The sequence below is a fragment of the Sorangium sp. So ce119 genome (genome assembly GCF_051524405.1).
GTDB lineage: Bacteria > Myxococcota_A > Polyangia > Polyangiales > Polyangiaceae > Sorangium > Sorangium cellulosum_G.
In genome coordinates this window covers 1-461373 of the sequence record NZ_CP150310.1, presented here as the reverse complement: position 1 = coordinate 461373, position 461373 = coordinate 1, and the positions used below count along the sequence as shown (strand labels likewise).

Sequence of the window (461373 nt, the reverse complement as noted above, 5' to 3'; positions counted from 1 at the left end):
CATCTGCCGCACGAGCACGGCGTACTCGTCCGCGGTGCGCGAGCGCGCGCTCTCGCAGCGGAGGTGGTGCCGGAGCGCCTCGCCCTCCAGGACCCCGAAGCTGATGTTGGTGTTCCCGACGTCGATGGCGAGCAGCATGCTGGCGGGACTCTAGCGCCGCGCGCGGAGACGCCGTCAGGATTTGTGGGCGCCGCGCGGAACGGTGCGTGAACGATGCGTGGACCGATGCGTGGACCGATGCGTGGACCGATGCGCGGAACGGCACGCGGAACGATGCGCGGACCGCGCGCGCCCCTCAGCGCTTGCGCGCGAGCGTCACCCCGTCGCGGACCGGGAGCAGGACCTTCTCGACCCGCTGGTCCCGGGCCAGGAGCTCGTTGAAGGCGGCGAGGGCGCGGCCGTCCTCGGTCTCGGGGGCGAGGACCTCGCCGCTCCAGAGGGTGTTGTCGGCGACGATCAGCCCGCCGCGGCGGAGGCGCGGCAGCGCTTCCTCGTAGTAGGTCGCGTACCGCGCCTTGTCGGCGTCGATGAACACGAGATCGAGCGGCGGGCTCGCCGGCAGGCCGCGGATCGTGTCGAGCGCGTCGCCGAGGGCGATCCGGATCTTCGGGCCGTGCTCGCTGCGGTCGAAGAACGACCGGGCGAGGCGGGCGACGTCGGGGTCGCGCTCGCACGTGACGAGCTCGCCGTCCGGCGGGAGCGCCTGGGCCATGCTGAGCGCCGAGTACCCCGTGAACGTGCCGATCTCGAGCACGCGCCGCGCCTGCATGAGCGCGACAAGCATCCCGAGCAGGGTGCCCTCGACCCGCCCGACCTGCATGCCGGCGCTCGGCACATGGGCATGGGTGTACTCGCGCAGCTCGTCGAGCAGCGCGGGCGGCGGCTCCGTGTGGTCGTGGGCGTAGCGGTCTATCTCTGGCGTGACGATGGCGGCCATGGTCGGGGTACCTCGATGAGCGCCACGATAGCGCGCGCCGGGCGCCGCACCCCAGCTTGAGCTGCCGCCGGCCTTCGATGTAGCGTCCACCATGCCCTACTCTTCCTGGATGACGTGCGTCGCGGCGGCGGCGCTGCTCGCGGCCGCCTGCAGCTCGGCGCCGAGCAGCCCCGGGACCGGCGGCACGGGGGGAGCCGGGGGGTCGGGCGGCGCGGCGGGGACGGGCGGCGCCGGGACAGGCGGCGGCAGCGGCGGGGCGGGCGGCGCCGGAGCCGGCGGAGGGGCGAGCGCCACGACGAGCGGCAGCGGCGGCGCCGGGGGCGAGGAGGCCTACGCGTGCGCCTCGCTCGGCGACCCGTGCACGACGTGCCTGTCGCTGCGGTGCCAGGAGAGCTACTGCGCTTGCCAGCAGAGCCCGGAGTGCGCCGCGCTGGCCAACTGCTTTCTCATGTGCGCCGCGGGCGACGAGGTCTGCGAGCAGACGTGCTTGACCGCGCACGAGGCGGGCATCTCGGACAGCTTCCTCGAGGGCGTCTGCGCGTCCGAGCTCTGCAGGGTGCAATGCCCGTCGCGAGCCCCCGTGTCCGCGTGCGACGCGTGCCTGTTCTCGCGGTGCGCCGCCGACATGAACGCGTGTATCGCCGACCCGTCGTGCAGGGCGCTCCGCGCGTGCGCCGACGGGTGCAAGGTGGGTGACGCCGTGTGCGAGGAGCGGTGCGCGGCGCAGTACGAGGCCGGCGGGCAGGCCGCCGGCAGGGTCGCCGCGTGCGAGGGCGACGTGTGCCGCGCGGCGTGCGAGGGCGGGTGACGCGCCGCGCGCCGCAGGGGTCGACGCGCCAGTCGACGCACCAGTCGACGCACCGGCCGAACGGGCCTAGCATCGCCCCCGTGCCTCACCACGGCTTGCGCCAGATAGAGCGGAACCCGTACACGGCCGTCTACCACGACTCCCTCCAGCAGCTCGTGGCGCTCAAGCGATCTTCGCTGCATTACCCCAGCATCGAGGTGCTCGAGCAGAACTTCGATCGCCTCGAGCAGGCGCTCGGGGTCGTCTCGCGGCATCGCTCTGTCCTGCTCGTGGACGCCCGGGACGCGCCGTTCCGCAACGACGACAAGTTCGACGAGCCGTTCGCGCGGCGCCATGCGCGCCTGGTGCAGGGCTTCAAGAAGATGGCGGTCATCCTGAGGAGCGCGGTCGGGGTGCTCCAGGTCGGGCGCATCACGAAGGGCTCTCTCCAGCCCGTGAGCACCTTCACGAAGCCCGAGGACGCGCTCCTCCACCTCGGCGTGCAGCTCGATCTCAACCAGCTCTAGGAGAGAGGTTTACCTCCGGTGACGCCGAGCACCTCGCCGTTGATGTAGCTCGCCTCGTTCGAGGCGAGGAACACGAACGCGGGGGCGAGCTCGGCCGGCTGCGCGGGGCGCTGCATCGGGGAGTCCTTGCCGAAGGTGGCCACCTTCTCGGCCGGGAACGACTGCTCGATGAGCGGCGTCCAGACGGGGCCGGGCGCCACGACGTTGACCCGGATGCCGCGCTTGATGAGGTCCTGCGCCAGGCCCTTGCTGAAGGTGACGATCGCGCCCTTGGTCGACGCGTAATCGAGGATGTTCGGGCTCGGCTGGTACGCCTGGATCGAGGCGACGTTGATGATCGCGCTGCCTTCCTTCATGTGGGGCAGCGCGTGCCGGACGAGGTGGAACATCGCCACGATGTTGACGCGGAACGTCCGCTCGACGCGCGCGGCGTCGATGTCCTCGAAGCGCTCCGCGGACTTGCCCTGCTCTGCGGCGTTGTTCACGAGGATGTCGATCCGCCCGAACTTGCGGGCCGTCTCCTCGATGACCTTGCGGCAATGGGCCTCGTCGGCCAGGTCGCCGGGGATCGTGATCGCCTCGCGCCCCGCCTCCTTGACGGCCTGGGCGGTCTCCTTCGCGTCCTCGTGCTCGCTCAGGTAGGCGATGGCCACGTGGGCCCCTTCCCGGGCGAAAGCGAGCGCGACGGCGCGGCCGATCCCGCTGTCGCCGCCGGTGATCAGCGCGACGCGGTCCTTCAGCCGGCCGAGCCCCTTGTACGACGACTCGCCGTAATCGGGCCTCGGATTCATCTTGGCCTCGATGCCGGGCCGGTCCTGGCTCTTGGCCTCGAAAGGCGGCTTCGGCCCTGCGTCCTTCGGATCCTGGGTCGGTCCAGTGTTCTGCATGCCTCCTCCTGATGCGGTTCGGTGGTGGGAGGCCGATCGCGCTCCCAGCGGTACGTGGCCATGGTGATGGCCTCGATGGCCTGCCATCGGTCCCAGCCTGCACTGCGGATCGGAGCGCTCCTGACGCTGGCGCTGACCCGGCACGCGCATCAGGGCTTGACAGCGGGCAGTTGCTCCGGTGTCGTCGCCCCTGCGTTGTTCGCGGCATACCGCCGTCGCTGAGAGGAAAAGGAGCAACGGTTACCATGAAACACATCGACGAGAAGCTTCTGGAGTCGAACCTCGAATATCGGTTCGGGTACCTCATCGAGTTCATCGGCTTCGGAGAGGCGGACATCGCCGCCATTCATGGGGCCGCGCTGCACCTCGCGCCGCGCGTCGAGGCGCTCGTCGACGCGGTGTACGAGAAGCTGTTCCTCTACGACGCCACGAAGCGCCACTTCGTGCCGAAGCAGCACGGCTACGAGGGGCAGGCCCCGACGGATCTCCTGTCGCTCACGCTGAACCACGAGCAGATCAAGTTCCGCAAGAAGCACCTCGGGGACTACCTTGTCCGGCTCGTGACCCACCCGTATGACGCGAAGCTGGTCGCCTACCTCGACATGGTGGGGAAGATCCACACGGCCAAGGCGGGCAACGCCGAGCTCGTCGTGCCGCTCGTCCAGATGAACGCGCTCATGGGCTTCGTGTCGGACGCCCTCCTCCAGACGATCGTGTCCCTGGGCCTGGATCGCGAGGCCGAGGTGCGCACGCTCCGCGCCTTCAACAAGCTGCTCTGGATCCAGAACGACCTCCTCGCGCGCCACCACCTGCCGACGGCCTGATCCGAGGGCGGCGCGGCTCCCCCGCGTCGCGGCCGCGGCGTGGCACGACAGCCCAGCTCGCGGGGTGGGCCACTGTTCACGCGGCCAGAGAAGGGGCGTGGTGAACATCACCGGAGAGGCGGATATTCTCGCCGTCATCCGCGGATCTCGTGGAAGAGGTCGCCGCTTCTCGCCACGATCGTGACACATCGCCCCTGCGTCTCGACGGGTCGCCGATCGCGGGTGCGGATCTGAGGCGCTGTAGGAGCTTGCGGCACGCGTGTTGCCGCGCGCTCCACCATGAGAAGGACGACAGAAACCTGGTGGATCCTCGTGCTCCGCGGGGTCGCGGCGCTCGGGATGGGCCTTCTGACCCTGCTCCTGCCTGGACATAGCCTCGGGGCGCTTGTCGTCGTCTTCGGCGTGTACCTCGTCGTCGAGTCGCTCATCGCGCTCGCCGGGGCGGCGCGGTGCGCGCGGCTGGGCCAGCGCTGGCGAGCGAACGCGGCGCACGGGCTCATCAGCCTCGCGGGCGGCATCGTGACGCTGGCCTGGCCGGGGCTCTCGGTGCTGATCCTGCTCTACCTGGTCGCGGCGTGGGCCATCGTCGGCGGCATCAAGGACATCGTGGTGGCGGTCCGGTTCCGTCACCGCATCGCCGGCGAGTGGCTGCTCGCGTTCGCGGGCGTGATCGCGGTGGCCCTCGGGGTGCTCGTGATGGCGCTCCCGAGCGCGGGGGCGCTGGCGCTCGTGCTGTGGGTCGGCGCTTATGCGATGGTCCTCGGGGTGAGCCTCCTCATCTCGGGGTTTGCCATCCGGGCGTACCAGAGGCGGCCGCGGAGGGAGGCGTCGATCGACGGGTTCGGGCAGGCGCGGGCTTGACCGGCCCCCGGAGAGGGTGTTCGTCGCGCGGGGTGGGGGCCCCGCCGAACTCGCCTGAAACAGGAGCCATCCGGCAAGCCGGATGACTCCTGTTTCAGGCTCAGACATCGGCCCATCCCCCACCCCGCGCGACGAACACCCTCTCCGGGGGCCTACCGTCATCATGGAATGGGGATGAACCGGTCGGGGACGCCAGGAAGAGAATTGGAAATGGGGATGAACCGGTCGGAGACGCCAGAAAGAGAATTGGAACGGCCTGGCGAGTTTCGACGCTCTTACTCGGCTGGACACGACGCCTGAAATGCAACGCTCCCGCCCCCGGGCCTGTGGCCTGGAAGCGGGAGCTGTTCACGGGCGGCGCGACGTGCGCTGGCCGCTACACGGCGCGCTCAGACGCAGATGGAGTCGCAGTCATAGTCCTCGTCACACGCCGAGACGCAATCGCCGTCATCGTCACACGCCGAGACGCAGTCGTCGTGGTCGGTCGTGCACGCGGTGATGCAGTCATCGCCGCCCTCACCCGGGGCCTCGTCCTCGGCGTCGACGAAACAGCCCGCCGCCAGGGGAATCGTGGAAACAAGAAGCATGGCCAGGATCTTACGCATCATGGGGTTGTCCTCCTTCGTGGTGTTCTGTCCGCATGCGATGCAGGGGACACGAGCACTCAAGCAGGGGACGTACCAATCGCGCGCTGAAGCGACTCGCCTGTTGTCGAGCAAACCCCGGAGACGCGCGGCGCCGGGGCAAAGCGAGCTCGACGCCGCGAAAATCGAGCTCGGCGCGGGTCGGCGCGCCGACGTGGCCGGCCGACGAGCGACGTCGGGCTGAAGGCAAATCGCCACACGGGCTCGGGACATGGCTGGGCCCGGACGCGCGGCGGCCCTGATTTCGCGGCTGCCGGCAGAGAGGCGGCCTCTTCGAAGACCGGGCGCCAAACTGCCACAGCCGCCTCGACCGTGAGCGCCCGACATCGCTCCAGGCGCGCTCCCGATCTCCCACCGTCGGTCTGGGAGGGGCGGCGGCCGCGCCGGACCGCCGCCCCGCCCGATCAGGCCTCGTCCTCGGCCTTCTTCGACTTCGGCGGGGGGCGGTCCGCGGCGTAGCGGCGCAGATCCAGCGTGTACGGCGCGTCCTCGTGGGGGTACGCGGGCTTGCCGGTGACCGGCCAGGGCGTCTGGCCCTCGAGCGTGAACCGCTGGGCGCGCCGCGCCGCCGCCTCGAAGCGCGTGAGCGGCGCCGCGTCGAAGGCGCGACCCTCGGGGTGCCACACGTGATAGGCGCACGCGCCGATCGAGCGCTTGCCCCACGTGTCCAGGATGTCGAGGTGGATCGGGTGGTGGATCCCGAGGTGCGCGTGCAGGCTGTGCGGCGGCGCCCAGGCGCGGAACCGCACGCCGCCCACGTACTCGGCCGCCGTCCCGGTCGGGCGGAGCGGCAGGACGTGGCCGTTCACGAGCACCCGGTGGCGCTCCGGCGTCAGCCCCTGCACGCGCACCTCGATGCGCTCCATCGACGAGTCCACGTAACGCGACGTGCCCGTCGTCGTCAGCTCCTCGCCGAGCACGTTCCACGGCTCGATCGCGTTGCGCACCTCCAGCACCACGTCGCCCGCGTGCAGCGTGCCCACCACCGGGCAGCGCAGCTCGATGAACGGGCGGTACGCGTCCGCCGGCAGGGCGAGGCCGCGCTGCTTCAGGTGATCCAGCACGTCCTCGAAGTCGCGCCACAGGTAGTACGGCAGGAGGAAGCGGTCGTGCAGCGCCTGGCCCCAGCGCACGAGCTTGCCCGAGTAAGGCTCGGCGGCGAACGCGGCGAGGAGCGTGCGGATCAGCAGCGTCTGCGCGACCGCCATCCGGAAATGCGGCGGCATCTCGAAGGCGCGCAGCTCGATGAGCCCCTGGCGGCCGTGCGCGGTCTGCGGATCGAACAGCTTGTCGATGCTCACCTCGGCGCGGTGCGTGTTGCCCGTCATGTCGACGAGCAGGTGGCGGAACAGCATGTCCGCGAGCCACGGCGGCTCGCCCTCGCGCCGCTCGAAGGCGCGCGAGAGCGCGATCTCCAGCTCGTAGAGGTTCTCGTGGCGCGCCTCGTCCACGCGCGGCGCCTGCGACGTCGGGCCGACGAACAGGCCGGCGAACATGTACGAGAGCGACGGGTGGTGCTGGTTGAAGGTCAAGAGGCTCGCCAGGAGATCCGGCCGGCGCAGGAAGGGGCTCGAGAGCGGCGTCGGGCCGCCGAACGTGAGGTGGTGGCCGCCCCCGCTCCCCGCCATGCGCCCGTCGACCAGGTACTTCTCGCAGTGCAGGCCGCTGTGGAGCGACGCGTCGAACACCGTCTCCAGCAGCGACGCGTACGCGCGCACCCCGTCGGTCGGCGGCAGGTTCACCTCGAGCACGCCCGGGTCCGGCGTCACCGAGAAGCGGAGCAGCTCCGCGCCGGACGGCGGCGGATACCCCTCGAGCAGCACGTCGATGCCCGTCTCCTGCCGGGTCGCGTCGATCGCGGCGATGAGCTCGAAGAAGTCCGCCGGCGAGAGGAGCGGCGGCAAGAAGACGTGGACGATGCCGTCGCGCGTCTCGACGCAGAGCGCCGTGCGCACGCCGTAGCCCGACCGCCCCGCCGCCGGCGCGGCGCGCTGGGCCGCGGCCGCGTGCTCTTCCGGCGCGGCGCGCCGGCGCGCGGCGAGCGCGCGCGCCGCCTCGGGGTGCTCGGCGTCGCCGTCGCCGGCCAGCGCCTCGACGCGGCGCTGCTTCTGTTCTTCTCCGGCCTCCTCGTCGTCGAGCTCGCCGCGCCGCGGGTCCGGCGGCGACACGAGCTCCTCGAGCGGCGGGGGCGGCGCCGCGGCGATGAGCGAGCGGAGCGGCAGGCGCAGGCCGAGGGCGCTGTCGCCGGGCAGCAGGAAGAGGTGCCCGCGCCGGAAGCCCCAGCGCTCGCTGATCCACGACCCCCACTGGCGCGTGAGGGGCAGGACGAAGCCGACCTCGGAGCCGAGCCCCCGGTCGAGCACCCGCGCGAGGCGCCGCCGCTCCTCCGGGTCGTCGAGGTTCGCCTTGAGCGGGTCGACGTCGACGGGCAGGCTCGCCTCGTCCTGGAGGTGGCGCCAGGGGTCCTCGTAGGCCGGCAGCAGGAACTCGGAGAGCCCGAGGCGCGCCGCGAGCGCCTGGGCGAACTGCCGCGACTGGATGAGGCCGCGCCCGCGCGACGAGCTCCGCGCCGAGATCGCGGGATCCGCGTGGCGCGCCTGGGACATCTCGGTCCAGAGGGCGACGCCGTCGCGGCGGCCGATGATCTCGAGCGCCCAGCGGGGCAGGCTCTCGCCGGGGTAGTGCTTGCCGGCGCGCAGCAGCAGGACGCCGCCCGGCGTGATCCGGCGCCGGAGCTCGTGCGCGAGCCTGAGGCCCTGCGACCACTTGGTCGGGCCGAGCGCGCCCTCGCGCCACTCCGGGGCGTCCGGGTACTCGCGCGAGTTGAAGGTCGGCTCGCCGCCCATGGTCAGCGTGAGGCCCGCGGCGGCGAGCCGCTCGTCCGCGCGGTCGGCGACGGACAGGAGCTCCTGCCACACGGGCTCCTCGTAGGGCGTCGTGGGCCGCGGCTCGTGGCCGAGCCGCCCGACCTTCATCTCGAAGGACACGTCGCTCGCGCGCACGTCGCTCGTGCCCTCGACCGGCGCCGCGAGCGCGGGCGACGCGGTGCAGGCGAGCGGGATGTGGCCCTCGCCGCAGAGCAGGCCGCTGGTCGCGTCGAGGCCGATCCAGCCGGCGCCGGGCAGGAAGACCTCGGCCCACGCGTGCAGGTCGACGACGTCGCGGCTCACGCCGCGCGGCTGGTCCGGGATCATCCCCTCGTCGGTGAGCTGCACGAGGTAGCCGCTGACGAAGCGCGCGGCGAGCCCGCGCGACCTGAGCGCCGCGATGAGCAGCACGGCCGAGTCGCGGCAGCTCCCGCGCCCGTGGCCGAGCGTCTCCTCGGGCGTCCAGATGCCGGCCTCCTCGCGGATGACGTACTTGATGCGCCGGTTGACCGCGGCGTTGAGGGCGACGAGGAGCGAGACGGTGTCGCCGTCCCTGGGCAGCCCGGCGAGGAACTCGTCGAGCAGCGGGCCGCGGGAGATCGTGGGATCGGCGCTGTCGAGGAAGGGGGCCAGGTCCTGCTTGAGCTCGACCGGGTAGGCGAACGGGACCTTCTCGGCGCGCTCGTCGAGGTAGAAGTCGAACGGGTTGACGGGGCGCACGCTGACCGCGAGCTCGACGAGGATGTCGAGGTGCGGGACGCGCTCCCCTGCGGGCAAGAGCACCCGGGCGACGTGGTTGCCGTACGGGTCCTGCTGCCAGCGGGCATCGATGGCGGGGTCGATCTTCAGGCTGTACGACTCGATCTTCGCCTTCGCGTGCGTCGCGGGCCGCAGGCGGATGAGGTGCGGGCCGAGCGAGGCGGGGGTTGGATAGCTGTAGCGGGTCCGGTGCTGGATGAGCAGGCGCACGGTGGTTGTCTCCGGGAGTGGCCCTATCCAACCAGAAGTGACCGCGTTCGTCTCGCTCTGCGCGAGGCGGCGCGCGATCGTTTCCGCGACGATTCAGCCAGGGAACGGCGGTGTGGCGGCGCGTGTCACCTCTCGTCGCTCGAGCTCGCCATCGGGTTGCTCGCGCGGAGAACACCCTCTCCGTGGGCCTACCGCGGTGACGAGGCGGGGGATGAAGGGGGGCGATGCGGGCGAGCGCGGCGAGATCGTGCGACGGCGTCGCTGCACCTTTCGCCCTGTTCTGCTCGGCGTGGGACGCCGGGGCCGCCGCGCCGGCGCCGCGCGCTTGCCGTCCGAGGGCGAAGCGGTGATCATCGGCCGCTGTGTCGGATTCCGAGACGAAACGGCCCTCGATGGCCCCGGTCGAGCCGGGGACCGTGCTCGCCGGCAAGTACCGCGTGGAGCGGATCATCGGCCAGGGCGGGATGGGGGTGGTCGTCGAGGCGCGGCACGTCGTGCTCGACGAGCGGGTCGCGCTGAAGTTCCTGCTCCCCGAGTTCACCCGGCACCCGGAGGGGTCGGCCCGCTTCCTGCGCGAGGCGAAGGCCGGCATGCGGATCAGGAGCGAGCATGTCGCCCGTGTTTCGGACGTCGGCACGCTCGAGAGCGGCGCCCCGTACATGGTCATGGAGCTCCTCGACGGGAGCGACCTCGCGCGCCTGCTCCGGGACCACGGCGTGCTCGGCATGGAAGACGCTGTCGACTACGTCGTCCAGGGCAGCGAGGCGATCGCCGAGGCCCACGGGCTCGGCATCGTGCACCGCGATCTCAAGCCGGCGAACCTGTTCCTGACGACGCGCGCGGACGGCTCGCCGCTCGTGAAGGTGCTCGACTTCGGCATCTCCAAGATGGCGACCAACGCGGTCGACATCCTGACGGGCACGGACGCGGCGCTCGGGTCGGCGCTGTACATGTCCCCGGAACAAATGCGGCAGACGCGCTCGGTCGATCACCGCACCGACATCTACGCGCTCGGCGTCTCGCTCTACGAGCTGCTCGCCGGCCGGCAGCCGTACTACGCCGAGACGCTGCCGCAGCTCTGCGCCGAGGTGCTGACGGGCAGGCCGACGCCGCTCCGGGACATCCGCCACGACGTGCCCGCCGCGCTCGCGGCCGTGCTCGAGAAGGCCTACGCCCGCGAGCGCGAGCACCGGCACGCGTCGGTCGCCGAGCTCGTCGTGGCGCTCGCCCCGTTCGCGCCCGCGCGCACGTACCCGACCATCGACCGGATCGCGCGCATGGGCGGCCTGTCGCTGCGCGCCGCCGCCCTCGGCGGGCACCGCGCGTCGCAGCCCTCGTTCTCCGCCGCGGACGCGCGGGGCTCGGCGCCCGCGATCCGCGAGCCGTCGTGGCCGGGGATCTCGTCGTCCCCGCCGGCCGGGCACGCCGACGCCGCGCCGCTGCCGCGCCCGGCGACGCCGTACCCGCACCCGCAGCCGCCGTTCTCGCAGCAGGCGCCGGCGGTCGCCCACGCGGCGACGCCGTACCCGCACCCGCAGTCGCCGTTCTCGCAGCAGGCGCCCGCAGGGGCCGCCCACGCGGGGGCGCCGTACGCGCCGTCGCCGTTCTCGCAGCCGCCTTCGAGCGCCGGCGGCGCGCCGGGGCCCTACGGCGCGGAGGGCGGCAGGCCGAGCCCGGTGCCGCCGGAAGGCCTGCCGGCGCCCACGCCGCAGCAGCAGATCGTGCCCGGCCCGTACAACGCGCCGATGAGCTCCCGCGCCGCCGCGACCTTCGCCTCGTCGACCACGCTCGGGATCTCGTCGGACGGGCGCCGGATCCCGGGCTTGCAGGCCTCCCCTGCCGCGGTGGTCGCGATCGCGCTCCTCTCGGCGACGCTCCTCCTCGGGGCGATCGCCGTCGGCGTCTTCATGATCCGCGGGAGCGGCCAGGACGACGCGAGGACCACGCCGGCCACGCAGGCGGAGACCGCGAGCGCGGCGCCGCCCGCCGCGCCAGCGCCGACGGCCGAGACGCCCGGGCCGAGCGCGGGGGCGGCGACGCCGGGCGAGCCGACGGTCAGGCCGACGGGCGCGGCGAACGACGGCGCGACGACCGACGCTGCGACGACCGGCGCTGCGGCCGCGAGCGCCTCGACGGCCGCGAGCACCTCGACGACCGCGAGCCCCTCGGCGGCGGCGCCTGCCTCTGCGCCGGTGAGGGCTGCGCCTCCCGCGGGCCGCAACAGGCCGGGCGCCCGTCCCGCCCCGCCTCCGGCGACCCAGCGACCTCCTCAAGGCATCGACCTGAACGACCCGCACTGAGCTCACCGCCCATGATCCCCACCAGATTGCACGCTCCCCGCGCGCTCCGTCGCGCCCGCCTCGCCCTCGCCTCCGTCGTCCTCGCCTCGGCCGCCCTGCTCGCGCCCGCGGGCGCCGCTGCGCAGGCCGCGGGCGATCCGACCCTGGCCCAGACGCTGTTCGAGGAGGGGCGCCGCCTGATGGAGGCGAAGTCGTACGCCGAGGCGTGCCCCAAGCTGGCGGAGAGCCAGCGCCTGCGGCCCGGCACGGGCACGCTGCTCAACCTGGCGCTGTGCAACGAGGCGCTCGGCAGGACGGCGACGGCGTGGGGGCAGTTCAAGGAGGCGCTCTTCGCCTCGAAGAAGGAGGGCAACGCGGCGCGCGAGGCGTTCGCGCAGGAGCACATCAGCGCCCTGGAGCCGCGGCTCTCGAGGATCCAGCTCAACGCGGAGGGCACGCCCGGCCTGCTGATCCGCGTCGACGGCCACGACATCCCCGCGGCGGCGCTCGGCACGCCGATCCCGATCGATCCGGGCGCGCACGAGGTCGAGGCGACCGCGCAGGGCTACTCGGTCTGGTCGACGACCGTGCAGGTCGGCGACAGCGCCGACCTGAAGACGATCGCCATCCCGAAGCTCCAGCCGGCGCCCCCTGAGAAGGTCGCCGCGCCGCAGGGCCCCGCGCCGGGCGGCACGTCCGGCGGGACCGGCGGCGAGGGCCTGCGCACCGCGGGCTTCGTGATCGGGGGCGCCGGCGCGGCGGTGCTCGGCGTCGGCGCCGTGTTCGGGATCCTCGCCGCGGGCCAGGCGAGCGACGCGGAGAAGGACCAGGCGCTCTGCCCGAACAAGCAGTGCACGCCGCTGGGCCGCAAGGAGATCGACGCGGCGGAGACCAAGGCGCTCGTGTCCACGATCGGCATCGGCGTGGGCGTGGCGGCGCTCGGCGCGGGCGCGATCCTGGTGCTGACGTCGGGCCCGTCGAGGGCGGAGGACGCCCGCGCCGCCGGGGCGCGACACGGCCGGGTGCAGGCGCGCGTCGTGCCGCTCATCGGCCCTGACGGCGGCGGCGTCGGGGTGCTCGGCAGGTTCTGATTCCTCGGGTCAGAAATCCCGCCAGGGCGCTGCCTCGCGAACAGAGCGGGAGATTTCAACGCAAAGGCGCAAAGATGCAAAGACGCAAAGATACAGATTCATTATTCTGCTCTTTTTTGCGCCTTCGCGACTTTGCGCCTTTGCGTTGAAATCTCACCTCGCGCAGCGCGAGAGCGCCGCTCGATAGAAGACGGTCACTTACGCGTCAATCAGGGGGTGTCCTCACGTGACATCCGCGCCGGCGCGCGCTCGCTTATGTCTCGATGGATGACGACGGTCCGTTCGTGGAGACGTCTATCACGGCCAGGCTCAGGAGCCGCAAGGGCGATGTCATGGATCGCTGGGCGCGCCGGGTGCTCGAGGATCCAAGGGCGCCGAGGGCGCAGCGGCCCGCGGGGCCCTTGCTCGCCCGCGAGGTCCCGGAGCTCTTCGATGATCTCGTCGAGGTGCTCTCGGCGAGCCGGCGCGCCGAGCAGCGCGGCGGCGAGGACGCGGAGCTCCGCTGCGCCCACGCGCGGGTCGAGGAGCACGCGCGCCGCTGCGCCGCGCAGGGGCGCTGCATCGCGGCGGCGCTGCGGGAGCTGTCGCACCTCCGGGCGGCGCTGATCGAGGTCTGCGTCGAACAGGGCATCTCGCTCGGGGCGAGCGAGGCGAAGGTGCTCCACGCGGTCGTGGACGCGAGCATGTGGACGAGCGCCCTCGAGATCGAGGCGGCGACGCGCGCCGCGCTCGAGGACAGCGGCGCGCTGCTGCGGCTCGCCACGCGCGCCGGCGGCGTGGGCGTGTGGGACTACGACACCGTGACCGGCAAGCTGCGCTGGGACGAGCGCTCCCGGGAGGTGGCCGGGCTCGATCCGGCGTCGGAGGTCCGGTACGACGTGTTCCTCGCGGCGGTCCACCCCGACGACCGCGAGCGCGTAGAGGAGGCCGTGCGGCGCTCGCAGACCCCGGAGAGCGGCGGCGAGTACAACATCGAGTACCGCCTCGTGGGGCTCTGCAACGGGGTGGAGCGCTGGGTCGCCGTGCAGGGGCGCACGTTCTTCGACGCCGCGGGGCGCAGCGTCCGGATGATCGGCACGGTGATCGACGTCACCGAGCGCAAGCGGGCGGAGGCGGCGCGGCGCGAGGAGCTCGTCCGTCGCGGCCGGTTCATGGCGGCGTTCAGCCATTACCTGCGCACGCCGCTGACCTCGATCACGCTGGCGAGCCGCATGCTGACCCACCACGGCAACCTGACGCCGCGCCAGGCGAGGAACGCCGAGCGGATCGCGGCGAGCGCGCGCCGCATGGCGCGGACGATCGACGACCTGCTCGATCTGACGCGGAGCCGCTGCGGCGCGAACGGCATCCCGATCGCGCCGAGGCCGGAGGACCTCCATGCCCTCTGCAAGAGCGCGATCGACGAGCTCAGGGCGGCGCACCCGGGCGTGCCGATCCGGCTCGATCTGGAGGGGAGCGGCGCCGGGCGATGGGACGCCGAGCGCGTCGCGCAGATGGTGACGAACCTCGCGCAGAACGCGGTCGATCACGCCGACCCGGGGAGCGCCGTCGGGGTGACCGTGCGCCCGCGCGGGAGCGATCTTCTGATCGAGGTGCACAACGACGGGCCGGCGATCGCGCCCGAGCTGCTGGAGACGCTGTTCGACCCGTTCCACGAGGCGCCCGCGGGAGGGAGGACGAGCACGGGGCGCGGGCTGGGGCTCGGGCTGTTCATCGCGCAGCAGATCGCGAGGGCGCACGGCGGGGAGATCGCGGTGGAGAGCACGGCGGCGCGGGGGACGACGTTCACGGCGAGGCTGCCGCGGACGGGGGAGGCGGCGGGGAGCTGAGGGTCGCGAGGGCGCGAGACACGCCCTGCTCGCGCGTGCGAGGTGGGTCGAACGCGCCGGGCCCATTTCGAAAACCAACAATCAATAATTAATACAAATATTTGCGCGAGACACGGCGCGCGCGCCGGCCGCCCGGCGCCGTGATCCGCGCCCCTCGGATCTCCTTCATCCCCTCCCCCCCCGGCCGTATCCTCCTCGCTGGAGGCGCTCCATGCCGACCGCGACGAGACCCCAGAACGCCACGCTCACGGGCACGCTCCCCCTCGACCGCCCCACGGCGGAGCGGCCGCACCGGCTCTACGTGGCCACCTCGAACCACTGCAACCGCGCGTGCCCGTGGTGCTGCACCTGCTCGTCGCCTCGCGGGCAGACCTTCCTCGCGCTCGACCGCTACCGCGCGAGCTTCCCGGCCGAGGGCCCGTTCGAGGTGCAGCTCGAGGGCGGCGAGCCCACGATCCACCCGCACTTCGACGAGATGGTGCGGCTCGCCCGCGCCGAGCCCCGGTGCGCGCGCGTCGTCGTGGTGACCAACGGCGTCGAGCTCCCGCGCGACCCGGCCGGGCTCGACGCCTGGCTGGAGAAGCTCGGCGAGCCCACCACGATCAAGCTCTCGGTCAACCACCACCTCCTCGAGCACGACAGCGGCCTGCTCGAGCTCGCGCGCGCCCTGCGCGAGCGGCTCGCGGCGCTCGGCGGCGACCGCCAGCTCGTCCTCAACGTCCGGCTGCGCAAGAGCGAGCCGGACGGCGACGCGTGGGTCGCGCAGGCGGTGCGCGACGCGGGGCTCATCGAGCTCGCCAACGTCTTCCACCTGCAGCGCTACGGCTTCGCGCAGAAGCACGAGGACTGGGAAGAGCCCTTCCTCGTCGGCACCCACTTCACGATGCTCAACCCGGACGGCCGCGCCTTCGGCCCCGACCTCGTGGCGCGCTCCGACGCCATGCGGAGGCTGCCGTGAGCGCGCGCCCGTTCCGCGACGAATGGCGCCGGATGAAGAGCCGCGCCTTCGACCTGACCGGCAACAGCACCGCCGGCGACACGGTGCGCTTCGACCTGTGGGGCCGGCCGGTCGAGGTCTACCGCAACGCGAACTTCTCCATCTACAGCCGGCAACCCTGCAATGCGAGATGCCACTTCTGCGTCGAGGAGCTCAGGCCCGCGTCGCGTGGGCGGAGCCTCGCCGTGCAGAAGAGCGTCGAGGACGACGACGGGCGCTATTTCGACGCGATGGCCGAGTCGCTGGAAGCGCTCCGCCCGCTGGATCCGACGGTATCGATCACCGGCGGCGAGCCGAGCCACGATCCGCGGTTGCCCCGCATCCTCGCGCTCGGGCAGGCCCGCCGCGGCCGCAAGCGGACGCTCACCACGAACGGCTCGGGGCTGCTCCAGGAGCGCGAGGGGAAGCGGGTGATCGACTGGATCGTCGAGACAGGCGTCCAGCACCTCAACATCAGCCGCGCCCACCCCGACCACGACCGGAACGCCAGGCTCATGGTGATGAAAGACGGCCTGAGCGTCGACGAGCTCCGCCGCGTCGTGGCGGCGGCAGCGGCCGGCGGCACCCGGGTGCGCCTCTCCTGCGTGCTCCTGGAGGGGCAGATCGACACCGTGGAGCACATCGTGGCCTATCTGCGGTTCGCGCGGTCGCTCGGCGTGGACAACGTGATCTTCCGGCAACTGATGAAGACCGACCCTACCGCCGTGGTCGAGAACCACGTGGTCAAATACAGCGATCGCGCCCGCGTCCAGCTCGAGCCGCTCCTCGACGCGCTGAGCGCCGACGCGCGGTTCTCGTTCGAGCGGCAGATCGTCGGCTATTACTACTATGTCGAGGTGTTCCGCTTCGAGGACATCGATGTGGTCTTCGAGGAGGCCGATCTCGCCCAGCTCGAGGAGACGAAGCGCTCCGGCCCGGGCATCGTCCACGAGCTCATCTTCCACCCGAATGCCAGGCTCGCCTCCACCTGGCAACCCTGGGACGGGATCCTGGGCCCGCCGCCGGCGGCGCGCGCCGCGCTCGACGTCTCATGACACCGCCCGTCATCCCCCTGCCCTACATCGGCCGGAACCTGCTCTTCCTCGAGGAGGTGCTGGACGAGCTCGAGGCGCGCGGCATCACGGGCCCTCTCCTGTTCCGCGCGAGCGAGGCGGACAAGCTGGCTCGCCTCCTCGAGCACGGCACCGACCGCGCCGGATACCCCGGAGAGCGGCCGTGGACCGACGGCCCGGATCAGGGGCGCCCGATCCGGCACGAGGACGTGATCTTCGCGACGACCGCCGACGAGATCCGGAGGGGAGAGCGAGATCCGGAGCGGTCCACGTCGCTCAAGAAGTTCGCCGTCATCGAGCGGCCGCTGTTCGTCGCGCACGACGCCCGCTGCTTCGTGAAGCTGTGCGACCGTCAGTACGAAGTCCGCGATCCAGCGCGGAAGCCGGCGGCGCTCCTCGCGCTGTTCCCTGTGACCCGGCTCGACCCGATCCAGGGCTGGTTCTCCGAGGAAGCCGGCCTCGCGTACCGGGCGCTCGTGCGCTCGCTCCGGGGCGGCGCGATGGTCGAGGTGGGCTCCTGGAAGGGGCTCTCCACGGCGTACGTCGGGCGGCTCGCGGCGAGGAACGGCGTCGCGCTCCATTGCGTCGACGCCTGGGGGGGCTCCAGCGACGAGTACGCCGCTCGGTATCGCGCCATGCTGGCCGCGGAGGACGTGCCCGGCGTGTTCCGGGCGAACCTGGAGGCGCTCGGGATCCGGCCGAGCGTCCACCGGCTCGCCTCCACGGACGCGGCGGCGCGCTTCGCCGACGCGAGCCTGGATCTCGTTTTCCTCGACGGATCGCACGACCGGGCGGCGGTGATCGCGGACATCGAGGCGTGGTGGCCCAAGCTGAAGCCGGGCGGGGTCCTGGCCGGACACGACCACAACGAGAAGCACGCGGGTGTCATGGAGGCTGTCGCGCGCTTCACGGCGCTCGCTGGAAGCGCCGTCGAGGTCGGCGGGGGCTCGGTGTGGTGGACCCGGCGGTGAGCTGGAGATGAGCAAGCATCTCTTCGTGGCGACGGGCGCGTATGCGTGCGGCAAGACCACGACGCTCCGTCACCTCGCGTCCACGCGGGGCCACCGCGTGCACGGCGAGGCGCACCGGCGCGTGCTCGACGAGCTCGGGGCGCGCACCCACGGGCATCCGCCGGACGAGCCGTTCCGCCCGATCGACGCGCCGGAGCACGTCTGTCCCCTGTGCCGCAAGCGGGAGTTCGCCGCCCGGGTGCTGGAGACCCAGAGGGCGATCGAGGCGGAGGCGCGCAGCGGGGACTGGCTGGAGCGCGGGTACCTCGATCCGGTCGAGTACTACCTGCGCACGAGCGGAGAGGTGGAGTATCCCTGGCCACCCGGCGAGCCCGCGTTCGAGCGCTATGCGCTGGTGTTCCTGTTCGCCGTGATGCCGGAGATCCAGGCCCCGCGCTGGGGCAGGAGCCGAGAAGAGCGCGCCGCCGAGGCGGAGCGGATCAACCAGCGGCTCGGCGCGATGTACCGCGCGGCCGGCTTCGAGGTGGTCGACGTGGGCCCGGGGCCCGTGGAAGAACGGGCGGCGTTCCTGGCGAGCCGCGCGCTGAGCAGCGGTACGGCGGCGCAGCGCGCTTGAGGTGCCCGGGGCAGTGGCCGGCGGCTGGCGCTTCGCGGCGTCGCGCTCGGTCGGATCGCGGGCGTCCTCGGCAAGGCCCTCCACGGCATGTGCCGGCGGCAGCGCTCGGGACGAGCGTGCTATCTTCCGGGGTAGCCATGGTAGCCGCTGTACATGTGCCTCTTCCGACGTCGCCCGCGCCTGCGGGCGAGCAGCGCTTCGTGCTCCAGGGCGTCCCCTGGGACACGTACGTCAGGCTGCGGGATGAGCTGGACACCCCCGGCCTGCGGATGACCTTCTGCGAGGGAACGCTGGAGCTGATGAGTCCGTCCATCGAGCATGAAATCGACAAGAAGAGCATCGCTCGCCTGATCGAGTTCTTCGCGCTGGAGCGGGATGTGCCGCTCTACGGCTACGGCTCGACCACGTTCCGTCGAGAAGCCAAGGCGCGCGGCCTCGAGCCCGACGAGTGCTATTGCATCGGCGGCACGCTCAAGGAGTTCCCCGATATCGCGATCGAGGTGGTGCTGACGAGCGGTGGGCTCGACAAGCTGCCCGTCTACAGCGGGCTCGGCGTCCGCGAAGTCTGGTTCTGGGAGCGCGACGCCTTCCACATCCATGCGTTGCGCGGCGAGGAGTACGAGGCCATCGCGGCCAGCGAGCTCATTCCTGATCTGGATCTCGTCGCGCTCGCGCGATTCGTGCGCTGGCCGGACCAGCACGAGGCGGTCAAGGCGTTCCGCTCCTGGCTGCGGAACGGAAGCTGACTCTGTAGCTCTCCCGGCGGCGGCGTTGCTTCACGTCGGAGGATCACCGCGCCTCCGGCGTGCATCCTCCAGGGCACCGGACCTCACGAACACATCGAAGAAAAGAGAATTGAACCACAGAGGCACAGAGGCCACAGAGGATGAGAAGAAATCAATCTCTCTTCTCTCCCCTCTGTGCTCTCTGTGCCTCTGTGGTTGATTCTCTCTTCTTCCAGACCGTCGCGCAGTGGCACGTCGCGCGGCAGCACACGGCGCTCACCCCTCCGCGAAGTCCGGAGCGAGCCGCACGTCCTTGAGCTCCGCGCCGAGCAGCTCGATCGCGGCCGCGACGAGCGGGTGGTCGGCCACGGCGCGCCGGGCGGCCTCGACGCGCGCCTTGCGCTCGGCGGTCTCGACCTGCGCGAGCGACGGGCCGGCGCTGCCGCGGGTGATCGTCTCGAAGACGAGCTCGGCGGGGCCGCCGAAATGGGCTTGCAGGACGCGGGCGAGCAGGTCGCGGGCCGGGGGCTCGGTGGCCTGGCCGGAGAGGAACGAGTTCGCCTCGTAGCCGAGGACGACGCGGGTCGGCTTCAGCTCCAGCAGGGCCGCGTGCTCGAGCACGGAGGCGAGCGCCGGCCGCTGCCCCCGGACCGCGGTGATCACCGCGCGCCAGGTGGCGAGGTCGTCGGCGCTCATCGACGGCGGCGGCGCGCTCGCCGGCGGCGGCGCGCTCGTCCTTGACACGGGGCTCGGCGCCGCGGGGGCTGCCGGAGGAGCGCTCTGCGGGACGGAGTAGAGCGCGCCGCGCGGCGAAGGAGGCGGCGCGCTGTCGGGGCGGAACGCCGGCGCGGCCGCGCCGTTCGCGTACGGCGCCTTCGCGAGGGCCGGCGCGGCGCCGCCCGCGAACGCCGGCGCGGCGCTGCCAGCGAAGGTCGCCGCCGCGCCGCTCACGCCCGGCGCGCCGTTCACGAGGGAGACGACGTTCGCCGCTGCGCCGTTCGCCGCCACGCCGCCGCTCGCCCTCGCCACCCCGCTCGTGGCCGGCGCGCTGAACGCAGCCGGCGCGCTGAACGCGGCCGGCGCGCTGAACGCAGCCGGCGCGCTGAACGCAGCCGCGCCGTTCGCCCTCGCCGCCCCGTTCGCCGCGGTCACGCCGCTCGCCGGGGCTGCCGCCAGGCCGTGCGCTGCCGCGGGGCCGTACGCCGCCGCGCCGTTCGTCCTCGCCGCCCCGTTCGCGCCCGCCGCCCCGTTCGCGCCCGCCGCCCCGCTCGCGAACGCGACGCCGTTCGCCGCCGCGCCGTTCGCCCTCGGCACGCCGCTGGCCGCCGCGCCGTACGCAGGCGCCGCGCCCGCGCCGCGCGCATCCGCCCGCGCGTCCTCCGGCGCAGCCTCGGCCGGCGCCGCGCCGCGCCTCGGCGCAGCCGCTCCGCCGGGCGGCGCGCCGGGCCGCTGCGGACCGCGCTCCGGCGCTCCGCCACCGCCGCCGCCACCACCGCCGCCGCCGTTCAGCCGCCGCTCCAGGTCGCCGAGGCGGCGCAGCAGCTCGTCGATCGGCAGCAGCGGCGGCCGCCTCGCGAGCCGCACCAGCGCCATCTCCAGCGAGGCGCGCGGCTGGCCGCTCCGGACGATGTCGTCGAACGCCCGCGAGAAGCCCTGGTGCAGCCGCGTGAGGTCGTCCGCGTCCGCCCGCGCCGCGAGCGCGCGCGCGTCGGCGACCTCCTCGTCGGCGAGATCGAGCAGCGGCGCCGGATCGTCGCAGACCTTGGCCACCACGAGGTCGCGCAGGTGCGCGAGGAAGTCGCGGGCCACGTGCGGCAGGTCGTACCCCTGCTGCGCGAGCTCGCCGACGATGCGCACGCACGCCGCAGGATCGCCGTCCACGAGCGCCTCCGCGAGCCGGTGCAGCACCACGCGGTCGGCCACGCCGAGCACCTTCGCCACGCCCTCGGCCGTGATGCGATCGCCGCTCGTGCCCACCCACGCGATCACCTGGTCGAGCAGGCTCATCGCGTCGCGCATGCTCCCCGCGGCCTCGCGCGCGAGCGCGCTGAGCGCCGGGTCGTCGGCGGGGATCTTCTCCTGCTCGAGCACCCAGCGGAGCCGCGCCGCGATCGCCTGCGCGCCGATGAGCTTGAAGTCGTAGCGCTGACACCGGCTCAGGATCGTGACCGGGACCTTGTGCACCTCCGTCGTCGCGAAGATGAACTTCACGTGCGGCGGCGGCTCCTCCAGCGTCTTCAGGAACGCGTTCCACGCCGCGTTCGAGAGCATGTGGACCTCGTCCACGATGAAGATCTTGAACCGATCGCGCGCCGGCCGGTACGGCAGGCTCTCCTGGAGCTTGCGCACCTCGTCGACGCCGTTGTAGCTCGCGCCGTCGATCTCCTGGACGTCGACGTCCGCGCCGACCGTGATCTCCGAGCACTGAGCGCACGTCTGGCACGGCTTCGCCGTGGGGCCGTGGACGCAGTTCAGCGCCTTCGCGAGGATGCGGGCGCTCGTCGTCTTGCCGACCCCGCGGACCCCCGTGAAGAGGAAGGCGTGCGCGACGCGATCGCGCGCGATGGCGTTGGCGATCGTCGTGGAGACGTGCTCCTGGCCGACGAGATCCTCGAAGGACTGCGGGCGCCATTTCCGCGCGAGGACGACGTAGCTCATACGCTGCTCGACTAGCACCTTCTCGCGGGCGCGTCGCCGCGGCTGTGGCCGGCACGGAGGTCGCCCCGCATTCCGGAGAGTTTGCCAGAGTTGCCGCGCCGAACGCACCCCGCTCCGTCACGTCCAGGCGCGGATACCGCGCAGCAGGGGGAGTGCCTGGAGAGCCGGAACGGTCCGGCCCCTGGAACCCCCTCCGCTCCCCGGAGCGCGGCGGCGCCGCGCCCATCCGCGCACCGCGTCGGAGGCCCGCGCTGGCCCCTTCCCCTTCCTCCCCTTCCCGGTTGCGGCCCGGCGCCGTTCACGGCATAGACCGCCGTCTGACCATGCAATTTCGCGGCGGAATGAATGAGCTGGTTCGCCAGGCGGCGCGCATGCAGCGCAAGATCGACCAGGTGAAGGGCGAGCTGAAGGACCGCGAGGTGAGCGCGACCGCCGCCGGCGACAAGGTCTCGGTCGTGGTCTCCTGCGAGGGCAAGCTGCGCCGGATCGACGTCGACCCCGCGTTCCTCGCGAGCGAGGGCCTGGAGATGGCGCTCGACGCGATCGTCGCGGCGACGAACTCGGCGCTCGACACGGCCGACAAGCTCGTCGAGAGCGAGATCGCCAAGGTGACCGGCGGCGTCAAGCTCCCCGGCATGCACACTTGATCGCGTTGCGTCCCCCGGCGTCGCCCCCCGGCTCCTCGAAGGTCCCGAACGGCGGCCGCGCCGCGCCCGCGCCCGGCTTCCGCGGCGCGCCCGGCGGCATGCCCGCCCGGCTGTCGCGCGTCGCCCAGCTCCTCGCGCGCCTGCCCGGGGTCGGCGAGAAGACGGCCCAGCGCTTCGCCCTCTTCCTCGTGACCGCCGGCGAGGACACCGCGCGCGACCTGGGCGGCGAGCTCGTCGAGCTCTGCGACCACATCCGGCCGTGCGCCCGCTGCGGCAACATCGCCGAGATCGGCGAGGACGGCCAGCCGCTCTGCGCCGTGTGCCTCGACACGCGGCGCGACGGCGCGCTCCTCTGCGTCGTCGCGCGCGTGCAGGACCTGCTCGCGATCGAGCGGAGCGGGGCCATGCGCGGGCGCTACTTCGTGCTCGGCCGGCTCCTCTCGCCGCTCGAGGGGGTCGGCGCCGAGGAGCTGCCGCTCGAGGCGCTCCGGGCGCGCGTGCGCGACCCCGAGCAGCCGGTGCGCGAGGTGCTGGTCGCCACGCCGCCGTCGGTCGACGGAGAGGCGACCGCGCTGCTCATCGCGCGCGAGCTCGGCGCCATGGGGATCCAGGTCACGCGCATCGCCAGCGGCGTGCCGCACGGGGGAGATCTGGAGTTCGCCGACCAGGTGACGCTGGGGCGAGCCATCGAAGGCCGGAAGAGCTTCGGCTAGAGGGAACCGCGCCGACCGGCCCCCGGCGCGCCGTGCGGGCCGGGCGGGCGGGCCTTCCGCCTCGCCGGAGCGCTCCACGATTCAGAGGTCGACATGTCCAAAACCGCAATCACATCCGATCGGGCCCCGCGCGCCATCGGCCCCTACTCGCAGGCCGTCAGGGCCGGCGATCTCGTGTTCTGCAGCGGCCAGATCCCGATCGATCCCGCGACGGGCGAGCTCGTCGCCGGCGGGATCGAGGCGCAGACCGCCCAGGTGATCAAGAACCTCACCGAGGTGCTGTCCGCGGCCGGCGCGAGCTGGAACGACGTGGTGAAGACAACGATCTTCCTCACGGACCTCGCGGATTTCGCCGTCGTCAACCAGGTGTACGGGGCGGCCGTCGGCGGCGTGCTGCCCGCACGGGCGACGGTGCAGGTGGCGGCGCTGCCCAAGGGCTCCGCCGTCGAGATCGAAGCTGTTGCCCATCTTTCGCGATAATCGGGGAGCCGCGGCCGCGGTCCCCATCTCCAAAATGTCCCCGGGAGCCTCGACATGAGCACAAAGAACGAGAGCGAGAGCACGGAGCGGACCGCCAGCGCAGTTCCCGAAGCTGCGCGCGAGGGCGCCCCCGATGCAGAGAGCGCAGACAAGCCGCGCGCGCGGAGGGTCGTCCGCTCGGCGAGCACGGCCGTCGCGAGCAAGGCCGACGAGCCGTCGGAGGGCGCCTCGGCGCAGCCCGCGGGCGAGGCGCCGCGTCCCCCCTCGGCCAAGGCCGCGGCAAAGGAGCCGCAGGGCTCGCTGCTGGACGTGATCGCGCCCCGCAAGCGGCCCGCGCTCGCCGACGCGCCGGCGCCGACCACGAGCGAGGATGCCGCGCCGCCGCCCACCGTCGCGCCGCGCGTGGTGCGCGACTACCGCGCGCCCAGGCCCGAGCGGCCCGCCGCCGCGTCCGGCGGCCCGAGGCCCGACCGCGGGCCCAGGCCCGATCGCGGCCCGCGGCCCGATCGCGGCCCCAGGCCCGACCGCGGGCCCAGGCCCGACCGCGGGCCCAGGCTGGAGCGTGGACCCAGGGCAGAGCAGGGACCTGGGGCGGCGCAGGGAGCCGGCGGGGAGCAGGGCCCGAGGCCCGACCGCGGGCCCAGACCCGACCGTGGACCCAGGCCTGACCGCGGCCCGAGGCCCGATCGCGGCCCCAGGCCCGACCGCGGCCTCTCGGCGCGGCCTGTCGGGGAGGGCGGGCGCCCGCAGGGCGCTCGGGCCGGGGCGCAGGGCCCCGGGGGCGCCGAGGGACGAGGGCCCGCGCCGAAGCAGCAGAGCCAGCGGATGGTGACCGTGACCGGCCAGGGCGCGACCGCGACGGTGGTGACGGCCAAGGAGTCCCGGCCGCAGCAGCCGCAGGGCCCGGCCAGGCCGGCGCACCTCCTGCTCTCGCTGCCGGCGGCGAAGGCGAAGCAGGTCGCGGCCTCGGACAAGCCGGCGCTCACGGCGCGCGAGGCGCTCAGCGCGCGCACCGCGAAGGCCAAGCAGTCCGCGGCGGCCGCGAAGAGCAAGGCCGAGGGCGGCGCGCGCCAGGACGGCGGCGCGGGGGCGGCGAAGGTCGACTTCGACGCCGAGGTGCTCGCGGCGGGCTGGGATCGGGCGCTCGAGGCGCTGCGGGCCGCGGGCGACGCCGCGCCGGCGCTCGTCGACGCGTGGCTCGGCGCCTCGAACGCCGAGGCGATCGCGGCGGCCGCCGAGGCGGAGGACGCGTCCGGCGCGGCGCGCAAGGCGGCGCGGCGCGCGCTCAACGTGCTGAAGTCGCGCGGGGCGGCGATCCCGACGCGCCCGCGCGTGGCGCGGCTCGCGGACGACCGCGCCGAGGTGGTCGAGGCGACGCTGATCCCGCCCGACTCGAGCGGGACCGAGGCGATCGCGATCACGAGCCGTGACACGAGCGGCCGCTACCGGATCGCGGAGGTGATCGTGCGCGAGTCGGTCGGCGTGCTCCACGCCGGCGCGGGGTGGCTCAGCGGCTCGCAGCTCAAGGAGGGCCGCGCGCGCGCGTACGACAACCTCGGCACGGCGCCCGTGCCCGTCTCGCTGGAGTGGGCGCGCCACCGGATCGCGCTCGCCAAGCGGCAGAACGCGGCGTCGGGGCAGGTCGTGCCGCTCGGGCTGGAGGGGTGCCGCGATCTCATCGAGCCCGCGCCGGAGGCCGAGCCGCGGCACCCGGTGGCCGACCTCGAGGAGGGCCTGACGGACGAGCAGGTGACGGCGCACATCGCCGGCTCCGCCGCCCTGCACGAGGAGCCGGAGTTCCGGCACTGGCTGCCCGCGCGGCCGGCGCTCGACGAGCTCCTGCAGAAGGTCGGCCAGCGGCTCGGGGCCGCCGGGGCGCGCGATCCCGAGCAGGTGAACGTGGCGCTGCGCGAGGAGCTCGAGCTCGCGACCGACAGGTTCTTCTCGCCCGAGGTGCGCGCGCAGCTCGCGTCCCGGATGCGCAGCAGCGCCGTCTCGCTTCGCGCGCGCAAGGGCGACGCGACGGCCACCGCCGCCCTCGCCGTCGCGCGCGCGGTCAAGGACGCCGGGCTGATCACCTCGCCGCCGCGCGAGATCCCGTTCCTGGCGGCGTTCTTCCAGAAGGCGCTCGGCGTGCTCGCGCAGCAGGGCGGCGGGCAGCTCCGGGTGCCGGTCCCGGCCGGCGCCGGACCGCGCCCCGGGGCAGCCCCGGCGGCGGGCGGCGCGGGCGACGAGGCCCAGGGCGCCGAGGCCGCTGGCGCCGAGGCGCAGGGCGCCGAGGCCCAGCAGCCGGCCGGCGGGTGACCGGGAGCGCCGGCCCGGGCGGCCGGTGATCCGGGGCGCTGGCTCGACGGGCCGGTGATCCGGAGCGCCGGCCCGGCCGGCGCCGGGCAGACAAAAGCAGAGAGGCGAGCCCGGGGGAAACCCGGCGCTCGCCTCTCGCTTTTGTGCTGGCGGCGCTACTTCACGAGGATCGCGATGTCACCGAGCTCGGTGAAGAGCGTGAGATGGCCGCCGTCGCCGTCGCCCATCGTGTACGACGTGCCGGCGTCGTTCGCGGCGGTCGCCCACGTCGAGGGCAGCCCCTGCTCGACGATGTCGCCAAGGAGCGTCTGCGCGGTCATCGTCCCGTCCACCCCGGCCGGCACCGAGAGCTCGAGCGCGCCGTTGCCGCTCGAGATCGAGCCGTCCGAGTCGCTCCACCCGTCGACGTCGACGAAGACGCTGCCGTTGTCGGTGGACACGTCGATCGCGCCGCGCGCGCCGACCACATCGACGCTGCCGTTGCCGCTCAGCACCGTGGTGCCGCGGGACAGGGCGCCGTCGAGATCGACGTCGACGCTGCCGTTGTCCTGCTCCACGCGGAGCACGCCGTCGAAGTCGGCGGGCAGGACGACCCGGATGTCGGCGCCGAGGTACCCCGAGGCGCCCGACGTGGTCTGGGTCGAGATGACCACGTCGCCGTCGGTGATCGCGGAGAGCCGGAGATCGTTCTCCATCTCCGCGACCGCGAGCTTGTTCTCGTCCTTCTTGCGCATCGTGAACGGCGAGAAGGTGACCACGACGTCGTCCACGTTCCCGATGCTGACCTCGACGTCGCCGTTGTCGCTCACGATGCGGACGCTCTGGCCCCGGTTCGGGATGTAGTCGACGCGCGCGCTCTCGTCGCTGCCCTCGTAGCGGACGAGGGTCTCGGCGGTGATCGAGTTCTCATCGGTGGTCACGGCGCACCCGGCCGTCGCCGCGGAGGTCGCGGCGCAGATCAGGAAGCAGGCGATTCGAAGCGGGCGATTCATCATGGATTCCTCTCGGACTGAGTGTACGGCAGGCCAGGGCCGAGCCCCATCCGGCCGCGCAGGGAGCGTGCCAGGTTGCTACTTGGACGCGCGCGCCGCGCTGGCCATCCAAGGATCCGGCGCGGTCGGGTCGGCCGCGCGGCTCAAGGTACGTCCCAGGGGAGAGGTGCCGCACCGAGGCCCACCTTCTTGCGGAAAGCGGCGTGCAGCGCGCGGGTCTGCGGGCCGGGAACGCCCGCGCCGATGGGGTGCGCGTCCACGCGGACGACCGGGACGATCTCGCGGAGGCTCGAGGTGATGAACACCTCCTCGGCGGCGAGGAGCCGGGACATGGTGACGGGCTCGCAGCACGCGGGCATACCGAGCTCGTCCGCGACCTCGATCACGTTGGCCCGGGTGATGCCGACCAGGATCCCCGCCTCCTTGGGCGGGGTGATCAGCACCGGTCCGGGGCATTCCTCGCCCTCGTGCGCCGGGGGCCGCCGCTCCACGAGGAAGACGTTGGACGTCGTCCCCTCGACGACGTGGCCTGACGGGTCGAGGATGAGCGCCTCGTGCGCCCCCGCGGCCCGCGCCTCGCGCAGGGCGAGCAGGCTCTCGAGGTAGTTCGAGACCTTCGCCCCGGGCGCCGCGTCGCCGGCCCGCTGGGTGCGGGTCGTGACGACCGCGATCCCGTCGCGGTAGAGCGCGCCCGGCAGCGGCTTCAGCGGCTCGACGAGGACGACGCGGAGGGGCGCGCCCGCGAGCGCGGGATCGAGCCCGAGCGGACCGCTGCCGCGGGTCAGCATCACGCGGACGTAGCTCTCGGCCGGCACGGCGGCCGCGGCCGCAGCGCCGGACGAGCCCGCCGCCGCGCCGGCGCTCCCGGCCGCGTGGGCGGCCCGGATCAGCGCGCGCACCTCGCGCTCGAGCTCGTCGCGCGGGATCGGCAGGGCGATCGCGATCCGCTCGGCCGAGCGCTCGAGGCGGGCGAGGTGCTCCTCCAGGGCGAACGGCTCGCCGCCGTAGGTGCGGATGGTCTCGAAGACGCTATCGCCGTAGAGGAAGCCGCGGTCGTAGACAGAGACCCTGGCTTCCTCCGGCGGGAAGACGACACCGTCGATGCTGACAAGCCGCGTCACACGGCGAGATTACGTCACTTCTTGAGCTGCGCCAGGAGCTCCTTCGCGGGGGCGAAGTCCCTGTCGTTGTCGAGCGCGCGCTCCAGCATCTGGATCGCCTTCTTGTCGTCGCTCTGACGGTGGCTGATGACGCCGAGGTAATAGAAGACCTCGCCCTTGCTGATCGGCGCGCCCTCGTCGAGCTTCTGCAGGAGCAGGGCGCGGAAGGTCTTCTGCGCGCGATCGATGTGCGCCGCCTTCGCCGCCGCGTCCTCGCTCGACTCCGACAGCTCCAGCGCCAGCACCCCGAGGTCGCGGAGGATGGCGATCGAGCCCGGGTCGATCTTGAACGCGACGTCGAGCTCGGCGAGCGCCCGGTCCCGCTGCCCCTCGGCCAGGTAGGCCTTGGCGAGGCGGTGGTGGATCGCGGCGAGGTCCTTCGAGCGGCGGCCGCCGTAGGACTCGACGATCTGCTGGAGCGCCTCGGCCGCCTTCTGGCCGCGGCCCGAGGCGCTGTAGGCGTCGCACAGCGCGAGCAGGAGCTCGCGATCGCCCGGGACGAGCTCGGTGGCCTTGACCAGGAGGTCGGCGGCGCGGCCGGGATCGTTCCGCTTCGTCAGGTGGATGCCGGCCGCCTTGCGGTAGAGCGCCACCTTCTCGGCCGGCTGCGTCGCCGTCTCCGCGTCGCCGGTGATGAGGTCGGCGAGCTCGGTGAAGGCCTGCTGCTTCTCGTAGAGGGCGAGGAGCTGCTTCCGGATGTCCTGCGCCGACCCGTCCGCCGCGAGGCCCCGCTCGAGCACCCGCCGGACCGCGCCCTCGTCGCCGAGGGAGCGGTGCAGGTCGGCGAGCCGGAGCGCCGTGCTCACCGCCTCCGGGCCGGCCGCGTCCTCGAGGATCACCTCGAGCCGCTGCGCCGCCTCGGCCTTCTCGCCGCGCTGCTCGTGCAGCCGGGCCAGCGCGAGGAGCGCGCCGGGGTGGCGCGGCTCGCGCTCGAGCACGGCGCGGTAGGTCTCGATCGCCCGCGCCGTGTCGTTCAGCCGGGTCTCGTAGACCTCGCCGAGGCGTACGCTGTACGACAGCTCCGCCGCGACGTCGCCGCGGTCCTTCGCGCGCTCGATCTGCGTCACGAACAGGTCCGACAGCTCCTGATCGCGGCCGGTCTTCTCGAGGAGCTGCGCGAGCAGGACCGTCGCCTTCTCGTTGTCGGGCTGCTCGTCGAGGACCGCGCGCAGGTGCTCGGTCGCCTCGCTCACGGCGTCGAGCCGCGAGAGGCAGATCTCGGCGCTCTCCAGGCGCAGCGCCGACCGGGCCTCGGGGGACTCGGCGAGGTCGGTGAGGCGCTCGAGCAGCGCGAGCAGCTCCTTGTGCTTGCCGGCCTTCGCGTAGAGCTCGCGCAGCGCCGTCGCCGCGCGCGCGTCGCCCGGATCCGCCTCGAAGAGCGTCTCGTAGAGCTCGATCGCCGCCGCCTCGTCGCCGAGCCGCTCGCGCGCGACCGCCGCGGCGGCGTGCCGCGCGTCGCGGATGCGCTCGGCCTCGGCGTAGAGCTCGGACTGCCGCACGAGCAGCCGGAAGACCTCCTTGTGGTCGCCCGCCTCCTCCCGCACCTTCGTGAGCTCGGCGAGCGCCCAGGTGTCGCCCTCGTCCGCCGCGATCATCTCGCGCAGGATCGCCTCGACGAGCTCCCGGTCGCCCAGCGCGCGCTCCGCGAGCTCCTTGGCCTCGCGCCGGAGCTCGCCCGCGGTCCCCTCCATGCCGTCGAGGGCCGCGATCCGCCGGAGCGTGCCGATGAGGTCGCGCTCGCGCCCCGGCGCCCGCTGGATCTCCTCGATCGAGCGCAGGATGTGCTCGCTCGTGGGATCGTGCGTGAGCGCCGCCTCGTACGCCGCCTCGGCGGCCTTCGCGTCGCCGACCTTGTTCTTCTGCCACTCGGCGATGCGCATCCAGAGGTCGCGCGCCGTGTCGCCGTCGAGGTCGGCCCCGGCCCGCACCGCCCGCTCCAGGGCTGCCGCGGCGCTCGCCCAGCCGCCCGTCAGCGGGGCGAGGCGCTCGATCTCGCCGAGCACGTCCGGGTCCGACGGGTCGTCGGCGAGCGCCTTCTCGAGGGTCTCCAGCGCCGCGCGCGGGTCGTTCGAGCGCACCTCGAGCACCTTGGCCAGGTCGAGGCGCATCCGGATCCGCTCCACGCCGGTCGGCGCGAAGCGGATGCGCTTCTCGTAGAGGCGCGCCAGCGCGGCGTTGTCGCCCCGCGTGCGGTAGACGCCCTCGAGCGCCTCGGCCGCCTCGTCGAAGAGCGCCGGATCCTCGGTGAGCGCCTCGAGCGCGGCGCTCGCCCGCTCGTGATCGACCGCGCGATCGAGCGCCTGCCGCAGGGTGTTCAGGCCCTGCGACTTGTCGCCGAACGACTCGATCTGGATCACCGCGAGCCGGTAGAAGAGGTCCGCCTGGTCGCGATCGGCGGGCGTGACCGCGACGCGCCGCTCGAGCACGTCCGCGAGCGCCTTCTCGTCGCCGAGCCGGCCGTACAGCCGGTCGAGCGCCTCGAGGAGCTCCGGCGTGTCGCCGGCGTGCTCGACGGCCTTGGCGTAGGCCTGGGCGCTGCGCCGGTCGTCCCTGAGCTTCTCCTCGGCGATGCGGCCGATCCGGAGGAACAGGTCCTTGGCGATCGTCGCGTCGAACGTGGACGCGGCCCGCTGCGCGAGCGCGTCGCAGTAGCGCCCGAAGCCGTCCGTGCGCTCCGCCAGCCGCTCGATCTCGCCGTGCAGCGACGCGTCGTCCGGCGCGTCCTCGAGGGCGCGGAGCAGCGCCTGCTCCGCCTCGATCGGCCGGCCGAGCTGCACGTCCTGCACCGCCGCGATCGCCCGGAGCGTCTCGGCGCGGTCGGCCGGCTCGGTCTGCGCGCGGAGGCGCAGCTCGAGCGCGGCCGCGAGCTCCTCGTGGCGGCCGGCCGCGCGCAGGACGGGCTCGAGCACCTGGGCGGCGTCGAGGCGCAGCTCCTCGCGGCCCTCGCCGATCGACCGGACCGCCCGGATGGCGTGGTCGTTCACCGGATCCTCGTCGAGGACGAGCCGGTACTGCTCGATCGCGTCGCTCGGGCTCTCGAGCTCCCCCGCGTAGAGGTCGCCGATCGCCGTCCGCAGCTTGATGCGCGCGTCCCTGTCCGCGGCGGCGCTCGCCTGGAGCGTGAGGTTCGAGAGGAGCTCGTCCCACATCCGCTCGGCGCGGTAGAGCCGCTCCAGCGCGGAGAGCACCGCCGGGTCGCCGGGCTTCGCGTCGAGCGCCGCGTTCAGCGCGGTGATCGCGTCGCGCGGGCTCGAGAGGTCCCTCTCGTAGCGCTCGGCGGCGCGCACGTTGAGGTCGTAGCGCAGCTCCTCCTCGTCGGGGCCCGCGAGCTCGACGCGGCGGCCGTAGAGCTCCACCAGCCGGCTCGCCGCGCCGCGCGGCTCGTGCAGCTCGATGAGCGCGTCGATGGTCATCGCGCTCTCGGGATCGAGCTCGAGCGCCCGCTCATACGCCTGGATCGCGCCCTCGGTGTCCTCGAGCATCTCGAGCTTGGTCTCGGCGATGCGCCGGCAGATCGAGGCGTTCTCCTCGTCCGACGCCATCTCGCTCTTCTTCTCGAGGACGGCGATGAGCGTGTCCCAGTCGCTGAGGAGCACGGCGAGCGTGTCCATCTGCTCGAGCGGCTCGGGGTCGCTCGGGTCGAGCGCGGACAGCCGCGAGTAGGCGCGGAGCGCCCGGCGCGGGTCGTCCACGCGCGTGTCGTAGACCTTGGCCAGCGACGAGAGCAGCTCGCGCTTCGTGAGCTCGTCGGACGTGATCGTCACGCCCTCCTCGAGGCTCCCCGCGAGCTCCTCCCAGGCGCCGAGCTGCTCGGCGAGCCGCTCGAGCTCGCCGCGCGTCTCGCCGTCGTCCGGATCGAGGCCGAACGCCGACCGGGTCGCGTCGAAGGCGCGCAGCTCGTCGTCGCCCCGCGTCTCCCAGAGCTTCGCCGTCTCGCGGAGCACCGCGACCTTCTCGCGCGCGTCCGTCGCGAGGCCGAACCGCTCCTCGTTGAGCCGGATGAGCTGCCGCCAGTCGTCCGCCCCCTCGTAGAGCGGCCGCAGGATCTCGACGACCCGCGCCTTGTGCTGCGGATCCTGGATGAGCGCCTCGAGCGCCCGGATCGCCTCGGCGTGCGTCGGCACCTCGCCGACGATCGCCTCGAGCTGATCGATCGCGCCCGCTGTGTCGTCCAAGCGCGTGCGCAGGAGCTCCGCCAGCGCGAGCCGGTAGGGCGCCGCGCGCTCGCCGTTCGGGGCCGCCTCGGCGCGGCGCAGGTAGAGATCGGCGAGGTCGCGCGGCCGGTCGAGCTCGCGGTAGAGCTCGGTCAGCGCGTCGAGCGCCCTGGCGTCGTCCTCGTCGACGTCCAGCGCCGCCCGGTACGTCTCGATCGCGCGCGCGGGCTCGCGGAGCTCCGTCCGCTCCAGGCGCGCGATCGTGTGCAGGGCGTCGAGCCGGTCCTCGTCCTTCCGGTAGTCGAGCGCCGCGCGGTAGAGCTCGATGCGCTCGGCGTGGCGGCCCTCCTTGATGAGCAGCCGGTCGATCGCGTCGAACAGCTCGCGCGAGTCCGGCTCGAACTCGTGCGCGCGCCGGTACCACTTCAGCGCGTCGGTCACGTCGCCGAGCTCGGCGTAGAGCTCGCCGGTGCGCCGGCTGAGCTTCGCGCTCGACGCGTCGTCCGAGGTGAGCTCGCCGAGCTCCGCCGCGTAGATCTCCGCAAGCCGCCGCTCGGCGCTCGCGACCTTCGCGAGCCGCTCGAGCTCCGCCCAGACCCCCTCGTCCGTGAGGTCCTCGTGGAGGAGCTTCGCCACGGTCTCCAGGGCGGCGCGGTAGTCCTCGAGCTGCTCCTCGTGCAGCGTCGCGAGGCGCTGCAGGAGGTCGCGGCGCTCGACCGGGTCCTGGCTCGCGGCGAGGCGCGCCTCGAGCGCGATCTTCACCCGGTTCCAGTCCGCCCGGCGCAGGTACACCGGCTCGAGCATCTCGCCCGCGCGCGCCCGGTGCTCGGCCTCGGCCGAGCCCTCGAGGATCGCCTCGAGCAGCGAGACGGCGCCCTCGTGCGCCGGATCGATGAGCAGCGCCTCGGAGAGCTCGTCGAACGCCCTCTGCAGGTCGCCCGTGTGCCGGTGCGCGACCAGCGCGATCTTGACGTGCAGCTCGGCGAGGTCGCCGGCGCGCACGTCGAGCTGCCGCTCGTAGAGCCGGATGAGGTCCTCGAAGCGCCCGGCCTCGCGGTAGAGGCTGTCCAGCGCCGCGATGGCGTCCGGGTGGAGCGTGATGTCGAGGATCGTCTCGTACGTCGCGATCGCCGCGGCCGGGTCCGCGAGCGGGCCCCGCTCGAGCTCGGCGATCCGGAACAGGAGCCCCGTCTTCTCCTCGTCGCCCTCGGCGTTCTCGACCCGGAGCTTCAGGATCTCGAGCAGCCGGCCCGCGTCGTTCGCCTCGCCGTAGAGCTCCTCGAGGGCGATCATCGCCCGCCGGTCGTCGCCGCGGGCCTCGAGCGCCTTCTTGTACTGCTCGACCGCGAGCTCGCGGTCGCCGAGCTTGTGCCGCGCGAGCTCGCCGACCCGGAGCCGGACGTTCTGCTGCACGTCGCCGTCGAGGATGTCCGGCGCGATGCGCTGGAACAGCTCGCACACCTCGGACCACCGCCCGGTGGCCTCGCCGAGCCGCTCGACCGTCGAGATCCAGGTGGTCACGTCGGGCTCGCCGGCCGCCTCGCGCACGCCGCGGAGCGCGTAGCCGAACGCCCGCGACGTGTCGCCGAGCGGCCCCTCCGCGGTGCGGAGCGCCTTCTGCAGCGTGTCGAGCCGCTCGCTCGGGAGGTCCGACGTCTCGACCTTGATCTCGAGCACCCGGAGGAGGCGCTCGGCGTCGCCGTCCGCCTCGTAGAGCGGCTCGAGCGTCTCGGCCGCGTCGCGCCGCGCGTCCTCGCGCTCGAGCATCGCCTCGAGGGCCGCGCGGCAGCGCGCGTTCGACGGGTCGAGCGAGAGCGCCTGGCGGTACGCCTCCAGCGCCCCCGCCGCGTCGGCCTGGTGCAGCCGCCGCACGTCGCCGAGCCGCGCCAGGAGGTCGAGCCGGGCGGGCGTCTCCACCGCGAGGGAGAGGTCCGTCTCCAGCGTGTCGGCGAGGTCGACCCAGCGCTCGTCGAGCTCGTAGAGCTCCTCGAGGGCCGCGAGGGTCGGGCGCTCCGGGCCGAACTCGTCGAGCACCGCGCGCCAGGCGTTGATCGCCTCGGGCACGTCCGCGAGCTTCTGCGCGAGCGTCTCGGCCGCCTTCGTCATGGCGCGCCGCCGCTCCTCCCCGTCCGCGGTCGACTGCTCCCGCGCCCGGAGCACGCCGACGAGCTCGCGCCACTGCGACGTCCGCTCGTAGAGCCGCTCGAGCGCCGCGAGCGCCGCCACGTCGGCGCTGTCGTCGCCGAGCCGCGCCTGCCACGCCTCGATCGCCTTGGCCGGGTCGTCGAGCACCGTCTCGTACAGGGTGCCGATGCGCTCGTAGAGCGACCGCCGCGTCTCGGCGTCCTCCTCGAGGCGCACCTCGATCGCGAGCACGCCCGCGAGCGCCTGGTGCTGCTCCTTCGCAGCGTAGATCCGGCCGAGCGCCTGCGCCGCCGGGATGACCAGCGCCGGGTCGGTCGGATCGATGGCGAGCACGCGCCGGTAGACCTTCTCGGCCCGGTCGGCGTCGCCGAGCAGGTCCTCGCAGATCCTCGCGACTTCCATCAGGATTTCGCCGCGGATCGAGGGCGTCCCGCAGGCGTCCGCGGCCGCCGTGAGCACCTCGGCGACCTGCTCGTGCTCGCCGAGGCGGCGGCCGATCTCGATGAGCCGCTCGCGCGCCGCGAGGTCCTCCGGCTCGAGCGGCAGGAGCTCCGACAGGCTGGCGAACGCGCCGGCGTCGTCCTTGAGCCGCTCGTCCTGGAGCACGCTGACCCGGCGGAGCAGCTCGCGCCGCTCCGCCTCCGTCTCCGCGCCCTCGCGGCGGATCTCGAGGACCCGCACGAGCTGCCGGATCTCGTCGCGCGCCTCGTACACCGCCTCGAGCACGCGCGCCGCCCGGAGCCGGAGCGCCCCGATGTCGAGCAGCCGCTCGACCAGCTCGCGCGCCTTCGGGTCGTTCTGCCGGATCCGGAGCACGTCCTCGAGGTGGCCGAGCGCCCCCTCGGGCTCGTGCAGCCGGTCGAGGTAGATGCTGCCGAGCGACAGCTTCATCTCCACGCTCTCCGACTCGGTCGCCGTCTTCAGGCGCTGCTCGAGGAGCGCCGCGAGGTCGCGGAAGCGACCCTCGCGCTCGTAGAGCTTCTCGAGCGAGTCGAGCGCCGCCGTGTAGAACGGGTCGAGCTCGAGGATGCGCTCGTAGTAGCCGATGGCCTTGGCCGCGTCGCCGATGATCTCCTCGGCGATCAGCGCCACCTCGTTGAGCAGCTCGATGCGCTCGGCCTGGTCGGTCGTGCCCTTCGCGGCGCGATCGTAGAGCTCCTCGAGCTCGCCCCAGCGCTCGGCCGCCGTCAGGATCTGCTTCAGCCGCTCGAAGGCGCGGTGGTTGTTCGGGTCGAGGTTCAGCACCCGCTCGAGGTACGGCCGCGCGCCCTCGGGGTCGCCGAGCTGCTCGTCGTGCAGGCTCGCCGCGCGCTCGCAGAGCTCGACCTCCACGGCGCTCCCGAGCACCTTGTCGCCCTCGGTGCGCCCCGCGACGAGGTGCACCCGGTAGGCCTCCGCCAGATCGGTCGGCCGGCCCGCGCGCCGCGACAGCTCCGCGGCGCGGTCCCAGAGCTCCAGGTCGTCCGAGAACTCGTGCAGCGCCCGGAGCAGCGCGTCGAACGCCGTCCCGGCCGCGTGCAGCTTCGTCTCCTCGACGTTCGCGAGCGTGACGTAGAGCTCGCGCCGCCGCGCTGGATCGCGCTCCGCCTCGAGGATCACCCGCAGGGCCATGGCCTCGCGCCGGTGGTTGCCGGTCTCGGCGTACTCGATCGCGAGCACCCGGGCCGCGCGCACGCGGGTCTCCGGGCGCTCGACGAGGCGCGAGAGGACGGCGATCGCGTCCGGGTCGTGCGCGGACAGGTCGAGCGCGCGCACCGCGGCCTCGAAGGCGTCCGCCGGCCGGTCCAGCCGGTCCAGGTAGAGCCCCGCGAGCTCGATCTCGCGCCGCGCCCGCTCGTCGCCGTCGCTGACGTCGCGGTGCGTGGCCACGATCTCGGCCGCTGCCTCGTACTCGCCCGCGGCGATGAGCAGGCGCGAGAGCACCCGCAGCGCGTCGACGCGCGCGGGCGTGAGCGCGATGACCTTGCGCAGCAGCTCGATCGCCTTCGCCGGGTCGCCGAAGACCTCCTCCTCGAGCGTCGCCCACTCCTCGAGGATCTCGGCGCGCTCCTCGCCCTCGACCTGGCTCGCCCGGAGGTCGAAGAGCCACCGCAGGTCCTCCTGCCGCTCGTTCGCGCGGAGGAGCGCGTCGAGCGCCCGCACCGTGCTGTCGTCGGACGGGTCGTCCTGGACGAGGCCGCGGTAGACGGTCACCGCCTCGTCGAGCTTGCCCATCTCGCGCGCGTACACCTCGGCGAGCTTCAGCCGCAGCGTGCGCTGCACGTCGGTCGGGAGGAACGTCGCCGTCCGGAGCCGGCCCTCGACCGCCTCGACGAACGGGGCCCAGGAGCCCGCCGCCCGCGACCAGGCCTCGAGCAGGTCGAGCCCCTCCTCGTCCGGCCTGAGCTCGTAGGCGCGGCGCGCGTAGCCGAGCGCGCTCGGCTTGTCCGAGAGCGGGCCGCCCGTCACCGCCGCGAGCTTGCGCAGCATGCCGACCTGCGCCTCGGCGTCGTCCGTCGCGTCGAGGAGGATCTCGTAGAGCGCCGGCAGCCGGGCCCACTTCTCCTCCTCCTCGTAGATCGGCACGAGCGCCGCGGCGGCGCGCGCGTCCTTCGGCGAGACGCTGAGCACGCGCTCGTACGAGCGCGCCGCGCGCTCGGGCGCCTTGAGCTGCTCCTCGAAGATCCGCGCCGCGCGGAACGAGATGTCGAGCTTCGTGGCCGGATCGGTCGCCTTGTCCGCCGCGCCCGAGAGGAAGTCCACGAGGCCCTCCCAGTCGTTCTGCGAGGCGTAGAGCTCCTCGAGCCCGTCCCAGTCGCCCGCGGCGAAGTACGCGTCGCGCAGGACGCGGAGCGCGCGCGCGTGCCCCGGCGAGAGCGTGAGCACGCGCCGCCACGTCCGCGCCGCCGCGGCCTGATCCTTGAGGCGCTCGGCGTACACGGCCCCGAGCTTCTGCAGCGAGACGAGCCGCGCCGCGTCGTCGGGCGCGAGGTCGACGCGCCGCTCCAGCACCTCGGCGACCGTGGCGAAGTCCTTCTCGCGCTCGGCCTGCTTCTCCAGCGCGTCGAGCACGCCGGGGGCGCTCGGATCGAGCTCGAGGATCTGCTTCTGCAGCGCGATCGCGTCCGCGCCGCGGTCGAGCCGCTCGGCGGCGAGCTTGGCCATCTCGCCGAGCAGCTCGATCTTCGCGGCGCCCTCGGCGCTCTCGAGCTTGCGCTCGTAGAGCGAGTAGAGCTGCGGCCAGGCGCGCCGCTTGAGGTAGAGCTCGCGGAGCTTCTGCTGCGCCTCCTCGTCGATCGGCTCGACCGTGAGCAGCGCCTCGTACGCGGCGATGGCGTTCTGCACGTTCGAGAACTGGTCGAACCAGCGCCGCGCGACCGCGCGGTAGAGCCCCGCCTTCTCGGCGCGGCTCTCGGTCAGCTCGGCGAGGCGCTGCTGGTACGAGAGCAGGTCGCGCCAGCGCCCGAGCGCCTCGTAGATGCGGGTGAGCTCCCGCACGGCGTCGACGTCCTTGTCGTCGAGCTGGACGATCTGGGTGAGCACCGTGACGAGCGCCGCGTCGTTCTTGGCGCGGTCGCGGTAGATCCCGGCGATCTCGCGGAGCACCGCGACCCGGCCGGCGACGTCGTCGGCCGGCGTGCGCTCGAGGTCCTGCCGGTGGAGCTCGACGAGGGCGTTGTACCCCTCGGTCTGGAGGTAGAGGCGCTTCAGGGCGTCGCGCGCCTGGCGGTTCTCCGGGTCGGTCCGGAGCACCGACTTGTACTGCTCGATCGCCTTGGCGGCGTTCTCCTGCGACTCGGCGAGGCGCGCGAGCTCGGTGGCGATGGCGCGCTTCTCGGCGCCGTCGGGCAGGGCGCGCTGCGCGTCGGTCAGGATCGTCGTGAGCCGCGGCTTGTCGCCGCGCTGCTCCAGGACCTCGCGGTAGAAGTTGAGCATGCCGGCGTGCGCGGGCTCGGCGCGGCGCACGCGGTCGAAGTAGGGCTCCGCCGCCTGGGGCTGGCCGCGCATGCGCCAGTGGACCATGGCGATCTGCACGAGCATGCCGAGCTCCTCGCCGGGCTTGACGCCGCCGCTGCGGAGCTGGTCCTCGTAGAGGGCGACGAGGCGATCCCAGTCGCCCGCGGCGGAGTACGCCTCGGCGAGGAACGAGAGCGCCTCGGGCTGGCCGGGCGAGAGGTCGAGCACCTCCTCGTAGGCCGCGATCGAGCGCGCCGGGTCGCTCAGGTGGGTCCGGATGGTGCGCGCCGCGCGGAGGCCCGCGGCGATGCGGTCCTCCTTGAGCTGGGCCTCGGCCTTGACGAGCGTCTGGACGCGGACGACCGCCTCGTAGTCGCCCGCGGTGGAGAAGGCGATCTCCGCGAGGCTCGCGGCGCGGCGGTTCCTGGGGTCGAGCTCGAGGGCGAGCTGGAGGAGCTCGGCGATCCGCTCGCCGAGCTCGGCGCGGCCGTAGCGGTAGCCGATGTCGGCGGCGCTCGTGTAGAGCGCGCTCTTGAAGGCGCCGTCGGTCGCGCCCTCGGCCTCGGCCACGTAACGGTCGACGAGGTCGCGCCACCGCTCGCGCTTCGAGGCGTCGGTCTCGAGCGCCTCGGCGGCGGCGTCGTCGTCGGGGCGCAGCTCGAGCAGCCGCTTGTAGGCGGCCGCGGCGCGGTCCACGTCGATGAGCTCCTCGTGGTAGACGCGGGCGAGCTCCGCCTGCATCGCGCCCTCGACGGCGCTCCCGGCGGCGAGCGCGATCTCCAGCTCGAGGAGCCGGGCGACGGCCTGCCACTCGTGCCGCTGCTCGTGCCGCGCGCGCGCCGAGCCGAGCAGGCGCTCGACGTCCCCGGCGCCCGCGCTGCTGGTCGGAGCGGTCACGCCCTCCGCGAGCTCGTTCCAGGCCGCCTCGTTTTCAGGCTCATCCTGCAGGCGCCCAAGGGCCATCCGAATCGTCTCAACGCTCATCGTCTCTCCGCGGACCTCGCGAATTCGGTCCGGTCCGTTCACGGGCCGGCCGAAGATAGCCGGGCGGACGACACGGTTTCAAGGATCCTCGCCCCCGCGGGTCGGGAAGCGCGGGCGGAGCTTTCGCGCGCTTCTGCGCCGGGGACGTCCGCCGGCCGCGGGGCGCGGGATCGGCGGGATCGGCGGTTCACCGCGCGCGCGGCTTCGGCTATCAACCGCGGCCATGGAAGCTACGACGATCAAGCGCTTCGGGGTGATCGGCGCGGGCCAGATGGGGCGAGGCATCGCCCAGGTCGCCGCGGCCGCGGGCCTCGAGGTGGTCCTGTGCGACGTCTCTAGGTCGCTGGCCGAGTCGGGCAAGGCCCAGATCGCCGCGATCCTCGCGAAGCAGGTGGAGAAGGGCAAGATGGCCGCCGAGGCGCGGGAGGCGCTCCTCGGCCGGGTCGCGGTGGCCGACGGCATCGCCGGGCTGTCGGAGATCGACCTGGCGGTCGAGGCGGTGACCGAGAGCTTCGACGTCAAGAGCGGCATTTTCAAGCTCGCCGACGCGGCGATGCCGAAGGGGGCGATCCTGGCGTCGAACACGTCGTCGATCTCGATCACGCGGCTCGCGGCGGTGACCAGCCGGCCTGAGCTGGTCATCGGCATGCACTTCATGAACCCGGTGCCCCTGATGAAGCTGGTCGAGCTCGTCCGCGGGGTGCAGACGTCGGACGCGACGTACGAGGCCGTCCGGGCGCTCGCGGTGGGGCTCGGCAAGACGGTGATCACGTCGAAGGACCAGCCGGGGTTCATCGTGAACCGGATGCTGATCCCGTTCCTCAACGAGGCGTGCTTCGCGCTCCAGGAGGGGCTGTCGACGCCGGAGGACATCGACGCGGGGGCGCGGCTCGGGCTGAACCATCCGATGGGGCCGCTCGAGCTGGCGGACCTGATCGGGCTCGACACGGTGCTGTCGATCGCGGAGGTGCTGCACCGGGAGTTCGGGGACTCGAAGTACCGGGCGCCCACGCTGCTGCGGAACCTGGTGGCGGCGGGGTGGTACGGGAAGAAGAGCGGGCGGGGGTTCTACGTGTACGACGACAAGGGGCAGAAGACGGGGCGGGCGGTGTAGGATCCTGCAGCGGAGCCAGCGGTGTAGGATCCTGCAGCGGAGCCAGCGGGGGAGGGGGCGCCGCGCGGGGGGCCGGCGGGGGCCCCTCCCACAAACTCGCGCCTTTTGGGGGGCTATTGCCGTGGGAGAGGGTGGGTCGGTCCGGGAGGGCATCTCGAGGAGCGGGCCGGCGCTCGGGTTTGTGGGGCCCTACCCCGCCGGCCCCCCGCGCGGCGCCCCCTCCCCCGCTGGCTCTCTCTGAGGGGCGGTGGGGGGGTGGGGGTTGGCAATGACTGCGTCGGCCACCCCAGATCAGCGGATGACGCGGTCGGGGAAGATCTGTGGCCGAGATTCGAGCGGTCCCAGCAGAGATGGCAGTACCGCAGAATGGTTGACGGGCCCCCTCCTGCCCAAAAACAAGGGCCTTCCGCGCGCCAGGACTCGTGCCCTCGGAGCGATGAGCAGCGGTACCAGGCTCGCCGGCTCGCTCGCTCGTCGCGTCAGCCACGGTCCTCAGCATAGCAGCCCCGGGCGGGCACATCACGGCGCCTCCCGCGGCGCTCGGCCGCGCTTCCCCCCGGCGCGGCGCGCTGCTAACCACCGGTCATGACCGCTCAAGAACAGCAGCCGGGGGTCCCTGCTCGCGGTGCCCTCCAGTTCGTCGCCGTCGAGCGCGCGGGGCACGTCGCCACCGTGACCATCCAGCGACCCGACAAGCTCAACGCCCTGAACCCCGCCGTGCTCGGCGACCTCACCGCCGCCTTCCAGGAGCTCCTCGCGCCCGCCGAGGGCGACGAGGTCCGCGCGGCCGTGCTCACCGGGGCCGGCAAGGCGTTCGTCGCGGGCGCCGATATCGCCGAGATGGCGGCCATGAACAGCATCGCCGCGAAGCGGTTCGCGGACGCGGGACACCGGCTCGCCGACCTCATCGAAACGGCGCCGTTCCCGGTGATCGCCGCCGTGAACGGCTTCGCGCTGGGCGGCGGGTGCGAGCTCGCCCTCGCGTGCGACTTCATCTACGCGGCGGAAGGCGCCAGGCTCGGGCAACCCGAGGTGAACCTGGGCGTCATCCCGGGGTTCGGCGGGACCCAGCGATTGCTGCGCCGGGTCGGCGTCGGCCGGGCCCGCGAGCTCGTCTATTCAGGAGACATGATCACCGCCGAACAGGCGCTCGCCATCGGGCTCGTCAACGCCGTCTTCCCGGCCGCCGAGCTCCTCGCGCGCGCCCGCGAGACCGCCCTCAAGATCGCCTCGCGCGGGCCGCTCGCCGTCGCCGCCGCCAAGCGCGTCCTCCTGCGCGGCGAGAGCCTCGACCTCGCCGCCGCCAACGAGCTGGAAGCCCAGGCGTTCGCCGCCCTCTTCGGCAGCGAGGACCAGAAAATCGGAATGAAAGCGTTCCTGTCGAAATCGCAGGCCGCATTCACCGGGAAGTGACGAACAGCGCATAAAAAAAGACCGCGCATCATGCCGGAGGGGGGACCCAACATGAGCGCGGCGGGGGAACCGCGCCGGAACACCAACCGTCCGCCGCGGCGTACAAGAAAGACCGCATGCGCTCCGGGCTGGGGGGCTGCGCCGGCGCGCATGCGGTGACCAGAGTGTGGCACCCGAGAGCCCGCTGTCGATAACAAAGTGCAAGGCGTGCGCGCCGGTGCGCGAATCGCTCACGCCACGAAGGCAGCCGGGCGACCACGCGCGCACGCCCGAATTCATGGAATGCACGTCCGAGCCGGGCATACCCATCCATACGAGACAGCATTCGACGCGACGAGCTCTTCGGGTCCCGAGAAGAGAGAGCACCAAAGCCCGCTCGCCTCGTCAATCCGCGCTCGGCACGACGCAGCACGGCAGGCGCTGGACGTCGGCTCATGTAAGTAAAGAGCCAGGACGAACCAAGCGCCCTGCGACGAGAAACGTAGCGGCGCTCACGACCGAACCCGCAAGAAACCCCCTGTGAACGCATTCCCAGGCGGGCGCCGGGCGAGCAGCGTCCAGGCGCGTGGAAAGTAAAGTGTGTTTACCACGGAAGCACGAAGGCCAGAAAGTGACCAATCGGCCCCGGTCGTGCGTCTCGGTCAATTTCTCGGCCTCCAGCAATGCGTTGATGGATAAGGAGAAGCTCGCTCCCTGACGCCGCCTGGCTGCTCGGCGGGCGGAACATCGCGCGCGCGGCGCACCACGGCGGCACCGGACCGTCCGCTCGCGGGCACGTGAGGCGCGACGCGGGAGGCGAGCACGGCGAGCCACGGCGAAGAGCGCCGGCCCCTCGGACGAGGGCCAGGACGGCACAGGGCGGGCTGGACGGCGAGGGCGCGGCGCGACCTCCTTGACGCCGGGCGCGAAACGGGACTACCGAGCATCCATCTGACAATCTGTTTCCTCGGGTGCCCTCAGGGGCATAACAGGGAAGCCGGTGCGAATCCGGCGCGGTCCCGCCACCGTGAATGGGGAGCTGCATCCGAAGACCACTGGGCCTCCTGAAGAGACCCGGGAAGGTGGACGCAGCGCCGGGAGCTCGAACAGCTCCCCGAACCCATGAGCCGGGAGACCTACCCGAGTCCCACGAGGTGCAGCTTGCGCACGTCTTCGTGGCGTTCGGGTGCGGACTTCACCCGGAGCGCCAACATCGGTCTTCCCGGCCGCCCCGTCGTCCTCTTTACCGCGTTCCTGGCCGCATCGCTCGCCGTGAGGCCCGCGGCCGCGATGCACCTCGCGGAGGGCGTCCTGCCGCTCGGGTGGTGCGCGGTCTGGAACGCGCTCGCCCTGCCCTTCGTCGCGATCGCCCTCCACCTGCTCCGGCAGCGCACCCAGCAGGACGCCTTCTACAAGCCGTTCGTCGGCCTCGTCGCCGCCGCCGTCTTCGCGATCTCGTGCATGCCCGTGCCGGTGCCGACCGCGGGGACGTGCTCCCACCCGTGCGGCACCGGGCTCGCCGCGGTGCTCATCGGGCCCTGGATGACCGTCCTCGTCACCGTGGTGGCGCTCCTCATCCAGGCCCTCTTCCTCGCGCACGGCGGGCTCACCACGCTCGGCGCCGACGTCGCGTCGATGGGCATCGCGGGCGCCTTCACCGGGTACCTCGCCTTCCGGCTCGCGCGGCGCTGCGGCGCGAACCTGTGGGTCGCGGGGTTCCTCGCCGGCGTGACGTCGGACTGGGCGACGTACGCGACGACGGCGCTCGAGCTCGCCCTCGGGCTCGCCGGCGAGGGGTCGGTGACGTCCATGTTCACGGCCGTCGCGCTCGCCTTCGTCCCCACCCAGCTCCCGCTCGGCCTCCTCGAGGGCGCCATGACCGCCGGGGCCCTCGTCTTCCTGCGCTCCCGGCGGCCCGACATCCTGGAGCGGCTCCGGGTCGTCCCGCTCGCCGCGGGGGCGTCGTGACCCGTCCGCCGAGGCTGCACCGGCCGGCCGCGGCGCTCTGGCGCGCCGCGCTGCCGCTCGCCGCGGCGCTCCGGCTCACCGCCGCGCTGCCGCTCGCCGCGCTGCCGCTCGCCGCGGCGCTCTGGCTCGCCGGGTGCGGCGACGCGTCCTGGGACGGCGTCGACGAGGCCGTTGTCCGCCGCGTCGCCGAGGACGCGGGGCGCCACGACACGGGGCCGCTCTTCGCTGGCCTGGAGGGCGACCTCCTCCTCTTCGCGTTCCTCTGGGCAGGGCTCCTCGCCGGCTTCGCCGTCGGCTACTTCTCGCGCGTGCTCTTCGTGGAGCGCGCCGATCAGCCCGCCGCGAAGGCCGGCGGCGACGAGCTCCGTGCGGAGTGACCCGCCCGCGCCGCCCCGCGGCCGGCTCCGCGACGTGGACGCCCGGCTCCGCCTCGGGGCCGCCGTGGCGGCGTGCTGCGTCGCCGCGGGCGCGCGCTCGCCCTGGACGCCGGCCGCGCTGCTCGTCCTCGCCTGCACGGCCCTCCGGCTCCAGGGCCTGACCGCGGGCGCCATCCTCCGCGCCTTCGCGCCCGCCGCGTGGATCGGCGGCGTCGCGGCGGCGCTCGCGCTCGCGCTCACCCCGGGCGAGCCGCTGCTCGCCGGCGCGGCGTTCCCGCTCGACGCGCTCACGCGCGAGGGCGCCCGCCGCGCCGCGGCGATCGGCGCGCGCGTCCTCGCGGCGGCCGCGGTGCTCAAGTGGCTCTCCCGCGCGGCCGCCCCCGCCGAGATCGAGGCGGCCCTGGCCGGGCTCGGCGCGCCCGCGGCGCTCGTCGAGCTGCTCGCGCTGGCGCGGCGCTTCGCCGGCGTGCTGCAGCGCGCGGCCGACAGCGCGTGGAGCGCCGCCGCCCTCCGCGGCGGGTTCACGCGGCCGGCCGCCGCCGCGCGCTCGGCCGGCGCGGTCGCCGGCGTCGTGGCGCTCCGGACGCTGGAGCGCTCCGAGCACGCCGCCGTCGCGATGCAGCTCCGCGGCTACCGGGGGAAGCTCCCGGTCGCCGACCGCCGCGCGAGCGCGCCCGCAGCGAACCTCGCGTTCGCCGCCGCCGCCGCCCTGGCGCTGACGCTCTGCGTGGCCGCGGGAGGCGCGGGGTGAGCGCGATCGCGCTGCGCCCCCCGGCGATCGCGCTGCGCGCCCCGGCGATCGGCTACCGCGGCGGCGCGGCCGTGCTGCGCGACGTGCGCCTCGACGTCGCCGAGGGCGAGTCCGTGGCGGTGCTCGGCGGCAACGGCGCCGGCAAGACCGCGCTGCTCCGCGCGCTCGTCGGGCTCCTCCCCGCGCCCGGCGGCGGCGTCGAGATCGCGGGCCGCCGCGTGGGCTCGCCGTCGGACGCTGTCGCCGCGGGCGCCGCGCTCGTGCTCCAGGACCCGGACGACCAGCTCCTCGGCGCGACCCTCCTCGACGACGTCCTGTTCGGCCCGCGGAACCTCGGCCTGCCCGCCCCCGAGGCGCGGCGCCGCGCGGAGGCGGCGCTCTCCGCCGTGCAGATCGCGCACCTCGCCGATCGCGCGATCGAGGCGCTGAGCTTCGGCGAGCGCAAGCGCGCGTGCATCGCCGGGATGCTCGCGATGCAGCCGCGCGTCCTGCTGCTCGACGAGCCGACCGCGGGGCTCGACCCCGAAGGCGAGCTCGCCCTGTGCCGGACGCTGCGCGCGCTCTCGGAGCAGCAGGGGACCACGCTCGTGACCGCGACGCACGCGGTCGATCTCGTGCCGCTCTTCGCCACGCGCGCGGTCCTGCTCGGCGACGGGCAGGTGCTCGCGGACGGGCCGCCGCGGGAGGTGTTCGCGCGGGGGGAGCTCCTCGCGCGGGCGCGGCTCAGGCGGCCGTGGGTCGCGGAGCTCTGGACCCGGATGACGTCGGCCGAGCCGCGCGGCCGCGCAGGACTTCCGCTCACCCTGGAGGAGGCGCTCGCATGCATGACGAAGGGCTCCTGCTGATCGGCCACGGCAGCCGCGACGCCGCGTCGAACGCCGAGTTCGAGGCGCTCGTGGCCGAGCACCGCGCGGCGCGGCCCGGGATCGTCGTGCAGCACGGGTACATCGAGCTCGCGACGCCGCACCTCGCCGACGCGCTCGCGGCGCTCGCGGCGCAGGTGTCCCGGGTGGCCGTCGTGCCGCTCTTCCTGTTCGCGGCGGGGCACGTGAAGAACGACATCCCGCTCGCGCTCGAGCAGGCGCGGACCGCCTTCCCGGGCGTGCGCTTCTCCGCGGCGCGGCCCCTCGGCGTGCACCCGGCGCTCGCGGAGATCGCCTTCGAGCGGGCGGCGTCCGTGCTGCCGGAGGATCCGGCGGCGCGCGCCCGCACGGCGCTCGTCGTGGTGGGGCGCGGGGCCAGCGACCCGGACGCGAACGGCGACTTCTGCAAGATGGCGCGGCTCATCGGCGAGGGCCGGGGGCTCCAGCTCGTCGAGCCGACGTTCATCGGCATCACCCGGCCCTCGGTCGAGGAGACGCTGGAGCGCGTCGCGCGCCAGCGGCCCGAGCGCGTCGTGGTCGTCCCCTACTTCCTCTTCGCCGGGCGGCTCATGACCAAGCTCGCCGAGCAGGTCGATCGCTTCTCGGCGACGTACCCGTGGATCCGCGCGTCGCTCGCGCCGCACCTCGGCCGATCGAGCGCGCTGTCCGGCCTCATCGACGAGCGCGCGCGCCAGGCGCTCGCCGGCGAGGCGCCGCTGCCCTGCGACACCTGCATGTACCGCACCGCCCTGCCAGGGCTCGCGCGGGAGGTCGGCGGGCTGAAGGCGATGCTCTACAGCGTGCGCCACACGCTGACGCACACGCAGGCGTCGAACCACCCGCACGCGCACCGCTCGCTGCGCAAGCACGTGCTCGTCTGCGGCAACGCCGACTGCGTGGACCGCGGCAGCCTGGCGCTGCTCGAGGCGCTGCGCCGGCGCCTGAAGCAGGCGGGCCAGCAGCAGCAGATCCGCGTGACGAGGACGTCATGCATGGGGCGCTGCGGCGAGGGGCCGACGGTGGCCGTCTACCCGGATGGCGTCTGGTACCGGGGCGTCCGCGAGGAGGACGCGAAGGACCTCGTGGAAGAACACCTGCTCGGCGACCGCCTCGTGGCGCGGCTCGTCGACGACATCATGCAATGATGGATCGCGCCTCGCTACGGCTCGGCCAGGACGATGATCCGATCGCCTTTCGCGAGCGTCCGCCGCGGGCGCCTCACGGGTGTCGATCGCGCGACGCGGGGGCCCGCCTGGCATGGACGCGGCGCCCGTCGAACCGCGTCGTCCGCGCCTTCCCGCCCTCCTCCCTAGCTGGTAGGAGGCCGCACAGGAGAACCGATATGGCCTGTCACGAGATCGCCGCGCTCCGCCTTGGGCTCATGAACATCCTCGGCATCGACGACCCGGGCGAGCGCGCGCACGAGCTCGCCGAGCTCGGCCCCGCGGCGGCCGAGCCGGGTCCGGTCTCGGCGATGCTGCGCGCCGGAGATCTGAGGAACCTCGCGCGCCTGTTCGAGGGGTCGCTCGCCGAGCTCCAGGAGAAGGTCGCGAAGACCCCGGCGGGGGACGCGAAGCTGCCTTACCTGCGCTCGCTGCTCATCCTCACGAAGCAGGTCGAGCTCGACCTGCGCGCCCAGGTCGACGGGCTCGGCCGGCTCTACCGGGAGCTCGAGGAGATGCACGACTTCGTGCACGAGATCTACCCGGCAGAGCAATCCGAGGAATCAGACCAAGCAGCGCAGGCCGAGTGAGCCGAGGAGACGGAGTCGACCCATGGCCCAGGGCAGCGCGAAGATCAGGATCGCCCACGCAGCGCCGATCGGGCAGGGCGCCCGGCTGCTGCGCGTCGAGCGCGTCGACGGCGCGGAGCTCGGCTTCGCCGGCGGGCAGTACGTGATCATCAACAGCGGGGTCACCCTGCCCGGCGGCAAGCTCGCGAAGCGCGCCTACTCGATGCTCTCGAGCGACGCCGAGCAGCGCACCGTCGAGATCGCGGTCAAGCGCATCGGCGCCGGGCCGGCGTCGAACGTGCTCAACGACATCGCCGTCGGCGCGGAGCTCGAGTGGAGCGGCCCCTGGGGCAAGCTGCGGCTCCCGCCCGGCTTCTCCGGCCGCGCGCTCGTGATCGCCACCGACACCGGGATCACCGCGGCGCTCGGGATCGCGCGGAGCGCGGCCGCCGCCGGCGCCGCGCAGCTCGACCTGCTCTGGCTCGTCGAGGACGACGGCTATTTCGTCTCCGAGGCGTTCGTCCGCGAGCGCCTCCCCGCCGCCGCCCGCCTGACGGTCGCCGGCGGCTTCCTCCCTGTCGGCCACCCCGAGCGGCCGGCGCGCGCGTGCGCGCTCGTCGGCGACCACGTCGCCGGCGGCCCCCGCGACGCCGTGCTCTGCGCGGGCGACGGCGCCGTCATCTACCCGATCCGCGACCGGCTCGCCTCGCTCGGCGCGCCGGAGGGCAGCGTGCTCCTCGAGAGCTTCTTCAACAACCCGCTGAAGAAGTCGTTGTAATCGTTCAGGATTCTGGATGGCAGAGCTCCGGCCGAGGGACCCGAAAGGGCAGCGCGAGGGGTTCACGACGGGCGCGTGCGCGGCCGCCGCGGCCAAGGCGGCGGCGCGCGTGCTCGCGCGCGGCGCGGCGGTCGACGCGATCGAGACGACGCTGCCGAACGGGCAGCGGGTGACCTTCCCGCTGAAGCGCTGCGACCGCGACGGGCCGCGCGCCACGTGCAGCGTCATCAAGGACGCCGGCGACGACCCGGACTGCACCCACGGCGCCGAGCTCGTCGCCGAGGTCGAGCTCCGCCGCGAGCCGGGCGTCGAGATCCGCGGCGGCGACGGGGTCGCCGTGGTCACCAAGCCGGGGCTCGGGCTGCCGGTCGGCGCGCCGGCCGTGAACCCCGTGCCGCGCCGGAACATCACCGAGATGGTCCTCGAGGAGCTCGAGGGCTCGGGCTTCGCCGGGGCCACGGTCACGATCAGCGTCCCCCAGGGCGAGGAGATGGCGAAGCAGACCATCAACGCGCGCCTCGGGCTGATCGGCGGGATCTCGATCCTCGGGACGAGCGGGATCGTGAAGCCGTACTCGACCGCCGCCTTCCGCGCGAGCGTGGTGCAGGCGATCGACGTCGCCGCCGAGCGCGGCATCGCGACCTTGGCGCTGACCACCGGCGGCAAGTCCGAGGCGTACGCGATGAAGCTCTACCCGGAGCTGCCGGAGGAGGCGTTCATCCAGGTGGGCGACTTCATCGGCACCGGGGTGCGCCACGCCGCGCGGCGGCGGATCGCCCGCGCGATCATCGTCGGCATGATCGGCAAGCTCTCGAAGATGGCCGACGGCAAGATGATGACGCACGCCGCCGGCTCGGAGGTGAGCATGGAGCTGCTCGCGCAGATCGCCGAGGAGCTCGGCGCGCGGCCCGAGATCGCGGCGGAGATCCGGCAGGCGAACACCGCGCGGCACGTGCTCGAGCTGTGCCAGCGCGAGGGGCTCACCGGCGTGCCCGGCGGGATCTGCCGGCGCGTCGTCGAGCACACCTCGCGGCACGCGGGCGGCGCCCTCGAGGTGCACGCCTGCCTCGTCGATTTCAACGGGGCGCTGCTCGGCCGGTACCCGGCCGGCGGCGCCAGCGCAGACAGAGCGGAGGATCCATGAGCGGTGCCACGATCGGTGATGACGGGCGCGCGGCGAACGACATGCGGCAGATGACCGCGCTCGGCCGGCGCATCGAGGACAGGAGCTTCGCGATCATCGACGAGGAGGTCGGCGACCACGGGTTCCCGGACGCGGAGTGGCAGGTCGTCCGCCGCGTGATCCACGCGACAGCGGACTTCGAGTTCTCGTCGCTCATGCGGCTCCACCCCGAGGCGATCGCGCGGGGCATCGCGGCGCTCAAGGGCGGCGCGCCGGTCCTCGTCGACGTGAAGATGATCGGCGTCGGCCTGAACGAGCAGCGGCTCGCCTCCTACGGCTGCAAGATCCACTGCTTCATCTCGGACGACGACGTCATCCAGGCCGCGTCGGCGGCCGGCTCGACCCGCGCGATCGAGTCGATGCGCAAGGCGCACCGGCTCGGGCTGCTCGACGGGGCGATCGTGGCGATCGGCAACGCGCCGACGGCGCTGCTCGAGGTCGTGCGCCTCGCCCGCGAGGAGGGCGCGCGGCCGGCGCTCGTGATCGGCGTGCCGGTCGGGTTCGTGTCGGCGGCGGAGTCGAAGGAGGCGCTGATCGAGTCGGGGCTCCCCTCCATCGTGGCGCGCGGGCGCAAGGGCGGGAGCCCGATCGCCGTCGCGATCGTCCACGCGCTGCTGCTCCTCTCGGCGGAATCGACGCGACCGGCGCAGGCGGCGCAGGCGACAAGCGCCCCGGGGCCGGCGCAGGTGGCGCGATGAGCGCGCGCCGCGCCGTGACCGTCGTCGGCATCGGCGACGACGGGTGCGCGAGCCTGTCGAGCCGCGCCGCGAACGCCGTCGCGCGGGCCGAGGTGCTCGTGGGGGGCGAGCGGCACCTCGAGTTCTTCCCCCAGTTCCGCGGCGAGAAGATCGCCCTCAAGGGCGGGCTGTCCGCGGCGCTCGAGCGCGTCGAGGCGCTGTCGGCCGAGCAGAACGTGTGCATCCTCGCCTCGGGCGACCCGCTGTTCTTCGGGATCGGCGCGCTCGTCGTCCGGAAGCTCGGCGGCGAGCACGTCGAGATCATCCCGAGCCTGAGCTCGGTCCAGTGGGCGTTCGCGCGCACCGGCATCGCCTGGGACGACGCGGCGTTCGTCTCGGTCCACGGGCGCTCGCCCGAGGGGTTCGCGACGCGCCTGCGCCGGCTCTCGAAGGTCGCGGTGCTGACCGACGGCGAGAGCTCCCCGGCCCGCCTCGCCGCGCGGCTCATCGAGCACGGCGACACCGGCTGGAAGGCGTGGGTCTGCGAGAGCCTCGCGGGCGCGGGCGAGCGCGTGCGCGCGTTCGAGCTCGCCGCGCTCGCGTCGTGCGAGGACATCGGGCCGCTCAACGTGCTCCTGCTCCTCCGGAGCGATCCGGCGTGGCGGCCGCCGCCGGCCGTCCCCTACCTGCACGAGGACGCGTTCGCGAAGCGCATGCCGAAGAACGGCCTGATCACGAAGCGCGAGGTGCGCCTGCTCTCGATCGCGTCGATGGCGATCCGCCCCGACGCGGTGGTCTGGGACATCGGCGCCGGCTCGGGGTCGGTCTCGATCGAGGCGGCGATGCTCTGCCCCCTCGGCCGCGTCTACGCGATCGAGGTCGACCCGGAGGGCGTGGAGATCTGCCGGGACAACGTCCGCACGCACGGGGTCGACAACGTGCGCGTCGTCGCGGGCCGCGCGCCCGAGGCGCTCGGGGCGCTCGAGGACCCGGACGCGGTGTTCGTCGGCGGGAGCAAGGGGAGCATGGAGGAGATCATCACGGCGGCGCTCGATCGGCTCCGGCCCGGTGGCCGGCTCGTGGTCAACGCGATCACGATGGAGAACGTGGCCGAGGCGTACCGCGCGCTGCGGGCGCGGGGGCTCGACCCCGAGGTCACGCTGCTCTCGGTCTCGCGCGGCGTCCCGCTCGCGCGCTACATGCGCTACGAGGCGCTGAACCCGATCCACGTCTTCGCCGCGACGAAGCCGGCGAAGGCGCAGGGAGCGGCGCCGCCCGCGCCGTCCCCCGCGGAGGCGTCATGAGCGGCCTCGGCAAGCTCCACGGCGTGGGCGTCGGCCCGGGCGCGCCGGATCTGCTCACGCTGCGCGCCGTGCGCGTGCTGGAGGGCGCGGACGTGCTCGCGCTCCCCCGCAGCTCGGATTTCGGCGCCTCGATGGCCTACCGGATCCTCTCGCCGGTCGTCGGCAAGCGGCAGGACCAGGAGCGGCTGCTCCTCACCTTCCCGATGAGCAAGGACCCGGATCGCGTCCGCCCGTACGTCGACGCGGCGGTCGAGAAGATCTGCGACCGGCTCTCGCGCGGCCTCTCCGTCGCGTTCGCGACCGAGGGGGATCCGTCGCTCTTCAGCACGTTCGTCTATGTCCGCCGCGAGGCGCTCCGCCGCCTCCCCGGGCTCGAGGTCGAGGTCGTCCCCGGCGTCACCTCGGTCACCGCGGTCCCGGCCGTGAGCGGGCTCTCGCTCGCCGACGGGCAGGAGCGGATCGCCATCCTCCCCGCCACGTACGGCGTCGACGACCTCACCGACGTCCTCCAGCGCTTCGACACCGTGGTCCTCATGAAGATCGGCTCGGAGATGCCGAAGGTGACCGAGGCGCTCACGCGGGCGGGCCTGCTCGATCGGGCCGTGTTCGTGTCCAAGGCGACGATGCCCGAGCAGCGCATCGTCCGCGACCTCCGCGCCGCGGAGGGCGAGCGGGGCGACTGCTTCGCCATGATCGTTGTCACGCGCGGCGAGCGCAGCGGGCTGCTCGTCGGGGAGGCCGAGGCGTCGCTTCCGGGCAGCTTCGACAAGGCTGTTAACGAACCGGAGGCGTCATGATCGCCGCGCGCAAGCCGTACGCCGTCTACGCGATCACCCGCCACGGGATCGAGATCGCGAAGAAGCTCGCCCCGGGGCTCCCGGGCGCGGATCTCTACGTGTCGCAGAAGCTCTTCGACGGGGCGCCGGAGGGCGCGAAGCCGCTCCCGCTGCCGATGGGGCCGCTGCTCAACGAGGCGTTCACCGCCTACGACTGCCACGTGTTCGTGATCAGCGTGGGCGCGGTGGTGCGGATGATCGCGCCGCTGCTCAAGAACAAGAAGGTCGATCCGGCGGTCGTGTGCGTCGACGACACGGCGCGGTTCTCGATCTGCGTGCTCTCCGGGCACGTCGGGCGGGGCAACGCGTTCACCGAGAAGGTGGCGGCGCTGCTCGGCGCGCAGCCGGTGGTGACCACGGCGTCCGACGCGCTCGGGACGCTGACGGTCGACATCCTCGGCCGGGAGCTCGGCTGGACGCTCGACGACCCCGACCGCAACGTGACGCGCGGCTGTGCCGCCGTCGTGAACGCAGCGCCCGTGCTGTTCGTCCAGGAGGCGGGCGAGCCCTCGTTCTGGCCCGAGGACAGGCCGCTCCCGCCCGGCGTGCGCTACGCGACGTCGCTCGACGGCGTGGACCCCGACGCGTGGGAGATCCTCCTCGTCGCGACCGACCGCGACCTCGCCCGCTCGCACCCCGCGATCGTCGAGCGCGCGGTGATCTACCGCCCGAAGAGCCTCGTGCTCGGCGTCGGCTGCGACCGCGGCGCGCCGCTCGACATGGTGGAGCGCGGGGTCGACCGGCTGCTCGAGGAGCACGGGCTCTCGGCGGGGTCGGTGAAGGCGCTGGCGACGATCGACAAGAAGGCCGACGAGGAGGCGCTGCTCGCGCTGTCCGCGCGGCGGGGGTGGCCGCTCGTCACGTTCACTCCCGAGGAGCTCGACGCGACCGAGGGCATCGAGAACCCGTCGGAGACCGTGAAGAAGCACGTCGGCGCCCGGGGCGTCGCCGAGCCGGCCGCCCTGCGCGCGGCCGGGGCGGCGCGGCTGCTCGTGCCGAAGCGCGCCTACACCGAGCCCGGCGTCGGCCGGTCCATGACGCTCGCCGTGGCGCGCGTCCCCTTCCCCAAGCGGAACGTCGAGGAGAGCCATGGGTGACAGAGGAGTCCTGTCGATCGTCGGGATCGGCCCCGGCGCCGAGGAGCACGCGTCGCGCGCCGCCCTCGAGGCGATCGCCGCGTCGGACCTCATCGTGGGGTACACGACCTACATCCGGCTCGTGAAGCACCTCATCGAGGGCAAGGAGATCATCAAGACCGGCATGACCGAGGAGATCGGCCGGGCGCGCGCCGCCGTGGAGCGGGCGCGGGACGGCGCGCGGGTCGCGATCATCTCGTCGGGCGACGCGGGCGTGTACGGCATGGCCGGGCTCGTCTTCCAGGTGCTGGAGGAGATCGGCTGGAAGCGGGGCGAGTCGCCGGAGCTCCGCATCGTCCCCGGCATGACGGCGCTCAACGCGTGCGCGTCGCTCGTCGGCGCGCCGCTCGGACACGACTTCTGCGCCATCTCCCTGTCCGATCTCCTGACGCCGTGGCCGGTCATCGAGCGGCGGCTCGAGGCCGCCGCCGCCGCGGACTTCGTCATCGGCCTTTACAATCCGGCGAGCGGGCGGCGCACGCGCCAGATCGTGCGGGCGCAGGAGATCATCCGCCAGCACCGCGCGGGCACGACGCCGGTGGCGCTGGTCAAGAGCGCTTACCGCAAGCTGGAGAGCGCGGTGCTCACCGACGTCGACCACTTCCTCGACTACGAGATCGGGATGCTGACCACGGTGCTCGTCGGCTCGACCAACACCTTCATGTTCGAGGGGTACATGGTCACGCCGCGCGGATATACGAACAAGTACACATGGGATGGGGAAGCGCTCCCGGGCCAGACGCCGGGGCGCACGCTCGTGCTCTCGGACGAGAGCGTCACCGCGGAGGAGGTCTAGATGGCACGCGTAGGAAGGCTGGGCGGCGCGATCCTCGCCGAGACCCAGGGAGAGTATTACCTCGTCGGCAACACAAAGGCCCCGGTCGACTTCCGCGAGGCGGGCTTCGAGCCGCCGGACGAGGTCGACCTCGTGAAGGGGGCCTATCTCCGGCTCAAGCCGCTGCGCGCGGTCAAGGTGGCGGCGCCGGTGCTGCTCCTCGACGTCGAGGGCGAGGAGCTCGCGAAGAAGCTGGTCCAGCGCTTCGTGATCGACAGGAACGGCTCGGTGAGCGAGCGCCTCTGGCGGCTCGTCTACAGCCCCGACGACCCGCTCGACGACGCCGAGACGCCCGTGGAGCGCGATGCGCGCTGGCTGGGGGACATCCCGGAGACGATCTGGCAACTCGTGCGCGACAACGTGCTGCGCTGCCTGTAGGTGCACGCACCAAGAGGCCGGCCAGCGATCCGCGGAGAGATTTCAACGCAAAGGCGCAAAGGCGCAAAGGCGCAAAAGAGAGCGGATCAGTGCCTTTGTGCCTTTGTGCCTTTTTTGCCTTTTTGCGTCTTCGCGTCTTTGCGACTTTGCGTTGAATTCTCTCTCCGCGCGCGAGCCAGAGCCCTGGCAGGATTTCTGACCCGAGTAGACCCCGGGGCCGCCTCATCGTTGTGCGACGACGTACCGGCCAGAGAGCTCAGACGTTCTCGCGATCGGGCGCTCGTGCGACCGGCTCCGCTGCGCTGAAGGCCGCGGCCGCCTGGAGGCTCGGCGCCGGCTCGGCGGCTCCCGCGGAGGCGCGCCGGGTGCGCCGCTTCTCCTGCACCATGTGCACGATCTGGTCGAGGATGACGGCGACGAGGATCACGGCGCCGATGATGATGAACGTCCAGTTCGGGTCCAGGCGCCAGATGCGTTGTATGCGGTCAGCGTCCTCGTACGGCAGCTGGAACATGTTGATGCCGTTGTCGATGACGCGCATCACCGCCGAGCCGATGATGATGCCGAGCACCGTGCCCTCACCGCCGCGAAGCGAGCAGCCGCCGAGCACGGCCGCGGCGATCGCGTACATCTCGTACGCGATGCCGACCTGCTGCGACATCTGCCCGATGTACGACGCGTAACAGACGCCGGCCACGCCGCCGAGGCCCGCCGAGATCACGTAGGTGGACGCCTCCACCCGCTTCACGCTGATGCCGGAGTACTCCGCGGCGTCGCGATTGCCGCCGATCGCATAGACGTAACGCCCGAACACCGTGAAGTGCAGCGCGTACGTCGAAAGGCCGATCACCGCGAGGAAGATCAGGAACGGATACGGGATGAGCGCGTCGCCGCCGACGTCGAGCAGCCCGCCGTTGGCGAGGCGGAGCAGCGGCGAGCCCCCGAGGCTCAGGGTGCCGCCCTCGGCGATGGTCTGCGAGACCCCGCGCAAGAACAACATGCCGCCGAGCGTGACGATGAACGGCTGCAGCTTGAGCCGCGTGATCAAGAGCCCCTGGGCAAGCCCGATCAGCAGCGCCACGCCGAGCGCCACCGGAATGCCGATCCACAACGAGTAGCCCAGGCCGCCGACCTGGGTCGACGAGAGCTTCGCGATCAGGACGCCCGTCAGGCCGATCACCGAGCCGATCGACAGGTCGATGCCGCCGGTGATGATGACGAAGCCGATGCCGATCGCGAAGATCCCGAGCATCGAGATCTGCCGCAGGGTGTTGATCGAGTTCGACTGCCCGAGGAAATCCGGGTTCGAGAGGTAGAGACCCAGACACATCACGAAGAGCGCGATGGTCATGCCAAGCTCGCGCCTCACGACAGAGCCTCCTCGTCGGCGCGGCCCGTCATCATCGTCGCGATCCGCTCCTGGCTGAGCCGCTCCCGCGGCAATACCCCCTTGATGCGCCTCTCGTGCATGACGGCAACGCGATCGCTCATTCCGATGATCTCTCCCATGTCCGAGCTGACCATCAAGATCGTGATGCCTCCCTCCGCGAGGGAGGCCATGTGGCGGTAGATCTCGGCCTTGGCGCCGACGTCGATCCCGCGCGTCGGCTCGTCCACGATGAGCACGCGCGGGTTCATGGCCAGCCACTTTCCGAGCACCACCTTCTGCTGGTTTCCGCCGGAGAGGTTCACGACGCGCTGGAGAACGCCAGGCGTCTTCGTCCGCAAGCGCTTCACCTCCGACTCGGCGACGCGGCGCTCCCTCTTCCTGTCCAGGAAGCCCCAGCGGTTGTAGTTGCCAATGTCGGGCAGGGAGGTGTTCTCCGCGACGCTGAGCGGCAGCACGAGGCCGTGCCGCTTGCGATCCTCCGGCGCCAGGTAGACGCCGCGGTCGATGGCGTCCCTGGGCCTCCGGGGAGCGAACGCCTTGCCCTCTAACGTCATGCGTCCGCCGAGCGCAGGAGTGACCCCGAAGATCGTCTGCATGAGCTCCGTGCGGCCCGAGCCGACCAGGCCGGCGAAGCCGAGGATCTCCCCGCGCTCGGCGGAAAAGGAGACAGGCGCGGGCGCGCCGGGCACGACGAGGCCCTCGACCACCAGCACGGGCTCGGCCGACCTCCGCGGCCGTTTCTCCGGGAAGTAATGCGCGCTGAGCTCGCGACCCACCATCATGGAGACGATCTTCTCGTGCGTCGCCTCGGCGCGCGTGAGATCCCCGACGTAGCGGCCGTCGCGCAGGACCGTCACCCGGTCCGCCAGCGCCATGACCTCTTCCATCCGGTGCGAGATATAGACGATGCCGATGCCGTCCGACCGGAGCTTGCGGATGATCTGGAAGAGGTGCTCGGACTCACCGCTCGTGAGCGAGGAGGTCGGCTCGTCCATGATGAGGATACGCGCGTCGAGAGAGAGCGCCTTGGCGATCTCGACCATCTGCATCTGACCGGCCGTCAAGGAGGACACCGGGGTCGAGGGCGAGAGCGTCAAGCCCACGCGCAGGAGCAGCTCCCTGGCGCGGGCGTACAGGTCGCCCTTCGGCAGCGGGCGGAGGAGCGCCCCGGTCCCGCCGCCTTCGTTGCCGAGGAAGATGTTGGCCGCGATGTCCAGGTTCGGCGCCAGCATCAGCTCCTGGTGGATGAGCGCGATGCCGAGGCGCTTGGCCGCGCGCACGCTCTCGAGGGTGACCTTCTTCCCGTCGATCCGGATCTCGCCCTCGTCGGGCTGCTGGGCGCCCCCGAGGATCTTCATCAGCGTGCTCTTACCGGCGCCGTTCTCGCCCATCAGGGCGAGCACCTCCCCCGGCTTCAGCGAGAGAGAGACGCCCTGCAGCGCGACAACACCGGGAAACCGCTTGTTGATCGCGCTCATCGCGAGCAGGCTCGGCAGAGACGCTGTCACGCTCACTTCTTCATCTCGGCGAGCTTCTGCTTGAACTCGGCCACGTTGGCCTTCTCGATCACCTCGATACCGGTGTCGATGCCCTTGCTCGCCGGGATCTGCGCCATCGCCGCGTCGGGCTTCGTCGCGAGCTCGTGCGCCCACTTGCTCGACAGGTAGCCGAACTGGAACGGCTTCTGGACGACCGTGGCCGAGATCGTGCCGTTCTCGATCGCCGTGAGCGTCCCCTCCTCCTCGTCGAACACGGCCGCGAGGACCTTGCCCTTCTTCCCGAGCGCCTCGATGGCCGCCGCGATGGCGGGACCGTTGTAGGACCACAGGCCCGCGACGAGCTTCAGGTCCGGGTGCGCGTTGATGATGTCCTCCACGTTGGAGCGCGCCTTCGCGCGGTCCGTGTTGTCCTCGCGCTTGTCGACGATCTCGATGTTCTTGCCGGCGATCGCGTCCTCGATGCCCTGGAGGCGCTGCTTCGCGTTGTCCGCGGACAGCATGCCGACGAACACGGCCATCTTGCCGCCGCTCGGGAGGAGCTTGACGATGTGGCCGCCGAGCGCCTTGCCGGCCTCGTAGTTGTTGGTGCCGATGTAGAGCAGTCGGTTCGACTTCGGCGCGTCCGAGTCGAACGTGATGAGCTTGCTCTTCTCGGCCGTCTTGTTGAGCACCGGGACCTGATCGCCCGGCGCGATGGCGCTCACGGCGATGGCGTCGTAGCCCTGGCTCGCGAGGTTCTCGAGGATCTGGTTCTGCTCCTCCGTGGTGCCGTTGGGCGGCATCTTCACGTCGACCTGGACCTTGCTCTCTTGCTCGTATTTCCGGACGCCCGCCTGGGCGATCTTCCAGAACTCGCTCGCGTTGTTGGTGACGAAGGCGAGCTTCACCATCTTGGGCTTCGGGTCGGTCCCCGCGGCGGGCGCGGCGCCCGTCCCCTCGCTCTTCTTGTCGCACCCCGTGATCGCGAGCAGCGCCAGCAGGAAAAGCGCTGCGACCCCGCGACCGTTGCCCCAGGACTTCGTCTCTTTCACGGCAGATCTCCTTGCTGATTCATGTTTGAGCGCGTCGACGCCATGCGCGGCGTCCACGACCCGACAACGCTGACTGCCCTGGAGCGCGCGCGTGACGTCACGCGCGACCCCGCCCGTACCGATGACAGCGAAGCAGTGCATGGCCGCCGCCCTCACTCCGCCGTGAACCGGTGAACCATCGTGTGTTTGTAGACCTGTCCCGGCTTGAGGATCGGCTGCTCTCGCCAGGCCGGCACGTTGATCGCGTTCGGAAACTTCTGGGTCTCCAGGCAAAGCGCCGCGTGCTGCACGTACGTGGCGCCCTTCCCCTGCTTCGAGCCGTTCATGAAATTCCCGGTGTAGAACTGCACGCCGGGCTGATCCCCCTCCAGCGTCATCACGCGGCCGGACTTCGGATCCTTGAGCCGCGCCACCGGCCGCAGGGCGGCCGGGTCCCCGTTGACGACGAGGTTGTGATCGTACCCGACAGGGTCTCCGCCCGTGGCCTTCAAATCCCTGCCGATCGGCTTGGGCGTCGTGAAGTCGAACGGCGTACCTTTGACGGGCTTCACGGCGCCGGTCGGGACGCCCGGATCTCCGGGCGTGTAGCTGTCCGCGTGGAGCGTGAGCTCGTGATCGAGGATCGTGCCGGAGCCGTGGCCGCCGAGGTTCCAGTACGAGTGGTGCGCCATGCTGACGAGCGTCGCCTTGTCCGTGACCGCCTCCATCTCGACGCGGAGCTCGTTCCGGTTCGTGAGCGTATAGACGGTCTTCGCAGACACGGTGCCGGGATACCCCTCTTCTCCATCCTTCGACACGTACGTGAGGCGGATGCTCGGGCCGTCAGGGGTCTCGGCGGCGGAGGCGCTCCACACCACCTTGTCCCAGCCCTTGACGCCGCCGTGCAGGTGGTGCGGCTTGGCGTTCGGGGCCAGGGTGTACTCCTTGCCCTCGAGCTTGAACTTCGCGTTGCGGATGCGGTTGGCGACGCGGCCGACCGTCGCGCCGAAGAACTGGTTGCCGGTGAGATAGCCGTCCAGGTTCTCGAAACCGACGACGACGTCGGCGAGCTTCCCGGCCCTGTCGGGCACGTGCAGCTCGGTGATGATCGCGCCGTACGTCATCACCTTGAGCACGAGGCCGTTCGCGTTCGTGAGAGTGTAAATGTCCACGGGTTGAGCGTCGATCTCGCCGTGACGAGCCTTCGTTATGGCGAGCGGTTTGGCGGGCGCGGGCGCCACCTCGGGCACGGGCGGCGGCACGCTCGGGGTCGTCGCCGGGGCGGCGGCAGGCGTCGAGGGCTCCGCGACGGGAGGAGGAGGCTGCGTCCCCGAGCAGCCGAGCGTGAGCAGCAACGCCAGGGCGGTGCTCGCCCGGCGTTGACTGACCCAGGTCCGGATGGCTCGTCCCGATCTGCTGCACCGATCTCGCCGTTCGAGAAAACTCGCATTCCGCATGGAACATCTCCTCCGTTCCGGTGCTCTCCTGCATGCCAGCGGCGCGCTCGTAACGCGTTGCGCCTCCGCGGCGGCGTCGCAAACCCACAGCCGTGACGACCGAACGAGCGGAATCGGCGCCGAGATCCCTCGGCACGACGAAGGTCTCGGTGCGCAGGACGCCCCCCCAGGGGGAAGCACAAGGATGCCCGCCCGAGAACACTGTGAACGTTCACAATTTCTGTGTCAACTCCCATCTCGACGCCGGAGGCGGCCGGCGCCGAGATACCGCCTCTCCTGCGCGGCGACTCGAGCCATGCGATCCGATCCCCCTGGAAACCGACGCTGCACCAGCAATTTACGGGTATCGACGGGCCGCCCTCGACCTGCCCGCGGCGGAGGTGGAGGCAGGCCCGTCGATCGAGTTGACACCGGGTCATGTGACCGTTCACAATCCGCGACCCGCAGACCTGCACCGGGCCGCTCACCCACCTTGACGTGGGCAGCTCGGAGGCGGGATACCGGCTGGCGAACAGCACGAGGCGGCGAGCTAGGGGCGACGAGATGAGTGATGCAAAGCGTGTTCTGGTCACCGGGGCGGCGGGGAAAGTCGGCCAGGCCTTCATCCGCAGGTTCCTGTCGGACCCCAGGTTCGAGGGGTGGAAGGTCCGTGCGCTGTGCCACAACCGCATGCTGGCGCCGACGGCGCGCCTGGAGGTGGTGCGCGGGTCGATCGAGCACAGCACCGTGGCCCGCGAAGCGGTGGAGGGCGTGAGCCACGTGCTGCACCTCGCGACCAGCAAAGAGACGCCCGAGAGCATCATGGACGTGGCCATCAAGGGCATGTTCTGGCTGCTCGAGGCCTGCCGCGTCAGCCCTGCGTTCGAGCAGTTCATCCTCGTCGGGGGCGACGCCGGGATGGGCCACTTCTTCTATCCTCACCCCGTCCCCGTCACGGAGGCGCAGAAGCACAGCGCCTACCCGGGTTGTTATGCGCTGTCCAAGGTGCTCGAGGAGGTCATGCTCGAGCAGTACTACATCCAGTATGATCTGAACGGCTGCTGCCTGCGCGCGCCGTGGATCATGGAGAAGGACGACTTCAAGGCCCAGCTGTCGTTCGGCGACGACGTGTTCGGAGGGCCGAGGTGGCGCGATCTGGTCGGAGCCGAGGCGGCAGAGAAGTACGTCCGCTCGGGCGCCGTCCCTGTGATGCTCGACCCTGACGGCAAGCCGGTGAAGCGGAACTTCGTGCATGTGGAGGATCTCGTCAGCTCGATCCTCCTGGCGATCGACCATGAGAAAGCCCGCCAGCAGACCTTCAACGTCTGCATGGATGAGCCGGTGGACTACGGCGAGCTGGCGTCTTACCTGGAGGCGACCCGTGGCCTGCCGAGCGTGAGGGTGAAGACGCCCTACCGCTCGACGTGGCTGGACAACACGAAGGCCAAGTTCCTGCTCGGCTGGCGGCCGCAGTACAACCTGGCGCGACTCGCGGACGCCGCCTTCGACCACGTGCGCGCGCCCGAAGATCCGCGCATCACGTGGTACCCCGGTTGACGAGCGTCCCCCTCGACAGAGGCTGAGTCCCGTGAGACGGCCGGCGGCGCCGCCCGCGAGCGCGACGCCGCCGCCGCGACAGCGACCGTCAGCGCGCGGCTGCCGGGCGCGCGGGGACCTCCGCTCGCCCGAGGGGCGCCGCGCCACCCGGAGAGGCCGGGCCGCGCCGGCGCGACCCGAGGCTCCACGATGCACCCTGGCGTTCGCCTCGCGTTCGCTCTAGCTTCGCGCGCCCGTCGCCCCCGGCATGGGATCGCCGGCGCACGAAACGAGGAGAGAACCCCCATGCGCGTCTACATCATCGGCGCGGGCCCAGGCGACCCCGGGCTCATCACGGTCCGCGGCGCCGAGCTCGTCGCCCGCTGCCCCGTCGTCATGTACACGGGCTCCCTCGTCCCGCGGGAGATCGTGGCCTCCGCGCGGCCGGACGCCCGCGTCATCGACTCGTCCGGCATGACCCTCGATCAGATCGTGGAGGTCTTCGTCGAGGCCAGGGAGGCGGGGCACGACGTGGCGCGCGTGCACACGGGCGATCCCGTCCTGTTCGGGTCGACCGCCGAGCAGATGCGCCGGATGGCTGAGCTCGGGATCCCCTACGAGATCATCCCCGGCGTCTCGTCGTTCACCGCGGCGGCGGCGGCGCTCGGGCGCGAGCTCACGCTGCCCGAGCTCTCGCAGACCGTGATCCTGACGCGCGCCGAGGGGCGCACGCCGGTGCCGCCGGCCGAGCGGCTCGAGGAGCTCGCGCGCCACCAGGCGACGCTCTGCCTGTTCCTGAGCATCACCCTGCTCAAGGACGTCACCGCGGCGCTCATCCCGGCCTACGGCGCCGACTGCCCCGTCGCGGTGGTGCACAAGGCGAGCTGCCCGGATCAGAAGATCGTGACTGGCACGCTCGCCGACATCCGGGAGAAGGTGCGGGCCGAGGGGATCAAGAGCCAGTCGATGATCCTCGTCGGCCGGGTGCTCACGTCCACGGACTTCGCCGACTCGCGGCTCTATGATCCGGAGTTCAGCCACCGCTTCCGCAAGGCCGAGAAGAAGCCTCGCGATCCGCGCCCGGCGGAGGAGGGCTCGTGAGCGCGGAGGGCGGCGCCGGCGCGGCGACGGCAGGTCGAAAAGGGCTCGTCATCGTCTATACCGGCCACGGCAAGGGCAAGACGACGGCCGCGCTCGGAATGGTGTTCCGGGCGCTCGGCCGGGGCATGCGCGTCGCCGTGGTGCAGTTCATCAAGGGGAAGTGGAAGACGGGAGAGCGCCTGTTCGCCGAGACGCTCCCCGGCCTCACGTTCCTCGTGATGGGGCGCGGCTTCACCTGGGAGAGCGACGACCTCTCGCGCGACAAGGCGGCGGCGCGCGCCGCCTTCCAGGAGGCCGCGGCGCTCATCGGGAGCGGCGAGCAGGACATCGTGGTGCTCGACGAGATCACGTATGCGCTGCACTACGGCTTCGTCGCGGAGGAAGAGCTCCTCGACGCGCTGCGCGCGAGGCCCGCGCACGTTCATGTGGTGATCACCGGCAGGAACGCCCCGGACGCGCTCGTCGCGCTCGCCGATCTGGTGACGGAGATGAAGTCGGTGAAGCACCCGTTCGAGCAGGGCGCGAAGGCGCAGATCGGGGTCGATTTCTGATGGGCCCCGCCATCCCCCGGCTCGTCGTCGCCGGCACGGCGAGCGGCGTCGGGAAGACGACCACCACGGTGGCGATCGCGCGCGCGCTCCGCGCCCGCGGGCTGCGGGTCGCGCTGTTCAAGTGCGGGCCCGATTACCTGGATCCGACGTACCACGCGCGCGCCGTCGCCGGGACGTCGCACAACCTCGACGGCTGGATGATGGGCCGGGACGCGGTGCTGTCGACGTTCGCGGCGGAGGCCGCGGGCGCCGACGTGGCGCTGATCGAGGGGGTGATGGGGCTGTTCGACGGCGCGAGCCCCACCGGAGAAGAAGGCTCGACGGCCGAGATCGCGAAGTGGCTCGAGGCGCCGGTCGCGCTCGTCGTCGACGCGTCCGGGATGGCCCGCAGCGTCGCGGCGCTGGTGCAGGGGTTCGCGGGCTTCGATCCGGGGGTGCGCGTGGCCGCGGTGGTGTGCAACCAGGTCGGCAGCCGCGGGCACCTCGACATCCTCCGCCAGGCGCAGGCGCAGGCGAACCGGTCGACGCCGGTGATCGGCGGGCTGCCGCGCGACGAGGCGCAGAGCTTCCCCGAGCGCCACCTCGGCCTGCGCACGGCCGACGAGGCCGCGCTCCCGGAGGAGCGCTTCGACCACTGGGGCGCGCAGGCCGAGGCGTGGATCGGGCTCGACGCGCTGCTCGAGATCGCGCGCAGCGCGCCGGCGCTGCCGCAGGCGGCGGAGGCGACGGCGCCGGCCGCGCCGGCCGCGCCGGGCACGGCGGCGGGCGGCGCCGTGACAGCGGCGAGCGGCGGGGCGCAGCAGCGCCGGGCGCGCCTCGGGGTGGCGTTCGACGAGGCCTTCCACTTCTACTACGCGGACAACCTGCGCCGCCTCGAGGCCGCGGGGGCCGAGCTCGTGCGGTTCTCGCCGATCCGCGACGCGCGCCTGCCCGAGGTCGACGCGCTCTACCTCGGCGGCGGCTACCCCGAGGCGCACGCGGAGCGCCTGGCCGACAACGCCGGCCTGCGCGCGGAGATCCGCGCGTTCGCCGGCCGCGGGGGGCCGATCTACGCCGAGTGCGGCGGGCTCATGTACCTGACCGAGGCGATCCGCACGCTCGACGGGCGCGCGCACCCCATGGTCGGGCTCGTGCCGGCCGAGGCCGTCATGTGCGAGAAGCTGCAGGCGCTCGGCTACGTGGAGGTCGAGACGCAGACGCGCACGATCCTGGGCGGCGCCGGGCTCCGCTTCCGCGGGCACCAGTTCCGCTACTCCGAGCTCCGCCCCGCGCAGCCCGCGCCGGCGCCGCTGGAGCCGCCGGCGGCGCAGGCGTCGCCGCCCCCGCCGGCCGCGCAGGCGCCCCTGCCGATCGAGCACGCCTACTCGGTGCGCCGCCGGCGCGGCGGCCAGGTCGCGCGCGAGGGGTACTGGGCGCAGCGCGTCCTCGCCTCCTACGTGCACGCGCACTGGGCCTCGAACCCGCTCGTCCCCGAGGGGCTCGTGGCGAGCGCCGCCGCGCACCGGAAAGAGCTGGGGAGATGAGCGGCGAGCGCGCGGCGCCGCGGCGGATCGCCCTCGTGGGCGGCGGGGTGCGCTCCGGCAAGAGCGCCTTCGCGCTCGCGCTCGGGCGCTCGCTCGGGGCGCGCCGCGCGTTCATCGCGACCGCCGAGCCGTTCGACGACGAGATGCGGGCGCGCATCGCCGCGCACGCCCGCGAGCGGGGCGACGAGTTCGCCACCGTCGAGGAGCCGCTCGCGCTCCCCGAGCGCATCGCCGCGCTCTCCGGCGTCGACGTCGTCGTCGTCGACTGCCTCACCCTCTGGCTGTCGAACCTGCTGCTCCGCGACGAGACCGAGGGCCGCGAGCTCGATCGCATCGAGGCGCGCATCGAGGATCTCGCCGCCGCCGTGGAGTCCGCGGCGCCCCACGTCGTCCTCGTGTCGAACGAGGTGGGCATGGGCGTCGTGCCCGAGAGCCGGCTCGGCCGGGCCTTCCGCGACCTCGCCGGACGCGCGCACCAGCGGCTCAACCGGTCGGCCAGCGAGCTCTACGTCGCCGTGATGGGCGCCGTCCTGCGCCTGCGCCCCGGCCCTGTCGCGCTCGTCGGTGACGAGGACGCGCGATGACCGCCGCCGCCGCGCTGCTCGTCGCTGTCGCGCTCGACCTCGCCTGCGGCGAGCCCCCGGCCGCCGTCCACCCGGTCGTGTGGATGGGCACCGCGATCCAGGCGCTGAAGCGCCGCGCGCCGCGGTCCGGCCGCGTGGCCGAGCTCCTCTTCGGCGCGCTCATGGCCCTCGCCGTCCCCTGCCTGTTCGCGGCGCTGGGCGCGGGGCTCGCCGCGCTGATCGCCCCGCACCCGGTGGTCTGCTTCGCTTTGTCAGCTCTCTTTCTGAAGCCGACCTTCGCGCTGCGCGCGCTCCGCGACGCGGCCTCCGGCGTGCGCGACGCGCTCGCGGCCGGGGACGTCCCCGCGGCGCGCGGCGCCCTGCGGAGCCTCTGCAGCCGCGACCCGTCGGAGCTCGACGAGCCCGCGCTCGTGGCCGCGTCGATCGAGTCGGTCGCGGAGAACGCGTCGGACAGCTTCGTCGCGCCGCTCTTCTACTTCGCCCTGTTCGGGCTGCCGGGCGCGCTCTTCTACCGCGCGGTGAACACCCTCGACGCCATGGTGGGCTACCACGGCCGCTACGAGTACCTCGGCAAGGCGTCGGCGCGGCTCGACGACGCGCTGAACTTCGTGCCGGCGCGGCTCACGGCGCTGCTGCTGATCGCCGCCGGGTGGCTGCGCGGCGCCGACGCGCGCCGCGGCCTCGCCGTGCTCCTGCGCGACGGCGGGCGCACCGAGAGCCCGAACGCTGGGCGGCCGATGGCGGCGATGGCCGGGCTGCTCCGCGTCGAGCTCGAGAAGCGCGGCCACTACCGCCTCGGCGACCCGATCGAGCCGCTCCGGCGGGGGCTCATCGACGAGGCGTGCCGGATCGTGGTGCTCGCGGCGCTGATCTTCGCCGCGCTCGCGGCGGCGGCGCTCGCGGCGTGTTCCCTGGGAGAGGGCCTCGTTCGATGACAGCGCTCACGGTGATGGTGCAGGGCACCGCGTCCTCGGTCGGCAAGAGCCTGCTCTGCACGGCGCTCTGCCGGATGTTCCAGCGGCGGGGCCTCCGGGTCGCGCCGTTCAAGTCGCAGAACATGGCGCTGAACTCGTTCGCGACCCCGGACGGCGGCGAGATCGGCCGGGCGCAGGCGGTGCAGGCCGAGGCGGCGCGGGTCGCGCCGACCGTCGACATGAACCCGATCCTGCTCAAGCCGGAGGGCGACTCGCGCTCTCAGGTGGTCGTCCTCGGCAAGCCGATCGGGAGCCTCCACGCGCGCGACTACTTCGCCTACCGCGGCGAGCTGAAGGACATCATCGCCCGCTCGCTCGGGCGGCTCCGCGAGGCGCACGACGTCGTGGTGATCGAGGGGGCGGGCAGCCCCGCGGAGATCAACCTGAAGGACCGCGACATCGTGAACATGCACGTCGCGCGCGTCGCCGACGCGCCGGTGCTCCTCGCCGGCGACATCGACCGCGGCGGGGTGTTCGCGGCGCTGGTCGGGACGATGACGCTGCTCGATCCCGACGAGCGGGCGCGCGTGGCCGCGTTCGTGATCAACAAGTTCCGCGGCGACATCAAGCTGCTCGAGCCGGGGCTCGAGATGCTGACGGCGCGGACCGGCGTGCCGGTGCTCGGCGTGGTGCCGTACGTGAAGCAGCTCCGGATCGCGGACGAGGACTCGGTGGCCCTCGAGAACCGGCGGCGGCGGGGGCCGGCGGGGCCCGGGGAGCTCGACATCGCGGTGGTGAGGCTGCCGCGGATATCCAACTACGACGACGTGGAGCCGCTGGAGCACGAGCGGGGCGTGGCGGTGCGGTTCATCGAGCGGTCGGACGAGATCGGCGGGGCGGACCTCGTGGTGCTCCCCGGGACGAAGAGCACGATGGCCGATCTCGCGTGGCTGCGCGCGAGCGGCCTCGCCGAGGCGGTGGCGGCGCGCGCCCGGCAGGGCGGGTGGACGCTCGGGATCTGCGGCGGCTGCCAGATGCTCGGCGGGGCGATCGAGGATCCGGAGGGCGTCGAGTCGGCCGAGCCGTCGGCGCGGGGGCTCGGGCTGCTCGACGTGTGGACGCGGTTCGAGCGGACCAAGACGACGGCGCAGGTCCGGGCGCGGATCGCCGGCGACTCGTTCCTGGGGGCGGCGGGCGCGGGGGAAGCAGAGCTGACCGGCTACGAGATCCACATGGGCCAGGTCGAGCGGGCGAACGGCGCGCGCGCGGCGTTCGCGATCGCGTCGAGGAGCGGACGGGCCGAGGCGGCGCTCGACGGGGCGGTGTCGGCGGACGGCGTCGTGGTGGGGACGATGATCCACGGGATCTTCGAGAACGACGGGCTCCGGCGCGCGCTGCTCGCGGCCCTGCGCGCGCGGCGAGGGCTCGCCGCGCCCGCGGGCGAGCCGGCGATCCCGAGCCGGCACGACGAGTACGACCGGCTCGCCACCGCGGTGGAGGCGAGCCTCGATCGGGCGCTGCTCGACCGCATCGTGGGGCTGGACGCGCGGGTCCAGGGCGCCGCCGAGGCGCGATGAGCCGCGCGGCGGGCTGACCGCAGGCCCGCTCGCGCTCCCGGCGCGCGCAGGAGGCTCGTCTGGAGCGCGCGGCGAGCGTGGCGCGCACTCCGCACCTCCGGCGCGGGCCCTTCACCCGAGGACGAACTCCGCACCTCGCGCGCGCCCTTCACCCGACGAGACAGGCGACGTGATGTCAAGCCCGGCCTCTCGCCGGGATCGACGTCAACCGGGCGTCTTCCGCGATGGCCCAGCGCTGCGGGATTCGTGCTCATCGCCGCGGAGGTGCTTCACGTCACATGCGGCCCGTGCATACTACATGTGCGGGGGTTGGAGAGCGCATCAACGGCTTGCGCGTCCCCCTGCCGGGAGGAAGAGGACACATGAAAGCACTGAAGTGCGGCGCGCTGGTTCTTGGGCTGCTTGCGGGGGCGTGCAACGGATCACCTGCGCCCGAGTCCGGTGAAGAGGCCGAGGTCGGACGGATCCGCGTGGCGCTCTCCACGCCAGGGCCCACGCACGACGTCTCCGCGATCAACATCAGGGTCGTGAACGCCTACGATAGCTGTTATTACGGGGAGGCTGTCGCCGAGGCGACGGTGCCCCTGGAAGAGGAAGCGCTCCCGGCGGATCTGAGCCCGTCCGGCGGCGAGAATCACCCCTTCGCGGATGCGCTGTTCGTGCTCCCGCCTGGAGACTACTGGGTCTGCGCCGCGCCCGAGGCCGAGCCCGGCGTCCCCTCGTCGTACTGCACCACGGCCGAGGGCTATGTCTCGGTGTTCGGCGGCGCGACCGTCGAGACGACGCTCGTGTCGCACTGCACCGGCCAGCCCAACGGCGGTCTGGACGTGATCGCGGCGCTCAACTCTCCGCCGCAGATCACCGATCTCGACATCGCAGAGAGCAAGTTCATCACCACGTGCGAGGAGGCGACCATCACGGTCAGCGCCAGCGATCCGGACGGGGACGAGGTGAGCTACTTCTGGTACCAGGTCTCCGGGCCGGCCTATGCGGCGCTCTCGCCGAGCGGCGCGACGGCGACGTTCAGCACGGCCGTGGCCGGCAACTACGAGCTGGGCGTCATCGCCTACGATCCGTGGGGCTACGGCACCTCGCTCAACTTCCCGATCCACGTCTCGCAGGAGGAGGATTGTGACGGCGGCGGCGGCGGCGGCGGCGGCGGCGGGGAGGTCTGTCGGACCGGGGAAGATGTCGGGACGGGCTCGCCGTGGGTGGTGTGCGCCGCGGACGAGGACACCGCGTGGGTCTCGGCCAACGCCGAGGGGTATTTCCACCTCGATCTCATCTGCCAGGAGCTCGGCTACGCGGCCGCCGGGGCCATCGGCGGTACCTGCGGCAACGTGTGCGGCTACTGCGAAGATCCCACCTCGTGCGATAGCCCGGGACAGCGGTTCTTCGACGGCGGCGGGGAGTGCGGCACCGACGAGCTCGGGCGACTGATCTGCTTCACGGTCCAGTGGGAGTGCGTGAACTGACAAGCGCCCGACGCGCGGCCGCCTCCTCCGGCACTCACGTACCTGTCGCACACGCGGAACGCGGTCGGGCCGCGCCCGCTTCCGTGTTTCTCACTACACGATCGTGCGGGTGTCTGTTCTGATCCTCGCTGTCCATCACCATGCCTCGTTGACACGTTCGTCCTGGATGTGATGTCGTCTCCAGGGTTGAGCATGCGCCCTGGAATCCTCGCCACGCCGCGTCGCCTTCATCGAACCGGCATGGGGTCCGGCCCTCGCGGACGACGCACGCGGCGCCTGCGGACCGGGGCGCTCCTCGGACTTGCGTCCGTGCTCTCGGCTTCCTGCGCGTCGACGGCGCCCGGTCCGCCGGAGGACGCGATCGTCGTCGGGGGCATCCTCCCCTTCTCCGGCAACGAGTCGGCCATCGGGCGCAACCTCGAGCAAGCGATGCTGCTCGCGGTCGAGGATCTGAACGCGGCGGGCGGGCTCGACGGGAGGCAGTTCGACATCCTGACCCGAGACAGCCACTCGGACCCGGAGCGTGGGTTCGACGCGCTGCTCGAGCTGCTCTACGTGGATCAGGTCGATTACCTGGTCGGTCCCGAGGAGAACGATCTCGGCCGTGATATCGCGCCGGACGTGAAGGCGCGCGATGCGCTCCACATGTTGCCGGGGTATGCGGCGCCCTCCATCGCGCGCAGCGAGGCGAAGGGAGGCTGGCTGCGGCTCGCGCCTTCCTCGTTCGCCGTCGGGTGCGCGCTGGCGAAATATGCCCTTGGCGAGGGCATCAAGACGGTGAACACCCTCGCCGGACGGGACGACTACAACACCAACGTCGGCAGCCAGTTCACGAGCAACTTCGCGGCGCTCGGGGGCAGGATCCTCCCCTCGGTGACGTTCACGTCGGGCGAGCAGACGTACACGAACAAGATCAAGTCTGCCTTCGCATCGAACGCCGGCCGCACGCTCCTGGCCGCCTACCCCGCCACCGCCTCGACCATCGTCACCGAGTGGACCCTCTCCGGGCGCCCCGGCACCTGGCTCCTCGGCCCGGCGCTGCGCACCGACGTGTTCCTCGCCAACATCCCGACAGGATCTCTCGACGGGTACATCGGGGTATCGCCGTCGCTCAGCCTGCGGAGCGAGTGCCATGTCATGGACGACGCCGAGGGGTCGGTCGACTGCACGACCGGGAACGCCGCCGCCTTCGCCGAGCGCTTCTCCCGCCGGTGGAACGGCGAAGCGCCGTTCCCCGCAGCCCATTTCTACTACGATGGCATCGTCCTCATCGCGATGGGCCTCGCGTACGCCCAGGCGACGACCGGGGCGATCCCGGAATCCGGGCGCGCGCTGCAGGGGATCATCCGCCAGCTCAACCGCCCGGAGAACGAGGCGGCCTCGTGGCGGGATCTGAGGGCGGCGATGACCGGGGTTCGTGCGGGGATCCCTCTCCGGTACGTCGGGGCAGCCGCCGAGTACGAGTTCGACGGCTACGGGGAGAACAAGCACCATGTCATGCAGCGGTGGACCGTCGAGGGAGACGCCTTCGTCGATCTCGCCCCCGTCTCCGTCACGTGCGAGGTCGCGAACTGAAACCGCGGTGAGCGCGATGAGACGAGGGATGCGGGGGCGCGCCGCGCCCTACCAGCGGGCGCTGTAGCAGGCGCCGCTCGCGGCCGCCGCGTCGCTGGCGCCGTCGCCGTCGACGCCCGTGGCGCTGCTGTCCTCTGCGGCCGCGCCGACGACGAGCGTGGTGGCCGAGAGGGCGAGCCGCGCCCCGAACGCGTCCGACGCGCCCGTGTTCGACGCCTTGATGTACGAGGCCTGCACCCAGGCGCCGCCGGAGCGCTCGAACAGGTACGCTGCACCGCTCTCGGGAGCGCCGTTGTCGGACTCGACGCCGCCCCACCCCGCGGCGCTGCTGTCCTCGCCGGACGCGCCCACGGCGAGGAAATCCTCGTCGATCGAGACAGCGGCCCCGAACACGTCGCCGGTCTCGGCGTTCGACGCCTTGAGGTAGGCCTGCTGCGTCCACGCGGCCCCGCTGCGCGTGAACACGTACGCGGCGCCGCTCCCGGGAGCCGTGTTGTCGTCCTGCGCGCCGTTCACGCCCGTGGCGCTGCTCGCCTCGCCCGTCGCGCCAACGACCAGGGTGTCTCGATCGATCGCGACGCTCGCGCCGAACACGTCGTTCGCGCCGGTGTTCGACGCCTTGAGGTACGCCTGCTGGGTCCACGCGGCCCCGCTGCGCGTGAACACGTACACGGCGCCGCTCCCGGCAGCGCCGTTGTCCGCCTGCGCGCCGTTCACGCCCGTGGCGCTGCTCGCCTCGCCCGTCGCGCCCACGGCGAGGGTGTCCCGGTACAGCGCGACGCTCGCGCCGAACCGGTCGCCCGAGCCGGTGTTCGACGCCTTGACGTACGCCTGCTGGGTCCACGCCGCGCCGCTGCGCGTGAACACGTAGGCGGCGCCCGCCTGCGACGCCCCGTTGCCCTGCGCGCCGTTCACGCCGGTGGCGGAGCTGTCCTCGTTGGGCGCGCCCACGACGAGCGTGTCGCCGTCGAGCGTCACCGCGTGGCCGAACTGGTCCTGCTCTTCCGAGTTGGAGGCCTTGAGGTAAGCCTGCTGGGACCATGTCGCGCCGCTGCGCGTGAAGACGTAGACCGCGCCGGCGTTCGCCGCGCCGTTGCTCGCCTGGTCGCCGTTCACGCCGCGGGCGTTGCTGTCCTCCCCCGGCGCGGCGACCGCCAGGGTGTCGCCCGAGAGCGCGAGGCTGTGGCCGAAGTTGTCGCTCCGATCCGAGGTGGAGGGCTTCAGGTACGCCTGCTGGACCCAGGCGACGCCCTGGCGCGCGAACACGTACACGGCGCCGCACATCTTCGAGTTGTCGGTCTGGTCTCCATCGACCCCGGTCGCGGCGCTGGCCTCGAGGAGCGCGGACACGGCGAGCGTGTCGCCTTCGAGCGCGACCGCGTAGCCGAACTGGTCGCCCGCGTCCGTGTTGGAGGCCTTGAGGTACGCCGAGGCGATCCCGCCGCGGAGGACCACCACGCCATAGGTCGTCGCGTCCCCGCTCGGCGCGGTGACCTCGACGGTGATCGCCGTGGCGCCGCCCTCGGTGAGCGTGATCGGCGGCGAGGCGCTCCCCGAGGCGACAGCGGCCCCGTTGACCGTGATGGTGGCGCCCGGGGCCGACGCGGTCGGCGTGACGGTGATCGACGCGATGTGATCCTCGACGGACACGACATACAGCGCCGCGGCAGGGTCGAAGTCCGGGCTCAGGGTCCCGCTCGAGACCGAGAGGCCGGAGAGGCTCGCGTCCGCGCTCGCGCAGGCGCCGGCCACGCACGCCTCGCCCGCGCTGCAGGTCGCGCCGGCGCTGGCCCCGGCGCAGTCGCCGGTCGCGCCGCAGTAGGTCTCGTCGGTCAAGGGGTCGACGCAGGCGCCGCCGCAGGCGACGAGGGGCAGCGCGCACGAGGCCTCGCACGCGCCCTCGCTGCAGATCTCGCCCGCGCCGCAGGCCGCGCCCGCGTCGCTGCCGCGGCAGTCGCCGGTCGCGCCGCAATGGTCGCGGTCGGTGTCGGGGTCGACGCACGTGCCGCCGCACGCCACGAGCCCGCTCTGGCAAGACAGCTCGCACTCGCCGGCGCCGTTGCAGATCTCTCCAGCCGGGCACGCGACACCTGCGTTGTCGCCGCGGCAATCGCCGGTCGCGCCGCAATGGTCGCGGTCGGTGTCGGGGTCGATGCAGGTGCCGCCGCACGCCACGAGCCCGCGCTGGCACGACAGCTCGCACGCCCCGGCGCCATTGCAGATCTCCCCGGCCGCGCACGCGACGCCAGCGATGTCTCCGCGGCAGTCGCCGCTCGCGCCGCAATGATCGCGGTCGGTGTCCGGGTCGATGCAGGTGCCGTCGCACGCCACGAGCCCGCTCTGGCAAGACAGCTCGCACTCGCCGGTGCCATTGCAGATCTCTCCAGCCGGGCACGCGACGCCAGCGCTGTCTCCGCGGCAGTCGCCGCTCGCGCCGCAGTGATCGCGGTCGGTGTCCGGGTCGATGCAGGTGCCGTCGCACGCCACCAGCCCGCTCTGGCACGACAGCTCGCACGCCCCGGCGCCATTGCAGATCTCTCCAGCCGGGCACGCGACGCCAGCGCTGTCCCCACGGCAATCGCCGGTCGCGCCGCAATGGTCGCGATCGGTGTCCGGGTCGATGCAGGCGCCGCCGCACGCCACGAGCCCGCTCTGGCACGACAGCTCGCACTCCCCTGCGCCGTTGCAGATCTGCCCGGCCGCGCACGCAACCCCCGCGTCGTCTCCCCGGCAATCGCCGGTCGCGCCGCAATGGTCGCGGTCGGTGTCCGGGTCGATGCAGGTGCCGTCGCACGCCACGAGCCCGCTCTGGCACGACAGCTCGCACTGCCCTGCCCCATTGCAGATCTGCCCGGCCGCGCACGCAACCCCCGCGTCGTCTCCCCGGCAATCGCCGGTCGCGCCGCAATGGTCGCGGTCGGTGTCGGGGTCGATGCACGTGCCGTCGCACGCCACGAGCCCGCTCTGGCACGACAGCTCGCACTCCCCTGCCCCGTTGCAGATCGCCCCGGCCGGGCAGGCGACACCCGCGTTGTCTCCGCGGCAATCGTCCGTCGCGCCGCAGTGGTGGCGGTCGGTGTCGGGGTCGATGCACGTGCCGTCGCACGCGACCAGCCCGCTCTGGCACGACAGCGCGCACTCTCCGGAGCCATCGCAGATCTCTCCGGCCGGACACGCGACGCCGGCGCTGTCCCCGCGGCAATCGCCCGTCGCGCCGCAATGGTCGCGATCCGTCCCCGGATCGACGCACGTGCCGTCGCAGGCGAGCCGCCCCGCCGTGCACGTCACCGCGCACTCGCCCGCCCCGTTGCAGAGCTCACCCGCCGCGCAGGCGACGTCGCAGGACCCGCAATGCGCCGCATCGGTGGCGAGATCCGCGCACACATCGCCGCACAGGGACTGGCCTGTCCCGCACTGGGGTGCCCCGCCGCTCGTCGATCCGGGGGAATCGCTCGAGCAGGCCGCGACGAGCAAGGCGAAGCCGAGGAGGAAGAAGAAGCGCAGGTGGGGCATGGTCAACCTCGATGTAGGGCCATGGGGCGGACGACGACGGGTGACTGCAGGGGGATGGCTGGCGATGCGCTCCGGGTGCCGAGCGAACATCGGGCGAGGCGCGGCCGCGTCGCGCAGCGCGCGCCACGGGAGATCGGCTGTCGAGCGTAAACGATCCGCGCGCCGCGGGGTCAACAGGAACGACACCGGGCCGCCCGGAACACCTACCGGGCCTGGCCGGCGGCCTTGTCAGCCGTGGGCCGGATCCGCGGGCGCGGCCCGCGCAACCTGGGACCGCGCCCGGAGCTGCGTGGCTCGCCGGCGGTCCGGGTGAAGCACGATGTCAGGCGCGCCCGCGTCGCCGGGTCGCTCCTGCGGAGCGGCGCGGCCGCGGCGCGCGCAGGTCCCGGCGAGGGCATGAGCGCTTCGCGAACGGCGTGCCGGAGCACGGCGATCACCACCGAGGGCGCAAAGCAGGTGATGAGCCCTCGCATGAGGTGCAGGACGAGCAGCCACCTCCCGTAAACCGCCGTGTCGTACGCGGATACCTCCGCGAGCTTTCTGTTGTACCACCGCATCGCCCCGAACCAGAGCGGCCGCTCTCCCTCCGCCTCCGGGAACAGCAGGTCCTCCGTCGTGGCCAGCCGCCACGGCAGATCCGTCGACGAGGAGAGCGCGCGCTGGAAACGCCTGGCGAGCCCGCGCACATCTCCGCCCGGCTGGTCGCGGAGGCAGCGCGCCAGCACGCCCGCTCCGAGGCACGCCACGGTCATTCCCTGCCCGAAGATCGGGTCGAACGCGCAGGCAGCGTCGCCGAGGACCACGAAGCCGTCCGGCTGGCGTTGCATGCGCTCGAAATGGCACCTGCGATCCGCAGGGAACCGGTAGAGCGTCGGGGAGGTCAACGGCTCGGCGTCCTTGATGAGCTCGTGAATCTCGGGCCGCGCGATGGTCCGCGAGAACTCGACGAACCCCGCGTCGTCGAGCGGCGGATGCTCGCCGAAATAGCCGCAGAGGGACACGTACCACCGGTCCCCTTCGACGCTGCACAGGAAGCCCGCTCGCTTCCCCGCCGGCGGACGCGGGGCGATGAGGAGGAGCACCGGCCTGTGCCGGTAGCGCTCGGGGGGCCTGTAGACCCTCGATACATAGGCGATGTCAATCTCGACCTTGCTCTCCGGCGGCCTCGCGTAGCCGGCGGCCTCCAGCCACTGCGGCGCCCGCGACCCGCGCCCGCTGGCGTCCGCGACGAGCTCCGCGGTGAGCTCGTCGGGCCCGCCCCCCGGCCGCTCGATGGTCACGCCGGTGACCCGGGCGCGGTCCGCGCTCAGGCGCAGGCCGGACACGGTCGTCTCGTCCAGGATCTCGACGTTCGGGAGCGAGCGCACGCGCTGGCGGACGTGGTGCTCGAGGAACGCGCGGCTGCACTGGAGGAGCGGGATGCCGCTCGCGAACTGCACCTTCCAGACGCCGCCATGGTACCAGGCGATCCGCTCGCCGAAGTCGCCCATGAGGGCGCCGTCGGCGGTCAGCTCCTCCAGGATGCCCGGGAACATGCCGCCGAGGGCGTCGAGGCCGGCGCCGAGCAGGACGTGAACGTGGCGCCCCTGCGGCACGCACCTGCGGACGTCCGGCGAGCCGGGGAGACGGTCGCGGTCCACGAGGGTGACCCGCGCGAAATGCTCCGACAGGACGCGGGCCGTGACGAGCCCGGCCATGCTGGCCCCGATCACGACGGCATGCGCGCCCCTGGAGCCGCCCGCGCCGCGCTGGCGGCCCGCGCTCGGTACCTCGATCATGACTGGCCCCCTTCCAGCCATCATGGCTGGCTCCGCGCAACCGCTCCGCCGGCGCCCGGTGGGGGAGCGCCAGGCTGGCGCTCTCCTGTCCGAGCCAAGGAGGATCATGGGGTACGCCGCGCGCCGCGTCAGGTCGGCGATCGGGATCCTCACCGCGTTCGGCGCGAGCGACCTGGGCATCATGGAATAAAATCGCTTCAGGCCCGATGCCGGCGGGTCGAGGGCGACACACCCTGTCGACATGATTCGACTCGGCCATGTCTGTCAGTCGCTCGGGATGCCGGAGCCGTCGCTGAAGACCGCCCAGCTCGGTCGCTACCTCAAGGGCCTGGTCGATCTCACGCCGATCTACAGGTACAACGCCGAGTACGTCCGGCGATCGCTCGTGTACTCGACCGGCCTCGGCCTGACGGCGCACCGCATCTCCAGCGATCTCTTCCCGCTGCTCGATATCGCGCCGGGCGCGCGCATGCTGGTGCCGGACCTGCGATCCGTCCGCCGCGCAGCGGAGCGGGGCGATGTGCACCTGTCGAATCATCCGAGCCAGTTCGTTGTGCTCTCCTCGCCGCGCGAGGAGGTGCTGATCAACTCGCTCGCGGTCATGAACGATCAGGGCTGGGTGATGGATCTCATCGGCGCGCGGGGCTCGATCACCCTGCACGGCGGCGGTGTCTACGGCGACCGCGAGAGCACCGCCTCGCGGCTCCGCGAGGGGATCGCGCGGCTCGCGCCGCCGGCGCGGGATCGGCTCGCGCTGGAGAACGACGAGCGCTGCTGGACTGTGCCGGAGCTGCTCGAGGCCACCGGGGGTGAGGTGCCCATCGTGTTCGACAACCTGCACTGGTCGGCGAACCCGCGGAGCGCGCCGTACGAGGTGGAGCTCGAGGCCGCGCTCCGCTCCTGGCCGGCGGATCGGCTGCCCGAGCTCCATTACAGCGAGCAGTGGAAGGGCAAGCCTGCGGGGGCGCACGCCGAGCACATCACCGGCCGCGGGCTTCTCCGTTACTGCGAGGAGGTCGAGGAGGCCTCGGGCGGGCGCGAGGTGGTGGTGATCGTGGAGGCGAAGCAGAAGGATCTCGCGATCGTCCGCGCGCTCGGCGAGCTGACCAGCCGGCAGCGCGCGCGCATCGAGGCGCTCGTCCCGGGCCTCGCCGCGGCCTCGCCCCGTGGCCGCGCGATGAGCGCCCCGCGCCTCGGCTCCCCCGCGTGAAGGCCGCCGGCGCACGGAGACCCGGAGCGCACAGACCGGCAGTCCTCGTCCCCCGAGGGCTTCGCCATGGCCCCGGCGGTCGACGTACCCGGCATTCCGTTCGTGATCACCGCCCTGACGGGAGGGCAAGCAGCCGGCCGACCCTTTCCTTCTTCTCCCCACCGCCTTTTGGCTCCATCGTGCTCTGCGAGGATGAACAGCACCCGAGCGAGCCACGGCCGCCCCGCGCGGCGTCTCCCCTCCGCGATCGCGGCGCTCCCGGCGCTGCTCGCCGCCCTCGCGGGCTGCGGGGACCGGCAGCGCCCGCCGGACGGCCTCGCGGGCAGCGCCACCGCCGCGCAGCCGCCGCTCGACGCGACGCCGCCGACGCCGCCCGCGCCCCCGGCCGCGACCGCCGCGGCCTCTGCGACCGCCTCCTCGTTCGCCGCCGCCTCCGCGCACCCGGCCGTGCCCACCGCCGCGCCGAGCGCGTCGAGCGACGTCGTCGCGGGCGCGTCGCAGCGGTACGACGCCGGCCCCTCGGTGATCGCGTCCGACAGCATCGACGGCGCCGCCCTCCGGAAGCGGCACGTCGCGCGGATCAAGGCCGACGACTCGCCGGTCACCGTGCTGCGCGGCCAGGGCCCCCTGGAGCTCGGCAAGCGCCTCTGCGAGGCGGTGGTGCCGCGGCGGCCCGCGGCGACTCCCGTGCTCCTCAAGCCGAATATCTGCGGGTTCGACAGCGTGAAGGACCCGGCGAAGCACAAGGGCGACGACGGCGTGACCGGCCGGATCACCCAGCCTGAGTTCGTGCGCGGCGTCGTGCAGTGCCTCAAGGCGCGCGGGCACACGACGATCACGATCGCCGAGGGGTGCGGCCACTCGCACAAGTTCTGGAAGGACCTCGCGCAGCGGACCGGCTACGAGGCGATGGCCGCGGAGGAGGGCGTCGCGCTCGTCGCCATGGACGACGACGGGGTCTACGACGTCGCCGGGGACAGGCCCGGACAGCCGCTCGCCATCCGCGGGATCCAGGCGAGCCACGTGCCGACGCTGCTCATGCCCAGGGTGCTCGCCGAGCACCTCGATCGCGGGCTGTTCCTGTCGCTCCCCCGGATCAAGATGCACAGGTATTCGGTCATCTCGGCCGGCATCAAGGGCATGCAGGGGACGGTGATGCTGTCGGACAGCGCGCCCGCCTACAAGCAGAAGTGGCGGATGCACCGGGAGCTCAAGCCCTACCTCGACACGAAGTCGGCCGGGCAGGAGGACCGCGCGCTGTACCTCTCGTCGCTCCGCGCCTTCGCCGAGCGCATGGTCGACGTGCTCGAGATCTCGACGCCGGACGCGGTGCTCGGCGACGGCGCCCCGGGGATGGGCGGAGACGGCTTCCAGGTCCTGCGCCCCACCGCGGAGATGGTGGCGATCGGCGGCACGAACCCGGTGCGCGTCGACCGCGTGGTGGCGGAGTTCATGGGGGTCTGGAACAGCCCCGCGCTCGCGCGCGAGCTCGGCGGCCACCGGACATCGCCGCTCATCGAGGCCGCGGCGAAGCGCTTCGGGCTGGACCTCAAGGCGACGGCGATCACGGGAGACGGCGCAGACCTGCTGAAGAGCCCGAGGCCGGTGCACTACAAGGCGATGGCGCCCTTCCGGCTCGACTGGGATCCCGGCCAGGCGCCCCCGCCCGGCGGCCCCGCGAAGGGGCCCGATCCCGCGCCGCCGCCCGCGCCGGAGACGCCCGCCGGCCAAGAGGACGCCGGGGCGGGCACGGCGCCCGTGAAGCCAGAGGCGCGCGCGTCGCGGCTCTTGCCGGGCGAGGAGATCGCGATCGACGGCAAGGCCGACGACGCGGCCTGGAGCCGCGCGAAGGCCGTGCAATGGGACACCGATTATGCCGGCAAGAGCACCGGGATCCTGACGCGGGCGCGGTTCCTCTGGTCGAAGGACGGGCTCTATGCCCTCTTCGAGCTCTCGGGAGCCGGGCTCAACACCGATCGATCGAAGCCGGTCGGCGCGGAGCGGAAGGGGCTTTACACCGAGGACTGCGTCGAGCTCTTCCTGACGCCGGCGCCCGCCTCGCCGGAGCGGTACTTCGAGGTGGAGATCGGGCCTTTCGGGCATTTCTTCGACATCGCGGTCGATCGCGGCGCGCGCCAGGAAGACACGGCGTGGTCGAGCGGCGCCACGATCGCGACCAGCCGGCGCGCCTCGGCGCGCACGGCCGTGATCGAGGTGCTGCTCACGGCGCCGGGCATCGTGCAGGCGCTCGCCCCGAAGGAGCGGCTGCCCATGAACCTGTACCGCATGGAGGGGAAGGCCCCGCGCAACTACCTCGCGTGGAGCCCACCGAGGACGAAGAAGCCGAACTTCCACGTGCCCGAGGCGTTCGGCGCGCTCGTCATCGAGCCCTGAGCCGGGCAGGCAGCACACGCGGTCTCGCCACGTCCTTCAACGTCCTCGCACGTCCTCGCCCGGACGCCGCGCGACCGGAAGCGCGCGTTGGCGTAGGATGGCGCGCGTTGGCCCGCCCGAGACGCACGCAGTCAAGCCCGCTCCCGCTCGAGCTACCGGGCGACGTCATGCGCGAGATGGTCGAGCTCGCGATGGACCGCATCGTGCAGCACATCGAGAGCCTGCCGGAGCAGCCGATGCACGCGACGCGGGGAGGCAAGCGGCTCGCGCGCTCGCTCCGCGAGCCGCTGCCCGAGCGCGGCATGCCTTACGAGAAGCTCCTCCGGAGGCTCTTCGGCAAGGTCATCCCGATGAGCCTGAACACCGCTTCCCCCGGTTACATGGGGTATATCCCGGGCGGCGGGCTCTTTCACGCCGCGGTGGCCGATCTGATCGCCGACGCGGTGAACCGGTATGTGGGCGTCTTCCAGGCCGCCCCCCTGCTCGTGCAGATCGAGGTGAACGTGATCGCCTGGTTCTGCGCCATGCTCGGCCTGCCCGAGGGCTCCGGGGGGATCCTCACGACGGGCGGCTCGCTCGCGAACCTCGTCGCCGTGATCACCGCGCGCCGCGAGCGCCTCCCGCCGGACTTCCTGCGGGGGACCCTCTATGCCTCGGAGGAAGCGCACCACTCGGTGAAGAAGGCCGCGCTCCTCGCCGGCTTTCCGCCGGAGGCCGTGCGCGAGATCCCGGTGGACGGGCGCTTTCGCATGCGGCCCGACGCGGCGGCGGAGGCGGTGGCGCGCGACAGGGCGCGCGGCCTCTCGCCCTTCCTGCTCGTCGCCTCTGCGGGCACCACGAGCACCGGCGCCGTGGACGATCTGCCCGCCCTCGCCGACCTCGCCGAGGCCGAGCGCCTCTGGCTGCACGTCGACGCGGCGTACGGCGGCTTCTTCGCGCTCACCGAGAGAGGGCGCGCCGCGATGCGGGGGATCGAGCGCGCCGATTCGGTGACGCTGGACCCGCACAAGAGCCTCTTCTTGCCGTACGGGACGGGCTGCCTCGCGGTGCGCGATCGCGAGGCGCTGCGGCGCGCGCACGCGCTCTCCGCGTCGTACATGCCGCCGATGCAGGCAGAGGACGATCTCGTGGATTTCTGCGAGATCAGCCCCGAGCTGTCGCGCGACGCGCGCGGGCTGCGGGTGTGGCTGCCGCTGAAGATGCACGGGGCCTCCGTCTTCCGGGCCGAGCTCGACGAGAAGCTCACGCTCGCGCGCGGCGCGGCCGACGCGCTCCGGCAGATGGCGCAGTTCGAGGTCGTGGCCGAGCCGGAGCTGTCGCTCCTCGCGTTCAGGGCGCGCCCGCCCGGCGTCGACGACGGGCCGGCGCTCGACGCGCTGAATCGGCGCCTCCTCGCGCGGGTGAACGCGAAGCAGCGGGTGCTGCTCACGGGGGTCGTGGCCGGGGGGCGGTTCCTGCTGCGGATGTGTATCCTGAGCTTCCGGACGCACGCGGACCGGGTGAACGCGGCGCTCGCCGACGTCGCGTCGAGCCTCGCGGAGGTGCTGGAAGAGCTCCGCGACGGCTAGACGAGCGCGGCGCCGAGGCTCTCCTGCTCTCGTTCCCCTGCCCTGGCGCCCGACCGCGGCTGGCTCTTCCGCTCGTTCCCGCCGCCCGGTGCTTGCGGCGCGCGCGGTCCGCGCCATCGTGCCCTCCGCATGCCGATCATCACGGGGATCGTCCCCTCGCCCGACAGGCCCGGTCACGTCGTCATCCTGGTCGACGGGGTGCCCTTCGCCACGGTCCCCGAGGAGCGCGCCGCGGGCCTCGCGCCCGGGCAGAGCAGCCCGGGGACCCCGGCGGAGCCGCTCCGGCCGCCCGGCGAGGGCGCGCAGAAGACGTACGAGCGGGCGCTGCGGCTGCTGTCGTTCCGGGCGCGATCGGCCAGAGAGCTCGAGAAGCGCCTGATCGAGAAGGGCGAGCCCCGCGAGCACGTGACGACCGTGATCGAGCGGCTCCGCGCGAACGGGCTCCTCGACGACGCGCGCTTCGCCGAGGCGAAGGCGCGATCCGGCATCGTGGGCAGGCCGCGCTCGCGCCGCCGGATCGAGCAGGATCTCGCCCGCAAGGGCGTCGCCCGCGACGTGGCCGACGCGGCGATCCGGCAGGTGATGGCCGACGAGGGGACCGACGAGCTCGCCGTGGCCGAGCGGGCGGCGCGCAAGAAGCTCCGCTCCCTGGCGCGCCTCGAGCCCATGGAGCGACGGCAGAAGCTCTATGCCTTCCTCGCGCGACAGGGCTACGCGCCCGACGTGGTGCGCCGGGCGATGCGCGCGGTGAGCGACGCGCTCGACGCGACCGACGCGACCGACGCAACCGACGCAACCGACATCATCGAGGCGACGGACACCCCGCCGCCCGACGACGACGGGGCATAACGCCACACCCCGTTTGCGCCCCGCCGGAGCCGCCGGTTCACCCGAGGCGCACAGGCGTTGGGCGCTTCTCCGGCCCTCTTCACCACGCTACAAGGAGCCATGTCGTTCACGTCGGAGGGTACGCCGCTGGACCGCGCGGACGCTCGAGCCGTCCTCGCCGGAGGGGGCGAGATGGGCGAGCGCATGCGGGCGATCGACTGGTCGAGAACGCCGCTCGGCCCTGTCTCGTCATGGCCGCAGAGCCTCAAGACGTGCGTGCGCATCATCCTGACCTCGCGCCAGCCGATGTTCGTCTGGTGGGGCGACGCGCTCATCAACCTCTACAACGACGCCTACAAGTCGATCGTCGGCGGCAAGCACCCCGAGGCGCTCGGGCAGCCCGCGTCCGTCGTCTGGCGCGAGATCTGGGACCAGGTCGGGCCGCGCGCCGCGTCGGCGATGCGCCGCGACGAGGGCACCTACGACGAGGCGCTCCTCCTCATCATGGAGCGGCACGGCTACGAGGAGGAGACGTATTACACGTTCTCCTACAGCCCCGTGCCGAACGATCAGGGCGGGACCGGCGGGATCATCTGCGCCAACACCGACGACACGCGGCGCATCGTCGGAGAGCGGCAGCTCGCGCTGCTCCGCGAGCTCGCCGCGCGGACCGCGAACGCGCGCACGTGGGAGGAGGTCTGCGCCCACGGCGCGCGCTCGCTCGAGACCGACGCGAAGGATCTCCCGTTCGCGCTCCTCTACGTCCTCGACGCGGACAGGCGGCGCATGCAGCTCGCCGGGACCACGGGCATCGCGCGCGGGCACGCCGCGGCCCCGGAGACGTTCGATCTCACGGACGAGTCTCCCTGGCCGGTGGCCGAGGTCGCGCGCGGGCACGAGGCCTGCCGCGTGATCGAGCTGCCACCCGACCTGCGCGACCTCCCGACCGGCGCGTGGCAGAGGCCGCCTTCGCGGGCCGCCGCGCTCTCGATCGCCCCGACGGGCGAGACGGGGCGCGCGGGGGTCCTGATCGTCGGGCTGAATCCATTCCGCCTCTTCGACGACGACTACCGCGGCTTCCTCCACCTCGCCGCCGGCCAGATCGCGGCGAGCATCGCCAACGCGCAGGCCTACGAGGAGGAGAAGCGGCGCGCGGAGGCGCTCGCCGAGCTCGATCGCGCGAAGACCCACTTCTTCAGCAACGTGAGCCACGAGTTCCGCACGCCGCTCACGCTGATGCTCGGGCCGCTCGAGGACGCGCTCGCGTCGCAGAATCGGAGCCTTTCCGGCGCCGATCTCGACACCGCCTACCGCAACGCGATCCGCCTCCTCAAGCTGGTCAATGCCCTGCTCGATTTCTCGCGCATCGAGGCGGGCCGGATCCAGGCGTCCTACGAGCCGACCGATCTCTCCGCGCTCACCGCCGACCTCGCGAGCGCCTTCCGCTCCGCGATGGAGCGCGCCGGGCTCACGTTCGAGGTCGACTGCCCGCCGCTGCCCGATCCCATCTACGTCGATCACGACATGTGGGAGAAGATCGTGCTCAACCTCCTCTCGAACGCGCTCAAGTTCACGTTCGAGGGGACGATCGCGATCGCGCTCCGCCCGCACGGCGATCGCGTCGAGCTCACCGTGCGGGACACCGGGACGGGCATCCCGGATCACGAGCTCTCGCACCTGTTCCGGCGGTTCCACCGCGTCCAGGGCGCGCGGTCCCGCACCCACGAGGGGTCCGGGATCGGGCTCGCGCTCGTCCACGAGCTCGTCCGCCTCCACGGCGGGACCATCCACGCCGCGAGCAAGGTCGCCGAGGGCACGACGTTCACGATCTCCCTCCCTCGCGGGACGGCGCACCTCCCCCAGGACCGCGTGAACGCCGGGCGGGCGCTCGTGTCGACCGCGACGGGCGCGGCGCCCTATGTCCAGGAGGTGCTCCGCTGGCTGCCCGGGGCAGAGCCGGGCGAGGACGCCGGCCAGCTCGCGCGGGGGCTGACGTCGCCGGCCGACCCGGCGATCGAGGCCGGCCCGGCGGCGCGCATCCTCCTCGCGGACGACAACGCCGACATGCGCGAGTACGTCGGCCGCGTGCTCCGCGAGCGCTGGACGGTCGAGGCGGTCGCCGACGGCGCCGCCGCGCTCGACGCCGCGCGCGCGCGCCCGCCGGATCTCGTGCTCACCGACGTGATGATGCCGAACCTCGACGGCTTCGGCCTGCTCCGCGCGCTGCGCGACGACGAGCGCACGAGGAGCGTCCCGATCATCATGCTCTCCGCGCGGGCGGGCGACGAGTCGCGCGTCGAGGGGCTCGAGGCGGGCGCGGACGATTACCTCGCGAAGCCGTTCTCCGCGCGCGAGCTCGTCGCCCGGGTCGCCACGCACCTCCAGATCGCGCGCCTGCGCGCGGCGGCCGAGCGCGAGCGCGAGAAGCTGTACGACCTCTTCATGCAGGCGCCGGTCCCGATCGCGGTGTTCGCCGGCCCCGAGCACCGCTACGAGGTCGCGAACCCGCCGTACTGCGAGATGGTCGGCCGGCCGGAGCTCGTCGGGAAGAACGTGCGCGAGGCGTTCCCGGAGCTCGGCGAGCACGAGGTGATCGCGACCCTCGACCGGGCGCTGAAGAGCGGCCGGCCGCTGCACGTGACCGAGCTGAACGTCCCGATCGAGCGCGGCGGCGTCGCGAGCGACGCCTTCTTCAACTACGTCGCGCAGCCGATCCGCGACCCGTCCGGTGCCGTCACGGGCGTCATGGTGATCGCCTTCGAGGTCACCGCGCAGGTGCTCGCGCGGCGCCGCATCGAGCAGCTCAGCCAGCACCGCGAGGAGCTCATCGCGGCGCTCGCGAAGACGAACCAGGAGCTCGACCAGTTCGCCTACGTGGCCTCGCACGACCTCAAGGCGCCCCTCCGGGGGATCGCGAACCTGTCGGAGTGGATCGAGGAGTCGCTCACGGGGAAGATGGAGAGCGAGACGCAGGAGCACCTCCACCTCCTGCGCGGGCGCGTGCGCCGCCTCGAGACGCTCATCGACGGCATCCTCCACTACTCGCGGGCGGGGCGCCTGCGCGGCGACGTGGTCAGCGTCGACGCCGGCCAGCTGCTCGCCGAGGTCGTCGAGCTGCTCTCGCCGTCCCCCGAGGCCCGGGTCGAGATCGCGCCCGGGATGCCGACGATCGTCACGGAGCGCGTCCCGCTCCAGCAGGTGTTCCAGAACCTCATCAGCAACGCGCTGAAGCACGCGCGCCGCAGCGACCCGCGCGTCGAGGTGACCTGCACGGACGCCGGCGAGTTCCACGAGTTCGCCGTCAAGGACAACGGGCCTGGCATCGCGCCCGAGTACCACGACCGCATCTGGGGGCTCTTCCAGACCCTCGAGTCGCGCGACAAGGTGGAGGGCACCGGGATCGGGCTGTCCGTCGTGAAGAAGATCGTGCAGAGCCGCGGCGGCAGCGTGTGGGTCACGTCGCACCCCGGCGCAGGCGCGACGTTCTTCGTGCGCTGGCCGAAGCGTGCGAAAGAGGAGGCGTGAGTGCGCGAGAGCTCCCGTGAGGACGCACACGCCCGGACACCTTCTCCTCGAAAGTTGGCGAGTTCATTTTTCTCCTTGGCGTGAAGCCACGCTGTCCGCATACTCGCGATCTATCTCTTAGGGTGGCAGCACACTCGCTCACTCCATGACGAGCGTGCTCCGCCCGACACAGCGGCATCTCGGCAGCAGCGCTCATCGCGCGGGCCGCGGACGCGCCGGAGCCAGGGGGACACCGCGCCTCGCGGGGATCGAGAGGCGACCTACCCCGGCTCGGGGGCGCGGCGCGCTCATCGGCTGCGTCCCACGCCGGCGTTGCGGCGAGGGCCGGCGCGCGTGACGCGCCTCGGCGCGACGGCGCGGCTCGCCGGCGGGATTCACCACATCAGGAGGGAACATGCTCAAACGGCTCGCTCGGATCTCTCGTCTTCTGGCGCTCCCCCTCACCGCGGCCTCGCTGGCCGCAGTCGGCCTCGCGGGCTGTAGCACCGCCGGCCCCGCCGACGCGGCGATCGAGGAGGCGGACGCCTCGAACGTGCTCATCGACGCCCGGAGCGTCGCGCGCCTCGCCCCCGGCGAGCGGCTGTCGGTCGACCTGCGCGCGCGCGACGTGGTGGCGCACGTCGCGTTCGATGGACTCGACTTCAGCCGGGTCGATCTCGCCTTTGGCGACGAGGGCAAGGCGCCGCTGGCAGAGGTGATGGCGCCCCTGTTCTCCCACCCGTACAGCCCCCTCGAGGCCGCGGACGGGCGCTTCGTGATCACCGCGGATCCCGCGAACATCCCCGAGCTCACCGCGGACGACATCGCGGCCCTCGAGGCGGAGCGGATGATCGCGCGCGAGCACGGGAGCCGCGCGCCCACGGCGCAGCCTCAGTCGATCGACGACTGCGTCGAGCAGACGATCTACTTCTATGTGGACATCGTGATCAACGACACGGTGCAATCGGTCCTGTGCGCGCACACCATCGTCGTCTGCGGCTCGACGACGTGCGACATGCAGACCCACAACGGGCACAACTACCTGTTCTGTGACGGACAGGAGTCGTGGACCGACGCCAAGGCGACCTGCGCGAGCCAGGGCATGAGCCTTGTCACGCTCAACGACGCGGAGGAGGAGGCCTGGGTCACCGGCCTCGCCTCGGCGTACTCGACGCAGAAGTGGTGGACCGGCCTGAACGACAGGGCCTCCGAGGGCACGTTCGCCTGGGACAGCGGCGACGCCGTGTCCTACACGAACTGGTATCCCGGCGAGCCGAACAACGTCGGCAACGAGGACTGCGGCCAGCTCAACCGGTTCTACCCCGAGCCCGGCTGGAATGACGAGCCCTGCTCTCTTCACCTGCGCTTCATCTGCGAGTCCGACTGACGACCCCGCCGGGGCCTCTCGGTTGACGCGGGCGCCGCGCCGGTCGAGGGTGCGAGCCCATGAACGCGCGCCGAGAGTCGCTGGAGCCGTGGCTGCGGAGCTTCGTCGCTGACAACGGGGGCATCGCCGGCACCGTGCACCTCGTCGAGGGGGACGCGCTCGCGCTGGCCGCGGCCGTGAACATCCCCGAGAAGGTGCAGGAGATCACGCGCCGCGTCCCGCGCGGCAAGGGCATGGCCGGGCTCGCCTGGGAGCGCGGCCAGCCCGTCCAGACATGCAACCTGCAGACGGACACGTCCGGCGACGTCCGCCCGGGGGCCAGGGCGGTCGCGGCGCAGGCCGCCGTCGCCCTGCCGGTGCGCGACGCCTCGGCCGGCGTGCGCGCTGTCGTGGGGATCGCCTTCGCCGACGAGCGGGAGCTCGACCAGGAAGAGCTCGCCAGGCTCGCCGAGGGCGCGGGCGCGCTGCCGGCCTGACACCGTCGCTCGGGCGCCGGCCCTTGTCTTTCGCGGCGCCGATGCGACGATGGGCGCCTTCCATGGAGACGAACGGCGGCAGCGCGCCGCAAGCATCCCTCGACGATCCGCTGGAGCCGGGCGCCCGGCCGCACGTCCGCCTCGAGGACCTCGTGCGGGCGGGCGAGCCGCTCACGGCGAAGCTCGCCCGCCGCACCGTGCCCGGCGCGCTCTACGAGCGAGGGCCGGAGGAGGGGTATCTCCGGTGCACCGCGTGCGCGCACCGCTGCGTCCTCTCGCCCGGGCGCGCGGGCGCGTGCGGGATCCGCTTCGAGCAGGACGGCGAGCTCCGCGTCCCGTTCGGGTACGTGGCGCGCCATTACGTGCGATCGGTCGAGACGAATACGATCTTCCACGTGCGCCCCGGCGCTCGGTCGCTCACGTTCGGGATGTTCGGCTGCGATCTGCGCTGTCCTTATTGCCAGAACTGGAAGGTCTCGCAGGCCCTGCGCGAGCCCGGGAGCGACGGTGAGCCGATCGACATCAGCGCCGCGGACCTGGTCGAGGTGGCCGTCCAGGCGGGCTGCGAGGTGCTCGCGAGCGCCTACAACGAGCCGATGATCACGGCCGAGTGGGCGCGCGCGGTCTTCACCGAGGCGCGGCGGAGGGGGCTCGTCACGGCGCTGATCTCGGACGGCAACACCACGCCCGAGGCGCTCGAGTACATGCGCCCGGTCGCGGACGTGTTCCGCGTCGACCTGAAGGGGTGGAGCGCCGACCAGTACCGGACCCTCGGCGGCCGCGTGGAGCCCGTCCTCGCCGCGATCGGCGAGGCCCGGCGCCTCGGCTACTGGGTCGAGGTCGTGACGCTGGTCGTCCCCGGCTTCAACGACAAGCCGGACGGCCTCCGCGCCCTCGGCGCCGAGATCGCCCGGGTCGACCCGGACATCCCCTGGCACCTCAACGCCTTCTACCCGCGTTACAAGATGCGCGACCTCGCGACGACCGACCCGGCGTTCCTCGTGGACGTCGCCGGCGTCGCCTATGCCCGCGGCATGAAATACGTCTACGTCAGCAACGTGGCCGACCGGGTGCGCGAGCTCTCGCATACCCGCTGCCCGGCTTGCTACGAGGTCGTGGTGCGGCGGTTCAACTACGAGACGCAGGAGGTCCTCCTCTCCAGCGGTGCGTGCCCCTCGTGCGGGACGCGCGTACCCGGCCTGTGGGGACCATCCGCCGCATAGCGTTATCCGGCCGAGCGGCCCTCACCTGTTGAGTGCGCGCGCCCCGCGCCGCCCAGGACGTGTTTCCGCGAAGCATCTGCCTCGTTTCCACGAGACGTGCGCGGGCCACTCCGGCGGGCGGACTGGCCGGCTGGACGGATGCCCGACTGGCAGCTCGCCGACAACGTCAACTGGCCTGCTGGCCGGCCACTGCAACTGGCTTGCTGGCCGGCCAGGCCGGCCACTTCAACCTGCCATTGGCGCGGCGAAAATTCGAACATGGATGCTCGCCCCGGAGCCGCATGTGGTAATTTGGGGGGCATGTCGCCGTCGGAACGTCTTGCTCAGGTTCTCACGGAAGGCCGGTTCGTCGCGATTCGCGAGCTCGGCGAAGAGAGCGCGGCCGAGCTCCACACGCACGCCAAGGAGAGGTATCTCGCGCTCGAGGAGACGATACCCCGGTTCCGGAGCAGCATGAATCGCAAGCTCTTCGAGCTCGGCCCGCCCGCGCTGGCGATCTACCTGGCGCTCCACCACGACCTCGGCGTGGACCGGGGGCCGGCGCTGCGCATGACCGAGGACATGCTGCTCGCGTTTCACCGCAAGCAGCGGAGCCGGAACCCGCTCCTCGGCGCCGCCAGGGACATCATGCTCCGGTTGAGTCCCGCGCGGAGCCTGCTCCTGAAGAGCATGCTCACGCGCGAGCCGGGCGGCCTCCGCTTCGACAGGGCCAGCGACGCCGGCGCCCTCCTCGACGTCGACGTGCGCGCGTGCCCGCTCGTGGCGTTCGCGCGGCGACACGGCGCGCCGGAGGTCGTCCCGATGATCTGCCGGCTCGACGACCTCCAGGCGCAGGAGCTCCGCGGCGTCGAGCTCCAGCGCGCGGGCGCCCTCGGCATGGGCGCCGAGCGGCGCGACTTCCGCTACGTGACGGCGAAGAAGTAAGCCTCGCGCCGGAAGGCCGGCGGCGCGTCCGCGGGACGGCGCGGCGACGTGGTCGGCTCCTCGACATGGGCGCTGATTCGACGATCGAAGAGAGCGTGATCGTGTTAATTGGTCGATCATCGGCCGATCCCCGGCGCGCTCCCTGACATCGCACCTCGACGAGGCCCCATGAAATCACCGTTCGCGCAGCGGAGGGTTGCCGCAGGACTCCTGTTCGCCGCGGCGTCCGCTGCTGTCCTCGCGGCCAGCGCCCCGGCGCTGGCCGACCCTTCTTACACGCTCTTCGAGAGCGGGCAGGTGCGCCCGCTCGCGCTCTCTCCCAGCGGGAACCTGCTGTTCGCGCTCAACACGCCGGATGGCCGCCTCGAGGTCTTCCGCGTCCGCGACGGCGCGCTCGTCCACCGGGGCTCGATCCCGGTCGGGCTCGAGCCGGTCGCCGTGGCGGCGCGGAGCGAGACCGAGGTGTGGGTCGTCAACCACCTGTCCGACAGCGTGAGCGTCGTCCGCGTCTCGGCGGGCGGATCCGGCGGCCACGTGGAGCGCACGCTGCTCGTCGGCGACGAGCCGCGAGACATCGTGTTCGCGGGCCCCGGGCGGCGCCGCGCCTTCATCACGGCCGCGCACCGCGGCCAGAACAACCCGAACGATCCGCAGCTCACCACGCCGGGCGTGGGCCGGGCCGACGTCTGGGTGTTCGACGCGAACCACCTGGGCGCGACGCTCGGCGGCGCCCCGCCCACGATCCTCACCCTCTTCACGGACACGCCGCGCGCGCTCGCCGCCACGCCCGACGGCACCCGCGTTTACGCCGCCGGCTTCCACTCCGGCAACCAGACCACCGTCGTGACCGAGCTGCTCGTGCCCGACGGCGGCGAGGCGAACGGCGGCTCGCCGGGCCCGACCACCAACGCGAGCGGCGATCCGGCGCCCGAGGTCAGCCTCATCGTCAAGTTCGACGGCGCGCACTGGGTCGACGAGCTCGGCCGGTGGTGGGACAGCCAGGTGAAGCTCTCGCTGCCCGACAGGGACGTGTTCGCCATCGACGCGATGGCCAGCCCGCCCAGGCCCGTCGCCGGGCCGTCAGGCCACTTCACCGGCGTCGGGACGATCCTCTTCAACATGGTCGTCAACCCGGTGAACGGGAAGGTCTACGTCTCCAACACCGACGCGCGGAACGAGCGGCGTTTCGAGGGCCCCGGCCTCTTCGCCGGGCAGAGCCTGCGGGGCCACCTGCACGAGAGCCGCGTGACGGTGCTCGGCGCGGGCAACGCGGCGCCGCGCGTCGCCCCGCGGCACCTCAACAAGCACATCGATTACGCGACCTGCTGCGCCCCGACGCCGAACGCGGAGAGCGAGGCCAGCCTGGCCCAGCCGGTCGACATGGCGGTGACGAGCGACGGCGCGACGCTCTATGTCGCCGCGCTCGGCTCGAGCAAGGTCGGCGTGTTCAGCACGGCCGCGCTCGAGGACGACACGTTCGTCCCCGACGCGGCCGACCACATCGAGGTGAGCGGCGGCGGCCCGTCGGGGCTCGCGCTCGACGAGGCGCGAGGCCAGCTCTTCGTGCTGACCCGCTTCGACAACGCGATCTCGATCATCGACACAGCGACCGGGGTCGAGGCGGCGCATATCCCGATGTACAACCCCGAACCGCCGAGCGTCACGGCCGGGCGGCGCTTCCTCTACGACGCGCGGTCGAGCTCGGCGCACGGCGACTCGTCGTGCGCGAGCTGCCATATCTTCGGCGACTTCGACAGCCTCGGGTGGGACCTCGGCAATCCGGACGCGGAGGTCCTGAACAACCCGGGCCCGTTCGTCGGCCCGCTGCTCAACCTGTTCACGCAGCAGCCGATGGCGCAGGAGTTCCACCCGATGAAGGGGCCGACCACGACCCAGAGCCTGCGGGGCATGGCGAACCACGGCCCCATGCACTGGCGCGGCGACCGCACCGGCGGCAATGACGCGCCGACCGCGCAGCCGGACAGCGGCTCGCTCGATGAGCGCGCCGGCTTCATGAAGTTCCAGGACGGCTTCACCGACCTCCTCGGCCGGAGCAGCCATATTCCCCCCGCCGACATGGAGGCGTTCGCGAACTTCATCCTCCAGGTGACCTATCCGCCCAACCCGATCCGCAGCCTGGACAGCTCGCTCACGCCGGATCAGCAGGCCGGGCGCGACACCTTCTTCAACAGCAACCTGGACGGGACGGCCATCTGCAACGGGTGCCACGTCCTCGACCCGGACAGCAACCCTGGCACCGACAGGCCCGGCTTCTTCGGCACGGACGGCAACATGACGTTCGACTTCCAGCCGCAGCTCATCAAGACGCCGCACCTGCGCAACATGTACCAGAAGGTCGGGATGTTCGGGATGGCCGCCCCGATGTTCGGCATCCTGCCGGGCGACAACGATCACAAGGGAGATCAGGTGCGCGGGTTCGGCTTCCTGCACGACGGGAGCTTCGACACGCTGTTCCGGTTCTTCCGCGGGATGGGCTTCTCGCCGTTCACCGGCTTCACCAACCAGTTCGGCACGTTCCCCGACAACCCGGACGGCCTCCCGGACTCGCCGGCGGGCGACCTTGTCCGCCGCCAGCTCGAGGCGTTCGTCCTCGCCTTCGACTCGAACGTCGCGCCGATCGTCGGCCAGCAGGTGACGCTGCGCTCGGGGAGCCAGGCCGTCGCGGGCCCGCGCGTCGATCTGCTGATCGCCCGGGCCGAGGCGGGCGAGTGCGACCTGGTCGCCAAGAGCCACCTGGGCACTCGGGAGCTCGGCTTCCTCTACACCGGAGGAGGGCACTTCGCCGTCGACCGGACGGCGATCCCGCCCGTCTCCGACGCGCTCCTCCGCCAGGCCGCCGTCACGAGGGGGCGCGCGCTGACCTACACGTGCGCGCCGCCCGGCTCGGGCTACCGCGTCGGCGTCGATCGCGACGAGGACGGCTTCCTCGACGGCGACGAGCGGGCCGCCGGCAGCGACCCGGCGGACCCCTCCGACACGCCCTGATCTCCGTGGCGCGAGCAGCCCCGCTGGGCCGCGCCCGCGGGCCGTCTCCGCGCCGTCATCACCTCTCCTTCGCCCTTCCACCCGCCCTTCACCCTCACCCCTCCTTCACCACCCCGACCACCACTCCGGCGCGTCGTCGAGCGCGCAGTCCGGGTCGGCCGGCTGCACGCAGGCCAGCGCGCACACGCCGTCTGCGGCGCAGTGGTGCTCGGCGCAATCGGGGTCGACGACGTCGGGGCCGGCATCGCACGACGCCTCGCAGAGGCCATCCGCGCGGCACGGGTTGTCCGCCTCGAACTCGTCGATGGTGGGCTGGATGAACCGGGCGAGCTGGTAGTGATCCGTGCGCGCCTGCACCCCGTCGAGCGTGCAGGGGTCGTCGCCGAACGAGGTCACGCCGGCGTGGCGCTCGACGCCCCACCGCACGAGGAACGCCGGACCTCCGGAGTCGCCGGCGCACGTGTTCATGGCCGGGACCTGGTAATAGAACTGGGTCTCGGTGATCGTCCCCGGCGTGCCGCCCACCTGGGCGGGCCCGACCGCCAGGATGGGAAACGTCGCGACGCGGCGCGTGCCGAACCCCGTCCCAGCGACGCCGTCGGAGACACCGTAACCGACGAAGGTGTAGTCCGGCCCGACGTACCAGCCGTTGTTCTCCATCGACTCGCGCAGGAGCGGCGCGGGCTGCACGGGCGCGTCGCTCTCCAGCTTGAGGAGGGTGATGTCGTTCTCGAGGGTGCCCGGGTCAAACCCGGGGTGCCGCCTCGACTCCTCGACCCGCACGCTCGCCGAGCGCCGCCCGAGGCTCGTGCCGAAGAAAACCCGCGTGGCCGCGCCGTGGCAGTGCCCCGCCGTGATCACGGTGCGCCGCGAGATGACCGTCCCGGTGCAGTACGCCCGGACCCGGTTGCCCACGCCCACGACATAGGCGTGCGCTGTATCCACGGCGCCGCCGACGATGCGCTGTCGGGACGTGAGCACGGGCTGCTCGCCGTCGTCCCCGGCCACCGTATCCGCGCAGCCGGGCGCGCCGAGGCAGAGGAGTGCGATCAGGAGAGCATTCTTCATACTGCCACCTTTCCGTCTAGAAATGATGTCTAGAGCGGCCATTGCGTGAGGGTGCGCACACCATTGCGCCACTCGGGTCCTCCGCAGGGCGGAGGGCATATCAAGCGTGGTGCCAGCGCCCTGCTCGGCGAGACCGCGAGTCGGCTCCGGCGCGCAGCGGGGGTCCTGGAAGGGCGCGCGAGCGGGAGTCCTGGAATCGGGCGCGAGCGGGGTGGATCTCGCCGGTTCGCAGGGAAGCCCGCCGGGACGGCGGGGACGTTCACGAGGAGCGCGGGCGCGGCGCTCGCGGGGGTGTCAGGACGTCGGCGTCGCTCGCTCGACCAGGGCGCTGCGCTCGGCCATGGTCGCGATGTAGACGCGGTTGAGCTCGCGGCACGCGAGCTCGCGGACGCCGATCGCGACCTCGATCCCGGCGCTCTGGAGCAGGGCGACGCCCCTGCCGGAGACGAGGGGGTTCGGGTCGATCATCCCGATCACGACGCGACGGACGCCGGAGCGGAGGAGCGCGTCGGTGCAGGGCGGCGTGCGGCCGTGGTGGCAGCACGGCTCGAGGTTGACGTAGAGCGTGGCCCCCTCGGCGCGGCCGGCGAGCTTTCGGAGCGCGTCGACCTCGGCGTGGGCCAGCCCGGCTCGCTCGTGGAACCCCTCGGCGAGGAGCTCGTCGCCGCGCACGATGACCGAGCCGACCATCGGGTTCGGCGCGGTGCGCCCGGCGGCGAGCGCCGCGAGCTCCAGGCAGCGCTCCATCCAGCGAAGGTCGACGTCGGTCATGCCGGCCTCGGGCCGCGGCGGTCCAGGTAGGGGCGGCTGGCCTGTCTCGCCGCAACGTCGCACAGCATGCCGCGCCAGTATAGCGGAGGACGGTCGGGAGGCAGCGACCGAGCGGCGCAGCACCCGCTCGCCAGCGAGGCGCCTCGCCGCTCCGCGCCGCGGCGGGTTTCCTCCACCTCCGTTCTGCTTCACACTTCGCCGACCTGTACCGCCGTGCAGCGGTCCGCGCGGCCGTTGCCGCATCCTCCCCGGCCCTGCGCCGCGATCCCCAGCGACCTCGTGTCCCACGCCCTCATCACCTCCCCCAGCGCCGCCGCCCGCCTCGATCGGGCCGTGGGCTGGCTGCGCCGCCGGCGCCCCGCCGATCGCGTGCTCCTCGTCGGCGCCTCGGTCGAGGCCGTGAGCGAGCTCGCCCGCTCGTCGATCCGCGGCTACCGCGCCACCTTCGGCTGGCACCGGCTCACCCTGGGGCGCCTCGCGGCCGCGCTCGCGATGCCGGCGCTCGCCGCGCGCGGCCTCGTCCCGGCCAGCGCGCTCGCGATCGAGGCCCTGTGCGCGCGCGCGATCGACGGGCTCGCCCAGGACGGGCTGCTCGGGCGCTTCGCCCGCGTCGCGGATCGGCCCGGGCTGCCGCGCGCCGTGGCGCGGACGCTCGACGAGGCGCGGCTCGCCGGCGTCGCGCCGGACGCGCTCGCGCCGGCCGACCTCGACCGCATCGCCCGCGCCTTCGACGCCGCCCTGGACGAGGCGGGCCTCGCCGATCGCGCGCTCGTCCTGCGCCTCGCGGCCGAGCGCGCCCGCGCCGACGACGGCGGGGACCCGCGCGCGAGGCACCCGCTGCTCGGGCTGCCGATGCTCCTGCTCGACGTGCCGGTGCGGTTCGCGCTGGAGCGCGAGCTCCTCGAGGCCGTGGCCGCGCGCTCGCCCGACGCGCTCGCCACGGTGCCCGCGGGCGACGCCGCGTCGCTGCGCCACCTCGAGGCGGCGCTCCGGTCGCCGCCGCGCCGCGTCTCGCTGACCGCGGTCTCGGCCGCGCACGACGGCGCCGGCGCGGGCGACGGCGGCGACGACGGCGACGGCGCGGACGGCGCGGGCCACGAGCCGCCGGGCGCGCCCAGCACCTCGCTGGCGCGCCTGCAGGAGCACCTGTTCGACCCGCTCACCGACGACGCCCCCGGGCTCGGCGACGAGGTCGAGATCCTCTCCGCGCCCGGAGAGAGCCGCGAGTGCGTGGAGATCGCGCGCATCGCGCTGCGCGAGGCCGGCGCCGGCGTGCCGTTCGAGCGGATGGCGATCCTCCTGCGCGCGCCCGATCAGTACCGCGCGCACCTCGTCGAGGCGCTGCGCCGGGCCGGGATCCCCGCGTATTTCGCGCAGGGCTCGGTCCAGCCCGATCCTGCGGGGCGCGCGCTCCTCGCGCTGCTCGCGTGCGCGGCCGAGCACCTCTCGGCGTCGCGCTTCGCCGAGTACCTCTCGCTCGGGCAGGTGCCCGACCCGACCCCCGCGGGCGAGCCGCCGCCGGCCGCGTCCGAGGCCGACCGATGGGTGCCGCCGGACGACGAGCTCTTCCCCGAGCTGCTGCGCGGCGGGCTCGACGACGGGGCGCCGGCGGACGACGACGAGGCGCCGGCGGACGGCGGCGCGCCCTCCTCGGCGGGCGCGCTGTCCACCCCTGCGGGCGCGCTGTCCACCCCTGCGGGCGCGCTGTCCACCCCTGCGGGGGCGCTGTCCACCCCTGCGGGGGCGCTGTCCACCCCTGCGGGGGCGCCGGCTTCGCCGGGCGCAGACCCCGACGCGCCGGTGCAGGACGGCACCCTGCGCGCCCCGCGGCGCTGGGAGCGGATCCTCGTCGACGCGGCGGTGATCGGCGGGCTCGATCGGTGGAAGGCGCGGCTCTCGGGGTTCGAGCGGGAGCTCCGGCTCGAGCTCGCGCGCGTGTCCGAGGAGCGCGACACCGCGCGCGTCTCGCGGACGCTCGCGGACCTCGCGGCGCTCCGCGACTTCGCGCTGCCGCTGCTCGCCGCGCTGCCGAGCCCGGGCGAGCGCATGACCTGGGGCGCGTGGCGCGACCGGCTCTCCGCGCTCGCGACGCGCGCGCTCCGGCGGCCCGAGCGGGTGCTCGCCGTGCTCGCGGAGCTCGCGCCGATGGCCGACGTCGGCCCGGTGGACCTCGGCGAGGTGCGCCTCTGCCTCGCGCACCGCCTCACCGATCTCGTGCTGCCCCCGGCCGCCCGCCGCGACGGGCGCCTGTTCGTGGCGCCCATCGAGGCCGCCCGCGGGCGCTCGTTCGACGTGGTCTTCGTGCCCGGCCTCGCCGAGCGGATCTTCCCGCAGAAGGTCACCGAGGATCCGATCCTCCGCGACGCGCTCCGCCGGGCGATCGCCGGGGGCGCCTCGGGCCTCGACACGAGCGACGACCGCGTGGCGCGCGAGCGCCTCGCGCTCCGGCTCGCGGTCGGCGCGGCCCGGCGCAAGCTCGTCGTGTCGTACCCGCGCGTCGACATGGACCAGTCGCGGCCGCGGGTGCCGTCGTTCTACGGGCTCGAGCTCCTGCGCGCCGCCGAGGGCCGGCTGCCCGGCTTCGGCGAGCTCGAGCGCCGCGCCGAGCAGGGCGGCGCCGCGCGCATCGGCTGGCCCGCGCCCGCGCGGCCCGAGGACGCCATCGACGCGGCCGAGCACGACCTCGCGCTCCTGGAGACGCTCTTCAGCCTGCCGGAGGAGCAGACCATCGGCACAGCGCGCTACCTGCTCGGCGCGAACCCGCACCTGGCGCGGGCGCTCCGCTTCCGGGCGCGGCGCTGGATCCCGGCCTGGACGAGCGCCGACGGGCTGTACAAGCCGGTCGCGGAGGCGCGCGAGGCGCTCGCGAAGCACGCCTTCGGGCGCCGCTCGTTCTCGCCGACGGCGCTCCAGCACTTCGCCGCGTGCCCCTACCGGTTCTTCCTCTACGCCGTGCACAAGCTCGCGCCGCGCCCGGCCCCGGAGGCGATCGAGGAGCTCGACCCGCTCCAGCGCGGCCGGCTCGTGCACGACGTGCTCTACGAGGTGCTCGTCGCCCTGCGCGACGCGGGCAAGCTGCCGGTGAGCGCGCCTTCGCTCGACGAGGCGCGGGCCGAGCTCGACCGTACGCTCGACCGCGTGGCCGCGCGCTACGCGGACGAGCTCGCGCCGGCGATCCAGCGCGTGTGGGACGACGGCATCGCGTCGGTGCGGGCCGATCTCCGGGAGTGGCTGCGGCGCTCCGCGGAGGACCGCGACTGGGAGCCGATCCACTTCGAGATGTCGTTCGGGCTGCCGCGCCGCCTCGCGGCCCGCGACCCGGGGAGCTCGGACGAGCCGGTGGAGCTCGACTGCGGCGTGCGGCTCCGCGGGTCGATCGACCTGGTCGAGCGGAGCGTGTGGGGCGCGATGCGCGCGACCGACTACAAGACGGGCAAGGCCCGGGCGCCGCGCGACGCGGTCGTGAGCGGCGGCGGGACGCTCCAGCCGGTGCTCTACGCGCTCGCGCTGGAGAAGCTGATGCCCCCCGGGACGCAGGTCGAGTCGGGGCGGCTCTATTACTGCACCTCCGCCGGCGGGTTCACGGAGGTGCCGATCTACCTGGACGCGCGGGCGCGCGAGGCGGCCGCGCAGGTGTCGGGGATCATCGGCGACGCGATCGACAGGGCGGCGCTCCTGCCGATGCCCGCCGAGGGGGCGTGCGGGCAGTGCGATTACCGGCCGGTGTGCGGGCCCTACGAGGAGCTCAGGACCGGCAAGATCAAGCGGCGCGACATCGATCAACGGCGGCGGCTGGAGCAGCTCCGCAGGCTGGCGTGAGCGCGGGCGGCGCGCGCGCGGCGCGTCCAGGGGGACAGCCGGGCGCGGGCGCGGCGCGCGGCGAGGGTGCAAGTCACCCGGGATCGACCGGATTCGCTGGCGCCTTCGAGCCGGCGGTCACCCACGGCGGGTCTTCCACGTGCTGCGCCGTGCCCGCGAGGGCGGGCAGCCAGCGCTCGCGGCGCTTGATCCAGAGCTCGTAGGTCGGCGAGAGATCCGCGGGCGCCTCGTCCAGACACCCCAGCTTGATCTCGGCCTCACCCTCCTCTTCCCGCAGCGAGAACAGCCGTGATCCGCACGTCGGGCAGAAGCTGCGTCCTTCCCAGCACCTCGTCTCGCCCGTGAACTCGAAGCTCGCCCAGGGCCATATGGCGAACGCCAGGAAGACGCTGCCCGTCACCTTCCTGCAGTCCGTGCAGTGGCACAGCCCCACGCGGATCGGCTCACCACGAAGACGAAAGCGCACCGCGCCGCAGGAGCAGCCGCCGCTCCGGACGCGCTCGGATCCAGCTTCCATATCGCCTCCACGAAAAGGTCCGGGGCGCATCGTAGCCGGCGCTGCGCGCCCGTTCTATACACTCCCTCATGTACAGCAAGTTCGCTTTGCCCTGCGCCCTGATCGCGCTCGCGACGGCGGGCACCGGATGCAATCTCCTCTTCGGCATCGAGCCTGGCACCGAGGCGGCCACCTCCTCGTCCTCGACGACGGCGAGCACGGCGTCGGGCGGCGGAGGCTCGACCACGACGACGTCGGGCTCCGGCGGCCACGGCGGTGAGGGCGGCGCGGGCGGCGCGGGCGGCGGCCCCCCCTCGTGTGCCCCGTCGAGCTGCACCGCGGGACAGTGTCCGGTGACGCAGATGGCAGCAGGGCTCGGGTCCAACCCGAAGGGAATGGTCGTCACCCAGGACGCCGTGCTCATGGCGAACAACGAGGCCATCGTCTCCATCCCGAAGGATGGCGGGGCCGCGCGTACGCTCCCGGGCACCCTCGGATTCGGCAACACCGCCTGGGTCACCTACTCGGGCGGGCAGCTCTCGTGGATCAACTGGAGCAACGGAGACGTGCTGGGGATCTCCATCGATCCGCCGAGCTCGAGCCCCATCCAGATCGCGGAGGTCCCCCGGCAGGAGGACGAAGAGATCGTCCCGGCCTTCGGCCGGATCGCCTCGTACGGCGACAGCGTCTACTGGGTGACCCAGACGCCCGCGGCCGTCTGGCGGGCCAGGGCCGATGGCAGCCAGCCGCTCGCCGAGCAGGTCGCCTCCGGCGGCAACCCCGTCGGCATCGCCGTCGACGCGACGCACGTCTACTGGGCGGAGTACTCCGAGCGCCAGATCCTGCGCAAGACGAAGGATCCGCTCGGCGAGACCGCCGAGGTCTTCGCGGAGACGAACGGACACCCGAGCGAGATCGTCCTCGCCAACGGCGTCTTGCACTGGGTGACCGACAACACTGGCGCGGTCCAGTCCAAGGCCACGGACGCGGCGCTCGATGCCCCGCCCTTCACCACCACGGTCGACGCTCAGGCCGTCTCGAAGTCGCTCGCGGTGGACGACGAGTTCATCTACTGGACCGTCTACGTGAACGGCGCCGGCCAGGGCGAGGTGCGGAGGGCGCGCATCGGCGAGGGAGACGCGACCACCCTCGCGACCGGGCAGCCGTACTTCTTCGAGATCGCCGTCGATTGCGGCTCCATCTACTGGAACGTCAACGACCTCGAGGCCGACGAGGAAGCGATGGTGCTCACGATGCCGAAGCCCTCGAACTGAGCGCAGCGACGGCGCGCCGCCGCGATCCGCGGTCCTGATAGGAGGACCGGAGCCCCGCGACGCTCCAACCGCGCTCGCCGCGCGACCCCCCGCGCGGACAAGCAACGCGCGCCGCGGCGCCTGCACGGCGCCACGCGTTTCCCGGGCAACCTACAGCTCTGACGGAAATGTACAGACTCTCGCGGAGGATCCCGCCGGAGCCCGCACGACTACATTTGTCGTTGACAGCCCGGCGCCCTTGAACGACATTTGTAGTCGTGGGAACGGGAACTCTGACGGATCTGCAGCTCGCGGTGATGAAGGCGCTCTGGGAGGGCGGTGAAGGCACCGTCAGCGACGTCCTCTCGGCGATGGCGAAGGACGGGAGGGCGCTCGCGCCCACGACGGTGGCGACCTTGCTGCAGCGGCTCAGCAAGCAGGGCTGGGTCGAGCATCGCCGGCGCGGCAGGCAGCTCGTGTACCGCGCGCTGGTGAGCCAGAAGGAGGCCGCCAGGGGGGTGCTCCATCGCGTGGTGTCTTCCTTCTTTGGCGGCAAGGTCTCCGCCGTCGCGGCGCAGCTCCTGGAGTCGGAGCAGCTCAGCCCTGAAGAGCTCGAGGAGATGCGGCGGCTGCTCGAGGAGAAAGGGGCCTGATCGTGGCGCTCCACCTGCTGATAGGGCCGGGCAGCGAGCCCGGCATGGCGTCCTCCTTTCTCGCGCTGCTGCTCACCTGCTCGCTCCACGCCGTTGTGTGGGCCGGGGCGGCGGCGCTGCTGGCTCGCCGGAAATCCCTCTCGTCCTCGACGCGCCATCTGCTCTGGAAGATGGCGCTGTTCGGCCCGCTCGCGACCACGTTGCTCGGCGCAACGGCGCCATGGGAGTCCGAGCACGCGCCCGGGGAGCCGTCGTACTTCCAGGCGATCTCCGTTCTGTCGTTCGGTGACGCTCCCGAGCCCACGGCTCCTGTCGCGGCGCCGCAAGGCGGGGCGTCGACCCGTGAGAGCGCTGGCGCCGAGGCACCGGCGTCCGGCACGCGGGCGAGCCTGTGGTGGACCTTGCTCACCGCGTGTGGAGCCGGGGCAGCAGCGCTGGGACCGCTGCGGTTCGCCGGCTCGGCGCTGCTGCTGTGGCGCAGCCTTCGCGGTCGCACAGAGGTGCACGACGCGCGGTTGCTCCAGCGCCTGGACCGGGTGCGCAGCCGGATCGGGCTGCGTCGGGTCGCGCTGACGGAGAGCGCCAGCGTGGGCAGCCCCCTGGTCATCGGAGCCTCCGAGGTGTGCATCCCGCTGGCGAAGCTCACCGCCCTCACCGACGCAGAGGTCGACGCCGTGTTCGCTCACGAGCTCGCCCATATCGAGCGCCGCGATGGGCTCTGGTTTCCTGTCGTCGGCCTCGTGCAGTCGCTCCTGTGGGTGCAGCCGGTCACCCGCTGGGTCTCGTCTCGCTTTCGTCAGACCGCCGAGCTGGCCTGCGACGATCGGGCCGTCGAGCTCACGGGCGATCCTCGGGGCCTGGCGCGCGCGCTGGTCCAGGTGGCCGCCGGCGCGCTGCTCACCCACCGGCGCGCGATGGTCCCGGCGATGGCACGCTCGACGAGCGCGCTCCTCCCGCGCGTGAAGCGCCTTGTGGACGCGGGGAGTCGAGCGGAGCTCCGGGCGAGCCCGCGGGGACGGCGGTGGGCGATCGCGGGCCTCGCGGCGTCCGGGATCGCGGCGGCTGGCCTGAGCGTCGAGGTGGCGCGAGCACGGCCGCCGCAGCCCGCAGCAGACGCGGGCGCGGCGATCGCGCGGAGCCCTGCGGCTGCGCCCGACGCGGCGGAGGCATCGCCCCCCGACGCAGCGGCGATGAGCGAGCAGGTGGCCGAGCTCGCGCGCCGTGAGCAAGAGCTCGAGAACCGGATCGAAGGGGCGCTGAGCCTGCCCGGCGCGCACCAGGAGGGCACACCGGCCTCGGTGCTGGTGCTCGAGCTGCGCCAGGAGCTGAGGCACGCGCGCGCCGCGAAGGCATGGACCGAGGAGCGCTTCGTCGACGCATGGGCAGCGTGGGAGAGGCGTCGGGACGCCTCCAGCAGCGCGCCTCGATAGCGCGCGTCGCCCGCAGGGCGACTCCACCCAGAACAGGAGCAGAGATGTCGTTCATGAACAGGGCAACGAGCGCGCGACACACCAGAGCGAACGGGGCGCCGGCCAGAGCGACCGCCCTGGCGGGCATCGGCGCGCTGTGCGCAGCCGCGATGCTCGGGCCGACGTCCGTGGGCTGCGCGCGCGCGGAGGTCGTCACGCTCGAGCGCCAGGGCGAGCCCCTGACGGTTCACAGGCCGGCGCTGTATCCAGAGACCATCGAGTACGACAGCACGCGCCACAGATTCCTGGTGGGCTCGTTCAGGGAGGGCGCGATCTACGCGGTGGACCGGGAGGGCGGCGTCTCGCTCGTCGTCGACGACAGGCGTCTCTGCTCGGTGCTCGGCATCGCCGTGGACATCGAGCGGGGCCGGCTCTGGGCGGTGAACTCCGACCTCGGCGCGAGCGTCAAGCCGTCCGCCGAGGGACCCAGGCACCTGGCCGCCGTTGGCCTCTACGACCTCGCGACGGGCGCGGCCCTCCACTACGTGGACCTCGCCCCCCTGTCCCCGGGCGATCACCTGCTGAACGGCATCGCCCTGGACTCGGCCGGCAACGCTTACGTCACCGACAGCTTTTCTCCCACCATCTACAAGGTCGATCCGCAGGGAAACGCGGCCGTGTTCCTGCAAGACGATCGATTCGCCGGTGAAGGGATCAACCTGAACGGGGTGGCCGTTCACCCCGATGGCTACTTGCTGGTCGTCAAGAAGAGCGATGGCAGCTTGTTCAAGGTGCCCCTCGCGAGCCCTTCTCGGCTCTCGCGGGTCGACATCGCCAGGACGTTTGTGGGCGGCGACGGGTTGATCCTGGTGGGGAAGAAGGACCTGGTGCTCATCGCGAACCAGGCAGCCGGCGTCGCGTCGAACGCCGCGTTCTCGTTGTCGAGCGAGGACGGCTGGGTCACCGCGGAGCTGCGCGCGGTTCAGCAGCTCGGCGACGTCTATCCGACGACCGGCGTGCTCCGGGACGGGAAGATCTACGTCATCTCGAGCAAGCTGAACGAGCTGCTCCAGTCCGCGCCAGAGGAGAAAGACCGGCTGCGGGAGCAGGCGACCATCCAGCAGATCGGAAGAGCTGCGCTCTGACACGGAAACCGGCGTCATGAGCGCTGGCGAGCCAGGCGCTCGCGGCGGCTCCCCGCGCCCCCCGGACGCCTCAAGCCGCCCCCTGCCCCCCTTCCCTCTTCGGCCACGTGAACCGGAACGTCGCGCCGCTCTTGCCGTCCGACTCCACCCACGCCCGCCCGCCGCGGCTCTCCACGATCTTGCGCACGATGGCGAGCCCGATCCCGGTGCTCTCCACCTTGTCCCGCGCCTGCAGCGTCTGGAACATCCCCCACACCTTCTCGTGGAACGCGGGCGCGATGCCAGGACCGTTGTCCGACACGGAGAACTCGACCCTGTCGCCCTCCTCTCGGGCGACGACGGACACCCGCGCGTCCTCGCGGCCCGCGTGCTTCAGCGCGTTCGTGATCAGGTTCATCAGCACCTGCTGGAGCGGCACCTTGTACGTCCGCAGGATGGCGGGCGGCACGTCGAGCGTGACCTGCGCAGGCGGCTTCGGCGCGAGGAGCTCGACAGCCTCCTTCGCGAGCCTCTCGATGTTCACGCTCTCCGGCTTCTCGCGGAACCTCGTCGCGCGCGAGTAGGCCAGGATCCCCTCGATCAGCCCCTCCATGCGCTGCACGCGCCCGCGCAGCAGCTCCATCTGGTGGCGCGTGTCGGCGGTGAGCTTGTCCGACAGGTCCTCCTCGATCCACTGGGCCAGGCTCGCGATGCCGCGGAGCGGCGCCTTCAGGTCGTGGCTCGTCACGTACGCGAACTGGTCGAGCTCGGCGTTGGTCCGCTCCAGCGCCCGGATGAGCACCTGCGCCTCCCGGAACAGCCGGGCGTTGTCCATCGCCACCGCGGCCTGCGCGGCGAGGCCTACCGCGATGCGCTCGGAGCGCTCGGTGAACACCCCCGGCTCCGGGTGGCCGAAGAACATGCCGCCGATGACCTTGCCGCTCCGGGAGACCACCGGAACGGCCATGTAGCTCGCGACCGGGAGGTGGCCTTCCGGCGTACCCTGGTACGGGGTGTTCTTGCCATAGCGCGGATCCCTGGTCACATCGTCGAGGCGAATCACGCCCTCGCCGCTGAACGTCGGCGCGAACACGGCCGTGTTCCGCGGCATCGGGAAGCGCGAGAACTCCTCTCTCGGCACCCCCGAGAGCGAATAGAGCATGTAACTGCCGCCCTGCGGGTCGTTCACGTTGTAGAAGAACGCGCCGAACGCCGCGCCGGAGAGCTTCGTCCCGGCGTCGGTGACCGACTGGACGAGCGCGTCGAGCTCGAGCTCCGCCGACAGCGCCTGCCCGACCTCGTGGAGCGTCTCGAGCACCTCGGCGTGCTCCCGCGTGAGCCGCTCGGCCTCGCGCTGCTGGCTGATATCGATGTTGCAGCCCACGTACTCGCGGACGCCGCCGTCCGTCGCGCGGACGGGCACCGCGCGCGCCGCGGTGACGGCGTACGTGCCGTTCCTGCGGCGGAGCCTGTACTCGGCCTCGTACATGGCCCCGCGCGCCACGGCGTCCGCCCAGGCCCGCATCACCGCCCCCCGGTCGTCGGGGTGGATCGCCTCCAGGAAGCCGCCGTTCAGGTACTCGGCCTCGGTCTGGCCGGTGAACTCGAGCCAGCTCGGCGAGCTCTCGACCACCTCTCCCCTGTCCGTGGCCGTCCACACGATGGCCGTGGTCGCCTGCACCAGCGTGCGCAGGCGCGCCTCGCTCGTGGCGAGCTCGATCGCGAGCTGCTCGACGTGGCGGCGCGCCTGCACCTGATCGGTCACCTCGAAGGCAAACGCCATCACGCCCTCGGTGCTGCCGTCGGGCGCGCGCATCGCCTGGTACACGAAGTTGAAGAACCGCTCCTCCTCCGGGCCGGCGGCGCCGCGCCGGAGGCGGAGGGGCACGGACGTGCCGACGTAGGGCTGCCCGCTCCGGTAGACCGCATCCAGGAGCTCGAAGATGCCCTGGCCCTGCAGCTCGGGCAGCGCCTCGCGGATGGGCCTGCCCATCACCTCGCGACCGCCGAGGATGTCCGCGTACGCCGGGTTCACCAGCTCGAAGACGTGCCCGGGGCCGCGCATGATGCAGATGCCGGCGGGCGCCTGGTTGAACAGGCCCGCGAGGCGCTCGCGCGACGCGTCGACCTGCTGGAACAGCCGCGCGTTGTCGATCAGCAGCGCCACGCGGTTCGCGAGCTCCTCGGCGAGCGCGACGTCCGCCTCGCTGAAGCGGCGGCCCGACTCCGCGTGGACGAGCGTCAGCGCGCCGATGGTCCGCTCGCGCCCCCGGAGCGGGACGACGACGTAGGACCTCAGCCCGAGCGACCGGATCAGGCGCAGGTGCTCGGGGTCCAGCGCGGCGGCCTCGAGGACCGCGTCCGGGATGTCCAGCACCCACTCGGGGCGGCCGGTGCGGATGACCGCGGGCACGCCCGTCGGGGCGTCGAGCCGGGGCGGCGACATCGCCCGCAGGCGCTCGGACAGCTCGAGCTTCGCCGGATCCATGTGGTGAACGGCCACGCGCTCGATGGTGTCGCCGTTCACCATGTCGACCGCGCACCAGTCCGCCAGCGTGGGGACCGCCAGGTGCGTCAGGTGCGCGAGCCGCGACGCGTAGTCGAGCGAGTTGGAGAGCACGGCGCCCGCCTCGCTCAGGAGGCGCAGCGTCGCCTGCTGCCGCGCGAGCTCGGCCGCGAGCGTCTCCGCGCGCGCCCGGGCGCTGCGCTCCTGCTCGAGCAGGCGCGCCCTGTCCAGCGCCGACGCGCACTGCGCCGCCACGCTGAGCAAGAACTCGCGATCTTCGGCGCTCCACGACCGCTCGCGCGCGAACGAGAACGAGATCCCGCCGAGCAGCGCGCCGTGGGCGACGATCGGCAGGACGGCGAGCGCCTGGATGTCGTCGCGCGCCGGCCTGAGCGCCGCGAGCTCCGGATACGCATCGTACAAGTCCCGCTTCGTCGCCACCCAGCACGGGCGGCGCTCCCGGAGCGCCTCGGAGAGCGGCAGTCGGGCGTCGAGGCGCACGGCCGCGTAACGGCTCGTGCGCTGCTCCTCCAGCCCGCTGTGGCCGACGAGCGTCGCGACCCCGGCCGCCTCGTCCGCCGTGTACATCATCGTCGTCGACGCCCCGATCACGCGGTGGATGTCGCGGACGACGGCGGTGGCCATCTCGTCGAGCGTCACCGCGCCGCTCAGCGCCGCGCTGACCGCGAGCAGCGCCTGCGTGAGCTGCGCGCTGCGATGGAGCTCCTCGACGCGCTTCTCGAGCTGCGCCGCGAGCTCCACGCGCTCCGCCTCGACCTGCTTGAGGTGCGAGATGTCGGCGAACACCGAGATCCCGCCCTCGATCTCGCCGTCGGGCCCGAGGATGGGCGCGGCGCTCCCGAGGACCATGGCGCGCGTCCCGTCGAAGCGCTGGATCGGGGTCTCCTCGCTCTCGATGACCTGCCGCTGGGCCATCGCGCGCGCCATCGCCCAGTCCGCGGCCTCGTACGGGCGGCCGTCGTCGTGGAAGGCGCGATAGAGCGTCCAGTCGCGCATCGACTCGGTCGAAGCGCTGCCGGCCCAGATGCGCTCCGCCGCCCGGTTGTGCAGGATGAGCTTCCCGGACGCGTCGCAGAGGATGACGCCGTGGGGGCTGTGCTCGAGCACGGCGTCGAGCCACCCGCGATCGCGGGAGGCGACGACGCGGAGCCGCTCGATCTCGCGCTTCAGGGCCTCGATATCCATCGCGTCAGCGCGGACCGGGGCCCGGCGCCGCGAGGCGGGCGATCGGGCGCGGGAGCTCCCATGAAGTGGTCTCGGCCAGAAGGTCGGAGCAGGGCCGAAGCGTCGCTCGTCCGGACATCGCGCGGAGCTTACGCTCATCGGCGGCGCAGCGAAAGGCGGCGCGGTGCGCCGCGCCGCGGCCTCGTCACGACGATCGCCGCGGTCGCGGCGGCCGCGACGGCGACGCTCAGGCAGCGCCCGCGGCGGTCGTGACAGCGGCGGCCGGCTCCCACGCCCGCATGCGCCGCGCCGCGATCGCGGCGGCCGCGACCGCGGCGATCGTCGTGACGAGGAGCGGCGCGGCGCCGTCGCCGGACAGGTGCGCGCGGGAGACGTTGTCGAGGTGGATGCCGAGGTGCGCCGCGATCGCCACCAGCAGGCTGCCGCCAGACCGGATGTGCAGCGCCGTCATCAGCACGCTGAGCGACGTGATGAACAGCGGGCCGAGCACCCACGACCACCACGGGACGCCCGGCAGGCACATCGTGGGGAGATGCCAGAGGGTCCACCCGGCGCCGACGAGGAGGCTGGCGAGGACGGGCCCGCGCGCCGGAAGGAGGCGCCGGAGCGCGTATCCGCGAAAGCCGAGCTCCTCGCCGAGCGGCGCGAGAAAGGCGATGCCGCGCTGCTCCGGGGTGACGGGGGCGTAGAGGAGCGTCGCGGGCGTGCTCCCGCCCGCGAGCGCCAGCAGCGCCAGGCCGGCGAGGTGCAGCATCGCCGGCATGCACAGCGCGAGCGGCGCCCAGGCCCAGCCGGCGGGGGCGCGGCGCGGCGAGAGAAGCCCCGAGAGCCCGCCGCGGCCGCCTTCCTTCCAGGCGCACACCGCCGCGGCCACCGAGGGTCCGATGGCGCCGAGCACGAGCGGCGCCGTCGCGACGTCGACCGGGATGGGCGCGCCCCACTGCTGCAGCACGAACGGGAGCTGACAGGGCCAGGTGATGGCGCAGGCGAGGACGAAGAACCGGGCGACGGAAGGGGGCATGGTCGATTGCGACAGCCGCGCTCGCGGGATGGTTCCCGCCGGCGTGACGCGGGCGCGACGAGCAGGTTCTCGGCGCCAGGACGGCTGTCCGGCTGTCCGAGCTCACGCGTGCCCGACCGATGGCGCCGCTCCCCGGGCAGGCGGGTGCGCGAGCAGGTCAATTGCGAGGGGGCGTCGCCGCGCCGGCCCCCGCGCGACGGCCAGGGTCGACGCTGCGCGCGACATCGATTCTCGCGCCGATCCCGGCCCGGCCGCGGGGCGCTCGGGGAAATGACGATGCAGGCTTCGGGCTCTACCTCGCTCACCATCCCCGAAGCGGGAACCCAGATGTTGGGGGCCCGATAACCGGCAGGTGAGCGCGACAGCGCGCCGATATCGAGCAAGGAGCAAGCAAGATGTTGCGCAATCGTTCAGGTCGCCTCGTGGCGATCATGTTCGCGGGGAGCCTTGTACTCGCGGGGGTTGGCGGGTGCATCGCCGGTGCGGATGAGGCCGAGACGGACCGCGAGGCGACGGCCGGCGGCGAGAGCGGCGGCCGTGACAACACGGGCGCCGACGGCCAGAGCGGCGGACGGAGAGGCGAAGATCGCCAGAGCCGCGCCGGCGGCAGGCAGAGCGGCGGCGAACAGGCCGGCAGGCAGGGCGGCCGGCAGGGCGGCGGGCAGGCCGGCTACCAGGGCGGCCGGCAGGGCGGCGGCGGACAGCGAGCGGGCGCGGAGCAAGCGTGCGGCGAGCAGGCCGGCTACCAGGGAGGCCACCAGGGCGGCCGTGGGCAGTCCGGCGGTCACAGCGCGATGCGGCAGGTGTCGGATCGGGAGCTCGCGACGCTGGTCTCGCTCATCAACCGGCAGGAGGTGAAGCTGTCGGAGATCGCGCTGGAGAAGGCCGAGTCCCCGGAGGTGCAGCGCTACGCCGAGGAGATGATCGACGAGCACTCTCGGGCCGAGCAGCACGGGGTCCGGCTGTCGAGGGGCGCCACCGCCAGCATCGAGGCCTGCCCGCAGTGCCAGCAGATCCAGGCCGACGCGATCGTGACCAGCGAGTCGCTGCAAGAGCAGGAAGGCGCAGAGTTCGACGTCGCGTTCATCTGGGCCCAGGTCTCCCTGCACCGCCGCGCCCTCGAGATCCTCGACCAGCCGATCACCGAGCAGACGAAGAGCGCGAGCCTCCGGTCCCACGTCATGAAGATGCGCTCGGACATCGAGCAGCACCTCAGAAAGGCGGAGCAGCTCTTCTGCACGCTGCTGCAGGCGCGACAGCAGCAATCCGGCCAGCAGCAGGGCGCCCAGCAGAAGAGCCCGCAACAGCAAGGCCCGCAGTCCGCCCAGCAGCAAGGCCCGCAGTCCGCCCAGCAGCAAGGCCCGCAGTCCGCCCAGCAGCAGCGCGGTCAGCAGCGAGGCGACCGGTTCCAGGGCCAGCAGCAGCGCGGTCAGCAGCAGGGCGCCCAGTTCCAGGGCCAGCAGCAGCGCGGCCAGCAGCAGGGCGCCCAGTTCGGCCCGCAGTCCGCCCAGCAGCAAGGCCCGCAGTCCGCCCAGCAGCAAGGCCCGCAGTCCGCCCAGCAGCAAGGCCCGCAGTCCGCCCAGCAGCAGCGCGGCCAGTCGCAAGGCTAGCAGTCCGCCCAGCAGGGCCCGCAGCGCCGAGCGCAGCGGCAAGGGCCACCGCAGAAGCCGCGGCAAGCGGCGCCGCGCCCTCGCCTACCGACGAGCGGATCATCGATCCGCGGCCGCCCTCCTCGCCCGCCACGCGCATGCGCCTCGACGTGGCGCTCGCGCGCGCTCGAGCTGTATCCTCGCCCGCATGCCGCTGACGCCTCCGTACGACCCCTCCCCGTCCTTCCCCGGCCGCGGCGGGGGTCGAGCGCGAGGAGCCCGCATGATCCCCCGCCGCCGCCTGCACCGCGCCGTCTTCGCCCTCGCCGCCCTCTACAACGCCTGCTGGGGCCTCTACGCGGCGCTCGACCCGCAATGGCTCTTTCGCTTCGCGGGCATGCCGCCCCTCAACCACCCTGCGATCTTCGCCTGTCTCGGGATGGTGGTCGGCGTCTACGCCATTCTTTATGCGGAGGTCGCGCGCGCCCCCGAGCGCGGCTTTCTCCTCGCGGCGGTCGGCCTGCTCGGCAAGGTCCTCGGGCCGATCGGCCTCGCGGCGCTGCTCCTGACCGGGGAGTGGCCGCCGCGCGCCGCCGTGCTCTGCTTGACGAACGATCTCGTCTGGTGGATCCCCTTCGGCCTGTATCTCCGCGACGCGTGGCCCTTCCATGTGCGTGCGTGGAGGGCTGCAGCGGGAGATGAGCGCTCGCCTGAGGTGCTGGTGAAGGCCGCGGGCCCCGGAGGAGGGTAACCTGCCGACGCTCGCCGGGCGCGAGGCCCGGCAGGAGGAGATCGATTCATGAGCTCGAACAGGGTAGCGGTCGTCGTCGGCGTCGGTCCCGGCCTCGGCGCCGCGGTGTCCAGGCGCTTCGCGCGCGAGGGGTTCTCCGTCGGGCTCGTCGCCCGCACGGCCGCCACGTGCGAGGCCGTGCAGCGGGAGATCGAGCAAGACGGGGGACGCGCCCTGAGCGCCCCCGCGGACGCCACCGACCCGGACTCGGTCGCGGCCGCCTTCGCGCAGGTCAAGGGATCGCTCGGCCCGGCGGAGGTGCTGATCTACAACGCCGGCGCCTTTCGCATGGCCGGCGCCCTGGAGCTCACGCCGCGGGAGCTCGAGGACGCCTGGAAGATCAACTGCCTCGGCGGCTTCGTCGCCGCGCAGGCCGCGCTGCCCGACATGCTCGAGCGCGGCCGGGGCACGCTCCTCTTCAGCGGCGCCACGGCCTCACTCCGCGGCGGCGCGCGCTTCGCGGCCCTGGCCGTGGGCAAGTTCGGCCTCCGCGCCCTCGCCCAGTCGCTCGCGCGCGAGCTCGGCCCGCGCGGCATCCACGTGGCCCACGTGATCATCGACGGGCTGATCGACACCCCGCGCGTGCGCGCCATGGATCCCGGGAGGGACGCCGCCACGATGCTCGCGCCGGACGCGCTCGCGGAGACCTACTACCAGCTCCACGCCCAGCCTCCGAGCGCCTGGACCCACGAGATCGACGTGCGCCCGTCGGTGGAGAGGTTCTGAGACGGCGCGCAGCGCCCTGATCGCCGCTGGCGCGCAGGAGCAAAACATTGGCTTCCAGGGGAAAGCGCGCCAGCGCCGGGCGCCGCATCTTCTCCCTCGTCTTCGGGGCCGAGCGCCCCGCAACGAAACCGAGAGAGGAGATCCCCATGTCGAAGCTCATCCACGCCGCCGCCGTCGCCTCGCTCGCGGCCCTCGCCGCCGCCTGCACCCCGGAAGAGACCGCAGAGCACCCCGCCGAGGCGCCGGCGAGGCTCGGCACCTTCACGTCGGACACCGCCGGGTTCGACACCCACTCGTTCTATTACGACACCGGGCGCGAGGTCGTCGTGTTCGACGCCCAGTTCACCGGGGCGCACGCGCGGAGCGCCATCGCGCAGATCCGCGGCGAGACGCAGAGCCCGATAACGTACGTGGTGATCACGCACCCGAACCCGGACAAGTTCAACGGCGCCTCCGAGTTCCAGAAGATCGGCGCGAAGGTCGTCGCGAGCCGCGCCACCGCGAGCGCGATCGGCGCGGTGCACGCCTACAAGAAGCCGTATTTCATCGGCGTGGGCATGTTCACCGAGGAGACCTATCCGCCGCAGGCCACCGTCGACGTGACGTTCGAGGGCGCGTACGACCTCCCGCTCGAGGCCGGCGCGGTCGAGCTGCGCGAGCTCGATCACGCCGGCGTGACGACCACGCAGACCGTCGCGATCGTCCCCTCGGCCGGGGCGCTCGTCGTCGGCGATCTCGTGCACCACAGGGCGCACGCGTGGCTCGAGGGCGGCCTCCGCGACGGCCAGCCCTCGCCGGACCTCGCCTCGTGGCGCGCGGCGCTCGACGAGCTCCTCGAGTTCGACGGGCTCACCGTTCACGGCGGCCGGGGCGCGGCTGCCCCGGTGCGCGCCGCCGTCGAGGAGCAGAAGGCCTATCTCACCGGGATGGAGGCCCTCGTCGAGCGCTACGTCGCGTCGCTCGGCGAGCGGAAGAGCGAGCTCGCGGGGCCCGAGGCCGCGAGCCACCACAAGAAGCTCGCGGAGCTCGCGAGCGCCGAGTTCCCCGACCACGAGCTCGCGTACCTCATCGAGTACGGCGTCTACGGCCTCGCGAACGCGGTCGCGAACAGGTAGCGGCCCCGGCGCTCAGGCGCGCCGCGCGTCACGAATCGATCCAGTTCCAGGGAAAGTCGACCTCGACGAGCGTGTCCGCATCGCCGTACACGTCGACGGACTCGACGCGCACGACGTCGCTCTTCTGGAAGCCGTCGAAATCCACGAGCCAGGTCTCGACGTCGTAATAGCCCCCGGGGAGATCGAAGATGGTGAGGCCGAGCTCATCGCAATCCGCGGACGCCTCGGTCACGAAGCCCGCCTCGTCCTCGACGCTGACGACGAACCCATCCACGTCGTGGTCGAAGCACTCGAATGAGTCAGCGCGACCATCGATCGTCAGCGCCACCGTGAGCGAGCCGTACCCGGCGTGGGAATGGCCGTCGTTGTCGACGATGATGCACCCCGCGAGCGAGGCCGAGGCGAGAATGCAGGGTGCGAGACCGGAGAGCACCTTCGAGAGTTTCATGGGTCGTCTTCCTTGATTGGAGTCTGGCGCTGTGGCGCCGATGACCGACGATTCAGCAAGCGCCATACCACCAGCAGGCGCGCTGCCTCGCGCCGGCGGCGGCGCACCGGCGCTACCGGCTGGCATCGAGGTTGCTCTGCTGAGGTCCCCATGAACATCAACTCGCCTGATCTCCAGAGCTCATCCCCCAGAACCACGGCGGTTTCCCCGCAGCGCAGCAGGCTCGCCGCGCTCGCGGTCCTCGGCGCGCTCGCGGTCCTCGGCGCGACCGGGTGCGCCGCCGAGGTCCACACCAGGACCGTCGCCCCCGCGCCCGTGGTCGTCACGCACCGGGAGTTCGCGGTGGTCGAGGAGCCGGTCGTTCACATCGCGGCCGCGCCGGCCTACGTCGAGACCTACCCGCGCGTCTACTACCGGGGGAGCTACGTCTATTACGTGGACGGCCGCTGGTACACTCCGACGCGCCACGGCTGGGTCTACTACCGCGAGGAGCCGCGCGCCCTGGTCAGCTACCGCGTCGAGTTCGACAGGACCCGCGTCCACCACCACCATGAGCCTCACCACCACCACGGCTACAGCACGACGACGCGCAGGCCGGCGGCGGAGCCGCGCGTGGAGCACCGCCGGCACCGCGTCGAGCACGCGCGGCCCAGGCGAGCCCCCTGACCGAGCGATCACGGCGGGCGTGACGTCCCGGGGACGCTCCCGCCCGCCCGCGCCCGCGCCCGGTAGTCCTTCGGCCGCTCGCCCGTGAACGCGGCGAACGCGCGGGTGAACGCGCCGAGGCTGTCGAAGCCGACGGCGACCGCGACGTCGGTTACGCGGGCGCCCCCTCCAGCGAGCAGCTCCATCGCGCGCAGCATCCGGGCGGTGCTCAGGTACTCGCTCCACGTCGTCCGGGCCTCCTCGGCGAACCGCCGCGAGAGCGTGCGCGCCGAGGTGCGCGCCGCGCGCGCGGCGTCGTCGAGCCCGGGGCGCTCGCCGAGGTGTTCGTGCGCGAACTGCATTGCGCGCTCGAGCTCGACGGAGCGCGCGACCGGCAGCCTGAACGGCAGCGGCTCGGCGGCCCACTCCCGGCACAGCGCGCCGAGCGTCCTGAAGAAGATCGACGCCACGGCGTCGCGGCCGCCGTGGTCCGGCCCCCACCGCATGGCGTGGAGGATCATCTCGCGCGCGAGCGGCGTCACCGCGAATACGCGGCAGTCGACCCGCCCCTCGCCCGGCGCGTCGCCGCCGGGCAGCGGGGCGCGGGTGAGCCGCGGCGACAGGTACACGGTGCGCAGCGCGACCGGCCCCGTGGCGTACGCGCGGTGCGCGGCGCGGGCCGCGATGAACGCGGCGCGCTGCGGCGGCAACACCCAGTGCGCGCCGCCGACCTCGAGGTGCAGCACGCCCGCGTCCGCGTAGAGGATCTGGTGCTTGCGGTGCGCGTGGACGTCGCCGCGGAACGGCGTCACGTCGTCGGCGAGGCCGAACGCGGGCACGTCGAGGGCGTCGACGTCGACCCGCGCGCGAGGCGGGGGGCGCGGGACCATGGGCGCGCCGATGCTACCGCGCTGGCCGTCGCGCCGCCCGGCCTACAGCGCGCCGCGGAGCTGGAGCAGCGCGCCGCGGGCGACCGGCGCGACGTCGACCGACGCCGCGGCGGGCGGGCCTGGCGCGGCGTGGACCGACGCCGCGGGGCGGAGCCAGAAGAGGATCCCCGCGGAGACCGCGGCCCCGACGCCGGCCGCGAGGGCGAGGTCGGCGACGAGGAGCCGGGTCCGCACGGGCTGCACCTGCGCCTCGCCGCAGAACGGCGCGCAGCTCGCCTGGAGCGACGCGCGCTCGGCCAGGCCGGCCGCGCCGAACCCGGCGAACAGCCCGGTGGCCACGAGCGCCGATCCGCCGAGCACGTAGACCGCGAGCGGCACGGGGCGCGGCCCCTCCGGCGGCGGCGGCGCGGGGAGCGCGGGCGGCGCAGGGCTCGCCGCGCGCTCGCCGAAGAACACGGACACCGGCCTGCCCCGCTCGCGCTCGCGGATGAGCAGCGTCCTCTCGATCGGCGCGTGCGGCGGCAGCTCGAACCGGAACACGCGCTTGCCGGGGTCGACCTCGATCTCCTTGCCGTCGAGCGCCTCCGCCGCGAGCTGGCCGTCGATCAGCACGCGGGCGTCCGGCTCGTCGCCGCGCTGCGACTCCGCGGAGAGCACGACCGACGGGATCTCCTGGATCAGCGCGGACAGCCAGCTCGCGCAGTCCGAGCGGAGGAGCGACGGGCAGGTCGATCGCGCGCACGCGAGCAGCGCGCCGCGCGCGTCCCGGAGCCTGCCCTGCTGCCGCGCGACCTGCGCCTCCTCGTGCTTCGCGAGGCACGCGGCCTTCTCGTCGGCCTGCTGGCCCAGCGCGGGCGAGCCGGCGAGGAGCGCGGCGGCTATCAAGAACGCTCCCGCCCCGAGGGGCGCCCTGCTCAGGCCGGGCGCGCGGCGCTCACAGGCACGCCGGCTTGAACTTCTTGATCCCATGCTCGTTGAAATCATAGGGCGGGTTGCAGTCCGCCTCGGGCGGCGGCGCCGCGGGCGCCGCCGTGGGGGCGCGCTTCACGACGCGCGCCGGCGCCGGCGGCGCGTCCCGCTTCTCCTGCTCGAGGACGAGATCGAGGTCCACGTTCCTGTCGAGGACGATCTCCGCGCGCGCGCTCGCGTAGCCCGGCGCCTCGGCGCGGACCTCGTGGGCCGCGCCGCTCTTCTCCATCCGCGCCTTGAAGGGGTTCGTCGCGAGCGGCTCGCCGTCGAGGAACAGCGCCGCGTGCCGGGGCGACGCCGCGATGCGGACGCGGACGGTCGCCGGGCGGGCAGGCTGCTCCATCGCGGGGCCGGGCGCGGCCTGCGCGGCGCTCGCCCCGGAGGCGGCGGGCGCCGGCGGGGCCGGGTCGTCGCGCGGGCCCGGCGCGAGCCTCCACGCGAGGAGCGGGACCGCCACGGCGACGCACGCGACGCCGACGAGCGCGGCGCGCCGCCTCCGGCCCGGGGCCGGCACCTCGGTGACGCTGTTGCGGACCGTACGGATCCCCGTCTCGGAGCGCGCCTCTCGGTCCGTCCCCTCGGCCTCGGCCCACGACAGCGACGCCACCTTCACGAGCTGCGCCTCGACCGACTTCTTCATCGCGGCGCGCTCGTTCTCGAACAGCGTCGAGACGAACTTGCCGATCGCGCCGTTGGTCACGCGCGTGCCGAGCGCATCGATGACGGCCTCGAGGTCGGCCGCGAGCTGCGCCGCTGTCGCGTACCGGTCGTCGCGCTCCGGGGCCAGCGCCTTCATGATCACGCGCTCGAGGTCGACCGGGACGCTCGGATTGACGCTCCGCGGGGCGGCGACATCTCCGTTGAGCACGAGGTTCATGAGCAGCGGATCGGGCGTCTCCTTCCACATCCGCTCGCCCGTGGCCGCTTCCCACAGCATGACCCCGACGGCGTAAAGATCCGCGCGGCGGTCGATCTTCTCGCCCATCATCTGCTCCGGCGACATGTACCGGATCTTGCCCTTGATGACGCCGGTCTCGGTCTGGTAGTCGGACCCTCGATCGAGCTTCGCGATGCCGAAGTCGAGGATCTTCACCTGCCCGTCGTAGGTGACGAAGATGTTGTGCGGCGTCATGTCGCGGTGCACGACGTTGAGCTTCTGGCCGTCGAAATCCTCCAGCTCGTGGGCGTGATGGAGGCCGCACAGGGCGTGGACGATGATCTGGAGGTGCATGGCGAGCGGCAAGGACCCGCGGCCGATCGTGAGCACGCTCGAGAGGGGCTGCCCGTCGAGGAACTCCATCACGAGGACGGGGCTCCCGTCCTCCTCGATCACCTCGTTGGTCTGGACGATGTTGGCGTGGTTGAGCCGCGCGGAGAGGCGCGCCTCGTTCAGGAACATCCGCCGGAACTCGGGATCGAGCGCGTGCGCCTTCTTCGGCGTCTTGAGCACGACGAGCTTGCTGAAGCCGCTCGGGCCGTGGGCGACGGCGAGCAGCGCGCGGGCGGTCCCCCCCTGCCCGAGCTCGAGCAGGACACGGTACCTTCCGTGCGTCTCGCTCGCGCTGTCCACGATCCGCTCGACCAGCCCCGCCACGGGATCCGAGAGTACACGGCGCCCTCGTGAAGAGAAAGCGCACGCGAGGGAGAGGCGGTGCGCGCCTGGCACGATGGAGGTCGACGTGGCGCGCTGTGGGCGTTGACCGGTCGTATGGCGACACGCATCCTGGGCCGCTCGAACAGCGGTCCTGCGTGGGGCCGCCCACGAACGAGAGCGAGAACGAGAGCGAGAACGAGAACGAGAGCGGCCCACGCCGCCGCCATGATACGGCGCATCAAAGCGCGTCATGGAAGCACGGGACTCGACGGAAGCGTGCTGATTCCTGCGGCCCGCAAGGCCGCGCGACCGTGGGTCTCGTCGAGATCGATCTTGGCACCAGAGGAGTCCTCCGTTACACTTGAGGATGTTCGATTCCGGGCGCCCAGCGGACAGGTGAGGCGACACGCTCAGTGGACATTCAGCGTACATCCTGAGGTTCAGATGTCGGCTACCAGACGCGATTCACTCTACCCGGAAATGCTCGACGGTCCGAGGAGCGCGCCTTCTACCCCCTCGGGGCACACGATCCCACCGGAGAGCGAGCAGCGTGTATCCCACCGGTGCGTCGATTGCAGTACGCCGGCGCCGAAGACGGAGACGAACTACACGCTGATCAGCTCGCGGTACGGGTGGAGGCTGACGCGGACCGTCGACGCGAACGGGCGCCGGATGATGGAGTGGCGCTGCCCGAGCTGCTACACGCGGCACCGTGCGAAGCGGCCACTCTGAGCGTGATCTGAGGGGCCCGGCCCCGGCGAGGGTGTTCTCCGCGCGAAGTGGTGGCCAAGGCAGGAGCATCGCTCTTTGTTGCGATTCTTTGTTGCGATATCGATGAGGGGACACCACGCCGGCCGCCGTCACGAGGAGCATCGGCACGAGCCGCGGATGCACGTGGCGAAGCCGACCTCGCAGGTGCACCGGGTGTTGCAGAAGCCGCAGTGATCAAGGCTGGTGTTCGTGTTGGTCTCGCACCCGTTCCTCAGTTCGCCATCACAGCTCTCGTACTCGGTGCCCGGGATGCACCTGCTCAGGATACACTGGCCTTCCGCGCTCGAGGGGTCGCAGACCGCGTCCGCCTGCATCAGGGTGCACGGCGCGCACCGGTCCGGCGTACACCCGTAGTCGGGATCCATGATCGACACGCAGCTTCCGTAACAGGATTTCTGTCCGCTCGGGCACGAGACGCCGTCCTGGAGCGGATCGAGGTCGACCGTCACGCTGCACGACGCCGCGGCGGCGAAGGACATGATCGCCACGATCGACGCGGCGAGATCGCGCCGGCGAGCGCCCCGCGGCGCGCGCCACAGCCGAGAGACGAAGGGACCTCGCGCACCCCCCCTCTGCCCGACATCGAGTAAGGAATCGCTCATTTCACACCGTACTTTCCGCATGTTCCCGGCGCGCGGATCGTACACGGAGCGGCGCCTGACCGGAAGTTCGACAAGCGGCCGTGACTCGACCCATGAGCTCCTGCGCGGCGGTTCCTGAGGGGCTCGCTCGGGGCGCTCGAGCTTGACGCCGCGCGCGGATCGAGAGAATGTAATATCACGCCGCGCTCTGGTCCTCGACGGACATGGGCTCACAGCACGCTGGTGGCGAGCGGCGGGGCGACAGGAGAGGACGGGAGGCTGACATGAAGGGTACCTTCGTGACGGTGCTGCGTTGTGCCGGGGTCCTGACGCTCGCCGCGCTCGGCGCGACGGGGTGCGGGGGAGGCGACCCGGAGGGCGGCGACGCGACGGTCGAGGTCTTCAGCTGGTGGGCGAGCCCGAGCGAGACCCGGGCGCTCCAGGCGCTCATCGACGTCCACAAGCGCGCTCACCCGGAGGTGGAGGTCATCAACAACAGCGCCGGGGTCGAGCGCGCCGTCCTGGAGCGGCGCCTGGACGAGCGCATGGCCGAGGGGCTGCCCCCGGACGTGTTCCAGGTCCACGGCGGCGTCCGGCTGATGGACTGGGTCAAGTACAACGGCCTGGAGGGGGAGAACAAGCTGGAGCCGCTCGACGACATCGCAGCGTCGAGCCGGTGGCGCTCCACCGTGCCTGCGTCCGTCGTCGAGACGGTGACGCACAGGGGCCACGTGTACGCCGTGCCGGTGAACGTCCACCGCGTGAACTGCCTGTTCTACAACAAGCGGCTCTTCGCCGAGAACGAGCTCACGCCGCCGACGACGCTCGACGAGCTCTACGCCGTCAACGAGGCGCTCGCCGCGAAGGGCATCACGCCGCTGGCCCTGGCCGCGAAGGACCCGGGGACGCCGGCCGGCCTCCTGTGGGAGCACATCTTCGTCATGTCCGCCGGGGCGCAGTACTACGACGACCTGTTCAAGGGTCGACTGAAGAGCCCCGATACGCCCGAGGTGAGGGCCGCCCTGGAAGCGGCGCTGGAGGCCCTGAAGTACGTCGACGCGGACGCCGCCGAGGAGCTCCTCTGGGTGGATGGCGTCGAGCTCGTCGGGCAAGGCAAGACCGCGATGGTCATGGACGGGGACTGGGTCAAGGCCGAGTTCCAGGCGCGCGGGTACGCGCTCGACGAGGATTTCGGCATGGTCACCGTGGGCGAGGACGCCTTCGTCTACGTGGTCGACACCTTCGTCCTCCCGAGAGGGGCGCTCCACCGAAGCGCCGCCCTCGACCTGCTCGCGACCATGGGATCCGTGGAGGGGCAGGACGCGCTCAACCCCCTCAAGGGGTCGATCCCGTCGAGGACCGACACCGACCTCGGCATCTACGACCCCCTGTCGCGGAAGGCGATGGAGGACGCGAGGAGCCCGGAGACCCGCTTCGTCCCGGCGCGCAACCTCAGCGTCCCCCGCCCCTTCTTCGACCCCATCGACAGGGCCTTCTGGGAGTTCGTGAAGGACAGGAACACCGACAAGATGATCCTGGCGATGGAGGCGCATTACTACATCATCCAGGACCACCACGATCAGCGATGAGATTCGCTCGTCCGGCGGCGTTCTTCGTGAAGGTGCTGCGCCTCGTCGGCGCCGTGACGCTGGCGACGTCCGGCGCGGCGGGGTGCGGGAGCGTCGGAGAGATCGGCCCGAGCGGCGGAGACGCGAGGATCGAGCTCTTCAGCTGGTGGAGCAGCCCGAGCGAGAGCAGGGCGCTTCAGGCGCTCATCGACGTCCACCGGCGCGATCACCCGGACGTGAAGGTCATGAACGCCGCCGCGGCTGCGGCGAACGCCTCGGAGAGGCGCCTGGAAGAGCGCATGGTCGAGGGCCTCCCGCCGGACATGTTCCAGTCCTACAGCGGCGCCCGGATGATGAGCTGGGTCAAGCACAACGGCCAGGAGGGGGCGAACAAGCTGGAGGCGATCGACGACGTCGTGGCGTCGAGCGGGTGGCTCTCCAGCGCGCCGGCGTCGATCGTCGAGTCCGTGTCGTACGACGGTCATGTCTACGCCGTGCCGGTGAACATCCACCGCACGAACTGCCTCTTCTACAACAAGAAGATCTTCGCGGAGAACGACCTGCTTCCCCCGACGACGCTCGACGAGCTCCTCGCCGTCAACGAGGCGCTCGCCGCGAAGAACGTCGTGCCGCTGGCGGTGGCGGCGAGGGATCCGTCGGTGCCGGCAAGCCTCATGTGGGAGCACATCTTCATCATGTCGGCCGGCGCGACGTACTACGACGACCTCTTCAAGGGTCGCCTCGACAGCCCCGACACGCGCAAGGTGAGGGCCGCGCTGACGGCGGGCCTCAAGGCCATGAAGTACATGAACGCGAACGCCGAGGAGCTGCGCTGGTACGATGCCGTCGAGCTCGTCGGGCGAGGCGAGGCCGCGATGGTCATGGACGGGGACTGGGCCAAGGCCGAGTTCCAGGCGCGCGGGTACGCGCTCGACGAGGATTTCGGCATGGTGACGGTGGGCGAGGACGCCTTCGTCTACGTGGTCGACAGCTTCGTCATCCCGAGAGGGGCAGCGCACCGGGACGCCGCGCTCGACCTGCTCGCGACCATGGGCTCGGTGGAGGGGCAGGACGCCCTGAACCCGCTCAAGGGGTCGATCCCGTCGAGGAGCGACATCGACATCAGCCTCTACGATTCGCTGTCGCAGAGGGCGATGGAGGACGCGAACGACCCGGAGACGCTCTTCGTCCCCTCGCGGCACCTCAGCGCCCCCGGCGCGTTCTTCGACCCCATCGACAAGGCCTTCTGGGAGCTCGTGAAGGACAGGAACGTCGACAGGATGATCTCGGCGATGGAGGCGCATTACTACATCCTCCAGGACTACCACGCTGCGACACGCTGACCGAGCGCTGACGTGCCCCCGCCGGGGCGCCTCGCGCGCGCTCGATGACGCGAGGGGCGCGAGGGGGGCGCGGACGCGCCGGCGTGCTGGACGCTCGCGGGCTCACCACCGCACGAGGAAGGTGCACGACTCCCCACCCCGCCTGCGGGTGGGCTGAGTCTCATCGAGAGTGACCTCGGCGGCCGGCTTGAACCGGCGGGCCATGCCGGTGATGAGCCCGCGATCGAGCTCGGAGGAATAGGGCGTGGCGCAGACGACGGCGATGCTCCGGTCGCCGCTGGCGCGACAGCGGTAGTGGCCGATCCCGTCCTTCATCGCGCCGGTCCGCAGATCGAACATCGGCTCGCCGTCCATGCGGTGATTGAGGTGATAGGCGACGTCGATCGACGCGAGCGCCGCCTCGATGGTGTCGATGCCCGTCGGCCAGGCGACCACCTCGGGAGCCTTCTTGCCCAGCGCGAAGAGCGTGTGCTCTCCGATCGTGTCCGCGATCTCCCGCTGGGCGTCGAGCCAGAGCTGCATGGGGAGCCAGTCGATGGCCATGAGCTGGTGGAGGCCGTGCTTGATCATGATCTTCATGATCATCGGGGCATAGGCGCGCCCCGGCGCCTCGAAGAAGCTCTGGAGGTTGGCCGCGCGCACCTCGATGCCAGCCCGGAACGCGACGTACTGTGCCACCCTCGCCCCTCTCTGTTCTCGAGCGCGCATGTACGGCGCTGGTTCGAGCCCGACCCGCTCGGCTCCCTCGATCGCCTTTACTTCCCCTTCGCGGCGTCGGCGAACGATTTCCACGTCGCCTCGGCCGCGCCCACGCAGGCGCGCTGGCCGTCGCGCACGATGGGCGTGCGGAGCAGGAGCGGATCCTCCGCGAGGAGCTCGGCGATGCGCGCGTCGCTCGGGCCGAGGTGCTGCAGACCGCGCTCCTTCACCCGCGCGCCCTCGGCGTCGTAGAGCGCGCGCACGCCGCCCACCGCGCGCGCCACGCTCGCGAGCTCCCCCTTCGAGAGGCCCTTCTCGCGCACCTCGACGAACTGGACCTTGATGCCGCGGTCCGCGAAGAACCGCTGCGCCGCCCGCGTCGCCTTGCACCTGGCCGTGCCGAAGATCTGGATCATGCGCGTCGTCGCTCCTCGGTGGAGTGGCTCACGGCGCCCCCCGTGGGGCGCGCGGGCGTGAAGCATAGGTGCATACGCGGCGGTCTACCAGGCCGGCGGCAGGCCGAGCGCCGCGCGCACGGGTGGCCGGCGCGCCGGAGGAGGAGGACACCGCGGCCCGCGGAGCGAGCGGGCGCAGGTGTGGTGGACCATCAGCCGCCAGGCGCGGTCTCGACCGCCGCGCCGCAGCGCTGAACCGTGTAATCGCCGCTCGCCTGATCCTTCATGCCGGCGCCGCGCAGCTTCACGAAGAGGGAGGTCTCGTCGCTGGTGACGATCTCGAGCGTGCCCCGGGTGCCGGTTCCCCTCCCGCTGCCGAAAGCGCAGCTCGGGGTGGCCTCGGACAGCGACTCGCTGAACAAAATCCTCTGATCCGAGAGCTCGATGAGCCCCGTCACGGCGAGATCGGGCGGTATGGTGAGGATGAGCTGCCATAGGGGCGCGTTCTCGCACGTCGCCTCGATCACCGTCGGGGGACACTCCTGGACATCGCTGTTGAAGAACAGGATGAGCGAGTCGGGATCCTCCCACATCTGGAACTCGAACTCGGGCGGCAGATCGCCGGCACGCATGGCGAGGGCGCTCGGTACCGGAGGGTCGTCGTCGACAGGCGGAGGGGAGTCCGGATCGGACGGGTGCTCCCCGTCCAGACCGGATGTGAACACGATCTCGTCGCAGCCGGTGCTCGCGATCGCGATCACGCCGAGGACCATGAGGAATCGCTTCATTGAATCGACCTCCAGGACAGGTTCTCGGGTGAAGTCCCCCGAGGGCGCGAGGACGGCTCATCAGAACCAGCCGAGATCGATGCCGGCAGAAGCGAGCAGGATCGGTCGACCCCAGGTCGCGATCTCGCGCCCGGCGATCTGGATCGAGACCCCCTCGACGACCGCGCTGGCGAGGACGTCGGCGCGGAGGCGGAACGTGGGTGTCACGGCGAAGGCGAGGCCGAGGCGCGCGAAGGGGGCGACGGTCATCGTGGAGGGCTCGCCGTTGCTGAAGCCCGAGCCGACGACCATGCCCGAGCTCTGGAGCGAGACCACCGCCAGGCCGACGTCCGCCGAGGGAGCCCACCGGCCCGCGCGGGTGGTGAAGCGGGCGCCGCCGCCGGTGAGCTGGACGGAGAGGTCGACGTCGAGGTTCGCTCGCTCGAGCCGCGCGCCGGTCAACGGGATCGCCGCGAACGCGACGGCGCCGACGTGCTCGCTCGGCATTCAGACGACGCCGAGGTCGAGGCTGGCCGCCGCGCCGAGGCCGCCGGGGCTCAGCAGCGCGCCGGGAGCGAGCGCGACGCGGAGCGCGGGGGACGGCGGCGGCGGGGGCGCGTCGGCGAGCGCGGCCGGCGCGGGGACGCGCAGCTTCTCGCGGATCTCGGGGGTCGCGGGCAGCTCTCCGGGCGGCGGCGCGGGCAGGGCGGCCTCGAGGAGGCTGGCGCGCAGGAGCTCGACGACGCGGAGCGCGAGCGCGGCGTCGCGGTCGGGCGCGCCGGCGTCGCCCGCCATCTCGCGGAGGACGGTCTTGCCGGTGACCCGATCGGCGATCCAGACCTCGACGCCGCGCCCGGAGGGGACGGCGCGGATCGCGGCGATCGCGCCGGCGTCGCGCGCGGAAGCCTCGAGGGACACGCGCGACGCCGGCGCGTCGGCCGCGGGGTCGAGGATCGCCGCCCGGAAGCCGAGCGACTCGAGCTCGGCGACGACCCGGAGGCCGAAGCGATCGCCGGGGGGGCACACGACGGCGATGATCGAGGGGGCCTCCTCGCGGGCGTCGTCGGCGCGCGCGTGCAGGGCGAGCGGGGGCCCCGCCGCGAGCGCGGCGAGGGCGAGGAGGAGGGGCGCCGGGGAGCGGCGTGTCACGGCGCGGGGGGGTCGGCGGGGGCGGCGTCCGGCGTGGCGGAAGGGGGCGCGGGGGTCGGGCTCGGCGCGCGCGCGAGCAGGCGCCGCGCGTAGGCGGCGTGCGAGCCGTTCGGGTGCGCGGCGAGGTAGCGCTCCGCCGCGCGACGGGCGCTCGCCTCGGCGCCGCGCCTGTCCTCGGCCTCGACGAGGCGCCCCGCGGCGTCGGCGGCGAAGGCGCCCCCCGGGTGCTCGCTCAGGTACAGGGTGAACCAGCGCGCGGCGCCCGCGGGGTCGTCGCTCTGGTCCTGCGCGATCCGTCCGAGGAGGAACGCCGCGGACGCGGCCTCGGGCGAGCCGGGGAACCGCCGGCGGAGGGCGGAGAAGGCCTGGACGGCGCGGGCCGTGCTGCCGCCGAGCCGGGCGGCGTCGCCGAGGGCGTGGAGGTCGCCGGGGGACGCGGCCGCGCAGATCGCGTCGAAGCCCTCGCGCTCGGCGGCGGCGAGGGCGTCCTTGTACCGCGCGTCGAGCGCGAGGGCCCGCCAGGTTGACCTGACCGGTGAGCCCGACCCCAACGTGGTTGAGGTTGGCCCGACCGAGGTTGACCCGACCGAGGTTGACCCGACCGAGGTTGAGCCCGACCCCAACGTGGTTGCGGCCGAGGTTGACCCGACCGGGGTTGAGCCCGAGGCCGAGGTTGACCCGACCGAGGTTGAGCCTGGCCCGGCCGAGGTTGACCCGACCGAGGTTGAGCCTGACCCCAACGTGGTTGCGGCCGAGGTTGACCCGACCGGGGTTGAGCCCGACCCCAACGTGGTTGCGGCCGAGGTTGACCCGACCGGGGTTGAGCCCGGTTCCAATCCGACCGGGGTTGACCCTGACCCCAACGTGGTTGCGCCGATCGGCGCCACCTCGATCGTGTTCGTCCCGGGCGTAACCGTCACCCGCTCCCCGGCGCGCACCGCCCGCGCCTCCCCCACGACCGGCCCCGACACGGTGATCGCCCCCTCCCGCAGGGCCACCTCGAACCGCTCGGTCACCGGGTCCCACCGGGTCTCGAAGCGCGTCCCGATCACGTGCACCTGGAACGGCCCCACCCGCACCCGCCAGCGCGCCCCCCCTCGGTGGACCACCGCGACCTCCAGCGCGCCCCGCTCCAGCGCGATCTCCGCGCCGTTCGCGTCCACCGAGGCGACGCGCGCGCGCCCGCCCGGCGCCAGGCGGAGCACCGACCCGTCGGAGAACCGGATCGGCAGCTCCGCCCCCGCCGGCGCGGCGATCCACGCACCCACAACCCCCGGCTCGGTCGTCCCGAGCTCGAACCGCATCGGCGCGCCCGGTCGCGCCACGATCGCCACCGCGACCGCCGACAGCACCAGCGCCGCCGCCGCCATCCAGGCGGCGACCCGCCCCCCGCCCCACCTCCCCGGCGCCCGCAGCCGCGCCCCGCTCGCGGTCCCCTCGCCGCCCCGCGCCGGCCGCGGCGCGCCGGCCTCGCCGCCCCCCCTGCCGCCCCCCCGCCGACCCGGCAGCTCCGCCGCCATCAGCCGCGCGCGCCCCCGCTCCAGGTCGAGCCGCGCCCCCGGCGCCCGGTCCTGCAGCGCGGCCACGCGCCGCCCGAGGGCGGTCAGCGATCGCTCGGATTGCCCCACCGGGTACCTCCCTCGAGCCACGCCTCGAGCACGGGTTGCTTGCGCGCCTCGGCCCCGAAGCGGGCCGAGGCGCGCGCGAGCCGCCGCTTGATGGTCGCGAGCGACGTCTCGCACGCCGCGGCCACCTCGGTCAGCTCCATCCCATCGATGAACCGCAGGGCGAAGGCGATGCGCTCGTCCACCGGGAGCGCGTCGAGCACCGCGTAGGTCGCCCGCAGCGCGTCCAGCACCTCGCCCGACGCCGCGCTGGACTCGACCTCGGGCAGCTCCTCGCTCGGCAGGAACCAGAGCCAGCGCCGCCGCCGCGCGCGGGTGATCGACGAGCGCGCCACGTGCACCGCGATCATCGTGAGCCACCCCTTGAGCGCGCTCGGGTCCTCGAGGTTCGGCAGCGATCCGAGCGCGCGCACGAAGACGTCGTGGTGCAGGTCCGCGAGGTCGGGGTGGAAGCCGAGCAGCCGGTAGAGCACCCGGTGGACGTGCTCGGCGTACCTGTCGTACAGGGCGGCGCGCGCCCTGCGGTCGCCCCGCCGGAACCCGGCCACGAGCGCCGCGTCATCCCCGGAAAAAGCGTCCTTCGCGAGCGGCGGCAGCGGTCGGACGAGCGTCAGGGGGCGGGACAAACGAGGCTCCTCGCCCTCAAGTCCCCGGAGGCCCGCCCCGCGGCTCACGGGATCGCCGCTTCCATCTGGCGGTGCGCCCTGTGGCGCCCGAGGCTGCCTCGCGGGAGGCGGCGTTCAGCAGGGCTGCAATGAACCAGGGGATCCTCGCTCCGAGGACGGTGTTCCAGGATCGCTACGAGATCCTGTCCCTGCTCCGGGAGAGCAGGCTCGCGGTCGTCTACGAGGGGCGGCTGCTCGCGAGCGGGCAGCCGATCGTCCTCAAGCTCCTGCGCCTCTCCAGGGACGGCACCCCCGAGGCCCTGGCCCGACGGCGCCGCGCCCGGTTCCTGCAGGAGATGCGCCGCTGCGCGCGGCTCGACCATCCCGGCATCGTCCGGCCCATCGACGCGGGGCAGGCCGACGAGGGTCAGCTCTACGCTGTCTTCGAGCGCGTGCCCGGGCAGAGCCTGGCCGAGCTGCTGTCGGCCCGCGGCGCGCTCGAGCCCCCGGAGGCGCGGCTCCTCCTGCGGCAGGTCCTCGACGCCCTCGGCTTCGCGCACCGGCACGGCGTCGTCCACGGCGATCTCAGGCCGGCCCAGGTGCTGGTCACGCCCTCGGGAGCACAGCGGAGCGCCCTGGTGCTCGGCTTTGGCTTCAGCGCGGTCGCCGCCGTCGCGCGAGCGGACCAGGAGGAAGCGCCCGTGTCCGGCCGCGAGCTCGTGGGCTCGCAGGCTTACCTGGCGCCCGAGCAGCGCCGGGGGTTCCCGCCGACGGCGCGCTCGGACCTGTACGCCTGGGGTCTCGTGTTTCTCGAGTGCCTCACGGGCAGGCGTGCAGGCCGCGGCGGGCCGCCGGAGGGAGCGGCTCTCCAGCGAGATGGCCGTGAGCCAGTGAGGATGCCTCGAGTGCTCCTCGAGCACCCGCTCGGCACCCTCTTGCGACGGGCGACGGTCGAGGGGATCGCGGCGCGGGACGTCACGGCCGACGGCCTGGTGGGCGAGGTCGACGCCTGCGATGTGGGCGGGCTCCGCCGGGAAGACCTGGTGAAGCCGGACGAGCTGGCGATCGGAGCAGCGAGAAGGACAGAGGGGCGAGCGGGCGGAGCCGCGCTTCCACCGGGACTGGCAGCGGCGCGGATGCCGGAGGAGCGAACAGGCAACGCTGAGCCCTCCCAGGAGGAAGCGCCTGCGCCACCGTACGATGGGCCCGCAAGGGGCGTCATGCCTCTGGAGGCCGGCGACCGCATCAAGCATTACGAGATCATCCGCAAGCTGGGCCAGGGCGGCATGAGCGTCGTGTACCTGGCCCGCGACACGAAGCTCGGCCGACTGGTCGCGCTCAAGGTCCTGCTCAGATACAGCGGGCACAGGATCGAGCGCTTCCTGGCCGAGGCGCGGGCCACGGCGCGCTGCAGGCACGACAACATCGTGGTCATCCACGAGGTCGATGAGATTCGTGAATATCCCTACCTCGTGCTCGAATACATCAAGGGTCCCACGCTGCGCGAGTGGATGGCCCAGCGCGAGCACCCCGGCGCGTCCGGGTCGCCCGGCGCCCACACGCCGCCCGGCCCGAGGGCGCCAAACGTCGTGCTCGAGCTCATGACTCCGGTGGTTCGCGCGCTGGTGTGCGCGCACGAGCGCGGGATCGTCCACCGCGATCTCAAGCCGGAGAACATCCTCCTGGACGACGCCGGATGCATCAAGGTGGTTGATTTCGGTATCGCCAAGCAGATCGACGTCAAGGCGGTCTCGACGATGACGAGCGCCCGGGCGGCGCTCGCCGGAGACGCTGGCCAGCGCCGGAGAAGCGCGGCTGTCGGCACGCCACGGTACATGTCCCCCGAGCAACTGCTGGGCGGGGACGTCGATCATCGCGCTGACCTGTGGGCCGTGGGCATCATGCTGTACGAGCTGCTCACGGGGAAGCACCCGCTGGAGCCGTTTTCGCGCGCGCGGCTCTCGGACATCGCGAGCTTCGATGTTCCGATGCCCCGCCTCAGCGAGAAGCGCCCGGATGTGGGCGCGCTTGGCGCCCTGGTCGACCGTTGCCTGAAGAAGAGCAAGGCCGAGCGCATCGGTTCGGCCATGGAGCTCCTTGCCGAGCTCGAGGCGCTCTTGCCCGGTCGAAAGGCGCTCGATCTCGGCGAGGAGGAGAGCCCATTTGCCGGCCTGTGCGCCTTCCAGGAGGCGGACGCGGCGCGGTTCTTCGGCCGCGATCGTGAGATCGCCGCCACGACGGCGCGGCTGCGCAACCAGCCGCTCCTGACCGTCGCCGGGCCCTCCGGGGCAGGCAAGTCGTCGTTCGTGCGCGCGGGGGTGATCCCGGCCTTGAAGGGATCCGAGGGCCGCTGTGACGCGTTTGTTCTGCGCCCAGGGCGCCGTCCCCTGTCCGCGCTCATCGATGTGCTCGTGCAGGTCGCCGGGGCGGAGTCCACGAGCAGCGCAGCGACGGGTCCGCCCGAGCTCCCCGATCACGACGAGCTGCTCGCCACCCTTCGCTCCCAGCCGGGCTATCTGGGTGTTCGGCTGCGCGCGCGCTGTCGCTGTGCGGGACCCGGGCACCGTATCCTGGTCTTCGTCGATCAGTTTGAAGAACTCTACACGCTCGGCGCCGCGCCCGAGGAGCGGGCGGCGTTCGTCGCCTGCCTGGAAGCTGCGGCTGACGACGCCTCGTCGCCCCTGCGCGTCCTGCTCGCCGTCCGCTCGGACTTCCTCGATCGGATGGCCGAGGATCATCATTTCATGAACGACGTGACCCGCGGGCTCTGGTTCCTTCCGCCGATGGGGCGAGGCGACCTGCGCGAAGCCTTGACGAGGCCGATCGAGGCGGCCGCTCATCGCTTCGAGACGGCGGAGATGGTCGAGCACATGCTGAGCACGCTCGAGAGCACGCGGAGCCCCTTGCCGCTCTTGCAGTTCACGGCCGCTCAGCTCTGGGAGGCGCGGGATCGCGCGCGCCGGGTCTTGACGCGGGACAGCTATGACCAGCTCGGCGGCGTCGCCGGCGCCCTGTCCGCCCACGCGGACGCGGTTCTCTCGGCGCTCCCATCTCGCGAGCAGCGCCTGGCCCGGGCGGTGCTCTTGCGCCTGGTCACGCCCGAGCGCACGCGCGCGGTGGTGAGCCTGGACGAGCTCCGCGAGCTGGCCCAGGACGGCGAAGGCGATGCCGCCGACGCGGTCGTGCAGGTGGTCCAGCGCCTGGCCGGCGCGCGGCTCCTGCTCATCGAAACTGGCGAGGAGACCGGCGGTGCGCGCGATCGCGCGACGGTGGAGCTGGTCCACGAGTCCTTGATCGAGAGGTGGCCGAAGCTCGGGCAGTGGCTCGCCGAGAGCGAGCAAGATGCGCAGTTCCTGGCGCGGCTGCGCTCCGCCGCTCAGCAGTGGGAGGCGAGCGGTCAGGCCGAGGGGCTGCTCTGGCGCGATCGCACGGCGCAGGACGCCAGGGCGTGGCACGAGCGCCGCCGCGCGGCCCACGGAGTGGATGGGCGCGTAGGGCTCAGCAGGCGCGAAGAGCGCTATCTCCTGGCCGTCGTGGACCACGCCGAGCGCGCGCGCCGCTTGCGCCGGCGGCTCACCACGAGCGTGACTGTCATGCTGGGCGCGGTTGCGCTCATCGTGTCGTACCTGGCGATCCGCGCTGACCAGCAAGCGGCTCGTGCACAGGCCGAAGCCCTGCAGGCGCGCAACGCCACCCGCATGGCCGCGGCTCGCGAGCTGCAAGCCGATCCCACGACCGTGGTCGCGATCCTGCGCGAGATCGAGCCACCCGACGTGCCGCGAGGGTGGTCCGTTCTCGCGCGCTGGACGCTCCAGAACTGGGTTGCCCGCGCGGTGCTCGATCATCCGCATTGGGTCAGGCATGCGGCCTACAGCCCGGACGGCAAGCGCATCGTCACTGCATCGTATGACAAGACAGCGCGAGTGTGGAATGCCGATGGCACGGGAGGGCCCCTGGTCCTTCGCGGTCATGAGGATGGAGTCGAATCGGCGGTGTTCAGCCCCGACGGTGAGCGCATTGTCACCGCGTCTTTGGACAAGACCGCGCGGGTGTGGAATGCCGATGGCACGGGAGAGCCCCTGGTCCTCCGCGGTCATGAGGATACGGTCCATGCCGCAGCGTTCAGCCCCGATGGTAAGCGCGTCGCTACTGCGTCTTTCGATAAGACCGCACGGGTGTGGAACGCCGATGGTACGGGAGTGCCCGTGGTCCTTCGCGGTCATGAGGATCGGGTCCTGGACGCGGCGTTCAGCCCCGACGGCAAGCGCATTGTCACCGCGTCTGTGGACAAGACCGCACGGGTTTGGAACGCCGATGGCACCGGGCATCCACTGGTCCTCCGCGGTCACGAGGCGGGGCTCACTTCAGCTGTGTTCAGCCCCGACGGCGAGCGCATCATATCCGCGTCTGTGGACAAGACCGCGCGGGTGTGGAACGCCGATGGCACGGGTGAGCCCCTGATCCTCCGCGGTCACGAGAATCGCGTCCTGGGGGCGGCGTTCAGCCCCGACGGCAAGCGCATCGTCACCGCGTCACAGGACAGGACCGCGCTGGTATGGAACGCCGAGGGCAAGGGGGAGCCCCTGGTCCTGCGCGGTCATGAGGATGGGGTCGAATCGGCGGTGTTCAGCCCCGACGGCGAAAGCATTGTCACTGCGTCGTACGACATGACCGCGCGAATATGGAGTTCCCCCGGTGCGAGAGAGCCCCTGGTCCTGCGCGGTCACGAGGAAGGGGTCACTTCAGCTGCGTTCAGCCCCGACGGCGAGCGCATCGTCACCGCGTCGTCGGACAAGACCGCGCGGGTGTGGAACACCGACGGCTCGGGAGAGCCCCTGGTCCTGCGCGGTCACGGCGATGGCGTCTACGCGGCTGGGTTCAGCCCCGACGGCAAGCGCATCGTCACCGCGTCCTTGGACAGGACCGCGCGGGTGTGGAATGCCGATGGCACGGGAGAGCCCCTGATCCTGCGCGGTCACGGCGATGGCGTCCTGGGGGCAGCGTTCAGCCCCGACGGCGAGCGCATCGTCACCGCATCATGGGACAAGAGCGCGCGCGTGTGGAATGCCGATGGAACCGGCGAGCCCCTGGTCCTTCGCGGTCACGAGGATCGGGTATTGACAGCAGCGTTCAGCCCCGACGGCAAGCACATTGTCACCGCATCATGGGACAAGACGGCGCGCGTGTGGAACGCCGATGGAACCGGCGAGCCCCTGGTCCTTCGCGGTCACGACCACCGCGTGATGAGCGCGGCGTTCAGCCCCGACGGTAAGCGCATTGTGACCACATCGTTGGACAAGACCGCGCGCGTGTGGAACGCCGACGGCACGGGCGAGCTCCTGGTCCTTCGGGGTCACGAGCATTGGGTCTTGTGGGCGGTATTCAGTCCGGACGGCAAACGCATCGTCACGGCGTCGTCGGACAAGACGATGGGATTGTGGAATGCCGATGGCACGGGCGAGCCCCTGTTCCTTCGTGGCTCCGATGCCCCGCTCACCAGCGCGGCGTCCAGCCCCGATGGCAAGAGCATCGTTACCGTGTCCGACGACAAGGCCGTGCGGGTCTGGACCGACCTCGAGCCGCTCCGCGGCGTCGACGATCCCAAGCTGTGGACCGCAACCACCTACTGCATGCCCATCGAGCGGAGGATAGATCTCCTTCGTGTGCCGGAACCCATGGCCCAAGCCGACCGGGAAGCCTGTGTACGCCGCGTCGAGGAGGCCCGCGCGGCTGCCCCGGTGCCCAAGCCAGGCTCGGCCGTCCTGCCGAGCGGCCCCGCCGGCCGATGATGGCGCGTATGCAGCGCTGCGGCGGGTCCTGCCGAGCATGCCTGGTCCTGCCGCGCTGACGACGTAAGGCCAGACACGAGTCATGCTCCGCATTGCTCGCTCGGTTCGATCCAGCGCGCCCGCTGCGTGCACGAGATCGTCAGGCCGTCCCGGCCGCCATGCTCGTTTCAAACATGCCTCCCTCCTACGCGGCGCGCTGAAGGGCTCCGGAGCCGGACGAACGATGAGGTGAGGTGCTCCCTAGAAACGCGCAAGGGGGAGCGAGGCGCGCTGTCCGAGCCTCCGCCGGCGCGAGCGCAAGGCGATCTCAGCAGCAGCGAAGATCGCCGCTCCCATCTGGCGGTGCGCGGCCTCGCGCCCGAGGCTGCCGCGCGGGAGGCAGCGTTCGGAAGGGCCGCGATGAACCAGGGGATCCTCGCTCCGAGGACGGTGTTCCAGGGTCGTTACGAAATCCTGTCCTTGCTCCGGGAGAGCAGGCGCGCTGTCGTCTACGAGGGGCGGCTGCTCGCGAGCGGGCAGCCGATCGTCCTCAAGCTCCTGCGCCTCTCCAGGGACGAGGCCCCCGCGGACCCGACGCGACGGCGCCGGGCGCGGTCCCTGCAGCGGTTCCTGCAGGAGATGCGCCGCTGCGCGCGGCTCGACCACCCCTGCATCGTCCGGCCCATCGAGGCCGGGCAGGCCGACGAGGGGCAGGTCTTCGCCGTCTTCGCGCGCGTGCCCGGCCAGAGCCTGGCCGAGCTGCTGTCGGCCCGCGGCGCGCTCGAGCCCCCGGCGGCGCGGCTCCTCCTCCGGCAGGTCCTCGACGCCCTCGGCTTCGCGCACCGGCACGGCATCGTCCACGGCGACCTCAGGCCGGCCCAGGTGCTGGTCACGCCCTCGGGCGCCCTGGTGCTCGGCTTCGGCTTCGGCGCCGACGCCGCGGCCGCGCGGGCCGAGCAGGAGGAAGCGCCCCTCTCCGGCCGCGAGATCGTGGGCTCGCAAGCCTACGCGGCGCCCGAGCTGCGCCGGGGGTTCTCGCCGACCGCGCGCTCGGACCTGTACGCCTGGGGCCTCGTCTTCCTCGAGTGCCTCACCGGCCGCCGCGCAGGCCGCGGCGAGCCGACCGGCGCGTCCGCTCTCCCGGGCGCCGGCCTCGAGCCGGCGCGGCTCCCTCCCGCGCTCGTCGCCCACCCGCTCGGCGCCCTCCTGCGACAGGCCACGCTCGAGGACGTCGCGGCGCGGACCGCCACGGCCGACGACCTCCTCCGCGAGCTCGACGCCTGCGCGCTCGACGGGCTCCGCCGGGAAGACCTCATGATGCCGGACCCGCCCGCGGCCGGGCCAGCGGCGACGCCGGGGGAGCACACCGAGCGCGCCGCGCCCCCCGGGGACGAGGCGGACGCGGCGCCCGCGAGGGACGTCACGCTCCTCGAATTCGGCGATTTCGTCAACGATTACGAGATCATCCGCAAGCTGGGCCAGGGCGGCATGGGCATCGTGTACCTGGCGCGCGACACGAAGCTCGGCCGCCTCGTCGCGATCAAGTTCCTCCTCAGCTACACCGGCCGCAGGATCGAGCGCTTCCTCGACGAGGCGCGGGCCACGGCGCGCTGCAGGCACGAGAACATCGTCGTCATCCACGAGGTCGACGAGATCCATGGATGTCCCTACCTCGTGCTCGAGTACATCAAGGGTCGCTCGCTGCGCGAGTGGATGACCCAGCGCGAGCGCCCCGGCGCGTCCGGGTGGCCGCCCCTCGCCGCGCCGCCCGGCTCGATGTCGCCCCGCCACGCCATCGAGCTCATGATCCCGGTGGTCCGCGCGCTGCTCTGCGCGCACGAGGCCGGGATCGTGCACCGCGATCTCAAGCCGGAGAACATCCGCCTGGACGACGCCGGACGCATCAAGGTGCTCGATTTCGGCCTCGCCAAGCGCATCGACGCGGGCCTGGCCTCGGCGATCACGGGCGCCGGGGCGGCGCTCGCCGGGGACGCCGACCAGCACCGCAAGAGCGCGATCGCCGGCACGCCTCACTACATGGCGCCCGAGCAATTGCTGGGCGGCGACATGGACGGCCGCACCGACCTCTGGGCCGTGGGCATCATCCTGCACGAGCTGCTCACGGGGGCGCACCCGCTCGATCCGTTCTCGCGCGCGCGCCTCTCGGAGGTCGCGGACCTCGACGTCCCGATGCCCAGCCTGTGCGCGCGGCGCCCGGAGCTGGGCGCGCTCGGCGCCCTCGTCGATCGCTGCCTCGAGAAGCGCAAGGCCGCGCGCGTCGGCTCGGCCAGCGAGCTCCTCGCCGAGCTCGAGGCGCTCCTGCCCGATCGGAGGTCGCTCGACCTGAGCGAGGGCGAGAGCCCCTTCGCCGGCCTGTTCTCGTTCCAGGAGGCGGACGCCGCGCGCTTCTTCGGCCGCGACCGCGACATCACCGCCATCGCGGTGAGGCTGCGCAGCCAGCAGCTCCTCGTCATCGCCGGCCCCTCCGGGGCGGGCAAGTCGTCGCTCGGGCGCGCGGGGATCATCCCGGCCTTGAAGCGCTCCAACGACCGCTGGGAGTCCTTCGTCCTGCGGCCCGGGCGCCGCCCGCTGTGCGCGCTCGCCGACGTGCTCGCGCAGGTCGCCGAGGCGCCGCCCGCGAGGGCGTCGGAGGGCGCGGCGGCGAGCTCGCCCGAGCCCGCCGGTCACGACGGGCTGGTCACCACCTTGCGCACCCAGCCGGGCTGCCTCGGGGCGCGGCTGCGCGCGCGCTGCCGCCGCGACGGGCCGAGGCGCCGCGCCCTGCTCTTCGTCGACCAGCTCGAGGAGCTGTACACGCTCGGCGCCGCCCCCGAGGAGCGCGCGGCGTTCATCGCCTGCCTGGAGGGCGTGGCCGACGACGCCTCGTCGCCCCTGCGCGTCCTGCTCGCCGTCCGCTCCGACTTCCTCGATCGCCTCGCCGAGCACCGCGACTTCATGATCGGCGTGACCCGCGGGCTCTGGTTCTTGCCGCCGATGGGCCGCGACGACCTGCGCGAGGCCCTGACGCGGCCGCTCGGGGCCGCCGGCTACCGCTTCGAGGCGGCGGAGATGGTCGAGCACATGCTGGGCACGCTCGAGAGCACGCGGAGCCCCCTGCCGCTCCTGCAATTCACGGCCGGCAAGCTCTGGGACGCGCGGGATCGCGCGCGCCGGCTGCTCACGCAGGCCAGCTACGAGCAGCTCGGCGGCGTCGCCGGCGCCCTGTCGGCCCACGCGGACGCGGTGCTCTCCGCGCTCCCGCCGCGCGAGCAGCGGCTGGTCCGGGCGGTGCTCCTGCGCCTCGTCACGCCCGAGCGCACGCGCGCGGTGGTGAGCCTGGACGAGCTCCAGGAGCTCGCGCCGGGCGGCGAGGGCGACGGCGCCGAGGCGATCGCGCAGGTGGTCCAGCACCTGGCCGGCGCGCGGCTCCTGCTCCTCGGCGCGGGCGGCGAGGCCGGCGGCGAGCGCGCCGGCGAGCGCGGCGGCCCGACCGTGGAGCTCGTCCACGAGTCCCTGATCGAGCGGTGGCCGAAGCTCGGGCAGTGGCTCGCCGAGAGCGAGCGCGACGCGCTGCTCGTGGCCCGGCTCCGCGTCGCCGCGCAGCAGTGGGCGGCGAGCGGCGAGGACGAGGGGCTGCTCTGGCGCGACCGCACCGCGGAGGAGGCGAGGGCGTGGTACGAGCGCCGCCGCGCCGAGCAGGGCGCCGCCTCGCGCGTCGAGCTGGGCAAGCGCGAGGAGCGCTATCTCCGGGCCGTCGCGGCGCTCGCCGAGCGCGCGCGGCGCCTGCGCCTGCGCCAGCGGTTCGGGACGGCCGTGCTCGTCGCGATCGGCGCGGTCGCGGCCGTCGTGCTGCTGCTCGCGATGAAGGCCCATCAGGAGAAGGCGCGCGCCAATCAGGAAGCGACACGCGCCAATCAGGAAGCAGCGCGCGCCAATCAGCAAGCGGCGCGCGCGAAGGACGAAGCCCGGCAGGCGCGCAACGCGACCCGCATGGTCGCGGCGCGCAAGCTGCAATCCGAGCCCACGACGGTGCTGGCGATCTTGCGCGAGCTCGAGCCGCCCGACGTACCGCGCGGGTGGGACGACCTCGCGCGGAAAGCGCTGCACAGCTTCGTTGCGCGCGCGGTTCTCAGCCATCCGGATCTCGTCCTGTATGCGAGCCATGACCGTGACGGGACGCGCATCGTCACTGCCTGCGCGGACAAGGTCGTGCGGGTGTGGAACGCCGACGGCTCCGGCGAGCCGGTGGAGCTTCGCGGTCACCAGGATTATGTCTCCTCGGCGGCGTTCAGCCCTGACGGCAAGCGCATCGTCACCGCGTCCAACGACCAGACCGTGCGCGTCTGGAACGCGGACGGCACGGGCCAGGCCGTGGAGCTCCGCCATCACAAGGGTGCCGTCACCTCGGCGGCCTTCGGCCCCGACGGCAAGCGCGTCGTCTCCGCGTCCCGTGACGGGACGGTGCGGGTCTGGAACGCCGATGGCACTGGCAAGCCCATGCTCCTCGAGAGGAATGAAGGCGTGATCTACTCGGCGGCGTTCAGCCGTGACGGGAGGCGCATCGTCACCGCGTCCAGCGACGGGATCGCGCGCGTCTGGAACGCCGATGGCTCGGGCAGGCCCCTGCTCCTTCGAGGCCACAAGGCCAGGCTCTATTCAGCGGCCTTCAGCCCCGATGGCCAGCGCATCGTCACCGCGTCCGAGGACAGGACCGCGCGGGTCTGGAACGCCAGCGGCACGGGCAAGCCCATCACACTTCGCGGTCACAGGGGAGAGCTCTACTCGGCGGCGTTCAGCCCGGATGGCCAGCGCATCGTCACGGCGTCCCAGGACAGGACCGCGCGGGTCTGGAACGCCGACGGAACGGGCAAGCCCATCGTCCTTCGCGGTCATGAGATCTGGGTCACCTCGGCGGCGTTCAGCCCCGATGGCAAGCACGTCGTCACCGGGTCCTACGACCGGACCGCGCGGGTCTGGAGCGTCGACAGCGCGAACGAGTTCAGGATCCTCCGCGGCCACGAGGATCGGGTCTGTTCGGCGGCGTTCAGCCCCGACGGCGAGCGCATCGTCACCGGGTCCCACGACCGGACTGCGCGGGTCTGGAACGCCGACGGCTCCGGCAAGCCCACCTTCCTTCGCGGCCACGGGAATTCGGTCTGTTCGGCGGCGTTCAGCCCCGACGGCAAGCGCATCGTCACCGCGTCCCATGACGGGACGGCGCGGGTCTGGAGCGCCACCGGGACGGGCAAGCCCATCACACTTCGCGGTCACAGGGATGCAGTGCATTCCGCGGCGTTCAGCCTGGATGGCAAGCGCATCGTCACCGCGTCCGGGGACGGGACTGCGCGGGTCTGGAACGCCGACGGCTCCGGCGAGCCCATCGTCCTTCTCGGTCACGAGGACGGGGTGTCTTCCGCGGCGTTCAGCCTGGATGGCAAGCGCATCGTCACCGCGTCAGGGGACAGGACCGCGCGGGTCTGGAACGCCGACGGCTCCGGCGAGCCCATCGTCCTTCGCGATCATGCGATCTGGGTCACGTCAGCGGCGTTCAGCCACGACGGCAAGCGCGTCGTCACCGCGTCCTGGGACAGGACCGCGCGCGTGTGGAACGCCGACGGCTCCGGCGAGCCCATCGTCCTTCGCGGTCACGAGGACGGGGTGTCTTCCGCGGCGTTCAGCCCGGATGGCGAGCGCGTCGTCACCGCGTCCCGGGACATGACGACGCGGGTCTGGAATGCGGATGGCACGGGCGAGCCCGTGGTCCTCCGGGCCTCCGACGCCGCGGTGAACTCGGCGGCGTTCAGCGCGGATGGCAGGCGCATCGTCACGGCGTCCGACGACAAGATCGTGCGGGTGTGGACCGATCTCGAGCCGCTCCGGGGCGTCGGCGACGCGAAGCTGTGGACCGCGACCACCTACTGCATGTCCGTCGAGCAGAGGAGGGAGCTGTTTGGCGTGTCCGAAGCCACCGCCTGGAACAACCTGGAGGCCTGCCGGCGCGGCGTCCAGGAGGCCCGCGCAGCGTCCCGGGAGCAGCGGTGAGCTGAAGGGTGGCGGCGCGCTCGACCCCGGCGAGGCGCGCGACGACGGCGACCTCGATTCCGCGACGCTCTGGCACGCCGATCCAGCGAGCCCGCGCGCGACCGGGGCATCCGGCGTCATCGGTCCAGCTCCGCAGCCGCCAGCGCCGCGACGTGCAGGTCGATGGCGGGTGAGTCGCCGTCCTCCAGGAACCAGGCCGCCGAGAGGCCAGTCCACGCGAGGATCCAGCGCAGCAGGCGCGTCCGGTCGAGGCCGGCCGCAGCGACCACGATCTCCAGCCGTCGGGAGAAGCGGCCGGGCTCCGTCGCGACAGGCCGGCTGGGATCGGCCAGGTCCGGGTTGGTGAAGAGGTTGGCAAAGTCGAAGCTGCGCTCGCCGATGAGCCCCTTGGGGTCGATCGCGAGCCAGCCGCGGTCGCCGAAGTCCAGCACATTGCCGTGGTGCAGATCGCCGTGAAGCACGACGACCTCGCGAGGCTCCGCGAGCAGGGCGCGGGCCGTCTCGAGGCAGCGGACCAGGATGCCGCCGTGAGCCGCCGCGGCGGGCTCGAGCGCCCGGAACCAGCGCGTGAGCGGGACCAGCTCCGGAAGCGGCAGGGCCCGTGGCGCATGCAGCCGAGCCGCCACGGCGCACAGGACATGGCACGCCTCGTCGTCCTCTCCGCTCCGGGACATGCCGGCCAGGGATCTCGCCCCCTCCGCGCGCTCCAGGAGGATGGCTTCGCCCTCGCGGGCCAGCACGCGGGCGGCGCCGTCGCCGCCCCACCATTCCATCAGCGCGCCGCCGAGGCGCTCCTCCTCGTGCAGGGCCAGCTTGAGCATGGCAGGCTCGCCCGCGCGCCGGACCGGCAGCAGGCGTCCGCTCCTGGTGACGATCGGCTCGCCGTCGGGGATGAGGTCCCATCGGCGCACGTGGGTGTCGAACATGCTCCTCCGCGAGCGTCGGGTCGGGCCGCCGCCTCGGCGATATCGGAACGACGTACGGCGTAGCGAAGGCCGAGGTCGTGAACGCCCTCGGAACGGCGGCGAGGTACATGGGGGCGCCCGGTGTTGACATCATCTGCGTTCTCAACCGGTACACGCTCGCGCGCCCAAACCTCGGTGCATCCCTGAAGTTGGCCAGTCCCGTGCTGTGGGGCGAGGGCACTGATGCACTCGGCGCCTTGGTTCACGTGACGGCGCGTGCATTGCAGAAGTTTCGCGCATCGCGGTCCTTCGTGCGGCTCAACACGGCGCGTTACTACCGTCCGCATCAAGCTCCCGCACCGTGATCTGGCACATACGACGTTCCTCGTGGAGCCGCAGCGGCCCAACGACCCGCTGCACCCGACGGTTCGTCCAGCCGCGCTTCGCGTGACTGGGCGAACCGCGGGCGAGCGGGTAGGCGTTGGGCCGCCGGCGTCATGCTGTGCGGGTGGACCTGCGTGACCGCGGTCTGCCAGGCCCGACAAACGACAGCCGTGGACACGTGAGCAGCGGGAGCGCAATCCACCGGCGCCTGCGCCGCTCTCGGGGGGACCCGCTTCCACGGCCAGGATGCGCGGGCCTTATGACGACGGTGCTCGGTACGACGGCGCTCCGTTCGCCAGGGATCGCGCGCGACCTCCCCGCGCCCCTCGCGAGGCCGCTCCGCCAGGTCGCGACCTCCCCGCGCCCCCTCGCGAGGCCGCTCCGCCAGGTCGCGACCTCCCCGCGCCCCCCTCCGAGGCCGCTCCGCCAGGTCGCGACCTCCCCGCGCCCCCCTCCGAGGCCGCTCCGCCAGGTCGCGACCTCCCCGCGCCCCCCTCCGAGGGTGGTGCCCTAATTAGGGCAGACGTCCTGTCGACCGCTTGACAGGTCAACACAACCGTCATCGGTCGGGTACATGATCACCCGTAGGTGCTGAACCTTGACCCACCTCCACCGCCGCCTGTCCATGCGGCATTCGCCGTTCTCGAAGAGGAAGCTCCAGTCGCCAAGTAGAGCCTTGACCATGTAGAGCCGTCGCTTCCGGGGCCGCTTCTTCGGGTACAGCACCATTGAACCTGGAACCGGGATCGGTCGCGGTTTCTTCTTCATGAGCCGACCCTAACCCAGGCCGCAGCACTTATTCACTTTGTAAGCGATCTCTCAGTGCAGCTCGACCGGACCGTCCTCGTCCTCGTCGTCCTGCTGGCTGATGCGGCGCGTGAGCCACGCGCGTAGCTCCTCCTCGTCCTCCACGTCCCACCCGTCGCGCTTCATGAGCTCGACGTGGGCAAGGTGCGCCTCTGGGAACACCTGCCTCATCAGGTCGTCGGCGTCCTCGCGCAGGTAGACGTCGACCTCGCTGCGTCCCGCGTCGGTCTTCAGGAGCACCACGCGCCGCTCGCGGTCAACCCGGATCGTCGAGCCGATGGCGGGCACCCGCGGGAGCTCCACGACCTTCGACATGGCGTGGCCGCCGTTCTCCAGGATGAGCCGCACGCGCATCCTGCGACGCTACCACGGGCTCCACGCGTCTCGACAGCTCTCGCAACCTACCGCGCAGAAACGCCGTCAAACAGGCTGTAAACGCGCACGTTGGCTATGACATGCACTGTCCCAACGGAGCCGAAAGGCCGGGAAACATAGGCTTTCGGTGCTACCTTGGTGGGACAGGCAAAGCGCCCCGCCTCGGCTGGTACCCGAAGCGGGGCTGCGGAACGCCGGATGGTGGCCCACCCGTCGCACGTCGCGCTGCGATCATGGGCACGCGTCCGGAGAGGTGCAAGCCCATGGCGAACGTGCTCCCGGCGGAGCGGCGGCTAGAGGTGCTCGCCGCGCTCGTGAACGGCACCAGCATCCGCGCCGCGTCGCGCATGACCGGCGTCCATCAGGACACCATCGGCCGCTTCGGGCAGGCCGTCGGCGAGGGCTGCGCGCGGCTCCATGACCGGCTGGTGCGTGATCTGACATCCCCGCTCGTAGACCTCGACGAGATGCACGGGTGGTGTCGGAAGCGCCAAAACAAGGTGGACGCCGCGAAGGATGACGCGGCGAGCGTGGGGGAGCAGTGGACCTGGGCCGCGATCTGCCGCACCAGCAAGCTCATCATCGCGTGGCACGTCGGGAAGCGCGACCAGGAGAGCGCCGATGCTCTCGTCGAAGACGTGCGCGCGCGGCTCACGGTCATGCCGCAGATCACCACCGACGGGCTCGGGCTGTACGCGCAGCCGATCGCCGCGAACTTCGGGCGCGCCGTGCCGTACATGCAGACCGTCAAGAACTTCAGCGCGCGCCCTGGGAAGCCCGGCACATCGGAGAAGTTCGCGGTCGAGCGCGGCGTGGACTTCATCCAGAAGCGCGCCGTGTTCGGGACGCCGGACCCTGCGAAGGCGACCAATTTCGCCATCGAACGGAGCAACCTCACGGCGCGCCAGTGGAACGCGCGGCTCCGGCGCCGCACGCTCGCGTTCAGCAAGAAGCTCACGCGGCACCGCGCCGCCGTCGCCTTGCACTACGTCAACGTGAACCTGTGCCACATCCCGAGGAACATGAGGGTCACCCCGGCGATGGCTGCTGGCGTCACGGACCACGTGTGGAGCCTGGAGGAGCTCATGGTCGCCGCGCTGGCCGAGCCCGCGGGCGAGAAGCCGGAGCCGCAGCCGCTCGCCATCCCGAAGCCGGAGGGCACCGCCCGAGCGTTGCCCGCGGGCCGCGGTTGGCTTCGGGCGCTCCCGGGCGGCTCCGCTCCGTCCGTGCCCTCCGCTCCGCAGCCGCCGCCTGTGGCGTCCGCAGCGGCTCCGGCGGAACCGGAGCCTCCGCCGCCGTCACAGCCACCGCCAGCGCCGGGGCCGCGCAGGATGGTGCAGTTGAGCTTGTTCGGCGAGCCCGAGTAACCGGCGAAACGCGCACGCCAGCCACTCTTCTTGATTTACTTAGTTATTTTAACTAAAATTCCACTATTGGTGGAATAATGGCCGCCGCGCTGCAGCTCGGGCGGATGGCGCGACCAAGCTTGTTCAGCGATCTACCTTACAAATATCGGTAGCGTCGCTCTCCAAGCTCGGAACATCCTGGCGAGCCGACGCACAGTCCTCGGGCGTTGACAGCGCCTACGTTCAAGGCGAACAACATCGACTGCGGCGGTTGAGCTGCTGAACTTGTTCAGTTGGTCGGTTCAGCTTTTCCGCTTGCGCTTCCCCCACGCGAGCGTACGGTTACGACAGTTTGTGCGCGCTTCATGGTGTGCACGCTCTCGCTGTCCCATCTTCAGTCGCAGCATCTCCGGAGGCTTGCGACTGTTAGCTTTTGCCCTAGGAAGCGCGCGAGGCCCGCATTGAAGCTTGACCCGCACCGTTGCCCAATCGTCCTGGCAGGGACGTGGAATCAGGCAATCTTTGTACCACAGTGGGTGGCGTCCCGCTTGTTTGTCGGCGAGAACCTGCAGACAGAAATCGTGCAAAGCGGGCTCCACGGCCTCACATATCTGTACACAACGGAAACGTGCATCTTCGCCGCAACTGCGACACACGTAAATGTCGTGCCTAACGTGGCGGAAGATGACGCCTTTGTTAGGGCAGAGAAAGTTGCAAAGGAAGTGCTGGATCGCCTGTCCGAGACCCCCGTTAAGGGTCTCGGTTTCAACTTCGGATTCGATGTTGATGAGCCATCTGACGAGCTAAACACGCTACTGAGCACAGACGATCGTCCGCTGCAACATCTCGGCTTGCGTACGGCGTCAAACTCGGTGACTCGCAGAGTCAACGACAGGGACCACTTGATTGTGTTGTCACTGTCGCTTGCACCAGGCGAACCGGTCCGTGTCGACGTCAATCATCACTGGGACGTCGCTGGGGCGAAGCGTGCGACCGACATTCTTGTTGGCAACACATTTCTTCAGTGCAGGGCAAAGTCGATCGAGATTGTGTCTGCACTTTACGGCGTATCGATGGAGTCGACATGAGCACCCACACGCGGGCTATCGATGGGATGGGCTCACACGCGCTGCGTTCGGATGGGCTCGATACGATTGTGTGTCGGTATGGTCACGGATCGGCAGGAAGCACCGCTGCCAGATTTTCGACTACCACAGCACATTCGCCTCATGCCGCTCCTTTGTGGAGCGTTGTCATGATCAACTCCGATGAACTTAGTGTCGACACCACAGCTGCGCTCAAAGCAAGCGAATGCGATACGGGTGTCCACGGTCCACAGAGAAAAATCGCCCGCGTAACGTGGTCAAAGCCGTGCGAGGCAATGTTTGTACACCTCGCCGAGCATAACCCTCAAGAGCTAATCGAGTACCTTCACTCTCGGACAATAAGCACCGGCATGAGGGCCAGAGCTGCGCGCGCTGCGGGTCGAATCAAAGACAGCGCGTTCGCGCTTCGTATCTTGCGCAGCCTGCTCGATGATACACAGCCGATGGTGCAAGAGGGGGCCGTGCAAGGCCTTGCGGCGAACGGCACTGATGAAGCCAAGCGCATACTTGCGCAAGTCGCGCATGACAGCAAGGTGCATCGTGGTGTGCGCGAAGCGGCGATGGATGCGCTCGACCTGGGTTGATAGCAAGTGCTGCTCTTCAGGGTGTTCTACCGCTTCAATACCGCGGACACGGCCCCGGACGCGCAGAGTCTATACGATGCCGAGTTTGAAGACAAGCACGGTCGTCCGGACCTTGAGCCGTCGTTGTACGAAGTGCACCACGAGGCTGTTGCGCAGACGCTTGCGGAGCACGCCGCCGCAGCCCCAATAAGTCCGCCCGGACGGAAGGCCGGGATTGATGTGCGTAGCACTGGAGAGCAGTACTACACAGATGAAACGAGCGCACCCTTTCATCATATAAGAACAGCGCATAGAGTGCTGCGGTTCTCTGATGCCGCAGCACTTCGCGCCTTTGTTGGAAGACTGTACGAATTGAAAGAATCCGGCGCGGCCGAGTGCGTCAGGGTCGCCGGGCAGGATATCCGCGATTATGTGAGACTCCACGCAAAAGACGACGAGTGGAGCCTATTCTTGGCGTCGGCATCTAAGGATTGGCGCAAGTACGCCGGCGTCTAATCGTGCCAGCGCACCCAGTCGTTTATACGGTCGGATGACCGCGCGAGTGGCGCATAATCTCTTGCCAAGAGCGTTCTGGGACGTCGCTTTCTCGGCTCCGTCGCTTACCGTCGCCACCTCCGGAGCTTCAGCGCCAGCGCTTCCCGAGCGATCCTGAGCCTGGACGCCGCGGTTGACGGGTTCATGCGGCGCCGCTTGGCGTACGCGACGAGCGACTCCGGGTCGTCGACGGAGAGCAGCGCCTCCAGTTGCCAGCCCGGCAGGCTGGCCATCGCGTCCAGCACCTCGCGCGCCTCGATCTGGGCGTGCATGTCGATACCGACGGGCTCACGGAGCAGGCCGAGCGGCGACGGATGGAGCACGGCGCGGCGCACGTACGCGCTGTGCACGTAGTGCGAGGCGAGGCGCCACGCGATCCCGTGGAGCCACTTCCGGAGCGCGTCGCGCGGCTTGTCCTTCGGGTCGGGCCGGTACATCCCGCGGCGGACGGCGTTCCACGCGTTGAGCAACACCTCGGCCTCCACGTCGCGGCGGTCGCGCTTCGGGATGCCGGCGAGCGTCGCCAAGACGATCCCGCGCTCCGCGAGGATCGCCTCCATCGTCGGCTTCTTCCTGGGATGTCGAGCGGCAGGCGGGCGTCCGGCCCCCTTCCGCCGGGGCTTCATCCGCTCCTCCCGCAGGTTGGGCAGCGGTCTGCGGCAGCGAGCCCGCCGAGCAGCTGCTCCACGGTGATGCCGGCTGCCTTGGCGGCGCGCTGCGCGGTCCCGGGCGAGCCGTGGTCGCGCCCGCGGGCGATGCCTTCGAGGCACGCGACGGAGACGCCCATGACCTCAGCGAGGCAGGACCACGAACCGTACGCGGTTCGCAGGTTCTTCAGCGCCGCCCGGAGGCGCTTGCGCTGGGTAGGTGTGAGTGAGTTACAGGAGGCGGGCCGGCGGCGGCGCTTGGGCGCACGTTCGCCTTCTTGCTCGCCCGAAGGCGAACGGACTACGGTCAGCATGTCGGACCTCGGTTCTGTCGGGGTTCGGCCACGCAGCCCGGTCGGTTGGCGCCGACGCGGGCTGCACTACTTCCGGCCGAACTTAGCCGCTCATCGAAGGTCCGGGGTCAAACTAGGGCAGCGGAAGCCAAACTAGGGCACCACCCCTCCGAGGCCGCTCCGCCAGGTCGCGACCTCCCCGCCCCCCCTCCGAGGCCGCCCGGCTCGGTTTCAGACCGACCTGCCCCCCCTCCGAAGCCGCCCGGCTCGGTTTCAGACCGACCTGCCCCCCTCGCGAGGCCGCTCCGCCATGTCGCGACCTCCCCGCCCAGGTACGCCACCCCGATCGACGGCCCCCCGAGCCCGCCGCCCCCGTGCCCTCCGTTCCCGCCCTTGCCGCCGTCCCCGCCCGAGCACCCGAACGGCGATCCCCCGCCCCCTCGCCCTCCGATCCACGCCGGCCCAGGCGCGCCGCCGATCTGGAAGAACCCCCCGATCCCGCCGTCCCCGCCCCGCCCCGTCGTGATCGCCGACGCGCGCACGCTCACCTCGGCGTTCACGCTGATCAGCCCGATGCTCGCGCCGCCGTGGCCGCCGGCCCTGCCGCCGCGTCCACCGCAGCCGCCCGAGCCTCCCGAGCCCCCGCCCGCGCCGCCGTCCTTGCTGCCCGGCCCGCAGAACATCAGACCCGCCAGGGAGCCGCCGCCCCCGCCGCCTCCCTGCCCCGGCCGCCCCGCCCCGCCATCGGCGCCGTCCACCCCGGCGTAGCCCGCCGGCATGAGGCGCCCTCCGCGCCGCGCGCCGGCCCCGTTTGTCTCCGACGCTCCCGTTCATGCAGCCCCGCGCGACGGACGCCCCCCACCCGCCGAGCCCGAAGCCGTACGGATTGGGGGCCCGGCTGGCTGACCTCGATGTCGAGCTGGCCGACCTCGCGGCGCGCCTGCTCGAGGCCGTTCGTGTAGCGGCGGCGCTGCTGGGCCGTACCGGCGCGCGGGTCCTTCAGGCACGCATCGAGCTGCGTGGCCGCGTCGCGGTGCGCGGCCAGGGCGAGCTCGGCCAGGCCCCACTCGCAGCGGAACCTGGGATCCCGGCCGACCAGGTAGGCAGAGCGATACGCCTCCTTCGCCAGCGCCCGCCGGCCCGTGTCCCGAAAGCCATCCCCGAGGCGGATCAGCGTCGCGGCGTCGACCGTGGAAGGGCGCTCCGCGCCGGGCGGGCCGGCTTCCGGCGCATCGTCCCTCGGCACGTCGGCGAGGGCCGCGTGACCGACGAGCAAGCCGGCGACGACATGGCAGGCGGACGCCGCTGCCCGCACCGCGCCGGCGCGATCGACCGAAGCTGCCGTGTGAGGCGGCGGCGACCTGAGGGCTGTGATGAACCAGGAGATCCTCGCTCCAGCGCCGCGTCGACGAGGCCCGCGCAGCTTCCGGGAGCAGCGGTGATCTGGAGGGCCTGTCAAGAGCGCGCCCTGATCACCAGCGCGGACATCCGTTCGACAGGGTCGGCGGCATCCACCCGGATTCGCCGACCAGGTTGCCACCGCTGTACTCGAGCACGTTGTAGTTCAGCTCCGTGTCGAACCCGGTGTAGGTCCACCTGAACACCGCGAGCGGCTCTGCGGAGCTGGCGGTGATACAGCCCTGGACCTCGCCGTTCACCACCTTCACCTGCGCGCCGAGCCCGGCGCAGACGTCGGCGCTCACGGACCACGCAGGCACGCGATCCATGGGCGCCTCCGAGTTCGCGCAGCCACCGAACTGCGACTTGCGCGTCGTGCGCACCACCGGCGTCGCCTCCGGGTTGACCGAGCCTGCGTACACGCTGCGGGACAGGCCTCCCCCGCCCGAGTACCATGTCTGCAAACGATCGCTCGTCGCGTCGATCGGCTCGACATCTCCCACGTCGGCCACGCAGCCGGCGAGGAGGAACGAGAGCGACGCACAAAGAACATGCTTGGACATTGGCCGTCTCCTTGCTGTGTTGGAAAAGCAACACGGAGGTTCGTCGCGCATGGTCGACGTCCCTCGCGGGCCCCGTGACGGCCGGGGCACAGAAACGGTAAGCAGCTCGCGTGCCCGTGCGCACCGAAGCCGGGCGTATCGTGCGCCAGTGGCATCCCAAGCGATCGCCCTCGACAACGTTTTGAGCGACGAATTGCACCTTGGTGTCCACGCCTCACCGAAGCCCTCGTCTGCTTCGGATCATGCGATCCGAGCCGCTCCGGAGCGGTCTCATGCACGTCCTGTCAGGTCCGTGATGCTCCCCGGCGCGGCCAGGGTGAGGCGAGCCGCCACAAGGTGGGGCGGGAACGGCTCGCGCGCAGGATCGTAGAAGAAGCCCATGACGCCAGACCCGGCTCACGCACGAGTTGCGCGTGAGCCAGGCGATCGCCGAGCTCTCGCCCCGCAGGCCCGTCGAGATGGGTGTGGCGCCGTCGACGCCGTCAGCGCCGGCCGCGGGCTCGCCGCCCCGCGCGCTCCGCCTCGTCCTCGCCGAGCGCCTCGGACTCGGCGTCGTCCGCGTCGGGCGGCGCGATCCGCTGCCTGCGCGCCTCGTCTTCTGCCGGCGCCGGCCCCGGCGGGACGCTGCCGCGGATCTCCTGCGCGATCCGCGAGAGCACCGTCGCCACGCCCTCCTCGACGGCGTGCCCGAAGTCCTCGGCGCTCCGCTCGAGGCGCTGCTTGCGCTCGATGCTCTCGGCCCTGCGCTGCTCCTTGAGCCGCCGGAGCTCCTCCCGACGCGCCCGCTCGGCGCTGCGCTCGATCTCCCGCCGGAGCCGCCGCGGGGGCACGTCGCTGGAGAGCGCGGCGTGTGCGTGGAAGGCGAGCCCCAGCCCCCACCCGAGCAGCGGCCAGAAGAACCACCACGGCCCGGGCGTGAGCGCGTTGATCGCGAAGAGGAACGCGTTCACCACGACGAACGAGAACAGGTGCGACCGGAAGCCCTTGCGCCGGCGCGCGACGATCGCCGCGCGCGCGTCCTCCTCGCCCCGGACCAGCTCGATGTCGCGCGACGCGCCCTCGATCGCGGCCCGCGAGATGCCGATCTCCTCGGCCGCCGCGACCAGCTCGTCGTGGCCGACCTCACGCGTCTGCGCGTCCCGGAGGGCGCGCTCCAGGATGGCCCGCACCTCGGCCTCGGTGTACTGGCGCCCGCTCTGCTTGTCCGGCTTCGCCATCGCTCTCTTGCTCCTCGCGTGCGCGCGAGCATACGCCCGACCGCGCGCGGGCGCCGCTTCCATGAGCGCGAGGCCCCGATGCGCCGCGACAGCGCCGCGCGCGCCGCAGCGCACACGGCCCGGGCGCCCCTCGCGTCCCGGCATGAAGAGCGGCCGCCTACGGTGGGAAGCTCGGCGTCGCGTCGAGGCGGGTCAGTACAGGAAGCAGATCCCCGGCTTCTCCTCGCATGTCCCGAGCACGCAGAAGCCGTCGCAATCGGCGTCGTTCGAGCACGCCGTGCGGGCGCACGCGCCGCCGACGGTATCGCACACGTGGTTCTTCGGGCAGTCGGCGTCGGCAGCGCACGACGTCGCTCGGCACCGATGATCCGGCGCGCACGCCAGCGTCGAGGGGCAGTCGGCGTCCGTCTCGCAGCCGCGGACGCAGGCGTGCGACACCTGGAGAGGCGGCGGGCAGGAGAAGTGCTGCAGCTCGCAGATGAACGGCGCGCCGGCGCCGCCGCCTCCCGCTCCCCCGCCGCCTCCGGCGCCGTCCATGCCGGCGCAGTCCTCGTCGGATCCGCAGTGGACCTCTCTCTGCAGCTCATAACACGCGGCGTCGCTGACCCGGTTGCACGTGTTGTTGTTGCAATCCTCACCGACGCGACACTCGTTCTGGCCGAGCGCTCCGCCGCCGCCGTCCCCTGCGGGTCCGCTGCCGTTCACTCCGCCGCATCCGAACGAAACGACGAGCGCGGCACCGAGCATCAACCGACGAAGCCAGATAAGCATGGATTGATGCCTATCAGGTGCGCGCTGGTCTGGAGAAGACAGCAGCACGTTCGCAGCGACCGGAGCGCCCCAGCGCGCGCCGTCCCTGAGGCGAACAGCGCGGCCAGCAAGCGCGACACGGCACCGGGCCGGGCGTGCCGAGCACGCCTGGTCGAGCCGTCACTGACGCCACGAGGCCTGACGGGCCCCACGCGCCGCCGCGCGCGACCGGGTTCGTTCGAGGCGCTCTCTGCTCACGTGCGCTCGTCGGGCTGGCCGTGCCGCCATGCTCGTCCGTCACACGGCGCGTAGCAGGCGCGCCGACACCGGACGAGGCGCGGAGATCGCTCTACAGATGAACCAATGAGGCAGCGAGGCTGGCTGCCCGAGCGCCGGGCCGGCCACCTCGTCGAGCCCTCCCGCAGGCGCGGGGCGGGCTCGACCGACGGGATCGCCGGGTGGACGGCGTCGAGCCGTGATGCGGGCGTTCCGGCGGAAGCTGCCGCGCGAGCCGGCTGCGACCGGAGGGGCCATGACGAAACAGGAGACCCTCGCTCCAAGGACGGTGTTCCAGGGCCGCTACGAGATCCTCTCTTCGCCCGAGGAGACCGCCCTCGCTGCGGTCTATCACGGGCGGCAGCTCGAGGGCGGGCAGCCGGTCGTCCTCGAGGTCGTGCGCCTCTTGTCGGAAGGGATCTCCGCGGACGTCGCGCGACGCCGCCGCGCCCACTTCCTGCGGGAGATGCGCCGCTACGCGCGGCTCGGCCACCCCTGCATCGCCCGGCTGATCGACGCGGGGCAGACGGACGAGGGGCAGCTCTATGCGATCTTCGAGCGCGTCCCCGGGCAGAGCCTGGCCGAGCTGCTGTCGGCGCAGGGCGCGCTCGATCCCCGGGAGGCGCGGCGCCTGATGAGGCAGGTCCTCGACGCGCTCGCCTGCGCGCATCGACAGGGCATGGTCCACGGGGACGTCAGGCCCGCCCACGTGATGGTCGTGCCCTCGGGGGCAGAGCGGAGCGCGATGCTGTTCGGCTTCGGCTTCGGCTTGGTCGCCGCCTCGGGAGCGCACGTCGGCGAGGGCGGCACGCACGTCTCCGGCACCGGGATCGTCGGCTCGCAGGCCTACGCGGCGCCCGAGCAGCGCCGGGGATTCCCGCCCACCGCGCGCTCGGACCTGTACGCCTGGGGCCTCGTGTTCCTCGAGTGCCTCACGGGAAGCCGGCTCGGCTGCGGGATGTCCCCGGACGGAGACGCTCTCCCTCCGGAGGGCGGTGAGCCCGTCCGGATCCCTCGCGCGCTCCTCGATCACCCGCTCGGCGCTGTCTTGCGGTCGGCGACGACCGAGGACTTCGCGGCGCGGGACGTCACGGCCGAGGGCCTGCTGTGCGAGCTCGACGCTTGCTCGGTCGAGGGGCTCCGCAGGGAGGACCTGATCCTGAAGGACGCCCCGATCGGCGCCGGAGGGACGAGAAGAGAGGAGGCCGCGGGCGGCGACCTGACCGCCCCGGGGCGAGGCGCGGCGACCCATCCTGACGAACCGGGCGCGCCCGAGATCTCCAGCGAGGAGGTCCCGCTCACGCTCACGCTGCCGGACGTCTCTGCCAGCCCGACCCCCGGCGGGCGAACGCACGGCGCGGCGCCTCCCCGGACCGGTGATGCGCAGAGGCCAGCGGAGCCCGTTGCAGCCCACGTGCGCCCGAGGGCAGGCGACGTCATCAAGCATTACGAGATCATCCGCAAGCTGGGCCAGGGCGGCATGGGGGTCGTGTACCTGGCGCGCGACATGACGCTCGGCCGCCTGGTCGCGATCAAGTTCCTCCCCGGCCACGCCGGGCAGAACGCCGAGCGCTCGCTGGACGAGGCGCAGGCCACGGCGCGCTGCAGGCACGAGAACATCGTGGTGATCCACGAGATCGACGAGATCGATGGATGTCCCTACCTCGTGCTCGAGTACATCAAGGGTCGCTCGCTGCGCGAATGGATGGCCCAGGGCGAGCGCCCCGGCGCGCCCGGGTCGCCGGCCGCCCCTGCGCCGCCTGGCCCGAGGCCGGCCGGCGTCGTGATCGAGATCATGATCCCTGTCGTTCGCGCGCTCGTGTGCGCGCACGATCTCGGGATCGTGCACCGCGATCTCAAGCCGGAGAACGTCCGCCTGGACGACGCCGGATGCATCAAGGTGCTCGATTTCGGCCTCGCCAAGCGGCTCGACCCGAGCATCGTCCCGTCGCGCGCGAGCGCGCGGGCGGCGCTCGCCGGAGGCGCCGGCCGGCGCCGGAGGAGCACGTTCACCGGCACGCCGGCCTACATGGCGCCCGAGCAACTGCTGGGCAGCGACGTCGATGGTCGCACCGACCTCTGGGCCGCGGGCATCCTCCTGCACGAGCTGCTCACGGGCGACCATCCGCTGTGCCCGTTCTCGCTCGCGCGGCTCTCGGAGATCGCGGACCTCGAGCTCCCCATGCCCAGCGTGAGCGAGCGGCATCCGGAGCTGGGTGCGCTCGGCGCCCTCGTCGATCGCTGCCTCAAGAAGCGCAAGGCAGAGCGCATCGGCTCGGCCAGGGAGCTCCTCGCCGAGCTCGAGGCGCTCGTGCCTGGCCGCGGGACACTCCGGCTGGGCGAGGACGAGAGCCCGTTCCCCGGCCTGTCCGCCTTCCAGGAGGCGGACGCTGCGCGCTTCTTCGGCCGCGATCGCGAGATCGCCGCCGTGGCGCCGCGGCTGCGCAGCGAGCAGCTCCTGGTCATCGCCGGGCCCTCGGGGGCGGGCAAGTCGTCGTTCGTGCGCGCGGGCGTGCTCCCCGCCTTGAAAGGGTCCGGGGACCGCTGGGAGGCGTTCGTCCTGCGGCCCGGGCGCCGGCCGCTGTCTGCCCTCGCCGATGTGCTCGCACAGGTCGCCGAGGCGGAGCGCGCGAGCGGGGCGACGGCGCGGAGCGACGCGACGGCGGGCTCGCCCGAGCTCCCCGATCACGACGTGCTGGTCGCCACCTTGCGCGCGCAGCCGGGATACCTGGGCGCACGGCTGCGCGCGCGCTGCCGGCGTGAGGGGGCGGATCGCCGTATCCTGCTCTTCGTCGACCAGTTCGAGGAGCTCTATACGCTCGGCGCCCCCGAGGAGCTGGCGGTGTTCATCTCCTGTCTGGAGGGCGCGGCCGACGACGCCTCGTCGCCCCTGCGCGTCCTGCTCGCCGTCCGCTCGGACTTCCTCGAGCGCATGGCCGAGGACCACGCGTTCATCAGCGACGTGACCCGCGGGCTCTGGTTCTTGCCGCCGATGGGGCGCGCTGGCCTGCGCGAAGCCTTGATGACGCCGCTCGAGGCGGCCGGGGTTCGCTTCGAGACCGCCGAGATGGTCGAGCACATGCTGGGCGCGCTCGAGGGCACGCGGAGCCCGCTGCCGCTCTTGCAATTCACGGCAGCGAAGCTGTGGGAGCGGCGCGATCGCGCGCGCCGGCTGCTGACGCGAGACAGCTACGAGCAGCTCGGCGGCGTCGCCGGTGCCCTCTCCGCCCATGCGGACGCGGTGCTCCTGGCGATGTCCTCGCGCGAGCAGCGGCTGGCCCGGGCCGTGCTCCTGCGCCTTGTCACGCCCGAGCGCACGCGCGCGGTGGTGAGCCTGGGCGAGCTCCGCGAAGCGGCGCAGGGCGGCGGAGGGAGCGCCGGCGACGCGGTCGCGCAGGTGATCCAGCGCCTGGCCGGCGCGCGGCTCCTGCTCATCGAAGCGGGCGACGACGAGACAGGCTGCGCGCGCGATCGCACGAAGGTGGAGCTGGTCCACGAGTCGTTGATCGACAGGTGGCCCAGGCTCGGGCAGTGGCTCGCCGAGAGCGAGCGAGATGCGCAGTTCCTGGCCCGGCTGCGGGCGGCGGCCCAGCAATGGGAGGCGAGCGGCGAGGCCGCGGGGCTGCTCTGGCGCGATCGCGCCGCGGAGGACGCCCGGCAATGGCGTGAGCGCCGGCGCGCCGAGCAGGGAGCCGCCTTTCGAGTCGGGCTCGGCGACCGCGAGGAGCGGTACATGCTGGCCGTCGTGGCCCTCCACGAGCGAGCGCGGCGCCTGCGGCGGCGGCTCACCGCGGGCGTCATCGCCGCGCTCTGCGCGGTCGCGCTCGTCGTGTCAGGCCTGGCGATCCGCGCCAGCCAGCAGGCCACGCGCGCCAATCAGCAAGCCACGCGCGCCGACGAGGAGGCGACGCGCGCGCAGGCCGAGGCCCGGGAGGCGCGCAACGCCACCCGCATGGCCACGGCCCGCGAGATGCAAGCCGATCCCACGACCGTGCTGGCGATCGTGCGCGAGGTCGAGCCGCCCAACCCGCCGCGAGGGTGGGCCACCCTGGCGCGGTCGGCGCTGACCAGCGGTGTTTCGCGCGCTGTGCTCAGCCATCCGGATCTCGTCATGCAGGCGGGCTATAGCCCCGACGGCAAGCGCATCGTCACTGCGTGCGCGGACACGACTGCGCGGGTCTGGAACGCCGATGGCACGGACGAGCCCGTGGTCCTTCGCGGCCACGGCGATCGGGTCAGTTCGGCGGCCTTCAGCCCCGACGGCAAGCGCGTCGTCACCGCATCGTCCGACAAGACCGCTCGGGTGTGGAACGCCGACGGCACGGGCGAGCCCGTGGTCCTCCGCGGCCACCGGAAGGCGGTCCGGTGGGCGGCGTTCAGCCCGGATGGCAAGCGCATCGTCACCACGTCCTTTGACAGGACCCTGCGCGTCTGGAGCGCCGACGGCAGCGGCGAGCCTGTGGTACTTCGCGGCCACGAGGAGGTGCCCTACTCGGCGGCGTTCAGCCCCGATGGAAAGCGCATTGTCACCGCGTCCTATGACCGGACCGCGAGGGTCTGGAACGCCGACGGCAGCGGCGAGCCCCTGATCCTTCGCGGTCACAAGGACGGGCTCTACTCGGCGGCGTTCAGCCCCGATGGCAAGCGCATTGTCACTGCGTCCTGGGACCGAACCGCGCGGGTCTGGAATGCCGACGGCAGCGGCGAGCCCCTGATCCTTCGCGGTCACAAGGACGGGCTCTACTCAGCGGCGTTCAGCCCCGATGGCAAGCGCATTGTCACTGCGTCCTGGGACCGAACCGCGCGGGTCTGGAATGCCGACGGCAGCGGCGAGCCCATGGTGCTTGGTGGTCACGAAGACGGCGTGTGTTCGGCGGCGTTCAGCCCCGATGGCAAGCGCATCGTCACCGCGTCCTACGACAGGACCGCCCGGACATGGGATGTCGATGGCACGGGCGAGCCCCTGATCCTTCGCGGTCACAAGGACATGGTTTTCTCGGCGGCGTTCAGCCCCGATGGCAAGCGCATCGTCACCGCGTCCTTCGACAGGACCGCGCGGGTTTGGAATGCGGATGGCAGGGGTGAGGCACTGGTCCTCCGCGGTCACGTGGATGAGGTCCATTCCGCGGCGTTCGGCCCCGATGGCGAGCGCATCGTCACCGCGTCCGACGACAGGACCGCGCGGGTGTGGAACGCCGATGGCAAGGGCAGGCCTCTGGTCCTCCGCGGCCACGAGGAGGCGCTCACTTCGGCGGCCTTCAGTCCAGATGGCAAGCGCATCGTCACCGCGTCCCGGGACAGGACCGTGCGGGTATGGAATGCCGACGGCTCGAGCAAGCCGCTGGTCCTTCTAGGGCACGAGGAGGCGGTCGAATCAGCGGCGTTCAGCCCCGACGGCAAGCGCATCGTCACCACGTCACGGGACCGTACAGCGCGGGTCTGGAATGCAGACGGCACCGGTGAGGCCCTGGTCCTCCGGGGTCACCAGAGCTGGGTCTCCTCGGCGGCGTTCAGCCCCGACGGCAAGCGCATCGTCACCACGTCACGGGACCGTACAGCGCGGGTCTGGAACGCAGACGGCACCGGCGAGCCTCTGATCCTAAGGGGTCACGAGCACTGGGTGCTCTCGGCCGCGTTCAGCCCCGATGGCAAGCGCATCGTCACCGCGTCCCAGGACAAGACGACGCGCGTGTGGAATGCCGATGGGACGGGGGAGCCCCTCGTCCTCCGCGGCTTCGACTCCCCGGTCAACGACGCGGCGTTCAGCCCCGATGGCAAGCGCATCGTCACCGCTTCCGACGACAAGGTCGTGCGGGTGTGGTCCGACCTCGAACCGCTCCGCGGCGCCGACGACCCGAAGCTGTGGACCGCGACCACCTACTGCATGCCCATCGCTCAAAGGATCGACCTGTTCCGCGTGCCCGAAGCCATGGCCCGCGCGAACCGGGAATCCTGCCTGCGCCATGTCGAGCTGGCTCGCGCCGCTGCCACGGAGACCCCGCCCGACCCGGCGGGTCCTTCAGGCGCCTCGGAGAACCGGTGACGAACACACCCCGCTGCCCGCCCCGCCCGCATCCATCCTGTTTCGTCCACGCCGCTCGACCGCCGGGACGGCAGCGGCGGACTCACGCACAGGAGCCATGTCGGCGCCGCCAGCGTCGCAATCCTGCGCCGCTGCATTCCGGGCGTGTCCTTGCGATCTGCTGCGCCCGGTCGACGCCGACGCGCGTGGTCGTCGAGGGCGGGGCCGCGCTCGCGTTCGGCCCCGAGTATCCAGCCTCCGTGACCATGACGCTCGATCCCGTGATCGATCCGCGCTGCTGCTGCGACCCGCTCGGAACCGCCGTCACCATCGATGAGATCAGCGCCGTCCAGGGGGCAATCACCGTGACGCAGACGGGGCCCACGACGCTCGTCGTCGACGTGCTCGAGGAGGGGACGTCGTCCTTCGAGGTGTCCGGCGTGCTCGCGGTGCCGGTCGGCGGCCTCGACCTCTGTTCCGCGTACGACGACACCCGTGAGCTCCCGGTCACCTGGTTCATGACCGTCCGGGCCGAGCGGCCGCGCTGGCGGCTCGAAGCTCCCGCGGAGTGCGGCGGGCGCACCGTCATCCAGTCGAACCGCCCTCTCCCGATCACCGCGGTGGCCCTCGACGCGCTGGGCGAGCCCTTCTATCCACAGAACGTCGAGCACCCGGCCGTCACCGCGGTCGGCTCGGGCGTGGGGCTCCGGGTGCCCGAGGGGGGCGCGCCTTCCGACATCGTCGCGACCGGGGACGGCAAGGTCGTGATCACCGCCACCGAGGACGGCGCATCTCATGAGATCTCGGTGATCCCCGCCGCCCGCATCGACGCGATGGACGTCGCGTTCGCGCTCCCCGGCGTCGCGGGAACCGGCGTGGTCCTGACGGACGGCGACACGCATGATGACTACGGGCGCACCGGGAACCGGGTGATGCCCGTGATCTCCGGGCTCTCATCCGCCGGTGACCTGCTGTGCAGCGAGGCGAGGACCGAGGACTTCGAGGTGACCTCGCTGACGCCGGAGACCTGCGCCGTCGATGGGCCCTTCTGCGAGAGCGGCCTCGTGCTCCCACGGGGAGACGTGCTGACGCGCTCCGCGGAGGTCATCGCCGACGGGGTCTGCGCGGTGCGCGTGGAGGCGCCGGCGTTCGCCGGCGGGGCGGGCCTCGGCGCGGAGATCTCCGTGACCCTCCTGAACATCGACGGAATGATCGACCTGACACCCTGGCTGGGCCGGACCGTCAGCCCGCCCGGAGCGCCTCGTCGAGGTCGGCCCAGAGGTCGTCGACCGACTCGAGGCCGATCGAGAGCCGCAGCAGGTTCGGCGGCGCCAGCGTCCCCGGGCCCTCGACGGTCGCCCGGTGCTCGATCAGGCTCTCGACGCCGCCGAGCGACGTCGCGCGGAGGAAGACCTTCACGCGGCCCGCGACGCGGAGCGCGTCCTCGGCGCCGCCCTGCACGAGCAGCGAGAGCATCGACCCGAAGCCGCCCATCATCTGCCGCGCCGCGATCGGGTGACCGGGGTGCGCCTCGAGCCCCGGATACAGCACCCGCTCGACGCGCGCGTGGCCCGCGAGGCGCCGGGCGAGCTCCAGCGCGGTGGCGCTCGCCCGCTCCACGCGCACGAAGAGCGTCCGCATGCCGCGCAGCAGGAGCCACGCCTCGAACGGGCCGGGGACGGCGCCCTGCATGCGGCGGACGTGGCGGATGCGCTGCCATGCCTCGTCGTCGCGCGCGGTCGCGAGCGCGCCGGCGAGCACGTCGCTGTGGCCGTTCAGCGCCTTGGTCGCCGCGTGCATCACCAGGTCGGCGCCGAGGGCGAGCGGCCGCGTGTGCACGGGCGTGGCGACGGTCGAGTCGACGGCGAGCCGCGCGCCGCCCGCGCGCGCGATCTCCGCCGCGGCCGCGATGTCGACCACGTCCCACGTGGGGTTCGCGGGCGTCTCGATCCAGACGAGGGACGTCGGGCCGCGCTGGACGGCCGCGCGGAGCGCGTCGAGGTCCGTCGCGTCGACGAGCTCGAGGTCGACATTCCACGTCGCGCACCACTCGGTCATCCAGAGGCGGAGGCCGCTGTACATCGCCCGCGAGGCGACGAGGCGCGCGCCCGGCCGCGCCAGCGCCTGCACCGCGGCGGTCGCGGCCGCCATGCCCGACGCGAACAGGCGCGCGTCGGCGCCGCCCTCGAGGGCCGCGAGGAGCTCCTCGGGCGCGCGGAACGTCGGGTTGTCGTCGCGCGTGTACTCGTGCGCTGCGGGCAGGCGGTACCCCTCGTCGCGCGCGTACGTCGTGCTCGCGTGGAGCGGCGGCACGACCGCGCCGGTCGCTTCGTCGATGGAGTGGCGTGCCTGCGCGGCGATCGTCTCGGGAGAGGTCATGGGCGCGATGCTAGCGCGGACGCCGGCGCGCGCGGTCGCCGGCGATGCGCGGCGTCATCCGCCGCGCCGCGCTCGTCCGGATGCGCTCGGGGCGCCCTCGTCGTCCCGGCCTTTCATTTGGCCAGCATGCGCACCGAGGGCGGCGACCCCTCGGCGCGGGCCGTCGTCCAGTAGATGGCGCGGCAGTCCTGCGCGACGCCCAGCGCGTACGTGCTGTCGGCGAGCAGCTCCGGCGCGCCGCCCGAGAGGCGCACGCGCCGGAGCTGCTCGCCGCCGGCGCCGAAGTAGTAAACGAAGGCCGAGTCGGCCAGGATCCTGCTGGGGTAACCCGCCGCCGCGAGCACCCCTGCGCCGGATCCGTCCTTGTTCGCGGCGTAGATATCGCCGGCGGCGACCCAGTAGATGCGATCGCCCACCGTGATGTCCCCCGGCCTCTCGTCGCTGCCGACGCGGATCGACGCGACGAGCTCGGGCGCGCTGGGCTCGCCGAGCGCCATCCGCTGCACCGAGATCTGCGTCGCGCCGAGCTCCATCTCGCTCCAGTAGAGATGGGTGGAGTCCAGCGCGAGGCCTCCCACGTAGGCGTCCTTGTCGAGCACCGGCAGGCCATTCTGGTCGGCCTGATCGGCCCGCGCCGCCCAGATACGGTGTGGGGCGTCCGGCGCGTCGGGCGCATCGTCCTCCTGGAACGTCTCGGTGACCCAGTAGAGCCAGCCGTTGCTTGCCACGGGCTGCCAGCCGCGCGACGCCCCCTCGGCGGTCGCGACCGTCGGGACCGTGATGTTCCCTTGAAGCGGCACCCGCCGCACGTCTGGCAAGTTCCAGTCGGTGATGAACAGCGAGCTCCCGTCGCGCGCGAGCATCGTCACGGTGGAGTCCAGGACCACCAGCGGCTCGGTCAAGCCGCCGACCGCCTTCTGGGTCGCGAAGACCGTGCCTCCGTAGCCGCTGCCCCAGAGCACGCGCGCGCCGTCCCCTTCCCCCTCGACGGCGATGCCGATCGTCTCGTGCTCCTCGGCGACCGTGGTCGTGAGGATGACTGGCGCGCACTTGCCCTGATCGCACTTGCCGCCGAGGCAGCTCCTGCCGGGGACACAGCAGTTCTCCTCATCGGAGAGGTAATCGTGGTCGCCGTCGGCGGCATGGCACCCTTCCGGCGCGCGCGCGGTGAACGGCTCCGCCGGGCACGCCCACGGGTCTCCCCCGGCCTCGCCGTTCCCGGCGGCGCCCCCGCTACCGCCGGCGGCCCCGCTCCCGCCGGCCCCTCCGGCGCCGGTCAGCGCGGGGTCCGCGGAGGGTTTTCCGTCGGGGATCCCCCAGATCGCATTGCAGCCCAGCGCGGTGCTCAAGGCAGCGCACACGGCGAGAGACATCGATTCGCTCGATCGCATCGCGGTACTCTACCGCCGCGCGCCGCCGGACAGACGAGCCGGCAGCACGCCGCTGGTTTTCATTGGCGCGAGAATCATCCACTGCGACGCGACCCATCACCCGACCCGGGTTGGCCTCGGCCCGCAACGGGTTCGTCTGCCGGTGTGGCGCTCTGGGTACGGCGCTCTGGTGGAGGCTTGCAAAAAGGACGTGCCAGCGACGTCTCGCCTGCCAAGAAACGTGGATGCTCCAGCCAGCCCTTGACGGACCTCGCTTGCCGGTCCGCCATTCCTCCTGGAGAGCAGCGTGAGCTCAAGAATCGGTCGGCGATCTGAAGAGCCCGCCCTCACACCTCGACCCTGCGGGAGCTCATCCGGACCGGGCGCGCGGATTGCTACCATCCTGGCGCTCGTGATGGCGATCTCGTGCAACAGCATGCGACCCCAGGAGGGCCGACGCAGCGAGCCCGCGGCGGCCTCGAGCAGCCAGCCTGCGCCGGCGGACCTGGCCGCCGGGCACGGCGCTCCGCCGGCGCCATCGGCACCTGCGGGGCCTCCGGGCCTCGCGTCTCCCCCGGGCGCCGCTGCGGGGCGCACCACGGCCGAGGCGATCGCGGCGTCCGCGGGCGCCTTCCTGGAGGGTCTCGATCAGGGGTCGCGCGGCCTCGCGCAGCTCGCGTTCGAGGGCAGCGAGCGCGAGGACTGGCACTACGTCCCGCGCCGTCGCGCCGGCCTGGCGCTCGGGGACATGGACGACCGCGAGCGCGGCGCCGCGCACGCGCTGCTCCGGGCGGGGCTGAGCCCGGAGGGGTATCGCAAGCTGGAGGGCGTCCTGTTGCTCGAGGGCATCCTCGGCGGCATCGAGGGCAGCCCGGCGTTCCGCGACCCGGGTCGCTATCACGTCGCCGTCTTCGGTCAGCCCGGGCGCCAGGACCCCTGGGGTCTTCGCTTCGAGGGTCACCACATCTCGCTCAACTTCACGTCGGCGGGACATGCCGTGGCCACGACACCGGCGTTCCTGGGCGCCAACCCGGCCGAGGTGCCCTCGGGCCCCCGGAAGGGCCTGCGTGTGCTCGCGGTCGAGGAGGATCTCGGCCGCGCCTTCCTGGCCTCCCTCACCCCCGCGCAGCGTCAGCGCGCGGTGATCGCCCCGACGGCGCCGCTCGACCTCGTCACCGCGGCCTCCCGCCGCGCCGCGCTGCCGGGCTTCGACGGCCTGCCCGCCGCCGAGATGACCCCGGCCCAGCGGGCCGCGCTGGTACGCCTCCTGGAGGTCTACGCCCGCAACTTCCCGGACGACGTCGCCCACGGGCACCTCCACCGCATCGAGCGCGCCGGCGTGGAGCGGCTGCACTTCGCCTGGGCGGGCAGCGCCGCGCCGAAGCAGTCGCATTACTACCGGATCCACGGCCCCACGCACCTGATCGAGTACGACAACCGCGGCGGCGATCACATCCACACGGTGTTCCGCGATCTGCAGGACGACTTCGGCGACAGCCTCCTCGCGCGTCACCTCCAGGAGGGCCACGGCGCTCCCGCCGGCCGGCGGCCCTGACGCGGCGTCCTCGCGGTGCGTCGCTGGTTCTGAGATGGGGGAGAGATTGAACCACAGAGGCACAGAGGGCACAGAGGAGAGAGGGAGAGATAGAGAGGGAGATGAGAAATCTCACTCTCTTTCTCTCCTCTGTGCCCTCTGTGCCTCTGTGGTTCAAATTCTCATGAACCAGGAACGAGCTTGAGCAACCCGGAGCCAGGCCGCGCGAGCGCCAGCAGATCAGCTTACAGGCGGCGATCAGCCGCAGCACCTCCGGCGGCAGGTCGATCACCTCCTGGAACGTGACCGCTCCCCTGCGCGCCTCCGCACCGCCGCCGCCGTCCGACAGCGGTCTCCGCCTGCGGCTCAGTCCACGCGGACGACGGCGACCTGCGAGATCCTGCCGGGAGGCTCGACGTCGACGGTGACGAAATGGCGCCCGATGCCGTCGAGCCGCTCGGGGATGGCGCCGCCGCCGCCCGAGATGTACGCGGGGATCCCCGCGTTCTCGAACGCGTAGAACGAGTGGATGTGGCCGTAGAACGTGAGATCCACGCGCCCGTCGGCGAGCATCGTGAGCAGCTTGTTCGCCTCGGCCCGGCTCGCGAAGGCGCCGTTGCGGGAGCCCACCGGATCGAGCGGCGCGAGGTGCATCGTGACCACGTGCAACAGATCCCGCCCCTCGGTGAGCCAGCCGGAGAGCCACCCGTAGGCGAGCGGATCGATCGTCGCGCTCGCCGAGTCCAGCATCGTGAAATGCACGCCCCGGAACACGAAGCGGAAGTTCCCGCGGCCAAACCACTCGTGGTACAGATCGTCCCGCGTGCCGAGCTCGTGGTTGCCGAGCGTCGCATAGCAGGGGAACGCGAGGGTCTTCATCTCGCGCTGGAACCGCTCGAGCTGCTCGGGCGAGCCCCGCGAGGTGAGATCGCCGCTGATGAGCGCGAAGCGCACGCCCTCGGTCTCGTTCATCTTCGCGTAGATGTCCTGCACGCGGTCGATGTCCTCCTGGACATCGGCGAAGACCGCGAACCGCCACGGCTCGATCCGCGCCGCGTCCGGCGGGCGCAGCGAGAGCGTGGCCTCGGCGCCCGGCGGCAGGGCGAACCGGAACGTGCGCTGGGTCGGAAAGGGCGCCTCGACGAGCTCCACGGGCACGCGCTCGCCGCCGACGTCGGCCGAGAGCTCCGCGTCGGCGAGCAGGTTCTCGATCGTGACCGTCCACGGCCCGCCCGCAGCGTCGGTGAGGCGGACCGAGAGCACAGGCGCGCTCGCCCAGAGCGAGAGCTCGCCCGGCGCGAGGCGGCGGATCGCCGCGAGCCCCTCGTCCACGACGACGCGCGCCTCGCCAAGAGAGGCCTTCCCCACCTCCAGATCGCGCCGCGCGCGGCCCTCGGCCACGTCGAGGCAGGAGAGCGCGAGCGGCGCGGTGAGGGCGAGGAGCACGAGGAGCGGGCCTCTCATGATCATGGCGATCCTCCGGGGCGCAGGAGCAACGACAGGCGCCCGACGTACGCGGAGCCCGCCTGCACCTCGGCGAGCACGCCCCAGCCGGGCGAGGCATAGACCCGGCCCTGAAGGCCGAGGTGACCTGGCACGCCGCTGCCGAGGCCGGTGATCTTGGCGCCGGCCGCATACCCGTCGTGCCGGTGCTCGTAAACCACCTTGGCCTCGCCGCGAGGATACCCCTCGTGCCCAAGGTACATCCCGAAGGCGAAATGCGGGGTCAAGAGCTCGTTCCCCTCGAGCGGCCGGCGGCCGTTGCGATAGGCCTCCACCCCGATCCCCCAGCCCATCTCCGCGAACGAGCCCCGCAGCGTCGGACCGATGTGGGCGAGATCGAGCCGGCCCTGGAGCGTGACCTCGCCGGTGGTGATCGAGAAGCCGTCGGAGGTGTAGCGGTGGTGTGTGAGCGCGGCCTCGAGCTCGAGGAACGAGCCGTCCGCCGCGCGCGGGCCGTCCGGCGTGCCGGGGCCGAGGAAGCGATAGGCGGTCTCGACGCGCAGGCGCGCGTTGTCGTCGTTCAGGGCAAACCAGCCAGCGCCGGAGAGCCGGAGTGAGCGCAGGCGCAGATCCATGCCCGGCACCACGAAGGTTCGGTAAGCGAACGTGGGGTCGTGGACGTAGGCCAGGCCGAGCTGCGTCTCGACCCAGGGCAGCGCGGAAGGAGGGCTGCCCGTGCCGCCCTCCGGGGCGAGCACGCCATAGAGGTCCGCGAGGAGCGTGATCCCGAACAGGCCCGCGCCCGTCACCGTGGTGAGCACGATCGGAGCGATGACGCGCCGCGAAGCCCCGGTGACCGCCGCGCCCGCGAGCCCACCGATCATGAGCCCGGTCCCCGCGCCGCCGAGCGCCAGGAGGGACACGCCCGTGCGCCCCTCGCCCAGGAGAAAGTGCCCGGTGCCGTGCACGAGGAGCCCGGGAATCACCGCGCCGGTCGCGGCGAGGGCGCGCCGCCGGGGTGAGATCGCTGGCCCCTTTGTCGCCGCGCTCGCGGCCGTCGCGCTCGCCGGCGCCGCGCTCGACGCGGCAGCGGGCACGGCCATGGCTGGCGAGACCGGTGCGTCGTTGGCTTCGTCGGCCTGGGCCGGCGCGGCCGAGAGGAGCGCGAGCAGGGCGATAAGGTGGCCTGTCGTACGCGGGGGCCTCAGCATCGAGCTCTTCGTGGAAGGCGCCTACCGTGGCACGGCCGCGCGGACTTTGCACGCCTCGCGTGGGCCTCTCGCGCGACGCGACCAGCGCATGCCGGGCCGATCCCGCGCTCTTCGGGCCGATCCAGCGCTCTTGTGGGACAGACACCTTGCGACGGGAGGCGCCGCTCAGGCGCTGGTCCCGATCACTGCTCCGAGGGCGACGGGGCCTTCACCGGCTCCGGCGGGTCGACCGGAGGCTTCTTGATGCTCTGGCTCATCCCGGGCCGCTGGTCCCGCTGGAAGGGGGGAATCGCCTCGGCCCTCCCGCTCGCGGCCGAGTCCTGGATCGCGAGCATCACCCGCACGTCCGCGAACCCTTCGAGCCCCGAGGGCTCCGGCTCCCTGTCCTCGAGGATGCACCGCGAGAAATAGACGAGCTCCGGGGCGAACTGGTCGCGACCCTTGAAGGTCTTCTCCTCGGTCTTCCCGCCGACCGTCAGGTAGTGCTTGATATCGGACGAGTAATCGAAGGCCGGCTCCACGCGGAGCTCGCCCTCGGTGCCCGCGATGCGGAACGACGACACGCTCGCGAGCCCCTGGCTCACGGTGAACTGGGCGACGGCGCCGCTCGGGAAGCGCAGGATGGCCGAGGTGGTCTCGTCGACGTCCTCGGCGCGCCGCGCGTCGAGCTGCAGGCTGACGGCGAGCGCCTCGCTCGGCTCCTCGCGGAAGAGGTAGCGCGCGGCGTTGACGCAGTAGACACCCAGGTCGAACAGCGCGCCGCCTCCCTGCTCGCTCCGGGTGCGGATGTCGCCGGGGCGCACCACGTGCGTGAACAGGGAGGTGAAGGCGCGCACCTCGCCGAGCTTGCCCGAGCGGGCGATCTCGACGGCCTGCAGGTTCCCCTCCTCGAAGTGCAGGCGGTAGGCGATCATCAGCTTCACGCCGCGGTCCTTCGTGGCGCGGATCATCGCCTCGCAGTCCTCCTCGGTCATGGCCATGGGCTTCTCGCAGAGCACGTGGACCCCCACCGCCGCGGCGCGCTCGGTGTACTCGCGGTGCATCGTGTTCGGCAGGGCGATGTACACCGCGTCGACCCGCGCGCGCTTCAGGACGTCCTCGAGCTCGTCGTAGCCGCCGAGCTCCGCGACGCCGTAGCGCTCGCCGAGCGCCGCGCGCTTCTCGGCGTCGCCCGAGACGATCGCGACGAGCTCGGAGTTCTCGGCGGCGTTCTTGAAGGCCGGCAGCACGGCGACCTGCGCGATGTTGCCCGCCCCCACGACGGCATAGCGGATCTTCCTGGTCTCGTTCGACGCGGTCCTGGCCATGGCTCCTCCGTACGCGGGCAAACCGCGTTCCCGGGAAGCATGGAGAGATGCCCCCTCGCGTCAACCGGCGCGGCCTCCGTGCCACCCTGCGCCCCCGCGCGCCGGTCACCGCGTCCCCTCACGCTCCGCCAGCGCCAGTACGCGCTCGCCGTGCGACCAGGAGCACGGCCGTCGGGTCGCCGAGGGGCTCGGCATCCGGGCCGGCCCGGGGGCAGCTGCGCGCTGGCCCCGGGCCGGCCTCCGGCACTGGACCTAGGCCCGCCGGCGCCGCCGCGCGAGCGCGAGGCCGGCGATCGCCGCGAACGCGGCGACTCCGCCGCCCGGGCCCGCCGAGCCGCCGGCGCTGCACCCGGCCGCGGCCGACGCGCCGTCGCCGGCGAGGTCGGTCGCCTCGTCGAGGCCCGACAGGTCCGGCAGCGCGTCGGGCTCGAGGCGATTCGGCCGCGCCGGGCGCTCGAGCTCCTCCCCGGCGATCGGCGCGATCACGACCTCCTGGAACTCGCCCAGGCTCGTCGGGCCGGCGCGCAGCGCCTCACCGGGAAGATCGATGACCTCGGCCGCCTCGCGCGCGACCCGGAACAGCGTGTCGCCGATCGTCACGTGCCAGCCCTCGTCGAACCAGCGCGCGTGCCCGAGATCGCTGCCGATCTCCGCGGGCGCTTCGCCCGGGACGCCGATGTAGCGCCTGCCGCCGTTGAGGAACACCACCTCGCCGCTGTCGCTGATGCCGTCGTGGCCGACCCGGAGCTTCTGCTGGTCGAACAGGCTCGACACCTCGAAGCTGCTGATCTGGTGCTGCTCGCCGTCCGAGGTCCGCAGCCACACCTGGTTGACCTCTCCGTCGCTCCTCAGGAACGCGGCGTGCCCCGCGTGCAGGAGCAGCCCGGCGGAGTTGCCCGAGATCGAGTCGCCGAGGAACACCTCCTCGCCGTTCGCCGTGTACAGGTAGCTGGAGCTCGTCGTCCCGTCCCACCAGCGCCCGGCGATGTTCGTCCCGTCGGCGATCGGCCGCTGGAGGTAACCGGGGTGATCCCCGATCCTGCTCACGAGCAGCCGGCGAATCCACGGCTGCTCGTACGTGGCGTAGTACACGTCGCCGGAGGCCGTGATGTCGGCCTGGAACGGCGTCGTGCCGCCCGGCCTGTTCCAGATGCTCTGGTTGAGCCCCGTCGACAGCGTGTGCAGGTACGCCCTGTCCTCGTTCTGCGCGGTCCACACGAGCAGATCGCCGTTCACCGCGTCGAGCCGCCCCCGCGCGATCCTGGTCACCACGCCGTCGACCGACGCGAAGATGTGGGTCGTCGCCGACTGGACCACGAAGCCCGAGGGCGTGAGCGCGCCGTAGCTCGGGCTGCTCCCGGCCGGATCCGGCGGGATGCGCAGGAGCAAGCTCACCTCCTCCGTGGCGCGATCGACGATGCCGACCCGATAAAAGCGATCGAGGAACAGGATCCGCGTGGCGTCGACATCGAGGATGACGCCCGGGGCGCGCTGGACCGCGGTCAGGCTCGGGCTCCGCTCGATGTAAATGGGCCCGTAGGTCGTCGTGAAATCGGAGCCGGCACCGCTGTTGCCGGTGAGCGTGACGGTGAGCTCCTCCCCCGACTCGAACGCCGGGAACGGGCGTGTCAGGAGCATCAACGTCCCCGGCGGCGAGCTCTCCGTGCGATGGCTGCAGGCGCTCGCCGTGTGCGTCCGGCCCCGGACCTCGACGCAGAGGCTCTGGCACTCGAGGGGCGGCGCCGCGAGGCACCTCGCGTCGAGCGGCACGTTCCCGGACACGACGCCGTGCGGCCCCGGGGTCGACAGCCAGAGGAGCGGCGTCACCGCGTCGCCGGACCGCTCCATGGTCCTCTCCACCGTCGAGCCGTCGCCGAACAGGTCGTACGCGCGGATCGTGAGCACGTGAGGGCCGTGGGCGAGGTCGCGGATGTCGAACCTCCCCTCGTAGTGGTCGTCGCCCACCGGCGATAACTTGACCGTCACCCCCTCGAGCTCCGCCTCGACCCGGTAGATGCCCTCGTACGAGGTCGCGCGGACACGCACGACCAGCGTGTCGCCCGCCACGATCAGATCGCCCCGGGGCGCGCTGGCGCCGTCCGACGCCTGGACATCTTCGATCGTCACCTCTGCCTGGGCGGCCGCGGCCGAGAGCGACACCAGCGATGCGAGCGCAATGCTGATCAACGTACGAGAATCACGCATGAGTCCTCCAGTGGTGGCAGCTTGGATGCGGCGACAGGCCGCCGTATTCACGTCGACCCCGGCCACGGCTCTGCGCGATGTCCTGGAGCAACGCGAGCACAACCGGAAGCCGGGCCCGCCGCACTGTCGCGAACCCCGCAATCACGTTATCCCGCTTACCACATATCCGAACCCGCCGGCTCCCCGTGCGCGCCGCGAACTCCGGGTTCAGCGACGCATAACGCGGCTCCTGCCGCGCTGCCGCAGCGCGAACCGTCGACGTGGATTAACGCTCTCACTGTAACGGCCGTATTTTTCCTTCTGCACGAATGTCGTGCAGTCGTGTGGCACCGGAGGGTCGGGAAGACCCTTCAAGGGTGGGGGAGCACGAATTCGACAGGGATCGCGCCGGGCCGGCGCCGGGCGCGGGCAGCCGAGCGAACCGACGTGCGGCGCGAAGGCCCGTGTTACGCTCGCCTCGCGCTCACCCGGACCGGGTCGAGCAGCGCGAGGGGCCGAGTGAACAGCGACGACAGACGGCGTGGAGCCGGACGGGGCGGACCGTCCATGCGCGGACGGCGCGGCGCGGCGCCGGGCGACGCGCTGGCCCGCGCCGTGGCCGACGCGTCGCTGGCCCTCTCGCGCGCCGCCGAGGACGCGGGCGCGCTGCGGAGGGCCATCGCGGCGGCGGCGGCGCGCGCCCTCCGCGTCGAGATCGCATGTCTCTTCGACGTCTTGCAGGAGCCGCGCGCGCTCGCGCTCGTCGCCGCCGAGGGCGACCAGGGGGCCGCGATGAGCGCGCTCCAGCGCCTGCCGCTGGACGCCGAGTGCCTCGCGGCGGCGGCCGCGCGCAGGGGGGCCGTGCAGGTCGCGCCCGAGGGCGACGGCGCCGCGGCGCTGCTCGACGTGGCTCACCTCCGCGCGCACCGCGGCTGCTCGCACGCGCTCGCGATCCCGCTCGCCTTCGCGGGCGACCTGCGCGCGGTGCTGCTCTGCGCCGCGGCGCGGCCGGCCCTGCCGCTGGCCGAGGCGCTCGAGATCGCCGGCGCCCTGTCGGTCCTCTTCGGCATGGCGCTCGCCGCCGCCGCGGCGCGCGCGCTGGGCGCGCGGGTCGGGGAGCTCGAGCGGGAGAGGATGGCGCTCGAGCGCTCGCGCGAGCAGCTCGACGCCACGATCGCGGAGGCCCGACGGACCGAGGAGGCGCTCCGGCTCAGGGGGGAGAGCTTCGCCCGCGCGCAGAAGATCGCCAGGCTGGCCAACTGGGACTGGCGCATCGTGAGGAACGAGCTGGTCTGGTCCGAAGAGAGCTATCGCATGCTGGGGCTAGCCGGCGACTCCGGCCCGATCACGTACGAGGCGTTCCTCGAGCGCGTCCACCCGGACGACCGCGCCGGGCTGATGCGCGCCGTCGATCTCGCGCTGCACGGGGCCGAGCCGTACCGCGTCGATTACCGGATCATCCGCCCGGACGGCGAGGAGCGCTTCATCCACACCGTGGCCGACGTGCAGCGCGCCGAGGACGGAACCCCGACCCGGATGATCGGCACGGCCCTCGACGTGACCGAGCAGCGGCGGGCGGAGGACGCCCTCCGGCTCAGCGAGGCGCGCCTGCGGCTCATCGCGGAGCACGCGAGCGACGTCATCTTCCGCATGCGGCTCGGCCCCGAGGGAGGCTACGAGTACATCAACCCCGCCGTCGTCGAGCACACCGGCTATCCGCCCGAGGCCTGGTACGAGAACCCCCGGCTCTTCCTCTCGCTGGTCCACCCCGAGGACACCGGGCTTTATCACGAGTTCGTCGAGCGCATGGCCGCCGCCGGCGGGCGGCTCACGTTCCGGATCATCGACCGGAGCGGCCGGGTCCGGTGGGTCGCGACCCACGTTACGATCGAGCGCGACGAGAGCGGAAAGCCGCTCACCGCGATCGGGATCTCGCGCGACGTCACCGCGGAGAAGCTCGCCGACGAGGAGCGAGAGCGCCTCGTCGAGCAGCTCGCGGCCGAGCGGACGTGGCTCAACACGGTCATCGAGCGCACGCCGGTCGGCATCGTCCTGCTCGACCCGACCGGCCAGCAGATCACCTGGAACCACCGCGCCCAGGAGCTCGCCCGGACGACCTCGCCGGACGAGCTGGGCGGCGCGTCGTGCCTGTGCCTCTCGGACGGGCAGCCGCTCTCCCCCGAGGAGTGCCCGGCGATGCGCGCGCTGCGGGGCGAGGTCACGACCGCGAGGGAGCTCTCGCTGCGGCGCGCCCACGGCAGCGCCCTGGCGGTGCTCATGAGCGCCGGGCCGATCGTCGACGCCAACGGGAGGCTGCTCGGCGCCGTCCTCGCGTTCGAGGACATCACGCGGCTGAAGGAGCTCGAGCGGCTCAAGGAGGAGTGGACGTCGGTCGTCGCGCACGATCTGAAGCAGCCCGTGACCACGATCATCGGCTATGCGGCGCAGATCGAGCGGAGGCCCCAGCTCGCCGACGCGGCGAAGGTCAGGGCAGGCCACATCCTGGCGAGCGCGAGGCGGCTCGGGCGGATGGTCTCCGATCTCACGGACATCTCCCGCATCGAGTCGCGGCGGCTCGCGATCGAGCGCGGCCCCGTCGACCTGCCGGCGCTCGTGCAGGCCGTCGTGGAGCGGACGGGGAGCGAGACCGAGGGGCACCCGGTCGACGTCGAGGTCCGGGGCGAGATCCCGGTCGTGGCCGCGGACGCGGGGCGCATGGAGCAGGTCCTCAGCAACCTCCTCTCGAACGCGGCGAAATACGGAGATCCGGAGACGCGGATCCAGGTGCGGCTGGAGCGGCGCGGCGACGCGGTGGTCACGTCGATCTGGAACAGGGGCCGCGGGATCCCGCCCGACGAGCTGCCGTTCCTGTTCGAGCGGTTCTTCCGGGGCAAGGCGCGGGAGGCGCGCGTCATCGGCCTCGGCCTCGGCCTGTACATCGCGAAGGGCCTCATCGAGGCGCACGGCGGCCAGATCTGGGCCGAGAGCCCGGGCGACGGCCACACCGCGTTCCATTTCACGCTGCCGCTCGTGCGGGGTGACGCGGCCAGCGCCTGATCGAGGGCTGCCCGGCCCCCGGAGAGCGGAGCGTCATGCGCGGGACGGGCTCTGAACGCCTCCTGGGACGGGGTAGGACGGCTCGGGTACGTTCTCCCGGTCGCCCGCGGGCACGGCGTGGCTCCGGCCGGTGAGGCGCTCGAACTCCACGACATCGTGGGAGCACACGAGGGTCACCTCGCGGCCGCTCTCCTGCCGCAGCGCGCGCAGCCGGCGCTGGTTCTCGAGCCGCGCGGCGCGGTCCTTCTCCATCATGACTTGATAGAAGCGCAGGCCCGGCGTGCAGCGCGGGCGCGCCGGGTCCATCTCGCGATGATAGAAGTAGGCGTCGCCGGCGAGGAGCAGCCAGCCGCCGTCGCTCCGGACGGCCACGCCGGCGTGCCCGAGGGTGTGACCGACGAGCGGGACGAACAGCACCTCTTCCTTCAGGCCGCCCACCGCCCGCGCGCCCTCGAAGCCGAACCATCGCTCACCGCCGTCCGAGGGATACGCGATCCAGCTCGCCTGCGTCGACCACTGGGCGGGCCGGTAACGCATGCGGTCGAGGAGCGTCCGCCGCGCGAACGCGGCGTCGCGCTCGTCCGCGAGCAGGTGGACCTCGGCGGAGGGGAAGTCGTCGAGGCCGCCGGCGTGGTCGAAATCGAGGTGGGTGAGCACGATGTGGCGGACGTCCTCGGGTCGGAAGCCGAGCCGCTGGATCTGGCGGTGCGCCGTCATCTCGGCCCGGAGCTCCGGCCGCACGAGGAACAGGAAGAACCGGCTCAACCGCTTTCTGGCCATCGAGACGTCCAGCAAGCCGAGCCCGGTGTCCACGAGGACGAGGCCGCTGTCCGTCTCGAGGAGCAGGCAGTGGCACGTCAGCCTTCCTCGGAGCCCGAGCGTCTGCCCATCCATCAGCGCGCCGCCGATCGGGCAGGTCGAGATGCAGTTGAGATGATGGATTCGCATGCGCTCCTCTCGTGGCCGCCCGGCCTGGGCAGCCGCTGGACGGACCCGCGCCGGAGCGGGCGCACCGCGTATCCTGCGCTCCCCGGCCTCGAGGATCGCAGGGAGTGCACAGCGCATGCCGGTTGTGGGCGCCACGCCCGCTGAGCAGGGGGTGGATGAGAGGCGCGAGGAGAGGACGACGCGTCTGCCACACCGAGGCGCTTCGCGACATGGCGAGGGAAGGCGAGCTGTTCTGTGCCTGGCGTCCTGGCTGTTTTCTACTGTCCTGTTCCGTCTCTAGGGGTGGAGCCCGGCCGCGGTCGGCCTGGCCGCGCGGGGCACGGAGTAGATCGGGGTCGCGGCGAACGTCACCGGTAGCCTCGTGAGCCCGCGCAGGATCGACGATGGCTTCCACGTCAGGGACGCACGCGGCACGGCGAGCCGAAGGCCGGGGAGGTCCCGGACGATCGCGGGGAACGCGACCTGCGCCTCGAGCCGCGCGAGCGGGGCGCCGAGGCAATAGTGCACGCCGCTGCCGAAGGCGAGGTGCCGGTTGGGCTCCCGATCGAGCGTCAGCCGCTCGGGGCTCTCGAAGACCTGCTCGTCGTGGTTGGCCGAGCCGAGCACCGGGAACACCCGCTGTCCCCGCGGGATCACGTGCTCGCCGAACGCGACATCCTCCGTCGTGTACCGCTCGGTCGCGAGGTCGACCGGGGTCGTGAAGCGCAGGAGCTCCTCGACCGCCGGCTTGATCAGCTCGGGCTCGCGCCGCAGGCGGTCGAGCGACCCCGGATCGTCGAGCAGGGCCAGCGTCCCGCTGGCGATCAGGTTCACCGTGGTCTCGTGCCCCGCCGCGACGAGGAGCAGGATCATCGCGAGCAGCTCCTCCTCGTTGAGCCGACTGCCCTCCTCCTCGGCCCGGACGAGCGCCGCGACGAGGTCGTCCCCGCCCGTGCGGCGGCGCTTCTCGACCAGCGCGCGCAGGTAGCGCATCATCATGTAAAGCGACGGTAGCGCGCGGACCATGTCGAGCGGCGTGCGGAGCTCGACAAGGCGGTTCGTCCAGGCGCGGAAGCGCGGCCAGTCGGCCTCCGGGATCCCGAGCAGCTCGCAGATCACCGTGATCGGCAACGGCAGCGCGAGCTCCTCGAGGAGGTCGATCGCGCCGCGCGCCCGGGCCCGCGCCACGAGGCGCTCGGTGAGCGTCACGATGCGCCCGCGCAGGTCCTCCACGCGCCGGGGCGTGAAGACCTGGTGTACCAGCGCGCGCAGCCGCGTGTGATCCGGAGGGTCCCTGTCGAGCATGCCGGTCGTGAGCGGACGGAGGAACGACGGCATCCACGGCGTCTGTTCGGCCCGCTCCTTCGCGCTCAGGACGCGGAACGGGTCCTTGCCGAGGCGCGGGTCCTTGAGCGCGGCGGCCACGTCGGCGTAGCGCGTCAAGAGCCACGCGGGCTTCCGGTCGCTGTACACGATGCGCACGACCGGCGCCTCGGCGCGCAGCCGCGCATACAGCGGATGGGGATTCGCCTTGTGCTGAGCGCTGGAGATGTCGGGAATGTTGTTCATGATCGACCGCCTTTCCTGGGAGCGCGCGGCCGCGCGGGCCCGCGCCCCGCGCCCGCTTCCGGCTGCGCCAGCGCGAGGAGCGCGTCGCGCAGCGCCTGCATCTGACCTTCCGTGAGCGCCGCCGTGCCGAGCGCCTCGGAGAGCCAGAAACCGTCGAGGGCGAACTGGATCGCGATGGCGCGCCCCTCGGAGATGTCCTCGGCCACGTCGCGCGCGAAGGCCTCGGCGTTCAGCTTGCCGATGTGGCGTGCCATCTCGGGCTGGGCGCCGACCGCCTCGATGAGCGCCAGGAGCAAGGCGCGCGGCGCGGCGGTCTCGCCCTTCTCGGCGTCGAAGGCGAGCGCGATCTGCGCCCGCAGCCGGGCGCCGCGCGGCTCCGGATCCCGCGCGGCGCGCTCTTCGGCGTCGTCGGTCATCCGCTTGCTCAGCCGGTCGACGATCGCGGTCAGGAGCGCGTCCTTCGTCGCGAAGTGGTGAAAGAAGCCCCCTTTGCTGATCTGCGCCTCGGTGATCACCGCCTCGATGGTCAGCGAGTTCACCCCGCGCGAGGCGATGAGCCGCTCGGCCGCGTCGAGGATGCGATCACGCGCGCTGGGATAGGTCCGCGCCGCCATGAGCAAACCATACCGACCGGTCGGTCTGTATGCAAGGCGTTCCGAGGTTCAGGGCAGGATCGCGTCTCCGGGGGTGGGCGCCTTGACTTTCGGATCGCGCCTGGACACTTCCTACGCCCTTCGAGCGCCCGCATGTCCCTCTCCGCCTCCGTCCGCGCCACCGCGCTCCACCCCGAGTTCCGCCGCGGCGCGCGCGACATGCTGCAGGTGTCGTTCGGCGTCGCCGCCTGGGGCCTCGTGACCGGCGTCGCGATGGTCAAGAGCGGGCTCGCGCCGCCGCTCGCTGCGCTGATGTCGCTCCTGGTCTTCGCCGGCAGCGCGCAGCTCGCGACGATGCCGCTCATCGCGTCGGGCGCGCCGATGTGGGTCATCTGGGCCACCGCCACGTGCGTGAACCTGCGCTTCGTGATCTTCAGCGCGATGTGGCGGCCCTATTTCGCGCGCCTGCCGCGCTGGCGCCGGTGCCTCATCGGCTACTTCAGCGGCGACCTGAACTACGTGATCTTCATGAAGCGCTTCCCCGACCCCACGCCGTCGCCCGCGCACGAGCCGTACTACTGGGGCGGCGTCGCGACGAACTGGTCCTCGTGGCACGGCTCGTCGCTCGGCGGCATCGCGCTGGCCAACGTGATCCCCGTCGAGTGGGGGCTCGGCTTCGCCGGCGTGCTCGCGCTGCTGGGCATCGCGTGCTCGCTGCTGCAGGACAGGGCCACCTGGCTTGCGGGCGGCACCGCCGCCTCGGCCGCGGTGGCGGCCTACGCGCTCCCGCTGAAGCTCAACATCCTTGTCGCGATCGCCGCCGCCGTCGCGGTCGGCCTCGGGATCGAGGCCGCCGAGGGGGCGCAGCGACGCGCCCGCGAGCGCGCCGAGGAGGCCCGGCGATGAGCGCCTGGGAGACCGTCGTCATCATCGTCGGGCTGGCGCTGATCACGCTGTTCACCCGCAGCTTCTTCCTGTTCCCCGAGGAGGACCTGCCGATGCCCGGCTGGCTCAGGCGCGGGCTGCGCTACGCGCCGCTGGCGGCGCTGGCCGCGGTGATCGTGCCCGAGGTGCTGATGACGCAGGGGCACATGATCGCGACCTTCCAGGACGCGCGGCTACCCGCGAGCGTCGCGGCCAGCGTCTACTACTTCTCGCGCCGCGATATCCTGGGCACCATCGTGACCGGAATGGCGGTGTTCCTGCCGCTGCGTATCGGGCTCGGCTGGTAGGCGCGCGCACCGCAGGTTCTCCTGGCGGACCGGGGCTGGTACTGTGACGCCATGTCGGATGAGGGTGCCCACCGACCGGCCGATCCCACGGTGTCATGCGCCGCCGGGAGCGGCCCGTCCGAGGCCGTGAGCCGCCTCGGCCCGGGGGATGTGGTCGGCGAGCGCTGGCGGATCGAGGAGCTCCTCCGGAAAGGCGGCATGGGCCGGGTCTTCCGGGCGACCGACCTTCGCCTCGGCGGGCCGGCGGCGCTCAAGCTGATCAACCCGGCGATCGTCGGGACCGAGCGCGCGCGCGCCCGCTTCCTCCTCGAGGCGCAGACCGCGGCGGCGCTGCGGGGCACGAACGTGGTGCAGGTCCTCGACTTCAACGTCGATGCGGCCACGCAGGTGCCCTACATCGCCATGGAGCTCCTCCGCGGCGAGGACCTGGCCGAGCGGCTGTCCCGAGGGCCCCTGTCGTACGACGAGACGGCGGCGATCCTCGCCGACGTCTGCAGCGCGATCGGCAAGGCGCACCGCATGGGCATCGTCCACCGCGACCTCAAGCCGGCCAACGTCTTCCTCGTCGAGGACGACGATCGCCCGCTCTGCAAGGTCCTCGACTTCGGCATCGTCAAGCTCGAGGACCTCGGGCTCGACCGCCGGGGGGCGCCGCAGACCGACGCGGGCTCCACGCTCGGCACGGTGAGCTACATGAGCCCGGAGCAGATCGCCAACGCCACCGGGGTCGATCACCGCGCGGACCTCTGGTCGATCGGCGTGATCGCCTACGAGTGCATGACCGGGCGCCGGCCCTTCCGCGGCGATTCGCTCTTCGAGCTGGTCCACAAGATCTGCTTCGACGTCCCGGTCGCGCCGTCGCGGCTCGCCGACGTTCCGGGCGGCTTCGACGGCTGGTTCGCGCGGGCGACGCACCGCGACCGCGACCGCCGGTTCGCCTCCGCCCGCGACCTCCTCGACGCGCTGCGCGCCCTGCCCGGTCGCCCTCCGGAGCCGGCGGCAAAGCGGCGCCCCGAGGGCGAGCGCGACGCCGGGCACCAGCAGAGCTGGGCCTCGGACGCCAACCAGATCGACATCGGCGCCCTCAAGGAGCTGACCTTCAAGAACGCCGTGGTCCGCGAGTTCCTCGACAGCGCCAACAAGCACTTCGTCTCGGGGAGCAAGGGGCTCGGCAAGACCCTCCTGCTCACCTACAAGCGGTCGGTCCTCAGCGAGATCTACCTGGCGACCGGCCGCGAGCGCCGTCAGTCGGCCGTACAGTTCATCCCGGAAGGGCGGCCCTACCTCGACCTGATGGGCGACCTGCCCAGCGTCGACCAGACCCGGATCGACCTCATGTCCGGGCTCCACGAGTGCAAGCGGCTCTGGAGCTTCAGCTTCCGCCTGTCGATCGTCTCGTGTCAGTCCGCCCTCGCCGGCGCCGGCGATCCCGAGGACCTGGACCCGCTCCCCCGGAGCCTGCGCGGCCTGCTCACGGGCCGGCCGGTCGAGCCGACGGTGGTGGTGAAGGAGCTCCTGTCGCTGACCGTCCGCCAGATCAACCAGGTGATCGACGCGATGGAGGGCCCGCTCGAGCGGCGGCTCCGCTCGCTCCACAGCGGCGTCTACCTCTTCATCGACAAGCTCGATCAGGCGCTCCGGCGGCTGCCCCGGGCGGCCTGGATCCACATGCAGGCGGGGATGATCGAGGCCGCGTGGGACCTGATGAACGCCAACCGGCACGTGAAGATCTTCGCCACGATCCGCGAGGAGGCGTTCTCCGCCTACGAGTCCGACATCAAGACCAACCTCTACGGCGCGACCTCGACGCTCCGCTACGCGAAGCACGAGCTCTTCGAGCTGCTCGAGAAGCTCACCTATTATTACGAGCGGCTGCCGCTCCGCGAGTTCATCCACCTCGACATGGTGAGCACGGGGCGCTCGGCCCGCGGCGAGGGGACGTTCGACTTCCTCTATCGCCACACGCTCGGGCGGCCGCGCGATCTCGTCATCCTCGCCTCGGAGATCTCGCGCAACCGCCGGGCCCTCGACGAGCGGACCTTCACGCAGATCGTGCAGGACAAGAGCGCCGGCCTCCTGGTCGCCAACATCTTCGACGAGATGCGGGTGTTCCTCGAGGTGCTCTGTCACCGCGACAAGCGGGCCGAGTTCCTCGGCCTGCTCCCGTGCGACGTCCTCACCCACGACGAGATGGTCGACGTCTGGTGCCGCTTTCACGGGGTCGATCGCGCGTATTTCGACGCCCACGGCCGGACCGCCGACGACGTCTATCACCCCTTCCGCGAGCTCTACGAGTGCGGCGTCCTCGGGGTCCTCGTCGCCGATCCCGCGTCCGAGCGCCAGGTACAGCGCTTCCGCCAGCCGCAGGACGCCGTGGTCGGCTCGCGCCACGAGCTGCCGCGCTCGCGGTATTACCTCCTCCACCCCTCGCTCCGCGGGCTGATCCAGTCGCTCCCCGGGGGCGGCCGGTTCCACGCGATCCGCAACGTCGTCATCGGCCACTGGGAGCCCTGGCCCCGCCACCTGGACCTCGTGGTCGACGTCCAGCGCGAGCTCTTCCGCCGCCCGGACGCCCCCGAGGAGATCGGCGAGGCGGTGTTCGCGCTGCTCGATCGCCTCACGGCCGACGTCGCCGGCGGCGAGACCGCCGACGCCGCGCGGCGGGCGATCGCCGCCTCCCCCACCTTCGCCCGCCTCAGCGCCCACCTCGATCGGATCCACTGGGACGATCTGCACCTCGCGCTCGTCGAGCTCTTCCCGGCCGAGCGGCGGGAGGAGGCGGAGCCGACCGACCGGGTCGAGGTGGCGATGCTCCTCATCGACATCGTCCGCTCGACCCACATGCTCCAGGACATCGGCGACACCCGCTTCGTCGACCACCTCAACCGGCTCCGCCGGGCGCTCCGCGGGTCGACGAGCCCCCGCCTCCTGAAGGGGACCGGCGACGGGTACCTGGCGGTCTATTCCACGATGACCGGCGCCCTCGAGGCGGCCAGCGTGCTCCGTCGCGCGGTCGACGATCCTGCCCAGCTCCGCCTCGTCGCGCACTGGGGCCCGGTGCGGATGAGCGATCATGACGTCATCGGCGCGGAGGTCCACCGGCTCTTCCGGATCGAGGCGATCACCGAGGAGGATCGCGCGGAGGAGCCGGGCGCCGATCTCGAGCGCGTCGCCCTGCCGCGCCCCGGCCGGGTGACCCTCTCGCGATCGGCGGTCGCCGCGCTCCCCGAGGCCGCGCGCGGGGGCTTCCGCCGGGCGGGCGCCTTCCGGCTCAAGGGGTTCGACGAGCCCGAGCCGATCTGGGTGGAGGCCGGCGCGGGCCCGTGAGCGCGCTCGCCCCCGGGAAGCGAGCGCTCGGCTGCGTGTGGTAGGCTGCCTGTGCCATGACCGAGCTGCTGGGCCTGATTTTCTCGCCGTGGACCGAGAAGGCGCGCTGGGCGCTCGACGTCCGGCGCGTCCCGTACACGTTCCGGCACTACCAGCCGCTGATCGGCGAGCCCGCGCTCCGCGCCAAGCTCCGGCGGTTCACGGGCCGGGTCAGCGTGCCTGTGCTGACGACCGACGACGGGCGCGTGATCGCCGACTCGACGGACATCGCGCGCTGGGCCGACGGGCGCGGCGACGGCCCGACGCTGTTCCCTGCCGAGCACCAGGCCGAGATCGCGCGGTTCATCGGTCTCTCGGAGCGCGCGCTCGACGCCGGGCGGGCCCTCTCGCTGGCGCGCATGCTGGCCGACGACGAGGCCCTCGCCGACATGACGCCCGGGCCGCTCCGCCGCGCGCTCGGTCCCCTCGCCTCGCGGCTCGGGGCGCTGGGCGTCCGCCGCACCCTCCGCAAGTACGACGGCCACACGGCCGACGGCGCGGCGCACCGGCGCGCGCTGGTCGACGCGCTCGACCAGATCCGCGCGACGCTCGCGCGGAAGACGCTGCCCGCGACGGCGCCGAAGACGCTGCTGGACCGCTTCACGTTCGCCGACATCGCGGTGAGCCAGGCGCTCGTGAGCGTGACGCCGCCGGCCGAGCTGAAGCTCAGCCCCGCCGGCCGGCGGTGCTTCGCCGACCCCGAGCTGCGCGACCGCTACGCCGACCTGATCGCGTGGCGCGACGAGCTGTACCGCGCCTTCCGGGCGAGCTGACCGACCGCGCCGTCGCGCCACCCTCACCAGCGCGCCTGGGCCTGCTCCGCTGCCCGCCTGGCCTCGGCGACGGCCGGCGCAGCCATGCCGCGCATCCGCTCGACGAGCGCCGCGGGCGCGGACTCGGGCGTGCCCGCCTGGAACGGCGGGTCGGGGGCGTATTCCATGATGAGCTGCGCCCTCTGCGCTACCTCGTCTCCCTGCATCCTGGCGGCGATCCGGAGGCCGAAGTCGATGCCTGACGTCACGCCGCCCCCCGTGATGCGGTTGCGGTCCTCGACATAGCGCGCGTCGAGGCGCTCGGCCCCGAGGAGCGGCAGCACCTCGCGGAAGGCCCAGTGCGTTGTCGCGCGGTAACCGCGGAGCAGCCCGGCCGCGCCGAGCACGAGCGCCCCCGTGCAGACGCTCGTCACGTAGCCGGCCTGCCCCGCCCTCGCCGAGAGGAAGTCGAGGACCTCGGCGTCTTTCATCACGGCGATCGTGCCTTCCACGCCGCCTGGAACGAAGAGGACCGCGACCTCTTCAGGGCACGTCGCGAAGCTCGCGGTCGGGAGGAGCGTGATGCCCATGTCCGTCGTCACGGGGTCGAGCGTCTTCCACACGAGGTGTATCTGCACGTCTTCGAGGAAGCCGAAGGCGGTCTGCGGGCCGATGAGGTCGAGCGCGGTGAAGCCAGGGTAAACGAGCATGGCGATGTGCTGCATCGGGGAGTCCTCTCCTCGAGGTGTCGTGGGGGATGGCCCGGGATCGCCGTCGTCCTGCGCGCACCCGCCGAGCGTTTGCAGGGCGGCAGCCGCGGCGCTCGCGGCGGCGAGATCCAGTATCTGTCGTCGTCTCATGACGCGGGATCTAGACGCTGCGACGCCGCGCGACGATGTGACACGTTGTCCTGCGTCGCGATGTCGCATCGGGCGCTCCGCCGCCCCGGAGGCCCCTTCGGGGATGCTCGGATGGGGGCGAGGTGAGCTATCGGCGCACGATCGCGATGCGCGGTCCCTTCACGCGCGGCGGCGCGGCCGCTTGTCTGGCGCGGCGGGCGGCGCGGCGGACGGCGCGGCGGCGAGCCATCGATCGAGCTCGCCGGCGACGTGGTGGAAGTCGAACCCTCCGGCGTGGACCCCGAGCTGGGTCATCGCGCCGATGACGAAGGACGTGACGACGCGGGCGGCGGCGCGCGGGTCCAGATCGGAGCGGAGCTGTCCGCTGCGGACGCCGTGCCGCACGATCTGCTCCACCGCGAGGTTCCACGCCTCGTGGACCTCGCGCAGCGCGGTCTGCGCCGCCGGATCGCGCTGCGCGCGCGCGGAGAGCTCTTGCAGCACGGCCGCGAGGTGCGGGTTGTCCTGGAAGGTGCGCCATGCGCTCTCGAGGTGCGCTCTCAGGGTCGCGCGCGCGTCCGTCGGGCCTGCGGCGCCCGGGCCTTCCGGCCGGCGCTGCGCCTCGACGAATTTGCCCGTCACGTGCGCGACGATGGCGGCGAGGAGCGCGTCCTTCGTCCCGAAGTAGTAGTGCAGCGTCGAGATGTTGACGCCCGCGCGCGCCGCGATGTCGCGCGTCCTCAGCCCCTCGAGCCCCTTCTCGGCGATGAGCGTATACGCCGCCTCGAGCAGGTCGCGCCGCCGCGCTGCACCGAGCTCCGTGGCCGAGGTCATGCCGGCCGCCGCGACGCCTCTCGTCTTCGCCAAGCCCGCGGAACGCTACTGATTTTCTCCGTTTCCAGCAAGCGCCCGCGGCGCCCGCCTTGACCGCCCGCCCGCCGTCGCGTACGTTCAATCAACTGATTGATTGAATCTCATTGCAGGGAGGAATCGCATGATGTCTCCGGAGCTCACCGCCGTTCCGTTCTCCGCCGTTCCGTTCTCCGCGCGTGTCCAGCGGAGGGCGATCGGCGCGGGAATGCGCCTGTTCTTCGCCTGGTCGCACCTCGTGTACCGCCTGAGCCCCCCGTGGGGCGGCAAGCTGCGCGCGGTCGATCACCTCACCGTGCCGTGCTCGGATCTCCAGGTGGCCGAGCGGTTCTACGTCGGGCTGCTCGGCGCGCGCGTGATGATGCGAGTCGACGCCGAGTTCCTCGCGCGGATGGGGCGCCCTGCGGACGAGATCGCGCGCGGCGTTCACCTGTCGATCGTGTTCGCTGGCGGGCCGCGACTCGACCTCTTCGAGTCGTCGATCGGCCAGCCGCCCCGCGCGGCGTCGCACCCGCACTGCGCGCTCGGGGTCGCGCCGGGCAAGCTCCTCGCCTGGAAGAAGCGCCTGAACGACGCCGGCGTGCCGACGTACGGCCCCACGCGGCTCGGACCGCCGGGCCACGCGTCGCTCTACTTCAACGATCCGTTCGGAAATCGCCTCGAGCTCGTCACGCTCGGGTTCACCGCGGAGATACCGGTCGGGGCGCCGGACGTCTCCGCGCTCGAGTACACCTGGTCGGGCGCGTGAGAGAGCGCGTCCCGGGCACGGGTCCGCTCGCCGGCGGCCTCGCGATCCGGACGCGTCACATCGACGTCACGTTATCGAGGGCGCGCGTCACGCCTGCGGCCTCTCCTCCCCGATTGCGGACGATGGACTTGGGCAGTATGGGTGCGTATCCGAACGGCTGCCCGGCCGGGCCCTGCCCAGCCTGGCTCTCTGCCACGAAAGGAGCTCTCCGATGCCTGTCGACGTGAAGTACACGACCCAAGCCACTGCCAATGGGGGCCGGGATGGCCGCGCCACCACCGCGGACGGCACCCTCGACGTGAAGCTCTCGACGCCGAAGGAGCTCGGCGGCGCCGGCGGTGACGGGAACAACCCCGAGCAGCTCTTCGCCGCGGGTTATGCGGCCTGCTTCCTGGGTGCCCTGAAGTTCGTGGCCGGGCAGGAGAAGGCCCGGATCCCCGCCGACAGCACCGTGACCGCGTCCGTCGGCATCGGCCCCCGCTCCGAGGGCGGTTTCGGCATCGACGTCGGCCTCCGGATCTCGCTTCCGGGCCTGGAGCGCGCGCAAGCCGAGCAGCTCGTCGAGAAGGCGCACCAGGTTTGCCCGTACTCGAACGCCACGCGCAACAACGTCCCGGTCCGCCTCGAGGTCGTCTGACCTCCTGATCCCCCCGCGCGCCGCCTCCGACCGCGGCGCGCTCTCCCCCCTCTCGCGATCGAGCGCAGGCCCCCGGCGGGGGCCGCTCCATCAAGCCTCCGCGAGGCTCTCCCCGTCCCCCGCGAGCTCCCGATGGAGCGCCGCGAACACCCCCCCGCGCGCGAGCAGCTCCGCGTGCGTCCCCTGCTCGACGACCCGCCCGTGGTCGAGCACGACGACCCGATCCGCGTGCCGGATCGTGCTCAGCCGGTGGGCCACCACGAAGCTCGTGCGCCCCTCCAGGAGCCTGCCGAGCGCCGCCTGCAGCCGGGCCTCGGTGAGCGCGTCCACCGAGCTCGTCGCCTCGTCGAGCAGCACGATCCGCGGCCGGGCGACCACGGCGCGCAGGAAGCATACGATCTGCCGCTGCCCCAGCGACAGCCCCGTCCCTCGCTCGCCGACCTCGGTGCGCAGGCCGTCCGGGAGCGCCTCGAGCACGTCGAGCACATCCAGGCTCCGCGCCGCGTCGCGGATCTCCGCGTCCGTCGCCGCCGGGTTCCCCAGGCGCACGTTGTCGAGCACCGTCCCGCTGAACAGGAAGTTGCTCTGCAGCACCAGCCCGAGCTGCGCGCGCAGCGACGCGGACGACGTCCCCGCGAGATCGTGCCCGTCGATCGTGATGACCCCCGCCGTCGGCCGGTAGAGCTTCGCGAGCAGGTTCAGGATCGACGTCTTGCCGCTGCCCGTGTGCCCGACGAGCGCGATCATCTGGCCCGGCTCGGCGACGAGATCCACCCCGTGGAGCACCGGCTTGCCCGGCTCGTACGCGAAGTGCACCCCCTCGAAGACCACCCGCCCGCGCGCCGGGGGCAGCGCCGGATAGCCGCGCTCGTCGGGCCAGTCGGGCTCCGTGTCGAGCACGCGAAACAGCCGCTCCGCGCCCGCCATGGCCGTGAGCGCCTGGTTGTACTGATTGCCGAGCACGGGGATCGGGTTGAACAGGAGGTTCGTCAGGAAGAAGAACTGCACGAGCACGCTCAGCTCGATCGCGCCGCCCAGCGCCTGATAGCCGCCGACCACGACGAGGACCGCCAGGAAGAGCTGCCCGTTGAACTCGAGCAGCGGCAGGAAGACCGCCGAGTGGCGCGCCGCATCCATGTTGTAGCGGGAATGGTCGAAGATCAGCGCGCGGAAGAGCCCTCCGTTGATGTCCTGCCGCACGAACCCCTGCGTCACGCGGACCCCGGTGACCGACTCGGCGAGCGTGGCCGTGACGCGGCTGAAGCTCTCCTGCGCGCGCTGGTGCGCGGCGCCGAGGCGCTTGTGGAAATAGACGATCAGCCCCCAGAAGACGGGGACCATCGCCAGGACCACGAGGAAGAGGGTGAAATGGAAGTACGCCATCAGCCCCATGGCGACAGCCATCGTGCCGAGCTGCACGGTGCTCACGAACACCACGTCCTGCACGGCCACCCGGATCGCGTCGATATCGGACGTCATCCGGCCGATGAGGCGCCCCACCTTCGTCTTCACGAAGAAGCTCATGGGCATGCGCAGCAGGTGCCGCTCCAGCCTGTCGCGCAGGTCGAACACCACCGCTTCCCCGAGCTCGAGGGCGAATCGCGCCCGGAAGTGGAAGACGAGCGCGGTGACCAGGGCGAACAGCGCGAAGCCGAGGACGGAGAGCAGCGTCGCGCGCGCGTCGCGGCGGGCGACCGGGCCGCTGATGATCGCGCCGACCGCCCACGTCAGGAGCGGGAGCTGGACCGACCGCACGACGACCAGCAGAAAGAGTAGATTACGCTTCCTCGCGTACGGGCGGGTGAAGCCGAACAGGCGCCGCACGAGCCCGAGGTCGAGCCGCCGGTGGTCGGGCTCCCGCTCGTCGTCGAGCGCGGCGCGCGCGAGTCCGAGCCGCACGTCGATGGCCGGCGCCTCGGGGGCGGGGCGCGCGTCCCCCGGCGCGTCCACCGCGCGGCGCGGCGCATCGGACGTATGGCGCGTCTGGCGCACCTCACGCGTCTCGCCCGCGCGGCTCACGCCGGGTCCTCCGCCGGGGCCGGCCGCGCCGGGCGGCCGCCCGGCCGGCTCGCGGGGGCGGCCTCGGCGCGCGCCGCGCCGACGTGGGCGTCGTGCAGCGCGAGCGCGCTCGCGTAGTGGCCGCGCCGGCCGAGGAGCTCCTCGTGGGTCCCCCGCTCGGCGATGCGGCCCCGGTCGAGCACGATCACCTGGTGCGCGCGGCGGAGCAGGTGGGCCCGGTGCGTGGCCATGATCGTCGTCCGCCCCCGGGTGGCGCTGAGGATGGCGTCGAGGATCTCGCGCTCGGTGCTCGCGTCCACCGCGGCGGTCGGGTCGTCGAGCAGGAGCAGCGGCGGGTCGAGCAGCACGGCGCGGGCGATGGCGAGCCGCTGCCGCTGCCCGCCCGAGAGGTTGACCGCCGACTCGCCGAGCTCGGTGTCGTAGCCCTCGGGCAGCTCCCGGATGAACTCGTGCGCGCACGCGATCACCGCGGCGCGCTCGATCTGCTCCCGCGTCGCGTGCGGCGCGCCGAACGCGATGTTCGCCGCCACCGTGTTGCTGAAGAGGAAGTTGTCCTGGAAGACGACCCCCATCCGCCGGCGGATGAAGTCGAGGTCGTGGCGCCGGAGGTCGACGCCGTCGAGCACGACGCGCCCGGCGGTCGGATCGTAGAAGCGCGGGATCAGGCTGAGCAGGGTGCTCTTGCCGGCGCCGGTGGGGCCGACCACGGCGACGAACTGCCCGGGCGCGATGTCGAGCTGGATGTCGTGCAGGACGGGCCTCGCCGCGTCGTAGCCGAACGTGACGCGGTCGAACACGAGGCGCCCCGCCACCTCGGCGGGCCGCGCGGGCGCCTCGGGGCTCGTGATCTCCACCGGGGTGTCGAGCACCTCGAACACGCGCCGCGCGCCGATGAAGCTCTGCTGCGCCGTGTTGACGATCGTGGCCATGCTCGCGATCTGCCCGGCGAACTGCTGCAGGATGCCGGCGAACACAACGAGCTGCCCGAGCGTCATCCGGTCGCGCGCCACGAGCAGCCCGCCCATGCCGAGCAGGACGACCTGGTTCACCTGCCCGAGCAGCTCGATGGTCGGGCTGAGCACGCTGACCTTCCGGAACGTGTCCTGCTGCTGCTCGCGCACCTCGCGGTTGCGCTCGTCGAAGCGGCGGTGGGCCTCGCGCTCCCGCCCGAGCCCCTTGATGACCTGGATCCCCTGCAGCCCCTCGGTGAAGCTCAGCACCATCCGGTCCACGAGCTCCCGGTTGCGCAGGTAGGCGGGCCGCGCCCACCGGGCGAACAGCGTGCTCGCGATCCAGATGAGCGGCGTCGGCGCGAGGCACGCGATCGTCAGGAGGGCGTGCGCGCGCAGCATGTACGCGACGTACACGCCGAGCGACAGGACCATGATGACGCTCTGGAGCAGCACGCCGTCGACGAACGAGCGCACGAGCTGCACGTCGCTGGTGACGCGGTTGATCAGCGAGCCGCTCTTGTTCGCGTCGAAGAACCGGAAGCTCAGCCGCTGGAGCTTGTCGTACACCCTCGCCCGGAGATCCGGGACGATCTCCATGTGGACGAGGTGGCCCACGGAGAGCGCGTACCCGTAGTTGAGCACCGCGCGCGCCGCGGCCATGGCGAGGATGGCGCCGCCGATCGAGCCGACCGCGAGCATCGGCTCCCGCTCGACGTCGACCAGCCGGCCGAGGCCGAGCGGCAGCGCGGGCGCGCGGACCGACGGATCGAGCCGGTGGCGGAGGATGTCGATGGCGAGCCCCGTCAGGCCGAGCCCCGCGAGCCCCAGCGAGAGCAGGACGATCTGGTAGCCGAGGACGCGGGCGACGCGCCCGCGGTACGCCCACGCCAGCTCGAGCAGCCGCGCGAGGAGCGAGCGCCCGGCGCGGGGGCGCGCGGTCGTGGGGGCCGAGGGGGAGCCGAGGCCGAGACGTGAACCGGACAACATCGAAGCGAGGAACCTGGCAGTCCGGCCACGCCGGGGGGCCGTAACCTACCGGTTCGCGCGGCGTTGGCCAGCGGCCGTGACGCGCGCGCTCCGCGTCAGCGCCGGCGCGCCCAGCGCGACAGCGCTCCCCGCTAGTACATCAGGTTACCCCTGCCGAGCCGGTACGTGATGTTCGCGCCGAACTGGTCGCGCGCGTTCTGGACGCGCGCGATCGCCGCCGAGAGGCGGGCCAGGCGCAGCGACCAGCGCGTCGCCTCGACGCCCGCCGCGATCTCGGCCTTCGCCAGCTGGAGGCGATCGAGCGCGACCGGGTGCAGCGGCGCGGTGGGGATGGACATGACCTTCACCGCGTCGTCGATCTCGACCTCGGCCAGCTCCATCAGGCGCCGCTGGACGTCGGCCTGCGTGTCGCGGAACCGGAGGGCGAGCACCTGGGCGGCGTCCAGGCGCTGCCTCGCGAGGTCGAGGTTGAACGCGGCGTTCAGGACGCGGAGGAAGCGCCCGATCTTGATGATGTCGGAATCGGGGAACGCGATCGGGCTGCCGAACCGCGCCTCCAGCTCCTTGCCGGCCGGCGAGTTCCTGAAGAAGCTCAGGGTGTAGTAATGGACAGCGCCCTCGATGTCGGGCCCGAACGCGTTCGAGTGGAAGAACGGCGGCGTGTCCACGGCCTCGATGATGGGCGGGACGTTGAACGTGCCGTCGCCGTACCCGTTCAGGAACTTGAGGTCGAGGACGTCGAAGTCGGGCTCGGCCTTCCCCTTGCCGCCGAACCCGCCGTCGAACACCCCGAAGGGGTCGTTGGTCCCCGGGGCCGTCCGGGTCCCCGTGTCCAGGTTGCGGTTGCGCCCCGAGTCCATGTGGTTCGCGCCGGCGTTGCTGTGGCACACGTTGCAGCGGCCGCGGTTCGGGTCGAGGAACGCGAGCCGCCCCTCGTCCGCCTCGGGGTCCTTCAGGTTGACCTTCGTCAGGTCGAGCTCGTTCGTCCGGCCGAGGCTCATCTGGTAGGCCAGCACGAGGTCGAGCTCCTGCTCGGTCGGGAGCCGGAACGCGACCCCGGGCTCGCGCCCGAGATCCTTCGGGAGGTGCTGCGTGATCCCGCCGGTGAGGAACTGGCGCAGCGAGCCGTCGCCCGGGGCGCCGTCGCCCGACCAGCCCGTGCGCTGCCGCGGCGCGTCCGCCGTCCCGTTCGCCGGGTCCGGCGCGATGGTGGTCGCCAGCGACAGCGTGTGCTGGACCCCGCGCATCACGTACTTGCGATCGAGGTCCTCGAAGCCGTCGACGTTCTCGCGGACAAGGGCGTTCGTCTTCAGCTCGAACGCCTCGAGATCGGTCAGCTCCGGTTCCTGCTCGAAGATGAAGAGCGGGTCGAGAGGGTTGCTGTCGAGGAGCGCGTCGATGAACGGGACGTCAAGCGTGAAGTTGTTTTCGACAGGATGGCAGGACCCGCAGGTCCGGCCGTTGCCCTCGAACGTCTCGCGAAAGAAGATATCAGCGCCTGCGCAAATTTCCCTCGTGACGAGCCCGGCGATCACCCTGGGGTCCTGTTCGCACGCCTTGAGCCGATCCCGGACGGTGAGCGCGCTCGACGCGGCGTTGTGGTGCTCGCCCTCCGGCGACGGCGCGCAGGACGCGAGGAGGGCGACAGCGGTGAGCGGAGCGAGGATCAACGAACTCAATGTGCGACTTGGCATGGCGCTCTCATTCCTGTGACCGTTGTTCTGTACAGTTGCCGAAGCGCGCCGCTCATGGACGCGGCGCGCGCGCTCCGCGGGCATCGCCCGGCGAAACGCGGTGGAAACGGGCCCGTCGGGGGGCGAACCAGCTCGAACCGACCTCTGCAATGGCCCCCTGGCGGCGAGATGGCGAGTTCAGGCCATCCGGCATCCAGGCGGCCTTCCAGGCGCGCCGAAGGCCCACGCTCCGCGCCCGTGCGAGCCTGTGCGAGCTCGTGTGAGCTGGGGCTCTGTGGCCGCTCCGCCCTGAAGCGGGCCGCGCGGGGGCTGGCTTTCAGGGCGATCTCAGGAGGCGGACTACTTAGCGGACCAGACCAGGAGCATCAATCTTCACCGGGCTCACAGCACATTTCCGACTGCTGCATGGTTCTTTACATCGAGACGACCACGTGACGACATGCACCGCCTGCACGCGCCACACCCTGGTGCGATCGCGGGCGGCGCGGCCGCCAGGAGGAGCCGGAAGCGAGGCTCCGCGGGCGTGCTCTGACGATCGAAGCGAGACATTGGCGCGGCGACCGGCGGCATCCCTCGCCTCCCCAGGCGGTCCATCCTGCCGGCTCAGTGAGGATCCTCTAGGGCGTCCCATGGCGCGCCTCCAACTCATTAGTAGCATGGGCCACATGCATCCCGTGCATCTTGCCTCGATCGACCTGAACCTGCTCGTCGTGTTCGACGCCCTGCTGGCGGAGGGGAGCGTCACGCGCGCGGCGGCCCGCGTCGGGCTGAGCCAGTCGGCGATGAGCCACGCGCTCGGGCGCCTCCGCGCCCTGATCGACGACCCCGTCCTGGTGCGCACGCCGAGGGGGATGATCCCGACCCCGCGCGCCCAGGAGCTCGCCGGCCCCATCCGCGAGGCCCTCGCCAAGATCGAGACGACGGTCGCGCGCAGCCCGCGCTTCGATCCCGCGACGGCGCGCCGCTCGTTCTCCGTCGCCACCGTGGATTACGTCGAGCTCATCCTGCTGCCGCGCCTCGTGCACAAGCTCTTCGCCGACGCGCCCTTCGTCGACCTGATCGCGCGGCCCTACGACAACGACATGTGGAGCTCCATGGAGACCGGCAAGGTCGATCTGGCGATCGGCCTGCTCCCGACCGTGCCCGCGGGGTTTTACCGGCAGAGGCTCATCGAGGAGCACTACATGTGCGTCGTGCGGAGGGACCACCCCGTTGTGCGCAGCAAGCTCACGCTCAAGATGTACGCGAGCCTGCCGCACGCGCTCATCAGCCCGCGCGGCGACGGCGGCGGCCGGGTGGACGAGGTCCTGGCCCAGCAGGGGCTCTCGCGCCGCGTGGCGCTGCAGATCCCGCACTTCCTCGTGGCGGCCCACATCGTCGCGCAGACCGACCTCGTGCTCACCGTGCCGGCGCGCATCGCGCGCGTGTTCGCGGACATGGAGGCGCTGCGCGTCATGAAGCCGCCCGTGGAGCTCGGCGGGTTCTCCCTGGACCAGGTGTGGCACGAGCGGCAGGCGAAGGACCCGGCGCACATGTGGCTGCGCGGGATCTTCGCGGAGATCGCCCGCGACTCCTGACCTGCCCCGCGGCGCCGCGTCGCTCGACGGCGCCCGCGGGACGGCGAGATGGTGAACCGGTCCGTATCGCCTCGCCGGCTCCGCGGCCCCTCCCCCTGGCACCCCGATCAGCCTGGAAGCCCGGAGATCAACGCAAAGGCGCAAAGGCGCAAAGACGCAAAGATGCAAAGAATAGATCTTCTCTCTTGCGCCTTTGCGCCTTTGCGCCTTTGCGTTAAATTCTCGCTCTTTCTTCGCGTTCTCGACCCGTTTGTCGCTCTAGCCCTGACCGCCGGCCGGCGCGATGATCTCGACGCCCTCGCTCTCGGCGAGACGCCGGTGCAGCGCGGTCAGGCGGGCGGTGACGGGGCCGCGCTCCCCGCCGCCGATCGTGCGCCCGTCGAGGCTCCGCATCGCGATCACGCCGGCGCCGGTGCCCGTCAGGAACGCCTCGTCGGCGGCGAAGAAGTCGAGCCGCCCGAGCGAGCGCTCGACGACGGTGAGCCCGATGCTGCGCGCGATGTCCATCACGGCCGCGCGGTTGATGCCCTCGAGGCACCCGTCGGTGGGCGGCGGCGTCGCGAGCACGTCGCCGCGGAGCGCGAACACGTTGGCCACCGAGGCCTCGGCGACGTGGCCGCGCGTGTTCAGCAGGAGCGCGTCGTCGGCGCCGCGCTGCCTGGCCTCGAGCTTCGCGAGCGCGGAGCCGAGGTAGTTCAGGCTCTTGACCCGCATGTCGAGCGCGTCCGCGTCCGGACGCCGGTGGCTCGACGTGATGAGATCGAGGCCGCGCCGCCGCTGCTCCTCGCTGAAGAGGCGGATCGACCCCACGATGCAGAACAGCCCGGGCCGCTCGCAGGTCGTGGGGTCGACGCCGAGCGGGCCGACGCCGCGCGTCACCACGAGGCGGACGTAGGCCTCGCGCTCGCCGTGCGCGCGCGCCGTCTCCTCGACGATCGCGCGGAGCTCGTCGGTCGAGCGCGGCAGCGCGACGCCGAGCGCCTTCGCGCCGACCGCGAGCCGCGCGAGGTGGCGGTCGATCCGGAAGACCCGGCCCGCCGCGACGCGCATGCCCTCGAACACGCCGTCGCCGTAGAGCAGCCCGTGGTCGGTCACGTTCACGGTCGCCTCTGCCACGTCGACGACCCGCCCATCGATCCATGTCTTCATGCCGTTCACCTCCTGCCTTCACCCTGGAGCGCGCGCGCGACGCGCTCCGCGACCTCGCGCGTGTGGCGCACCGCGGCGTCGTGCCGATCGCCGCGCAGGCTCTGGGCCGCGGCGGCGCAGGCGATGCAGCCGTGCAGGCTGCCGCGCGCGAGCACCGGGGCCGCGATGACCGTGAGCCCGTCGATCCACTCCCCCTCGTTCACGTCGTAGCCGCGCCGCGCGGCGCGCTGCGCGGCGGGGTCCGCGGCCGGGGCGCCCACGAGCTCGGGCGCGTGCGCGAGGTAGAGCCGGCCGCTCGCCGTCACGTCGACAGGGACCTCGGCCCCGACCGTGGGCGCCGCGCGCAGGAGCCCGGTGCCCTCCGCCTTGTCGAGCACGACGAGCCGCCCCGCGCGCGCCGCGACGAGGAAGAACGTCTCGCCGAACGCGCGCGCCGCCCGCTCCAGCTCCGGCCTGGCCACGCGCGCGACGGGGTCGAGCCCCTGCGCCCCGAGCCCGAGGCGGATGAGGCCGACGCCGAGCCGGTAGCGCCCCTCGCCGTCCTGCTCGACCAGCGCGTGCGCCGCGAGCGACGCGAGCAGCCGGTGCAGGGTCGCCTTCGGCATGCCGAGGCGCGCCGCGAGCTCCGCCAGCGACGCGCTGCCGCCGCTCTCCCGCAGCGCCTCGAGGGCGCGCACCGCCTTGTCGACCGTTCCCGAGCGTTCCATTATCCGGAATTACGTTCCGATATTTGATCTACCCCGGCGTCGGGCCGCCGTCCAGGGCCCGCCGGGATCGCGACGTCGTTCCCGCGCGTTTCGATGCGCGCGCCGCGGTCCGAGGTGCGCGGGGGCGGGCCCGGTGTGCCGGCGAAGCGCGCGCTGGTGCCGATCGAGGGGGTCGATTAGCGTCGCGGTCGTCCCATCGCGCGCCGCAGATCGCGCGCGCGCCGCGAAGGCGAGGAGCTCATGAGCGCAATCCCCTCGGTCGTACTCGTCCACGGCGCCTGGCACCGGCCGGCGTGCTGGTCCCAGGTCGCGTGCAGGCTGCTCGGCAGCGGGATCGACGTGCGCGTGCCGGAGCTGCCGAGCGCCGGGGCGGAGGCGGGCCAGCGCGGGGATCTCGCCGCGGACGCGGCCGCGGTCCGCGCGGCGCTCGCCGAGGTGCCCGGCGAGGCGATCGTTGTCGCGCACTCCTACGGCGGGCTGCCGGTGACCGAGGTGGCGGCCCGGACGGGCAAGGTCGCCCACATCGTCTACCTGTGCGCGTTCATGCTCGGCCCGGGGGACTCGCTGCTCTCGGCGATCGGCGGACAGCCCCCGCCGTGGTGGATCACCTCGGCCGACGGCGCGACGGTGACGCCCGCCGATCCGCGCAGCGTCTTCTACAACGACTGCGCCGAGGAGGTGGCGGCCGCCGCCGAGGCGGCGCTGGTGCCCCAGGCCAGGGCGGCGTTCACGCAGCCGCTGAGCGCCGCGGCCTGGCAGGAGCTGCCGTCGACGTACGTGATCTGCCAGCGCGACAACGCGATCCCGGTGTTCGCGCAGGAGGCGATGTCGCAGCGCGCGCGGAAGGTCCTGCGCCTCGACGCGAGCCACTCTCCGTTCCTGTCGCGACCGGACGAGGTGGCCGCGATCGTGCGCGGCGTCCTCGCGGCGCCCCTCGGCGACGCCGGCTGAGCCGTCGTGGCGCCGCCCGGCCCCGGCGCGAACGGGCGATGCCCTCGCCGGACCTCGCGACGACCTCCGGCGCGTCGACGCTCCTGACGACGAACCGCCGCGCCGGGCGCGCGCGCGCGGAGCTCGGGCGAGAAGACCGCCCGGCGTCCGCCGTGCGCCCCGGGCAGCGGCGTTGCTGAGCGGCTGCTCCCGGCGCAGCAGCGCCCCGCCCGCCGCCGCCCGGCGGCGCCTGCCGCGCGCCGCTTTCGCGCCTGGTACGTCCCATGCTCGCGTCGGTCGACGCTGCGCACCCGCGCCGCCGGCGCTCGCTCCTCACCCCGGACCTCGCAGCGGGGCGGCGCCGGCGGCGCGGGCTCGCGGCGCCGAGGCCTGTCTCATCCACCCGGAGGCCACCGATGTCCCTCGTCCTCACCGCAGAGCGCCCCCCGACCGTCCACGCCTTCGAGGTGCGCCGTCACACGCCCATCCTGGGCGCCACCGTGACCGGCCTCGACCTCGGCCGCGAGGTCGACGTGGCGACCGCCGCGCGCCTGCGCCAGGCGCTGCGGGAGCACGGCGTCCTGTTCTTCCGGGACCAGCACCTGACGCCGGGCCGCTTCCTCGACGTCGCGCGCGTCTTCGGCGAGCCGCTGCGGCACAACCCCTACATCCCGTCCGTGCACGAGCACTCGGGCGTCGAGATCATCGAGTCCGGCGCCGGCAAGCGGATCCTCGCCAACGAGGCGTGGCACGCCGACGTGACCTGGCGCCCGGACCCGCCGAAGGCCACGGCCCTCTACGCGGTCGAGCTGCCGCCGCTCGGCGGCGACACGGTGTGGACCAGCGCCACGGGCGCGTATGCCTCGCTCGACCCGCTGCTCGCCGCCTACCTGGAGACGCTCACCGCCGTGAACTTCGTGGACGCGAGCGGGCACGCGCGGGCGCCAGGGCGGGACGAGCGCCTCGACGAGTTGCGCGCGAAGTATCCGCCGATCGACGTGCCGGTGATCAAGACACACCCCGAGACAGGCCAGAAATACGTCTTCGTCACCGAGCTGCACACGACCTATATCAAGGGCGTCAGCCGCACGACCAGCGAGAGCCTGCTCCGCCTGCTCTTCGGCGTGCTCGCCGATCCGGTGCTGCACGCGCGGTTCAGCTGGAAGCCCGGCTCGCTCGCGGTCTGGGACAACCGGCTCGTGCAGCACCGCGCCATCCACGACTACGGCGATCAGCGGCGAGCGCTGTATCGCGCGACGCTGGCCTGAGGCCAGGAGAGGTGTCACCGCCATGTCAGAACGCAAGCTCTTCTACCCGGAACGATTCAAGACCGCCTCGCGGTTCTACACGACCGGCCGCCCTTCCTATCCCAGGCTCCTCGGCCGCCGCGTGGCCGAGCTGGTCGGGGTCAACCAGGACGCCAGCGTGCTCGATCTCGGGACCGGCCCGGGGTTCCTCGCGATCGACTTCGCGCCGCACGCCGGGTCGGTGACCGCGGTGGATCCGTCCCCCGAGATGCTCGCCGCGGCGCGCGAGAACGCCGCGCGGGCGGGCGCCTCGATCCGCTTCGTTCAGGGCAGCTCGTACGAGCTCGGCCCGCACCTCGGCCGCTTCAAGCTCGTGACCATCGGCCGCGCCTTCCACTGGATGGACCGCGTCGAGACCCTCAGGTCGCTCGACACGCTGCTCGAGCGCGGCGGCGCGGTGGCGCTGTTCGGGGAGAGCTACCCCGAGGTCCCCGCGAACGCGTGGCACAAGGACTTCCAGGCGCTCATCGACAAGTACTCGACCGAGGACCCGGCGCGGCCGCAGATCCGCCAGGCCGTGAAGAACGAGGCCGTGCTGCTCGACTCCGCCTTCGGCCACCTCGAGCGCGTCTCCGTGCTCGAGCCGCGAGAGACCCCCGTGGAGCGGTTCGTCGACCGCGCCCTGTCGTTCGCGGCCACCTGGCACGGCCGGCCGGGGTCACGCGAGGAGGACCTGGCCGTCGAGGTCCGCCAGACCCTCGCCAGGTACGCCGGCGCGAACGGCATCGTCCGCGAGGTCCTCGAGGGGCACGCGCTGATCGCCCGCCGCCCGCGCGAGGTGCTCGCCGACTGACCCGGCGGACCTCGCTGCGGGACAACGCCCGAGTGAACCCGCCATTCCAGCCCTTGTTCACCATTCCATATCCCTCTTGACAGCTCGAACCGGCGTGTGGTCCGTTTATCGTGGACGACGCGTGTGCTGCGTGGAAGCTGGACCAGCTGTGGGACTCGCGTACCTGCTCTAGGTATCGTGCTCACCTGCAGCGCCGGTCACCCCGACGATGCGATCGTCCTCGGGAGCCTCTTGCCCTTCGAGGAGCAGAGTCTTCCCCGGTGACGTTCACGTCGGGCGCACGGACGAGGAGGGGTCTCATGCTGACGATCGGACGATGGGGGATCACGGCGCTCGGGCTCACGCTGATGACGGCGGCATGCGGATCGAGCGATGCCCCCGGCGAGGGTGAGCGATCCGCGCCCATCCAGCGAGCGCCGACCCTCGCGAGCGAGTTCACGCCCGTGGAGATCGAGGAGACGGTCGACAACCTCGTCGCCGAGATCAACAAGAACGCGACCCGGCCGATGCAGATGGCGGTCCTGCTGAAGGAGGCCAGCGGCTTCTGGTCGACCGTCTTCAGGGCCGCGAACCGGGCCATGGGCGAGCTCGACGTCACGGGGAGCGTGCTCGGGCCCATCGCGCCGAAGGGCGATGACGAGGAAAAGGTCGAGTTCCAGAATCTACAGCTCGAGCAGGTGGTGGCGGACGGCGCGGAGGGGATCGGCATCGCTCCGTTTGGCAACGACCAGACCACCGCCGTCGACGAGGCGGTCGCGAAGGGCGTCGACGTGGTGACGCTCGACACCGACGTGCCGGCCACGAAGCGCTCGCTCCACGTCGGGACGCTCGACAGGGCTGCCGGCGCCACGGCCGCGAAGACCTTGCTCGCGATGCTCCCCCCGGGGCCGGGTACGGTGGTCATCCACGGCTACGAGGACACGGGCTGGGTCAACGGCGTCGAGCGGACGCAGGGCGCTGCGGACGTGTTCGAGGCCGCCGGTCACGAGGTCCTGGTGCGCGAGGCCAGCTGGGAGGAGGGGGGCGAGACCGAGGACGTCGACTGGATGAAGACCCAGATCGAGACCGCGGACCCGCCCGTCGTGGGGATGCTCGGCCTGTTCAACATCTCGTACCGGTGCGCCATGGCCGCGGAGGCCACGGGCGAGCACGACATCCCCATCGTCGCCTTCGACTTCGATCCGAAGACCGTCGACTACATGCGCGAGGGGCGCATCAAGGCCACGCACATCCAGCGGCAGTACTACCAGGGTTACCTCGTGCCCTACATCCTCTACGGCATCAAGAGCATCGGCCTCGACGCAACCAGGGAGATCCTCGCCCCGCAGATGGTCGACGACAGTCGGGTCAACACCGGCCTCGACGTGGTTCGAGCGGACAAGATCGACGCCTACAACGACTTCCTCGACCTGATCGGCTCGAACCAGTAGCGGCGTCGGGCGCGCCGGCGATGCGCCGGAGCGGCGAGGGCTATCCGTCGTCCGGCAGGTACAGCTTCACGTCGTCGAACTCGGCGGTGCCCTCGTAGTAGTTGATGTGCGGATCGCCGAAGAAGAAGTGGTCCGGATAGGCCGACCCCGCCGGCCAGGTCTCGAACGTCTCGCCGTGGTCGACCGTCTCGTTGTGGACGGGAGGCTCGTACTCCTCGGGGCGCTGGTTGTAATGCCACGTCACCGGCGGCTCGCGGAAGCCCCTCCGGGCCGCGTACGTCGTGACGCCGCCGTGATGGAACCTGCCCGCCGCGGACATCGCGTAGCCCTCGCCGTCGCGCTCGACGGTGAACACGTACGCCTCCCTGTCGAGGTACTTGTCCGCGAAGACCGGGCCGTCCTTCCACCCGCCGGGCGTGTACGACGTGAAGCCGTTGCCGTTCCAGGGGCTCCCGAACGCGTCGCCGCGGAGCCACAGCATGCTCACGTAGCGCGAGCCGTCCTGCTCGGCGCGCCCTGTCAACGGGCTCCAGACCGACGACCAGGGGCCGCCCTCGCCGAAGTTGTTGTCGGTGTCCATCACGACCTTCCGGTGATGATGGATGAAGACGTTGTTGTGCGGCGCCGGGCGCGCGTAATCGGTGATGCAGAGAAAGTAAACACCGTTACCGAAGGTCGCGGACAGCGGCGTCGTGCTCCTGTCGCTGAACCGCCAGGGGTCGGCCGCCTCGTCGCCGTCATAGCCGTTGACCTTGCCCCCGTGCGTCCAGCTCCCCTCGTTCATGCCGCCGAAGGCGATGTTCGAGACGGTCACCTCGACGCGGTACCGCGCCGGCAAGGGCGCGGTCGAGCGGAGGATCGCGCCGTCGTAATGGCGGGTCGAGACGAGCCGCGCCCGGCCGCCCACCGCGTCGAAGCGGCCGCCCGTCTCGGGGACACCGTCGCTGTCGCTGTCGCGGCCGTACAGCTCGACCGTGAGCCAGCCCCCTTCGCCGTACGTGAAGGACTTCCGGAACGAGCGGAACTTCCTCAGCCCCTCGCGGAACACCTCACCGCCGCGCGCGAGGAAGAACGCGCCGTCTTCATCGAAGGAATCGACGTGATAGGGGCTCCCGTCACCATAGGAGTCCTCGGTCCACGCCGCGGGCTCCCGGAACGGCGCGTCGAAGGTCTCGTGGTGCACGAGCCTCCACCGCGTGACCGCGTCCCGCGCGACATGCGCGTCCCGCGCCGCCGGCTGCGGCGCGCCGGCGGTCGTCCCGGGTGCCTCGCGCGCCGGCGCGCGGGAGCACGCCGGGAGCGACAGGGCGAGCAGGACGAGCAGCCGGGTCATGCGTCTCGCGCGGGTGTGTCTCACGCCATGAGCAGCGCGCGGGCGGCGCGGCCGCCCCTCAGCGGTTCGGCTGGGGGGTGAGGCGCAGGTACGGGCGGACGGCGTTGTAGCCCTTCGGGAACTTCTGCGCGAGGACCGCGGGGTCCTGGAGCGAAGGGACGATCACGACGTCGTCGCCGTCCTTCCAGTTGGCCGGCGTCGCCACGGAGTGGCTGTCCGTGAGCTGGAGCGAGTCGATGAGGCGCAGGAGCTCGTCGAAGTTGCGCCCCGTGCTCGCCGGGTACGTGAACGTCGCGCGGACCTTCTTGTTCGGGTCGATGACGAACACCGAGCGGACCGTGAGCGTGTCGTTCGCCTGCGGGTGGATCATCCCGTACAGGCTCGACACCTTCCGGTCGACGTCGGCGAGGATCGGGTAGTTCAGCTTCGTGCGCTGCGTCTCCTCGATATCCACGGTCCAGCGCTTGTGCGAGTCGACGTCGTCGACGCTGAGGGCGATCGGCTTGACGCCGCGCTTGTCGAACTCCGCCTTGAGGTTCGCGACCGCGCCGAGCTCGGTCGTGCAGACCGGGGTGAAATCCTTCGGGTGCGAGAACAGGATCACCCACGAATTCCCGGCCCACTCGTGGAACCGGATGGTCCCGTGCGTGGACTCTTGCTCGAAATCGGGCGCGATGCTTCCGAGTTGCAGGCTCATGACAGTCCCTCCTGGCCGCGGCCATATGTCCGCTATGGCGGAGGAATGTCTGCCAAGCTGCTCATGGTGTCAAGCCGGTCGCTGCGGTCTTTCTTCACCCGGCGCCGCGCCGGCCCGCCGGGCAACGCAGGACCGGGCGGCCCTCCGGGGCCCGCGGCGAGCCCACGATCGCCTCAGAGGGCGCCGATCTCGCGCCGGAGGCCGTCCCAGCGGATCTCGCGCGGCGGCGCCGGGCGCCGCTCGCCCGCCCCGACCGGCTGCGCTGGGCTCGAGCACTCCCCGCGCTCCAGGAGGTGCAGCGCCTCCGCGAGGCCCGTCTCGTCCGGGTCGCCGAGCTCCGCGTCGAGCGTGTCGTCGGCGGGGCAGTCCGGGGCGAAGCCATCGAAGTAATCGCCCTCTTCCTTGGCGTTGAGCACCCGGAACGAGATCGGGTTGAGGAGCTTGTCGCAGTAGTCCCAGCCGTGCATGCCGACGGGCTTGCCGTGCGTTGTCGAGCCGACGAGCTTGACGTCGATGTACGGACGGAGGCTGTTGATCAGCGTCTCGCTGGCGGAGGCCGTGCTGCTGGAGGTGATGACGACCACCCGGGACAGGGGCAGCGCCGGCTCGTCGAGCTCCTCGAACGAGGCGCGCTTGTCCCAGTCGCCGTGCCTGTCGTTGTGCGCGGTGATGTCGAGCAGCGCGCCGGCCGTCGCCGGCCGGTGGATCAGGCTCGCGAGGTGCCGCTCGACGGCGAGGCGCCCCCCGCCGTTGTAGCGCAGGTCGAGGACCAGCTCGTTCACCTGGCTCTCGCGGAACGTCGCGAACGCGCGATCGAGCTCTCCCGCCGAGGGCTCGATGAAGGTGGTGAGCATGAGGTAACCGACCGTCGACGAGCCGACCTGGAGGACGCGCGGGTTCAGCACCGTGGAGACGGCATACCAGGCCTTCCGGACGGCGACCGTGGCGACCTCCTCGCCCGGGCGCTCGACCGTCAGCGAGATCTCGTGTCCTTCCTCGTCGGGGCCCGTCACCTCGGCCCAGCGGTCGTCGCGGGTGATCTCCTCGACGTCGATGTCGTTGACGGCCAGCACCCTGTCGCCCCGGCGCAGGCCCGCGGCGCCCGCGGGCGAGGCGGGGTGGACCAGGGCGAACCGGAGGATGCCCTCCTGGTCGAAGCTCCACCGGAAGCCGAGCCCCAGGGTCTGTCCTTCACGGAAGTACGCCTCGTAGTCGCTCTTGAGCGTGACGTAGCTCCAGCGGTCACGGGTCTTGTCGACGAGGTCCTCGAGCAGCGCCTCGGGCGAGGGGTAGCTCCGGTAGTCCACGTCGGGTACGCCGTCGTACCAGAGATAGACATCCTTCATCAGCTCGAACAGAAACTCGTTCTGCCCGGCCGTGGAGCAGTCCGCCGCCTGCGCCACCGCCTCGTCGGACGGGGTGCAGCCCGTCGTGACGGCGACGGCCAGCGCGAGGGCACACGGGGAGAGGACCGCGACAAGCTTCGAAGCGACCATGGCCTCAGCTCACCACGAAAAGGAAACGGCGAGCAACGCCGATCTGGGGCGGGGTCGTGCCGGACGCCGCCCCGGGCGCCGGCGGGGGATGGAGGGAGCGGGGGGCACGGGGAGTGCTCGAGGCCGCGGGGGTCCCCACAGAAAGCCCCGCCAACCGGATCGAAACCCCCGCCCTGCCGAGGCTGCACGGAGGGTGATACGCCTCTGCTGAAGGCGGCCCGGGCGACCGTCCGCCAAGGAGAAGGCGTGATGAAGACGGACGAGCACGGGAAACACACAACGAACTTCGGGCGCGAGCGAGCATTGGGCTACGACGACCAGGTGCGCCGCTTCTGGCCGGGTTATGGCGTCATGCAGCAGGTCATCGCCGAGGTGATGGTCGCTGCGCTCCCCGACGAGGAGGCCGCGTCGCTGCTGATCGTCGGCGTCGGGACCGGGAGCGAGGTGACGCCGTTCGCGCGCTACGCGGGGGCCGGCGTTCGTTTCACGGGCGTCGACCCCTCGGCGGAGATGCTCGCCGTCGCGAGGGAGAGGCTCGCGGCGGAAGGCCTCCTCGAGCGGACGAGCCTGCACGCCTGCCAGCTGCGCGATCTCGCGCGCGGGCCCTTGTTCGACGGCGCCCAGATGATCGGCGTCCTGCACCACGTCCCGGGCGATGAGGCGCGCCTCGAGCTCTTGCGGGAGATCGCCGGGCGCCTGAAGCCGGGGGCGCCCTTCGTGATCGGCTGTAGGACCGGAGACGATCCGCTGCTGAGGGCCGTCGAGGACCGGCGGGCCGTCGCGGAGGGGATGCCGCCCGAGGCGGCGGAGCAACGACGGAAGGCCCTGGCGTCGTTGAAGATGCCGGCCTCGGACGCCGAGGTCCTGGCGCTCCTGGCCCAGGCAGGCTTCATTGCGCCTCGCCTGATCTTCTGCGAGCTGCAAATCAAGACCTGGGTGACGCGCTACGAGCCATCCACGCTCGGCGCGTGACGCGGCGACGCGCGGGGCCGCGGCTCCGCCCGCCGGTGGGCGCCGCCGGCGCGACGCGAGGGCGACGACCGAGCTCCGCGCGGCTTGCTTGCTCGGCTTTCTGGGGGGGTACGACCACGGCGTGGCAGCCGCCCCCGCGCAGGCGCTGCCGGCCGCGGGTCTCACGGATCGGGGTGGCCGATCACACCTCAGCAGTACTTGCCGACCCGAGCAGAACTTGCTTTCGCGCCGCAAACTGGCCGAGCAAAGCTTGCGTTGATCGATCCGTGACGCCCTGAGCGCGCGCCGTCGAGCGCAGCCGGCGCCATGGCGCGTCGCTTGCTATTGCTGTCATCGAGCGTCGCTCGTCACAGACGCTGTGACGGCCCGACGCTCGACGGCCGACCGTCGACGCCAGCGGGGGGGTGTCTTCATGAACCTCCCTGGATCAGGCGCGATCTGCGTGAGCGCTCACGCGGGTCGGGGCATTCACATCAACAACCTATCAGGAGGAACACATGGGTTCTCGCAGGACTGAGCTCCGCCGCGCGGAGGGCGCCCTCATGGGCATCGATCTCGACGCGGCCGGGGATATGGAGCTGGCGCAGCCGGACGCCACGTCCGACCGCATCAAGCAGTTCCTGAACACGTGCTCGGAGGCGGAGATCGCGCAGCTGCTCGATCTGAACGCCTAGCCGGGTGATCCGGCGGAGGAGGTCGACGCGCGCGCCGGCCTCCTCCGCCGCTCTCTCGTCGCTCGCCGCCGGCTCGCGCACATCGAGCAGACCGGATGGCGTCCTGCCGCCTGGAACCACAGGCGCGCTCAACGTCAGCTCTCTGCGAGGCATTCCCATGGACGTACTCACGCGCAGCGCCACACCTCGGACCGCCGTCTCCCCCGCGCCCGCGGACACGGCGCTGATCAGCATGCCGTTCGGTCCCATCTCGATGCCGTCGATCGGGCTCGGGCTCCTCTCGGCCGGGCTCGCGAGCAAGGAGATCAGGTCGAGGACGCTGTACTTCAACCTGAAGTTCGCCGGTCGCCTGGGCACCGAGCGCTACATCAGGATCTCCCGCTATCACCCGCCGTACGACCAGATCGGGGACTGGATCTTCAGCGCGGCGCTCTTCGGGGACGACGCCGAGGCGACGCAGCGTTACATCGACGAGATCCTCAAGGGGCGCACGACGGCGTTCCGCGAGGGGCACTACACGAACCGGCCTTACCCCGACGAGCACATCGAGATGCTCCTGGAGGCGCGGCGCCTGGCGCCGGAGTTCCTCGAGGAGTGCGCGGCCGAGGTGCTGGCCACGAGGCCCCGCATCGTCGGCTTCACGACCACGTTCGAGCAGAACGTCGCGTCGCTCAGCCTGGCCCGGCTCATCAAGGAGGCGGCGCCAGAGACCCTGATCGTCTTCGGCGGCGCGAACTGCGAAGGATCGATGGGCCAGGCGCTGGTCCGGCACTTCCCGTTCGTCGACGTCGCGGTGTCCGGCGAGGGCGACACGGCGTTTCCGCTCCTGGCCGAGCAGTACCTGCGCGACGGGACGATCCCCCTGCTCAAGAGCGTGTCGTGTCAGGAGGCCCGGCGGAGGCGCTCGCGCCAGCTCATGGCGCAGCCGGCGCCGCCGGTCGTGATGGACTCGCTGCCGTTCTGCGATTACGACGACTTCTTCGAGCAGGTCGAGCGGTACGGCGTCGACGCCGGGGAGGTGCACTGGATCCCCTTCGAGACGTCGCGCGGCTGCTGGTGGGGCGAGAAGCACCACTGCACCTTCTGCGGGCTCAACGGCGCTGTCATGACCTACCGCAGCAAGTCGGATCAGCGCGCGTTCGACGAGCTCCTCTATCTCACGGATCGCTACCCGAACCGGGCGGTCCAGGTGGTCGACAACATCCTCGACACCCGGTACTTCAAGACGCTGCTGCCCAGGCTCGCGGAGCTGGATCAGGAGTTCGAGCTCTTCTACGAGGTGAAGGCGAACCTCAAGAAGGAGCAGCTCCGGCTCATGAAGCGGGTGGGGATCACGTCGATCCAGCCTGGCATCGAGAGCCTGAGCACCGAGGTCCTGGCGCTCATGCGCAAGGGCATCTCGGGGATCCAGAACGTCCAGCTGCTCAAGTGGTCGAAGGAGCTCGGCATCGACGTGCAGTGGAACATCCTGTGGGGCTTCCCCGGCGAGACGGCCGAGGGGTACGCCGAGACGGCGAGGCTGATCCCCCTTCTGGTCCACCTGCAGCCGCCGGCCTCGGTCCCGCCGATCCGCCTGGATCGGTTCAGCCCCAACTTCGATCAGGCCGAGCAGATGGGGTTCCGCGACGTCGCGCCCTACCCGGCGGCGCTGCTGACCTATCACGCGCTGCCCCCCGAGGCGGTGTTCGACCTCTCCTACTACTTCATCTACGATCAGGCGCACTGGGACACGGCGCTCGGGTACACCCGCCCCGTCGCCGAGCAATGGATCCGCTGGCAGGCGCTCCACCCCGCTGCCGATCTGTTCTTCGTCGACAAGGGCTCGGCCCTGCTGCTCTGGGATCTGCGCGACGACGCGCCGGATCATCGGCCGGTGACGGTGCTCGACGGCGCGCGGCGCCTGGTCTACCTCGGGTGCGACGCGATCCGGACCGCGGCGAGCCTCTCGCGCGACCTCGGGCTCGACGAGGGGACCGTGCAGGCCGCGCTGGACGAGCTGACCCGCCGCGGGCTGATGATGCGCGAGGGGAGCTCGTACCTGAGCCTGGCCATCCCCACGGGCGTTTACCAGCCGAACGCGCGCGTGCTCCGCCGGGTGGAGCAGCACCTGCAGCGGGTCGGCGTGGCGGCGTGACGCGCGGCGAGCGACCCGGGAGGCGCCGTCGAGGAGGCAAGTCATGAATGGAACAAGGGAAGTCACGCGCGCCGCGCCGGCGCTCCTCGATGACTGGGACCGCTTCATCGAGACCACCTGGGAGCGCCGCCCTGCTGTGCTGCGCATGCCGGAGGGGAGGCCCTTGATCGAGCCGCCCGAGCTCCTCGAGGCGATGCGCGCCGCCGCGGACGAGTGGCGCGCGGGCGGCCGGCGCACGTTCAGCATGTGGGCGGATGGGACGCTGCTGCGCTCGTACGACGCGTACCTCCCGCTGGCGTCCGACGCGACGCTGCCCGGCTATCTCGAGCGGGTGATGGGCAGTCCGGAGGGGATGAAGGAGTTCGCGTTCTCGCAGAACAACCTGCATCTGCACCACCCCGCCATCTGGCGGAGGGCGCGCGCCTTCGTCCGCGGGCTGATCGAGCGCGTGGGCGTGCCCACCGATGGGGTGGACTGCGACACCTTCCTCGGCGCCTACCGCGCGACGCCGCTCGGGGTCCACTCCGACGGCGCGAGCACCTTCATGATGGTCCTGCACGGGCGAAAGACGATGGCCGTCTGGCCCGGCCATCACTTCAGCGACAAGCGGGTGCGGATCGTCGGCTCGGGCCTGCGGCGGACGATCGTCGAGCACGACCCCACGGACGCGCTGCGCGACGCGGTGATCCTCAGCGGCGAGCCGGGGGACGTGCTGTACTGGCCGTCGACCTACTGGCACACGGCGATCTCCGGCGACCCGCCGCCGGCGACGGCCGTGTTCAACATCGGGCTCTTCTTCGGCGCGCCGGAGTCGTCGCTCCTCAGCGAGGTCGTCGGGAAGGCGCTGAAGCGCGCGCTGGCGGGGTTCGAGGACCTCCACACGTACCCTCTCGACCTCGCCGGGGCGGACGCCCCGCCCGCGCCGCAGCGCGAGCTCGACGCGCTCCGGCTGTTCCGCGGCATCGTGCTCAGCGAGCACGTCGACGCGGCGCTGGAGGAGTGGTGGTGCAAGCGGGTGAGCGCCGTCGGCTTCCGCGAGGTGCCGCCGCCGCGCGCCGCGACGCTCGCCGCCGGGGCGGCGCGGCTCGACCCGGGCTGCGTGCTGCTCTGGCGGGCCGCGGGGCAGCACGTCAAGGTGTTCGCCAACGGCCACGCGCTCAGCGTGCCGCACACACCCGCGCTCCTGGAGCTCTTGCCGGCGCTCCGGGCGGGCGTGAGCGTCCCCCTCGGGGCGGGCGCCGCGGCCGGGTCGAGCCTCGCGCGCCTGGTCGGCGACGCGTCGGCGCGCGCCGCGCTGGAGCACCTCCACGCGCTGGACGCGCTGATCCTGGACGAGGAGCGCTGAGGCAAAGGTCACCGCCGCCCTGGCTGCCCGTCAGGTCGCGGCGCTCACTTCGGAGGAGGTCTTGAATCATGCCGTATCACACGCTCGAACGCAGCGCGACGACCGCCGAGGCGATAGACAGGGTGCAGCAGGAGATCTCCCGCCTCGGGCTCCGGCCGCGCGTCACCTGGTATGGCGACGGGCTGCGCACGTACGAATGCTCCCTGCGCGATGACGAGGGGCGCGAGGTCGCCGTCGGGAACGGCAAGGGGACAGGCGAGCAATCGCTCGCCAGCGCCCTGTTCGAGGCGGTCGAGCACTACTTCACCGATCCGCGCCGCATCGCCGGGCCGTGCGAGCCTGTCGCGGTCGCCGAGCTTTCGGCGTGCCCGCGGCTCGCGTCCGAGCCCGTCTTCGAGCAACTGGCGCGGACGCAGCCCGGGGCGCGGCTGCCATGCCGCGCCTACACGACGCGGCGCGGAGACGACGCGCTCCGCTACCCGCTGGTGCTCTCCATGCCCGATTACATCGACGCGCGCTTCGCGGGCGACACGTTCGACTACGCGCTCCTGATCAAGTACGCGACCAACAATGGAACGGCGATCGGCCTGACGCAGGAGGAGGCGCTGATCCACGGCGTGTGCGAGCTCCTGGAGCGCGACGCTGTCTCGACCTTCCTGCTGGAGACGTTCGTGGCGCCCGCGGGCGCGCCGCTCCGGATCATCGCGCGGCGGAGCCTGCCCGCCGGGCTGCGCGAGCTGCTCGCGGCCAGCGAGGCGCTGATCCGGCGCCCGATCACGCTCCTCGACATCCGCAACGACTTCGGCCTGCCGGCGTGCATGGCGCTCGCCGCCGGGAGCGGGCAGGACGTCCCGCTCGCCGGCTCGGGGGCGTCGCTCTCGTGGCCTTACGCGATCGAGCGGGCGGTGCTCGAGACCGTGCAGCTATGGCACCTGTGCGACGCGGCGACGGCGGCGGAGCACCGCGCGATCGTGCGGCGGTTCGCGGGGTTGCCGCGCTACCAGCGCTGCGTGGAGCTCGACATCGGCGCGCACCTCGCGGAGGGCAACGTCCGTGACGTGGCCGTGGCCGAGCCGCCGGACGAGCCGGTCGGGCAGGGCGACCTCGGCGGCTACCTCGACCGCCTGGAGGCGACGGTCGCGGCCCGCGGCCACCGGATCTACTTCGCGCAGAACCGTGTCACGGCGGGCGGCATCGCCTGCGTTCACTGCCTGATCCCGGGGCTGGAGCGCTTTCACCTCGTGCGCAGCGGCCAGGCCGTCTTGCCGTCGCCGCGGGGCCTCGGGCTCATCGGCCGCGCGCTGCTCGACGAGGGCGACGGAACGGGAGGAGCTGAATGACCATGATCGCACTCCATGACATCGGCCATGACTACGTCACCTACCGCAAGATGCAGGGGCTGCGCGGGTCGCTCCGGGACTTCTTCCGGCGCGAGGCCGAGCGCGCCGTCGCGCTCGCGGAGGTGACGCTCCGCGTGGGCGCGGGCGAGATCGTCGGCCTGCTGGGGCCGAACGGGGCCGGCAAGACGACGCTGATGAAGATCCTCTCCGGCCTGGTCCACCCGTCGCGCGGCCAGGTCGAGGTCCTCGGCGAGGCGCCGTACCGGAAGTCTGCGCGGTTCCTGCGCCAGATCGGCCTGGTGCTGGGCCAGAAGAGCCAGCTCACGTGGGATCTGCCGCCGACCGAGACGCTGGCGGTGCTGCAGGCCATCTACCGCATCGAGGACAGCGAGTACCGGCGCCGGCTCGGCGCGCTGGTGGAGATGCTCGACGTCGGGGCCCAGCTCCACACGCCGGTGCGCAAGCTCTCGCTCGGCGAGCGGATGAAGTTCGAGCTGATCGCGGCGCTGATCCACCAGCCGCGCCTGCTCTTGCTCGATGAGCCCACCATCGGCCTCGACATCGCGAGCCAGCGGGCGATCCGCGCGTTCCTGCGAGACGCGCGCGAGCGCTTCCGGACCACGATCGTGGTGACCAGCCACTACGCGCGCGACATCGAGGTGCTGGCGGATCGGCTCGTGATCCTGAAGCACGGCCGCGTCCACTACGACGGCTCGCTCGCCGATCTCCTGACGTCCCACCGCGCGACGAGGACCCTGCGGATCGAGGCCGACTCCGTGCCTGCCGGCTACCCGCTCGCGCTCTCGCCCGTGTCGAGGGGCGTGTGGGAGTGCGAGGTGGCCGAGGGCGAGCTCTGCCATGCGCTCGCGATGGTGGCGCGGGATCTCGCCGTCCGCCAGATCTCGACGCAGGACAGGCCGCTCGAGGACGTGCTTTACGCGCTGTTCGCCCAGCAATCGACCGAGGAGCAGAGGGAGGAGCCATGTGGCCGTACTATCGAGTCTTCGCCAACCGGGTTGCCGTCGGGCTCGCCTATCGCTGGAGCGTCGTGACGGGGGTCATCACCCGCCTCCTGCAGCTCGCCGTGACCCTCTTCGTCTGGCGCAGCATCTTCGCGACGACCCCGGAGATCCAGGGCTACACGGTCGATGAGATGTCGGCGTACCTGGTGCTGACGGCGCTGATGTCGATCCTGTTCTCGTCGTCGCACTTCTTCCGCCTCTCGGACCTGGTGCGCAAGGGCACCTTGAGCGCCTACCTCGTCCGCCCGTACAGCTTCCTCGGCGACAGCCTCGCTGTCTTCCTCGGCAGCAAGGTGATCGAGGTGATCGTGATCGCCGGCGCGCTCCTCTTGCTCCGCGCCTCCGGGGCGCCGGTCCTGGAGCGCGCCTCGCCGGCCGTGCTGGCGCTCCTCTGCAGCAACCTGCTGCTCAGCTTCCTCGTCGGCTCCGTCGTCGGCGCGCTCAGCTTCTGGCTCGTCGAGATGTGGCCGATCAAGCCGCTGTACGCCTCGCTCATGGCGCTCCTCGGCGGCACCACGTTCCCGCTGGACCTGCTGCCGCCGGCGATCGGCCACGTCGTGCAGGCCACCCCCTTCGCGCTGTTCGGCTTCGTCAACACGCGGGCGCTGCAGGGGGCGCTCTCGTCGCGCGAGATCGCCGCGTACCTCGCCGTGTCGGTCCTCTGGAACGCCGCGTGCGCGGCCCTGTATCAGCTTCTGTGGCGGCGCGGCCTGAAGCGCTACGAGGCCGTCAATGGATAACGCGATGTCGTCCTGGCCGCGGCTCTTCCGGCTGCTCGGGCAGCATAGCCTGGCGCAGACGCTGAGCTACCGCCTGTCGGCGGCGTTCGTGGTGGTGTTCGGGACGCTCTTCGCGGTCGGCGAGCTGGCGAGCCTCCTGATCTACTTCCAGTTCACCGACTCGATCGCCGGCTGGGGGCTGCACGCGTCCCTGGCGCTCATCGCCACGTTCGGCCTAATCCAGCACACGTACCAGTTCTTCTTCGTCGTCTCGCACGAGGCGTTGATGGACAAGATCGTCCACGGCGAGCTGGACTATGACCTCGTTCGCCCGGTGGACTCGCAGCTGCTCTGCAGCCTGAAGAGCCTGGATTTCCCCAGCCTGATCAACATGATCATCCCGGTGGGGATCCTGCTCTATGCGTGGCCCCACCTCGACGCGCCGGCGAGCGTGGCCACCCTCGGCGCCTATCTCCTGCTGGTCCTGTGCGGCGTGGTGTTCTATTACCTGCTGAACCAGCTGTTCGTCGGGCTGAGCTTCTGGATCGAGCGGCCGCAGCAGCTGGCCGGGGTGCCCGAGTACCTGCTGGAGTTCGCGACCCGCCCGCGGACGATCTACCCGCGCTGGATCCAGTTCGCGCTGGCTGTCGTGCTCCCCGTCCTGACGGCCACGAACACGCCGGTGGATCTGCTGCGCGGCGAGCTCGAGCTCTCCGCGGTCCTGCCGCTGCTCGCGGCGATCGCGCTCCTGGCCGTCGCCGCGCGCTGGCAGTGGCGGCGCGGCGTCCGGCGCTATGTCAGCGCCAGCTAGTCGCGCATCATCCAGCGGCGGCCACGGAGCAGGGGGCGCAGCGCGGCCTCGGGGGCACGGGTGGGCGTGACGCCCGTCCAGGCAGCGAGGGCGTCGAGGGCCAGCGCCTGATCGGCGGGGGCGAGCGCGAGGATGACGGCGCCGTGGGTGCCGCCGGGCGCGATGAAACGGTGGGAGTCCCGGGCAGCCCCGACGTCGAAGGCAGCGGCGGTGTACGGGTCGTTCTCGCCGTAGATGAACAGGAAACGCTCACCCTCGGTGGCGAGCCAGCCGGAGACGTCCTGCATTGCCCCGGGATCGAAGACAGGCGTCCTGTCAGGACCGAGCTCGACGAACGTGGTGGGTACGTTCGCGCCAGGATACAGGAGGAGATCGGCGAGGTGCGCCTCCGCGAAGCCGGGGTAGCCGAGCTCTGCCGCAGCCTGCCAGTGGTACGGCTCGACGTTCAGGAGCCAGGGGTCGGACCAGAGATGAGGAGCGTTCGCCTCGTCGAGGAAAGCCCAGACGGCGCCGTCGTCCGACGCCGCGGTCGGGACGCGCTGGCAAAAGCTCGAGTCCCGGTACTGCCAGAGGGAGAAGACGGACTCGATGACGGCGACGTCCAGCGCCCGGTCGACGCCGAGGTGGTCATAGGTGACGCCGCGCTCCTCCGCGTCGGCCTCCATCGCTTCCACCATGGCAGGGCGACGCAGCAGCACCTCGCGCTGGAAGCGCTGTAGCGCCTCGCGGCACGCGGGGTCGCCGCGCTCGGCCACGAAGTCGATGTAGCGCCGGTCGGAGACGCCAGCGCTGTGCGGCGCCACGTAAGCCACGGTGCCGTCCACGTCGGCCGGATAGAAGCGGCGATGGTAGACCGAGGTCATGCCGCCCTTGCTGGTGCCGGTGGAGATCCACCGGCCCTCGTAGAGCGGCCGGATCGCCGCGATCACGCGGTGAACGTCCGCGGCGGCCTGCTCGATGGTGAGCAGCGACCAGTCCCCGGGCTCCGGGCGGGAGGGGGTGAAGAAACGATGCTCGACCCGGATCTGGTTGGCGGCGAGCAGCTCGGTCGGCTCCTCGAGCCACTGAACCTCAGGGTAGATGTCGTACCCCTCGGTGACGAGCACCACGGGCGCCGCGCGATCCCGGTGGTGCAGCACCACGCGCTGCTGGAAGCGCACGCCGTCGGGATCGGCGTGATCCGCGGGCTGGTCGAGCTCCATGACGAAGTAGCGATATCCAGGAAAGCTCGACTCCTCCTCCGAGACCGTGAAGCCTTCGAGGTCCTCGAGCTGCTCGAGGACCTCGCGCGGGCCCGCGCCGCCGCCGCCCGCGTCGCCGCCCGCGCTTCCGCCTGCATCGCCGCCGCCACCGCCGTCGCTCGCGCCCGCGCCGCCGGCGCCGCCGGCCCCCGCGCCGCCGGCGCCGCCGGTGCCGCCGGTGCCCGCGGAGGGCGGGCCGCTGCCGGCGTCGTCGCCGCAGGCGACGGCCGCCAGGGCGAACAGGGTGAAGGCGAACCAGGAGACGGAAGGAGTGCGCATGTCGGACGCAAGTACATGAGCCGGAGCTCGCCTGATCCGGAATCGACCAGGAAAAACTCGCGGCTGTGCGCTGCCGAACGCGATCTTTCGTTGATGGCGAAAGGGGGGAATGTCCACCAACCGGTATGACATTGCTTCGCGCCAGGTCTGTCTTCAGGGCAACGCTCGTCGCGCTCTTGCTCGCGGCTTGCGGCGGACGCGGCGAGGATCCGGGCGGCTCCGTCGGCGAGCGCGACACGGGCGAATCCTACGACTTCCCCCCTGCCACGCTGTCCGCCGAGGCCGGGTTCATCGAGGTCCCGGGATCGAAGACGCTCGGCCCGGGCTGGCCATCACGGATGTTCTATTCCTTCCTGCCCGCCGAGGAGCGCCCGGACCGCGCGCCGCTCATCCTGTTCTTCAACGGCGGCCCCGGCGCCGCGACGACCAGCATCCTGCTGCCCTACGGGACCGGACCTCACACGCTGGATCCCACGGCGCCCCCGGACGCCCCGCCGATCGCGAACGAGGCGTCGTATACGCGCTTCGCGAACCTGCTGTACGTGGACGCGCGCAGCACGGGGTTCTCGTACGAGCGCGCGAGCCCCCGCCCGTCGGACTGCCACGGTCGAGAGCAGCTCTACATCGCGGACGCCGCCGACTTCATCCATGTGCTGCTCGAGTTCCTCGACGCGCACGAGGCGCTCCGCGACAACCCGGTCGTCGTCGCGGGAGAGAGCTATGGCGGCACGCGCGCGGCGGTGATGCTCTACATGATGCAGCACTACGCGCTCCGCGAGGACGGGCTCAATGTGATGGGGCTCGCGCCTCCCTGGCTGAAGGACAGGATGCAAGCGCACCTCGACGCGGCCTTCCCGGAGCGCGCCGGAGTCCGCCAGGCGCCGTCGCAGGTGGCCGAGCAGTTCGGGTGGCAGGTGCTGATCCAGCCCAACCTCTTCGGGCTGCAGCAGGCGATGTACGAGGAGCCGCTCGCGCGGACGGACCCGGACCTCGCCGGGCACTTCGCGGCGCCGGGGGCGCGGGACCGCTTCGACGTGCGCAGGACGGTCGAGGAAGGAGAGCGCGTCGCGGAGCGCGCCGCCAGGTCGATGCGCAACCCGGAGCACCTCGAGACGCTCCTCGGCGTGGACCTGGCCGGGATCGCCGGGCTCACGCCGCCGGAGCGGTGGCCCTCCTCGCGGTACTTCTGGAGCGGCAGCGAGGCGGCGAGGGCGGCGGTGAACGAGGGCGCGCTCCGCGCGGAGCTCGGCAGGCTCGGCGCGGACGACGCCTACTGGCTGCCCGAGGGGCTACCGTGCCAGGGCTACCTCGGCGACCACGGCTCGCTGCGCGCGTTCGGCGAGATCCTGCCGCACACGGCGACGTTCATCACCAACGCCCGGTACGACGCGGCCGTCTACACGGAGGCCTTGCCGGTCTTCTTCGCGGAGCGCTCGATCTACGAGGTCGAGATCGACATGTCGCTGCCCGCGGGCGCCGCCCGGCCCGGCGTCGTTCGCCTCACGAGCGACGACGCCGTCATCGCGCTCCGGTTCCCGACGTACGCGTCGGGGCACGCCGTCTCGGTGAGCGCCCCGCGCGAGCTCGCCGAGGACGTCGCGGCGTGGCTCGCCGAGACCGGCGCATCGGGTCGGCGGTGAGCCACGCCGGCAGCCGAGGGCTCGGCCGCCATTTGTGATTAAAATTACTGTTTCGCCTCGACCAGATCCCGACCGTGGTTGAGGTTCGACCAGATCCCGACCGTGGTTGAGGTTCGCCGCCCCAACCAGATCCCGACCGTGGTTGAGGTTCGCCGCCGTTATTTGTGACGCGAATTACTCTGCCGCCTCGACCAGATCCCGACCGTGGTTGAGGTTCGCCGGCCGCGGGAGGCCGTAGCGGTCGCGCAGCGTCCTGCCCTCGTACTGTGTACGGAACAGGCCACGCTTTTGCAGGATCGGCACCACGTGGTCGACGAACGCCGCGAGGCCTGACGGCAGCACCGGCGGCATCACGTTGAAGCCGTCGGCGGCGCCCTGCTCCCACCAGTGCTGGATCGCGTCCGCCACCTGCTCGGGCGTGCCCGCGAACGTCCGGTGCCCGCGGCCGCCGCCGAGGCGGCCGATGAGCTGGCGCACCGTCAGCCGCTCCCGCCGGGCCAGCGTCACGATCAGCGTGTAGCGGCTCTTCGCGCCCTCGATCTGGTCCTCGCTCGGCAGATCCTTCGGCAGCTCGGCGTCGAGGTCGAGGTCCTCCGGCTTCACGCGCAGCGTCTGCGCGAGCTGCCGCTTCGCGTACTCCGGCTTGATGAGCCGGTCGAGCTCCGCGTCGAGCGCCTGCGCCTCGGCCTCCGTCGCCCCGATGACGGGCACGATCCCCGGCAGGATCTTGATCCCCTCCGGATCGCGCCCCAGCGCGCGCACCCGCGCCTTCAGGTCGCCGTAGAACTGCTGCGCGTCCGCCAGCGTCTGCTGCGCCGTGAACACGGCCTCGGCGTAGCGCGCCGCCAGCTCCTTGCCGTCGTCCGACGAGCCGGCCTGCACGAGCAGCGGGTAGCCCTGCGGCGGGCGCGGCACGTTGAGCGCCCCCTCGACCTTGAAGTACCGGCCCACGTGCCGCGGCGGATGGATCTTGCGATCGTCGCCCCAGACGCCGCTCTCCTTGTCGCCGAGCGCGGCGTCGTCGTCCCAGCTATCCCAGAGCTTCAGCGACACGTCGATGAACTCGGCGGCCCGCGCGTATCTGTCGCTGTGCACCGGCAGCTCGTCGAGGTTGAAGTTGCGCGCGGCGTCCACGCCGGCCGTCGTGACGATGTTCCAGCCGGCCCGGCCCCCGCTGATGTGATCCAGCGACGCGAACCTCCGCGCCAGGTTGAACGGCTCGTTGTACGTGGTCGAGGCCGTGGCGATCAGCCCGATGTGCTCGGTCACCCCCGCCAGCGCCGCCAGCAGCACCGTCGGCTCGAGCGTCCCCGCCGGCCGGCGGCCCACGTTGTTCCAGAGCACCGGGCTGTCGGCCAGGAACAGCGAGTCGAGCTTCCCCCGCTCCGCGATGCGCGCCAGGTTCTTGAAGTGCTCGACGTTCGTGTTCGCGAACGGGTCGCTCTCGGGCAAGCGCCACGAGGCCTCGTGGTGGCCGACGCTCATGAGAAACGCGTTGAGATGCAGTTGTCCAGGCCGATGGGTCACAAGGCACTTCCTTCCACGTCAGATTCCACGTCAGTTTCCACGTGAGGTTCCACGTCAGTTTCCAGCTCAGGATTCCAGCTCAGGATTCCAGCTCAGGGCTCGACGCGACGTCCCCGGCGACGGCGGCGCCCGGCGCGACGCCCAGCGCGGCCAGCAGCGACTCGCGGTGCGCGAGGAAGCGGGGGTGGCGCAGCGGGCGCGGCGCCGGCAGATCGATCCGCCGCTCCTCGGCGATGCGGCCCTCGACGAGCACGAGCACCCGGTCGGCGAGCGTGATCGCCTCGTCCACGTCGTGGGTGACCAGCAGCACGGCGGGGCGGTGCCGCGCGCACAGCTCGCGCAAAAGGTCGTGCATGCGCATGCGGGTCAGGGCGTCGAGCGCGCCGAACGGCTCGTCGGCCAGCACGAGCTCCGGCTCGCGCACCAGCGATCGCGCCAGCGCGACCCGCTGCTGCTCGCCGCCGGACAGCTCCACAGGCCACGCGCGCTCGCGCCCGGCCAGCCCGACCTCCGCGAGCGCCGCCAGGCCGCGCGCCCGCGCCGAGGGCTCGTCGAGCCCCAGGATCACGTTGTCGAGCACCCGCGCCCACGGCAAAAGCCGCGTGTCCTGGAACACGACCGCGCGGTTCTCCGGCGCCTTCAGCTCGCCCGAGCCGGTCACGTCGTGATCGAGCTCGGCGATCGCCCGCAGCAGGGTGCTCTTGCCCGAGCCGCTGCGGCCGAGCAGCGCGACGAACTCTCCCTTCTGGATGTCGAGGTCGACGCTGTCGAGGATCGTGCGGGCGCCGAAGCGGCGGACGAGGCCGCGGATCCGCACCGTGGGCGGGGCCGCGGTCAGCCGGCCAGGATGCGTCGCCATGACAGGGTCTTTCTCTCGATGAGCCGGACGGCCGAGTCCGAGGCCAGGCCGAACAGCCCATACACGACGAGGCCGAGGAGGATGATCTCCGTCTGGCCGTACGAGCGCGCCAGCGACATCATGTGACCGATGCCGCTCGTGGCGTTGATCTGCTCGACCACGACGAGCGCCAGCCACGCGCCGGTGACCGCCAGCCGGACGCCCATCAGGAAGCCCGGCAGCGCCCCCGGCAAGGCCACCTTCCGGACGAACTGCCACCGCGACAGCCGCACCGTCTCGGCCAGCTCCACGTAGCGCGCGTCGATGGTGCGCAGCGCGGCGTGGGTGTGGACGTAGACCGGGATGACGACGCCGAGGGCGATCGTGAGCACCTTCATCTGCTCGCCGATGCCGAACCAGAGGATCAGCAGTGGGATGAGCGCGAGCGTCGGGATCGCGCGCTTGATCTGCACCGGCCCGTCGACGAGCGCCTCGCCGACGCGGGTGAGCCCGGAGAGCAGGGCGAGGACGGTGCCCAGCCCGACCCCGAGCGCGAGCCCGAGGAAGGCCCGCTGCGCCGACGTGAGCAGGTTCGACAGGAGCCGCCCGTCGGCGATCAGGTCGCGGGCCGTGGCGACCACCGTCCACGGCGCGGAGAGCACGCGCGCGTCGAGCGCGCCTGTCGCCGACGCCACCACCCAGCCGGCGAGCAGCAGCGCCGGGCCGATCACCATGCCGTACGGGAGGCGCCGGCCCGGGCCGAGGCGGCGCGGGCGGCGGCCGGACAGGGCGCGGGCGGGCGGGCCGCTCGACGATGCGCGCGCGGGCGCGAGCGGGCGCACGTCGTCGCGCGGCGCGGGGATGTCGGCCGTCGCGGAGAGGGCCGGGAGGCTGGCGAGCCGCGGCGAGGCGGCCCTCGTGGGCAGTGCGGTCGTCATGGCGTGCTCCTTTCGGCCGTCGCCGGCCGGTCCGTCGGCGCGGCGCCCTGCGCGGCGCCGGCCACCTCCGCTCCGATCGTCTGGAATCGAAGGTCGAAGATCGTCCTGGCCTCGAAGCGCTTCTGGCCGGAGGCCTCGGCGAGCAGGTCGACGGTCTCCTGGGTCAGCGCGATCGCCTCGGCCCAGTCGCCCGGGTACAGCGGCTTGCCGGCGCTCTCGATGAGGAAGCGCCCCTCCGTGGCCGTCAGGCCCTGGTCCTTCACGTAGTACGCCTCGACCCACGCGTCCGGGTGCGCGTGGGCCCAGAGCTGGGCCCGGGTCCGCCATGTCACGTACTCGCGCAGCGCCGCCGCCTTGTGGGCGTCCTCGAGCACCGACGCGCGCACGTGGAGGAAGCCGAGGTTGTCGCGGACCCCGTGCGCGAACGACGAGGCGCCCTCGGCGCCGTACTCGTTGAGGTAGCGCCGCAGGATGGTGCCGGACAGCGGCGCGACGTCGACCTGGCGGCTGGTGAGCGCCTCCTTGAACTCGGGGCTGGCGAGCTGGACGAGCGTGACGTCCTGCGGCGACAGCCGCGCCGCCCTGAGCGCGCGCTGGACGAGCGCGCCCTGCGCCTGCCCCGGCGAATAGGCGATCTTCTTGCCGCGGAGATCGTGGATCGACGACAGGCGCACTCCGGGCGCCGTGGCCAGCTCGTAGATCGGCTTTTCCCGGACGTACACCGTGACGATCTTCACGTCGAGCCCGGTGAAGGTAGCGTGGATGGGCGGCGTGTCGCCGACCGCGCCCGCGTCGAGGACGCCGGCGCGGAACGCCTCGATGGTCTGCGGTCCGCCGCTGATGTTCTGCCAGTCCACGACGAACGGCAGCCTGTCGATGTCGCCGGAGAGCTGGAGTTGCTTCTGCACGGTCGGATCACCGATGCTGAGCCGCGTCTCGCGCGGGAACGCGTCCGGGATCGGGGCGTCCGGGGCGAGCCGGGGGGCGGCGCTCGCCGCGTCCTCGCGCTTGCAGCCGGTCAGGGCGACGAGCGCCGCGAGCACCAGAAGAAAGCGTTTCCTGTCGATGAACGTGCGCAGATGGACCTCGGTGCGCGGCTGGAAGCGGGGCTGTTGCTCGGGCCCGAGGCGCCGCCCCGCCGCCGGGCCGGCGACGGAGGAGGGTCCTGGGAGACGCCGAGACGGCTCCGGCAAGTCGGCTCTCGGAACCGGCTTTGCCGGCGGCGCCGCGCCTTGATCCGCAGATTCAGCAACACCCATGCCGCCGCGCGATTCGCCTCCTGGCGGCGGCCGTCCATGGGCCCGCGCCCGCTGGCGCGCGGCGCCGTCGACGCCGGGCGCCGCGCGGATCTGCGGCCGCGCTGCTTCCCCAGAAGCAGCCGGTGGTGATCCGCTGCTCCGGCGCGAGCACGGCCGGCTCCGTCCGGAGGGCGAAGCGCCGGCCCGCGGCTACGCGCGGCGCCCGCGCACGCCGAAGCTGTCGAGCAGGTGGTCGCGGAAGGCGCGGATCTTCGGCGGCAGGAAGCGCGTCCCGGGGTGGACGAGGTAGAGGGGGGCGCCGCCGTCGATCGTGTGGTCCTTCAGCACGGGGACGAGCCGCTTCGCCTCGAGGTCGCCCCGCACGTTGACCTCGGGGACGAGCGCGATCCCGGCCCCGGCGAGGGCGACCTCGCGGCAGAACGAGTAATCCGAGGCCGAGATCGCCGCGCGCACGCGGAGCTCCGCGCGGTCGCCGCCGTCGCGCGGCAGGAGGGCGATCGTCGCGTGGCCGCGCGTGGTCTGGGCCAGGAGGAGCCGGTGCCCCTTCAGGTCCTCGGGCCTGCGCACGGGCCGGTGCTTGCGGAGGTAGGCCGGCGCGGCGAAGAGGCCGACCTCGAGGTGCAGCAGCTTGTGGGCGATGAGCGACGAGTCCGGCAGGCTCGAGGTCGCGCGCAGGGCGACGTCGATCTGGTGGGCGTCGAAGTCGAGGAGCGCCTCCGTGAGCAGCATCTCCAGCGAGATCTCGGGGAAGCGCTCCGCGAAGCCCGCCGAGAGCGGCGCGAGGATGCTCAGGCCGAGATCGAACGGCGCCGTCACGCGCAGGTGCCCGCTCGGCTTCGCGCGCGCCTGCTGCACCGCCACGTTCGCGTCCTCCAGCAGCTCGAGCGCCCGGCCGACCCGCATCCGGTAGGCGAGGCCGTCGTCGGTGGCCTGCACGCGCCGCGGGCTGCGCCGGAGCAGCTCCACCCCGAGCGCCTGCTCGAGCCGGGTGATGCGCCGGCTGACGCTGCCCTTGGTCTCGCCGAGCGTCTTCGCCGCCGCCGTGATCGATCCGAGATCGACGACCAGGCAGAAGGCCCGCAGATCGGCCAGATCGGCGTCGATGGTTTCCCGCTTCGCAACCTCACGTTTCATTTTGCGGAGATTGTATCATTCCTGGAAACATCCTAGGGTCGGAATCATGGATCGCCGCGCTGCTCTCAGGCTCCTGCTCGCCGCGGGCGGGGCCGTGCCCTTCGCGGGCGCATGCCGGCCTTCGACGTCCACCGAGAGAGGCACCATGTCCGATACCCAGCAACAGGCGCGCGAGGGGCGCATGCCGGCCATCTTCCTCGCGCACGGATCTCCCTTCCTGCTCGACGACCGCGCGTGGGTGGCCGAGCTCGGCGCGTGGGCGCAGGCGATGCCGCGCCCGCGATCCATCCTGATGCTCTCGGCCCACTGGGTCGACGCGCCGGTCACGATCGGCGCCACCGAGACCGTGCCGCTCGTCTACGACTTCTACAACTTCCCCGAGAAGTACTACCAGGTGACGTACCCCGCGCCGGGCGCCCCCGCGCTCGCGCGGCGCGTGCGGGAGCTGCTCGGGCCGCTCGGGCGGGTCGCGGAGGCCCCGGGCCGCGGCCTCGACCACGGCGCCTACGTGCCGCTGATCTGCATGTACCCGGGCGCGGACATTCCTGTGCTCCAGGTCTCGTTACCGACCCTCTCTCCAGGCCCGCTCCTCGAGATGGGGAGAGCGCTCGCGCCGCTGCGCGACGAGGGGGTGCTCGTCGTGGGCAGCGGTTTCTTGACCCATAACCTCCGCGCGGCAGACTGGCGCGGCGATGCGGTCACGCAGCCCTGGGCCACCGAGTTCGATGCCTGGTGCGCCGACGTCCTGGCGCGCCGGGACGTGGACGCGCTGCTCGATTACCGCGCGCGCGCGCCGGGGGTGCGGATGGCGCTCCCGACGCATGAGCATTTCGTGCCGGTCGTCGCCGCCGTCGGCGCGTCGGTGGACGTGGGCGAGCCCGTGGCGTTCCCCATCACGGGGCTCACCTACGGCTCGTTCACGAAGCGCTCTGTGCAGTTTGGCTGACCAAGAAGGAGAATGTCTCTCATGATCATGTCCCGTATCGCTCGCATCGCGCTCCCCGCGGCTCTCCTGCTCTCGCTCGCGGGCTGCGAGGATCCGACCAAGGACAAGCCCAAGGCGACCATCTCGTCCGCCGCGCCGGCGCAGCCGCAGGCGGCCGCGCCGTCGGCCCCCACCGAGGCGCTCCCCATCGACGCGACGGCCTCCACGATCGGCTTCGTCGGCTCCAAGGTCACGGGCAAGCACGAGGGGAAATTCGAGAAGATCTCGGGCTCCATCACGCTCGCCGGCGGCAAGGCCGACGGCGGCAAGCTCAGCATCGAGGCCGACACGTCGTCGGTGAAGACGGACGCGGAGAAGCTCGACGGTCACCTCAAGTCGAAGGACTTCTTCGACGTGGAGCAGTTCCCGAAGGCGACCTTCACCTCGACGCAGATCAAGGCCGGCGGCGAGAACGGCGCGACGCACACCGTCACCGGCGAGCTCGATCTGCACGGGGTGAAGAAGACCATCACCTTCCCCGCGACGATCACCGAGGGCGCCGACAGCGTGTCGGGCAACGCCGAGTTCGTGATCAACCGGAAGGATTTCGGGATCGTCTACCCGGGCAAGCAGGACGACCTGATCCGCGACGACGTGCTGCTCAAGCTGTCGCTCAAGGCGCCGCGCAAGCAGGGCTGAGCGCCCTGAGGAATCCCTCCTTGCGCAGGCCTTTTCAGTGAGAAATTGAACAGGGAGGCGGGGAGACAGGGAGTAGTTTCTGGATTTGCCTCCCCGTCTCCCCGCCTCCCTGTGAATTTTCCGAAGAACCTCCGCGCCCCGCCTCGATCGGCCATCGCCCCTGCGCCCTGGCCTCTCCTCCCCCTTCTCCGCCATCCCTGACGAGGCCCCCGGGTCCAACCCGGGATGGCAGCGCCGTTCAGCAGGCGCTGTACGTGCCACACGACGTGATCCCTGCCCGCATCCGGACCCCATGGATCGCGAGAGTCCAGGGCTCCCCATGCGCCGCGCGACGACCGGCGCGGTGTGGGGTTGATCGACGCGGAGCCCTGGCCGACGCCGCGCTGGCCTATCGCCTCGTCCTTGCATTAAACAGGCACACGATAACTATTCAGCACCAGCGACACGAGCGGTCGCCCATCCCACGACGAAGGACGTCAAGGAAACCGACGCGCGGCGGCGCCCGCGAGTGAGGCGCTTTTGCGCCTTACCGCGCTCACTGAGGCGCTTTTGCGCCACACGACGCTCGCCGGCCAGGCGCGGCGGCGAGCAGGAGCGCTGGTACGCTGACTGCACCGAGAAGCAATCGATTCTTCCGCTGGCAACGGGCAACTCCAGACATACCGACGCAAGATCGCTCGAAAATTTTCCTTCCCATGATCATGCATTGAAATGCGTTGCGCCGCGGGTCGAGCATGATAGTAAGCAAGCTCATCGGCGTAGCCGCGCGATCACCGTCGATTGTCGAAATCCGTCGCGAGCCAGATCGGACGAGATCGTACGAGATGTATGCCGAGACGTCGCCTCAGCCGCGCCTGGGGCTGGCCGTCCGGCGAGCACAACGGATTAACACCATGGATGGGGCGACATGAGGACAGCTCGGAGACAACGGTACTGGATGACCGGAGCGGCCACGCTGGCGCTCTTCCCTGCCGGCTGCATCGATGAATCCGGCGGGGATACCGAGGCGATCAGCGCCGACGACGCGCCGCTCGTGGCGACCGGCACGGTGAGGGGCGTCGGGTCCGGGCGCTGCCTGGACGTGAAAGGGAGGAGCACCGCGACGGGCACCGCGGTGCAAATCTACGACTGTAATGGAGGGGAGAACCAGTCCTTCACGTTCACGGAAGCCGGCGAGATCAAGGTCTATGGCGGTACCAGGTGCGTCGAGGCGGCGGGCCGCGGGACCACCAACGGGACCAGGGTGGTGATCGGCAATTGCACCGGACAGCCTCACCAGAAATGGAGGACGAACGCGGACGGTTCCATCGTCGGCCAGCAGTCCGGGCTGTGCATGGACGTCGAGGGGCGGCGGACGGCCAACAGCACCCCCGTCCAGCTGTATACCTGCCACGGCGGGACGAACCAGCGATGGTCGTTGCCCGCGGAAGAAGAGACAGACACCGAGCCGCCGACGCCCCCTTCCAGCCTGAGCGCCAGCAATGTGACGTGCAGCTCGGCGACGCTGTCCTGGTCGGCGTCGACCGACGACGCCGGCGTCGCGTCCTATGACATCTACCACGACGGCCAGCTCATGACGTCGGTCAGCGGCTCCACGCTGTCGACGAGCATCACCGTGTCGCCGGGGGTGAGCTGGGGGGTCTACGTCAACGCGGTCGACGCCGCGGGGAACGTCTCGCAAGCGAGCGAGACGCTGCGGCTCACCACGCCGCACTGCGAGGTCGATGAGCAGGCTCCGACGGCGCCGACCAACCTGACCGGCAGCGCGTCCGGGACCAGCGTGACGCTCCGGTGGAGCGCGTCGACCGACAACATCGCGGTCGCGGCGTACGACGTGTATCGCAATGGCGCGAAGGTCGGCACGGTCACCGGCTCTGGCGCGACCCCGCCTGCGACGTCCTTCGTCGACAGCGGCCTGACAGCGGCGACGGCCTACACGTATCACGTGATCGCGCGCGACGCGCAGAACAACGCGTCGCCCGCGAGCGGCACCGCCTCGGTGACCACGGGGAGCGCCTGCAGCACGGCGATCTGCGAGGTCGTCCAGATCGCCACCGACAACGATCTCCCGTGGGGCCTCGTCTCGCTGCCGGACGGCACGATCCTCTACAGCCGGAGGGACGCGGACGACATCGTCCATCTCAACCCGGGCACCGGCGCGAAGACCTCGATCGGCACGGTGCCGAACGTCGCGGGCACGGACGGCGAAGGCGGCCTGATGGGGCTGGCCATCGCGCCGACGTTCACGACCGACCGATGGCTGTACATCATGCACACGTCGCCGTCGGACAACCGGATCGTGCGGATCAAGGTCATCGGAGACGGGTCCGCCGCCAGGCTCGACACGTCCACCGAGCAGGTGCTCGTCTCGGGGATCGCCCGCAACAAGTACCACAACGGCGGCCGGCTGCGGTGGGGGCCGGACGGCAAGCTCTACGCCTCCACGGGTGACGCGCAGAACGCGAGCTCCGCGCAGGACACGAGCAGCCTCAGCGGCAAGATCCTGCGGATCGAGCCTGACGGCAGGGTCCCGTCGGACAACCCGTTCGGGAACCACGTGTGGAGCTATGGACACCGCAATCCGCAGGGGCTGGCGTTCGATTCCGAGGGCCGGCTCTGGGAGCAGGAGTTCGGCAATACCGTGATGGATGAGACCAACCTCATCCAGAAGGGCGGGAACTACGGCTGGCCGAACTGCGAGGGCACCGTCTCGCAAGGCGGCAGCGGCTGCGGCACGGCGGGCTACATCGCGCCCGAGCGCACGTACCCGACCTCCGAGGGCTCGTGCAGCGGGATCGCGATCGTGAACAACGTCTTCTACACCGCATGCCAGCGGGGGACGCGGATGTACCGCGCGGTCATCAGCGGGAGCAGCCTGACGAACGTGCAGCAGCTCCTGGTGGGTACGCACGGTCGCCTCCGCACCGTCGAGCCCACCCTCGATGGCAACCTCTGGCTGACCACGACCAACACCGGGGGCACGGACAGCGTCCCCAACAACAGCAACGAGAAGATCTTCCGCGTCATCCTGGGCAGGTGAGCGCGGCGTCCAGCCCGACAGGCGTTCGCTCCAGCGACGAGCAGCCCTCTGCGCTCGAGCGAACGCCCTGCTCACGTGCGGTCGTACTCACGACGATGGACTTCGTGGGTGCCCGGATCAGAACGGCGCGTCGCCGTCCTCCGGCACGATGATCGACTTCAGCGCCCCGTCCTGGCAGTCCGCCTGCAGGCGGAAGCCCTCGGCGGCGTCCGACAGGTCGAAGCGGTGAGTGACGATCGAATCGACGTCCACCGCCCCCTCGGAGACCAGGCGGATGGCCCGCGGGTACACGTGGCCCATGCGCCGGGAGAACTTGACCTTCAGCCCCTTGCGGCGGCACAGCGCCGCCGGCAGCGCGTAGCCGTCGCCCTCGGGGATGCCGGCCAGCAGGACGCGCCCGCCGATGCGCGCGGCCTCGGCGGCGTGGTGGAAGCCCTCGGGCGCGTTGGTGGCCTCGAGAACGAGGTCGACGCCCCGGCCGCCCGTCCACTCCGCGACGGCCGCGAACGTCGGCGCCGCGTCGTGCGCGCCCAGCCGGCGCGCGGCCTCCGCCCTGTACGCGACCGGGTCGACCGCGAAGACGCGGTCGGCGCCGGCCAGGCGCGCGAGCTGGACGAGGCACAGGCCGATCGGCCCGCAGCCCAGCACCACCACCGTCTCCTGCAGGCGCGGCCGCGCCAGGTCGATGGCGTGGACCGCGACGCCCAGCGGCTCCAGCATCACCGCCCGGCGCACCGAGAAGTCGCGGGGCACCGGCACGATCTGATCGGGGTGCACGGCCATCTGCTCCACCATGCCGCCGTGGAGCGGCGGCGCGCCCAGGAACGCCACGAAGGGGCACAGGTTCACGTGGCCGCGATGGCACCACTCGCAGCGGCCGCAGGCGCGCGCGGGGTCGACGGCGACGAGCTGCCCCCTGGACAGGCCCAGCTCGGGATAGTCCTGGGCGACCCAGCCGGCGAGCTCGTGCCCCGGAACGAAGGGGTTGTGAATCTGCGCGGCGCCGATCCCGCCCTCCAGGTAGTAGTGCAGGTCGCTGCCGCAGATCCCGCAGCCCGCGACCCGGATCATCACCATGCCGTCGCGCGGCTGCGGGGGCTCGACGTCGCCGAGCCGGACGTCGCGGATGCCGTGGATGATGGTTGCTCGCACCGCTTCACGCTCCTCTTTCGCCGCCGGGCGGGCAGCCCGGCCGCGCCGAGGTGAATTGTGTCGGCGCGACGCGCACTGTAGTCTGCCCCGGTGATCGCCTGTCAACCTCACCTTCCTGGCTGCTGACAGGCGCGATGCGGGCCGACCTCGTCCTCGGCGTCGACCTGAGCACCACGGCCGCGAAGGCGGCCGCCTTCGACGCGCAGGGCCGCTTGCTGGCCCTCGGCCGGGCGCCGCTCTCGCTGGCGCGGCCGGCGCCCGACCGGTTCGAGCAGGATCCGCGGGACTGGTGGGGCGCCCTGCGCCAGGCGGTCGCGGAGGTCACCGCCGCGGTGGACCCGGGCCGCATCGCGGGCCTCGCGATCGCGCACCAGCGCGAGACCTTCGCCTGCCTCGACGCGGACGGCGAGCCGCTGCGCCCTGCCATGTTGTGGCTGGACGGGCGCGCGCGCGGGCACCTCGGCGCCCTGGTCCGCCGCATCGGGGAAGGCCGGCTCAGGGCGCTGTCCGGGAAGGCCGCGGACTTCGGCCCGGCGCTGCCCAAGATCGCCTGGCTGGCCGAGGAGGAGCCGGAGATCCACCGCCGCACCGCCCTCTTCTGCGACGTGCAGGCCTACCTCGTGCGGGCGCTGACCGGGCGCGCCCGCACGAGCTGGGCGAGCGCCGACCCGCTCGCGCTCTTCGACATCGGCGCGCGCCGCTGGTCGGAGGAGCTCTGCGGCGCGGTCGGCGTCACGCCCGACCGGCTGCCGGAGGCGCTCCCCCCGGGCGCGCCGCTCGGCGTGGTGTCGGAGGCCGCCGCGGCGGCCACCGGGCTGCGCGCGGGCACGCCGGTGCTGGCCGGCGGCGGCGACGGCCAGGTGGCCGGGCTCGGCGTCGACGCGCTGGACCCGCGGCGCGCGTACCTGAACCTCGGCACGGCGGTGGTGTTCGGCGTCTTTTGCCCGGAGGCGCGGCAGGACCCGGCCTGGCGCACGATGACCAGCGCCTCCGGCCGCGGCTACGTGCTGGAGAGCAGCCTGCGCAGCGGGGCGCTGCTCTCGGACTGGTTCCTGCGCCGCCTGCTGGGCGTCGATCCGCGCGACGGGGCCGCGATGGCCGCGATCGAGGCGGAGGCGGCGTCGCTGCCGCCCGGCAGCGACGGCCTGCTGCTCCTGCCCTACTGGGAGGGCGCCATGAACCCCCACTGGGACGTCGACGCCCGCGGCGCGATCCTGGGCCTGACGGACGCGCACGGGCGCGGGCACGTGTACCGCGCGCTGATCGAGGGCGTGGCGCTGGAGCAGGCGCTGGTGCTGGACCTGATGCGCGGCGCGGCGGGGATCGAGGTCGCGGAGTTCGCCGCGGTCGGCGGCGTCGCCGCCAGCGACCTCTGGTGTGGCGTCGTGGCCGACGCGACGGGCGTGGCCCTGGAGCGATCCGAGACGGTCGAGGCGGCGTGCCTCGGCGCCGCCATGTGCGCGGCCGCCGGGGCCGGGCTGGCCGGGAGCATCGAGGCGGCCGCGAGGGCGATGCGCGGGAGGGCCATGGCGACGTTCCAGCCCGATGGCGAGCGCCGGCGGCGGTATGCGGCGCTGCTGGGGATCTACAGGGACATGTATCCGCAGCTCTCCGGGCTGCTGCGCCGCCTGTCGGCGTTCGCCAGATAGCAGGCGCGGTCCTCGCCGCAGCCTGCTTGAACCCATTTCGAGATCGCGAGATCGAAGGAGAGGATGTCTCAGGCGCCGTCCTGAATATCCTGGCCGGATCGCTCAGCTCGGCGGGTCGAGGACCTCGGCGAGCGACGCGGCGACGATGGCCCGCTCGAGCCACCGTTCCAGGGTCTCCGGATCCTTCTCGGCCAGGATGCGCTCCCGCGCGGCGTCCGGCACGGCGATACCGCGAACCCGGAGCGTGGTCAGCACGGCACGAGCCCCCTCCTCGGCGCGGCCCTCCTTGAGCCCTTCGTCGCGGCCCTCCTTGAGCCCTTCGTCGCGGCCTTCCCTGAGGCCCTCCTTCCGCGCCTCGGCCCGAAGCTTCTGCTGGCACTCCTCGAACCACGCCCGGATCTCTGCGCTCACATCGTCCTCCTCGTCGGTCGTCGGCTCCTGCCTTGCGAGCCGGAAGTGTACCAGCAGCGGCGTGGCGATGCTCCTCTCCCAGGCATCGTCCGGCAGCGCCACCAGATCCGCCACCGCCTCGCGCAGGAGGCGGCCTGAGCCGAGCAGCCGCAGCATCAGCGTCGCACGCGTCCGGGGCAGCTCCGCGAGCACCACCACGCGCATCGCCAGGCCCGGCACGGCATGGTAGACGCCTGCTTGCACCGGTTCGCAGCGGTAGGCGCCAAGCACCGTCTCAGGACGGCCCGGGCTGATGACGACCAGCGCAGGGAAGTCCACCGCCGGCTGCGGCGGCGCGTCAGCGTCCTCGTCCGGCACGACGGCGCCAGCTGCAGAGCGGGCGCGGCGTTCGAGCTCGTGATGCCAGGTGAGCTGCTTGCGCAAGCACTGCCGGACCTGACGAAGGCTCGGCGTGCTGTGGAATGGCTCGAACAGGCTCGGCTCCGCCGCGAGCTCGCCGAGCAGCCCCATAGCGGCGCGCTCGGCCTCCCGTGCGGGATCAGGCACGCTGTAGACGTCGATCTTCTGTGTCGCCGCCAGCACCTCGACCTCGGTCTCCGCCGCCGAGACGAGGCTCAGGCCGTCGCGCAGCAAGTTCTTCGCGAACTGGTCAGAGCGGTTGTGCATCGGTGCGCGACTCTAATGCATCATGACGGCATGGGCCACCATGGTTCGACACATAAAATCAAATTTGAAGGCCACAAATCCACCACGACCATCGAGCTGTGTCCGTAATGCCGCATCGAACTCAAGGCACTTACGGACCGGGGTCGCCAGTCGTGCGGGAATCGTTGCCGATGGCCGACGGCGGCGGTCGTCGACGTTGGTTGGCGTCGCGCAGTCGGGCGGCCGGATCGGGAGCATTCCCCGGGTCGGCGCCGCGCGCCGGCTCGAAGGGCCTGGAGGGAGCGGGAGAGCATCCATGAAGGGATACGCTGTCGCTCCGTCGAGCACCGCCCTCCCCTGCTCCGCCGGCCGCGCGTCGGATCCGGGCTGCGGCGTTGCTCCTGGGGCGTTACGTCGCCCATTATACGCTGGGTGTGCTGTCCGGCCTCCTGCTCGGCTTCGTGGTCCGGCGCGGGCCGCGCTCCCCTGCGCAGCTTGGCGATCTCCAGCGGTACGTGGCGGCCCAGCGAGGGAAGCTGCTCAGCGTCGCCACGGCCATCCTCACCTTCCTCATCATCCCAGGGCTCGCGGCGTTCGCGTCGGCCTGGGCTTACCGGGCGCGCTCCGAGGCTGCCGCCTCGACCTACCTGAGGACGCAGGCAGGCCCCCTCCTCGGCGTGATGCTCATCGCGACGCTGATGGGCCTGGTCGTCGGACGGAGCCTCTTCCTGGAGAGAGCCCCGGAGGAACCCGAGATACGCCGCCTGAGGTTCTTCGGCCTCGCGATCGCCATTGTCGTCCCGTTCGCCGCTGGGCTGTTCGGGTTCGTCGCCACCGACGCGTCGCTCTTCCTGGCGCTCTTCATGTGCTTCCTGTTCGGCATTTTCCCGGCCATGACCCTCCTGCCCGCCAGCGGCTCGGCGGCGTCCTCGGGCTCGTCTTCCGCCTCGAGCTCGACCTCTGCGTCGTCGTCCTCGTACTCCTCGCCCTCGTACTCCTCGTCCTCCTCCTCATCGTCCTCGAGCAGCGGTTACGGCGGCGGTGGCGGCTCGTTCGGGGGCGGCGGGGCGAGCTCGAGCTGGTAGGAAGAACGTCGATGAGACTTCGCCCGACGCGGCTTGTGCGCCACGGCGGTCCGGGCAGCTCGCCGCCGGTGTTCAGGATGCAGCGCGCGCCTGCCGAGACGCGGCGAGGGCTTCGGCAGCGCTGAGCAGGGCTGCGCCGAGCAAGAACACATCCTTGAGCACGAAGGCGCCGAGCTCGTTCGGCACGCGCAGCGCAAAGCCAGGCACGTCCACCCAGATGCCCGGGGTGGTGAACAGAAAGCTCAACGTCATGACGAATGTCGGCACCGCCGCCAGACTGCCGATCGCGCAGGCTCTGGCCGACCATGGGCGCAGCGCGATCAACGACGCGATGAGGATCTCAGTCACAGCTATCGCGCTGGAAACCCCTTGCACACCCATGAACACATAGGTCCAGCCGAGCAGCGGGCTCGGCGCGATCAACGGCTCGATGGCGCGGGCCTCGGCCTCCGTGAACTTGAAGGCGCCGTAATACAGCAGGATCAGGATGAGCCCGTACCTCAGCGTCACCAGCGCCCCACGGCCGAGCCACGCGTCGATCGCCGTTCGTTCCCCGGAACCCAGAGCCCGTAGCAGCGACGCTGCGGCCATGGAATGGTTGCCGTTCATGCTGGCCTCCTCGACAGGTCGAAAGCGGCACTGACGCCGCGTCCATGAGACGCCGCCAGGTCCTCGGCTCTTACCCTCGACGTGAAGCCGTGGGATCGCTGGGCGGGATCCGCCCCGCACGTACCTGCGCGTCACCTCGGCGCGCGACGCGGCGGAGCCAGGGATGACGTCGTGCGCGACAGCGCGCCCGCGGACGGCGCCACGCGGCCGCAGAGGAGGTCAGCTTCGATGCTGAACGTCGAGATGTCCCCCGGATGTCTTGTGAGCCTGAACGTCGAGATGTCCCGATGTTTTGATAGAAAATTGGATCGTCGAACGCCACAAAATGAGATCGCCTCCGGGAGACGGCATTGCCGTTCATCATCCCGACATGAGATGATGATTGACGCGAGGAGCAGCGGCTCGATCGGCCTTCCCTTGCTGGTCGCAAAAACCGCCCTCGCTGCTTCTGTCTAGGTTCTCTGAGCTGGACACAACACCTGAGGTGAGCGCCATGTACACCTGGAGGAGCGGCATCATCGCGGCCGCGACGTTCGCGGCTGGCTGTGTGGGTTCGGTCGGAGACGACCACGACCCGGCCGACACCGGGCCGGGCGGGGAGAGTCCCGCCGGAGGCGCGGACGGCAAGCCGGGCTCTCCGGGCTCTCCGAACGGGGGCACGGAGTGCAAGCCAGGAATCGCGCCGACCTCCCAGATCCGGCGCCTGACGAACGCGCAGTACGACAGGACGGTCCGCGATCTCCTGGGCGTCACGGCGCTCGCCGCGTCGGGCAACGTGGCGCCGTCGACGCTGCTGGCGACGGACCAGGCAGGCAGCCTCACGGATCTGGGCTGGAGTTCGTACATGTCCGTGGCCGAGATGATCGCCGCGCAGGTGATGGCCGACCCCGCGCTCAAGCGAAACTTCCTGAAGTGCACGCCCAGCGGCGACGGCGCCGCGTGCTTGCACGACACGATCGTCGAGTTCGGGCGGCGCGCTTTCCGCCGGCCGCTGACGCAGGCGGAGGTGGCGAGGTTCGACGCGATCGCGGCGAAAGGCCCCCAGATCACCGAGAACGGGACCCCGGAGGAGGTCGCCGAGGCGCTGCTGTACATGTTCCTGATCTCCCCGTCGTTCATCCAGCGCGCGGAGATCACGGAGGCGCCCGGCGACGCCGGGAGCTTCGCGCTGTCGAACCACGAGGTCGCGTCCCGTCTCTCGTACATGCTCTGGGGGACGATCCCGGACGAGGCGCTGAACCAGGCCGCCGATCAGGGACAGCTATCGACCCCGGCGCAGATCCTGGCGCAGGCCCAGCGGATGCTGCAAGACCCCAGGGCCCGGCAGATGGTGGCCAGCTTCCATCGATACTACCTCGAGCTCGGGCCGAACACGCGCTGGGACTCGGCGCAGCGGGACACGACGATGTTCCCCGCGTTCGATCGTTCGCTCATCCCGATCATGGCGGAAGAGACCGAGCGCTTCTTCGATCATGTGGCCTTCACGCGCGGCGGAGGGTTCCAGGACTTCTTCCTCAGCCCGATCGCCTTCGTGAACGCGGCGACGGCGCCGCTCTACGGCCTGAAGCCCGCCGATTTCGGGCCCGATTTCCGGGAGGTCACGCTCGACCCGATCCAGCGGCCGGGGTTCCTGACGCGCGTGGGCTTCCTCAACGCGTACTCGTCGTACAACCGCACCTCGCCGATCCTCCGCGGCGTGTTCATCACCAAGGACGTGCTCGGCATCGACCCGGGCACCCCGCCCCCCGGCGCGCTCGAGACGCCGCTCCCGGAAGGGGCCGACCTCGACACGAACCGCAAGCGCGTGGACGCGCAGACGGCGGGCGCCGCCTGCGCCGCCTGCCATCACAGCTTCATCAACCCGCCGGGGTTCGTGATGGAGGCGTACGACGCCGTCGGGGCGTGGCAGACGCACGAAGCGTCCACCGGCGCGCCCATCGACACGGTCGCGGACGTGCGCATCGACGGGGAGCCCGTCAAGGTCGCGACCCCGGCCGATCTGATGGCGAAGCTCGCGGCCTCCCGGAACGCGCAGCGCCAGTACGCGCAGAAGTGGGTCTCGTACGCCTACGAGCGCGATGGCCACCCGCTGGACTCGTGCACGGTGAACGATCTGACCGCGAAGATCACCGCCGGAGGCTACACGATCCTCGATCTCGTGACGGACCTCACGCAGTCTCCGTCGTTCCGGACCCGAGCCATTGAGCTGGAGTAGGCCCATGAAGCGCAGAGTCTTTCTGAAGGGTGTTGCAGGCGCCGCGCTCGCGGCTCCGTTCCTGAGCTCGCTCCACGAGAAGGAGGTCAAGGCGCAGCCCGCCGCGTCGTCGGCGCCCAGACGCATGGTGATTTTCTACACCCACAATGGATGTCTCACCAACCGCTGGTTCCCGACCATCGAGGACGGCCCCCTCACGGCCGAGCACCTCGCGGGCACCACGCTGGCCGGGCTGACGCCGTTCGCGTCGAAGCTGCTGTTCCCGCGCGGCCTGAAGATGTTCAACTCCTACGCGGAGATCCAGACCATCGACCCGCACGATCAGGCGATGGGCTCGAAGCTCACCTGCGCGCTCATCAACGACGACAAGACGCGGTATGCGACGTCCCACTCGCTCGACCACGAGATCGCCAGGCAGATCAACCCGGGCGGGGCGAGCCCGCTGGTGCTGTCGGTGGGGCCGTCGAGCACCAGCATCAAGGAGGTGCTGTCCTTCTCGGCGCCGAACACCGCCTTCCCGGCCGTGGTCAACCCCAAGACGGTGTACAACCAGCTCACCGGGCTCTTCGGGGGCGGGGCGATGACCGAGGGAGACTACCGCGTCCGGCGCGGGGAGAGCGCCATCGATCTCGTCCGGGAGGACCTCCGGAGCTACCAGTCGCTCAACATGAGCAAGGCCGACCAGCGCCGGGTCAGCGACTGGCTCGATCTGCTCCGCAGCACGGAGCAGCAGCTCACCCCCGCGGCGTGCACCGACGCGACAGCGGCCACGATCGGCGTCACGGCCAGCGCGGTCAACGACGCCAGCTCGGGCGGCGGGTTCGGCGGCGGCCTCACGACCTCGTTCACGGCCGGCGGGGACATGATGATGAACCTCATCGCCCTGAGCATGATCTGCGACATGAACCGGTCGATCATCCTCATGTATCCCGGCTACGTGACCTTCGGCTGGGACGGCATCCAGCACGACGCCGACCACCACGGCCTCTCGCACCGGAACGGGTCGTTCCAGGTCGGCGGGACCTGCAAGAACGGCGTGCTCGACATGATCGCGGAGATCGACGCCTGGTACGCGAAGAAGTACGTGCGGCTCGTCACCCTGCTCGACAGCATCGTGGAGGGCGACGGCAAGCTGCTCGACAACACCGCCACGATGTGGCTCCCGGAGCTGGCCGACGGAAACGCCCACAACACGAACAACCTGCCCATCGTGATCGCGGGCAGCGCGGGGGGTTATCTCAAGCAGGGCCAGGTCGTGAACCTCGAGGGCAGGACGCTCGGCACCGGCAACAGCGAGGCGGACTGCACGGGCGACGACACCAGCGTCGGCTTCGGTACGGGCTCGAACGCCGGCAACGTCCCCATCAACAGGCTCTATGTGACGCTGATGAACGCCGTCGGGTGCAAGGCCGCGGGCGGCGGGCCCGTCGAGACATGGGGTCAGTTCGACAGCAGGAACGCGGACGCCGGCATCACCAAGCCGGGGGAGTTCACCGAGCTGAAGGCCTGAGCGCGCTCACGGATCCCGGCGCGCCGCGCGGCCCAGCGCGTCGATCGCGAGCGCCTCCGGCGGCGTGACCCCGACCGCCTGATAGCAGCAGTGGTCGCAGCCCGCCCTGCACGCCACCGCGCCGCCGGTCGCGCGCGCCAGGAGCCCCGCGGCGAGCCGCGACGTGGCCGCCATCGCGTTCCGCGCGAGCTCGATCGCGCCGTCCACGCTCGGGTCCCCGCGCAGGACGGCATAGGCCGTGTTCGCCGCGGCCGTCGCGACGTCGTTCTGCCACGCCTCCTGGAACACCGGGATCGTGAGCGCAACGCGCTCCTGCCCGCTCACGGGGTCGCGATGGACCGTGAGGTGCACGCGGCCCGCGGCGTCCTTGTGGGCGTCGCGTCGGCCCTTCTTTGCGGCCCCGGGGCGGGCAGGGCGCGCCTTGCTGTTCCTCTGCTTCATGGTCGCCGGCTCCTGGAGAGTGGCTGCGGCCCGAGCGATCGACGAGACGACAGACTACCAGAAGAGCGAGCCGACCACCATACCTCGAGGGCCAGGCGCGGTCTCCAGCCTGGAGGGAGCGGGGGAGCATCCATGACGGGATACGCTGTCGCTCCGTCGAGTACCGCCCTCCCCTCCCCGCCGGACCCGCGTCGGATCCGGGCTGCGGTGTTGCTCTCCCCTTCGACCCGGGTTCTCTTCCGCCGGATGAGCTCAATTCGAACGGGAGGGTGGCCTGGGGTGGAGGCGGTGGTGGGGCATGGCCGCGGAGTGCGGCTCTTCCTCGCCGCCGCGCTCGGTGTGCTCGTGATGCTGTTCACAGCATCACGAGCGCTCGCGGCGCCGGCTGTGACGATCGATGCCGCGGTGAACGACCACGCGGGCGCGCTGACGCGGGAGGAACGCGACGAACTCACACGGAAGCTCCTCGCGCACCGCGAGAGGACCGGCGTGCAGATCGCGGTGCTGCTCGTGAGGACCACGGGCGGCGTACCCATCGAGGATTACTCGCTGGAGATCGCCGAGGCCTGGGGCGGGGGCACGAAGAAGCAGGACAATGGGGTCCTGTACACGCTGGCCATCGACGACCGGCGGATGCGCATCGAGGTGGGCTATGGCCTGGAGGACATCCTGACCGACGGCATCTGCCGGACGATCCTCGACGACTCCCGCGACGATCTTCGGCGCTCGCAGTACGGCAGCGCCGCGCGCCTGGTGGTGGGCAGGTTGGTCGCGCTCACGGCGACCCACAGAGCGGGGGCCGGGGGGACGCTGGCGCTGCTCGGGTCGCCGTCGGAGCACGTCCTGGGGCGTTACGTCGCTCATCACATGCTGGGTGCCTTGTTCGGCCTCTTGCTCGGCCTCGTCGCGCGGCGCGCGCCGCGCTCTCCGGCGGAGCTGGGCGATCCCGAGGGGCACATGGCTGCCCGGCGCGGGAAATGGCGCGTGGCCGGCATGGCCCTCGTCGCCTTCATCGTCGTCCCCGGGCTCGCGGCGTTCGCGCCGGCATGGGCCTATGGGGCGCGCTCCGAGGCCGCCGCCTCGACCTACCTGGCGAAGCAGGCAGGCCCATTCCTCGGCGTGATGCTCCTGGCGACGCTGGTCGGATTGCTCGGCGGGCTGAGCCTCTTTCGAAAGAGAGAGCCGGAGGAACTCTGGATATCGTGCCTGAGGGCCCTCGGCGTCGCGCTCGCCGTCGCCCTCCCCCTCGCCGGTGGCATGATCGCGCTGGACGCCATGAACGCGTCGCTCTCCAACGCGGTCTTCATGGGCTTCATCGGGGGCTCGATGGCCGTGGGAGGGTTCCTCGGCCCCTACAACTCGGCCACGTCGTCTGGTTCGTCGTGGAGCTCGTCCTCCGCGTCGAGCTCAACCTCGTCCTACTCGCCCTCGTCGTACTCCTCCTCGTCCTCCTCGTCCTCCTCGTCGTCCTCAGGCAGCGATTACAGCGGCGGCGGCGGCTCCTTCGGGGGCGGCGGGGCGAGCTCGAGCTGGTAGGAGGAACGTCGATGAAGACGCGCGCGATGGAGCGGGAAGCAGAGCCGTCCGAGAAGATCGATTACGAGGACGTCGACGAGGTGATCGCGCTCGCGGCGCGCCTGGCGGAGGCGGACAAGGATCGGCTCCGCATCGAGGATCTCGAGCGCGTCGGCGCCGAGCTCGAGATACCGCCGCACCACGTGCGCCGGGCGGTGGAGGAGCTCGCGGCGCGGCGGCAGCGCGAGGCGGCGCAGGAGATCGCCGGGCGGCGGCGGCTCCGCTGGGCGGGCGCTGCCCTCGCGGGGATCGTCCTCGTGCTCGGCGGCATCACCCTCTCGGCGCGCGCCTCGCTGGAGCAGGCGCGCGCCGAGGTGCAGCGCAGGAGGGCGCAGGTCGAGAACGTCGTCGAGCGGCGGGAGCGCACCCGCGCGCGCCACGAGGGCGCGGCGCCCTCGCCCGAGCGCGACGCGGAGCTCGCCGGCGCGGACAACCGGGTGAGCATCGAGCGGCGGCGCTACGACGAGGACGCCAGCGCGTACAACGCGCTCGCCTCGGGGCTCTCCGAGCAGCTCGCCGCGCGCCTCTTCCGCCTGCCGGCGCGCGTGCCGCTCTCGAACGAGATCGACGCCTGGTAAACGCCAGGCAGCGCCGGTGGGGTCAACGCACCCACCCCACCGGCGGTGCCGTCGACCGACGACGCCCCTTTGCACCGGGTGCTCGCTCCAGCCCGGCCCCTCGACGAGGCGTGCCACCAGGATGGCGATCGCCCGGCGGCCGGGCGCGCGGCGTGCGCGGTCGCCCGTCAGGGAATGAGGCCGTTCGCGCGGAACATCCGCTCGTAGATCGCGCGAATTACCGGCTCCTTGTGCCTGTTGTAGTCCATCACCGAGCCGCTCCCTGCCGAGATCTCGGATGCGGCCGCGAGCTTCGCCCGGCGATAGAGCTCGAGGTCCTCCGGGTGATCGATGAGCCACTGGCGGAACATCCGGTGGCGGATCACCTCCGGGCAGTCGGGGCCGAATACATGCACGTTGCTGTCCGGATCGGCGAGCTTGAGGCACCGATGCTCGTGCCACTCTGGTTCGCGAATGACCAGCGTGAATCCAGCGCGCGATAGCGCGGGGACGTACGAGAGCTCGTCGGCGGGATCGGCGACGGTGAGGTCGACGTCGATCGTCGGCTTGGCGGCCAGCCCCCGCACCGAGGTCGATCCGACGTGCTCGACCGCGAGCGCCGCGTCGCCGAGGGCGGCGCGGATCTTCTGCGCGACCACGTCGAACAGCCGCGGCCAGCGCTCGTCGTGGTCGACGACGACGATCGGCGCCGGCGGCGGTGGGCCGTTCACCCACGGGCTCCGACCGGGCGCTGGCTCGTGGTGCTTCGTGATCTCCTCGGCGGTGGGCACGACGCGAGTATAGGCAGGCCGCGCTCCTCGTCCCGCGGAAAGAGGAGCGACACAGCGCCGCGATCAGCGGCGTCGCGGCACGGCGGTGAGGTAGGCGATCAGCTCCTCCTCGCTGTCGCTGATCATGCGATCGATGCCATCCTCGCGGGAATGGCGCCGGACCTGCAGCGCCCCGGCGGAGGTCCCCACGAGGACGGCCACGCGCCCGAAGCCGCGCACCGCGGCGGTCCGCAGCTGCAGGGTCGCTTCCTCGAACTTCGGATCGTTTCGCCCCGGGGCCGCCCGGATGTCGAGGAACAGCGACATCGCGCTCCGGTCCACCATGGCGAGCGCGTCGGTGACCGCGAGGCACTCCTGCTGGATCTGCTCGATGGAATCGAACGGCTCGGCGCTGCGCGTGACCCTCACGATCTTCGTCGTGCGATCGACGGTCACGACGAAATGAGCGTTGCGCAGGAGCTCGACCATGAGCGCTTCGCCAGTCTAGCGTGGAACCCCTTCCGGGCCGAGCCGCGGCGCACGGCCGAACGCTCCACCGCGCCGGCGCAACCCGGCCCGCAAGGCTGGCGGCTGTAGCCTCCAGCACACGGAGGCCAGCGCCGGCACCCCGCACCGCAGATCCCGGAGAAAAGCGCCTTTCGCGCGTGGCACGCAGGGTGCTCAGCCCCCGGCGCCGGCGCGACGGCGCCCTGCGCCCGAGGAGACATCCAATGCAGCAGAAATCGGTCGACGTGGTACGAAAGCTGGGTCAGGCGTGGAACAAGCACGACCTGGACACCGTGTATGGCCTCTTGCACGAGGAATACCGCGAGCACTGGAACGGGAAGCTGGTCAAGCAGGGCCGCGACGCCACGAGGGAGGCGGATCAAGCGATCTACAACCTCGTGCCCGATTACCGGCGCGAGGTGGACCAGCTCTTCGGAGAGGGAGAGTCGGTGGCGTCGCTCTGGCGGTTCCTGGGCACGGGGCCCGCTGAGCCCTTCGAGATTCCCCTCGCGTGCTTCTACAAGGTCCGTGATGGCCTGATCGTGGAGTGCTGGATCCACGTCGATTCGGGCGATATGGCCCGGGCGCTCGGCCCGACGGGGTAGAATCGGGGCGACTACTCGGTGCTGCAGTCGGGCGCCGAGCTCGGATCGGCCACCCACGCCGCGAGGCGCTGCGTTCCGGCGTCGCCCCACGCGTCGCGGGCGAGCTGATTCAGCCGGCACCACTCATGACGCGTCTGTCGGGTCGCGAGCGACTTCGCGGCCAGGTGCTGCGCCGTGCGACCAGCCAATGAGGTCTTGTCCTTGCTGAGCTCGTCGTGGGTCATCGCGACAGGGCGCGGACAGTAGTCACCCGCCTCGTAGTCCACCGTACCCGAGACGAGCCCATAGGCGGTCGTCCGCCGATGGCGGACGGTCACGACCGCATAGTCCGGGTACGGGGCGTCGTCGTCGCGAACCACGGCCATTCCCTTCGGCTTGGCGCCCTGCACGACGACGAAGCCTGTCGACGGGATCGCGGAGTACGGCCTGAGCGCAGGGAACGCGGTGAGCGACTGGTCCACGAGGACGTCGCCGCCGAGCTCGACCCAGTTCGTGTGCGCGTAGAAGTCCTGTACCGCGTGAAGCGAATTGGCGAAGGCCAGCATGGCCAGGGCATCTCCGTCCAGCAGCGCGATGCCCGGGCCCAGCGCCCGCACGGCCTCGGCTTGCTTCGCGGCGACGAAGGCGGCACCTCCGCTGAAGTTGCAGTCATCGAAGTGGGCAGTATTGGCGAAGTGGAACTCGACGTCTGTGGCCACGTTGCCGATCGTCAAGGCGTCGAGCACGGCAGGCTTCAGGAACGCCAGCGCGGTGCGGGTGATCTCCTCGTGGTTCGGCTCGCCAGGCGTCGTCGAGAATTCATGGGCGCTCTCCTCGAGCGCCTCGGCGGTTCCAGCTTCGCCGACGCAGCCGAGCGTCAGCGCGAGGCCCATGACTCCCAATCCGAGCATAGCTTGTTGTTGGTGCATGCTCCGCCTGACTGCAAAGCGTGATCCAGGCGCACGAGCTCAGCGTTGGTTGGAAGGATAACAATCAACGAGCTCGTGAGAATGCGCTGGAGTCCGATGACGGCGCCTCATCAGCCGTCGATACCATCCACGCGCGGGCTGCACATCTGCCCCATTGCGGCATTTCGCCACGCGCTCGCGCAGGACGCGTGTCGCCCAAGGCACCATCCAGCGCAGCCCGGCCGACGCGCCAGCGTGATGGCGAGCGAGATTTCCCTGGATCGAGGCTTGATGTCAGTGCGCACTCGCGCGCACCTGGGGAGTCGATGTCCGATCCGGTGCTCGCCGGTCGCGCAGCGGCGAGGCCTTCCGCTCGACCTCGGCGCCGGACCGCGGAGCCGCGCCGGGAGCTTCATGTGCTCACAGGGTGGGATGCGCACCGTCAAGCACGCGCACGTCGGGAACAGTGGCGCAGCAGGTCGCCCTGGCTTACCATCGAGGTCGTGCCCACCCGTTTGCGGCAACGAGAGCGTCGATGATCGAAATTGGGTATGCCACCAGCGCGGAGCAGATAGCGCAGGTCCGCGCGTTGTTCCTCGAGTACCAGGCCTCGCTCGATGTCGACCTGTGCTTCCAGGGCTTCGCCGGCGAGCTCGCGCGCCTGCCCGGATCCTACGCCCCGCCGTCGGGTCGACTCCTGCTCTGTACCGTCGAGCAGGTCCCGCGCGGCTGCGTCGCGCTGCAGGCCGTCACCGCCGACGACTGCGAGATGAAGCGGCTTTATGTACAGCCGGGGCAGCGCGGCCTCGGACTCGGTCAGCGGCTCGTCGCTCGGGTGCTCGACGAGGCCCGCGCGATCGGGTACCGGCGTATCTACCTCGACACGCTCCCGTCGATGGCTCGTGCGATGGCGATGTACGAGGCGCTCGGGTTCAAGGACGTCCCTCCCTACCGGCACAACCCGGTGGCCGGCACGCGCTACATGGCTCTTGCCTTGTGAAGCCGACGCTCGCGACGGCCCGCCGGAGGATCGGCCGACGGAAGGGCGGCGCATGAGCGCGACGTTCCGACCTGCCAATTACCGAGATGTGGGCGAAGCCCTCGGGCTCTGGTTCGACGTTTCGCCGATCCCTGCTGGCCGACTGCTCCGCGGCGGGCGACTCGACCTCATGACGACCGCCGGCGATCTCGGTTCACCCGGTACGATCCTGAACCTGCGGCGCGGCCCCGACCCCGGTCATCTCACCGGGGTCACGTATGTACATGTCGCCGCGGACGATGACGTCGAGAACTACGACACGCGGCAGCGCCGGGTGAGGAGCTGGCTCGGCAAGGCCCTCTCCGTGCTCGTGGCCCCCGGGCTCGCCTGGCCGGTTTACGTGCACTGCACGTCGGGTAGAGACCGCACCGGGATTGTCATTGCGGCGGCGCTGCTCGCGATCGACGTTCCACGGCAGGTCGTCGCGGAGGAGTACATGCTCAGCGACGGCGCCGACCCCATCGCCATCGAGCGGGCCATCGACGGCATTCTGGAGTGGCTCCCGTCCGCCGGTGTCGACGTGACGAGGTTGCGGGCAGGGCTCACCAGCGAATGCTAGACCCCGCCCCGTGACCTCACCGCTGCTCTCTCCCTTCTCCTTCCCGAACGGCCTCACCTCCAGGAACCGCGTCTGGCTCGCCCCGCTCACGAACCGGCAAAGCCACGACGATGGCTCGCTGGGCGACGACGAGCTGCGCTGGCTCTCCTGCCGCGCGCAGGGCGGCTTCGGCGTCGTCGAGACCTGCGCCGCCCACGTCGCCGAGGACGGCCAGGCCTGGCAGGGCGAGCTCGGCATCTTCGCCGACCGGCTGCTGCCCGGCCTGCGCCGGCTCGCGACCGCGATCGCCGCCCCCGGCGCGCTGGGCCTCGTCCAGCTCTTCCACGGCGGCCTGCGGGCCGATCCCAGGCTCTCCGGCGTGCCCACGTGGAGCGCCAGCGCCGTCGCCGAGCCGGACCTGCCCGTCCCCCGCGCCGCCACCGAGCAGGACATCCTCCTCGCCACCGACCGCTTCCGCGACGCCGCGGCGCGGGCGCTCGCCGCCGGCTTCGCGGGCGTCGAGCTGCACGGCGCCCACGGCTACCTCCTCGGCCAGTTCCTGTCCGCCACCCAGAACCAGCGCACGGATCGCTGGGGCGGCGCGTGGGAGAACCGGGCTCGCCTCCTGCGCGAGACCCTCCGGGCGGTCCGCGCCGCCGTGCCCGCGTCCTTCGTGGTCGGCGTGCGCCTGTCGCCCGAGGACTGGGGCCAGGCCAAGGGGCTCGATCTCGACGAGAACCTGGCGCTCGCCCGCTGGCTGGTCGAGGACGGCGCCGACTTCCTCCACCTCTCGCTGTGGGACTCGAGCAAGCCCTCGCAAAAGCGCCCGGACGCGCACCCGCTGCCGCTGTTCCGCGAGGCGGTGGGGGCGAGCCTGCCGCTCGTGGTCGCCGGCGGCGTCTGGACGCGCGCCGAGGCCGAGGCGCTCCTCGACAGGGGCGCCACCGCGGTCGCGCTGGGGCGCGCCGCCATCACCAACCCCGACTGGCCGGCGCGGATCGCCGACCCCGCGTGGCAGCCGCGGCGGCCGCCGCTCACGCGCGCCGAGCTGTACGAGCGCGGCGTCTCCGAGACGTTCGCCGGCTACCTGCGGAGATGGAAAGGCTTCGTGGCCGACTGACGGCCACCCCTGGCCGAGCGTGAGCATCGGTGGACACGCCATCACGGCGGCGAGCGGTGCTGCCTGAAATGGCCTCCCCTGCGGAGGGCGCACCGCCGCGCGGAGCGGCGGTGTCCACCGTCCGGCAGCGGGGGCAGCGCTACGGCAAGCCGAACGCGAACAGCGTGTTGCCCGGCGTGCCGATGCCGAAGCTCTGGTAGCCGCTCCCCCAGTACACCGTGCCGTTCACCACCGCCGGCCCGGCGGTGACGGAGCCGTCGGCCGGATGGCTCCAGAGAACGGCGCCTGTCGCGGCGTTCAGCGCGTGCACGTTGCCGCTCATCGAGCCGGCATAGAGCACGCCGTTCGCGACCGTCAGCGGCCCCCTGTCCTGCGCGCCCGGCGTCGGATCGGGCGTCTGCCACAGGATGTCGCCCGTCGCCTTGTCGAGCGCGCTCCACGATCCCCACGAGACGACCTGCCCGGAGGGCTCCAGGGTGTACTCGACCTGGCCGTTGTTGCCGATCGGCACGTAGATCCTGCTCTCGTCCACGGCGACTCCCCACATGATGCCGCCGAGCTCCCCGCCGGGGCCCACCAGCGTGCTCCACACGACGCTCCCGTCGTCCCTGTCGAGCGCCCAGAAGATACCGCTCTTCTGGCCGGCGCCGACGAGATCGCGGCGCTCCGCCCCCGCGCCGGCCGAGAACAGCGTGGCGCCCGTGCCGAAGTCGTAATCCGGGCCCGCCGGATCAGGGCACCAGTCGCCGCCGAAGAAGCACGCGCCGGTCCAGGCGTCGAAGCCCTGGAGCCGCCGCGCCCACTTCAGCGCGCCGGTGTCGAGGTCGAGCGCGAGGACGGCATCGATGTAGTTGTCCTCCGGGAGGCAGGCCTCGACGGCGAGGGCGTCGTCGCCGGCGGCCTCCACGCACGCGGAGACGTCCGGCGGCACGGTGTAGTTGTTGCCGGTGGTCACGTACAACGTGCGGCGCCCGAGGTCGATCGCGGGCGCGCCGCCCCAGACGGCGCCGCCGGTGTAGCCGGCGGGGACCAGGTAGCGCTGCCAGAGCAGCTCCCCGGTCACCGCGTCGAGCGCGACCACGCTGCCGCGGAAGGAGCAGCACGGATACGCGTTGTCCGCCGCGAAGAGCTCCTCGCGCGAGGAGACGCCCACGTACACACGGCCGCCGTGCACGACGGGAGACTGCGTGATGATCGCCGCGGGGTGCGCATCGAGCTGCGTCTTCCACAGGAGATCGCCGGTGCGGCTGTCCACCGCGATCATGTGGGCGCCGGCCTGGGTGCCGACGTACAGCATGTGGCCGTGGAGCGTGGGGCTCGTGCGCGAGATGGCGCCGGCCGTGCCCGTGAGATCGGCGATCGCGCGCGTCCAGATCGGGAGCCCCGTGTCGGCGTCGAGCTTGTACAGGTTGCCGCCCCCGTCCGGAAAGTACACCGCCCTGCCGTCGACGACCGGCGTCGCGGGGACGTTGCCGGTCGTGGTGAAGGCCCACTTCACGGAGAGCGACGAGACGTTCGCTGGGCCGATGTCGTTCTCGGCGGGCGCGTGGTGCGTGTTGGCGAGGTCCTTGCCAAAGACGGTCCAGCGCGCGGACCCCGTGCCCGGGGCCGCGCGGCCCTGGACGACATGGAACACGGCGAGACAGGCGGCGGCCACGATCGCGGGCCGCACCCAGAAGATGCGCTTCATGATGATCCTCCTGGGGCACCGAGATCAGCGGCGGTCAGCGGCCCGACACGTCAGTTCTGTCGCCTCTGCTGCACGAGGCCCCGACGATAGATCGCGCAAAATCGGGCTGCGCGTCAATGGGATAGAGGAATCGTCGAAGCGCCAATGACCCGACCCAGGTTGGGCTCACGGCGCCCGCGGCTACCCCCTGGGCCAGCTCCTGTCCGCCACCCAGAGCCACCTACCTGCGGAGATGGAAGGGTTTGGTGGCCGACCGATGGCCACCCTGGACGAGGTCCGCCGTGATAAAGTCGTTCGGCGCATGGATCGCGTGAGGCGCGATGGGCTGTGACATCCACATGTTCGCCGAGTTCGGGGCAGGTCGCGGGGCATCGCCCACCCTGACTGGCACTCAGCGAGCTGGCTCGCGGTCCGCGAGCTCCGGCTGGCGCTCGAGCACGCGCGGTTCAATCTGGATGCGGCATCGGACGAATTTTTGCTTCTGTTTCAGTACGTCAGCGCGGTCGCAGGGAAGAAGGGACCGTCGACACGTGTGGTCTTCTGGTTCGACGACTGACGCCTGCAGGGCGGCGAGCTGAAGCGCCCCTCCGGTCACTCCCGCAGCTTCTGCCCGCGCCCGGTCTTCGCCTGCAGCTCGTCGATGCGCTTCGACGCCTCCGCCTTGGTCAGGCTCGCGTCGAAGTCCACGCCCGCCTCCTGGGAGAGCGTCTGGAGATACGAGGCCTGCGCGCCCGTCATCGGCTCGTCCCCCGTCTTCCACTGCTCGGGGTCCTTGCGCGTGTTCTCGACGCCGGCAGCTCCCCCCGCGCCGCCGGAGACGCCCGCGGCGTCCCGCAGTTCGTCGATCTTCTCGGACGCCTCCGCCTTGGTCATGTCGTCGGGGACCTCTTCGCCCTGCTGCTCCGCGAGCGTGTGCAGGTACGAGGCCTGCGCGCCCGTCATCGGCTCGTCGCCCGTCTTCCAGTCGCGCGGATCCTTCTGGGCGTTCGACGGCCGCTGTTCCCCTGCTTGCCCCGCGGCCCTGGGATCGGCGGTCTTCTGGTCTTGTTTCGTGCTCATCTCCCGTTTCCTAATCCCGGGAGACCGCGTGGCAAGCCCGCGAGGGCGCCGCGCGCCCCGCCGTCACGTCCCGCAGAACGTGTGCTGCACGCGCTCTTCCACCTGCGGGGGCTCGCTCAGGTGCGCGAACTCCGGCTGATCCTCGTACGGTCGCTCGAGCACCCGCACGAGCGTCTCGAAGGGCTCGAAGTCGTCACGGAGGACGGCCGCCTGGATGAGCGCCTCGATCCGGTGATTGCGCGGGATGAACGCCGGGTTGACGAGCCGCATCGCGCTCGCCCGCGCGCTGTCGTCGACGCGCGAGACGTCCTCCCTGGCGAGCCGCTGGCGCCACGCCTCGGCCCAGGGGCGGAAGGCGCCGGGGTCCGCGAACAGCGAGGCCACCTGCGCGTCGGCGGCCGGGTCGGCCGCGGCAGCGCAGAGCCGGCGAAAGAAGACCGTGTAGTCGACGCCGTTCGACGCGAGCAGATCCAGCAGATCCGCGGCGAGCGCGAGGTCTTCGTCCTCCTCGCGCGCGAGGCCCAGCTTGGCGCGCAGCACGCGCTCGTGCGCCGCGATGAACAGGCCGGTGAAGCCCTGCACGCGCTCGGTCGCCACGCGGACGGCCTCCTCCTTGTCGTCGGCCAGCAGCGGCAACAGCGCCTCGGCGAGCCGCGCCATGTTCCACTGGGCGATGCGCGGCTGGTTCCCGAAGGCGTAGCGGCCGCCCCGATCGATCGAGCTGAACTTCTTCTCGGGATCGTACTCATCGAGGAACGCGCACGGCCCGTAGTCGATCGTCTCGCCGGCGATCGACGTGTTGTCGGTGTTCATCACGCCGTGGATGAAGCCGACGCCGAGCCAGCGCGCGATCAGGTTCGCCTGCGCCTCGATGACGCGGTCGAGCAGCGCGAGCGCGTCGTTGCCGCTGCCCGCCGCGTCCGGGTAGTGCCGGGAGAGCGCGTACGAGGCGAGCGTGGCCAGCGCCTCCCGGTCGCCCCGCGCGGCGAAGAACTGGAACGTGCCCACGCGGATGTGGCTCGCCGCCACGCGCGTGAGCACCGCGCCGGGGAGCACCTCCTCGCGATAGACCGGCTCGCCCGTCGTCACGGCGGCGAGCGTGCGCGTCGTCGGCACGCCGAGCGCCGCCATCGCCTCGCTCACGACGTACTCGCGCAGCACGGGCCCGAGCGCGGCGCGCCCGTCGCCGCCGCGCGAGAACGGCGTCCTTCCGGCGCCCTTGAGCTGGAGGTCGCGCCGCTTGCCGTCCTTGCCGACGACCTCGCCGAGCAGGATCGCCCGGCCGTCCCCGAGCTGCCCCACGAAGCTGCCGAACTGGTGCCCCGCGTACGCGAGCGCGATCGGCTCCGCGCCGTCGGGCAGCGCGTTGCCCGCGAGCACCTGCGCCCCCTCGGCCGAGGCGAGCTCGTCCGCGTCGAGCCCGAGCACCTCCGCGAGCGCGCGGTTGACCTTCACGACGCGCGGCTCGCGGACCTTGGCGGGGGAGACGCGCGCGTAAAAGCGGTCCGGGAGACGGGCATAGGTGTTGTCGAACGCGAGCTTCATCAGCGAGCCTCGTGGCGCGTGGGGTCCTGCGGCGTCATGTGGGCCGTCGTTCTACCTCAATCCGCGCGCCCGCGCCGCTCAGGGGACGAGCCCGGCAGCTCCCCACCGTCGCGCCTGCCAATGCGCCCCGATCACTCGTACCACGTCGGCACGATCGCCCTCACCTCGGGCAGCGCGGCGATGCGGCAGAGCGTGTCCCACGCCGCGTCCTCGAGCGCGCCGTGGGGCGCGACGCACTCGGCGTCTCCCGTGGGGAAGAAGTAAAGCGTCTCCGCGGGCACATCGCAGCTGGCGCGCCCTCTCGACGAGCCCGCCTGGATCGTGGGCGCGATGCCCCGCACGCGGGCGAGGAGCGCCTCGTCGCCCGTCGGCAGGCAGAACTCCACGGATCCATCGTTCAAGCACCCGGTGTCCTTGGTGAACGCGAGCTCATGGCTCGGACACGAGGTCGCGGGGGACAGCGGCCCCTCGACGTCGCTCTCCCCCGGCGCGGACGGCGGCGCGGCCGTACAGCTCGACAGGCACGCACTCAGCAAGCTGGAGATGGCGAATCGTCGCATGGAGCTCCCTCGGAAGCTCGAGCATGCCACGCCCGCGCGCGCGGCGCCCGCGACCCCCGCGGCGTGTCTCCCTGCCTGCCATGAACGCGCGGCGCGGGCGGCCCCAGAACCACCTCCCGCGCGCGCCGCCTCGGGCCGCGCGCAGGACGCGCCCGGCGGGCGGGCTCGGAGGGGCTCGCCGGCGCGTCGGTCGTCACCCGTCGCCGGCTCTGATAGGGTGCGCGCAGAGGTACACGTGCTCAAGCTGCCGAAAGATCTCGTCGCCGATCCGCGCCACGACGCGGTGTCCGCTCTCCTCACCAAGCACGCAGGGCTGCTGTGGGAGAGCGGTAGAAACCAGGTGGCGACTCTCCCGATGACCGAGGCGCTGGCCGCCGAGCTCCGCGGCGCGCTCGCGGCCGAGCATGCCTGCCACGGCCTCGAGCTCATCACCGACAGGCTCGCTGGCGAGCAAAAGGGGCTGGACGCCCTGGCCCGCAAGGCCCCGGAGAGCCCGCAGAACGCCCGCGCGTCCCGCGTCCTCTTCCTCGCGAACGACGGCAGCACCCGCTTCTATCGCGACTGCGACGCGCTCCTCTCCCGCTACCCGCAGCGCCTCTTGGCCTGCCGGCTCGAGATCACGGGCGACGCGCTGGGCGAGGAGCTCACGGGAAAGGCGAAGCTGATCCGGAGCGTGCTTGTCTTCGACAAGAAGGTCGCTGCCAGAGCGCTGCTCGCCCTGCTGCCGCCGGACTGAGCGGCGTCTGCCTTGACGACCTCGCCGATCGGCTGGATAAGGCCGCGCCATGAGATCCGCGGCGCTCGCGCTCCTCGTCGGGGCCGCGCTGGGCACCTTCGTTCATCGCGCCGATGCGGCCCCGCGCACCTCGTCGCTGGCGTGGGTGCGGATGCCCGGGGCCGAGGGGTGCGTCGACGCGCGGACGCTCGCGCTGGCCGTGGAGCGGCGGCTCGGGCGGACCGCGTTCGTGCCGCCCACCCTCGGCGACGTGGCGATCGAGGGGCGGATCGAGCGCTCGCCGGAGCCGAGCGTCTGGCGCGCCACGATCCGCGTGTTCGGCGCGAGCGGGGCGGCGATCGGGTCGCGGGAGCTCGTGGCCGATCAGGTCGATTGTCGCGCGATGGACGACCAGCTCGAGCTCGTGATCGCGCTGCTCATCGACCCCGACGCCTCGCTCGTGCCCCCCGGCGGCCCGCGCAACCCGGCCGCGCCCGCCGCCGTCGCGCCGCCGGACGCGGGCGCGCCGGTGCGGCCCGTGCAGCCCCCGCCGCGCGCGACGGCGGCTCCGGCGCTCCCGGCGTGTCCGCCCACCCCGGCGGCGGCGAGCGCTCCCTGGCGGGTGGGCGCCGCGGTGGAGGCGGTGGGCGGGCTCGGCCTCGTGCCCGGGCCCGCGAGCGTGGGGCTCGGGATCCGCGCGCACCTGCTGCCGCCGCGCGGGCCGGGGTTCGCGCTGGGCGGCGTGGTGTGGGCGAGCGCCGCGGTGCCCTCCGTTCCCGGCTCGCCGGAGTTCTCGCTCGCGTACGGTACACTGTCCGTGTGCCCGCTCGAGATCGCGGGCGGCGGGACGGCGCTCTCGGGGTGCCTCGGCGCGATGGTGGGAGCGCTGCGCGTCGAGGGACCCGCGCTGCCCAGCCGGTTCCGCCATGAGCGGCTCGCCGTGGACCTGAGCCTCGACGCGCGCGCGCGGCAGCGCCTCGCGGGGCCGCTGTTCGGGGCCGTCGGGCTCGGGATCGCGGTGCCGACCGTGCGAGACGTGTATTTTTACATCGATCGGGACGGGACGCGGCGCGACGTCTTCCATGCGTCCCCGGTGGCGGCGATCCTCGACCTCGGCCTCGGCCTCGATCTGCCGTGACCGGACCGCGTCGATCGCTTCAAAACGCCTCCCCGGTGCCTCCACTCACCCCAGCGCATGTCCCTGCTCGCCAGCGCGCTCGATGACCCGCCGCGCGCGATCGCCGCGCCGGGGGCGCCGGTCCCGTCCTTCGAGCAGCTCTTCGTCGATCACGCGCCGTTCGTCTGGCGCGCGCTGCGGCGGCTCGGCGTCCACGACGCAGACGCTGAGGACGTCTGTCAGGAGGTCTTCATGATCGTCCACCGGCGCCTCCCTGGCTTCGAGGGCCGCTCGTCGGTCCAGACCTGGATCTACGGCATCTGCGTCCGGGTCGCGGCCGACTACCGCAAGCGCGCCCACCGGCGGCACGAGTCCACGCGCGCCGATCTGCCCGAGCAGGTGGCGCCCGAGGACCAGCACGGGGCGCTCGAGGACCAGCAGGCGCGCGCGCTCCTCGACGCGTGCGTGCAGACGCTCGACGACGACAAGCGCGCGGTGTTCGTGCTCTTCGAGCTGGAGGAGCTGCCGATGACGGAGGTCGCCGAGGCGGTGGGCTGCCCGCTCCAGACGGCGTATGCGCGGCTCTACGCGGCGCGCCGGGTGGTCGAGGCCGCGCTGCGGCGCGCCACGGCCGGGAGGAGAGCGCCTTGAGCAAACCTCAGGATCCGCCGCGCCTCGCCGACGCGTCGTCCGACACCACCGACGCCGTGCGCGCCGTCCTGCGCTCGGGCCAGCGCGAGCTGCCGGGGCGCTCCGACCTCGCCCGCCTCGCCGCGCGCCTCCCGCTCGGGCCGCTCCCTCCCCCGAGCGGCTCGCCGCCGGCCGCCGCGCCGCCGACCGCCGCGCCGCCCGCCGCTGCGCCGCCCGCCGCTGCGCCACCCGCCGCTGCGCCGCCGGCCGCTGCGCCGCCGTCCCTTGCGCCTCCGCTCGCGCCCGGGCACCTCGCCGCGGCCGCCGCGACGCCTTCCGTGATCTCCAGCGCGCTCCTCGGCGCGCTCGTCGGCCTCGCCGTCGTCGGCGGCGTGTGGTGGCGCGACGCCGTCCCCGCGCCGCGCGAAGCCGCGCCCCACGTCGTCGCTCACGTCCCCGGGGGCGTGAGCGCCGCCGCGCCCTCCCCCACCCCCTCGCCGCCCGCGGATCCCGGCCTCGACGACGCGGACCACGCTGGCCCCGAGGCCGCGCGTGCCGCGGCGGGTGAGCCCTCGCGCGCGACCGCGCCCCACGACGCGCTCCCCCCGGGCGACAGCGCCGCCACGCCGCGCCCGAAGGAGGCGCCGATCCCCTCACTGCGCGCGCCGGACAGCGAGGCTGCCGCGCTCCCTCCTCCCGCCGGCGCCGCGGAGCAGGCCGAGGCCGAGGTCCACCTGCTCCAGCGCGCGCAAGACGCGCTCGCCGTCGACCCGGGCTCGGCCCTCGCGCTCACGGACGAGCACGCGCGGCGCTTCCCCGCCGGCGCGCTCGGTCAGGAGCGCGAGTTCATCGCCATCCGCGCCCTGCTCGCCCTCGGCCGCGCGGCCGAGGCGCGCGCCCGCGCCGCGAGCCTGCTCGAGCGGTTCCCCGGCTCGGCGTACCGCGGAAGGCTGGAATCGCTCGGCCTCACCAATCTATCTCAAAAGAACGAGCCAGTCTCTCCACGTACCCGGTAACCGCACGATGCGGTCCTTTCGATGGAGAATGAACATGTTGAATCGCCTCTCCTCGCGCGCCTCGCTCCCGCGGCGCGCCGCGAACCTCTTCCTTCTCGCTTCGCTTGCGGCGACCTCGCCGGTCGTGAGCGGCTGCTCGGCGGATCTACAGCTCGGCGACGAGTCCGGCGAGGGCGGGGGTCCCGACGTCTCGACGGGCGGCGACGATAGCGGTGGTCCCGACTCCTCGACGGGCGGCGGCGGGCCGGAGAGCTCCGGCTCCGGCGCGGGCGGCGGTCCCGACTCCTCGACGGGCGGCGGCGGGCCGGAGAGCTCCGGCTCCGGCGCGGGCGGTGGTCCCGACTCCTCGACGGGCGGCGGCGGGCCGGAGAGCTCCGGCTCCGGCGCGGGCGGCGGTCCCGACTCCTCGACGGGCGGCGGCACCCCGGGCGAGCTGGCGGACCCGGGATTCGCGCTCTTCAACGAGCAGATCACGACCGTCACGCCCCTCGAGAAGCAGGCCTGGCTCGATGCCGGGGAGTCGCTCGATCCGCAGACGCTCATCCTGGTCCTCATCGAAGCAGGAGCGCCGACCTGCAGCGATCCCGTCTTCGACCACGGCGGCTCGCAGAACGAGATCCAGACGCTGATCGGGCTGCCGCCGTCGCTGCAGCGGGTAGGAAGATACGACCTCTCGTCGACCGACGTGATCGCCTACAGGTACACGTGGCTCACCGACGGGATGGGCAATGGCGGCGGCGGCGGGCGGCCGATCACCGAGGGCGCCATCGAGGTCGTGAGCATCGATGACGCGGTCATCACCGTGCGCCTGTCGGGCTCGGATTCGGACGGTGACCACGTGGCCCAGCGTTGCCCCTGATCCGCGCAGCCCCTGCCCGGCGCTCCCGGGACGCGCCTGCCCGGGGGGCCCGGCCCCCCGGCGGCGCTGTTGCCCTGCCGAGAACCGCTCCTCTCCCGGTGACCCGGTGTCGCGCGCGGACATCGAGCCGGGAATTGCCTTCTCCTGTCGACCGGGCCGAGGTAGATCCCCCTGCTCGAGGAGCAGCAGGCCCAGGTGATCTCGATCCTTTCATGGCCGACGTGGGCGCGCCGGGCGCCGGCGGCGCTCTTCACGATCGCGCTCTTCTACTTCGGCTGCGCGAACATCGGCCTGCCGAGGACGCCGGAGGTGCCGCTCGACAAGATCACCCATTTCGGGGCCTTCCTGGGGCTCGAATGGCTGTTCGAGCTCGCGCTCGTCGGGACGGCGGCCGCGGCGCGGCGCCGGGCGGCGGTCGCGATGAGCGCCGGCGCCGGCGGGCTGCTCGAGCTGGCGCAGGCCGCGCTGCCCTACCGCTCGGCGGAATGGCTGGATCTGCTCGCCGACGCCCTGGGCGCGCTGGCGGGCGCGGGGCTCCTGACGCTGCTCGCCCGCTCGCCGCGCGCCGCCGACGCCTCGCGGCAGCCGCCGTGAAAGAGGCGGAGGTCAGAGCAGCTTTTCCAGACAGACGCTCAGGGGAGAGTCGACGTACTCGCCGAACGGAGGGATCCGGCGGAAGCCCGCCCGCGTGTACAGCGCCAGCGCCTCCGGCTGGCGCTCGCCTGTCTCGAGCACCAGGCGGGTGACGCCGAGGCGGCGCGCCTCTGCCTCCAGCGCGGCCAGCACGGCGCGGGCGACGCCGCGCCCTCGCGCCTCGGGCGGGACGTACATCCGCTTGATCTCGGCCGTCCGTGCGTCGAGCCGGCGGAGGGCGCCGCACCCGAGAGGCCGCCCATCCCCGTCGCGCGCCACGAGGAACGCCCCGCGGTCCTCCGCGACCTCGTCTTCCTCCAGCGCGAAGTGGTTGGCGCCCTCCTCCGGATAACGACTCGAGAGCTCCGCGTTCAGCGCCTCGATCAGCGCCTGGGCGGCGGGAGAGGCGATGCTCGCCCGCCGGATCTCGACGCTCGCGGCCGGCTCGCGGTCGTCCACGGCTCCTCCTTCGCGGCGCTGCGCCCGGGCGCGAGCGGCGATGCTGGTCACGTGCCGCCTCAGCACCTCCACGCTGATGGGCTTGACCAGGTGCTCGTCGAACCCGGCCTCCTGCGTCGAGCGCCGATCTGCCTCCTGGCCGTAGCCGGTCATCGCGAACAGCGATAGCCCGGCGAGGCCTGGAATGCCCCGCAGCGCGCGCGCGACCTCATGGCCTGTCATGCCGGGCATACCGATGTCGAGCAGCACGAGATCCGGCTTCAGCTGCGTCGCGAGATCGAGCGCTGAGGGACCGTCGAACACGGCATGCGCCTCGTGGCCCATGCGCTGCAGCAGCATGGCCATGCTCTCGGCGGAGTCCTGGTTGTCGTCGACGACGAGGACGCGCAGCCTGTCCGCGGTCCGCTCCGGGATCCGCCCCGCGGGCGCGCCCCGCGTGGCGTGCGCGACAGGGCGCGCCGCCCGCGGGAGCTGCACGACGAACTCGCTGCCGCGACCGGGGCCCTCGCTGAGCGCGCGGACCGTCCCGCCGTGCAGCTCGACGATCCGGCGCACGATCGTCAAGCCGATGCCCAGCCCGCCGTCCGCGCGGTCGAGGCTGCGATCCCCCTGCGTGAACAGATCGAACACCTGCGGCAGCAGCCGGGGCGAGATGCCGACGCCGCTGTCGCGGACGCGGAGCGTCGCGCGCGCGTCGTCCGCCTCGAGCGCGACCTGGATCGAGCCGCGCACCGGCGTGAACTTCGTCGCGTTGTGCAGCAGGTTGGTGACCACCTGCGTGAGCCGCGCCAGGTCCCCCTCGACGGAGAGCGGCCCTTCGGGCAGCCGCACCTCCAGGACCTGCTCGCGCGCGCCGATCCAGCCCCGGGACGCCTCGACCGCGCGCTTCACGATGTCGGCGAGGTCGACGCTCTTGCGCTCCAGGGCGATCTTGCCTCGCGTGACGCGGCTCACGTCGAGCAGATCGTCGACGAGCCGCACGAGCAGGCCGACCTGCCGCTCCATCACGCCGACCGCCCAGGCGATCTCGGGGCAGGCCTTGCTCTCGCGCTCGAGGATGATGGTCGCGTTGGATATCGACGCCAGCGGATTGCGCAGCTCGTGCGCCAGCATCGCCACGAACTCCTCCATCTGACGCGCGTTGGATTCGATCTGCTCGAAGCGCTTGCGCTCGGTCAGATCGCGCGTGATCTTCGAGAAACCGCGCAGCTCGCCCCGGGGGCCGTGAATGGCCGTGACGACGACGCTCGCCCAGAACGTCGAGCCGTCCTTGCGCACGCGCCAGCCTTCGTCCTCGAAGCGGCCGTCGCGCCGCGCGGCCGCGAGCACCGCCTCTGGCCACCTGCGCTCGAGCGCGTCGGCCGGATAGAAGCGCGAGAAGTGCGAACCGATCACCTCTTCCGCGGTATATCCCTTGATCTGCTGCGCGCCGGCGTTCCACGTGGCCACGCGGCCCTCGGGGTCGAGCATGAAGATGGCGTAGTCCTTCACGCCCTCGACCAGCATGCGGAAGCGCTCCTCGCTCTGCCGCAGCGACTCCTCCTGGCGCTTGCGCTCGGTCAGGTCGCGCGTGATCTTGGAGAAGCCGCGCAGCTCGCCCTCCGGGTCGCGGAGCGCCGTGATGATGACGTTCGCCCAGAACATCGAGCCGTCCTTGCGCACGCGCCAGCCTTCGTCCTCGAAGCGGCCCAGGCGCCGCGCCTCGGCGAGCTCTGTCTGTGGCCACCTGCGCGCGAGCGCCTCGGCCGGATAGAAGCGCGAGAAGTGCGTGCCGATCACCTCTTCCGCAGAATATCCCTTGATCTGCTGCGCGCCGGCGTTCCACGTGATCACGCGGCCCTCGGTGTCGAGCATGAAGATGGCGTAATCCTTCACGCCGTCGATCAGCATGCGGAAATGTACGTCGGCCCCTAGCTCGGTTGGACCCATGCCACGGAGCTTACCGCAGAACGCGCGTCGATCCCGGCGCGGCCGTGGGTCATCGCGGGCGGTACGGCACGGGCCTCGCGCTCGCTTCCTTTCAGCACCAACGAGCGCCCCGTCGAGCGCATGAGGCCGCCACGGGGGCGCGACGGCGCGGTCGACGAGACGCGCAGCGCGCTCGCCGTCGCGGGGGAGGCGGCCCCGCCAGGAGGAAGGCGATGAGCGCCGCGGTCCCTGGTCTGATCTTCCAGCCTTGCCGGCCTCGACGGCAGCTCCGACCATCGCCCCGGTCGCGCGCCGCGCCTCCGGCCGCGCGGATCCGGTGTCAAACCTGTCCTTCGGGGGTATGCCCGCGGGGCCAGCGCTGTAGAGTCCGGCCCCGGAGATCACCGCCGTGCTCAACACCTGGAGAGGATCATGCTGACGAAGCTCAACGAGAACGAGGCCGTCGCGTCCTGCGAGCGCTGCTGGGAGAAGGAGATCGTCCCCGCGCTGCACGAGTACATCCGCATCCCCAACAAGTCGCCCGCCTTCGACCCTGCCTGGCGCGAGAACGGCCACATGGATAAGGCAGCGGCGCTCATCGAGGCCTGGTGCAAGGAGCAGCCGATCCCCGGGCTCAAGGTCGAGGTGGTGCGCATCGGGAGCCGAACGCCGGTCCTCCTGATGGAGGTGCCGGGCAGGACCGACGACACGGTGCTTCTCTACGGGCACCTCGACAAGCAGCCCGAGATGGTGGGCTGGCGCCAGGGGCTCGGCCCGTGGGAGCCGGTGCGCGAGGGCGACCGGCTCTACGGCCGCGGCGGCGCCGACGACGGCTACTCGGCGTTCGCGTCGCTCGCCGCCCTGCGCCTGCTGCACGAGCAAGGGGTCCCGCACGCGCGCTGCGTGGTGCTCATCGAGGGCTGCGAGGAGAGCGGCAGCCCGGACCTGCCGGCCTACATCGACGCGCTCGAGGGCCGCATCGGCAAGCCGAGCCTCGTCGTGTGCCTCGACTCCGGCTGCGGCAACTACGACCAGCTCTGGACCACGACGTCGCTGCGCGGGCTGCTCCAGGGCACGCTCGAGGTGAGCATCCTGCGCGAGGGCGTGCACTCGGGCGTGGGCAGCGGCGTGGTGCCGTCGAGCTTCCGGATCCTGCGGCAGCTCCTGTCGCGCATCGAGGACGAGCGCACGGGGCGCGTCCTCGTGGACGCGCTGCACGTGGACATCCCGAAGGAGCGCGTGGCGCAGGCGCGGGCGGCCGCCGAGGTGCTCGGGAACACGGTCGTGAGCGAGCTGCCGTGGGTGCAGGGCGCGCGCCCGGTGACGGGCGAGGTGGCCGAGCTCCTGCTGAACCGGACCTGGCGGCCCGCGCTCTCGGTGACCGGCGCCGAGGGCCTCCCGCCCATCGCCAGCGCGGGCAACGTGCTGCGGCCGTTCACGAGGGCGAAGCTGTCGATGCGCATCCCGCCGCGCGTCGACCCGAAGGCCGCGGCGGCGGCCCTGAAGGAGGCGCTGGAGAAGGACCCGCCGTACGGCGCGGAGGTCCGCTTCCACGTGAGCGAGCCGTCGCCCGGGTGGGACGCGCCCCCGACGGCGCCTTGGCTGCAGGAGGCGGCGAACAAGGCGTCGCAGGCGTTCTTCGGCCGGCCGGCGATGGGGATCGGCGAGGGCGGGACGATCCCGTTCATGGCGATGCTGGGGCAGAAGTTCCCGGAGGCGCAGTTCCTCATCACCGGCGTGCTCGGGCCGCAGTCGAACGCGCACGGGCCGAACGAGTTCCTGCACCTCGGCATGGGGAAGAAGCTGACCTGCTGCGTGGCGAGCGTGATCGCGGACCACGCCGCGCGGGCGCGCTGAGCGGGGCCGCGCGCGGCGGCGCGCTCAGCGGGCGGGGGCTGCCCCGTCGAGGGGCGCCGCGGCCGGGCCCGCCCCGTCGAGCGCCGCCGACGACGCTGCCGCGAACGTGAGGACGACCCGGGCCCCGCGCTCGCGCCCGTCCTCGATCCGGATGGATCCGCCGAAGGTCTTCATCCGGTTCGCCGAGAAATGCAGGCCGATGCCGCTCGCGCCCTCCCGGGTCGAGAACCCGTACTGGAACACCTGCACCCGCGCGGCCTCGGGGACGCCGGGCCCGTTGTCCTCCACGGCGCAGCACACCCCTGCCCCGTCCTGCCAGGTCGAGATCGCGATCCAGGGCTCGCGCGGGCCGTCGTCGACCGCGGCCCGGGCGTTGTCGAGCAGGTTGTAGAGGATCGTCAGCAGGTCGTGGCGGTTCGCCACGATGTCGTCGACCGGCCGCAGATCGAGCCGGACGGCGACGCGCGCGCTCGCGAGCGCCGCGCCGTGCACGCGCAGCGACTCCTGGATGACCTCGTTCACGGAGAGCCGCTCCGTGCGGTACGCGTTCCTGTACGCGTACCTCTCCTGCGCGCGGAGGGCGTCGCGGAGGACGTCGAGCTGCGCGCGCATGCGCTCGAGGTCGTCCGCCGTCTCCTGCTGCTCCTGCTCCACGGCGACGAGCGCCAGCTCGACGTACCGGCGCAGGCTCTCGCCGCGCGACGCGTCGGCCGGATCGACGGCGCCCGCGTCGCCCCCCGCGAGCTCGGCGAGCGCCCGCTTCAGGCGCGGGAGCCGCGACCGCGCGATCCGATCGCGCGCCAGATCGACCGCGATCCCGGCGCTGTTCAGCGTGTTGCCCGCGCTGTGGAGGACGTCCATCGCGACCTGGGCCATCCCCGAGTGGCGCGCGATCTCGGCCTGCTCCGCGCCGAGCTGCCGGTAGGACTCGTGGAGCCGCACCATCGATCGCACCCGCGCCAGGAGCTCCCTCGGGGAGAACGGCTTCACCAGGTACTCGTCGGCGCCCCCGTCGAGGCCCGACGCGACCGCCTCGTCGTCGGCGCGGGCGGTGACGAGGACGATCGGGATGTGGCGCAGCACGGGGTGGGCCTTCAGCCAGGCGGTGAGCTCGACGCCCGACATCTGCGGCATCATCACGTCCGACACGACGACGTGAGGCGGGGACCGCTCGATCAGCCGCTGCGCCTCGAGGCCGTTCGTCGCCTCCATCAGGCGGTAGCCCGGGGACAGCAGCGAGCGCATGAACTGCCGCATGTCGGGGTTGTCATCGACGAGGAGCAGCAGCGGCCTGTCCGCGCGCGCGGCCGGCGGCGCGGGGCCCGGCGGCCCGGGCGGGCGGCTCGACAGCGCCCCGGCGCCCCGGCCGCCGGCGTCGGGCTCGGGCTGCTGGGCCGCGAGGCCGTCGGGCGACGCCTCCGAGGGCGGCAGCGAGCTGAGCCAGCGCCGCGTCTGCGCCGTGCTGGGCGCGCTGGTCAAGTCCGGGCCGGCGTGGCGCTCCGCGGGGTCTCCCGCGCTCGCCGCGTGCTCCCGCGCGGCGCCCGGGGCCGACCGCGGCAGGCGCACGCGGACGGCCGTGCCCTCTCCGAGCTCGCTCTCGATCGAGACCGAGCCGCGCAGGAGCTCCGCGAACTGCTTGACCAGCGAGAGCCCGAGCCCCGTGCCCTCGTACCGCCGCTTCACCGAGCCGTCGACCTGGGTGAACTTCGAGAACAGCTTGCCGAGGTCGTCCCCGGAGATGCCGATGCCCTCGTCGCGCACGCACAGCTCGAACGAGGCGTCGTCGAGCGCGCGCAGCGCGACCTCGATGCGCCCCCCCGGGTGGGAGAACTTCAGCGCATTGCTGATGAGGTTGAGCAGGATACGCTCGTACTTGTAGCGATCCAGCGAGACGACGCCGAGCGCGTCGCCGGTCATGGCGAGGGTGCGGCCCCGGGCCGTCGCGCTCGGCCGGATGTCGTCGAGCATCTGCGAAGTGAACCGGTTAACCTCGACGGGCTCCCAGTCGACCTCCATCCGCGCCGCCTCGGCCTTGGAGAAGTGGAGGAGGTCGCTCACGACGTTGAGGAGGCGCGCCGTGTTGCGGCGGATGAGCTCGAGCTCGTCGCGCACGTCGCGCGGCAGGGCGCCGTGCTGCGCCTCGAGGAGGCGCTCGAGGGGCGACAGGATGAGGGTGAGGGGCGTGCGCAGCTCGTGGCTCACCGTGGCGAGGAAGTCGCTCTTGGCGCGGTTGGCGCGCTCCGCCTCGTCCTTGGCGCGCTCGAGGGCGAGCTCGGTGAGCTTGCGGTCGGTGATGTCGGTCCAGGCGCCGAGGATGCCGAACACCTCGCCGTCCTCGTCCTTGAGCGGCACCTTGCACGTGAGCAGGTACCGTTGGCTGCCGTCGGCCTGGCGCTGCGTCTCCTCGATGTTCAGCAGCGGCACGCCCGAGGCCATGACGGCCTTGTCGACGCGGATGTAGTGCTCCGCCTCCTCCGCCGTCCAGGGCAGGTCGTGGTCGGTGAGGCCGATGATGTCATCCGGGCGGCTCAGCCCCGCGCCGCGGGCGTTCAGCTCGTTCGTGCCGATGTAGACGCAATCGCGGTCCTTCCACCAGATGCTGTAAGGGAAGGTCGAGACGATGTAGCGTAAGAGCTGCTCTTTCTGGGACTCTCTCAGGTTCGGCGGAGTGCGCTTTCGCGTTTTCAAGTCCGACATAAGCAAGCCACGACGCGAGCGAATCCTGACGTGACGGCCAGCACGACGTTCCTGGCCAGCGACCCCAGCACGCCCCCCGTGCAGTCCGGCGCCGCGGAGGGCCGCGGGCGGACCTGGGATCCATTGGCATGGTACTGCACCGGGCGGCTCGCGCGCAACCTGCCGAGGCCGCGGCGCCGCGCGCGCGGTGAGGTAGGGCGCGCGCGCGGCGGGGCCGGTGTCGCGGAGCATCCAGCGCCTGCTCAAGGTCGTCCCCGAGGTGAACCGACGCTGGGCGTGCCCGAGGACGAGTACCTCGAGCTCGGATCGTTCAGCCGGGACAACCCGAGCTGCCCGTGAGCGGACGGAACCCGTGATGGCGTGCGTCTGACGCGCGGCGAGGCGCACCAGGTAGCGGGCCGTGCCTCAGGCCTCGGTGCCCAGCAGCGGGACGATCTCCGTCTCGACCGCTTCGAGGAAGGCGGCGAGGCCACAGCGCTCGCCTCGCTTACGGAGCTGCTCGATGCTCGTCTCGAGGCAATCCGATTTTCGGTCCGGATCGTCCGCCGTGAGGCCGGCGAGCACGTTCTTCGTGTCGGCGTCTGTGCCGGCCACCGTCGCCTTGAGGCGCTCCGGCTGTTCCATGGGCGAGAACTTCAGCCGCTTCTGCTGCGCTTCGGCGCGCTCCTGCTCGGCCCTGGTGGCCGGCTCGAAGCCGGCGATATACCATGCCTCTATCTCCGGATCGGGATAAGCGAGGACGATCCGAAACCCCCAATCGCCGCTGTTCACTGCCTGGCGGGCTCCGGCCAGGCGCCTCTTCCCGTCCGTGTCACGGGCGATGAAGCCCACGTCGATGCGCTCGCCGTGGAGTTGCGCGCGCTTCCAGAGGAGTAGCTGGGCCCGGATCATCCCGACCTCGGGCTGTTCACCGAAGTTCCCGCGGATCGGCAGCCCCAGCCTGCGCGCATCGACGAACGCGCGCTTCAGCTCCCAGTACCTGTCCATCGGGGTCGGCGCGCGCCAGCGGCGGATCTCATCCCGGGTCTCGGGCATGAACCACCCGATCCTCGCCTCCAGCACGCGATCGGTCAGCCGCGTCACGGCCGCGTGGTGCCCGGTGTCCTCGGCCGCGAGCGCGAACCACAGCGTCGGCTCAGGCGGCATGGGCGGGGGCGTCGAGCCAGTCCTCTCCAACGTAGCTCCAGAACTCCCCCGCCTTCAGCGTCCCCTTCCACTCCGCCCACTCGGGATGGTCGGTCAGCTTCCGAGCCTGCGTGAACCCCTTCGCGTCCGTGCGGAGCACGCGGACGTCCTCCGCGTCGAAGAGGTCCAGCACGTAGGGCGAGTGCGTCGTGCAGACGAACTGGAGCTCCGGGTGCCGATCGAGCATCGACTTGACGCACAGGACGAGCTGCTTCTGCGCCGTCGGATGGAGCGCGCGGTCGAAGTCGTCGAGCAGGACGAGCCGCGGAACGGGCGGTTGATGAAGCACGGTGAGCAGGCCGATCGTCAGCAGCGTGCCTTCGCTCAAGAGGTCGGACGCGATCCGGGCGCCCGAGTCCATCTCCAGCGCGAACAGGCGCCCGAGATCGTTCCCTTGCTCGGCCCGGCTCAGGTGAAACCTCCGCGCGCGGGGGACCACCTTGCGAAGATCTGCCTCGATGGCGTCGAGCGCCGGCGACCGCTGCTCGGCGAGCCACGCGAGCACGGCGGCGGTCCCCGCGCCGTCGTGTTCGACGCGCGGTCGCGCGGCGTCCTTCGCGAAGTCTGCCACCTTGCTCGCGTCGAGCCGCAGGCGGACCACATGGCCGAACCCGCGGCGGTCGAGCTGACGGAAGAACGTATCCGCGTTCCTGTAGTCCGCGGGCAACACGATGCGCGCCGCCTTCCCCACGGCGCCAAACTCGACGAGGAAGCGGGCCTCTGCATCGTCGGATCCCGGCTTGGCGTCGACGGCGAGCGCGGTGACCCCTCCTGCGCTTCCCTCGATTCGCACCGACCCTTCCTGGCCCCACGTGCGGAGGCGCGCGGGGCTGAACGCACGAGAGAACACGACACCTGCTCGGCTCGTCGACGGGTCCGGCTTGTCGGCGGTGGGAGCGCCGAGCTGGCAGAGCAGGTGAAGCCCATCGAGCACGCTGCTCTTCCCGGACGCGTTCGCGCCCACGAGGAGCGTCATCCGGCCGAGCTCGATCGTAACGTCGGCGAGGCACTTGAAGGACTGGAAGCGCACGGCGTCGAACATCGCGAACGAGCCTACCACGTCCTCGACAAGGAGGAGGCGGGCCGCCCATCACGCCCCTGTTCAACGCCGTCCCCGAGGTGGACCGGATGCCGGGGCTGCCCCCGCAGGGGTGCCTCGATCTGACATCGTTCGATCGGGACGATCGGCGTCCTTCTGAGCCTCCCCCGGTGCTCGACACCGGGGGAGGTCGATTCACACCGTGACGCGCGTGCCGTCGAACCGGGTGAACGTGAATCCCTCGAACGGCTCGCGGAAGGTCCGGCGCTCGTCCCGGAGCAGGCTGATGGCGACCTCCTCGCCGAGCGCCAGCGACGCCGCGGCGTCGGTGCGCCAGTGGATGCCCGCCCAGTTGCGTCCGAACGCGTAGTTGGTCGCCAGCTTGTTCAGCTCACCGCCGACGGTGAGGGGCGGACCGCTGTAGGGGATCAGCCGGGTGGGATCGGCCGGATCGGGGACGAACGGGTCCTCGATCACGTGGTCCTCGTCGAAGAACGCCTTGAGGAGCGTCGTGTTGACGCCCGCGATGGCGGCCGCCCCGCCCGGATAGGACCCGTGGAGCGGAGCGCCCTCGGGGAAGGCCTGCGGCAGCAGGTAGCTGCCGAACACGTCGAACGTCAGCTCGACCGCCCGTGAGCTCAGGATGTCGCGGTGCAGCGGGTACTCCCGCGCATCGTTCGCGAGGCGGTGGTGGACCAGCCCGCCGTACGCCTCGGGGCGGATGCTGCGGTGCACGAACCACTTCTGCCAGTACGCCGCGCGGATCGCGCGCGACGTTCCGAAGGGGAGCAGGCTTTGCAGGTACGCGAGCGCGAAGGTCGCCGCCGCGGAGGCCTGCGTCTCCGACGTGAGGTAGGGGTTCGTGGGGCTCAGCGGGGCCGCGATGCCCCCCGGAACGCCCGCGTTCGCGCTGCGCGCCGCGCCGAGGAGCAGCGCCGCGCCCCAGAAGAGGGCCCCGCCGCCGTGCACGTACTCCGCCAGATCGCGGCCTGTCGAGATGTAGCGGCGGACCGGGTCGTACGCGATGGTCCGGGTCGGCGCGAGCCCGTTCTGCACGGCGAGCCACTCGTCGTACTCGGTCTGGAAATCGTTGCCCGGCAGCGCGGTGCGGATCGCGCCGCTGAGGAGCTGCGGGCCATACGGGATGTCGCGCAGGAGGAACTGCGAGATGTAAGGGCCGTCGAGCACGCCGGGAGGGACCACGTGTCTGGCCGTCTTGCCCGAGCGGTCCCGGGTGTCGGCGTAGGTGACGCTGCCGCGGAACAGCGTCTCCAGCGTCACGCGGCCGCCGGCGCGCGGGCCCGTGTAGCCCGAGAGGCGGTCGATGTCGTCGATCGCGTCCGCGACATCGCTGCTGTCCGCGTAGCTCTCGAACGGGATGTCCCGCAGCAGCGCCTTCCAGTAGACCTCGACCGCCTCGGCGGCCTTCTGGGCGCTCGCCAGCGCGGGCGCCGGGGGGACGCCGATCTGGGGCGGGGTGGTGCCGATCAGGCTGACGGCGAGCGTGCCGATCGGATTGACCAGCTTGCGCGTCCCGCCGAGCGGGATGGCCTCGAAATCGTCCCATTCGCGCGAGGCGTGGGCCCGCGAGGCGATGCGGTACGCGGCGAGGTCGACCTCGCCGCGGCCGTCGTGCGGCAGGCCGCGCGTGTCGGTCCCGATCTTGTTCCGATAGCGCTCCTCGTCGCCGTTGTCCGGGTGCGGCGCGATGGGCGCCTCGAAGTTGTCGACCGCCGCCTCCACGCGGACGCGCAGGGCGCGCAGGCGGAGCTCGTGGTCGAGCGGCGAGGCGCGCGGGTCGCGGCGCAGCGACTCGAGGCCGCTGAGCAGATCCTCGGCGCTCGGGCCCCGCGCCGCGCTCGCGACGCCGGGGCTGCCGGCGACGAGGCCTCCCGCCGCGAGCGAGCCCGCCACGCCCAGAAAGGCGCGCCGACCTGTCGCCTTGTCGGCCCCCGGTCGCTTCGAGGCAGCCTCGGGGCTCGCGGGCTCCTGGGCGTCAGGCGTCGATGCAGCGCTCCGGCGATCGATGTCGTGAGAATCGATGGTCATGGCGTAGAACTCCGTGGTTGCGTGGACCTTCGCGTCCGCCCGGCCGCGGCGTTCGCGGTCGAGCACCGATGAAAGCTCGGCCCATGAGCTCAGGCGGCGGCGTCCCGTCCCGGGAGCGGACGGCGATGACGACGCGCTTCCGGCGGCGCGCGCTACGGGCGGTGACGGGTCCGAGAGAACGACAGAACGATTGAAGACGAGCACACCGGGCATTCCCGGGCGCATCCGTTTTACAGGATGAACGTCTACTATAACGGATGATCACACGCAAGGACTTTGTTTTACGGCCCACGAGCGGCGCTTCTGTCGTCCGCGGCCCGGTGGTATCGGGCGACGTCGTGACCCACCGCGAGCACCGGCGGAGGGGGTTCGGGGCGCGCGTCGTGCGCCATGCGCTGGCGGAGGCCTGGGAGGCGGGGTGTTACAAGGCCATGCTGCTGACGGGCTCGCAGCGGCCCGAGGTGCACCGCTTCTACGAGGCGTGCGGCTTCCGCGCGGGCGACAAGACCGGCTTCGTGGCGCGCCCCGGAGCGGCCGGCTAGCTCCGCCCGCCAGCAGTCCGGCCCCGGCGGGCCGAGCTTCTGGACGGCGGTCATCCTCGTCGTCGCGCGTGCGCCCGAGCGCCTCGGGGCCTCGAGTGTGCTGCCTCTGTATTTCTATCACGGCTTGATACTAAACTACATTTACTAATCAACCCTTATTAACTAAACCGGTTCATTTAACGCTTCCTGGCAATTTATTGGAGCATTTGTGCCGCTCCTGGATTTATATCGATATTATGTCGCTCACATTTCGTTGATCAGCTGAACCGGTTCATTTAGATTCCTGTTTGCAACGACCGCGCGGCGAACCGCAGCCATCCCGACGTCGCTTCCGCCCAGACGTCGTGATGGACAGCGTGGCCTTGCGCTTGGCGTCAATGTCTTGTGCCGCACAAGGAGTCGACATGAACTTGGGAGTGAGCCGACCGAGACAGAAACCCTGGGCCGGCATCGCGAGCCTGTGGGTTGCAATGCTGCTTCCTGGGTGTATGGGACAGCTTGGTGGCGGGGACGGCGGCGGCGGCCAGGAGTCCGACGTCCCGCCGCTCTCGAACGACCCGTCCGTGATCGCCGCCGCCTGTGAAGCGGATAACGGTGCTCTTCACGTGGGCCTGACCAGGCTCCGCCGCCTCACGCGCGAACAGCTGAACAACGCCCTTCGCGATCTGCTCGGCGTCGTGGGGCGCCCCGCCGACGCGCTCGCGCCGGACGAGCGCATGGGGCCGTTTCACAGCAACGCCATCGCGCCGATCACGGATCTCCTCGTCCAGCAGGCCGCGGAGCTCGCGGCGCGGGTGGCCTCGGAGGCCGAGGGGCGCATGGAACAGATCGCGCCGTGCAGCCTCGCGGACGACGATGGGACCTCGTGCGCGACCGAGCTCGTCGAGCGGCTCGGGCAGCGCGCCTACCGCCGCCCGCTGGAAGCGGACGAGATCCAGGGGCTCGTCTCGGTGTACGAGCTCGGCCGGCGATCGGGCGGGGCGTTACGCGGCTTTCGCCTGGTGATCGAGGGACTGCTGCAGTCGCCGTCGTTCCTGTACCACGCCGATGTCGGCGAGTCCGGCGTCCCCTCCGCGACCCCCGAGCCGGTGGATGGCCACGGCCTCGCCTCGCGGCTCTCGTTCTTCCTGTGGAACTCGATCCCCGACGACGAGCTGGTCGATCTCGCCGCCGACAGCAGCCTGCTCGAGCGCGACGTGCTCGAAGGGCAGGTCGACCGCATGCTGCAGGACCCGAGGGCGGGCGCCACGATCGCGCTGTTCCACCGCCAGTGGCTCGGGCTCTCGGAGCTGCCCAACGCGCAGAAGGACCACGAGCTGTTCCCGGCGTTCGACGAGGAGATGGCGAACGCCATGCTGAACGAGAGCGCCCGCTTCACGGATCACGTCGTGCGGCGGGGCGATGGCCTGCTCCGCACCCTGCTCAGCGCGGACTACACGTTCCCGGAGGGCCCCCTGTTCGACGTTTACGATATCGAGCCGCCGGACGGGTTCACGCCGGGAGACCAGGTGTCGCTCGATCCGGGCCGCCGCGCCGGGATCCTGACGCAGGCGGCGTTCCTCGCGCGCTGGTCTCACCACAACCAGACCTCCCCCATCCACCGCGGTATCGTCGTCCGTGAGAATCTCATGTGCCAGCCGCTCAGTCCCCCGCCGGCGAACGTCAACAACGTCCCCCCGCCGGTGGACGACGTGACCTCCACGCGCGAGCGCTTCGCCCAGCACGTGGCCGACCCCGGCTGCGCGGGCTGCCACCAGTTCATCGATCCGCTCGGCCTCGGCTTCGAGCATTACGACGCCATCGGCAAGTACCGCGCCACCGACGGCCTCGGCGAGGTGAACGCGGCGGGCGAGATCACGAGCGCACGCGAGGACCTCGCCGGTCCGTACTACGGCGGCGTGGAGCTCGCGAAGAAGCTCGCCGGGAGCTCGGAGGTGGCCGACTGCGTCGCGAACCAGTGGTTTCGCTTCGCCCTGGGCCGGATCGAGAGCACGGACGACGCTTGCTCGATCCAGACCATCCACGAGGAGTTCAACGCGTCGGGTGGGAACATTCGGACCCTGTTGTCTCAGGTGGCGCTGAGCGACGCCTTCCGCCACGTGCGGCTCACCGCCAGCGAGGAGTGACCGTGATGAACCGTCGAACGCAATTCGGAGCTTCACGCCGCCGCATGCTGCAGGCCCTCGGCCTCGGCGCAGGGGCGGCGGCGATGGGATCGCTGCTTCCGCTGATGAACGCCTCCGGGCAGGAGAACGTGCGCCCCAAGCGCCTCCTGATCATCTTCGAGCCCGACGGCGCGCCGGCGCGGGACTGGAACAACGTGATCGACTGGAGGCCGCAGGGGTCGGAGCGCAGCTTCTCGCTGCACGCCATTCACGCGCCGCTCGAACCCTGGAAGTCGAGGCTGGTGATCCCGTGGGGGCTCAAGATGACGGCCGGCGGGGCCGGCGAGGCCCACGCCTTCGGCATGGCGGGGCTCTGGACGGCATCGACGCTGAACGGCCCGTCCTCCGGCGCGAACTTCGACGGAGGCAACGGAAACCGCACGGGCTGGGGGAGCGGCGCGTCCATCGACCAGATCATCGCCGGCGCCCACGGCAGCGGCATGCCGTACGAGCGCGCTCCGGACGACCCCGTGCAGGAGACGCCGTACCGCACCGTCGAGCTCGGTGTCCAGTGCCAGAGTCCGAACAGCCTGAACCGCATGATCTACGCCGGTGAGAACTCTCCGATTCACCCCGAGACGAACCCCAGGGCCGCGTTCAATCGGCTGTTCGCCGGGGTGACGTCGACGGGCGAGGCGCCCGCGAGCGATGAGGGGGCGGAGCGGGAGCGGACGGAGCACAAGGCGCTCGTCGACCTGCTCAAGAACGACCTCACCAGGATCCGCAGGCGGGTGGGCAAGGAGGACTACCACAAGCTCGACGCGCACCTCGAGGGACTCCTGGCCATGGAGCGCAGGCTGAACCAGACGGCGGAGCCCGCCGACCCGGCGCTGAGCTGCACGGTCCCGGAGGAGCCGGCGGAGACCCGCGGCCGCGGCGCGGAGTATCCGGCGGAGGTCAGGAGCATGATGGACATCGCGGTGGCCGCGTTCTCCTGCGACATCACGCGCGTCATGAGCCTCCAGCTCAGCTACGCCTTCAGCCATATCCTGCACTCGTGGCTCGGACACACCAGCGATCACCACACCATGTCCCATGACGGGCAGGATCGACGCCGGGAGCTCCAGGAGATCGACGCCTGGTACTCGGAGCAGATCGCGTACCTGCTCGGGAGGCTCGACGCCGTGAGCGAGGGCGACGGCACGCTGCTCGACAACACGCTCGTCGTGGTGGGCAGGGAGCTCGGCAGCACGGCGCACCGCATGGAGCGTGTCCCTTTCGTGATGGCGGGCGGCGCGCGCGGAGCCCTGAAGACCGGGCGCTACCTCGATCACGACGGGGAGGACCACGCCAAGCTCCTGGTCTCGATCGCCCATCTCATGGGCCTCGAGACCAACAGCATCGGGAACCGCAAGCGCGATTCCGGCCCGCTCTCCGGCCTCCTGTGATCCGCCGGACGCGCGCCCGCACAGGTCCTCTGCTGTCGGCAGCATCGCTGCTGTCGGCAGCGGCGCTCGCCCTGGTCTTCCTGTCTCGCCGGTCGCGCTCGTGACCTGACGTGGCCGGTCACGGCACCGCGTGGCCGTCGACCCGGAGCTGGAACAGGAAATAGGGCGGGAGGCAGGCGCCCTCGCCCGAGCTCGTCCTGGCGCACACGTAGTCCTCGCGACAGGGATCCTCCGTCGAGCAGCGGCGCAGGCCGGCGGGCGCCACGTGGCGGCTCAGGCACTCGGTGAACAGCGTCCCGCGGGCGAGGCAGCGGTTGAACGGGTCGAGCACGGCGATGGCGCCGCAGACGCCCTCCTCCGGGAGCGCGCCGCAGCTCCCCGTGCACATGCCGCCCGGGAACCCGACAGGGCTCGTGTTGCACACCGCGGCCGGCGGACACGCGCGCGCCTGCACCGCGGCCGCCGCCGCGCGGTCGCGGTGCGGATCGGCGTGCGGGACGACGGCGCCGACCTGGCAGGGATCGCCGATCTCCGGCGCCGCCGGCAAGCAGACGCCGACCGTGGTCCGGTCCTCGCGCGGCGCGTCGTACGCGGAGCACACGAGCCCTTCGGCGCAGGTCCAGCCCGCGAAGCTCGGGTCGCCGAGCCCGCAGCGCGCGCCGTACCCGCCCCGCGCGCCGTCCTCCCGCTCGGGATACGGCACCTCGTCGTCCGGCGCGGCGCCGCGCGCGATCGCCTCGACCACCGCCCGCCGGCGCGGGAGATCGCCCGCGAGGTGCGCGGACTCGACGGTGTGGAGCGCGTCGTGGGCCCGGGCAGGGTCCTCCTCGCCGAGCAGGTGGAAGCCGGCCACGGATCCGCTCTGGTGGCACCCGGGGCAGGTCATCTGATCGAGCCGCCTTATCAGCCCCTCCGGTGAGCGGACGCGCGAGAGCCCGCCGAAGTCGACGCCGCCGAAGTCGCGGGGCTCGAACAGGACGCGGAAAGGCCGGTTGACCCGGCGCGCGAGCCCGTGCGGCGTGGCCGACAGCGCCTTGGTGGCGAGGAACTCGTCGGGCAGGAGCGCGGTCCCGCGGTCGAGGCGCGCGAGGTTCTCGGGGGCTGACAGCCAGGCGCGCAGCCGCTCGCGCTGCCTCGGGTCGCGCGAGAGGCGGGCGACGTCGGGGGTGTTCTCGAGGGCGAGCGGCGCGTAACGCCCGGCGCGGCCGTCCCAGCGGAAGGCGCGGAGCACGTACTCGGCGTGGCCGCCGAGGTCCGGGCGGACGGTGGACGGCCAGCGGACGCTCTGCAGGTTCACCACGAGCCGCGAGAGGTTCGCGCGGTCGACGGCGGGGCGGGCGAGCGGGCCCTCGGGCGAGGTGAGAAAGCGGGCGAGATCCGGCCCGGAGAGCGCGCCGGCGCGCGACCAGGCCTCGGCGAGCGGGCGGCACGAGCGCGCGTCGTCTGCGGGCGCGGGCGCGAGCAGCTCGAACGCCGCGGTCATCGGCAGGCGCGAGCGTGCGCCGGCCGGGGACTTCGCGGCGTAGGCGAGCCGGTAGACGAGGCGCGTCTCGCCGCAGCCGGAGGCGTGGAACGGGCGCCTGTCCATGCGGTTCGTGACGCCGATGAGCTCGAAGCGCGCGCTCTCGGCGGAGAGCCACCGCTCGTCGAAGAGGCGGTGGGCGTGGCGGGCGACGCTGGTCCCGCTCCTCGGGTCGGCGCGCTGGACCTGCCGCAGGTCCTCCGAGAGCACGCGGGACACCGAGGCGAGCTCCGGGGTGCGCGACAGCGCGGCGAGGGAGGCGGGCGCGCGCGGCGCCCCGGTGAGCACCGAGCCGAAGTCGAGCCCCGCGGCCTCGAGCGCGGCGAGCGCCGCGCGGTCCGTGATCCGCAGCAGGGGCCGCCCCGGCGGCGCGGGCTCGTGCGGCGCCGCGCCGGCCACGGGCGCCCCCGCGGCGGCGCTGGAGGCGGCGGATGGGTGGGACGGGCCGGAGGGCCGCTGCACGGCGTCCCCTGCCCTGGCGACGTCCTGGCGCGGCGCGGAGGGGCGCTCGGAGGGCCACCGCGAGCACCCGGCGAGGCCGGCGCCGGCGAGCGCGGCGAGGACGAGGGCGAGGCGGAGCCGGCGGGGAGGCATGATGTCGACGCTACACCGGGCCGCGCGGGCGCGCGCAGCGTCTTCGCCCCGCGCTGCGAGCGGGCCGGCTTGCGCGGACGCGGGCGGCCCGCAGCGGTCCTCGCCGGGGGTCCGCCGCAAGGCGGCTGGAGGTGAATGTCCACCCGATCGCCGGCAACACAGCGCGGCGGAGGCAACGAGGATGAAACGTACGATGGGGAGGCTCGGGACCGCCGTCTTCTGCGGGCTCATGATGCTGCGCGCGGGCGCCGCCTGGGCGGCGAGCGCGCCGTCCTGGGAGAGCTTGCCGCCGATGATCACCCCGCGCGGCGAGCACACGGCCACGGTGCTCCAGGACGGCCGGGTGCTCGTCGCGGGCGGGTACCCGGAGCTGGACGCGTTTCCGTACACGGACGCCGGGGCATGGAGCCTCCAGCAGGTCGAGATCTACGACCCGGCGACAAGGACCTGGTCGCCCGCGGCGCCGCTCGGTCAACGCCGCGCCGGACACGCGGCGATCCTCCTGCCGAACGGCCATGTCCTCGTGGCAGGCGGCAGGCAGATCAACCGGCAGACGCCCGGGTCAGAGCTGTCCTCCGTGGAAATTTACAACCCGGCGAGCAACACCTGGACGGCTGCGGGGCGGCTGAACCTGCCCATCCCCGATCCCTCGATGATGCTCATGGCTGGCAAGCCGGTGGTGGTCGGCCTGGCCTGGAGCGAGCGCGCGTGGCTCGACGTGTTCCACGCGGCCGTCTACGACCCGGAGGCGGGCAACTGGACGGAATTGCCTACCTGCGACAACACGCCCAGGGTCATGCCCGTGGGCGCGACGCTGCTCCACGACGGCCGTGTGATGGCGGTCGGGAGCGGCTGTAGCCTCTATGACCCGGAGACCCGGCTCTGGACCTGGGAGCACGGGGCCGTGCTGCCGACGAACGAGTACGTGCACCCTGAAGCGGTGACGCTCCCGGGCGGCGGTGTGCTGGTCGTGGGAGGCACAACCAAAGCTCCGGACCCGGAGCTTCACGCCTTCGCGCAGGTCTACCTCCCTGAACACGGGCGCTGGGAGCCGACGTCGGGGCCGTACACTCCGGCCCCGACGCCGTGCCGACCGCCGGGCGGCGGGGGCATCATGGGAATGGGAACATCGCTGCTTCCGAGCGGCAGGGTGCTGCTGACCGGAGGCGTACAGCCCTGCACGGGAAAGGAATCGGGGAGCCGGATCATCCCCTTCCACGCGACCATGGCCCTCTTCGACGAGGCGCCCCTCGCCTGGTCGCCCCTCGCGCTGGAGCCGCCGGTCACCATGGCGCGCGCGCACCACTCCGCGACGCTGCTCAGGGACGGCAGCGTGCTGATCGCCGGCGGGTTCGTCGACGTCGCGGCGGCGACGGCGTCCGCCGTGCTGTTCCACGAGCGCTCGCAGCTCGGCGAGGGGTGCGCGACGGACAGCGACTGCGGCAGCGGCTCCTGCGCGGATTCGGTCTGCTGCGACGCGGCCTGCGCCGGCCCTTGCGATGCGTGCGCGGCCGCCTCGGGGGCGTCGCAGGACGGCGTCTGCACGCCGCTCACGGGCGTCGCGTGCGACGACGCGGCCGCGTGCATCGCCGGCGGCGTTTGCGAGGCGGGCGCGTGCGTCGGCGGCGAGGCGGCGCCGGACGGCACGCCGTGCAGCGATGGCGACGTGTGCTCGACGGCGAGCGCCTGCGAGGCGGGGGCCTGCGTGGGTTCGAGCATCGAGGTTTGCTTGCCCGCCGACGACTGCCACGAGGCGCCGGCGTGCGACCCCGCGGCCGGCTGCGCGGCGCCCGGGCCCGCGAAGCCTGACGGCACGCCTTGCGACGTCGACGGCACGGAAGACGGATGGCAGGCGACGGGGCGGGTAGGCGCGTCCCTCGGGGCTGACGACCCGCTGACCACCGTGCTCCCGGACGGGACGGTCCTCGTGATCGGTCGATGGATGCGCAGCACCTCGCCGGGAAACGTGGCGTTCTGGATCCGCTACGATCCGAGCGCGGGCGTATGGCAACCCGCCCAGGAGCTCGACGACATGGCGACTCCGCGGACATCCACGTTGCTTCCGGATGGGACCGTCCTGGCGACAGGCGGGGGCTCGAAGGCGAAGCGGTTCGACCCGGCGGCGGGCGTGTGGTGGCGGACGGCCGGGTGCTCGCCGTGGGCGGCGACGGAGGCTATTTCCTCTATGGCGGGAAGGGGGCCGATATCTACGATCCGGTCGCGGACGCGTGGACGGCCGTGGCGCCCATGGGCACGCTGCGACGGGACCACACGGCGACATTGCTGCAGGACGGCCGCGTTCTCGTGGTGGGCGGCGCTCATGACCGCACCAACCACTCGAGCGCGGAGGTGTACGACCCGGCGACCGACACGTGGACTCCCGTCGCCTCGATGGGCTGGGCTCGCGTGCAGCACACGGCGACGCGGCTCCCGGACGGCCGGGTGCTCGTGGTCGGGGGCGTGAGCGACGCGAGCGTCAGGGCGGCGGAGATCTTCGATCCTGCGAGCGGCACATGGACCTCGGCGGGCGAGATGGCCACGGCACGGATGTCCCCTGGCGCGGCGCTCCTCGCCGATGGCAGGGTGCTGGTGACGGGCGAATCGACAGCATCCAGCGACGGCGCTCTGGCGGCCGAGCTCTATGATCCGGCGAGCGGCACGTGGGCGCTCGCGCCGGCGCTGGACGTGATGATCGGCCGTCACGCGACGGCGCGGCTGAGCGACGGTCGTGTCCTGATCGCCGGCGGCCACGCCGGCAACGCGTGGTTGGGCTACGGGTATCAGTCGATCGACAATGCGTGGCTGTATGTGCCGGCGCGGCCCGCGTCGCGCGGGACATGCCAGACGGGCGGCTGCGTGCCGGGAGGCGACGGCAGCGGCGGAGACGGGGGCGGCGGGAGCGGAGCAGGCGGCGCCGGCGGGAGCGGCGGGAGCGGCGGCGGCGGAACGGGAGGAGACGGAGGGGGCGGCGACGGCGGGGATGCGAGCGGCGGCGGAGGCGGTGCGGGCGGCATGGCGACGGGCGGCCATGGCGGAGACGCGAGCGGCGGCGGCGGCGGCAACGCGAGCAGCGGCGGTGACGCGAGCAGCGGCGGCAACGCGGGCAGCGGCGGCAACGCAAGTGCGAGCGGCGGCAACGCAAGTGCGAGCGGCGGGGGCGCTGACGGCGAAGGCGGCACGGGCGGCGCTGCCACAGGCGGCCACGGCGGTGATGCCGGCGCCACGGGCGACGCCACATCCAGCGCGACCGGCGCTGGCAGCGATGCCACCTCGAGCAACAGCGCCGGCGCGACCAGCGCACAGAGCAGCGGCGGCGGCGATCTCCCGCTCCCCAGCGCAGGAGGGGGCGGCGGATGCAGCATGACGCCGCGCAACCAGGGCGACCCGGCCTGGCTGTTCGCCCTCGGGGCGCTCGCCAGCACGCGGCTGCGCCGGCGGCTCCCGAGGACCAGCCGCCCGGCGTGAGCCGAAGACAGAACTGACCGCCGGGACGTCGTCATGGGCGGTCACGCTGCGGGGCCTCCTTCGCGCTCTCCCGTCCCCACAGGACCAGGGCTCCCGACGTTCCTCACCCGGTTCTTGTGTGGCGCGGGGTGTAAGGTGGGCGCCGGGGACCGCGTAAGAGCGAGCGACACGTCCCGCCGCCAGCCCCTCGCGGAGAAGGCCGGAGCTCGCCGATGCATGCAAAGGATGAGATTCACGCGCCCAGCGCGGATACCCTGTCGCAGCCTCGCTCTGCAGGTTGCTGCAGCGGTCGGCCTCGCCGCCCGACAGGGCCGGGACGGACCGCAGACGCAGGATCGATCCGTCCGCCGAGCAGCGATCCCTGACATGGGCGATCTTCCGGCCGACCAGAGAGGTATCTCCAGAGGAGCCGGTTGCACGTCGAGAGCCTGGCGACGTGCAGCAGGTCGAGTGCGCCGATGAATCGCCGAGCGAGGAGCGCAGCGAAGCGGACAACGAGCGACGGGCGTGCAGCGATGAGCTGCGGCATGTCGAACGCGTCCTCGGTATGCATGCAGCGGACGACGAGCGCTGCCGGTCTTGTACGGAAGACTCGACCATCGACGGCGATCTTCCCGGCGGTGCTGTTCGCTGTCTGGCTGGCCGCGCGACCGAGCGCCGCGACCCCTCCATGCGAGGACGAGCCGGACGCGAAGTACAGCCGCCTGTCAGGAGCTGCCGACGTTCTGCACGTGCCGCCCTCACCGGCCCGGCTGTGCGACATCGAGCCGACGCTCCACGCGGCAGCCGTCGTCGAGCACCGGAGCGCCTCGATCAACTGCGATAGGTCAACCTGCAAGCTCGACGATTCTGCCGCTCTCGACGCCGCAGCGATGTATCTGCTTCGCGACGCAGCCGGGCAGGCGCTGTTCGCCAGATGGGGCGAACAGCTAGAGTGGGGCATCTCACCGCCATCGCCGCCGGAGACACAGCGTGTCACCGTCCAGCGGCTGCGCCTGGGACCGTCGACGTCGCTCATCGAGCGCCCCGAGCTGTTCATTCATGGTCGTCGCTGCTTTTCGCTTCCGCCCGATCAGCGCCTGGAGCCCGATGGCGTCTACCTGGTAACGCACATCGGTCGGCGGCCCATCGTGGTCATCGCCTCGCTTCCCGGGTCGGAGGACAAGCCCGTCGCGCCGGCCTTCACGATCGAGCGTGACAAGGTTTCCCATGCTTGCAGCGATCACGGGCTGCTCTGGTTCGTCCCGAAGGAGCCGGACCCAGCCACGTGGTTCGTCTGGGATGTCTACGCGCAGGACGGCGAGACGCGCATCCTCGGCCCGCTCCTCGGGCCCGTTCCCTGGGTGTATGGGAGCGACAATCCGCGCGCGTGGGCGCTCGAGCTTGAGCGTGAGTACGTTCTTTCGGCTCGAGCGATCGATCTGTCAGGGAATCTCTCGGACGAGCAGCGGCTCTCGTTCGACATGGATCGGACCGGTCGGAGCATGTACACCCGGCTCCGTTACATGGCCGCCGGGGCAGCGGCGCTCGCCGCGGTTGTTCTCGCCTTGGCCGTGCGGGCCACGATCCGGTTTGTCGTGAAGGTGGCGCGTACCCGGCGTGATCGACGCGACCCGACCCGCGTTGATCCATCGCGTTCCGACCCCGCTCACGACCCGACCACTCGACCCCGACCCCCCGACCCGGGTTGAGCCATCACGACCGCGACGCGCGGTGGACCCGTCGAGGCGGTCCGTCGACGAGCCGATCGCCGCGCTGCGGCGCCGCCGCGTGCCGCGCGCGAGCGCCCCATGCTATGAGGTCGTCCCCATGGCGAGCCGCTTCTACGTCACGACGCCCATCTACTACATCAACGACGTCCCGCACCTCGGCACCGCCTACACGACGATCGCCGCGGACGTGCTCTGCCGCTACCACCGGCTGCGCGGCCACGAGAGCCGCATGCTCACCGGCACGGACGAGCACGGCCTCAAGATCCAGCGCGCCGCCGAGGCGCGCGGCATCGCCCCGGGCGCCCACGCCGACGAGATCGCCGCCGCCTTCCGCGCCACGTGGCCGAAGCTCGGCTGCGCTCCGGACGACTTCATCCGCACGAGCGAGGCCCGCCACAAGAAGGGCGTACAGGAGCTCTGGCGCCGCATCCAGGCGCGCGGGGACATCTACCTCGGCCATTACGAGGGGCTCTACTGCGTCGGGTGCGAGGCCTACTACACCGAGAAGGACCTCCAGCAGCCCGGCAACATCTGCCCGCTGCACAACAGGCCCGCCGAGAGCGTCAAGGAAGAGAGCTACTTCTTCCGCCTCTCCAGCTACGCAGACGCGCTGCTCGACTTCTACAAGCGCACCCGCACCTTCGTGCAGCCTGCCAGCCGCCTCAACGAGGTGACGAGCTTCGTGCGCGAGGGGCTCCAGGATCTCTCCGTCTCCCGCACCACGTTCCAGTGGGGTATCCCCGTCCCCGACGACCCGAAGCACGTCATGTACGTCTGGTTCGACGCGCTGGCGAACTACATGACCGCCCTCAGGGAGCCGGAGGACAACACGCGCTTCTGGCCCGCGGACGTTCACCTCGTGGGCAAGGACATCCTCCGCTTCCACGCCGTCTACTGGCCCGCGTTCCTGCTCTCCGCCGGCTACGGCGAGGCGGAGCTCCCGCGGCAGGTCTTCGCCCACGGGTTCCTCACCTACAGCGGCCAGAAGATGTCGAAGACGCTCCGCAACACCATCAGCCCCGTCGAGGTCGCGGACGCCATCTCCGAGGCGGCCGCGGCGGCCCTGCCCGGCGGCCCGGCCGCCGCCGCCGGCGCGCCGCCCGTCGGGGTGGACGTGGTGCGCTATTGCCTCATGCGCGCGATCTCCTTCGGTCAGGACGGCGACTTCGGCCTCCAGGACGTCCTTTCGCGGTACGCCTCGGAGCTCGGCAATGCGCTCGGCAACCTGCTGAACCGGGTGCTGCCGTTCGCCGAGGAGGTCCCCGAGAAGGGGGAGCCCGGCCCGCTCGAGGCGGAGCTCGCCGGCGCGCAGCGACAGGCCTCGTCGGCCGCGACAGCCGCGTTCGACGCGAACCAGCCGACGCGCGCGCTCGACGCGATCTGGGCGGCGATCGCGGCGGCGAACCTCTATGTCGACAAGGCCGCTCCGTGGGCGGCCAAGAAGACGGACCCGCGCCGCCTCGGCACCATCATCGCGACCTTGATCGAGCAGCTCGAGGCGATCAGCGTGATGATCTCCCCCGTGCTGCCGGTCGTGGCCGACAGGATGCGCGATCAGCTCGGGTTGCCGCCGATCGCGCCCGAGGTGGGCCACGATCAGTGGCCGTTCAACCCTCCTGTCCGGAAGCCCGGCGGGAAGCTCCGCCGGGGCGCGCCCATCTTCCCGCGCCTCGAGAAGGCGAAAGAGGCCGAGCTGCTCGCCCGGTTCGCCCCGCCCCCGGCCGACGCCGCCCCGCCGCAGCCCGACGCCGGCGCGAAGGCCGCTCCCGCCGCAAACGCTGCTCCCGCCGCAAACGCTGCTCCCGCCGCAAACGCTGCTCCCGCTGCTCCGGCGGCGGCGGGCGGCGCCGGAGCGCCCGCCCCTCCGGCGGGGCAGGGCAAGGCCCCCGTAGCGTTCGACGACTTCGCCAAGCTGGACCTCCGGATCGGCCTGGTCACGAGCGCCGAGCGCGTGAAGAAGAAGGACCGGCTGCTCGATCTGCGGGTCGACACCGGCGACGGCGCGCCCCGGCGCATCATCTCGGGGATCGCGGCGAGCTACGCCCCGGAAGAGCTGGTCGGCAAGCGGGTCGTCGTCATCTGCAACCTGCTGCCGCGCGACTTCGGCAAAGGGCTCGTGTCCGAAGGCATGTTGCTGACCGCAGAGGTCGAAGGGCGCGTCCGCACCATCACGGTCGAGGACGCCGCGCCAGGCACCCCCGTTCTCTGACGACACCCGTCTTCATGTAACAAATATTACGATCGCGGGACATAGAAGCTCAAGGACGCCCCGAGCAAGCTCGAGTTCGAGTCTTCGAACGGCAACGTGAAGCTCGGATACCCGGGGGTGAGGGGAGATCGCGGGCAGCACGCGCGCTGAGGGCGCGGCGGGGGCGGTCAGCGCCGGCGGCGCGGCGGGCGCCGATGGGGTGAGCGCCGAAAGACAGCGCACATCGGCGCCGGCCGGCGAGCTCGCGGCGTCGCGATCGTGCTCTACGCGGGGTGGACGACGGCCCACCCGGGTCGGGCGGCGCGCGTGCCCGGGGGCGTGCTAGAAATCTTCAATGCGCAGTCGCCTTGGATCGAGGAGGCGGTGAGCATCTCGCTGAGAGGACGCGATGCCGTGGCCCTGTCCATGGCGATCGCGGCGCACCTCGCGCTCCTCGCGGCGCCGACGCGCGAGCGGCTCCCCGAGCCGCCTGCCGGGCCCCCCGCGCTCGTCGACGGCATCGACGTCGAGCTCGAGGAGCCGGGCTCGCAGGCCGCGGCGCAGCCGGCTGGAGCCGCGCCGGGCGCGCGCGAGCCCGAGCGCGCGGACGAGATCGGCAAGGCCGCCCCGGTGGACCCGGTGGAGAAGACGCAGGCGCCCGCGCCCGGCGCAGCGGCCGCCAAGGTGGCCTCCGTCGAGCGCGCGAGGCCCGCGCCGGCCGCCCCCGAGGCGCCCGCCGCCGCGCCGAGGAGCGCGCCGGAGCCCGCGCCGCCGGAGGCGCCTGCCCCCGCGGCCGAAGCACCCCCGCCCGCGGCCGAGGCGCCCCCTTCCGGGGCCGAGCCCCCCGCGCCCGTCGCCGAGGCGCCCGGACCCGCGCCGACAGCGCCGCCCGGCGACGAGTACGGCGGGCCGCCGTCGGCGGCGCCCCCCGCGGCGGGCGAGGGGATCGCGCTCGCGCCCGGGCTCGGGGCGCCGCTCTGGACCGTGCCCGGCGCGCTCCCCGCCCCCGAGGCGCCGCGGGCTGCCCCCACGGCCGCCCCGCTCGCTCGCCCCGTGGATCCGGCCATCGCGGGCAAGGTCCTGAGCGGCACGCTGCACAGCAAGGACAAGAGCGTGGGCATCAGCGTCCCGGCCGCCGGCGCGGTGGCGAGCACGCTGGCGGACACGGTGCGCTCCTCGGCCGCGCCCCTCGACGCCCGCGCGACGTTCGAGGTCAAGCTCGGCGCCGACGGCCAGGTCCTCGGCGTCCGGCTGGTGAGCGCGACGGCCGGCGACGGCCCCACGTGGGAGCGCATCGTGGGCGAGGCGAAGGGCGCGCTCGCCGGCAGCGCGCTCCAGATGGGGCCTGACCGGGCGCCGGTGACCGTGACCGTCAAGGTCCAGTCCAAGGTGCAATATCCCTCCGGCAGCAAGCAGAAGCCGAAGGCGGAGCTCGTGTGCGCCGAGGAGGTGCTCGAGAAGCTGCAGCAGGCCGTGGAGAACCCGAACCAGCTCGGCGAGGTGCGCGGGCGCGGCGACGGGCCGCCGCCGGCGGCCGACATGGATGATGAAGAGCGAAAGAGGGTCTTCTGCATCCCCGTCGGCCTCCGCGCCAAGGGCGATCTGTCCGACGTCGGGGCGCACAGGGTCAACGTGGTCTCGGCGTCCTTCGCGGTGAAGCGCGAGGGCGAGCGCGCCCTGCCCCACGAGGACATCCTGCCGGTCGACACGCGCGTGCCTTGGGCGCCCAAGGACCCGAAGAAGATGAAGCTGCCGCCGCGCCCCAAGAAGAAGTGGAAGAAGAAGCAGCAGCAGCCCTGAGGCCGCGTCCGCCGACAACGGGGCGGCAGCTCCGGCGACACCGGCCGCACGCGAGCGTCGAAGCGCCGGCGCGGGTCGCGCGCCTCTGCCGCGAGCCGTTCCAGCTTGGTATGCTCGGCGCATGCGCGCGGCGTCCCTTGCTCTGAGCTCCGGCCCGTCCGACCGTGCCACCGTCGAGGACTGGCTCGCCGTTGCGGAGAGCGAGCGCGCCGAGCTGATCCACGGCGCGCTCGTCTACCACGCCTTCCCCGGCCCGCAGCACGGCTTCACCCAGGGAGGGATCTTCGTGAAGCTGTGGCCCTACAACCGGAAGGGGTCCGGAGAGGGCGGCCCTGGAGGCTGGTGGATCTCGCAGGAAGTCGACATGCTGCTCGGCGGCATCGGCTGCCGTCCGGACGTGGTCGGCTGGCGGAGGGACAAGCACGAGCGGGCGCCCGCGCCGGACGACCGAGGCGTCGTCACCGCTGTGCCCGACTTCATCTGCGAGGTGCTCTCTTCCTCGACGGCCCGCTATGACCAAGGCCCGAAGCGCGACGCCTATTTCCAGGCGGGCGTGCCGCACTACTGGCTGGTGGATCCGACCTACGAGACGCTGACCGTCCTCGAGCGGGCAGAGCGTGGTTATGTGATCCTGCTCGTCGCGAGCCCCGGTGATACGGTGCGCGCCGCGCCGTTCGACGACGTCGAGATCCCCATGGCAGAGCTGTTTCTCGACCGCGGTGAGCCCGGGGCGTGACGGGCCGCCGCGCGCGACGCCGATCCCGGCCCCATCGCCCTGTCCCGCGTCCCTCGCGCGTCGCGCGCCGCTCCGGCGTCACCCTGCGGCGGCGCTGCGCCTGCCCGGCTCGAAGCAGATCGGCAGGCGCGCGGGGCCGAGCACGTTGAGGGCCTTGCGCGGCTCCCACGGCTCCCTGCTCGCGAGCTCGAGCCCCCGCAGGCGCGAGAGGAGATCCGACAGCGCGACCCGCGCTTCCAGGCGCGCGAGCGGCGCCCCGAGGCAGAAGTGGATGCCCTGCCCGAACGCGGCGATATGGAGCACGGGAGAGCTGCTCCGCAGCTGCTCGTACATGGGATAGGGATCGCGCCGCGCCTCTTCCGGGAAAGGTTCATCGCCAGGACCTCCTTCGTCTGAACGGTCGGGAGCTGCCTCCGGCAGGAAGACGATGCCAGGCCATGCGGCGGGGAAAGGCACCGCCTCGCGCGCGCCGCGCCTCACCCGGTCCAGGCCGCCCAGACGTCGTCGCGCTCCACGCGCGGCGCGCGCTCGGTGACCAGCCTGGCGAACACCGTCGGGTGCGGGACGCGATCGAGGCTCACCGTCTTCCAGGGAAACACCGTCTGGCCCCGGAAGAAGGCGACTCGGCCCGACTGCAGGCGCACGAGAGACAGAGCGCTCCAGGCCGCGTTGTGTTCGCGGATCGCGATCCCCTGCCCGTCGAGGCGCACCGGACCGAACGTCAGGGCCTCGCCGTCCGAGATCGCGCGCCGCGCGTCGTCCATCAGGGGATGAGAGCAGCACAGGAGTATCCGTCGGGCCACCTCCTGGCCGTCCGCGACCTCGACAGGCACCGAGCGCTGCGCGCCGGAGTGCTCCACGAGGCGGACGCCGCGGAGGAACACGAAGCTCCCGAACGGCGTCGAGCTCCGGTCGAGGTCGAACCACACCTCGTCCACGTCGTCGAACACCACGACCTCGCGCCCCTCCCGGCGCGCCACGACGACGCCGTGATCGTGGAGCTCGATCCGCAGCCCGCGGTGGCGCAGCGCAGCGGACGCGAGCACGGCGAAGCCCGCGAGCCCGAACGGAAGCGACAGGAAGAAGCCCTGCCAGCCGGCGATGACGGCGCCGATCACGCTCGTGAACACGAGGAGCAGCGCGCCCCGCGCGACCTGGAACAGCGCGAAGTTCCGGCGCTGCGCGTGAACCGAGCGGAGCTCGCCGAGGCGCTGATCCTCGGGAGGCGCCGTCGGGCGCTCCGCCGGCTGGCGGAAGGGGTGCGGCTGCACAGAAGCGCCGTAGCACGGGCCCGGCCGCGACCGCGAGTTCTGCGCGGGAGCGTCACCGCGGCATCTCCTCGATCGCATCGCCGTCGCGCCACGGCGCTCCCGGCGCGGCCGGCAGCGCAAGGACGCTCGATGGCAGGGACGACCCAGGAGTCGCCCGATGCTCCCGTGCCGCAGCGCTGATGCCTGCAGACCTCAATCGACCCGCCCCGGCGCCGCCCTGAAGAGCGAAATCGCCGCGCGCGCCGGCGTCGACGCCGCGCGCGGGCGCGCACACGGCTTGCATGGGCAGCGCTGCGAAGCCCGGATCGCAGCGCGAGCCGTCTGTCGAGGCCGCCTGGATTTCGGTCGACCGCCGTTCGAAAAGTCCACCGGCGGCATCCAGCGACGTCCTATAAGACGGCCCGGGATTCGAGGCAGCGTGCCGTTCCTCCGCTGGAGGGAGCGGCGTTTCCCACAACTCGCCTGCGCGCCGGAGCAGTCCACGGCCGCTCGCCCCCCCTGCACTCAAAAGGTGATTCTGCGCATGAGAGCCCATTCTCCCCCTCGATGGATCTGCGGCGCCGCCGCGCTAGCCGCGGCGGCGTGGGCCGCGCCAGCGTCCGCTCAGGAGGCGGACGCGGAGCGCGGCCTCGCCCTCGACCGCTTCAGCCCAGCGCCCGCGGGCGATCGGATGTTCGGCGTGCCGTCGCCCTACGCGGCCTCGCCCAGGCAGGACGGCAGCCCGACGCTCCACCTGATGCTGCTCGGCGATTACGCGCACAACCCGCTCGTGCTCACGCGCCTGGGGCAGGATGAGCCGATCGACTCGATCGTGGAGCACCAGCTCTTCCTGCACCTGAACGGCTCGCTCACGCTCTGGGACCGGCTCCACGTCAACGTCGACGTGCCGCTCGCCGTGCTGCAGGAGGGCGGAAACCCGACGGCGGAGGGGCTCTCCTTCCCGTCGCCGAGCGGCGCGGAGATCGGCGACCTCCGGCTCGGGCTGCGGCTGCGGCTGCTGGGCGAGTACTTCGACCCGTTCCAGCTCGCGGTCGGCGGGTACATGTGGCTGCCGACCGGCAACGGCGAGCGCGGCTCGTACGTGGGCGAGGGGACGGTGCGCGGCATGCCCCAGATCATCGCCGGCGGCAGGGTCCCGCACCTCACGTGGTCGCTCGCGGCGGGCGTCGACCTGCGCCCCGCGCAGACGTTCGCGCAGGTGCGACAAGGGCTGATGTTCAACGGCGGCGCGGGCGTCGGCCTGCTGCTGCTGCCCGAGGAGCAGCTCCAGATCGGGCCCGAGGTGACCGTGTCGACGGTGCTGGAGGATCCGGACGCGCGCAACACGAACGTCGAGGCGCTGCTCGGCGTGCGCTACCGCTTCGCGCCCGCGGTGCGCGACTTCGAGATCGGCGTCGCCGCCGGCCCTGGGTTCACCTCGGGCATCGGCACCCCGGACTTCCGCGCGGTCGCGATGCTCGCGTACTCGCCGGAGGTCCAGCGCGTGGACCCCGACCGCGACAAGGACGGCATCCCGAACGAGCAGGACGCCTGCCCGGAGACGCCCGGCGTGGGCGACGCCGACCCGAAGAAGAACGGCTGCCCGCCCTCCGATCGCGACGAGGACGGCATCCTCGACCGCATCGACGCGTGCCCGGACACGCCCGGCATCGCGAACGACGACCCGAAGAAGCACGGCTGCCCGCCGCCCGGGGACCGCGACAAGGACGGCATCACGGACGACGTCGACGCGTGCCCGGAGGAGGCCGGCCCGAGCAACGAGGACCCGAAGAAGCACGGCTGCCCGCCGCCGCCGGACAAGGACGGCGACGGCGTGATCGACGCGGAGGACGCCTGCCCCGATATCCCCGGTCTCCGCACCTCGGATCCGGCGACGAACGGCTGCCCCGGCGATCGCGACGGCGACACGGTGCGCGACGACAAGGACGCCTGCCCCGACGAGAAGGGCAAGCCCGATCCGGATCCGGGCAAGAACGGCTGCCCCGTCGCGGTGCGCGTGACCGAGCAGGAGATCGTCATCCTCCAGCAGGTGCAGTTCGACACCGGCAAGGCGACGATCAAGAAGGCGAGCGACGAGCTCCTCGACGAGGTCGCGGGTGTGCTGAAGGAGCACCCGGAGATCACCAAGATCGAGGTGCAGGGGCACACCGATCCGCGCGGCGGACGCGCGTACAATATCAAGCTCAGCCAGGCGAGGGCCGAGTCGGTCACGAAGGCGCTGGTCCAGCGCGGCGTCGAGGCCGAGCGGCTCGCGTCGAAGGGCTACGGGCCTGACGTCCCGATCGCGGAGAACGACACCGACGAGGGACGCCAGAAGAACCGCCGCGTGCAGTTCAAGATCCTCGAGAAGAAGCCGAAGCAGCAGCAGGAGGCGCCGTGAAGAGACGTTGGGTCATAGGTAGTCTTGTCGGGCTCGCCTGCGCGGGCGGGCAGGGCGGCGTCGCGCACGCCGCGCCCGCGCTGCGCGTGCAGATCGATCAGCGGGGAGACTTCCTCCTCATCGGCAACACGCTCGGCCACGAGTGCGGCAGGGACGACATCGAGTCGCCCGTGCTGGGCGACATCGGCCCGTGCGGGACCAACACCGGCGACAGCGCGCCCGACATCTTCTGGCGCGCCGACTCGCCCGCGGAGGGCGGGGCGGAGGCGAGCGCCAGCATCACCGCGGCGCAGGCGCGCACCACCGCGGTGCTGGAGGTGCCGGCCGGCGCGAGGGTCACCCACGCGTACCTGTACTGGGGCGCGCACCTCGGCACCACCGGGAGCGCGGACGAGGCCGTCACCCTGGAGCGGCCCGGCGCGAGCGGCTTCTCCGAGGAGGTGACCGCCATCGACAGCGTCGAGAAGACCAGCTCGGGGCGCGTCTACTACCAGTCGGTCGCGGACATCACCGCCGTCGTGCAGGCGCAAGGGTCCGGCGCGTACCGGGTGAGCGGCGTCAACACCGCGAGCTTCACGAACAACAACTTCGACAACCACTTCGCCGGGTGGTGGCTTGTCGTGTTCTACGAGCTCGCCTCCGAGCCGCCGCGCAACCTCGCGCTCTTCGACGGGCTCGACACGGTGGCCAGCGGGTCGACCCAGAGCGCCACCCTGTCGGGGTTCGTGGTGCCGAACGCGGGCTACGACGCGAAGCTCGGCATCGTCGCGTTCGAGGGCGACGTGGCCTTTGATGGAGATCAGTTCTTCTTCAACGGAGGGACCGCCCTCGGCGACGCGCTGAACCCGGCCGGCAACTTCTTCAACGGCACGCGGTCCTATCTCAACATGCCGGTGTCGAACGTCGGGGACCTGCCGCAGCTCGCCGGGACCGCGGGGAGCATGGCCGGCATGGACATCGACGTCCTCGACATCACCACCAAGGTGACCCCTGGGCAGACCTCGGCGCCCATCCAGGCGTCGAGCAACAACGACCTGTACTTCCTCGCCGGCTTCATCACGTCGATCTCGACCTTCAAGCCGGACTTCACGTCCTCCACGAAGACGGTCGAAGACGTGAACGGCGGGCTGCTGCTCCCGGGCGACGTGCTCCAGTACACGATCGCCGTCACCAACACCGGCAACGACGCGTCGACCAACACCGTGCTCAGCGATCCGCTGCCCGCGGGCGTGACGTACGTGCCGGGCTCGCTCTCGGTCACAGCCGGCGCCAACATGGGCGCGAAGACGGACGCGGCCGGCGACGATCAGGGCGAGTACGACGCCGGGTCGCGCACGGTCCGCGTGCGGCTCGGCACCGGCGCGAACGCGACGACGGGGGGCTCGCTCCCCGCTGCCACCGGCTCGTCGAGGGTCACCTTCCAGGTGACGGTCGACGCCGGCGCCTCGGGCCTCATCGCCAACCAGGCGGTCGTCAACGCCGCCGGACAGCAGGGCGCGCCGGCCGAGGACACGCCGACCGACGGCAACGGCCCGGCGGGCGGCGTGCCGCCGACCGAGGTCGTCGTCGACGCGTGCGAGACTGACGCGCAGTGCGCCGAGCCGACGCCGCACTGCGAGACGGCGGGCACGCCCAACACGTGCGTCGAGTGCCTCACCGACGCGCACTGCGGGCCGCTCACCCCGACGTGCGATCCCGACGGCAACACCTGCGAGTGCGTGCCCGCGGCGGCCGAGGTCTGCGGCGACGCGATCGACAACGACTGCGACGGGATCATCGGCAACGGCTGCGACTCGGACGGCGACGGGATCGACGATCCCACCGAGCTCACGGCCGGCACCGACCCGAACGACGCGGACAGCGACGATGACGGCGTGACCGACGGCGAGGAGCCGAGCTTCAGCGTGGACTCCGATGGGGACGGCCTCATCAACGCGCTCGACCCCGACAGCGACAACGACGGGCTCTACGACGGCACCGAGCTCGGCTCGCTCTGCGACAACCCGGCGACCGAGCTCGGCGCGGCCCACTGCAGGATCGACGGCGACGCCGGGGCGACGAAGACCGACCCGCTCGACGCCGACTCCGACGACGGCGGCGTGCCCGACGGGCAGGAGGACGTGGACCTCGACGGCGTCGTCGACGAGGGCGAGACCGATCCGAACGAGGGCGACGACGACGTGCCGCCGGTGGACACCGACGGCGACGGGCTGAGCGACGACCTCGAGGAGACGATCGGGAGCGACCCGAACGACGCCGACTCCGACGACGACGGCGCGCTCGACGGGCAGGAGCCGAACCCGGCCGACGACACCGACGGCGACGGGCTCATCAACGTGCGCGACGTCGACAGCGACAACGACGGGCTCTTCGACGGCACCGAGCTCGGGCTGCCCTGCGACAACGAGGCGACCGACGCCGGCGCGGGCCACTGCCGCGCCGACGCGGACGCCGGGGCGACCAAGACCTCGCCGGTCGACGCGGACACCGACGACGGCGGCGTGCGCGACGGCCAGGAGGACATCAACCTCGACGGCGCGATCGACGAGGGCGAGCTCGATCCGAACGACGGCGACGACGACGGGTCGATCGTCGACGCGGACAGCGACGGGCTTGTCGACGAGATCGAGGTCCTGCTCGGCACCGACCCGAACGACGCGGACAGCGACGACGACGGCGTGCTCGACGGGCTGGAGCCGAACTTCAGCGACGATCACGACGGCGACGGCCAGATCAACGCGCTCGACCCCGACAGCGACGACGACGGGCTGTTCGACGGCACCGAGCTCGGGCTGCCCTGCGACAACGAGGCCACGGACGCGGGCGCGGGCACCTGCATCCCCGATGCAGACAACGGCGACACCGTCACCTCCCCGCTCGATCCGGACACGGACCGCGGCGGCGTGCGCGACGGCGTGGAGGACGCGAACCACAACGGCGCCATCGACGAGGGCGAGACCGATCCGAACAACGCCGCCGACGACGCGGTGCCGGACGACCGCGACGGCGACGGGCTGAGCGACGCCGCCGAGGAGATGATCGGGAGCGATCCGGACGACGCCGACTCCGACGACGACGGCGCGCTCGATGGGCAGGAGGTGGGCCCGGGCGACGACACCGACGGCGATGGGCTGATCAACGTGCTCGACGTCGACAGCGACAACGACGGGCTCTACGACGGCACCGAGCTCGGGCTGCCCTGCGATCGGGAAGGCACCGACGGTGAGGCCGGCCACTGCCGCGCCGACGCCGACGAGGGGGCGACCAAGACCTCGCCGGTGGACGCGGACACCGACGACGGCGGCGTGAACGACGGCGACGAGGACATCAACCTCGACGGCGCCATCAACGCGGACGAGACCGACCCGAACAACGGCGAGGACGACGTGGCGCCGGAGGACACCGACGGCGACGGGCTGAGCGACGCGCTCGAGGGCGAGATCGGCACGAATCCGGAGGACGGCGACAGCGACGACGACGGCGTGCTCGACGGCGCGGAGCCGAACTTCAGCGACGATCACGACGGCGACGGCCTCATCAACGCGCTCGACCCCGACAGCGACAACGACGGGCTGTTCGACGGCACCGAGCTCGGGCTGGGCTGCGATCTCGAGGCCACCGACGCGGCGACGGGCACCTGCATCCCGGACGCGGACCCCGAGACGACCACGAACCCGCTCGATGCGGACACGGACGACGGCAGCGTGAGCGACGGCGCCGAGGACGCGAACCACAACGGCAGGGTCGACGAGGGCGAGACCGATCCGAACAACGCCGCCGACGATCTGCCCACCGGCGAGACGTGCCGGCAGGACAGCGACTGCGGCGATGCGTCGAGCGGGATGATCTGCGTCGACGAGCAGTGCGAGGAAGGCTGCCGCGGCGAAGGCGGCAACAGCTGCCCGTCGGGCGAGGTGTGCAGCTCGACCGACAGCACGCCGGGCACCTGCGGGCCCGACTCCGGCGACCCGAACGATCCGAGCGGCATCTTCGCCGAGGGCAACGGCCTCTGCGCCGCGCGGCCCACGCCGGCCGGCAGCGGTCCGGGCGCGGCTGCGCTGCTGCCCCTGCTCGGCGCCCTCGCCGGGCTCGCGCTGCGCCGGCGGCGCCGCTAGCTGACGCCAGTCGGCGAACGAGGGCCCACGGCCGCGTGTCCCCCGCCTGAACGGGCGGGGGACGCCCCTCCAGCGGCCGTGGGCGCCCCCCCGCACCGGGGACGCCGAGAGCCCGCCTCAACCCATCATCCTGCTTCACCTCGAGCCTGGTACCGCATCGGCGCGGTAGGGCTTGCCGAGCCGCCCGGCGAACGCCCCCTCCGGGGGCCTACCGTATCGTCGAGATGGAGCGGATCGTTCGTGACGATGTCTCTCGGCCCATCCCCGGCCGGCGAACATCCTCGGTGGGGCTACTGAGTTATCGAGATCGAGCGCGTCGTTCATTGACGATGACTGCCTGGCTGCAGATAACGAGCCTCAGCCCAGGGGCGGGACGTGCGTGCCCTCCTTCTCCCCTCGGGAATGAGCTTCGCTCCACGGGCGTACGGCAGCCTGCATGAAAGACCACCCTCGCTCGTCACGCCGTGGCTTCCTCGGTGGAGCCGCCTCTCTCCTTCTCCTCGGCTGTGGAGGAGCACAGCGACCGCAGCCCGCCGAAACCCCGGGCGCGACCTCGACCAACGCGTCCCCGGCGGCGGCTCCCACCACCTCTTCGCCAACGGCCTCACCCGAGCGGCACGCGCGGGCCGCGCCGGCGCTCGCGCGCATCGAGGCTCAGCTCGGCGGCCGCCTCGGCGTCGCCGCCCTCGACACGGCGAACGGCGCCCGGATCGGCCACCGCGCCGGCGAGCGCTTCGCGATGTGCTCCACCTTCAAGGCGCTCCTCGCGGCGAACCTCCTCGCGCGCGTCGACCAGGGCCAGCTCGCGCTCGATCACCGCGTCACGTACCGCGAGGCCGATCTCCTCGAGCACGCACCGGTGACGCGCGCCCGCCTCGCCGAGGGCGGCCTGACCGTCGAGGAGCTCTGCGCCGCCGCCGTCGAGACCAGCGACAACACGGCCGCCAACCTCCTCCTCGCGCAGATCGGCGGCCCCGCCGGCCTCACCGCCTACCTCCGCAGCCTCGGCGACCAGGTGACGCGCCTCGATCGCGACGAGCCGGCCCTCAACTCGAGCCTCCCCGGCGACCCCCGCGACACGACGACCCCCGACGCCATGACCGACACGTGCCGAACCATCCTGGTCGACGAGCGCGCCCTCCGCCAGGCGTCGCGCGCGCGCCTCACGGCGTGGATGGTCCGGTCGACCACCGGCCTCGCCCGCCTCCGGGCGGGCCTGCCGAGCGACTGGGTCGTCGGCGACAAGACCGGGACCGGCGCCAACGGCGCCGCGAACGACGTCGCGGTCGCCTGGCCGCCGTCGCGCGCCCCGATCGTCATCGCCTGCTTCGTCAATGCGCCGGCGGCGAGCGCCGAGGCGCGGAACGCCGCGCACGCGGAGGTCGCCCGGCTCGTCGCCGCGACGTTCGGCTGAGCCGGCGACCCGCCTCGCGTCAGTTCACGGTGGGCACGAACTCCGTACAAGCCTCTTCGATCGCCGTGAGCGCGTTCGTCAGGCCGTCCTCGAGACGCCCCTCGCACAGATCCCAGAAGAAGCCACGCTCGTCGGCAGCGAACGTGTCCACGAGCCGCTGCAGGTCGTCGGCCTCATCCGCGCTGCCATAAGCACCGTCGCAGTCGGTCCTCCCGCCGATGCCGAGGAACACGACGTTCTTTGCCTCGCCCTTCGCGGCGACGAGCCGATCGTGGATCTGTTGCGGCCGCTGGGACGGAACGGGCTGCTCGTCCTCATCGGTGATCGCCACCACCACGAGCAACGCATCGTCGCGGAGGAACCCCGCGTTCTCGGCGGTCGAGAACGGCGGTTCCAGCGCGGCGGCGACGGCGGACGCGGGCTGCTCGTCGTCGCTGTCGCCGGTGCACTCGACGTCCCCCGCATAGAGATCTGCGGCGCACTGGAACTCGCTCGTGAGCTCGGTGCTCGTGCTCTCCATCCACGCCTTCTGGCTCTGGAACGAGCACTCGCCCGCGGCGCCGCGGGTGTGGAAAGTCGCGGGGAGGGGGCAGGCGTCCAGCACGGCCGCGCGGAAGTCCTTGATGCCGCTGATCTGGAGCAGCGCCTGCGCGAAGGCCGGGAACACGACGTCGCGCATCGACGCCTTTTCCTCATCCATGCTGGAGGAGTTGTCGAGCGCGAACACGACATCGACGTGCTGGCAACCCGAGGTGTTCCCGTTGCCGCCCGCCCCGCCGTTGGCTCCGCCGTTCCCGTTGCCGAACGGATCACCCCCCTGCCCGAAGGGGTCGCCCCCTTGACCACCGAAGATGTCGCCCCCCTGCCCCTGGCCTCCTCCGGCGGTCCCGCTGCCCGGACCCGAGGCGCCCGCGCCGCTGTTCTGGTTCTGGCCCGAGCTATCGCCGCACCCCATGAGACCCACGATTCCTGCGCAGAGCGCCGCGTACCATGCCCTGAGCTCCATTCCTCACTCCTTCTCCTTCGGGGCGTCCTGCCCTACCTCTTCGTAACACGGTCCCATGCGACGTCGATCGCCGGAACGCTGATGGTATCATGCGCGTAGCGCTCGCTCCAGCGAATTGGCCGAAGGCGGGGCTGATCAGCGTCGCCGTCCCTACTGGGCCTTTGCGCAGACGGAGAGGGAACCTGGTCACCCCCAGTGCCGATGAGCCCGAAGGTCCCTGAGCGAAACATTCGCGTGATATGGCGAGGCACCACCGCGGTGGAAGATTCCTCTCCCGCGTACGCCCTGACGTCCGCCTCCCCGGCACATGCTTGATCCGCGCCGACGCGGCGATCGCGAAGGCATCCTCGGCGCTCCGGCGCTGCGCCGAGACGGATGTCCACCAAAGAATGTACCGACGGGCGGCAGGCCACTACGCGGCACTCGGGCGGGCACCGTGGATGACACGCGAGACGCGAGACGCGAGACGCGAGGCGCGAGGCGAGAGGCAACGCCGCGATGGCGATGTCCCGTCGTCTCGCATTCCCGGGCCGCTGGTGCTACATTCATCGTTTCGCGAGGCTTCTCGCCCCCTTGCAAGGGCGATGTTTCGAGCCCGCGCCGTGGGTCGAGCCACACCGCACCAGCGGTGTAGAGTGGCAGCAAAATGCCATGAGCAGGCCGTCTCCGACCGGCGTCTGGCCCTCCGCGCGATCTCGCTCACCTGCTCGCCCCCACCCACGATGATGAGCCCGGTACGCTCCCGGGTGCGCGAGCCATAGCAGCTCCAGGAGGGCGCGCGCCGCCATCGGCCGTCGGGAAGGACTGCACCCCTTTCCGGCAGGCAACGTAGGCAGGCCGGTCCAGGGCGGTGATCCTGGCACCCTGAGCGCACACGTGTGCAATCGTGCGCGGATTCAGCAGGACCTGCGGGCACTGCCTGGCATCCTGAGCGCACACGTGTGCAATCGTGTACGGATTCGGCAGGACCTGCGGGCACTGGCGAGCTGTGGGATTCAGGCGGTGAATCCGGGCGAGCGGCAGACTCGACGGCGGCCTGACGTTGCTCGCGTCGCGAAACGGGCGCCGATGTAGGTTTCTTGCCCCCCTGTAGCGGTACTCCGTAGCGTACCGCGCCGAGGAGAAACACCATGGAGATGCTGCTCGCCAGCGAGCGCCGCGTCACGCGCCGCGCCGCGATCGTGGAGTGCCAGGCCGTGCGGGAGCGGGGCTTCCGGCTGCTCGGGACCCGGGCGATCGACCTGTCCATCGACGGGATGCTCGTGCTGACGAGCGCCCGCGCGCTCACGGGCGAGCCGGTGATCGTCTCGTTCCGGCTGCCGGACACGGACATCTGGCTCGACGCGACGGCGACGATCGCGCGCACGGTCCACGGCCGGCGCGAGGGCGACCCGGGACGCGCCGTCGGCCTGCGCTTCGACCCGCTCGACAGCGCGTCGGCCCGGCGCCTCCGCGCGGCGCTCGAGCGCTTCCCGCCGACCTATCCGTACCGCGCGCCGCGCGTCGATTACGCGGCGACGGCGGCGATGATCGCGCTGAGCTGAGCGGCGCGCGCCGGGCGGGGCGACGCGCCCGCGCGGGGGCGGCAGACCGCGCCGGGCGACATCGCCGCCCGGGAGGGCGCGGACCGGGCGGCGCGACGTCGCCGCTCGGGAGATGGCTTTGGGGGCGTGGAGCCCCTGCTGAACAGCGTTTTCGGCTTGCCGTCGCGCCCTCGCGCCGATCTGTTTGCACCTCATGCCCCCTCCATTCGTCGCTCCCGCGCGCGCCGGCCGTATCGGCGCCTGGCTCGGCGGGGCCATCCTCCTCGCGACCTTCGCCCTCCCCGTCCTGTACCCCGTCGCCGTCGGCTCGCTGCTCGCCGTCCTCGTCCTCGCATGGCGCGACCGCCGGCCCCACGGCTGCACGGCGACGGCGCTCGGCCTCACGCTCCTCGCGCCCGCGCTCGTCGCCCACGCCTGGCTCTTGCTGGACCAGCGCATCTCCGTGGCGAACCCCTTTTCGGTCTTCGACATGCTCGCGGTGATCGCCGCCGCCGTGGCGGCCCCGCCCGTCGGTGCGCTGGTCGGCCGCCTCGGATCCCTGCTGACCAGCCTCCTCCTCCGGCGCGAGCGCGCCTGGCTGCCGCCGGCGCTCCGCGCGGCGAGCCTCGCGGCCCTCGCGCTGGCGGCGTCCCTCGCCGCCGGCGCCGGGCTCCGCCTGATCCAGCGGTCCAGCCTCGAGCGCTATGCGGCTTCGCTCCCCGTCGCCGCCGTCCTTCCACCCGCGCTGGGCGAGCCGTCGAGGTTCGTGGGCAGCGGTTACCCCAGTATCCCCCGCAAGATTCCCGTCTACGAGCACGCCGTCGCGGAGTTCGTGGTCACTCGCACCTGTGACGCCGAGTGCATCGTCTCGATCGCCGCCCCCGCCGCGCTCCCGCATGACTCGGGAATGTCTCGCTTCGCGGCGACCATCCCCCCGAAGGCGTCGGTCGCTGTCCGGCGGACCGGCGCCGGCGATCTGGTCCTGATCGAGCCGCTCAACGACGCTTCAGATTCCCAGCCGCTCGCCTTCCGTGGTCCGCACTTCGAGCCCACGGATCTCTACCCCGAGGACCTCCTCGGCGTCGTCGGTCCTCCGCTGAGCTGGTCCGTGGTCGCCGCCGCGGGCGTGCTCTTCGCGGGCTTCGTCGTGCAACGCCGCCGGCGCGCGCGGGAGCGCCTCGCGCGGCTCGCCAGCGCCGCTGCCGGCACGCGCGACGAGGGCGGCTGGGTCACGTTCGATGAGCCGCTCCCGGCCCAGCGCCTCGCGCTCGACCGCGACGGCCCCACCGGACGGGTGCTGGTCCTCTCCGGGGCGGTGGATCGCGCCGTCACGTACCGCGACGCGGGGCAGCCGGGCGCTGTCGAGATCCTCGCCGGCGAGCGGGACGATCTGCTGGTGGAGGCGCGGGGCGAGCTCGTGCGCATCGACGCCCTCGCGCTCGCCGCCGCGCTGCTCACCGCCGCCCCGCTGCTCGCCGCCGCGTGGCGCGGCTTCGTCTTCTGACGGCCGGCGGCGCGCCTCGCCCGGCGGCGCGCCTCACGGCCCGTATTCCGCCATGAAGGGCCCGTAACCCGGGTTGAACAGATCCTGTGGACCAGCCCCGAACTTGAGGCTGGTGAAATACCACCCGCAGACAGCGGCGTTGCCGGGCTGGTCCGGGGCCGACCGATCGAGCGCGATGGACACCCCCATCTGCTCGTGCTCGTCGCCGAGCCGGTGAGCCCACCGGAGGCCCCCCCGATCATCGAGCTTGGCGACGAAGACATCGGAGTTGGTCGAGGCGTCGGGGACCGCCGGGGCGAGCCTCTCCCCATCTCCGAAGTCGACGCCCTCCGCCCCCGGCGCGCTCGTGATGGCCCCGATCACCCCGACGTTGGAGAGGTCGTCGACGGCGATCCCCATCGCCTCCTCGCCTCCGAGATCGCCGAAGGCCCTCTCCCAGATCGCCTCTCCGCCGGGCGAGAGCTTGGCCACGAAGATGTCCGCGTCCTCGTGGCCGGTCACCACGTGGTCGCCGGCCCCGTCCCCGAACCTGACGCTCGTCGTGAACCCGCCGGCGAGGAGGATCTCCCCGGCGGGGTTCACGGCGACCGCGCTCGCCCACTGATCGCCGTTCTGCGCCTCGTCGTCTCCACCGAGGATCCGGCCCCAGAGCGGGGCGCCCGCCGGGTCGAGCTTCCACACCACGATGTCGATCCCGCCGAGGGATTCCTCGTAAAGTGTCCCGCCGTTCTTTCCGATGCCAGGATCGGACATCGTGTTGGCGGCAAGGACGATGTTGTCGGACGCGTCGACAGCGAGCCCGACCGCGCTGCACTGCAATGTCCCGGGGAAGATCGACCACGGCGGCTGGCACGAGAAATCGACAGGGAACTTCCAGCTCCACAGGGGCGCGCCGTCGGGCGTCAGCTTGGCGACGAAGACCCCCTTGCCGTCGGCGTTCGTGTACCCCTTGAACGTGCCGTCGAGCGGCGCCTCGCCGGACCCGACGCCGGCCACGATGACGTTCCCCTCGCTGTCCGCGGCCACGCGCACGCCCCACTGGGACTTCCCGTCTCCGAACCGCAGGCTCCAGGCGTGCTCGCCGTCCGGCGTGAGCTTCGTCACGAAGATGTCGTTCATGGCCGCCGGATCGCCCGAGCCCTCCGTCGCCGTGAGCTCCGGCCCGCCGGGGAAGCTCGCCGAGCCCGCGAGGTGCCCGGTGACGAGGACATGTCCCGTCGCGTCGACGGCGACGCCGTGGGCCCGCTGATCGCCCGGGCCCGAGAGCGCCCGTGCCCAGCGGATCTCGCCGCGCGGGCCGTACTTCACGACGAACGCGTCGTGACCGCCGCCGGTGGGGATCGGGCCGTCTCCGAAATCGCCGCCGTCGTCACCGTAGCCGTCGAACCCGCCGACGAAGACCTTGTCTCCATCGGCGCCGTACGCCACCCCGTAGGCGACGCCGCCGGCGCTCTCGGGCGTGAATGCCCAGCGCACCTCGCCGGGGTACTCGAAGCCGTCGCCGGCCCCGGCGCCTGCGTCCCCTCCCCCGCCGGTCGAGGACGCCGGCGCGCCGCCGCCTCCGCTGGTCGTCCCGCTGGCGCCGGCCTCGCCCATCGAGCCGCCGCTGCCCGCGGCGGCGCGCGTGCCCGGCTCGATGCCGAAGATCGCGTTGCAGGCAGGGAGCGCCGCGGTCGCGGCGAGCAGGAAGACGGGGAATCGTGAAGACAGGACGCACCTTCGCATGACCGCAATCTAGCGCAGGCGGAGCGAGCGCGGCGCTCGACAGAGGATCGCCCCGGCGCGGCTCGCCCTCGAGCGACCGCCGCGCGACGTGTCCGTCGTGTCCACAGGCGCGCCGTCGCCAACCTCCATCGCCGAGGATGCATGGCGGGAGAGCGGCAGTCGGCTCCGGCGGAAGCATTGGCTCGCTGGAGAGCACGGCCCTGCCAGCGCATCCATGATCACCGCGCTCCGCTGCGGCCCTGCTCGTCCGTGCGAGGAGCAGCCCAGCCCTCGCGCGCGACGAGCTCGGCCACGCGCGCGCGGACCTCGTCGCGGATCTCGCGCACGCGCCCCACCGGCTTGCCCTTGGGATCCTCGAGGGGCCAGTCTTCGCGGCGGAGCCCTGGAACCACGGGGCATACCTCCCCGCATCCCATGGTGACGAGCAACGTCGCCTGGCTCGCCAGCGCGTCGGTGAGCCGCTGGGGCTTCACGGCAGAGAGGTCGATCCCCTCCTCCGTCATCGCGGCGAGCACTTCGGGGTGGACGCGCGGGCCGGGCTCGGTGCCGGCCGAGATGGCGCGCGCCCTGGAAGGGTCGGAGAGGGCGTTGAACCACGCTGCCGCCATCTGGGAGCGGCCCGCGTTGTGGACGCAGGCAAAGAGCACGGTCTTCATGGAACATCCTCCGGAAGCACGCGATCGACGACGCGATCGGCGACCTTGGGCAGGGCGGGGACGAGCCAGCGGAACACCAGCGTTGCCGCCGCTGCCCCTGCGAGCTGTGCGATGATGAACCCCGGCGCGTCCGCCGGGCGGATGCCGGCGAACGTGTCGCTCGCGGCCCTGGCGAGCGTCACGGCCGGGTTGGCGAACGACGTGGACGAGGTGAACCAGTAAGCGGCCGTGATGTACGCCCCTACCGCGAAAGGGACCGATTCGGCCCGCCTCCGGACGCCGCCCCAGATGACGGCGAGCAAGCCGAATGTCGCGACGAACTCGCTCGCCATCTGCGCGAGCCCGGAGCGCTCATGTTGCGACGCCGAGAAGAGGACCTCGCCGAACATGACGTGAGCCACGGCGACCCCCGCAAAGGCGCCGGCGATCTGGGCCAGGATGTACGCGGGCACCTCGCGCCAGGCGAGCCCGCCCTGGCTCGCGTCGGCGAGGGTCACGGCGGGGTTGAAGTGCGCGCCGGAGATCGGCCCGAACGTCAGGATGAGCGCCACCAGGGCGGCCCCCGTCGCGATCGTGTTCGCGAGCAGGGCGATCGCCACGTTCCCGCCGGCGAGGCGCTCGGCCATGATCCCCGACCCGACCACCGTCGAGAGCAACAGGGCCGTCCCGAGCGCCTCGGCGACGGCCCTGCGGGGGAGATCAGCGCGGAGCGTCATCGGAGAGCTTGGACGGGACGCAGCACGAAGGCGCACAGCACGCAGCATCGTTCTTTGCGGCATCGTTCTTCGAGGGCATCGCGGGCTGGCTCCCCATCACGGCCGCGTCGCCCTTGACGACGAACACCTCCCACGAGTTGCCGTCCGGATCCTCGACCCAGACCTTGTCCTGCACCGCATAGCAGCAGGCCGTGTCCTCCTCCGTGAAGGTCTTGAGCCCCGCGGCCTCGAAGCGCCGCCTGGCCTCGATCACGTCTTCCGTGCTCGCCACCTGGACACCGAAGTGGCTCGCGTTGACCCCCGTGCGCGGCGCCTCCTGCATCGTGAGGTTCAACGACGGCAGCGCGAGGTCGAACTTCGCGTAGCCGGGACGACGCTTGGTGGCGCCCACGCCGAAGGCCTTTTCATAGAACGCGACCGAGGCGTCGATGTTCGAGACATTGAGAGAGATATGGGGCTTGAGGATGTTCATCGTGCACCTTTCTTCCATAAACATCGAAGTAGTGAAGAAAAAAAATTCAACAGCACGTCTTGCCGCGCTTGCAGCAGTCCTCCCACAGATACTCGGTGAGGGCGCGAAGCTCGTCGTAGGCAGCGCTGTAGTAGTGAAACGTCCCTTCCCCGCGCGTCCTCAGGATGCCCGCATCGACGAGCCGCTTCAGGTGATGGCTCAGCGTCGAGGCCGGCAGCCCGACGTGCGCCTGGATGTCGCCGGCCGGAGCGCCCTCGGCGCCGGCCTGCACCACGAAGCGCAGGACAGCCAGCCGCACGGGGTGACCCAGCGCGGCGAGCTGTTCGGCGTGGCGGTCGAGCTTCGATGGCACGCTCTACTTCTAACAATGTCGAAGCATGAGCGCAAGCGGATCCTTCGAAAAAATACGAAGTAGCCTGCCTCGTCGTGCTGTACGGGCGCAGGCCCCCGGTTCGAGCCAGTGCGAGCTGGAAGCTGGACGTGTAACCTCGCAGAGACAGGAGAGCTCGATGGCGATGATCGAAGTTGCTGGGCCGAACGCCGACCAGATCCAGTACTGGAACGAGGTCGGCGGACCGAAGTGGGTGGCGCTCCACGACATCATCTCGGCGCAGATCCGGCCGCTGGGCGCCCTCGCCATGGATCGCGCCGGGATCGCCGCGGGCGAGCGCGTCCTCGACGTCGGCTGCGGGCTCGGCGAGACCACGCTGGAGCTCGGCCGGCGCGTGGGGCCGGGCGGCTCCGTGGTGGGCGTCGACATCTCGGCGCCCATGCTGGAGCGGGCGCGCGCGGCGGCGCAGGCCGCGGGCGCCGCGAACGTCGCCTTCGAGAACGCGGACGCGCAGACCACGGCGCTGCCCGGGCCGTTCGACGTCCTCTACTCGCGCTTCGGCGTCATGTTCTTCGCCGAGCCCGAGGCGGCCTTCGCGAACCTCCGGGGGGCGCTGCGGAGCGGAGCGCGGCTCGCGTTCGTCTGCTGGCGATCGATCCAGGAGAACCCCTGGTTGCTCGTGCCGGCCATGACGGCGGCGAGGCACCTCTCGACGCCTCAGCCCGACCCGCACGCGCCCGGCCCGTTCGCGTTCGCCGACGCCGCGCGCGTGGGGGACATCCTCTCGCGCGCGGGGTTCGCCCGCGTCGAGCACGAGCCCGTCGACCGGGAGCTGTCGGTGGCAGGCGGGAGATCGCTCGACGAGACCGTCGATTTCCTCCTGCAGATGGGCCCGGCCTCCGCCGCGCTGCGCGAGGCGCAGGCCGGGCCGGAGCTCGTCGAGCGCGTGCGCGCCGACCTGCGCGAGGCGATCGCGCCGTTCGACGGCCCCGAGGGCGTGCGCATGGGCGGCGCCGTGTGGATCGTGACGGCGAAGACGACATGAACGGGAAGGTCTGCATCGTCACCGGCGGCAACACGGGCATCGGCAAGGAGACGGCGCGCGGGCTGGCGCAGCGCGGCGCGACGGTGGTGCTGGCGTGCCGCGACACGGGGAAGGGCGAGGCCGCGCGCGAGGACATCGCGCGCACCACCGGCAACAAGGACGTGGAGGCTCCAGGGCACCGGCGTCACGGTCAACGCCGTCCACCCAGGCGTGGTCGCGACGGAGCTCACGCGCGATTTTCCGAGGATGCTGGTGAAGCTCTTCCAGCTGTTCCTGCTCACGCCCGAGCAGGGCGCAGCGTGCTCGCTGCACGTCGCGACGGCGCCGGAGCTGGAGGGGGTGACCGGGGAGTACTTCGAGGAGAGCCGCACCAGGCCGGCGGCGACGGCGGCGCTCGACGAGGCCGCGCAGGAGCGGCTCTGGGAGCTGACCGAGGCGCTGGCGGCGTAGCCCTCGCCGCGCGCTGGCAAGGGACGGACACGAGGAGAGGATCGAGCCGCCAGGACGCCAGGAGAGAAAAGAGCTCGAGGGGGCCGGCTCTCCAATGCTCGCGCGGGGCAGGCGTCCGTGACTCCACTGTCGCGAAGCCATTGTCGCGACGCCATTGTCGCGACGCCATTGTCGCGAAGCCGTAACTGGTGTCGCTGAGCCGTAACGGGCTGCGGCGTGCTCCCCATGATATCGAGCGGAACAGGATGCATGAGCCCGCTCTATCCAGCGACGCCGTGACGGCGCTCCCCGGGACGACCGCGGCCGCCATGGCGTGGCGCACGGCCCAGGGACAACTTCACCTCACCGCGATCGTCAAGGCGACCTTCGCCTTCGCTCCGGATTCGGAGATGCCGGTCGTCGAGCCGCAGCCCATCTTTCGCGGGGAGGTGCACCACGGCAACAACCCGATCCGGGGCATCCGCTTCGCGAGCGACCTCGCGCCTTACCTCGGTCGCGCCGATGTCATGTTCACGGGGCACGCGTATGCGCCGCGCGGGACGAGGGCGCAATCGATGCACGTGCGGCTCGCGGTCGCCGACAGCCGCCGTATCCTCCTGGACAGGCAGCTCCTCGTCCGCGACCGCGACGGCTTCGAGCGGATGCCGTTGACCTGCGACCGCGCCGCGAGCGGCGCGGACGGGCAGGAGAACCCGTTCGGGAGGGGCCCTGACCCCGCCGCGGCGAACATCATCGATCCGAGAGATCCGAGCCGCCCGGCGGGGCTCGGCCCGATCGCGCGCGCGCTGCCGGCGCGCAGGCGGCGGCTGGGCGCGACGCCGCGAAAGGCGCTGGAGGCGCCGATCGTCGATATCCCCGACGGCTTCGACTGGGGCTATTTCCAGGCGGCGCCCGAGGGACAGCAGATCGATCACCTGCGCGGCGACGAGTGGATCCTGCTCGAGGGGCTCCACCCGAGCTTGCCGCGGCTCGCCATGCGCCTGCCCGGCGCGCGCGGCGCGGCGCGGATTCACGGCCTCGGGGGCCTCGGCGTGGCGGAGGGGACGCGCCTCGATCTCGTCGCCGACACGCTGCACATCGACGGGGAGGAACAGCGGTGCACGGTCGTCTGGCGGCGGAGCTTCCCGCTCCCGCACGCGGGCGCGCTCGCGGCGGTGCGCATCGTGGCGGGCGTCGAGCTCGCGGGCACCCCCATCGCGTGGGCGCCGCCGCAGCGCGCGACGCGCGCCGAGGCGAGGGCGCCGGTGTCGTCGCAGCGCGGGCGGGCCGGCACCATCGTCATCGCGGAAGAAGAGCCCGCGAGCGGGCGGCGCCCCACCGAGACGGCCTTCCTGCAGCCCGAGGAGGCGGAGGCGGCCACGTGCCGCACGGTGATCCCGTTCAAGGTGGCGCCAGCGCCGCATGCGGCCACGGTGGCGCTCGGACCGGACGAGGACGCAGCGGCGAGCGTGAGACACGCGCTGCCGTTCGAGCGCGCTTCCGGGTCGTGCGCGGCGGCGAGCGCGGGGCTGGCGCCCGTCGCGGCGGCGCCGCTCGACGCCGCAACGCCCGTCGCGGCGACGCTGTTCGACACGGCCATGCCGGCCGCCGCGGCGGCGCTGCTCGACACGGCAACACCGCCCCCCGCGACGGCGCCCTCCACGGCACTGCCGTTCTCCACGTTCGCATTGTCCCCGGACGACGACGCGCGCGCGTCTGCGTCCGCGGTGCTGCCATTTCCTGCGGCCCACAGGGCCATTGCGGAGCGACACCCGGCAAGATCTGCCCCCATTCTCGGCGCGCTATCGTCGGCCGGGAGGGCGCCGCCCGTCTCGAGCGTGTCGCCCGCGTCGAGCGCGCCGCCCGTGTCGAGCGCGCCGCCCGCGCCGGTCGCAGCGCCCGCGCGCCTCGCGCCGAGCGCGCCGCCCGTCTCGAGCGCGCCGCCGGCGCCCCTCTCGTCGCCCCTGGGCGCCTCTGAGGCGAAGGCGCCGCCGGCCCCGCCGGCGGACACGGCGGACATCGGCGTGGAACACTTCGCGACCATTGCCGCGCAGCTCTCCGAGCGGCGCGCTTCCCGGGCCGACGTGCTGGGCGCGCACGGGCTCACCGAGGCGCGGTTCGCCGAGATCGAGCGGCGCTGGACCGCCGCGATGGACGACGAGGACAGGCGCGGCGGGCACGCTATCCGCGACGCCTACGACGCCGCGTACGTCAAGGAATGGGAGGTGCACCGCCGGCCGTTCGAGCTCGCCGACTATGCGCGGCTCACCGTGGCAGGCGAGCACGGACACCTCGCCGCCGCGCTCGATTCGCTCGGCATCCGCCGCACCCTGTGGATACGGCTGAAGCGGGTCTGGGCAAGGCGCCTCGCCGAGAGCCGGAGCCTCGCCGGCGCGCTCCAGCGCGAACTCGCGCGGCAACGCGAGCTGCGGAGCACGGACACGCACCGCGCGGGCCCGCACCGTATGCGCGCCCCAGGGTCGTGAGGCACCGCTTCGACGCCGCTGTCTCGATCGAGCGCCTGTGCAGAGGCCGCGCCCGCAAAGCCGCCCACGGCAGGACTCCGGAGCTCGACAGCCGCACGCGTCGGTGGCTGCGCCGCCGCTGCCTCCTCACCGCGGAGGACGGTCTCCGCGTCCCCGTGCTCGGCGCGTGGATCCGCGAGGAGTTCGACGAGTGAGCGGGAGCCGAGATGGCCCTCCATCGAGTCGCCGGAGCAGATGCCGGCGGTGGGAGCATGGCGCGGCCGCGTTGGGATACGCGCCCTCGAGCGCTGGTCGGGCACGGGGTTCCGTCGACAGCGCCGCTCTCAGTCCCCCGGCTCGGCCGCTGCCTCGTAGAGCTCGCGGACGTCGAGCCGGGCGCCGATGGACGCGAGGAGCGCGACGTCGCCCTCGCGCTCAACGGTGGATGTGAAGCAGCCGTCGGCGTCGCGCGTCCAGACCTCCACGCTGCGCTCCCGGTGCGACACGAGCACGTACTGGCGCAACGAGGCGAGGCTCTTGTAGTGCTCGAACTTGTCGCCCCTGTCGTACTCCTCGGTGCTGCGGCTGAGCACCTCGACGATGAGCGTCGGGTTCGTCACGGCTTGCTCGTCCTGGGCGTCGCGCTCGATCGGCCCACACACGACCGTGACGTCGGGGTAGGTGGCGAGTCCGGTCGAGGGCACGCGCACGCGAAGGTCGGAATCGTAAGCCCGGCAGCGACCTCTGCGGAGCTCGGGAAAGAGGAGGCCGATCACCGCCGCGGCGAGCGCGGCGTGCTCGGGCGTGCCTCCCGCCATCGCGTAGATCTGACCGTCGAGGTACTCGTGCTTGACGTTGCTGGACGCCTCCAGGGCCAGGTACTCGGCGTACGTGTGATGGATGCGATGGGCAGGGGCCACCATGGGCACGCAGTATGGCACAGCGCGCGGCGTACGCCTCGCGCAGCGGGCGCGCGAGCCCGACCTCCGGGCGGTGCGGCGACACCGCCGCCTCGCCCGGCGTCTCCTCCCCCCGGCTCGTCCGCTGGTGCTAGGCTCGGTCGAGAAAGGACGGCATGCACGAGATGGATCGGATCACGAGCGACCCCGAAGTGATGCTGGGCAAGCCTGTCATCCGCGGTACGCGCATCACCGTGGAGCATGTCCTCGAAGAGCTGGCGGGCGGCATGACCTTCGATGACCTCCTCGCAGCCCACCCCCAGCTGACACGCGAAGACCTCTCGGCGGCCGTCGCGTTTGCCGTCGATGCAGTGCGCCTCGAACGGCTCCGGACGCTCCGGGCAGCCTCTTGATCCTGGCCGACGAGAACATCGCCGCGCCCATCCTGGAGCGCCTGCGCGCGGACGGGCTCACCGTCCTGCAGGTCGCGGAGATCGCCCCGACGGTCGCCGACAGCGAGGTCCTCCGACTGGCTGCGGAGCACAACGCCATCGTGCTGACCGATGACAAGGATTTCGGCGAGCTCGTCGTGAGGGAAGGATGCGCTCACCGGGGAGTCGTCCTCTTGCGGCTCGCGGGCGTTCCTTACTCAAAGCGAGCCGAGATGGTATCGGCGCTCTTCCGTGAATGCGGCGCGGAGCTCGAGGGGGCCTTCACGGTGCTATCCGGCGATGGCCGCGTTCGCATCCGGAGCCTGTCGCCGAAGCAGGGGACATAAACAAGGCACGACATCGCGCGCTGCCCGGCTACCTCGGTCCCCCTGCACAAGGAGCCTCCGCAGGCCGCGCACCTCCCAACCGCCCCCGCGCGCGCCGCGGCTCCCTCCCTGGCACGACATCCGCATAGCCGGGCTGCCGCTGATCGCCACAGCCGTGGCGGGGGGAACGGCGCGGAGGAGACCCATGAGCCAGAGACCATCCGATCAATCCGTCCAGGTGAAGCCGCTCGCAGGGCACATCGGCGCCGAGATCCACGGCGCCGACATCTCGAGGCCGCTGCCCGACGAGTCCGTGGCGGCCATCCGCGCGGCGCTGCTGAAGTGGAAGGTCGTCTTCTTCAGGGACCAGCCGCTCGGCCACGCCGAGCAGATCGCCTTCGCGGCGCGCTTCGGCGAGGTGACGTACGCCCACCCGCACGAGGACGAGCCGTTCGACGAGCACCCGGAGATCCTCGCCATCGACAGCCGCCGCTACGATCGGCGCTACGGCAGGCGGTTCAGCTACGAGAACCGCTGGCATACCGACGTCACCGCGGCCGTGAACCCGCCGGCGGCGTCGATCCTGCGGGCGCACATCCTGCCGCCCTACGGCGGCGACACCACCTGGACCAACCTCGTGGCGGCCTACGAGGGGCTGTCCGCGCCGGTGCGCGCGCTCGTCGACGGGCTGCGCGCCGAGCACCGTTTCGGGCTGCGGTTCGCCCCGCAGGACCAGGACAGCCCGTACCTGCGCAAGGTGCGCGAGAACCCGCTGATCTCGGTCCACCCCGTGGTGCGCGTCCACCCCGAGACCGGCGAGCGCGCGCTGTTCGTCAGCCCCGGCTTCACCAGCCACATCGTGGGGCTGTCGCCGCGCGAGAGCAGCGCGATCCTCGACCTGCTCTTCGAGCAGATCAGCCGACCGACGTACACCGTACGGTTCCGGTGGGAGCCGGGCAGCGTCGCCTTCTGGGACAACCGGGCGACGGCGCACCTCGGGCCGCAGGACCTCGGGCACCTCGACGTGGAGCGCGTCCTCTACCGCGTGACGCTGACCGGGGACATCCCGGTGGGGGTCGACGGGGTGCGCTCGGAGATCGTGGCCGGCGAGCCGTTCGGCAAGCGGCCCCCGAACAAGCTGAAGGCCGCCCGCAAGGACAAGGCGCCCGAGGCGGAGGTGCAGGCGTGACGGCCGCGAGCGCGGGCGTCGAGAGGGCGTCGTTCCTCGGTCCCCGGGGGACGGTGGAGGCGGTGCTGGTCCGGCCCGTGACGGGCGGGCGCTCGCCGACGGCGGCGGTGCTGATCCTGCACGAGGGGCTGGGGCTCACCGCCCACACGATCGAGCTGGCCAGGCGCTTCGCGCAGGAGGGGTACCTGGCGTTCGCGCCGAACCTGTACTCGCACGACGCGGCCCACCGGACGTTCACCGAGGCGGAGGTGGCCCGCGGCGTGGGGCTGCTGCGCGCGACGGACCGCGACGAGGTGGTCGCGCGGCTGCCGGCGGAGGAGCAGGAGCGGCTGAAGAAGGTGTTCGCGTGGTTCAGCGGCCGCGATACGTCGACGTACCTGCCCGACGCGAGGGCCGCGGTGGCGCACCTGACCGACCGGGCCGACGTGCGCCCGGGGGGGATCGCCGCCGTCGGGTTCTCGCTGGGCGGGGGGCTCGTCGGGCAGCTCGCGGTGGGGGGCGTGGAGTTCGCGGCGGGCGCGGTCTTCTACGGGCAGGCGCCGCCGCTGGAGCAGGTGAAGAGCGTGCGCTTTCCGCTGCAGGTGCACTACGCGGAGGACGATCCGGCGATCACGCCGAGGGCGCCCGCGGTGGAGGAGGCGTTCCGGGCGGCGGGGCGGGAGCTGATCGGGTTCGTGTACCCGGGGACGCGGCACGGGTTCTTCAACGAGACGCGGCCGGTGTACCACGCCGAGGCGGCGCAGCTCGCGTGGCGGCGCACGCGGGAGTTCTTCGCCGAGCGCACCGGCAGCGCGGCGCAGCCGCGGCCGCAGGCGGCCGCCGGAGAGGGCGCGCGCGCGGCGGGGTAGGCGGCGGCTCAACCTGGGTCGGCCGCCTCAACCTGGGTCGGTCACCTCAACCTGGGTCGGCCGCCTCAACCCGGGTCGGCCGCCTCAACCTGGGTCGGCCGCCTCAACCTGGGTCGGCCGCCTCAACCTGGGTCGGCCGCCTCAACCCGGGTCGGCCACCTCAACCCGGGTCGGTCACCTCAACCCGGGTCGGCCGCCAGGCCGGTCGCCTCGCCCGTGGCATGAAGCCTGCCCGTCGGCCGGCCATGACCGCCTCCCCCCCCATCGCCGAGAGCAACGCTCCGAAGCCCATCCACACCGATGACGCCGGCCTCATCGCCGGCGCCGTCACCGTCCCCGCGCCGGCCGGCGACCTCCCCGGCTACCGCGCCCACCCCGCCTCCGGCGGCCCCTTTCCCCTGGTGCTCGTGATCCAGGAAATCTTCGGCGTCCACGAGCACATCCGCGACGTCGTCCGCCGCCTCGCGAAGCGCGGCTACTACGCCCTCGCCCCGGACCTGTTCGTCCGCCAGGGCGACCCGAGCCGCCTCGGCACCATCGACGAGTTCCGCGCCCTCGCGGGCCGGGTGCCCGACCAGCAGGTGCTCTCCGATCTCGACGCGAGCGTGGCCTTCGCCGGCGCCTCCGGGAAGGCGGACGTCGACAAGGCGGCCGTGCTGGGCTTCTGCTGGGGCGGGCGCATCACGTGGCTGTACGCCGCGCACAACCCGTCGCTGAAGGCCGCCGTGGCCTGGTACGGCCGCCTCACCGGCGATCGCACCGAGACGCACCCGAAGCACCCGATCGACGTCGCCAGCGCCCTCCAGGTGCCCGTCCTGGGCCTCTACGCCGGCCAGGACCAGGGCATCCCCCTGCCGACCGTCACCGAGCTGCAGGACGCCCTCCGCGCGGCCTCCGCGCCCGGCGCGGCGCGCTCGGCGATCCACGTCTACCCGGACGCCCCGCACGCCTTCTACGCCGACTACCGGCCGAGCTACCGCCCCGAGGCCGCCGCCGACGCGTGGCGACGCCAGCTCGACTGGCTCGCCCAGCACGGCGTCGCCTGACCGCGACGAGCCCGCACCCCCGCCCCGGCGGCCGCTGCTGCCCCGGCAGCAAGCTGCGCTTCCGCTGCTACTCCGCGCGCACCCGCGCGCTCCCTCGAGACGCCCCCCTCGCCCCCCGGCTCCCCTGATCGAGTACCCTCGCGCGATGCGCGCGAAGCTCCGGGACACCGAGATCTACTTCGACATCGACGGCATGGGCCTCGTCCCCGATGGCCCCGAGATGCGCGAGAAGCCGGTGATGTTCGTCGTGCACGGCGGCCCGGGCGCCGACCACTCCTCCCACAAGGCCGGGATGACGCCGCTCGCCGACCGGGCGCAGCTCGTCCATTTCGATCATCGCGGACAGGGCCGCTCGGCGCGCGGGCCAAAGGACACCTATACCCTCGAGAACAACGTCGAGGACATGGAGGCGCTGCGCCTGCACCTCGGCCTCGATCGCATCGCCGTCATGGGCACCTCCTATGGAGGCATGGTGGCCATGGCCTATGCGCTCGAATACCAGCAGCACATCTCTCACCTCATCCTGGTGGCCACGGCGGCCAGCCACCGCCTCATCGACCGGGCGAAGCAGATCGTCGCCGAGCGCGGCACGGAGCGGCAGAGAGCGGCGTGCGAGCGCCTCTGGGCCGGCGCGCTCGAGAGCGACGCGCAGTTCGCCGAGTTCCTCGAGATCATGGGGCCGCTCTACTCGACCACCTTCGATCCGCAGAAGGCGGCCGAGTCGAGCGCGCGCACCATCTACAACGTCGAGGCGTGGAACGTCGCCCTGGAGCGGTTCATGCGCACGTTCGACTTCACGCCGCGCCTCCCCGAGATCAAGGTGCCCACCCTCGTCATCGCCGGCCGGCACGACTGGATCTGCCCGCCCGATCTCTCGGAGGAGATCGCGCGCCTCATCCCCGGCGCCGATCTCCGCATCTTCGAGCGCAGCAGCCACGCGGTGCGCGCCGACGAGCCGCGGGCGCTCCTCGACGCCATCGCCGGCTTCCTGGTCTACAAGCAGTAGCGCGGACAGCCATCCTCGCGCGGCGTGTCAGACGCGCGCTACTGGACCCCCGCCTTCCGCATCGCCGCGGGCATCCGCTGGACGATGACCGCCCCGACCTTCTTCCCCACCTCCCCGCTGATCTCGGGGAGCAGCTTCGCGGCCTTCTTTCCGACCGGCGTGTTGTAGAACTTGATGAGCTCCTTCAGCTCATCGGCGGTGAACTTCCCCGCGTAGATCTCGACGTTCCACTGGACGAGCTCGTCGTACGGCAGCACCTCGGCGACGACCGCCTTCAGCTTCCCGGCGTCGCTCGCGGAGATCTTCGCGCCCGCCTGCTGCATCGAGGCGCCCATGTTGGACATGAGCTGATCGAGGAGCGCGTTGTAGACCTCCTTCGGCATGACGAGGTGCGTGAGCTCCCGCGCGAGCTTCTTCTCTGCCTCTCCGGCGTGGGCGCTGCCGAGCGAAACGAGCGAGAGCGCGGTCACGACGGCGAGCGAGACGATCCAGGAACGAAGCGCATGCTTTCTCATGCTCCTCCTCTACCACGGATGCCCCGCCGTCCGCGTCGATCCGGGGAGGAGCCCGCCGCCCGCCCCGGCTCGATCCTCGGGGGGCGCCGCGCTCTCACGCACGCGCGCACCGTCGCCGTCGCCGGCGCCGTCAGCGCCCGATCACGCCAGCGTCACCTCGTCGCCGACGCGCAGCGCGCCGGATTTCGTCTCGTGGATGTAGTTCTGACCGAAGTTGAGGTCGCCGCGCTTCTCCGGGTCGCGCCGGTAGGTGGCGAGCGTGCGGAGCGGCTCCGGGCCGCGCTCCGCGGTGAGCTGATCGGTCGTCGTGACCACGCAGCGGGCGCACGGGCCGCCGGCGCGGAGCACGACATCTCCGATGCGGACGCGTCCCCACCGGTCCTCGTCGAAGGCGGCGCACCCGCTCACGACGAGGTTGGGCCGGAAGCGATCCATCGGCACCGGCGCGGCGCCGCTCTCCTCGAGGTGCGCGTTCAGATCGGCGAGGGAGGCCTCGGAGATGACGAGCAGCGGGAACTCGTCGGCGAACGTCACGACGTCCTCCGGTCGCGCCACCGAGGGCCGGAGGACGGGCCGGCGGAACGCCTCGCCGATGCGCACGAGCCGCGCCGGGTGCTCCAGGGTCTCGCTGAGCCACGCGGCGGCCTCGTCGCCGCAGTCCTCGGCCTGGAGGTCGGTGCTGTTCCAGACCTCGACGGTGAGCAGCCGCGCGCCCTGCGCCGCGCGCGGCACGGAGATCGGCGCGCGGCCGGCGGTGTGGAGCGTGAGCGAGCTCGGGGAGAGCTGCGTCTCGATGAGCGCCATGCGCGGCAGCGGGCGCTGCGTGAGCGGCTTGCCGTCGGGGTCGGCGATCATGAACCGCCGATCACCGGCGAGGCCGAGCTCGTCGAGGGACGCCGCGTCGAGCGCGACGCCCCGGCAGCCCTTGACGGGATAGATGTGGATGGCGGAGATTCGCATTGCGGCGCTTATACCACGCTCCGCTCCGCGCCGGCGGCGCCCTCGTGGGGACGTCGATGACGGCGGGCGACGGGCGCCTCGCTCAGGGTGGCAAAAGCGAAGAGAAGACCGCCAGGGGCGGCGTCGCTCAATCGGTGCAGCACAGCGTCCCACCCGGGGCGCCGCAGGTCTCCGGGTCGTCGCTGCAAGGGCGCATCCAGGCCTGGGTGACGCCGAGGACGACCTTCACCTGCGCCGCGTGCTTCGTCGAGCCGTCATCGTTGCGCAGCTCCGCGGCGAGGATCACGTGGGTCCCCTCCGGGAGCACGGAGTCCGGATCCCATATCCCTCCGGGGAGGTTCGCGGGGAGCCCGGCCGCGGACGGGATCTCCCCGGGGACCATCCCGACCACCCTCTCCTGCGGTCTGCCCGATGCGAACAGGTCCCCGGTCGCAGGGTCCTTGACGCTGTACCGCAGGCGAGCGTACTCGCCGCAATCGCCGCAAGCGACGGAGAGCCAGAGGTGATACCCCCCCTGGGGCCCGGCCATCACCGGCAGCGTCGCGCCAGCCTCGATGGCCTCGAAGCAGGTCTCGCCGGTCCCGATCTCGAACACCGCGGGATCCTCCGGCAGGCGACACCCACCACCGCCGCCCTCGCCGGTCGAGCCGCCTTCACCCGTGGAGCCGCCCTCGCCGGTCGACTCGCCTTCGCCCGTCGAGCCGCCCTCGCCGGTCGAGCCGCCGCCCCCTCCGGTGGCACCGCCGCCCGCTCCGGAAGCGCTGCCGCCGCCCTCGCTGGCAGAGCTGCCGCCGCCGCCCTCACCGGCCGAGTTGCCGCCCCCCTCCGCGGCGGAGCTGCCGCCATCGCTGTTCGAGCCCGACCCGACATTCGAGCTGCAGTGGAGACACAGAAGTGCGATGGGGATGAGGGGAATCGATCGCCGGCGGGTCAGTGCGTGAAGAAGAGATCTCATGGTGAGCACCTAGAACAGCCGGAAGCGCTGTAAAGGGGGAACCAGGGCGAGCCCGTCCTGCAGCTCGACATCCCGGAGGAGCATCGTGCTGGCAGAATTCATTCCATCGTGACTACGCGAACCGAGAGGCTCGCACGGACCGGGCTCATCGGCATGCGCTGGGCCATGTGTGCCAACGGCGGACAGCGCTGACACAGCGACCAAGCCGGCGCCAAGCCTTGCGCGAGGATCCGCGCTTGCATGTTCTCTCGGCCGGGCTCGCGGGACGAAGAGGGCGTCGCGTTGATGGATCCGAGGTCAGGCTCGCCTCGCCCGAGGAGAACTGTCGGAATCGCGCCCAGGCGGTGTCGCGCCACATAGAGCGCCCAGAACACGGACCAGCTTGTCAAAGCTGTCGGACCGCATGCGGAGGCGGGCAATGTCGATGCGTCTCGTCTCGATGAGCTGGTGCTCGGATGGCGAGTATTCCGGAACCAGCCGGCGGAGCTTTTCTTTGGCTCCGCTCACCTTTTCAGGTGCAGCCACCTTCGCTCTTTTCAGCTCGTCGTCACTGTAATTTAGCAGGAGCCACGTCTCGTATTCGCGCAGCACCATGACCGCAGCTCCCGCGATGATGCTCTTGATCAGCTCCGTCGCGTGCGGCCCCCATTTCGCCGGACAATCGTCGTCGGCGTCGCACAGCACGAGCGCTGCGTCTGCGCGTCTTGCCTTCGCGAGAGCCAGCGCGCGCCGTAGGCCCTGAGCATTGCAGGGCCTGAGCGGGCTCCTCGTCTTCTCATCGACGAGCATGCCCCGCGGCTGCCGGATGGGATCGTTATCGACGACCCAGTCCTGGGCTCCCAGATAGTGCCGGATGACGCGCGAGCAGAGGTTGGGGATCGCGGTGACCTCCCCCTTGCCTTCCACGATGCACACGAGACGCTTCATCGGAGAGCGCTCAGTGCTCGACGACTTCCGGGGTCTCGCCCTCGATGCGGAGCGGCTCCGACCGCATCAGCTCCGCGACGGAGAAGAGGCCGCCCCGTACCACCTCCCGTTGCGCGGAAGAGAGCTGGCCGATGCGCGTCACGCCCGCTCGATAAGAGCAGACCAGGATCGCCTCATCGCGGGCGGCATCGAGGAGATCGGCGCTGTGGGTCGTCACCAGCACAGCCCCCTTCCTTGATGCCTTCTCCAGGACATCGAAGAGAAGCTGCGCCGCTCCGACATGAATGGATACCTCGGGCTCCTCGATGATGAGAAGCTCGTCCTTATTCATCTGCTGCGCGGCGACGATGATGCCAAGCGCACGCAGCGCGCCCTCGGACATCTCGGCGGCCGAGAACGTCGCGATTTGATCGCCGGCTTGGCGCTGATCGAACTTGAGCAGCAAGAATCTATCGAGCGGCTCGACGGAGATCCCCGCCAGACCTGGCACGATCTTCCGCATGGCTTCGATCACGCCCTCCTGCACTGGCGGCTTGAGGCTGCGGTAGGCGACGGCGATGTTACTCCCAGACTCATCGAGTCGCCTGCTCTCCGCCGCCGCTTGCGGTTGCCGCATTGCCTCGGGATTCAACCGGATCCGGCGCACGTTGCGAAGAGCTGTGTGCTGAGACAGATGGCGCAACTGGCGGGCGAGGACCATCGCGCTCGCGGTCTCGCTGAGCGCCGGGGCGCCTCGAGTCCCTGGGAACGGTAGCGCGAGCTGGTTCGCAGGTCCGATGTCGAGCTTCCTGGGCGTCCTCTCCAGCCTGAACGCAGATTCCGTATCGGCGATCACCTCGATGAGCTCGCGGCTGAACGTCCACGTTCCTTCGCGGCCGCTATGAATCGTGAACTGATGACGTATGTAATCCGTCTCCAGCGCCTCCTGGGAGCGCGCGGCGCGAATGTCGATGGTGACATCGGTTGGCCTCGTCGGTCTCCAGCGCCGCACCGAGGCGATCCCGCCGCGTCGCTCCACAGCCGTCGCCGCGTCCGTCGCCACGTCGCGGGCAAACACGAGGGCATCAGCGAAGTTCGACTTGCCGCTTCCGTTTGGCCCGACGAGCACGGTGAACGGCGCCAGGTCGACGCTCACCCGCTCCATGCTGCGGTAGTTCCTTAGCTCAACGCGACGCCACATTCGCCCGGGTCTCCGTTGCCTCGTCGAGGCGGGGAGCGGCAGGGCCGCCCTGGCGCAACCTAGCCCAACTCGGCCGGGAAGGGCGACCTCGGCGACGCCCGGTCCCCGGTGAACCGTGTCGACGGCTGGGACGCGCCCACCGCCCGCCGCGACCCCTCACGCCACGCCCTGCCCCTCCCCCGCGATGCCGAGCACCTTCCGCAGGTCCACCCCCGCGACGATCTCGGCGTTCTGCTGCACCCAGTCGACGAGCACGGGGCGCAGCGCGCGCGCGATCTCTTCCTTGACCAGCCCCTCGACAGCGCTCGGCCCGAGGCGCTGCGGGTCGAGCGCGACGCCGCCGCCGGCCGCCAGCGCCCCGAAGAGGCGCACGAGCGACTCGACCCCCGCCGCCTGGCCCGCCGCGCCGAGCGGCTCCACCCGCTCGACCAAGATGTCCCCGCCGCGGTGCACGACGAAGCGGCGCAGATCCGCCTGGTCGGATCCGTTCTTGCGGAGCACCGCGGAGGAACAGTCGACCTCGATGCGCCGCACGCGCGGCGCCGTCTCGATCTCTTCCCGGGTGCCCTCGACATCGACGCTCGCGGCGATCGTCGCGCCGGCCGGGATGCAGAACCCGTCCGGGCCCACCGCGCCCGCGAGCTCCTGCCGCAGCGTCAGCCGCGCGGAGAGGCGCGCGCCGCGGACGGGGGGACCGCCGCCGCCGGACTCGAGGTTCGAGAGCACCTGACGCACCGTCAGCACGAGATCGCGATCGCTCGTCGGGTCGTACGGGGGCATGGCCATGGGCGTCGAGGTGACGAGATCGCGCATGAACGCGCGGGCCTCGTCCTCGGCCGAACCCTTCCCCACCCGGACGAGGCCCCCCGTGTAGAACACGTTGGGGGCCATGGCGCCCGTGCGGAAGTCGTACTCGACCTGCTGAAGCCCCATGTCGCCGAGCGGCGGCGGCAGGTCGATGACGAGGTACGGCTCGAACGCGACGCGCAGGAGCGCCGGCGCGAGCGTCAGACGGAGCGCCGTGGCGCTCGACGTCGCGAGGGCGGCCACCCCGGTGCGCTTCAGGACGGTGCGCGCGGGGAGCTCGAACGAGATCGAGACCGACTCGAGATCGACCCACGAGGGCAGGAAGCTCCAGGCCATCCCGGGATCGTACACCCTCCCCTCGCCCGCGGAAGGGGCCGCCTATTGACCTGCCGCCCGGGGCGCACCCATCATGTCCCACATGAATGCAGAGGAATTCCTCGACGAGCTCGATCGCAAGGTCGGCGAGCGCCTCGCCCACATCGGCGCCGCGGCCGGCGCGGCCGAGCCCCGGAGCGGCATCGGCATCCCGGAGCTGCTCGCGACCGCGCTCAAGAAGGAGCTCGAGGCGACCGAGGAGGCCGCGCTCTGGCTCACCACCGAGACCGACGTCGAGGTGAAGCTCGCCCTCGCCCGGCAGTGCGGCGACGAGGCGCGGCACTACCGGCTCATCGCCGAGCGCCTCCGCGCGCTCGGCGTCGACCCGGCGGCCCTGCCGGCCAGGTTCGGGGCGCCCACGCCGATGTACGCGTACCTGAAGGGGCTCGGCTCCACGGTCGAGCGCGTCGCGGCGGGCCAGTTCACGCGCGAGGCGCTCGCGAAGGTGCACAACCAGGCCTTCATCGAGTACTGCGAGGCGCAGGGCGACGCCGAGACCGCGCGGCTCTACCGCGACGTCATCCAGCCCGACGAGGGCCACCACCACGAGATGGGCCGGCGGCTCCTCGCGCGCCTCGCCGTCACCGACGAGGCCCAGGCCCTCGCGCGCGCCGCCGCGCTGCGCACGCTCGAGATCGCCGAGGAGCTCCAGGAGATCGCGCGCATCAAGATGGGTATCTGCCGAGCGCCCGGTTGCTGACGCGGCGTCACCCAGGTGCGAGAGTTCTTTCGATCCGTGTGGTCCGAACCGCGAGCACCGCACCCACCTCGACGCGTCCGGATGGACTGGGTCCTCCTGGCGGCGTTCGCCGCGGTCGGGCTCCTCGAGGCCACGTTCCGATCCGATCTCCAGTGGCGCGCCGCTTCGCTGGTCGTCGGCGTCGGGCTCTTGCCGACGCTGCTGTGGCGGAGGACCAGGCCGCTGCTGATGGTGGTGATCGCGTTTGGCCTCGTCACGGCCATGAAGATCGCGGCCCTGGCGGCCGGCAGCGAGCCGCCAGGGCTGCACACGATGGCGTATATGCTGCTGCTTCCCTACTCCCTGTTCCGGTGGGGGACGGGCCGTGAAGCGATCCTCGGATTGTCGATCGTGGCGGCCGCGGCGTCGTTTGATCTGATCTCCACCCGGGCCGAGATCGGTGACATCATCGGGGGCTCCGCCGTCCTGAGCTCCACCATGGCGCTGGGCGCGGCCGTGCGCTATCGGGATCGCGTGCGCCTGCGAGAGCTCGCCGAAGCCAAGCTGGCCGAGCGAGAGCGCCTTGCCCGCGACTTGCACGACACCGTCGCCCACCACGTATCGGCGATCGCGATCCGCGCGCAAGCGGGCCTGGCAGCCGCGTCGGCGCGCCCCGAGGCGCCCGTGGACGCGCTCCGCGTGATCGCGGACGAGGCGTCTCGCGCTCTCGGGGAAATGCGCACGATGGTCCGGTTCCTCCGCCGGGACGAGGCGGCCGAGCTCGCTCCGAGCCCGCAGATCGCCGACATCGAGCGGCTCGCGAGCCCATCCGCCGCAGGACCGTCCGTCGAGGTCAAGCTGACCGGGAGCTTCGACGGCCTGCCGTCCTCGGTCTCCGCCGCGATCTTTCGTATAGCGCAAGAGTCGATCACCAACGCCCGCCGGCACGCTCGCCGCGCGACCCGCATTGAAGTCGACGTCACGGCCGACGACGCCTCCGTGCGTTTGCGGGTCACCGACGATGGTCACGCGGTCCATGCTCGCCATTCCGCGTCGAGGGGGTACGGTCTGGTCGGCATGATCGAGCGGGCGGAGCTGCTCGGCGGCACCTGCCACGCGGGCCCGGGCCCACAGCGCGGCTGGACGGTGACGGCTGTACTGCCCCGGAATGGACGGTCCACATGAGCATTCGAGTCCTCATCGCCGACGATCAGGAGATCATCCGCACCGGGCTCGGCATGATCCTCGACGCCCAGCCCGACATCGAGGTCGTGGGGGTCGCCGCCGACGGACACCAGGCCGTGAAGCTGGCGCTCGCGCTGCGCCCCGACGTGTGCCTGTTCGACATCCGAATGCCCGGGATCGACGGTATCGAGGCCACGCGACGGCTCGCCGGCCCGACGGTCGACCGTCCGCTCGCGGTCGTCGTGATCACCACCTTCGACCACGACGACTACGTGTATGGCTCCCTCAAGGCCGGCGCCCGCGGCTTCTTGCTGAAAGACGCCGGTCCCGACCTGCTCGCGCAGGCGATCCGCGCCGCCGCCAACGGCGACGCCCTGATCGCTCCGAGCGTCACCGCCCGGCTCCTCTCCACGCTCGCCGCCTCTCAGCCCAACCCGCGGAGAACGCAGCCCGGCGAGGCCCTCACCGCGCGCGAGGAGGAGGTGCTCCTGACGGTGGCCCGCGGGCGAACCAACGCCGAGATCGCTGACGAGCTCCACATCAGCCTCAGCACCGTCAAGGCTCACATCGCGAGCCTCATGACCAAGCTCGGCGCGCGCAACCGCGTCGAGATCGCCATCTGGGCCTACGAGACCGGTCGCGTTCGGGACTGACCCATCGGACCGGGGCCGGGCGGCGCACCTGGCCGAAAGTAGGATCTCCCCATCGGACTCCTGGTCGACCGAGCTCTGGCCTTTGCGCCAATTGTGAGGCACCTGGGGCGGTGGCTAGGTTCGCGTCATGACGAACAAGCGCACCACGACCCCCTCGGCGAGGCGAGACTGGCTCGTGCCCGCGTCTCTGATCGGCCTCAGCGCGGTCCCCGTGGCTGCCGGTGCGTTTCGCCTGACCGAGCTGAGCGCCGGCGCCGAGATCACCCCTGACAACGCGCGCTTCTTCGCCGCGCCCCTGCCCATCGTGCTGCACATCCTCAGCGTCAGCGTGTTCGCGGTCCTGGGCGCGTTCCAGTTCTCCTCCGGCTTCCGCCGCCGGAGGCCTCGCTGGCACCGCGCGGCGGGGTGGGTCCTGGTCCCGTCAGGGATCGTCGCTGCGGCTTCGGGCCTATGGATGCAGGCGCGCTACGAGCTCCCCGAGGGCGACGGCGACGCTCTCGCCGTTCTCCGGCTGCTGTTCGGCTCGGCCATGTTGGCGTCGCTCCTCCTCGGCGTGGTCGCCGTCTGGCGGCGCGACTTCGTCCGCCACGGCGCCTGGATGCTGCGCGGCTATGCCATCGGTCTCGGCGCAGGAACTCAGGTGCTGACCCACGTGCCGTGGGTATTGCTCGTCGGCCAGCCGAACGAGGACGCGAGAGCGCTCCTCATGGGCGCCGGCTGGGTCATCAACGTGGCCGTCGCGGAGTGGATCATCCACAGGAGATCGATGACGCCGCCGGCCCCCGCCAGGGCCGCCGTCCAGCTCCCGCACGCGCCCGTTTGAGGTCGACCAGGAGACTCGATCGGAGCTCGAGGACCCGCTCGAACCGGGCCGAGCGCGAGCTCTTCCGGGGCGGTCGCCGCCCCGGCGCGGTCGGAGTGGCTATGCGGGCTTCCGGGCCCACGCGCCGAAGACCATGTCGCTGATGTACGTGGCGTTCGCCTTCGTCCGCTCTTCCATGAGGCGCTCTTCGAGCGTGTCGACGTCGATCTCGGCCTCTGTGGCGACGCCCCGCTGCACGATGCGGGGCAGCATGGCACGGACGATCGCGACGGTGCGGTAGCGTGTCCGGGGCGTCTGCACGACCGCCTCCGCGCGCACGCGCTCGACGGCGAGCCCCGCCTGCTCCAGCACGTCCGCGAGGTGGAAGCCCATGTGAATGTCGGCGCCCTCTCGCTCCACCGTGCGCCAGATCCAGTGAGACACGCGCTCGTGGAGCGGGAGCGGCGCGACGCTCGCCGGCACCATCGTGGCGTCGTGCTCCTGAAAGACCACAACACCTCCGGGGCGCAGGGCGCGGGAGAGGCTGCGCACGGCCGCGACGCCGTCGGGCTGGTACATCAGGACGCGCCTGCCGACGACGGCGTCGAAGTGGCCGTGCTCGGGCGACAGCGCGCCCAGGTCGCCCTCGGCGAAGGTCATGTTCGACAGACCGAGCTCACGCGCCCGCTCCCGGGCCGCCGCGATCGAAGGCGCGTCGCGGTCGACGCCCACCACCTGCCCTTTCTCCCCGACGAGCTGCGCGATCATCCGCGAGACGTCCCCGCGACCGCAGCCCACGTCGAGGACGCGCATGCCGGCGCCGATGCCCGCGTCGGCCAGCAGCCGTCCCGTCATCTCGTCCACCACGTCATTCATCATCATCACGACGTAGCGCGCGCGGCGCCTCCGCGGGAGGGCGCCGTTTCATGCCGGATTGGCGGATCTTTCGGTCGATCGTCGCGCGAGGCCCGCCGCTCCGGCGCTAGGTGGGCGCGTAGATGACCAGGTTGCCGTCGCACTGGACCACCAGGAACGCTCCCCGGTGTCCCTGGGTGTTCGACGCCCACTTCGACTGGCCCGCATAATCGTACAGCACGAGGTTGCCGTCCGCCTGCATGATCGCGTGCTTGATGGCCTGCCCGGCGGTGCCGGTGGACCACAGCGCCTGCGCCGGCACCCGGTACAGCACGAGGTTGCCGTCGTCCTGCATGATGAGGTGGTACTTGCGGTTCGCAGAGTAGACCCCGTACCCGCGGTTCAGGTAGTCGCCGGCGAGGAGCTTCGTCTGCGGATCGCAGTGCTCGCTCGACTCGAACGTGTTGCTGGCCCAGACGGGCTTCACGGCCTGGGCCCGCGCGTCTCCAGCCTGCATCAGGGCGACGCCGAGGCACGCCGCGGGCAGCAGCGCCCGCCGAACGAACTGCACAGCTCCGATCATCACGCTCCTCCTTCCGATGGCCTTGCTTCTGATGGCCTTGCTCTTCTTTCCTGCCTTCTTCGGAGATCCGGGTTGACGCGCCCACGCCAGGGACAAGCACGCTCGCGCGTCGTCCGGTGGGCTCACGGACCTTCCTGTCGTGTCGAGTCGATCGCGCAAGGCAAGAGACAGACCGCAAGGACAATGCGCCGACAGAGCTCCACGAGGCGAACGGCGTGAACGCCTCGCGCGGCGCGGACCGGAGCCGCAGCGCGCTGTCGCTTCCCATCGCATGATCGCCAGCCGCACACCCCGGCCGCGCCGCCCCGCCCGGCCCCGCCGCGACCGGCAGCGCGCGTGAGCTGCCTCGACCGACAGCGCGCGTGAGCCGTCGCTCCGGCTCGATCGCCTGAGGTGCGGCTGCGGGGGCGAGGCCTCCGAGCTCGACCTCGCCGGGCAGCTCCTCGAGGGGGATGGGGCGTTCGAGGTGCCGCGCCGCGCGAGCGACCGGGGCGGGAGCGGCCGTTCCGACCGGGTGAGCGCGCGCATGCCCAGACGCCCCGGCGGTCGCGCGGCGCGTTCAGGACACCAGGGCTCGGCGCGTCAATCGCTGTTCCGAGGCCCATATGCGGGATGGCCCGACGTGCGAAAGCCGCTCAATCCATTCAACCTCTGGATACCAAGGTTGCCTCTTTGTCGCGAGATGCCCCGCGGCGAGGAGCGGACCGGTTGACCGAAGGGGGGTTCTCATGAGCAGATTTCCGGGGGACAGATCGTTCCGGGAGGTGGCCCGGTTCACCCAGGATTGCGGGGCGATCTGCACCCATGCAAGCCAGTATTGCCTCGAGATGGGGGGCGCTCACGCCGACGCGACGCACGTGCGGTTGCTCCAGGACTGCGCCGACATCTGCGAGGCGGCCTCCAAGCTCCTCCTGCGCAGCTCGCCGCAGCGCGCGCAGATCACGAGCGCGTGCGCGGCCCTCTGCGACCTGTGCGCGGCGAGCTGCGACAAGCTCACCGGCGACGTCCAGATGAAGACGTGCGCCGACGAGTGCCGCCGCTGCGCGGCCGCGTGCCGGCAGATCTGACGCGGCGGGGCAGCGGCGTCTCTCTCCTTGCCCGTCCGGCCCACGGACGGGCGCGACCGGCGCCATGCCTGGGACAGGAAGGCGGGACGACCGTCGCATCGAGCTTCCTCAACCTCGCCTGAAGTGACCTGCGCTTGAAGCGCCGAGACGCGAACAGCAGAAGAAGCCGCTCGCGTCGCGGCTGCTCCTTCCCTTGAACTGACCATCTCCTGGCTTTCCCCACCTCCTGCGGGCCGCCTTCCACCTCGACCGCTGCGCCATCCGAGCCGCGCCGGCGCGCGCCGCTGGCGCTGGCATGGTGGGTACCGGCGTCCACTTGCTGTCTCGAGGGTAGCGAGCTGCGATGCGCTGGTGATGGAAGGGCGCGCCGCGCGACCTTTCCTGCAGATCCGCCGACGCGCGCCGTGACGGGGAGCTCGCCTGAGGCGTGACGATCTCCTTGACAGCGACAGGGGGCATGCCGTCTGCTGGGCCGCGCTGAAGACAGGAGGTCTCCGATGATCACGCTCTATGGCTTTCCGTTGAGCAATTATTACAACAAGGTGAAGCTCTCCCTGCTCGAGAAGGGGGTCCCCTTCGTGGAGGAGGTGGCGCCGCCGTCCCAGGACGCGGCGTACCTGGAGAAGAGCCCGCTGGGCAGGATCCCGTTCATCGGGAGGTCGGGATCGGCAGGCTGTCTCATCGAGTCCCAGGCGATCATCGAGTACATCGAGGCCATCGGACCGAAGGAGAACCGCCTGCTGCCCGCCGACCCCTGGGAGGCGGCGCAGTGTCGCTCGATCATGTCCGTCATCGACTCCAGCATCGACACCCCGGTTCGCCCGGTGCTGCCCGCGGTGCTCTTCGGCCAGAGCGCGCCGCCCGATCAGGTGGCCCGCGCGCAGCAGGGCGTCCTGCGCGGCATCGGCGCCCTCCAGCGCATGGCGAAGTTCAGCCCCTACATCGCCGGCGGGGAGCTCACCTACGCGGATCTCGCCGCGATCACGGTGATGCCGATCGCCAGCGTGGTGCTCAAGGCGCTCAGCGGCAAGGACCCTTACGACGACTGGCCGCAGCTCCAGAGCCTCTTCGCGCTGCTGCGACAGCGCCCCCACGTCCAGAAGGTCGAGGCCGAAGCTGCCAGGGCGTTCCAGGACTTCATGGCCAGGCGCAAGTGAGGCGCTCGACGGACTGAGCCTGCGGCGCCGCGCCTCGGCCCCGACCAGGGCGCCGGCGAGCGCGGCGGCGGCCGCGAGCCAGCGCGGGGGGAGCCACGGCACCCCCGAACGGTCGCACGGCGCGGGAGGGCACGCCGAGCCGCCCCCATGGCGGCGTCGATGCGACCCCGCGCGCGTCGGGCCGCAGGGACACGCGCCTACCGCCGTGGTATCGTGCTCATGCAATCCTGCGCGACACACGCGTCCGCGGGAAGTCCTCGCCGTCTCGCGGGTCTCGCGCCCGACGTCATCGTGATCCCTGGGTCCGCGGCCAACGCACGGCGGTGAAAGGAGAGCTATGCACAGGCCCTTTGCATTCGTGCTCGCTGGCACCTTGCTCCTTGGCTTTTCATCGACGGCTCACGCGAAGCGCCACGTCCTCGTCGAGGGCGCGCGGCTGCACGGCGCCAACGGGATGAACGTGGGACCGGATGGCAAGCTGTACGTCGCCAGCTTCCTCGGAAACGAGATCGCCGTCGTGAACCGCAAGAGCGGCGCCGTCGTGCGCCGGCTCGACGGGTCGGACGGGGTCGATGGCCCGGATGACCTCACGTTCGGACCGGACGGCTCGCTCTACTGGACCTCGCTCATGACGGGGAACGTCGTGCGGCGCTCGCCGTCGGGCGACATCACCCAGCAGCTCGTCGCGCCCGGGGTCAACCCGATCACCTTCTCCGACACGGGTCGGCTCTTCGTGGCCCTCGATTTCCTCGGTGACGCGCTCTACGAGGTCGATCCGGAGCTGTCGGATCCGCCGCGCCTCATCACGCGCAACCTCGGCTTCCTGAACGGCATGGACTGGGGCCCCGACGGCCGGCTGTACGGGCCGATCTGGACGCAGGGCCGGGTGGTCAGCATCGATGTGGACTCCTGCACCGACGCGGTCGACCCGGAGCTGGAGTGCGATGTCCAGACGGTCGCGGACGGCTTCTTCATCCCCGCGGCGGTCAAGTTCGACGGGCTCGGCCGGCTCCACGCGGTCGATCAGAACGGCGAGGTGGTGCGGATCGACGTCGCGACCGGCGACACGGAGGTCCTCGCGGTGCTCCCCGCCGGCCTCGACAACCTGGCCATCGACGCGCAGAACAAGCTCTATGTCTCGAGCGCCGCCGACGGCTTCATCGTCCGGATCGAGCCGAACGGGCATGCGCGCACGCTGCTCCCGGGTGGCATGATCCTGCCCGGCGGCGTGGCCGTGGTGAGCGAGGGAGGTGACGAGTCGGTCTATGTCGCAGACCTGGCGTCGCTGCGGGAGTTCGACGGCGACACGGGCGCTCTGCTCGACGTGACGAAGTCGTTCCTGGGCAAGACGGAGTTCCACGGGCCCGCCACGGTGTCGGCGGACGGCGCGTCGCTGATCCTCAGCGCGTGGTTCGCCGGCGTGGTTCAGGTCTACGACCCGGCGACGGAGTCGGTCCTCGAGACCCACACCGATTTCGCCTCGCCGCTCAACGCGGTCCGGCTCCAGGGAGATCTCGTGGTGGCCGAGCTCGGCGCGGCGCCCGGCGCGGCGCGCGTCGTCCGCAAGACCAGCGGCGGGCTCGAGACGCTCGCGCCGATGGCCGTGCCCTCGGGCCTCGCCGTGTCGGGCGGCGATCTCTGGGCCGCCGACTGGGCCACGGGCGCTGTCCTCCAGCTCGTGTCCGGCGGCGTGACGCTCTCTCCGCCGTTCGAGGTGGCCGCCGGCCTGGACCAGCCGGAGGGGATGGCCGTCGATCTCGATGGCACCCTGCTCGTCGTGGAGAGCGGCAGGCGCCGGCTCCTGCGCATCGATCCGTCGACCGGGCACACCTCGGTCGTGGCGAAGCGCCTCGAGGTGGGGCTCGACGCGATCACGGGGACAGTGCCCACCTTCGCGATGAGCAGCGTCGCCGTGGGCCCGTCGGGCGCGATCTACGTCTCCGGCGACGAGGGCAACGTCCTCTATCGATTCTGAGGGGGATCACCCGCCCACCGCGTCATCGATACGGGGTTGTGTACACCGATCTGGCGTTCATGGAGGGCATCGTCTCCACCTGCGAGATCTGCGAGGGTAAGCGCTTCAAGGCCGCGGTGCACCTCTCCGACATGGCCTGTTGATGGGCATCATCGACCGGCTGGTGGACGCCAGGAACACGGTCGTCCTGATCGAGCATCACCTCGACGTGATCCGGCAGGCCGACTGGATCATCGATCTCGGCCCGGAAGGGGGCAGCGCCGGCGGCGAGGTGCTGTTCGAGGGACCGCCCCAGGAGCTGAAGCGCTGCGAGCGGAGCATCACGGCGCGGTTCATCTGAGGTGACCGCGCGGGGTGCGAGGCGATCGGCGTCCTCGGGCGGAGGGTCCTCCGCGCGCTCATGATCTTCCGCAGGCCGAGCCGCTCAGGCGGTCAGAGCCCGGTGTAGGAAAAAGTCTTTACTATCGTGACCTCCTCGGTCTATGACGTCGCCTTGCCCCGAGCGGCCCCGCAGAGAGGACATCTCGGCGGCGGCGACCCCCCTGCACCACGCGCCGAGCGCCGTACGTGCCGTGTGCGAGGGCCGCGAGCGGTGTGGTCTGCCAGCTCGATGACACGAGCCCGGATCACCGGGCACGACGCGTGGCACGCCTGCAGGAGCGATGCTACGTTGCCGGTTTCGATAGCCGTCCTGCACATCCGGAGCGGCGCGCTGCAATGTCAGGCGCTCTCCGTACATGCGCATCGGGGCAATACTTATCAGCGCAGCGTGAGGGCGGCGCACATGGCCTGTAGAGCACGGCCTCGCGAGAGGCCCTGAAGGAGATCCTTGCGATGAGGCGAATGACCGGCGTGGCATTCCTGTTATCCGCTGCTGCATGCAGCGTCGCCCACGATGGCGCGGGGCTGGATGAGCCGACGGCGGAGGGGCGAATCAACCTCGAGATCAGCGGGCGCTACTCGGTGTCGATCCGCGTGGATGATCGGGGGATGTCCCACGTCACCGCAGGGGACGAGGTGGCCGGTTACGGCGGCCTTTGCTACGCGATGGCGCGCGACCGGCTCTTCCAGATGGACGAGCTGCGCCGGAGCGCGCAGGGGCGACTCGCGGAGATCTACGGGCCCGGCGACGACAACAGCATCCTCGAGCAGGACCTCCTCGCTCGCGCGCAGAACCTGTCCGCGTTCGCCGCCGCGCGCTACGCGTCGGCCGCCTCGCGGACCAAGCGCATCCTGCAGGGGTGCGCCGCGGGCGTGAACCAGTACATCGCCGACGCGAAGGCCTCCAGCGGCGGGCTCCCGATCGAGTTCCAGACCCTCGGCTATCAGCCGGATCCGTGGACCCCCGAGGACAGCGTCCTCGCCTACATCTACGTGGGAGTCACCTTCGACACCCTGACGTGGTTCACCAAGCTCGAACGTGCCGCCGTCGCGGCCATCGCCGGGACGGAGGTCTCGACGACGCTGATCAAGGAGGCTCCGGACAGCGTGTCGATGTTCGACGCGGCGGGCAACCTGAACCCGATCTCCCAGTTCCTCGTGCCGCCCGGCTCGAGCGCGCCGTCCGCGACCATCGTCAACCCGCCGCCGCCGTCTTGCCTGGCGGAGGCGCGCCGGACCGTCGGGCAGGCCCCGCGCATGGCGCTCGCCAGCGGGCGCGCGAGCAACGCGTGGGCCGTCGACGGACACCTCACCTCGACCGGCAAGCCGCTCCTCGCGACCGACCCGCACTTCCCCCACGCCACCCCGTCCGCCGTCTACGTGGCTCAGCTCAAGGTGACCGGGCAATACGACGTGGCAGGCTGGATGGTGCCCGGGTTCCCCGGGTTCCTCAGCGGCCACACCGAGCGCATCGCCTGGGTGCCGACCTACTCGCTCTTCGACAGCGTCGACCTCTACGTGGAGACGCTCCGCGCGGCGTCCGGAGGAGGCCAGGAGGTGCTCGTGGGCGGCCAGTGGAAGCCCGTCACCCAGCGCGTGGAGACGATCCGCGTGAAGGGGCAGCCGAACGTGCAGCGGACGTTCCGCGTGACGCCCCACGGTCCTGTCCTCAACGACGGTCTGGAGGGGCTGGAGTCGTTCGGCACCCTCGCGCTCAAGTCGACCGCGGGCCAGTCGGTGTGGAAGGTCGACGGCTTCTTCGAGATGCCGGCGGCGCTGAACTGGACGCAGTTCAAGGCGGCGGCGCTGAAGCAGAGCATCGGCTGGAACTTCATCTTCGCCGACTACGAGGGCACCCACGGCCACATCGGCTACCAGAACTCGGGCCTCGCGCCGCAGCGCCAGAGCCCGCTGAACGCGCTCTATCCGGTGCCGGGGACGGGAGGACACGAGTGGACCGGGTACGCCACGAACGCCGAGCTGCCCTCGGTCTACGATCCGCCCTCGCACCTGCTGGTGACGGCGAACCACCGGATCGTCCCGCGGGGCTATGCGCCGCAGGGGCGCCCGGTCCACCTCGCCAACTACTGGGACATGCCCTGGCGCGCGCAGCGGATCACCACGCGGTTGACCTCCGCGACGGCGCCGCTCACGCCGCAGGACATGGCGTCGATCCAGCTCGACACGCAGACGACGATCGGGCTGCCGCTGCGCGACAGCTACGTGGCCGCGCTCGGGCGCGCCGGGCTGCCGGCGGACGATCCGAGCGCCGCCGCGGCGGTGGCGGCCCTGCAAGCGTGGAACGGGAGCGCGGCGGCGAGCAGCCAGGGCGCGGCCGTTTACGAGATGCTCACCTTGATCCTGCTGCGCAACCTGGTGAGCGACGTGATCGGCCCCGACGAATACGCGTCCTTCGCGCCCAGCGTGTTCCTCACGAACCAGCTCGCCGGCTTGATGGACGCCCTCGAGAACCCGCGCGCGCCGTACTTCGGCATCACCGCGGGCATCGATCCGGGGGCGGCGCGGGACCAGGCCGTCCGCGCGGCCCTGGGCCAGGCAGACGCGATGCTCCGCGACGCCCTGGGCTCGGACGTGAGCGCCTGGACCTGGGGCGGGATCCACACGCTGACCTACAACCACCCGCTCGCGGGCGACGACGCGCGCTTCGCCATCGGCACCTTCCCCGCGGAGGGCGACGTCGCGACGGTGAACATCGGCGGGTGGTTCGGGAACATCGGTGTCCTGGGGCTCCCGCCCGGCGAGTTCGAGGATGCAGGCGGGGTGTGGGCCGCGCTCGATCAGGACTCGCTCAGCGCGACGCGGATGATCTGGAACCTCGCCCCGCTCGACGGCTCGCTCGGGGTGATGAGCACCGGCATCAGCGGGGATCCGCGCACGTGCCACTACGCGGATCACGCGGAGGCGTGGAGGTCGGGTCAGATCTTCACGGTGCCGTTCACGTCCGCGGCGATCCCCTGAGTCGACGAGGGCCGTCAGGCCCCGCTGGCCCGCTCGATGGAGCGGGCCAGGTTGTTCAGCGACGATTCCTCGCCGCGCTCGTCGTCTTCCACCGAGACGTTGTCCGGTATCCCCTCCTGTTCGGCGCTCTCGTCCAGGCTCTGGGACACCAGACAGGTTGAAACCCCGAGAAGACGAACCACAGAGGCACAGAGGGCACAGAGTTTTGTTGTTGTGCCTCTGTGCCCTCTGTGCCTCTGTGGTTCAAGTCTCTTCATTCCTGGGTGGTTCAAGCTGATCCGCGCTCGAGGGCTTCGCGCGGAAGGTCGGGACGCCCGGCTCGGCGATCTTCTCCTCGTCGATGGGCAGCTCCTTCCAGGGCTTCACTTCCTGCAGGAGGCCGAAGTCGGGTCTCATCACATGAGAATCCGCACGTCTCGACCACGCATCGACGTCCGCTGACCGCCCGTGCCGGCACCCTTCCGGCGAGCGCCGCCCGCGCGGGCGGGGCGGACGCCCCGGGCGACGCGCTACCCGGCCAGCAGCTTGTCGCGAAAGAGCTGAAGGACCCGGTCGAGCGCGGCGCGCGTCGGCTCGCCAGGTGCGTCGATGAGCCCGCCGGTCAGCACCGAATGGTGCTTCTTGAGGGGCCCCTCCGGGTGCCCGTCGGCTTGCTCCAGCTCCACGGCGACGAGCCCTTCCCCGAGGCGCTCGCGGAGGAGCTGAAACCGCTCCCCCGGCACCAGGGGATCGCCCTTGAAGCGCAGCCCGATCACCCGGAGGCCCTCCCGGTCGCAGCGCTGCGCCACCGCGTCGAGGGTCGCGGCGTCACAGTCGATGGTCCGCCGCCCACCCTTCGTGAGCGCGACAGGGAGCGACGGCTGCGACATCACGGGCGCCAGCACCCGGGCGTCCGCGGCCATCGCGAGCGCGAACCCGCCGGTGAAGCACATCCCCACGACGCCCACGCCCGGCCCGCCGCAGCGCTGGTGCTCCGACGCGGCGAGGGCCCGGAGCCAGTCGACGACAGGCGACGAGCGCCCCGTCGCGAACACGGTGAACTCCTTGCTGATGCAGGCCCTCACCATCGACGAGAAGGCGTAGAGCGCGCCCGTGACGCCCGGCCCCAGCGGGTCGCGTCCAGGGGTGCCGAAGAGGCTCGGCAGCACGGCCGTGCAGCCGAGCGCCACGACCCTGTCGGCGAACCCGAGCACCTGGGGAGAGATCCCGGGCATCTCGGTCAGCACGAGGACGGCAGGCCCCTTCCCTTTCCGATAGACGTCGTGCGCGACGCCGTCGTGCGTGAAGCGCTCGCGCTGGAAGGTGGCGAGATCGCCCTCCGGCGCCCTGGGTTTGCTCGGTGCCATCACGGCAAACTGCATCACACCAGATGCGCGCGGTAAAGCCCCTCTCCAGCGGCGCTCAGGTCCGTCCGCGGCCGAGCGCCCATGGAGGAGCCATGGATACGGCGTCGGGATACGGCGTCACGCCTCCCGGAGGAGCGGCTCCGGCTACACCCCGGCGGAGCGCTTCCCGGCCTCGCCGGGCTCCGCAGGCGACGCCGCCGGCAGGAGCGTGGTCGCCCCGCCGATCCACGCGACCGCCCTCCGCAGCCGCTCCTTCGCGTCGCCCTCGACCACGTCGCCGTGGGCGACGACGACGCGATCGAAGTCCCATGCGAGGATGTCGGCGACGCTCCGCGCGGCCGCGGCGCGGTCCCTCATGAGCAGGCGCCACAGGTGGTCCTGCGCGGTCTTGTTCCAGGCGCCGCCGAGCCAGAGGAAGACCTTCATGCCGAAGTTGCGGACCTCGTGCACGTTCAAGACGAGATCCGTCACGATGAGCGTCCGCGACCGCGCGTGCAGGAACACGTGCTCCGTGATGTACGGCACGCCCTCCACGAGGCGCACGCCGAGATCGTCGCCGATCTCCGGCGCCACGCCGGACCGGGGCAGCGGGGTGAAGCGAAGGCCGGAGAGCTTCTTCTCGAGCCCGGACGCCCCGAGCACGCTCGCGCGCGGCCAGCGCTCGGAAGCGGCCTTCAGGAAGAGGTGGTGGAAGCAGTTCGGGGCGACGAGGGCGCGCACCTCGCCGAGCGCGTCGATCGCCGCGGCGGCGGCGTCGTCGAACGCGAGCGGCGAGTGGATCACGACGCCTCCGTCGGCCCGCCTCACGACGGTCGTCCGCGACGGCAGATCGCCGAACGGCATCTTGAAGTCCTTCTCGTACGCCCACACGTCCTCGGCGATCGCTCGGAGCATGCCGACATGCAACGCGCGCCCGACCGCTCCGTCAAGGCATCTCGACGCGCCTCGGCAGCGGGGTTCTTGCTCGAGGAAGGCCCGCGCGAGGCGCGGAGAGGGGCGGTGTTGCTGATGAAGCAGCGCGCGAGCTCGGCGAGCTGGATCTGGGACCAGCCCCCGAGGTCACTCTGGGGCTCGAGGCGGAGCTCCTTGAATTCCTGCGCGCCGCTGACCGGGAATGTCCTCGCCTGGAGGCGCGCCGAGGGGGCCTGATTTCACATCCACATCCGCGCCACCACGCCGTACGTCCCGGGCCCCGGGGACATGCCGACGTCGCCGCCGCCGAGGAGGATCTGATCCCCGGAGATCACCCGCACCGTGTGCAGCACCCCGAACTCGCCGAGATCGACGGGGAGCACGCCGCCGTCGCCGAACGCCGGGTCGAGCGCGCCGCCGCACGTGTACCGCGCGAGCAGCGGCGTGGCCGCGTCGCCGCCGTTGCCCGCGACGACGACGGCGCCGCCCGGGAGCAGGACCATGTCCTCGGCCAGATCGTCGCCGCCGGTGGTCGGCCACGCCGCCACGCCGGCCTCGCCGAACGCGAGGTCGGGCGCGCCGTCCGGGAGGAAGCGGCGGACCTGGAAGTCGCGGGCCCCCGCGGCGCCCGCGTCGCCGGCCACCACGACGGCGCCGCCGGGCGAAAGCGCGACAGCGACCGCGCGCTCGTCGATCCCGGGGTCGCCGGCGACGATCACGCCCCGGTCGCCGAAGGAGCCGTCGAGCGCGCCGTCCGGGAGGAGGCGCACCACGACCATGTCGCGCTGGCCGTCCCGCTCGGCGGAGCCCACCACGACGAGGCGGCCGCGGAGGTCGATCGCGACCGCCTCGGCGACCGAGGAGGGCCCCAGCGCCACGGTCCGGTGGCCGCGCGGGCGCGCGAACGACGTGTCGAGGGCGCCGTCCGCGGTCGCGCGCGCGATCAGCAGACGCCCGTCGCGCTGGCCCACGGCCACGATCCGGTCGTCGCGCGCGACAAGGCCGGCCCGGATCACCTCGTCTCCGCCGAGGTCGAGCAGGCGCTTGCCGCCGTCGCCGAAGCTCGGGTCGAGCGACCCGTCCTTCGCGTACCGCGCCAGCGCCACGTCCGCCGAGCCGCCCCCGAACCGATCGCGCCAACCGACGGCGACGATCGCGCCGCCGCGCTGGTCCCCGACGCCGGCCAGGGTCACGTAGTCGCCGGTCGAGGCGGCCCACGAGGTCATCACCATGCCGCCGTCTCCGAACCCGGGGTCGCGCGCGCCGTCTCCGGTCAGGCGGGCGACGCGGAACCGGACCCCGCCGAGCCCGCCCTGGCCCCAGCCGCCGGCGACGATCTCGTCGCCCGCGACGTCGAGCTTGAAGAAGCCGCCGTCGTCGTCGGCGCCGAAGCGCACCCGCGCCATCCCGGTCCCCTCACCCCCGAACGAGGGGTCGAGCTGACCGGCGAGCGCGCTCGGCTCCCCGCCCGCGCAGCGGAGGGCCGCGCCGGCGGGCGGCGCGCTCGCGGCGGGCTCCTCGGCGAGGAGGTGACTCGGGACGAGCAGCACGACCATGGCAAGGAGAGATCTCATGAGACGATCTGTTGGCCGCCCGGGGGGAGGTGTCAAACGCGGCCGACCGCGTCCACCTCGCGGTTCCGCCCCGGCACGCCGGGTATCTCGCGACGTCCGCACACGAGCGCGCCGCCGCCTCGGACGTGTCCTCGGCCGCCTGCCGGGCCGAGCCATCCGCACGAGGATGCCGGCCGGCCGGTCGATCAGGGCGCCTCGCACCCTGGGTGCTTGAGCAATCGCCGGTCGAAGGTCAGCAAGGTCGTGCAGCCTTCCCCTTGCGCGAGCGACAGGATCAGGTGATCGGCGAGATCAGCCGAGCCTCTGGCATACGCATCGATCGCGGTCAGCACCTCCGCGCGCTGCGGCACGAAGAAAGGGGGCGTGTTCAGCACGCCTCGCAGCGCGTCGGCGATCTGGGACCGGCCGTAGGCATAAGCGCTGCTCAGGACCCACGCGACCTCGGCGATGACGACCACGCTCACGAAGACGCTGCCGCCGTCCGCGCGGATCTGGCGGAGCCGCGAGAGCGCCGCTTTCTGCTGGCGCGCGTCGTCCCCCACCAGCACCCGGACGATCACGTTCGTGTCAGCGGCGAACACGGTGCTTCTCCTTGAGCCGCTCTCCCACCGCCCTGTCCATCTCCTCGACGGTCAGCGCCCGCTCGGGTCTCGGGAGGATGTTCGCGAGCTCGTCCAGGCTCCGTCCGGTCTTCCGGATCGTGATGGCTCCCGCGTCCGTGACTTCCCACTCGATCTGCTCGCCCGCTTGCAGCCCGACCGCCCGGCGGATCGCCTCCGGAATGGTGACCTGGCCCTTGCTCGTGACCCTGGAAACCGCCATCTTCGACACCGGCCACCTCCTTACTCAGGGTAAGGATATCGTCCCTGCCGGCACGGTCAAGCCCGGCGCGCTACCGGATGATCGGCTCGCAGTTCGTGTACTCGAGCGTCGTGAACATGAGCTGTGATCCGGGGCTCCGGCGCTCGGCGAAGAAGATGTCGATCGGGTACTCGCCCCCTTCCTCGAGGCCGTCGCGGATGGCCAGCTTGTCGAGATCGAGGGTCGACGACGTGGGCACGTGGATCCCGCCCTGATCGATCGCCAGCTTCCTGTTGACGAACACCCAGATATCGTCGTCGCCGCCGAAGATGAACACGTCCCCGCGCCTGTACCTGAACGTCATGTGGAGCTCGAACGTGAAGCTGTAGTTGTGCTCCTCCCCCTGGTCGCCCCAGCTCCGGTCGTCGTCGTCGATGGGGAAGAAGGCCTCATCGAAGAAGATCCGCAGATCGTTCTCGGTCACGTCGATGGGGATCGTGTACTTGATCGACCGGTTCACCCCCGGGACGTCCCGGAACCACTGGGCGAACTCCTCGGGTCCGGTCGTGTACATCGTCGGTCCGGCAGCGGCGTAGACGGGCTTGTCGTCCTCGCCGAGCGACGACTTGACCATGCGCCTCAGCGTATCTTCCCCGGTGAAGCTCTCGAAATCCGGGTGTCCGCCGGGCTTGTCGGCCGACTTGAAGTCGCGCACGACCCCCTCGAGCCGCGGCTTGCAGCCGGCTTGCCCGCCGCCGCCCGCCGAGGCGCCCTCGAGCGGACCGCCGCCGGCCCCCGGAAACTCGCCGGTCCCCGAGGAGGAGAGATCGCTCCGCCTGGCGATGTGCTCGGGGGTGGCGGTACACCCCGTGACAGGGAGCACCAGCGCGGCGGCGAGGAGGAGGCGACGGTCGAGCATCGGCACGCGCGCGTCATCGTGTCGCGCGCCCGCTCCCGTGACAAGCGGCGCCGGCCGCCGCGACGGGCGCTTTGCTGACACGCGCACAGGCGCACGCGCGCACGCGACACGCGCGCGTCGCTAGCCCCCGAGCAGCGCCCGCGTCCGCTGCTCGGCGCGGCGCCCCTCGGCGGTGAGCTGGTCGATGAACCGCTCGATGATCGGACTCCGCCGGAAGTTCTCGCGCGTCATCAGCTCGACCGGCAGCGGCTCCACCTCGGCGATCTCGACGTCGAGCCGCGAGCGCGCCACCTCGGTCAGCGCCAGCGCCGGCGCGAGGCCGATGCCGAGCCCGCCCGAGACGTACGACACGAGCAGCGACACGCTCGACACGTCGATCGTCGAGATCGGCCGGATCCGCTCGCGATCCAGGTACGCGTCGAGCATCCGCCGCCCCACGCTGCCGGGCGCGAGCCGGAGCAGCGGCTCGTGCCGGAGCCGCTCGCGCAGCGCCGGCGCCTTGCCCTTGAGCCGCGGCCCCACCCAGAGGAACGGCTGCACGAACAGCGGCTGCTTCACGAGGTCGCCCCCGGCCGACGACGCCGACGCGAGGCCGAGGTCCACCTCCCCGCGCTCCACCCAGCGCGCGGCGTCCACCGAGTTCGCCGTCGTGATCGCGAACCGCACCGGCGCGCGCTGCTCGAGCATCTGGCGGATCACCGGCACGAGCAGCCCCTTGCCGAGGTAGTCGCTCGCCGCGAGCCGCAGCGTCGTCGACGACTCCCCCGAGAGCTCCGACAGCAGCTCGAACACCCCCTCCGCCTGGTCGAACAGCCGCGTGATCGCCCCGAGCGCCGCCTCGCCCGCCGGGCTCAGGCGCACGCCGCGCCCATCGCGCTCGAACAGCGCCACCCCGAAGTGCTCCTCCACCCGGCGCACCTGCTGGCTCACCGCCGACGGCGTCTTGTGCAGCCGCCGCGCCGCCTCGGCGACCGAGCCCGACCGGGCCACCAGCAGCACATCCTCGAGCGCGGGGAGGAGCGACGCGTCCATGTAGCCTTACTTAACCCATCGTGAAAAAAGTTTCATTCGACTTAATCCTCCCGTTCCCGCATAATCCTGCCGCCAGCCCGACGCTGCGCGCGACGAAGAGCGCGCCGGCGGCCTCCCGCGGAGGCCGCCTGCGCGCGACGTCAGCGCGACGGCGCCCGGGCCGGTCCGCTTCGCACGCCGTCCCCTTCAGCCGCGTTCAGCCGCGCCCCGAGAGGCCATCATGGGCAAGAGTCTCTATGACAAGGTTTGGGACCTCCACAAAGTTCGCACGTTGCCGAACGGCGAGGACCAGCTCTTCATCGGCCTTCACCTGATCCACGAGGTGACGAGCCCCCAGGCGTTCGGGATGCTCCGCGACCTGAACCTGCGCGTGCGCATGCCCGAGCGGACGTTCGCGACGCTCGATCACATCGTCCCCACCGACAACCGCAAGCGGCCGTTCAAGGACTCGCTCGCCGAGGGGATGGTCGACGCGCTCAAGAAGGCGTGCACCGAGCAGGGCGTCACCTTCTTCGACCTCGAGTCCGGGCGGCAGGGCATCGTGCACATCATCGGCCCCGAGCTCGGCCTCACGCAGCCCGGCATGACGATCGCGTGCGGCGACTCGCACACGTCGACGCACGGCGCGTTCGGCGCGATCGCGTTCGGCATCGGGACGACGCAGGTGCGCGACGTCCTCGCCACGCAGACGCTGAGCCTCCAGCGGCTCAAGGTCCGGCGCATCCAGGTCGAGGGCAAGCTCGGCCCGGGTGTCTACGCGAAGGACATCATCCTCGAGATCATCCGCCGGCTCGGCGTCTCCGGCGGCACGGGCTACGCGTACGAGTACGGCGGCTCGACCATCGAGGGCTTCTCGATGGAGGAGCGCATGACCCTGTGCAACATGTCGATCGAGGGCGGCGCCCGGGTCGGGTACGTCAACCCGGACCAGACGACGTTCGATTACATCAAGGGCCGCCCGTACGCCCCGGCGGGCGAGGCGTGGGACAGGGCGCTCGAGTACTGGCGCTCGATCGCGTCGGACGACGACGCGCGCTACGACGATGTCGTCCGGATCGACGCGGGCGAGATCGCGCCGACGGTCACCTGGGGCATCACGCCGGGCCAGGCGATCTCGGTGAAGGAGAACGTCCCCGCGGCCGAGGACGTGGCGAACGAGTCCGAGCGGGCGCTCATCCGCGAGGCGCTCGAGTACATGCGGCTCGAGGGCGGCAAGCCGATCGAGGGGACGAAGATCAACGTCGCGTTCATCGGGAGCTGCACGAACGGCCGGCTCTCGGACTTCCGGGAGGTCGCGCGGCGCATCCAGGGGCACAAGGTCGCGCCGCACGTGCGCGCGCTCGCCGTGCCCGGGTCGATGGATGTCGCGCGCGCGGCCGAGGCCGAGGGGCTCGACAAGGTCTTCCGCGAGGCCGGCTTCGAGTGGCGCGAGCCGGGCTGCTCGATGTGCCTGGCGATGAACCCCGACAAGCTCATCGGCGACGAGCTGTGCGCGTCCTCGTCCAACCGCAACTTCAAGGGCCGGCAGGGCAGCCCCACCGGCCGCACCGTGCTGATGAGCCCCGTGATGGTCGCCGCCGCCGCCGTGCGCGGCGAGATCGCCGACGCCCGTGACGTGTTCGGAATCTGACGACGCTCGCACCCGAGGGAGATCCCAATGGCACTCGACTTGATCCAATCCGTCACCGGCCGCGCCGTTCACGTTCCGGGCGACGACATCGACACGGACCGCATCATCCCCGCGCGCTTCCTCAAGTGCGTCACGTTCGACGGCATCGGCGAGCACCTGTTCCGCGACGTCCGCTTCGACGAGCGCGGCCAGCAGCGGGAGCACCCGCTGAACGACCCGCGCTTCGCGGGCGCCACGATCCTCATCGCCGACCGCAACTTCGGCTGCGGCTCGTCGCGCGAGCACGCGCCGCAGTCGATCGCGAAGGCCGGCTTCAGGGCCGTGATCGCCGAGAGCTTCGCCGAGATCTTCTTCGGCAACTCGACGACGCTCGGCATCCCCTGCGTCTCCGTGGGCCGCGAGCACCGCGCCGCGCTCGTGGCCCGCGTGAACGCTGACCCGTCGACGCCCGTCACGGTCGACCTGCAGGAGCAGGTCGTCCGGGCCGGCGACCTCACGGTGCCCTTCACCATCAAGCCGGGCGCGCGCGAGTCGCTGATCCGGGGCACCTGGGACCCGATCGCCCAGCTCCTCGAGGGGGCCGACGAGGTCCAGAAGGTGGCCGCGCGGCTGCCGTACATCCAGCAGCGCGCCGCCGCCCAGTAGGCGCTGCCTCGCGCGCTGTGGCGTGGCGGAGCTGGCTCAACGTGGCACGCAGCCAGCGCTCCCGTCTACACTCCCGGCTCACCATCACGCTTCAACGGCGGTTCGCCTCCGGGGCGCGCTCCGTGAGGCCCAGGGAGGAGCCCATGAATCGACATCATTCGTCCACTCCGATCCGCGCCTTGCTCGCCGGCCGTGCAGGCGCCATCCCCCTCTTTGCCGCCGTCGGCGCGGGCATCGTCGCGATGACGGGCGCCTGCGGCTCGGCGACCGTCGACCCGGACGAAGGCGCGGGCGGGGGCGCGGGCGGGCCGGGCGCGACCACGACCACCAGCACCAGCGCCAGCACCACCGTCACCACCAGCGTCTCCGTGGGCGGCTGCTACGACGCGTTCAGCGGTGGGTGCGGTATCCCGGACGACCCCGCGACCCGGGACGAGGGCGCGCTCCCCGCGGAAGCCGGCTGTGCCACCTGTGCGATCCAGACGAGCTGCGCCGCGGAAGACCAGGCGTGCACCGACGACGCCGACTGCGACGCGCTGCGGAGGTGCGTCGTCGCGTGCGGCGCGTCTTCCTGCATCGCGGAGTGCACCGCGGAGCACCCGGAGGGCGCGGACACCTATCGAGCGCTGCTCGCGTGCGGCTACTGCAACTGCGATCTGACCGGCGTCTGCTCGGACGAGAAGGCGGCCGCGGCGCCGCCGATCGCGTGCCCTTGATCCCGGCCCTCGCTGGCGGGACTTTCTGCTGTCCATTCCGCCGGTTGTGAACCAGCACGCCCCCGTGGCGCATCTGGCTCAACGTGGCACGTTACCGACGCTCGCCGTCACACGGCGGCCCTGGCGCGCGCCGCTTCTGCCCGCGGCGGAGGTCGCGCGCGCCCCGGGGCGCGGCCGGAAAGCGCCGAGATCGTCCGCCACCGGCGCGCGGCGTGGCGGCCGGACGGACGTGGCATGTCAGGTGCTTTATCTCCGGACGAGCTCTCCGAGTCGGCGCTGAAGAAGCCGCGGAGCAGCAGCGCTCCGCATGCCGCGGCGCAGAGCCATCGTTGCTTGATCGCGTGTCTGCCACAGGCACGCAGGACGGAGTACACCCATGCGATTCGCGATCTTCTCCTCTCTTCTCTCGCGCTCGTCGACCGCGCGCTCCTCGCTTCAGGGGCTCATCGCGCTCTCTGCGCTCGTGGTGCTCACCGGCGCCAAGGGGCAGGGCTGCGGGGGCGTGGAGGAGCCGCAGCCGCCGCCCGATCCCGACTGCGGGCCTGGCTTCCACTGGGAGACGGTCTGTTCGCCGTGCGACGTCGGCGAGATGTGCGAAGCGCAGTGTGTGCCTGACGACCGCTGTCCTCCGGGGTGGCTCGAGCAGACCTCCTGCGGCGGCGGCGTCACCACCACCACGGGCCAGGGCGGCTCGGCCGGCGGCGTCGGCATGCCGGTCCCGGTCGATCCGGGGTGCTGGACCGAGTGCGTGCCGCCGCCTCCGATGTGCCCTCCGGGCACCTACGAGCAGGTCGTGTGCAGCGGCGGCAGCTCGACCAGCAGCACCACCGGCGGCGGCGGCTGGGGCAGCGCCAGCGCGAGCGGCGGCGGCTGGGGCATGGGCGGCTCTCCCGGCGACGCTGACCCGGCGCCGCCTCCCGACATGTGCTGGACCGAGTGCGTGGCCGTGCCCTACTGCCCGCCGGGCACGACGGCGCATACCGTCTGCGAGGAAAGCACCAGCGTCAGCGTCGGCGTCGGCGTCGGCGGCTCCGGCGGCGCTGACACCAGCGGCGTCGGCGGCTCCGGCGCGTGGGACGGCTCCGGCGCGGCCGGCGCGTGGGACGGCGGCGGCGGCGCCGGCGGGGACACGGCCCGGCCGGCTCCCCCCATCGACGGTTGCTGGACCGAGTGCCTCCCGGTGGAGCCCACCTGCCCGCCGGGCACGAGGGAGGAGACCGTGTGCGACGGCGGCAGCAGCGTCACCGTCGGCGTCGGCGGCACGGGCGGCGGCTCGGGCGCCAGCGAGTGGGGCGGTTGCTGGACCCAGTGCGTGCCGGTGGAGCCCACCTGCCCGCCGGGCACGAGGGAGCAGACCACCTGCAACGACGGCGACGTGATGGTCGCCACCGCGGGCAGCACCGGCACCGGCTACGACGGCAGCGGCGGCAGCGGCGGCGCGTATCCCGGCGGCGGCTGCTGGACCGATTGCGTCCCGGTGGAGCCCTTCTGCCCGCCGGACACCATCCCGGCGACCGTCTGCGAGGACCCCATGCCCGGCACGTCCGGCAGCAGCGGCTCCGGCGAGGGCGACTTCGAGTACCCCACGCCCGGCACGTCCGGCAGCAGCGGCACCGGCTACGGCGGCAGCGGCGGCGCGTATCCCGGCGGCGGCTGCTGGACCGAGTGCATCCCGGTGGAGCCCTACTGCCCGCCGGGCATGATCGAGCAGCAGGTCTGCTCCGGTTACGGCAGCACCGGCTCCGGCACGGGCGGCACCGGCGGGTACCCCGGCGAGTGCTGGACCGAGTGCGTGGACGCGCCCGCCTGCCCCCCCGAGGCGATCGTGCGGACCATCTGCGAGGAACCGAGCGGCGGCGGCGCCTCCGGCCCGGTCTGCCGGACCGAGTGCGTCCTGATGCTGCCGTGACGTGGTGGTCGCGAGCGGCGCGAGCGACCCCTCCCGCCCGCGGGAGGATCGCTCACCGCTCCGGGTGAAGAGACAGACGCGGAGAGCGCCAGAGGGAATTCCACCCCTCTGGCGCTTTTCGCGTACCAGCGGTCAGCGAGGGCGCCGGGGCGTCCCTCCGCGGCCGGCTCCGCGCCAGACGCGATGCGCCCCGTACGATTTCGCGAAGGACGACCGGGCCCGACCGCATCCAGGGGCAGGAGGCGGTCCCATGAGCCTGGCCCACCCATCAGCGTCCCTCTGCCGGGGCTTCAGGCGACCCCTGGCCCTGCTGATCCTCGCGTGCGCGGCGCTCCCCCTCGCGGGCTGCCCCCTCCAGGACGCCACGATCGCCCGCGCGGACGACGAGCCGTCGCCCCCCGGGAAGCCCGCCCCTCCCCCCCAGGACGAGCTCACGCACGTCGAGGACCCGGAGAACGCCGGTGGGGGGACGCCCGGCGCGGGCGGCGGCAGCCATGTCGATGAGGGCGAAGACCCCGTCGACGAGAACGCCGGCGACAGCGCCGACGGAGACCCTCCCGGCAATTCCAGTGCGGTCCTGTGCACGGCGAGCTTTCCCATGGTCGTGCGGGACTTCCCCAAGAAGCACCCGGATTTCGGGCCCTCCCAGACCACGAACGGGAGGAACGTCGAGGCCAAGAGCGAGCTCGAGAACGGCAAGCCGGTCGACGCGAACCCGCCCGCCGACGGCATCAACGAGGACGACAGCTTCGACGAATGGTTCAAGGACGAGCCGGGCGTCAACATGACGTTCAACAGGGTCATCCACCTCGACCTGTGGAGCACCGGCGGCCACCTGGGCGGCAGGGATTTCTACTTCCTCGACGGCGTCGGCTTCGGCAACGAGGGCGAGGCGCACAACTTCGGCTTCACGGCGGAGTTCGAGCTGCCGTTCACCTACCGGGTGGGGGCCTTCTTCTCCTTCGACGCGAGCGACGATGTCTGGATATCGATCGACGACACCATCGTGGTCAGCCACTCCGTGCGCGACGGGGTGAACGGGACGACCGTCCGCCTCGACGACGAGGCCGCGAGGCTCCGCCTGAAGCCCGGGTCGAAGCACAGGCTCAAGGTCTTCTACGCCGAGCGAGACGGCCGCTCCTCGGTGTTCCGGCTGAACACGGCGCTCGACGTCCCCTGCGAGCCGACCGTCGAGTGAGCCGCCCGCGGGCCCCGGAGGAGCGCCCCGGCGTCAGCCCGCCCGCGCCGCGGCGCGCGCCGCCTTCGCGTACCTGAAATCGAAGGCCCACGCCGGGAACACCGTGGCCGCGAAGCCCGCGCCGAGCCCGTAGAGGACCTCGTCGAGCGGGACGCCGAGGAGCGCCCTCCCCGGCAGCAGCACGCTGGGCCGCCAGGTGCGCGCGAACACGCCGGGCACGAGCGCGGCGAAGACGAGGCACAGGCCGAGGTACAGGGCCGCGGAGAGGAGCGCTCCGAGCAGGCTCGGCACGAGCAGATCGCCGCGCGCCGCGACGAGGGCCGCGGCGACCGCCGCCATCGCCGCCACGGCGGCGTAGAGGATCGGCACCCCGGCCGCGAGCAGCGCGCCGGCCAGCGCGAGCACGAGCGCGATGGCCGCGGCCGCCCTCACCCCCGGTCGGGCCGCCCTCCTCCACGTCGCGGTCGCCTCTGGGGTCGCCGGCGACGCCGGCGGGGCGCAGGGCACCGGCGTCCGGCGGAAGGCAACGGCATAGGCGGTCGAGGAAAACGCGCTGAGCCCGGTGAGGAACAGGACGTCCTCGACGCCGAACCCGATCCGGTCGGCCAGGTCGAACAGGAACTTCGGGGTCCAGTACGCCGGGTAGAACAGCCGCTCGGTCGCCGCGAACGGCAGCGAGGCGAGCGCCGTCCGCCGCATCAGGGCGCGCAGATCCGGGCGCGCGAGCCAGATGGCGCCCGCCGGCAGGAGGAAGAGCACCGAGAGCAGCAGGAACTCGTGGGTCATCGCGCCGCCCTCGTCGGTCATCGCGCCGCCCTCCTCACGGCGCGGCGTTCGCCAGCCACGCCGTGACGGCGACCAGCGACAGCGTCGCCGCGCCCGCGGCCCCCACCCGGACCAGCAGCAGCCGCGAGCCGGGCGGCGCCGGCCGGGCCAGCAGCACGACGAGCGCCGCCGCCGCCGGGATCAGCAGGCCCGCGCCAGGGCGCAGGCCCGCGGCGCCCAGGCCGACCGGCGCGAGCAGGAGCGACAGCGCGTTCAGGAGCACCACGCGCCGCGCGGCCCGCTCCCCGCCCAGGCGCACGGGCAGCGTCCGCTTGCCGCTCTCGCGGTCCGAGGGCTCGTCGGGGAGCGCCGTCGCGATCGCGCAGCCGAGGTGGCCCGGCAGCAGGCACGCGAGCAGCACGACGGGGAGGCGATCGAGGGCGCCCCCCTGCGCGACGTAGCCGTAGAGCGGCAGGACCGCGCCGACGCCCACCACCTGGAGCAGCTCCCCGCCGCCGCGGTACGAGAGGCGGAGCGGCGGGTAGCTGTAGGCCCAGAGCAGCAGGAGCGCCGCGATCGCGAGGGGCACGAGGAGCGGCGCCGCGGGCGCGGGCACGGTGACGGCGAGCCAGGCCGAGACGGCCACGAGCGCCGCGGCGCAGCCGGCGGCCGCGGCGCCGAGCGCGCGCGGCGAGAGGCGCCCCTCGACCAGCACGCGCGAGCCGCCCGAGAACGGCGTGGCGGTGCGGTTGCGGCGGTCGGTCTCCTGGTCGGCGACGTCGTTGGCGTAGACGATGAAGAGCTGGTCGAGCAGGCCGAAGAGGTGGACCGCCGCGAGCGTCGCGAGGTCGAGCGGGCGGCCGGCGGCCCGCGCGCCGAGGACCTGCCCGAGCAGCAGCGGGAGCGCGATGGTCGGCTGCGAGGCCAGCCGCGACGCCCTGATCCAGGCCCGGAGCGCCCCCGGCCGGGCGCTCATCGCCGATCGCCCCTCGACAGGCCGAGGCGCTCGGCCAGCTTGGCGCGCAGCTCGGTGAACGGGAGGTCCCAGCGGCGCTCGCCGTCGAGGCGCCACGCCTTGAGCGGGATGAGGTCGACCTGGGCGAGCAGGTGGTGGAGCTGCGACTCCTCGCGCGGCTCGCGGATGAACGAGAAGGGGTTGCGGAACTCCCGTCCGTTGAGCTGCGAGTACTTGCGGTCGTTGCTGGCCACGAGCTCGACGAGCGCCTGCTGCCGGCCGTCGAGGTAGTCGAAGAACGCGAGGTCGAACGGCCCGACGCCCGCGCGCTCGTCCGGCTTGCGCATCACCCAGCGGGCCCAGTCGTAGCCGTAGAGGAAGTCGTGCGCGTAGCGGAAGCGCAGCTTCGACTTGTTGCCGAAGCCGACGCAGAGCGCCACCACGCGCCGGGAGAAGTCGCCGATCGCGGGCGCGCTCCCGGCCTGCCACATGCAGCAGGCGAGGTAGTCGAGGTCCCAGAAGATGTTGTCGGGGAAGTTGTCGGCGACCGCGCAGATCACCTCGCCGAGCGCGCGGACGAAGGCCCGCGCGCGCTCGGCGTCCTCGCTGCAGTCCACGATCTGCTCGACCAGCGCGACGGGGGTGGGCGCGCACGGCCGGCCCGGGGCGACCGAGGCCCGCGCGCCGAGCAGCGAGGTGAGGCGCGCGAGCTCGTCGCGCGCGTCGTCGGGGAGGACCGGGATCCCGGTCACGCCGGCACCCCGCCGGCGCGGAGCCCGGCGGCGAGCACCGCCGCCGACAGCGCGGCCGTCCCCCCCCAGATCGCGCGGTGGAGCTCGCGCTTGTAGGCCGCCTGGGCGGCGAAGGCGTTGGTCACCGCCGCCGGGCTCCTCGCGACGAGCCGCGCCCCGAAGTAGAGCGCGACGGCCGCCGCGGGCGCGACCGACCACGGCGGCGGGGCGGCGTCGTCGAGGAGCGACGCCGCGGGCCAGAGGACCGCGCCGAGGCCGAGCAGGGCCTCCGTCGCGCGGCGCGTCGCCGCGTTGCCGAGGAGCGTGGCCACGGTGCGCTTGCCGCCGGCGCGATCGCTCTGCTCGTCGGACAGCCCGCTGGCCAGGGCGCTCGCGAGGGCGCAGAGGAGCAGGCCCGGCAGGAGCGCGGCGAGCCACGCCGGCGCCCACGCGCCGCACTGCGCGTAGGCGTGCAGCAGCGGGAGGACGCCGCCGACGCCGGCCATCTCGAGGAGCTCGCCGCCGCCGCGGTAGTTGAGCCGGAGCGGCGGCAGCGTGTAGGCGCCGAAGACGAGCAGCCCGAGCGCGGCCAGCGGGAGCAGGAGCGGGCGATCGAGCGCGGCGCCCGCGCCCCAGGCCACGAGCAGCGCGGCGCCGCCCGCCCCGAGGCCGGCGAGGAGGAGCGCGTGGGCCGGGAGGATGCCGTCCGGGATGGTCTTGGGCGAGCAGCCGTCCGGGAACATGCGCCGCTTGAGGGCGTCGACCTCGCGGTCGCCCCAGTCGTTCAGGAGCACGACGAAGGCGACGTCGGCGACCATCCACAGCGCGCCGAAGGCGAGCGCGCCCGCGTCGATCCGTCCGGCGACGGCGGCCCCCACGGCCTGCCCGCACAGGGCGGGGACGAGCACCTTGGGCCAGCTCGCGGGCTTGAGCGCGTACCACCACCGCGCTCCACGGCTCATCGACTCGACGCGCATGGATCAGGTCCTCCTGCTGCTAGCACAAGAACCTCCGCGCTTTGCGGCCCACATGAGGTCGCTCCGCGACGGGAGCGGCCTCCGCCGGGCGCGGGCGCCCGCGACGGCGCGCCCCGGGTCGAGCCCGGCGGCGCGTCGGTGCGGCGTTTCCTTCGCCGCCGATCTGGGCCACCTTATCCCTCCGACAGCCTCGACACGCGACCTCGTGCGCCACGCCCTCCCCCCCTCCCCGATCCCGGCCGGCGCGCCCCTGCGCCGCGGCCCCGAGCAGCGCCTCGGCCCCGCGCCCGCGCGGAGGCGCTCGTGAGCGCCGACGCGGCCCAGGGGCGCGGCGCGCGGGAGCTCGCGGACGAGCCCGCCCGCCGCCGCATCCGCGAGGACCTCCGGACGACGCTCGTCGTCGAGGCCGCCGCGGGGACGGGCAAGACGACAGCGCTCGTGTCGCGGATCGTCGCCGTGCTGCGGAAGGCGCCCGAGGAGGGCGGCGGCACGCTCGACCGCATCGTCGCGGTCACCTTCACGGAGAAGGCGGCGGGCGAGATGAAGCTGCGCCTCCGCGCCGAGATCGAGCGGGCGCGCGGCGACGCGAGGTCCGGGCCGGCGGAGCGCGCGCGGCTCGACGCGGCGCTCGCGCACCTGGAGGCGGCCCGCATCGGGACGATCCACTCCTTCTGCGCTGACCTCCTGCGCGAGTGGCCGGTCGAGGCGCGCGTCGACCCGCTGTTCCAGGTGGCGGCCGCGGACCAGGCCGAGGCGCTCTTCGACCAGGCGTTCGACGCCTGGTTCCAGCGCACCCTGAACGACCCGCCCGAGGGCGTGCGCCGCGCCCTGCGCCGGCGCCCGCGCGACGGCGCGCAGGGCCCGCGCGATCTGCTCCGGGGCGCGGCGTGGAAGCTCGCCGAGCACCGCGACTTCACGCGCCCCTGGCGCCGCGATCCGTTCGACCGCGAGCGCGCCATCGACGAGCTCATCGATCGCCTCGCGGCGCTCGCGGATCTCGGCGCCGAGGCCGACCGCGAGGGCGACTACCTCGCCCAGAGCCTCAGGAACCTCGACCGGTACCTCGCGGAGCTCCGCCGCCGCGAGGAGGTGACCGGCGGGCGCGATCACGACGGGCTGGAGGCCGAGCTCGGCGAGCTCGCGCGCTGGAAGGAGTGGCGCTGGAGGGGCTCGGGCAAGGCGTTCGGCGCGGATCTCTCGCGCGCCGAGGTGCTCGCGCAGCGCGACCGGGTGAAGGCCGAGCTCGACGCCGTGCTCACGGCCGCGAGCGCCGACCTCGCGGCGTGCCTCTCGCGCGAGCTCCGGCCGCCGATCGAGGCGTACGACGCGCTCAAGGCGCGCGCCGGCAAGCTCGACTTCCTCGACCTCCTCCTCTGCGCCAGGAACCTCCTCCGCTCGAGCCGCGCCGTCCGCGAGGAGCTGAACCTCCGCTTCTCGCACCTCTTCGTCGACGAGTTCCAGGACACCGACCCGCTGCAAGCGGAGATCCTGCTCCTGCTCGCGTCCGACGACCCGGCCGAGACCGACTGGACGCGGGCGCGCCCGGTGCCCGGGAAGCTCTTCGTCGTCGGCGATCCGAAGCAGTCGATCTACCGCTTCCGCCGCGCCGAGGTCGCGCTCTACGAGGCGACGAAGGCGCGGCTCGTCGCGTGCGGCGCCAGCGTGCTCTACCTGTCGACGAGCTTCCGCAGCGCCCCGTCGATCCAGGAGGCCGTCAATGCGGCGTTCGCGCCGCTCATGCAGGGGGGCGAGGGCGAGGGCGCGGCGAGCCAGGCGCGGTACGTCGCGCTCGAGCGGTTCCGGGACGACCCGGTGGACCAGCCGACGGTGATCGCGCTGCCGGTGCCGCGGCCTTACGGCGACTACGGGAAGATCTCGGATTTCCGGGTGCGGCAATCGATCCCGGACGCGGTGGGGGCGTTCGTGCACCACCTCATCCACGGCGGCCGGGGCCCGGGCGAGCGGCGCTGGACGGTGACCGAGCGCGAGCGCCCGAACCAGCGCGTGGCGCTCGAGGCGCGGCACATCTGCCTTCTGTTCAAGCGTTTCCAGACGTTCGGGGAGGACGCGACGCGCGCGTACGTGCGGGCGCTCGAGGCGCGGCGGATCCCGCACGTGCTCGTGGGCGGGCGGTCGTTCCACGATCGCGAGGAGGTGATGGCGGTGCGGAGCGCGCTGCTCGCGATCGAGTGGCCGGACGACGAGCTCAGCGTGTACGCGACGCTGCGCGGGCCGCTGTTCGCGCTGACGGACGACGTGCTCCTCCTGTACCGCGACCGGTTCCAGCGGCTGCACCCGCTGTTCGAGCCGGACGAGGCGGCGCTGGATCTCGCGGTGGAGGGCGGGGCGCGGCCGCTGCGGGAGGTCGCGGAGGCGCTGGCGGTGCTCGGGCGGCTGCACCGCGAGCGCAACCGGCGGCCGATCGCGGACACGATCGGCGGGCTGCTCGACGAGACGCGCGCGCACGCGGGCATCGCGATCTGGCCGACGGGGGAGCAGGCGCTCGCGAACGTGCTGCGGGTGATGGATCTCGGGCGGCGGTTCGAGGCGGGCGGGGCGACGTCGTTCCGGGCGTTCGTGGAGCGGCTCGAGGCGGACGCCGAGCGGGGCGAGGTGGCGGAGGCGCCGGTCGTCGAGGAGGGGACGGAGGGGGTGCGGATCATGACGGTGCACCGGGCGAAGGGGCTCGAGTTCCCGGTGGTGATCCTGGCGGATCCCGCGTCGCCGGCGGTGCATCAGAACCCGTCGCGGCACGTGGATCCGGCGCTCGGATTGTGGGCGGAGCCGATCGCGGGCTGCGTGCCCGCGGAGCTGGTCGAGCGCCGCGACGAGGTGCTGCGCCGCGATCGCGAGGAGGCGGTGCGGCTCGCGTACGTGGCGGCGACGCGGGCGCGCGAGCTGCTCGTGGTGCCCGCGGTGGGCGACGCGCGCCCCGGGGACGGCTCGAGCGACGGCTGGCTCGACGTGCTGCACCCGGTGCTCTACCCGGCGCCGCGCGAGCGGCGGGACGCGCGGCGCTGCGAGCACCTCGGCTGCCCGCCGTTCGGGACCGACACGGTGCTGGAGCGCCCGGCGCGGTGCGAGGCCGACGAGCGCGACGCGGTGGCGCCGGGCGAGCACGCGCCGATGGCGGGGTCGCACCGCGTGGTGTGGTGGGATCCGAGCGCGCTCGACCTGGATCGCGAGCCGGAGGCGGGGCTGCGGCAGCAGCGGATCTTGCAGGCGGACGCGGGCGCCGCGGGGGCGGCGGCGGGCGCCGGGGCCACGGCGGGGGCCGACGCGGCGGCGGGCGGACGGGCGCTGGGCGGAGAGCTCGGGCAGCGCGGGCACGAGGTGTGGCAGGAGGCGCGGCAGCGGGCGATCCGGGACGGCTCGGTGGCGGCGGTCCGCGTGAAGACGGCGACGGAGATCAGCCACGAGGCGGCGCTGGCGGCGGCCGAGGAGGCGGCGGCGGGCGCGGGCGCGCGGCAGACGAGCGGCGGGGCGGAGCGGGGGAAGCGGGCGGACGCGCTGCCGGTGATCTCGTTCGAGCAGACGGCGATCGCGCGCGAGGGCCGGCCGTACGGCAAGCGGTTCGGGACGCTGGTGCACGCGGTGCTGGCGGAGGTCGATCTCCGGGCGGGCGAGGACGAGGTGCGCGTGGTGGCCGCGGCGCAGGCGCGGCTGCTCGGCGCGCCGGCCGAGGAGCTCGACGCGGCGGTCGCGGCGGCGGTCGCGGCGCTCGAGCACCCGCTGCTCCGGCGCGCGGCGGAGAGCGCGGCGCGCGGCGCGTGCGAGCGGGAGACGCCGCTGCTCCTCCGGCTCGAGGACGGGACGATCGCCGAGGGCGTTGTCGACCTCTCGTTCCGGGAGAGCGTGGGCGACGTGGGCGTCTGGACCGTCGTCGATTTCAAGACCGGCTCGGACGCGGGCACCGCGCACGCCGCGCAGGAGGCGCAGGTGCGGCTCTACGTGCAGGCGATCGCCGAGGCGACGGGCGAGAGGGCGAGAGGGGTGGTGCTCCGGGTGTGAGGGGCGCGGGCGCGCGTCGCCGGGGCGCCGCGGGTGGTATGCTCGTGTCATGGGTTCGAGGGCGACCGCGGAGATCCTCCAGCCTGAGCTGATGACGCTCGAGCAGTGGGCCGACCTGGACGAGGACGAGCCCGGCGAGCTGATGGATGGCCGCCTCGTGGAGGAAGAGGCGCCGACGACGCTGCACGAGGCCGTGGTGAGCTGGTTGATCGAGGTGCTGCGCGCATGGGCTCGGCCGCGGGGCGGCTGGGTGTTCGGATCGGAGCACAAGCTCGCCGTCTCGGCGCAACGCGGACGCAAGCCCGACGTGTGCATGTACGCCCCGGGCACGCGCCTTCGAGGCCGGGACGCGCTCTCCCGGATCCCCCCTGTGGTGGCGATCGAGGTGCTCTCGCAGCGGCCGCGCGACGTGCGGCGCGACCGGATGGAAAAAGCGCTCGAATATGCGCGGTTCGGGGTGCGCTGGTACTGGCTGGTGGATCCGAACGCGCAGCTCGTCGAGCTGTACGAGCTCGGGTCCGATGGGCATTACGTGCACGTGCTGCCCGCCTCGCAGGGGAAGGTGTCCGTGGAGGGCCTGGAGGGACTGGAGCTCGACCTCGACGCGCTGTGGGCCGAGGTGGCGCCGCTCATGGATGACGAGGAGACGGGCGCCGAGCGCGGCGAAGGGTGAACGGGAGCCCGTCAGGCCGGCGCAGGCGCGGCCAAGGGCGCGTCGGCCGGCTTCGCGTCCGCCGGCTTCGCGTCCGCCGGCTTCGCGTCCGCCGGCTTTGCGTCGGCCGGCTTCGCGCCGGCCGGCTTCGCCCTGGGGCGCCGCTTCTTCGGCGCCTGCACGGCGCCCAGCGGCGCGAACAGGGCCTTGTAGGTCCCCTCGTCCTCATCCCACGCGGCCGCAGCATGCTTCTTCAGCTTCCGGAGCGCCTTGATCCATGCGGGGAGCAGGGCGTCACGATCCGCGAGCGCCTTCGCCAGCGCGGCCTGCGGCCTGGTGAGCCTGGAGAGCGCCTCCTCGAGCGCCGCGGTGTCCTTGACGAGCTTCGCGGCGGCCCTGGCCACATCGCTCGGCGGCCTCTTCTTCAGGAGGGCGGCGACGAGCTCGCGGGCGGCCCTGGGCTCGGCGGCGTACGGAAGCGACGTGAGCTGGCTGGGAGAGTGCGTGGAGTAACCGGCGAACGGGTTCTGCCGCTTGCCCAGGCCCGCGCCCACGGTCTTGTCGGCGAGCGCACCCACGCTCTCGTCGAACGTGTCGTCGGCGGCGCCCACCGCGTCGAGCGCGGCGTCGCGCTTGTCGCGCGCGGCGTCGGCGCGCGCCGCGGCCGCCTCGTACTCGGCGTGCGCCTGCTTGAAGGCGGCGAGGTGCGGCCTGACCGGCGCAGGGACGGCGACGTCGCCGAACCGATCGAGGACGGCGGCGCCGTAGCTGCGGTTCTCTCCGATATTGGTGTTGCCCATGCGAGTGCTCCTTCGCGAGAGGGTGTTGGGTTGACGGAGCCTGGAATCGTTGTGACGACGGAGCGCGTCGCAAGCGGCTCAGCAAGGTCCCGACGAGCGGGACCGCATGCTGGGAGAGGCGGCGACGATCGCCGGTGCGTGATGCCGCGATCACCGCCGGCACTCGCGGCGCAGCAGCGACCGGAGCAAAGCCGGGGCCGGGTGACGCTTCCCGCGGGCTCGAACGGCGAAACCGGGGCCGGGTGACGCCACCCGCGGGCTCGAACGGCGAAACCGGGGCCGGGTGACGCCACCCGCGGGCTCGAACGGCGAAACCGATGCCGGGTGGGGGTGGGGAGCAGCTCCGAATGGCAGAACCGGAGCCGCGTGGCGGCAAGCGCGGCGCAGAACGCCGCAACCGGGGGGAGTCGGGCCGAGCGGCTGCCCGGGAAGCGATCTCCGACGTGCCAGCCAGAGCAAGCCGTCGATCGCAATTCCAGATCACTGCGCTGACATCTCCGGAACTCGGCTGGTGCTCTGGTGCTTCCGGCACGCCCGTCGCCCGGACGAGCTGGTGGCGCGTTTGTCGGGCTGGTACGAGCTGGTCCGGGAGGTGCGCGGCGCGCCCGGCGGTGGGGCTGCGCTGTCGCGCGTGTGGCGGTATATCTTGAACATCGCCGACCCGGCCCAGCCAAGGGAGCTGCTGCAGCGGCTGCTCGTGGCGGCGGGGCCGGAGGCCGAGGAGGAGATCGTGACCATCGCAGACTACCTTCGCGAGCAGGGCCGACTGGCGGGCGAGCGAGAGGGCCGCCTGGCGGGCGAGCGGGAGGGCCGCCTCGCGGGGCAGCGAAGCACGCTGCTCAAGCAGCTTCGGCTGCGCTTCGGCGAACTGCCCGAGCCGGTCGTGGCGCGCGTCCGCGCCGCCGATGCAGGCCAGATCGAAGGGTGGACCGAGCGCGTCCTCACCTCGCCCACGCTCGACGACTGCCTGACCGAGCGTTGACGCAGCTCCTCCGGCTCCGCTCGGTACGTCGCGATGCTCCCCTATCGGCTCGTCGTCGTTGCCATTGCCTGAAGGAGCTCACTCCCCAGCCCCGTGATTCAGCGCGCTCGCCGTAAGATCACGTAGGCTCCCGTGTTTCATGCCCATGAACGCGCCTGCCTTGCTCCTCTGCTCTCTGCTCCTCCTCTCGATGGGCTGCGCCGCCAGCGAGCCGGCCCCCGTGGGTCCCCCTGGCCCGGGCGCCGACGACCCCTGCGCGCCGGGTGGAACGCTGCGGCCTTCCCGCCGCAACATCGTGGCCACCACCGTCACGCCGGACGGGCAGGTCATCGACTGGATCCCGATCGCCTCCCAGACGCCCGACGGCAAGGTCGCTTCCCCTCCCCCACCTCCCACACCTCCCCCGCCGGCGGCGGGCCCGGGCGGCGCCGCGCCGCCGCGCTCTCCCACCGAGACATCAGTCCAGCTCGGGCCGAGAGGGCCGGCCGGCACGGTGCCGGTGCTCCGCCCCCGGCGACCGCAGTGCGATTGCCTGCCCGGCTACGTCCAGCAGGCCGATGGCTCGTGCGCGGAGCTCGCCTCGCGCTGCTCGGGGGAAGGAGCGATGGCGTCCGGCAAATCGTTCACTGTCTGCTGCCCCGGGCTCGCGCGCATCCCCGCGATGGATCGCGTCGACGGCCAGTGCGTGGTCACGGCGCCCGACGCGCACCTCTGCGCGAAGTGCGGCGACGGCGCCTGCGGCGCGGGCGAGAACGACTGCAACTGTCCGAGCGACTGCCACGCAACCAGTCCGGGCCCTGGCGGCGGCACCGACTGATCCCCCAGCACCACGCCGACCCCGACGGACGCTCCGCGACCCCGACGGACGCCCCGCGCCAGGAGCGCTGGTCTCCCTCGACAGGACCCCCGTTCTCCATTACCAGCATCGCATCGCCCTCGGCTGTCATGGCAGAGACGCACCTCCCCTCCCCCGAGCCCACCGCCCTCCGCGCACGCCCGCCGCGAGGCGCTGTCGCGGAGGCGCGCACCCCGGAGTCCACCACGCGGCTCGTCAGCCCATGAGCACCCTCCTCGCCACCCTCGAGCGGTTCTACGATGCCGTCCCTCGACGGCACGCGGACGCCGAGGACCACGGACCGCTGACCCTCTTCGCCCGCCGCGGCGACGGCTGGCCCTACTATGCCCGTCCCACCCTCGGCCACCCCGGCCCCGTGTCGGCCGACGACGTGGCCGCGGTGCGCGCGCGTCAGCGCGAGCTCTCGGTCCCGGAGGCGTTCGAGTGGGTGCAGGAGACCACCCCGGGGCTCGACGCCGCGGCCGAGGCCACCGGCCTGTACGTCCGTCGCTGCCCGCTGCTCGTGCTCTCCGGCGAGCCCGTCCAGGTGCCTTTGCCGGCGGACATCTCGCTGTCGATCGTCACCGCCGAGGATCCCGATCTCGCCGCCATTCAGGCCGTCGCGCTCGTCGCCTTCGGCGCGCTCAGCACCGCAACGGGCCCCGCGGGACCGGCGGAGCGTGACGCCACCGCGGCCGCGCTCCCGGCCGGACACGCGGCCTCGTGGCGCGCGTCGCTGGCCGAGCGGACGCTGGTGCACGCCGCCGCCCGCGGTCGCCGCGGCGCCCTCACCGGTCCGCTCTGCGCGGGCAGCTACCAGCACGCGGAGGGCGTGGCCGAGATCGTCGGCGTGGGCACGCTGCCGGCGGCCCGCCGGCAAGGGCTCGCCGCCGCGGTCACCGCGATCCTGGCCCGCCACGCCCTCGACGCCGGCCATCGCACGGTGTTCCTGTCCGCCCAGAACGACGATGTCGCCCGCGTCTACGAGCGCGTCGGGTTCGAGCTCGTGGCCACTGCGTGCATCGCCGAGCCGCCGGAGCAGCCGTAGCGCAGCGCTCCGCCGCGACCTGCGTCAGCCAGGGGCAGCGTGGTAGTCCGGGCCCTCTTCCCCGCGCAGGATCTCGGTCTCGACGACCGACGCGTCCCGCAGGTGCGCCACCGCCCCGAGCTCGCCGTCTCGACGATACGCCGAGAAGGCCTGTTCGTCAGGGAAGGTGACGATGTGAACCTCCTTCAAGCGGAGCCCAGCGCTATCGGGCGCGGTCACCACGGTCCGCTCGATCGCGCCGCCATACCGGGCCATCACGGCCGCGGCCTTCCTCTCGTAGGCGCGGAACGCGTCGAGCGCCTCGCACCGCACCGTGAGGATCACGACAAGCGTCATCGGAACACCCCTGCTCGCGCGACACCGCCGCACGGGCACAAAAAAAAGAGCGCCCATTCGACGGAGGGGGGGGAAACCGTCACGGGCGCTCTGCCCTACGTGATTAGCAGGATGCGGGCCAGGGGATGACACCTGGTTTTCCGCGCATTTTCTTGAGGAGCTCGTCGTCCCCCTTTCGTTCCTGAAATCGAGGCGTGCAATCCTGAGTTCTCCCGGGAGAGCTGGTATCCAGAGCGCCTGTCCTTCCCCACCCCGCGCGCACCGTGGAGGACACGCCTCGACAGCGGCCGGCTCCGGAGCGCCGGCCCCGCTCCTCCGCGCAGCGCGGCCGCCGCGCGGACCGGGCGCTCGACTCGGCGCGACCGCTGCGCGCGCGCCCGCGTGCGTCGTTGACATCGCCGCCAGGATTGCTCCAATGCGTGCGCCCGCTCCACGCGTGTCCGGACGAGGAGGCATCCGATGCGGCACTTTCTGACCACGATGGACTATACCCGCGCCGAGATCGAGGGCCTCCTCGAGCGCGCGCAGCGCTTCAAGCGGCGGCCGATCGAGCCGCGCCTCCAGGATCGCACCATCGCGCTCGTCTTCTTCAACCCGTCGCTGCGCACGCGCACCTCCTTCGATGTCGGCATCCGGCAGCTCGGCGGCCACGCTGTCGTGCTGGAGCCCGGCCGGGGCGCGTGGCCCATCGAGTTCGAGGACGGCGCCGTGATGGACGGCGAGCCCGAGGAGCACGTGGCGGAGGTCGCCCGCGTGCTCTCGCGCTATGCCGACCTCATCGGCGTGCGCGCGTTCCCCAGGTTCCAGCGCTGGGAAGACGATCGCCAGGACAAGGTGCTCCAGAGCTTCGCCCGCCACGCGACCGTGCCCGTCATCAACCTGGAGACCATCACCCACCCCTGCCAGGAGCTCGCGCTCGCGCTCGCCATGAAGGAGCGCCTCGGCCGCCTCGACGGCAAGAAGTTCGTCCTCACCTGGACGTACCACCCGCGCCCGCTCAACACCGCAGTCGCCAACTCCGCCGTCCTCATCGCCTCCAAGCTCGGCATGGATGTCACCCTGCTCTGCCCCGGCGAGGAGTACCACCTCGACGACCGCTACCTCGACGCCGCAAGGAAGAGCGCGGCGGACAACGGGCGGAAGCTCACCATCACCTACGACATCGAGTCCGCCTACCGCGGCGCCCACGTCGTGTACGCGAAGAGCTGGGGCGCGATTCCGTACTTCGGGCGCTGGGAGCAGGAGAAGCCCATCCGCGACAAGCACAAGCACTTCATCGTCGACGAGCAGAAGATGGCGCTCACCGCCGGGGGGCTCTTCTCCCACTGCCTCCCGGCACGGCGCAACGTCAAGGTCACGGACGCGGTGATCGACTCGCCCGCTTCCATGGTCATCGACGAAGCCGAGAATCGGCTGCACGTCCAGAAGGCCGTGATGGACCTGCTGGCGAACGGGTGGTGACCACGATGGGTTCGACGCAAGACGTCATCGTCCGCCTGCTCAGGAACCTCGGCAGCCGCAAGGAGGTCGAGCAGTACCTGAAGCAGTACGCGGCGGTCGATCAGCAGAAGTTCGCCGTCATCAAGGTGGGCGGCGCCATCCTCGATGAGGACCTCGAGGCGCTCGCGACCTCGCTCGTGTTCCTGAACCAGGTCGGCCTGTACCCGATCGTCATCCACGGCGCCGGGCCGCAGCTCGACAGGGCGCTCGCCGAGGCGGGCATCCCGACCGAGCGCGTCGACGGGCTGCGCGTCACGACGCCGCGCATCCTGGAGGTCGCGCGCCGCGTCTTCCTCCGCGAGAACCTGCGGCTCGTCGAGGCGCTCGAGGAGATGGGCACGCGCACGCGGCCGATCACCGCGGGCGTCTTCGAGGCCTCGCTGCTGGACGAGGGGCGCCTCGGCCTGGTCGGCAGGGTGGAGCGCGTCCATGTCGACGCGGTGAGGTCCAGCCTCCGCGCGGGGCACCTGCCGATCCTCGCCTGCCTCGGCGAGACGCCGGGAGGGCAGATCGTCAACATCAACGCGGACGTGGCCGCGCGCGAGCTCGCGCTCGCGACGCAGCCGTTCAAGATGATCTTCCTCACGAGCGCGGGCGGCCTCCTCGACGAGCACGGGCGCATCATCTCGGCCGTCAACCTCCAGGAGGACTACGCGGGCCTCATCGCCCAGCCCTGGCTGACCGACGGCATGCGGCTCAAGCTGCAGGAGATCAAGCTCCTGCTCGACGGCTTGCCGGCGACCTCGTCGGTCTCGATCACCGCGCCCGATCACCTGGCGAAGGAGCTCTTCACGCACACGGGCTCTGGCACGCTCGTCCGCCGCGGCGAGCGGATCCTGCGGCACGACACGCTGAACGGCATCGACCGCGACCGGCTGCGCGATCTGCTCGAGGCGTGCTTCGAGCGGAAGCTCGACGAGCACTACTTCGACAAGAAGCCGTTCTACCGCATCTACCTGTCCGACTCGTACCGGGCGACGGCGATCCTCACGCTCGACGCGAAGGAGAAGGCGCCGTCGACCCCGTACCTCGACAAGTTCGCGGTGACGAACGAGGCGCAGGGCGTGGGGATCGGCGGCTCGCTCTGGACGCGGATGAAGAGCGAGAACCCGCGGCTGTTCTGGCGCGCGCGGAACGGCAACGAGATCAACCCCTGGTATTTCCAGCAGGCCGAGGGCAGCTACCGCAACGAGAACTGGACGGTGTTCTGGTACGGGCTGTCGAGCTTCGACGACATCCGCGCCTGCATCGATCACGCGCTGTCGCTGCCCGCGACCCTGCGCCAGCACGGCACGGTCGAGCTCTGAGGGCGCGCCCACGTCGCGCGGCGCGGCGCGGTCGTCGCGCCGCGCTCGGGCTCAGGACGACGCGCCTCCGTCGCGCTCCGGCACAGGGCGGATCAGCCTCGTTGCCGTCGCGCCCGCCTCGGCGGGGGGCTCGCGCGTCGCGCCGGCCGGCGCGTCCGGCCGGGATGATTCCGGCGGCTGCGACGGCGGGGGGCCCGACCGCTTGTCGGCGCCGCGCCCCTTCGCGGCCCGCTTGGACGAGCGCTTCGGCTTCGCGGGCGCGCCGAGCTCCTCCGGCGGGCGCGGCTTCTTGAGCGCGCGCGGCGGCAGGAGCTCGGAGTCGACGGCGACCTTCTTCGCCATGAAGATCGCGGCGTCGAGCCGGTAGAAGCTGCGCTTTCGATAGAACCTGAGCGCGCCGATGTTGTTCTCGGCCACCTCGAGCACGAGGTGGGTGCACCCGTGGATGCGCGCGAGGTGCTCGAGCTGCTCGAGCATGAAGGCGCCGACGCCGCGGCCCTGGTACTCGGGGTGGACCGCGAGCTCCTCGACGAAGAGCGGCCGCATGTCGTGCTTCGTGAAGTACCGCTCGTTCATCCAGTTGTCGGTCCCGGTGATCTCGAACGCGCACTCGGCGTAGCCGACGATCTCCTGGACTTCCCCTTGACGGACCTCGAAGAGGAGCTGCTCGACGCCTTCTTCCTCGTAGACCTCCAGGAACCGCTTCTTCGAGCGTGGCCGCTGGTACTCGACCGTCTCCCGGTTCACGTCGCGGAACACCTTCTTGAGAAACTCCCAAACGCGGTTCAGGTCGCGTCTGTGGATCCGGCGGACGTGGATGAGGCTCTCCTCCCCGGTGCCGGGGGAGCTCGGTGGGGCCTTGCTCATTGTCGCGTGCAGTCTACAGGAGCCAGGCGGCAAGGGCACATCGCGACGAGCGCCAGGCTTGGGGGGGAGTCGAGGAGGGGTCTTGCCGAGCTGCCCGGCCCGGTGGGGAGGCGGGGGCGCGCGCCCCCGCCGTGTGACCAGGCCTACTGGTGGCCGCCGACCTGCTGGAGGCGCGCGTTGATGACGTCCCAGTTCAGGCCGGAGAGCACGTTGGCCACGTAGTCCGCCTTCTTGGTCTGGTAGTCCGCGAAGTAAGCGTGCTCCCAGGCGTCGATGGCGACCATGATATGCGTGTTCGCGAACAGACCCACGTCGTGCTCGGTCCGGACGAGGTTATTCAGGAGCTTCTTCTCCTGATAGTCGTACACGAGCACCGTCCAGCCGTGGGCGCTCAGGAGCGACGCCTTCGCGTCGGCCAGCCAGTTATCGAGGCTGCCGAACGACGCCTCGATGAGCTGCTTCGCCTGGGCGCTCGGCTGCGTCGAGCCGTTGCCGATGTTCTCGAAGTAGAGCTCGTGCAGCACCGTGCCGTTGAAGGCGACAGGCTCGCGACGCTTGAGCTCGCTGTACGCGTTGTACGAGTAGTTCGGCGCGCTGCGGTCCGCCTTGCCGAGCTGCTCCCAGATCTCGTTGAGCTTCTTCACGTAGCCCTGGTACAGGGTGAAATGCGCCTTGAGCTGCAGATCACTCAAGCCCTTGGCGTTGCCGCCGAGGAGATGGTCGAAGTTCTTCGGTTCGCGGGCCATGGGTGCCTCCTGACGAGTGCCGCGAGCAACGCGTGCCGCGGGGTTGGGTGGCCGCTCTACCGCTGCTGCTGGCCGGTAGCAACCGTGCCGTGCGCGTGACTCGCGGCCGCCTCGCGGCGCCGGTCCGCCCGAGATCCATGCGGGAAATCCGTACGGCGCCGAGCTCCTTCCCGCGAAACGTTGAACGCCGCGCCCGTTTCGGTCGATACTCCCGGGACTTGCTGTTCCTTCACGCAAGGAGGCGACCTCGTCCCATGCCGGCTCGTACACAGGGAACCCATCCGACGGCCGCGCTCGCGGCGGCGCTGTGCCTGCTCGGCGCAGCGGCGCGCGCAGAGGCGCAGGAACCCGCGAGACCCGAGGGGTTCGCGCTCGACAGGTTCCAGCCCGCGCCTGCCGGCGACAGGATGTTCGGAGTCCCGTCCGCCTACACAGCAGGAGACACATCACCCCACATCATGATCCTCGGCGATTATGCCCAGGATCCGCTGGTGTTGCGGAGGGAGTCGGGAAACGAGGAGTTCGACGCCGGCAAGGTCGTCGGCAGCCAGCTCCTGCTCCACCTGAACGCCTCGCTCTCCCTCTGGAAGCACCTCACCGTGAACGTCGATCTGCCGCTCGCGCTCCAGTCCGGCGACGGCGGGGCCGCCTCGGGGGCCGTGCTTCCGCAGCCGTCCAGCAGCGCGCTCGGTGACCTCCGGCTCGGCGCGCGCGCGACGCTCTACGGCGGCTACTTCGACCCGTTCCAGATCGCCATCGCCGGCCACGTGTTCCTGCCGACCGGCAGCCCCGAGGCGTACTCCGGCGACGGCAGCGTGCGCGGCGGGCCCCAGCTCATCCTCGGCGGCCACCTCGATCGCGCGGTGTGGTCGCTCGCCGCGGGGCCGGAGTTCCGGTCCACCCGGCAGTTCGCCAACGTCGAGCAGGGGATGATGGTGCACTGGGGCGCCGGCGTCGGGCTGCTGCTCGACGACGAGCGGCGCCTGCAGATCGGGCCGGAGATCACCGGCTCGGTCACGGTCTCCGACGTCCAGCAGCGCACCACCAACCTCGAGGCCCTGCTCGGCGGGCGCTACCGCTTCGCCGACGACTTCGAGGCCGGGCTCGGCGTGGGCCCCGGCCTCACCGCGGGCGTCGGCACGCCGTCGTTCCGCGCGGCGGCCCTCATCGCCTACTCGCCCGAGGTGAAGCCGCCCGTGAAGGACCGGGACGGCGACGGCATCCCCGACGCGGACGACGCCTGCCCGGACGTCGCGGGCGTCGGCAGCGCGGATCGCGCGAAGCACGGCTGCCCGCCGCCCAAGGACGCGGACCACGACGGCATCCTCGACGCCGTCGACGCCTGCCCCGCGGTGGCCGGCGTCGCCTCGCCGGACCCGAAGAAGAACGGCTGCCCGCCGCCCGGGGATCGCGACAAGGACGGCATCACCGACGACGTCGACGCGTGCCCGGATCAGGCCGGCCCGGCGAGCGACGACCCGAAGGCGAACGGCTGCCCGCCGCCGCCCGATCGCGACAGCGACACGATCCCCGATCCCTCGGACGCGTGCCCGGAGATCCCCGGCGTCGCCACGACCGATCCGGCGACGAACGGCTGCCCGGGCGACACCGACGGCGACGGCATCCGCGACGACAAGGACGCCTGCCCGAACGAGAAGGGCAAGGCCGACGAGGACCCGAAGCAGAACGGGTGCCCGGTCGCGGTCCGCGTGACCGAGACCGAGATCGTCATCCTCCAGCAGGTGCAGTTCGACACCGGCAAGGCGACCATCCGGCCGGTGAGCGACGAGCTGCTCGACGAGGTCGCCGGCGTGCTCAAGGACCACCCCGAGATCCTCAAGATCGAGGTCCAGGGCCACACCGACGACCGCGGCACGCGCCAGTTCAACACGAAGCTGAGCCAGGCCCGCGCCGAGTCGGTGCAGCGGGCGCTCGTCGAGCGCGGCATCGCGGCCGATCGCCTGCAGGCCAAGGGGTACGGGCCTGACGTCCCGATCGCGGAGAACAAGACCGAGGCGGGGCGCCAGAAGAACCGGCGCGTCCAGTTCAACATCGTCGAGAAGGCAAAGAAGCAGCAATAGGGCTGGAGGCTTCGATGGCAAAGCGATTGGCATACACGGGGCTCACCAGCGCCGCGCTGCTCGGGGCGCTCTCGGGGACCGCGAGCGCGGCTCCGTTCAACCGGGTCCAGGTGGCGCAGCGGGGCGACTTCATCCTCATCGGCAACACGCTCGCGCACGACTGCGCCTCGACCACGCCGGCGCCGACGCTGGGCACGGTCGGGGCGTGCGGCACGAGCGCGACGCTCAGCGACTCGGCGCCCGACATCTACTGGCGGTCCGACAGCCCCCTCGCCGGGCAGGCCGAGGCGAACAACACGATATCTCCCTCCGCGGCCCGCAGCACCGCGGTGCTCAGCCTCCCGGCGGGCGCGCGGGTGACGCACGCCTACCTCTACTGGGCGGTGAGCCGCTCCTCGGGCACGGCCGATCTCAGCGTGACCCTGGATCGACCGGGCACCTTCGCCTCCGAGGTGACGGGCACCCTTTCGGGCGAGGCGCTCACCGGCCTCACGCACTCGCAGGCGGTCGCCGACGTCACCTCGATCGTGCAGGCGCGCGGCGCGGGGGCCTATCGCCTGAGCGGCATCCTGAACGCGTTCCCCCTCAACGGCGCGAACCAGGCGTTCACGTTCGCCGGCTGGTGGATGGTCGTGCTCTACGAGCAGACGACGGCGCCCGCGCGGAACCTCTCCATCTTCGACGGGCTGGACCCGGTGATCGACGGCGCGACGGTGGGCTGGACGATCTCGGGGTTCGTCGTCCCCTCGGGCGCGGGCCCGGCGAAGCTCGGCGTCATCGGCTACGACGGCGACAGCTCGACCGGCGACGCGCTCGAGTGGAACGGGACGGCGCTGTTCGACGCGCAGAACCCGGCGAACAATTTCTTCAACAGCTCCCGCTCCTTCCTCGGCGCGCCGGCGTCCACGGCGGGCGACCTGCCGCGGCTCACCGGCGGGCCGCAGAGCATGAGCGGCATCGACATCGACGTCGTCCAGGTCCCGCCCGATCTGCTCCGGGCCGGCGACACGGACGCGCAGATCGGCGCGGTCGTCTCGGGCGCCGACAGCTACCTGCTCGGCGGCATCGTCACGTCGGTGCCGACGCTCCTGCCGGACCTCTCCACCTCGAGCAAGTCGGTCCTGGACCTCGACGGCGGCGGCGTCACGCCCGGTGACACGCTCGAATACACGATCATCGTCGCGAACACCGGGGACGACGAGGCCGCGGAGGTCGTGCTGAACGACCCGCTGCCCGCCGGGGTCACGTACGTGGCGGGCTCGCTCGAGATCGCGACGGGCCCGAACGCGGGCGGCGTGACCGACGCGGCCGGCGACGACGAGGGCGAGTACATCGCCGGCTCCCGGAGGATCCGCGTCCGGCTCGGGAGCGGCGCCAGCGCGGCGAGCGGCGGGTCGCTCGGCGTCGGCGAGACCACGACCGTGCGGTTCCGCGTCACCATCGACGAGGGCACGGACGGCGAGATCGTGAACCAGGCCGCCGTCACCGGGCAGAGCCCGGAGGGCGGGGCCGCCCAGGAGTACCCCACGGACGGCGACGGCGCCGCGCCGGGCGCGCAGCCCACGGCGATCCTCGTCGACAGCGACAGCGACGGCCTCAGCGACGGCGACGAGATCGACGCCGGCACCGATCCGAACGACGCCGACTCCGACGACGACGGCGTCGCCGACGGCGACGAGCAGCTCTGGGACCGCGACACCGACGGCGACGGCCTCGTGAACGCGCGCGACGTCGACAGCGACAACGACGGCCTCTTCGACGCGACGGAGATCGGCCTGACCGACTGCAACGGGCCGGGCACCAACGCGCTGGCGGGGCACTGCGTGCCCGACGGCGACGGCGGGGCGACGACGACCGAGCCGCTGGACGCGGACACCGACAACGGCGGCGTCCCCGACGGCTCGGAGGACGCGAACCTGAACGGCGTGCTCGACGAGGGCGAGTCGGATCCGACGGCCGGGCAAGGCGCCGACGACAACCAGAACGCCGACGCGGACAGCGACGGGCTCAGCGACGCCCTCGAGGAGTACCTCGGCACGTCGCCGACCGACGCCGACTCCGACGACGACGGCGTGCGCGACGGCGCCGAGCCGAACCCGACCGACGACAACGACGGCGACGGGCTGATCAACGCGCTCGACATCGACAGCGACGACGACGGCCTCTTCGACGGCACCGAGCTCGGCCTCGGCTGCGCCGGGCCGGGCACCGACGCGGCGGCGGGCCACTGCACCCCGGACGGCGACGCCGGCGCGAGCAAGACGTCGCCGCTCCAGGCCGACACCGACCGCGGCGGCGTGACCGACGGCTCGGAGGACACGGATCTCGACGGCATGGTCGACGCGGGCGAGACCGACCCTCGCGCCGGCCAGCACGCCGACGACCGGCTGGTCACGGACAGCGACGGCGACGGGCTGAGCGACGGCCTCGAGGCCGCGCTCGGCACGGACCCGAACGACGCGGACACGGACGGCGACGGCGTGCGCGACGGGCGCGAGCCGAACCCGGCGGACGACGCGGACGGCGACGGGCTGATCAACCCGCTCGACGTCGACAGCGACGACGACGGCCTCTACGACGGCACCGAGCTCGGCCTGGGCTGCGACGGTCCCGGCACCGCGCCGTCGGGGCGCTGCGTCGCCGACGCGGACGCGGGCGCCACGAGGACGTCGCCGCTCGACGCGGACTCGGACAACGGCGGCGCGACCGACGGCTCGGAGGACGCCAACCTGAACGGCGTCGCGGACAACGGCGAGACCAACCCGACCCGCGGCCACGGCGACGACGACGGCGGCAACGACGACGGGGACGAGGACGGGCTGAGCGACGATCTCGAGGAGACGCTGGGCACCGATCCGGGTGACGCCGACACCGACGACGACGGCGTGCAGGACGGGCAGGAGCCGAACCCCAGCGACGACACCGACGGCGACGGCCTCGTCAACGCGCGCGACGTGGACAGCGACGACGACGGCCTCTTCGACGGCACGGAGATCGGCCTCGGCTGCGACGGCCCGGGCACCGACGAGGCGGCCGGCCACTGCACGGCGGACGCCGACAGCGCGGTCACGACGTCGGCGGTGAACCGCGACAGCGACCGGGGCGGCGCGACCGACGGCTCCGAGGACGCGAACCTGAACGGCGCGATCGAGGCGGGCGAGACCGATCCGAGCGCGGGCCACGGCGGCGACGACGCGCAGAACGCCGACGCCGACGGCGACGGGCTGAGCGACGATCTCGAGGTGTTCCTCGGATCGGATCCGGCGGATCGCGACACCGACAACGACGGCCTGCTCGACGGCGACGAGCCGAACCCGAGCGACGACGGCGACGGCGACGATCTCGTGGACGTCCTCGACGCGGACAGCGACGGCGACGGGCTCTTCGACGGCACCGAGGCGGGGAAGGACTGCGCCGACGCGGACACCGACCCCGAGGCGGCGCGCTGCACGCCGGACGCGGACGGCGGGCTCTCGACCACGAGCGCGGTGGATCCCGACACGGATCGCGGCGGCGTCGTCGACGGCGAGGAGGACCTCAACCACAACGGCACGGTCGACGAGGGCAGCGCCGAGACCGATCCGAACAACGCCGGCGACGATCGCGGCGATCGCGACGGCGACGGGCTCTCGAACAGCGAGGAGACGGAGCTCGGCACCGATCCGGACGACGCCGACACGGACGACGACGGGGTGATCGACGGCGAGGAGATCGAGCCTGGCGCCGACACGGACGAGGACGGGAAGATCAACGCGCGCGATCCCGACAGCGACGGCGACGGGCTCTTCGACGGGACCGAGATGGGCAAGGACTGCTCGCACGAGGACACCAACCCCGACGTGAAGACGTGCGTGCCCGACGGCGACGGCGGCGACACGACGACCGATCCGACGGTGGCCGACACGGACGGCGGCGGGGCGATCGACGGCGAGGAGGACGCGGACCACGACGGCGTGGTCGACGCGGGCGAGCGGGATCCGAACGACCCTTCGGACGACGTGCCCCCTGTGTGCGAGGAGGACAGCGATTGCGGCCCCGGGATGGTGTGCGACCAGGCCACGAAGGAGTGCGTCGCCGGTTGCCGCGCTCCGGACGGGTCGATCGGCCCGTGCCCCACGGCGCCGCCCGGCGAGGGCGTCGTGGTGCAAGGCGGCGGCTGCGCCTGCACGGTCGGCGCGGACGACGACGGCGGCCGCTCGGCGCCGTGGGCCCTGCTGGCGATCGGCGCCTGCGCGGCCGCGCTGCACCGGCGCCGCCGGAGCTGAGCGCGCCTCCTCGACGGCGCCCCCGACGCGGAGCCGGCGGGGGCGCCGGTGTCGCAAGTCAACGGAAACACTGAACTATTCGAGAACCTTGCACGCGAGGGCGAGCCCATCCGAGGGTGCGCCTGGCCCCAACCACGTTGCGCCCGGCCCTCGCTGCCCCGCCCGACGGGCGCGGCCCCCACGAACCCCCCGGGCCCGATGCGCCGCGGGTTGCCATCCGCCGTCCGTGGCCTAACGATATTTTTTCACGGGAGAGTGCATCTTGCTCCGACCTTCTGATTCCGTCGTTCGCGCCATCACGATCGATGGCGCCTTTCGCGTCATCACCGCGCTGACCACCGAGACGGTGCGCGGGGCCATCGCCGTGCAATCGGCCTCCGGCGCGACCGCGCAGCGGCTCGGAGAGCTGATCACCGGCGCCATCCTCGTGCGCGAGGCGATGGCGCCGACCCTGCGGGTGCAGGCGATCATCAAGGGCGCGTCCGGCAACGGGACGCTCGTGGCCGACTCGCACCCCGACGGCACGAGCCGCGGCCTCGTGAACCTGGGCAAGGGCGCCGCCGACGGGAGCGCCGTCGAGGTCGGCGCAGGGTCGCTGCTGCAGGTCATGCGCACGCTGCCGAACGGCATGCTCCACCAGGGGGTCGTCGAGGTCCCGGCCGCGGGCGGCATCTCCGGCGGCCTCATGGCGTACATGCAGGAGTCCGAGCAGGTCGTCTCGATGATCGCCGTGGCGACGCTCCTCGGCGAGGACGGCGTCGGCGCCTCCGGCGGGTACCTCGTGCAGCTCCTCCCCGAGGTCGAGCGCGGCCCGCTCATGGTGATGACCGAGCGGCTGAAGGACTTCGAGCGCCTCGACGACGTGCTCGCGCACGAGGGCGCCTCGGCGGACGTGCTGCTCGAGGAGCTGCTCCACGGCATGCCGTTCTCGCGGCTCGACGACTCGCCGCTCAGCTTCAGCTGTCGCTGCAGCGAGCTCCGGGTCATGACCACGCTGGCGAGCCTGCCGAGGAGCGACATCGAGGAGATGGTCGAGGACGGCAAGGTCCTCGACATCCGCTGCGACTACTGCGGCAAGGACTACCAGGTCTCGCCGTCGCAGCTCCGCTCGCTGCTGACGACGAGCTGACCGCCGGGCGGTCAGCGCGCGCGCCCGCCGGCACCGCGCCCGCCGGCACCGCGCTCGTCACGCCGGCTGGCGGGGCGAGAGGCCGCGCATCACGAAGGCGATGACCCGCTCCACCTCGACCTCGTCGTCCCACGCCGCGTCGGGGGCGACGAAGACGCGGTGGAGGATGTACCCCGCGAACGTCGAGGCGACGCACCGGAGGACGAGGGGCGGCGGCCAGTCGACGATCTGCCCCTCGCGCTGGAAGCGCTCGATGAGCGCGAGCCCCTTCGCGAGGAACGGCGCGTACACCCGGCTCATGACGCCGACCCGCAGCTCCGCGTCGAACGGCAGCTCCTGCGCGAGGATGCGCACGAGCCGCGGGTGCTCGCGCACGAAGGCGATGCGCTCGGCGAGGAGCGCCCGCAGGAACGCCTCGAAGCTCGGGTACGTCGCGTTGAAGAGCGGATCCATGGACCGCGCCATCGCGGGCCCCACGAGCTGCTCGATCGCGGGGCCGAGCACGCCGAGCAGGAGATCCCTCTTGCTGGGGAAGTACTTGAAGATCGTCGCCTCCGCGACCCCCGCGCGCCGCGCGATGTCCCGGGTCGCGGTCCCGTGGAAGCCCTGCTCCGCGAACGCGGTCACCGCGGCCTCGACGATCTTCTTCTGGGCCTCGGTCAATGTGTCGCTCGATCGCGCGCGTCGGCTCATCGGCGTCCTCTCTGCTCAGCGCTGGGCGGCGTCGGCCCTGCGGGTGAAGATCCGGTCGAGCGCCCGCCCGAGCTCGCGCTCGTCGAGCGGATCGCTGCGCACGCCGATGTAGCCGTCCGGCCGGACGAGCACGGCGGCCGCCGTCTCGACGCCGTACGCCGCGTGGGCGCGCCCGTCGGGGTCTGCGTACCCTCCGCCGTCCGCGCGCGCGCCGATGAGCAGGACCTTCACGTCCGGCCCGCTCCGCTGCGCTGCGAGCTGCCGGGCGCGCTCGCGCGCCGCGCCGTCTGCCGGCTGCCGGCCGGTGAAGAGCAGCAGCGTCGATCCGAGGCCGCGCATCGCGTCGAAGAGGTGGACCTGCTCGCCTGCCTCGTCGCGCAGCACGACGTCCGGCGCGCGGTCGCCGGCGCGCGGGCCGCGCTCGGGCGCGGTCCCGATCTGCACCGACAGGGGGCTCTTCCGGTAACGGATCTTGAGCTGGGAGACGAACCCCACGATCCGGCGCTGCACGGCGGCGACGCCGAAGGCGCGGGACACGAGGCGCGGCGCGACAGCGCGCAGCGTCCGGCCCACCGGGCCGTGGCCGGCCAGGGCCCCGAAGAGGCGGTCGGTGAAGGCGACCAGCCGGCGGGCCACGGGCAGCCGCTCCGCCTCGTAGGTGTCGAGCACCCACGCGGGCATGCGGCCCTGCTCGACGGCCGCGAGCTTCCACGCGAGGTTGTAGGCGTCCTGGATCCCGGTGTTCATCCCCTGCCCGCCGGCCGGGCTGTGGATGTGCGCCGCGTCTCCGGCGAGGAACACGCGCCCGTCGCGCAGCCGCGTGGCCACGCGGTGATGCAGCCGGTAGCGCGAGAGGACGATCGCCTTCTGTACCTGGAAGGGCACCGGGATCATCTCGCGCATCATGCCCTCGAACTCCTCGAGCGAGGGCGGGGCGCCGTGCGCCGGCGGCGCTTCCGGCCGGATGAGGATGATCCGGAACCGATGGCTGCCGGGCACGGGAAAAGCTACTGCGACGCCCCGGCGCGAGGGGCTGAGGTAGATCTCGCCGTCCGGCAGCGGCCAGTCCATGACGAGGTCGCCGAGCGCGCAGTGGTCGTCGTAGGTGTCGCCCTCGAAGGCGATGTCCGCGCCCTTGCGGACGGCGCTGCGCGCGCCGTCGCAGCCGAGGAGCCACTTCGCGCGCACCTGCTCGGCGCTCCCGTCGGCCCGGCGGAGCGTGCAGGTGACGCCGTCGCTGTCCTGCGCGTAGGAGGCGAGCTCGACGCCGCGCTCGAGCTTCACGCCGAGCCCGGGGAGCCGCGATGCGAGCACGTTCTCGGTGTCGAACTGCTGGATGACGAAGACCCCGGGGACGGGCGTGGCCAGCTCCGGAAAATCGAAGATGGGCAGCCGCGCGCGCCGTCCGCTCGCGAGCAGCACGTTGAGCCCCTCGACGCGCCGGGCGCGCGCGAGGGCTGCGTCGATGAGCCCCATGGCGCCGAAGAGCTCCATCGTGCGCGTCTGCACGGCGAGCGCGCGCGAGTGATCCGGCGGCGGCGCCGTTGCCTTGTCGACGATCCGCACGGTGAGCCCCCGCCTGGCGAGCTCCCCGGCCATGGTGAGCCCCGTCGGCCCCCCGCCGACCACGAGCGCGTCCAACGCTTCCGTCATGGCGTACCTCCCTGAAGTGAGTGAGTGCTCACTCACTATAGGAATGCGGGCGTGGTTGGCAAGGCCACGCCGTCTCCGCGGCCCGTGCTCGCTCGGGGCGATTCATGCGATGGTCGCCGCATGGAAGAGGTCCACGTGAACGTCTACATCCACGCCCCCGTCGAGCGTGTCTTCGACGCGGTGGCCGACCACGAGAGCTTCCTCCGCTCCGGGTCCAGCACCCACACCAAGGTCATCCGCCCGGGCCTCACCGAGCGCAACGGCCTCGGCGCCCTCCGCGAGGTGCGCGCCGGCAAGCGGATCCGCTACGTCGAGGAGATCACCGCCTTCGAGCGCCCCTCCTCCTTCGACTACCAGATCCTCGAGAGCACCCAGCCCCTCCGCCACCACGGCTCCCGCCTCCGCTTCACCCCGCGCGGCGACGGCACCGAGGTCGACTGGACCTCGCGCTTCGAGATCCCGCTCCCGCTCGTCGGCCGCGTGCTCGGGCCGCTCTCCCGGCAGATCTTCATCGCCGTCTTCACCGAGCTGCTGCTCGCCGAGAAGGCGCGGCTCGAGGCCTCGCCCCTCGGCAGCGCCGCCTGACGCCGCCCGTCCCGCCGCCCCGCCCGGCCGCCCTGCTCAGCCCCGCCCGGCCGGCTGCCGTCCGGACCTCGCGATCGCGTCGATCGTCACCGCCGCGAGGAGCGCCGCGCCGGTGACCATGAACTTCACCGACGACGGCAGCGCCAGCAGGTCCATCCCGTTCGAGATCGACCCGATCAGCAGCGCGCCGGTCAGCGCCGACCACACGGTGCCTCGCCCCCCGAACAGGCTCGTCCCCCCGATCACGGCCGCCGCGATCGCGTTGAGCAGCACGTCGCCGCCCCCGGACGACTGGTTGACCGCGAGCAGCCGCGACGTGGCCAGGATGCCCCCCGCGGCCGCCAGCGCCCCGCACAGCGTGAACACGGCGACGCGGATCGCGTCCACGCGGATCCCCGCGCGCCGCGCCGCCTCCGCGTTGCCGCCCACCGCGAGGATGTGCCGCCCGAACCGGGTCCGCCGGAGCAGCAGGTCGAACCCGATCACGAAGCCGAGCAGCAGCAACAGCGCGAGCGGCACCCCCCGGTCCGCGTTGAGCAGGCCGACAACGGCCGGCACCAGCGCGAGCACCCCCGCGACGCGCGCCGCCATGGCGCCCATCGACAGCGGCGGGAGCCCGGCCCTGACCCGGCGCCGCAAGGTCATCGCCTGGCCCACGATCACCATCCCGACGCACACAGCGCCGAGCGCCCACCCGAGCGCGGGAGACAGGAACGTCCCCGCCAGCCCCGAGACGAGCGGATCATAGACGTTCACGGTGCCCGTCGTGCCGAGCACCCACAGCAGGGCGCCCTGCCACGCGAGGAGCCCCGCGAGCGTGACGACGAACGACGGCACCCGGAACCGCGTGAACCAGAGCCCCTGCGCGAGCCCGATCGCCGCGCCGGTCGCCACCCCGGCGAGCAGCGACAGCGCCGGGCTCACCCCGTGCTGCACGTTCAGGATCGCCATCACCGCGGCGCTCAACCCGCTCACCGCGCCGACCGAGAGGTCGATCTCGCCGAGCAGCAGGACCAGGACGATCCCCACGGAGATCGTCCCCATCGCGGCGATCTGCAGCACCAGGTTCGTGAGGTTGCGCGCCGAGAGGAAGTTCTCGTTCTGGGAAGCGAAGATGCCCCAGATGAGGACGAGCCCGAGGAGCACCGGCAGCGAGCTCGCGTCCCCCTGGCGCAGGCGCCGGGCGATCGCCGAGAGGCTGCCCGCCTCCGGCGGGGCGGGGGCCGCCATCTCGCCGGTCTGTCCCGAAACACCCATCACCCTGCCCTCCGTGGCTCCGCGACGTCCGCGCCGGTGATCCTGCCGACGACCTGCTCGCGCGAGGCGGCGCTCGTGGCGAACACGCCGGCGAGCTGGCCGAGGCGGAGCACGACGATGCGGTCCGAGACCTGGAAGACGTCGGCGAGGTTGTGGCTGATGACGAGGACGCCCAGCCCCTGCTGCTTGAGGCGCGTGATGAGCTCGAGGACCTGCCGGGTCTGGGCGACGCCGAGGGCGGCGGTGGGCTCATCCAGCATGACGAGCTTCGCCTCCCCCATGACCGCGCGCGCCACGGCCACGGACTGCCGCTGCCCGCCCGACAGCGCGGCGATCGGCGTGCGGACGACAGGGATGTTCACGTTGAGCGTCCTCAGCACCTGGAGCGCGCGCTGCTCCATGTGCTCCTCGTTCATGGTCCGCGAGACAGGGTCGATCTCCTCCCTGCCCAGGAACAGGTTCGCGACCACATCGAGGTTGTCGCACAGCGCGAGATCCTGATACACGGTCGCGATCCCGAGCCGCGAAGCGTCCTTGGGCCCCCGCAGCGCGACGGGCTGCCCGGCGAACCGCAGCTCGCCGCCGTCGGGCGGGAAGATGCCCGCGATGGTCTTGATCAGGGTCGATTTGCCGGCCCCGTTGTCCCCCACGAGGGCCACGACCTCGCCCGGGAAGACCTCGAGATCGACCCCCGAGAGGGCCTGTACCGCGCCGAATCGCTTCCTGATGCCGCGAAGTTCGAGGATCGGAGTTCGCTGCGCAGTGCTCATGGGGCGCCCCGGGGAGCTCCGGCCTAGAGGATGCCCGCCGCCTTGCAGGCCTCGACGTACTGGTTCGTGCAGATCTGCTCGCTCGACCAGAAGGCGTCGGCGATGACCGTGTCCTTCAGGTTCTCCCTGGTGACCGCGAGCGGCACGAGGAGCACCGAGGGGACGTCCTTCTTCCCGTTGTCGACCGTCTTGCCGCCGGTGATGTCGGTGGGCACGGGCCTGCCCGTGGCGAGGTGGACCGCGATCACCGCCGCGGCCTCCGCCTGCGGCTTGATCGCCTTGTACACCGTCATGTACTGCTCCCCGAGGAGGATCCGCTGGACGGCGGCGAGCTCGGCGTCCTGGCCCGTCACGGGCGGAAGGGGCTTGATGCCGGCGGCCTTCATCGCGGCGATCGCGCCGCCGGCGGTCCCGTCGTTGGCCGCGTACACGCCGTCGACCTGGTTGTTCAGCGCGGTGAGCGCCTGGGTCATCTGGTCCTGCGCCTTGTCGGGGCTCCAGTCCGGCGTGTCGTACTCCTTGACGATCTGGGCCTTGCCGTCGAGCGCGCCGTGCGCGCCCTTCTTGAACAGCATCCCGTTGTTGTCGGTCGCCGCCCCGTTGATCATCACCACGCGCGCGGTCGGCTTGTTGCCGAGCGCGGTGAGCAGCGACTCGCCCTGGAGCCTGCCCACGGACTCGTTGTCGAACGAGACGTAGTAGTCGATGGCGTCCGTCCCGGGGACGAGGCGGTCGTAGGCGATGACAGGCACCTTCTGGGCCTTGGCCTTGGTCGCGATCACGGCCGCCGAGGCGCTGTCGACCGCGTCGAGGACGAGCACGCGGGCGCCGTTGGTGAGCGCCGCCTCGGCCTGGGCCTGCTGCTGCGACGCGTCCTGGTTCGCGTTGCTCGCGAGGATCTGGCACTCCGGACAGAGGGCCTTGATCTTGGCCTCGAAGAAGGGGCGGTCCTTGGACTCGTAGCGCGCCGTCTTCGACTCCGGGAGGAGGAGAGCAATCTTGATCTCGGCCGGCTTGCTGGCCTTGTCGCCCGCGGCTGCGCCCTTGTCGCCCGCGGCCGAGCCCTTGTCGCCCGCGCCCTCTTGTTTCTGAGAGCACGAGGCCAAGACGAGGGCACTCAGGGCCCACGCGCCCAGTCGACCGCTGATCGCATTGGTCTTCATGAACTTTTCCCCTGAACGTGAACTGCGGCGGGCCCGACCTATACCCTCACTGGAGCTTGCCGTCCATAGCTGGGTGCCCGTGGAGGCATGACGCGTGCTGTCACCGCGGGCGTCGCCAGCGTCGGCGACATCGCCCTCATCGACCCGAGAAATTTCTCGGCGCCGGCGCTACCGTACGGTGAGCTTCCGGGCGGCGGACTTCCCCGGTGAAAGAAGGGTGAGTGGCCTCGATGCGAGAACCGAACTTCCAAGCGCACCATCTCCGGACCGTCTCGCGCCTCGTCGAGCGCTTGAGCGCGGACCCGTGCTCCGTGGCGATCATCATCGGCGGTTCCCAGGCGAAGGGCCTGGGGAGAGAGACGTCCGACGTCGACTTCTGCTGGGTTGTCACCGACGAGGAGCACGAGCGGCGCCGGGCGACCGGCGCGCTGGTCTACTGCGCCAGCGACGAAGGCCTCGTGGACTATCCAGGCGGGTACGTGGACGGCAAGATCGTCACCCACGACTTCCTCCGGAAGGTCCGTGACCGCGGCAGCGAGCCGGCGCGCGCGGCGTTCCTTGGCGCGATGGTCGCGTGGTCGCGGCGCCCGGAGATCGACAGGGTGGACGAGCTGGTGCGCGCGATCGCGACGTACCCGGAGCACGAGCGCGCTCACAAGATGCAGGGCTTCATCGCCCAGCTCGAGGCGATGCGCTATTACGTCGAGTCAGCCGAGCAGCACGACAACCGCTATCTCCTGAGCTGGGCCGCTGCTCGCGCGGTCCTCTTCGGATACCGGCTGATCCTGGCGCACAACCGCATCCTGTATCCGTACCACAAGTGGGTGAGGGCCTTCGTGACGGACGCGCCCGAGAAGCCCGAGGATCTCCTCCGCCTCGCCGACGCGCTGATCGAGGCGCCGGGCAAGCGCACGGGCGAGGCGTTCTTCCAGGCGGTGCTCTCGTTTCGCGACTGGGATAGACCCGCCCAGTGGCAGACGCGCTTCATGGATGACTCCGAGCTCAACTGGCTCCACGCGCCGCCTCCCCTGGAAGACGCGTGAGGCGGGCTCAGCGGACACCAGAGAGGGAGAAGTCCTCGATGTCGCCGGCAACGTCCGCGTAGCGCGAAACACGCGCAACTCGCGCCGAACTCAGGTGGCAAAGCGTTCTGGCACCAGCAGAAAGTTCCTACGCAAACCTCTTGCTGGTGCCAAGTGGATCTGGCTAAACTGCCGGTCTCAACTTCTTTCCGTTCGACCTTCGGACCTGGTCGGGCGCTCGCAGGAGTAATCAAGATGCGACCGATGCCAAGGTGTGCGTCTCTGCTCGGCCCTACGACGTCCATCACGCTCTCTGCCGTCTCCCTCCTGGTGCTCGCGGCGTGCGCCGAAGGTCAGAATCTGGAGGGCGAGAACGCGGGGGGCGGGAACGTCGCCAGCTCCAGCTCGGTGGGGGTGACCTCCTCCGGCTCGGTGGGGGTGACCTCCTCCGGCTCGGGTAGCGCGGGCTCCACGGCGTCGACAACGAGCAGCTCCGCGACGAGCAGCTCCGCGAGCACCGGCGGCGACGGCGGGGCCGGGGGACTCGGCGGCGCCGGCGGGGCTGGAGGCGACGGCGGTGCGGATGGCACCAGCACCACGGCGAGCACCTCGGTCAGCTCCACGGCGAGCACCTCCGTCAGCACCACGGCGAGCAGCTCGGTCAGCTCCACCACGGCGAGCAGCTCGGTCAGCTCCACCACGGCGAGCAGCTCCGCCAGCTCCGCCACGAGCGCGTCCAGCGGCGGCGGCGGTAGCGCCACGAGCACCACCACGAGCGCCTCCACCGGCGGCGGCCCCACGGGCGAGCTCGAGGTGCGGTATGCCGTCCGAGAGACCGCCGCCAGGGTCCAGGGCCTGTCGTTCAGGGTCCAGGTCAGGAACACCGGAGACGAGGCCATCGCCCTCAGCGACGTGACGATCCGCTACTGGTTCACGGCCGACGGCGCCACATCGGCGTTCGTGGGCGAATGTGATTTCACGCCGATCCCCGGCGGGTGCGACGGCATCACCCGGACCGTCGCCACGACGTCTGGCACCGAGGCCGACCGCTACCTCGAGCTCAGCTTCTCCTCGGCCGCCGGCAACCTCGCCCCGGGCGCCACGTCGGGAGAGGTGCAGATCCGCATCCACAGCGCGACCTACGAAACCATGATGCAGACCAACGACTACTCCTTCGACGCCACGCTGACCGCCTTCGCGCCCTGGGAGCAGATGACCGCCTACCGCGACGGCGAGCTCGCCTGGGGCACAGAGCCGTAGCCCTCGCACCCGTCAGGCCGGGAACCGCTCGGCACGTCCCTGACGTTCACCTCCCCGGTCTGACGCGCTCCTCCCGGATCTCCTGGAATCCGGGCCATGCGCGCCTACCACCGCGCATGAGGTCGCTGTCGTCAGGTTCGGCCGTATGGCCCACATCTCGCTTGCTCGGTCGCGAGACGTCGAAGCGCAGCGAGCTCCGGACAGGGAGCTCCGGGCATATCCATGGTCCGCCCGACCATGACATCTGGTTTTCCAGGGCGTGTCACGCGTCCGGCGCGCCGCCGCGCGCCCGGCGGTGCCCCGTGGCAGGCTGACACGGCGCGCACTCACGCCACACCCTGCACACGCCCTCGCTCGTCCGAGGTCGCGCCCGTGTAACCAATTTTCCAGGCAATTACGTCCTGCGGCCGTTCACGAGGTCGTCCGCTCCGTCTGGAGACGGACAGCGCAGACGGCACCATCCTTGAATGGGCTCCGCTCGGATCCCGATTTATGAACGCCACCGCGCTCGCATTCAATTCCCCTCCATCGTCCCACACCCGGCCATCGCCGGCCCCGACACCGAGCGAACCGCCGCGGAGCGGGCCGCGGTTCGGCCTCGACGGGTTCGAGATGCTGAAGCGGCGGGCCGCCGACACGCCTGGCCTCATCAGCTTCGCCGGCGGGCTGCCCGCGCCGGGGGAGTTCCCGCGCTCGAAGCTCGCGGCCTCGTTCGTGCGCGCGCTCCAGACCCCGAGCTGCCCGGCGCTCCAGTACGGCTGGCCCGAGGGGGACGAGGACCTGCGCTCCTGGATCGCCGGGCAGCTCCGCCGGCGCGGCGCCAACGTCGCCCGAGACGACATCATCGTGACGAGCGGCGCGCAGCAGGCCGTGTCCCTCGCGGCCCAGATGGTCCGCGGGCCAGGCGCCAGGATCGGCGTCGACGCCGAGAGCTACCCCGGCGCGATCGATCTGTTCCATGCGCTCGGCATGAATGTCGTCGACGACAGGAGCCACGCGGACGCCTATTACCTCATGCCCGCGATCTCCAACCCGCGCGGACGCAGGCTGTCGGCTCACGAGCGCGCAAAGGTCCTCTCGACGCTCCGCCCCATCATCGAGGACGACGCCTATGCCGATCTCTGCTTCGACGGCGCCGCCCCGCGCCCGCTCCTGGCCGAGGCGCCCGATCGCGTGTTCCACGTGGGGACCTTCTCGAAGACGCTGTGCCCCGGGCTGCGCGTCGGCTGGCTGGTGCCGCCGCGGGCGCTCCGGGCCGACGTCCTCAAGCTGAAGCAGGCCGCCGATCTGCAAGCCGCCAGCCTGCCGCAGGCCATCCTCGAGGACTACCTCCGCAACGAGGACTTCGATCAGCGGCTCGTGCGCCTGCGGGAGTTCTACGCACGCCGGGCCGCCCGCATGGAGCAGGCGCTCCGCCGGTACCTGCCCGGCTGGCGGTTCGAGGCGCCGGCCGGCGGATTCGCGATCTGGGTCGAGCCCGACGCCGAGCCGAACGAGGCGTTCTTCCTGGCCGCCGCCATCGAGCACGGCGTCGCCTTCGACCCGGGCTCGCTGTTCCGGGCGAGCGGCGCCGTCCGGCCGTTCGCCCTGCGCCTGTGCTTCTCATCCGTGTCGCGCGACGAGGAGCTGGACGAGGGCGTGCGCCGCCTGGCGAGGTGCTGGGCCGAGGTGGCTTGACCTCCTCTCGGCGTCTTCCGTCTCTTCCCGGCCGATAAGCGTCCTCCGCGCCGGGCGCCGCTCGGCCGGCGTGGACAACGCGGTCGCTCGCCCCAGAGATCGCCGAGGGACATGAGCACCGCACACCGCCGCTCGACGCTGGTCGGGAGGACCGCGCGACGCGCGCGGTTCTCGCGGATCACCCCGCTCCTCGCGGCGCTGGCGGCCCTCCTCGCGTCCGCGTCCCCCGCGCGAGCACGCGAGATCTTCTTCGATTACGGAGATCACGCGCGCGCCGAGGAGGCGCTCGTGTTCTCCGATATCCGTCCTTCTCGCATCGTGCTGTCCGAGCTCGGTTGTCCGAGCCGCCCTGTGTGGCTCGAATTCGAGGCCGCGCGGGGGGATTCGCTGCTCGTGCAGCTCGGCGTGCCGGCGATCGCCGCGCTCCGCCGCGAGCGCCCGTCGCTCGCGCTGCTCGGCCCCGGATTGCCGCGGGCGGCTGCGGCGCTGCCCTTCGAGGCGCCCGCGGGCCGCGGCGCGCGGATCTTCACGACCGCGAGCGTGGGCGCCCCGACGGTGGTCCGCGATCCCTTGACCGAGGCCCGCTCCTGGCTCCTGCTCGAGCGGCGGATCGAGGTGCCGGAGAGCGGGCGCTACCACCTGGTCGCGTGGAGTCCCGAGGAGCGCCGCGTGCGGCTCTGGATCGCCGTCGGCGAGGAGCCGAGCGACGACACGAGCAACGTCGACGACCCCGCGGAGCGCGCGGCGGCGTTCCACCAGGACTGGACGGCGCCCGACCTCGGCGCGCCGTGCGCGGCCGCGCGCCTCCCGGCCCGCGCGAGGCCTCCTGCGCCCGCGGGCGGCGCCTCGACGGCGTCCTGCGCGCACGCCGCCGCCCCCGCGCGCGGCGCGCTGCCCGCCCTCGCGGCGGCGCTCGCCCTCGCGGCGGCGCGGCGCGCGCGGCGGCGCGGCCCGTCACGGCGGTGACCGGGCTGCCAGCGGGCATCGCCGCGGGGGCGCTCGCTGGCCGCGGGGACGCTCACTGCTCGAGCGCGCCGCCCGGCTTGTGCGGGACGGGCGGGCGGCGCTCGAGCAGCTCCCGCGCCGCGGCCCGGACGACGGCGGGCACGTCCGGCGCCGCCACGAGCTGCATGAGCTCGGGCCGCAGCAGCAGGCGCACCATGGGCACCGCGATCTCCGGCGGCGCGCCCGGGTTCTGCACGATCGCCATGCGCACCCGCGAGCGCTGGGGCCACTCCGGGTGCCGCGCGATCTCGGTCACGACCTCCGGGATCGCCGGGCGCCGCGCCGCGAGGCGGACGACGTCGTCCTCGGTGAGGCGCGGGTTCCCGAGCAGGTTGCGGATGACGAGCGGGTGCGGGTCCCGGAGCAGGGCGTCGAACGCGGCGCGCGTCGGCCGTCGCGCGAGCGCGCGCCGCTCGCCGAGCGTGAGCGCGCGGCCGGCGCCCGACGTGGCGACGTGGCGCTCGTCGGGCGCCGGCGACGTCGACTGCGCCTCGTGCCGCCGCGGCTTGCGGCGCAGGAGCCGCGACAGCGACAGGAGCGCGCCCGAGGCGGCGAGCTCGCGGAGCTGCTCGACGCGCTCGGAGAGCTCCGGATCCGCGAGGACCGGCACGGCGGCGCCGAGCACGTCGCGCGCGACGGGACTGGCCTGCTCCGCGTCGCGACAGAGGTCGTCGAGCGCGCGGGCGATGGAGGGGAGGTCGTCGCGCAGCAGCTCGCTCCGCACGTAGGCGACCCGCAGCCGGAGCTCCTTCAGGGAAGAGACGGCTCGCCTCCATCGCTCCGCCAGCGGATCCACGCGGTCAATCTAGCGCGCCGGCGCGCCGGCGAGGAGCGCGCCCGGCAGATCGCGGTGCGCGATGTCGGGGGGACGGTTATCCTGCGCCGCGCCAGAGGGGACGGCGTCAGCCGATCCCCGATCGTTCGCAGGGGACGGCGTCAGCCGATCCCCGATCGTTCGCAGGGGACGGCGTCAGCCGAGCCCCGATCGTTCGCAGGGGACGGCGTCAGCCGAGCCCCGATCGTTCGCAGGGGATGGTGTAAGCCGGATCCCCGATCATTCACAGGGAGCGGCGCGCGCCGGTCCCGCCTGAAAGGGAGGAGTCGCATGTCCGAGAAGGTTTCATTCCCCGCGAAGGATGGGTCCTCGGCGACCGGCGAGATCGTCTGGCCGAAGCAGGCCGGCAAGGCGCCCGCCGTCGTCCTGATCCAGGAGTGGTGGGGCCTGAACGACCACATCCGCTCGCTGCTCGACCGCCTCGGCGCCGCGGGGTTCATCGCCCTCGCGCCCGACCTCTACCACGGCAAGATCACCAGCGACCCGGCCGAGGCCAACCGGCTCATGACCGAGCTCGACAAGCCCCGCGCCCTCGAGGAGATCGCCGGCGCGGCGCGCTTCCTCGCGGCGCACGAGCGGTCGAACGGCAACGTGGGCGTCATCGGGTTCTGCATGGGCGGCGCGCTGAGCTTCGCCGCCGCGGCGACCGTCCCCGAGCTCGCGGCCGTGGTCCCCTTTTACGGCGTCCCGAGCCCTGCCCCCGACTACGCGCGCGTCAAGGCGCCGATCCTCGCCCATTTCGCCGCGCGCGACGCGTGGGCGACGCCGGCCGCCGCCGAGGCGATCCGGAAGGAGCTCACCGCGCGGGGCCAGTCCATGGAGCTCCACGTCTACGACGCCGATCACGCGTTCGCGAACGACACGCGCCCCGAGGTGTACAACCCCGATGCGGCCAAGATCGCCTGGGAACGGAGCATCGAGTTCCTGAAGCAGCAGCTCGGCTGAGCGCGCCGGCGCGGCCCTCGCCGGCTGGGCGCGCGCGGACGCCTCGCCGCCAATGCCTCGCCGGCTCGGCGCGCCGGGCCGGCGCCGCGGGATCGGCCTTCTTTGCCGTCGCGCAACGAACCCTGATATACACGCTTACATGGCCCTCCCCCCGGTGCTCCCGGGCTCAACGCAGCAGGCGGAGTCGCCGATCGACCGAGCGCTCTCGCTCGCGCTCGCAGGAGAGCGCGACGCGGCGCTCCGATGGGCCGCGGCGCTGGTCCGCCACGATCCGACCATGCCGTCGGCGCTCTGCCTCTGCGGGCGCCTCCTCGGCGAGCTGAACCGGCACGAGACCGCGCGCGAGGCGTGCTCCACCGCGGTCGTCCGCGCGATCGACCTCGAGAACCTGCCGCTCGCCGTCGCGGCCGCCCGCGAGAGCGAGCGCTTCGGCGGCGATCCAGGGCCCGGGCTCGACCTCATCGCGGCGTCGTTCTGCAAGGACTCGCCGCGGCTCGGCGAGGGCGCGCCGCCGCCGCCGCCCCTGCCCACCGCGGAGGCGTTCCAGCCGCTCCCCGCCGTGCTCACCGGGACGCTCCTGCTCAACAAGGCGACCGAGATCATCCACGACGCGACCCGCAGGCTCGCCGCCCAGGCCGACCACCCGGGCATCGCGCCCCAGCCGGTCTTCTCGGCCGTCGGGCGCGACGCGCTCCGCGCGCTCTGCGCGGCGTTCGCGCCGATCTGGGTGGCGGCGGGGACGACCGTGATCGAGCAGGGCGCGGCGCGCAGCGAGGCCTATTTCGTGGCGCGCGGCGAGCTCGAGGCGCGCCGCCGCCGCGGGAGCGAGGAGATCGTCCTCGCCCGGCTCACGAACGGCGCCATGTTCGGCGAGATGGCGCTCCTGTCGCGCGCCCCGCGCACCGGGAGCGTCGTCGCCACGCGGCCGTCCATCGTGCTCGAGGTGAAGCGCGACGCGATCGACGACATCGCGCAGCGCGAGCCCGAGGTCAGCGCGGAGCTCGCCGACTACTGCCGCGATCGCATGGTGGAGAACCTCGTCCGCATGAGCGACGTGCTCCGCGTCGTCCCCGAGGCCGACAGGCCCGTGCTCGTGAAGCGCTTCCGCACGCGGACGTTCGAGAAGAACGAGCGCCTGCTCGTCCAGGATGAGCGGCCCCCCGGCCTGTTCCTCATCGCCTCCGGCGAGGTCGCCGTGGTCCGGCGCGACGCCGCCGACGGCCCCCGCGGCGAGCCGCTCGTGCTCTCGACCCTCGGCCCCGGCGACGTCGCCGGCGAGATCGCCATGGTCCTGCGACGCGCGGCGAACGCGGACGTCATCGCCGTCCACCCCACCGTGGCGCTCTACCTGCCGTCCACCGAGTTCATGGGTCTGGTCGAGGATCACCCGGCCGTGCTGGCGCAACTCTACAAGCTCGCCGTCCAGCGCGACGACGAGACCACGAGCATCATGGCCGAGGAGGTCTCCGTGGCCGAGGACTTCGTGTTGATATAGAGTACCGCCCGGCCCGAAAGACCAGAAATGAACGACGGTTGCGCAGAGTTTTTGTTGTTGTTCCCCCTGTGCCGCTGTGGTTCAAACTCTCTCCTGCACGGCGTTTCAACCTGTTCGGTGCTCTAGCAGCGTCCTGAGAGCACGCGGCGCGTGGGCCGATTGACGCCTCGCGCTATACCTCGTAGACTTTCAGTCTATCTGTCGTTGTTGTTGAACAGCACTGAACAATCACCAGCGTAGGGTAGGCCACGCGCGCACCACAGGTCCTGCGACAATGACGACGAACGCGTTCGGGCTGGAGGGGCAGGTGCTGGTCGGCCGGTATCGGCTGATCCGCCCTCTCAGCTCGGGCAGCATGGGCACCGTCTGGCGCGCGGACGATCTCACGCTCGGGTCGCCTGTCGCGATCAAGATGCTCGGCCCGCTGTACGCGAAGGACGAGGCGGTCCGCGCGCGCTTCTACCAGGAGGCGCAGGCGGCGGCGGTGCTCCGCAGCCCGAACGTCGTGCAGATCCTCGATCACGGCGTCGACAACGACGTCCCGTTCATCGCGATGGAGCTCCTCGAGGGTGAGGATCTCTCGCACCGGATCGAGCGCGTCGGCCCGCTCTCCCCGGCCGACACGGCGCGCATCTTCGCCGACGTCGCGCGCGCGGTGCGCAAGGCCCACGACGCCGGCATCGTCCACCGCGACCTCAAGCCCGAGAACATCTTCCTCGCCCGCGACGACGACCGCGAGGTGGCCAAGGTCCTCGATTTCGGCGTCGCGAAGACGCCCCTGTACGGCTCCGAGGGCATGGGCACGCAGGCGGGCGTGCTGATCGGGACGCTCCCGTACATGAGCCCCGAGCAGGCCCAGGGCGCGTCCGTCGATTACCGGTCGGACCTGTGGGCGCTCGGCGTCATCGCCTTCGAATGCGTGTGCGGCCGGGCCGCGATCACGGCCGAGGCGCCTGGCGCGATGATCCTCGAGATATGCAGTGAGCCGCTGCCCGTCCCCTCGCGGGTCGCGCCCGGGCCCGTGCCGCCGGCGTTCGACGAGTGGTTCCTGCAGGCGTGCAGCCGCGATCCGGGCGCGCGCTTCCCGTCGGCCACCGCGATGGCCGACGCCCTGCGCGCCGCGCTCCTGCCGGGCGAGGCGCAGGAGGCCGGCAGGGCCTCGCTGGCGTCCGGCGTGCTCGCCGGGCCTGTCTCGGTCCCGCCCGCCTCGGCGCCGCCGGTCTCCGGCCCGCCGAGCGGCGACGCGGCCCCGCAGCCGAGCCTCGTCCTCGAGGAGGCCGAGGTCGACTGGAGGCCCCGCCGCACCGCGCCGGTCGCCGTCGCGCTCGGCCTCGCGGCCTCGGTCGTCGGCGTGTGGCTCTTCGTGGGCCGCGGCGCGCCGGACAGCGGCCGGGCCGCGCCCGAGCAGGCGCCCCGCGCGGAGTCGCCGCCGGTGGCGATCAACGCGCCGACGCCCGCCGCGCCGACGCCCGCGGCGCAGGCGAATGACGGCCCCTCGGCCGAGGCGGCTCCCGCCAGGGAGGCGCCCGAGCTCGCGCGCTCCCCGGAGCCGAGCGGCGCGACCACCGTGACGCCCGCGCGCGAGGAGGGCTCCGCGCGCGCTCGCGGCGCCCCCGATCCGGCCGCGACGTGGACGTCGCGCGCGCTGTCCGGCGCTTCAGCGCCCGCGCGGCAGGGCAAGGCTGCCTCCTCCGCGCAGCGGACCAGGACGCAGGGCGCGCCCGCGGGCTCGCCGCCGGCCGCCGGCACGGCGGCCGCCGCGGACAAGCGCCTCGGCTTCTGAGAAAGCGAATGAACGGTCGATCGAGGGCCCTGGGGACCGCAATCATCGCGCTCGCGCTCGCGCTCGCGGCGCCTTCGCGGGCCGCCGACGTCGACCCCGCCACCGTGAACGCCGCCCGGGCCCTCGCGGAAGAGGGCCTCGCCCTCTTCGACAAGGGCGACTACGCGGCGGCGCTCGACAAGCTGGCGCGCGCCGACGAGCTGATCCAGGCGCCCACCATCGGCCTGTACGCGGCGCGCTGCCTCGAGCGGCTCGGGCGGCTCATCGAGGCCTCCGAGCGCTACCTGCAGGTGAGCCGCATGCAGCTCGACGCCTCGGCCAGCGACGTCTTCAGGGCGGCGGTCGCCGACGCCGAGAAGGCGTACAACGATCTCAAGCCGCGGATCCCGAAGCTCGCTGTCGGGGTGCGCGGCGCCCCGGAGCGCGAGGTGCAGATCACCATCGACGGCAAGGTGGTGCCGCCCGCGCTCGTCGGGGTCAGCCGGCCCGTCGATCCGGGCAAGCACGTCGTCGAGGGCGCGTGGGCTGGCCGCGTCGTCCGGCAGGAGATCACGCTGCCCGAGCGCAACGAGTCGGCGGTCACGCTCGAGTTCCCCGGCGCCCCCCCGAAGCCCCCTGCTGTCGTCCCGCGGCCCGCCGGCCCCGCGCCGGACACCGCGCAGCGCCTGTTCGGCTGGACCGCGGTCGGCGCGGGCGCGGCCGGGCTCGTCGTCGGGGGCATCACGTTCGGCGTCGCCAGCGCGCTGCGGGGCGATCTCATCGATCTCGGATGCTCCCGGCGGGTCGAGTGCCCTGACACGCCGCAGACGCGCGACAAGCTGGACTCGTACAACAGCGTGCGCCTCGTCCCCGCGCCGTCGCTCATCGTGGGCGGCGTGCTCGCCGCGGGCGGCGTCGCGCTGCTCCTCACCGTGCCGTCCGCGTCCTCGGCGTCGAAGCCCGGCGGCGCGGCGGCCCGTGCGTGGATATCGCCGTGGGGCGCGGGGATCGCGGGGGTCTTCTGATGGAACGCAGCGGTTTGCTGATCGTTTGCGGCGCGCTCGGCGCGGCGGGCGCGCTGGTCGGGTGCTTCGACAAGGGCGTCCTCCTGGCGAACACCGGCGGCGGAGGCACCGCGCAAGGCGGCGGGGGCGGCGCGGGCGGCGCGGGCGCCGAGGGCGGAGCAGGCGGCGCGGGCGGCGTCGGCGGCCAGGGCGGCGCGCCGTCGACCTCGTCCGAGGGCGGCGGGGGCTGCGAGCCCTGCTATGAGGGCCCGGTCGGGACCGAGGGAGTCGGCGCGTGCAAGGGCGGCTGTCGACAGGGCGGCAGGTGCGAGTATCAGGTGGTCCCCGGGGCCGAGGACTGCGCGACGGCGGAGGACGAGACGTGCGACGGCGGCAGCGGCACGTGCGACGGAGCGCCCACGTGGAGCGTCCAGATCGGAGGCAGCGGCGAGCAGCGCGGCCTCGACGTCACGTTCGACGGCGGGGGGAACATCCTGGTCGCCGGCAGCTTCTCCGGGCAGACGGATTTCGCCAACAGCCTCGGATCGACCGACGGCTTCGTCGTGAAGCTCACGCCCGAGAGCGGTCGGAGGGACTGGCCAACGGTGTTCGGCGGGTCGGGCACGGATCTCTGCAGCGCGGTGGCGCGCGACCGGAACGACAACGTGATCGTGGCCGGCAATTTCGAGGGCACCGTCAACTTCGGCGGGACGACGTTCATCAGCCAGGGCAGCGACGTGTTCGTGGCGAAGCTCGACCCGGGCGGCACCCTGCTCTGGATCAAGCGCATCAGCGGTCCCAACTCCGACAACGCGTACGGGGTCGCGGTGGACTCGGGGAACAACATCTTCGTCGCGGGCATGTTCTCCAACTCGGCGAACGTGCTGGATGAGACGACGATGAGGGGCGGCGGCGGAGAGGACATCTTCGTCGTGAAGATCGACGCGGAGGGCCACCACGTCTGGAACAGCCATTTCGGCGACACGAGCCCTCAGGCCGCGCTCGACGTGGCCGTCACGCCCGACGACAACGTGGTCGTGGCCGGCCGTGTGGCCGGCACGGTGCGGTTCGGACAAGACGTCTATGCCGCGACGAGCCACGACGCCTTCGTGGCGAAGCTCGACGGGACGACGGGCGTGCCGCTGTGGTCCAGGGGCTTCGGCGATACCATGGATCAGGAGTTCACGAGCGTCGCGGTGGGCAAGGACGGGAACATCGCCGTCGCGGGAAACACGAAGGGGGAGATCCGCGTCGGTGGATTGCCCCTGCCTTACGGCGGAGAGACCGACGCGGTCGTCGCGGCCTTCAGGGGCGACGGCACGCACCTCTGGAGCCATACCTACGGCGACGGGGAGGATCAGCGAGCGCTCGGGGTGGCGGTCGACGAGGCGGGCAACGTCCTCCTGGTCGGAGACTTCGAGAGCAGGATCGATTTCAAGAAGCGGCTCCTCACGTCGAACGGCGGCTTCGACGCCTTCGTGGCGAAGCTCGCGCCGACCGACGGCGAGACGCTCTGGGCGACGTCGTTCGGCGACGGAGGGGAGCAGCGCGCCGCGGCCGTCGCCGTGGACCCGCTGGGGAACATCGCGTTGACCGGCAACTTCAGCGGCAGCATCGATCTCGGGGGCGATCCCCTGACGAGCGTCACGGGCCAGGACGCGCTCATCGCCAGGCTGCAGCCCTGACGTCCACGCCGCGCCGAGCGCGCCGCGCCGACCCGCGATCGCGCCCGAGCGTCGCGCGCGCGGCTGCCGAGCGGCTCGCCGCCGCGAAGCACACGTGGGCCAGGCGCGATAGAAGCTTCAGCGAGGAAAACGCCATCGGGCCAATCCCGAACAGTCATTGTGCTGCTCTCCGGGAGATGCTTTCGCGTGAAGCGATGACCCGGCGCGGAGGCAATGCGCTGAGAGGGATGCTTCGTGCCTCATCGAGCATCGGCGGATCTCCATCGCTGTTCGATCGACAGGCACAGTGGATCAATACGCCGAGCAGGGGCAGGACATCGGTTGGACCAGGGGAACACAACGCGGTCCGGGTGAGCGCTCCGTGTACCAGCACGGTTGATCCACCCGGATCAACCGCGCCTCGCTCCCTCCACCGCGGCTCGCCGCTCGATCACCGCAAACGCCGCGCCCCGACGCCGCGCTCGCTCGCCGGAGCGTGAACGTTCACGAACGGCGAGCTCGTCGCACCTGGCACCACACTTGCCTCGCGAGGGGTCGCTCACGGAGGAAGAGGAGGAGGTCTCGCGCGATGATCAACAACCAAGACGGCCCGGGAGCGCGTTACTACCAACAGGCGCCCCCCAGCATCGCGCCGGTGGCGGCGAGCGTGCCGCCCATGTCGATGACGGGGGACCTGGATCGCGAGCTCGAGGCGCTCGCCCAGGGGGTGCGGCAGAAGCGGCGGAATCGGCTCGTGTTCGGGATGGGGCTGATCATGGCGGCCGCGGCGGCGGTGGCGGTCACCACCTTCGCGGGCAAGGTCCAGCAGGCCGAGGCCGCCCAGGCCGAGGCGGTGGCCGCCCGCGTCGCCGAGCAGGACCGGATCGCGCAGCTCAACCTCGATATCGAGGAGCGCAACAAGAAGATCTCCGAGCTGACCCTCGCGCTCGAGACCGCCAAGAGCGACGCGGAGAAGGCGCAGAAGGCGTTCGCCGCGTACAAGGCCGCGGAGGAGGCGAAGGCCGCCGCCGGGGATGAGGAGCAGGAGGTCGACGCGAAGGCGTCGAAGCTCCCGCTCCCGGCGAAGGCCGTCTCGGTCAAGCGCGGCCGGGCGGCGATGGCGGCGGCCACGCGGGGCGCCCGCGCAGGGGCGTCGGCGAAGAAGGCCGGCAAGTGCGTGTGCAAGCAGGGCGACCCGCTCTGCGGCTGCCTGTGAGCCCTGGCTCGCGGCTCATCCTCTCCAGACGAAGCTGACAGGACGGGGGCGCCGGCGAGGCCCGCGCGGCGAGGGCCGCGCGGCCGGACCGGGGAAGCGGCGCGCGGCCGAGGCGCGCTGCGCGGGGAGCGCGGCGCCTCGGCCGAGGCTCACGGCACGTTCGCCGCGCCGGGCGTCATGGTCGCGGAGAAGGCCCAGTCCGAGGCGGCCTCGTTCGTGTCCGTCCCGTTGGGCAGGCGGCAGAGCGAGCCGGGCATCGAGGCCATGTTGCTGTCCGCCACCGAGGCCGGCAGGAAGGTCCCCTCGACGAGGCTCACGGTGACCCCCTCGATCGCGACAGCGGTGATCGCCCCCTCGTAGGAGAGCGCGTCGATAAGGCTCCCCGTGGCGGTGTTCATCAGCGCGATCCCGTCGGGAGCCCCGTTCTGCACCCGGTCGGTCTGCGCGCCCTCGAAGTCGATCTTCAGCGCGCCTTCCGGCACCGCCACGGCCGTGCTGCCGACCACGAGGTACTGGCCCGCCGCGAGCGTCCCGGCGGGGCTCAAATCAAACGTGTTGTACACCGACGGCGGGACCGCAGAGCCATTGACCAGCACGAGCGCGTGACCGGCGAGGTCCACCGGCGCGCCGGTGCCGTTGTAGATCTCGATGAACTCGGCCCCGTCGGTCATCGCCTGGTCGTAATCGACCTCGTTGATCACGAGCCCTCCCGTGGCCGTCACGGTCCCGACCGTGGCGGTGAGCGTGCTCGATCCGAGCGTCGCGGTCACCGTGGCGCCGGCCGCCGAGCCGCCGTCCACGTAGTCGAACGTGGCGCTCTGCTGCCCGCCCGGGACCGTGACCGATGCAGGGAGGGTGCCAGCGTCCGCCGGGTCGAGCGCGAGCTCCACGAGCGCGCCCCCCGGCGGCGCCGGGATGTCGAGCGTCACGGTGAACGACACCGTGCCGCCGGCCGCCACCTCGGCCGAGGCCGGATCGAGCGAGGCCAGCGCCGGCTCCGCGGCCGGGTCGAGGACGCGCACCGTCGCGGTCAGGCTCCCCTCGCCGAGCGTGGCCGTGAGCGTCACCGCCTCGACCGCCGCCACGCCGTCGAGCAGCACGGGGGCGCTCACGGCGCCCGCGGGCACGGTCACGCCGCCGCCCACCACCACGAGCGCCGGATCCGCCGACGCCACCGCCACGAACGTGTCGGCCGACGCAGGCCAGGAGAGCGTCACCGCGAGCGGCTCCGGGAGAGACGGCGCGGCGGCCTGTCCGACGTACGCGAACGACGCCGCCGGCCCGAACGCCGCGAGACGCGGCGCGCCCAGGACCAGGTCCTCCGCGCCGCGCGGCTCCACCTTCGAGTTGTCGTTGCGGAACGTGAGGATGCCGCGGATCCTCGCGAATTCGTGGCCGACCGCGGGGAACGGCGCCGCCCGGTACAGGAGGTCGTCCACGCGCAGATCGCCCGTGACGATGAACTCGTAGTACATGGCGTCGAGCCCGATCACGGCGACGTCCTCCACCTCGACCAGGACGCCCTCGAGCTCGGCCGCGCGCGGGCCGCCGGTGGCGATGTCCGCCGGCGCGACGCGCTCGGGCTCCGGCGGCGCCTCCCCGAGCGACGCGACCACCTCGGTCACCGCGGAGCCGAGCTGGATCTGGCCGTAGAAGGTCGAGACCACCGCGCTCGTGATCCGCACGCGATCGCCCACCTTCACGGCGTTCTCCGGGCTGTACACGTAGACGCCCGAGTAGGCCGCCGCCGTGTAGCCCGGATCGCCCGGCTTCACCTGCACGAAGAAGCCGCTGCCGTGCCGCCCGGTCACGAGCGCGTTCTGCAGGGCCACCGTCGCGCCCTCGGCGACCGTGCCGTTCTTGATGTCGTAGATCGACACCGTGCAGCCCCGCGCCCCCGGGTTCGCCTCCGCCGGGCAGGCGTCGCACGGGTCGCCCTTGCCGTCGCCGTCCATGTCAGCCTGCTCGGCGTTCTGGAGGCCAGGGCAGTTGTCCGCCTCGTTCAGCACGCCGTCGTTGTCGCTGTCGTCCGGGTTCAGCTCCGAGCAGACCTCGCTGCCCGCGTCGAGCGGGCACGCGTCGCACGCGTCGCCCTCGCCGTCGCCGTCGAAGTCGGCCTGGGCCCCGTCGTCGAGCGGCCGGACGGGGTTGAAGACGCCGGGGCAGTTGTCCGCGTCGTTGGCGATGCCGTCGCCGTCGCGATCGTCGTCCGTCGGCTCCCCGGTGTACACGGTCGAGCCGTTCACCGAGGCGTTCACGGGCGCGGTCGCGGCGCGGGACGGCGTGCACAGCGGCTCGCGCTCGGGCTCGCCGCAGAAGAAGGCCGGGTAGGTCTCGCCCGCCGCCTCCTCGAGCTCCGCCAGCGTCATCCCGATCTCGTCCTGCAGGCAGACCTGCTTGGAGGCGCCGCACACATCGAGCGCGTCGCACGCCTCCTCGCCCCGGACCGCGGACACCACGGCCGCGTCGCCGTAGAGGACCTTCCCGCCGCGCATCACGAGGACGACGTCCTGCGGCTCGGCCGCGACGATCGCGCGGTGGCCGTCGCGCTCTGCGCCGTCGAAGATCGCGATGTCCGCGACCTTCCCCGCGGCGAGCGCGCCGATCGCGTCGTCCGTGGCGGTGATCGCGGCGGCGTTCCCGGTCACCATCGTCCACAGCTCCTCGTCGGTGAAGAAGCCGTCGTAGTATTTCTCATTGAGCGACGCCGCGCACCGGAGCTCGCGCAGGAGGTTCATCGAGCCGGTCGCGATCCAGTCGGTGCCCAGCGCGATCTGCACCCCGAGGCGGGAGGCCGCGGTGACGACCGCGGTGTCGCCGTAGAGGGTGATGTTGGAGCGCGGAGACCAGATGAGCGCCGTGCCGTTCACCGCCATGGCCGCGTAGTCGAGCGCCGTCAGGCCGATGCCGTGGATGTACGCGCTCTGCGGCAGCAGCACGTCGTTCGGCGCGGTCTGCAGACAGACGAACTCGTTGCGCGCCGACGCCTCGATCCCCTCGGCGACGTGCGGGCAATAGGCGTCCTCTCCCGCGATGTCCTCCCGCGTCACCATGCCGCCCGAGTAGCCGCAGCCGCTCGCGAGCTCGCGGCCGCTCGAGTCGCCGAGCGGGAAGGTGTCGAAGTTGACCGGCTTCTGCCCGAGGCCTTCCTGGTCGGCCCGGTCGAGGTTCCGGAGCAGCCCGGTCGCGCTCCCGGCGCCGACGATCGACGTCGCGCCGCCCATCAGGAAGCGGAGCTCGCCCCACCGGATCTGGGCCTGGGTGGCCGAGCCGGGGGTGTCGATCGACGTGTGCTCGTTGTTGCCGGTGCGCCAGTCGTGCCGGTGCTCGTAGCGCTCGTCGGTCGGGGTATACGGGCTGTTCTGCGTGAACGTGATGTGGTCGTGCGTGTTGATCAGCGCCGGGGAGACGACGCCGCTCGGACACGTGATCTCCGTCGCGCCCGCCGCCTCGCAGTCGCAGCCGACGCACGCGATCGCCCCTCGCTCGTCCACGAGCACCCGCCCGCCGCGGAGCACCGTGCCCGGCGTGAGCACGACGCCCCGGATCAGCGTGGCGCCCGCGCCGGGGACGACCTCGCACGTCCCCTCCCCCAGCGGCGCCAGCTCCTCGCACACGATCTCCCGGGGCGGCGTCTTCGTGCAGTCGCTCTCGCAGCCGTCACCCCCCGCGACGTTCCCGTCGTCGCATTGCTCGCCCGGGTCGAGCGCGCCGTCGCCACAGCGCGGGGGCACCTCGATCTGGCACTCCGCCGAGCAGCCGTCGCCGTCCGTCGTGTTGTCGTCGTCGCATTGCTCGCCCGGGTCGAGCGCGCCGTCGCCGCAGCCGACCTTCGGCGGCTCCTCGATCTGGCATGTCGGCGAGCAGCCGTCGCCGTCCGCCGTATTGCCGTCGTCGCACACCTCCCCCGCGTCGACAACGCCGTCGCCGCATAGGCCGGAGGGGTATTGGCCCCCGTCGTCGTCCCCGCAGCCATTGAAGAACAAAAGGCCCACGAGCACGGCCATCAGCCGCGCGAAGCGCACCGACGTGTGAGGCATGCCGTTAATGTAGGCGATGCCCGGGCCCGCCGCTGTTTCCGTTGAGTGACGAGCCCGTCAGATCCGCCGTGAGCGCCTGCATCGGAGGGCGAGCCCACCGACGCCAAACAACGCGAGCCAGCCCACATCCAGCGGCTCTCCGAGGCCGCCGGGCGCGCCGGCGGCGAGGCTGCACGCGCTTTCGCGCCGCTTTCCATCGATCGGCCGCCCCCCGGTGCCGTTGCCGACGGGCTGCTGCGGGGCGCCGCTCACGCCGCCGCTCGACCCGTTGCCCCCGTTACCGCTGCCGCCCCCCGGCCCCTCACCTTCCCCGGGCTCGCAGCCGTTGGCCGACGCGCGGAGCGCCGCGAGCGCGAGCTTGGCGGCGCCGGTCTCGTCCACGAGGCCGAAGGACGCGTCGTCGCTCACCGCGTCCTGGAAGCCGGCCCAGACCACGCCGGCGATGTCCTTCCGCGCCGACAGGAGATCGAAGGCGGCGGTCAGGTTCGCCGCCTGGAGCTCCTCGCCGACGAGCCCCGTCGCCCACGCCATCCCGGTCACGACGCCCGCGCTCTCGTCCCCCGCCTGCTCGGCGACGTCGCGCACCTCGTCCAGATAGCCGGTGATCGCGGCGGGATCGATCTCGCCGAACTGGCTCACGAACACCTGATGACCGACGTGGGCCCACGGATACCGCTCGCCGTAGGTCGCCTCGAGGTCGTCCCATACGCGCTGGTCGTAGAGCTCGCGCAGGTAATCGACCGGTGGAGACGGCACCTGGGCGTCGTCCGAGACGAGCAGGCCGCCCGTGATCAGCGAGAGCTCGCCGGCGTTGAAGAGCGCCTCGTTGCGGACGCGGATCTGGGCGAGGATCTGCGCGAGCACGCGCGGCAGGACGTAGGTGCAACCGGCGTTCGCGGGGTCGGCCGCGACGTCGGGGTTCACCGCGCAGTTCGGCTGACTCCAGATCTCCCAGCGGACGACGTCCCCGGCGAAGCGCGTCATGAGCGCCTCTGCCGTGTCGGCGAACTCCTCCACATAGCGGTTGTTGCCGTCCCCGTCGCCGTCGTCGTTCCAGCGGTCCTGTCCTCCCCGGACCGCGCGGTGGGAGAGCAGCCCGAGCGGCTCGAGGCCCGCGTCGACCACGGCGTCGATGACGGCCTCGTACTCGTCGAGCTTGTCGTCGTCCCACGCGTCGTCACCGTCGAGCTGGAACTCGACACGCACGGCGCCCGCGCCCGCGCGCGCGAGCTGCTCCACGCGGTCCTCGTCGAGGATCACCTTCCCCGCCTGGACGGCCGCGCCGGGGTCGACGCCATAGAAGCCGCAGGGAACGCCCTGCGCTCCCAGCGCGGGCGGCGCGAGGAAGAGCGCGGAGGAGGCGGTAAGAGCGACAATGGCTGTACGCATGTTTCGAGGATAGCTGGCGCGCGCACCTCGACCAAGAAACGACCCCGGCAAGAGGCGTCCATGCTAGGGAAACGCGTCGCATGGCTTCCCTGGAACAAGAGATCGAACAAGGGCGGGGACCCGGGCTGGAACTGGACGACGCGCGCGGGCGCGTCGACGTCGCCCCTCCGGACGGCGAGGTGGACGAGGCGGGCGGCGACGAGCGAGCGGCGCCCCCCGCCCGGAGCTTGCGCGAATGGCTGCGCGGCGCGCCGCTCTCCGGCCGCCTGCACCTCGCGATCGGCCTCGTGCTGCCGGCCGTCCTCCTCGTCGCGAACATGGTGCGGGTGCGCTCGTTCACGATCGACGACGCGTACATTTCGTACCGCTACGCGCGCAATTTCGCCCGGGGCCTCGGGCTCGTCTACAACGCCGGCGAGCGCATCGAGGGGTACACGAACTTCCTCTGGACCGTGCTGCTCGCGGCCGGCATCAAGGTCGGCCTCGACCCCGACGTCCTCGCCAAGGTGCTCGGCGGGCTCGCCGCCTGCGGCTCGCTCGGCGCGCTCTACCTGCTCGCGAACCGGCTGCGCCCGCTCGGCGCGATCCCGTGCATCGCCACGTGGCTGTTCGCGAGCTCGATCGTGCAGAGCGGATATGCCGTCTTCGGCCTGGAGACGCCGCTCTTCGTGCTGCTCGTCCTCGCCGGCACAGAGATGATGTTCCGCGAGCGCGACCGGGGGACCGGCTTCCCCTATTCGGGCCTCGTCTTCGGGCTGGCCGGCCTGACGCGCCCCGAGGCGCCGATGTTCATCGGCATCCCGATGCTCTTCCTCGGCCTGCGCTTCTTCGGCCGGCAGAACCTCCTGCGCGGCGTCGTCTTCGCCGCGCCCATCGCGCTCCACATGCTCTGGCGGCACAGCTACTACGGCACCTGGCTGCCGAACACGCTGAGCGCGAAGACCGGGAGCCTCGCCCAGCAGCTCGCCGGCGGGCGGCACTACATCGGCGAGTACGTCGAGCACACGTGGCCGGCGCTCCTGCTCGCGCTCTTCGGCCTCTGCGTGGCGATCGTCTCGCGGCACCGCGACGCGCTGTGCGTCGGGGCCCTCGCGCTCGCGGTGGCCGGCTACGTGCTCCTCGTCGGCGGCGACTGGATGCCGTTCTACCGCTTCATGAGCCCGTTCGAGCCGTTCTGCTTCCTCCTCGCGGGCCTCGGCGCGCGCTCGCTGCTCGAGCCGATGCTCCCCGCGCTCTCGGCCCGCGCGCAACCGGGACCCGCGCGCGCCGGCGCCGGCCTCGCCCTCGCCGTGGGCGCCGGGCTGCTCGTGGCCGGCTGCATCGTCGCGCTGGGCGCCTTCCGGGCGCAGCGGATCGACCGCGCGCAGCACCGGATCCTCGACGACGACAAGCAGTTCTGGGACAGCGCCGCCGGCGGCGCGGCCGCGTGGTTCCTGCAGCACGGCCAGCCCGGCGAGGTCGCGGTGGGCGACATCGGGTACATCGGGTACACGACCGATTATCCGGTGCTCGACCTGCTCGGCCTGGTCGACCCGGTGATCTCCAAGCTCCCGGGCGGTTACACGCACAAGACCGGCCCTGGCTACGTGCAGCGCGTGTTCGACAAGGCGCCGCGCTACTTCGTGTTCGTCGGCGGCGCCGACACGTGCGACAAGCTCCCGTTCCCGGCGCAGGAGAAGCTCCGCAAGGACCGGCGCTTCCGCGGCGTCTACGACGTCGCCGGCATGGTGCGTCACAGCAAGAACGGCTACTGGTGCATCTTCGAGCGGCGCGCCGATGCGCCGCCGCCCCCCGCGGCCGCCGCCCCCTGAGCGCGGCCGCCTCCCGCGGCGGCCGCGCCCCGAGCGCCGCCGCCGCCCCGCCGATGGGCGCGACCCCACCATCGCGCCACGCGACCCCACCGCCGCTGCGCGAGGTTTGCTAGCATCGCCGCCCCATGCCCTGGCTCTGGTACGTAGGTCCCCTCGCGTTGCTCGTCGTCTGGTACCTGACCGGCTTGCGCGGTCGGCACGAGTCGCGGCGCGACGCCGAGCTCGTGCGGTGGCGCGCGCTGATGACCCCGAAGCCGGCCGCGCGCCGGTCCGGCGCGCACGGCCGGAAGACGACCGCCGAGGTCGCCGGCCCGCGTCCGGTGCGCTCCGCGCCGTCCAGCCTCGAGCGGATGCTGCAGGAGACGGGCGGCGGCGGCGTCATCGCCCGGTACGAACTCGTCCCGAAGCTCGCCTATGTCGCCGTCGTCGGGCCGGACGCGAAGAACGGCAGCGAGTACCAGGTCGTCCTCGCCAAGCTCGCCAAGCCCGCGCCCCGGCTCACCGTGTGCCCGCTGCCCGTCGTCGACGGCAGCCGCGCCCCGAACACGGGCATCCAGTTCAAGAAGGACCCGGAGTTCATGGAGCAGTTCCTTGTCGAGGGGGCCGAGGCGAAGGCCATCGGCCGGTGGCTCTCGACCCGCGTCCGCGATGCGCTGCGCGACTTCCCGGACGCGTGGCTGTTCGTGCAGGACCGCGTCATGGCGCTCGCGGCGTACGGCCCCGTCGACGCGGAGCGCCTGGAGGAGCTCGTGATCGCCGCCGACGCGATCTTCGCGGAGCACGGCAGCGATGGCGCGCCTTCCCTGCTCTTCGAGGGCGACAGCGAGGACGAGGGCGACGAGGACGACGCCGAGGAGGAGGAGGACGAAGACGACGACGAGGACGACGAGGGCGACGAGGACGAGGCGCCTGCGTCGGCCCCCGGCGGCTCCGCCAAGCAGGGGGCGCCCGCGTCCGGATCGAGCCGGCCTGCCCCGCGCAGGTCGTAGAGCGCCTCCCCGCGCCGGGCGTCCTCCGGGCGCGCGCGCCGCCCGCAGCGCGCCACGACATCTCCCTTCATCCCCCTCGCACCTCGGCCGATATGCCATCTCGCGGCCGCGGACGGCGCCGTTCGGCGGCCACAGAAGCGCCGAGGCGTGTTAGTCATCGCAGCCGGGCCTGATTGAACGCGAAACCGCTGCTCTCCTCCGCCGTCCTGCTCTCGCTGTGGCTCGCGGCGCCGTCGGCCGCCCCGGCAGAGAAGAACGGTTGGGTCCGATCCCAGGGCTCCCGCGCGGAGCTCGAGCTCGACGTCCTGAGCAAGTCGGCCGACTGGTCCATGGACGACGTCGACGCCGAGGTGAGCACCTTCGGCCTGAGCTTCGCGCTCATCGGCCAGCTCGCGTGGCGCGGCCGGCTCCACCTCGACGCGGAGCTCCCGCTCGCCTACGGCAGCGTCTCCGCCTCGTTCCGGTCGACGCGGCTCGGCGTCGACGAGAGCAGCAGCGCCGGCAGCCTCCTCTTCGGCAACCCCACGCTCGGCGCCCACTACGCGCGCGACCTCTCGCGCAAGCTCGCCGTCTTCTTGGGCGGCTCGCTCTCGCTCCCCGTCCTGAGCGACCCCAACGCCGACGCGCGCGCCACGCTCCAGGCGACGCTCCCGGCGCGCGCCTTCTTCGACCTGCACCGGCTCATCCCCCAGCACTTTCCCATGAGGGTCCGCGGCGGCATCGAGACCGAGCTCGCCACGCGGCTCGTCTACCGCGCGGACGCCGCGGTGATGCTCGCCCTCCCGACCAGCGGGGGCGACACCGAGCTCGTGCTCGAGCAATCGAACGAGCTCGAGCTGCGCACGCAGGGCGCCTTCGGCGGCGGCCTGCGGCTGCAGACGGCGCTGACGCTCACGCAGGAGGACCTCGCGCAGGTCGCGCTGGAGCCGTTCGTCGTCTACGCGCCGGCGAAATCCGCCCTCTACGGCCGGGCCGGGCTGCTCGTGGCGCTCGACCCGTCGCTCGGCTTCGGCCTCGCCGAGGACAAGATCGCCACGCTGCGGCTCGCCGTCGGCCACAGGTTCTGAGCGCGCCCCCCGCCGCCCGTCGTACGCTGCGCGGACAGGGAGCGCGCGCGGGCGAAAGGCGGGTGGGGCGGCGATGGGCGAGCATCAGGTCTCCGAGCAGGTGAACGAGGAGCAGCTTCAGGCCTTCATGCGGGCGCTGCTCGACGACGTGGAGGCGCTCGAGCAGCTCCTCCGCGACGACCGCATCGAGTCGGGCGTGCGCCGCATCGGCGCCGAGCAGGAGATGTTCCTGGTCGACCGCGCGCTCCGGCCCGCGCCGCTCGCGCTCGAGGTGCTCGAGCGGGCGGCCGACGGCCGGCTCACCACCGAGCTCGCCCGCTTCAACCTGGAGGCGAACCTCTGCCCCTTGCCGTTCGGCGGCGACTGCCTCCGGCGGCTCGAGGCCGAGCTCTCCGACGTCGTCGGCCGGGCCGCCGAGGCCGCGCGCGCCCTCGGCGCCGACGTCCTGCTCGCGGGCATCCTCCCCACGCTGCGCGCCGGCGATCTCCGCCTCGAGAACCTCACGCCGTCGCCGCGCTACCACGAGCTCAACCGCGCGCTCCTCCAGCTCCGCCAGGGCGATTTCCGCGTGTCGATCCACGGGCTCGACGAGCTCGAGATGACGCACGACAACATCCTGCTCGAGGCGTGCAACACGAGCTTCCAGGTCCACCTCCAGGTCGGCGCGCGGGAGTTCGCGCCGCTCTACAACCTGGCCCAGGTGGTGACCGCCCCCGTCCTCGCCGCCGCCGTCAACTCGCCGCTGCTCCTCGGTCAGCGGCTCTGGCACGAGACGCGGATCGCCCTCTTCGAGAGCTCGATCGACACGCGCCCGACCGATCGCGACGTCCGGCAGCACCGGCCGCGCGTGCACTTCGGCGACGGCTGGGTGAGCGAGGGCGCGCTCGAGCTCTTCCGCGAGGACATCGCCCGGTTCCGCGTGATCATGACCGCCGAGACCGGCGAGCCCCCCGCGGCCGTGCTCGCGCGCGGCGAGGTGCCGGACCTCAGGGCCCTGCGCGTCCACAACGGCACGGTCTACCGCTGGAACCGCCCCTGCTACGGCGTCGCGGACGGGGTCGCGCACCTGCGCGTCGAGAGCCGCGCGCTGCCCGCGGGCCCCACGGTCCTCGACGAGGTCGCGAACGCCGCCTTCTTCTTCGGCCTCATGTCCGGCCTCGCCCCCGAGCACCCGCGCATCGACCTCGAGATGCCGTTCGAGGACGCCAAGGCGAACTTCTTCGCGGCGGCGCGCCACGGCCTCAAGGCGCAGCTCACCTGGTTCGGGCAGAGCCTGCCCGCCGCGGAGCTCGTCCTCTCGCGCCTCCTCCCGGCCGCCCGCGCGGGCCTCTCGGCCGCCGGCATCGACGCCGCGGACATCGACCGCTACCTCGGCGTCATCGAGGAGCGCGTGCGTTGCGGCCAGACCGGCGCCCAGTGGGCGCTCGGCTCGCTCGCGTCCATGGCCGGGCGCGGCACACCGGAGATGCAGCACCGCGCGCTCTGCGCCGCGATGCTCGCCCGCCAGCAGGAGGAGGCCCGCGGCGGCGGCTCGGCGCGCCCGGTGCACACCTGGGAGCCCGCCGCGCTCGAGCCCGACCTCGACCTCCTGCGCGAGAGCTACAGGACCGTCGGCCAGTTCATGTCGACCGATCTCTTCACGGTGCGCCCCACCGACATCGTCGACTTCGCCGCGAGCGTCATGGACTGGCGCCACGTGCGCCACGTGCCGGTCGAGGACGACCAGGGCCGCCTCGTCGGCGTCGTCTCGCACCGCGCCCTGCTCCGCCTCATCGCCCGCGGCGCCGCGGCGCCGAACGGCTCCGCCCCGCCCACGGTCGCGTCGATCATGCGCCCCGATCCGGTGACGATCGCGCCCGAGACGCCGACCTTGGAGGCGATGCGGATCATGCGCGAGCAGCGCGTCGGCTGCCTCCCGGTCGTCGCCGGCGAGCGGCTCGTCGGCATCGTGACCGAGCGCGATCTCCTCGATGTCTCGGCGAGGCTGCTCGAGGCCTTCCTGCGCGATGGGTGAGCGGCCGCGCGTCGCGGCGGAGTGAAGAGGGAAACGCAAAGGCGCAAAGGTGCAAAGGCGCCAGAAGAAGCCGAGACAGGATCTTCTCGAGGTCTTCCACGTACGCTTACGTCTCTTTTACGTCTCTTTTACGTCTTTTTGTGCCTTTGCGCCTTCGCGCCTTTGCGTTCTGACTCTTCACTCTCGACCGACTGCTATCCAGAACCGACGCGCGGAGCAGCGCTCCGCGCGCGGCTCACAGGTCGCTGACCTCGGTGCAGGTCATCGCGTCGCCGCGCGCCTGGCAGTCGAGGAGCGTGCCGGTGGTCTTGAAGAAGCCCTGCTTCGAGCGCGTGACCTGGTAGTGCGTCCCGTCGATCTGCCGGATGCTCGTATAGGCCCCCTGACAGCCGACCGCGCCGAGGCTCGCGAGCATCACCCCGAGAATCATGGTCTTCTTCATTCGCCAGCCTCCGTGATCTCGACCTCGCTGCACTCCGCCTTGCCCGGCGCATCAGGGCACATCCAGATCGCAGGCATGTTGTTCTTGTGCCCCGTGACATACACGTAGCCCGGGCCGGCCGGCGCCGAGCCCGTGGCCCACGTCGCACACCCGGCCATCGCCGAGGCGCTGCAGACCAGCAAACCGAATTGAATGAATTTCCGCATGGCCCAACACGCTACCGAGGTGCGCCGATGTAGGCCAAATTCACGACAGCGATCGTCCGGCCGTCCTGCCTGCATCCTCGGGACGCGTGTTCCCGCTCGCGTGTTTCCCGCCGTGCGACGTGCGTTGTCCACGTCGCGCCCCTCCCCGGGCGAGGTTGACACGTCGCGTTAGCCCACCTAAGGGATCTCCGCCCGACCGGCGTGCTCTGGCGAGCCGGGATCCGGGGGACTGCGCGGGGGCGCGCGGGGCAGGCCCGCGGCGGGCTCTCCGGCAGCGGAGGAGTCGGCATGGCTTCAGGCAAGAAGGGCAAGGGCGGCGGCAAGGGCGGGGGGGCGAGCGACGGCAAGGGCGAGGGTGACCGCGTGGCGGTCGTCGCCGGGCTGCGCACGCCGTTCACCAAGGCGGGGACGTCGCTCAAGGCGCTGCGCACCGTCGATCTCGCCACCACGGTGGTCAAGGAGCTCATCCAGCGCAGCGAGGTGAGCCCGCGCGACGTCACGCTGGTCGTCTACGGCCAGGTGGTGCCGACGCTCGACTGGCTCAACATCGCGCGCGAGGTCGTGCTGCGCACGGGCCTGCCCAGGGACATCGACGCGTACAGCGTCTCGCGCGCCTGCGCCACGTCGCTCCAGGCCATGACGAGCGCCGCCGAGGCGATGCTCTCCGGCCAGCACGACGTCGCGATCGTCGGCGGCGCCGACAGCATGAGCGACGTCCCGCTCGGCGTCTCCCGCAAGCTCGCCGGCGCGCTGACCGAGCTCCAGAAGGCCCGGACGCTCGGCGCCCGGCTGCAGATCCTCTCCCGCCTCTCGCTGAAGGACATCGTGCCGCCGGTCCCCGGCTTCTCGCGCGAGCCGACCACGGGCGAGCAGATGGGCGAGGCCGCCGAGAAGATGGCGAAGCAGAACGGCATCTCGCGCGCGGAGCAGGACGCGATCGCGCACCGCTCGCACACGAACGCCGCGCGCGCCTGGCGCGACGGCACGTACGCGGCCGAGGTCATGCACGTGATCCCCCCGCCCTACGACAGGCCGGTCGAGCGCGACAACGTGGTCCGGGACGACTCGACCCTCGAGGCCTACGCGAAGCTGTCGCCGGCGTTCGACAGGCGCCACGGCACCATCACCGCGGGCAACGCGTCGCCGCTCACCGACGGCGCGAGCGCGCTGCTCCTGATGCGCGAGTCCAGGGCCAAGGCGCTCGGCTACCAGCCGCTCGGGTACGTCAAGTCGTGGTCCTACGCCGCGGTCGACCCGGGCTGGCAGCTCCTGATGGCGCCGGTCTTCGCCGTGCCGCGGGCGCTCGACCGCGCCGGCCTCTCGCTCGCCGACATGGATCTCGTCGACATGCACGAGGCGTTCGCCGCCCAGGTCGCGTCCAACCTGAAGGCGCTCGCGTCGCCGTCGTTCGCCGCCGACAAGCTCGGCCGGTCCGAGGCCGTCGGCGAGGTCGACCCGGAGAAGCTCAACGTGAACGGCGGCTCGATCGCGCTCGGCCACCCCTTCGCGGCGACGGGGGGGCGCATGGTGCTCTCCACGCTCCGCGAGCTCAAGAAGCGCGGCGGCCAGCACGCGCTCCTCACCGTGTGCGCGGCGGGCGGCCTCGGCGCCGCCGTGGTCCTGGAGGCAGCATGACGACGACGTTCAACCAGGCGACGCAGGCGCCCGCGGCGCGGGGCCCGCTCTCCCTCGACGTCCGCCCCGACGGCGTGGCGGTCGTCACCTACGATGTCCCGGGCGAGGCGGTCAACACGCTGAAGCCCACGTTCGCCGGCGATCTCGAGCGGATCACGGCCCGGATCGCGGGCGACCCGCTCATCAAGGCGGCCATCCTCGTGTCCGGCAAGGCCGACACCTGGATCGCGGGCGCCGACATCGACATGCTGAAGAGCGTCACCACGGCCGCGCAGGCCGAGGCGATCTGCCGCGCGGGCCACGAGGCGGTGCTGCGGATCGTGCGCTCGCCGAAGCCGATCGTCGCCGCGATCCACGGCGCCGCGCTCGGCGGCGGCCTCGAGGTCGCGCTCGCCTGCCACGCCCGCGTGCTGAGCGACGACAGGAAGACGCTGCTCGGCCTGCCCGAGGTGCAGCTCGGCCTGCTCCCCGGCATCAACGGCCTCCAGCGGCTGGCGGAGCGCGCCGGGCTGCAGGCGGCGCTCGACCACGGCCTCACCGGCAAGAACATGCGCCCCTCGAAGGCGCGGCAGCTCGGCGTCGCCGACGACGTGGTCCCCGCGGCGATCCTGCAGGAGACCGCCGCGGCGCTCGCGCTGAAGCTCGCTGCGGCCGGCCCGCCGTTCCGCCCGGCGCCCGCCGCGAAGAAGGGGCCGAAGCTCGACCCCGCCGCGCTCACCCGGGTTGCCCTCGAGCAGAACCCGATCGGTCGCGCTGTACTTTTTCAGCAAGCGCAGAAGAAGACACGGGAGAAAACCGGCGGGCATTACCCGGCGCCCGAGCGGATCATCGAGGTGCTGCGGACCTACGCGGAGCGGGGCTTCGAGGCGTCGAGGGACGTCGAGGCCCGGGCCTTCGGGGAGCTCGTCGTCTCGAGCACGGCGCACCGGCTGATGGAGGTCTTCTTCGCGACGACGGCGATGAAGAAGGACACCGGCGTGGACGACCCGTCCGTGCAGCCGAGGAAGGTCGAGAAGATCGCGATGCTCGGCGCCGGCCTGATGGGCGCTGGCATCGCCTATGTCAGCCTGAACGCCGGCATCGCGGTGCGCCTGAAGGACCGCGACGACGCCTCGCTCGGCCGCGGGCTCAAGTACGTGACCGACATCCTCGGCGAGCGGGTGAAGAAGAAGCAGATCACGGCGATCGAGCGCGATCAGAAGCTCGCGCTGCTCACGACCACGACCGACACCTCGGGCCTGCGGGGCGCCGATCTCGTGATCGAGGCGGTGTTCGAGGATCTCGCGGTGAAGCACGCCGTCGTGCGCGAGGTCGAGGCGAGCGGCAAGGACGACGTCATCTTCGCGTCGAACACGTCGTCGATCCCGATCGCGCGGATCGCGGCCGCGTCGCGGCGGCCGGAGAACGTGGTCGGGATGCATTACTTCAGCCCGGTCCACAAGATGCCGCTGCTCGAGGTCATCCGTACGGACAGGACCTCTCCCGAGGTCGTCGCGACCGCGGTGGCGGTCGGCAAGCGGCAGGGCAAGACGGTGATCGTCGTGAACGATGGAGTCGGCTTCTACACGAGCCGCATCCTCGGTCCGTACATGAACGAGGCGAGCTGGCTCCTGGCCGAGGGGGTCGCGATCGAGCAGGTCGACCGTGCGCTCGTCGCGTGGGGCTGGCCGGTCGGCCCGCTGGCGTTGCTCGACGAGGTGGGCATCGACGTGGCCGCGCACGTCGGCCCGATCATGATCGAGGCGTTCGGCGAGCGACTCGCGCCGCCCCCCACGATGGCCAAGCTGGTCTCCGACGACCGGAAGGGCCGCAAGAACGAGCGCGGGATGTACCTGTACGGCGCGGCGGCGAAGAAGCGGGGCAAGGGGAAGCACGCGGACGAGAGCGTGTACGCCGTGCTCGGCCTGCCGGTGCCGCAGGCGAAGGGCAAGCCGCCGGTGCCGGTCGAGGAGATCCAGATGCGGTGCTCTCTCCAGCTCGTGAACGAGGCGCTGCATTGCCTCGGCGAGGGCATCCTGCGCAGCCCGCGCGACGGCGACATCGGCGCGATCTTCGGCCTCGGCTTCCCGCCCTTCCGCGGCGGCCCGTTCCGCTACGTCGACACCCTCGGCGCCGCGGAGGTGCTCCGCCGCATCGAGGTCTACGAGCGCCGCTTCGGCAAGCGCTGGACGCCCGCCCCGGCGCTCGTCGAGGCGGCGAGGACGGGCAAGCGCTTCTACGACTGAAGAGAGAGAAATTTAACGCAAAGGCGCAAAGGCGCAAAGGCGCAAGGAAGAGACAGAGAATTTCTTCCCCTTGCGTCTTTGCGTTTCAAATTCTTCATTCTTTCACCACGCGCGCCGTTGCTCTCGATAACAGCGGCCACGTCGCTGGAGCTCCCGTGGCCCGCGCGTTGCTCATCTCCCGGGCGAGGGCAAACCGCGCGGGAGGGGGCCAGTCATGCGGAAGTGCGTTCGCGACGCCGTGGTCGTTATCACCGGGGCGTCCTCGGGTATCGGCAGGGGAGCGGCGATCGCGTTCGCGCGCCGCGGCGCGCGGGTGGTCATCGCCGCCCGGAACGCGGCGGCGCTCGAGGAGGTCGCCGCCGAGTGCGCGAGCGTCGGCGCGCGGGCGCTCGTCGTGCCCACGGACGTGCGGGACGAGTGCGCCGTCAGGGACCTCGCCCGCGCCGCGTGCGAGGCGTTCGGCCGGATCGACGTCTGGGTGAACAACGCCGCCGTGTTCCTCTACGCGCGCGCGGACGAGGCGCCCTACGAGACCTACCGCCAGGTCATCGAGACGAACCTGCTCGGCTACGTGCACGGGGCGCGCGCCGCGCTGCCCTATTTCCGCAGGCAGGGCGCCGGGGTGCTCATCAACAACGTCTCCGCCCTCGGAAAATTCGGAGCGCCGACCATGAGCGCCTACGTGGCCTCCAAGTTCGGTGTCCTCGGCCTCGCCTCCTCCCTTCGACAGGAGCTCTCCGGCGCGCCGGACATCCACGTCTGCTCGCTCCTGCCCTCGGCGGTCGACACCCCGATCTACCAGCACGCCGGCAATTACACAGGCCGGGCCGTCCAGCCGATCCCGCCGGTGCTGCGCCCCGAGCAGGTCGTGAAGGCGATGGTCTCGCTCGCCGAGCGGCCGAGGCCCGAGGTGTACGTCGGCGGCGCGGGCCGCTTCACCGCCGCGGCGCTCGCCCTGTTCCCGGGCCTCACCGAGCCGGTGATCGCCGCGTACGTGACGAGGGCGACCTTCCTCGACCGCGCGGCGCCCCACACCGACGGCAACATCTTCGAGCCCATGAAGCACTGGAACACGATCAGCGGCGGATGGCGCTCGACCTCGGGGATCGCCGCGCTCCTCGACGCCGCCCGCGCGGCCGCCCGGCTCGCGCTCGCGGTCCCGGCCGCGGTGATCGAGCGCGTCAGGCCACGATGACATCGCCGCGCTGGCACCTCCTCTACGCGATTCCCCAGCCGTCCTGACGCGCCGCCGTCCCCGGGGTGTCTCCCAACCTCGGGGATCCTGTGACGTGTTCTCCACGGATGACCGGCATGCTGCGCCCGCCGAACGATTCAATCGAAATAAGGAGGCGCAACGATGAGCCGTTATGTGGCGCGCACGCTCCGAAGCGATGACTTTTCGACGCTGATGGACCTGGAAGCGGCGCTCTTCGGAGGCGCGGGCGAGGGCGAGCTCGGGCGGTATTACATCCGTCTTTGCTGCGACTTCTTCAGGGACTCCTGCTTCCTGGTCGAGGCCGCGGGCAAGCCCGCCGGCTACCTGCTCTCCTTCGCGCGCGGCAAGGAGGTCTATTGCACGACCCTCGCCGTCCTGCCCGAGTACCAGGGCTCGCGCGCGACGCACACGCTGCTCCGCGCGTTCGTCGGGTCGATCCTCGGATGGGCGGAGTCGTGCTGGTTCACCGTCGAGGAGGACAACCACGCCGCGCGGGCGCTCCACGCCATGCTCGGCGCCAAGGAGATCGAGGTCCGCCCCGATTTCTACGGCACCGGACACCCGCGCATCATCTCGCGCATCGATCGCGACGCGTTCCTGGCCCTCCGGGGCCGCTTCGAGCGCGTGGGGCTCATGGATCGCGCCGAGGCGCGCGAGCCGCGCCCGGCGGAGAGCGGCGGCATCGCCGCGGTGGCCTGAGGCGGACCGACCATGACGACCACCGCTCCGCTGGACGACGTCCGCCGCCCCGGGCCGGGCGACCGGCTGTGGACCGAGGCGCTCGCCGTCGCCAGCCGGGTCTCCGGCGTGATGGGCCTCGCGCTCGACACCGCGGTCCGGACCAGCCTGCTGCCCGAGCTGCCCGCCCTGCGCCATCGCGAGAGAGCCCGCCTCCTGCACGAAACCGCGAGGGAGCTCTGCGCGCTGCACGCCCTGCGCGTCCACGTCACCGGCGCCCTCCCCGCGCCGCCCTTCGTGATCGTGGCGAACCACGTCAGCTACCTCGATCCGATCCTCCTCGCCTCGCTCACCCCCTGCACCGCCATCGCGAAGCAGGAGATCGGCGGCTGGCCGATCATCGGCGGTCGCGCCCGCGATCTCGGCGTGCTGCTCGTCGACCGGCGGCGGCCGGAGAGCGGGGCGCGCGTGCTCCGGTCCGCGCTCCGCGCCCTGCGCCACGGCGTCCCGGTGCTGAACTTCCCGGAGGGCTCCACCACCCGAGGAGAGGAGGTCCTCCCCTTCCGCAAAGGCATCTTCGGTGTCGCCCGGATCGCGGGCGTCCCCGTCGTGCCCGCGGCCATCACCTACGACGCGCCCGAGCTCTGCTGGGCCGGCGACGACACCTTCCTTCCTCACTACCTCCGCTTCTCCAGGCGCCGCGAGGCGCGCGCCTGCATCACCTTCGGCCCGCCGCTCGGCGAGCACGGCGGCGCGGCGGACGTCGCGGCGCGCGCCCGCGCGGTGATCCTGGACCTCTTGAATCTGTAGGAGATCTCATGTCGCAACAACGAGCAGCCGCCTACCTGAGGCACGGGCAGACGCCGTTCTTCCGCCTCCCGACCGCGGCTTTCCAGGAGTCCGGCGCCGCGGCCTACGCCGGCGCCGACGCCGTGATCCTCGGGGTCCCGTGGGACGGGAGCGTCACGTACCGTCCGGGCACGCGGTTCGCCCCCTACGAGCTGCGCCGCGTGAGCGCGCTCGTGCAGTCGTATCACCCCGGCCACCGCGTCGACGTGTTCCGCACGCTCACCGTGCTCGACGGCGGCAACGTGCCTTTCCCCCCGTTTCACGCCGACTCCGTGCGCGAGCAAGTCCAGGCCTCGGTCGACGAGGTGCTCTCCGCCGGCGCGATCCCGTTCGTCGTCGGCGGCGATCACTCCATCGCGCTCCCGGTGCTCCGCGCGCTCTCTCGACGCCACGGCCCGGTCGCGGTCGTCCACGTGGACGCGCACCTCGACACCAGCACCTCGGAGGTGTGGGGAGAGCCGTTCCACCACGGCACCCCGTTCCGCAATGCGATCGATGAGGGGCTGATCGGCCGGGGCGATCTCCATCAGGTCGGCGTCCGCGCGACGTGGGGCCACCCGGAGGAGGGCGCCTTCGCGGCGCACGCCGGGGCGACCCTCTACAGCATGGACCGGATCGACCGGGACGGCGCTCCCGCGGTCGCGGCCGCCATCAAGGCCGCTGTCGGCGAGGCGCCCGTCCACGTGTCGTTCGACATCGACGGGATCGACCCGGCCTACGCCCCGGGCACCGGCACGCCCGTGCCCGGCGGGCTCAGCGCGCGCGAGGCGATCCAGCTCCTCCGCGGCCTCGCGGGGATCAACCTGGTGGGGATGGATCTCGTCGAGGTGTGCCCCGCGCTCGACCACGCCGACATCACCCTTCACCTCGGCGCGCACCTCCTGTTCGAGGGCCTCGCCCTCGCCGCGATGAAGAAGGGCAATCTGGGCGTCGGGCAGAGCGTCAGGCAGAGCGTCCACCAGAGCGCTCAGGGCCAGGGCGGCCAGAACGCTAGCCAGAGCGCGCTCAACGCTCGTCGGACCTGAATCTCATGACCTGAATCTCACGAAGCCGACGAAGGCGACCAAGCTGACGGCGAGGAGGACGAGAACGAAGGCGACGAGAGGGCGAACAGAACCGCCCCGAAGCGCAGCGCGGCGGCTCAATGCGCTGGCGCCAGTCGCCACTCCGGTGTCACATCAGAGACACTGGAATGACACGCTCGCCCTCCCTCTCCGGCCGCTACGCCGAGCTTCTGCACCTGGACGACGCGTGGACGCGCCTCGCGCGCGCTCACGGCGGACGGGAGATGACGGTCGGGACGTCCGCCGATGGAAAGCCGCTGCGGCGGTTCGATTTCGGCGATCCGCTGGGCCCGACGTTCCTGCTGACGTCGCTCATGCACGGGGTCGAGGTGATCGGCGGGCTCGCGCTGCTCGATGCGGTCCGGTCGATCCTGGCGAGAGGAAGGGCGGGCGCCGCGGCGCGCGCGCGGCTCGTTGTGTTGCCGGTGGTCAACCCCGACGCGTTCGCCGAGAACCTGGATCGCCTCCGCGGCGAGCGGCTGGCGTCGCAGCGGTGCAATGCCCGCGGCGTGGACCTGAACCGGAACTTCGCGCCGCTGTCCCCGTCGCGGCCGCTGCACCCGTTCGCGGGCTCGCGGCTCCGGTGGTCGCCGCACTACACAGGTCCCCACGCGTTCTCGGAGCCCGAGTCGCGCGCCGTGCGCGACGTCGCGCTGGAGACGAGGCCCGCGCTCGCGCTCGGCTTTCATAGCTGCGGCAACCTCCTGCTCTATCCCTGGGCGCACACCGACGCGCCCAACCCGCGCGCGCCGCTCTACCGGGCGCTCGGCGACGCCTTCTGCCGCGCGCTGCCGCGCGATCGGTACGAGGTGCGGCAGGCGGCGCACTGGTACCCGACGATCGGCGACATGGACGACTGGCTGGACGCCAACCTGGGCACCCTCGCCTTCACGGTGGAGGTCAGCCGTCCCGCCCGCTCCTTCCGCGATCTCCCCCGGCTGCTCAACCCGTTCTGGTGGCTGAACCCGCGCGAGGCCGACGAGGCGATCGACAACGTGGTCCCCGGCGTGGGCGCGCTCCTCTGCGACGCGCTCGACCGCGGCGTGGGCAGGGCGGCCCCGCAGCCCGACGCGGCGCCGGCGGAGCTCCTGGCAGACGCCGCGGAGTGACGCGCCCGGCGCGCGCTCCAGCGGTCCACCGTACGCCGGAGAGCGCGCATTCCGGCGCGTCCGCGCGCGCTCTCCGGGGCGCGGTGGACCGCTGCCGCCGCCGCGCGCTGGCCGGAGGGCGGCCAACGGCGATCACTGTCGAATAGTGCCAGTCCCGCGCGTGGCATCCACTATCCTTCCGGGTGTGAGCGCCGCCTCATCCCGCATGCCGACGACCCTCCGGGTCAGCCCGAGCGCGGCGGAAGGACCGGCCAGCGCGGACGAGTCCGACATCTGGCAGCACGTCGCGGGGGAGGTCGTCGACGGCAAGTACCGGCTCCTCCGGCCGCTCGGGCGCGGGGGCATGGCCGAGGTCTGGCTCGCCGTCCACGTCACGCTCAAGACCGAGCTCGCCATCAAGTTCCTCAGCCTCGCGCTCACCGGCGACCCGGATCGGTGCCGCACCGTGCTGGAGCGGTTCCGCTTCGAGGCGCAGATCTCGGCCCGCCTGGGCGCCCGCACGCGGCACATCGTCGCCGTGCACGACGCCGGCATCCACGACGACGTCCCCTACCTGGTGATGGAGTACATCCGGGGGCGGACGCTGTTCGCCGAGCTGAACGAGAAGGGGCCGAGCGATCCGGGCCGCTTCGCGGACGTGCTCGATCAGATCGCGGACGCGCTCACGGTCGCGCACGACATGGGCATCGTCCACCGCGACCTCAAGCCGTCCAACGTGATGCTCCTCGACGAGCCCGGCGCGGCGCTCACCGTGAAGGTCGCGGATTTCGGCATCGCCAAGGCGCTGCACGGCAACCTCGGCCTCGATCGGCCGCGCGAGACGGACGCCGACGTGATGCTGGGCTCGCCGAACTACATGAGCCCGGAGCAGCTCGCCACGCCGCTCTCGGTCGACGCGCGGGCCGACATCTGGGCGCTCGGCGTGCTCGCCTACGAGGTGCTGACGGACTGGCCGCCCTTCCAGGGCAACACGATCGCCGAGCTCATCGTCGCGGTGAGCACGCGCGATTTCGAGCCCGTCACCAGGGTCCGGCGGTCGCTCCCCCAGGGGCTCGACGGCTGGTTCACGCGCGCCCTCGCGAAGGATCCGGCGCAGCGGTTCGCCTCGATCCGCGAGATGGTCCAGGCCTACCGCGCCGCGCTCTCGGCGCCGCCGCCGACGCCCGAGCCGCCGGCGGAGGTCCCGCTGGCGCGGCGGCCGGCGGCGATGGCGGCGGTGGCGCTGGCGTGCCTCGGCACGCTCGTGGGCGCGACCGCGCTCGCGTGGAGCCTGCTCGATCCGCCGCGCGCGGATCGCCCTGCGCGGCGCCTGTCCCCCGCCCTGCGCGGCGCGCTCCAGGAGGTCGCGCTGCGCCCGCCGCCGCCGCGACCGCCGCAGCAGCCGCCTGGCGCGGCGGGGCAGCCTGCCGAGGCTCCAGCCGAGGAGTCCGCTCCGCCCGCGCCCGAGGCCGCGCCTGCGCAGCCGCGCGGGGCCCAGCCCCGTCCCGCCGGTGGCGGGGCAGCTCCCCGCGCGACGGCGACGGCCGCGCCCTCGTCGCCGCCCCCGCCCCCCGCGTCCCGGCGCCGCAAGGAGATCGACAAGAGTGAGATCCTTTGAGCGACAGCTCCTCACGCTCTGCGCCGCCGCCGTGCTCGCGGCCGCGCCGGCGCCTGCGCTCGCCGCCGGGGCCGAGGAGGACGCGAAGACGCTGTTCGCCCGCGGCCGCGAGCTGCGGGGCGCCGGCCAGTGCGAGCAGGCGATCATCGCCTTCCGGAGCGCGCTGGAGATCTACCCCGAGGGGCTCGGCGCCCTGCGGAACATCGCCGAGTGCGAGGAGGCGCTCGGCCTCTATGCCTCGGCGCGGCGCGACTGGTGGGATCTCCGGCGCGCCGCGCTCCAGTCCACCGAGGCGAAGTACGCGGGGTGGAGCGAGGACGCCGAGCTCCGCTACCGGGCGCTCGGCAGCAAGGTCGGGACGCTGACCCTGAAGGTGCAGGGCGCCGAGGGGCGGCAGGTCCAGGTGGCGCTGGACGGCAAGCCCCTCGACCCGAGGCTCCTCGGCGTCGAGCTCGAGCGCGATCTCGGCGCGCACACGGTCGAGCTGCTCTACGGCGGCGCCGCGCCGCTCACGGAGCGGGTCGAGCTCACGCCGGGCGCCCAGCGGGTCGTCACGCTCACCGTCCCCCCGCCGATCACGGCGCGCGACGCGCCCGCCGCCCCGAGCGCCCCCGCCCCGCCGCCGTCGTCCAGCGCCGTGCGCACGGGCGGCTACGTCGCGCTCGGCGTCGGCGGCGCGGGCGCGATCGCGACCGTGGTCGCGCTGGCGGTGCGCGCCGGCGCGGTGTCCGCGGTCGAGGAAGGCTGCTCCCCGGCCGGCGACGGCGCGTACGTGTGCCCGCCGTCGCTCCAGGGGGACTACGACACGGGCAGGACCGCCTCGACGCTCGCCGGGGTCTTCGCCGGCGTCGGGCTCGTCGGCATCGGCGCCGGCGTCACGCTGCTCCTGCTGAGCCCTTCCAGCCCCGCGTCGGCGGCGCAAGGCGCGCCCGCGTCCGCAGCGCGAGGCGCGCTGCAGTCGGCCGAGCTCTCGCTCGCGCCGTGGCCGGGCGGCCTCGGCTCGCGCCTGCGCGTGAGGTTCTGACGTCGTCGCGCGAGCGCGCGCAGCGCCCCGGCGCGGCGGGCCGAGCGCCCTCGAGCGCGCGCAGCGCGTCCGCGTCGCGCGCGCAGCGGCGTCCGCGCCGCGCGGGTCAGGCGCGGGCCTTGCCTCGTCCTGCCGCGAACAGGAGCTGACGTCTGCGCGTGCACAGGGCGCTCTGCCCTCTCGAGCCGCGCCCTGACGAGGTCGCGCGCCGCGCGGCGGCGTGGGGCAGCGCTCGCCGGCGGCGGAGGAGCTCGTCGGCCCTCGCAGGCGGCTGACCCAGTGTCCGGAGGGGAGGAGTGGTGCCATGACGATGCTCGAACCGATCTCCGAGGTGCCGCCGCTGGCCCAGCGAGCCCGGCCCGGCAAGACCAGAGGGCCGGCGCAGCGCTGGCTCTCCACGCTCGGCGGCAGCGCCCTCGTGGCTTACGGGCTCGCGCGCCGCAGCGTGCCCGGCCTGCTGCTCGCGCTCGCGGGCGGCGCGCTGATCCAGCGCGGCGTCTCGAGCGGCGAAAGGCCGGCTCGCTCGCCCGACGATCGCGCCGCGCCGCGCGCGCCGCTGCTCCGCGTCGGCCAGCGCGCCGGCCGCCTGATCGGCGCGCTGGCGCCCGCGGCGACGCGCGTCTCGCGCTCGGTGACCATCGCGCGGCCCGCGGACGAGCTCTACCAATTCTGGCGTAATTTCGAGAACTTGCCGCGCTTCATGGAGCACCTCACGCGCGTGGAGGTCATCGACGGCAGGCGCTCCCTGTGGACGGCGAGGGCCCCCGGCGGCGGGTCGGTGTCCTGGCAGGCGGAGATCATCGACGTCCGGGAGAACCAGCTCATCGCGTGGCGGTCCCGCGAGCCGGCGGACATCCACAACGCGGGCTCGGTGCGGTTCATCCCGGCGCCTGGCGGCCGCGGCACCGAGGTCCACGTGACGATCGACTACGCGGCGCCGGCCGGCGCGCTCGGCCGGGCGGTCGCGAAGATCTTCGGCGAGGAGCCGGATCAGCAGCTCCGGGACGACCTCCGCCATTTCAAGCAGCTCATGGAGGCGGGCGAGATCCCGACGATCGAGGGGCAGCCCAGCGGCCGCAGGTCGGCCGTGCTGAGGGGGTGAGGCGTATGCGCGCGCTCTGCTGGAAGGGGGTGAACGATCTCCGCGTCGAGACGGTGCCGGATCCGCGGATCCTCGCGCCCCACGACGCCATCGTCCGCGTCCGCATGTCGTCCGTGTGCGGCTCCGATCTGCACCTGCTCGACGGGCTCGTGCCCACGATGAAGAAGGGGGACATCCTCGGCCACGAGTTCATCGGCGAGGTCGTCGAGGTCGGCCCCGACGTGAGCAAGCTGAAGAGGGGCGATCGCGTGGTCGTCTGCTCGATCGTCGGCTGCGGGCGCTGCTTCTACTGCGAGCACGAGCTCTGGTCGCTCTGCGACAACTCGAACCCGGGCCACGCCGTGCTCGACGAGGCCTACGGCGACACGACCGCGGCGATCTTCGGCTACAGCCACGCGTTCGGCGGCATCGCCGGCAGCCACGCCGAGTACGTCCGCGTCCCGTTCGCCGACCAGGGCGCCTTCAAGGTCCCCGACGGGGTCCCGGACGAGCGCGCGCTGTTCGTGTCCGACGCCTTGCCGACCGGCTACATGGGCGCGGACCTGTGCGGGATCCGCCCCGGCGACGTGATCGCGGTGTGGGGCGCCGGCGGCGTCGGGCTGATGGCGATCCTCAGCGCCTACCTGCTCGGCGCGGAGCGGGTGATCGCCATCGACCGGATCCCCGAGCGCCTCCGGCTGGCCAGGGAGCGCGGCCGCGCGGAGGTGCTCGACTGCGACGAGGTCGACGTGCACGAGGCGCTCCGCGACATGACGGGGGGCCGCGGCCCTGACGCGTGCATCGACGCGGTCGGGATGGAGGCGCACGGGAGCGGCCTCGAGTACGCCTACGACCGCGCCAAGCAGGCGATGCGGCTCGAGACGGATCGTCCGATCGCGCTGCGCCAGGCGATCATGGCCTGCCGCAAGGGGGGCACGGTGTCGATCGTCGGCGCCTATGGCGGCTTCATCGACAAGTTCCCGCTCGGCGCGGCCATGAACAAGGGCCTCGTCTTCCGGATGGGGCAGCAGCACGGGCAGCGCTACATGCCGCGCCTGATCGAGCACATCGAGCGCGGCGAGATCGATCCCTCGTTCCTCGTGACGCACCCGATGCGCCTCGAGGACGGCCCGCGCGGGTACCAGCTCTTCAAGAAGAAGCAGGACGGCTGCGTGCGCGTCGTGTTCACGCCGGCGGCCACGGCGAGCGCCTGATCCGGCGCGGCAGCGCGACGACCCGCGCGCCTCGGCGCCGCGCGCCCTGACGCGCCGCCTCTGCCTGCCCTCGGACGAGCTCATCGTCACGCCGGTGCGCGGTGCGCGGGGACGGATCTCGCCCGCGCGCGGCGCCCGCGGGCGCGCGGCGCTGAGCTTGTCTTTCCGCCCCGGGGCGCTACCCCTTCTCGAGGCGAAAACGCGCGAGAAGCAGAGGTCGAGATGAGCTCACGACGAGACAAGATCCTTGGTTCGGTTGCAGGGAGCGGCGCGGTCGCCGTGCGCGGGGCGGCAGAGGCGCTGTTCTCGACCGCGGGCAAGGGGCTCCTCGACGAGGGCGCGCGGGAAGGCCTGCGGCGCGCGATGGTCGAGAACACCACGGCGGTCGTGGACGCGTTCGCGCCGGGGCTCTCGCTGGGCTCGCAGGCGACGGCGGCGGCGAAGATCATCGTCGATCAGGGCGGCAAGCAGGCGGGCGCGCTCGTCGTCCACGAGGCGGCGCGGCAGGCCGGCCAGGCGGCGCTCGCCGACGGCGCGTCGGCTGCGGCGGCGAAGGCGCTCGCCCGCGAGGCGATGAAGACCGCCGGCCGGGAGGTCCTGAAGGGCGCGGGCAAGGCGGCCGGGATCGGGTTCGTCATCGACGGCGCGTTCGGCGCGTACGAGGGGGTCACGGCCTACCAGCGCGGCCAGATGACGAGGAACGAAGCGCTCGCGCACGCGGCCCAGGAGGCCTCGACGGGCGCGGTCGCGACGGGCGCCGGCGTGCTGCTCGCGGCGGGCCTCGTCGCGGTGACGGGCGGCGCGGCGGCGCCCCTCGTGTTCGCCGTGGGGGCGGGCGGGGCGATCGGCGCGAAGCAGATCCTGCGCCGGCTCATCGGCCGCGCATCCTCGAAGGTCCTGGTCCCCACCGGTTCCGACGGATCCCAGCCCGGGTGAGGCGAGGAGGGTCGCGTGAGCTCCCGACAGGCGCTCTCGCGACGCGACGGGCCCGCTGACCTCTTCTGCTTCCGCGCCAGCGCAGGACCAGCCTCTTGACGCGCGAGGTCGACGGCTTTCGCCGGACCGCTCGCTGACATACATAGTCCTCATGCGACGACGCGTCCCGAGGCGATCGTTCCTGCGCTTCGGCGGGGCGGCGGTCGCGACGCTGGCCCTGCCGCTCTCCCTGATCTTCTCGCGGAGGACGCAGCCCCGGGCGGTCGGCCGGTTCGGGCCCCTCGTGCCCGATCCGTCGCGCATCCTCGATCTTCCGCCGGGCTTCACTTACCGGATCCTCGAGCGCGCCGGCGCCGACATGGACGACGGCTATCGGGTGCCCGGCCGACCGGACGGAATGGGATGCTTTCCTGGACCCGACAGCACCGTCGTCCTGCTCAGGAATCACGAGAACGGGCCGGCGGACAGGGCGATCGGCCCTTACAAAGCGGGCCAGAGCGCGCCGGCGGAGGCGTACGACGCCGCGAGCATGGGCGGCGTCACGCGGCTCGTGGTCGACGCGGCGACGTTCGAGCGCCGCTCGAGCAACCTCGTGCTCGCCGGCACCAACCGGAACTGCGCGGGCGGCCTGAGCCCCTGGGGCTGGCTCACCTGCGAGGAGAACGTCGACGCGCGCCACGGCTACGTCTTCGTGTGCCCGGCGACCGCGTCGCGGGTAGCGCCGCCGCAGCGCCTGACGGGCTACGGCCGCTTCTACCACGAGGCGGCGGTCGTCGATCCCGCGACGAGCGTCGCGTACCTGACCGAGGATCGCACGGACGGCTGCTTTTACCGCTTCAAGCCTGCGGATCCCGCGGCGCCGTTCCAGGGCAAGCTCCAGGCGCTCGGCGTCGTCGGGGAGCGCGGCGTCGACACCTCGGACTGGGCTCCGGGGGACCCGCGCGAGATCGCGTGGGTGGACATCGACGATCCCGATCCGAAGGACGACTCGGTCCGGAAGCAGGCCCGGGCCAAGGGGGCCGCCGTCTTCCGGCGCGGCGAGGGCATCTGCCTCTCGCAAGGCGCCGTGTACTTCAGCGCGACGACCGGCGGCCCGGCGGGCGCCGGGCAGATCTTCCAGGTGGTCCCCGAGGGAGACGGCGGCACGATCGAGCTCCTCGCGCACGCGACCGACCGGGATGCGCTGGACATGCCCGACAACATCACCGTCGCGCCCTGGGGCGAGCTCTTCCTCGTGGAGGACGGCCCGCTCGGGAACTTCGTTCGATGCCTGAGCGTGGACGGGCAGGTCTTCGACTTCGCGCACAACGCGCGGAGCCTCGGCGAGCTCGCCGGCGTGTGCTTCTCGCCCGACGGCAGGGCGCTGTTCCTGAACATGCAGGAAGACGGCCTCACGCTGGCCGTGACGGGCCCGTTCCCCGGCGTCGCCGTCGGTCCAGGCGGCCCGCCCGCGTCGGCGCCCGCGCCGGGCGCCGGCTAGCGCGTCAGGGCGGCGCCGCTCAGAACGGCGGCGGCGCCGGGTCGCCCGCCGGCAGCGGCCCCGGCTCCGGCGCGTGCTCCGACTCACCGGGCGTCGGCGGCGCTGTCGCGGCTCCCGGCGCTGCCGTGGCCGGCTGTGGCCCCTCGCCCGGCGCCGGCACGACGCCCTGCAGATCTTCCGGGGCGCCGCCGTCCGCGGCCTCCGCGCCCGCGTCCGCCTCGGGGACCGGCGCTTCCTCGGCCGGCTCCGTGCCGGCGACGAACACCTCCTCGATCGCGTCTTCCTGCCCTTCGCGCGCGAGGAGCCCCGTCGCCGGATCGATCTTCACGCGCACCACGCCGCTCGGCACCGGGAAGTCGGCCGCCGGGCGCTTCGCGTGCGCCTGCTTCATGAAATCGACGAACGCCGGCAGCGCCGACGTGGCGCCCGCCTCGCCCTTGCCGAGCGGCGCCGCGTCGTCGTAGCCGGTCCACACAGCGCAGGCGATGTCGGTCGAGTAGCCGACGAACCACGTGTCCTTCGACTGGTTCGTCGTCCCCGTCTTGCCGGCGATCGGCCGCCCGAGCGAGCGCGCCTGCCTCGCGGTCCCGCTCTGCACGACCGACGTCAGCAGGCTCGTGAGCACGTACGCCTCGGCCTCCTCCATCACGCGGTGCGCCGGCGGGCGCGGCGGCAGCGGGATCTCCACGCCTCCGGGCCCGACGATCTTCGTGATGAGGACCGGCTGCTCGTGGACGCCGCCCGCGGCGATGCTCGCGTACGCGGCCGCCATCTCGCGCGGCGTCACCTCGTACGCGCCGAGCGCGAGCGACAGGTCTGCGCCGAGCTTCGACTGGACGCCGAGCGCGCCCGCGAAGGCGACAACGTTCGAGGCGCCGACGCGCGACATCGCCGACACCGCGGCCACGTTCACGCTGTGCGCGAGCGCCTCGCGCAGCCGCGCGGGCGACTTCCCCTCGCTCTCGTCGTGGTTCTGCGGGTTGTACCCGGCGACGGCCGACGGGTTGGTCTCCAGGATCGTCGCCGGCGTCAGCGTGCGCGCGTGGATCCCGTAGCCGTAGACGAACGCCTTGAACGTCGACCCTGGCTGCCGCCGCGCGAACGTCGCGCGGTCGAGCCCGCCGCGCACCGCCTCGTAGCTGCCGACGAGCGCGACGATCTCGCGCGTCCGCACGTCGATCGCGACGAGCGCCCCCTCGGGCCCGAGCTCGAGCCGCATCGGCACCGGCGCCGCGGGCTTCGCCGCGTTGCCCGCGGGCGCGGCGCGCTTCGCCTCGCCGGCGGCGGCGTCCTCGTCGTCCCCCTCGGCCGGCGCGGCGGCCGCGACGACCGGCTCCGGCGCCGGGCCGATCAAACTGACGCGCACCACCTTGTCGACCTCGGCGAACTTGCTCGGCACGAGCCCGTTCGGGTTGTACCGCTGCGCGCCGCGGAGCGAGACCGTGCCCTCGACGGTGCCTACCCGCACGGACAGCGTCCCTCGAGCGTCGTCGGCGCCCGTGACGATCCCCCGGAAGACCTTGTGGCCGGAGGGCGTCCCCTCGAACGGCGGCGGCTCCTTCTTGGCCCGCGCGAGCGGCCCGAACAGCTTGTGCCGCTTCGCGTACGCGTCGATGTTCTTGCGGACCGCGGCGCGCGCCGCCGCCTGCGTCGCCGGATCGATCGTGGTCGTGATCGTGTAGCCGCCCTGCTGCGCGGCGGGCCCCGCGACCTCGCGCAGCACGCGCTGCGCCTCGGAGACCACCTCGGGCGCGAGCTCCGCGAGCGACTCGGTCTCGATGGCGAGCACCACCGGCTCCCGCTTCGCCTGCTCGACCAGGATCTCGTCCGCGAAGCCCTTGCGCTTCATCTGATCGAGCACGAAGTCGCGCCGCCCCACGGCGCGCTCGAGGTTCACGCGGGGCGAGTACACCGACGGCCCCTTCACGACGGCGACGAGCAGCGCGGCCTCGGCGAGCGTCACGTCGCGCACGCCCTTGCCGAAGTAGTACCGGCTTGCCTCCTCGACCCCGTAGCGGCCGTGGCCGAAGTAGATCTTGTTGAGGTAGAGCTCCAGGATCTCGTCCTTCGTGAGCTCCTGCTCGATCCTGCGGGCCAGGATGATCTCGCGCGCCTTGCGGCCGTAGGTCCGGTCCGGCGTGAGCAGGACGTTCTTGACGACCTGCTGGGTGATCGTGCTCGCGCCCTGCCTCGTCTGGGTCGAGCGGAGGTTCACCGCGAGCGCGCGGAGCATGCCGAGGTAGTTCAGCCCTGCGTGCTCGTAGAAGCCGGCGTCCTCGGCGGCGAGCGCGGCGAGCTTCACCTGGTTCGGGATCTCGCCGATGCGCACCACGGTGCGTCGCTCGGTGAAGAGCTCGCCGAGGCGCGTCCCGTCGCGCGCGAGGATGCGCGTCACCTGCGGGGGCCGGTAGTCCTTGAGCTCGCGGGTCGAGGGCAGGTCCGCCTCGTAGTGCTGGACGACGAGCACGACCGCGACGCCGGCGAGGACGAGCAGCGCCGCGAGCGCGATCCCGATGCGCTTCGCCCAGGTCGCGAGCCTGGCGTTCCTGTCCTGCGCGGCCGCCCCGTCCGGCGGGGGCGGCGCGCCCTCGAGGTGCGACGCGCTGATCGGCCGCGCCCCCGCGCTGATCCGCTGCGGCGGCTCGCTCCCTCGCCCCGGCGGCACGGACCTCCGCGCCGGCGGCTCCGACGCTACCCGCGGCGGCTCGGACGCCCGCCGCGGCGCCTCCGACGCCCGCCACGCCGGCTCCGACGCCCGCCACGCCGGCTCCGACGCGCGCCGCGCCGGCTCCGACGCGCGCCGCGCCGGCTCCGACCCGCGCCACGCCGGCTCCGACGCGCGCCGCGCCGGCTCCGACGCATGCCGCGGCGGCTCCGACGCATGCCGCGGCGGCTCCGACGCATGCCGTGGCGGCTCGGATGTCCTCCGCGGCGGCTCCGAGGCGCGCCGCGGCGGATCGGCCTTGCCGATCGGATCGTTCCCGTTTCCCCCAGGGTTCCCTGATTGCTCCGAGGCCATGACGCCGTCCCCGTGAACGCTGGCGCATGCGATGCGCATCCAGAGCGCCCGGCGCGCCGGAGCGGCGACGCTAGCACGCCCGCGTGGGAGCGCCTCGATCCTGGGGCGCAGCGGCCGAGGATCAGCCCTGGAACAGCCGCATGGCCACGATGGTGATCAGGATGCCCGCGATCAGGCACCCCGCCGCGATGCCGACGAGCAGCAGCGGTTTCGCCTCGGCCCTGGCCGGCGTATCGGCCTTGGTCGGCGTCTTCGCCAGGGGCGCGGGCGCCGGCTTGGCGGCCGGCGCCGGCGGCTGCTGCATCATCTTCACCGTCTTCGCCGGCGACTTGAACGTCGACGCAGGCGCCTTGTTCGCCTGGAGCGCGGCGGCGTGCTGCTTCGCCGCCTGCTCGAGCACCGCGTTCGCGTTCTTCGGCATCATCGCCGTGTAGCCCTTGCCCGCGCCGCCCGCGAACGGCTTGAGCGCGTCGGCGAACTCCGCGGCCGACTCGAACCGGTCCTCGGGCCGCTTCTCGAGCGCCTTGCCGAGCACCGCCGCGAGCCCGTGCGGGAACTGCTTCCCGGGGACGCGCTCGTCGAGCGGGATCGGGTTCTTGGTCACGTGGTGCTGGATGTACTCCATCGGCGTGCGCGCCTCGAACGGCAGCTTGCCCGTGAGCACCTCGTAGAGGATGGTCGCCAGCGAGTAGATGTCGCTGCGCGCGTCGAGCACCTTGCCCTGCGCCTGCTCGGGCGACATGAACTCCGGCGTCCCGAAGACCATGCCCTCTTGCGTGAGCATCACCGACCCCGGCCTGAGCTCGCGCTCCGTCACCTTCGCGAGCCCGAAGTCGAGCACCTTCGGGTAGTCCTTCAGCCCGCCGTTGGTCGACAGGAAGATGTTCTCGGGCTTCAGGTCGCGGTGCACGATCCCCTGGATGTGCGCTTCCTGCAGGGCGCCGCAGACCTGGATGAGGATCGGGATCGCGCGCTCGATGGGCAGCGGCCCTTCCTTCCGGACCACCTGGTTCAGGTTCTTGCCCTCCAGGTACTCCATGACGATGTACAGCGAGCCGTCCTCGAGCTCGCCGTAGAGCAGCACCTTCACGGTGTTCGGGTGCGTGAGATGACTCATCGCCCGCGCCTCGCGGCGGAAGCGAGAGACGAGATCTTTTCGGTTCGCGAGCTTCGGGTGGAGGATCTTCACCGCCACCATCCGGTTCATCGCCGGTTGTGCGGCCTTGTAGACCGACCCCATGCCGCCGGAGCCGATCTTCTGAAGAATCTGGAACTGCCCCCCGAGCAGATCTCGACCGATGTTCGGGTCCGGACCGGCGGCCATGCGTGGAGCGGGAAAATACCACGCAACCCACCCGTATCGTCTATGACCGAAGCAGCCGACGCGTCGATCGCGCCGTGACAGGACAAATGACCGCAAAACTGGACGCCCCCGGGGCGGCCGAGGCGCTCGAGAGCCCGTTCCTCGCCGCCGCCGGCTTCTCGCACGCCTTCTTCACCCGGCGCGGCGGCGTCAGCGCCCCCCCGTGGGACACCCTGAGCTTCGCCGTCGCGCTGGGCGACGATCCCGCCGCGGTGCGCGAGAACCTGGAGCGCGCGGCGCGCCGCCTCGGGATCCCCGCGGCGCGGCTCTACTACCTCAGCCAGGTCCACGGCGTCGCCGCGCGCGTGCTCACCGGCGACGAGGATCGCGACGCCGTCGTCCGCGAGGTGGGCGACGTCACCCTCTCGCGCGTGGCCGGGGTCGGCTGCGGCGTCCGCAGCGCCGACTGCGCGCCGATCCTCCTGGCCGACCGCCGGAGCGGCGCCGTCGCCGCGGTCCACAGCGGCTGGCGCGGCACCGTGCTCCGCGTGGTCGTGGAGGCCGCCCGCGCGCTGAGATCGCTCGCCGGCCTCGACGCCGATCTCGTCGCCGCGATCGGCCCGCACATCGAGGCGTGCTGCTTCGAGGTCGGCGACGACGTCGCCGCCGAACTCGCCGCCTGCTCCGCTGCCGGTGGATCCGCCGTCGTCCGCGGCGCCCCCGGCGCGCGCCCGCACGTCGACGTCCGGAGCATCCTCAAGGCCCAGCTCGCCGAGGTCGGGCTCGACGCGGCGCGGGTCGACGACGTCAGCGGGTGCACGGCGTGTGACCCCGCCCGCTTCTTCTCCTACCGGCGCGACGGACAGCGGAGCGGCCGGCTGCTTTCCGCGATCGTCGCCGGCCGTACCATCATCGGCTAGAACGGTCCCATGGTCTCGCTCGCGCGCGACTCGTCGCCGATCGTCCTCGCCATGGTGGGCCTGCCCGCCCGGGGCAAGACATCCATCGCCCGCAAGATCGCGCGGTACCTCTCGTGGCTCGGCCACCCCACGCGGCTCTTCAACGTCGGCAACTACCGCCGCGCGCACCTCGGCACCGCGCAGCCGCACCAGTTCTTCGACCCCGACAACACCTCGGGCCGCCAGGCGCTGCTCGGCATGGCGATGACGGCGCTCGACGACCTCATCGGCTGGCTCAGCTCCGGCGGCGAGGTGGCGATCTACGACGCCACGAACAGCACCCGCGCGCGCCGGAACCTCGTCACCGAGCGCTGCCAGGCGCACGGCTTCCCGGTCGTCTTCATCGAGTCGATCTGCAACGACGAGTCGATCATCGAGACCAACGTCCGCGAGACGAAGCTCCGCTCCCCGGACTACCAGGGCGTCGATCCCGAGGCGGCGCTGCGCGATTTCCGCGCGCGCATCGCGCACTACGCCCGCGCGTACGAGCCGCTGGGCGAGCCCGAGAAGAGCTACATCAAGATCATCGACGTCGGCCGCCAGGTCGTGCTGAACCGCATCCACGGCTACCTGCCGGCGCGGCTCGTCCCGCTCTTGATGAACATGCACCTCACGCCGCACCCGATCTGGCTCACCCGCCACGGCGAGAGCGTGTTCAACGAGAAGGGCCTGCTCGGCGGCGACTCGGATCTCAGCGCGCGCGGCGACGAGTACGCGAAGAACCTCTCCGTCTTCATCCGCGAGCGGGCCGGCGACGAGCACGTCAACGTCTGGACGAGCACCCTGCGCCGCACCATCCAGACCGCGCGCCCGATCACGCAGAACCACGTCGCCTGGCGCGCCCTCGACGAGATCGACGCGGGCGTCTGCGAGGGCATGACCTACGAGGAGATCCGGCAGCAGATGCCCGAGGTCTTCAACGCGCGCGCGGCCGACAAGTTCCGCTACCGCTACCCGCGCGGCGAGTCGTACGAGGACGTCATCCAGCGCCTCGACCCGCTGATCATCCAGCTCGAGCGCCAGCGCTCGCCCGTGCTCGTGATCGGCCACCAGGCGGTGCTGCGCGCGCTGTACGCGTACCTCGTGGATCGCCCGGCGCCCTCGTGCCCGACGCTGCCGATCCCGCTGCACACCGTCATCGAGCTGACCCCGACCGCGTACGCCTGCGAGGAGCGCCGCTTCCAGCTCGCGCCCGCGGTCCAGGGCGGCGACTCGAGCACCGCGCACCCCTGACGCGGCGGCGCGGCCGCGCCGCGACCCCGCGCGCGCTCGCCCCGGATCAGCGCTCCCGGCTGATCAGCTTGCGGAGGAGCTCGAGCGGGTGGAACGGCAGCATCGCGGCCATCTCACTGTCGGTGCCGGCGCGCTCGAGCACCGCCCGCATCGCGGGCCCCACGATCCCCATCGGATCGATCCGCTCCGCGATCGCGCGGAGGGCGCTGAGCGCCGCGCGCCCCGCGTCGATCCCGAGCGGGATGGCGAGGGCTGCGGGCACCGGCGCGAGGATCACGTCGCGCACCGCCACCGCCCGCGCCCAGGCGCCCGGGCTCGGGTCGACCTCGAGCTTCCGGATGGTCTCCGCCTCCGCGAAGCAGCCGAGCGACAGCTCCCCCGCCCGCTCCTCGATGGCGCGCGAGAGGTGCCGGTAGTCGCGGCGCCAGTCGCCGGCGAGCAGGCCCATGTCCTTCCGCACCTCGTCCGGCCCGAGGATCAGGTTGATCCCCCGCGCGTCGCGGCGCATCGCGACGCTCGTCCACAGCTCCCCGCCCTCGAACAGGCCGATCACCATCGTCTTGCCGACCCCGGCGAGCGACTCCAGCGTGCCCCGCACGACGCCCGGCGACGGCATCGGCACGCCGCGCAGCCGCGCCGGCCAGACGTCGATCCTCCCGGCGAGGACCTCTTCGCGCGCGAGCTGCAGCAGGAGGAGCGACTGCGCGATGAGGTCGTCGCCGCGCCGCATGCGCGCCCCGAACCGCTCCACGATCGCCTCGAGGGCGCCCGCCTCGATCACGGCGGCCCAGCTCGCGTGGTGGCGCGCGGCGAGCTCCTCCGCGGTGCGCGGCGGGGCGCGCTGCGCGTCGTCGATCCGGAGCCGGCCGGCGTCCGTGTGCATGAGCTTCCTGAGCCTGCCGCCCGCGTGGACCGCGACGACGCCGCCGCGCGGCCGGTCGGCCTCGCGCGTGTCGCTGCCCGCGCGCCGCGGCCTGAACAACGACAGCACGCGGACCCAGTCGGTCGCGGTGAACCCCTCGAAGCGGACGTCGGACGACAGCACGGGGGCGAGCCTACCCCCGGCGAGCGCCGCGCGCGAGCGTCGGCCCCGCGCGCCGGCGCGGCCGGCTACGCCCCCCACCAGAGCATCTCGTGCGCCTGGGTCTCGCCGCGGACGGGCACGATCACCCGGATCTTCTCGCCCTCGACCTGGACCACGTGCGCGGGGAAGCTGTCGGCCGGGTAGTACACGGACTTCACGAAGCCGCTCGCGTCCAGCCAGAACAGGTGCACCCCCTCCGCGGTCGCCCCGTGCATGAGGAGCATCCGCCCGCCGCCGAGCAGCGCGAACTCCATGCTCTTGAACCCCATCTCCTCGAACCGCTCGGGGGACGGGAAATCCTCGCCGACCGACCTGAGCTCCGGCAGGTGCGCGCGCAGGTGCTTGTAGAGCGCGTCGTACCGCACCTTCGCGAGCCTCGGGATCCGCCGGTCGCCCGCGGCGATGATCGGCAGCTGCTCGGCGTCGAAGGTCGGCACCTCCACGTGGGTGCGGTAGCGATCCACGAGCCTCCCGCGGCCGATCTCCTCGTCGCTGAGCGCCTTGAGCCACCACTGGAAGATCGCGAGATCGCCCGTCCCCGCCCGCGACTCGAGCCGGACCAGCGACTCCCACAGCGGCCTCCGGACCAGCCATTTTCCGCCGTGGTTCCTGGCGACGCACGCCCCGACGTAGAGCGCCCCGTGCGTCACCAGGGTGACGATCATGGGCGGCTCCCCCGCCCCGCTCCTCGTCGGCGCGCCGTCGGCGTCCCGCGCGCCGTCAGCGTCCCCCGCGCCCTTTGCCGGCGCGAGCCAGGCGTCGCGCCGCTCGCGCGTCAGCGCCGCGCCCAGGCGGTGGACCGACGCGTCGGAGAAATCGAGCCCGAGGTCGGGCGCGCCGAACGCCCCGGGCGCGAGCCGGGCGAACACCTCCGCCGCGTGCTCCATCTGGGCCAGGATCGACGGGTTTCCGGCCGGGTTCGCGTCGGTCGAGCGCGCGCTCGCCAGGTCGGCGAGCGCGTCGGGCGGGTAGTGCGGCGCGAAGAAGCGCTCGAAGAGCTGTGCGGCCGTGATCGGATCGGCGGGCATGGCTGGGGTGGCCGGGCGGGCGGCCCGGCGCGGCTCAGAACATCTTCTTGCGCTTCGACGAGCTCAGGATGCCGAGCATCTCGCGGTACTTGGCCACGGTGCGGCGGGCGATCTTGATGCCGTCCGTCTCCTCGAGGATCTTGACGATCGCCTGGTCGCTGTACGGGTTCGACTTGTCCTCGGCCACGATGATCTTCTTGATCGCCTGCTTGACGCTCTCCGAGGCGATGTCCTCGTCCGCCACCCGGTGGATGGATGAGTTGAAGAAGTACTTGAGCTCGAAGAGCCCCTGGGGCGTGTGCACGTACTTGTTCGACGTCACGCGGGAGATGGTCGACTCGTGCATGCCCACCGACTCGGCGACGTCCCTGAGGATCATGGGCTTCAGGTAGCCCACGCCGCGCTCGAGGAACTCGCGCTGCTTCTCGACGATGCACTCGGTCACCTTGATGATCGTGCGCCGCCGCTGCTCGATGGCCCGGATCAGCCACTGCGCGCTCCGGAGCTTCTCGCTGATGAACTCCTTCGCCTTCGGATCCTTGAGCATCCGCTGGGCGAGGTTCTCGTTGATGTAGAGCCGCTGGAGCCCCTTGTCGTTGTCGGTGACGACGAACTGATCGCCGTCCTTGATGACGTACACGTCGGGGGTGATCGCGATCGTCTTCTCGTCGACCTCGGCGAAGTTGCGCGCCGGCACGCTCTCCAGCTTCTGGATCTCCTGGACGGCGTCGTAGACGTCCTCCAGCGCGATCTTCAGCGCCTTCGCGATCGCGGGGAAGTTGCGCCGCTCCACGTTGTGGAGGTGGTCCTTGATGATCGCCATCTCGATCGCGTCGAAGCCGAGCACCTCCGCCTGGACCCGCAGGCACTCCGACAGATCGCGCGCGGCGACCCCGACCGGGTCGAAGCGCTGGATCATCGCCAGCACCTCCTCCGCGTCCTCCGGGTGCAGCTCCGCCTCCCGCGCCAGGTCCGCGAGGCAGAGGTCGGGCCCCTTCGTCCCGTCCGGACGTTCGCCCCCCTTGAGGTCCAGGTATCCCTTCTCGTCGAGGTTGCCGATGACGAGCAGCGCGAACTGCCGCTCGTTCTCGACGAAATCGCTCATCTGGAGCTGCCAGAGCAGGTGGTCGCGCAGGTTCGACGGCTTCGTCAGGTTCTGATCGATCGGCGGCAGCTCCTCGAAGCCGCCCCGGTGCGCCGGCATTGCCTGCTGGAGCTGGCGGTTTTCCAGGAATTGCTCCCAGTCCACCTCCTTCACCCGCTTTTCCGTCTCGCGCGCCGCGATGTCGGTGTCGCGGTCGAACCGCTCGCCGTTCTCGAGCCGCTGCTCCGTCGGCAGGTCGGCGTTCCTCCCCCTCTGATCCCCCTTCTCCCCGTCCCGCGCCTTCGGGTCGGTCATGTCGTCCGCGAGGACCGGGTTGCCGTCCAGCTCCTTCCTGATCTCGTCGACCAGCTCGAGCCGCGAGAGCTGCAGCAGCCGGATGGCCTGCACCAGCTGCGGGGTCATCACAAGCTGCTGGGACAGCTTGAACTGGAGCTTCATCTCCATGCCCATGAGGAGCTCCTTCTCTCAGTTCGCCGCCTGCGCCACCCGCCGAAGGGGGGCCGGGGCATTGCGCGAGGTTCGTGCCATCGAGTGTTTCATTGGTGGCCTCACCCCCAACGTAGCATCGAACGGGGCAGCGGCCCGGGTCTTGCTTTCACGTCTGCACCAAAAAATAGTGCAGGGCCTGGGTCCTGCACGGCTGAACACAGTGTCAGCCTCTGGACCACGGCAGGATTTTTTCACCCTGCCTGGGAGCTCGCTCGCAACCTGTTTGGATTGGCCCCCGTCAACGGATCGTTGCACTATCGCGGGCCGATCGGGAGGCTTGAAATCCCGAAAGGTTGGGCGAAGGCGCGATGGAACGGCCGAAGGTGCGCGGACCTACGCTGGGGATCGAGGGGGTGCGCGGCGACGTCTCCCTGGACGCCGACAAGGAGCGGATCCTGTCGCGCTCACCGTTCGCCCGCCTGACGTCGCCGAGCCGGCATGCGCTGCTCGAGATCGGCAGGTTCGAGCGGCTCGCGCGCAGGCAGAGCATCGTCCAGCAGGGCGCGCCGGCGCGGCACCTGGTCCTGCTCGGGGCGGGGCGCGTGAAGGTCGAGCGCGTCGCCGACGGGCGGGTCTTTCCGCTCGGGCACCGCGGGCCCGGCGACCTCGTGGGCGATAGCGCGCTCGCGGGCGCGACGGTGGCGTCCGAGAGCGCGACGGTGCTCGACGAGGGGGACGCGCTCCTCGTGCCGCTCGCCGGGCTCGACCGGCTCGTCGCGGCTGACCCGGCGATCCGCGCCGCGCTCGTGGCGGCGCTCGTGGCGCGCCAGCTCGAGACCGAGGCGCGCCTCGGCTCGCTGCTCCTCTGCACGGTCGAGGCGCGCCTGCTCGAGTTCCTCCGCGCCGCCGCCCGGCGGTGGGGGCAGCCTCACGCCGCCGGCGAGCTGGTGTCGGCCCCCTTCACGCACGCCGACATCGCGCTGCTCATCGGCTCCACCCGCGAGACGGTCACCCTGCTGCTCGGCAAGCTGAAGCGCGCCGGCCTGATCTCGTTCGACCGGCGGCGGATCGTCATCCGGGATGGCGAGCACCTCGCGGCGCGCGCCGGGTCGACCTGACCGTCCGCCCGGAGGGGCCGCTGCGCGTCCTGCGCTGGAGCCGGACCACGGCGCCGCCGCGCGCCTCGACGGACGCGCCGCTGCGCGCCTCGACGGAGGCCCCGCGCGGCGCGACCGGAGGGACCGCCGCGTCGAGGGCCACCCCGCCGGCGGCGCGCACGCCTCGCTCGCCCGGCCCGCTCCGCTCCGCCTTGCCGAGGTCGCCGCGGACCAGCCGGAGGCGGGGAAAGACCCCGGACTTCGTGGAGGGCGGGGCGCCGAGGTCGACGAAGATCGTGCTGAGGAGCCGGCCGAAGGCGTACGGCTTGAGCAGCACCTCGCTGACGTCGTCCGCGCCGTCGCACGAGACCGGCTCGTCGGCGCAGAAGACGACCCGCCGCGGCATCGTGCCCTCGCGGCGCAGGCGGCCCAGGATCTCGCGGGCGCTCTTCGTCCCGGGGGCGAGATCGATCAGCGCGACGTCGTAGACGCGCTCGCGCGAGAGGGAGATCGCGTCGTCCAGGGTCGCGGCCGGGCTGACGAGGGCGCCGCGGTTGCAGAGGAGGAGCGCCGTGGCCCTCCGGAGGACGTGGTCCTGATCGAGGAGGAGAACGTTCGGTTGGTACGTCATCGGTATCCCTGCGGCTTGCAGTCGAATTGCGCCGCATCGACGAGGACGGCCACCAGCGCGCTCCCCGTCGTTCAGCGGCAGCATCCGCGTCCGCGGACGGTGCCCCCTCTTCGCAACGCACGTGCCGACGGCGGGCCGCCGCCGCCGCCCGGCCCTCGTCGGCCCCGGATCTCGGCGTCAAACGCGGCCGTTCGCGCGACGCCGCGGGTGGGGCTGCCCCGCGGCCCCCTCGACCGTCGCTGTGCCCGTTTCGCGCTCCTCGCGCGGCGCACCTCCGCCCCCGGCAACGACCGCGACCCCATGCTGTCGGCTCGCCCACCGCGCGCCTCCTGGCCGGTGCGCGGTTCGTGCGCACGGGCCAGCCCAGGTTTGCGGCCCCTCCAGGGCGGCGCCGTCCGCCGATCCGCCGGATGCTCCAGGTTCGACCCCGGCGCGAATTTCACGTCCGGGCTGCTCGAGCATCCCCGCCCTGACGCGATCGGCGCACCGCGGCAATCTCATTTTCCAGCTTGATGAGGCTGGCGTGGGGTGCCACAAGCGTGCGCGCGCACGAGTGGCGGAATCGGTATACGCACCGGGTTTAGGTTCCGGCGCCGCGAGGCTTGGGGGTTCGAGTCCCCCCTCGTGCACCACGGCATGAACTCGACCGCCTCGGGCCACGGCGCGCCGTAGCTCTTCCTTCAGCAGGGGCGGCACCCCGGGGCGGTTCAGGCGCGCGCGGGACCGGCTGGGCGCGTGGGAGCTGGTGCGTGTCCACGCGACCCGCGCGCCCTCGACATGCCGGCGATCGGCGGCGCCCGGGCGGTGGAGCGGCGGTCGGATCGCCGCGGCGGCGTTGTCGACGGCGCGCGCGGTCCCGGAATTGCGCGGCGCCCGCGGCGCGACTACGTTCGCGTTCCTCGGCCGGACCCTTTCCTCCCACCTGACCGCCGCGGAGCCAAGGCACGTAAAGATGTTCACTTGGGCGATGAAGAAGATTTTCGGCACCTCGCACGAGCGTGCCATCCGCCGCATGCGACCCCGGGTCGAGGTGATCAACAGGATGGAGCCGGAGCTGCAGAAGCTCTCGGACGCCGAGCTTCGGGCGAAGACCGCGGAGTTCAAGGAGAAGCTCTCCAACGGGGCGACGCTGGACGACATCCTGGTCCCGGCGTTCGCGGTCTGCCGCGAGGCGTCGAGGCGCGCGCTCAAGATGCGCCATTACGACGTGCAGCTCATCGGCGGCATGGTGCTCCACAACGGCAGCATCGCCGAGATGCGCACCGGCGAGGGCAAGACGCTGGTCGCGACGCTCCCCTGCTACCTGAACGCCCTCGAGGGCAAGGGCGTCCACGTCGTCACGGTGAACGATTACCTGGCGCGGCGCGACGCCGAGTGGATGGGCAAGCTCTACGGCTTCCTCGGCCTGTCGACGGGCGTGGTCGTCAACCAGCAGGGCGACGCGGAGAAGCGCCAGGCCTACCGCTGCGACATCACGTACGGCCAGAACAACGAGTTCGGCTTCGACTACCTGCGCGACAACATGAAGTTCTCGGCGCTCGAGTATGCGCAGCGCCCGCTCCATTACGCGATCGTCGACGAGGTCGACTCCATCCTCATCGACGAGGCGCGGACTCCGCTCATCATCAGCGGCCAGGGGGAGCGCTCGAGCGACAAGTACCGCACGATCAACGAGGTCATCCCCCAGCTCCGGAACGAGGAGCATTACGCCGTCGACGAGAAGGCGCACTCGGTGACGCTGACCGACGAAGGGGTGGAGACGGCGGAGCGGCTGCTCTCGGCGCTCAAGGTGCTCAAGGGCACGAACCTCTATGATCCGGTGAACCTCGAGACGCTGCACATCCTGAACCAGTGCCTGCGCGCGCACACGCTCTACAAGCGCGACGTCAACTACATGGTGCGCGAGGGCAAGGTGCTCATCATCGACGAGTTCACCGGCCGCGTCCTCGCGGGCCGCCGGTGGTCGGACGGCCTGCACCAGGCGGTCGAGGCGAAGGAGAACGTCCGGATCCAGGAGGAGAGCCGGACGATGGCGACGATCACCTTCCAGAACCTCTTCCGGCTCTACAAGAAGCTCTCCGGGATGACGGGCACCGCGGACACGGAAGCCTCGGAGTTCCACAGCACGTACAAGCTCGACGTCGTCATCATCCCGACGAACAAGCCGGTGGTCCGCGTCGACTACGAGGATCTCGTCTACAAGACCGAGAAGGAGAAGTTCACGGCGGTCATCAACGAGATCCTCGAGAAGCACGAGCTCGGCCAGCCGATCCTGGTGGGCACGACGAGCGTCGAGAAGAGCACCGCGATCAGCCGGATCCTCACGAAGCGGGGCGTGAAGCACAACGTGCTGAACGCCAAGCACCACGAGAACGAGGCCTACGTGGTCGCGCAGGCGGGCCGCAAGGGCGCGATCACGGTGTCGACCAACATGGCGGGTCGCGGGACGGACATCATCCTGGGCGGCAACCCGGAGATGCTCGCGAAGCTCAAGTTCAAGGAGCAGAACCGCCACCCCGAGGCGGAGCCGGAGGCGTTCGAGGCCCTGGTCGAGGAGCTCAAGAAGGAGTGCACGGCGGAGGGCAACGAGATCCGCGAGATCGGCGGTCTGTACATCCTCGGCACCGAGCGGCACGAGTCGCGCCGCATCGACAACCAGCTCCGCGGCCGCGCCGGCCGCCAGGGCGACCCCGGCACGTCGAAGTTCTACCTGTCCCTCGAGGACGACCTCATGCGCATCTTCGCGGGCGATCGGGTGAAGAACCTGATGGAGCGGATGGGCATGCCGGACGACGAGCCCATCGAGCACCCGTGGGTGACGAAGAGCGTCGAGAACGCGCAGAAGAAGGTCGAGGAGCGCAACTTCGACATCCGCAAGAACCTGCTCGAGTATGACGACGTGATGAGCGCGCAGCGCAAGACGATCTACGACATGCGCCAGTCGCTGCTCGTCGGCCGTTACTCCCCCGAGATCCTCGACGAGGAGGGCAAGCCGACGGGCGAGAAGCGCGCCATCAAGCCGCTCGCGTCCATCACCGAGCTGGTCCGGCCGGACGTCGGCTACCTGCTCGGGATGTTCGCGAACGATCCGGTGATGCCGCTCGACGCGGACGGCAACCGCCGCGAGATCGTGCGGAAGGACTTCGAAGGGACGGAGCGGTTCGTCGAGCTCGAGAACCTGCAGCGCGAGATCTACACGCGCTGGGGCGTGAAGATCGAGCTCGAGCCGCGCGCCGACAAGGTCCTCGAGATCTACGACGAGTGCGCCGAGCTCGTGCCGCTGGCGCTCACGGAGCAGCGGGAGCGGCTGCTCGATCTGATGGACCGCATCATCGGCGCCATGGTCGAGGAGTCGTGCCCGCCTCGCAAGCCGCCGGAGGACTGGGACTGGGGAGGCATCTTCCAGGGCTTCCGCGAGCACTTCGGCGTCGATCTGCCGGACGACGTCTCGCACATCGGCGACCAGGAGACGCTGGCGCGGGACCTCTACGAGCGCGCCGAGAAGGCCTACGAGAAGCGCGAGGAGGAGATCGGGGTCGAGCTGTCGCTGCGCATCTTCCGGCACCTCTACCTGGAGGAGCTCGACAAGGCCTGGGTCGATCACCTGACCGACATGGACCACCTCCGCGACGGCATCGGCCTGCGCGGCTACGGGCAGAAGGACCCGAAGCAGGAGTACAAGAAGGAGGGCTACAACATGTTCGTCAACATGGTGGCCCGCGTCTCCTCGAACGTGGTCACGAAGCTCTTCAGCGTGAACGTCCGGCGCGCCGAGCAGGAAGAGGCGCAGATCGAGGCGGCCGATCGGCAGCGGCACGAGGCCGCGCTGCTCGACGCGGTCGCGCAGCACGAGGAGGCCCTCCCGATAGGCGCGAACCCCGCGCCGGCGCTCGCGCAGCCCGCGGTCACGCAGGAGCAGGAGTGCCCCTGCGGCAGCGGCAAGCCCTTCAACACGTGCCACGGCGCCGAGGACGAGGCGACGGTCTGAGCCGGCCCTCCTGCCCGCCCGCCTGACAGGACGCGATCTGGGTGCGAGGGCCTTCACCAGGCCCTTGCTCCCGCGTCCGACCCCCGCATGAACACCGGCGGAGGGCCGGTTCACCGGCCCGGGGAGGCAGGGCCATGAAGATCTTCATCGATTCGGGGGACATCGCGGAAATCAAGGAAGCGCAGTCGATGGGGGTCATCGACGGCGTGACAACGAACCCGTCGCTCCTCGCCAAGGGAGGCAGGCCGACGCGGCAGGTGATCGCCGAGATCTGCGAGGTGGTCGACGGCCCCATCTCGGCCGAGGTGGTGGCGGTCGAGAAGGACGCGATCCTCCGGGAGGGCCGCGAGCTCGCGAAGATTCACCGGAACGTGGTGGTCAAGGTCCCGCTCATCGACGAGGGGCTCAAGGCCGTCCGGATCCTCGCCGCCGAGGGCATCAAGACGAACGTCACCCTCTGCTTCTCGGCTGCGCAGGCGCTCCTCGCGGCCAAGGCGGGGGCCACGTACATCTCGCCGTTCGTCGGGCGCGTCGATGACGCGGCGGGCGACGGGATGGACCTCGTCCTGCAGGTCGTGACGATCTACCGGAACTACGGCTTCCCGACGCAGGTGCTCACCGCGAGCGTGCGGCACCCCGTCCACTTCGTGCAGGCCGCCATGATCGGCTCGCACGCCGCGACGATGCCGCTCAAGGTCATCAAGCAGCTCACGAAGCACCCGCTGACCGACGTCGGGCTCGCGCAGTTCCTGGCGGATGCGAAGAAGATACCGGAGCTGGTATAGCGATCCCGTGGCCGAGAAGCGCAAGGAGAGCTCTGGGACGAAGCGAGGCGGGAGCCGCCCGGCGGCCCCCGCGATCGTGTCGATCACGACGCAGGGCGGGCCGTTCAAGGGGGTGTCGACGGCGGTCGTGCGCCGGCGAGCGAGCAAGATGCTCGACCACCTCGCGCTGCAGGGCGTGGAGCTCTCGGTTGCCCTCGTGAACGACGAGGCCATCCACGAGCTGAATCGCACGTACCGGCACAAGGACAAGCCGACCGACGTGCTCGCCTTCCCCATGCTCGAGCAGAACGGCGCCGCTTCCCGTCGGCGCGGCCGGCGCGGTCCCGTCGATCCGTCGGCGTGGAGCGGACTGCTCGGCGACGTGATCGTCTCGGTCGATACCGCCGCGCGGCAGGCCGCTGAGCGCGGCCGTCCGTTGCTCGACGAGATCACGATGCTGCTCGGGCACGGCCTGCTCCACCTGCTCGGCTACGACCACAAGACCGACGCGGAGGAGCGGGAGATGACGGCCTTGACCCAGGAGCTCGAGGCCGTCGCGGCGTCACGGGGCAGCAGTCCTACTGGAATCCGGCCTCGCACCGGCGTCGCGAGACCGAATAAGTCAGGGGCACACTGACTTATCCCTTGCGATGCGAAACCTCGCTTGTTAAACGGACGCCCCCTTTCGACTTGGAGGAAACATGCCCGGTTCGAACAAGCTGACCAAGGCCCAGATGATCGTTGGTCTTGCCGAGGCCACCAACCTCGACAAGAAGTCCGTGGCCAGCGTGCTCGATGCGCTCGGCGAGCTGGTGAAGAAGGAGCTTGGTCCCGACGGGCCGGGCGAGGTCACGGTTCCGGGCCTCGTGAAGATCAAGGCGAAGGAGACCCCGGCCACGCAGGACCGGGAGGGCATCAATCCTTTCACGAAGCAGCCGATGACCATCAAGGGCAAGCCCGCGAGCCGCAAGCTCCGCGCGGCGCCCGTCAAGGCGCTCAAGGACGGCTGAGCGGCACGTCGGCTGCAGCTTGCGTGGCCGCATCGGGCGACGCGAGCTCCGGCGCCCCTTCGGTCGGGCGCGCAGCCGAGGTGATGTCCCGAGCTTCGGGCGAGGCTTTCGTCGGGGAGCGTCGCGCCCTGAGCGCGCACGCGATCACCGCGAGGACGATCAGCGACGCGAGCGGGGCATCGCCCAGGCGGGTGTAGAGCGTCAGCGGCGTGTCCCTGATCGTCGGGCTCGCGAACGTGATCTCCGGCGCAGCGCCCTCGCTGCGGCTGCGCACCACGCCGCTCGCGTCGATCCAGGACGTGACGCCCAGGTTCACGGCGCGCACGAGATCGCGGCGCAGCTCGATGGCGCGCATCACCGCGAGCCTCGCGTGCAGCTCGGGCTCGGCGCTCCCGGTGAACCAGGCGTCGTTCGTGATGTTGACGAGGAGGTTCGGGGTGAGGGTCGCGGTGATCCGCCGCCCCACCCCGGTGAGCGTATCCTCGTAGCAGTTGAGCACGCCGATCCGGAGCGAGGGCCCCGGCTCTCGAGGGAGCGTGAGGGCGCGCGGCTCCGCGCCCGGGATCAGCCCGCCGCTCTTCTGGAAGATGCGCCGTAGCCAGGGCAGGTAAGCGCCGCCCGGGACCGTCTCGCCGAACCAGAGGAGCTGCAGCTTGTCCTGCGTCGGCTGCATGCTCCCGTCCGGGAGCACGAGGGTCGCGGAGTTGTAGCTGTTCCGCTCCTCCACGCCGTCGGCGGCCTTCACGGGGGCCGCCTGCGTGATGAGCCCGGCGAGGATCGGGCCGCGGATGCCCGGCCCCAGGATCGCGCGGCCGCCGCGCGGCGCCTGCCGGGCGCTGTGCGGGAGGGGGTAGGGATACGCGGCCTCGGGCCAGAGGGTGAGCTCGGCGCCGGCGTCCTGGGCCTTCCGGGTGAGCTCGTGCAGCGTGCGCAGGATCCGGGGGTGGTTCTTCGGCTGCCAGCGCTCGTGCGGCCCGACGGCCTGGTTGACGAGCGCGACCCGCGCCGTCGGCAGGCCGGCGCTCGCGCGCTCCACCGAGGCCATCCTCAGCGCGCCGTGGACCGCGAGCAGGCCGAACAGCCCGGCGCTCGCGAGCGCCGGGTAGACGACCGCTCGGGACAGGCGGAGGCGGGCGGACCGCGGCTCCTGCGCCGACACACCCGCGAGCGGACGCCCGCCCGGCGCTCTCCCGAAGGCCGCGAGCCCCGCGCGGGTGAGCAGGGCCGCCCCCACGGCGAACAGCACGGAGACGCCCCGCTCGCCGATGAGGTCCGCGAGCTGAACGAGCGCCGGCCAGGGGCTCATGAGGCCGGCCGGCGTCCAGCCGAACACGGTCGGGAGCGCCACGGCGGCGAACACGCCGATCGCGAAGGCGAGCTCGAGCGGGGCGCGCAGCCGACGGAGGAGGACGCTCGTGATGCCGCCGCAGACGGCCCAGACCAGCGACTGAGCGGCCGCGAGCAGGACCAGCGCGAGGTACGAGGCAGCCGAGCCGAGCGGCGTGAAGCGCTGGATGACCTCGGGCACGAAGCGCAGGCCCACGATGCCCGCGGCCGTTCCCCAGGCGGCGCCGCGGCCGAAGGCGCGCCAGAACGTCGGCGCGTCGTGGACGGCGGCCGCCAGCAAGGCGAGGCCGGCGATGACCGCGGGATAGAGATCCGTGGGCGGGGCGGTAAGAGCGAACGTCGCGCCGCCGGCGACGGAAAGGAGCAGCGGGGCGCGGCCGCGGGGCGCGCGTAGGGTCGGGGCCGTGGGCACGAGGCGGCGTTATACCGCGTGGAGAGAGCCCGGACCGCGAAGGCGGGATGGAGGGGAGAGAAACCGAAGCGAGCCCCGGCCGGTCAAGGCGGGGAGGAGGCTACGACGCGCAGCTCACCAGTAAACGCTGAGCCCACCACGGAAGAGGCCCCCGCCCGACGTATCGGTCGTGCGGCCGGTGTCGGGATCCCTGAACTCGGGAACGCGCCCGTCGTCCGTGCGGCCGCGCACGAAGCCGAGCGCGTCGATGTTCAGGGCGAGACGGGGGGAGAGCCGGAACTCGAGGCCGATGCCGCCGTGCGCGCCGAAGTAGTCGTACTCCGTGTTCGGGACGAACTCCTCGCCGCTGACCGCCTGGCCCGTGCGCTGCTCGACCTCGGCGTGCGACATGTTGAGGCCGCCCGTGAAGTAGAACTGCGTGCGGCTGCGCGGGTTGACGAACAGCATGCCGCTCAGCGAGAGCGGCATCTCGCTCCGCGGGTTGCCGTTGTAGTCGATGCCCGCGAGGAAGTCGGCGCCGAGATCGAGCGCGAACGCGGGGACGGGCCGGTAACGCAGGCTGATCCCGACGCCGCCCATCCCGGCTTCGTCGGCCCCGCCGTGCTCGCGGCCCATCATCAGGCCCTCCAGGCGGAAGTTGACGCCCCACTGGCGCCGCCAGCGCTTCTTCGGCGGCGGAGGCGGCGCTGGCGGGGTCGTGCGGCGCACGATCACGCGGGGCGGAGGAGCGCTCCCGGGCGCCACCACGATGACCTGCGGGGGCTGGCCGGAGGGCGAGGTCTGGTAGACGACGACCGGCGGCGGGGCCGGGCGGGTCGCGCGCCTGCCCGGCGGCGGGGCGGGCGGCGGTGGGGGCAGCGCCTCGGCGGGCGCGGCCTCGGCGGCGGGCGGCTCCGCGGCGGCATCGGGGGGCGGCTCCACTTCCTCGCAGAACCACGCGCCAGGAGGACAGTTGTTGTTCTCCTGCGCGAGCGCGCTCATCGGCGCGGTCATCGCCACCGCAACAAGGGCATGGGTCAAGCAACGGCGCATCGGGCGACTCCTCTTCGGTGCAGGGAAGTTAGCAACCGGGATGCCATCGACCATCTCGCTGGACTGTCGTCACCATGGCCGCGAAGCACGCCGGCGTGCATCGGCCGCCACGGCGCGCTGTGGCGGAAGGTTCACACGCGCGCCGTCCCGCAGGGTACTAGCTCGAACGGCAAACGTCACGGCGCGGCCGCCCCCGTCGGCAGCCCTGCCAACATCGAGAGCAATCGGATTCATCATGCCTACGGTTACGTTGAAGCAGGGTCATGTTCGACCCGTGTGGTCGGGGCATCCCTGGGTGTTCGCTCAGGCGATCGCGCGCATCGAGGGCGGCGCCGTGGCCGGCGACGAGGTCGTGGTCACCGATCCCTACGGCAGCGTGCTCGGCCGCGGGCTCTACACCCCGCGCTCGGCCATCCCGGTGCGCATGTACACGCGCGAGGACAGGCCGATCGACGCGGCGCTGTTCCGGCACCGGATCGAGCGCGCCATCGCCCACCGCCGCGAGCTCGGCCTGCCCGCGCGCGCGCCCGGCCACGAGACCGACGCCTTCCGGCTGGTCCACGCGGAGGGGGACGGCCTGCCGGGGCTGATCATCGACCTGTTCGGCGACGTGGCGGTCGTGCAGCTCGGGACCATCGGGGTCAAGCGCCGCGAAGGGGTGATCTTCGACGCCCTCCAGGCGGCGCTCTCGCCCCGCGCGATCGTGGACAGGACCCCTGAGTCGCTCGCGAAGCTCGAGGGGTTCACCGCCGACGCCGGCGTGGTGCGCGGCGATCCCGGCCTCGACCAGCTCCGGTTCGTCGAGCGAGGGCTGCGCTACACGATCCCGCTCGCCCTCGGACACAAGACCGGCTTCTACCTGGACCAGCGGACGCTGCGGACGCGCGTCGAGCAGCTCGCCCACAACCGGCGCGTGCTCGACGCCTTCTGCTTCGTCGGCACGTTCGCCATGGCGGCGGCCCGCGGCGGGGCGAGCGAGGTGCTCGCGATCGACGAGAGCGCGACGGCGCTCGAGGTCGGGGCGGAGTGCGCGCGGGAGAACGGGCTGCTCGACCGGATCACCTTCACGCGCGACGACGCCCGCAAGGCGCTGCAGAACGCGTCGAGGCTGGGGGGCTTCGACCTCGTCATCTGCGACCCTCCGAAGCTGGCGGGCACGCGCGCGTCGAAGGACGCCGCGCTCACCGCGTACCGGCGCCTCGCGGCCGGGGCGTGCCGCGCCACGCGGCCGGGGGGCGTCCTCGTCCTGTGCTCCTGCTCCAGCGCCGTGAGCCTCGACGATCTGACCCGGGTGCTCGCGCTCGGGGCGCGCGACGCGCGCATGCAGGCCGCGGTGTTCGACCGGCACTTCCAGGGCGGGGACCACCCCGTCCCGTCCGCCTTCCCCGAAGGCCTCTACCTGAAGAGCCTCATCGCGCGCGTCGACGCGCTCTGACGACCGCCCGATGGAACCCCTCTCCCTGCTGACCCCCGACGCCGCCCGCGCCCTCGCGGGGGTGATCTTCGACCTCGACGACACCGTGCTGGACCACGGCGCCCTCACCGAGGCCGCCTACGGAGCGCTCTTTCGTCTGCGCGAGGCCGGCCTGACGCTGATCGCCTGCACCGGCAGGCCCGCCGGCTGGGGCGAGGTGCTCCAGCGGCAATGGCCGATCGACGCGACCATCGCCGAGAACGGGGCCGTCGCGCTGGTGCGCGGGCAGGCCCGTCCCTCCGCCGGCGCCGGCCACCAGCGAGGGCTCGCCCGGAGCGCCGACGACGGCCGCGTTGCCCTGCTCGACGGGATGAACCGCGAAGCCCGGCGAGCCCGACGGGCCGAGCTCGTCGCGCTCGCCGATGACGTGGTGCGTCGTTTTCCTGCGGCGGCGCTCGCGGACGACAACGAACAGAGGGTGACCGACGTTACCATCGACATCGGAGAGCACCGGCAGGTCCCGCCGGAGGACGTGCAGAAGATGCGCGCGGAGCTGCGCGAGCGGGGGGTGAGGACGCTGCTTTCCAGCGTCCACCTCCACCTCACCCGTGACCCGTCCGACAAGGCCACGGGGGTCGTGCGCCTGCTCTCGACGCGGTTCGGCGAGGATCCCACCCGGGCGCGGTACCGTTACGCCTTCGTGGGCGACAGCGGCAACGATGGCGTCGCTTTCGCCGCATTTGCGTTGACCTTCGGGGTCGCCAACGTCCGCGCCCACCTCGGCAAGCTGTCGGTGCCGCCGCGGTTCGTGGCCTCGCTTCCCATGGGGCGCGGGTTCGCAGAAATCGCACACCGGATCACCGAACTGCGGAAGAATGCACCCGCGCCGTGATCCCCGCGCGCGAATGTGCCTCGCGCTGCGATCCGCCCCACACATGGAGCACGTACCCTAGCCGCGAAACGCACCGAAGGAATAGGATCGAGCTTTCGGGAGGAGCATGCCTCCCAACCCTTTACAGGGGCGCGTGTTCTCGGGGACCATGACCTTGGTCCCTCGCCCGCCAGCGGCAGCAGATGGCGTTTCGACCCCCGACCCCCGGCCTCCTCGTCGACAACAAGTACCGCCTCGCGGAGCGCATCGGCGGGGGCGGCATGGGCGACGTGTTCCGGGCGGAGCACGTGCTCGCAGGTCGCGCCGTTGCGATCAAATTCCTTCACCCCGAGCTGGCGGACAACTCGGAGCTCTCCCACCGGTTCTTCCAGGAAGCGCAGGCGGTCAACCGGATCCGCCACCCGAACATCGTCGACGTGATCGACGCGGGCGTCGGCGAGCTCGGTCCGTACATCGTGATGGAGCACCTCGACGGCGAGTCGCTCGGCATGGCGCTCGCGCGCTTCGGCCGCCTCGACATGGAGGCCGCCGTCGGGGTCGCGATCCCGGTGCTGGAGGCGCTCGACGCCGCGCACCGCGCGGGGATCATCCACCGCGATCTCAAGCCCGAGAACATCTTCATCGCCTTCGATCCCAGCCGCGGCTCGGCCGTCGTCCGGCTGCTCGACTTCGGCATCGCCAAGGTCCTCGACTCCGACGGGCCGTCGCCGCGGACGCGCACGGGCGTGGTGTTCGGCACGCCGGACTACCTGTCGCCGGAGCAGGCCACGGGGGATTCGCCGCTCGACGGACGGAGCGATCTCTTCTCGGTCGGCGTCCTGCTCTACGAGGTGCTCACCGGCACGCGGCCGTTCCGCGCGCCGACCGCGGTGGCGACCGCGTTCCGCGTGGTGCACGCGGAGGTGCCGACGCTCGCCTCGGCGGGCGTGACCGTCGACCCGCGGCTCGAGGCGATCGTGCAGCGGCTCTTGCAGAAGGATCCCGCGAAGCGCTTCCAGACGGCCGGCGACGTCGTCCGCGAGCTCGAGCGCGTCGCGGCGGACGCCGCCCGGCGGACGGCGGCCCTCGGCAGGCTGATCAACGTGCAGCGGCGGATGGCCCTCAGCCTGGGGAACGCGCCGGAGAACGAGCGCGATCGCCTCTCCTCCTCGCGCGACCGCTCGCGCGTGGGCACGCCGTTCGACGTGAGCACCGCGCCGCCGATGCGCATCTCGCCGCCGCTCGTGTCCGGCAGCCGCGTCACCGAGGCGCCGCCGGGCATGCGGCCGTCGTCCGAGCCGGCGAAGCCAGCGCCCGGCGCGACGCTCTCGAACGCGCTGCGGAACCGGGGCTCAGAGCCCACCCTGCTCTCGCAGCGCGGCGAGTCGTTGCCCACGGTGCGCAGCGCCGATCTTGGCCTCCGCGCCGAGCCGACCGTGCGCAGCGCCGACTTCGGCAACCTGATCAACCGGCAGCGCGACACGCGGCGGCCCAACGTGACCCCGGTCCGACCGCTGCCGGCGCGCTTCGCGGGCCAGTACCACGTGCGCGGCCCCGTGCTGCGGAGCGTCGATCGCACCATCGTGGACGAGTACGGCAGGAGCGCGCGCGACGAGGTCGTCGCGCAGATGCCGCTCCGCTACGCCGACGACTTCCGGCACGACTCGATCAACGCGCTGGTCGGGTACGATCTCGAGGCGCTCGACGCCTACATGGAGCTCGCGACGTCGCTCGTCCTGCGCGATCTCGAGCGCTGGCGCGACATCGGCAGGCTGGGCGTCGGCGGCGAGCTGCACAGCCTCGTGCGCACGCTGTTCGCGCGCCCGCTGACCGACATCGCGTCGCTCATGCGCCGCGGGACGTCGATCTGGTCGCGGCTCTTCACGTTCGGCTCGTGGCGCGTGGCGACCGGCCCGACCGGTCGGGTCACGCTGCACATCGGCGACTTCGACCCGGCCTCGCTGCCGCTCCGGCTGTGGGTCGTGGGGATGGTCGAGGAGACGGCGCGGCGCGCGTCCGGCGGCGGCGTGAAGGTCACGATCACGCTCGGCGAGCTCGGCTTCACCTCCGAGCTCGCCTGCGAGATCAGCCTGTAGCTCAGCGCGTCGGTCGCGCCGCGCGCCGGCCGCGCCGCGCGCCAGGGACCCTGCTGGATGTGCCCGCCGCTCCTCGGCGGGACGCGCGCGGCGCCGCGTCTGTTTCGGGCGTCTTCAGGCAGGCTTGCGGGCGCGGTAGCACGCCTGGCAGAACACGTCGCGCCCCTCGACCGGCTTGAACGGGACCTCGCCCTCGGAGCCGCACGACTTGCACGTGATCGAGAAGGTCGGGCGGTTGCGCGGCGCGCGGGGCTGCTGCGCCGCGCTGCGGGTCGGCGCCGCCGCGCGACGCTCGCCGGCGAACGACGGCGCGCGGTAGTTGCCGTCGTCGCGGGCAGGCGCGCCGCCGCGCGGGCGCTGAGGGTAGTGGCTCGGCACCGTCCAGGCGGGCGTCAGCCCCGAGTACGCGTCCTGCATCGGGCTCCGGTACTCGTTGACGTCGCCCGTGTAGCGAGGCTTCCGAGGCTGTCCGCCGCCGCGCGGAGCGCCGCGGTATCCTCCGGCGCTCCGGGCCGCTCCAGGGCGCTGGTGCTGCGCCGCGCGCGTCGTCGACGCGCTCTCGTGCTCCCCTCGATTGTCCTTGCGCGCGCGGCGGCAGGTCCGGCACCGCTTGGGCGGGGCCGCGAGCTTCCGTTCGGCGTAGACGGCCGCTTCCGCAGCCGAGAACAGGAACGACGTGCCGCAGCTCGCGCAGACAATATGCTCGTCTCGATGCTGTTCCATGATTCCTCTTTCATCAGGCCGACGGGCCTCGCAGGCTCACGGGCTCGGGTGCTCGGGTGACTCGCGTGACTGGAGCGCCCGGGAGCTGCCCCCGCTGCGCTGGAGAAGCGCACTTTACGCGGGGGATCTGGATGATACTGGTGGGATCGCCCTCTTGATGGGGCACGGGAGCGCCTACGGTGACATGCTTGTCAGGGCGGTCAAGCGTGCCGCCTCCACGCATCGCCGGGATCGATCGCGCGGCGTCGAGGCTTTGATTTCGAAGCTCCTCACGATACCATCCGCGCGACTTTCACCGAGGAGCGCAGCTCCTCCCGTACTCCTCCTCCTCCCGTGACGGACCACGGGCATCACCCGCCCACGCAGCGCCTCGCAGCCAGTCGAAGCAATGAGCCATCCTTCCCTGCACCTCACCGCTCGTGACTTCGACGCGTACGCCGCCGAAAAGGCGACCTCGAAGGCCTACTCGCGCCCTCGCCTCGAGGTGAAGCAGCGCGCGCTCGCCTGGGCGCGCGGCGTGGTCGCCCGCCTGGCCGAGCTCGGCATCTCCGTCGACGTCCACGGCTCGGACGAGCACCCCTCGATCCGCAACAAGCACCGAGCCGACTGTCAGTGGGTCTTCTTCTGGCGCGACCAGGCCGCGCGTGACGAGCTCGATCGCCTGCTCGATCGCGGCCGCTCGATCTCCGAGGCGATCGACGATCCGAGCCCCTACACGCGGCACGCGTTCCTCGCGCTGCGCATCTCCGAGGGCGAGGTGCAGGTGTGCTTCGCTGTCCACCCGGACGCGAAGGTCGACGTCGACAACCTCCGGGCCCGCGTCTCGGCGACCGAGGACGCGACCGGCGAGCCGGCGTCGCCGCTCGCCGCCGAGCTCACGAGCGCGCTGCACGCGCTCCCGGAGCAGTTCTCGTTCGGCGCCGGCGGGGGCGAGCGCGTCGCCTGCAGCGCGGCCACGCCCGACGCGATCGCGGAGATGCTCCGCCGCGCCGCCGACGGGCAGGTGCCGCTCTGGATCGGCTGGGCCGTCCCGCGGGAGACGGCGGAGGAGCACGCCGACATCCTCGACGAGCAGCTCGAGGACGCGCTCGTCGCGCTCGCCCCGATCTACCGGCTGGTCGCGTGGTCGCGCGAGAACGACCGCATCGCGCTCGACCGCAAGCTCGAGGGCATCGAGCAGGAGCGGGCGCGGGCCCACGCCGAGCTCGAGGCCGAGAACGAGCGGTGGCGCTCCGAGCAGGCCCGGGCGCGCGAGCGATCGATGGAGCAGGCGCGGGCGCGCGGCGACGAGCGCGTGGAGGCCGCCCTCCCCGCCCGCCGGCCGACCCTGGCGACGCTGTTCAAGTCGACGAGCGGCGCCGGCGCCGGTCGCGGCGAGCAGCGCCCCGCGCCGAAGCACGGCGGAGAGAGCGCCGCTCCGGCCCGGCGACCGCAGCACGCTGAGACGGAGCAGCAGGCGAAGGCCGAAGCTCCCCGGAGGCCGTCGGCCGAGCACGCGCCGCGAGCGCAGCGCCCGGCGCCCGGCGAGCCGGACGCCGCGCCGAGGATCACGCCGGAGCCCGCGAAGGCCGGCGTGCTCGAGAAGGGCAGCCGGGTCCGCGTGCTGCGAGGGCCCTTCGGCGACAAGATCGGCGTGGTGAGCGAGCTCGACGGGCGCGGAGGGGCGCGCGTCCTGCTCGGCCTGCTCTCGACGAGGCTCGAGATTGACGACCTCGAGCTCGTCGTCGAGGGCAGAGAGCGCCCCGCCCTCTCGACGTCGCACCGCAAGCCGCTCGCCCCGACGCCGCGCAAGGCGCGCTGAGCGTCGCCCGCGCGGCTCTCCCCGAAATGATCAAGCGCGATCCTTCAACCTACCCCGTCGGCCTCGGCGCCCAGTTCCGCGACAAGCTCCCGCTCTACCTGGCCGGCGCAGCGCTGCTCGCGACGCAGCAGCTCCTCATGGCCAAGCGGGACTTCCTGGTCAGGGACGCCGTCGACGCGGCCGTGAACCTCCAGTCGACCGCGGCGTCGCGGGCGGCGCTCATCATGCTCGGCGTGAGCGTGGGCGCGGCGGTCATGCGCGTGTTCTCGCGGGTCACCGTCTTCACCGCGGGCCGCAACGTCGAGTACGAGCTCCGTGCCGTCCTGCTCGCGCGCCTGCACAAGCTCGGGCCGGCCTTCTTCCGCAAGATGCCGACCGGCGACATCATGAGCCGGGCGACGAACGACCTGACGCAGGTGCGGCTGCTCCTCGGCTTCGGCCTGCTGAACGTCGTGGGCTCGCTCTTCGCTTTCGCGAGCGCCCTGTACGTGATGCTCAACATCTCGAAGAAGCTCACGCTGGCGGCGCTCGTGACGATGCCCGCGCTGATGCTCGTCACCCGCTCGTTCTCGACGAGGCTCTTCGTCCGCACCCGCGACAACCAGGAGGCGATCGGCGCCATGAGCGACCGCGTCCTCGCGAGCCTCGCGGGCGTCAGGGTCGTCCGCTCCTTCGCGCTCGAGGCGTCCGAGATGGCCGCGTTCTCCAACACGAACCAGGCCTACCTCGAGAAGAGCCTCTCCCTCGCCAAGCTGCGCGGGTCCATGGGGCCGCTCATGGGGGCCATCAGCTCGGTCGGCGTGCTCATCGTCTTCTGGTACGGCGGGCAGCTGGTGCTCGACGGGCAGATGACGAGGGGCGACTTCGTCTCCTTCTGGCTGGCGCTGCTGCGGCTCACCTGGCCGGTGCTCGCCCTCGGCTTCGTGGCGGCGATCGTCCAGCGCGGCCGCGCCGGTTACGCGCGGCTCAAGGCCATCTTCGATGCCGTCCCCGAGGTCGTGAGCGGCCCGATGCCCGCCCCCGAGGCCGTCCGCGGCGCCATCGCCGTCAAGGATCTGACGTTCTCCCACGGCGCCAGGAAGGTGCTCGACGGGGTGAGCTTCGAGATCGAGGCGGGCAGGTCGCTGGCCATCGTGGGCCGCACCGGCTCGGGCAAGAGCACCATCGCCACGCTGCTCGCCCGGCTCATGCCCACGCCGCGCGGCACGGTGCTCCTGGACGGCATCGACATCTGCGATCTGCCCCTGGAGACCGTGCGCGCGAGCATCGGCTACGCGCAGCAGGACGCGTTCCTCTTCTCGACCACCGTGGCGCGCAACATCGGCTACTCGCTCGACGATCCGGACTCGCCCGCCTCGTTCGAGGTCATCCGCGCGGCCGCGGCCGAGGCCGAGGTGCTGAACGAGGTGCTCTCGCTGCCGGACGGCTTCGACACCGTGGTCGGGGAGCGCGGCGTGCAGCTCTCCGGCGGGCAGCGCCAGCGCGTCGCGCTCGCGCGCGCGCTCGTGCGCGAGCCGAACGTCCTCGTCCTCGACGATCCGCTCTCCGCCGTGGACGCGAAGACCGAGCAGGCCATCCTCGCGGCGATCGAGCGGCAGGCCGCGCGGCGGACCGTCATCCTGATCACGCACAGGGTCGCTGCCGCGCGGCGGTGCGACGCGATCGTGGTGCTGGAGCAGGGCCAGGTCATCGAGCGCGGCACGCACGACGAGCTCGTCCGCGCGGGCGGGCTGTACGCGTCGTTCGCGGAGGAGCAGCAGCTCGAGGAAGATCTCGCGACCTTCGAGGCGCCGGCCTCGCAGCCGGTGGGGCTCTCATGACACAGCCGGGACCGGAAGAGGGCGCGACGATGCGGGCCAGATCGAGCGGCGGCTCGGCCGCGGGAGAGGCCGGCGCGCCCCCGCGGCGGCCGGCGCAGGCGGCGACGGACAGGGCCCGCGGGGCGAAGAAGGCGAGCCGCACCGAGGACGTGCTGAGCCGCTTCCACGAGGAGACGCAGCTCGGCGAGGCGTACGACGCGCGCATGCTGCTGCGGCTGTGGCCGTTCGTGCGCCCGCAGGGCAAGCACCTCGCGCTCTCGCTGGCGCTGCTCATCGTCACCGCCTCGCTGGCGCTGCTGCGTCCGCTCATCATGCGCGACGCGCTCGACGCCTTCGACGCGCCCGGCGGGCTCGATCACCTCACGCGCGCCGGCATCCTGCTCACGGGCATCATGCTCGTGGAGCAGTCGCTCGCGTTCCCGCAGCTCTACCTGATGCAGCTCGCGGGCGCGCGCGCGATGGCCGACCTGCGCATGCGCGTCTTCGGCTTCCTTCACACGCGCCGCCTCGGGTTCTTCGATCGCACGCCGGTCGGCCGGCTCGTCACCCGCGTGACGAACGACGTGGACGCGATCGGCGAGATGTTCGCGTCCGGCGCGCTCAACGCGTTCGGCGATCTGATCCGGCTCGCCGTGATCGTCGTCGTGATGCTGTCGCTCGACTGGCGCATGTCGCTGCTCGCCTTCGCGGCGGTGCCCCCCGTCGCCCTCGGCGTCAACTGGACGCGGCGGCGGATCCGCGACGCCTTCCGCGAGGTGCGGTCGAAGACCGCCAGGATGAACGCGTACCTCAACGAGCAGGTGTCCGGGATGGCCGTCGTGCAGGCCTACGCCCGCGAAGAGCGCTCGGCCGAGGAGTTCGACGAGATCAACGCGGCCTACCGCAGCGCCAACAACCGATCGATCGTGCTCGACGCCACGCTCGACGCCGCCATCGAGATGGTCTCGAGCGTCTGCATCGCCGCGGTGCTCTGGTACGCCGGCGTGAAGAGCCTGAAGGAGCAGGTCTCGTTCGGGACGCTGTTCGCCTTCGTCGCGTACATCGACATGTTCTTCGTCCCGATCCGCGATCTCTCGGCCCGGTACACGCTGCTGCAGTCGGCGATGTCCGGCGCGGAGCGCATCTTCGAGCTGCTCGACAACAAGGACGAGGACGCGACGGCGATGGCGGCGAGCTGTACCGGCGCGGCAGTGGCCGCGGACGAGAGCGTCGCGTTCGAGCTCGACAACGTCGCCTTCGGCTACAAGCCGGGAGTGCCCGTGCTGCGGCAGGTCTCGATCGCGGCGAGGAGCGGCGAGAAGATCGCGCTGGTCGGCGCGACCGGCGCCGGCAAGAGCACGGTCGCCTCGCTGCTGCTCCGCCTCTACGACGTCGAGGACGGCGCGGTGCGGGTCTTCGGCCGCGACGTCAGCGCGTACCCGCGCGACGAGCTGCGCCGCAAGTTCGCCGTCGTCCCCCAGGACGTGTTCCTGTTCCCCGGCACGGTGCTCACCAACATCGCGGCAGGCGACGCGATCCCGGATCGCGCGAAGGTGGTGAACGCGCTGAACCGGATCGGCGCCCTCGATCTGTTCGAGCGCCGCGAGGGCGGCCTCGACGGCGTCGTGCTCGAGCGCGGCAGCAACTTCAGCGCCGGCGAGCGCCAGCTCATCGCCTTCGCCCGCGCCCTCTACCGCGACCCGCCGATCCTCATCCTGGACGAGGCCACGGCCAACGTCGACAGCGACACCGAGGCGCGCCTCCAGCGCGCGCTCGAGGGGGCCATGGAGGGGCGCACCGCGCTGATCATCGCGCACCGCCTCTCGACGATCCGCGCCGTCGACCGGATCGTCGTGTTCCACAAGGGCAGCGTCGTCGAGCAGGGCACGCACGAGGACCTGCTCGCCGCCGGCGGCGTCTACAGCAAGCTGTACCGGCTTCAGTTCGCTCGTCAGGCGACGGCGCACGCGTAGGCTCGCCGCGGGAGGCGCGGCCAGGGCTCGCGGGACGAACGCCGCGAGCGCTGACGCGCGCCGCGCTCTCCGGGCCCCTGCGGCTGCGCGCTCCCTCAGCCGGGATCGCCGACGTAGCACCGCGCGCCAGCAGCGCCGCCGCCCGCGCCCGTCGCGCCGTCGTCGGCGCCCTCCGCGCCGCCGGCGGTCCCGGTCGCGCCGTCCTCGGCGCCGCTCTCGCCGTCCGCGCCCTCTGCGCCGCCAGCGACCACCCGAAGCCAGTACTCGGAGCAGCTACCGTTCATGACGACCAGGTGCTGATCGTCGACGCAGATCACCTCGGCCTGGTTACCCGCCGCGTGCGCCAGCGTCCCGCCGCTCCTCGTGCCGTCGCGCTCGAACGACAGGTACACCTGCCACCACCGCGGCCGCTTCCCGAGGTGATGCTTGAGCGCATACCTCATGCCGCCCGGGAAATGGAGGAGATCGCCGTCCGGCGCCGAGGTCTCGTAGACACCTCCCTCGGGCACCGCTTCGGTGAACTCGATCGGCGGGTTCTCGCTCTCGGAGCGATCGCACCTGTTCGGTGAGCACCCCGCCGCGAGCGCGGCCGACGCCCCCACCGCGCACACGGCGGCCCACGCCGAACGTCGCGCCGCACCCCCGCGCTGCATGGCTCAGCCGAGCCAGCGCGCGGCGTCGAGCGCGTGGTAGGTGAGGATGAAGTCCGCCCCGGCGCGCCGGATCGACGTGAGCAGCTCGAGCACCGCCCGCTTCTCGTCGATCATCCCGCGCTCCGCGGCCGCCTTGATCATCGCGTACTCGCCGCTGACGTTGTACGCGCCGAGCGGCAGCGTCGTCACCTCGCGCACGCGCGCGATGACGTCGAGGTACGCGAGCGCGGGCTTCACCATGAGCATGTCGGCCCCCTCCTCCTCGTCGAGCGCCGCCTCGCGCAAGCCCTCGCGCGCGTTGCCGGGGTCCATCTGGTAGCCCGCCCTGTCGCCGAACTTGGGCGCGCAGTCGGCCGCCTCGCGGAACGGCCCGTAGAAGCCGGACGCATACTTCACGGCGTAGGAGAGGATCGCCGTCCCCGTCAGCGACTCGGCGTCGAGCGCGCGCCGGATCGCGGCGACGCGGCCGTCCATCATGTCGCTCGGCGCGACCACGTCGGCGCCCGCCTTCGCGTGGACCACCGCCGCCCGCGCGAGCACCTCGAGCGTCGCGTCGTTGTCGACGTCGACCGCTCCGGACGCGTCCTGCCGCAGCAGCCCGCAGTGGCCGTGGTCGGTGTACTCGTCCACGCACACGTCGGTCATCACGAGGAGCTCCGGCGCCGCGTCCTTCATCGCCTTGACCGCGCGCGGGACCGGGCCGTCCGCGTCGTAGGCGCTCGTGCCCGACGCGTCCTTGGTGCGCGGGAGCCCGAACAGGATCGTCCCGCCGATGCCGAGCTCCTTGCAGAGCCGCGCCTGCGCGGCCGCGGCGCTCACCGGGAGCTGCGAGACGCCGGGCATCGTCCCCACCGGGCGAGGCGCGTCGAGCACCTCGTTGAAGAACAGCGGGAGGATGAAATCTCCCGGGTCGAGGGACGTCTCCCGCACCAGGGCGCGGAGGGCGGCAGAGCGACGGAGCCGGCGCGGTCTCTTCGTGGGGAACACGGCGGCGGAGCATAGCAGCCCTTCGCCCGCGAGGACCGCTCCGGTCGCGGCGCGCGCGATCCGCGGATCGCGGAAGCCGGGCGAATCGGCTAGTGTTCGCCCGAAACCGCCCGCATGAGACAGGCCCCCTACTCCCCCTCGTCCGGCCGCGCTCGCCCTGCCGCGCGCGGCGCGCGCTCCCGGCGCCGGCCGGGCGCGGACATCGCTCAGCGGTGCGCCGCTCCAGGGCGCGCGGCCGGGCGCGTCGCTGTCCCGGTCCGCGGCGAGGTCCTCTCTCCCGACAGCGGGACGGTGTCGTCGTCGTCCGCCGCAAACTCGTCGTCCGGCTGCACCGCGGGCGTCGCCGCGTCGGCGACCGTGACCATTGCGATGTCGGACAGCGGACACCACACGGTCCATGCCTCATTGCGGACGAAGCTATCGAGCGGGACCACTCCGGTCTCGATACCCCGCGCGAGCTGGTCGAGGTTGACCGGCCCGACCGATTGCTCCCCGTTGCTGACGTACCATCGGTCCGTAAAGCCGCGCTCTGAGCCCCGCAGCTCCTCGAACAGTTTCACAGATCTCATCGAATGGACTCCAGAAACCGCCGGACGTTGAGTCGAACGGGTGCGATTCTATACCCTTAACGCACCGAGTCAACATCACTGCAGAATCGATAGGACAATCAACGTCTGCCATGAATGAGCGACAGAACGATGGGAGTTTGACGGCGCTTTCCGGGCGTCACGGAGCCTCCGAGGAGGGCCAGGGCGCGGGGGCCGCGCGCGGGGGGCCGGGCGCGGCCAGGCCGGGCGTCGTGTACCTCGTCGGCGCCGGCCCGGGCGATCCGGGGCTCTTCACGCTGCGCGGCGCCGAGCTCCTCGCCACGGCCGACGTCGTGCTGCACGACGAGCTCGTCCACCCCGCGCTGCTGGACGGCGTGCGGGAGGACGCCGAGGTGCGCTCGGTCGGCAAGCGCGGCGGCGACCGGGTGCTGAAGGACGCGAAGCAGGCGGAGATCGACGCGGAGCTCGTCGCGCTCGGGCTCGCGGGCCGCAGCGTCGTCCGGCTGAAGGGCGGCGATCCGTTCCTCTTCGGTCGCGGCTCCGAGGAGGCGGAGGCGCTCGCGCGGGCCGGGGTGCCGTTCGAGGTGGTGCCGGGCGTCTGCTCTCCGCTCGGCGCGACGGCCTACGCCGGCATCTCGCTGACCCACCGGAACATCGCCTCCAGCGTGATGATCGTCAGCGGCGTCACCCGGGCGGGCAGGGCCTTCGACTGGAGCGAGCTCGCCTCGGTCCGCGGGACCATCTGCGTCCTGATGGGCATGCAGGCCCTCGACGCCGTGGTCGCGGGGCTGACAGGGCCGGGGCGCCGCGATCCCGCGACGCCGGCGGCCGCCATCCAGTGGGGCACGCGCGCCGACCAGCGCGTGGTCTCCAGCCGCCTCGACGAGCTGCCCCGGCGCGCCAGGGAGGCAGGGCTCCAGAGCCCCGCGGTCATCGTCGTCGGCGCCGTCACCGGCCTGCGCGACGCGCTGCGCTGGTTCGACAGGAAGCCGCTGTTCGGCAAGCGGGTGCTCGTGACCCGGCCGCGCCACCAGGCGCGCTCGACGTCCAGGCTCATCCGCCTCCGCGGCGGCGAGGCGGTGGAGCTCGCGACCATCGAGATCCACCCGCCGCCCGACCCCGCGCGCGTCACCGAGGCCGTCCGCGGGCTCTCCGGCTACGACGCCGTCGTCTTCACCAGCGAGAACGGCGTGGCCTGCTTCTTCCGGGAGGTGGAGCGGCTCGGCCTGGACGCGCGCGCCTTCGGCGCGGCGCGCCTCGCCGCGATCGGCGCCGGGACGGCCGCCGCGCTCGCCGCGCGCGGCGTCCGCCCTGACATCGTCCCGGGGGAATTTCGCGGCGAGGAGCTCGCGCAGGCCCTCCTCGCCGACCCGGTGCTGGCCGAGCGCCTGTCGGCGCGCCCTGCGTCCCGGGTCCGGGTCCTCATTCCCCGCGCGCTCGTCGCCCGTGAAGTGCTCCCCGAGCGCCTCCGCGCCGCGGGCTGCGAGGTCGACGTCGTGCCCGTCTACGAGACCCGCCCCGCGTCGGCCGGGCGCCGCGAAGAGCTGCTCCGAGCGCTCTCGGCGGGCGAGATCGACGTCGTGATGCTGACGTCGAGCAGCACCGTCGACAGCCTCTGCGAGCTGCTCGGCGAGGGCGCCGCAGCGCAGCTCGACCGGGTGCTCCTTGCGAGCATCGGCCCGATCACGACCGCGACCGCCGAGAAACGGGGGCTCCGGATCGGCGTGACCGCCGAAGTGAGCACCACGGCGGGTCTCCTGGACGCGCTGGATCGATACTTCGCTGCGCTCCAGGCTGCCCCTGCAAGCGCAGGCCGGTGACGTGCTGGTCGCGCGTGTGCGGCCAGCGCCACGGCAGAAAAGAAAAGAGCGTCGCAGCGGACCTGGGGGGGGAAGGTCTCCGCCGCGACGCTCGGCATCCCTTTCAGCACGAGGCGTGCCTGCACCTTCCCGTAATAAATTCAGCTACTTAGAATGTGCCAACAGGAGATTCCTTTCGCTCCTGCGCGTTCATGGCGACAGGCATGCTAGGAATTTCCTTACGCAGCAATACGACGCTGCGCGCACAACAGCACGCCTCGAACCCGAGCAAACGTACAGGGCCACAGACGGACAGCGCCTGTGGGCCGAGCTCCTTCAGGAGCCGCTCTGTCACTCGAACGTCGCGCGAACGACGAGAAACTTGTTGTTGAGCTCGATAGAGGTGAGCTTCTCGAAGAAACGGGGGTTGCCGAGCTCGTTCGAGAGCGAGCTGGTGCGCCCGTGCTCGGTGACGAAGTAGAAGGTCCTCACACCCTTCTTCTTCTGTTCATTGATGTAGTCCTGGAACTTCTTTCCGCTCGATACGAAGGCCGGCAGCTTGTTGCCGGCATAGAAGTTCTCGCCCTTCCAGTTCAACTGGTAGGCGACGAGCGGCCCAGGGATCTCCTGGCTCGCGCGCATGTAGGCGAGCAAGGTCTCGCGCTGCCCCCAGTGCGGCGACGTGCGCACGAAGTAGACGTCGAGCCCCCACGCCGTGAACGCGACGGCGAGCGAGAGCAGCGCATACAGGACGTGACGGCGAAAGCGCGCGACCATCAGCAGCAAGCACAGGACCGCCGCGGCGACGGTGAACGCCCACAGGGTCGCGGAGAAGTCGAGCGACTGCGGCCAGGGACGCTTGTAGTTGTACGTGAACAGGTGCAGCAACCTGGCCTGGCTCGGCTGCCCCTCGCGGGCCATCGCGAGGTCGCGCCCGACGAAGAAGACCAGGATCGCAGCGCCGACGGCGACCGCGCCGAGCATCGCGCGCTCGTAGACGACCACGGCGCTGGAGCGCGCCGACGGCGGCGCCGACGAAGCGTCGCTCCAGCCACGCGCGAGCCCGCGCGCGCCGCCCTGGAGGCGCAGCATGTCGTCGAGCAGGATCCCCGTGAGCATCGCCGCCGGCGGCACGGCCGGCAGGATGTAGTGGTGGAACTTCGTCAGCATCAGCGAGAAGAGCGCGAAGCCGAAGATGAACCACATCGCCAGGAACACCGAGGCGTCGCTCTGGCGGACATCGGCCGAGGCGGGCGCGCCTGAGGCTCCCCCCTCCCCGGCCGCTGCCCCCTCGCGCCGCCTGAGCCACCACACGAGCGACGCGGGCACGAGCCCCGTCCACGGGAACATCGCGTAGCCGAGCTGCCACACGTAGTAGCGGAAGCTCACGTCGTCGCCCTCGTTGGTGTCGTGGACGTGCGTGAACGCGCGCTTGAACATGTCGTGGAACAGCAGCCTGTCGGTGAACGGCTGCCCGTGCCGCGCGTACATCGCGACGAACCAGGGCAGCGCGACGCACGCGAGCACGAGCAGCCCGACGGGGATCTCCATCTTGAGCAGGTCGCGGTACCGCCGCGAGACGACGACGTAGCCGAGCGCGCAGAGCACCGGGAGGCCGAAGCCCGCCGGCCCCTTGGCCATCGTGGACAGGGCGGCGAAGAACCACGCCGACAGGAAGAGGAGCCGCTGGACGCGCCGCTCGCCCCAGCTCGCGTACAGGACGATGCCGAGCGTCTGCGCCCAGATGAGCGCCTGGAGCGCGGGCTGCAGGCCGGGGAGCACGGGCAGCACCGACCGGCAGGCCTCGTTGCCGGGGAGCCCGCAGTTGCCAGGGGAGCCCGAGCTGAAGACGTCGCCGTGGAGGCGCACGCCGAACGGCGCCGGCTGGATCTCGACGTGCCGCGACAGCAGGTAGAGGATCTGCGGCAGCGCGCAGGCGATGATCACACCGAGCACGAGGTGGTAGCCGGAGACGCCCACCTTGAGCACGCCGAGGTCGACCTCGTAGACGCGCGCCTCGCGCGCCTCGTCGGTGTGGATGCCGAGCAGGAGCAGGGCCATCGCCGCGGCCATCGTCGCGACGAAGGGCATGTCCGTCATGGTCTGGTGCGAGACCATGAACCACTGCGGCATCGTCGCGAGGACGACCCCCGCGAGCAGCCCCGCGCGGCGGCTGAAGATCGTCGCGATGGCCTTGTAGAGGAGGTAAACGGCGACGAGCGTCAGCGCGAAGATGGGCAGCCTGACCGCCCACTCGGGCCACGGCGTGCGCCCTTCGGCGACGGCCGAGAGCATCTCCCCCGATCGGTAGCGGACGCCGAAGGCCGCCATGGCGAGCGCCTGCATCCAGAAGTCGAGCACCGGCTTCGACCAGAACCAGCCGTCCTGCGCCCACCAGAGCGAGATCCAGTCGTTCCGCGCCAGGATCTCGCGCGCGACCTCGCCGTAGTGCGTCTCCCACGGATCGGTGAGCGAGTGGCTCCCGAGCATGGGCAGGTAGAGCAGCGTGACGAGGGCGACGAGCCAGAAGCCATGCCGCCGGAGCAGCGGGCGCGGCGCGCCCGTCTCGTCGAGGCGACCGGGGCCGAGGCGCTCGCCGATCCGGAAGGCGCCGACCACCGCCGTGAGGAACGCGGCAGGCATCGCGACCGCAGGTACCGCCAGCGAGATCAGCGCGGGCGCGCCATCCCGCGAGAGGGAGAGCGGCGAGAAGTAGCCCGCCACGGTGAGCGTGATCAGCGCGAAGGACGCGGCGAGCCCGCCCCCGAGCAGCGCGAGCGGGCCGAGGAGATCGCGGGTCCGGACGCGCGCGGCGACGCGCTCGGGCGGGTCGTCGAACGTGCCGAGCAGGTCGAGCAGGCCGAGCGTCGCGACGCCGACCCCGAGCGCGCCGAGCGGGACCCCCCAGCGAAACTGGGGCGCGAGCGCCATCACGACGAACGCGAGGAGCGAGCCCGCGGCGAGCACGGCGGCCCCGCGCCAGCGGAGCGGGTTGCCCTGCGGAACGAGGCGCTCCTCGTCGGCGTCGGGATCGACGTCGTCCGTACCGGCTCCGCCGTCGTCCTCCGCCGCCTCGCCCTCCGGAGAAGGAGCGCGCAGCGGAGGAGCGACGCGCCGCTCGGCGGCGCCGGAGCTCTCCACGTCACCCGCGGCCGTCTCGTCGCCCGCGGTCATGTCGTCGCGGGCGTCCGCGATCGCGCCGCTGCTCTTGTCGTGCGTGTCGTTCATGGCTGCGCCGGACGCGGAACGAGGCGCGGGCCTGGCGTAGCAACTCCACGTCCCCGGGCAAAGCAGCGGCCGCATGCTCGCGCGCGACGGACCGCCGCGAGCAGCGCGCGGCTACTTCGTCAGGCGCGCGATCTCTTCCTTGATGATCGTCTCGGCGAGGACCGGCACGACCTCCCAGACGACGCGCTCCACGACGTCGCGGGACAGCGCCATCACGGCCTCCACCTGGTCGGCGGAGAGGCCGAGGCCCTCGAGCTTGCCCGCCATCTGGCCGTTGACCTGCGCGGAGGCGGAGGCCGCGACCGCCGCAGGCCCGGACGCCGTCTTCGGCACGCCGGAGACGGGCGTCGGCGAGAAGGCCATCGTCGTCTGCGGCAGGCCCGACGGCGCGCCGCCCGGCGCCGCCGCCTTGACCGAGGCCTGCGCCGGCGCGGCGCTGGTGGTGGCCGGCGCGTTCGGCGTGTAGATGAGCGTCTTCGCGCGCTGGAGCGGGCTCGCAGCGGCGCCGGCGGGCTGCGCTGCGGCGGCCGCGGGCTGCGCGGCGGCCGCAGGCTGCGCGGCGGCAGCGGGAGAGCGCGCGGGCGCCGCCGCCGCGGCAGCGGGAGCCGCCGCCGCAGCAGCGGCCGGCTTCGCCTCGCCGCGCGACGCCAGCAGCTTCTTGACCTTGTCGATCATCTGCTGCGTGTCGAACGGCTTGTCCATGTGGTCGTCGGCTTGCGCGCTCGAGCCCTTCGCAGGGTCGAACGGGTTCTGCTTGGACGACAGGATCAGGACGGGCGTCGCCGGGGATGCCTGCTTGATCGCCTTGCACAGCTCGTAGCCGTTCTTCGGCTCGAGCGTGACGTCGGCGATCACCAGGTCGGGTTTATCGCTCTTGAGCTTCTGCAGCGCAGCGTCGGCGCTGCTCGCCGTCACGACGCGGAAATCCTGACCCGCAAAGGTGATTTCGAGCACTTTGCGCATGGTCACGCTGTCGTCTACGGCGAGAAGGGTGCTGGCCACGAACGGGTCTCCTCTCAGATGGCGAGAAAGCGATGACGGCTCTGGATATCTTCGGCCCCGGTCGCGCGATGTGTCAACATTCGCGGTGTATTTCGCCCGCGGCCCCCGCGGATGAGCGTTTTTTCGCGCCGGTAGAGCCCGGCCCCACGCTGGTGGGCGGGGCCGAGGCGCCCCCTCACGAGCTCTCATGCCCCCGCCCCGACCCGCCCGACCCGCCCCTCCCCCGCCCCAGGATCACGCCGACCCGACCGCCGCCGACCCGACCGGGCCGGTTCGACCCCCGCAGGACGGCCGCTGGACGGTTCCGGCAGCGCTGGACCGGCGGCCGCTCGACGGCGCGATCCGGGCGCTCGCCTCGGTCTCGTGGTCCGACGCGCGCCGGCTGATCGAGACCGGCAAGGTGCTCGTCGGGAACGCCGTGGCGATGAGCGCCCGGCGCCGGGTGCTCAGCGGCGAGCGGATCGAGGTCCGCCTGAGCGCGCCGCGGCCCGAGACCGTGCGCCGGCGCAAGCTCGAGGTCGAGCTCGTGGTCTACGCGGACGCGAGCGTCGTCGTCGTGAACAAGCCCGCCGGGGTGAGCACCATCCCGTACGGCGACGAGGACCCCGCGGAGCAGGCCGCGACGCTCGACGCGCTGGTGCGGGAGGTGCTGGCCCGGCGCGACCGCCTGCGCGGGCGGGCGCCGCTCGGCGTGGTGCAGCGCCTCGACAAGGGGACGAGCGGGCTGCTCGTCTTCGCGCGGACGCTCGCCGCGAAGAAGCACCTCGCGCAACAGCTCCGCGTCCGCTCGATGCACCGGCAGTACCTCGCGCTCGCGCACGGCGCGGTCCCGCGCGGCACCCACCGCAGCTACCTCGTCGAGGACCGCGGCGACGGGCTGCGCGGCTCCGCGAGGGACGGCCGACGCGAGGGGCAGCTCGCGGTGACGCACGTCGAGCCGATCGAGACGCTCCGGGGGCTGGACGAGGCCGGGGCCGCGGGCGTGACGCTGGTCGCCTGCCGCCTCGAGACGGGGCGCACGCACCAGATCCGCATCCACCTCGCGGAGGCCGGGCACCCGCTCGTCGGCGAGACGGTCTACGTGCGCGACCACCGCGGGCCGAGGATCCCGGCCCCGCGGTTGATGCTCCACGCGGCCGAGCTCGGCTTCAGCCACCCGTCCGACGACCGGCCGATGCGGTTCCAGGCGCCGCCGCCCGCCGACTTCGACGAGGTGCTCGAGCGGCTCCGCCAGCCGCGGCAGAAGGGCGCTACTTGACCTTGCCGCGCGCCTCGCTCATCGCCGCGGCGGTCGCGTCGACGAGCGGCATCACCTTCGCGTAGTCCATCCGCGTCGGGCCGAGCACGCCCACGGTCCCGGCCACGCGCCCGTTCTCCATGTACGGCGCGGCGACGAGGCTGAGCTGACCTCCGCCCAGATCGCCCGCCTCGCTGCCGACGAAGACGGTGACCTCGCCCGCGCCCGCGGCGAGGGTCCGGTCGAGCAGATCGACGAGCTCCTCGCGCTCCTCGAGCGCCTTCATCAGCTTCCTGAGCCGGTCGACGTCGGCGTACTCCGGCAGATCGATGAGGCGGTTCTGCCCCTCGATGACGACCTCGCTCCGCCGCGTCACGTCGGCCGTCGCCTTGCTGCCGAGCTCGAAGGCGCGGCGCCTCAGCGCGTCGATCTGGAGGCGCTCGTCCGCGAGGCGGCGGGCGAAGAGATCCCGGATCTCGCCCAGCGTGCGCCCCTCGATGACGTCGGCGAGCAGGTTGTGGATCCGGGTGAGCTCCCCCTCGTTGATCGCCTCGCCGACCGAGATGAAGCGGTTCTCGACCGAGCCGTCGGCGAAGACGAGCACGGCGAGGATCTGCCCGGGCTTCGTCGGGATGAAGCGAAGCTGGGCGAGGGCGCGGATCTCCGCCCGCGGCGCCGCGACGACCGCCGCGGCGCCCGACAGCTCCGAGAGGTAGCGCCCCGTCTCGCGGAGCGGGTCGCTCGCCACCGTGTAGATCTCGGTGAACCGGGCGGTGAGCTCGGCCTGCTGCTCGGGGGAGAGCGACCGGAGCTCGACGAGCGCGTCGATGAACAACCGGAGCGCGCGATCGGTCGGGATGCGCCCCGCGGAGGTGTGCGGCTGGTGGAGGTAGCCGGCCTCCTCGAGATCCGCGAGCACGTTGCGGATCGAGGCGGCCGAGAGATCGAGCCCGTACTTCCGCGCGAGCGTCCTGCTGCCCACGGGGTCGCCGGTCGCGATGAACTCGGTGACCGCGGCGAAGAGGATCTTTCGAGCGCGATTGGAGAGATCTCCCATGTCAACTGCGTGCGGCGCGTGCGCGCGCCGCGGCGGCTACCTGGACCAGGGACTGCCCGGACCGGGAAGCCATGCGGACCGGGCCTTCGCTCCCAAACGTCAAGACGCGCGGGCGGGCGCTGGGCCCACGAATGCGCATGGGGTCTATTTTGAGGCGATCGCGCGGCCCGGTCAAATAGCGCGGTAGGATGGGCGCGGCCGCCGCGCCGGAGGCCGCGGTTCCCGCGGTTCCGGTGATTCCTGGTCGCCCGAGGTTCGCCCGGTGAACCTGGGCTCCCCGGGAGCGCGACGCGCGGCGACGCCACCCCAGCACAACGATGCCGTCCGCACGCCACGCCGCCACCGCCTGCGCGCTCGCCCTCGCGCTCGGCCCGCTCACGACGCTGCCGACCGCGCAGGGCAAGCCGAAGGTGAAGTTCCATCAGGACTGGGCCAGGCACCCGTCGGCGCGCTACGCGGCGATGAGCGCGGAGCAGTGCCGGGAGGCGCTCGCGCGGCGGAAGATCGCGTTCGAGCCGGTGCGGCGCGCGCCGGGCGTGCTCGCGCCGGTGCGGCTCACGCAGGGGGTCGGCGGCGTCCTGTACCGGACGGCGGAGCCGGCCCACCGGCGCGCGGACAACCCGAACGACGTCTTCGACTGCCGCCTCGCGCTCGCGCTCTCGGACTTCAGCCGGATCCTGCGCGTGCACGACGTCACCGAGGTGCTGATGTACTCGGCGTGGCGGCCTCCGTCGGCGATGTGGCCCGAGGGCAAGCTGGCGACGAGGCACCCCGGCGGGCTCGCCATCGACGCCTACCGGTTCATCAAGCGGCGCGTCGGCGACGCGTTCGCGGAGGAGTGGCTCGACGTCGAGCGCGACTTCGTCGGCAGGCGCGGCGCGCCGGTGTGCGGCGAGGGCGTAGGGAAGCCGGCGACCCGCGGCGCGGCCGCCAAGGGGACGCGCGGCCTTCCGGCGGACGCGGCGGCGCGCGAGCTGCGCTCCATCGTGTGCGAGGCCGCGGACCAGCACGTCTTCACGTCGATCCTCACGCCCAACTACGACCGGGCGCACAAAAATCACCTGCATCTCGAGGTGACCCCCGGCGTCCAATGGCAGCTCGTGCGCTGATCCGGGAGGGGCGGCCCCCCCGGGCGCAAACCCGCTCTCGCTCCGAGGTCGACCCGCTATGTTAGCCCGCGTGATCGCACGAAGACCCCCGCCCCCCCGCGCCTCTGCCGCGTCCGCCGCGCTGGCGCTCGCCGCCATGGTGCTGTCGTTCACGTTCGTGGGCTGCCCGTGCCTCAGCGGCCCCGTGAACGCGAGCCCAGGCCTGCGGTGGTTCCTCTTCTCGAACTTCGGCGCCAGCAAGATATGCCCCGAGATGCTGAAGAGCGGGGTCGCGCTGCGCCTGCAGGACAGGTCGTCGTCCATCGGGCGGTTCTTCCCGATGCAGTGCTCGTACGACGTCAACGACGCGGCGCAGACGGTGACCGTGCACATCGCCGGCACGGGGTACGGCTACATGCAGCCGGCGAAGCGGGTGGGCTTCTCGCTCACGACCTCCGTCGAGTACCGGCCCGACTTCCAGATCGCGGGCGACGACGTCTACGTGTGGGGACGGCTGAACCGGATCGTGCAGGGCCCGAGCTTCCAGCTCGGCTACGTCGAGAACCCCGTCATCGACGTGATGGCGAACGTCCCGCCGTTCGGGGGGCTCGCCAACCTGCTCGGCAACCAGATCGTGGCGGGCGAGATGACCCGCGGGTTCACCGTTGTCTACAACGAGGAGACCGGGAAGGACTTCACGCTCGGGATCCTGATGCCGCCCCAGCGGCCGCACCACCCGTTCGAGGTGGAGGACGACGAGCGGTACACGTTCGCGAACGAGGTCATCGAGGTGCACGCGCACCAGCGCGACTACCTCGGGCCGTTCGAGGTCGCCGACGTGGACCAGGCGCTCTACCTGAAGGCGAGCGTGCAGGGCGCGCCCGTGGACATCATGATCGTCGACAAGCCGACGGGCGACGCATGGCGCGAGGCCTACCAGACCGGCAAGCCGCTCGGCCCCCCGCCCGGCCCGGTGCAGGCGGGTGGCCCTCTCCAGCCCGGGATCATCGAGACGCGGCGCTACGCGCTGCGCCCGGGCCTCTACTACGTCGTCATCGACAACACGTCGGCGGCTGGGCTCGTCGCGCCCCCCGTCACGCTGCTCAGCCCCCTCGGAGGGTCGGCCGCGCAGGTCAGCTACATGGCGCAGGTCGGCGAGTGACGCCGCAGCCGGCGACAGGGTGACGCGGTCAGAGAATCAGGGAAGGCGCGGCGCGCCGAGCGGCGTGGCCGCCGGCCTTGACGCGGTTCGCCGCGAACGGGATAAACTCGCCATGGCCGTCATCGCGAGAGAGGGGGACAGCGTGACCCACGTCGACAAAGTTGCCCTCGACCGGCTGCGCGCTCGCCTCCAGGCGTACATGGCCAAGAAGGGGCTGAGATCGACGGCGCAGCGCCGGCTGATCGTCGACACGTTCTTCTCGGGCGCCCCCCACATGACCATCGAGGACCTGCTCACGGAGGTGCGCGCGCGGGACCGGGGCATCGGGTACGCGACCGTGTACCGGACGCTCAAGCTGCTCGCGGAGTGCGGCGTGGCCTCCGAGCGCCGCTTCGGGGACGGCCTCAGCCGCTACGAGCTGGCCGACGACGCCAGCACGCACCACGACCACCTGATCTGCCTGAGCTGCGGGAAGATCATCGAGTTCGAGGAGCCGCGGATCGAGGCGCTCCAGGACGAGATCGCCGCGAAGCACGGCTTCGAGGTGACCTGGCACAAGCACGAGATGTACGGCGTCTGCCTGGAGTGCCGCGAGGGCGACGCCAAGGACGACGAGGACCAGGACGTCTCGTAGCCCGCCGCGCGGCGAGGACCCGGAGGCGGGCCCTCGCGCGGCGCTCAGCTCTTCGCGTCGAGCGCGCGGGCGTGGACGACGGCCATGACGCCGCCGAGCAGCGAGGCGATGGGCGCGTAGGCCGGCGGGAGCACGAACGCGGAGATGACCGCGGCGCCGACGAGCGCCGGGGCGACGCTCAGCGCGAGGCCGACGCGCGCCTCCAGGCGCGTGCGGTGCGCGAGCGCCAGGGACAGCGCGGCGTCGCGGACGTCGTCCGAGGCGAGGACCACCGAGAAGTCGGCCGGCGCGGAGCCGGCGGCGCCGAGGGCCACGGAGACGTCCGCGGCGCCGAGCGCAGCGTCGTCGACGCCCGCGTGGCCGAGCACAGCGACGCTCGTGCCCGCGTCGATCAGGCGGCGCACCTCGCCGCCGCGATCCGCGGGGAGGATCTCGGGGCGGATGTGGTCGATGTCGAGCGAGCGGCCGATCGCCTCGCACGTCTCGCGCGCGTCGCCCGACATCAGCACGGGCTCGATCTGCGCGTCGAGCAGGTGCTGGATGGCGGCCCGCGCCCCGGGGCGGAGCCCGTCCTGCAGGCCGATGACGCCGACGAGGCGAGCGCCCACCGCGACGAGCACGACCGTGCGCCCCAGCGCCTCGAGCTCGGCGACGCGGCTCTCGGCCGCGGCGATCGAGATCCGCTGCTCGAGCATGAGCGCGCGGTTGCCGACGCAGAGCTCCTCGCCCGACGAGGTGACGGCCGTCACGCCGAGGCCGGGGTGGAAGTTGGGGTTGCGCACGCCGTCCGGCCGCAGGCCGCGGGCGCGGGCGGCGCGCACGATCGCCGTCGCGACGGGGTGCTCCTCGGTGCGCTCCGCGCCGGCCGCGAGCGCGAGCACGTCGCTCGGCGTGAGCTTCTGGCCGGTCGCCTCGAGCTCCGCGAGCTCGGGCTCGCCGAGCAGCAGCGTGCCGCGGGCGCAGAACACGGCGACAGAGACCCGACCGGCGCGGTCCCAGGCGTCGGCGCTCTTGTAGACGATGCCCCGGCGCAGCCCGAGCAGGATGCCCCGCGCGACGTGGACCGAGGCGATCGAGGCCGTGATCGCCGTGGCGAGCGCGGCGAGCACGGCGGTCGCCGTCATCGCGATCTCGACGGGCGCCCGCCCGGCGACGAAGGCGGAGAGCGCGGCGATCGCCGCGGCGCCGAGCGCCCACCGCTCGGTCAGGGCGCGGGAGGCCTGCGCGATCGGCGCGAGGGCGTCCGCGCGCCGGCGGGCGTCGAGCAGCACGCGCGCGACCGCGCGATCGCCGCCCGAGAAGGTGCAGGCGCCGACGAGGCGGCCCCGGACCACGGTGGCCCCCGCGACGATCGGGTCGCCGTCGCGGCGACGGGCGGGCGTGGCGGCGCCGATCCAGGGGAGCACCTCGACGTCACCGCCCGTGACCACGAGGTCCACGGGGACGACCTCCCCGGCGTCGACCTGCACGCTCTCGCCGGGCCGCAGCTCGTAAAAGAGCGCGTCGCCGGCCTCCTCGGCGGCAGCGTCGTCGCCGCCGCGGGGAAGAGCCCGGTCGGCAGGCGCCGGGCTCTGCGCCCACGCGCCCGGCGGACGGCGCGCCGGCGTGGAGAGCACCGACCCGATCCAGGCTCGCTCCGCGAACACGCGGTGACGCGCGCTCTCGATGAGCCAGGCGCTGATCGCGCTGGCGGTGGCGATGACGCCCGCGAGCGACGCCGCCTCGGCCGCGAGCGCGCGGTCCTGGCCGAAGAGGGCCCAGACGGCGGCCACGAGCCCCCCGAGGACGGGGGCGATCATCGGCGCCGGGTGCGGATCCGTGGCGTCGCGCGCGGTCGTGGCGGCGCGGCCGAGGAGCATCCCCGCGCTCACCGTGGCGAGCACGATGCGCGCGCCGATGACGAGCTTGGCGTCGCCGGCGAGCGTGAGCGCGACGGCGAGCGTCCCCGCGATGATCGCGAGCACGAGCAGGAGCGCGCCGATGTCCCGCGCCTCGATCGACTCGTAGCGCTGCGGCTCGTCGCTCAGGATGGTGTTCCCGATCGGCTCGAGCAGCGCGCGGTCGTCGTCGAGGACGGGCAGCTCCGGGAGGCGCTCGTCGAGCGACACGGGCGGGAAGGCGTCGACGATCGGCGCGTCGAGATCGGCGGCGCGCGAGGCGCCGTCGTCGGCGCCTGCCCACGGGGGCTCGGCGCGCGGCGCGGCGGCGTGAGGCCCCGCGGCGCCGTGCAGCGTCCCCGACGAGAGCCCTCGGGCAGGAGCGCCGGGGATGGGCACGCCCGAGCCCGCGAAGCCGGCGGGCCGGCCGTCGCCCGGCGCAGGCGTCACCTCCCCGAGGAAGGCGTGGCGGCACCGGGCGTTGCAGAAATAATGGAAGCGCTGGTCGAAGATCGCGACGTGCCCGGCGCGGAGCGGATCGATCAGCTTGCTGCAGCCCGAGCACGGGAGGGGCGCGACGGCGGGCCCGGCTGCGCGCGAAGAGACCACCTCAACCCGCAGCCGGCATCTCGGAGAGCGCGGCCTCGACCTCGGCCAGGGCCTCGTCGATCTGGGCCTCGCTCACGACGAGGGGCGGCGTGAACCGGAGCACGTTGCTGCCCGCGACCGTGAGCAGCACGCCCCGGTCGCGCGCGCGGCCGAGCGCGACGCGCGTGTCGACGCCGGGCGCGAGGATGAGCCCGCGGAGCAAGCCCCGTCCGCGCTCGCCGACGCACACGTGCGGCAGCTTCGCCGCGATGGCGGCGAGGCCGCGGCCGAGCTGCTCGCCGCGCTTCACGGCGGCCTCGCAGAGCTTCTCTTCCTCGATCACCGCGAGCACCGTGCGCGCCGTGGCTGAGGCGAGCGCGTTGCCGCCGTAGGTCGAGCCGTGCGAGCCCGGGGGCAGCGCGCTGTTGAGCCGCTCCCGCAGCACCAGCGCGCCGATCGGGAACCCGCCGCCGAGCCCCTTCGCGAGCGCCGCCGCGTCGCCCTGGACGCCGTCGTACGTCGCGCCGAGCCAGTGCCCCGTGCGCCCGATGCCGGTCTGCACCTCGTCGAGGAGCAGCAGCGCGCCGTGCTCGTCCGCGATGCGCCGCAGCTCGGCCAGGAAACCGGGCGGCGCGGGCAGGACGCCGCCCTCCCCCTGCACCGGCTCCACGAGGATCCCCGCGACGTCCGGGCCCATGGCGGCGCGCACCGCGGCGACGTCCCCATAAGGCACGTGCGTGACGCCCCCGAGCGAGGGGCCGAAGCCCTCGCGGTACTTCGGCGTCCCGGTCAGGGCGACCGCGCCGAGCGTGCGGCCGTGGAACGCGTTCTCGAACGCGATGATCCGGTAGCGCTCCGCCTGCCCCTGGTTGAAGAAGTGGCGGCGCGCGAGCTTGAGCATCGCCTCGTTCGCCTCTGCCCCCGAGTTGCAGAAGAAGGCGCGGTCGAAGCCGGTCTTCGCGCAGAGCTCCTCGGCGAGGCGGAGGTTCTCGGCGTTGTAGAAGTAGTTGGAGACGTGCATGAGGCGGCCCGCCTGCTCGGCGATCGTCGCCACGAGCCGCGGATGAGCATGGCCGAGCGACGCCACCGCCACCCCGGCATACATGTCGAGGTACCGGCGCCCCTCCGTGTCGAAGAGCTCGCAGCCCCTGCCGCGATCGAGGACGAACGGCGGCTGGCGGTAGTTGCCGAGGAGGTGCTTCTGCGCCGCGAGGAGCGGCGAGGCGGCGGGCGTCGAGGCGTTCGCCGGAGGCGGTTCGCCGGCGGGGCTGGTGGCGATGCTCATGGGGCCCGATCTAACGCCGGGCAGGGGGTCGGAGCAAACGGTCGATGCACGCCGGCCGCGGATCGCGGAGACCCGGGCAAAAACTGCCTGAAACGCGCGTCCGGAGCGCGTCCGGAGCGCCCGCGCGCCGGCCCCCGCGGGCGTCCCCGGCCGATCCGGGAGGCGCCGCCGCCCGAGCGCGCCGGCGCTCGCCGCCGGGCCGCTCGCGATCCCTTGGCTCCTTGGGCCCTTGGCAATCCCTGGGCCTGGCGATTGCCAGCGGATCGCGGCTGGTTATAGTGCCGCCGTCCTATGAGCGATTCGGAACAAATTGGGTCGAGCCAGAACACCGAGGAGCAGGCGGAGGCGCAGGCGGAGCGCGCGGAGCCCGCAGAGCAGCGAGCCCCCACGCCCGAAGACAAGCTCGGCGAGGTGCAGGCCGAGGCCGCGCGGATGCGCGAACAGCTCCTGCGCACCGCCGCCGACTTCGACAACTTCCGTAAGCGCTCCCGGCGCGAGGTCGAAGAGGCGCAGCGCCGCGGCCGCGAGTCGATCCTGAAGGATCTGCTCCCGGTCTTCGACAACCTCGAGCGCGCCGCCAGCCACGCGGAGAACGCGCCCGACGTGAAGTCGGTCGCCGAGGGCGTGCGGATCGTGGCGAAGCAGTTCGTGGACACGCTCGATCGCATGGGCATCAAGCGCATCGCCGCGGTCGGCAAGCCCTTCGACCCGAGCGTGCACGAGGCCATCCAGCAGATCGAGTCGACCGAGCACCCGGCCGGCGTCGTCATCGCGGAGGTCCAGCCGGGGTACATGCTCGGCGATTACCTGATCCGCGCGGCGATGGTCGTCGTCTCGAAGGGCTCGCCCGGCGCGTCGTCGACGTCCGAAGCGAACTGAGGCGCGTCTCTGCGCGGCGGCTCCATCGGCGCACACCTCCCGCGCCGCGCGCATGATGGCGGTGCTCCTCTCCGTGATCTGCTGTGCCCCGCCACCTCACCGCACGATCTCCCCAAATATCGCGGACGCCAAGGTCGTCTCCCCACCCGGCGAGCATCGAGGCCTGTAGTATCTTTCGCCGCATATGGGGAAGGTGATCGGCATCGATCTCGGGACGACGAACTCGTGCGTGGCCGTCGTCGAAGGGGCAGGGGTCGGCTCGGCGAACGACGTGCGGGTCATCCCCAACGCCGAGGGCGCGCGCACGACCCCCTCGGTGGTCGGATTCCCCGCGAGCGGCGAGCGCCTGGTCGGGCAGGTCGCGCGGCGCCAGGCGGTCACGAACCCGCAGAACACCATCTACGCGGTGAAGCGCCTGATGGGCCGCAAGTTCAGCGCGCCCGAGGTCAGCAAGCAGATCTCACTCGCCCCCTACAAGATCGTCGAGGCGCCGAACAGCGACGCGTGGGTCGAGGTCAAGGGGCGCAGCTACTCGCCCCCCGAGATCTCCGCGATGATCCTCGGCCAGATGAAGCAGGTCGCCGAGCGGTTCCTCGGCGAGCCGGTGACGGAGGCGGTGGTCACCGTCCCCGCCTACTTCGACGACGCGCAGCGACAGGCCACGAAGGACGCAGGGCGGATAGCCGGGCTCGACGTGCGCCGCATCATCAACGAGCCGACCGCCGCGGCGCTCGCGTACGGCCTCGACAAGGTCAAGGCCGAGACGATCGCGGTCTATGATCTCGGCGGCGGGACCTTCGACATCTCGATCCTCGAGATCGCGAGCGGGGTCTTCAGCGTCAAGGCGACCGGCGGCGACACCCACCTCGGCGGGGAGGACTTCGACCAGCGGCTCATCGACCTGCTCGCCGACGAGTTCGACAGCAAGAACCGCATCGATCTGCGCCGGGACCGCATGGCGCTGCAGCGGCTCAAGGAGGCGGCGGAGAAGGCGAAGCACGAGCTCTCTTCGTCGCTCGAGACCGAGATCAACATCCCCTTCATCGCGGTCGGCCCGGGCGGCGGGCCGCTCCACCTCGAGCGGACGATGCGGCGCAACGAGCTCGAGATGCTCTGCGAGAGCCTCATCCGGCGCACCGTCGACGTCTGCCGCGCGACGCTCGCGGACGCCAAGCTGCCCGTCTCCGCCGTCAACACGGTCGTCCTCGTCGGGGGCATGACGCGGATGCCCGCCGTGCAGGCGGCCGTGCGCGAGTTCTTCGGCCGGGAGCCGAACAAGGGCGTGAACCCGGACGAGGTCGTCGCCGTCGGGGCGGCGCTGCAGGGCGCCGCGCTCTCGGGGCACGTGGACGAGGTGCTGCTCCTCGACGTGACGCCGCTGTCGCTCGGCGTCGAGACCGGCGGCGGCGTGATGTTCAAGCTCATCCCGCGGAACACCACGATCCCCACCGAGCGGAGCGAGATCTTCACGACGAGCGTCGACAACCAGAGCTTCGTCCCCGTGCACGTGCTCCAGGGCGAGCGCGAGATGGCCGCCGACTGCCGGAGCCTCGCCCGCTTCGAGCTCACCGGCATCCCGCCCGCGCCCCGCGGGCTGCCCAAGATCCAGGTCACCTTCCGCATCGACGAGAACGGGATCGTCCGCGTCGAGGCGCGCGATCTCGGGACGGGGCGGGTGCAGGAGGTCCGGGTGACCCCGACGAGCGGCCTCACCCCCGACGAGGTCGACCGGCTCGTCTCGGAGGGCGAGCGGTTCAAGGAGACCGACGCGCTCCGCCGCGAGCTCGCCGAGCTCCGCAACCAGGCGGAGACCCTCGTCTACACGACCGAGCAGGCCCTCGAAGGCTACGGGGATCTGCTCGACGCCGAGCTCCTCGGCGAGGTCCACGCCGAGTGCGCCGCGCTGCGGAAGCTGCTCGACGGCGGCGGCGACCTCGACGCGCTCCGGGCCGCGTACGCGCGCCTGGAGGGGGCGGCGTTCCGGATCGCGGAGTCGATGTATGGAGGGGACGATGACGCCGGCGCGAACAAGGCCGTTGAGACGTGACGCGCGGCCGGTCGACGCGGCCGGAGGGCGAGCGCCGGCTCGCGCGAAGGCCGCCGGTCGTCCCCTCCGGAGCGCCGCGCGCGCTCTAGGCGCAGGGCTGCGCGGGGCGCAGGCGGGACGATGCTGAACGAGACCTTCGGGCGCTACCGCCTGCTCGAGCGCCTCGGCGAGGGCGGCATGGCCGAGGTCTTCAAGGCCAAGAGCTTCGGCGTCGAGGGGTTCGAGAAGGTCCTCGTCATCAAGCGCATCCTCCCCAAGCTGGCGGAGCAGGGGCGCTTCGTGGACATGTTCGTGCACGAGGCCAAGCTCGCCGTGCGCCTCTCGCACGCGAACATCGTCCAGGTGTTCGACCTCGGCCGCGTCGACCACCCGAACGGCGACCCGACCAGCTACTTCATCGCGATGGAGTACGTCCCCGGGCTCGACCTGGCGACGCTGCTCGCCCGTTGCCGCCGATCGAAGCGGCCGATCCCGCTCGGCATGGCCGTCTTCATGGCGGCCGAGATCGCGAAGGCGCTCGACCACGCCCACCGGCGGCGCGACGAGCAGTCGCGTCCCCTCGGCATCGTCCACCGCGACATCTCGCCCCAGAACATCCTGCTCTCGTGGGAGGGCGAGGTGAAGGTCACCGACTTCGGCATCGCGAAGGCGACGCAGTCGATGACCGACGAGGAGGTCGGCGAGAAGCGCGCCGGGCGCATCCGCGGGAAGCTCGCCTACATGAGCCCCGAGCAGTCGCGCGCGGGCGCGATCGACGGCAGGAGCGACCTCTTCTCGCTCGGGACGGTGCTCTACGAGATGCTCGCCGGCTCGAACCCGTTCGCGGCGCCGACCGCGTTCGAGGTCATGCGGCGGCTGCAGGCGAGCGAGTACCCGCCGCTCGCGCTCGTGCGCCCCGACGTGCCGAGGCCGCTCGTCGACATCGTGAGCACCATGCTCGCGAGGAGCGCCGAGGATCGGTTCCCCGACGCCGGGCGGCTGCACGAGGCGCTGCTCGGCTTCTTCTACGCGACGGGCGAGCGGTTCGGGGCGAACGATCTCGCCGAGTTCCTCGCGCCGTTCCACGAGGAGAAGGCGGGCGCCGAGCTCGAGGCGAGCGCCGTGCTCGAGGAGGAGCCGATCGGCGCCAACGAGCGCACGCCCGTCGAGGTGCCGCACACGACGAGCACGCGCACCCGCACCGCGTCCGGGCTCCTCCAGCTCCTCGAGAAGGCCGACAGCAGCCCGGCCACGCGCGGGCTCGGCGAGCGGCGCGAGGTCACGGCGCTCGTGCTCATCTTCACGAGGTCCGGAGAGGACGCGGCGCTGCGCATCGCCCGCGCCCGCGAGGTGCTGGCGCGCCACGGCGCGCTGCTCCTGGAGGAGGAGGCGTCCCAGCTCGTCGCCATCTTCGGGCTCGGCGACGCCGACGGCCGCGACACCGAGGCCGCGGTGCGCGCCGCGCTCGTGATCCTGCGCTCGCGCGGCGGGGGCGCGGCGGTCTCCGCCGGCATCCACCTGTCCCGCATCCTGGTCGACAGCGCCGGCGCCCCGATCCGCGACGAGCGGCTCACCTCGCTCATCGCCTCCGCGCAGGCGCTCGCCCGCGCGACCGAGTCCCAGGTCGCGGTGTCACACCTCACCGGGCGCGTCCTCCGCAACGCGTTCGCGACCGAGGAGCTGCCCGGCGCGGGCCGGACGGCGCCCGAGGGGGGGCGCGTCGTCACCTCCGCGCACCCGCCGGACGGCGCCTACGGCCGCTTCGTCGGACGCCGCGACGAGCTCAAGCAGCTCGGCGACATCCTCGCCGCCGCGACGAGGAAGCGCGCGCAGATCGCGGTCATCCAGGGAGAGCGCGGCATCGGAAAGACGCGGCTGCTCGCCGAGATGGAGCGGCGGCTCTCGAAGGGCGACTACAACGTCGGCGTCTACGTCGCGTCGTGCCCGCACAACGGCGCCGACGTCCCGTGGAGCGGCCTCACCGCGATGCTGCAGGTGCTCTGCGGCATCCAGGAGGGCGACGACGAGGAGCGCATCCGCGCGGTGCTGCCGCGGCTCCGGGCGCTCGGCCTGCGCGAGGACGAGTCCGCGGCCGTGCTCGGCCAGCTCGGCGCGTCGCTCGCCGACCAGCGCGCGCCGCAGGGGACGAGCGCGATCCTGCGCGCCGCCTTCCCGCGCATGGTGCAGAGCCTCTGCGAGGACCGGCTCCACTGCTTCGCCTGGGACGACGCGCAGGCGATGGACCAGCTCACCGCCGAGACCCTCCTCGCCACGGCCGGCCGCGCCGGCGGGCTCCGCGCCGTGCTGATCCTGGCGACGCGCAGCGACCCGCCGCCGCTGCTCGAGGCGCACCCTCACTTCTACCGGATGCAGGTCGGGGAGCTCTCGGACAACGACGGCGCGCGCCTCATGTCGGCGCGCATCGGCGCGACGCTCCTGCCGCCCGAGCTGCTCGCCTTCTGCCGCGAGCGCGCCGGCGGCCACCCGCTCTTCCTCGAGGAGCTCATCAAGGAGCTGAGCGACTCCGGCGCGCTCAGCGTCTCGGGCGGCGTCGTGAAGGCGCGGCTCGACGGCGCGTCGGCGGTGCCGCGCTCGCTGCGCACCCTCATCGCCACCCGCGTCCGGCGGCTCGACCCGAGCGACCGCGCCGTGCTCCAGGCCGCGGCGATCCTCGGCGATCCGGTGCCGACCGAGGTCCTCGCGGCGCTCCTCCAGCAGAAGCTCTCGGCCGTGAACCGGGCGATCTCCGGGCTCGCGACCCGCGACCTCTTGCGGCTCAAGGGCCCCGCGCAGGCGAGCTTCGCGTCGCCCATGCACGGCGAGATCGTCCTCGACGCGATCCCGCCGGAGCTCCGCCGGGAGCTGCACGCCGCGGCCGCGGCGGCGTACGTCGCCGTCGTCGGCGAGGAGAGCGCCGAGCACGCCGAGCGCATCGGGCAGCACTTCTATCAGGCCGGCGACCGCGACCGCGCGGCCACGTTCTACGCGCGGGCGGCGCTCCACAAGATCCGCGCGAGCCAGCTCGACCCGGCGCTCCGGCTCATCTTCCAGGCGCTCGATCTCGGCGACCACGCCCGCCGCGCGCCGGCGGAGCTCTCGGCGTGGCTCGGCGCGCTCGCGGACGTCGTGGTGCGCGTGCGCTCCGCGCCCGATCTCGGCGACGTCGTGGCCCGCGCGCAGCGGCGCATCGACGAGGCCGGCACCCCGGAGCAGAAGCTCCGCGCGCGCGTCGACGTGGCGCGCGCCCTCGGCGCGGTCGACCTCTTCGCGGACGCCTACGCGAGGCTCGAGGAGGCGTACGCCCTCGCCGGCGACCGCGAGGATCTCCGCCGCAAGGCGCTCGCGTGCGAGACGGAGATCGGCGTCAGGACGGGCGACTACGCCCGCGCGGTCGGCGCCGTCGAGCAGCTCGAGGCGATGGGCGAGATCGACGACGCCAGGCTGCTGCTCGCGATCTCCCAGACGCGCGCGGCGATGGGCGACATCGAGGCGGCGCTGCGCGCGCTCGATCGGGCGGAGGCGCTCGCCGCGCCGGGCGATCTCGCGGCGGCGAGCGAGCGCGAGAAGCAGCGCGTCCTCGTGCACGTCTTCCTCCGCGACTTCGAGGCGGCGGTGAAGACCTCCGCCCGCGCCGTCGACCTCGCCCGGTCCGCGGGCATGCGCTTCGAGACCGCCGCCGCGCTGCACAACCTCGGCGACGCGAGCCGGCGGCTCGGCGATCTGCCGCGCGCCTACGCGGCGCTCACCAAGTCGAGGGAGCTCGCCGAGGAGAGCGGCCACGAGCGCCTCGTCTCGATCAACCGCGCGCACCTCGCCTACCTCGACGGCCTGAACGGCGCGGCCGGCGCCGTCGATCTGCTGCGCGAGCTCGCGCGCTACGCCGACGCGCGCTCGTACCGGACGGACGCCCTGGAGGGCCGTTACCTGCTCGGCGCCCTCCTGAAGCACAGGGGCCTCGTGGAGGAGGCGCGTCTCGAGCTCGCGGAGGTGCTCGAGCTCGCCTCCGCGTACGGCAACAAGCTCATCGCCGACGACGCGCGCGCCGCGCTCTCCGAGATCTGACGTCCCGGCGCCGTGTCGGCGCGCGGACGCGGGCCGAGCGCCGGGCGGGGCCCCGGAGGAGCCGCCCGCGCGCGGCCGGGGAGCGGCGGCAGGAGTGGGAGGACTACGGCGCGCGACGCGCGCCGATCTCACTCGTCGGCGAGCTTCTTCTCGAGCGCCTCGAGGTGGGCGCGGACCTGCGGATCGGAGTCCCGCTGCGCCTCGATCTTGCGGACCGCGCTCATCACGGTCGTGTGATCGCGGTTGCCGAAGGCGCGCCCGATCTCCGGGAAGCTGCACTTCAGCCGCTGCTTGCAGAGGTACATCGCCACGTGGCGCGCGAAGGCCACGCTCTTGTGGCGGTCCTTCGAGGTGAGGTCGATCGAGCGCAGGTGGAAGTGGTGGCACACCGCGCGCTGGATGTCCTCGACGCTCATCATCTGCGCCCGCGGCGGCGACGTGGCCGTGATCTCGGCGCGCGCGAACGGAAGGTCCACCGGGCGGCCCGTGAGCGAGCTCTTGGCCGCCAGCCGGATCAGCGTCCCCTCGAGCTCGCGGACGTTCGAGCGGACCATCTGCGCGAGGTAGAGCGCCACGTCATCCGTGAGCGCGATGCCCTCGAGCGCCGCCTTGTTCCGGACGATCGCGACGCGCGTCTCCAGCTCGGGCACCTGGATGTCGGCGACGAGCCCCCACGAGAACCGCGAGACGAGGCGCTCTTCCATGCGCTCGAGGTTCTGGGGGTACTTGTCGCTCGTCACCACGATCTGCCGATCGAGCGTGTGGAGCGCGTTGAACGTGTGGAAGAACTCCTCCTGCGTCTGCTCGCGCCCGGCCAGGAACTGGATGTCGTCGACGAGCAGCACGTCGCAGTTCGACCTGTAGCGCGCGCGGAACTCGTCCATCCGGTGGTGCTGGATGGCCGTGATGAAGTCGTTCGTGAACTTCTCGGCCGAGACGTAGATGATCCGCGCGTCCGGCCTGCCCTCGAAGACGCGGTGCGCGATCGCGTGCATGAGGTGGGTCTTGCCGAGCCCCGTGCCGCCGCAGATGAAGAGCGGGTTGTACCGGCGCCCCCCGCCGCCCGCGGCCGCGATCGCGGCCGCGTGCGCGAGCTGGTTCGAGGGGCCCACGACGAAGCTCGCGAAGGTGTGCTTCGGGTTGAGGTCGTCGGGCAGCGACGAGACGCGCCGCAGCTGTGGCTCAGGGCGGGGCGCGGGCGCGGGCGCCGCGCTCGTCGGGCGCACCACGAGCGCCCGCGGACGCACGGGGGTGAGCTCCACGCGCCGGGCGACCGGCGAGTCAAGGTGCTGATCGACCGTCCACGCAACCTGGACCGACCAGCCCGTGAGCTCGCGGATCTTGTCCGTCAGCGCAGGCAGGAAGTTGTCCCTTACCCACTCGAGGACGAACTCGTTCTGGACGCGCAGCGTGAGCACGCCGTCGGTCAGATCATCGAACTGAACTCCGCCAAACCACTGATCAAAAGTTGCGGGAGAAAGCGCCCGCGTATGCTCGATCGCCCGATCGAAAATTTCGCGCGGCTCGTGTTTCGGAATCGTCAT

352 protein-coding genes, 1 tRNA gene, 8 pseudogenes and 1 riboswitch (1 of these 362 only partly in view) are annotated in these 461373 nt (G+C 72.2%); of the genes and pseudogenes, 213 read left to right on the top strand and 148 right to left on the bottom strand.

The genetic code is table 11. The features are described from left to right. Positions 1–138: the 5' portion of a type III pantothenate kinase gene (locus WME76_RS01805; RefSeq protein WP_437958500.1), read on the bottom strand. It extends 771 nt beyond the left edge of the window; only the first 138 of its 909 coding nucleotides appear in the window; it begins with the start codon at positions 136–138; the stop codon falls past the left edge of the window. A gap of 157 nt (positions 139–295) precedes the next feature. Further along, positions 296–937 (bottom strand): O-methyltransferase, encoded by a 642-nt coding sequence (locus WME76_RS01800; protein WP_437958499.1) that lies wholly within the window; start codon positions 935–937, stop codon positions 296–298. Positions 938–1028: 91 nt separating this feature from the next. Between WME76_RS01800 and WME76_RS01795 the strand changes: the two genes are divergently transcribed. Together WME76_RS01795 and WME76_RS01790 are read left to right on the top strand one after the other, a co-directional pair. Beyond that, positions 1029–1745: a hypothetical protein gene (locus tag WME76_RS01795; RefSeq protein ID WP_437958498.1), complete on the top strand. Its 717-nt coding sequence runs from the start codon at positions 1029–1031 to the stop codon at positions 1743–1745. Between the two features lie 80 nt (positions 1746–1825). Further along, positions 1826–2251 carry a hypothetical protein gene (locus WME76_RS01790; RefSeq protein ID WP_437958497.1) on the top strand — a complete coding sequence of 142 codons (426 nt, stop codon included), beginning with the start codon at positions 1826–1828 and terminating at the stop codon, positions 2249–2251. Here WME76_RS01790 and WME76_RS01785 read toward each other — a convergent pair. Then, positions 2248–3138, bottom strand: a complete 891-nt coding sequence (locus WME76_RS01785; protein WP_437958496.1) for an SDR family oxidoreductase — start codon at positions 3136–3138, stop codon at positions 2248–2250. The two genes, WME76_RS01790 and WME76_RS01785, sit on opposite strands and share 4 nt — an antisense overlap. 245 nt (positions 3139–3383) lie before the next feature. Between WME76_RS01785 and WME76_RS01780 the strand changes: the two genes are divergently transcribed. Both WME76_RS01780 and WME76_RS01775 read left to right on the top strand, forming a co-directional pair. Next, entirely contained in the window at positions 3384–3962 is a 579-nt protein-coding gene (locus tag WME76_RS01780) for a protoglobin family protein (RefSeq protein WP_437958495.1), read from the top strand. Positions 3963–4241: 279 nt separating this feature from the next. Further along, entirely contained in the window at positions 4242–4823 is a 582-nt protein-coding gene (locus tag WME76_RS01775; RefSeq protein WP_437958494.1) for an HdeD family acid-resistance protein, read from the top strand. A gap of 389 nt (positions 4824–5212) precedes the next feature. Here the strand turns inward: WME76_RS01775 and WME76_RS01770 are convergent, their stop codons facing one another. Together WME76_RS01770 and WME76_RS01765 are read right to left on the bottom strand one after the other, a co-directional pair. Next, positions 5213–5410 carry a hypothetical protein gene (locus WME76_RS01770; RefSeq protein WP_437958493.1) on the bottom strand — a complete coding sequence of 66 codons (198 nt, stop codon included), beginning with the start codon at positions 5408–5410 and terminating at the stop codon, positions 5213–5215. A gap of 461 nt (positions 5411–5871) precedes the next feature. After that, the gene (locus WME76_RS01765) at positions 5872–9303 is read right to left on the bottom strand and encodes a DUF2126 domain-containing protein (protein WP_437958492.1); all 3432 of its coding nucleotides are present in this window, start codon (positions 9301–9303) and stop codon (positions 5872–5874) included. Between the two features lie 392 nt (positions 9304–9695). Between WME76_RS01765 and WME76_RS01760 the strand changes: the two genes are divergently transcribed. The 8 genes from WME76_RS01760 to WME76_RS01725 all read left to right on the top strand — a co-directional run bounded on the left by WME76_RS01760 (position 9696) and on the right by WME76_RS01725 (position 18884). Continuing rightward, complete coding sequence (locus WME76_RS01760; RefSeq protein ID WP_437958491.1) at positions 9696–11603, top strand: serine/threonine protein kinase; 1908 nt, start codon at positions 9696–9698, stop codon at positions 11601–11603. A gap of 11 nt (positions 11604–11614) precedes the next feature. After that, entirely contained in the window at positions 11615–12673 is a 1059-nt protein-coding gene (locus WME76_RS01755; protein ID WP_437958490.1) for a hypothetical protein, read from the top strand. Positions 12674–12936: 263 nt separating this feature from the next. Continuing rightward, on the top strand, positions 12937–14502 hold the full coding sequence (locus WME76_RS01750) for an ATP-binding protein (RefSeq protein ID WP_437958489.1): 1566 nt from the start codon (positions 12937–12939) through the stop codon (positions 14500–14502). Positions 14503–14713: 211 nt separating this feature from the next. Beyond that, complete coding sequence (locus WME76_RS01745; protein WP_437958488.1) at positions 14714–15460, top strand: radical SAM protein; 747 nt, start codon at positions 14714–14716, stop codon at positions 15458–15460. Continuing rightward, positions 15457–16533 (top strand): radical SAM protein, encoded by a 1077-nt coding sequence (locus WME76_RS01740; RefSeq protein ID WP_437958487.1) that lies wholly within the window; start codon positions 15457–15459, stop codon positions 16531–16533. Before WME76_RS01745 ends, WME76_RS01740 begins: the two co-directional genes overlap by 4 nt. Continuing rightward, entirely contained in the window at positions 16530–17522 is a 993-nt protein-coding gene (locus tag WME76_RS01735; RefSeq protein WP_437958486.1) for a class I SAM-dependent methyltransferase, read from the top strand. Before WME76_RS01740 ends, WME76_RS01735 begins: the two co-directional genes overlap by 4 nt. A 7-nt stretch (positions 17523–17529) precedes the next feature. Further along, the gene (locus WME76_RS01730) at positions 17530–18138 is read left to right on the top strand and encodes an AAA family ATPase (protein WP_437958485.1); all 609 of its coding nucleotides are present in this window, start codon (positions 17530–17532) and stop codon (positions 18136–18138) included. Between the two features lie 137 nt (positions 18139–18275). Continuing rightward, on the top strand, positions 18276–18884 hold the full coding sequence (locus WME76_RS01725; protein WP_437962065.1) for a Uma2 family endonuclease: 609 nt from the start codon (positions 18276–18278) through the stop codon (positions 18882–18884). A gap of 255 nt (positions 18885–19139) precedes the next feature. Here WME76_RS01725 and dnaX read toward each other — a convergent pair whose 3' ends face one another. Continuing rightward, positions 19140–21521 (bottom strand): DNA polymerase III subunit gamma/tau, encoded by a 2382-nt coding sequence (dnaX, locus tag WME76_RS01720; protein WP_437958484.1) that lies wholly within the window; start codon positions 21519–21521, stop codon positions 19140–19142. Between the two features lie 323 nt (positions 21522–21844). On the opposite strand from dnaX, the gene WME76_RS01715 reads away from it, so the two are divergent. The 4 genes from WME76_RS01715 (at position 21845) to WME76_RS01700 (ending at position 25665) form a co-directional block, all read left to right on the top strand. Beyond that, a complete protein-coding gene (locus WME76_RS01715) occupies positions 21845–22168 on the top strand; it encodes a YbaB/EbfC family nucleoid-associated protein (protein WP_061606776.1) in 324 nt (107 codons plus the stop codon). Then, a complete protein-coding gene (gene recR, locus WME76_RS01710) occupies positions 22165–22881 on the top strand; it encodes a recombination mediator RecR (RefSeq protein ID WP_433932868.1) in 717 nt (238 codons plus the stop codon). Before WME76_RS01715 ends, recR begins: the two co-directional genes overlap by 4 nt. Before the next feature lie 93 nt (positions 22882–22974). Continuing rightward, positions 22975–23361, top strand: a complete 387-nt coding sequence (locus WME76_RS01705; protein WP_433932867.1) for a RidA family protein — start codon at positions 22975–22977, stop codon at positions 23359–23361. A 54-nt stretch (positions 23362–23415) separates the two neighbouring features. Then, positions 23416–25665: a hypothetical protein gene (locus WME76_RS01700; protein ID WP_437958483.1), complete on the top strand. Its 2250-nt coding sequence runs from the start codon at positions 23416–23418 to the stop codon at positions 25663–25665. Positions 25666–25820: 155 nt separating this feature from the next. Here WME76_RS01700 and WME76_RS01695 read toward each other — a convergent pair whose 3' ends face one another. From WME76_RS01695 to WME76_RS01685, 3 genes are all read right to left on the bottom strand, one after another. Next, positions 25821–26660: a hypothetical protein gene (locus tag WME76_RS01695; protein ID WP_437958482.1), complete on the bottom strand. Its 840-nt coding sequence runs from the start codon at positions 26658–26660 to the stop codon at positions 25821–25823. 140 nt (positions 26661–26800) lie between these two features. Beyond that, the gene (locus WME76_RS01690) at positions 26801–27778 is read right to left on the bottom strand and encodes an aminotransferase class IV (RefSeq protein WP_437958481.1); all 978 of its coding nucleotides are present in this window, start codon (positions 27776–27778) and stop codon (positions 26801–26803) included. A 14-nt stretch (positions 27779–27792) separates the two neighbouring features. Next, on the bottom strand, positions 27793–39015 hold the full coding sequence (locus WME76_RS01685; RefSeq protein ID WP_437958480.1) for a tetratricopeptide repeat protein: 11223 nt from the start codon (positions 39013–39015) through the stop codon (positions 27793–27795). A 244-nt stretch (positions 39016–39259) separates the two neighbouring features. On the opposite strand from WME76_RS01685, the gene WME76_RS01680 reads away from it, so the two are divergent. The 15 genes and pseudogenes from WME76_RS01680 (at position 39260) to cobJ (ending at position 54360) form a co-directional block, all read left to right on the top strand. After that, positions 39260–40150 carry a 3-hydroxyacyl-CoA dehydrogenase family protein gene (locus tag WME76_RS01680; protein WP_437958479.1) on the top strand — a complete coding sequence of 297 codons (891 nt, stop codon included), beginning with the start codon at positions 39260–39262 and terminating at the stop codon, positions 40148–40150. Between the two features lie 585 nt (positions 40151–40735). Further along, complete coding sequence (locus WME76_RS01675; RefSeq protein WP_437958478.1) at positions 40736–41563, top strand: enoyl-CoA hydratase/isomerase family protein; 828 nt, start codon at positions 40736–40738, stop codon at positions 41561–41563. A 931-nt stretch (positions 41564–42494) separates the two neighbouring features. Beyond that, positions 42495–42700, top strand: a riboswitch (cobalamin riboswitch). Between the two features lie 132 nt (positions 42701–42832). Next, a complete protein-coding gene (locus WME76_RS01670) occupies positions 42833–43510 on the top strand; it encodes an energy-coupling factor ABC transporter permease (RefSeq protein WP_437292439.1) in 678 nt (225 codons plus the stop codon). Further along, on the top strand, positions 43507–43887 hold the full coding sequence (locus WME76_RS01665; RefSeq protein ID WP_437958477.1) for a hypothetical protein: 381 nt from the start codon (positions 43507–43509) through the stop codon (positions 43885–43887). The genes WME76_RS01670 and WME76_RS01665 overlap by 4 nt, the downstream gene beginning before the upstream one ends. After that, positions 43877–44638: a CbiQ family ECF transporter T component gene (locus tag WME76_RS01660; protein ID WP_437958476.1), complete on the top strand. Its 762-nt coding sequence runs from the start codon at positions 43877–43879 to the stop codon at positions 44636–44638. Before WME76_RS01665 ends, WME76_RS01660 begins: the two co-directional genes overlap by 11 nt. Beyond that, entirely contained in the window at positions 44635–45483 is an 849-nt protein-coding gene (locus WME76_RS01655; RefSeq protein WP_437958475.1) for an energy-coupling factor ABC transporter ATP-binding protein, read from the top strand. The genes WME76_RS01660 and WME76_RS01655 overlap by 4 nt, the downstream gene beginning before the upstream one ends. Beyond that, a complete protein-coding gene (locus WME76_RS01650; protein ID WP_437958474.1) occupies positions 45459–46646 on the top strand; it encodes a CbiX/SirB N-terminal domain-containing protein in 1188 nt (395 codons plus the stop codon). Before WME76_RS01655 ends, WME76_RS01650 begins: the two co-directional genes overlap by 25 nt. A 197-nt stretch (positions 46647–46843) precedes the next feature. Further along, positions 46844–47254 (top strand): DUF3209 family protein, encoded by a 411-nt coding sequence (locus tag WME76_RS01645; protein WP_437958473.1) that lies wholly within the window; start codon positions 46844–46846, stop codon positions 47252–47254. Between the two features lie 22 nt (positions 47255–47276). Continuing rightward, the gene (locus WME76_RS01640; RefSeq protein WP_437958472.1) at positions 47277–48011 is read left to right on the top strand and encodes an FAD-dependent oxidoreductase; all 735 of its coding nucleotides are present in this window, start codon (positions 47277–47279) and stop codon (positions 48009–48011) included. Positions 48012–48027: 16 nt separating this feature from the next. Next, complete coding sequence (locus tag WME76_RS01635; RefSeq protein ID WP_437958471.1) at positions 48028–49155, top strand: cobalt-precorrin-5B (C(1))-methyltransferase; 1128 nt, start codon at positions 48028–48030, stop codon at positions 49153–49155. Then, positions 49152–49892: a precorrin-8X methylmutase gene (locus WME76_RS01630; protein ID WP_437958470.1), complete on the top strand. Its 741-nt coding sequence runs from the start codon at positions 49152–49154 to the stop codon at positions 49890–49892. Before WME76_RS01635 ends, WME76_RS01630 begins: the two co-directional genes overlap by 4 nt. Next, positions 49889–51175: a precorrin-6y C5,15-methyltransferase (decarboxylating) subunit CbiE gene (gene cbiE, locus WME76_RS01625; RefSeq protein WP_437958469.1), complete on the top strand. Its 1287-nt coding sequence runs from the start codon at positions 49889–49891 to the stop codon at positions 51173–51175. Before WME76_RS01630 ends, cbiE begins: the two co-directional genes overlap by 4 nt. Then, positions 51172–51972: a precorrin-2 C(20)-methyltransferase gene (cobI, locus tag WME76_RS01620; RefSeq protein WP_437958468.1), complete on the top strand. Its 801-nt coding sequence runs from the start codon at positions 51172–51174 to the stop codon at positions 51970–51972. The genes cbiE and cobI overlap by 4 nt, the downstream gene beginning before the upstream one ends. Beyond that, a complete protein-coding gene (locus WME76_RS01615; RefSeq protein ID WP_437958467.1) occupies positions 51969–53108 on the top strand; it encodes a cobalt-precorrin 5A hydrolase in 1140 nt (379 codons plus the stop codon). Before cobI ends, WME76_RS01615 begins: the two co-directional genes overlap by 4 nt. Continuing rightward, positions 53101–54360: pseudogene (gene cobJ, locus WME76_RS01610) on the top strand (precorrin-3B C(17)-methyltransferase). Before WME76_RS01615 ends, cobJ begins: the two are co-directional and overlap by 8 nt. 256 nt (positions 54361–54616) lie before the next feature. Here the strand turns inward: cobJ and WME76_RS01605 are convergent. From WME76_RS01605 to WME76_RS01590, 4 genes are all read right to left on the bottom strand, one after another. Further along, positions 54617–55729, bottom strand: coding sequence for an ABC transporter permease (locus WME76_RS01605; RefSeq protein ID WP_437958466.1), 1113 nt, complete (start codon positions 55727–55729; stop codon positions 54617–54619). Further along, complete coding sequence (locus WME76_RS01600) at positions 55726–57228, bottom strand: sugar ABC transporter ATP-binding protein (RefSeq protein ID WP_437958465.1); 1503 nt, start codon at positions 57226–57228, stop codon at positions 55726–55728. Before WME76_RS01600 ends, WME76_RS01605 begins: the two co-directional genes overlap by 4 nt. A 32-nt stretch (positions 57229–57260) precedes the next feature. Continuing rightward, on the bottom strand, positions 57261–58280 hold the full coding sequence (locus tag WME76_RS01595) for a sugar-binding protein (protein ID WP_437958464.1): 1020 nt from the start codon (positions 58278–58280) through the stop codon (positions 57261–57263). A gap of 152 nt (positions 58281–58432) precedes the next feature. Continuing rightward, a complete protein-coding gene (locus WME76_RS01590) occupies positions 58433–59500 on the bottom strand; it encodes an aldose epimerase family protein (RefSeq protein ID WP_437962236.1) in 1068 nt (355 codons plus the stop codon). On the opposite strand from WME76_RS01590, the gene WME76_RS01585 reads away from it, so the two are divergent. The 10 genes from WME76_RS01585 to WME76_RS01540 all read left to right on the top strand — a co-directional run bounded on the left by WME76_RS01585 (position 59469) and on the right by WME76_RS01540 (position 70531). Beyond that, positions 59469–59642, top strand: a complete 174-nt coding sequence (locus WME76_RS01585) for a hypothetical protein (protein ID WP_437962248.1) — start codon at positions 59469–59471, stop codon at positions 59640–59642. The two genes, WME76_RS01590 and WME76_RS01585, sit on opposite strands and share 32 nt — an antisense overlap. A 617-nt stretch (positions 59643–60259) precedes the next feature. After that, positions 60260–61252, top strand: coding sequence for an NAD-dependent epimerase/dehydratase family protein (locus WME76_RS01580; RefSeq protein ID WP_437958463.1), 993 nt, complete (start codon positions 60260–60262; stop codon positions 61250–61252). Positions 61253–61537: 285 nt separating this feature from the next. Continuing rightward, the gene (gene cobM / locus WME76_RS01575; RefSeq protein ID WP_437958462.1) at positions 61538–62332 is read left to right on the top strand and encodes a precorrin-4 C(11)-methyltransferase; all 795 of its coding nucleotides are present in this window, start codon (positions 61538–61540) and stop codon (positions 62330–62332) included. Continuing rightward, positions 62329–62883: a cob(I)yrinic acid a,c-diamide adenosyltransferase gene (cobO, locus tag WME76_RS01570; protein WP_437958461.1), complete on the top strand. Its 555-nt coding sequence runs from the start codon at positions 62329–62331 to the stop codon at positions 62881–62883. Before cobM ends, cobO begins: the two co-directional genes overlap by 4 nt. Continuing rightward, positions 62883–64406 carry a cobyrinate a,c-diamide synthase gene (locus WME76_RS01565; RefSeq protein WP_437958460.1) on the top strand — a complete coding sequence of 508 codons (1524 nt, stop codon included), beginning with the start codon at positions 62883–62885 and terminating at the stop codon, positions 64404–64406. The genes cobO and WME76_RS01565 overlap by 1 nt, the downstream gene beginning before the upstream one ends. After that, complete coding sequence (gene cobU, locus WME76_RS01560; protein WP_437958459.1) at positions 64403–64990, top strand: bifunctional adenosylcobinamide kinase/adenosylcobinamide-phosphate guanylyltransferase; 588 nt, start codon at positions 64403–64405, stop codon at positions 64988–64990. Before WME76_RS01565 ends, cobU begins: the two co-directional genes overlap by 4 nt. After that, positions 64987–65925, top strand: coding sequence for a cobalamin biosynthesis protein (locus tag WME76_RS01555; protein WP_437958458.1), 939 nt, complete (start codon positions 64987–64989; stop codon positions 65923–65925). Before cobU ends, WME76_RS01555 begins: the two co-directional genes overlap by 4 nt. Next, positions 65922–67481, top strand: coding sequence for a cobyric acid synthase (locus WME76_RS01550; RefSeq protein WP_437958457.1), 1560 nt, complete (start codon positions 65922–65924; stop codon positions 67479–67481). Before WME76_RS01555 ends, WME76_RS01550 begins: the two co-directional genes overlap by 4 nt. 362 nt (positions 67482–67843) lie before the next feature. After that, positions 67844–68956, top strand: a complete 1113-nt coding sequence (locus tag WME76_RS01545) for a hypothetical protein (RefSeq protein ID WP_437958456.1) — start codon at positions 67844–67846, stop codon at positions 68954–68956. A gap of 309 nt (positions 68957–69265) precedes the next feature. After that, positions 69266–70531: an ABC transporter substrate-binding protein gene (locus WME76_RS01540; protein WP_437958455.1), complete on the top strand. Its 1266-nt coding sequence runs from the start codon at positions 69266–69268 to the stop codon at positions 70529–70531. Between the two features lie 48 nt (positions 70532–70579). Here the strand turns inward: WME76_RS01540 and WME76_RS01535 are convergent, their stop codons facing one another. After that, positions 70580–74044 carry a cadherin-like beta sandwich domain-containing protein gene (locus tag WME76_RS01535; RefSeq protein ID WP_437958454.1) on the bottom strand — a complete coding sequence of 1155 codons (3465 nt, stop codon included), beginning with the start codon at positions 74042–74044 and terminating at the stop codon, positions 70580–70582. A 203-nt stretch (positions 74045–74247) separates the two neighbouring features. After that, positions 74248–75822 (bottom strand): FAD-dependent oxidoreductase, encoded by a 1575-nt coding sequence (locus tag WME76_RS01530; RefSeq protein WP_437958453.1) that lies wholly within the window; start codon positions 75820–75822, stop codon positions 74248–74250. Positions 75823–76063: 241 nt separating this feature from the next. Between WME76_RS01530 and WME76_RS01525 the strand changes: the two genes are divergently transcribed. The 10 genes from WME76_RS01525 (at position 76064) to WME76_RS01480 (ending at position 92342) form a co-directional block, all read left to right on the top strand. After that, positions 76064–77032 (top strand): hypothetical protein, encoded by a 969-nt coding sequence (locus WME76_RS01525; RefSeq protein ID WP_437958452.1) that lies wholly within the window; start codon positions 76064–76066, stop codon positions 77030–77032. 192 nt (positions 77033–77224) lie between these two features. Further along, positions 77225–79426: a DUF362 domain-containing protein gene (locus WME76_RS01520; RefSeq protein WP_437958451.1), complete on the top strand. Its 2202-nt coding sequence runs from the start codon at positions 77225–77227 to the stop codon at positions 79424–79426. A 107-nt stretch (positions 79427–79533) separates the two neighbouring features. Continuing rightward, positions 79534–80994, top strand: coding sequence for a pyridoxal phosphate-dependent decarboxylase family protein (locus tag WME76_RS01515; protein WP_437958450.1), 1461 nt, complete (start codon positions 79534–79536; stop codon positions 80992–80994). Positions 80995–81123: 129 nt separating this feature from the next. After that, positions 81124–81843, top strand: a complete 720-nt coding sequence (locus WME76_RS01510) for a regulatory protein RecX (protein ID WP_437958449.1) — start codon at positions 81124–81126, stop codon at positions 81841–81843. Between the two features lie 99 nt (positions 81844–81942). Beyond that, on the top strand, positions 81943–85347 hold the full coding sequence (locus tag WME76_RS01505; protein WP_437958448.1) for an ATP-binding protein: 3405 nt from the start codon (positions 81943–81945) through the stop codon (positions 85345–85347). A gap of 394 nt (positions 85348–85741) precedes the next feature. After that, the gene (locus WME76_RS01500) at positions 85742–86713 is read left to right on the top strand and encodes a C-type lectin domain-containing protein (protein WP_437958447.1); all 972 of its coding nucleotides are present in this window, start codon (positions 85742–85744) and stop codon (positions 86711–86713) included. A 59-nt stretch (positions 86714–86772) separates the two neighbouring features. After that, positions 86773–87189, top strand: a complete 417-nt coding sequence (locus tag WME76_RS01495; RefSeq protein WP_437958446.1) for a GAF domain-containing protein — start codon at positions 86773–86775, stop codon at positions 87187–87189. Positions 87190–87251: 62 nt separating this feature from the next. After that, on the top strand, positions 87252–88412 hold the full coding sequence (locus WME76_RS01490) for a radical SAM protein (RefSeq protein WP_437958445.1): 1161 nt from the start codon (positions 87252–87254) through the stop codon (positions 88410–88412). A gap of 300 nt (positions 88413–88712) precedes the next feature. Further along, complete coding sequence (locus WME76_RS01485; protein WP_437958444.1) at positions 88713–89336, top strand: L-2-amino-thiazoline-4-carboxylic acid hydrolase; 624 nt, start codon at positions 88713–88715, stop codon at positions 89334–89336. Between the two features lie 168 nt (positions 89337–89504). Beyond that, positions 89505–92342 (top strand): beta-propeller fold lactonase family protein, encoded by a 2838-nt coding sequence (locus WME76_RS01480; RefSeq protein WP_437958443.1) that lies wholly within the window; start codon positions 89505–89507, stop codon positions 92340–92342. Between the two features lie 105 nt (positions 92343–92447). On the opposite strand, the gene WME76_RS01475 is transcribed toward WME76_RS01480, so the two are convergent. Both WME76_RS01475 and ribD read right to left on the bottom strand, forming a co-directional pair. Further along, on the bottom strand, positions 92448–93410 hold the full coding sequence (locus tag WME76_RS01475; protein ID WP_437958442.1) for a S1 family peptidase: 963 nt from the start codon (positions 93408–93410) through the stop codon (positions 92448–92450). Positions 93411–93704: 294 nt separating this feature from the next. Beyond that, complete coding sequence (gene ribD / locus WME76_RS01470) at positions 93705–94181, bottom strand: bifunctional diaminohydroxyphosphoribosylaminopyrimidine deaminase/5-amino-6-(5-phosphoribosylamino)uracil reductase RibD (protein WP_437958441.1); 477 nt, start codon at positions 94179–94181, stop codon at positions 93705–93707. A 279-nt stretch (positions 94182–94460) separates the two neighbouring features. Here ribD and WME76_RS01465 point away from each other — a divergent pair, with 279 nt between their 5' ends. Beyond that, positions 94461–98000: a PD-(D/E)XK nuclease family protein gene (locus tag WME76_RS01465; protein WP_437958440.1), complete on the top strand. Its 3540-nt coding sequence runs from the start codon at positions 94461–94463 to the stop codon at positions 97998–98000. A gap of 73 nt (positions 98001–98073) precedes the next feature. Here WME76_RS01465 and WME76_RS01460 read toward each other — a convergent pair whose 3' ends face one another. Beyond that, positions 98074–98517 (bottom strand): GFA family protein, encoded by a 444-nt coding sequence (locus WME76_RS01460; protein ID WP_061612443.1) that lies wholly within the window; start codon positions 98515–98517, stop codon positions 98074–98076. A gap of 68 nt (positions 98518–98585) precedes the next feature. Between WME76_RS01460 and WME76_RS01455 the strand changes: the two genes are divergently transcribed. The 4 genes from WME76_RS01455 to WME76_RS01440 all read left to right on the top strand — a co-directional run bounded on the left by WME76_RS01455 (position 98586) and on the right by WME76_RS01440 (position 102956). Next, positions 98586–99770: an ABC transporter permease gene (locus WME76_RS01455; protein ID WP_437958439.1), complete on the top strand. Its 1185-nt coding sequence runs from the start codon at positions 98586–98588 to the stop codon at positions 99768–99770. Positions 99771–100027: 257 nt separating this feature from the next. Then, on the top strand, positions 100028–100402 hold the full coding sequence (locus WME76_RS01450; protein WP_437958438.1) for a BlaI/MecI/CopY family transcriptional regulator: 375 nt from the start codon (positions 100028–100030) through the stop codon (positions 100400–100402). Between the two features lie 2 nt (positions 100403–100404). Further along, positions 100405–101832, top strand: coding sequence for a M56 family metallopeptidase (locus tag WME76_RS01445; protein ID WP_437958437.1), 1428 nt, complete (start codon positions 100405–100407; stop codon positions 101830–101832). A gap of 53 nt (positions 101833–101885) precedes the next feature. Continuing rightward, positions 101886–102956: a hypothetical protein gene (locus WME76_RS01440; protein WP_437958436.1), complete on the top strand. Its 1071-nt coding sequence runs from the start codon at positions 101886–101888 to the stop codon at positions 102954–102956. Between the two features lie 70 nt (positions 102957–103026). Here the strand turns inward: WME76_RS01440 and WME76_RS01435 are convergent, their stop codons facing one another. Continuing rightward, the gene (locus WME76_RS01435; RefSeq protein WP_437958435.1) at positions 103027–106647 is read right to left on the bottom strand and encodes a GAF domain-containing protein; all 3621 of its coding nucleotides are present in this window, start codon (positions 106645–106647) and stop codon (positions 103027–103029) included. Between the two features lie 226 nt (positions 106648–106873). After that, a complete protein-coding gene (locus tag WME76_RS01430; protein ID WP_437958434.1) occupies positions 106874–107668 on the bottom strand; it encodes a CPBP family intramembrane glutamic endopeptidase in 795 nt (264 codons plus the stop codon). Positions 107669–108063: 395 nt separating this feature from the next. Between WME76_RS01430 and WME76_RS01425 the strand changes: the two genes are divergently transcribed. The 4 genes from WME76_RS01425 (at position 108064) to WME76_RS01410 (ending at position 111888) form a co-directional block, all read left to right on the top strand. Next, on the top strand, positions 108064–109278 hold the full coding sequence (locus WME76_RS01425; RefSeq protein WP_437958433.1) for a DUF4142 domain-containing protein: 1215 nt from the start codon (positions 108064–108066) through the stop codon (positions 109276–109278). Positions 109279–109540: 262 nt separating this feature from the next. Continuing rightward, positions 109541–110008 carry a hypothetical protein gene (locus tag WME76_RS01420; RefSeq protein WP_437958432.1) on the top strand — a complete coding sequence of 156 codons (468 nt, stop codon included), beginning with the start codon at positions 109541–109543 and terminating at the stop codon, positions 110006–110008. Between the two features lie 48 nt (positions 110009–110056). Continuing rightward, positions 110057–110773, top strand: a complete 717-nt coding sequence (locus tag WME76_RS01415) for an SDR family NAD(P)-dependent oxidoreductase (protein ID WP_437958431.1) — start codon at positions 110057–110059, stop codon at positions 110771–110773. Positions 110774–110919: 146 nt separating this feature from the next. Further along, positions 110920–111888, top strand: coding sequence for an MBL fold metallo-hydrolase (locus tag WME76_RS01410; RefSeq protein ID WP_437958430.1), 969 nt, complete (start codon positions 110920–110922; stop codon positions 111886–111888). Between the two features lie 28 nt (positions 111889–111916). Here WME76_RS01410 and WME76_RS01405 read toward each other — a convergent pair whose 3' ends face one another. After that, positions 111917–112336, bottom strand: coding sequence for a hypothetical protein (locus tag WME76_RS01405; protein WP_437958429.1), 420 nt, complete (start codon positions 112334–112336; stop codon positions 111917–111919). A 150-nt stretch (positions 112337–112486) separates the two neighbouring features. Between WME76_RS01405 and WME76_RS01400 the strand changes: the two genes are divergently transcribed. Continuing rightward, positions 112487–113002: a hypothetical protein gene (locus WME76_RS01400; protein WP_437958428.1), complete on the top strand. Its 516-nt coding sequence runs from the start codon at positions 112487–112489 to the stop codon at positions 113000–113002. Between the two features lie 8 nt (positions 113003–113010). Here the strand turns inward: WME76_RS01400 and WME76_RS01395 are convergent, their stop codons facing one another. From WME76_RS01395 to WME76_RS01380, 4 genes are all read right to left on the bottom strand, one after another. Continuing rightward, positions 113011–113871: an AraC family transcriptional regulator gene (locus WME76_RS01395; protein WP_437958427.1), complete on the bottom strand. Its 861-nt coding sequence runs from the start codon at positions 113869–113871 to the stop codon at positions 113011–113013. Positions 113872–113913: 42 nt separating this feature from the next. After that, positions 113914–114756, bottom strand: coding sequence for a hypothetical protein (locus WME76_RS01390; RefSeq protein ID WP_437958426.1), 843 nt, complete (start codon positions 114754–114756; stop codon positions 113914–113916). A gap of 49 nt (positions 114757–114805) precedes the next feature. Continuing rightward, on the bottom strand, positions 114806–116434 hold the full coding sequence (locus WME76_RS01385) for a serine/threonine protein kinase (protein WP_437958425.1): 1629 nt from the start codon (positions 116432–116434) through the stop codon (positions 114806–114808). Positions 116435–117294: 860 nt separating this feature from the next. Next, the gene (locus WME76_RS01380; RefSeq protein WP_437958424.1) at positions 117295–117684 is read right to left on the bottom strand and encodes a hypothetical protein; all 390 of its coding nucleotides are present in this window, start codon (positions 117682–117684) and stop codon (positions 117295–117297) included. Between the two features lie 386 nt (positions 117685–118070). On the opposite strand from WME76_RS01380, the gene WME76_RS01375 reads away from it, so the two are divergent. Both WME76_RS01375 and WME76_RS01370 read left to right on the top strand, forming a co-directional pair. Further along, entirely contained in the window at positions 118071–119375 is a 1305-nt protein-coding gene (locus WME76_RS01375; RefSeq protein ID WP_437958423.1) for an ABC transporter substrate-binding protein, read from the top strand. Further along, positions 119372–120697 (top strand): ABC transporter substrate-binding protein, encoded by a 1326-nt coding sequence (locus WME76_RS01370; RefSeq protein WP_437958422.1) that lies wholly within the window; start codon positions 119372–119374, stop codon positions 120695–120697. The genes WME76_RS01375 and WME76_RS01370 overlap by 4 nt, the downstream gene beginning before the upstream one ends. A 102-nt stretch (positions 120698–120799) precedes the next feature. On the opposite strand, the gene WME76_RS01365 is transcribed toward WME76_RS01370, so the two are convergent. The 7 genes from WME76_RS01365 to WME76_RS01335 all read right to left on the bottom strand — a co-directional run bounded on the left by WME76_RS01365 (position 120800) and on the right by WME76_RS01335 (position 125958). Next, positions 120800–121375 (bottom strand): hypothetical protein, encoded by a 576-nt coding sequence (locus tag WME76_RS01365; RefSeq protein WP_437958421.1) that lies wholly within the window; start codon positions 121373–121375, stop codon positions 120800–120802. 77 nt (positions 121376–121452) lie between these two features. Continuing rightward, positions 121453–121812, bottom strand: a complete 360-nt coding sequence (locus tag WME76_RS01360) for an arsenate reductase family protein (protein ID WP_061607159.1) — start codon at positions 121810–121812, stop codon at positions 121453–121455. A 191-nt stretch (positions 121813–122003) separates the two neighbouring features. Continuing rightward, positions 122004–122579: a hypothetical protein gene (locus WME76_RS01355; RefSeq protein ID WP_437958420.1), complete on the bottom strand. Its 576-nt coding sequence runs from the start codon at positions 122577–122579 to the stop codon at positions 122004–122006. A 60-nt stretch (positions 122580–122639) separates the two neighbouring features. Then, positions 122640–123065, bottom strand: a complete 426-nt coding sequence (locus WME76_RS01350; RefSeq protein WP_437958419.1) for a hypothetical protein — start codon at positions 123063–123065, stop codon at positions 122640–122642. After that, complete coding sequence (locus tag WME76_RS01345) at positions 123066–123707, bottom strand: hypothetical protein (protein WP_437958418.1); 642 nt, start codon at positions 123705–123707, stop codon at positions 123066–123068. Then, positions 123704–125335, bottom strand: a complete 1632-nt coding sequence (locus WME76_RS01340; RefSeq protein ID WP_437958417.1) for a FecR domain-containing protein — start codon at positions 125333–125335, stop codon at positions 123704–123706. The genes WME76_RS01345 and WME76_RS01340 overlap by 4 nt, the downstream gene beginning before the upstream one ends. Next, positions 125311–125958, bottom strand: a complete 648-nt coding sequence (locus tag WME76_RS01335; RefSeq protein ID WP_437958416.1) for an RNA polymerase sigma factor — start codon at positions 125956–125958, stop codon at positions 125311–125313. Before WME76_RS01335 ends, WME76_RS01340 begins: the two co-directional genes overlap by 25 nt. 128 nt (positions 125959–126086) lie before the next feature. Here WME76_RS01335 and WME76_RS01330 point away from each other — a divergent pair, with 128 nt between their 5' ends. Both WME76_RS01330 and WME76_RS01325 read left to right on the top strand, forming a co-directional pair. After that, the gene (locus WME76_RS01330; RefSeq protein ID WP_437958415.1) at positions 126087–131726 is read left to right on the top strand and encodes an nSTAND1 domain-containing NTPase; all 5640 of its coding nucleotides are present in this window, start codon (positions 126087–126089) and stop codon (positions 131724–131726) included. Positions 131727–132125: 399 nt separating this feature from the next. Continuing rightward, positions 132126–137747, top strand: a complete 5622-nt coding sequence (locus WME76_RS01325) for an nSTAND1 domain-containing NTPase (protein WP_437958414.1) — start codon at positions 132126–132128, stop codon at positions 137745–137747. 116 nt (positions 137748–137863) lie between these two features. On the opposite strand, the gene WME76_RS01320 is transcribed toward WME76_RS01325, so the two are convergent. From WME76_RS01320 to WME76_RS01310, 3 genes are all read right to left on the bottom strand, one after another. Continuing rightward, positions 137864–138673 carry an aminoglycoside phosphotransferase family protein gene (locus WME76_RS01320; protein ID WP_437958413.1) on the bottom strand — a complete coding sequence of 270 codons (810 nt, stop codon included), beginning with the start codon at positions 138671–138673 and terminating at the stop codon, positions 137864–137866. 873 nt (positions 138674–139546) lie between these two features. Further along, positions 139547–139804 (bottom strand): hypothetical protein, encoded by a 258-nt coding sequence (locus WME76_RS01315; RefSeq protein ID WP_437958412.1) that lies wholly within the window; start codon positions 139802–139804, stop codon positions 139547–139549. A gap of 51 nt (positions 139805–139855) precedes the next feature. Then, positions 139856–140197, bottom strand: coding sequence for a hypothetical protein (locus tag WME76_RS01310; protein WP_437958411.1), 342 nt, complete (start codon positions 140195–140197; stop codon positions 139856–139858). Between the two features lie 284 nt (positions 140198–140481). Here WME76_RS01310 and WME76_RS01305 point away from each other — a divergent pair, with 284 nt between their 5' ends. The 4 genes from WME76_RS01305 (at position 140482) to WME76_RS01290 (ending at position 143749) form a co-directional block, all read left to right on the top strand. Next, positions 140482–141585, top strand: coding sequence for an IS1 family transposase (locus tag WME76_RS01305; protein WP_437958410.1), 1104 nt, complete (start codon positions 140482–140484; stop codon positions 141583–141585). Positions 141586–142112: 527 nt separating this feature from the next. Further along, positions 142113–142652, top strand: coding sequence for a hypothetical protein (locus tag WME76_RS01300; protein ID WP_437958409.1), 540 nt, complete (start codon positions 142113–142115; stop codon positions 142650–142652). Positions 142653–142819: 167 nt separating this feature from the next. Further along, the gene (locus tag WME76_RS01295) at positions 142820–143254 is read left to right on the top strand and encodes a HEAT repeat domain-containing protein (protein ID WP_437958408.1); all 435 of its coding nucleotides are present in this window, start codon (positions 142820–142822) and stop codon (positions 143252–143254) included. A 6-nt stretch (positions 143255–143260) separates the two neighbouring features. Further along, the gene (locus WME76_RS01290; protein ID WP_437958407.1) at positions 143261–143749 is read left to right on the top strand and encodes a hypothetical protein; all 489 of its coding nucleotides are present in this window, start codon (positions 143261–143263) and stop codon (positions 143747–143749) included. A 104-nt stretch (positions 143750–143853) separates the two neighbouring features. Here WME76_RS01290 and WME76_RS01285 read toward each other — a convergent pair whose 3' ends face one another. From WME76_RS01285 to WME76_RS01260, 6 genes are all read right to left on the bottom strand, one after another. Then, complete coding sequence (locus WME76_RS01285) at positions 143854–144414, bottom strand: sigma-70 family RNA polymerase sigma factor (RefSeq protein WP_437958406.1); 561 nt, start codon at positions 144412–144414, stop codon at positions 143854–143856. After that, positions 144411–144749, bottom strand: coding sequence for a transcriptional regulator (locus WME76_RS01280; protein ID WP_437958405.1), 339 nt, complete (start codon positions 144747–144749; stop codon positions 144411–144413). Before WME76_RS01280 ends, WME76_RS01285 begins: the two co-directional genes overlap by 4 nt. 661 nt (positions 144750–145410) lie before the next feature. Then, positions 145411–146043 (bottom strand): hypothetical protein, encoded by a 633-nt coding sequence (locus tag WME76_RS01275; RefSeq protein ID WP_437958404.1) that lies wholly within the window; start codon positions 146041–146043, stop codon positions 145411–145413. Positions 146044–146200: 157 nt separating this feature from the next. Further along, complete coding sequence (locus tag WME76_RS01270) at positions 146201–146689, bottom strand: hypothetical protein (RefSeq protein WP_437958403.1); 489 nt, start codon at positions 146687–146689, stop codon at positions 146201–146203. 482 nt (positions 146690–147171) lie between these two features. Next, positions 147172–147906: a 2TM domain-containing protein gene (locus WME76_RS01265; protein ID WP_437958402.1), complete on the bottom strand. Its 735-nt coding sequence runs from the start codon at positions 147904–147906 to the stop codon at positions 147172–147174. Between the two features lie 192 nt (positions 147907–148098). Further along, positions 148099–148611: a hypothetical protein gene (locus WME76_RS01260; RefSeq protein ID WP_437958401.1), complete on the bottom strand. Its 513-nt coding sequence runs from the start codon at positions 148609–148611 to the stop codon at positions 148099–148101. Between the two features lie 577 nt (positions 148612–149188). On the opposite strand from WME76_RS01260, the gene WME76_RS01255 reads away from it, so the two are divergent. Continuing rightward, positions 149189–154975: an nSTAND1 domain-containing NTPase gene (locus WME76_RS01255; protein ID WP_437958400.1), complete on the top strand. Its 5787-nt coding sequence runs from the start codon at positions 149189–149191 to the stop codon at positions 154973–154975. Positions 154976–155861: 886 nt separating this feature from the next. On the opposite strand, the gene WME76_RS01250 is transcribed toward WME76_RS01255, so the two are convergent. The 3 genes from WME76_RS01250 to WME76_RS01240 all read right to left on the bottom strand — a co-directional run bounded on the left by WME76_RS01250 (position 155862) and on the right by WME76_RS01240 (position 158724). Beyond that, complete coding sequence (locus WME76_RS01250) at positions 155862–156155, bottom strand: hypothetical protein (protein WP_437958399.1); 294 nt, start codon at positions 156153–156155, stop codon at positions 155862–155864. A gap of 41 nt (positions 156156–156196) precedes the next feature. Then, positions 156197–157333: a trans-sulfuration enzyme family protein gene (locus tag WME76_RS01245; RefSeq protein WP_437958398.1), complete on the bottom strand. Its 1137-nt coding sequence runs from the start codon at positions 157331–157333 to the stop codon at positions 156197–156199. Between the two features lie 113 nt (positions 157334–157446). Further along, positions 157447–158724, bottom strand: a complete 1278-nt coding sequence (locus tag WME76_RS01240; RefSeq protein WP_437958397.1) for a hypothetical protein — start codon at positions 158722–158724, stop codon at positions 157447–157449. Positions 158725–159118: 394 nt separating this feature from the next. Between WME76_RS01240 and WME76_RS01235 the strand changes: the two genes are divergently transcribed. Beyond that, entirely contained in the window at positions 159119–160258 is a 1140-nt protein-coding gene (locus WME76_RS01235) for a DUF3500 domain-containing protein (protein WP_437958396.1), read from the top strand. A 345-nt stretch (positions 160259–160603) separates the two neighbouring features. Here the strand turns inward: WME76_RS01235 and WME76_RS01230 are convergent, their stop codons facing one another. From WME76_RS01230 to WME76_RS01215, 4 genes are all read right to left on the bottom strand, one after another. Then, on the bottom strand, positions 160604–161701 hold the full coding sequence (locus WME76_RS01230) for a metallophosphoesterase family protein (RefSeq protein ID WP_437958395.1): 1098 nt from the start codon (positions 161699–161701) through the stop codon (positions 160604–160606). Positions 161702–161703: 2 nt separating this feature from the next. After that, positions 161704–162891, bottom strand: a complete 1188-nt coding sequence (locus WME76_RS01225) for a hypothetical protein (protein WP_437958394.1) — start codon at positions 162889–162891, stop codon at positions 161704–161706. A gap of 182 nt (positions 162892–163073) precedes the next feature. After that, positions 163074–164198 (bottom strand): Gfo/Idh/MocA family protein, encoded by a 1125-nt coding sequence (locus tag WME76_RS01220; RefSeq protein ID WP_437958393.1) that lies wholly within the window; start codon positions 164196–164198, stop codon positions 163074–163076. 252 nt (positions 164199–164450) lie between these two features. Then, entirely contained in the window at positions 164451–166184 is a 1734-nt protein-coding gene (locus tag WME76_RS01215; protein WP_437958392.1) for a hypothetical protein, read from the bottom strand. 765 nt (positions 166185–166949) lie between these two features. Between WME76_RS01215 and WME76_RS01210 the strand changes: the two genes are divergently transcribed. Continuing rightward, on the top strand, positions 166950–169439 hold the full coding sequence (locus WME76_RS01210) for a PAS domain-containing protein (RefSeq protein ID WP_437958391.1): 2490 nt from the start codon (positions 166950–166952) through the stop codon (positions 169437–169439). A 33-nt stretch (positions 169440–169472) separates the two neighbouring features. Here the strand turns inward: WME76_RS01210 and WME76_RS01205 are convergent, their stop codons facing one another. From WME76_RS01205 to WME76_RS01195, 3 genes are all read right to left on the bottom strand, one after another. Continuing rightward, positions 169473–170387: an MBL fold metallo-hydrolase gene (locus tag WME76_RS01205; RefSeq protein ID WP_437958390.1), complete on the bottom strand. Its 915-nt coding sequence runs from the start codon at positions 170385–170387 to the stop codon at positions 169473–169475. A 276-nt stretch (positions 170388–170663) separates the two neighbouring features. Next, positions 170664–171935 carry a cytochrome P450 family protein gene (locus tag WME76_RS01200; protein ID WP_437958389.1) on the bottom strand — a complete coding sequence of 424 codons (1272 nt, stop codon included), beginning with the start codon at positions 171933–171935 and terminating at the stop codon, positions 170664–170666. Then, positions 171932–172549 (bottom strand): TetR/AcrR family transcriptional regulator, encoded by a 618-nt coding sequence (locus tag WME76_RS01195; RefSeq protein ID WP_437958388.1) that lies wholly within the window; start codon positions 172547–172549, stop codon positions 171932–171934. The genes WME76_RS01200 and WME76_RS01195 overlap by 4 nt, the downstream gene beginning before the upstream one ends. 132 nt (positions 172550–172681) lie before the next feature. Between WME76_RS01195 and WME76_RS01190 the strand changes: the two genes are divergently transcribed. The 4 genes from WME76_RS01190 (at position 172682) to WME76_RS01175 (ending at position 177899) form a co-directional block, all read left to right on the top strand. After that, a complete protein-coding gene (locus WME76_RS01190) occupies positions 172682–173434 on the top strand; it encodes an AzlC family ABC transporter permease (RefSeq protein ID WP_437288347.1) in 753 nt (250 codons plus the stop codon). Beyond that, positions 173431–173760 carry an AzlD domain-containing protein gene (locus tag WME76_RS01185; protein ID WP_437958387.1) on the top strand — a complete coding sequence of 110 codons (330 nt, stop codon included), beginning with the start codon at positions 173431–173433 and terminating at the stop codon, positions 173758–173760. The genes WME76_RS01190 and WME76_RS01185 overlap by 4 nt, the downstream gene beginning before the upstream one ends. Positions 173761–173850: 90 nt before the next feature. Next, positions 173851–177087, top strand: a complete 3237-nt coding sequence (locus WME76_RS01180; protein WP_437958386.1) for a protein kinase domain-containing protein — start codon at positions 173851–173853, stop codon at positions 177085–177087. A 56-nt stretch (positions 177088–177143) separates the two neighbouring features. Beyond that, a complete protein-coding gene (locus WME76_RS01175) occupies positions 177144–177899 on the top strand; it encodes a glutathione S-transferase (protein WP_437958385.1) in 756 nt (251 codons plus the stop codon). Between the two features lie 23 nt (positions 177900–177922). On the opposite strand, the gene WME76_RS01170 is transcribed toward WME76_RS01175, so the two are convergent. Together WME76_RS01170 and WME76_RS01165 are read right to left on the bottom strand one after the other, a co-directional pair. Beyond that, complete coding sequence (locus tag WME76_RS01170; RefSeq protein ID WP_437958384.1) at positions 177923–178603, bottom strand: DJ-1/PfpI family protein; 681 nt, start codon at positions 178601–178603, stop codon at positions 177923–177925. 294 nt (positions 178604–178897) lie between these two features. Further along, positions 178898–179584 (bottom strand): TetR/AcrR family transcriptional regulator, encoded by a 687-nt coding sequence (locus WME76_RS01165; RefSeq protein ID WP_437958383.1) that lies wholly within the window; start codon positions 179582–179584, stop codon positions 178898–178900. Between the two features lie 127 nt (positions 179585–179711). On the opposite strand from WME76_RS01165, the gene WME76_RS01160 reads away from it, so the two are divergent. Both WME76_RS01160 and WME76_RS01155 read left to right on the top strand, forming a co-directional pair. Then, a complete protein-coding gene (locus WME76_RS01160) occupies positions 179712–180335 on the top strand; it encodes a VOC family protein (protein WP_437958382.1) in 624 nt (207 codons plus the stop codon). Between the two features lie 211 nt (positions 180336–180546). After that, positions 180547–180972 (top strand): organic hydroperoxide resistance protein, encoded by a 426-nt coding sequence (locus WME76_RS01155; protein ID WP_061620282.1) that lies wholly within the window; start codon positions 180547–180549, stop codon positions 180970–180972. 90 nt (positions 180973–181062) lie between these two features. Here WME76_RS01155 and WME76_RS01150 read toward each other — a convergent pair whose 3' ends face one another. The 3 genes from WME76_RS01150 to WME76_RS01140 all read right to left on the bottom strand — a co-directional run bounded on the left by WME76_RS01150 (position 181063) and on the right by WME76_RS01140 (position 186625). Further along, positions 181063–182991 (bottom strand): ABC transporter ATP-binding protein, encoded by a 1929-nt coding sequence (locus WME76_RS01150; RefSeq protein WP_437958381.1) that lies wholly within the window; start codon positions 182989–182991, stop codon positions 181063–181065. After that, positions 182988–184931, bottom strand: coding sequence for an ABC transporter ATP-binding protein (locus WME76_RS01145; RefSeq protein WP_437958380.1), 1944 nt, complete (start codon positions 184929–184931; stop codon positions 182988–182990). The genes WME76_RS01150 and WME76_RS01145 overlap by 4 nt, the downstream gene beginning before the upstream one ends. A 131-nt stretch (positions 184932–185062) precedes the next feature. Continuing rightward, complete coding sequence (locus WME76_RS01140) at positions 185063–186625, bottom strand: hypothetical protein (protein ID WP_437958379.1); 1563 nt, start codon at positions 186623–186625, stop codon at positions 185063–185065. A gap of 665 nt (positions 186626–187290) precedes the next feature. Here WME76_RS01140 and WME76_RS01135 point away from each other — a divergent pair. After that, a complete protein-coding gene (locus tag WME76_RS01135; RefSeq protein WP_437958378.1) occupies positions 187291–188202 on the top strand; it encodes a LysR family transcriptional regulator in 912 nt (303 codons plus the stop codon). A 258-nt stretch (positions 188203–188460) separates the two neighbouring features. Here the strand turns inward: WME76_RS01135 and ilvE are convergent, their stop codons facing one another. Both ilvE and WME76_RS01125 read right to left on the bottom strand, forming a co-directional pair. Further along, positions 188461–189351 carry a branched-chain-amino-acid transaminase gene (gene ilvE / locus WME76_RS01130; RefSeq protein WP_437958377.1) on the bottom strand — a complete coding sequence of 297 codons (891 nt, stop codon included), beginning with the start codon at positions 189349–189351 and terminating at the stop codon, positions 188461–188463. A 5-nt stretch (positions 189352–189356) separates the two neighbouring features. Further along, on the bottom strand, positions 189357–190058 hold the full coding sequence (locus WME76_RS01125) for an IclR family transcriptional regulator (protein WP_437958376.1): 702 nt from the start codon (positions 190056–190058) through the stop codon (positions 189357–189359). A 240-nt stretch (positions 190059–190298) separates the two neighbouring features. On the opposite strand from WME76_RS01125, the gene WME76_RS01120 reads away from it, so the two are divergent. From WME76_RS01120 to WME76_RS01105, 4 genes are all read left to right on the top strand, one after another. Beyond that, positions 190299–191009 (top strand): alpha/beta hydrolase, encoded by a 711-nt coding sequence (locus WME76_RS01120; RefSeq protein WP_437958375.1) that lies wholly within the window; start codon positions 190299–190301, stop codon positions 191007–191009. A gap of 395 nt (positions 191010–191404) precedes the next feature. Next, on the top strand, positions 191405–192256 hold the full coding sequence (locus WME76_RS01115; RefSeq protein WP_437958374.1) for a TauD/TfdA dioxygenase family protein: 852 nt from the start codon (positions 191405–191407) through the stop codon (positions 192254–192256). A 22-nt stretch (positions 192257–192278) separates the two neighbouring features. Continuing rightward, on the top strand, positions 192279–193088 hold the full coding sequence (locus tag WME76_RS01110) for a class I SAM-dependent methyltransferase (protein WP_437958373.1): 810 nt from the start codon (positions 192279–192281) through the stop codon (positions 193086–193088). A 299-nt stretch (positions 193089–193387) separates the two neighbouring features. Continuing rightward, a complete protein-coding gene (locus WME76_RS01105; protein WP_437958372.1) occupies positions 193388–194518 on the top strand; it encodes a substrate-binding domain-containing protein in 1131 nt (376 codons plus the stop codon). Between the two features lie 40 nt (positions 194519–194558). Here the strand turns inward: WME76_RS01105 and WME76_RS01100 are convergent, their stop codons facing one another. From WME76_RS01100 to WME76_RS01090, 3 genes are all read right to left on the bottom strand, one after another. Then, on the bottom strand, positions 194559–195851 hold the full coding sequence (locus WME76_RS01100) for a hypothetical protein (protein ID WP_437958371.1): 1293 nt from the start codon (positions 195849–195851) through the stop codon (positions 194559–194561). A 58-nt stretch (positions 195852–195909) separates the two neighbouring features. After that, the gene (locus tag WME76_RS01095) at positions 195910–196548 is read right to left on the bottom strand and encodes a peroxiredoxin (protein ID WP_433932745.1); all 639 of its coding nucleotides are present in this window, start codon (positions 196546–196548) and stop codon (positions 195910–195912) included. 173 nt (positions 196549–196721) lie between these two features. Next, positions 196722–198044: a S41 family peptidase gene (locus WME76_RS01090; RefSeq protein ID WP_437958370.1), complete on the bottom strand. Its 1323-nt coding sequence runs from the start codon at positions 198042–198044 to the stop codon at positions 196722–196724. Positions 198045–198293: 249 nt separating this feature from the next. On the opposite strand from WME76_RS01090, the gene WME76_RS01085 reads away from it, so the two are divergent. From WME76_RS01085 to WME76_RS01050, 8 genes are all read left to right on the top strand, one after another. Next, positions 198294–199016 carry an SAM-dependent methyltransferase gene (locus WME76_RS01085; RefSeq protein WP_437958369.1) on the top strand — a complete coding sequence of 241 codons (723 nt, stop codon included), beginning with the start codon at positions 198294–198296 and terminating at the stop codon, positions 199014–199016. A 497-nt stretch (positions 199017–199513) separates the two neighbouring features. Then, entirely contained in the window at positions 199514–199690 is a 177-nt protein-coding gene (locus tag WME76_RS01080; RefSeq protein WP_437288329.1) for a hypothetical protein, read from the top strand. 157 nt (positions 199691–199847) lie between these two features. Beyond that, a complete protein-coding gene (locus tag WME76_RS01075; RefSeq protein ID WP_437958368.1) occupies positions 199848–201824 on the top strand; it encodes a RiPP maturation radical SAM C-methyltransferase in 1977 nt (658 codons plus the stop codon). Positions 201825–201867: 43 nt separating this feature from the next. Next, positions 201868–203169 carry a JmjC domain-containing protein gene (locus tag WME76_RS01070; protein WP_437958367.1) on the top strand — a complete coding sequence of 434 codons (1302 nt, stop codon included), beginning with the start codon at positions 201868–201870 and terminating at the stop codon, positions 203167–203169. Positions 203170–203237: 68 nt separating this feature from the next. After that, entirely contained in the window at positions 203238–204509 is a 1272-nt protein-coding gene (locus tag WME76_RS01065; RefSeq protein ID WP_437958366.1) for a YcaO-like family protein, read from the top strand. A gap of 2 nt (positions 204510–204511) precedes the next feature. Then, on the top strand, positions 204512–205561 hold the full coding sequence (locus tag WME76_RS01060) for an ABC transporter ATP-binding protein (protein WP_437958365.1): 1050 nt from the start codon (positions 204512–204514) through the stop codon (positions 205559–205561). Continuing rightward, on the top strand, positions 205492–206271 hold the full coding sequence (locus WME76_RS01055) for an ABC transporter permease (RefSeq protein ID WP_437958364.1): 780 nt from the start codon (positions 205492–205494) through the stop codon (positions 206269–206271). Before WME76_RS01060 ends, WME76_RS01055 begins: the two co-directional genes overlap by 70 nt. Next, complete coding sequence (locus WME76_RS01050) at positions 206264–207061, top strand: ABC transporter permease (RefSeq protein ID WP_437958363.1); 798 nt, start codon at positions 206264–206266, stop codon at positions 207059–207061. The genes WME76_RS01055 and WME76_RS01050 overlap by 8 nt, the downstream gene beginning before the upstream one ends. Here the strand turns inward: WME76_RS01050 and WME76_RS01045 are convergent. Continuing rightward, positions 207058–208581: a S28 family serine protease gene (locus WME76_RS01045; RefSeq protein ID WP_437958362.1), complete on the bottom strand. Its 1524-nt coding sequence runs from the start codon at positions 208579–208581 to the stop codon at positions 207058–207060. The genes WME76_RS01050 and WME76_RS01045 overlap by 4 nt on opposite strands. A 125-nt stretch (positions 208582–208706) precedes the next feature. Between WME76_RS01045 and WME76_RS01040 the strand changes: the two genes are divergently transcribed. Further along, complete coding sequence (locus tag WME76_RS01040) at positions 208707–210221, top strand: S10 family serine carboxypeptidase-like protein (RefSeq protein ID WP_437958361.1); 1515 nt, start codon at positions 208707–208709, stop codon at positions 210219–210221. A gap of 174 nt (positions 210222–210395) precedes the next feature. On the opposite strand, the gene WME76_RS01035 is transcribed toward WME76_RS01040, so the two are convergent. The 5 genes from WME76_RS01035 to WME76_RS01015 all read right to left on the bottom strand — a co-directional run bounded on the left by WME76_RS01035 (position 210396) and on the right by WME76_RS01015 (position 215917). Continuing rightward, a complete protein-coding gene (locus WME76_RS01035) occupies positions 210396–211748 on the bottom strand; it encodes an LLM class flavin-dependent oxidoreductase (RefSeq protein ID WP_437958360.1) in 1353 nt (450 codons plus the stop codon). 79 nt (positions 211749–211827) lie between these two features. After that, positions 211828–212607, bottom strand: a complete 780-nt coding sequence (locus tag WME76_RS01030; protein WP_437958359.1) for an ABC transporter ATP-binding protein — start codon at positions 212605–212607, stop codon at positions 211828–211830. Then, positions 212583–213524 carry an ABC transporter permease gene (locus WME76_RS01025; protein ID WP_437958358.1) on the bottom strand — a complete coding sequence of 314 codons (942 nt, stop codon included), beginning with the start codon at positions 213522–213524 and terminating at the stop codon, positions 212583–212585. Before WME76_RS01025 ends, WME76_RS01030 begins: the two co-directional genes overlap by 25 nt. Continuing rightward, entirely contained in the window at positions 213521–214567 is a 1047-nt protein-coding gene (locus tag WME76_RS01020; protein ID WP_437958357.1) for an ABC transporter substrate-binding protein, read from the bottom strand. The genes WME76_RS01025 and WME76_RS01020 overlap by 4 nt, the downstream gene beginning before the upstream one ends. Before the next feature lie 405 nt (positions 214568–214972). Beyond that, positions 214973–215917, bottom strand: coding sequence for a LysR family transcriptional regulator (locus WME76_RS01015; RefSeq protein ID WP_437958356.1), 945 nt, complete (start codon positions 215915–215917; stop codon positions 214973–214975). A 145-nt stretch (positions 215918–216062) separates the two neighbouring features. On the opposite strand from WME76_RS01015, the gene WME76_RS01010 reads away from it, so the two are divergent. The 3 genes from WME76_RS01010 to WME76_RS01000 all read left to right on the top strand — a co-directional run bounded on the left by WME76_RS01010 (position 216063) and on the right by WME76_RS01000 (position 220581). Next, a complete protein-coding gene (locus tag WME76_RS01010; RefSeq protein ID WP_437958355.1) occupies positions 216063–216863 on the top strand; it encodes a dioxygenase family protein in 801 nt (266 codons plus the stop codon). 21 nt (positions 216864–216884) lie between these two features. Next, positions 216885–217541 (top strand): YceI family protein, encoded by a 657-nt coding sequence (locus tag WME76_RS01005; protein ID WP_437958354.1) that lies wholly within the window; start codon positions 216885–216887, stop codon positions 217539–217541. Between the two features lie 937 nt (positions 217542–218478). Then, a complete protein-coding gene (locus tag WME76_RS01000; RefSeq protein ID WP_437958353.1) occupies positions 218479–220581 on the top strand; it encodes a lectin in 2103 nt (700 codons plus the stop codon). A 117-nt stretch (positions 220582–220698) separates the two neighbouring features. On the opposite strand, the gene WME76_RS00995 is transcribed toward WME76_RS01000, so the two are convergent. Continuing rightward, on the bottom strand, positions 220699–221733 hold the full coding sequence (locus WME76_RS00995; protein ID WP_437958352.1) for a zinc-dependent alcohol dehydrogenase: 1035 nt from the start codon (positions 221731–221733) through the stop codon (positions 220699–220701). A 134-nt stretch (positions 221734–221867) separates the two neighbouring features. Here WME76_RS00995 and WME76_RS00990 point away from each other — a divergent pair, with 134 nt between their 5' ends. Beyond that, entirely contained in the window at positions 221868–223382 is a 1515-nt protein-coding gene (locus tag WME76_RS00990) for a xylulokinase (protein WP_437958351.1), read from the top strand. 102 nt (positions 223383–223484) lie between these two features. Here the strand turns inward: WME76_RS00990 and WME76_RS00985 are convergent, their stop codons facing one another. Then, the gene (locus WME76_RS00985; protein ID WP_437958350.1) at positions 223485–224459 is read right to left on the bottom strand and encodes a hypothetical protein; all 975 of its coding nucleotides are present in this window, start codon (positions 224457–224459) and stop codon (positions 223485–223487) included. A 413-nt stretch (positions 224460–224872) separates the two neighbouring features. Between WME76_RS00985 and WME76_RS00980 the strand changes: the two genes are divergently transcribed. After that, a complete protein-coding gene (locus WME76_RS00980) occupies positions 224873–225523 on the top strand; it encodes a hypothetical protein (protein ID WP_437958349.1) in 651 nt (216 codons plus the stop codon). 72 nt (positions 225524–225595) lie between these two features. On the opposite strand, the gene WME76_RS00975 is transcribed toward WME76_RS00980, so the two are convergent. Further along, positions 225596–226132 carry a DUF417 family protein gene (locus WME76_RS00975; protein WP_437958348.1) on the bottom strand — a complete coding sequence of 179 codons (537 nt, stop codon included), beginning with the start codon at positions 226130–226132 and terminating at the stop codon, positions 225596–225598. Positions 226133–226625: 493 nt separating this feature from the next. On the opposite strand from WME76_RS00975, the gene WME76_RS00970 reads away from it, so the two are divergent. Continuing rightward, positions 226626–228347 (top strand): DUF1592 domain-containing protein, encoded by a 1722-nt coding sequence (locus tag WME76_RS00970; protein ID WP_437958347.1) that lies wholly within the window; start codon positions 226626–226628, stop codon positions 228345–228347. A gap of 4 nt (positions 228348–228351) precedes the next feature. Continuing rightward, positions 228352–229857, top strand: a complete 1506-nt coding sequence (locus WME76_RS00965) for a DUF1552 domain-containing protein (protein ID WP_437958346.1) — start codon at positions 228352–228354, stop codon at positions 229855–229857. A gap of 6 nt (positions 229858–229863) precedes the next feature. Here the strand turns inward: WME76_RS00965 and WME76_RS00960 are convergent, their stop codons facing one another. Continuing rightward, complete coding sequence (locus tag WME76_RS00960; protein WP_437958345.1) at positions 229864–230298, bottom strand: hypothetical protein; 435 nt, start codon at positions 230296–230298, stop codon at positions 229864–229866. A gap of 207 nt (positions 230299–230505) precedes the next feature. Between WME76_RS00960 and WME76_RS00955 the strand changes: the two genes are divergently transcribed. Together WME76_RS00955 and WME76_RS00950 are read left to right on the top strand one after the other, a co-directional pair. Then, a complete protein-coding gene (locus WME76_RS00955) occupies positions 230506–231834 on the top strand; it encodes a TPM domain-containing protein (RefSeq protein WP_437958344.1) in 1329 nt (442 codons plus the stop codon). An 11-nt stretch (positions 231835–231845) separates the two neighbouring features. Beyond that, positions 231846–232451, top strand: coding sequence for a hypothetical protein (locus WME76_RS00950; protein WP_437958343.1), 606 nt, complete (start codon positions 231846–231848; stop codon positions 232449–232451). A gap of 167 nt (positions 232452–232618) precedes the next feature. Here WME76_RS00950 and WME76_RS00945 read toward each other — a convergent pair whose 3' ends face one another. Together WME76_RS00945 and WME76_RS00940 are read right to left on the bottom strand one after the other, a co-directional pair. Then, on the bottom strand, positions 232619–233221 hold the full coding sequence (locus WME76_RS00945; RefSeq protein WP_437958342.1) for a GrpB family protein: 603 nt from the start codon (positions 233219–233221) through the stop codon (positions 232619–232621). A gap of 63 nt (positions 233222–233284) precedes the next feature. Continuing rightward, positions 233285–233689: a hypothetical protein gene (locus WME76_RS00940; RefSeq protein WP_437958341.1), complete on the bottom strand. Its 405-nt coding sequence runs from the start codon at positions 233687–233689 to the stop codon at positions 233285–233287. Between the two features lie 242 nt (positions 233690–233931). On the opposite strand from WME76_RS00940, the gene WME76_RS00935 reads away from it, so the two are divergent. Continuing rightward, positions 233932–234312: an ester cyclase gene (locus WME76_RS00935; protein ID WP_437958340.1), complete on the top strand. Its 381-nt coding sequence runs from the start codon at positions 233932–233934 to the stop codon at positions 234310–234312. Positions 234313–234323: 11 nt separating this feature from the next. Here the strand turns inward: WME76_RS00935 and WME76_RS00930 are convergent, their stop codons facing one another. Next, a complete protein-coding gene (locus tag WME76_RS00930; RefSeq protein ID WP_437958339.1) occupies positions 234324–235184 on the bottom strand; it encodes a hypothetical protein in 861 nt (286 codons plus the stop codon). Positions 235185–235734: 550 nt separating this feature from the next. Between WME76_RS00930 and WME76_RS00925 the strand changes: the two genes are divergently transcribed. Genes WME76_RS00925 through WME76_RS00915 form a run of 3 tightly spaced genes read left to right on the top strand, consistent with a single transcriptional unit; the run spans position 235735 to position 237896 of the window. After that, entirely contained in the window at positions 235735–236199 is a 465-nt protein-coding gene (locus WME76_RS00925) for a GNAT family N-acetyltransferase (RefSeq protein WP_437958338.1), read from the top strand. 52 nt (positions 236200–236251) lie between these two features. Further along, positions 236252–236797 carry a tyrosine-protein phosphatase gene (locus tag WME76_RS00920; RefSeq protein WP_437958337.1) on the top strand — a complete coding sequence of 182 codons (546 nt, stop codon included), beginning with the start codon at positions 236252–236254 and terminating at the stop codon, positions 236795–236797. A 10-nt stretch (positions 236798–236807) separates the two neighbouring features. After that, on the top strand, positions 236808–237896 hold the full coding sequence (locus WME76_RS00915) for a HisA/HisF-related TIM barrel protein (RefSeq protein WP_437958336.1): 1089 nt from the start codon (positions 236808–236810) through the stop codon (positions 237894–237896). A gap of 139 nt (positions 237897–238035) precedes the next feature. Here the strand turns inward: WME76_RS00915 and WME76_RS00910 are convergent, their stop codons facing one another. The 4 genes from WME76_RS00910 to WME76_RS00895 all read right to left on the bottom strand — a co-directional run bounded on the left by WME76_RS00910 (position 238036) and on the right by WME76_RS00895 (position 242750). After that, on the bottom strand, positions 238036–239586 hold the full coding sequence (locus tag WME76_RS00910) for an outer membrane protein assembly factor BamB family protein (RefSeq protein ID WP_437958335.1): 1551 nt from the start codon (positions 239584–239586) through the stop codon (positions 238036–238038). A 591-nt stretch (positions 239587–240177) separates the two neighbouring features. Further along, positions 240178–240645 (bottom strand): DUF3072 domain-containing protein, encoded by a 468-nt coding sequence (locus tag WME76_RS00905; RefSeq protein ID WP_437958334.1) that lies wholly within the window; start codon positions 240643–240645, stop codon positions 240178–240180. 63 nt (positions 240646–240708) lie between these two features. Continuing rightward, positions 240709–242190, bottom strand: coding sequence for a protein adenylyltransferase SelO (locus WME76_RS00900; protein WP_437958333.1), 1482 nt, complete (start codon positions 242188–242190; stop codon positions 240709–240711). Positions 242191–242321: 131 nt separating this feature from the next. Next, on the bottom strand, positions 242322–242750 hold the full coding sequence (locus WME76_RS00895; RefSeq protein ID WP_437958332.1) for a hypothetical protein: 429 nt from the start codon (positions 242748–242750) through the stop codon (positions 242322–242324). A 235-nt stretch (positions 242751–242985) separates the two neighbouring features. Between WME76_RS00895 and WME76_RS00890 the strand changes: the two genes are divergently transcribed. From WME76_RS00890 to WME76_RS00865, 6 genes are all read left to right on the top strand, one after another. Continuing rightward, the gene (locus WME76_RS00890; protein WP_437958331.1) at positions 242986–243486 is read left to right on the top strand and encodes a hypothetical protein; all 501 of its coding nucleotides are present in this window, start codon (positions 242986–242988) and stop codon (positions 243484–243486) included. 49 nt (positions 243487–243535) lie between these two features. After that, positions 243536–244603, top strand: coding sequence for a hypothetical protein (locus tag WME76_RS00885; protein WP_437958330.1), 1068 nt, complete (start codon positions 243536–243538; stop codon positions 244601–244603). A gap of 57 nt (positions 244604–244660) precedes the next feature. Beyond that, positions 244661–245233 carry an RNA polymerase sigma factor gene (locus WME76_RS00880; RefSeq protein ID WP_437958329.1) on the top strand — a complete coding sequence of 191 codons (573 nt, stop codon included), beginning with the start codon at positions 244661–244663 and terminating at the stop codon, positions 245231–245233. Beyond that, the gene (locus WME76_RS00875; RefSeq protein WP_437958328.1) at positions 245230–246228 is read left to right on the top strand and encodes a hypothetical protein; all 999 of its coding nucleotides are present in this window, start codon (positions 245230–245232) and stop codon (positions 246226–246228) included. The genes WME76_RS00880 and WME76_RS00875 overlap by 4 nt, the downstream gene beginning before the upstream one ends. A gap of 34 nt (positions 246229–246262) precedes the next feature. Beyond that, positions 246263–247087, top strand: coding sequence for a hypothetical protein (locus WME76_RS00870; protein ID WP_437958327.1), 825 nt, complete (start codon positions 246263–246265; stop codon positions 247085–247087). Positions 247088–247282: 195 nt separating this feature from the next. After that, positions 247283–247681, top strand: a complete 399-nt coding sequence (locus tag WME76_RS00865; protein WP_437958326.1) for a VanZ family protein — start codon at positions 247283–247285, stop codon at positions 247679–247681. A gap of 12 nt (positions 247682–247693) precedes the next feature. On the opposite strand, the pseudogene WME76_RS00860 reads toward WME76_RS00865, so the two are convergent. Beyond that, positions 247694–248092: pseudogene (locus WME76_RS00860) on the bottom strand (GNAT family N-acetyltransferase); the annotation flags it as partial. Positions 248093–248236: 144 nt separating this feature from the next. Beyond that, a pseudogene (locus tag WME76_RS00855) lies at positions 248237–250108 on the bottom strand (hybrid sensor histidine kinase/response regulator); the annotation flags it as partial. 411 nt (positions 250109–250519) lie between these two features. Between WME76_RS00855 and WME76_RS00850 the strand changes: the two are divergent. After that, complete coding sequence (locus WME76_RS00850) at positions 250520–251944, top strand: M20 family metallopeptidase (RefSeq protein ID WP_437958325.1); 1425 nt, start codon at positions 250520–250522, stop codon at positions 251942–251944. Between the two features lie 24 nt (positions 251945–251968). Here WME76_RS00850 and WME76_RS00845 read toward each other — a convergent pair whose 3' ends face one another. Next, positions 251969–254632, bottom strand: coding sequence for an ATP-binding protein (locus tag WME76_RS00845; protein WP_437958324.1), 2664 nt, complete (start codon positions 254630–254632; stop codon positions 251969–251971). Between the two features lie 39 nt (positions 254633–254671). On the opposite strand from WME76_RS00845, the gene WME76_RS00840 reads away from it, so the two are divergent. Next, positions 254672–254980, top strand: coding sequence for a hypothetical protein (locus tag WME76_RS00840; protein ID WP_437958323.1), 309 nt, complete (start codon positions 254672–254674; stop codon positions 254978–254980). 66 nt (positions 254981–255046) lie between these two features. Here the strand turns inward: WME76_RS00840 and WME76_RS00835 are convergent, their stop codons facing one another. The 3 genes from WME76_RS00835 to WME76_RS00825 all read right to left on the bottom strand — a co-directional run bounded on the left by WME76_RS00835 (position 255047) and on the right by WME76_RS00825 (position 258980). Then, positions 255047–255787, bottom strand: a complete 741-nt coding sequence (locus WME76_RS00835) for a hypothetical protein (protein ID WP_437958322.1) — start codon at positions 255785–255787, stop codon at positions 255047–255049. Beyond that, positions 255777–256868: an AAA family ATPase gene (locus tag WME76_RS00830; RefSeq protein WP_437958321.1), complete on the bottom strand. Its 1092-nt coding sequence runs from the start codon at positions 256866–256868 to the stop codon at positions 255777–255779. Before WME76_RS00830 ends, WME76_RS00835 begins: the two co-directional genes overlap by 11 nt. Positions 256869–257060: 192 nt before the next feature. Further along, entirely contained in the window at positions 257061–258980 is a 1920-nt protein-coding gene (locus tag WME76_RS00825; protein WP_437958320.1) for a vanadium-dependent haloperoxidase, read from the bottom strand. A 266-nt stretch (positions 258981–259246) separates the two neighbouring features. Here WME76_RS00825 and WME76_RS00820 point away from each other — a divergent pair. From WME76_RS00820 to WME76_RS00810, 3 genes and pseudogenes are all read left to right on the top strand, one after another. Beyond that, positions 259247–259456: pseudogene (locus WME76_RS00820) on the top strand (GNAT family N-acetyltransferase); the annotation flags it as partial. 488 nt (positions 259457–259944) lie between these two features. Further along, positions 259945–261582 (top strand): DUF1592 domain-containing protein, encoded by a 1638-nt coding sequence (locus tag WME76_RS00815; protein ID WP_437958319.1) that lies wholly within the window; start codon positions 259945–259947, stop codon positions 261580–261582. Between the two features lie 44 nt (positions 261583–261626). Continuing rightward, on the top strand, positions 261627–263009 hold the full coding sequence (locus WME76_RS00810) for a DUF1552 domain-containing protein (RefSeq protein ID WP_437958318.1): 1383 nt from the start codon (positions 261627–261629) through the stop codon (positions 263007–263009). Between the two features lie 118 nt (positions 263010–263127). Here WME76_RS00810 and WME76_RS00805 read toward each other — a convergent pair whose 3' ends face one another. Beyond that, positions 263128–265125, bottom strand: coding sequence for a hypothetical protein (locus tag WME76_RS00805; RefSeq protein ID WP_437958317.1), 1998 nt, complete (start codon positions 265123–265125; stop codon positions 263128–263130). Here WME76_RS00805 and WME76_RS00800 point away from each other — a divergent pair. The 7 genes and pseudogenes from WME76_RS00800 to WME76_RS00770 all read left to right on the top strand — a co-directional run. Next, positions 265124–265732, top strand: a pseudogene (locus WME76_RS00800) (Kelch repeat-containing protein); the annotation flags it as partial. The gene WME76_RS00805 and the pseudogene WME76_RS00800 sit on opposite strands and share 2 nt — an antisense overlap. A 1331-nt stretch (positions 265733–267063) precedes the next feature. Continuing rightward, positions 267064–267492: pseudogene (locus tag WME76_RS00795) on the top strand (kelch repeat-containing protein); the annotation flags it as partial. Between the two features lie 39 nt (positions 267493–267531). Next, positions 267532–268590 (top strand): kelch repeat-containing protein, encoded by a 1059-nt coding sequence (locus WME76_RS00790; RefSeq protein WP_437962235.1) that lies wholly within the window; start codon positions 267532–267534, stop codon positions 268588–268590. Positions 268591–269117: 527 nt separating this feature from the next. Beyond that, complete coding sequence (locus WME76_RS00785) at positions 269118–270281, top strand: hypothetical protein (protein WP_437958316.1); 1164 nt, start codon at positions 269118–269120, stop codon at positions 270279–270281. Between the two features lie 118 nt (positions 270282–270399). After that, on the top strand, positions 270400–272511 hold the full coding sequence (metG, locus tag WME76_RS00780; protein WP_437958315.1) for a methionine--tRNA ligase: 2112 nt from the start codon (positions 270400–270402) through the stop codon (positions 272509–272511). A 393-nt stretch (positions 272512–272904) separates the two neighbouring features. Further along, positions 272905–274290, top strand: coding sequence for a hypothetical protein (locus tag WME76_RS00775; RefSeq protein ID WP_437958314.1), 1386 nt, complete (start codon positions 272905–272907; stop codon positions 274288–274290). A 121-nt stretch (positions 274291–274411) separates the two neighbouring features. Continuing rightward, positions 274412–275026 (top strand): Uma2 family endonuclease, encoded by a 615-nt coding sequence (locus WME76_RS00770; RefSeq protein ID WP_437958313.1) that lies wholly within the window; start codon positions 274412–274414, stop codon positions 275024–275026. 78 nt (positions 275027–275104) lie between these two features. On the opposite strand, the gene WME76_RS00765 is transcribed toward WME76_RS00770, so the two are convergent. Then, a complete protein-coding gene (locus WME76_RS00765; RefSeq protein ID WP_437958312.1) occupies positions 275105–275329 on the bottom strand; it encodes a cytochrome P450 in 225 nt (74 codons plus the stop codon). A 173-nt stretch (positions 275330–275502) separates the two neighbouring features. Continuing rightward, positions 275503–276297 carry a DUF6585 family protein gene (locus WME76_RS00760; RefSeq protein ID WP_437958311.1) on the bottom strand — a complete coding sequence of 265 codons (795 nt, stop codon included), beginning with the start codon at positions 276295–276297 and terminating at the stop codon, positions 275503–275505. Positions 276298–276820: 523 nt separating this feature from the next. On the opposite strand from WME76_RS00760, the gene WME76_RS00755 reads away from it, so the two are divergent. From WME76_RS00755 to bla, 3 genes are all read left to right on the top strand, one after another. Continuing rightward, positions 276821–278677, top strand: coding sequence for an OmpA family protein (locus WME76_RS00755; RefSeq protein WP_437958310.1), 1857 nt, complete (start codon positions 276821–276823; stop codon positions 278675–278677). After that, on the top strand, positions 278674–282792 hold the full coding sequence (locus WME76_RS00750) for an isopeptide-forming domain-containing fimbrial protein (protein ID WP_437958309.1): 4119 nt from the start codon (positions 278674–278676) through the stop codon (positions 282790–282792). The genes WME76_RS00755 and WME76_RS00750 overlap by 4 nt, the downstream gene beginning before the upstream one ends. Before the next feature lie 436 nt (positions 282793–283228). Then, positions 283229–284206 (top strand): class A beta-lactamase, encoded by a 978-nt coding sequence (gene bla / locus WME76_RS00745; protein ID WP_437958308.1) that lies wholly within the window; start codon positions 283229–283231, stop codon positions 284204–284206. Between the two features lie 19 nt (positions 284207–284225). On the opposite strand, the gene WME76_RS00740 is transcribed toward bla, so the two are convergent. Continuing rightward, positions 284226–285212 carry a hypothetical protein gene (locus WME76_RS00740; protein WP_437958307.1) on the bottom strand — a complete coding sequence of 329 codons (987 nt, stop codon included), beginning with the start codon at positions 285210–285212 and terminating at the stop codon, positions 284226–284228. 1130 nt (positions 285213–286342) lie between these two features. On the opposite strand from WME76_RS00740, the gene WME76_RS00735 reads away from it, so the two are divergent. Continuing rightward, positions 286343–286756, top strand: a complete 414-nt coding sequence (locus WME76_RS00735; RefSeq protein WP_437958306.1) for a PilZ domain-containing protein — start codon at positions 286343–286345, stop codon at positions 286754–286756. A gap of 193 nt (positions 286757–286949) precedes the next feature. After that, positions 286950–288239, top strand: a complete 1290-nt coding sequence (locus WME76_RS00730) for a hypothetical protein (protein ID WP_437958305.1) — start codon at positions 286950–286952, stop codon at positions 288237–288239. A gap of 33 nt (positions 288240–288272) precedes the next feature. Here the strand turns inward: WME76_RS00730 and WME76_RS00725 are convergent, their stop codons facing one another. From WME76_RS00725 to WME76_RS00705, 5 genes are all read right to left on the bottom strand, one after another. Next, positions 288273–289964 (bottom strand): hypothetical protein, encoded by a 1692-nt coding sequence (locus WME76_RS00725; protein WP_437958304.1) that lies wholly within the window; start codon positions 289962–289964, stop codon positions 288273–288275. 218 nt (positions 289965–290182) lie between these two features. Further along, positions 290183–290620: an arsenate reductase ArsC gene (locus WME76_RS00720; protein WP_437958303.1), complete on the bottom strand. Its 438-nt coding sequence runs from the start codon at positions 290618–290620 to the stop codon at positions 290183–290185. Continuing rightward, on the bottom strand, positions 290617–291336 hold the full coding sequence (locus WME76_RS00715; RefSeq protein ID WP_437958302.1) for an aquaporin: 720 nt from the start codon (positions 291334–291336) through the stop codon (positions 290617–290619). Before WME76_RS00715 ends, WME76_RS00720 begins: the two co-directional genes overlap by 4 nt. Next, entirely contained in the window at positions 291320–291808 is a 489-nt protein-coding gene (locus WME76_RS00710; protein WP_437958301.1) for an ArsI/CadI family heavy metal resistance metalloenzyme, read from the bottom strand. The genes WME76_RS00715 and WME76_RS00710 overlap by 17 nt, the downstream gene beginning before the upstream one ends. Positions 291809–291854: 46 nt before the next feature. Beyond that, positions 291855–292160, bottom strand: a complete 306-nt coding sequence (locus WME76_RS00705; RefSeq protein WP_437958300.1) for an ArsR/SmtB family transcription factor — start codon at positions 292158–292160, stop codon at positions 291855–291857. Between the two features lie 163 nt (positions 292161–292323). Between WME76_RS00705 and WME76_RS00700 the strand changes: the two genes are divergently transcribed. The 5 genes and pseudogenes from WME76_RS00700 (at position 292324) to WME76_RS00680 (ending at position 296293) form a co-directional block, all read left to right on the top strand. After that, the gene (locus tag WME76_RS00700) at positions 292324–293184 is read left to right on the top strand and encodes a class I SAM-dependent methyltransferase (RefSeq protein WP_437958299.1); all 861 of its coding nucleotides are present in this window, start codon (positions 292324–292326) and stop codon (positions 293182–293184) included. Further along, a pseudogene (locus WME76_RS00695) lies at positions 293181–293270 on the top strand (short-chain dehydrogenase); the annotation flags it as partial. The gene WME76_RS00700 and the pseudogene WME76_RS00695, both read left to right, overlap by 4 nt. A 166-nt stretch (positions 293271–293436) precedes the next feature. Beyond that, entirely contained in the window at positions 293437–293634 is a 198-nt protein-coding gene (locus WME76_RS00690) for a hypothetical protein (RefSeq protein WP_437962247.1), read from the top strand. 245 nt (positions 293635–293879) lie between these two features. Next, a complete protein-coding gene (locus tag WME76_RS00685; protein WP_437958298.1) occupies positions 293880–296099 on the top strand; it encodes a DUF2169 domain-containing protein in 2220 nt (739 codons plus the stop codon). Further along, the gene (locus WME76_RS00680) at positions 296096–296293 is read left to right on the top strand and encodes a hypothetical protein (protein ID WP_437958297.1); all 198 of its coding nucleotides are present in this window, start codon (positions 296096–296098) and stop codon (positions 296291–296293) included. The genes WME76_RS00685 and WME76_RS00680 overlap by 4 nt, the downstream gene beginning before the upstream one ends. Positions 296294–296422: 129 nt before the next feature. Here WME76_RS00680 and WME76_RS00675 read toward each other — a convergent pair whose 3' ends face one another. Further along, positions 296423–297001, bottom strand: a complete 579-nt coding sequence (locus WME76_RS00675; protein WP_437958296.1) for a Uma2 family endonuclease — start codon at positions 296999–297001, stop codon at positions 296423–296425. A 152-nt stretch (positions 297002–297153) separates the two neighbouring features. Between WME76_RS00675 and WME76_RS00670 the strand changes: the two genes are divergently transcribed. From WME76_RS00670 to WME76_RS00645, 6 genes are all read left to right on the top strand, one after another. Next, positions 297154–297390: a DUF433 domain-containing protein gene (locus tag WME76_RS00670; protein ID WP_061615335.1), complete on the top strand. Its 237-nt coding sequence runs from the start codon at positions 297154–297156 to the stop codon at positions 297388–297390. Further along, entirely contained in the window at positions 297387–297755 is a 369-nt protein-coding gene (locus WME76_RS00665; protein WP_437958295.1) for a DUF5615 family PIN-like protein, read from the top strand. The genes WME76_RS00670 and WME76_RS00665 overlap by 4 nt, the downstream gene beginning before the upstream one ends. A 184-nt stretch (positions 297756–297939) precedes the next feature. Beyond that, positions 297940–298923, top strand: coding sequence for a TauD/TfdA dioxygenase family protein (locus WME76_RS00660; protein WP_437958294.1), 984 nt, complete (start codon positions 297940–297942; stop codon positions 298921–298923). Beyond that, positions 298920–299771, top strand: a complete 852-nt coding sequence (locus WME76_RS00655) for a dienelactone hydrolase family protein (protein WP_437958293.1) — start codon at positions 298920–298922, stop codon at positions 299769–299771. The genes WME76_RS00660 and WME76_RS00655 overlap by 4 nt, the downstream gene beginning before the upstream one ends. Positions 299772–300016: 245 nt before the next feature. After that, a complete protein-coding gene (locus tag WME76_RS00650) occupies positions 300017–300817 on the top strand; it encodes a dienelactone hydrolase family protein (protein ID WP_437958292.1) in 801 nt (266 codons plus the stop codon). Positions 300818–300962: 145 nt separating this feature from the next. After that, positions 300963–301823 carry an alpha/beta fold hydrolase gene (locus tag WME76_RS00645; RefSeq protein WP_437958291.1) on the top strand — a complete coding sequence of 287 codons (861 nt, stop codon included), beginning with the start codon at positions 300963–300965 and terminating at the stop codon, positions 301821–301823. Positions 301824–301861: 38 nt separating this feature from the next. Here the strand turns inward: WME76_RS00645 and WME76_RS00640 are convergent, their stop codons facing one another. The 6 genes from WME76_RS00640 to WME76_RS00615 form a co-directional block, all read right to left on the bottom strand. Then, positions 301862–302338 carry a DUF2059 domain-containing protein gene (locus WME76_RS00640; RefSeq protein ID WP_437958290.1) on the bottom strand — a complete coding sequence of 159 codons (477 nt, stop codon included), beginning with the start codon at positions 302336–302338 and terminating at the stop codon, positions 301862–301864. Between the two features lie 141 nt (positions 302339–302479). After that, a complete protein-coding gene (locus WME76_RS00635; protein WP_437958289.1) occupies positions 302480–303298 on the bottom strand; it encodes an MOSC domain-containing protein in 819 nt (272 codons plus the stop codon). A 127-nt stretch (positions 303299–303425) separates the two neighbouring features. After that, positions 303426–304253, bottom strand: coding sequence for a hypothetical protein (locus WME76_RS00630; RefSeq protein ID WP_437958288.1), 828 nt, complete (start codon positions 304251–304253; stop codon positions 303426–303428). A 297-nt stretch (positions 304254–304550) separates the two neighbouring features. Continuing rightward, a complete protein-coding gene (locus WME76_RS00625) occupies positions 304551–305180 on the bottom strand; it encodes a hypothetical protein (RefSeq protein WP_437958287.1) in 630 nt (209 codons plus the stop codon). Positions 305181–305190: 10 nt separating this feature from the next. Continuing rightward, positions 305191–306360 (bottom strand): AAA family ATPase, encoded by a 1170-nt coding sequence (locus tag WME76_RS00620; RefSeq protein WP_437958286.1) that lies wholly within the window; start codon positions 306358–306360, stop codon positions 305191–305193. Between the two features lie 156 nt (positions 306361–306516). Then, a complete protein-coding gene (locus WME76_RS00615; RefSeq protein WP_437958285.1) occupies positions 306517–307503 on the bottom strand; it encodes a hypothetical protein in 987 nt (328 codons plus the stop codon). 82 nt (positions 307504–307585) lie between these two features. Between WME76_RS00615 and WME76_RS00610 the strand changes: the two genes are divergently transcribed. The 4 genes from WME76_RS00610 to WME76_RS00595 all read left to right on the top strand — a co-directional run bounded on the left by WME76_RS00610 (position 307586) and on the right by WME76_RS00595 (position 310882). Further along, positions 307586–308242, top strand: a complete 657-nt coding sequence (locus WME76_RS00610; RefSeq protein WP_437958284.1) for a ferritin-like domain-containing protein — start codon at positions 307586–307588, stop codon at positions 308240–308242. Positions 308243–308257: 15 nt separating this feature from the next. Beyond that, positions 308258–309406: a sensor histidine kinase gene (locus WME76_RS00605; RefSeq protein WP_437958283.1), complete on the top strand. Its 1149-nt coding sequence runs from the start codon at positions 308258–308260 to the stop codon at positions 309404–309406. Next, entirely contained in the window at positions 309403–310059 is a 657-nt protein-coding gene (locus tag WME76_RS00600) for a response regulator (protein ID WP_437958282.1), read from the top strand. The genes WME76_RS00605 and WME76_RS00600 overlap by 4 nt, the downstream gene beginning before the upstream one ends. A gap of 127 nt (positions 310060–310186) precedes the next feature. Then, entirely contained in the window at positions 310187–310882 is a 696-nt protein-coding gene (locus tag WME76_RS00595) for a DUF2306 domain-containing protein (protein WP_437958281.1), read from the top strand. A 99-nt stretch (positions 310883–310981) separates the two neighbouring features. On the opposite strand, the gene WME76_RS00590 is transcribed toward WME76_RS00595, so the two are convergent. Continuing rightward, a complete protein-coding gene (locus tag WME76_RS00590; protein ID WP_437962234.1) occupies positions 310982–311737 on the bottom strand; it encodes a methyltransferase domain-containing protein in 756 nt (251 codons plus the stop codon). Positions 311738–311843: 106 nt separating this feature from the next. Next, a complete protein-coding gene (locus WME76_RS00585) occupies positions 311844–312299 on the bottom strand; it encodes a hypothetical protein (protein ID WP_437958280.1) in 456 nt (151 codons plus the stop codon). A gap of 728 nt (positions 312300–313027) precedes the next feature. On the opposite strand from WME76_RS00585, the gene WME76_RS00580 reads away from it, so the two are divergent. From WME76_RS00580 to WME76_RS00560, 5 genes and pseudogenes are all read left to right on the top strand, one after another. Beyond that, the gene (locus WME76_RS00580) at positions 313028–313366 is read left to right on the top strand and encodes a four-helix bundle copper-binding protein (protein ID WP_061614817.1); all 339 of its coding nucleotides are present in this window, start codon (positions 313028–313030) and stop codon (positions 313364–313366) included. A gap of 497 nt (positions 313367–313863) precedes the next feature. Next, the gene (locus WME76_RS00575; RefSeq protein ID WP_437958279.1) at positions 313864–314523 is read left to right on the top strand and encodes a glutathione S-transferase family protein; all 660 of its coding nucleotides are present in this window, start codon (positions 313864–313866) and stop codon (positions 314521–314523) included. 337 nt (positions 314524–314860) lie between these two features. Next, positions 314861–316498, top strand: a complete 1638-nt coding sequence (locus WME76_RS00570) for a hypothetical protein (RefSeq protein WP_437958278.1) — start codon at positions 314861–314863, stop codon at positions 316496–316498. Between the two features lie 32 nt (positions 316499–316530). After that, positions 316531–316838, top strand: a pseudogene (locus WME76_RS00565) (hypothetical protein); the annotation flags it as partial. 512 nt (positions 316839–317350) lie between these two features. Continuing rightward, positions 317351–319858 carry a penicillin acylase family protein gene (locus WME76_RS00560; protein WP_437958277.1) on the top strand — a complete coding sequence of 836 codons (2508 nt, stop codon included), beginning with the start codon at positions 317351–317353 and terminating at the stop codon, positions 319856–319858. Between the two features lie 14 nt (positions 319859–319872). Here the strand turns inward: WME76_RS00560 and WME76_RS00555 are convergent, their stop codons facing one another. From WME76_RS00555 to WME76_RS00515, 9 genes are all read right to left on the bottom strand, one after another. Further along, on the bottom strand, positions 319873–320007 hold the full coding sequence (locus WME76_RS00555; protein ID WP_437958276.1) for a hypothetical protein: 135 nt from the start codon (positions 320005–320007) through the stop codon (positions 319873–319875). Between the two features lie 94 nt (positions 320008–320101). After that, a complete protein-coding gene (locus WME76_RS00550; RefSeq protein WP_437958275.1) occupies positions 320102–320254 on the bottom strand; it encodes a hypothetical protein in 153 nt (50 codons plus the stop codon). A gap of 113 nt (positions 320255–320367) precedes the next feature. Further along, positions 320368–321204 (bottom strand): dienelactone hydrolase family protein, encoded by an 837-nt coding sequence (locus tag WME76_RS00545; protein WP_437958274.1) that lies wholly within the window; start codon positions 321202–321204, stop codon positions 320368–320370. Between the two features lie 144 nt (positions 321205–321348). Beyond that, positions 321349–322098 carry a DUF4336 domain-containing protein gene (locus WME76_RS00540; RefSeq protein ID WP_437958273.1) on the bottom strand — a complete coding sequence of 250 codons (750 nt, stop codon included), beginning with the start codon at positions 322096–322098 and terminating at the stop codon, positions 321349–321351. A gap of 257 nt (positions 322099–322355) precedes the next feature. Continuing rightward, positions 322356–323690, bottom strand: coding sequence for a hypothetical protein (locus WME76_RS00535; RefSeq protein ID WP_437958272.1), 1335 nt, complete (start codon positions 323688–323690; stop codon positions 322356–322358). 185 nt (positions 323691–323875) lie between these two features. Beyond that, positions 323876–324271 (bottom strand): PIN domain-containing protein, encoded by a 396-nt coding sequence (locus tag WME76_RS00530; protein ID WP_437958271.1) that lies wholly within the window; start codon positions 324269–324271, stop codon positions 323876–323878. Continuing rightward, on the bottom strand, positions 324258–324512 hold the full coding sequence (locus tag WME76_RS00525; protein ID WP_437962233.1) for an AbrB/MazE/SpoVT family DNA-binding domain-containing protein: 255 nt from the start codon (positions 324510–324512) through the stop codon (positions 324258–324260). The genes WME76_RS00530 and WME76_RS00525 overlap by 14 nt, the downstream gene beginning before the upstream one ends. A gap of 70 nt (positions 324513–324582) precedes the next feature. Further along, a complete protein-coding gene (locus WME76_RS00520; protein ID WP_437958270.1) occupies positions 324583–325410 on the bottom strand; it encodes a fibro-slime domain-containing protein in 828 nt (275 codons plus the stop codon). A gap of 120 nt (positions 325411–325530) precedes the next feature. Then, on the bottom strand, positions 325531–326442 hold the full coding sequence (locus WME76_RS00515; RefSeq protein WP_437958269.1) for a LysR family transcriptional regulator: 912 nt from the start codon (positions 326440–326442) through the stop codon (positions 325531–325533). Positions 326443–326662: 220 nt separating this feature from the next. Here WME76_RS00515 and leuC point away from each other — a divergent pair, with 220 nt between their 5' ends. The 5 genes from leuC to WME76_RS00490 all read left to right on the top strand — a co-directional run bounded on the left by leuC (position 326663) and on the right by WME76_RS00490 (position 332540). Continuing rightward, positions 326663–328072, top strand: a complete 1410-nt coding sequence (gene leuC, locus WME76_RS00510) for a 3-isopropylmalate dehydratase large subunit (RefSeq protein ID WP_437958268.1) — start codon at positions 326663–326665, stop codon at positions 328070–328072. 27 nt (positions 328073–328099) lie between these two features. Continuing rightward, positions 328100–328717 carry a 3-isopropylmalate dehydratase small subunit gene (leuD, locus tag WME76_RS00505; RefSeq protein ID WP_437958267.1) on the top strand — a complete coding sequence of 206 codons (618 nt, stop codon included), beginning with the start codon at positions 328100–328102 and terminating at the stop codon, positions 328715–328717. 143 nt (positions 328718–328860) lie between these two features. Further along, complete coding sequence (locus tag WME76_RS00500) at positions 328861–329433, top strand: hypothetical protein (RefSeq protein WP_437958266.1); 573 nt, start codon at positions 328861–328863, stop codon at positions 329431–329433. Positions 329434–329809: 376 nt separating this feature from the next. After that, the gene (locus tag WME76_RS00495; protein ID WP_437958265.1) at positions 329810–331342 is read left to right on the top strand and encodes a hypothetical protein; all 1533 of its coding nucleotides are present in this window, start codon (positions 329810–329812) and stop codon (positions 331340–331342) included. Positions 331343–331592: 250 nt separating this feature from the next. Then, positions 331593–332540 carry a fibro-slime domain-containing protein gene (locus WME76_RS00490; protein ID WP_437958264.1) on the top strand — a complete coding sequence of 316 codons (948 nt, stop codon included), beginning with the start codon at positions 331593–331595 and terminating at the stop codon, positions 332538–332540. Between the two features lie 33 nt (positions 332541–332573). On the opposite strand, the gene WME76_RS00485 is transcribed toward WME76_RS00490, so the two are convergent. Genes WME76_RS00485 through WME76_RS00470 form a run of 4 tightly spaced genes read right to left on the bottom strand, consistent with a single transcriptional unit; the run spans position 332574 to position 335968 of the window. Next, the gene (locus WME76_RS00485; RefSeq protein WP_437958263.1) at positions 332574–333347 is read right to left on the bottom strand and encodes a lycopene cyclase domain-containing protein; all 774 of its coding nucleotides are present in this window, start codon (positions 333345–333347) and stop codon (positions 332574–332576) included. A gap of 13 nt (positions 333348–333360) precedes the next feature. Beyond that, on the bottom strand, positions 333361–334281 hold the full coding sequence (locus WME76_RS00480) for a prenyltransferase (RefSeq protein ID WP_437958262.1): 921 nt from the start codon (positions 334279–334281) through the stop codon (positions 333361–333363). Beyond that, complete coding sequence (locus WME76_RS00475) at positions 334278–335012, bottom strand: ferrochelatase (RefSeq protein WP_437958261.1); 735 nt, start codon at positions 335010–335012, stop codon at positions 334278–334280. The genes WME76_RS00480 and WME76_RS00475 overlap by 4 nt, the downstream gene beginning before the upstream one ends. After that, positions 335009–335968: a prenyltransferase gene (locus WME76_RS00470; protein WP_437958260.1), complete on the bottom strand. Its 960-nt coding sequence runs from the start codon at positions 335966–335968 to the stop codon at positions 335009–335011. The genes WME76_RS00475 and WME76_RS00470 overlap by 4 nt, the downstream gene beginning before the upstream one ends. Before the next feature lie 303 nt (positions 335969–336271). Between WME76_RS00470 and WME76_RS00465 the strand changes: the two genes are divergently transcribed. After that, positions 336272–339979 (top strand): UvrD-helicase domain-containing protein, encoded by a 3708-nt coding sequence (locus tag WME76_RS00465; RefSeq protein ID WP_437958259.1) that lies wholly within the window; start codon positions 336272–336274, stop codon positions 339977–339979. Between the two features lie 49 nt (positions 339980–340028). Next, positions 340029–340652, top strand: coding sequence for a Uma2 family endonuclease (locus WME76_RS00460; protein WP_437958258.1), 624 nt, complete (start codon positions 340029–340031; stop codon positions 340650–340652). Between the two features lie 11 nt (positions 340653–340663). Here WME76_RS00460 and WME76_RS00455 read toward each other — a convergent pair whose 3' ends face one another. Then, a complete protein-coding gene (locus tag WME76_RS00455; protein ID WP_437958257.1) occupies positions 340664–341431 on the bottom strand; it encodes a hypothetical protein in 768 nt (255 codons plus the stop codon). Between the two features lie 646 nt (positions 341432–342077). Between WME76_RS00455 and WME76_RS00450 the strand changes: the two genes are divergently transcribed. From WME76_RS00450 to WME76_RS00440, 3 genes are all read left to right on the top strand, one after another. Further along, the gene (locus tag WME76_RS00450; RefSeq protein ID WP_437958256.1) at positions 342078–342413 is read left to right on the top strand and encodes a hypothetical protein; all 336 of its coding nucleotides are present in this window, start codon (positions 342078–342080) and stop codon (positions 342411–342413) included. A gap of 139 nt (positions 342414–342552) precedes the next feature. Continuing rightward, the gene (locus WME76_RS00445; protein WP_437958255.1) at positions 342553–343230 is read left to right on the top strand and encodes a hypothetical protein; all 678 of its coding nucleotides are present in this window, start codon (positions 342553–342555) and stop codon (positions 343228–343230) included. Positions 343231–343471: 241 nt separating this feature from the next. Next, a complete protein-coding gene (locus tag WME76_RS00440) occupies positions 343472–344296 on the top strand; it encodes a GNAT family N-acetyltransferase (RefSeq protein ID WP_437958254.1) in 825 nt (274 codons plus the stop codon). A gap of 24 nt (positions 344297–344320) precedes the next feature. Here WME76_RS00440 and WME76_RS00435 read toward each other — a convergent pair whose 3' ends face one another. Continuing rightward, on the bottom strand, positions 344321–344632 hold the full coding sequence (locus tag WME76_RS00435) for a hypothetical protein (protein ID WP_061614599.1): 312 nt from the start codon (positions 344630–344632) through the stop codon (positions 344321–344323). A gap of 459 nt (positions 344633–345091) precedes the next feature. Here WME76_RS00435 and WME76_RS00430 point away from each other — a divergent pair, with 459 nt between their 5' ends. Together WME76_RS00430 and WME76_RS00425 are read left to right on the top strand one after the other, a co-directional pair. Continuing rightward, positions 345092–346093 (top strand): N-acetylornithine carbamoyltransferase, encoded by a 1002-nt coding sequence (locus WME76_RS00430; protein WP_437958253.1) that lies wholly within the window; start codon positions 345092–345094, stop codon positions 346091–346093. Between the two features lie 5 nt (positions 346094–346098). Continuing rightward, positions 346099–347439 carry an acetylglutamate kinase gene (locus WME76_RS00425; RefSeq protein ID WP_437958252.1) on the top strand — a complete coding sequence of 447 codons (1341 nt, stop codon included), beginning with the start codon at positions 346099–346101 and terminating at the stop codon, positions 347437–347439. Positions 347440–347490: 51 nt separating this feature from the next. Here WME76_RS00425 and WME76_RS00420 read toward each other — a convergent pair whose 3' ends face one another. Beyond that, the gene (locus WME76_RS00420) at positions 347491–348306 is read right to left on the bottom strand and encodes a GNAT family N-acetyltransferase (RefSeq protein WP_437958251.1); all 816 of its coding nucleotides are present in this window, start codon (positions 348304–348306) and stop codon (positions 347491–347493) included. Positions 348307–348449: 143 nt separating this feature from the next. Continuing rightward, a complete protein-coding gene (locus tag WME76_RS00415) occupies positions 348450–349052 on the bottom strand; it encodes a superoxide dismutase (protein WP_437958250.1) in 603 nt (200 codons plus the stop codon). 254 nt (positions 349053–349306) lie between these two features. Here WME76_RS00415 and WME76_RS00410 point away from each other — a divergent pair, with 254 nt between their 5' ends. From WME76_RS00410 to WME76_RS00400, 3 genes are all read left to right on the top strand, one after another. Continuing rightward, the gene (locus WME76_RS00410) at positions 349307–351133 is read left to right on the top strand and encodes an OmpA family protein (RefSeq protein ID WP_437958249.1); all 1827 of its coding nucleotides are present in this window, start codon (positions 349307–349309) and stop codon (positions 351131–351133) included. A 14-nt stretch (positions 351134–351147) separates the two neighbouring features. Further along, complete coding sequence (locus WME76_RS00405; RefSeq protein WP_437958248.1) at positions 351148–355398, top strand: hypothetical protein; 4251 nt, start codon at positions 351148–351150, stop codon at positions 355396–355398. Positions 355399–355660: 262 nt separating this feature from the next. After that, entirely contained in the window at positions 355661–356527 is an 867-nt protein-coding gene (locus WME76_RS00400; RefSeq protein WP_437958247.1) for an Hsp33 family molecular chaperone HslO, read from the top strand. 57 nt (positions 356528–356584) lie between these two features. On the opposite strand, the gene WME76_RS00395 is transcribed toward WME76_RS00400, so the two are convergent. After that, on the bottom strand, positions 356585–357220 hold the full coding sequence (locus WME76_RS00395; protein ID WP_437958246.1) for a TetR/AcrR family transcriptional regulator: 636 nt from the start codon (positions 357218–357220) through the stop codon (positions 356585–356587). 15 nt (positions 357221–357235) lie between these two features. Further along, positions 357236–358873, bottom strand: coding sequence for an FAD-dependent monooxygenase (locus WME76_RS00390; protein ID WP_437958245.1), 1638 nt, complete (start codon positions 358871–358873; stop codon positions 357236–357238). A gap of 120 nt (positions 358874–358993) precedes the next feature. Here WME76_RS00390 and WME76_RS00385 point away from each other — a divergent pair, with 120 nt between their 5' ends. After that, a complete protein-coding gene (locus WME76_RS00385) occupies positions 358994–359458 on the top strand; it encodes an SRPBCC family protein (protein WP_437958244.1) in 465 nt (154 codons plus the stop codon). A 36-nt stretch (positions 359459–359494) separates the two neighbouring features. On the opposite strand, the gene WME76_RS00380 is transcribed toward WME76_RS00385, so the two are convergent. The 3 genes from WME76_RS00380 to WME76_RS00370 are packed head-to-tail and all read right to left on the bottom strand — an operon-like array spanning position 359495 to position 362648. After that, positions 359495–360715, bottom strand: a complete 1221-nt coding sequence (locus WME76_RS00380) for a sugar ABC transporter permease (protein ID WP_437958243.1) — start codon at positions 360713–360715, stop codon at positions 359495–359497. Further along, positions 360715–361485, bottom strand: coding sequence for an ATP-binding cassette domain-containing protein (locus WME76_RS00375; RefSeq protein ID WP_437958242.1), 771 nt, complete (start codon positions 361483–361485; stop codon positions 360715–360717). Before WME76_RS00375 ends, WME76_RS00380 begins: the two co-directional genes overlap by 1 nt. Before the next feature lie 23 nt (positions 361486–361508). Beyond that, positions 361509–362648 (bottom strand): sugar ABC transporter substrate-binding protein, encoded by a 1140-nt coding sequence (locus WME76_RS00370; protein WP_437958241.1) that lies wholly within the window; start codon positions 362646–362648, stop codon positions 361509–361511. A 230-nt stretch (positions 362649–362878) separates the two neighbouring features. Here WME76_RS00370 and WME76_RS00365 point away from each other — a divergent pair, with 230 nt between their 5' ends. Beyond that, positions 362879–363691: a nucleotidyltransferase domain-containing protein gene (locus WME76_RS00365; protein ID WP_437958240.1), complete on the top strand. Its 813-nt coding sequence runs from the start codon at positions 362879–362881 to the stop codon at positions 363689–363691. A gap of 332 nt (positions 363692–364023) precedes the next feature. Here the strand turns inward: WME76_RS00365 and WME76_RS00360 are convergent, their stop codons facing one another. Beyond that, complete coding sequence (locus tag WME76_RS00360; RefSeq protein WP_437958239.1) at positions 364024–364470, bottom strand: hypothetical protein; 447 nt, start codon at positions 364468–364470, stop codon at positions 364024–364026. Between the two features lie 13 nt (positions 364471–364483). On the opposite strand from WME76_RS00360, the gene WME76_RS00355 reads away from it, so the two are divergent. From WME76_RS00355 to WME76_RS00345, 3 genes are all read left to right on the top strand, one after another. Further along, entirely contained in the window at positions 364484–364930 is a 447-nt protein-coding gene (locus WME76_RS00355; RefSeq protein WP_437958238.1) for a cellulose binding domain-containing protein, read from the top strand. A 612-nt stretch (positions 364931–365542) separates the two neighbouring features. Continuing rightward, entirely contained in the window at positions 365543–366607 is a 1065-nt protein-coding gene (locus tag WME76_RS00350) for a PLP-dependent aminotransferase family protein (protein ID WP_437958237.1), read from the top strand. 111 nt (positions 366608–366718) lie between these two features. Continuing rightward, on the top strand, positions 366719–367573 hold the full coding sequence (locus WME76_RS00345; RefSeq protein WP_437958236.1) for a hypothetical protein: 855 nt from the start codon (positions 366719–366721) through the stop codon (positions 367571–367573). Between the two features lie 52 nt (positions 367574–367625). Here WME76_RS00345 and WME76_RS00340 read toward each other — a convergent pair whose 3' ends face one another. Continuing rightward, a complete protein-coding gene (locus WME76_RS00340) occupies positions 367626–368408 on the bottom strand; it encodes a hypothetical protein (RefSeq protein WP_437958235.1) in 783 nt (260 codons plus the stop codon). Between the two features lie 309 nt (positions 368409–368717). Between WME76_RS00340 and WME76_RS00335 the strand changes: the two genes are divergently transcribed. The 6 genes from WME76_RS00335 (at position 368718) to WME76_RS00310 (ending at position 376533) form a co-directional block, all read left to right on the top strand. Then, entirely contained in the window at positions 368718–369392 is a 675-nt protein-coding gene (locus WME76_RS00335) for a dienelactone hydrolase family protein (RefSeq protein ID WP_437958234.1), read from the top strand. A 139-nt stretch (positions 369393–369531) separates the two neighbouring features. After that, positions 369532–370887 (top strand): cyclic nucleotide-binding domain-containing protein, encoded by a 1356-nt coding sequence (locus WME76_RS00330; RefSeq protein ID WP_437958233.1) that lies wholly within the window; start codon positions 369532–369534, stop codon positions 370885–370887. A gap of 274 nt (positions 370888–371161) precedes the next feature. Beyond that, positions 371162–372670 (top strand): protein kinase domain-containing protein, encoded by a 1509-nt coding sequence (locus WME76_RS00325; protein WP_437958232.1) that lies wholly within the window; start codon positions 371162–371164, stop codon positions 372668–372670. A gap of 8 nt (positions 372671–372678) precedes the next feature. After that, complete coding sequence (locus WME76_RS00320) at positions 372679–373674, top strand: tetratricopeptide repeat protein (protein WP_437958231.1); 996 nt, start codon at positions 372679–372681, stop codon at positions 373672–373674. Then, positions 373674–375338: an SBBP repeat-containing protein gene (locus WME76_RS00315; RefSeq protein WP_437958230.1), complete on the top strand. Its 1665-nt coding sequence runs from the start codon at positions 373674–373676 to the stop codon at positions 375336–375338. The genes WME76_RS00320 and WME76_RS00315 overlap by 1 nt, the downstream gene beginning before the upstream one ends. Before the next feature lie 568 nt (positions 375339–375906). Beyond that, positions 375907–376533, top strand: a complete 627-nt coding sequence (locus tag WME76_RS00310) for a hypothetical protein (protein WP_437958229.1) — start codon at positions 375907–375909, stop codon at positions 376531–376533. Positions 376534–376682: 149 nt separating this feature from the next. On the opposite strand, the gene WME76_RS00305 is transcribed toward WME76_RS00310, so the two are convergent. Then, the gene (locus WME76_RS00305; protein ID WP_437958228.1) at positions 376683–380573 is read right to left on the bottom strand and encodes a lamin tail domain-containing protein; all 3891 of its coding nucleotides are present in this window, start codon (positions 380571–380573) and stop codon (positions 376683–376685) included. 57 nt (positions 380574–380630) lie between these two features. Beyond that, complete coding sequence (locus WME76_RS00300; RefSeq protein WP_437958227.1) at positions 380631–381962, bottom strand: hypothetical protein; 1332 nt, start codon at positions 381960–381962, stop codon at positions 380631–380633. Positions 381963–382042: 80 nt separating this feature from the next. On the opposite strand from WME76_RS00300, the gene WME76_RS00295 reads away from it, so the two are divergent. From WME76_RS00295 to WME76_RS00280, 4 genes are all read left to right on the top strand, one after another. Further along, the gene (locus WME76_RS00295) at positions 382043–383773 is read left to right on the top strand and encodes a hypothetical protein (RefSeq protein WP_437958226.1); all 1731 of its coding nucleotides are present in this window, start codon (positions 382043–382045) and stop codon (positions 383771–383773) included. 125 nt (positions 383774–383898) lie between these two features. Beyond that, positions 383899–384762: a hypothetical protein gene (locus WME76_RS00290; protein ID WP_437958225.1), complete on the top strand. Its 864-nt coding sequence runs from the start codon at positions 383899–383901 to the stop codon at positions 384760–384762. Positions 384763–384935: 173 nt separating this feature from the next. Then, entirely contained in the window at positions 384936–385829 is an 894-nt protein-coding gene (locus WME76_RS00285) for a hypothetical protein (RefSeq protein ID WP_437958224.1), read from the top strand. 73 nt (positions 385830–385902) lie between these two features. Next, positions 385903–387843, top strand: a complete 1941-nt coding sequence (locus WME76_RS00280) for a CBS domain-containing protein (RefSeq protein WP_437958223.1) — start codon at positions 385903–385905, stop codon at positions 387841–387843. Positions 387844–388078: 235 nt separating this feature from the next. On the opposite strand, the gene WME76_RS00275 is transcribed toward WME76_RS00280, so the two are convergent. Next, positions 388079–388285 carry a hypothetical protein gene (locus WME76_RS00275; protein ID WP_437958222.1) on the bottom strand — a complete coding sequence of 69 codons (207 nt, stop codon included), beginning with the start codon at positions 388283–388285 and terminating at the stop codon, positions 388079–388081. Beyond that, the gene (locus WME76_RS00270) at positions 388282–388491 is read right to left on the bottom strand and encodes a hypothetical protein (protein ID WP_155798347.1); all 210 of its coding nucleotides are present in this window, start codon (positions 388489–388491) and stop codon (positions 388282–388284) included. The genes WME76_RS00275 and WME76_RS00270 overlap by 4 nt, the downstream gene beginning before the upstream one ends. Before the next feature lie 288 nt (positions 388492–388779). Here WME76_RS00270 and fadI point away from each other — a divergent pair, with 288 nt between their 5' ends. The 13 genes from fadI to WME76_RS00205 all read left to right on the top strand — a co-directional run bounded on the left by fadI (position 388780) and on the right by WME76_RS00205 (position 404599). Beyond that, on the top strand, positions 388780–390126 hold the full coding sequence (fadI, locus tag WME76_RS00265; protein ID WP_437958221.1) for an acetyl-CoA C-acyltransferase FadI: 1347 nt from the start codon (positions 388780–388782) through the stop codon (positions 390124–390126). After that, positions 390123–392351, top strand: coding sequence for a fatty acid oxidation complex subunit alpha FadJ (gene fadJ / locus WME76_RS00260; protein WP_437958220.1), 2229 nt, complete (start codon positions 390123–390125; stop codon positions 392349–392351). The genes fadI and fadJ overlap by 4 nt, the downstream gene beginning before the upstream one ends. Positions 392352–392565: 214 nt before the next feature. Further along, positions 392566–393546, top strand: a complete 981-nt coding sequence (locus tag WME76_RS00255; protein WP_437958219.1) for an SDR family oxidoreductase — start codon at positions 392566–392568, stop codon at positions 393544–393546. Positions 393547–393708: 162 nt separating this feature from the next. Next, positions 393709–394266, top strand: a complete 558-nt coding sequence (locus tag WME76_RS00250; protein WP_433932581.1) for a GNAT family N-acetyltransferase — start codon at positions 393709–393711, stop codon at positions 394264–394266. Between the two features lie 12 nt (positions 394267–394278). Next, on the top strand, positions 394279–395055 hold the full coding sequence (locus WME76_RS00245) for a lysophospholipid acyltransferase family protein (RefSeq protein WP_437958218.1): 777 nt from the start codon (positions 394279–394281) through the stop codon (positions 395053–395055). A gap of 8 nt (positions 395056–395063) precedes the next feature. Next, entirely contained in the window at positions 395064–396119 is a 1056-nt protein-coding gene (gene speB, locus WME76_RS00240) for an agmatinase (protein ID WP_437958217.1), read from the top strand. 167 nt (positions 396120–396286) lie between these two features. Continuing rightward, complete coding sequence (locus WME76_RS00235; RefSeq protein ID WP_437958216.1) at positions 396287–397267, top strand: M14 family metallopeptidase; 981 nt, start codon at positions 396287–396289, stop codon at positions 397265–397267. 184 nt (positions 397268–397451) lie between these two features. After that, positions 397452–398864, top strand: coding sequence for a serine/threonine-protein kinase (locus WME76_RS00230; RefSeq protein WP_437958215.1), 1413 nt, complete (start codon positions 397452–397454; stop codon positions 398862–398864). Next, positions 398851–399888 (top strand): tetratricopeptide repeat protein, encoded by a 1038-nt coding sequence (locus WME76_RS00225; RefSeq protein ID WP_437958214.1) that lies wholly within the window; start codon positions 398851–398853, stop codon positions 399886–399888. Before WME76_RS00230 ends, WME76_RS00225 begins: the two co-directional genes overlap by 14 nt. 304 nt (positions 399889–400192) lie before the next feature. Next, a complete protein-coding gene (locus WME76_RS00220; protein WP_437958213.1) occupies positions 400193–400990 on the top strand; it encodes an SRPBCC family protein in 798 nt (265 codons plus the stop codon). Positions 400991–400995: 5 nt separating this feature from the next. Beyond that, positions 400996–402183 carry a zinc-dependent alcohol dehydrogenase gene (locus WME76_RS00215; protein WP_437958212.1) on the top strand — a complete coding sequence of 396 codons (1188 nt, stop codon included), beginning with the start codon at positions 400996–400998 and terminating at the stop codon, positions 402181–402183. A gap of 222 nt (positions 402184–402405) precedes the next feature. Further along, the gene (locus WME76_RS00210; RefSeq protein ID WP_437958211.1) at positions 402406–403119 is read left to right on the top strand and encodes a hypothetical protein; all 714 of its coding nucleotides are present in this window, start codon (positions 402406–402408) and stop codon (positions 403117–403119) included. 151 nt (positions 403120–403270) lie between these two features. After that, the gene (locus WME76_RS00205) at positions 403271–404599 is read left to right on the top strand and encodes an alkaline phosphatase PhoX (RefSeq protein ID WP_437958210.1); all 1329 of its coding nucleotides are present in this window, start codon (positions 403271–403273) and stop codon (positions 404597–404599) included. A gap of 19 nt (positions 404600–404618) precedes the next feature. On the opposite strand, the gene WME76_RS00200 is transcribed toward WME76_RS00205, so the two are convergent. After that, positions 404619–407264 carry a penicillin-binding protein 1A gene (locus WME76_RS00200; RefSeq protein WP_437958209.1) on the bottom strand — a complete coding sequence of 882 codons (2646 nt, stop codon included), beginning with the start codon at positions 407262–407264 and terminating at the stop codon, positions 404619–404621. Positions 407265–407739: 475 nt separating this feature from the next. Beyond that, a complete protein-coding gene (locus WME76_RS00195) occupies positions 407740–408942 on the bottom strand; it encodes a serine/threonine protein kinase (RefSeq protein ID WP_437958208.1) in 1203 nt (400 codons plus the stop codon). Between the two features lie 86 nt (positions 408943–409028). Here WME76_RS00195 and pgeF point away from each other — a divergent pair, with 86 nt between their 5' ends. Next, positions 409029–409841 carry a peptidoglycan editing factor PgeF gene (pgeF, locus tag WME76_RS00190; protein WP_437958207.1) on the top strand — a complete coding sequence of 271 codons (813 nt, stop codon included), beginning with the start codon at positions 409029–409031 and terminating at the stop codon, positions 409839–409841. Positions 409842–409850: 9 nt separating this feature from the next. Beyond that, on the top strand, positions 409851–411113 hold the full coding sequence (locus WME76_RS00185; protein WP_061616977.1) for a bifunctional nucleoside/nucleotide kinase/histidine phosphatase family protein: 1263 nt from the start codon (positions 409851–409853) through the stop codon (positions 411111–411113). Positions 411114–411159: 46 nt separating this feature from the next. Here the strand turns inward: WME76_RS00185 and WME76_RS00180 are convergent, their stop codons facing one another. From WME76_RS00180 to rpoN, 3 genes are all read right to left on the bottom strand, one after another. Further along, entirely contained in the window at positions 411160–412158 is a 999-nt protein-coding gene (locus WME76_RS00180) for a hypothetical protein (protein WP_437958206.1), read from the bottom strand. 65 nt (positions 412159–412223) lie between these two features. Further along, positions 412224–413225 carry a hypothetical protein gene (locus tag WME76_RS00175; RefSeq protein WP_437958205.1) on the bottom strand — a complete coding sequence of 334 codons (1002 nt, stop codon included), beginning with the start codon at positions 413223–413225 and terminating at the stop codon, positions 412224–412226. A gap of 34 nt (positions 413226–413259) precedes the next feature. Next, positions 413260–414780: an RNA polymerase factor sigma-54 gene (gene rpoN, locus WME76_RS00170; protein WP_437958204.1), complete on the bottom strand. Its 1521-nt coding sequence runs from the start codon at positions 414778–414780 to the stop codon at positions 413260–413262. A gap of 347 nt (positions 414781–415127) precedes the next feature. Between rpoN and WME76_RS00165 the strand changes: the two genes are divergently transcribed. After that, positions 415128–415877 carry a Crp/Fnr family transcriptional regulator gene (locus tag WME76_RS00165; protein WP_437958203.1) on the top strand — a complete coding sequence of 250 codons (750 nt, stop codon included), beginning with the start codon at positions 415128–415130 and terminating at the stop codon, positions 415875–415877. On the opposite strand, the gene WME76_RS00160 is transcribed toward WME76_RS00165, so the two are convergent. Beyond that, positions 415831–416487 carry a response regulator gene (locus WME76_RS00160; RefSeq protein ID WP_437958202.1) on the bottom strand — a complete coding sequence of 219 codons (657 nt, stop codon included), beginning with the start codon at positions 416485–416487 and terminating at the stop codon, positions 415831–415833. The genes WME76_RS00165 and WME76_RS00160 overlap by 47 nt on opposite strands. Before the next feature lie 547 nt (positions 416488–417034). Between WME76_RS00160 and WME76_RS00155 the strand changes: the two genes are divergently transcribed. From WME76_RS00155 to WME76_RS00135, 5 genes are all read left to right on the top strand, one after another. Beyond that, positions 417035–417119, top strand: a tRNA-Leu gene (locus WME76_RS00155). A gap of 320 nt (positions 417120–417439) precedes the next feature. Beyond that, positions 417440–420475 (top strand): preprotein translocase subunit SecA, encoded by a 3036-nt coding sequence (secA, locus tag WME76_RS00150; protein WP_437958201.1) that lies wholly within the window; start codon positions 417440–417442, stop codon positions 420473–420475. A 134-nt stretch (positions 420476–420609) separates the two neighbouring features. Beyond that, entirely contained in the window at positions 420610–421260 is a 651-nt protein-coding gene (fsa, locus tag WME76_RS00145) for a fructose-6-phosphate aldolase (RefSeq protein WP_433932563.1), read from the top strand. A 7-nt stretch (positions 421261–421267) separates the two neighbouring features. Next, complete coding sequence (gene ybeY / locus WME76_RS00140; protein ID WP_437958200.1) at positions 421268–421876, top strand: rRNA maturation RNase YbeY; 609 nt, start codon at positions 421268–421270, stop codon at positions 421874–421876. Between the two features lie 64 nt (positions 421877–421940). Beyond that, a complete protein-coding gene (locus tag WME76_RS00135) occupies positions 421941–422249 on the top strand; it encodes an HU family DNA-binding protein (protein ID WP_433932561.1) in 309 nt (102 codons plus the stop codon). On the opposite strand, the gene lnt is transcribed toward WME76_RS00135, so the two are convergent. Both lnt and WME76_RS00125 read right to left on the bottom strand, forming a co-directional pair. Next, entirely contained in the window at positions 422236–424008 is a 1773-nt protein-coding gene (lnt, locus tag WME76_RS00130) for an apolipoprotein N-acyltransferase (protein WP_437958199.1), read from the bottom strand. The two genes, WME76_RS00135 and lnt, sit on opposite strands and share 14 nt — an antisense overlap. Positions 424009–424122: 114 nt before the next feature. Continuing rightward, positions 424123–425040 carry a hypothetical protein gene (locus WME76_RS00125; protein WP_437958198.1) on the bottom strand — a complete coding sequence of 306 codons (918 nt, stop codon included), beginning with the start codon at positions 425038–425040 and terminating at the stop codon, positions 424123–424125. A 235-nt stretch (positions 425041–425275) separates the two neighbouring features. On the opposite strand from WME76_RS00125, the gene WME76_RS00120 reads away from it, so the two are divergent. From WME76_RS00120 to WME76_RS00110, 3 genes are all read left to right on the top strand, one after another. After that, positions 425276–426475: a class I SAM-dependent rRNA methyltransferase gene (locus WME76_RS00120; protein WP_437958197.1), complete on the top strand. Its 1200-nt coding sequence runs from the start codon at positions 425276–425278 to the stop codon at positions 426473–426475. A 10-nt stretch (positions 426476–426485) separates the two neighbouring features. Continuing rightward, positions 426486–427346 carry an HAD hydrolase family protein gene (locus tag WME76_RS00115; protein WP_437958196.1) on the top strand — a complete coding sequence of 287 codons (861 nt, stop codon included), beginning with the start codon at positions 426486–426488 and terminating at the stop codon, positions 427344–427346. Between the two features lie 182 nt (positions 427347–427528). Next, positions 427529–429421 (top strand): serine/threonine-protein kinase, encoded by a 1893-nt coding sequence (locus tag WME76_RS00110; RefSeq protein ID WP_061617592.1) that lies wholly within the window; start codon positions 427529–427531, stop codon positions 429419–429421. A gap of 114 nt (positions 429422–429535) precedes the next feature. On the opposite strand, the gene WME76_RS00105 is transcribed toward WME76_RS00110, so the two are convergent. Further along, on the bottom strand, positions 429536–430144 hold the full coding sequence (locus tag WME76_RS00105; protein WP_437958195.1) for a zinc-ribbon domain containing protein: 609 nt from the start codon (positions 430142–430144) through the stop codon (positions 429536–429538). Positions 430145–430532: 388 nt separating this feature from the next. Between WME76_RS00105 and WME76_RS00100 the strand changes: the two genes are divergently transcribed. The 3 genes from WME76_RS00100 to WME76_RS00090 are packed head-to-tail and all read left to right on the top strand — an operon-like array spanning position 430533 to position 435717. Then, positions 430533–431945 (top strand): hypothetical protein, encoded by a 1413-nt coding sequence (locus WME76_RS00100; RefSeq protein ID WP_437958194.1) that lies wholly within the window; start codon positions 430533–430535, stop codon positions 431943–431945. A 26-nt stretch (positions 431946–431971) separates the two neighbouring features. After that, positions 431972–433765, top strand: a complete 1794-nt coding sequence (locus WME76_RS00095) for an ABC transporter ATP-binding protein (protein WP_437958193.1) — start codon at positions 431972–431974, stop codon at positions 433763–433765. Continuing rightward, positions 433762–435717, top strand: coding sequence for an ABC transporter ATP-binding protein (locus WME76_RS00090; protein ID WP_437958192.1), 1956 nt, complete (start codon positions 433762–433764; stop codon positions 435715–435717). The genes WME76_RS00095 and WME76_RS00090 overlap by 4 nt, the downstream gene beginning before the upstream one ends. A 95-nt stretch (positions 435718–435812) precedes the next feature. On the opposite strand, the gene WME76_RS00085 is transcribed toward WME76_RS00090, so the two are convergent. The 3 genes from WME76_RS00085 to WME76_RS00075 form a co-directional block, all read right to left on the bottom strand. After that, positions 435813–436370, bottom strand: a complete 558-nt coding sequence (locus tag WME76_RS00085; protein ID WP_437958191.1) for a hypothetical protein — start codon at positions 436368–436370, stop codon at positions 435813–435815. 3 nt (positions 436371–436373) lie between these two features. After that, positions 436374–437357 carry a porphobilinogen synthase gene (gene hemB, locus WME76_RS00080; protein ID WP_061619568.1) on the bottom strand — a complete coding sequence of 328 codons (984 nt, stop codon included), beginning with the start codon at positions 437355–437357 and terminating at the stop codon, positions 436374–436376. A 206-nt stretch (positions 437358–437563) separates the two neighbouring features. Next, positions 437564–437926, bottom strand: a complete 363-nt coding sequence (locus WME76_RS00075; RefSeq protein WP_437958190.1) for a DUF4339 domain-containing protein — start codon at positions 437924–437926, stop codon at positions 437564–437566. A 137-nt stretch (positions 437927–438063) separates the two neighbouring features. Between WME76_RS00075 and cobA the strand changes: the two genes are divergently transcribed. Continuing rightward, positions 438064–439725: a uroporphyrinogen-III C-methyltransferase gene (gene cobA, locus WME76_RS00070; protein ID WP_437958189.1), complete on the top strand. Its 1662-nt coding sequence runs from the start codon at positions 438064–438066 to the stop codon at positions 439723–439725. A 330-nt stretch (positions 439726–440055) separates the two neighbouring features. Here cobA and WME76_RS00065 read toward each other — a convergent pair whose 3' ends face one another. Beyond that, the gene (locus tag WME76_RS00065) at positions 440056–442932 is read right to left on the bottom strand and encodes an ArnT family glycosyltransferase (protein WP_437958188.1); all 2877 of its coding nucleotides are present in this window, start codon (positions 442930–442932) and stop codon (positions 440056–440058) included. Positions 442933–443043: 111 nt separating this feature from the next. After that, entirely contained in the window at positions 443044–443934 is an 891-nt protein-coding gene (locus tag WME76_RS00060; protein WP_437958187.1) for a response regulator transcription factor, read from the bottom strand. Between the two features lie 187 nt (positions 443935–444121). Here WME76_RS00060 and WME76_RS00055 point away from each other — a divergent pair, with 187 nt between their 5' ends. Continuing rightward, the gene (locus WME76_RS00055; RefSeq protein ID WP_437958186.1) at positions 444122–445192 is read left to right on the top strand and encodes an RluA family pseudouridine synthase; all 1071 of its coding nucleotides are present in this window, start codon (positions 444122–444124) and stop codon (positions 445190–445192) included. Here WME76_RS00055 and hrcA read toward each other — a convergent pair. After that, on the bottom strand, positions 445185–446228 hold the full coding sequence (gene hrcA / locus WME76_RS00050; RefSeq protein WP_437958185.1) for a heat-inducible transcriptional repressor HrcA: 1044 nt from the start codon (positions 446226–446228) through the stop codon (positions 445185–445187). The genes WME76_RS00055 and hrcA overlap by 8 nt on opposite strands. Before the next feature lie 317 nt (positions 446229–446545). Here hrcA and WME76_RS00045 point away from each other — a divergent pair, with 317 nt between their 5' ends. From WME76_RS00045 to WME76_RS00035, 3 genes are all read left to right on the top strand, one after another. Next, a complete protein-coding gene (locus tag WME76_RS00045) occupies positions 446546–447337 on the top strand; it encodes an extensin family protein (protein ID WP_437958184.1) in 792 nt (263 codons plus the stop codon). Positions 447338–447407: 70 nt separating this feature from the next. Continuing rightward, positions 447408–448478, top strand: a complete 1071-nt coding sequence (locus tag WME76_RS00040) for a hypothetical protein (protein WP_437958183.1) — start codon at positions 447408–447410, stop codon at positions 448476–448478. Positions 448479–448590: 112 nt separating this feature from the next. Further along, entirely contained in the window at positions 448591–449112 is a 522-nt protein-coding gene (locus WME76_RS00035) for a Fur family transcriptional regulator (protein WP_437958182.1), read from the top strand. 44 nt (positions 449113–449156) lie between these two features. On the opposite strand, the gene WME76_RS00030 is transcribed toward WME76_RS00035, so the two are convergent. Both WME76_RS00030 and WME76_RS00025 read right to left on the bottom strand, forming a co-directional pair. Then, positions 449157–451598 carry an HAD family hydrolase gene (locus WME76_RS00030; protein WP_437958181.1) on the bottom strand — a complete coding sequence of 814 codons (2442 nt, stop codon included), beginning with the start codon at positions 451596–451598 and terminating at the stop codon, positions 449157–449159. Position 451599: 1 nt separating this feature from the next. Next, positions 451600–452862, bottom strand: a complete 1263-nt coding sequence (locus tag WME76_RS00025; protein ID WP_437958180.1) for an aspartate aminotransferase family protein — start codon at positions 452860–452862, stop codon at positions 451600–451602. 291 nt (positions 452863–453153) lie between these two features. Here WME76_RS00025 and grpE point away from each other — a divergent pair, with 291 nt between their 5' ends. From grpE to WME76_RS00010, 3 genes are all read left to right on the top strand, one after another. Further along, positions 453154–453741 (top strand): nucleotide exchange factor GrpE, encoded by a 588-nt coding sequence (gene grpE / locus WME76_RS00020; protein ID WP_437958179.1) that lies wholly within the window; start codon positions 453154–453156, stop codon positions 453739–453741. A gap of 184 nt (positions 453742–453925) precedes the next feature. Then, positions 453926–455788 carry a molecular chaperone DnaK gene (gene dnaK, locus WME76_RS00015; protein ID WP_437958178.1) on the top strand — a complete coding sequence of 621 codons (1863 nt, stop codon included), beginning with the start codon at positions 453926–453928 and terminating at the stop codon, positions 455786–455788. A gap of 120 nt (positions 455789–455908) precedes the next feature. Further along, complete coding sequence (locus tag WME76_RS00010; protein WP_437958177.1) at positions 455909–459829, top strand: serine/threonine-protein kinase; 3921 nt, start codon at positions 455909–455911, stop codon at positions 459827–459829. Between the two features lie 128 nt (positions 459830–459957). On the opposite strand, the gene dnaA is transcribed toward WME76_RS00010, so the two are convergent. Beyond that, positions 459958–461373 carry a chromosomal replication initiator protein DnaA gene (gene dnaA, locus WME76_RS00005; protein ID WP_061618634.1) on the bottom strand — a complete coding sequence of 472 codons (1416 nt, stop codon included), beginning with the start codon at positions 461371–461373 and terminating at the stop codon, positions 459958–459960.

Excerpts from the sequence above, each read along its gene's own strand:
- WME76_RS01800 (WP_437958499.1), bottom strand. The coding sequence starts at position 937 with ATGGCCGCCATCGTCACGCCAGAGATAGACCGCTACGCCCACGACCAC.
- WME76_RS01795 (WP_437958498.1), top strand. The coding sequence starts at position 1,029 with ATGCCCTACTCTTCCTGGATGACGTGCGTCGCGGCGGCGGCGCTGCTC.
- WME76_RS01785 (WP_437958496.1), bottom strand. The coding sequence starts at position 3,138 with ATGCAGAACACTGGACCGACCCAGGATCCGAAGGACGCAGGGCCGAAG.
- WME76_RS01780 (WP_437958495.1), top strand. The coding sequence starts at position 3,384 with ATGAAACACATCGACGAGAAGCTTCTGGAGTCGAACCTCGAATATCGG.
- WME76_RS01775 (WP_437958494.1), top strand. The coding sequence starts at position 4,242 with ATGAGAAGGACGACAGAAACCTGGTGGATCCTCGTGCTCCGCGGGGTC.
- WME76_RS01770 (WP_437958493.1), bottom strand. The coding sequence starts at position 5,410 with ATGCTTCTTGTTTCCACGATTCCCCTGGCGGCGGGCTGTTTCGTCGAC.
- WME76_RS01760 (WP_437958491.1), top strand. The coding sequence starts at position 9,696 with ATGGCCCCGGTCGAGCCGGGGACCGTGCTCGCCGGCAAGTACCGCGTG.
- WME76_RS01755 (WP_437958490.1), top strand. The coding sequence starts at position 11,615 with ATGATCCCCACCAGATTGCACGCTCCCCGCGCGCTCCGTCGCGCCCGC.
- WME76_RS01750 (WP_437958489.1), top strand. The coding sequence starts at position 12,937 with ATGGATGACGACGGTCCGTTCGTGGAGACGTCTATCACGGCCAGGCTC.
- WME76_RS01745 (WP_437958488.1), top strand. The coding sequence starts at position 14,714 with ATGCCGACCGCGACGAGACCCCAGAACGCCACGCTCACGGGCACGCTC.
- WME76_RS01735 (WP_437958486.1), top strand. The coding sequence starts at position 16,530 with ATGACACCGCCCGTCATCCCCCTGCCCTACATCGGCCGGAACCTGCTC.
- WME76_RS01730 (WP_437958485.1), top strand. The coding sequence starts at position 17,530 with ATGAGCAAGCATCTCTTCGTGGCGACGGGCGCGTATGCGTGCGGCAAG.
- WME76_RS01725 (WP_437962065.1), top strand. The coding sequence starts at position 18,276 with ATGGTAGCCGCTGTACATGTGCCTCTTCCGACGTCGCCCGCGCCTGCG.
- dnaX (WP_437958484.1), bottom strand. The coding sequence starts at position 21,521 with ATGAGCTACGTCGTCCTCGCGCGGAAATGGCGCCCGCAGTCCTTCGAG.
- WME76_RS01715 (WP_061606776.1), top strand. The coding sequence starts at position 21,845 with ATGCAATTTCGCGGCGGAATGAATGAGCTGGTTCGCCAGGCGGCGCGC.
- WME76_RS01705 (WP_433932867.1), top strand. The coding sequence starts at position 22,975 with ATGTCCAAAACCGCAATCACATCCGATCGGGCCCCGCGCGCCATCGGC.
- WME76_RS01700 (WP_437958483.1), top strand. The coding sequence starts at position 23,416 with ATGAGCACAAAGAACGAGAGCGAGAGCACGGAGCGGACCGCCAGCGCA.
- WME76_RS01695 (WP_437958482.1), bottom strand. The coding sequence starts at position 26,660 with ATGATGAATCGCCCGCTTCGAATCGCCTGCTTCCTGATCTGCGCCGCG.
- WME76_RS01685 (WP_437958480.1), bottom strand. The coding sequence starts at position 39,015 with ATGGCCCTTGGGCGCCTGCAGGATGAGCCTGAAAACGAGGCGGCCTGG.
- WME76_RS01680 (WP_437958479.1), top strand. The coding sequence starts at position 39,260 with ATGGAAGCTACGACGATCAAGCGCTTCGGGGTGATCGGCGCGGGCCAG.
- WME76_RS01675 (WP_437958478.1), top strand. The coding sequence starts at position 40,736 with ATGACCGCTCAAGAACAGCAGCCGGGGGTCCCTGCTCGCGGTGCCCTC.
- WME76_RS01670 (WP_437292439.1), top strand. The coding sequence starts at position 42,833 with ATGCACCTCGCGGAGGGCGTCCTGCCGCTCGGGTGGTGCGCGGTCTGG.
- WME76_RS01650 (WP_437958474.1), top strand. The coding sequence starts at position 45,459 with ATGCATGACGAAGGGCTCCTGCTGATCGGCCACGGCAGCCGCGACGCC.
- WME76_RS01645 (WP_437958473.1), top strand. The coding sequence starts at position 46,844 with ATGGCCTGTCACGAGATCGCCGCGCTCCGCCTTGGGCTCATGAACATC.
- WME76_RS01640 (WP_437958472.1), top strand. The coding sequence starts at position 47,277 with ATGGCCCAGGGCAGCGCGAAGATCAGGATCGCCCACGCAGCGCCGATC.
- WME76_RS01635 (WP_437958471.1), top strand. The coding sequence starts at position 48,028 with ATGGCAGAGCTCCGGCCGAGGGACCCGAAAGGGCAGCGCGAGGGGTTC.
- WME76_RS01630 (WP_437958470.1), top strand. The coding sequence starts at position 49,152 with ATGAGCGGTGCCACGATCGGTGATGACGGGCGCGCGGCGAACGACATG.
- cbiE (WP_437958469.1), top strand. The coding sequence starts at position 49,889 with ATGAGCGCGCGCCGCGCCGTGACCGTCGTCGGCATCGGCGACGACGGG.
- cobI (WP_437958468.1), top strand. The coding sequence starts at position 51,172 with ATGAGCGGCCTCGGCAAGCTCCACGGCGTGGGCGTCGGCCCGGGCGCG.
- WME76_RS01615 (WP_437958467.1), top strand. The coding sequence starts at position 51,969 with ATGATCGCCGCGCGCAAGCCGTACGCCGTCTACGCGATCACCCGCCAC.
- WME76_RS01600 (WP_437958465.1), bottom strand. The coding sequence starts at position 57,228 with ATGAGCGCGATCAACAAGCGGTTTCCCGGTGTTGTCGCGCTGCAGGGC.
- WME76_RS01585 (WP_437962248.1), top strand. The coding sequence starts at position 59,469 with ATGGCGAGCGGTTTGGCGGGCGCGGGCGCCACCTCGGGCACGGGCGGC.
- WME76_RS01580 (WP_437958463.1), top strand. The coding sequence starts at position 60,260 with ATGAGTGATGCAAAGCGTGTTCTGGTCACCGGGGCGGCGGGGAAAGTC.
- cobM (WP_437958462.1), top strand. The coding sequence starts at position 61,538 with ATGCGCGTCTACATCATCGGCGCGGGCCCAGGCGACCCCGGGCTCATC.
- WME76_RS01565 (WP_437958460.1), top strand. The coding sequence starts at position 62,883 with ATGGGCCCCGCCATCCCCCGGCTCGTCGTCGCCGGCACGGCGAGCGGC.
- cobU (WP_437958459.1), top strand. The coding sequence starts at position 64,403 with ATGAGCGGCGAGCGCGCGGCGCCGCGGCGGATCGCCCTCGTGGGCGGC.
- WME76_RS01555 (WP_437958458.1), top strand. The coding sequence starts at position 64,987 with ATGACCGCCGCCGCCGCGCTGCTCGTCGCTGTCGCGCTCGACCTCGCC.
- WME76_RS01550 (WP_437958457.1), top strand. The coding sequence starts at position 65,922 with ATGACAGCGCTCACGGTGATGGTGCAGGGCACCGCGTCCTCGGTCGGC.
- WME76_RS01545 (WP_437958456.1), top strand. The coding sequence starts at position 67,844 with ATGAAAGCACTGAAGTGCGGCGCGCTGGTTCTTGGGCTGCTTGCGGGG.
- WME76_RS01535 (WP_437958454.1), bottom strand. The coding sequence starts at position 74,044 with ATGCCCCACCTGCGCTTCTTCTTCCTCCTCGGCTTCGCCTTGCTCGTC.
- WME76_RS01530 (WP_437958453.1), bottom strand. The coding sequence starts at position 75,822 with ATGATCGAGGTACCGAGCGCGGGCCGCCAGCGCGGCGCGGGCGGCTCC.
- WME76_RS01525 (WP_437958452.1), top strand. The coding sequence starts at position 76,064 with ATGATTCGACTCGGCCATGTCTGTCAGTCGCTCGGGATGCCGGAGCCG.
- WME76_RS01520 (WP_437958451.1), top strand. The coding sequence starts at position 77,225 with ATGAACAGCACCCGAGCGAGCCACGGCCGCCCCGCGCGGCGTCTCCCC.
- WME76_RS01510 (WP_437958449.1), top strand. The coding sequence starts at position 81,124 with ATGCCGATCATCACGGGGATCGTCCCCTCGCCCGACAGGCCCGGTCAC.
- WME76_RS01505 (WP_437958448.1), top strand. The coding sequence starts at position 81,943 with ATGTCGTTCACGTCGGAGGGTACGCCGCTGGACCGCGCGGACGCTCGA.
- WME76_RS01500 (WP_437958447.1), top strand. The coding sequence starts at position 85,742 with ATGCTCAAACGGCTCGCTCGGATCTCTCGTCTTCTGGCGCTCCCCCTC.
- WME76_RS01495 (WP_437958446.1), top strand. The coding sequence starts at position 86,773 with ATGAACGCGCGCCGAGAGTCGCTGGAGCCGTGGCTGCGGAGCTTCGTC.
- WME76_RS01490 (WP_437958445.1), top strand. The coding sequence starts at position 87,252 with ATGGAGACGAACGGCGGCAGCGCGCCGCAAGCATCCCTCGACGATCCG.
- WME76_RS01485 (WP_437958444.1), top strand. The coding sequence starts at position 88,713 with ATGTCGCCGTCGGAACGTCTTGCTCAGGTTCTCACGGAAGGCCGGTTC.
- WME76_RS01480 (WP_437958443.1), top strand. The coding sequence starts at position 89,505 with ATGAAATCACCGTTCGCGCAGCGGAGGGTTGCCGCAGGACTCCTGTTC.
- WME76_RS01475 (WP_437958442.1), bottom strand. The coding sequence starts at position 93,410 with ATGAAGAATGCTCTCCTGATCGCACTCCTCTGCCTCGGCGCGCCCGGC.
- ribD (WP_437958441.1), bottom strand. The coding sequence starts at position 94,181 with ATGACCGACGTCGACCTTCGCTGGATGGAGCGCTGCCTGGAGCTCGCG.
- WME76_RS01460 (WP_061612443.1), bottom strand. The coding sequence starts at position 98,517 with ATGGAAGCTGGATCCGAGCGCGTCCGGAGCGGCGGCTGCTCCTGCGGC.
- WME76_RS01455 (WP_437958439.1), top strand. The coding sequence starts at position 98,586 with ATGTACAGCAAGTTCGCTTTGCCCTGCGCCCTGATCGCGCTCGCGACG.
- WME76_RS01440 (WP_437958436.1), top strand. The coding sequence starts at position 101,886 with ATGAACAGGGCAACGAGCGCGCGACACACCAGAGCGAACGGGGCGCCG.
- WME76_RS01435 (WP_437958435.1), bottom strand. The coding sequence starts at position 106,647 with ATGGATATCGAGGCCCTGAAGCGCGAGATCGAGCGGCTCCGCGTCGTC.
- WME76_RS01430 (WP_437958434.1), bottom strand. The coding sequence starts at position 107,668 with ATGCCCCCTTCCGTCGCCCGGTTCTTCGTCCTCGCCTGCGCCATCACC.
- WME76_RS01425 (WP_437958433.1), top strand. The coding sequence starts at position 108,064 with ATGTTGCGCAATCGTTCAGGTCGCCTCGTGGCGATCATGTTCGCGGGG.
- WME76_RS01420 (WP_437958432.1), top strand. The coding sequence starts at position 109,541 with ATGATCCCCCGCCGCCGCCTGCACCGCGCCGTCTTCGCCCTCGCCGCC.
- WME76_RS01415 (WP_437958431.1), top strand. The coding sequence starts at position 110,057 with ATGAGCTCGAACAGGGTAGCGGTCGTCGTCGGCGTCGGTCCCGGCCTC.
- WME76_RS01410 (WP_437958430.1), top strand. The coding sequence starts at position 110,920 with ATGTCGAAGCTCATCCACGCCGCCGCCGTCGCCTCGCTCGCGGCCCTC.
- WME76_RS01405 (WP_437958429.1), bottom strand. The coding sequence starts at position 112,336 with ATGAAACTCTCGAAGGTGCTCTCCGGTCTCGCACCCTGCATTCTCGCC.
- WME76_RS01400 (WP_437958428.1), top strand. The coding sequence starts at position 112,487 with ATGAACATCAACTCGCCTGATCTCCAGAGCTCATCCCCCAGAACCACG.
- WME76_RS01395 (WP_437958427.1), bottom strand. The coding sequence starts at position 113,871 with ATGGTCCCGCGCCCCCCGCCTCGCGCGCGGGTCGACGTCGACGCCCTC.
- WME76_RS01380 (WP_437958424.1), bottom strand. The coding sequence starts at position 117,684 with ATGTCCTTCGCCGCCGCGGCGTCGTGCAGCGTGACGGTCGACCTCGAT.
- WME76_RS01375 (WP_437958423.1), top strand. The coding sequence starts at position 118,071 with ATGAAGGGTACCTTCGTGACGGTGCTGCGTTGTGCCGGGGTCCTGACG.
- WME76_RS01370 (WP_437958422.1), top strand. The coding sequence starts at position 119,372 with ATGAGATTCGCTCGTCCGGCGGCGTTCTTCGTGAAGGTGCTGCGCCTC.
- WME76_RS01360 (WP_061607159.1), bottom strand. The coding sequence starts at position 121,812 with ATGATCCAGATCTTCGGCACGGCCAGGTGCAAGGCGACGCGGGCGGCG.
- WME76_RS01355 (WP_437958420.1), bottom strand. The coding sequence starts at position 122,579 with ATGAAGCGATTCCTCATGGTCCTCGGCGTGATCGCGATCGCGAGCACC.
- WME76_RS01350 (WP_437958419.1), bottom strand. The coding sequence starts at position 123,065 with ATGCCGAGCGAGCACGTCGGCGCCGTCGCGTTCGCGGCGATCCCGTTG.
- WME76_RS01330 (WP_437958415.1), top strand. The coding sequence starts at position 126,087 with ATGAACCAGGGGATCCTCGCTCCGAGGACGGTGTTCCAGGATCGCTAC.
- WME76_RS01325 (WP_437958414.1), top strand. The coding sequence starts at position 132,126 with ATGAACCAGGGGATCCTCGCTCCGAGGACGGTGTTCCAGGGTCGTTAC.
- WME76_RS01320 (WP_437958413.1), bottom strand. The coding sequence starts at position 138,673 with ATGTTCGACACCCACGTGCGCCGATGGGACCTCATCCCCGACGGCGAG.
- WME76_RS01315 (WP_437958412.1), bottom strand. The coding sequence starts at position 139,804 with ATGAAGAAGAAACCGCGACCGATCCCGGTTCCAGGTTCAATGGTGCTG.
- WME76_RS01310 (WP_437958411.1), bottom strand. The coding sequence starts at position 140,197 with ATGCGCGTGCGGCTCATCCTGGAGAACGGCGGCCACGCCATGTCGAAG.
- WME76_RS01305 (WP_437958410.1), top strand. The coding sequence starts at position 140,482 with ATGGCGAACGTGCTCCCGGCGGAGCGGCGGCTAGAGGTGCTCGCCGCG.
- WME76_RS01295 (WP_437958408.1), top strand. The coding sequence starts at position 142,820 with ATGATCAACTCCGATGAACTTAGTGTCGACACCACAGCTGCGCTCAAA.
- WME76_RS01285 (WP_437958406.1), bottom strand. The coding sequence starts at position 144,414 with ATGAAGCCCCGGCGGAAGGGGGCCGGACGCCCGCCTGCCGCTCGACAT.
- WME76_RS01280 (WP_437958405.1), bottom strand. The coding sequence starts at position 144,749 with ATGCTGACCGTAGTCCGTTCGCCTTCGGGCGAGCAAGAAGGCGAACGT.
- WME76_RS01270 (WP_437958403.1), bottom strand. The coding sequence starts at position 146,689 with ATGTCCAAGCATGTTCTTTGTGCGTCGCTCTCGTTCCTCCTCGCCGGC.
- WME76_RS01265 (WP_437958402.1), bottom strand. The coding sequence starts at position 147,906 with ATGGCGAAGCCGGACAAGCAGAGCGGGCGCCAGTACACCGAGGCCGAG.
- WME76_RS01255 (WP_437958400.1), top strand. The coding sequence starts at position 149,189 with ATGACGAAACAGGAGACCCTCGCTCCAAGGACGGTGTTCCAGGGCCGC.
- WME76_RS01250 (WP_437958399.1), bottom strand. The coding sequence starts at position 156,155 with ATGTTCAGGAGGGTCACGGAGATCTCCGCGCCGAGGCCCGCCCCGCCG.
- WME76_RS01245 (WP_437958398.1), bottom strand. The coding sequence starts at position 157,333 with ATGACCTCTCCCGAGACGATCGCCGCGCAGGCACGCCACTCCATCGAC.
- WME76_RS01240 (WP_437958397.1), bottom strand. The coding sequence starts at position 158,724 with ATGCGATCGAGCGAATCGATGTCTCTCGCCGTGTGCGCTGCCTTGAGC.
- WME76_RS01235 (WP_437958396.1), top strand. The coding sequence starts at position 159,119 with ATGGCGATCTCGTGCAACAGCATGCGACCCCAGGAGGGCCGACGCAGC.
- WME76_RS01230 (WP_437958395.1), bottom strand. The coding sequence starts at position 161,701 with ATGAGAGGCCCGCTCCTCGTGCTCCTCGCCCTCACCGCGCCGCTCGCG.
- WME76_RS01225 (WP_437958394.1), bottom strand. The coding sequence starts at position 162,891 with ATGCTGAGGCCCCCGCGTACGACAGGCCACCTTATCGCCCTGCTCGCG.
- WME76_RS01220 (WP_437958393.1), bottom strand. The coding sequence starts at position 164,198 with ATGGCCAGGACCGCGTCGAACGAGACCAGGAAGATCCGCTATGCCGTC.
- WME76_RS01210 (WP_437958391.1), top strand. The coding sequence starts at position 166,950 with ATGCGCGGACGGCGCGGCGCGGCGCCGGGCGACGCGCTGGCCCGCGCC.
- WME76_RS01205 (WP_437958390.1), bottom strand. The coding sequence starts at position 170,387 with ATGCGAATCCATCATCTCAACTGCATCTCGACCTGCCCGATCGGCGGC.
- WME76_RS01200 (WP_437958389.1), bottom strand. The coding sequence starts at position 171,935 with ATGAACAACATTCCCGACATCTCCAGCGCTCAGCACAAGGCGAATCCC.
- WME76_RS01195 (WP_437958388.1), bottom strand. The coding sequence starts at position 172,549 with ATGGCGGCGCGGACCTATCCCAGCGCGCGTGATCGCATCCTCGACGCG.
- WME76_RS01190 (WP_437288347.1), top strand. The coding sequence starts at position 172,682 with ATGTCCCTCTCCGCCTCCGTCCGCGCCACCGCGCTCCACCCCGAGTTC.
- WME76_RS01185 (WP_437958387.1), top strand. The coding sequence starts at position 173,431 with ATGAGCGCCTGGGAGACCGTCGTCATCATCGTCGGGCTGGCGCTGATC.
- WME76_RS01175 (WP_437958385.1), top strand. The coding sequence starts at position 177,144 with ATGACCGAGCTGCTGGGCCTGATTTTCTCGCCGTGGACCGAGAAGGCG.
- WME76_RS01170 (WP_437958384.1), bottom strand. The coding sequence starts at position 178,603 with ATGCAGCACATCGCCATGCTCGTTTACCCTGGCTTCACCGCGCTCGAC.
- WME76_RS01160 (WP_437958382.1), top strand. The coding sequence starts at position 179,712 with ATGATGTCTCCGGAGCTCACCGCCGTTCCGTTCTCCGCCGTTCCGTTC.
- WME76_RS01155 (WP_061620282.1), top strand. The coding sequence starts at position 180,547 with ATGCCTGTCGACGTGAAGTACACGACCCAAGCCACTGCCAATGGGGGC.
- WME76_RS01145 (WP_437958380.1), bottom strand. The coding sequence starts at position 184,931 with ATGTTGTCCGGTTCACGTCTCGGCCTCGGCTCCCCCTCGGCCCCCACG.
- WME76_RS01140 (WP_437958379.1), bottom strand. The coding sequence starts at position 186,625 with ATGCCAAGTCGCACATTGAGTTCGTTGATCCTCGCTCCGCTCACCGCT.
- WME76_RS01135 (WP_437958378.1), top strand. The coding sequence starts at position 187,291 with ATGCATCCCGTGCATCTTGCCTCGATCGACCTGAACCTGCTCGTCGTG.
- ilvE (WP_437958377.1), bottom strand. The coding sequence starts at position 189,351 with ATGAAGACATGGATCGATGGGCGGGTCGTCGACGTGGCAGAGGCGACC.
- WME76_RS01125 (WP_437958376.1), bottom strand. The coding sequence starts at position 190,058 with ATGGAACGCTCGGGAACGGTCGACAAGGCGGTGCGCGCCCTCGAGGCG.
- WME76_RS01120 (WP_437958375.1), top strand. The coding sequence starts at position 190,299 with ATGAGCGCAATCCCCTCGGTCGTACTCGTCCACGGCGCCTGGCACCGG.
- WME76_RS01115 (WP_437958374.1), top strand. The coding sequence starts at position 191,405 with ATGTCCCTCGTCCTCACCGCAGAGCGCCCCCCGACCGTCCACGCCTTC.
- WME76_RS01110 (WP_437958373.1), top strand. The coding sequence starts at position 192,279 with ATGTCAGAACGCAAGCTCTTCTACCCGGAACGATTCAAGACCGCCTCG.
- WME76_RS01105 (WP_437958372.1), top strand. The coding sequence starts at position 193,388 with ATGCTGACGATCGGACGATGGGGGATCACGGCGCTCGGGCTCACGCTG.
- WME76_RS01100 (WP_437958371.1), bottom strand. The coding sequence starts at position 195,851 with ATGACCCGGCTGCTCGTCCTGCTCGCCCTGTCGCTCCCGGCGTGCTCC.
- WME76_RS01095 (WP_433932745.1), bottom strand. The coding sequence starts at position 196,548 with ATGAGCCTGCAACTCGGAAGCATCGCGCCCGATTTCGAGCAAGAGTCC.
- WME76_RS01090 (WP_437958370.1), bottom strand. The coding sequence starts at position 198,044 with ATGGTCGCTTCGAAGCTTGTCGCGGTCCTCTCCCCGTGTGCCCTCGCG.
- WME76_RS01085 (WP_437958369.1), top strand. The coding sequence starts at position 198,294 with ATGAAGACGGACGAGCACGGGAAACACACAACGAACTTCGGGCGCGAG.
- WME76_RS01080 (WP_437288329.1), top strand. The coding sequence starts at position 199,514 with ATGGGTTCTCGCAGGACTGAGCTCCGCCGCGCGGAGGGCGCCCTCATG.
- WME76_RS01075 (WP_437958368.1), top strand. The coding sequence starts at position 199,848 with ATGGACGTACTCACGCGCAGCGCCACACCTCGGACCGCCGTCTCCCCC.
- WME76_RS01070 (WP_437958367.1), top strand. The coding sequence starts at position 201,868 with ATGAATGGAACAAGGGAAGTCACGCGCGCCGCGCCGGCGCTCCTCGAT.
- WME76_RS01065 (WP_437958366.1), top strand. The coding sequence starts at position 203,238 with ATGCCGTATCACACGCTCGAACGCAGCGCGACGACCGCCGAGGCGATA.
- WME76_RS01060 (WP_437958365.1), top strand. The coding sequence starts at position 204,512 with ATGATCGCACTCCATGACATCGGCCATGACTACGTCACCTACCGCAAG.
- WME76_RS01055 (WP_437958364.1), top strand. The coding sequence starts at position 205,492 with ATGTGGCCGTACTATCGAGTCTTCGCCAACCGGGTTGCCGTCGGGCTC.
- WME76_RS01050 (WP_437958363.1), top strand. The coding sequence starts at position 206,264 with ATGGATAACGCGATGTCGTCCTGGCCGCGGCTCTTCCGGCTGCTCGGG.
- WME76_RS01045 (WP_437958362.1), bottom strand. The coding sequence starts at position 208,581 with ATGCGCACTCCTTCCGTCTCCTGGTTCGCCTTCACCCTGTTCGCCCTG.
- WME76_RS01040 (WP_437958361.1), top strand. The coding sequence starts at position 208,707 with ATGACATTGCTTCGCGCCAGGTCTGTCTTCAGGGCAACGCTCGTCGCG.
- WME76_RS01030 (WP_437958359.1), bottom strand. The coding sequence starts at position 212,607 with ATGGCGACGCATCCTGGCCGGCTGACCGCGGCCCCGCCCACGGTGCGG.
- WME76_RS01025 (WP_437958358.1), bottom strand. The coding sequence starts at position 213,524 with ATGACGACCGCACTGCCCACGAGGGCCGCCTCGCCGCGGCTCGCCAGC.
- WME76_RS01015 (WP_437958356.1), bottom strand. The coding sequence starts at position 215,917 with ATGAAACGTGAGGTTGCGAAGCGGGAAACCATCGACGCCGATCTGGCC.
- WME76_RS01010 (WP_437958355.1), top strand. The coding sequence starts at position 216,063 with ATGTCCGATACCCAGCAACAGGCGCGCGAGGGGCGCATGCCGGCCATC.
- WME76_RS01005 (WP_437958354.1), top strand. The coding sequence starts at position 216,885 with ATGATCATGTCCCGTATCGCTCGCATCGCGCTCCCCGCGGCTCTCCTG.
- WME76_RS01000 (WP_437958353.1), top strand. The coding sequence starts at position 218,479 with ATGACCGGAGCGGCCACGCTGGCGCTCTTCCCTGCCGGCTGCATCGAT.
- WME76_RS00990 (WP_437958351.1), top strand. The coding sequence starts at position 221,868 with ATGCGGGCCGACCTCGTCCTCGGCGTCGACCTGAGCACCACGGCCGCG.
- WME76_RS00985 (WP_437958350.1), bottom strand. The coding sequence starts at position 224,459 with ATGCACAACCGCTCTGACCAGTTCGCGAAGAACTTGCTGCGCGACGGC.
- WME76_RS00975 (WP_437958348.1), bottom strand. The coding sequence starts at position 226,132 with ATGAACGGCAACCATTCCATGGCCGCAGCGTCGCTGCTACGGGCTCTG.
- WME76_RS00970 (WP_437958347.1), top strand. The coding sequence starts at position 226,626 with ATGTACACCTGGAGGAGCGGCATCATCGCGGCCGCGACGTTCGCGGCT.
- WME76_RS00965 (WP_437958346.1), top strand. The coding sequence starts at position 228,352 with ATGAAGCGCAGAGTCTTTCTGAAGGGTGTTGCAGGCGCCGCGCTCGCG.
- WME76_RS00960 (WP_437958345.1), bottom strand. The coding sequence starts at position 230,298 with ATGAAGCAGAGGAACAGCAAGGCGCGCCCTGCCCGCCCCGGGGCCGCA.
- WME76_RS00950 (WP_437958343.1), top strand. The coding sequence starts at position 231,846 with ATGAAGACGCGCGCGATGGAGCGGGAAGCAGAGCCGTCCGAGAAGATC.
- WME76_RS00940 (WP_437958341.1), bottom strand. The coding sequence starts at position 233,689 with ATGGTCGAGCTCCTGCGCAACGCTCATTTCGTCGTGACCGTCGATCGC.
- WME76_RS00935 (WP_437958340.1), top strand. The coding sequence starts at position 233,932 with ATGCAGCAGAAATCGGTCGACGTGGTACGAAAGCTGGGTCAGGCGTGG.
- WME76_RS00930 (WP_437958339.1), bottom strand. The coding sequence starts at position 235,184 with ATGGGCCTCGCGCTGACGCTCGGCTGCGTCGGCGAAGCTGGAACCGCC.
- WME76_RS00925 (WP_437958338.1), top strand. The coding sequence starts at position 235,735 with ATGATCGAAATTGGGTATGCCACCAGCGCGGAGCAGATAGCGCAGGTC.
- WME76_RS00920 (WP_437958337.1), top strand. The coding sequence starts at position 236,252 with ATGAGCGCGACGTTCCGACCTGCCAATTACCGAGATGTGGGCGAAGCC.
- WME76_RS00910 (WP_437958335.1), bottom strand. The coding sequence starts at position 239,586 with ATGAAGCGCATCTTCTGGGTGCGGCCCGCGATCGTGGCCGCCGCCTGT.
- WME76_RS00905 (WP_437958334.1), bottom strand. The coding sequence starts at position 240,645 with ATGAGCACGAAACAAGACCAGAAGACCGCCGATCCCAGGGCCGCGGGG.
- WME76_RS00900 (WP_437958333.1), bottom strand. The coding sequence starts at position 242,190 with ATGAAGCTCGCGTTCGACAACACCTATGCCCGTCTCCCGGACCGCTTT.
- WME76_RS00895 (WP_437958332.1), bottom strand. The coding sequence starts at position 242,750 with ATGCGACGATTCGCCATCTCCAGCTTGCTGAGTGCGTGCCTGTCGAGC.
- WME76_RS00885 (WP_437958330.1), top strand. The coding sequence starts at position 243,536 with ATGAGATCCGCGGCGCTCGCGCTCCTCGTCGGGGCCGCGCTGGGCACC.
- WME76_RS00880 (WP_437958329.1), top strand. The coding sequence starts at position 244,661 with ATGTCCCTGCTCGCCAGCGCGCTCGATGACCCGCCGCGCGCGATCGCC.
- WME76_RS00870 (WP_437958327.1), top strand. The coding sequence starts at position 246,263 with ATGTTGAATCGCCTCTCCTCGCGCGCCTCGCTCCCGCGGCGCGCCGCG.
- WME76_RS00850 (WP_437958325.1), top strand. The coding sequence starts at position 250,520 with ATGCTGACGAAGCTCAACGAGAACGAGGCCGTCGCGTCCTGCGAGCGC.
- WME76_RS00835 (WP_437958322.1), bottom strand. The coding sequence starts at position 255,787 with ATGCCGCCTGAGCCGACGCTGTGGTTCGCGCTCGCGGCCGAGGACACC.
- WME76_RS00830 (WP_437958321.1), bottom strand. The coding sequence starts at position 256,868 with ATGTTCGACGCCGTGCGCTTCCAGTCCTTCAAGTGCCTCGCCGACGTT.
- WME76_RS00815 (WP_437958319.1), top strand. The coding sequence starts at position 259,945 with ATGGGACAGCTTGGTGGCGGGGACGGCGGCGGCGGCCAGGAGTCCGAC.
- WME76_RS00810 (WP_437958318.1), top strand. The coding sequence starts at position 261,627 with ATGCTGCAGGCCCTCGGCCTCGGCGCAGGGGCGGCGGCGATGGGATCG.
- WME76_RS00805 (WP_437958317.1), bottom strand. The coding sequence starts at position 265,125 with ATGCCTCCCCGCCGGCTCCGCCTCGCCCTCGTCCTCGCCGCGCTCGCC.
- WME76_RS00785 (WP_437958316.1), top strand. The coding sequence starts at position 269,118 with ATGTCGAACGCGTCCTCGGTATGCATGCAGCGGACGACGAGCGCTGCC.
- metG (WP_437958315.1), top strand. The coding sequence starts at position 270,400 with ATGGCGAGCCGCTTCTACGTCACGACGCCCATCTACTACATCAACGAC.
- WME76_RS00770 (WP_437958313.1), top strand. The coding sequence starts at position 274,412 with ATGCGCGCGGCGTCCCTTGCTCTGAGCTCCGGCCCGTCCGACCGTGCC.
- WME76_RS00755 (WP_437958310.1), top strand. The coding sequence starts at position 276,821 with ATGAGAGCCCATTCTCCCCCTCGATGGATCTGCGGCGCCGCCGCGCTA.
- bla (WP_437958308.1), top strand. The coding sequence starts at position 283,229 with ATGAAAGACCACCCTCGCTCGTCACGCCGTGGCTTCCTCGGTGGAGCC.
- WME76_RS00740 (WP_437958307.1), bottom strand. The coding sequence starts at position 285,212 with ATGGAGCTCAGGGCATGGTACGCGGCGCTCTGCGCAGGAATCGTGGGT.
- WME76_RS00735 (WP_437958306.1), top strand. The coding sequence starts at position 286,343 with ATGGAGATGCTGCTCGCCAGCGAGCGCCGCGTCACGCGCCGCGCCGCG.
- WME76_RS00730 (WP_437958305.1), top strand. The coding sequence starts at position 286,950 with ATGCCCCCTCCATTCGTCGCTCCCGCGCGCGCCGGCCGTATCGGCGCC.
- WME76_RS00725 (WP_437958304.1), bottom strand. The coding sequence starts at position 289,964 with ATGCGAAGGTGCGTCCTGTCTTCACGATTCCCCGTCTTCCTGCTCGCC.
- WME76_RS00720 (WP_437958303.1), bottom strand. The coding sequence starts at position 290,620 with ATGAAGACCGTGCTCTTTGCCTGCGTCCACAACGCGGGCCGCTCCCAG.
- WME76_RS00715 (WP_437958302.1), bottom strand. The coding sequence starts at position 291,336 with ATGACGCTCCGCGCTGATCTCCCCCGCAGGGCCGTCGCCGAGGCGCTC.
- WME76_RS00710 (WP_437958301.1), bottom strand. The coding sequence starts at position 291,808 with ATGAACATCCTCAAGCCCCATATCTCTCTCAATGTCTCGAACATCGAC.
- WME76_RS00700 (WP_437958299.1), top strand. The coding sequence starts at position 292,324 with ATGATCGAAGTTGCTGGGCCGAACGCCGACCAGATCCAGTACTGGAAC.
- WME76_RS00685 (WP_437958298.1), top strand. The coding sequence starts at position 293,880 with ATGCATGAGCCCGCTCTATCCAGCGACGCCGTGACGGCGCTCCCCGGG.
- WME76_RS00675 (WP_437958296.1), bottom strand. The coding sequence starts at position 297,001 with ATGGTGGCCCCTGCCCATCGCATCCATCACACGTACGCCGAGTACCTG.
- WME76_RS00670 (WP_061615335.1), top strand. The coding sequence starts at position 297,154 with ATGCACGAGATGGATCGGATCACGAGCGACCCCGAAGTGATGCTGGGC.
- WME76_RS00660 (WP_437958294.1), top strand. The coding sequence starts at position 297,940 with ATGAGCCAGAGACCATCCGATCAATCCGTCCAGGTGAAGCCGCTCGCA.
- WME76_RS00650 (WP_437958292.1), top strand. The coding sequence starts at position 300,017 with ATGACCGCCTCCCCCCCCATCGCCGAGAGCAACGCTCCGAAGCCCATC.
- WME76_RS00645 (WP_437958291.1), top strand. The coding sequence starts at position 300,963 with ATGCGCGCGAAGCTCCGGGACACCGAGATCTACTTCGACATCGACGGC.
- WME76_RS00640 (WP_437958290.1), bottom strand. The coding sequence starts at position 302,338 with ATGAGAAAGCATGCGCTTCGTTCCTGGATCGTCTCGCTCGCCGTCGTG.
- WME76_RS00635 (WP_437958289.1), bottom strand. The coding sequence starts at position 303,298 with ATGCGAATCTCCGCCATCCACATCTATCCCGTCAAGGGCTGCCGGGGC.
- WME76_RS00630 (WP_437958288.1), bottom strand. The coding sequence starts at position 304,253 with ATGAGATCTCTTCTTCACGCACTGACCCGCCGGCGATCGATTCCCCTC.
- WME76_RS00625 (WP_437958287.1), bottom strand. The coding sequence starts at position 305,180 with ATGAAGCGTCTCGTGTGCATCGTGGAAGGCAAGGGGGAGGTCACCGCG.
- WME76_RS00620 (WP_437958286.1), bottom strand. The coding sequence starts at position 306,360 with ATGTGGCGTCGCGTTGAGCTAAGGAACTACCGCAGCATGGAGCGGGTG.
- WME76_RS00615 (WP_437958285.1), bottom strand. The coding sequence starts at position 307,503 with ATGGCCTGGAGCTTCCTGCCCTCGTGGGTCGATCTCGAGTCGGTCTCG.
- WME76_RS00610 (WP_437958284.1), top strand. The coding sequence starts at position 307,586 with ATGAATGCAGAGGAATTCCTCGACGAGCTCGATCGCAAGGTCGGCGAG.
- WME76_RS00600 (WP_437958282.1), top strand. The coding sequence starts at position 309,403 with ATGAGCATTCGAGTCCTCATCGCCGACGATCAGGAGATCATCCGCACC.
- WME76_RS00595 (WP_437958281.1), top strand. The coding sequence starts at position 310,187 with ATGACGAACAAGCGCACCACGACCCCCTCGGCGAGGCGAGACTGGCTC.
- WME76_RS00590 (WP_437962234.1), bottom strand. The coding sequence starts at position 311,737 with ATGAATGACGTGGTGGACGAGATGACGGGACGGCTGCTGGCCGACGCG.
- WME76_RS00585 (WP_437958280.1), bottom strand. The coding sequence starts at position 312,299 with ATGATCGGAGCTGTGCAGTTCGTTCGGCGGGCGCTGCTGCCCGCGGCG.
- WME76_RS00580 (WP_061614817.1), top strand. The coding sequence starts at position 313,028 with ATGAGCAGATTTCCGGGGGACAGATCGTTCCGGGAGGTGGCCCGGTTC.
- WME76_RS00575 (WP_437958279.1), top strand. The coding sequence starts at position 313,864 with ATGATCACGCTCTATGGCTTTCCGTTGAGCAATTATTACAACAAGGTG.
- WME76_RS00570 (WP_437958278.1), top strand. The coding sequence starts at position 314,861 with ATGCACAGGCCCTTTGCATTCGTGCTCGCTGGCACCTTGCTCCTTGGC.
- WME76_RS00550 (WP_437958275.1), bottom strand. The coding sequence starts at position 320,254 with ATGAGACCCGACTTCGGCCTCCTGCAGGAAGTGAAGCCCTGGAAGGAG.
- WME76_RS00545 (WP_437958274.1), bottom strand. The coding sequence starts at position 321,204 with ATGGCACCGAGCAAACCCAGGGCGCCGGAGGGCGATCTCGCCACCTTC.
- WME76_RS00540 (WP_437958273.1), bottom strand. The coding sequence starts at position 322,098 with ATGCTCCGAGCGATCGCCGAGGACGTGTGGGCGTACGAGAAGGACTTC.
- WME76_RS00535 (WP_437958272.1), bottom strand. The coding sequence starts at position 323,690 with ATGAGATCTCTCCTTGCCATGGTCGTGCTGCTCGTCCCGAGTCACCTC.
- WME76_RS00525 (WP_437962233.1), bottom strand. The coding sequence starts at position 324,512 with ATGGCGGTTTCCAGGGTCACGAGCAAGGGCCAGGTCACCATTCCGGAG.
- WME76_RS00520 (WP_437958270.1), bottom strand. The coding sequence starts at position 325,410 with ATGCTCGACCGTCGCCTCCTCCTCGCCGCCGCGCTGGTGCTCCCTGTC.
- WME76_RS00515 (WP_437958269.1), bottom strand. The coding sequence starts at position 326,442 with ATGGACGCGTCGCTCCTCCCCGCGCTCGAGGATGTGCTGCTGGTGGCC.
- leuC (WP_437958268.1), top strand. The coding sequence starts at position 326,663 with ATGGGCAAGAGTCTCTATGACAAGGTTTGGGACCTCCACAAAGTTCGC.
- leuD (WP_437958267.1), top strand. The coding sequence starts at position 328,100 with ATGGCACTCGACTTGATCCAATCCGTCACCGGCCGCGCCGTTCACGTT.
- WME76_RS00500 (WP_437958266.1), top strand. The coding sequence starts at position 328,861 with ATGAATCGACATCATTCGTCCACTCCGATCCGCGCCTTGCTCGCCGGC.
- WME76_RS00495 (WP_437958265.1), top strand. The coding sequence starts at position 329,810 with ATGCGATTCGCGATCTTCTCCTCTCTTCTCTCGCGCTCGTCGACCGCG.
- WME76_RS00490 (WP_437958264.1), top strand. The coding sequence starts at position 331,593 with ATGAGCCTGGCCCACCCATCAGCGTCCCTCTGCCGGGGCTTCAGGCGA.
- WME76_RS00485 (WP_437958263.1), bottom strand. The coding sequence starts at position 333,347 with ATGACCGACGAGGGCGGCGCGATGACCCACGAGTTCCTGCTGCTCTCG.
- WME76_RS00480 (WP_437958262.1), bottom strand. The coding sequence starts at position 334,281 with ATGAGCGCCCGGCCGGGGGCGCTCCGGGCCTGGATCAGGGCGTCGCGG.
- WME76_RS00470 (WP_437958260.1), bottom strand. The coding sequence starts at position 335,968 with ATGCGCGTCGAGTCGATGAGCCGTGGAGCGCGGTGGTGGTACGCGCTC.
- WME76_RS00460 (WP_437958258.1), top strand. The coding sequence starts at position 340,029 with ATGGGTTCGAGGGCGACCGCGGAGATCCTCCAGCCTGAGCTGATGACG.
- WME76_RS00455 (WP_437958257.1), bottom strand. The coding sequence starts at position 341,431 with ATGGGCAACACCAATATCGGAGAGAACCGCAGCTACGGCGCCGCCGTC.
- WME76_RS00445 (WP_437958255.1), top strand. The coding sequence starts at position 342,553 with ATGCCCATGAACGCGCCTGCCTTGCTCCTCTGCTCTCTGCTCCTCCTC.
- WME76_RS00440 (WP_437958254.1), top strand. The coding sequence starts at position 343,472 with ATGAGCACCCTCCTCGCCACCCTCGAGCGGTTCTACGATGCCGTCCCT.
- WME76_RS00435 (WP_061614599.1), bottom strand. The coding sequence starts at position 344,632 with ATGACGCTTGTCGTGATCCTCACGGTGCGGTGCGAGGCGCTCGACGCG.
- WME76_RS00430 (WP_437958253.1), top strand. The coding sequence starts at position 345,092 with ATGCGGCACTTTCTGACCACGATGGACTATACCCGCGCCGAGATCGAG.
- WME76_RS00425 (WP_437958252.1), top strand. The coding sequence starts at position 346,099 with ATGGGTTCGACGCAAGACGTCATCGTCCGCCTGCTCAGGAACCTCGGC.
- WME76_RS00420 (WP_437958251.1), bottom strand. The coding sequence starts at position 348,306 with ATGAGCAAGGCCCCACCGAGCTCCCCCGGCACCGGGGAGGAGAGCCTC.
- WME76_RS00415 (WP_437958250.1), bottom strand. The coding sequence starts at position 349,052 with ATGGCCCGCGAACCGAAGAACTTCGACCATCTCCTCGGCGGCAACGCC.
- WME76_RS00410 (WP_437958249.1), top strand. The coding sequence starts at position 349,307 with ATGCCGGCTCGTACACAGGGAACCCATCCGACGGCCGCGCTCGCGGCG.
- WME76_RS00405 (WP_437958248.1), top strand. The coding sequence starts at position 351,148 with ATGGCAAAGCGATTGGCATACACGGGGCTCACCAGCGCCGCGCTGCTC.
- WME76_RS00395 (WP_437958246.1), bottom strand. The coding sequence starts at position 357,220 with ATGAGCCGACGCGCGCGATCGAGCGACACATTGACCGAGGCCCAGAAG.
- WME76_RS00390 (WP_437958245.1), bottom strand. The coding sequence starts at position 358,873 with ATGACGGAAGCGTTGGACGCGCTCGTGGTCGGCGGGGGGCCGACGGGG.
- WME76_RS00385 (WP_437958244.1), top strand. The coding sequence starts at position 358,994 with ATGGAAGAGGTCCACGTGAACGTCTACATCCACGCCCCCGTCGAGCGT.
- WME76_RS00380 (WP_437958243.1), bottom strand. The coding sequence starts at position 360,715 with ATGGGTGTTTCGGGACAGACCGGCGAGATGGCGGCCCCCGCCCCGCCG.
- WME76_RS00375 (WP_437958242.1), bottom strand. The coding sequence starts at position 361,485 with ATGAGCACTGCGCAGCGAACTCCGATCCTCGAACTTCGCGGCATCAGG.
- WME76_RS00370 (WP_437958241.1), bottom strand. The coding sequence starts at position 362,648 with ATGAAGACCAATGCGATCAGCGGTCGACTGGGCGCGTGGGCCCTGAGT.
- WME76_RS00365 (WP_437958240.1), top strand. The coding sequence starts at position 362,879 with ATGCGAGAACCGAACTTCCAAGCGCACCATCTCCGGACCGTCTCGCGC.
- WME76_RS00350 (WP_437958237.1), top strand. The coding sequence starts at position 365,543 with ATGCTGAAGCGGCGGGCCGCCGACACGCCTGGCCTCATCAGCTTCGCC.
- WME76_RS00345 (WP_437958236.1), top strand. The coding sequence starts at position 366,719 with ATGAGCACCGCACACCGCCGCTCGACGCTGGTCGGGAGGACCGCGCGA.
- WME76_RS00335 (WP_437958234.1), top strand. The coding sequence starts at position 368,718 with ATGTCCGAGAAGGTTTCATTCCCCGCGAAGGATGGGTCCTCGGCGACC.
- WME76_RS00330 (WP_437958233.1), top strand. The coding sequence starts at position 369,532 with ATGGCCCTCCCCCCGGTGCTCCCGGGCTCAACGCAGCAGGCGGAGTCG.
- WME76_RS00325 (WP_437958232.1), top strand. The coding sequence starts at position 371,162 with ATGACGACGAACGCGTTCGGGCTGGAGGGGCAGGTGCTGGTCGGCCGG.
- WME76_RS00320 (WP_437958231.1), top strand. The coding sequence starts at position 372,679 with ATGAACGGTCGATCGAGGGCCCTGGGGACCGCAATCATCGCGCTCGCG.
- WME76_RS00315 (WP_437958230.1), top strand. The coding sequence starts at position 373,674 with ATGGAACGCAGCGGTTTGCTGATCGTTTGCGGCGCGCTCGGCGCGGCG.
- WME76_RS00310 (WP_437958229.1), top strand. The coding sequence starts at position 375,907 with ATGATCAACAACCAAGACGGCCCGGGAGCGCGTTACTACCAACAGGCG.
- WME76_RS00305 (WP_437958228.1), bottom strand. The coding sequence starts at position 380,573 with ATGCCTCACACGTCGGTGCGCTTCGCGCGGCTGATGGCCGTGCTCGTG.
- WME76_RS00300 (WP_437958227.1), bottom strand. The coding sequence starts at position 381,962 with ATGCGTACAGCCATTGTCGCTCTTACCGCCTCCTCCGCGCTCTTCCTC.
- WME76_RS00295 (WP_437958226.1), top strand. The coding sequence starts at position 382,043 with ATGGCTTCCCTGGAACAAGAGATCGAACAAGGGCGGGGACCCGGGCTG.
- WME76_RS00290 (WP_437958225.1), top strand. The coding sequence starts at position 383,899 with ATGCCCTGGCTCTGGTACGTAGGTCCCCTCGCGTTGCTCGTCGTCTGG.
- WME76_RS00280 (WP_437958223.1), top strand. The coding sequence starts at position 385,903 with ATGGGCGAGCATCAGGTCTCCGAGCAGGTGAACGAGGAGCAGCTTCAG.
- WME76_RS00275 (WP_437958222.1), bottom strand. The coding sequence starts at position 388,285 with ATGAAGAAGACCATGATTCTCGGGGTGATGCTCGCGAGCCTCGGCGCG.
- WME76_RS00270 (WP_155798347.1), bottom strand. The coding sequence starts at position 388,491 with ATGCGGAAATTCATTCAATTCGGTTTGCTGGTCTGCAGCGCCTCGGCG.
- fadI (WP_437958221.1), top strand. The coding sequence starts at position 388,780 with ATGGCTTCAGGCAAGAAGGGCAAGGGCGGCGGCAAGGGCGGGGGGGCG.
- fadJ (WP_437958220.1), top strand. The coding sequence starts at position 390,123 with ATGACGACGACGTTCAACCAGGCGACGCAGGCGCCCGCGGCGCGGGGC.
- WME76_RS00255 (WP_437958219.1), top strand. The coding sequence starts at position 392,566 with ATGCGGAAGTGCGTTCGCGACGCCGTGGTCGTTATCACCGGGGCGTCC.
- WME76_RS00250 (WP_433932581.1), top strand. The coding sequence starts at position 393,709 with ATGAGCCGTTATGTGGCGCGCACGCTCCGAAGCGATGACTTTTCGACG.
- WME76_RS00245 (WP_437958218.1), top strand. The coding sequence starts at position 394,279 with ATGACGACCACCGCTCCGCTGGACGACGTCCGCCGCCCCGGGCCGGGC.
- speB (WP_437958217.1), top strand. The coding sequence starts at position 395,064 with ATGTCGCAACAACGAGCAGCCGCCTACCTGAGGCACGGGCAGACGCCG.
- WME76_RS00235 (WP_437958216.1), top strand. The coding sequence starts at position 396,287 with ATGACACGCTCGCCCTCCCTCTCCGGCCGCTACGCCGAGCTTCTGCAC.
- WME76_RS00220 (WP_437958213.1), top strand. The coding sequence starts at position 400,193 with ATGACGATGCTCGAACCGATCTCCGAGGTGCCGCCGCTGGCCCAGCGA.
- WME76_RS00215 (WP_437958212.1), top strand. The coding sequence starts at position 400,996 with ATGCGCGCGCTCTGCTGGAAGGGGGTGAACGATCTCCGCGTCGAGACG.
- WME76_RS00210 (WP_437958211.1), top strand. The coding sequence starts at position 402,406 with ATGAGCTCACGACGAGACAAGATCCTTGGTTCGGTTGCAGGGAGCGGC.
- WME76_RS00205 (WP_437958210.1), top strand. The coding sequence starts at position 403,271 with ATGCGACGACGCGTCCCGAGGCGATCGTTCCTGCGCTTCGGCGGGGCG.
- WME76_RS00195 (WP_437958208.1), bottom strand. The coding sequence starts at position 408,942 with ATGGCCGCCGGTCCGGACCCGAACATCGGTCGAGATCTGCTCGGGGGG.
- pgeF (WP_437958207.1), top strand. The coding sequence starts at position 409,029 with ATGACCGCAAAACTGGACGCCCCCGGGGCGGCCGAGGCGCTCGAGAGC.
- WME76_RS00185 (WP_061616977.1), top strand. The coding sequence starts at position 409,851 with ATGGTCTCGCTCGCGCGCGACTCGTCGCCGATCGTCCTCGCCATGGTG.
- WME76_RS00175 (WP_437958205.1), bottom strand. The coding sequence starts at position 413,225 with ATGCCCGCCGATCCGATCACGGCCGCACAGCTCTTCGAGCGCTTCTTC.
- rpoN (WP_437958204.1), bottom strand. The coding sequence starts at position 414,780 with ATGGGCATGGAGATGAAGCTCCAGTTCAAGCTGTCCCAGCAGCTTGTG.
- WME76_RS00165 (WP_437958203.1), top strand. The coding sequence starts at position 415,128 with ATGGAACGGCCGAAGGTGCGCGGACCTACGCTGGGGATCGAGGGGGTG.
- WME76_RS00160 (WP_437958202.1), bottom strand. The coding sequence starts at position 416,487 with ATGACGTACCAACCGAACGTTCTCCTCCTCGATCAGGACCACGTCCTC.
- secA (WP_437958201.1), top strand. The coding sequence starts at position 417,440 with ATGTTCACTTGGGCGATGAAGAAGATTTTCGGCACCTCGCACGAGCGT.
- fsa (WP_433932563.1), top strand. The coding sequence starts at position 420,610 with ATGAAGATCTTCATCGATTCGGGGGACATCGCGGAAATCAAGGAAGCG.
- WME76_RS00135 (WP_433932561.1), top strand. The coding sequence starts at position 421,941 with ATGCCCGGTTCGAACAAGCTGACCAAGGCCCAGATGATCGTTGGTCTT.
- WME76_RS00125 (WP_437958198.1), bottom strand. The coding sequence starts at position 425,040 with ATGCGCCGTTGCTTGACCCATGCCCTTGTTGCGGTGGCGATGACCGCG.
- WME76_RS00120 (WP_437958197.1), top strand. The coding sequence starts at position 425,276 with ATGCCTACGGTTACGTTGAAGCAGGGTCATGTTCGACCCGTGTGGTCG.
- WME76_RS00115 (WP_437958196.1), top strand. The coding sequence starts at position 426,486 with ATGGAACCCCTCTCCCTGCTGACCCCCGACGCCGCCCGCGCCCTCGCG.
- WME76_RS00110 (WP_061617592.1), top strand. The coding sequence starts at position 427,529 with ATGGCGTTTCGACCCCCGACCCCCGGCCTCCTCGTCGACAACAAGTAC.
- WME76_RS00105 (WP_437958195.1), bottom strand. The coding sequence starts at position 430,144 with ATGGAACAGCATCGAGACGAGCATATTGTCTGCGCGAGCTGCGGCACG.
- WME76_RS00100 (WP_437958194.1), top strand. The coding sequence starts at position 430,533 with ATGAGCCATCCTTCCCTGCACCTCACCGCTCGTGACTTCGACGCGTAC.
- WME76_RS00095 (WP_437958193.1), top strand. The coding sequence starts at position 431,972 with ATGATCAAGCGCGATCCTTCAACCTACCCCGTCGGCCTCGGCGCCCAG.
- WME76_RS00090 (WP_437958192.1), top strand. The coding sequence starts at position 433,762 with ATGACACAGCCGGGACCGGAAGAGGGCGCGACGATGCGGGCCAGATCG.
- WME76_RS00085 (WP_437958191.1), bottom strand. The coding sequence starts at position 436,370 with ATGCAGCGCGGGGGTGCGGCGCGACGTTCGGCGTGGGCCGCCGTGTGC.
- WME76_RS00075 (WP_437958190.1), bottom strand. The coding sequence starts at position 437,926 with ATGAGATCTGTGAAACTGTTCGAGGAGCTGCGGGGCTCAGAGCGCGGC.
- WME76_RS00065 (WP_437958188.1), bottom strand. The coding sequence starts at position 442,932 with ATGAACGACACGCACGACAAGAGCAGCGGCGCGATCGCGGACGCCCGC.
- WME76_RS00055 (WP_437958186.1), top strand. The coding sequence starts at position 444,122 with ATGCCCCCGCCCCGACCCGCCCGACCCGCCCCTCCCCCGCCCCAGGAT.
- hrcA (WP_437958185.1), bottom strand. The coding sequence starts at position 446,228 with ATGGGAGATCTCTCCAATCGCGCTCGAAAGATCCTCTTCGCCGCGGTC.
- WME76_RS00045 (WP_437958184.1), top strand. The coding sequence starts at position 446,546 with ATGCCGTCCGCACGCCACGCCGCCACCGCCTGCGCGCTCGCCCTCGCG.
- WME76_RS00035 (WP_437958182.1), top strand. The coding sequence starts at position 448,591 with ATGGCCGTCATCGCGAGAGAGGGGGACAGCGTGACCCACGTCGACAAA.
- WME76_RS00025 (WP_437958180.1), bottom strand. The coding sequence starts at position 452,862 with ATGAGCATCGCCACCAGCCCCGCCGGCGAACCGCCTCCGGCGAACGCC.
- grpE (WP_437958179.1), top strand. The coding sequence starts at position 453,154 with ATGAGCGATTCGGAACAAATTGGGTCGAGCCAGAACACCGAGGAGCAG.
- dnaK (WP_437958178.1), top strand. The coding sequence starts at position 453,926 with ATGGGGAAGGTGATCGGCATCGATCTCGGGACGACGAACTCGTGCGTG.
- WME76_RS00010 (WP_437958177.1), top strand. The coding sequence starts at position 455,909 with ATGCTGAACGAGACCTTCGGGCGCTACCGCCTGCTCGAGCGCCTCGGC.
- dnaA (WP_061618634.1), bottom strand. The coding sequence starts at position 461,373 with ATGACGATTCCGAAACACGAGCCGCGCGAAATTTTCGATCGGGCGATC.